Origin of the sequence: Flexivirga alba, from assembly GCF_042661025.1 — a bacterium.
Classification (GTDB): domain Bacteria; phylum Actinomycetota; class Actinomycetes; order Actinomycetales; family Dermatophilaceae; genus Flexivirga; species Flexivirga alba.
Genome location: NZ_JBHSWH010000001.1, coordinates 3,682,419 through 4,137,014, shown reverse-complemented (window position 1 = coordinate 4,137,014; position 454,596 = coordinate 3,682,419). Strand labels below are relative to the sequence as shown.

The following is a 454,596-nucleotide window of genomic DNA, read 5'->3' as shown; positions in this document are numbered from 1 at the left end:
CGCCGACCGGCACCGCGAAGTAGAAGCACCAGCCGATCGCACCGGCAGCGCGCGAGCCGAAGGCATCGTCGACGTATGCAGAGACGCCCCGGCCGTCCGGGCGGCGAGCACCCATTGCCGCGAATGTCGTGGCCAGCGGAATGCTGAGCAGCACCAACGCGATCCATGCGATGAGCGACGCCGGCCCGGCAACCTGGACGCCGAGTGCGGGCAGCGTGATGACCCCCGTGCCCAGGACCGCTCCGATCGAGAGTGAGGCACCCTGCGGCACCGACAGCGAACCCTTCATGGCGTCCAGTCTCGTCCGTGGCAATGGCCTGGCGAAGGTCCATTCACGCCAGATCTGATTGGGCCAATCTATGCTGCTGGAATGGATCTTCTGGTCGATCTCTCCGGCCCCGGCGACCGGACCATACGCATCTACCAGCACTTGCTCGAAGGCATCGCCTCCGGTCGGCTGCCGCCGGGGAGAGGCTGCCTGCCACGAGGGCGATGGCGGCGGAGCTCGGCGTTGCCCGGGGCACAGTTTCGACGGCATACGACCGGCTCGTTGCAGAGGGATATCTCGAATCACGAGTCGGCGCAGGTACTTTCGTCAGTTGCGAGGTCGGGCCCGCACGCCCGACTTCGGCGCCCGCCGGTGACGTGCGGCCGCGGATCGTGTGGGAGCGGTTGCCACCGCCGGTGCCCGATGCGCCACCGCTGGACTTCGACCTGTCGGTGGCCGGACCGGACACCAGCCTCTTCCCGTTCGCCGTATGGCGCCGCCTGGTCTCGGCAACACTGCGACCGGCCCTGCAGGAGCAGCCCGTCTACGACGGTTCGGGACATCCGCGGCTGCAGGCCGAGATCGCACGGCACCTGCGGTTGTCGCGCTCGGTGGTCGCCGACGGCCAGGACGTGCAGCTCACCTCGGGTGCGCAACAGGCGCTCGACCTGCTCGGCCGGGTGCTGCTTGCTCCGGGCGACACCGTCGCGGTCGAGGATCCGGGCTACACGGCAGCCGTTCGCCTCTATGCCTCGCACGGGGCACGGGTCCGCGGCGTGCCGGTGGACGACGAAGGCCTGGTCGTGGACGCACTGCCCGACGATGCGCGACTGGTCTACGTGACGCCGTCCCATCAGTTCCCGACCGGTGCGGTGATGTCGCTGCGACGCCGGACAGCCTTGCTGGACTGGGCGGAGACCCATCGCGCGCTCATCATCGAGGACGACTACGACAGCGAATTCCGGTATGACGCAAGGGCACTCGCGCCGTTGCAGAGCCTCGACCGGTGCGGGCGCGTCGCCTACGTCGGATCGTTCTCGAAGATGCTGATGCCGATGCTCCGGATCGGCTATGTGGTGGCTCCGAGGTCGCTGCAGCCTGCCCTGCGGGACGCGAAGCTGCTCACCGACTGGCAGGGCGACACGGTCACCCAAGGGGCGATGGCGCGTTTCCTCGCCGAAGGCTTGCTCGCGGCACATGTCCGACGTGCCACGCGCGCCTACGCCCGGCGGCGATCGGCGCTGCTGCGCGAGCTGGCCCGGCTGGACGACGTGCTCGATGCCTACCCGTCGGCTGCCGGCCTGCACGTGTGCACCCGGCTGCGTGATCAGCGCCGGTCGGACCGGAAGATCGTCGCGGCGCTCGCAGCAGCCGGTGTCGGCGTCGAGCCGCTCTCGCCCAGGTATGTCGAACAACCCGCGGTCCAAGGCCTCGCACTCGGCTTCCGGCACATCCACGAGGAGCAGATCCCGGAAGCCGTCCACCGGATTGGAGCGGTGCTGCGGTCCTAGTGTTTAGAGCTCGACGGGGCGCTCGTCGTCGGTGATCCAGTGCGACCAGGATCCGATGTAGATGCTGGTCTGCGGGTGGATGCCGGACGCCTCGAGGGCCAGGGCCAGATGTGTCGCCTGCACGCCCGATCCGCAGTAGACACCCACTTCGCTGTCCGGCCGGATGCCGAGCGCGGTGAATCGCATCGCGAGGTCGTCCGCGGAGAGGAACGACCCGGTCCGGACGACATTGGACAGTGCCGGGGCCGACACGGCGCCGGGGATGTGTCCGGCGACCGGATCGATGGTCTCGTTCTGTCCGGCGAAGCGGTCGGCCGGACGTGCGTCCAGCAGCAGCTTGTCCGTAGCAAAGACGGCAGCACCGTCGGCGTCCAGCAGCGCTGCACCCGGGTCGGTCGGATAGAAGTCGCCCTCCTGCGGAGTCGGCTCGTCGGTCGAGGTCGGCAGCCCCGCGGCCTCCCAACCGGCGAAACCACCGTCCAGAACCTGGACATCCTCCTTGCCGAAGTACCTCAGCAACCACCAACACCGGCTGGCCGCAAGGGAATTGTCGTCGTCGTAGATCACCACCGGCCGGTCGTTGTAGACGCCGGCGGCGCGCATCGCGGCGGCGAACACCTCGCGCGGTGGCATCGGATGACGCCCGCCATCCCCGGGCGCATCGGCCATCACACCCTCGAACTCGACCCAAGCCGCACCTGGTAGATGCCCGGCTTCGTATGCCGGTCGGCGAGTCGCCTGGCCCATCTGCCACCGGGTGTCGAGCAGCGTCACCGAATCCAGCACGGTCGACAGTGCGGCCGGAATGATCAGGGGATGCGTGGGACGCGTCATACCTGAAGTCTGGTGGCCGCGGCGACCGGCCGCAATGGCGCCCGGGCGCATCTATCACCGAGCGGTGGGTACGCTCAACTGGTCCAAAGTGCCTGACCGGGCACTCGAGCCACGAGACCTATCAAATGGAGGCCCTCCAGTGCTTGTTCGCCGCCTTGCCCGCCCGATGTTGTCATCGATCTTCGTAACTGCCGGATTCAACTCAGTACGCAACCCCGACCGCGCGGCGCCGACAGCTGCACCTGTGGTCGACAAGCTGCGATCCGTGCTGCCGAGGCAGGTGGCGTCGCTCATTCCGGCAGACCCGGCCAAGGGGGTGCGGCTCAACGGCGCGGTGCAGGTCGTGGGTGGACTGATGCTGGCGACCGGCAAGTTCCCGCGAGTCGGTGCCGTCGCGCTCGCCGGAAGCCTGCTGCCGACCACTCTCGCCGGTCACGCGTTCTGGCAGGAAGACGACCCGGCCAAGCGCGCCCACCAGCAGATCCAGTTCTTCAAGAACCTCAGTCTGTTCGGCGGCCTGCTGATTGCCGCGGTCGACACCGAGGGCAAGCCCAGTGCCGCCTGGCGCAGCCGTGCCGCCGCTCACCGAGCGGGTGAGGCGGTGGCCTCCGCGCTCCCGTCGGGTCAAGACAGCTCCCAGACGGTCAGCTCGCTCAAGGACACGGTGGGCACCGTCGCCGCGGCCGCGAAGGAACACAGCGCGCACCTCGCGAGCGTCGCCAAGGCACACGCACCGGTCGTCGCCGAAGCCGTGCGCGAGCGCAGTGAAGCAGTGGCCGGAGCCGCTCGTGAGCAGGCTCCGGTTTTCGCCGAGGCCGTGCGTGAGCGCGGTGGCGAGGCCGGTCGCCGGGCGGCGAAGCGCGCGTCCAAGGCGGCCCGCCAAGCCCGCGCTCAGCTCGCCTGAGCACCCGCCCTCCCGCACGCCGGTGCACTGCCTTCGGGCAGCGCAACGGCGTGCGTCTCTCGTCCATCGCCTCGATATCGGGTTGAATGAAGGTATGTGCCGCAACATCCGTCCGCTGAACAACTTCGCGCCCCCGCGACCGATGACGAGGTCAGCGCCGCCGCGCTGCAGTTCGTCCGCAAGATCGCCGGGAGCACCAAGCCGTCGAAGGCCAACGAGGCCGCATATGACAAGGCCGTTGCCGCGATCACCCAGGCGAGTCGGGAGCTGATCGACTCGTTGGTGACCACCGCCCCGCCGAAGGACCGCGAGGAGGAGGCGGTCAAGGCCCGCGCTCGTTCCGCCGCACGCTACGCGCCACCCCACGAAGTTTCTCCCCCGCTTCGCTCCGCCGAATACTTCGCGGGGACCCCGACAAACACGGCCTCGTGACCGCTGAGATCACCGTCCAGCCACTGGACCGCAAGGCGCAACGAGCGCTGGCCGGCTGGCTGGGTGACGCACAGGCCGCCGGTGTCGACGTCGACGATGTCGACTCCATCGGCGCGGCATACGACGACTATGTGCACGAGGTGCTGCTGACCCCGGCCGCTGATCGCGTCGACCCGACGCCGACGCTGACGATGATCGCGATGGCAATGGGCGAGTACCTCCAACGCAATTCGAACCTGCAGTGGCGAGTAGCCGGAGACGGCCAAGGTTCCGATCTGGCGCTCGCATCGGCGGACGACCTGGGCGTGCTCTACCCGATCGACCCGGTCGCGCAGGCCTGGTCACAACGCCAGCGCGGCTGGTTGCCCGTCTTCACCCGCGAGCTGATGCGCAACATCGAAGACACCGGCGAGTGATGGCCTCTGCAGCGATGAGCGTGGCAGCACGGGTGAAGTGGTGCGCGAACTGGGCGAACGGCTCGACGGCGCTCGGGTTCGCGGTCGGTCGCCTCGGCCGCGCCCGTATGACGAAAGGCCCCCGCGGGCTCTACCTCGCGAGCGGCTACCGCTTCGAGTTCCCCGTCGCGGGTGCTTTCACAGTCGGGAATGTCGTTGTCTGCAAAGGAGATTGGAAGGAGTTGCAGCGCGAGCATCCGCTCCTGCTCACCCACGAGGAGGAGCACAGCTGGCAGTACGTCGTCTGTGGCGGCCTGCCCTTCATCCCCTTGTATGTCGGCGCGCTCGCCTGGTCCTGGGTGCGGACCGGAGACTTCGTATCGCGCAACATCTTCGAGCGGAATGCGGGGTTGGCGATGGGCGGCTACCACGAGCGGTCGGTGCGGACGTTTGGCGCAGCGTTGCGCAGCATCCGCCCGGGCACCGCGGGATGAGCTATTCGGCATACGACCGGCAGCGTTTCGTCAGGGAGGACCCGGCGCAGAAGCGCGCCGACCGCGACGACTTCGCGCGTGACCGGGCGCGGGTGTTGCACTCGGCCGCGTGGCGCCGGCTGGCGTCCAAAACCCAGGTGCTGCAACCGCATACCGACTTCATCCGCAACCGGCTGACGCACTCGCTGGAGGTCGCGCAGATCGGCCGGGAGTTCGGCGAGGCCATCGGTTGCAACGCCGATGTCGTCGACACTGCCTGTCTCGCACATGACCTCGGCCACCCGCCGTTCGGTCACAACGGCGAGGGCGCTCTCAACGAACTCTGCGGCCACATCGGCGGTTTCGAGGGCAACGCCCAAACCTTCCGGATTCTCACCCGGCTGGAGGCCAAACGATCGCGGTCCAATGGCGAGTCCGTGGGGCTCAACCTGACTCGTGCCTCGCTGGACGCTGCCAGCAAATACCCGTGGTTCCGAGGCGAAAGTCGTTCCCATCCCAGCAAGTTCGGCTGCTATGAAGCGGATGAGCAGGTCTTCGACTGGGCGAGGGCAACGGTCCCGACGGGGCATCGCCAGCAGCGCTGTGTCGAGGCACAGGTGATGGACTGGGCCGACGACGTTGCCTACTCGGTGCACGATGTGGAGGACGGCATCACCGCCGGACTGATCGATGTGCACGCTCTGCGCTCCCGCGACGAGATCGACGCCCTCGCGGGGATCGCTCGGCGCCTCTACGCTCCGCAACTCGAAACCGCAGAGCTGGCAGGGTCGTTCGAGCGTTTACTGGCCTCCGGCGTCATACCCGAGCAACAGCGGCCGGGCCGGCAGGGTGTCGCTGCGCTCAAGGACATGACCAGCCGGTTGATCGGCCGATTCGTCGGTGCCGCGGAGCAGGCGACGCGCGACAAGTTCGGCGACGGGCCGCTGACCCGCTACGCCGCCCACGTCGTCATACCGACCGACGTGCTCGCCGAGTGCGTGATGCTGAAGGCGGTCGCCGCGCGCTGGGTGATGATGACCGACGAACGCCGCACCCTGCAGGCCGAGCAGCGCCGGATCATCGAGACGCTCTTCACTCTCTTCCAGGAGCATCCCGACCGGCTCGACCCGCTCTTCGCCGAGGATCATGCAACTGCGGCCGATGACGCTGCGGCGTTGCGAGTGGTTGTCGACCAGATCGCATCATTGACCGACCACCGGGCGCGCGCCCTCGCGGACGAATGGAGCTAATCCCCACGAAGTTTCTCCCCCGCTTCGCTCCTCCGAATACTTCGCGGGGGCCCCGATCTCGATTGAGGAGTACCAGAGATGAACTGGAGTCTCTCGCGGCTGCCGATCGTCGGTGCGCCGATGGCCGGCACCGGTACACCCGAACTCGCGGCGGCGATCAGCAACGCCGGGGGACTGGGTGTGTTTCCCGGTGGTTACCTGACCGGCGACAAGCTGGCTGAGGGCGTCGCCCGGGTGCGCGAGCTGACCGACCGTCCCTTCGGCGTGAATCTCTTCGTGCCGACGCCCGTTGACGAGCAGCGGGACAGCGCCCGATTGCGTTCGTATGCCGAGGCATTGGCGCCACTCGCCACGTCGGCCGACGTGCAATTGCCCGAGCCGCGCTGGGACGGAAGCGACAACTTCGCCGCCAAGGTCGACGTCCTCGAGCAGTCACCGGTTGCGGTCGTGTCATTCATCTTCGGCCCGCCTCCGGTCGACGTGGTGCTACGGCTGCACACGGTCGGCACAAAGGTGCTTGCGACCGTCACGGACGCGGGGAGGCGCGAGCAGCCGTCGCTGCGGGCGCCGACCTGCTCTGCCTGCAAGGCACCGATGCCGGGGGTCACCGCGGCACCCACCTCGCCGAGATCGAGCCCAACGGCTCCGGCTGGCGTGACCTGCTGTCCGAGGTGCTGAACACCACGGACCTACCGGTCGTCGTCGCGGGCGGCGTGATGACCGCGCAGGACGTCAAGGACGCACTGGCCGCGGGAGCCGTTGCGGTGCAATGCGGTTCGGCCTTCTTGCTCACCGACGAGTCGGGGATGAACGACGCCTATCGCGCCGGGTTCACCGCGTCCGACCTGACCGAGACCGTCGTGACACGCGCGTTCAGCGGTCGCCCGGCGCGCGCCATACGCAATGAGTTCGTGGCGCGATTCGACCCGGTGGCCGTCCCGGTCTATCCGATCGTGAACCAACTGACCAAGCCGCTCCGCGCCGCTGGTGCGGCCACCAGCGACCGTGAGCTGGTCAGCCTCTGGGCGGGCACCGGCTGGCGCCACGCGCAGTCCGGACCGGCGGCGGACGTGGTCGCCGCACTCGCGGCTGAGGTGGCCGAGCGGCGCCTTGAGGGTCCGTGAGGGACGAACGGATGTCTCGAAAGGGAGCCCGTGAGCGTCGCCCTGAGGAGCCCGTGAGGTACGAGCGGGCGTCTCGAGGTCCAGCCCAACCAAGGTGGCCGAGGAGCCCGTGAGGTACGAGCGGGCGTCTCGAGGTCCAGCCCAACCAAGGTGGCCGAGGAGCCCGTGAGGTACGAGCGGGCGTCTCGAGGTCCCGTTGACTAACCCGACAGTGTCGTAGCCCACGCCTATCGTCTGGGCATGGAGAAGTTCGTTGACCGTGATCTGACAGGCACCGAGTTTCGTGAATGCGTCCTCGACGGTGCCCGGTTCGTCGGGTGGGTCATGCGCGGCGTCGAGCTGGACGGGCTGCTCGGGGAGCTGACCGTCAACGGCGTCGACGTGATGCCCTATGTCGAAGCCGAGCTCGACCGTCGTCATCCGGTGCGCGTGCTGATCCGGTCCGAGGACATCGCGGACCTACGTGAGGCATGGCGGCAGTTGCAGGACGACTGGTCCGAGACCATCGATCTCCTGCGGCAGTCACCAGGCATCGAGCGCAAGTCCGTGGGCGGCGAGTGGTCCGCCATTCAGACGCTGCGGCATCTGATCTTCGTCCACGACTCGTGGTTCAACCGGTGTTGCCTGGGCCGGAGCGAGCCGTTCACGGCCCTCGGGCTGACGACCGATGGGATGTCGCGCGACTTGGGACCCGGTCTGGACCCGACCGCCGACCCCACGCTCGACGAAGTGCTGGAGGTCCGGGCGCGGCAGGCAGCGGTGCTGACCTCGTGGCTCGCCGACTGCACGGCGGAGGACCTGCGCCGGCCGGCGCCGGTGCCGGACGACGACGTCTGGCCGCCATACGCCCGCGGGAGGACCGTCGTCGGGTGCTTGCGTACGGTGTTGAACGAAGAGTTCGAGCACCACGGTTTCGCCGTCCGCGACCTCGGGGTGCTCGACTGACCACCCCACGAAGTTTCTCCTCCGCTTCGCTCCTCCGAATACTTCGCGGGGACCCCGGTGAGCACGACCCTGTGGAGGGCCGTCCCAACGCATCGGCCGGCAACCTAGACTGCCGTTGTTATGGCGGGTCGCATCAAGTCCGAAGACGTGGAGCTCGTCAAGGAGCGCAGCTCCATCGAGGACGTAGTCAGCGAGCACGTCACGCTGCGCCGTTCCGGCAGCAATCTGGTCGGCCTGTGCCCGTTCCACGACGAGAAGACCCCGAGCTTCTCGGTGAACCCGACACAGGGCTTCTACCACTGCTTCGGCTGCCAGAAGGGTGGCGACGTCCTCTCCTTCGTGCAAGAGGTCGACCACCTCAGCTTCGCCGAGGCGGTCGAGCGGCTGGCCGGCAAGGTCGGTGTCGAGTTGCACTACGAGGACGGCGTCCGTCCGCGCGAAGAGAGCATCGGCCGGCGCACCCGACTGCTCGAGGCGCACCGCGTGGCAGCGGAGTTCTACGCGTCGCTGCTGCCGGAGACGCCCGAGGCTCGGACCGCACGCGACTACCTGCGCGGCCGTGAGTTCGACGGTGCGATCGCCGAGCAGTTCGGCCTCGGCTACGCACCCACGGACGGCCATGCGTTGTCGAAAGTGTTGCGGGACAAGGGGTTCAACCGCGACGAGATGCTCGCTGCGGGCCTGATCAACCGTGGTGGGTATGACGTTTTCCAGGGCCGGCTGCTCTGGCCGATCCGCGACATCACCGGTGACACCGTCGGCTTCGGAGCGCGGCGGATCTTCGACGGTGACCCGCGGCCGGCCAAATACCTCAACACCGGCGAGACCGCGATCTACAAGAAGCAGCGGGTGCTCTATGGGCTCGACCTGGCCAAGAAGTCGATCGCCGACGACCGACGGGCGGTGGTCGTCGAGGGTTACACCGACGTGATGGCGGCCCACCTGTCCGGGGTGACCCAAGCCGTGGCGACGTGTGGCACGGCCTTCGGGGTCGAGCACATCAAGCTGCTGCGGCGGTTGCTGCGCGATGAGCGCGGGGAGACCCGGCCAAGGTCATCTTCACCTTCGACGGAGACTCGGCCGGTCAGAAGGCTGCGCTCAAGGCGTATGACGAGGACCAGCGCTGGGCATCCCAGTCCTTCGTCGCGATCGCGCCGGACGGGCAGGACCCGTGCGAGTTGCGGATCTCCGCCGGGCCGGACGCGGTCCGGGAGCTCGTCGACGGCGCGACGCCGATGTTCGAGTTCGTCGTACGCACCACGCTGGCGCGCTTCGACCTGGACTCCGTCGGTGGCCGGGTCGCTGCGACGCGTGCGCTGGCACCGATCGTTGCCGACATACGTGACTCACTCAGTCGGGAGGAATTGATCCGCGAAGTCTCCCGGCACCTCGGCGTCGACGTGGGCGACTTCAGCCAGGCTGTACGCCGAGCGCCCCGCGGCGGCATCGCCGAGGCCGCGAAGAGGACGCGCGACAAGCCCGTTGACACGGCCCCGGAGCCGGACGTGCCCGTCCCGGCATACGAGCCGCCCAACCTGCGTGACCCGATCGTGCGTGCCGAGCACATGCTGCTGCAGTGCGTCGTGCAGTTCCCTTCCGCGGTGCCGACCCAACAGCTGGACCCGGTCGACCCGGGCGACCTCACAGCGCCGGCGCACCGAGCGGTGTTCGAGGCCGTGCGCTCGGTCGGCATCGACCCGACCCGCAGCCAGGGCGCATGGGTCTCGGCGATCAACGAGTCGGTGCCCGAGGTGGTGCGGCCGCTGGTCGCACAGCTCGCTGTCGAGGCGTTGCCGACCAAGCTGGACAGTCAGGGCCGGCCGGACTGGCACTACGTGCGCTCGCTGGTGGTCCGCGTGCGAGAGGTTGCGCTGCGGCGAAAGATCTCGCAGGTGATGAGCGCCTTGCGGCGTAGCGACGACCCGGAGCAGTCGCGAGCCATCTCCGCGCAACTGACCACGTTGCAGCGGTCGTTGAACGACCTGCTGGCCAACCTGGAGTGACCGCACCAAGGTGGTTGAGCGATGCCCTGAGGAGCTCGTGAGGCACGAGCGAGCGTCTCGAAGGGGAGGGCAGAGGAGCGGAGCGGGGGAGCCCGTCTCGAAACCCGCCAGGGTGGTTGAGCGGTGCCCTGAGGAGCTCGTGAGGCACGAGCGAGCGTCTCGAAGGGGAGGGCAGAGGAGCGGAGCGGGGAGCCCGTCTCGAAACCCCGCGCCATAACCGGTGGACAATGGAGACATCATGTCCTTCCTGAAGCGCTCAAAACCACAGCTGCCGCGCGAGGTGCAGCACCAGCTCGACCTGCCCAAGGGCGAACGCGTTCTCGCCTCGGCGGTCGACAAACTCACCAGTGCGTATGTCGTCGCCACCAACTGGCACCTGACGGTCGTGAGCGCGGACGGGACAGCGACTGCCAGGCCGTGGCATGACGTGGATGCCGGTCAGTGGGAGTCGCAGACCTGGAGCCTCACGGTGACCTGGATCGACGGAAAACGCCCGGGGCAGTGGACTTTTGACGAGCAGGACACCCGGCTGCCGGAGACATTCCACGAGCGAGTGCGCGCCAGCATCGTGCTCGCCGAGGAGTTGCCGCTCGAGGGCCGTGCGAAGGGCCGCGTCGTCATACGCCGGGACCTGCAGACCGACAAGTTGCTGACCCAAACGGTGCTCGGGCGCGGTGCGCGAGCCGATGACCCGCAGGTGCAGGACGCAGTGGCGCGGACGAAGGAGTTCGTCGAGGATGCCGTCGGCCTCCGGTAGGCCGCCCGATTGGTTGTTGGGCGGCCGAATTTGCTATGGTTCTGCACGCGCACAACGCATGATCCCCTGTAGCTCAATTGGCAGAGCATTCGGCTGTTAACCGGAGGGTTCTTGGTTCGAGTCCAAGTGGGGGAGCACACCGAACGGCCCGGGATGCCCGGGCCGTTTTCGTATGTCGACTGCGGCGCTCGGAACGTCGTGCCCGTCGACGGATCAGGAGGCCTTGCGCTCCTCCGGTGTCTTCATCCGCGCGATCGCTTCGATCTGGGCGCTTTCCTTCTCGCCCCGCTTGGCCGCGTCCGCGACGAGCGCACGGGCGAGGCGGATCGCGGATGGTGAGAGCTCAACGCCTTCGCTCATGACTGATGCTCCTGTCGGTCAGTTTCATTGTCGCCCCTTGAGACGGACTCGTCCACTGCACTACGGGTCAGGGTGGCGCGGGATACGCGGCGAGCCAGGCTCCGGTCCGCTGGACTACCCAGGTCCGATTCGATCAGGTCTGTCAACAGCTCCCAGCCGATGTCGCGGGCCACTGGTGAGTCCGATGTGAGTGCGGTGATCGCTCGGTCGAGTCGCTGGCTCCACTCGGTGCGGGCTTGTTGGTGTTGCCCGCGCAGGGTGACCATCGCCGGAATCGCGGCACCGATCACCGCGCCCACGAAGGAGGCGAGAACCACCCACCACGTCATCGTCGCGCTGCGCCTTCGCCCATGTTCGGCACTGTAAGCGCGGCATACGACATCGAACTGGGAGAATCGCCGCATGGGCGTCTACACAGATCGTGTGCTGCCGCGACTGATGAACCCGCGTGATGGCTGACGCGGGCACCCGGGAAGCCCGGCAGCGTGTGTGCGCGGGTCTCCATGGCGAAATCGCGGAGGTGGGGTTCGGCAGCGGACTGAATCTGCCCCACCTGCCCGCTGCGGTCACCCAGCTGTATGCCGTTGAGCCGTCACGGCTTTCGGTTCGCCTGGCCGAAGGGCGCATCGCGGCGGCCACGGCCCGGGTGCAGGTGGTCGGCCTCGATGGGCAACGGCTGCCACTCGCCGACGGATCGGTGGATGCGGTGCTGTGCACGTGGAGCCTGTGCACGATTCCGGACCCGGTTGCCGCGGTGCGTGAGTTCCGGCGCGTGCTGCGTCCCGGCGGGCAATTTCATTTCGTCGAGCACGGGCTCGCTCCGGACGAGGAGGTCCAGCGCTGGCAGCGTCGCCTCGACGGGTTGCAGCAACGGCTCGTCGGCGGCTGCCACCTCACCCGCGACATTCCGCAGATCCTCCGATCCGGCGGAATGGAGCTGACCCGACTGGACATCTACTACGGTTCCGGGCCCAAGCCGTATGACGCGAGATCCGAAGGCATCGCACGGTCCGCGAGTTGACCGCAAGGACCCGGAACGCCCCGGCTTCCAGTGCCGTTCAGCTTTGGGGTTCCACGAATTCCGGGAACGTCGTCGGTGCGAGCTCTTCCAGTGTCCGGCCCGCCCAGTCCCCCTCGTGCCAGTGCGCCCAGACGCGCTCACCGGCGGCCTGCACACCACGTGCAGCTTCCTCGAGATCGGTGCCCAGGACGGTGCCGTCCTCGACGACCGGCCGGCCGTCGACCCACACGTCGGCCAGGTCGGACGGCTGCGCGTAGTAGACGATGTTCCGGATCGGGTCTCGCAACGGGGCCATTCCGAAGGAGTCGGTCCGCCAGAACAGCAGGTCGGCCTTGGCACCGTTGGAGATTCGTCCCAGGTCGTCGCGGCCGAGGAGCTTGGCAGCATTGACCGTCGCAGCGTCGAAGACGCGCTTGGCGGTCGACGTGTCCGCTCGCCTCGAGGTGATCTTCCCGGAGATCGCCGTCCAGCGCAGCGACTCGAGCATGGACTGCGGTGCCGTGTCGGTGCCGATGCACATGTTCACACCCGCCTCGATGTATGCCGGGAAGGACTCCATCAGGATGCCGCGTCGCGCGAAGCACCACGCGTTGTACGACACCGAGGTTCCGGTCTCGGCGAGCAGCGCAAGGTCGTCCCCGGCGAAGTTCACCCAACTGTTCCCCGTGATGAAGATCGCGTGACCGAGCAGCGTGTCAGGTCCCAGGAAATCGAGGTCGGCGAGCCACTCGATCGGCGTCCGACCGTGCCGGCGCGTCATCTCGTTGAACTCCCAAACCCCTTGTGCGGTATGCAAAGAGACGGGAACGCCGAGCTCGCGGGCCGCTTGCTTCGTGTCGCGAAGTAACTCTGCCGTACAGGTATCGACTTGCGCCGGGCCGAGGAACCCCTTGACGCGCCCACCGGCACGTAGGTCCTGCGCTCGGACGAAGTCGACGGCGCGATCCAGACCTTCCTGCCCCGCAGCGACATCCCACTCGTAGTCGACCCGCTTGCCGTCCGGGGTGAACCACCGTCCGGACCGGTAGGACGGCGCGACATACCCGCGCAGGCCGATCCGGTCGAGCTCGTCCGCGACGTAGTCGGCCTCGTCGCCGAGGTGCATGACGGTCGTCGTGCCCGACCGAGCAAGTTCGATGAGCGAGTAGTCGACGCAACTGCGCATACCGGCGGAGGTGAGGCCGGCATCTTCGGCCGGAAGGATCTCGATCAGGCCGGTCAGCCAGAACTGCCGGGGTCCGTGGTCCTCCTGCACCGATTTGTCGATCGGGGAGGAGTGCAGGTGGGAGTGGGTGTTGATGAAGCCCGGAGTGATGATGCGGTCGGGCAGATGGCGCTCGACATCGACCGGCCCGTCGTATGCCGTGCCGACATACGCGATGCGGTCGTCGTCGACGACCAGGCAGCCATCGCGGAGGAGCCGATGACCGCCCTCTTGGTGCGCGACGATGTACGGCGCAGTGAACAGAGTCCGGGTCATGCGTCTCCTCCTTGATGATCGACATCAATGAGGATGTCAGCTGCGGACCACGGTCGGCAGCCGAATCCCTACCGCGTGATCCTCGTCCTGCCGATCCCGTCAGACGGCCCCGCCGGTGGCGACACCCGGAGCGTTGGTCGGGCCGGCCGGGTCGCCGGCTGGTGCTGCAGGGCCAACCTTGCGCCCGCGTGCCTGCAGCCGCCGCTCGACCCAGGTGGCGAGCTTGCTGATCGCGTAGTTGATCAGGATGTAGATCACCGCGATCACCACCAGCATCGCGAAGATGTTGCCGTTGAGGGACGTTGCCGGCTTGCTGCGGAAGAGCAGTTCGCCATACAACACGTTGTAGCCGAGGGCGGTGTCCTTCATGACGACGATGACCTGGCTGATCAGTGAGGGCAGCATGGCGGTGACGGCTTGCGGCAACAGGATGATCCGGACCGTCTGGCCCGGCGTCAGCCCGATCGAGCGGCCTGCCTCTCGCTGACCGGCCGGTAGTTGATCGACGCCCGCGCGGATGACCTCACAGATCACCGACGAGTTGTAGAAGACCAGGCCGGCAACCGTCGCGATGAGCGGGCCGCTGCCGCTGCCCTGGCCGTGTGCGCTCAGCCAGCCGAAGATGAAGAGCATCATCAGCAGCACCGGCAACGCGCGGGTCAACTCCACCCAGACCGTCACGATCCAACTGATCGCACGCAGCACGATGGCGAGCGGCGAGTTGCCTTGCGGGATCTCGATCATCCGCAACATGGCCAGGATGGCGCCGAGGACCACGCTGATGACGATGGCGAGCGCCGCTGCTATCAGCGTGCCGCGCAGGCCGGGAAGGATGTAGCTCTTCCAGGTGCCCCACTGCGCGAACGGCTTCCACTTGTAGCTGGCGAACTGGTCCTTGTCGGCCAGCTTCCAGATGGCCAACGCGAGGATCGCCGCGCAGACCACTCCGCCGAGGACGCCGAACATCGCGTAACGCCGCCTGGCCTTCGGGCCCGGAGAGTCGAAAAGGACTGAGGCACTCACCTTTTCACCGCCACACGCTTGCCGAGCCAGCCGAGTCCGACGCCCATCGGCAGCGTCAGGATTATGAAGAACGCGCCGACCACCATGAACGCCGCATTGAGCAATCCGGGATCGCGCTCGGTGACCGTCTTGAGCACACCGGAGAGTTCGTAGACGCTGATCGTCACCGCGACCGTGGTGTTCTTGGTGAGCGCGATGAGCGTGTTGCCGAGCGGCACGACGGCACCGCGGAACGCCTGCGGGAGGATGACCTCGCGCATGGTCTGGCTGAACGTCAGGCCGATCGATCGTGCCGCCTCGGCCTGGCCGAGCGGGATGGTGTTGACGCCCGATCGCAGCGCCTCACACACGTAGGTCGCGTGGTAGACCGTCATACCGACCGCCGCGAGGCGAAAACCGTTGACATCAGCGAACTTTGCATCGGCTGAGTCGGCCAGCGAGATGCCCAGTTGGATGTAGAGCACGAAGCTGCACGACAGGATGATCAGGGTCAGCGGGGTGTTGCGGAAGACGTTGACGTATGACGTGCCGACAAACCGCAGGATGCCGACCGGCGACAGCCGCAGCGTCGCGATGATCGTGCCGAGGATCAGGCTGCCGATCGCACTGAGGATGGTGAGCTTCACGGTCGCCCACAGCGCGGTCCAGATCTGATAGTCGGAGAAGAGCGAAGACACCGGTGCCCTTCCTATCTGTCTCGGGGTGATGGCCGTCGGACCCGACGGTGGCCACGTGACGGTTGGTCACCGTCGGGTCCGAATGAACTGCGTTGCCAGCGCTGAAGACTCAGGCCTGGCAGGTGGGCGCCTTCGGCGGGTTGAGGTCCTGGTTGTACTTGTAGTCGGAACCCAAGTTGTTCTCGACGGCCTTCTTCCAGTTGCCGTTGTCGAGGGTCTTCTTGATGGCCGCGGCGACCTTGTTGCAATCGGCGGCGCCCTTCTTCAGGCCGATGCCGTAGTTCTCCTCGCTGAAGGTGCCGCCGGCGAGCTTGACCTTGTCCTTGTACTGCGGCTGGTTGGCGTAACCGGCCAGGATCGTGTCGTCGGTGGTCATCGCGTCGATCGAACCGGAGGCGAGTGCCTCGGCGCACGCCGAGTAGGTGTCGTACTTCTGCGGCACCAACTTCGGTGCTTCCTTCTTCAGGTTGTCGACCGACGTGGACCCGGTGACCGAGCAGACCTTCTTGCCTGCAAGGTCCTTCACCCCGGTGATCTTGGAGTCCTTGCCGACCAGAAGTGACTGTCCGGCAACGAAATACGGGCCGGCGAAGCCGACCTCCTTCAGCCGCTTGTCGGTGATCGAGTAGGTGGCCACGATCATCTTGACGGTGCCGGCCGCGAGCATCTTCTCGCGCTGCGGCGAGGGCGACTCGACGAACGAGACCTTGCTGTAACCCATCTCAGCGGCGACACAACGGGCGATGTCGACGTCGAAACCGGTGTATTTGTCGCCGTCCTTCAGGCCGAGGCCGGGCTGGTCGTACTTGATGCCGATGTTCACGGACGGGCCGGAGTCGGGCAGCTTGCAGACGGCGTCCTTGGCGCTCGAACCGCCGGAGCTTCCGCCGCACGCGGTGAGGCCCAGGCCGAGCGCGGCGGCTGCCGTCGCGGCATAGATCGCGGGGTACTTCATGAGATTTCTCCTCCAGTGTTAATGACGAATCGCAAAGGTTGTCGAGGCGATCGGTGTGACGGCTGGTCGTCTCGGCGTCAGGTCATGGGTGCTCAGTGCGTGAGGATCTTGGACAGGAAGTCCTTCGCGCGAGCGGACGTGGGGTTGGCGAAGAACTCGTCGGGAGCCTGCTGCTCGAGGATCTGGCCGTCGGCCATGAACACGACCCGGTCGGCCGCACGGCGCGCGAAGCCCATCTCGTGGGTCACCACGATCATCGTCATTCCGTCCTTGGCGAGGCCGGCCATGACGTCGAGGACTTCGTTGATCATCTCGGGGTCGAGCGCGGAGGTCGGCTCGTCGAAGAGCATCACCTTCGGCTTCATCGCCAGGGACCGAGCGATGGCGACCCGCTGCTGCTGGCCGCCGGACAACTGCGCGGGGTACTTCTCTGCCTGCGCCTCGACGCCGACCCGCTTCAGCAACTCCATCGCGTGCGCCTCGGCGTCGGCCTTGCTCATCTTGCGGACCTTGATCGGACCGAGCGTGACGTTCTGCAGGATCGTCTTGTGCGCAAAGAGGTTGAACGACTGGAAGACCATGCCGACGTCGGCGCGCAGTTTGGCGAGTTCGGCGCCCTCCTCGGGCAACGCTTCGCCGTCGATCGTGATGGTGCCGGTCTCGTATGTCTCGAGCCGGTTGATGGTGCGGCAGAGTGTCGACTTGCCCGACCCGGACGGGCCGAGCACCACGACGACCTCGCCCTTGGCGACCTCGAGGTCGATGTCGCGCAACACGTGAAGGTCGCCGAAATGCTTGTTGACGCCGGCCATCCGCACGAGCGGCTCGCCCGACGCGACATTCGTCTCACCCGCGGTGGGCACCTGCTGTGTCATGGGTAAGAACCCTACAAGGCGATCTCAGGGAATTTGGAGGATTGTGCGGTATGGCGCGATTTCGTTGCCAGGCCGTTGCGAAACGTACCCGGTCCACATCATCGGGCGCCTACCTGGACGCACGCCGTGGACGTCGTAGTGCCAGAATGTCGCTGCACCAAAGGGGCGATAGCTCAGCCGGTTAGAGCAGCGGACTCATAATCCGTCGGTCCTGGGTTCAAGCCCCAGTCGCCCCACCAGAGAACATGCAGGTCAGCGGCCTGCGCTGCCCCTCCTCGTGATTCGCGGGAGGGGCGTTCTGCTAACGAACTGCTAACGGCAGCTTCGAAAACGCTTCCGGTGTTCATGATTCATCGCTCATTGGGTCGACATAGTCCTCGCGCAGAGACTGGAGCCAGGACTCCTTGGACGCACCAGATGTCTCGGCGAGGAAGTGGAGGAAGTAGTTCGCCATGTTCAACAGGTCCAACCGCGTGTAGTCGTTGGCGTTGTCCTCGCCGACTTTCTCCACGAGCTCACGCCAGCCGTCGAGGTAGACCTCTTCATGATCAGCCGCGAGCCACTCACCATCGGGGGTGTTTGCGCGCATCGTCAGCAACATGAACGCGTAGCGCGATGTCAGTCCCTCGTTGACGTCGCTCATGAGCCCCACACCGCCCGGCTGAAGGTGTCGACCGCGCGCCCATCGTCCTCAGGGATCACATCGGCATACACCGACAGCGTCACCGTCGGGTCACGGTGCCCGAGCCGCTTCGCGACGATGTGCACAGGTGTGCCCTCGCGCAGAAGAATCGTCGCGTGAGTGTGGCGGGCCTCGTGAAGCTTCAACCGCGGCAGACCGGAGTCTGCTTGGGAGTCGACGAACGCCTTCGACACGTAGTCAGGTGGCGTCGGGGTGCCGTCCTGCCAGGTGAACACCACGCCGTCGGTGTCCTTGTAGATCGAGCCAGCCGCGAGCCGCTCCTTGCGCTGCAGCTTCCGCCACGCCTTGAGTGCGGCGACCGTCCGGGGGTCGATCGCGACCGAGCGCCCGTCGCCGTTCTTCGGAGGCCCAATGGTCCGACGGCCGGCCGACTGCGTCACTGACTCCTCGACCCGCACCACGCCGGCCTTAAGGTCGACGTTCTCCCAGCGCAGCGCGCACAGCTCGCCGCGCCGCATCCCGGTCGCCAGCGCGAGGATCCACAAGGCCGCGAACCGCTCGTCGTTCACATGCTCGAGGTAGGTGCTTGCCTGCGGTCCGGTCCACGTGCTGTGCTTCGGCCGGACTGCCTTCGGCAGCTTCGACCCGACGACCGGGTTGACTGCGATCACTCGGTCGCTGATCGCGGACTGCATCGCCATCCGCAGCACCGTGCGGGCGAACGCGACAGTCCTGGGAGACAACGGTTTCCCGTTGGTGCCGCCGGTCTCGTGCATCCGCTTGAACGTCGCTGACAGGTCGGTGGGGGAGAGTTCCTGCACACGCAGGTTCCCGAAGTATGGCTTCAGGTATCGGGCGATGTTGCCGCGGTAGGACTTCTCCGTGCTGGCTTTGAGATCGACGGCGTGTCCTTCGATCCATCGGTCGAGGTAGGCGCCGACGGTGATGTTGGACGGCGCGACCCACGTGCCCTGCCGGGATCCGTGTCGGGCTTCGTCGCGTGCTGCGATCGCAGCCTTGCGGGTGGGGAACCCACCGAACCACTTCGGCTTACTCGTCATCCGAGCGTTGCCCTCGTCGTCGAGCACCGGCTGCCCATTGTCGTCGACCACAGGCACTTTCACCCGGAGCACGTACGACCAGGTAGTGCCGCGCTGCACGACACCGTCACGCATTCCCTTGCGATCACTCATGATTGGTCCTCGTTTTCCATGTCCTTAACGATGTCGCAGAGGACTTCGAGGTTGCCCTCGAGGACGCGTACGAGAGACGCAGACTTCGTGCTCGAGTCGTCGGATTCAGGGTCTCCCTTGTGCTGCGCGAGCTGCTCCTCCCACGACGCCTTCAGGGTCAAGAGTGCGTCGCCGAGCACCGGGTTGACCCGGGCCTCCTCAGCAACCTTGCTTACGAAGGAGACGTACTCGTTAACGGCCCAGCGAGCACGGCTACGAACTTTGCGGGCTTCCTCGATGTGGTCTAGCGCAAGCGCGAGCGGGTCACACTCTGACGTGGGTTCGAAGAGGGCGCCAGGCTTCGTGTCGAGCGCGGCAGCGAATGCAAGAACTTCGGCTGCGGTGAACGACCGTCCACCCTTCTCTGCTGCGGAGATTGCCTGCCGCGGCCAAGGCCGCCCGAGGTGCTCGGCGACCAGGTCGCCGAGGTCAGACTGAGTGATCTCCTTCCGCTCGCGGTTCTCGCGAATGTTGGCGCCGATCACCTTCTCGATGTCGCTCAAGGGTGTCCTCCGTACCGCTTGTCGTTGTCCGCGATGACTTTGCTTGAGCCCCGCTTATCCGCTGTCATGACACAGCATGACAGGCATTGCCATCGTTGACAAGGGGATGACATCGATGTAATTCTGAAGTCACGCTTAGCCATGACCGTCAAGGTTCAGCGTGACAGGAGAAAACGATGGGCACACTCCTCAATGCGAAGGACGCGGCTCGTGCGCTCGGCATCAGCGAACGCACCGTCTACCGCCTTAGCGCGGCTGGCGATATCCCGCAGTACCGCGTAGGTATGCAGCTCCGGTTCGATGAGGACGAGCTGCGAATTGCGTTCCGACGCAACAAGGCCAAGGCGCGCGCATCGTGAGCATCCCGGTGCCGCTTCGCGGCCGCCTGACCGTCACCGTCCCCGAAGCAGCGAAGGTGCTCGGCATCGGCCGCGACAACGCCTACCGAGCCGCGGCGGACGGCACGCTCCCTACTCTCAAGATCGGCCACCGGCTGATCGTGCCAGTCCCGAAGCTGTTGGAAATGCTCGGGATTCACGCCAGCGACGACCCCACTGCCCAAACCGCACCGCTGCGGCTCGTCGGTCGCGACGACCCTGGCGCGGCCTGACCCCGGACACAGCGAAGGCGTGTCCACCACGACACGCCGACGCCACCACCAGACCTAATAGGAGGTCTCAGATCATGGTGACACACCCCAGCAAACCGGCCGTGCTGAACGGCGAAGCCCCCAGCCGGCGGGCACTCGACACCGCTGACATTCACCAGCTGACCCGGCAGCACCGTTACGGCGTCCTCGTCGTCACCGAGCGCCGCGACGGCACCATCGTCAGCCAGACCTACTCGAGTCTTACGTCGGCCGGCCGCAAGCTAGACCGAGTACGCGAACGCGGCCTCATCGCGCGAGCGGTGCTCGTCGAGCTCCGCGCAGTCGCCGACGCCGACGCCGCCCTCGGGGACCCGTTGTGAGCACAACCGCCACAGCTGCGCCGCTGCACGAGCACACGGCGTGGATGCGGCGGACCATCTCACGTCGTCTCGCTGTCCTCGACCGGTCCGGACCGTGGGACGGGATCGCTGTCGCGCCCCTCGGTCGCTCCACCGGGCGAGGGCAGCGGGAGGACCGCACCTGTGACCGGTGCCGAACCTACGTCGACCGAAACACGTTCTATTGCGCTGCGATTCGCGTGCGGGTCGATGTTGTTCTGATCGTCGGTCTCTGCGCTGGCTGTGGTCGCCGCGAAGGCTGGAAGACGGGGGCAGAGTGACCGCCATCCACGAGGAGCCCACCGCCTCGGTCACGGTCGACCTCGACATGGTGCGGCACTGGATTCAACGGGTCTACGGCGACGCACCCGGCACACTCGTCCTCAACCACGAACCCGCGCAGGGCCGGTTCGTCGGCACTGGCGGCCAATGCTTCACCCATGACCAGGTGGCCGAGCGAGTTGAGCAGCTCGACCGCGTCGGCGCCCGCGGGATCTACCTGCGCACCACCACCGTCAACCGGCAACTCGACCGGACCGAACGCGGGGGAGCACAGGACTCTCACGCCCTGCCGGGGCTGTGGGCTGACGTCGACTTCGGCGACGTCGGCCACAAGCCCGGACCGAACGCGCCACCACTCCCGCCGGACGCTGCGGCCGCGTGGAAGCTCGTCACCGAGTCAGGGCTACCCGCACCCACGCTCTGGATCCACTCCGGCGGAGGCCTCTACCCGTGGTGGCTGCTCGACACACCGCTGATCCTCGACGACGAGCACCGCCCCATGGCCGCAGACCTGTCTGCCAAGTGGCAGCAGGCACTCGGCCGATCTGCCGAACGTCTGGGCTGGGACTACGGCACCGGCGTCGGCGACCTATCCCGGGTCCTGCGCGTCCCCGGCACCGTCAACCGCAAAGCCGGCCTCGAGCGGCCCTGCCGGATCGTCGAAGACACCGGCCCCGCCTACACGCTCACCGAGCTCCTCCAAGCGCTCGCCGCCGTCACACCCCAACCAGAGCCGACAAGCCCCGCCGCACCACAGCTGTCCGTTCTGCCATTCGGCTCACACCAGGGATCCAGCGCGTTCGACCAGCTCGACGAGCACACCACGTTCGACGACATCCTGACCGGCGCCGGCTGGACCCGACACGACACCCGACACCCGGCCGCGATCGACCAGTGCTGGACCCGGCCAGGGAACCCCGAGCACGACTGCTCCGCCCACACGCTCAAGGCCAACCCGCACGTCCTGGTCGTCCACTCCGAAGCTGGCGGCCTACCCACCGGTGGCGGGCAGAAACTCACCAGGGGTCGTGTGTTCGCGCACCTGCACCACCACGGCGACGAACGCGCCGCGGCCCTGGATGTCTTCGCCGCGATCGGCGGCCGCGACTGCACGTCTGCTGCGGCCGCGCTCCCGCTGCCCCCGAGGTCCGGCAACTCTCAGCTGCCACGGTGCCTGACGGGGTCGACCCGGTGACCGGCGAAGTCACCGACGACTACTACCAACCGGACAACCCCGCGGCGATCGACCGCGGCGACCTTGTCGACCTCGAGCACAAGGCTGCCGCGCTCACCGCGAGCAAGCAGGCACGGGACGCGCCCGAACGGGCGCCAGCGTTCGACCTCGAACGCGACGACTTCTGGACAGCCCGAACAGAACTCGAACGCCTGCGCCAATTCGCCCGGGCACGGTTCGCATCCCCGTGGGCCACCCTCGGTGTAGCCCTCGCGCGCGTCATCGTGCACATCCAGCCGAACTACGTCCTCCCGCCCACCATCGGCGGAGACGCATCACTCAACCTATTCGTCGGCATCGTCGCACCGTCCGGCAGCGGCAAGGGCGCAGCCGACAGCGTCAGCAAAGCGGCGATCAGATTCCCCGCCGTCGACCAGGTCGACGAGATGCCAGTCGGGTCCGGCGAAGGCCTCGCCCACGCCTACGTGCACTACGTCCCCGGCAAAGGCAAAGAGAAGGGCGGAATCGAGCAGCACGCCACCCGTGCACTCTTCTCCGTGCACGAAGTAGACACCCTCACCGCGCTCAAGGGACGCCAAGGATCCACGCTCCTGCCGCAGCTACGCAGCGCATGGATGGGCGAACGGCTCGGCTTCCAGAACGCCGATCCGACCCGCCGGCTGAACCTGCGACCGCACTCCTACCGGCTCTGCCTCACCGTCGGCATCCAACCCACCCGCGCGGACGTACTCCTCGACGACGCCGACGGCGGCACACCCCAACGATTCCTCTGGATGCCCGGCACCGACCCCAACGTCCCCGACGACGACCAACAGCCACCCGAGCAGATCCAATGGCGGCCACCAGACACCCAAGGGCACGCCATCAACTACGACACCGGCCACTACGCCATCCCCGTCTGCGACCAAGCCATCACCGCCATCAAGGCCGCAGCACGAGCACGCATGCGCGGCGACGTCGAAGCACTCGACGGGCACGCCCTGCTCTGCCGACTCAAGACCGCGGCAGCGCTCGGATTCCTGGACCGCCGCGCCGAAGTTACCGAACAGGACTGGCAACTCGCCGGGATCGTCATGGAAATCAGCAACCACACACGCGCTGGCATCCAACAACAACTCACCGCCACCCACCGCGACAACACCAAAGCCCGAGGACGCACCGAAGGACTACGACAGCTCGCCGCCGAAGAGGTCAGGACCGAAGTCGCCACCAAACGGATCAGCCGAGCAATCCTCAGCAAAACCGGCACCGACTGGACACCACGCAGCGCGCTCCGCAAAACACTCCCCGGCCGAGACCGAGAGCACTTCGACGGAGCCATCGATCGACTACTCACCGCCGGACTCATCGACTGCGAAGACCTCGAATACAACGGCGCAAAAGGTGCCAGATACCGACGCGCAGGAGGCACCTCATGAACACCTGCCAGGGGTGGACAAAAGAGGACAGTGTCCACCCCTGCCAGCAAAAACGACATCGAAAAGCTGTGGAAAACCCCCAAATATCAATCATTTCTCAATCGCGGGCATACGCGAGGACACGAGCAGGGGTGGACATGTCCACCTGTCCACCCCTGCCAGCAAAAAGGAGCACCACACCATGAGCACCGACACACAACCGACCCTCGCCGACCACCTCGACGCCTGGCCATGGCCCATCAACGAAAGCGCCTGCACCGACTGCCAGAACCGACGCACAAGAATCACCGCGATTCAGCCGACCCCCGCGCAAGGCGACGCCCGATGAGCGCGCGGCCGAGCGCATGGCCCGGCTCCGGTGGCGTAGGACCCCATGGCCCAGGTGACGATGCCGACCCGGGCCGGTGCCACGCGAAATCCAAGACGACGCAGGAGCGTTGCCGGCAGCGCGCGATGAAGGGTCAGCGGGTCTGCTACGCGCATGGCGGTCGGTCGGGGCAGGCCCGTGCAGCGGCCCAGCGTCGGCTCGCGGCGGAGAAGGTCGAGGCGGAGGTGAAGAACGCGATCGCGTTCGAGTCTCGGCAGGGTGTGACGGATCCGTTCGAGGCGTTGTCGCAGCTGGCTGATGAGGCGTTGGCGATGAAGGAGGCTCTCGCGTCCCGGGTGAACTCGTTGAAGTCGGTGCGGTACACGGCGCACGGTGCGGGGACGGAGCAGCTGCGGGCCGAGGTCGCGTTGTATGAGCGAGCGATGGACCGGGCGGCGAAGTTCCTGGACATGCTCGTGCGTTCTGGGTTCGAGGAGCGCCGGGTGAAGGTGAGCGAGGAGCAGGGCCTGCTCGTGGTGTCTGTGATCCGCGGCGTGCTGGTCGAGCTCGGGCTGGACGTGACGCCTGGTGGTGAGGTCGCCACCGTGGTCGCGAGGCATCTGCGGGCGCTGTCGCCGACCGTCAAGGGCGAGGTCATCCAGTCATGAACCGGCGGATAGGGAATCCGTTTCGGGTCATGTTTGCGCAGGTCAGGGGCTGGTTTGCTAACGGGTTGCTACGCGCCAACGAGCCGATCGCAGCAGAGAAGCAGCGCTCAGAAGTGGACGAGCTGTTCTGGAGTTCTGACAGGGCAAGGCTTGTCGTCGAAGATCCGGATCGATACTTCGAGCTTGTCGAGGCGTTGGCCCGGGAACAGCGTCCGGGGCGCTCGCAACCTGCTGATCTGTTCAGCTACTGCGCCGGCCTCCTGGTCGGTGCGGGCTGTGCGCTCCTGTGGGTTGGGCTGGTGTTCTGGTTATGACCGCTGCCGAGCAACTGACTGATGCGCTGTTGGTGATGGCCGCGCGTGGTGAGCGGCCACGCTGCGGCGACGGCGAGACATCGGCCTACTGGACCTCGGAGAACCGTGCGGAGCTGGCACAGGCTGCGTCCTGGTGTGCCGGCTGCCCAGTGTTGCCGGAGTGCGGAGCCGCAGCGGATGAGCTCAAGGCGACTGCTGGTGTGTGGGCTGGTGTGGAGCGGTTCTTGTCGGGTGGGCGCCGATGATGACCGGCGATGAGTTCCTCCGGCGGGCGGCGGCCTGGTCTTACCTGGCCGAGCACCGCAGTGAGCAGGCGACCCTGGACGCTTTCCCAGGCCTTGCTCCTGACGGGTTCCTACCCCGCGACCTCCGCGAGCTGTGGGCAGTGCGATGAATCCGATCTTGGTGCTCGACGTCATAGCCCTTCCAGTGATGGTTTGGGTGTTGATTGAAATTGTCGTGCCCTCTGTCGCACGCGCACGCTTCCTGGCCGAGATGACAGCGCTGCGCGATTCGGTGTCCGATGATGTCCTCGCGACGGCCCTGCCGAGCGACGATCCCGACGTCGCCAGCTTCCAGCGTCTGACACAAGCTTGCCTGGCCAACCCTCGAGCGCTCTCGATGTCGCTTCTGCTGGCCTTTCACGAAACCGTCGAGCGGGACGGTACGAGGCCCCGTGTCCAGGGGCAAGGCGATGCCGGTCTTTGGCCGAGCGAGCGCGAGCGCATGTGGAAGTACCGTCTCGAGTTTTCCTCGATCACGGCCAAGTATGTCCGTCGATCTAGTTCCGCGTGGATCCCGCTGCATCTGCTGCTTTGGGTGGTTGCGGTGAAGTGGGAGGAGTCGCGTCGTGCGGACGGGTGAGCCGTTGCCTCATCGTGCCGTGTTGGGCGCGTACGTCGATGCGTATGCGGCGGTGGTGATTCTGCGGGAGGTTGGGCCGCAACTGGAGGCGTATGCGGCGGTGTTGGCGGTCAGCCCGGTCGAGTCGAATCAGCAGATGGCGCGGGAGGTCCGGGTGGCGTTGTCGCGGATGCGTGAGGTGGCCAGGCAGTTGGGGGACCGCCGCCGGGAGGTCACTGTTTCCGCGTGCGTTTCCGCAGGCGGAAACGCGGAAGTGGTCGGTTCGGGATCTTCGCCAGACTCGTCAACTGTTGGGCTGTCCTCCGGTGAGGTGGCCTCCAGGCTTCGGGTTTCGACTCGGAGGGTTCGTCAGCTTTGTACGGCTGGCGCCCTGGAGGCCATCCGGGTCGGAGGGGCTTGGCGGATCACTGAGTCATCGGTGGATGACTACTTGGACGAGTTGGAGGTCGCGGGATGACGTGGAACAGCGGGCAGGAGAGTGCGAGGCGGCAGCAGTTCCGGGCTGACCTCAAGCGGGCGTTTGAGGCGGCGGGAGTGCCCGTTGCTGGTGAGCGGGCACCGTCCGTTGAGGAGTTCCGGGCGGTGGGGTTGAGCGAGGCCGATGCGCGTGCGGCCCGGGACGGTCTGACCTCCGGCATGTACTTGTCCGTTGAGGATGCGGCGGTGTCGCGGGAGACGTTCGGGATGGACCCTTCGACTCGGTTGGACGACACCGCGTTGCGGGAGCTGACGGAGAAGTTCTCCCCGGGCGTGTGTGCCTCGGATGAGATCTCGGAGTCTGAGTTCAGGGCCGCCATGTACGGCACCACTACGGAAGGCGATCGGCGATGAGTACGGGTCAGAAGCAAGAGCACACGGCGCGTGAGACGGCGCTCGCTGAGGTTGCTACTCATGGGGCGGCGCTCGCGAAGTGGACCGAGGAACGTGGGCGGGCGCTGGCGGAGCTGGAGCGCTTGCAGGTTGACGCCGGCGTGGCGGTGCTGGATGACGAGAGTTGTGCGGTGCGGTTGCCGAGGGAGATGCAGGAGGCGCGTGACCGGGCGGACATTGCCGATCGTGCGATCGCTGCGGTGGGTCCGAGGTTGCAGGCGGCTCGTGAGGTTGCGGTGGCGGCGGAGGCGACCGAGCTTGGATCGTTGATCGCTGAGGCGAGGAGCGAGGTTGACGCGTTCGAGGCGAAGACCACGCGGTTACTGAATGCGTTGGTGAAGCACACAGGTACCCCGTGGGAGCAGTTGACACCGGAGATCCAGGGCGACCGGTTCTTCGCCCAGAGCCCCGGAGGATCGTTCCACCCTGAGGGGACCCGGGCAGATCGTGAGTTGCGTTTCCGGCTGGCCGTGTTGGAGTTACAGCAACGGGTGTTGCGTGCTGCTGCGGCTGGGGAGGACGTGCGGGAGATGTTCCCGGAGTTGTCATTCGCGCAGTTGCCGGAGTCGTTGCGGCCGGGTGGTGTGATGCCGCAGCCGGGGTTTTCTGACCCGATGGCTGCCGCTGTGGAACGCCTGCGGGACCAGGAGGAGCGGCTCGCGAAAGAGACATGGGAACTGGCCGACCTGGAGCGACGTATCGGGGCGATTGAGTCGCGGGTCGCTGAGTGTGCGGCGGAGGGCGGCAGGCTGCCGTATGACGTGGAATTGAACCTGGACGAGTTGCCGGGGCTGCGTCGGGACCGTGACCGGCTGAAGACGTCGGTGGTGAATCTGCCGTACTCGATCGAGCGGGAGCGGGCCGCGCTGCAGCGATCTCGTGCCGCGGTCGACTTGGTTAGCGCGTAGGGCGGCGGCAGTGTCGGATTCACCGGTGACGGACGAGGCGGAGCGCCTTGCCCGGTTGCCCTTGTTGGCGCAGCGGGCACTGCTGCGAATCGCACATGCGGCGGCCGACTCCACGGAGTCCGAGAAGCGTGTCGCGACGGCCGCGTTGGACCGTTTGGCGGCTCATGAGAAGGCGCCGGAGAAGCTGCGGGAGCTGGTCAAGATGCTGAGCTCCTTGGTGGGCGCGGTGCAGGCGCAGGCTGACACGAACTATCTGGCGCGCAGCCTTACGACTGCCGCCGAGGACGAAGGGACCAATGACGATGGCGAGTGAGGACACGATGGCGAAGAAGCCTGTGGCAGTTGAAGACCCGGAGCAGGACCAGGAGCCGGGGCAGGGATTCGATCTCAATGTGTGGCTGGCCGGCGCGACGCTGCCGGCAAGGACGGTGATGCTTTCCCGGGACTCCGGGTTGCGTGCCGAGTATGACGAGCTGGAGAAGAAGTTCCTGGCGTTGCAGGCACTGGTGAACCGGGAGCAGGAGCGGCAGCTCAGCAGCGGAGAGCCTGACAATGAGGACCAGGTGGTGTCTGACTCCCTCGAGGCGCAGTATCAGGTGGCGTTGGCGATGCAGGACGTGATCGGGCGGATGCAGGAGGACCAGCTGACGGTGCGTGTACGGGCCTGCAGCGGCGACGAGCTCGACAAGATCCGTATGAAGTTCCCGGAGGACGCGGACGAGGACGAGCGGATTCTGGCGTGCATTCACGTCGGCGGAAGTGTCAAGGGATCACCGCTGTCGCGCAAACAGTGGCGGGAGCTGCGGAACGCTGTCGGGGAGCGGCAGTTCGCTGACGTCGTCCGAGCAACGTTTGACGTCAACGGTTTCGGGATCGGGTCGTCGGAGTTGATACCGGTCTTCCCAACCGCCGCGGCCGCGCTGCTCTCACGTAAGGACTAGCCGCCCGGGCTCGTCTTCCGCTTTCCACCCACGAAGGGGGTTGTCATGGCTGATCGTTCACTGCGTGTCCGGCTGATCGCCGACGTCGGCGGTTACGTGGCGGGCATGAGAACGGCCAGCACGTCTACGCAGCAACTCGGGACTGTTGCGCAGCAGACGGGCGTCCGAGCACGCAGCATGACTGGGGCGATGGAGCAATCAACCACTCGAGCACGCGGCATGACCGGTGCGATGGGTGGCCTGTCCGGGCTCCTCGGGGGTGCGCTCCTCGTCGGTGTTGGTGGCGCGGTGAAGTCGTTCGCGGACTTCGAAGAGAAAATGTCGCACGTCCGGGCGAATGTGTCCGGCTCGAACGCGGATTTTCAGCGGCTCACCGAAGCGGTCAAGACCCAGGGAACTCAATTCGGTTTCACCGCAACTCAGTCGGCTGACGCCACCGACGACCTGGCGAAGGCTGGCCTGTCCGCGTCGCAGATCATCGGCGGCGGCCTGACCGGTGCCCTGACGTTGGCTGCGGCCGGTGGCGTATCGACTGCGGCTGCCGCTGAGACTGCAGCGACCGCGATGACGATGTTCGGGCTGAACAGCAGTCAGATCCCCCACATCGCCGACCTCCTCGCGGCTGGCGCGGACCGGTCCACCGCGTCGGTGTCGTCCCTATCCGAGGGATTGCAGGAGGGCGGATCGCTGGCCCACTTGATGGGCGTCAGCATCGAGGACACGACCGCGGTACTGGCGGAGTTCGACCAGTCCGGCCTGAAGGGCGCGAAGGCCGGTAACGCGCTCAAGACGATGTTCCAGAACCTGCTGGATCCCACTAAGAAGCAGCAAATGACGATGGACGACCTGGGGTTGTCGTTCTTCGACGCGAACGGGCAGTTCATCGGCCTGTCGGCCACCGCGGGGCAGTTGCAGGCCAAGCTCGGTGGACTTACGGACAAGCAGCGCAATGCCACCTTGTCGATCTTGTTCGGTGCCCGCTCGATCCAGGCTGCGAACATCCTGTACAAGGATGGCGCGAAGGGCGTCACGGACTGGCAGCAGAAAGTATTAGATGCCGGATTCGCCGCCCGGAACGCGGCCGCGAAAACCGACAACCTCAACGGTGACATCCACAAGCTCATCGCAACCCTGCAAACCGACTTCATCAACGCCGGCACCGGCGCGAACGGCGCGCTGCGCGGCATCGTGCAGACCCTTGACTTCACCGCTACCGGTATCGGTCTCGTGCTCGGGCCGGTCTCTCGACTGGCGGGAGCGTTCAGCAAGCTGCCTGGCCCAATTCAGGAGGCCGCTTTCGCGTTTGGTGCCATCAAGCTGGCGCAGCGCCTTTTCGGCGACCAGCTCGCGGCCGGACGAGCACGGATGAGCGGCTACGTTGGCGGCCTCCGATCTTGGAGCACCCAGGTTCGGACAATGGGTCAACTCGCGCGGGAAGCTACGCCGCAGATGGGCCGCTTCAACGCGACGGTCGCCGCGGTCGGCCTCGGTAACGGCAACATCGCCCGGATGGCCCGCACCTTTGAGACGACCGCAGCCTCAGCGTCCCGACTCCCGCGGACCATGGGTGCGGTTCGTGCCTCAATGGTTGGGTTGCGTGGCGCCGCCGGCGGCCTCGTGGGTGCCCTGGGTGGTCCGTGGGGTCTCGCGATCACCGGCGGTGTGATGGCGTTGTCGGCGTGGATTTCCCACACGCAGAAGGCGAAGGCCGCGTCTCAGCAGTACAAGGACGAGGTCGCGAACCTGACCAGCACCTTGAATGTGAACACCGGTGCAATCACCGGCAACACCCGTGCCGAGGCGTTCAAGGGGTTGCAGAACTCGGGTGCGGTGGACTTGGCGAAGAAGTACGGGCTGAACCTGCGGGACCTCACCGACGCCGCGCTCGGCAGCGGGAGCGCTCAGACACGGTTCAACAAGTCCTTGGCCGAGATGAAGTTCGTTGACGGCACGGGCCAGCTGTCCGACGATTACGTGAAGCTCACCAAGGCGCTCGGGGACCAGACCGGCAAGGTCAAAGACTCCAAACAGGCATGGAAAGACGCGAAGGCCGCCGGTGTCGAGGCCGGGCAGGCTGCCGAGGACGCCGGCAACAAGGGCCAAGCGGCGGGAGAGAAAACGCAGACCGCGGCGGAGAAAGCGGCGCAGGCGCTCGACGACCTGGTGAAGTCCTACCAGGAGGTTGGGTCGGCGGCGCAGGCGCAGGCCGACAGCCAGCTTGGGTTCAATAAGGCGATTCTCGACGCGAACAAAGCCATCAAGGAAAACGGTCGCAACACGAACTTGATGAGCGAGAAGGGCATGGCCAACAAGCAGGCTCTGCTCGGCCTGGCCGGAGCGACCACGAAGTACGCCACCGACCTGGCCAAGAACACCGGAGACCAGAAGGCCGCGAATGCTGTTCTCGCGCAAGGCCGCCGAGAACTTGTCCAGCACGCCGAGGACATGGGTTACAGCGCCCAGCAGGCCAAGAATATGGCGGACCAGTGGCTGCCCCTCTCGAAGGGACTGCACACCGACGTTTCGGTCAACGGCCTCGACACCGCGATCTACAAGCTCGACAGTATGGGCAATGTCGTCGTGTCGTTGCAGGGCAAGAAGGTGACCATCCCGGCGGACACCCCGAACGCTGAGCATGTCGCCGCGGTGCTCTACTCGGTGGACAAGGCTGCCTTGTCGGCGAATGGGAAGTCGGTGAAGATCCCGACCGCGGCTATCAATTCGCCGGAGACGCTACGAAACCTCAAGGGCATCAAGGGCGCCCGGGAGAACGCCGACGGCAGCGTGTCGATCCCGACCGCCGCATTGAACGCAGCCGAGAACACCCGCCTCCTCGGTCTGCTGGGTCGTGCTGCTGTCGACGCTGACGGCAAAACGGTCATCATCCCGGCCTCGACTCCGAACGCACCGGCGGTCATTGGGCTGATCAAGCAGATTCACGGTGCGCAGATCACCACGAACGGCAAGAAAGTCACGATCACCTCCTCCGCACCGATGGCGGCGGGCACCAGGGCACTGATCGACAAGATCCGCGGCGCGCAGGTCACCGCGAACGGCAAGTCGGTCGTCATCAACTCGTCCCTCCCCACCTACGGCGCCACACTCGCGAAGATCCGCGGCATCCTCGCGGCCGCACAGTCGAAGACCCTCACGATCACAACGGTTTTCAAGGAGATCCACCCCGGTGACAACCTCGCCCGCCACGGCCGCAACCTCGGCGCCGCCGCCAATGGTGCCATCGTCAAGCCCGGCGGCCACCGCTACATGGCGAACGGTGGTTTCGGTGGCCGGTCGGCGATGATCGCGGACAAGCCGATCCTCTGGGCCGAGGCCGGCCCAGAAGCGTACCTGCCGCTCGGCGCGAACAAGCACAACGCCCGCACGGAACAGATCCTCCGAGTCTCAGCGGACATCCTCGGCTTCGACGTCATCAAACGTGCCGTCGGCGGCATCGACGGTGTGCCCGCCGGCTGGGCGAACGCCCGCCCTGCAGGTTCCACGCAGACGGTTGTCGTACAAGGCGGCAGCGGTGGTCTCACGAACGAGGACCGTGCCCTGATGCGGCAGCTCCCGAAGCTCGTCGAGGCCGGGGCACGGGCCGGCACTCATGCGGGTGCCAAGGCCGGTATCGAGGGCAAGAGCAGAGCAGACGCCCAATCCGCGCACCTATTGCGCAGCCGAGGAGGTTCCCGCTGATGTCTTGGCCGCGCGAGTTGGTGACCGCTTCCGGCTCGAAGCCAGAATTGGCCTTGAGGTCGTCGTTTTGCACGGTTGCCCTTGGCGGCGCCTGCGCTGTCGGCTATCTCCTGCTGCGTGCTCAGAATTGAATCTGAGGTCGAAGCCATCCGGTGACCCCCGTCAGAACCCTCATTGCCGTCGCCGGTCGATCCAGGCGGCGACCTCACGCGGGTCGTACCGCCAGATAGGCCGGTTCGGGGTGCCGAGGTTGATCGCGCCGGGGATCTCCCCTCGGCGGGTCATGCGGCGGATGCCAGCGGATGAAAGTTGTGTCTTCGTGGCCACGTCTCGGGCGGTGAGCAACCGATCCTCCATGCACCGATTCTGCTTCACCAACGGAGCCGTCGCGACATACTTCCTCCCATGGTTCGACCCACCGCCGCCAACCTCATCGTGCCGTTGTCGCGTGCGAAGGACGTGACCCCGTTGGCGTCCGTGCTGCACGTCCTCGGGACACGGTCACGCCTGGAGACGCTGCAACTATTGATGGAGGGCCCCCGGTTGACGGCCGACGTGCCGGCGCGAGCGGACGAGCTGCGGATGCTCGAAGACATCGGGGTGGTCACGTCGGAACGGCTGGGGGCGCGCCGGGTGTCGTACCGGTGGACGCTGGTCCCGGGCGCGCTCGAGCGGGTTGCACGGTGCCTGGCGGATGGTGAACCGTCGGGCGCGTAGCGCCGGGGCTGGGCCTGCAAAAGTGATCCCCGAGACGCATGCGTCTCGGGGATTATCGGCAGCATGCCTCGAACAAGAGGGGCTGACCTTAGCCGAGATAAAACTGTGGGGGTTTCGGCTTGGGCTTAGGTAACCACAACTTTGGTACGAATGGGAAGCCTGGTGCGGATGGGGGCCATGGTGCCAACGAACATTTCTCACCCTTTGGGGTACTGACGGGGACGTGCGGGCGAAGGGTAGCGTCGTCGTCGCGTGCTGGGGTCGGGTCAGATGTCAGGTACGCGTAGCGGCGCCCCAGCTTCCTCTCCGCCTGCTGGGGCGCCGCGCTGACCCCGCGTGTCGGTGCTGAGCGGCAGACTCCCCGGGTGACGACGGATGAGATCATCGCCTACCAACAAGCCCTATACGTGGTGGCATCAGCAGCTGCGGAGAAAGTCCGGCGTCGAGGCGGTTCGGCGCGGGAGATCGCGGAGGCGTTCGGCGCTGTCCGTCAGTTGTGCGGCTGGCCAGAGCCGCGGGTGCGGGGACGGTGAAAAGCAAGTAGGCGGGGCGTGTGATGGGTGCCCCCATCCTTTGGGCAAACTCAACAATGGCCGCGTTCCTCTGCTCCCGCTGCGCCGCGACGAGCATCTAAGAACCACAACTGGAATCCGCCGATCGTTAACGCGACGAGCAGCAGAAACGGCACCACGCACCACGGATCGGACCAGTTCACACGTTCGATAATTCCACACGCCCCACTGTTGATGAGGGAGGCATTGATTGTTCTTCCCTCATCCGCAGCGCAAGGCGCGCTGAATGGCGTCGTCGTCGATGAGTGCGTGTTTGTGCGGCCACGCGAGAGAGAACCACTCCATGGCGTGATCCGACTCATCTCGACGCCACTTCTCTTGTGACCATCTTTGCTCGTTTACGGGGAGCATGTACCGCCAGGCGTTACCCAGGCATCCGACCTGGCGGGCGATCGGTAGCCGGCTGTCCAGATAGACGAACCACGTCGTTTTCCCACGGCCACGCTCGGCCATGACGAAGCAGTCATCCTTGTCGAGTTCCTCGATCTCGACCCGCACCCCGAGCTGCTCAAACATCGCGAGACTGTCGTCTAGCAGGCGCAGCTGCTTCGCCAGCTCGTCGCGGTGCTCGGTATTGCGCTTCTCGTAGTAGTCGGTACCCCCAGCCACCAATATGGTCGTATCGTGGTGCAGCTTCTCCTGCTCGCAGATGGTGCAGTAAATCCATCGTCGCCCGTGGTCGAGGCCGAGCCAGCGTGACTCAAGACAGCCTTCACACACATACGTGTGCCAGGTTATCGACGGATCGCCCTGCCGACACACCAGAGACAGCCGGGCGCGCGCGTGGGTCTTTTGCATCCTTCGGCGGGACAGGCAGACGAGCCGGTCGCCGTCCTCCTCGATCACCTGCCAGAGCGTCGTTCCATTGCCGACGCGCACAACGTCACCCACTGTCACGCTGGTCTCCGCATGCGGGTCTGCCATGGTCGCAGCGGTGGCTTTCAGTAGCCGGTCAATGTCGGCGCCGAGTTCGTGGCTCAGGTCTGACAGTGAGCGCATGGCCCGTGTGTCGCGCCGTTCGGTTGCCTCGGCGATCGCCTTGGATAGCAGCCGTTGCCCGGCAAGCGCGTGGTCGAGCTCGCCGAAGGGGTCGGGTTGTGTGTTCATCGGACGTCCTCCCCGTCGAGCAGGTCGGCGGCGGCAAGCAGGGCAACGGCGAGTGCGCGAGCATCCGCCGAGGAGAAGTCCTGAACGTCCCTGCCGTCCGCGACGTCGATAGAAACGGTATCCGGCCAGTCGTCCCCGTTTTCGTGGCGGAACCCGTTGGCATAGACGACTACAGCGGACTGGTCCTGTGTTGTGCTGGCGCCGGTGTCGGCGCTCCTGTGCCAGGTGCCGCGGTCATCGGGGTGCGCTGCGTCGTCGAGGTGGGGCTCTTGGGTGGCTGACCATGTCGGTCGGCTCGGCGTGCTCATCGCGTCCACCGCCCCCGACTGAGTCTCGTCGTCGCGGTCGAACCGGGCGGCCAGGTCGTCGGTCGGGCAGTTATTGCACCGCACACGGCTGGCCCGGAATTTGTCAGGCTTGGTGGCGGGGTGGGTCTGTATCGTCTTACTCATTGGTCAGCCCTCCGTTGGCTGGTCATCAGACCCCGGGACGCTCCAACGTTTCGGGGGTCACTGTTGTGTTGTGGTTCTGTCTTACTCGGATGCACCGACACGTCGTCGGTACGTCAGGTGCTAACGGCTTGCTACGCAACGCCTCAGAACGGGGCAGGATCAGACAGTGCGACGGGGGAGAACGACCGCACCATTCAGGGCAGGACAGGACCAAACAGGATCGGTCAGGATGGGGTCGAAGCGACTCATAATCCGTCGGTCCTGGGTTCAAGCCCCAGTCGCCCCACGACATCCGGCGTACGTTGGTCGCCATGCCTGAAGAAGTCTCGTCTGAAGAATTCCACGCGTCCGACGGAGTCGGTGACTGGCGCATCACGGGCGACGGAGCCCGCGCCCGGTTCCGCACTGGATCGTTCACCACCGGGGTGAAGCTGGTTGCGGAGATCGGCCGGCTCGCCGACGCGGCAAACCACCATCCCGACGTGGACCTGCGTTACGGGCATGTGGGTGTCCGGACCTGGACCCACGAACTGCCGGGCATCTCCGAGCGCGATGTCGCGCTTGCCGGGCGATCTCAGCAGCAGCGCGCGAGCTGGGAGTCGAGGCGGATCCGGCTTCGGTGCGAAGTATGCAGCTCACCATCGACGCCGTTTCGCGTCCGGAGGTCATGCGGTTCTGGCAGGTGGTGCTGGGGTATGACGAGTTCGGCGACGAAGATCTGATCGATCCGTTCGACGATGGTCCATGGCTCCACTTCCAGCAGATGGATGAGCCGCGGCAGGAGCGCAACCGCCTCCATCTCGATCTCTACCTACCGCAGGAGGAAGCCGAGGCACGCGTGGCGGCCGTGGTCGAAGCCGGCGGCCGAATTGTCAACGATGCCAAGGCTCCGCTGTATTGGACGCTGGCGGACCCGGAGGGCAACGAGGTCGACATCGCACCCTGGCCGGACTCCCACTGAGACGGATCTGCTCACTCGACGGCAGACCGCAGGGCGGCCAGCAGGTCGCTCCCGGTCCACTGCGGATGTATGGCGCGCTCCGCGTCGTGGACCAGCGCGACAAGGCGGGCGTTCACGGGTGCCTTCATGCCGGCTTCGCTGGCGAGGTCGACCACGGCACCGTTGATCCAGTCGACCTCCGTCGGGCGGCCTGCGGCAAGATCGTCGGCCATCGAGGAGCGCGCGGCCGGATCGATGGCCAGCACCTTGCCGCCGAACCTGCGGAAGAGCGGGTCGGGCAGCCGCAGCGCACGAGCCATGACGGTGGGGGACACCGCGGTCAGTTTCGCCGGTGCCGTGCCGGACCGTGCCATCACCCGAAGCGCCTCCTGCTGGGCGAGCGACAGGCAGCGCCGGAAATCGCGGATGTCGAGTTCGGCTCGCAACGGCATCCCGGACAAGGCGTTGATCGCGTTGTTCAGGTTGAGCAACAACTTCGCGTGCAGCACGGCATCCATGTCCGAGCGCTGCTCAACGGGCAGGCCAGCGGTGGCGAACGCATCGGCATACATCGCCCAGACCGGGTCGGTGGCCGCCATGATGTCGCCGGCCGTGGTCTGCTGGAAGGTCGCGCCGTCCCGCACCACGTTGAAGCCGACCATGCCGGTGACCACCCGATGGTCGGGCAGGCCCGCCCGCAGGTCAGAACCCCCGTGTATGCCGTTCTGCAGGTTCAGCACCACCGCACCCTCGTCGAGCAGCGGACGCAACTGCTCGGCGACCTCTTTGTTGGCTGCGGACTTCACCGTCACGATCACCAGGTCAGCGTCATGCGCGACGCCGGGGTCGGTGGTGAAAGCCGGTGTCACCTCTAGTGATTGACCGTCACGGTCGACAAGGCGTATGCCGCCACTGACCTGCTCCTGCATCGAGCTGCGACCGACGAAAGAGACCGTCGTCCCGGTCGCGGCAAGACGCCCGCCCACGTAGCAACCGATACTTCCGGCGCCGAAAACGCAGATCGTCATACGCACACCGTAGGGGTCAGGCGGCCTCCGACGTGTCCTCGCCCGTGCCACCCGCGGTCTGCAGGCGTGACGGCAACGCGGTGGGCTCGATCGGCGTACGAGGCTTCTGTCGCTTCAGGCGCGCCGCGAGGTGGTTGGGCAGCGACAGTCGAATCACCTTCAGCCACGCCGATCCCACCTGTCGCGGCAGCGAACCCGAGAGGTACTGCAGGCCGTAGCGCTCGCAGATGTCGCGCACCTTCGGCGCGATCTCGGCATACCGGTTGCTCGGCAGGTCGGGGAAGAGGTGGTGCTCGATCTGGTAGGACAGGTTGCCGGTCGCGATGTGCATCGCCTTCGAGCCGTGGATGTTGGCCGAGCCGATCATCTGCCGCAGATACCAGTCGCCGCGGGTCTCGCCCTTGATCGAGGTCTTGGTGAACGTCTCGACGCCCTCGGGGAAGTGACCGCACATGATGACCGAGTGGGTCCACAGGTTGCGGCCCAGATTGGCGGTGTAATTCGCGATCAGGGTGCGGCGTGCCGAACCGGTGAGCAGGGCGAGCGCCGGGTGCACCACGTAATCCTTGGTGACCTGCGCCCGGATCTTGTTCACGACCTTCTTCGCGTCGCGCTTGAAGACGGCCTTGTCCTTGCGCCCGATGAAGTACTTGCCGAGCTCGAGGTCGTATGCCGCGATGCCGTATTCGAAGAAGCACGCGTTGACGAAGTTCCAGACCGGCTGGCCGAGATAGAACGGCGTCCAGGGCTGGTCCTCGTCGACGCGCATGATGCCGTAGCCCAGGTCGTTGTCCCGGCCCAGCACGTTCGTGTACGTGTGGTGCAGCTCATTGTGGCTGTGCTTCCACAGGTCGGCGGGGGAGGCGTTGTCCCACTCCCAGGTGGTCGAGTGGATCTTCGAGTCGCGCATCCAGTCCCACTGACCGTGCATGACGTTGTGCCCGATCTCCATGTTTTCCAACACCTTCGAGACCGTCAGCCCGATCGTGCCGAGGACGAACGCCGACTTCCAGCGTGAGCCCAACAGGAGTGCCCGTGAGCCCATCTCCAGGCCGCGCTGGGTCTTGATGACTTTGCGGATGTATGCCGCATCGCTGGCGCCGCGCGTCTCGAGGACCTCGGCGCGGACGGCGTCCAACTCGCGACCCAACGACTCGATGTCCTCGCGGGTGAGGTGCGCGACGGGGTTGTGTTCCTTCTTCTGCAGTGCAGTCATAGGGATTCCTTCGGTTCGGAGTGGTCAGAGGTCGATGTCGCAGCGGCCGGCGGCCGCGGAGATGCAGGTCTGGACGAGGACGCCGTCGCCGGGGGAGGCGGTGGTCGTCTCGCCGGTGCGCAGGTCACGGACGGAGCCTTCGCGCAGCGGCAGGACGCAGCCGAAGCAGATACCCATGCGGCAACCGGACGGCATGAGCACACCGGCTTCCTCGGCGACGTCGAGGATCGGTCGGGCGCCATCGCATTGCACGTCCTTGCCGAGAGCGGTGAAGTGGACGGTGCCGCCGTCGCCCGGCTCGGCGAGCGCGGGGCGGAAGCGCTCGGTGTGCAGCTGGTCCGCGAGACCGGCTGTCTCCCAATGGTTTTCGAGCGCCTCGAGCATGCCGGCCGGTCCGCAGGCGAACGTCTCGCGGTCGCGCCAGTCGGGGACGAGTTCGTCGAGCGCGGCGGTGTCGAGCATGCCGTGCACGTCAGTGTGCCTCTCCTGCAACGACATCCGGCCATCGGTTGCCAGTGCCCGCAACTCGGACGCGAAGATGACATCCTCCGGTCGCGGCGCCGAGTGCAACAGCACCACGTCGTCCAGGCGGTCGAGGGTATGACGCAACATGCCCATCACCGGGGTGATGCCACTGCCGCCGGTGAGCAACAGGATCTTCGACGGCAGCACCTCGGGCAGCACGAACTCACCGTCGGCCTGCTCCATCTGCAGCACCTGTCCGACGTGCAGCGAGCCCACGAGGTGGGTGCTGACTGCGCCGCCGCTGATCGCCTTGACGGTGATGGCGATGCAGCCGTCCTGCCGCGGGCCGGAGGTGATCGAGTAGGCCCGCCACAACCGGACGCCGTCCACATCGACGCCGATCCGGGTGTATTGACCGGGCCGGTAACCACGCCAGCCGCGACCCGGTCGAATGACCACGGTCACCGCGTCCGCGGTTTCGTGGGTGACCGACTCGACGCGGCCGCGCAGCAGGGTGGTCGAGCGCAGCGGGTCGAAGAGGTCGACATAGTCCTCCGGCAGCAGCGGTGTGGTGGCCGCCTTCACCAGCCGGAAGGCGTGCGTCCGCCATCCGCCGCGGCCCGGTTGGGGCTCGTCGGCAGGCGTGCGAACGTGCGTTGAAGCTGTCATGGGTATCAGAGTGCTACACGTTTGCAGTCAATTTCTTGCTCTTTGCGCGTGAGGCGGCATACTTGATTTATGCGCCGCGAACAATCCGTGCCAGTTGCTGCCGGACTCGAGATCCCCCAATCGGTCATCGCGACGCTGACCGAAATGCTCCCCGCCGTCAGCGAACGGGTCGTCGGTGCAGTGGTCGACGGGGTGCCCAGCTACGCCGGTGCGCTCGCCGACCAGATGCGGGAGGCGATCGAGCAGGCGGTGCAGCTCGCGTTGGCCGGATTCCTCCGGCTGGCCGCTGGTGGGCCGGGCGGCGATCCGGGCACGCCGATGCAGGCCTCTGTGCACGGCGCCTATTCCTCGGACGCGGCGAGGCCCGCAGCGGACGCTCGATGGACGCGCTGCTGGCGGCATACCGGGTCGGTGCCCGGGTCGCCTGGCAGGACATGTCGGCGGCGGCCGTCGCGGCGGGCCTCGACGCGCGCACCCTCGCGCGTTTCGCCGAGTTGGTCTTCGCCTATATCGACAGCCTGTCCGCCGCGAGCGTCGCCGGCCACGCGGAGGAACTTGCCGTCGAGGGACGCGTCCGCGAGCGACGTCGCGAACGGCTGGCGGGTGCGCTCCTCGAAGGCCGCGACGAGGCCACCGTGCGCAATCTCGCCGAAGGTGCCGAGTGGGCGCCTCCGGAATCGTTGACCGCGGTGATCCTGCCGAGCGAGCGGGTCAGCGCCGTCATCGCCCAACTCGGTTCGGGTTGTCTGCGTGCGGAGGACGAGGCGGACCGCGAGCCCCCGGTCGCCGTGCTCCTCGTGCCGGATGCCGACGGCCCGGGGCGCCTGCACCTGCTCCGGGTGCTGGCCGGACGGCCTGCGTATGTCGGCCCGGTCCGCCCCTGGCTGGACGCCGAGGCGTCATACAAGCGGGCGCTGCGTGCCCATGGCCTCGGGTTCGCGCGCCGCGAACCCGTCGACACGGACGATCACCTCGCCCGTCTGGTCATCTCCGCCGATCCGCTGGCGCACGCCGACCTACGCGCTGCTGCGCTCGCGCCACTTGCCGAGTTGCCAGCCGCGACCGCGGCCCGACTGGCCGAGACGCTGCGATCCTGGTTGCTGCATCAGGGCCGGCGCGACGCGGTTGCCGCGGAGTTGCACGTTCACCCGCAGACCGTCCGCTATCGGATGGCGCAGGTCCGGGAGGCGTATGGCGACCGGCTGGCCGATCCTGACGTCGTGCGCGACCTGGTCATCGGGCTGTCAGCGCCGGACGGACTGCACCGACAACGGTCACGTCGATAGGCTGAGCGTATGTCGAGTCCAATGACCGGCGGCTTCGGTCGCCAGGCAGCCAACCTCCGAGGTGGCCTAACCCTCGAATACCCAATGTCACTGGGTGTTTTCACCGAGTATGCCGATGCACAGCGCGCCGTCGACTACCTCTCCGACAAAGAGTTCCCGGTCGAGAACTGCATGATCGTCGGCACAGAGCTGAAACAGATCGAACGTGTCGTGGGCCGATTGACGTGGGGCCGGGTGATTGCCGGCGGTGCGCTCTCCGGAGCCTGGTTCGGTGCCTTCATCGGGTTGATCCTGTCGATGTTCGAGTCCGGCGTGAACGTGCTCGGCGTCGTCATCTCGACGGTCATCTTCGGCGCCGTATTCGGCGCGGTGTGGGCTGCCATCGGTTACAGCCTCACCGGCGGCAAGCGCGATTTCCAGTCGGTGACGCAGGTCGTCGCGACGAAGTACGAAGTGCTTGTCGAGCACAAGTTCGCGATGAAAGCGCACGAGTTGCTCGACAACATGCCCGGCGGCGGCCCGACGCTGACCTGACGCGCCGAAGCGACGCAGGAGCTCAGAACTTCGTGGGGTTCAGAGTTTGAGTTCGTCGCCGGTGTGGCCGAACTTGTCCTGCAGGAAGCGATAGCTGGACAGCAGGCCCTCCGCGCCATGGGTGCGCGCTTCGGCAGCAATGTCATCGACGGCGCCGTGCATGATCGTGATCTGCTCGTCGAAGAGGACCGCGCCGGTTTTACCGTCCTGCAGCGGCTGGGTGTCCGCAACCGATGGCGGCAGGGCGAGATATCCGCGGACGGCGGCCGGTGCGAAGTCCTGATGGATCTGCTCGACCTCGAAAATCAACCTGTCGCCCGCCTGGTGCGAGCGCAGCTCGAAGTGGAGCGCGTCGCAGCGGCGCAGCAGCTCGTGCAGGTTGTGCCGAGCCGGTTGGGGCAGTCGCGGATCATTGAAGAGGCGGTCCAATTCGGACTGAGAGATGCGCATTGAAGACTCCTTGGCGGCCGCCTCGTGGAAGGCTTTGCGTTGCACGTACCGCGTGTGCTTGCGGCGGTTGCGTTCAGGCCCGCCGGTGAGAGCCCACATGCCGAACACGACAGCGAGCGGGAAGAGCACCCACGGGAAATGGTGGGTGAGCGCGGCGATGAGCGTGACGCCGGCCAGGCAACCGAAGACTGTCCGGACCTCGTCGCGCACCTTGTAGTAGGGGCGGTAGAGGAACTCTGCGCTCGCCAAGAGCAGGATGGCCATCCCGACGTGAACGACCCAGCCGGCCCGGGTGAAAGCCAGCGCGACCATGATCGCCGTGCAGGCGATCGTGCGCAGCCTCGCCTCTGCGCCACGTCGAAATGCACTGGTCAGCAGTGTGATGAACGCTCCCACTGCGAAGAGGTGCAAGATCCACATTGTCCTTCTCCCGATGCCGCGAGTTGGACTTCCAGGCTAACCGCCCGGCGCCTATTCGGCAGGACCGCTGTGGACAAGCGTCGGCATCAGGTCCGGCGCGGCGAGTAGCCGTTCGTAGGCGAGCTCGGCCGCGCCAACAAGCGGTGCTTCGCGAATTCGCCCTTGTAGCAACGTGATCGGTGCTCGTCCGATCGTCACCATGCCGCGTTGTAGGCCGATCCGGAGGGACGGTTCGGCGAGCCGTAGGACCTCGGCCAGGTGACCACCGGCGACGATCGCCTGCGGATTGAGGACGTGCGAGATGTTCGACAGGCCGCGGCCCAGCCATTGCCCGATCGATGCGACGACCTCGGCCGCCACCTCGTCGCCGGCGCCCGCTCGATCGAAGAGAGTGCCCAGTTCCGGCGACGGAATGCCGGCTGCACCCGCGGCCCGCAGGATGGCCGCCTCCCCGACGTACTCCTCGAGGCAGCCACGGTTACCGCAATGGCAGACCGGGCCGTTCGCCTGGACGGACATGTGGCCGATCTCCCCGGCATACCCACGACTGCCGCGTAGTAGCTCGCCGCCGATGATGACCCCGCCGCCCACGCCGACCCGGCCCAGCACGTAAACGAGGTCGGCGAAACCGGCGGCGACACCGCGACGGTGCTCTGCGAGGGCTGCCAGGTCCGCGTCGTTGCCGACCACCACGTGATCGTCGAGGCGCTCCCGTAGCAGGTCGCCGACCGGTTCGTTGCTCCATTGCAGGTTGGGCGCGTAGACCGCGATGCCACGGGGGTTGTCGATCATCGCCGGCAGGCTGACGCCGACACCCACGCGCGTGCTGCCGGTTGCAGCCGTCAGCTCCCGGGCAGCCGCCGCTACCCGATCGGCGACCTTCACCGCCGAGCGGTCGCAGCCGACCAAGTGCCATTCGATCTTTCCCAGCACCGAACCGGACAGCCCGACCGCGGCGACCTGGACCCGGGCGACGTCGATGTCGACCGCGATGACGTGCACCGAGCCGAGCCGGGGGACCACCAGGTATGGCGGTCGCCCGGCCCCGTCCCGGCTGCGCGTCGGGTTGGCCTGAATGACCATGCCGAGCTCGACGAGGTCTCCCACCAGTGCGCCGATCGTGCTGCGGTTCAGACCGGTGCTCCGAGCCAGCTCCGGTCGGGACACGGCCCCGTGGAGGTGGACGTGGCGCAACACGACCGACAGATTGTGCCGGCGAATCTGCTCGGGGCGCGCGGCGGACCGAGCGCCCGGCGGCATCAGCCTAGCCCGGACGCACCGGCACGGCGGCGCGAGACCGCGTCGACCGTTGCAGCGAGCAACAGCACCAGGCCGGTGACGATCCACTGCCACGCGGAGTTGTTCGCGCCGCGCAGCAGGTCCGCCATGCCGTTGATGATCACGGCGACCACGCAACCACCGATAACTGCGTCGGTGATCTTGCCCTTGCCGCCGAAGAGGCTGGTGCCACCCACGACGGCAGCACCGACGGCCAGCAACAGCGTGTTGCCGCCACCCTGCGAGGCGTTGACCGCGGTCTGTGATGCGAGCACGATGCCGGAAACGCCGGCCAGGACCGAACAGATGACGAACACCGAGATCCGGACCGCGTCGACGCGGATGCCGGCCCGGCGAGCTGCTTCGTCGCTGCCGCCGACCGCGTAGATGTGCCGCCCGTAGCGGGTACGGCTCAACACGAAGCCGAGCACCACCACCAGCACCAAAATCACCGGCACCACCCACGGCACGCCGCCGAGGTAGGCACCGGCGACCTTCTCGGTCACCAGCTGGCCGTTCTTCTCGACGATCTTGGTACCGCCGGCGGCATTGGGTGAGCGGTTGAGATTCAGCACGAGGGTGAAGACGATCGCCAGCACCGCGATGCCGCCTACCTTGGCTGCGGTGACCAGGATCGGCTCGGTCGGCAAGTCTTTGCGGCGCCGCGCATTGACCGCGAGCAACTTCTGCGCGGCGTACCCGACGACGACGATCACCGCCATGATCCAGCCGGCCAGCTGCGGCATGTTGCTGTTCTCCAGCGCCACCAGGGCATTGCTGTTCAGCGAGACATTGCCCTGCGTCCCGGCGCTGTTGACGATGATCTGGACGACTCCCTGCAAGCCGAGGAAGAGCGCCAAGGTCGAGACGAAGGACGGCACTCGAAGGAAGGTGCGCATCCAGCCGATCAGCAGACCGATCGCTGCGCCGACGATCAGGGATACCAGGACGGCGAACGGCCACGTCCAGCCTTTGGTGAGCAGTACGGCGACCACCGCGCCGGTCACACCGGAGGTCGTCCCTGCGGACAGGTCGATCTCCGCCAGCAGGAGGACGAAGACCAGCCCCATGGCCAGCAGGATGCCCGGTGCTGCCTGGGTGATCAGGCTGGCGAAGTTGGCCTTGGAGAAGAAGCCGCTCTCGATGAACGAGAAGATCAGGAACAGCACGACCAGCGCCGCGACAGCCGGCAGCGAGCCCATGTCGCCGCCGCGGATCCGCTGCCAGTAGTTGTGCAGATAGGCGCCGATGTTGTTGCCGGTCGGCAAAGTCGTCGCGACTGCGGCGTTCTCGTCGACAGCCGCGTCGACCTCCGCTCCGGTCGCAGTCTTGCTCAGGTGAGGGGTCATGCGGTCGCTCCGGAGGTCGTGGCGGTCGGTTGCAGGCCTAGTTCGCCGCTGCGGCCGGTGGTGATCAGCTCGACCACCTGGGTCTGATTGACGTCCGCACGGTTCACTGTCGCGGCGAGCTGCCCGAGGTAGAGCACCGAGATCGTGTCGGCCACTTGCAACACATCGAGCATGTTGTGCGAGATGAGGATCACGGCCGTGCCCTGGTCGGCCAGCCGACGTACCAGATCGAGCACCTGCGCCGTCTGCGCAACGCCAAGGGCTGCGGTCGGCTCGTCGAGGATCACGACCTTTGACTTCCACAAGGCCGCCTTGGCGATCGCGACCGTTTGCCGCTGGCCACCGGACAGGCTCGAAACGCGCTGGCGCACCGACTTCAGGGTCCGCACCGACAGGCTCTTCAGGGTGTCGGAGGCAGCGATCTCCATCGATTCCTCGTCCAGCACGATGCCTCGCATCCGCTCCCGGCCGAGGAACATGTTCTGGACGACGTCGAGGTTCTCGCAGAGAGCGAGGTCCTGGTAGACGATCTCGACGCCGAGCGCGGCCGCGTCGCGCGGGGCGGCCACATGCTCGGGTTTGCCTTCGTACTCGTAGGTGCCGGAGTCGATGGTGTAGGTGCCACCGATGCACTTGACGAGGGTGGACTTGCCGGCGCCGTTGTCACCGACGAGCGCGGTCACCTTGCCGGCGTATGCCGCGAAGTCGACGTCGTGCAGCACGTGCACTGCGCCGAAGCTCTTGTTGACCCCGCGCAACTGCAGGATCGGCTGATCAGACATGAATCTCCCAGTCGGGTAATCAAATTGGGGCTGAGCGCCGGACGCGCAGGAGGGGCCGGCCGGACGGTGCGTCCGCCCGGCCCTCCTGCGCGATCTCGAAACGCTTTGTTACTTGACGCCGGCTGCGGTGCACTTCGCGGCGTACTTGCCCGCGCAGGTCGTGCTCTTCGGGGTGTAGCCGGAGTTGATCGGGTCGGCGACATTGGCCTTCGTGATGGCGATCGGCGGCGCGAGGATCGCCGGAACCTCACGGCCGGTCTGAGTGTCTTTGATCTTCTGCGTCGTCTTGGGCGCCTGACCATTGGCGAGCTCGGCGGCCGCGTCGACCACCGGGAACGCCTCTTCCTTGGACGGCTTGTAGATGGTGAAGCACTGGGTGCCGTCCATGATCCGCTGCAGGCCCTCGACCGTTGCGTCCTGACCGGAGACCGCGACCTTGCCGGACAACCCCTGCTTCGCCAGCGCAGTGACGACCGAGCCGGCCATGCCGTCGTTGGCGACCATGACCGCGTTGAGGTGCGGGTTCTTCTGCAGGATCGAGGTAAAGATGATGCCGGCCTGCTGGTTGTCCCAGTTGGGCACCGACTGGTCGGCGACCTTGGTCCAGCCCTTCTCGCCCTTCAGCACGCTGTCATAGCCCTGCTTGAAGAGAGTGGCGTTGTTGTCGGTCGGTGCTCCGTTGAGGTCGGCATACTGCACCGCCGACTTCCCCTTCACCTGCGAGCACTGGGCGAGCGTCTGGCCCTGCAGCTGACCGACCTTGACGTTGTCGAACGACACGTAGAGGCTGGCCGAGCCGCCGAGGGTCAACCGGTCGTAGTCGATCGTGTAGATGCCCTTGGACTTGGCGGTCTTCTCGATCTGCGCTGCAGAGGCGGAGTCGAGGTTGACCAGGGCCAGCACCTTGACGCCGTTGTTCATCATCGTCGTCGCGATGGTCGTCATCTGCTGCGCGGAACCGTTGGCGTTCTGGATGTCACAGCTGAGGTTGTCCGTCTTGCATTGAGCCTTGAGTGCTTCCGGGTCGGACGAGATCCACCGGTTGGACGACTGCCGGTCGGGCAGGATGATGCCGACCTTGGCGCCCTTGCCGTCGACCTTGCCGCCGGATGCTGCAGCCGAACTACTGCTGCCGCCGCTGCTGGTCGCCGCGGCCGGAGACGACGCACCGCTGGCACCGCCACTGGCGCTGGACCCGCCGCCGCTGCTGCTGCTTCCGCAGCCGGCCAGAGCGACGATGCCTGCCATTGCACACACCGTGCTGAGCGCACCTTTGCGCATGGTGTTCCACCTTTCCGATCAACGCTGGAGCCGATGACCGGACTCGAGCCGCTGGAGATTTGAATATGTTGTGCACGGCAACATATCCCGTCAGCGGGTGACGCGCACCACAATCGGCCGGATTGTGCACGGATGCGATCAGATCGTGACGTTCGATCGGCGCGTCGCCGCCGCTTGGCACGGCATACACACAGGTGACCCACCCGGAACGCCCGGAATACGTACGTAACGTGCCCAGGCATGGGCACTGTGGGCAGGACCAGACGCGCTGTGGTGCGTCGTCGCATCGGCGCGGGAGTGTTGGCGCTGTTACTGGTGATCGTCGGCAGTGGAGTCGCGTTCTACCTGCACCTCAACGGCAATCTGCGCACCGCAGCATTGACGTCTGGCGGGCACGAGAAGGCGAACGCCTCCGGGCACACACCGATAAACCTGTTGGTGATCGGTTCGGACACTCGCTCGAGCAGCGCGGACTGTGCCATCGGTGGCGATTGCTCCGCGTCCTCGGCCACGTCGACCAAGGCGACGTCCGCGTCCGCGAACGGCGATGTCCTGATGGTCGTGCACATCTCTGCGGACCGCAGCAACGCCACGGTGATGAGCATCCCGCGCGACACGATGATCACCGTCCCGGCGTGCAAGGACGCGGCGACGGGAGCCGCCGAGACCCCACACACCGACCGGATCAACAGCACGTTGCAGTACGGCGCCGACTGCACGAGCGCCGCTGTCCACCAGCTGACCGGAGTCCCGATCGACCACTTCCTGGTGATCGACTTCGCAGGCGTGGTCAAGATGTCCGACGCCATCGGAGGGGTGCCCGTATGTGTGAACAACAATGTGTACGACCCGTATTCGCACCTGAAGCTGGCGAAGGGGACGCACACCTTGCAGGGCAAGGCGGCGCTGGAGTTCCTGCGGACCCGACACGGATTCGGTGACGGCGGCGACATCGGGCGCACGGTCGCCCAGCACATCTTCCTGTCGTCCATGCTGCGCGAGATGAAGAGCGCATCGACCCTCGCGAATCCGGTCAAGGTGGTCAAGCTGGCCGACGCCGCGACCTCGGCGGTCACTGTCGACACCGGGTTGGGCAGCGTGAATTCATTGACGTCGCTGGCCTACCAGCTCGGCCAGGTGCCCGGTTCACGCACGACGTTCGTCACGATGCCGACGGTCGCGGACCCGGCGAACCCCAACACCGTCATACCGGCCTCGAACGCCCAGGCCCTGTTCACCAAGATCGCCGACGACACGAGCCTGACGAAGCCAGCGGGTTCCGGAGGCACAGCGACTGCGCGGTCGACCGCGACGGCGTCGTCCGGTGTTTCGTCGGCGGCCACGTCGCGCGGCACCACACCCACCGGCTCGAGTACGAGCTCAGCGGCGACCGGCGACATTCACGCGACGACCGTCACCGCCGCGACGGGGTGCGCACAGGTCGGCACCGCCGCCACGGTCACCGTGGGCGGACGGGCCATGACGCCCACCCAGGCGTATGCCGCGAGCCCGACCGTCCCGGACTCGGCGAACTGAGGTCCGACTGGTGCTCTTGTGACGGATGAGGCAGAATGTCCGTCACAACCACAGATGGCACACACACGGCACGAACGCCGGACCGCTGCTCGCGAGGTCGTTGGGGAAGACGTCCCTCGCACATTGTCAGGAGGCCCGGATGTCTGCCGCGAACCCGCGTGCCGTGACCCGTGGGGTGGTGTTCGTTCACTCCACCCCAGCCGCGCTGTGCCCACACATCGGGTGGGCACTCGAGAGCGTGCTCGGCGCCGCCGCACCCATTGAGTGGATCAAACAACCCGTCGAGTCCGGGACAGTGCGCACCGAACTGTCCTGGATGGGTGAGCCCGGCACGGGCGCCAAACTCGCCAGCACCCTGCGCGGGTGGGTGGACGTGCGCTACGAGGTCACCGAAGAACCCAGCCCCGGCTGCGACGGATCGCGCTGGTCGCACACGCCGTCGCTCGGCATACACCACACCTGGACCGCTGCGTCGGGGGACGCGGTCGTCGGTGAGGACCGGCTGCGCGCGTCACTGGCTGCCAGCAAGGGTGACCCGGAGCTGTTCCGCCACGAGATGGCGGAGCTGCTCGGCACTGCGTGGGATCAGGAGCTCGAGCCGTTCCGCTACGCCGGCGAGGGCGCGTCGGTCCGCTGGCTGCACCGCGTCTCGTAGTCGCAACGAAAACGGCGGCCCCGCAAGCCCTTTGGGACATGCGGTGCCGCCGTTCGACGCGCGGATCCGGTTAGACCGACTTCATCGTGAGCGCGATGTTGTGCCCGCCGAAACCGAAGGCGTTGCTCATGGCGGCGAGGTCGCCGTCCGGCAGCTTGCGGTTGCCGTCGATCACCAGGTCGAGGTCGATCGCCGGGTCGACCTCGGTGACGTTGATCGTCCGCGGAACGATGCGGTGGTAGAGGGTCTGCGCGAGGATGACCGCCTCGATCGCTCCGGCAGCACCCAGCAGGTGGCCGGTCATCGACTTCGTGCCGGTCAGGCAGACGCCGTCGATCGCACTGCCGAAAGCGCGCTTGAGAGAGACGATTTCGGCCGCATCCCCGATCGGTGTCGAGGTCGCGTGCGCGTTGACGTGGACTACGTCGGACGGTTGTAGACCGGCAGCGTCGATCGCTTCGTTCATCGCCCGTGCCTGGCCGATCCCCTCCGGGTCGCCCGCGGTGATGTGGTAGGCGTCGGCCGACATACCGAGGCCGGCGAACTCGGCGTAGATCTTCGCGCCGCGGGCCTTGGCGTGCTCGTAGGACTCCAGGATGACCACCCCGGCGCCCTCGCCGAGGAGGAACCCGTCGCGGTCCACTGCCCACGGCCGGGACGCGCCCTGCGGGTCGTCGTTGCGCCTGGACAGCGCATGGGCCGCGGCGAAACCGGCGATCGGAAGCGGGTGGATCGCGGCCTCGGTGCCGCCGGCGATGGCGACATCTGCGCGGCCCTCGCGGATCATGTTGGCCGCCATACCCATTGACTCGGCACCCGAAGCGCAGGCCGAGACGGCCGTGTGTGCGCCGGCGCGAGCCTTGAATTCGAGGGAGATGTTGCCGGAAGCCGCGTTGGGCATCAGCATCGGCACGGTCAGCGGGTAGACCCGGCGCGGCCCCTTTTCCTTGAGGACGTCGTACTGCGCGAGCAGCGTGTGGACGCCGCCGATGCCGGTGCCGATCGCCGCGAGCAGGCGCTCCGGCTCGACCTCTGGTGCGCCGGCGTCCTGCCATGCCTCTCGGCAGGCGATCATGGCGTACTGGGCGAACGGGTCGGCCCGGCGGATCTCGACCTTGGCGAGGACTTCGCTGGGGTCCTGCTTGAGGCTCGCGGCGAAGGTGACGGGGAGTTCGTAACGGTCCAGCCACTCCTGTGGAAGCGGCTTGGCGCCGGACTCGCCGGCAAGCAGAGCTTCCCAGGTCGCCGGTGCCGTGCCACCGACCGGCGTGGTGGCGCCGAGCCCGGTGATGACGACGCGCTTGTCTGCGGTCATGAAGTTCTGGCTCCTTGACGAGGTGGAGAAGGTATGACGGGCAGCGGCCGCACCGCAGTGCAGCCGCTGCCGCGGGTCCTCAGACCTTAGGCCTGGGCGTTCTGGATGTACTTGACGGCATCGCCGACGGTCGCCAGGTTCTTGACGTCGTCGTCGGGGATGCGCACGCCGAACTTCTCCTCGGCGTTGACGACAATCGTCATCATGGACAGCGAGTCGATGTCGAGGTCCTCGGTGAACGACTTGTCCAGCTGCACGTCGGCGGCGTCGACACCGGTCTCTTCGTTCACGATGTCGGCAAGACCCTGCAGGATCTCCTGCTCGCTCTGCGCCATGTTCTGCTCCTTATTACGATGCTGACGGTGGGTTTTCACCTTCGGGCTGACCCGGATTGCCCGCCGGGTCACGGGGGTTCTTCGTTGAGCCTAAGGGAGTTCGACGACCTGTGCGGCGTAGACGAGTCCGGCGCCGAAACCGATCTCGAGTGCGAGGCCGCCGTGGGGCACCTCGCCCTCGCGCAGCATGCGTTCGGTGGCCAGCGGGATGGACGCTGCGGAGGTGTTGCCTGTCTCGGCGATGTCACGTGCGACGGGTATGTCGGCGGGCAGTTTCAGCTGCTTGATCATCGCGTCGATGATCCGCATGTTGGCCTGGTGCGGGATGAACGCGTCGAGGTCGTCGGCGGTGATGCCGGCCCGATCGAGCGCCTGCTGCGCGATCGGCGCCATACCCCAGACCGCCCAGCGGAAGACGGACTGGCCGGCCATCTGCATGGTGGATGCTTCGGCGATGTTCGCGACCTCGAACTTGCTGTAGTCGGGCTCCTCACCGGTGGCCTCGACGTGCTCCCAGATGCGCCGGATCTCGTCCCAGCCGACACGCTGCTGGATGGTCGACCACTTGTCGCCCTCGGAACCCCAGACGGTCGGACCGATGCGTGCGACATCGGAGGGTCCGACGACTGCGGCGCCGGCACCGTCGGCGAGGATGAACGACGTGCCACGGTCGTGGCGATAGGTCCACTGGGAGAGTTTCTCGACACCGATGACCAGGACGTTGTCGGCGCTACCGGCCCGCACCATGTCGCTGGCCACGGAGATGGCGTAGCAATAGCCCGCGCACGCCGCGGAGATGTCGAAGGCGGGGACGTTTCCCGTGCCCAGCCGAGTGGCGAGCAGCGGTGCGGCTGCTGGGGTTTGGAAAGGGTGGCTGATCGTCGCAACGATGATTGCGTCGACCTGGTCGGCCTTGATGCCGGCCATTTCGAGCGCGGGCAGCGCGGCCTGCTCGGACATGTCGACGACTGACTCGTCCTCGCGAGCGAAGCGGCGGGTCTTGATGCCGGACCGCTCCTGGATCCACTGATCGGAGGAGTCGATCCAGGTGCAGACCTCCTCGTTGGTGACCACGCGCTCGGGGCGGTAGCCACCGACGCCGAGAATGCGCGAGAAGCGGCCGCCTTCGGTGGTGGTGATGCTGCCGGTGTTCTTGGGTTGGACGGTCATTGATCAGCTCCCTGTTGACGTGCCGGTGGGGTCGGTGGTCTCGGGAATGCCCGCGTGCTCGCGGATCAGCTCTCGCGCCTCGTCGAGGTCGTCGGGTGTCTTGACGGCCACGCTCGCGACACCGCGCATGCCGCGCTTGGCCAGACCGACGAGCGTGCCTGCCGGGCAGAGCTCGATCAGTCCGGTGACCCCCATGCCGAGCATCGTGGTCATGGTCGTGTCCCAGCGGACCGGGCCGGCGACCTGCGCCACCAACCGGTCCAGCACTTCCGCGCCGTCGGCGACGGGGCCGCCGTCCTTGTTGGACAGCAGGGTCACCTGCGGGTCGTGGGTGGTGAGACCCGCTGCGTGCGCACGCAGCGCTTCCACGGCGGGTGCCATGTGCTCGGTATGGAAGGCACCCGCAACCTGAAGAGGTACGACGCGAGCCTTCGCCGGCGGCGTCTCCTGCAGAGCGGCCAGTTGCTCCAGGGTGCCGGCCGCAACGATCTGGCCGGCGCCATTGCGGTTTGCCGGAGTCAGGCCGTGCGACTCCAGCGCGGCCAGGACGTCCTCCTCGACGCCGCCGAGCACCGCGGCCATGCCGGTGGGAGTGACGGCGGCGGCGCGCGCCATACCGCGTCCGCGCTCGCGGACGAAGCTCATCGCTTCGCTTTCGCTCAGGGTGCCCGCAGCGGAAGCAGCGGTGATTTCACCGACCGAGTGCCCGGCGAGAACGCCGACCCGATCGGCGAGGGGAGTGCCGTCGAGCAGCACCCGCAAGGTGGCGAGCCCGGCCGCCACGATCAGCGGCTGCGCGACGGCGGTGTCCTTGATCGTCTCGGCATCCGACGTCGTGCCGTGCGCGACGAGATCGGTGTCGGCGACCTCCGAGAGCTCTTGCAGGTGGTCGGAAAACCCGGGCACTTCGGTCCAGGGCTGCAGGAATCCGGGAGCCTGGGAGCCCTGTCCAGGGCAGACGATCGCTAACACATCCCTACTCTGACGGATCAAACGCTGAAATGTCGTCACCGAATCCGACGAAGCTTAGCGACGGACTTTGGAGGAAACCTACAAGTCGTGATCCAGGGTGGCACTCCGACGTCATACCCGCGAGAGCGCCAGGGCGAGCCGCACAGTGAACGCGTCGCGTGTGTCGGTCAGGTCGTAACCGGTCAGCTCGGCAATGCGGCCCAGCCGGTAGCGCACGGTGTTGGGGTGCACGAAGAGCTCACGCGCCGTCGCCTCGAGGCTGCCCTGGTCGAGGTATGCCGGGACGGTGTCGCGCAAACCCGGGCGGTCGCGAAGCGGCCGGGTGACCTTGTCGACAAGGGCTCGTCGCGCGCGCGTGTCACCGGTCAGCGCCCGCTCGGGCAGCAACTCGCTCGCCGGGCACGGACGGGGCGCCCGCGGCCAGGCCGGCGCTGAGGCGAAGCCGGACAGTGCCGCGCGGGCGCTGCGTCCCGCGGCATAGAGGTGGGGGACCAGCGGGCCGACGACCACTGCACCCTCGCCCCACAGGTGCTGGAAGCCGGCCGCCACGGTCAGCCCGTCCTCGACGCCGCCCAGGATGGCGATCAACAGGTTGCGTTGCACGGAGCCGAGCGCGACGAGTCCCTCGTGAGTTGCGTTGCGGCGCAGTGCATCCAGCGCTTCGGTGCCTGGCCCGGGCGGGGCCGCGCCGGCGATCACGATCACGCCCCGGACCTCGTCCCAGCCGAGGGCGGCCACCCGTGAGCTGAGGACGTCGTCCGGCTCGGCGCGCAGCACGGCATCGACCACGAGCGCCTCGAGGCGGGCGTCCCACGCACCACGAGACTCGGCCGCTTGGGCGTAGACATGAGCCGCGGCGAAAGCGATCTCGCGTGAATAGGTCAGCACCGCTTCGCGCAATTGGTGCTCGTCGCCGACCGCCGCAAGTTGCGGCACCTGCTCCTCGACCACATCGATCGCGGTGCGGACCATCTGCAAGGTCTGTTGCAAGGCGACGCTGCGGGTCAACTCACGGGGTGCCGCCGCGAAGACGTCGATCGGCATCGGCGGATTGGTCTTCGGATCGCGGTACCAGGTGATGAACGCGTGGATACCCGCTTGTGCGACCAGGCCGACCCAGGAGCGCTCGTCGGCGGTCAGCCGGCGGTACCACTCGTAGCTGCTCTCCAGCCGAGCGATCGCCGCTGTGGACAGCAGGTCGGCGCTTTGCTCAAGACGCTGCCCGGTGGTTGTGGACATGTGCCAAGAGTAGGCCGAAACTCACGAGGGCCTCGCAACGACGAATCGCTGCGAGGCCCTCAATGAGGCTTATTCTGCGTCGGCGTTGCGAGTCGCAACCTCCCTGCGACAGGTCAGGCGTCGCCGCCCGCGTTGCCGCTGGTGCCGGCCTGCGGGTTGAGCAGGTCGTATTTCGCGGCTGCGTCGATCGCGACCTGGGCGTCGAGCTCGCCACGGGAGGCCAGCTCCTGCAGCGTGCGCACGACGAGTGACGGGCCGTCGATGTGGAAGACGCGGCGTGCCGCGGCGCGGGTGTCGCTGAAGCCGAAGCCGTCGGCACCGAGGGCGACGTAGTCACCTGGAACCCACGGGCGGATCTGCTCCTGGACCGAGCGCATCCAGTCGGACACGGCCAGCACCGGGCCAGGACGGCCCTGCAACTGCTGGGACACGAACGGCGTCCGCTGCTCGGCCTCAGGGTGCAGGAACCGCAGCTTGTCGGACTCCTCACCGTCACGACGCAACTCGTTCCAGGAGGTCACCGACCACACGTCGGCCACCACGCCCCAGTCGTCGCGCAACAACTGCTGTGCCTCGAGCGCCCACGGCACGCCGACACCGGAGGCCAACAGCTGCGCACGCGGCGCGTCAGTGGGCGCACCGTCGGTCGCACCTTCGGCGAGGAGGTACATGCCGCGCAGGATCCCGTCGACATCGACGTTCTCCGGTTCGGCCGGCTGCTGCATCGGCTCGTTGTAGACCGTCAGGTAGTAGAAGACGTTCTCGGCATTGTCACCGAACATCCGCCGCAGACCGTCCTGCACGATGTGCGCGACCTCGTAGCCGTATGCCGGATCGTAAGCAACCACAGCGGGATTCGTCGCAGCGAGCAGGTGCGAGTGGCCGTCGGCGTGCTGGAGGCCCTCGCCGGTCAGCGTGGTCCGTCCGGCGGTCGCGCCGACCAGGAACCCGCGCGTCATCTGGTCGGCAGCCGCCCAGATGAAGTCGCCGGTGCGCTGGAACCCGAACATCGAGTAGAAGATGTAGATCGGCACCATCGGGATGCCGTGTGTGGCGTATGACGTGCCGGCCGCGGTGAACGCGGCGACCGAACCCGACTCGTTGATGCCCAGGTGCAGGATCTGCCCGTTGGTCGCTTCCTTGTAGGCGAGCATCAACTCGGCGTCGACCGAGGTGTAGTGCTGCCCGTGTGGGTTGTAGATCTTGGACGTCGGGAAGAACGAGTCCATCCCGAACGTGCGTGCCTCGTCCGGGATGATCGGCACGACGTGCTTGCCGAACTCCTTGTCGCGCATCAGGTCCTTCAGGATGCGGACGAAGGCCATCGTGGTGGCGATCTCCTGCTTGCCGGAACCCTTCTTGGCAGCCGAATACGCCTTTTCCTCAGGCAGTTTCAGCGCGCTGGAGGTATGCCGACGGTCCGGCACCGCGCCACCGAGCTTGCTGCGACGCTCGCGGAGGTACTGGATGGCCGGGTCGTCCTCGCCGGGGTGGTAGTACGGCGGCAGGTAGGGGTTGTCCTCCAGCTGCGCGTCGCTGATCGGGATCTGCAGCGAGTCACGAAAGCCCTTGAGGTCCTCCAGCGTGAGCTTCTTCATCTGGTGGGTCGCGTTGCGACCGGCGAAGTGCGAGCCGAGGCTGTAGCCCTTGATGGTCTTGGCCAGGATCACCGTCGGCTGGCCGTTGTGCTCGACGGCGGCGCGGTAGGCGGCATACACCTTGCGGTAGTCGTGACCGCCGCGCTTGAGCTTCCACCAGATGTCCTCGTCCGACCAGTCCTTGACCAGTGCCCGCGTGCGCGGGTCGCGACCGAAGAAGTGCTCGCGTACGTAGGCTCCGTCGTTGGCGCGGAACGTCTGGTAGTCACCGTCCGGCGTGGTGTTCATGACGTTGACCAGGGCACCATCGCGGTCGGCCGCCAGCAGCGGGTCCCAGCCACGACCCCAGATGCACTTGATGACATTCCAGCCGGCGCCGCGGAAGAAGCTCTCCAGCTCCTGGATGATCTTGCCGTTGCCGCGCACCGGGCCGTCGAGCCGCTGCAGGTTGCAGTTGATGACGAAGGTGAGGTTGTCCAGCTCCTCGTTCGCGGCCAGCTGCAGCAGGCCACGCGACTCCGGCTCGTCCATCTCACCGTCGCCGAGGAAGGCCCAGACATGTTGCTGGCTGGTGTCTTTCATCCCGCGGCCCTGCAGGTACTTGTTGAACTGCGCCTGGTGGATCGCGTTCATCGGGCCGATGCCCATCGACACCGTCGGGAACTCCCAGAAGTCGGGCATGTTCCGGGGGTGAGGGTATGACGGCAGGCCCATCCGCTGGCCCTGCACGATGTGCGAGTGCTCCTGGCGGAAGCCGTCGAGCTGGTCCTCCGACAGGCGGCCCTCGAGGAAGGCGCGCGAGTAGATGCCGGGGAGGCGTGGCCCTGGATGAACACCTGGTCGCCGCCGCCGGGGTGGTCCTTGCCGCGGAAGAAGTGGTTGAAGCCGACTTCGTAGAGAGTGGCGGCCGAGGCGTATGTCGAGATGTGGCCGCCGACGCCGACACCGGGGCGCTGCGCGCGGTGCACCATCATCGCGGCGTTCCACCGCATCCAGGCGCGGTAGCGACGCTCGACCTCTTCATCACCGGGGAACCAGGGCTCGGCTTCCGGGCTGATGGTGTTGATGTAGTCGGTCGCGGTCAGTGACGGCACACCGATCTGCCGCTCGCGGGATCGCTCCAGCAGCTTGAGCATGATGTAACGAGCGCGGGTCTGGCCGCCCTCGGCGATGATCCCGTCCAGGGAGTCCAACCACTCCTGGGTCTCCTCGGGGTCGATGTCAGGCAGCTGGCTGGGAATGCCGTTGAGGATTGGTCCTGCGTCCTCGCGCGCCATGAGTGGCTCCTCTCATGCGGCTGTCGCGGGTTGCGCGACTGCGATGTCGTTCTCGGGGTGTCCGGATGAATCCATCTTCTACCCGGCCGGGCGGGCTGCTGATGGGGGTCTCGGCTACTGGTCAGTAGCTTTCGTGGGTGTGGCGTCCGTCTCAGGGAAGGCACGAGACGCAGCGAGGAGTCGGGTCAAAGACTCAGCGGTGCGTGACGGTGCATGTCCTTGTAGAGCAGGTAGCGGAACCGGCCGGGTCCACCGGCGTAGCACGCCTGCGGGCAGAAGGCCCGCAACCACATGAAATCGCCCTCCTGCACCTCGACCCAGTCCTTGTTCAGCAGGTAGACCGCCTTGCCCTCCAGGACGTAGAGGCCGTGTTCCATCACGTGGGTCTCCGGGAACGGGATCGCACCACCGGGCTCGAACGTCACGATGTTGACGTGCATGTCGTGGCGCACGTCGTCAGGATCGGTGAAGCGCTGGGTACACCAGGCGCCGTCGGTGCCGGGCATGGCCCCGAACTCGACGTCGGACTCGTGGGTGACGAACGATTCCGGAGCGTCGAGGCCGTCGACGGGGGTGTAGCGCTTGCGGATCCAGTGGAAGGTCGCGGTCGCGGCGGACTCGTTGTGCAGGGTCCACTGCTCGCCGGGGGTGAGGAAGACGTAGCTGCCGGCGCGCAACGGATGCGTGGCGCCGGCGAGGTCCAGCCGCAGCTCGCCGTCGACCACGAACAGGACGCTCTCGGCCTCGGAGTTGTTCTCCGGCCGGTCGGAACCGCCACCCGGCCCGACCTCGGCGATGTACTGCGAGAACGTCTCGGCGAAGCCGGTCAGCGGCCGTGCGATGGTCCATAGCCGGGTCTCGTCCCAGAACGGCAGCCGGTTGGTGGTGATGTCGCGCATGGTGCCGCGCGGCAGCACGGCATACGCCTGGGTGAAGACCGCCCGGTCGGTGGTCAGCTCGGTCTGCGGCGGTAGGCCGCCGCGCGGCGTGTAGTAGTCAGCCATGATGACTCCTGATCTTCAGTGGGTGAATCAGAAATAGAGCAGGAACGCACCGCACTAGTGGGTGAGTTCGGTGAGTTCGGAAGTGCCCAGACCGCAGGCGGATTCGACTTCTTCGGCGCCTACGGCACCGCAGTGCACGCCGCGCAACAGCGCGTCGGCGAGCATCTTCGCGGTGGCGGGCTCGTCCATGACATCGCCGCCCGAGGTCTGCTGGACGTATGCCGCCAGGCGTCCCGCGGCGCTCGGCAGTGCCCGTCTGAAGAAGAGGTAGTTGGCCAGGTAGCGGGAGATCAGATGGCCCGGGTGCATGTCCCAGCCCTGGTAGATGCCGCGGACCAGGGAGCGAGTGACCAGTCCCGTGTGCAGCCGCCAGGTCGCATGGGCGGAGTCGCGGTCACCGAAGGCCACGACGTTGGTGGAGCCGTCGCAGATCCTGGTGCCGGTCTGCGCCGCGGCTACCTGCATGACCGCCTTGGCATGGTCGGCGGCCGGATGGTCGAGCGCTTGGTATGCCGCGGCGATGCCGAGCCCCGCGCTGTAGTCGAAGGTGCCGTAGACCAGGGCGCTGACGCGACCCGGCGCGGCGTGCACCATGCGGGCCACCGCAGCGCCGCCGTCGGCGGCGAGGATCGCTTGGGGTGTCTCCACCTGCACCTCGAATCGCACACTGCCGGAAGGCAATTGGAGTTCCTTCTCGAGTGCGGCGCACGCAGTGCCCATCGCCGCGACCTGATCGACACTGGTCACCTTCGGCAGGGTGAGGACGTTGCCTGTGAGGAGGCCGGCCTGCGCCATACCGCCGAGGTAGTCCACGAGCGTGCGCACGCCACGCGTCCGGGTCGGTGCCTCGAACGACTTGAATCGGATGCCGTGCCAGGTCGGTAGCTGCTGCCGGCCGGCGAGTTCGCCGAACCCTTCCAACACACCGGTCAGGTGCGTGTCCTCGGCGTCGTCGGTGCGGACGCCGTAGCCGTCCTCGAAGTCGGCTCGCAGGTCCTCGATCGGATCCTGATCGAGTTTTGCGACCAGCCGGTCGTAGACGCCTGCGACGTCGTCCGCGGATTCGCCTGTGGCGCGGGCGAGTTCGTCCGCCGACGGCGCGTAGGTCGCGAGCAGCTCGCGCGCTGTCGCCGCGAAGTCGCGGACGTGATCGGCGGTGCAGCGATCTGCTGGAAGATAGACGGTGTGCACCGGGTGGCGGCCGGTTGGCGCTCCCGGATAACCGACGGCCAGCGCCTTGTCGGCGTCGGCCAGCGCCTCGTCGAGGCGGTCGGTGAGTGCGGTGCGGAAGTCGGGCACGGCGGCTCCTCTCGTTCCGGTTTCGATTATTTCGTATCATGGAGTGTAAATTCCATGTTGTCGAATTGTCAGCCAGACGAAGGAGTCGTCATGACGCAGCAGGCTCGACCAGGTGGGGTGCAGTCCGTGGGGCGTGCGCTCGACATTCTCGAGCTCATCGACCAGGCCGGGGGCGAGATGGCCCTGGTCGAGATGAGCGCCGCTTCGGGATTGCCGATGCCGACGATCCACCGCATCGTGCGGACCCTCGTGGACCGGAACTACCTGCGGCAGTTGCCGGACCGCCGGTATGCGCTGGGCTCGCGGCTGATCCCGCTCGGCAATGCAGCTCTGGATGCATTCGGCTCGCGTAGCAGTTCCGTGCTCGCCGGCGTCGTGCGGCGGCTGGGGAGAGCGCCAACCTGGCTGCGCTCGACGGCGACATGCTCGTCTACGTCGGCCAGGCGCCGTCGCCGCGTGCCATGCGAATGTTCACCCAGCTGGGCCAGCACGTTCACCCGCATTGCCGGGCGGCCGGCAAGGCCCTGCTCGCGCAACTGGGCGACGACGAGGTCCGCGGGATCCTGGGCCGGGTCGGGATGCCATCGATGACCGAAGCCACGATCACCGACGCGGAGCAGTTCATCGCTCAGCTCGCGCAGGTGCGCGAGGAGGGAGTCGCGCATGAAGTCGGCGAGATGGAGGAGGGGGTCATTTGCCTGGCGACCCCCGTGCCCGGAGGGGTGACCCGACTGGCCCTCTCCATCTCGGGGCCGGCGTCTCGCATGACCAAGCAGTTGCAGGCGGAGGCTATACCGGTGCTGCAGGAGGTCTCCGAGCAGCTGGCGATGCAGTTGGCGGGTTGATCGACGGCTGGTCCGCGTGCATTCGCCGCTGACCTTGACAGTTTGTTGAATAAATCGCATGATTCCTTTATGCGGAATATAGATTCCACGTCACGGAACGGCTTGGAGTGGTTCGCCACCGCTCCGGTCGACGACGCAATCAGCGCGTTGCTGCCCCTCTGTGCCAGCACTGAGTGGGCCACCGCCCTGGTGGAACGTCGTCCGTATGCCGACGCGGTCGCGCTGGCCGACGCGTCCGACGAGGTCTTCGCGGGCCTGGCTGAGACGGATCTTGACGCGGCGCTGTCCGGGCATCCCCGGATCGGTGAGCGAATGCGGGGTGAGGGCGCTGCGGCGCAGTTGTCGCGCTCCGAGCAGTCGGCGATGCAGTCGGCCGACGAACAGGTGGCCGCCCAGATCCTGCAGGGGAATCAAGACTACGAGCAGCGTTTCGACCGGGTCTTCCTGATCCGTGCCGCCGGCCGCACCCCGCGCGAGATCCTGGTGGAGTTGCAGCGCCGCATCGACAACGACGACGCGACCGAGCGCGCAGAGGTGCGCGAGCAACTGCGTCAGATCACCCGCCTTCGACTGGAAGGACATTTCCAGAGATGACTTCCTCCCTGTCCACCCATGTTTTGGACGCCGTCCATGGATCGCCGGCAGCCGGCATCCAGGTGACGGTGTTCGCGCAGACCGGTGCCGGATCCGAGGGCAGGCCCTCGGATCCGGCACCACCGACGATGACGGCCGGGTCGCCGGGCTGGTGCCCGACGGGCTACCGCACGGCACCTACCGCATCGTCTTCGCCACCGGCAGCTACTTCGAGCGTGCCGGGGTCCGGGCCTTCTATCCCGAGGTGGCGATCACCTTCGTCGTTGACGAAGAACGGCACTATCACGTGCCGTTGCTACTGAGTCCGTTCGCGTACTCCACCTATAGAGGAGCTGATCAGCTATGTCCTATGTGCTCGGGCACAACCAGTACGGCAAGGCCGAGGTCCACGTCGTTCGCGTTTTCCGCGACGACCCGAAGGCCCCGCACGACCTCGTCGACTACAACGTCTCGGTCTCCCTGTCGGGCGACTTCGAGGACGCTCACATCCATGGTGACCAGAGCAAGGTGCTCACCACTGACGCCTGCAAGAACACCGTCAACTCGTTCGCCAAGGAAGCCGGCGACGCGGTCCGTGAACCGGAGTCGTTCGCGGTGGCCCTCGCCGACCATTTCATCGAGGTGCCGCAGGTCAACGGCGCCAGGATCACGGTGGAAGCCGTCCCGTGGACCCGCTCGCACGACAACGCCCACGCGTTCGTCAAGAACGGTGACTACGTCCGCACCGCGACGGTCACGCGCACTGCTGACGACACCAGCGTCGTGAGCGGGCTGAAGGACCTGACGGTCCTGAAGACGACCGACTCGGAGTTCCACGGCTTCTACCAGGACAAATACACGACCCTCCAGCCAACGAACGACCGCATCATGGCCACCGCGGTCACGGCGCAATGGGCGCATGACGGCACCGACGTCGACTGGGGCAAGGCGTTCGACGAGGTGAAGGACGCCATCACCGGCGCCTTCGCCGCGGCATACAGCTATGCACTGCAGCACACACTGTGGGAGATGGGCTCCGCGGTCCTGGACGCCGTTCCGAGCGTTGCCGAGATTCGCTTCAGCTGCCCGAACAAGCACCATTTCGTGGTCGATCTGAGCCCGTTCGGTGTCGAGAACAACTGTGAGGTTCATCACGCCGCCGATCGGCCGTACGGCCTGATCGAGGCCACGATCAAGCGCAATGAGGACGTCGACAAGTCCTCGGCATACGACCCGGGCCAGGCCTGGTAGGGCGGTTCTGCACGGTGCAACCGGGTGCCGATCAGCGTTGGAACAGTGCTGGTCAACCGCGCCCGGTTGCAAACCGGCGCAGTTCCTAGTGAACTACGGCCATGGCAATTGGGGCCCAGAAAACCGAACTGGCCGACAAACTCGGCTTCGAAAAAGACCAGGTGGTGCAAGAACTCGGCTGGGATGACGACGTCGACGTCGCTGTCCGCGAGCAAATCGAGGGACACATCGGCTCCGGTCTGGAGGATGAGGACTACGACGGCGTGGTCGACGCCGTCATCCTGTGGTGGCGGGAGGGAGACGGCGATCTCATCGACGACTGCGTCGATGCGCTGACGAATCTGGCCGACAAGGGTTTCGTGGTTCTCTTCGTGCCGGGTGCTGGTCACCCGGACCATGTGGACGCGAGCGACATCGCCGAAGCAGCGCAGACCGCCGGACTCAACGCCGGCACCTCCACCCGCGCCGGCGCAGACTGGATCGCCACCAAGCTCGTCCAGGGCGGAGTGGCCAAACAGCGATGACCGACAGGCCGCTGTCGGTCGGGGACACCGCTCCCGACTTCGCTCTGCAGAACCAGCACGGCGAGTCGGTGTCGTTGCGTGAACGGGTTGCCGACCGCGCGGTGCTGCTGGTCTTCTACCCGTTCGCGTGGTCGGGCATTTGCACCGGCGAGTTGTGCGGGATCCGTGACGACTTCGGCGGTTTCACCGGCGATGGCACAGCCGAGGTCGTCGCGATCTCCTGTGATCCCATGTTCACGCTGCGCGCGTGGGCCGACTCCGAGCACTACGACTTCGACCTGCTGTCCGACTTCTGGCCGCACGGTGCCGTCGCGAGTTCGTATGGCGTGTTCAACGACGAAGCCGGTATGGCGATCCGCGGCACGTTCCTCGTCGACGCGTCGGGCACGATCCGGTGGTCTCAGGTCAACGGACCCGGCGAGGCGCGTGATTTCGCCGGTTACCGCGAGGCGCTGGCGGGGCTCTGACCGCACCTCGGCGGAGATCGCTCCCGCGAAGTTTGTTGCGCCCGGCGTGACTGGCAGAATGACGAGGCGCTGCGCGAAGGTGTGGCGATCAGGACCTGTAGCTCAGTTGGTAGAGCACCGCGTTTACACCGCGGTTGTCGTCGGTTCGAGACCGGCCGGGTCCACCGGTTACTCCTGGCGGCCCTCGGCCGCGCGTTCAACTACACATCCGCATCGCAGCAGAGAGGCGCTACGTGACCAGTCCCACCCTCGCGGAGACCATCCGGGTGCTCGACGGGTTCTACCCGCCGGATACCGCAGCGGACTGGGATCGCGTCGGTCTGGTCACCGGTGACGCGGCGCAGGAGATCAACCGGATCCACTTCGCGGTCGACCCGACCCTCGCAGTCATCGAAGAAGCACGGGACAGCGGAGCCGACCTGTTGGTGACGCATCATCCGTTGCTCCTTCGCGGCGTGCACTCGGTGGCCACCACGACTGCCAAGGGCGCGGCCATCACGACGCTCGTGGTCGCCGACCTCGCGCTCTACTGCGCGCACACCAATGCCGACGTCGCCACGCCGGGTGTCAATGACGCCCTGGCCGCCGCCTGCGGGCTGCCGACCGACGCGGAGGCGCTGGACGAGGAGGGCGGCCAGCCGGTCGGCAGGGTCGGTGACCTCGCGCAGCCGACGACGCTGGGTGCGTTCTCCCGAGCGCTGGCGGCCGCGTTGCCCGCCGCCCCTGCCGGGCTGCGGGTCAGCGGCGACCCGGATGCGGTGGTGCGTCGGATCGCCGTCATGGGCGGAGCAGGCGACGACCGCTTCGACGCGGTCCGCCGCAGCGGGGCCGACGTCTACGTCACCGCCGATCTACGCCATCACCCCGCGCTCGAAGCACGTGAAGAGGCGCGAAGCGGAGCGCCATACCTGATCGACGCCGGGCACTGGGCGACCGAGTCGCTGTGGCTGGCCGACAGCGCCGCAAGACTGGGTGCGGCTCTCGCCGCGCAGGGGTATGACGTGCAGACCACGGTGTCGCAATTGCGCACCGATCCATGGGATTTCGTGGTGCCGACAGGGCACGGCGAGCCGACCGAACCGAAGGAGCGCTGACGCCCGTGAAGGCTGATCTCACCCGCCAGTGGCGACTGCTGGACCTGCAGAAGCTCGACACCCGCCTGGACCAGCTGGGCCACCGGGAGCGCACGCTGCCGATCCAGGCACAGGTGACCGAGGCCCGGACGGCCGCACAGCGGCTTTCCGAGGACGTCGTGATCGCCCGAACCGCCCTGCAGGACAACGCGCGCGCCGTCAGCAAGGCGGACGCCGACGTGCAGTTGGTGCGCGACCGCGCCGACCGCGACCGCAAGCGGCTGGAGAGCGGCACCGGCACCAGCAAGGAGCTGCAGAACCTCCAGCATGAACTGGAGACGCTCGCGCGGCGCCAGTCCGAGCTGGAGGATGTCGAGCTGGAGGTGATGGAGCGCGCCGAGAGCCTGCAGTCCGACGTCACCGCCAAGGAGGCCGCCCAGCAGGAGGCCTCCGAGCGGGTCGAGAGCCTGCAGGCCGAGCAGCAGAAGGCGCTCGCGGACATCGTTGCCGAGCGCGAGAGCATCGAGCGCGACCGCGCCAATGTCGCACCGGGTGTCGGGGCGGAGCTGCTCGCGCTCTACGAGAAGTTGCGTGACCAGATGGGTGGTGTGGCAGCCGCCGCACTGCAGCAAAAGCGTTGCAGTGGTTGCGGTTTGGAGCTCGGCCAGGCTGACCTGGCACGGATTCGCGCCGCTGCCGAGGACGAGGTCGTGCGCTGCGAGGAGTGCCGCCGCATCCTGGTCCGCACCGCCGAGTCGGGCCTGTAGAGGTATGGGTCGTTCGCTCATCATCGAGGCAGATGGCGGCTCTCGTGGCAACCCGGGGGTCGCCGGGTATGGCGCGCTGGTGCGCGACGCGCAGGACCGGTCGTTGCTGGCCGAGCGTGCCGCGCCGCTGGGCAAGGCGAGCAACAACGTCGCCGAATACCAGGGGTTGATCGCCGGGCTGCACGCCGCGGAAGCGATCGACCCGGGCGCAGACATCGTGGTCCGGATGGACTCCCGCCTGGTCGTCGAGCAGATGGCCGGTCGCTGGAAGATCAAGCACGAGGACATGCGGCGGCTTGCCGGCGAGGCACAGGACATCGTGCGCCGGTTGCGAGCAGCGGGCGGCTCGATCGAGTGGACCTGGATCCCGCGTGCGCAGAACAAGGCGGCCGACAAGCTGTCGAATGACGGCATGGACGGCAAGGATGTCGAACGCGACCTGTGGCGCGAGGCCTCCGATGATGACGACACCCCGGCATCGACACAGGAGCCAGGCCCGTCGGTGCCGAAGCGCACCGTACAGACCCGGCTGATCCTGTTGCGTCACGGTGTCACCGATTTCACCGTCGGGCACCGGCTCGACGGACGCGGCGGAGCCGACCCGCAGCTCAATGCGACCGGCGTGACCCAGGCTGACCAGGCTGGTGCGGCCCTCGGCGAGTTGGTGACCGGTCCGGTTGCGGTCGTGACGTCCTCGCTGGCTCGGGCGCGACAGACCGGGGCCGCCGCGGCGCGGGTGCTCGGTGTCGTGCCGAGCGTCGACGAGGACTGGGACGAGCAGGCTTTCGGCGTCTGGGACGGCTTGAGTTATGCCGAGATCGGCGAGCGCTACCCGGGTGACCCGGCCCGGATGCGGGTCGAAGAAGATTTCCGTGTCGACGGCGGCGAGAGCCATCTGGAGCTGAGCACGAGGGTCGACGCCGCCCGAGAGCGGGCGGTCGCGCTTGGTGGCACGGTGGTCGTGGCGACGCACCGGCTGCCGATCTTGGCGGTGCTGCGTTCCCTGCTCGGACTGAGCTTCGGGCATGCGTGGCTGCTGGCCGCCGACCCTGCGTCGCTCACCCAGATCGATGTGTATGCCGATGGCAGCGCGAGTGTCGCGTACACCAACGACACCCATCACCTGCGCTGAATCCGATTGCTCGACTCCTCGCAAGGCGCGCGGGGTGACCGGCTCGCAAGCTCGCTCGGTAACCCGCACGCCTTGGTCGTCGTCTCGCGCGACATGGCGCAGGACCGACTCGGGCGATATGGAAAGCTGCGATGTATGACCGAAGAACCATCGAAGAACTGGTCGCCCGACACCGTCGCGGTTCGGGGCGGGCTGGCCCGTAGCGGTTTCGAGGAGACCTCCGAGGCGCTCTACCTGACGTCGGGTTTCGTCTACGAGACGGCGCAGGACGCCGAGGCGGCCTTCACCGGTGATGTCGACCGGTTCGTCTACAGCCGGTATGGCAATCCGACCGTCGCGGTCTTCGAGGAACGGTTGCGGCAACTGGAGGGCGCGGAGGCCTGCTATGCCACCGGGTCGGGCATGGGCGCGGTCTTCACCGCGCTCGCCGCGCTGCTCGGCGCCGGTGATCGAGTCGTCGCCGCACGCGGCCTTTTCGGTTCGTGCTTCGTGATCCTCGACGAGATCCTGCCGCGCTGGGGCGTGCAGACCGTCTTCGTCGACGGTCCGGACAACGAGCAGTGGAAGGCGGCCCTCTCCGAGCCGACCGCAGCCGTGTTCTTCGAGACGCCGAGCAACCCGATGCAGGAGCTGGTCGACATCGAGTTCGTCGCCGAGTGTGCTCATGCCGCCGGCGCGAAGGTCGTCGTGGACAACGTCTTCGGCACACCGGTGTTCTCTCAGCCGCTCGAGCACGGCGCCGACATCGTCGTCTACTCGGCGACCAAGCACATCGACGGTCAGGGACGAGTCCTCGGCGGGGCGATCCTCGGGCCGAAGGACTACATTCACGGTCCGGTCGAGAACCTCCTGCGGCATACCGGGCCTTCGATGTCGGCCTTCAACGCCTGGGTGCTGGTGAAGGGCTTGGAGACGATGCGACTGCGCGTCGAGGCCCAAGCGGCGTCCACGTTGCGGCTGGCGGAGGCGCTGCAGGAGCACCCTGCGGTCCGCCGGGTCTGGTATCCGTTCCTGGAGTCGCACACACAGTTCGAGCTGGCCAAGCGTCAGATGAGCGGTGGCGGCACGGTCGTCACCTTCGAGCTCGACGGCGGCAAGGACGAAGCGTTCGCGTTGATGAATGCCCTTGAGATCGTTGACATCTCGAACAACCTGGGCGATTCCAAGTCGCTCATCACCCATCCTGCGACGACGACGCACCGTCGGATGGGCGCCGACGCTCGGGCGGCTGTCGGCATCACCGACGGAGTGTTGCGACTCTCCGTGGGACTCGAGGACACCGACGACCTGCTGCGCGACGTCACCCGGGCGCTGGGCTGAGCCGGCACCAACACCTCGGCGTCGCCACGTTACGGTGGTGCTGACAACCCGCGGGAGCTCGGAAGGACCGGGCTGAGAGGGCGACCGAACCGTCGCCGACCGCCACAACCTGAGCCGGACAATGCCGGCGGAGGAAGGGGCATCTTCGATGTCGATGACGTCATATACCTGGTGGCCGGTGCTCGGAGCACCGATGGAGGACGGCCTGAAGCGCGTGCTCGCACACGACTTTCTGCGGGGCCTGTCCGACGGGACGCTTCCGCGAGAAGCGTTCGGCTACTTCGTCATACAGGACACGCTCTATCTGGGCGAGTACGCACGGGCTCTCGCCCTGCTCGCGGCCAAGGCACCGTCCGGTGCGGCGGGCACCCTGGCCGCGCACGCCGGGTCTGCGATAGCAACCGAGCTGGGCCTGCATCCGGCGCTGCTGGAGCAAGCCGGGCTTGACCCGGCGCTACTGCACACGACGCCGAAGTCGCCTGCTACCACTGCATATACGAGCTACCTGCTGTCGGTGTGCGCCCAGCGTCCGTTCCATGAAGGTCTCGCGGCGGTTCTGCCGTGCTACTGGATCTACCAGCAGGTCGGTATGGCGCTGGCGACCTCAGGTTCGAGCGATCCGGTCTACGAACGCTGGATCGAGTCGTATGCCGCCCCCGACTTCGCCCGCAGCGTGGCCGAGATGCTGCAGGTCGTCGACGACACCGTCCGCGAGCTGTCCGATCGTCAGGCGACGGACATGGCCGAGCACGTGGAGATCGCGACGCGCTACGAGTGGATGTTCTGGGATGCCGCCGTACGCGAGGAGAGGTGGCCCTGGTGAACAACACCGACGTGAGTGACCTGCTTGCCGAGCTGCGCACGCGTGGGCCGCTGGTGCAGTGCATCACCAACTCGGTGGTGACCGGCTTCACCGCAAACGCATTGCTCGCCCTCGGCGCTGCACCCGCGATGGTCGACAACCTCGAGGAGGCAACGGTTTTCGCGGGCATCGCGGACGCCGTCCTCATCAACGTCGGCACCATCAACCCCGCAGCGGGGGAGACGATGGTGGCCACCGCGCGGGCCGCCGGAGCCGCCGGCACACCGTGGGTGCTCGACCCGGTCGCCGTTGGTGGGCTCCCGTTGCGGGATCGGGTCAGCGCCCAGCTCGTGCCGTTGCGACCGACCGTCATACGCGGCAACGCCTCGGAAGTGATCAGCCTTGCCGGGCTCGACGGGGGAGGCCGTGGAGTCGACAGCACCGCCGGCCCGGAGACGGCGCTCGAGCCGGCCCGTTCCCTGTGTGGCCGGACCGGTGGGGCTGTCGCGGTCAGCGGGCCGGTCGATCACATCATCACCGCCGACGAGGTGCGCACGGTCTCCAACGGCACGGACATGATGACCAAGGTGACCGGAGTCGGCTGTGCTCTCGGCGCGATCACCGCTGCCTTCACCGCGTGCGCATCGCCTGCGGATGCCGCCTTCGCGGCGACCGCAGTGTGGACGATCGCCGCCGAGGTCGCGATGGCGCGCGCATCGGGCCCGGGCACGTTCGCGGTGGAGATCCTCGACGCTTTGCACGATCTCAGCCCCGAACAGCTCGAAAGGTTGCGTGCATGACTTTCGATGCGCAGTGGTTGCGGCTCTACGTGGTCACCGACTCGGCACTGTGTGGCGACCGAGGTGTCGCAGAGACCGTGCGCCAAGCTCTTGCCGGGGGAGTGACGGCTGTGCAGTTGCGGGATCACGAAGCGACAACCCGCGAACTGATCGACACCGCAAGGGAATTACGGCACCTCACCGCGGCTGCGGGCGTGCCACTCATCATCGATGACCGGCTGGATGTCGCACTCGCAGCCCGTGCCGATGGCGTGCACCTCGGGCAGTCCGACCTGCACCCGGTCGACGCGCGCCGGGTCGCCGGCCACGGTCTGGCCATCGGCCACTCGGTGTCCTGCATCGACGAGGTCGAGGCAGTAGCTGAGTGGCCCGCGGGAACGATCGACTACCTCGGGATCGGTCCCGTGTTTGCCACGCCAACCAAGCCGAACGCAGCCGCTCCACTCGGCATCGACGGCGTTCGCGAAGTGCTGGACTGCTGTGATATCCCTGCGGTTGCCATTGGTGGGATCAAGGAGGTCCACGTCGCACCGTTGCGGGAGGCAGGAGCCGCAGGTGTTGCCGTCGTGTCGGCCATCTGTGCAGCGCCGGATCCGGCCGCGGCGGCACGAATACTACTGGCAGCAGAGGAAATTCGATGATGTCACAGATACCCACGGTGCTGACCATCGCGGGGACCGACCCCAGCGGCGGGGCCGGCATCAGCGCGGACCTGAAGACATTCAGCGCGCTGGGCGCGTTCGGGACCGTCGTCGTGACAGCCGTCGTCACCCAGAACACCCAGGGTGTGGCCGCCATACATCAGCTGGACGGTGCCACTGTCGCCGGACAGCTCACCAACCTGCTCGACGACGTGCACGTCGACGCCATCAAGATCGGCATGCTTGGCACGGCCGAAGTGACGCGCGCAGTGGCGCAGGTTCTCCGCGAGCGGGAGCTCGGCCCGATCGTGCTGGATCCGGTGATGGTCTCCACCAGTGGGCACCGGCTGCTTCCCGCTGCAGCGGTGGAGGCGCTGCGGGACGAGCTGATTCCGTTGGTCGACCTGATCACCCCGAACCTCCCGGAAGCCGCTGATCTGCTCGGCGGTCCCGAGGCAACCAGCGTCTGCGACATGATGCGACAAGCCCGCGCACTGGCGCAGTTGTGTCCGGGCGTGCTGCTCAAGGGCGGCCACCTCGACGGACCGGACAGCACGGACCTGCTGCTCATTGACGGTCGGATCACCGAGTTGGACGAGCCCCGGATCGCGACCCGCAACACGCACGGCACCGGCTGCACACTCTCGTCCGCGATCGCCGCGTTGCGCCCGCGGCGCCAGACCTGGGTGGACGCGGTGCGGGACGCCAAGACCTACCTGACGGGAGCATTGCGAGCCTCGGAGGAGTTGTCGATCGGTCACGGCAACGGGCCGGTCCACCACTTCTGGAGGGCGTGGCCGGATCAGCCCGATCAGAGCTGACTGAGTGTGACCGTTGCGGCGACGACCGTCACAATCGCGACGAGGAGGCTCTCGATCGTGAAGCGCCGCAACGGGATTGGCAGGCCGGCGCGTCGGCACCGGCCGATCCACAGCATCGTTGCCAGCGAGCCCCAGACGGTGATGATCGGGCCGGCGTTCACGCCGATCAGCAGCGCCATCAGGCGGTGTGCGGAGCCGTCGGCCGCGGACTCGAACGCGAGGTAGGCGGGCAGGTTGTTGATCAGGTTTCCACCGAGCGCGCCGATGCCGGAGACCCTCAGGAGGTCTGTGGTCGACTCGCCCGCACCCATCACGCGGGCGATCCATACCTCCAGGCCGTGCGCGCGCAGGAAGTCCACGACGGCGAAGAGCACTGCCACGCCGATCACCATCCGCCATGGGACGGCGATTTCGCGCAGGGCAGCGCGCTCGCGAACAGCCAGCGTTACCAACAGGATCAGCGCACCACCAGCAGCGGGTATGGCGGGCGTGACACCGGTGACGAAAAACGGTCCGAGCAGGAGACACACCGCACCCGCGACGCGCAGCAGGACGATGTCGTCCGGACGCGGCATGGGTGGCACCGGGTAGCGTCCTCGCAGTTCGGAGCGGTGCAGCAGGGCAATGACGACCACGGTGGTGGCCATGGCGACGAGGGCCGGCGCCCAGGCGACTCGCAGGTATGCCGACAGGCCACCCCACCGTTGAAACTCGTGCAACGCCAATAGATTGCTCAGGTTGGAGACCGGGAGCAGCAGCGACGCGGTGTTGGCCAGCCACACCGTGGTGAAGGCGAACGGCAGCGGCGGCAGGCCCGCCTGTCGCGCGGTGGTGATGACGACCGGTGTGAGCAGCACCGCGGTCGTATCCAGGCTGAGGACCGTCGTCGCGGCGCAGGACAGCACCACCACGATCAGCCACAGGCCGATGGTGCGGCCCCTCGCCATACGCGCAGCCCAGTGGCCGGCAACCTCGAAAACACCTGCGTGGTCAGCGATCTCGGCCACGACCGTGATGAACACGAGAAACGCAAGGACCGGCCCGACGCGATCGAGCAAGTCGATCACGCGCTGCCCACGGACAATTCCCACGGTGAGCCTGCGCGGCGCGGCTCGTGCAATTCGGCAGTGAACGCGCCCGCGACGACATCGCGCACCGCGGCCGGGGTGCGTGGCGAGGCTCCGGCCTCGGCCAGCCAGCGAGTCACGAGCCCGCGTGTGTGTTTCGCGTTGTGGGTCGCTCCGGGCACGTGGATGCGCACCCAGCGCTTGGCGGTGGCACCGGTCGGTGTCCAGGCTGCGGCGTAGTTGCTCGAACGACAGTCGACCACGACGCCGTTGCCGGCGAGTTCGGTCATGGGGGCGGCCAGCTCGCTGCGCCAGTAGGCCGCGAGTGGTCCGACGCCGGGCAGATTGGTGCCCATCGAGAGCCGGTACGCCGGCACCTTGTCGGCCAGTCGCAGCGCCCCGAACAGCGCGGACTGTATGACGATCCACTGGCGTGCGCGACGCAGGGCGGCAGACTCCAGGGTGGGCAGGTCGAGGGCGTCATACAAGACTCCGGTGTAGAGCGCGGAGACCTGCTGCGCGGGTGCGGTGCGCAAAGTCAGGTTGCGGGCGACGTCGTCGGCCAGGCTGGCGCCGACGCCGAGTACGTCCAACGCGTCCGGTCGAGCACTGACGTCGGCCAGCACGTCCAGCAGCTTGTCGCGTGCGGCCGTCAGCTCGGGCAGCTCCAACCGGGTGAGATCGAGCGCCTTGCCGCGTTTGCGCGGGGTCTTGGTCTCCGAGGGCGGCAGCAGGATCAGCACGCGGAAAGGCTACGGCCTGTCAGGTCGGGCGCGCGGATCGGACCATGTTCGTCACCGGTGTTCCCTATGGTGCTGGTATGGACCTACGGCATCTGATCGCCCCGACGGCTGACCCCAAGGCAGGAGCGGACGCCGGTCCGCTGGAGCGGGCGTTCGCGACCCTGCGTGAGCAACTCGACCTGTCGCTGGACTACCCGCAGGGAGCACTTGCGGAAGCGGTGCAGGCAGCGAAGTCCGTCACACTGCCCGATCGGGACGAGACCGCGGTGCCGTTCTTCACCATCGACCCGGCCGGCTCGATGGACCTGGACCAGGCGATGTGCCTGGAGCGGGACGGTGACGGCTTCAGGGTGCGTTATGCGATTGCCGACGTTCCGGCATACGTGACGCCCGGCGGTGCGCTCGATACCGAGACGCGCCAGCGCGGACAGACGATCTATCTGCCCGACGCCCGGGTGCCGTTGCACCCGCAGGTGCTCAGCGAGGACGCGGTCAGCCTGCTGGCCGACAAGGAGCGGTCGGCATACGTCTGGGACATCCGGCTCTCGTCGCTCGGCGAAGCGACGGCGAGCGAGGTCTATCGCGCCCGGGTGAAGAGCACCGCCCGGCTGGATTACGTCACCGTGCAGCAGCAGATCGACGACGGTTCGGCGCCGGAAGGGATTGCGCTGCTGAAGACGATCGGTGAGTTGCGAATTGCCTTGGAGGCCAAGCGTGGTGGTGCCAACCTGCCGATGCCCGAGCAGGAGGTCAGCAAGACCGACGACGGCAACTACCAGCTGACCTTCCGTCCGCAGCTGCCCGCGGAGGAGTGGAACGCCGAGGTCTCGTTGCTCACCGGGATGGCGGCCGCCGAGCTGATGCTGCAGGCGAAGGTCGGCATCCTGCGCACCATGCCGGCGCCGGAACAGAAGGCGATCGACCGCTTCCGGCGGCAGGCCAAGGCGCTCAGCGTCGACTGGCCGGCCGATCAGCAGTATGGCGACTTCATCCGTGCGCTGGATCGGTCCAATCCCACGCACCTGGCGCTGATCCATGACGCGACCAGTCTCTTCCGCGGTGCCGGTTACACGCCGTTCGACGGCCAGGCGCCGAGCGAGACGATCCAGGCAGCGGTCGCGGCGCCATACGCGCATGTGACGGCGCCGCTGCGGCGGTTGGTGGACCGCTTCGGGCTGGTGGTCTGTGAGGCGGTCAGTCAGGGCGGGCAGGTGCCGGACTGGGTCCGTGAGGCGCTGCCCACACTGCCGGACATCATGCGCAGCACCGACCAGAAGGCCAGCCAGGCCGAGCACGGGTGCACGGATGCGGTCGAAGCGGCCGTGCTGGCGCACCGGGTGGGCGAGACGTTCGCGGCATACGTTGTCGACACCGACGAGAAGGGCGTGACTGTGCAGCTCGTCGACCTCGCGGTGACGGCGAAGGCCGACGGTAAGGCCGAAGCAGGTACCGAGGTGCGGGCGAAGCTCACCGAGGCCAACATCGAGGAGCACCAGGTCCGCTTCGAGCTCGCCTGAGGTTCTGTCGGATGGCGAGACGAGTGATCCTCCTGCGGCACGCGGCTCCGCAGGTCAACTCGTCGCGAGATCCGCACGACTGGGGGTTGTCTGCGGACGGTCATAGCGCCGCTTCCGGTTTGCGATCGCGTATGCCGGTGTCGGCGACCTTCGCCGCGAGTGATGAGCCGAAGGCGATCGAAACCCTACGTGCAGCAACGGATTGTGAGTTCGTCGTCGATGGACGGTTCGGTGAGGTTGACCGTCCGCGCGAGCCGATCAGCGATGCGTTTCGCGCCGCACGGCGTGACTGGGTTGCTGGTGCGCTGGACGCGCGGCACGACGGTTGGGAGTTGCCGGATCTCGTCGATGTGGACGTCTCGTGACGCCGTGCCCCGTCTGACCTATGCCAAAGGGAGGTATAGCTCCCGCATGGCATAGGCGGATGGCAAGGATCCGGTTATCCACAGCTGACCAGCGGGGGATGCGCGTGTTCGGCGAGGATCCTCAGATGGCCGGCAACGAGGCGCAGCGCAGCCCGGCACCGTTGCGCCCAATGGGTGCCCACCGGCGGACACTCGCTGCCCAGTTGGCGGCGGACCATGGTGGGGTTGTGCACCGGAACGAACTCGCTCGGTATGGCGTCGGGCGGAACGCCATACGTGACGAAATCGGAGCTGGTCGGTGGTTTCGCGCCGGGCGCCACACCGTCGCGATCGACGCACCTGTGCTGGGCACGGAAGCGTTGAGATGGTGGGCAGTGTGGGAGAGCGGAGCCGGCGCGCGCCTCGACGGGGTGAGTGCGCTTCTCTCGGATGGAATGACCGGCTTCACCGCTGCTGCCATCGACGTCACATTGCCTGCCCGTAACCGGCATCACGCGCTGGCCGGAGTCCGACTGCATCGCGTCGATTGCCCACCACCGATGCGGGGCGCGGGCATCCCACGAGTTGCCGTCGAACTCGCGACGATTCACGGTGCCCAGTGGGCGGTGAGCGACAGGCAGGCCGCGTTGGTCATCTGTCTGCCGATTCAGCAACGCTTGCTGTTGCCGGCGCGCCTGCAACTGGCATGGCGCGGTGTGGGACGCTCCGCCCGGAGGCAGTTCATCAACGCCGTGATCGCCGATGTCGCCGACGGAGCGCATTCCCTCGGCGAGTTGGACTTCACTCGTATGGCGCGGATCTACGGTCTTCCTACGCCGTCCCATCAAGTGGTGCGGTCCGGCCCTCGTGGCCGTGTCTACCTCGACATCTCGTGGGACGAGGTCGGTCTTGTGGTCGAGATCGACGGAGGACATCATGCGCTCGCACTCAACCCGGTCGACGACGCCCTGCGACAGAACGACCGAGTCGTGGTGGGAGAGCGGGTGCTGCGGATTCCGGTCATCGGCTTCCGCATCGTGCCGGAGAAATTCATGCAGCAGGTCCGCCGAACGTATGACGTCCTCGGCCGAGCCTGATCCGAGTTGGCCAATGCCAGGCGGGAGCTATAGCTCCCACGTGGCATAGGCGAAGGCAGCGCATGGATAGGATGTCCGGCGGATGAGTCGGCCGGGCGGTCGCGGCCCGAGCAATCGGGGCGAGGAAAGTCCGGACTCCGAAGGGCAAGGTGGTGGCTAACGGCCACCCGGGGTGACCCGCGGGACAGTGCCACAGAAAACAGACCGCCACCGGTTCGCCGGCGGTAAGGGTGAAACGGTGGTGTAAGAGACCACCAGCACGCCAGGTGACTGGCGTGGCTTGGTAAACCCCACCTGGAGCAAGATCAGACAGCGTGTGTCCGAGGGCGGCCCGCCCGAGCACGCGGGTAGATCGCTGGAGGTCACCGGCAACGGTGGTCCTAGATGGATGATCGCCACGTGTCCGCCGCTTGCGGCGGCGCCATACAAAATCCGGCTTACAGGCCGGCTCATCCGCCACACCGGTTCGCGCACCGTAACCACAACCGGATTCACGGTCCGCACGCGGCAACCTCCGAGGCCAGGTGTTGCGCCGGATCGACCCCGACTTCGCACCGGGTGAGCGCCCACCCTCCCATGGACGCCACCACCACTGACGTCGACGGAACCTGTCGCCATCTTGCGTGACCGCGCGATTGCTGCATTTATGGCATCGAATTCGCCTATTTCCCAAGCACACTCGCCGTGACCGGCGTATCCCTGGGACGTGCTCGCGGCGTCCGGCGAGCACTTCGGAGGAATCCCCAGGGGAGAGTGCGCCATGTTCACATCGACCGCCGCCATCGCGGCCACCGTCGCAGCAGTTGCCCTCGCCGGTTGTTCGTCGCCGGGACAGTCGGCGGCGGTGAAGGCGACCGTCACCGCCACCACGACTGCCACGGCCACCACGACGACCACTGCCACCACGACGGCAACGGCGACGGTCACCGCGACGAAGACGATCACCGCGCGGGCAGCCGGTGCCGCGACAACCGTCACCAAAGTTGTCACGCCGAAGGCGGTGCAACAGGCGACGAACAAGGCTGCGCCACCGAAGACTTCCGCGCCGAAGAAGGCGGTGTCGGCGCGGTCGGGCCTGACGAACCAGCAACAGAACGCGGTGTCGTCGGCTCAGGACTACCTCAGCTTCGCCGGGTTCTCGCGGCAGGGACTCATCGATCAGTTGTCCTCGGCGTATGGCGACAAGTATTCCGTCCATGATGCGACCGTCGCCGTCGACAGCCTGCACGAGAACTGGAACGCCCAAGCGGTGAAGTCGGCCAAGCAGTACCTGCAGCTGCAGGGCTTCTCGTGCAGCGGGCTCATCGATCAGTTGTCGTCGGCGTATGGCGACAAGTACACCCGCTCGCAGGCCGCGTATGGCGCCCAGCAGTCGGGGGCCTGCTGAGAGGCTGACTCCGCCATGATGGTCGTATGACGCACCGTGCCCGCGCCTCGCTCTGGCAGCAGGTCGCGGACACGACGTCTCTGCCCAACGCGCACGCACATGCCGACTCCCGGCATCGTCGGCCGTTGTGGGATGCACTCAGCGCCGGTTTCACCAGCCTCGAAGTGGACGTGTGGGTCGTGCGCGGGCGGGTCTTCGTCGGGCACAGTCTGCCGCATCCGCTGCGGACCCTACGGCGTGTCTACCTCGATCCACTGGCGGCAATGGTTCGCGAAACGGGTTGTGTCTACAGCGATTTCGATGAACCGCTCCAACTGCTGCTTGACGTGAAGACCGATGCGAAGCGCTCGAGGCCGGCAATCGAGGCGCTCCTGGCGCAGTACCCGGCCCTGGTGAGTTGCTGGCGCGACGGGCGTTTCGTCCCCGGAGCGGTGACCGTGGTCGTGAGTGGCCGACTCTCCACGTTGTATGACGCACCCCTCCGCTGGAGCGGCGTCGACGGCCGGCTGCGGCTGGCGTCAGCGGAAGTGTCGGCCGACCTGATGCCGCTGCGCAGCGACTGCTGGCCGGAGCTGTTCTCCTGGGATGGCGACGGACCGATGCCGGGGAGCAGCGCGACCGGTTGGTGCAACTCGTCGCCGACGCGCACGCCGCTGGCCAGCGGACCCGCCTGTGGGACACCCCGGACCATCGCGGAACGGCCCGCGACAACCTCTGGGCGACCCTGCTGGACGCGGGTGTCGACTACCTCAACACCGACGACCTGAGCGGAGCACGCGACTTCTTGCTCGCCCGCGCCGACCAACCGAATGGCGAGTGACGGCGGTGTCACCAGGAGGTTTCGCGCGGGCGCCCTTCGTCATACCCGCTGGCGCTCTGGACGCCGACCAGTGCACGATCGCGGAACTCCGCGATGGAGCGTGCTCCTGCGTAGGTGAAGCTGGACCGGACGCCGGCGATGATCGAGTCGATCAGGTCCTCGACGCCGGGGTTGGCCGGGTCGAGGAACATCCGGGACGAGGAGATGCCCTCCTCGAAGAGCGCCGAGCGGGCCTGGTCGAACGCGCTGCGCGCCTGCGTGCGGCCACTGACGGCGCGGGCGCTCGCCATACCGAAGGACTCCTTGAAGAGTCGCCCGTCGGCGGCGGTGTTGAGGTCACCAGGGCTCTCCCAGGTGCCCGCGAACCACGAACCGATCATCACCGAACCAGCGCCCGCAGCCAGTGCCAGTGCCACGTCGCGCGGGTACTTGACGCCGCCGTCCGCCCACACGGAAGCACCGAGTTCCGTTGCCGCAGCAGCGCATTCGAGCACAGCCGAGAACTGCGGGCGACCGACGCCGGTCATCATGCGGGTCGTGCACATCGCGCCCGGGCCGACCCCGACCTTGATGATGTCGGCGCCTGCGGTGGCCAGATCCCTGACGCCGTCGGCGGTCACGACGTTGCCGGCGGCGATCGGAATGCGGGTGCCGAGCTGGGCGGCATGTTCGTCCCGAACAGCGCGTACGGCCGCAAGTGCGTCGATCATCTTGTCCTGGTGACCGTGCGCGGTGTCGACGACGAGCACGTCGGCGCCGGCCGAGAGTGCGGCTGCGGCCTTCGCGCGGACGTCGCCGTTGATGCCGATCGCGACGCCGATGCGCAGCTGTCCCGTTGCGTCCACCGCGGGCTGATAGATCGCCGACCGCAGGATGCCCTGCCGGGTGAGCACGCCGGCCAACTCGCCGCCGTCACGTACCACCGGCGCCAGCTCGAAGTGGTGATCGGTGAGCGCGTCGAAGATCGAGCCGAGGTCGTCACCGTCCTTGACCGTGAAGAGCTCGCGGGTCATCACCTCACCGACCGTCGCAAAACGGTCGACCTGGCGTGACTGTCGTTCGGTGACCAGGCCTATCGGCGCGTAAGCATCGTCGATGACGACTGCGGTGCGGTGCGCCCGCTTGCCGATGAGGGCCAGGACGTTGCCGACCGGCTCGTCCGCGTGCACGGTCACCGGTGTCTCGAAAACGGTGTGTCGAGCCTTGACGTAGGCGACGGTCTCGCGCATCGCGTGCTCGGGGATGTCCTGCGGGAGTACGGCGATCGCACCGCGGCGGGCGACCGTCTCCGCCATACGACGACCGGAGATCGCGGTCATGTTTGCCACGACCAGCGGAATGGAGGTGCCGACCCCGTCCGGTGTGGTGAGGTCGACGTCCAGGCGGCTGCTCACCGATGAACGGGAGGGCGCCATGAAAACGTCGTTGTAGGTCAGGTCGTATGCCGGGCGATCGCCTAGGAACTTCACGTTCGGCCATGCTACGGGGATTTCTCACCCGCGTCATACGCAGCTCGTCAGGGACACGTTCTACGGTGTGCGAATGGAGCTCACTCTTCTCGGACATTCCTGCGTGCTCATCGAGGTTGCCGGACAACGCATCCTGATCGACCCGGGCACCTTCTCCACCTTCGACGAGATCACCGATCTCGACGCCGTGCTGGTCACGCACCAGCACGCGGATCACCTGGACATGGGGCGGCTCCCGGCGCTCTTGCAGCGCAATCCGGGAGCGAGCCTGCACACGGATCCTGACACCGCGGAAATCCTTGCGCGCGAAGAGATTCCGGTGACCCGCAACCAGGCCGGCGAAGTCTTCACCTTCGGAGACCTGACGATCAACCCGGTCGGCGCGCAGCACGCCGTGATCACCGAGTACGTGCCGCGCATCGGCAATGTCGGGCTCTACCTGACCGCACCCGGCGAAGCGTCGTTCTTCCATCCGGGTGACGCTCTGGACGCCGAGGTGCCGGGGGATGTCGACCTGCTCGGTGTGCCGGTCAACGCCCCGTGGTGCGCGGTGAAGGAGACGGTCGAATTCGTCCGCCGGATCGCACCGTCGGCCGTGCTGCCGATCCATGACGCCCTGCTGACCGAGTCGGGACGTGCCTTCTATCTGCAACACATCAAGGGCTTCGGCCGCGACGGTGGTGTCCCGGTCCATGACCTGCACGGTGCGGGAACGCTGACCCTCTGAGTGACGATGACCGACTGACGGACAGATTCGTTGATATAGGTAAGGCTCACCTATGATCGGCGCGTGCCCGTTGTCACCGCGAAGAAGAAGTGCTGCAAGGACTCACCGCGCTGCAAGAAGTGCCCGGTGACCCTGGAGCGACTCCGGAAAGCGGGCCATGCCCAACGGCTGTCGAAGCTCGGGTATGACGTGAGCGCCGACGTTCCGCGCAAGATCCGCAAAGCCGCCCGCCGACGCTGAGTGGTTCGCCGGTAACTTGGTGCTCGTGAACCTGCGAGTGACCACCTGCCATGACCGTGACACCTGGGACCACGCAGTTCTGACTGCCGGGGGACACCCGTTGCAGCTGTGGGGATGGGGCGAGGTGAAGTCCCGCTACGCCTGGACCGCTGACCGCCTGCTCGTGCATGACGCACACGGTGAGCAGGTGGGCGCCGCTCAGGTGCTCTACCGCCGGTTGCCGCCGCCGTTCAAGTCGCTTGCCTACGTCCCGCGTGGTCCGGTCGCTGCTGAGGCTGATCGGGCCGAGGTGCTCGCGGCGCTCGCCGCCCACGTGAAGCAGGCCCGTGGCTCGATCGCGCTCTCGGTCGAGCCGGACTGGGCGGACCCGCAGTCGCCGCTGCCCAAGGGCGTCACCGACGAGGAGATCGCCGCCGTCGAACAAGCCGCACCGACCGGCTGGCTGGCCTCAGTCGCGCAGGCGGGATTCCGGCGCAGCGCCAACACCGGACTCATCCCGCGCACCCTGGTCGTCGACCTGACCCCGGACGAGGACGACATCCGGGGGCGTTCAACTCCAGCACCCGGCAGAACGTCCGCAAGTCGTTCCGCGCGGAAGGCGTCCGGTTCGGCGAGGTCACCACCGACACCGATCTCCAGCAGGTGCTCGCGATCAACAAGGAGACCGGCAAGCGGGCCGGCTTCGCGGTCCACGACGATGGTTATCACCTGGCGATCCGGGACCTGATGGGGGAGCGCTCGCAGCTGATCGCCGCGTGGGACGGCGACGACGTGGCAGCGTTCGTCTGGCTGGTGGTCTCCGGGGACACCGCATTCGAGCTGTATGGCGGAGTGTCTCCGCGTGGCATGAAGCTACGACTCAACTACGGCCTGAAGTTCCACGCGATGAAACACGTGAAGGCACAGGGTGTTTCGCGTTATGACTTCAACGGTCTGCTGAACGACGGCATCTCCGACTTCAAGCGGCAGTTCAGCAAGCACGAGGACCTGCTGATCGGCACCTGGGACAAACCGTTGTCGCCGCTCTACCCGGCCTTCGCGACCGCGCTGCCGACGGTGCGCCACGCCCTCAAGCGTGGCTTGCCCGCGGCGAAGGCGACGCTGCGCGACCCGAAGGCCGCACTCGCCGGCCTCCGGTCGCGCGGGTCGACCAGCAGCTGACTACTTCGTCCTGGCAGCGCGGTCGGCCAGCCACGCCACACCCACGATGCCGGCGGCGTTGCGCAACTGCGCCGCGACGATCGGCGCGCGCAGGTGCAGCAGCGGCAGGAACTTGTCGGACTTCTTGGAGATGCCGCCACCGACCACGATGAGGTCGGGCCAGAGAAGATCCTCGATGTGGCTGTAGTAGCGCTGCAGTCGCTTGGCCCACTGCTCCCAGGAGAGGTCCTCGACGACGTGCGCGCTCTCGGCTGCCTTGGACTCGGCGTCGTGTCCGTCGATCTCCAGGTGCCCGAGCTCGGAGTTGGGCAGCAGCTCCCCGTCGATCAGCAGTGCCGAGCCGATGCCGGTGCCCAGCGTCGACACCAGCACCGTGCCGTCGGTGTTGCGCGCGGCTCCGAAGTGCAACTCGCCGACGCCGGCGGCGTCGGCGTCGTTGACGACCGTCACCGGGCGGCCGAGGCGCTTGCTCAGCAGCTCCTCGACATTCGTCCCGATCCACGAACGATCAATGTTCGCAGCGGTTCTCACGACTCCGTGGGTGACGACACACGGCAGGGTGATGCCGATGGGTTGCCCGGCAGTCTCGTCGGCGAACTTGTCGGCGATCTGCTCGATGACGTCGGCGACCGCCTCAGGAGTGGACTCCTTGGGGGTGTCGACGCGTTCCCTGTCCTTGGCGAAGGCCCCCTTTTCGAGGTCGACCGGCGCGCCCTTGATACCGGTGCCGCCGACGTCGATGCCCAGTGGGTAGGTCGTGCTCATGACTTGCAAGCTCCTTAGCGAATGCGTTTGCTGCTCAAAACCTTATGGCAGCGTCAGAATCTCGGGACCGGACTCGGTGATCAGGATGGTGTGCTCGAACTGTGCCGATCGCCGCAGGTCCTTCGTCACGACCGTCCACTCGTCGTCCCACATCGTCCACTCCGCGGTGCCCAGGTTGAGCATCGGCTCGACTGTGAACGTCATACCCGGCTCGATCACGTCGTCGTATGCCGGGGCCGCGTCGTAGTGGGGGATGACCAGCCCGGAGTGGAAGACCGGCCCGACTCCATGCCCGGTGTAGTCACGCACCACGCCATACCCGAATCGCTTGGCGTACTTCTCGATCACTCGCCCGATGATGTTGACGGCACGCCCGGGCAGCGCTGCCTTGATGCCGCGCAGCATCGCCTCGTGCGTGCGTTCCACGAGGAGGCGGGACTCCTCGTCGACGTCTCCGACGAGGAACGTCGCGCAGTTGTCGCCGTGCGCACCGTCCTTGTATGCCGTGATGTCGATCTTGACTATGTCGCCGTCCTCGAGCGGACGGTCGTCGGGTATGCCGTGACAGACGATCTCGTTGACGCTCGTGCACAGCGACTTGGGGAAGCCCCGGTAGTCGAGGGTGGACGGGTAAGCGCCGTGAGCGAGCATGAATTCGTGCCCCACCCGGTCGATTTCGTCGGTGGTCACGCCCGGGCGGACCGCGGCTCCGGCAGCCTGTAGTGCCTGCGCGGCGATGCGCGCCGACGCTCGGATCCGCTCGATCAGCTCGGGTTCATGTACCTCGGAGCCGGTGAACTTTGCCGGTGCCGGCCGGCCGACATACTCCGGGCGATCTATGGACGCAGGGACGGTCCGCCGCGACCCGATCCGGCCGGGTCGCACCTGGGTATTGCTGATCGACATGCGTGCAGTCTATGGAGCGTGCCGAGCGGCGGGCGTCGTCAGTCGGTGCGCAGGTGGCGTTGCAGGAATTCGATCTCGGCCCGCACCGCGACGTCGTGTTGGTCGAGGAACGGCGCGTAATGCCCGCCCGGTACCCGGACAAGTTCGCCGTATGGCGCTCGTTCGGCTGCGCGTATGCCGGGACCGGGCAGCACCGAGCGGTCGTCGTCGCACACCACGAACAACGCCGGGCAGGTGATGCGTGCGGCTTCTCGTCCGGGGCGGAAGGCCATCACGCCGAACGTCGACCGCGCGGCGATCGCCTGCAGCCACTCCGGATGGGATCCGCCCGGGTTGAGGGCAGCGTCGCCGAGCGCGCCATCCGGCGTCGTCAGCACAGCGACCTCACCTGGAGCGCCGCCGAGTGCGATCAGCCGTGCCGGCCGTCCGAAGAGGCCACCGACCGCATCGAGCAACCCCCGACCGGTCATCCGCAACATCGCGCCGACCCGCTGATAGCGCGCGGCATTGCGTGTGGCGGCCGGCCCGTGGACATTGGGTGATTGCGCGATCACAGCGGCCAGCTCGGGGTGCCGCGCGGCCAGCCGGACGGCGTGCCCGGCCGAGGTGGAGAAACCCCAAGCCGCTACCCGTGCCGGGTCCACCTCGGGCAACGCTGCGGCGAATTCGATCGCCGCCTCCCAGTCCGCAGCCTGGCCGCGCATCGTCTGGACTTGGCGGGGCAGGCCCGCACTGGCGCCGATCCCGCGGTGGTCGAACGCCAGAACGCTGAAACCGGCGGCGTGGAACGCCTCAGCGAACCGCTCGGTCCCGGGCTCTTTGGTCACCCCGAGTCCACCGGTCATGACCACGCAGGCGCCGTTCGTGCCGCAGTAGTGCGACGCTGCGAGTCTTGTTCCTGCGCAAGCGAATTCAACGCCCACATGCTTTTCGACGGTTGTCACGATTGACCTTCCGATGGTTCGTGTGCGGGAGTCCGGTCGGGCTCCTGGATCTCGACAGTGGCGAGTCGGGCAGCGTCGAGCATCAGGTCGATCTCGACGATCTTCGCGTCGATCACGGTCATGCCGACCACCGCGATGACGCCGTGGGACGTGCGCGCGATGATGCCCGCGGCGCCGTTGACGAGGCAGGGCTCGCACAACGTCGCGAACCGCGGCCCGGTTGCTGCTGCCTGTCGTGCCACGTCGGTCGCACCGGTGAGCAGCGGTGGTGCCAGCTGCTTTCCGGGGCCGCTGTCCACTCGGAACACGACTTCGGGGTCGAGCAGGCCGAGCAACGACTCGAAATCGCCGGCGCGTGCCGCTGCGAGGAAGGCGGTGACCATTTCGCGTTGCCGGCTCAGGTCCGGATCGGGAGCGGTCGAGGTGCCGCGGATCCGGCGGCGCGCCCGGCTGGCGAGTTGTCGGGTGGCCGCGGAGGACCGTCCGACGATCGGCGCGATCTCGTCATACGGCACAGCGAACGTGTCGTGCAGCACGAGGGCAACTCGTTCGTTCGGTTCGAGGCTCTCCAGGACCACGAGCAGCGCCATACCGACCGAATCCGCCAGCAGGGCGGCCTGCTCCGGTCCGAGCCCGTCATCGATGGTGACGACGGGTTCGGGCAACCAGGTCCCGATCAGGCTCTCGCGCCTGGCCCGCCGGGAGCGCAGCATGTCGATGCAGACCCGTCCGACGATGGTGGTCAGCCAGCCACCGACGTTGTCGATGTCGTCACTACCGGTGCGATTGACCCGGATCCACGCGTCCTGCAGTGCATCGTCGGCTTCGGTGACGGATCCGAGCATCCGGTAGGCGACTGCGCGCAGTTGGGGGCGGTGGCGTTCGAACTCATCGGTCAACCAGGAAAGCTCGCTCATGGCCTCGCCCCTCGAAGTGGTCATCTCAAGCCTCCAGCCTGCCGGTAGCGCGGTGCCCAACGGTGCCGATAGAGCCACCGGGCTGGAGCCGGCAGGGTCGTCAGCACCGCCGCGGTGAGCTGGTCGGACGCGCCGTCAAGGACCCACGGAAGGTATGCGGCGCCGCCGCGGAGGCCACCGTTCTCTTGCCGGATGCGTGCGACGAAGTCATCCCATCCGGCGTTGCCCAGCGTCCGGTCCAGCAGTGGCAGGGCGGTGTTCTCCTCATGGCGCATGTGCTTGGCGAGTCCATCCGCCAGGCCGGCCAATTCGCTTACCAACGCTGGGGTCTCGCGGTTGGCGAGCGCTGTCTCGACCGCGTCGATCCGTGGGTCGAGTTGAGCGTGCTCACGCTCCATCGCATCCAGTATGGCGAGGTCGTTGCGGTCGTCCACGGCCTGCCGCAGCGGCGGCCAGAGGGCCTGATCCTCCGCGCTGTGGTGCGTGTGCAGTTGCTGGGTGAAGACGCGCCAGGTGCGCTCGACCTCGACGTCCAGCCTGCCGCGGCCGACGGCTTCGACGAGACGGCAGAGGTCGCGGTTGAAGGCATCGTGGGCGACATACATCATCGTGAAGTCGACGTGGCCCCTGAGCGATTCCCGGCGCCGTTGCGCTTCGGCCTGTGTCTCGATGGTCAGTGTCATCTTCTACTCCTTCGCCGCGGTGGGACCGCACTAGGTGGCGCGGATCCACTGCACTGTCGGATCGGAGCAGCAAAATGTGACACGAAGGGGTCGGCCGACGTGTGATTGGATTCGAAAGTCGATATCCCTCGGCTAGCCGCCGGCAACGATAAAGGAGCGCACCGTGGCCTACTGGTACAACGTCGACCGCAGCAAGGTCGAGCAGGACGGCGAGACCGACCCGAAGGCCAACCTGTTGGGACCGTTCGACACCGAGGACGAAGCGCGCAACGCGCTGCAGCACGCGGCCGAGCAGACCGAGGCATGGGACAAGTCCGACAAGGAGTGGAACGACGACTGACGATCTGGGCCCAGGTCGCCGGCGCCAGTCGGCCCTGGCGCCCTATCGCGCTCTCCTCGCAACCCCGGAGGCAGGACGCTTTCTCTTCGGGTCGCTCGTCGCCCGCCTCGGCGGTGCCATGTTCGGTGTCGCAGTCGTCGCGATGGTTGCCGGGCGACGCGACTCCTACTCGATGGCCGGCGGAGTCTCCGCAGCCGGCCTGATCATGCTGGCGATCACCGCGGCTGCCGTCGGTCGTCTGGTCGACCGGTTCGGGCAGCGTCGGGTGACCCTGCCGCTCGCCCTCTGGGGCGTGATCTGGGATGCCGTGCTGGTGATCGCGTCCATGTCCGGGGCGCCGGCCTGGACGCTGTTCGTCGCCTACCCGATGGCCGCGATCGTCGCCGCACCCGATGCGATGAGCCGAGCCCGCTGGGCCTATCTGCTTGACGGACAACCGGATCGGCTGCACACCGCCATGTCGCTCGAGCAGGTGCTCGACGAGTTCTCCTTCGTCATCGGACCCGCTGTCGCGGTTCTGCTGGCAACCACCGTTACGCCGGAGTCGGGCTTCATTGCGGCGTCCGTTCTGTATGCCGTCGGGTCGCTGCTGTTCGTCAGTGCCCGCTCCACCGAGCCGCCGGTCCACCCGGCCGATGAGGGCGGCGCTCGGAGCGTCGTGCGCAACGCCCCGATCCTGGTGGTCGCCCTGATCATGGTCCTCACCGGCGGCATACTCGGCGCGAATGACGTTGTCACGCTGGCGTTCTCGGCAGAGCACGGGCACAAGAACCTCGCCGGACTGATCCTCGCGGTGTTTGCGCTCGGCTCCGGTGCCGCCGCGATCGTGTATGGCGCCAGGGCGATGAAGGGCTCGCTGTCTCGTGCATTGCTGCTCGGCACGATTGCGATGTGTGTCCTGGAGGCGCCGATCCTGTTGGTTGACAACCTCATTGCGCTCACGGTCGTGCTGTTGATCGCCGGTGGTGCGACCGCACCCACGTTGATCACCTCGATGAAGCTGGCGCAGACGCTCGTGCGGCCCGGCCAGGTCAACGAGTCGATGGGGGTCGTCTTCACCGGCCTGCTCATCGGTGTTGCGGCGGGCTCGGCGCTCAGCGGGGCGGTGGTCGAGCGCTGGGGTGCGCATGCCGGCTATTTCGTCCCGGTCGGGTCTGGCGTCGGTGCAATCGTGTTGGCTGCGTTGGCCTTTCGCCTGTTGCGACGGACGCCCGCCGCTGCCGTTCAGCTCCCGGTCTGAGGCCGTGGTGGGCCGGTCGTCGAGCGCACGATCAGATGCGTCTCCAGCTGGAACGGGTGGGAGAACGCATCGGGATCGTCGGCCAGAGTGAGCACCCGCTCCACCGCGACCTTGCCCATTTCGACCAGCGGCTGGTTGACCGTCGTCAGCGGGATCGGAGCCCAGCGCGCCATCAGGGTGTCGTCGAAGCCGACCACCGACAGGTCGCGGGGGACCGCCATACCTCGCTCCATGGCGGCACGCAGCGCACCGAGCGCGCTCGCGTCGCTGGAGGCGAAGATTGCCGTCGGCGGCTCGGGCAGCGCCAGCAACTCGTGGGCCGCGGCGAGGCTCGGCTCCACGGCATACACGTCGCCCAGCACCAGATCCGGGTCGAAGTCGATCCCGGCGTCGGTCAATGCGCTGGTGTAACCGTGCAGGCGGTCACGAGCCGGCTGGGAGGCCGGCGGGCCGTTGAGGAAGCCGATGCGGCGATGGCCGAGGTCGAGCAGGTGCTGAGTCGCTTCTCGGCCGCCGGCCCAGTTCGTCGCCGAGATCGAGACTGTCGACTTGGTCGTCGTGCCGATCGGGTCCACCACGACGAGCGCGACGCCGGCGTCGGCACACCACTGCAGTTCGCGATCGGTGAGGGGCGTGGTGACGGTGACCAGGGCGCCGATGCCGCGGGCGGCCACCGAGTCGAACCAGCGCTCGGTCAGGCCACGCGGCTCGCCGCCGAGCATCCGCTCCACGATCAGGGACTGGCCCAGCCGCATCGCGGCCTCGGTCGCGCCGCTGAGTACCGACAGGGAGTAGGGGCTGATGAGGTCGTCGAAGAGGATCAGCACCGAATTCGCGCGCTGCCGTGCCCTGCGCCGCGCGTTGTAACCGAGGTTCGCGGCCGAGCGCAGCACCCGCTGCTGGGTCTGCGCGCTCACGTCGGGACGGCCGTTGAGCACTTTGGACGCGGTCGACAGGGACACGCCTGCATCGGCCGCAACCGCTCGTAACGTCGAGCTCATTTCGCCTCCCCTTTCGTTGGAACTGCTTGACCGGTGACCCGGGTGGACTTAGATTAACCCGAACCGAAAACTTTCCGAAAGTTTCGGACTGCCCTGAAGGAGCATCTCATGTCCGTGTCACGTCGTCAGCTACTGGTGGGTGCGGTTGCGTCTGCGCCCCTCTTCGCACTGACCGCCTGCGGTAGCGGTGGTGGCCGGACCGGCGGTGGTGGTGGCGGTGGGGGCTGTCGGCATGGGCGCTGACCGGCGGACCGGAGCAGGTCTTCAAGGACACCTTCGCGGCGTGGAACAAGGCGAACCCGGACAACAAGTTCGCGGTCCAGTACTTCGCGAACGACTCCTACAAGCAGAAGATCCGCACCTCGGTGGGGTCGGGCAAGGGCCCGACGCTCATCTACTCCTGGGCCGGCGGCACGCTGAAGGACTATGTCGCGAGCAAGGACGTCGTCGACATCACCGACAAGATCCCGACGCTCACCAAGCGCGCGATCCCGTCGGTGCTCGACGTGGGCAAGGTCGACGGCAAGGTGTATGCCGTCCCGATCAACAACTCCCAGCCCGAGCTCATCTACTACAACAAGAAGCTCTTCAAGCAGGCCGGCGTCGAGGTGCCGAAGACCTGGAGCGACCTGCTGGACGCGGTGAAGAAGTTCAAGGCCAAGGGCATCCTGCCGATCGCGCTCGCCGGCCAGAGCCAGTGGCCGGAGCTGATGTGGATCGAGTTCCTGGTCGACCGGGTCGGCGGCCCGGATGCGTTCAACAAGGCGTTCCAGCAGAAGAAGGGCGCGTGGTCCGACCCGGCCTTCGCCACGGCGTTCGCCAAGCTGAAGGAACTCATCGATGCAGGCGGGTTCGGTGACAAGTTCGGCTCGGTCGTCGCGGACAACAACGCCGACGCCGCGCTGGTCTACACCGACAAGGCGGCGATGCTGCTGCAGGGCAACTGGGTCTACACGACGTTCACCACCGACGCGAAGAAGTGGGTCGACGCAGGCAATCTGGGCTGGTTCGCCTTCCCGACGGTCGAGGGCGGTGTCGGCGACCCGAGCAACGTCTACGGCAACCCGGCAAACTACTTCTCGGTGTCGTCGAAGGCGTCGAAGGCGGACCAGGACCAGGCGGCAAAGTTCTTGGACACGTACAACCTGGACGACAAGGCGTGTCAGGAACTCATCGAAATGGGCCTGGTCCCCGCCGTCCAGAACATCGAGAGCAAGCTCGAGGCGAGCAAGGACAAGGACTTCCTGCTCTTCACGTAAAACCAGACCAAGAACGCCAAGAGTTTCCAGCTGTCCTGGGACCAGGCGCTCTCCGACCTGCAGGCCCAGACCGTGCTGACCAAGTTGTCGTCGTTCTTCCTGGGCAAGGCCAGTGCGAACGACTTCATCTCGGCGATGAACGGCACGATCAAGTGACTCCGGACGGGACTGCTGCAAAGTCGGCGGACCGTCCGAAGGTAAGTCGCAAGGGTCCCAGTCTGTGGATGCTTGTCCCGGCACTCGTGTTCTTCACCGTGTTCGGGCTGGTGCCGCTCGTGGGCACCGTGGTGCTGTCCTTCTACGAGTGGAACGGTCTGGGCACGCCGAACTTCTCCGGCCTCGACAACTGGACGTCGGTGCTGCAGGACAGCAGCACCTACCACGCGCTCTGGCTGACGATCCTGATGTGTTTCGCGACGTTCGTCGTGCAGTTCCCGATCAGCCTGCTGCTCGGGGTCTTCATGGCCGGTCGGCAGCGCTACCGGGGCGTGCTGGCGGTGCTCTACTTCCTGCCGTTGTTGTTCTCGGCGACGGCGATAGGCATCGCGTTCAAGAACCTGCTGGACCCGAACTTCGGCCTGTCGAGCGCGTTGCATCTCGGTGTGCTGCAACAGGATTGGCTCGGTTCGCCGGTCCTGGCGTTCTGGGTCGTGATCGCGGTCGTATCGTGGTGCTTCATACCGTTCCACTCGCTGCTCTATCAGGCGGGTGCGCGGCAGATCCCGCAGACGCTCTACGAGGCGGCACAGCTGGACGGTGCGGGACGAGTGCGGTGCTTCTTCAGCATCACCCTGCCGCAGCTGAAATACACGATGGTGACGAGCACGACGCTGATGATCGTCGGCACGCTGACGGCGTTCGACCTGATCTACGTGATGACCAACGGCGGTCCCGGCGACGCGACCCGCGTCCTGCCCGTCGCCATGTATCTCGAAGGTTTCAAGAGCAACCAGATGGGTGTCGCCAGCGTGATAGCGGTCATCTTGATAGTCCTCGGGCTGTCCTTCTCGCTGTTGCTCAATCGGTTGAGCGGGTCGGACCGCATGGAGAGCCAGATGGAGGGCGCGTGATGACACGGACAGCAGCGGCGCGGCGGCCGAACCTGCCAGGCGGCGTTCTCGGGTTCGTCTGGTTGATCCTGACGATCGGCCCGATCTACTACGTGGTGATCACCAGTCTGAAGTCGCAGTCGGACTACTACAGTTCGAACGCCCTTGGCATACCGACGAATCCGACGCTGCGCGCATATCGGACGGTCCTGCACAACTCTTTCCTGCGCTACTTCGTCAACAGCCTGATCGTCGCGGTGGTCACGGTTGCCGTCGTGGTCGCGATCTCGCTGATGGCCAGCTACGTCATCGTGCGCCGGTCGTCGAGGATTGCTCGACTGTCGCAGCGGGTCTTCTTGCTGGGCATCGCGATCCCGATCCAGGCGACGATCGTGCTGGTCTACTACTTGATCGTGCAGTTGCACCTCTACGACACACTGCCGGCGCTGATCCTGCCGGGCATCGCCTTCGCGATCCCGATCACGGTGCTGATCCTGGTCAACTACCTGCGCGACATACCCACCGAGTTGTACGACTCGATGCATGCGGACGGCGCGAGTGACTGGCGGACGTTCATCAGTCTCGTGTTGCCGTTGTCCAAGCCGGCGATCACGACGGTCGCCATCTACGACGCGCTGAACTGCTGGAACGGTTTTCTCTTCCCGCTGATCCTCACGCAGAGCCAGAACGTCCAGACACTGCCCCTGTCCCTGTGGACTTATCAGGGCGAATTCAACTCCGACATCCCGGCCGTGCTGGCCGCCGTGGTGCTGTCGTGCCTGCCGATCCTGGCGGCATACATCATCGGCCGGCGACAGCTGGTTGCCGGCCTGACCGCAGGGTTCGGAAAGTGAGCAATGACAACTGAAGAGCGCGTCCCGGCACCGCCGTGGACCGACCCGACACGAAGCACCGACGAGCGAGTGGAGGCACTGCTCGAGCAGCTTTCGATCACCGAGAAGGCGGCCCAGCTCGGCTCCTATTGGCCGCGGCCCGAGGAGAGCGCAGCCGACGGTGACGTGGCGCCGATGCAGTCCGCGTTCGAGGACGGCCGCCGTGACCTCGCGGGAACGGCAGGCGAGGGCCTGGGTCACCTGACCCGGGTGTTCGGCTCCGCGCCGGTCGACCCGGCGACGGGTGCGGAGCAGCTGCGCACACTGCAGCAGTTCGTCATCGATCACCAGCGGCTCGGCATACCGGCGATCGCGCACGAGGAATGCCTCACCGGATTCACCGCACTCGGTGCGACTTGCTATCCCGCGGCCATCGCGTGGGGTGCGTCGTTCGAACCGGATCTGGTGGAGTCAATGGCGCGGCGAATCGGCAACGACATGAAGGCTGTTGGCGTGCACCAGGGCCTGTCGCCGGTGCTCGACGTGGTTCGCGACTATCGCTGGGGCCGGGTCGAGGAGACCATGGGGAGGACCCCTACCTCGTCGGCTCGCTCGGTGTGGGCTACGTGCGCGGGCTGCAGGAAGGCGGCGTCATCGCGACCCTCAAGCACTTCGCCGGGTATGCTGCCTCGCGCGCCGCGCGCAATCATGCGCCGGTCTCGATCGGGCCCCGAGAGCTTGAGGACGTCATCCTGGTGCCGTTCGAGATGGCGGTGCGGCTGGGCGGTGTCGAGTCCGTCATGAATTCGTATGCCGACCTGGACGGTGAGCCGCCGGCGGCGTCATACCGGCTGTTGACCGGGATCCTGCGTGAGCGTTGGGGATTCAAGGGCACCGTGGTGTCGGACTACTGGGCGGTCAGCTTCCTGGAGTCGATGCACCGGGTCGCTTCGTCACGTGACGAAGCCGGCGTGCTGTCGCTGGCAGCCGGGATGGATGTCGAGCTACCCGAGACCAGTGCATTCTTCAGCTTGGCCGATGCAGTCGGAGCCGGCACTCTCACCGAGGACGTGCTCGACACGGCGGTGCGTCGGGTGCTGCGGCAGAAGATCGCACTCGGCCTGCTCGACCCGGAGTGGGTGGCGGCGCCGGAGACAGCGGCCGAGGTGCAGCTGGACAGCTCGGCGAACCGCGAGCTGGCTCGCACGATGGCCGAGCGCTCAATCGTGCTGGTACGCAACGAGAACCACGCGTTGCCGTTGTCGGACAATCCGCGGCGCATCGGTGTCATCGGACCGTCGGCGCAGCAGGCACGCACCTACCTGGGTTGCTATACGTTCCCGAACCATGTGCTGTCCCGGTTCGAGGAGCACGGTGCTGGGATCGAGCTGGAAACGGTGGTCGAGGCGCTCGGCGCCGAGCTGCCGTCGGCCACGCTGCGGCACGCGCGGGGCGTCGACTTCACCGATCCGGACCTGTCCGGGGTGCCGGAGGCGCTGGAGGTGGTGCGTGACAGCGACCTCGTGGTCCTCACTGTCGGTGACCTCGCCGGGCTGTTCGGCCGCGGCACGTCCGGGGAGGGTTGCGATGTTGTCGATCTGGCTCTGCCGGGTGTGCAGGCGACGCTCGTGGATGAGGTGCTCGCCGAGGCACAGGAGCGCGGCGTGCCCGTGATCCTGCTGTTGATCACCGGACGCCCTTATGCCGTAGGCGAATTCGTCGATCGGACGGCGGCAATCGTGCAGGCCTTCATGCCCGGCGAAGAAGGCGGGTCGGCGATCGCAGGGGTTCTGTCCGGCCGGGTGAACCCGAGCGGGAAGTTGCCAGTGGGACTGCCGGCGCTGCACGGCGGGCAACCGGGAACCTATCTCGGCCCGCCGCTGGCCGTCAGTAACGACGGCGTGTCCAACCTCGATCCCCAGCCGGCATACGCGTTCGGCCATGGCTTGAGCTACACGAGTTTCGAGGTCGAGGACCTGCAACTGTCAGCGGAGTCCATCGCGACCGACGGCACCCTCCAGGTCAGCGCGACCGTGCGCAACACCGGGGACCGGGCCGGCGCGGAGGTGGTGCAGCTGTACCTCTCCGATCCGGTGGCCCAGGTGACTCGCCCGACGCACTGGCTGGCCGGGTTCGTGAAGGTCGACCTGGAGCGCTCCGCAGCTGCGCGGGTTACCTTCGAAGTGCACGCCGACCGCACATCGTTCACCGGTCGCGACGGCATCCGGATCGTCGAGCCCGGCGAAATCGGCGTGGCCGTCGGGACCGCGAGCGACGCGCTGCCGCTGTCCGGCAACTTCCGCATTGAGGGTACGGTCCGGGAGGTCGGGGAAGGACGCGTCCTCGATACCCCCAGTTCCGTTTTCCCGCAGGCGTGATGGCGCCATACAAACTTGATCGATCACTACCAGGAAGCAGGCATCCCCATGGCACAGACCCCCACCCCCGAAGACAGGTTCTCCTTCGGCCTGTGGACCGTCGGCTGGACCGGCGTCGACCCGTTCGGCACAGCATCCCGTGAGCCCCTCGAGCCGTGGGAGTACGTCAAGCACCTGGCCGACCTGGGTGTCTGGGGCATCACCTTCCACGACAACGACGTCTTCGCCTTCGATGCCGATGAGTCGACCAAGCGGTCGCGCGTCGAGCAGCTGAAGAAGTCGTGCGACGAGTCGGGCATCACGATTGAGATGGTCACCACCAACACGTTCACCCACCCGGTCTTCAAGGACGGCGGTCTGACGAGCAACGACCGAGGCGTGCGGCGCTTCGGGCTGCGCAAGATCCTGGAGGCGGTCGACCTGGCAGCTGACTGTGGCGCCGGCACCTTCGTGATGTGGGGCGGCCGCGAGGGCGCCGAGTATGACGGCAGCAAGAACGTGTATGCCGCGCTGGAGCGCTACAAGGAAGGCATCGACACTGTCGCGGCATACATCAAGAGCAAGGACTACGGGCTGCGAATCGCGTTGGAGCCCAAGCCGAACGAGCCGCGTGGCGACATCTTCCTGCCGACCGTCGGGCATGCTCTGGCGTTCATCGCAGAGCTCGACAACGGCGACATCGTCGGCCTCAACCCGGAGACAGGCCACGAGCAGATGGCCAACCTCAACTACAGCCACCAGCTCGCCCAAGCGCTGTGGAGCGGCAAGTTGTTCCACCTGGACCTCAACGGTCAGCGCGGTCTGAAATATGACCAGGACCTCGTCTTCGGACACGGTGACCTGCTGTCGGCGTTCTTCACCGTCGACCTCCTGGAGAACGGCTTCCCGGGACAGCCGGACGCACCCCGCTACACCGGACCGCGACACTTCGACTACAAGCCGTCGCGCACCGAAAACATGGCGGGAGTGTGGGATTCGGCTCGCGCGTGTATGTCGACCTACCTCCACCTGGCCGAGAAGGCGCGTGCCTTCCGTGCAGACGCACGAGTCACCGAAGCGATGGAGTACGCCGGTGTCACTGCCCTGCAGGAGCCGACACTGGCTGCGGGGGAGTCGCTCACTGATTTCCTGGCCACCGACGACGGCTTCGATGTGCAACGGGCCGCCGAGCGCGACTACGGCTTCGTGAAGCTCAACCAGCTCGCGGTGGAGCACCTCACCGGCCGCTGAAGGGGTCGGGGCGGCGGGCCGGGATGCCGGTCGGGCAAGGCGGACTAGGTTCGCCCCATGGCAGCTCTGGAGTCTCTGGCTGGTTGGCCGCCCGCACCCATAGGCACCCGCCGACTGGTGCTGCGTGAACCGGAGGCGCGGGATCGCTCGGTCATGATCGAGCTCCTCAGCTCCGCGGAGGTCGGACAGTATGTCGGTGGTGCCCAACCGCGTGATGAGCTGGAAAAGGCGATGCCGCGCGAACCTCGGCGGCGCCCAGGGCTTTTCGTGGTCGAGCAGGCCGGCTCGATGATCGGTGCCGTCACACTCGAACGGCGCGACCCGGAGCGCTTGGGACATCTGTATGCCGAGGGTGGCGAGCTGGAACTCGGTTATCTGTTCCTGCCACGTTCGTGGGGCAGCGGGTATGCCACGGAGGCATGCGCTGCCGTGCTGGAGTGGTGCGCCGGGGCGTTCCCGGACCAGCCGGTCGTGCTCTCTACCCAAACTGCGAATGCTGGGTCGTTGCGAGTCGCCGAGAAGCTCGGTTTCACCGAGGTCGAACGATTCGAGGATTACGGAGCCGAGCAGTGGCTCGGTGCGCTTCGGCCGGTTACGCGCAGCCGTTGGATGAGCTGAACAGCAACGCTATTCGCCGGGTGTCGTGACGTACTCGCGCCCGCCTGGACTGGTCCAGGTGCACACGCCGTCGGGCGTCATACTGACCGACCAGCCGTGCGCTTGCTTCGTACGGTGGTGGTGACGGCACAGGCACTGCAGGTTGTATGCCGCTGTCGGGCCTTCCGGCCAGGGAACCACATGCTCGACGTCGCACCAGCGTGACGCCCTGCTGCAGCCGGGGAACCGACAGTGCACGTCGCGGGTTTCGACGAAGTGCCGCAGCCGTGGACTCGGCCGGTATTGCGTCTCACACGTTTCGACGGTGACGCCTGTTGCGGCATCCACCAGCGCACGGGTGATGGTGATCCCGAACGATCGGGATATCGCTTCGATCACGCCTGCCGGGATCACCCCCACCCCGGGCACGATCGCGTCACCCACTTTGGCCGAGGGTGCTGGAGGTTGCGATGCTGGATCGGGTGATCTGCCGAATACTGTTGCGGCACGCCACATCTCAGCGTCGGGCGGTGGAAGATCCGATGGTGCGTATTCGTCGTCGAGCTCCCATTCGGCGAAATCGTCGAGGTTGGGCGGGTATTGACGCTTCAGCAGGTCGTTGAACTCTCGGTCGATCGCATCTTGACTTCGCATTGTGGCCGGAGCAGATGCCGCCGGTTGTCCATTGGGGAAGACGGCCAGGCCGGTGATCGGGTGAGCGAACGCGTCGGGCCAACGTGGCGCGCCGTCGTCATCGGTGCGGTGGAAGGCGGACGCGGCCGCTGCGGCCCGACGCGCGGCCGGCGCGTCAGCCCCGACATGGACGGGGACCTGGACGACCAACTCGGTGGTGACTCTGGCGTTCCCGAGGATGAGGTCGGTGATCGCGTCGGCCCGGCATTCGGACAGAGTCTTGTTCGTCTCGGTGTCGGTGTGCAGGTCCTTCGCGTGCTTGTTGATGGCGGCCATCATCTTGGCCGCGACGGCCGAGGGCAGGATGGCGTGCAGGTGGGTGAGCCCGGGCTCGTCGTCAGGGTGGGCGAACACGCCGACCCGGCCTCGGCGCCGTCGGTCCGCCGCCTTGTGGTCAGCGACCGGATCCAAACCGGCTAACAACTGCTGGGTGCGGCGTTGCACTCTCGTCGAGGATGACCGCGCGAGGAGATCGATGTTTGCCTGCTCGGCACCCGCTGCGTTCTCGTCGTTGGGGTCGCCGAGCAGGGCGTTTTCGACTTCGCGGGCAAGGTCGAGAGTGGCAGGGGTGCCGTCGTCGTTGATCTCCCGCTCCACCCGACCGAGCGCTCGATGAATGCCGGCGAGTTTCGCGGGCTCGAGCTCTCCGGTGCCCACGCGCAGGAACAACCTCGGCGTCCGCTTGATCGCATCCGTTGCCTCAGCGACGCGAGCACTCGCCTGCCCACTGGTCCAGCCCAACATGGGGCCGACCTCACAGCCGATGAATTCGTCCTTGTGCGCCCCGATCGCGTGACGGACCTCGTGTGTCCGACACCCCGTCGGGGAAGTGGCGTCCGGGCGGACGATCTCCTCGATTGCAGCCGCTTCAGCCAACCGGCTCGCCTGCAGTGCCCACGCGGCGTTCAGGACTCGCTGGGCGGCGACCGCCTGCTCCAACAACTCCTGTTTCGTCAGCGTGATGGAGTCGACCCGAGCGTCCTGGAATGCGGTGAGCAACAAGTTGAGGGCTTCATCGACTTTGTCACCGGCAGGCGACGTCGCACCCTGACCCGGTGCGCCGTCTGCTGATGTTCCATCCATACATAGATAATACGCGTGTTCGATAATGATGTCGAGGACTTGTGGAAGTGAATGTTGTTGAGTATCAACTTGATTCGAACCAAATGGTGACTCCGCAAGGCTGTCGTTACACCCGCTGACGACGATACGATGTGAGTGACGATCAAAGGTCTCCGACGAACGACCACGACTGTCGGTGGCGCCCCCTATCGTCGGTTGTATGACGACCTGGGCCGAGTTCGAGCAGCACGCGCCACACATTGCCGAGATCTTCCGGCGCCGGCACGCCGCCACCGGCAATCTGTGTTTCCTGGCGACGCTGCGTGCGGACGGCTTTCCACGGATCAGTCCGTTGGAGCCGCAGTTCGTCCGTGACGAGTTGGCACTCGTCGGTATGCCGGGCACCCGCAAATTCGACGACCTGCATCGGGACCCGCGGTTCTCGCTGCACACGGCCACGGTCGACACCCAGGTCGGCGAGGGCGACGCCAAACTCTGGGGTCGTGTGCGCCAGGTCGACGCTGCTGCGGGGGAGTTGCGCGACCGCCTGGTCGAGATCTATGGCGCAGTGGGCCATGATCGAAGTGAGCAGGACGCCTTCCCGATGTTCGTCGCCGACGTGGTGGGTGCCTCGTCTCTGGAGCTCGTCGACAACCGGCTGCGCATCACGACGTGGAAAGCCGGGGAAGCGAGCAACAACTCGACAAGGAGTGAGCGACGTGCAGTCAGCTCTCGACTGGTCACCGTCCAGAAGTGGAAGCGGCCGGCAGGTTCGGGAAGCTGGCGTGGCTATGTCCTCGGCAGTGACGGTTACGGCTGCTGGGTGTTCACGCCGGCGCACTCGACATACACCGGCGTGCACCCGGACGGCCACGCCGAAACGTGTGAGGTCGCCCAGGACAATCAACGCGTCGGCCGTTCGTGCGTGGTCCTGCTGCCTTCCGGCGGGTGGTACGTAGCGCATTGGGTATGGCGCTCGGAGCACGTCGTCGACATCGACATCGCAACTCCGCCAACGAAATTCGGCGACGTCTGGATGTATGACGATCTCGAGTTGGACCCGTTCGTCGACGCCGGTGGCACGTTCGGTGTCGATGACGAGGACGAGTTCGACATCGCCTGTGAACGAGGCCGGATCGGACCCGTGGCGCGCTTGAGGGCGCTCGAGGAAGTGCGGTCCCTGCGGCGACGGCTCACCGTGGAGCCGTCGCCGTTGCTGCTCGCCGGTGTGACACGGCTCGCCGAGGGTCGAGCACTCGACCTCGTGCCGCTGTGAGGGCCGAGCATTACGTTCCACCCGGCGACGGCGGTCGCCAAAGAAATCGTTAGACTAGCTAACAATGAGTGAGACGCCGGACTTCGACCTGAAACGCTTGGCGATCCCGGCATACGCTCCGTCGTTGCTCTTCGGGATGGCCGAAGGTGCGATGCTCCCGGTCGTGCCGCTGTCGGCTCGCGATCTCGGCGGCTCGGTGGCAACCGCGGCGCTCATGGTGACGCTGCTCAACGTCGGCTCGCTGCTTTTCAACGTGCCGAGCTCGATGATCACTGCGAGGTATGGCGAACGCCACGCGATCATCGGCGCCTCGATGGTCGGCGTGGTCTCTGCCGCGCTCTGTATGGCGGCGGACACGTTGCTGCTCTTCGGAATTGGCGCGTTCCTGATGGGCGTGAGCGGCTCGGTCTTCATGCTTGCGCGGCAGAGTTACCTGACCGAGGCGATCCCGGCGCAGTACCGCGCGCGAGCCCTGTCGACGCTCGGAGGAGTGAACCGGGTCGGCATGTTCATCGGGCCGTTCATCGGAGCCGCGGCCATGATCGTGTGGCACCTGCGTGGTGCGTATGCCGTGTGCGTTGTCGCACTCGCGCTGGCCGGCGTGCTCGGCGCGACGCTGGAGGACCTCCCGGAGCATGCACCGGAGGAAGGAACCTCTCCCGACGCAGCAACGGTCCGGCGGGTGCTCGTTGATTACAAAAAGATCTTCCTGACCATCGGGATGGGCGTGTTGCTGGTCTCGATGATCCGGGCGACGCGGCAGGCCGTCATACCGCTGTGGGCCGAGCATCTCGGGATCTCCGCGCAGACCACGTCGGTCATCTACGGCATCGCAGGCGGCATCGACATGCTCGTCTTCTACCCGGCCGGCAAGATCATGGACCTGTTCGGCCGACGTTGGGTCACGGTGCCCTCGATGATCGTCATGGGGCTGTCGATGATGGCGATCCCGCTCACGCAGGGCGCGGTATCCCTGTGCGTCGTGGCCTGTGTGCTCGGCTTCGGCAACGGGATCGGCTCGGGCATGGTGATGACCCTGGGAGCCGACTACTCACCGTCCGTCGGCCGACCGCAGTTCCTCGGGATCTGGCGCGAGCTGTCCGACGCCGGATCCAGCGTCGGGCCGGCCGTGCTTTCGTGGGTCACGGCTGCGATCGCCCTCAGCGCCGGCATCGTCGTGTCGGGCGTCTTCGGGCTGATCGCAGCCGTCGTCATGTGGTTCTCAGTGCCGAAGAAAGCCGATCGGAAGACCCATCAGGACTCGAAACTCTGCTCAGCAGAGGGGAATTCGCCCGACGCGACCTCGCGCGCGTAGTCCTGCGCAGCGCGGCCGAGCTCGCCGCGCAGATCGGCATACTTCTTGACGAAGCGCGGCGCCTTGCCGCCCCGCAGCCCGGCCATGTCCTGCCAGACGAGCACCTGCGCGTCGCAGTCCGGGCCGGCGCCGATGCCGACCGTCGGGATCGTCAGCGCTTCAGTCACCTTCCGCGCGGCAGGGGCCGGGACCATCTCCATGACGATCGCGAAGCAGCCGGCGTCTTGCAACGCCAGCGCGTCCTCGAGCAGTCGTTCGGCGCCGTCGCCGCGGCCCTGCACGCGATAACCGCCGAGCACGTGCTCGCTCTGCGGGGTGAAACCGATGTGGCCCATCACCGGGATGCCGGCTCGCACCAGCAACTCGATCTCGGGAACCATCGGCTTGCCACCCTCGAGCTTCACCGCGTGCGCGAGCCCTCTTTCATGAAGCGGGTCGCGGTGGCGAGCGCCTGCTGCGGACTGGCCTGGTAGGAGCCGAACGGCAGGTCGGCGATCACCATGGCCCGCGATGTCGCAGTCGCGACAGCACGGGTGAGCGGCACGAGGTGGTCGACCGTCACCGGCACCGTTGTTTCGAAGCCGAAGACGTTGTTGCCTGCGGAGTCACCGACCAGCAGCACCGGGATGCCTGCCTCGTCGAAAATCTCTGCGGCATACATGTCGTATGCCGTGAGCATGGCCCACTTCTCACCCTTCGCCTTCTTGGCCTGCAGGTGGGGCACTCGCACCCGCCGCTGCGGGGCGGCCTGGGCCCCGGTTCCGTACGGGGCGCTGACTTCTGGGGATTTTTCCGTCATACGCCGACCCTATCGGCGAGCCAAAGCGGCTTCTTCTGCGCTGGCAAGAGCGTCAGCAAGCTGCCGCCATGCCAACGCAGCCCAAGCTCACTGTGCTTGTTCAGATTCAACTTCAAAGGTAAGCGAATCGTAAAGACGAGGCACAGAAAGATTAAAGGAACCTGAAGATCAGCCGCAATTTCGCACAGAACTCGGCAGGCTGATCCCGGCCCGCCGCACACCCCCGTCAGAGGCGGACCCTTTTTTGTTGGAGGAACTAGTGACAAGACGCGTCTTCAAGACGATTGCCGGGACCACGGCTTTCGCCGCAACGGCGTCCTTCGCCATCGCAGGGCTCACCCAGTCCGCCGATGCGCAGGCAGTCCCGTCGGCCGGACCCGGCCTCTCGCAGCGCTCGGACAACCTGCCCAACCCTCGTGCCGAGAAGCAGGCGGCGGAACGCACCGCTGCGGTCGACAAGGTCGTCAAGGGCGAGGCCAAGATCAAGACGGTCGCCGGCAAGAAGGTCATCGAGCTGCAGGCCCCGGAGTCGGCCACGAGTCATGCCAAGCGTGGCAAGGGCACCGAGGCCAAGAAGGGCAAGTACATCCAGTACGACCCCAACCAGTCGACCAAGATCTTCACCACGCTGGCGGAGTTCGGCACGCAGACCAAGGCTGCGACGGGAGGCACCGAGGGGCCGCTGCACAACACCATCCCCCAGCCGGACCGCACCAAGAACAACTCGACCTACTGGGTCGACGACTTCAACCAGGCGCACTACGACCAGCTCTTCAACGGCGTGGGCGAGTCGTTCAAGAACTTCTACAAGGACCAGTCCCAGGGTCGCTTCGACGTCTCGACGACGGTCAGCGACTGGGTCAAGGTGCCCTACAACGAGGCGCGCTACGGCCACAACCCGGTCAAGGGCGACGGCACCAGCGAGGCCGAGGGCTACTGGTCCTTCGTGCAGGACTCGCTCACCTCTTGGTACAACAAGCAGGTCGAGTCCGGTAAGACCAAGGACCAGATCAAGGAAGAGTTGAAGCAGTTCGACACCTGGGACCGTTACGACTACGACGGTGACGGCAACTTCAACGAGCCCGACGGCTACATCGACCACTACGAGGCCCTGCACTCCGGTGAGGGTGAGGAAGCCGGCGGCGGCGCCGAGGGCGACGACGCGATCTGGTCGCACCGCTGGTCCGTGCAGACCGGCTTCGGCACCTCCGGCCCACAGGACAACAAATCCGGCGGTGTCCAGATCGGCGACACCGGCATCTGGGTCTCGGACTACACCACGGAGCCCGAGAACGGCGGCCTCGGCGTCTTCACGCACGAGTTCGGCCATGACCTCGGCCTGCCGGACCTCTACGACACCTCCGGTGGCGGCGACAACACGGTCGGCTTCTGGAGCCTGATGAGCAGTGGCTCCTGGCTCAATCACGGCAAGGACGCCATCGGCACGACCCCCGGTTACATGGACGCCTGGTCGAAGGTGCAGCTCGGCTGGAGCGACCTGCAGACCGTGAAGTACGGCGAGAACACTGACGTCAATCTCGGCCCGGCCGACCTGGACAACAGCAAGAAGCCACAAGCCGTCGCGGTGTCCTTGCCGGACAAGGAGATCACCACCGACTACAACAAGCCGAAGTCCGGTTCGTACGAGTGGTGGAGCGGCAGCGCCGACAACCTCAACAACACGCTGTCCCGTGAGATCGACCTCACCGGCGCGACGTCGGCCTCGGTCTCCGCGGCCGCTTGGTACGACATCGAGCAGGACTACGACTTCCTCTACGGCCAGGTCTCGACGGATGGCGGATCCAACTGGACGACGGTCGGCGACGGAGTCACCGGCACGCAGAAGTCATGGAGCACGGTCAACTTCGACCTCACGCCGTATGCCGGGCAGAAGGTGCTCTTCCGCTTCGCCTACCAGACGGACGGCGGCCTGAGCAAGAACGGAGCGTTCCTCGACGACATCGCGCTCACTGTGGACGGTCAGACGACCACGGACGACGTCGAGTCGGCCACCTCGCAGTGGACGCCGAAGGGGTTCACCCGGATCACCGGCAGCAACACGGTGTCGGTCTCGCACTACTACCTCGCCGAGTCCCGCCGCTACGCCGGCTACGACGAGACGCTGAAGACCGGCCCGTACAACTTCGGTTTCAGCGGGGACAAGGCCGACTGGGTGGAGCACTACCCCTACCAGGACGGTCTGCTCGTTTGGTATGTCGACAACGAGTTCGCGAACAACAACACCTCCGTGCACCCGGGCCATGGCCTCGTGCTGCCGGTCGACGCGCACCCGGTGCCCGTCGTCTGGAAGACCGGAGAGGTCGCGTCCAACCGGATCCAGTCCTACGACTCGACCTTCGGTGTACACAAGACCGACAAGTTCACGCTGCACCGCAAGGGCACGACCCTGGAGATGCCGAAGAAGGAGGGCATCCCGATGTTCGACGACAGCCAGACCGGCGCCTACTGGTCGAGCCAGAACCCGACCGGTTCGGTGCAGGTCGCAGGTAGCGGCACGCAGATCGTCGTCAAGGGCAAACAGGGCGACGGCCTGCGCGTCCAGGTGAAGTTCCGCAAGTAGTCGCTGCTAGCGCGCGGCATACACCGCGTGTCATGGTCGGCCCGGGAGAGTGATCTCCCGGGCCGACCTGCGCTTGTGTGTCAGGTCACGGCATCCGACGTCCCGAGGTAAGGCAGGATTCAGTCATGGATCGGCAACAGGAATACGTCCTTCGCACCATCGAGGAACGCGATATCCGCTTCATCCGACTGTGGTTCACCGATGTGCTCGGCACGCTGAAGTCGGTGGCGGTCGCTCCGGCAGAGTTGGACGGTGCGTTCGCGGAGGGCATCGGCTTCGACGGCAGCGCCATCGAGGGTCTGGCTCGGGTCTACGAGTCGGACATGCTCGTGGTGCCTGACGCCGACACGTTCCAGGTGCTGCCGTGGCGCGGTGAGAACCCCGGCACCGCCCGGATGTTCTGCGACATCCGGCTGCCCGACGGCTCGGCGAGCCTGGCCGACCCGCGCAACGTTCTGCAGCGGGCGCTGGGCAAGGCGGCCGACAAGGGGCTGACCTTCTACACCCACCCCGAGATCGAGTTCTACCTCTTCGAGAAGGACATCAAGCCCGGCCAGCCGCCGACGCCGGTGGACAACGCGGGATTCTTCGACCACGTGCCGCACGGCACCGGCCACGACTTCCGGCGATCGGCCATCACCCTGTTGGAGCAGATGGGCATCTCGGTCGAGTTCTCCCACCACGAGGGCGGGCCGGGCCAGAACGAGATCGATCTGCGTTACGCCGATGCGCTCACCACGGCGGACAACATCATGACCTTCCGGACGGTCATCAAGGAGGTCGCGCTGGAGCAGGGTGTCTTCGCGTCGTTCATGCCCAAGCCGCTCGCCGATGCGCCCGGCTCCGGGATGCACACCCACGTCTCTCTCTTCGAGGGCGATCGCAACGCGTTCTTCGAGGCGGGTGCGCCATACCAACTCTCAACAACGGCAAGGCGATTCATCGCCGGGATCCTGCGGCACGCGGGTGAGATCAGCGCTGTCACCAACCAATGGGTCAACTCCTACAAGCGGATCTGGAGTGGTGCCGAGGCACCGCCATACGTCTGTTGGGGTCACAACAATCGCAGCGCGATGGTGCGGGTCCCGATGTACAAGCCGTCCAAGGGGCAGAGTTCGCGGATCGAGGTGCGTTCGCTGGACTCGGCGGCCAACCCCTATCTCGCATACGCGCTGGTGCTCGCCGCGGGCATGAAGGGCGTCGACGAGGGCTACGAGCTGCCGCCCGAGGCGGAGGACAACGTCTGGACGCTCACCGACAGCGAACTGCGTGCGATGGGCATTGAACCCCTGCCGGCGTCACTCGATCACGCCATACACCTGATGGAGCACAGCGAGCTGGTCGCCGAGACCCTCGGCGAGCACGTCTTCGACTTCTTCCTGCGCAACAAGCGCGCCGAGTGGGCCGCCTATCGCGACCAGGTGACGCAGTACGAGCTGGACCAATACCTGGGTCGGTTGTGAGATCGCCCGCCTCATCCGTCTCGCGTTCGACCCTCGCACGTGCCGGCTTCACCGAACCCGAACGCGCGATGGGCATGCTCGCGGAGCTGACCGCATCGCCGAAGACTGTCGCCGATCGCGTCGCCTCGCTGTCCCAGACCGCGTCGCCGGATCATGCGCTGCTCGGTCTGGTGCGACTGGGGGAGGTGCTACCGGAGGCCGAGAACGCCCGGTTGGCAGCGCTTTTCACCGATGACCGGCCAGGTTGGGATCGCCTCGTCACCCTGTTGGGCGCGTCCAGTGCGCTGACCGATCACCTGGTGCGGCATCCGGAGTACTGGCGCGACGTCGTCGACGCGGAGGTCCGCGGACGACAAGAGCTCTATCGCGTTCTGTCGGAGGCAGTGTCCGACAACACCGGCACCGAGGCGTATGACGCGCTGCGCGTCGCCTACTACCGGCAGCTCGTGCAGATCGCGGCGGTCGACCTCACCGGTGACGCCGTCGAGCAGTTCCCGCAGATCTCCGAGGCGCTCGCCGAACTCGCGGGCGCCGCGGTCGCCGCCGCGCTGCGCATCGCGCGCAACACGGTCGAGGGTTCCGACAACTGCCGGCTCACCGTCATAGGCATGGGCAAGTGCGGAGGCCGAGAACTCAACTACATCAGTGATGTCGACGTGATCTTCGTCGCCGCACCGGCCGCTGGGGTCGCGGAGCCGGATGCTCTGGAGGTGGGCAGCAAGCTGGCCGTCGAGGTGATGCGCGCCTGCTCGATCTCGACGGGCGAGGGCGCGCTGTGGGAGGTCGATCCGGCACTGCGCCCCGAAGGCAAGCGCGGCCCGTTGGTGCGCACCGTCGAATCGCACCGTGCCTACTACGAGCGATGGGCCAAGACCTGGGAGTTCCAGGCACTGCTCAAGGCCCGACCGATCGCCGGCGACGAGGAGGTCGGCGCGGCATACCTGGCCGCCATACAGCCGATGGTGTGGCGGGCCGCCGATCGTGACAACTTCGTCGAGGACGTGCAGGCGATGCGGCGGCGCGTCGAGGATCACGTGCCGCAGGCCGAGGTTGGCCGGCAGCTCAAACTCGGTCCGGGCGGTCTGCGGGACATCGAATTCAGCATGCAGTTGCTGCAGTTGGTCCACGGGCGCACCGATGAACGGTTGCGCAACCGGGGGACGCTCGCCGCCATGGAGTCGTTGTCGCGGGGCGGTTACATCGGGCGCGTTGACGCACATGAACTCGATCAGGCCTACCGGGAGTTGCGGGTCCTGGAGCACCGCATCCAGTTGTCGCGGATGCGACGCACCCACCTGATCCCGAGCAGCGCCGCCGAGCTGCGAGCACTCGGCCGGTCGCTCGGTCTGCGCGCGAACCCGGAGACCGACGTCGTCAAGCAATGGCGCGAGCGCGCAGCCAGGGTGCGGCGGCTGCACGAGCGGATCTTCTACCGGCCACTGTTGACCGCGGTCGCCAACCTGCCCTCCGACGAAGCCCGGCTGACGCGGGAGAACGCCGAAGACCGTTTCGCCGCACTGGGATTCCGCGATGCCAAGGGCGCGGTGCGGCACCTGGAGGCACTCACCGCGGGTGTCAGTCGGCGGGCCGCGATCCAGCGCACGCTGCTGCCGGTCATGCTGCAGTGGTTCTCCGAGGAGGTCGATCCCGACCTCGGTCTACTCGCCTTCCGCAGGTTGAGTGACGCGCTCGGCTCGACCCACTGGTTCCTGAAGATGCTGCGCGACGAGGGGCGTGCCGCCGAAACCCTCGCCCGGTCGCTGGCGGGCAGCCGGTATGTCGGCCAGTTGCTGGAGAACGCGCCGTCGTCGGTCCGTGTCTTCGGCTCCCAGCACGCGTTGGAGCCGTTGTCGCGGGAGCGACTGCTCACCATCATGCGCGGTGCCGTCGATCGTCAGCCCGATGACGATGACGCGGCGCTCTTGGCGATCCGGTCGGCCCGTCGCGACGAGCTGATCCGCATCGCCGTCGCCGACATGAACGGCGCGCTCGACCTCGACAGCGTCGAGCGGTCGTTGACCGATCTTGCCGCCGCGACTTTGCAGGGCACACTGGAGCTCGGCATACGTCATGTCGAGAAGGTAAGTGGGTCAACGGTTTCCACTCGGATCACGATCATCGGGATGGGTCGCCTCGGCGGTCGGGAGATGGGGTACTCCTCCGACGCGGACGTGATGTTCGTGCATGAGCCGCTTCCCGACGCCGATCCGCGGCTCGCGCAGAGCCAGGCCGAGGAAGTCGTGATGTTCCTCGCGAACGGCCTGAGTGCCGCCGGCCCCGACCCGGCACTGGGCGTCGATGCCGACCTTCGTCCGGAGGGCAAGGCCGGGCCGATCGTGCGGACGCTCGCGTCATACGCCGCCTATTACGAACGCTGGTCCGAGGGCTGGGAGGCGCAAGCACTGCTGCGGGCGCACCCGATCGCCGGGGACGAGGAGCTCGCTCGCGAGTTCACCGAGCTGATCGACCCGTTGCGCTACCCCGACGGTGGCATCGATGCAGTCGCGGTGCGCTCCATCCGGATGCTGAAGGCGCGGATGGAGGCCGAGCGGATCCCGCGCGGCGGCGACCGGCGCACCCATTTCAAGCTCGGTCGCGGTGGCCTCTCGGACGTCGAATGGACCGTGCAACTGGCGCAGCTGGAGCATGCGCACGAGATCCCCGAACTCCGACACCCCGGCACCACCACGCCGTTGCAGGTCCTGGCGCAGCACGGCCTGTTGGAGGTGCGCGATGCGGCTGCGTTGCGGGAGTCGTGGACCCTGGCGACCCGCCTGCGCAATGCCTCGGTGCTCTGGCGCGGTCGGCCGGTCGATTCGTTGCCGGGCTCGCTCGCGGACTCTGACGGCATCGCCCGGATCCTCGGCGCGCCCGTCAATTCCGGCCACGAGTTGTCCGAGCGTTACCTACGCGTGGCTCGCAGAGCGCGTGAGGTCGTCGACCGCGTCTTCTACGGGGCCGAGCCGGACGCCGACCGCGACACCGACCCGACCCGCTGCTGACGATCCACGGCCCCGAGTCGCCCGTGGATGGTGAGTTCGGTGGTCAACAGGACCGAAATCGCTTGTGCGACAAGGAGCGCCACCAGCACCAACAGCTGCACGGCTGCCGCCTCCCACGCGCTGGCACCACCGAGCAGCGCACCGACGAACGCTCCGGGCAGAGTCACCAGACCGACGGTCCTCGTCTGGTCCATCCCCGGGATCAACGCAAGTGCGGCATCGTCGCGCGCGACCACGTCCGCCGCCTCGGCCGACGTGAGCCCGATCGACAGGCCGGCCTCGAATTCGCCATACCGCGTGCGGAGCGCCTCGTGGATCCGCTTGCCGGACAGGGACGTTGCGGTCATCGAGTTGCCACCGACGATGCCGAGCACGGGTATGACGGCAATCGGCTTGAGCGGGACCAGGCCGGTCGCGAGCATGCCGAGCACCCCGGGAAATGCGCCGCCGCAGATCGGCACCAGGGTCCACCACGTGGCGCGACCGAGGATCCGGTGCGCGCTGGTGTATGCCGCGACCGACAACATCAGCGCACAGAACAGCAGCGAAAGTGGCCACGAGCGCAGGACCGCCCCGATCACCAGCCCCACGACGGCGAGCTGAAGGCAAGCGCGGAACCCGGCCGTCAGCTGGCCGAGGCCGCTGCCGAGGCGGCCCCGGCGCACGATGGCGGCCGCGAGGAGGGTGCCGACGATCACGAAGAGCAGCACGACGAGGTCGTCGCGCCAGCCGTGCATCTGCACCAAAGTCATAGTCCGAAGTATCGCGGGTAGTCCGGGAACCGGACGGCTACGGAGGCGGCGATCCGCCGCCACCTAGAATTGCTGCGTGATCAACCGCCTTGACCTGCGTGGTGCGGCGCTTCGCGATCTGGATGCCCGCACTCTGCGCAACACGCTGCCCCGAGCCGAACTCGATGTGGAGGCCGCACTCGACATCGTGCGACCGATCTGCGAGCAGGTTCATGCCGGCGGCGCCGAGGCGGTGCTCGACCTGGACGAGAAGTTCGACGGCGTGCGGCCCGCGTCGCTACGTGTGCCCGCCGAGGTCATCGCTGCGGCGCTCGAACAACTCGACCCGGCCCTGCGGGCCGCCCTGACCGAGTCGATCCGGCGCGCGCGCATCGTGCACGAGGCGCAGCGCCGCACCGAGATCGTGACCGAGGTCGTGCCGGGCGGCACCGTCACCGAGCGGCACCTCCCGGTGGAGCGGGTCGGCCTCTACGTGCCCGGAGGCCAGGCCGTCTATCCCAGCAGCGTGGTCATGAACGTCGTCCCGGCGCAGATCGCGGGCGTCGGGTCGCTGGCCGTCGCCAGCCCGCCGCAGCGCTCCAACACCGGTGATTTCACCGGCTTTCCGGATCCGACGATCCTCGCGGCGTGCGCACTGCTCGGTGTCGACGAGGTCTATGCCGTGGGCGGCGCGCAGGCCGTGGCGATGTTCGCGTATGGCGCGCTCGACGCGGCAGGGGAGACCGTGTGCGAGCCGGTCAACCTCGTCACCGGCCCCGGCAATGTCTATGTGGCCGCCGCGAAGCGGTTGCTGTTGGGGACGATCGGTATCGATGCCGAAGCCGGACCGACCGAGATCGCGATCCTCGCCGACGAGACCGCCGACCCGCAGCTGGTCGCGGCCGACCTGATCAGCCAGGCCGAGCACGACGAGCTGGCTGCGTCGGTGCTGGTCACCGACAGCGAGACGCTCGCCGCCAAGGTCGAGCAGGCGCTGGAGGAGCGGGTCGCGAGCACCAAGCACGTCGAGCGGGTCCGCACAGCGCTTGCCGGTCCGCAGTCGGGCATCGTCCTGGTCGACGGTGTCGACGAGGGCGTGCGGGTAGTCGATGCGTATGCCGCGGAGCACCTCGAGATCCAGACCCGTGACGCCGCAGCAGTTGCCGCGCGAATCCGTAACGCAGGCGCCATTTTCGTGGGCGACTACGCACCCGTCAGCCTCGGTGACTACGCGGCCGGCTCCAACCACGTGCTGCCCACGGGCGGCTGCGCGTGCCACAGTGGCGGACTGTCGGTGCAGTCGTTCCTGCGCGGCATACACGTCATTGACTACTCCCGCGAAGCGCTCGCCGACATCGCCGACACCGTGGTCACGCTCTCGACTGCTGAAGACCTGCCGGCCCACGGTGCCGCAGTCACCGCCCGATTCGAAGATCGCTCGTGAAGAGCCTGCAGGACCTGGTCCGCCCCGAGCTGCGCGGCCAGACGCCGTATGGCGCCCCACAGCTCGACGTGCCGGTAGCGGTCAACACCAACGAGTCGTCATACGCCGTGCCGCAGGAGGTCGTCGACCAGATCACCCGTGACGTGACGAAGGTCGCGGCGTCGCTCAACCGCTACCCGGATCGCGAATTCGGTCGGCTGCGAGGGCTTTTGGCGGCATACCTGCAACGCACGACCGGTGAGCCGGTGACAGCGGAGCAGATCTGGGCCGCTAACGGCTCGAACGAAGTGCTGCAGCACATCGTGCAGGCCTTCGGCGGAGCCGGTCGGACCGCGCTCGGTTTCACGCCGTCCTACTCGATGCACCCGTTGATCAGCGGACGCAACGGTACGACCTGGGTGGACGGGCTGCGCGACGCGGACCCGACGCGCTTCGACATCGATGGCGATCTGGCCGTCGAGCAGACCAAGCGCCACGATCCGGAAGTGATCTTCCTGTGCTCGCCGAACAACCCGACGGGCACCGCACTGGACATCGACGTTGTCCGGAGGGTCTATGACGCCACCGACCGCGCGATCGTCGTCGTCGACGAGGCCTACACGGAGTTCGCCCGGCCCGGCACTCCGAGCGCAGTCACGCTGCTGCCCGGTCGCGAGCGGTTGGTGGTCAGCCGGACGATGTCCAAGGCTTTCGCATTCGCTGGTGCCCGCCTCGGATACCTAGCCGCAGCACCGGAATTCACTGATCTGCTGCGATTGGTCCGGTTGCCCTATCACCTGTCGTCGGTGACTCAGGCGGTCGCGTGTGCGGCGCTGGAGCACACGTCGACCATGCTGGCGATGGTTGAGCAGATCAAGACCACCCGCGACGAGCTGGTGGCCGGTTGCACCGAGCTGGGCCTCCAGCCAGTGCCCAGCGACGCGAACTTCGTGCTGGTCGGCGGCTTCGACGATGCGACCGCCACCTGGCAGGCTCTGCTCGACCGCGGCGTGCTGGTGCGCGACGTGGGCATCCCGCACCACCTGCGGATCACCGCGGGCACCCCGGCCGAGAACCACGCCGTGCTGCAAGCATTGAGCGCTGTGACCCGAGGAGACGACAGATGAGCGACCAGCACCGCACCGCACACATCGAGCGTGCGACCAAGGAGAGCCAGATCGACCTGTCGGTCGACCTGGACGGCAGCGGCACGAGCGAGGTGTCCACCGGTGTGCGGTTCTACGACCACATGCTCGAGAGCTTCGCCAAGCACAGCCTGATCGACCTACGGGTCAAGGCGACCGGTGACCTCGACGTGGACGCCCACCACACCGTTGAAGACACTGCAATCGTGCTCGGGCAGGCGGTGCGCGAGGCGCTCGGTGACAAGAGCGGAATCTCGCGATTCGGTGACGCCACAGTGCCGTTGGACGAGGCGCTGGTCCACGCGGTGGTCGACGTCGCAGGCCGCCCCTACGTCGTGCACACCGGCGAGCCCGAGGGCCAGATCTACGCGATCATCGGCGGCACCTACACCGGGGCCCTCACCCAGCACGTGCTCGAAAGCTTCGGCCACCATGCCGCGATCGCCCTGCACGTGCGTGTGCTCGCCGGCCGCGATCCGCACCACATCGTCGAGGCGCAGTTCAAGGCCGTCGCTCGTGCGCTGCGCGCCGCGATCGCCCACGACCCACGGGTGGTGGGCATTCCGAGCGCCAAGGGAGCGCTGTAACCGCATGCCCCGTGGCTCCGCGCGGCGTTCGGGAGTGCTCCTCCTGCACGGCGATATCAAGACCGCCTCCGCATGGGTGCGGCAGGGAATCGTGCCGTCATACGTCGTGCCGCTGGCCGGCTGGACCGCGGTCGTTCCGGGTGGACCTTCCCCGGCGAGCAGCCCGTATGACGACGCGGTGCGAGTGTTGCTCGCTCGACGGGTGCCGACCAGGATGCGAGCCGCCATCGGCTTCTTCCGCCTTGATGACCGCGCCGTGATCGTGGTGCACCCCCGCGGCTGGCGGGCGTTGCCGCGCTGGCTGGTCTGGGAGCGCGGCGACGGTGTTTCGAGCCTGCCCGGCCTCCCTGCCGCCCGCCCGAGTGACATGGCGATGGCTGCGGGTGTGGTGCCGGAGTCGGTCCGTGCGCTGCGGGAGATCCTCACCGACCGCTCGACGTTGGCCGACGATGTGCTTGCCGACCTGATGGGCGCGCTGGCGCTGCCCGGAGAGCGGCTCCTCAGCGGTCAGGTCAAGGATGCCGAGGGTGCGGCGCTGGTCGAGCCGACGACGAAAGCCGTTGAGCGGTTCTCGCGAGTCACCAAGGAAGACAGAGAGATTCGCACCGAGCTGGAGCAGCTGTGACGCAGCAGGTCGTGGTCCTCGATTACGGCAGCGGCAATGTGCGCTCCGTCGTCAGGATGCTCGAGCGGGTCGGCGCGGAGGTGACACTGACCGCGGACCGGCAGGCTGCGCTGCGCGCCGACGGTCTCTACGTGCCCGGTGTCGGTGCGTTCCACGCCTGCATGACCGGGCTGCGTGCCGCCGGAGGCGCGGAGATCATCGCCGAACGCCTGCGGCTGGAGCGTCCGGTCCTCGGGGTGTGTGTCGGCTTCCAGGTGCTGTTCGACGGCTCGACCGAGCCGACCTCCATCCAGCCACCGCCGCCCGGGCTCGGGCACTTCGCAGGCATCGTCGAGCGGCTCGTCGCGCCGGTCGTTCCGCACATGGGCTGGTCACACGTCGCTCCCGCGCCCGGCTCGGTGTTGCTCGAGGGGTGGGCGAAGAGCGCTTCTACTTCGTCCACTCGTATGCCGCCCGACAGCTTCTCTCGAGCCGCGTCGGCGGTGCGCCGAAGGTGACGACCGCCGAGCACGGCACCACCTTCGTCGCGGCGGTTGAGGACGGCGTCCTGTCCGGCACGCAGTTCCACCCCGAGAAGTCCGGGGATGCCGGCGCCCAGTTGGTGCGCAACTGGCTCCAGGGCATCTGACTCTACGAATACCAAGCAACACGAGGAGTTTTCGATGGTTGACCAAACACCGCGGCTCGAGCTGCTGCCCGCCGTGGACGTGGCCGGCGGCCAAGCCGTGCAGCTCGTCCAGGGTGTGGCCGGCACCGGCGGACAGTTCGGCGACCCGCTCGCTGCAGCCCAGGCCTGGCAGGACGCCGGGGCGGAGTGGCTGCACCTGGTCGACCTCGACGCGGCGTTCGGGCGCGGCAGCAACGCCGAACTGCTCGGCGGCATCATCGGCCGACTGGACATGAAGGTGGAGCTGTCGGGCGGCATACGGGACGAAGCGACGTTGACGGCGGCCCTCGCGACCGGGTGCCGGCGGGTCAACCTCGGCACAGCCGCGCTGGAGGACCCCGAGTGGACCGCGCACGCGATCGCCGAGCACGGGGACCGGATCGCCGTGGGGCTCGACGTCCGTGGCACGACGCTGGCCGCCCGTGGCTGGACGAAGGAGGGCGGGGACCTGTGGGAGACACTCGAGCGTCTCGACCGTGAGGGCTGCGCACGTTACGTCGTGACGGACGTCGCCAAGGACGGCATGCTGCAGGGTCCCAATGTGGCTCTCCTGCAAGACGTTTGCGCGCGCACCGACCGTCCGGTGATTGCGTCCGGTGGAGTGTCGACGCTTGACGACATACGAGCTCTGCGTGCCCTGGTGCCAGAAGGTGTCGAGGGCGCGATCGTCGGATCCGCGCTCTACAAGCGGGCCTTCGAGCTGACCGACGCGCTGGACCTGGCCGGGCGCCCATGAACGACGCGCACCTCCCGCACGCGGATTCGGCCGGTCAGACCTTCGCCGGCCGATCGCTCGCCGGCACGGGGTTCGATGACGACGACGGCTCCGTGCCCGAGGAGCTCGCCGCTGCACTCGAGTCGCCCGCCGATGAGACCGGGCTGATGGCAGCGCTCTCCGACGCTCGTCTGCTCGTCCCGATCGTGGCAGCACTCGCCGAGGTCGACGATCCCGGTGACCTCCCGGTGGAGAAGTCGACCGACATGGCGGTCGTGACGCTGGAGGCGCCGAGTGGTGAGCGGGCGCTACCGGTGTTCACCGATCTCGCGGCGATGGCGGCGTGGGACCCCGAAGCCCGCCCCTCACCCGTGCGCGCCGACCTGGCCGCCCAAGCCGCGATCACCGAGCGTTGCGACGTGATGGTGCTGGACGTCGCCACCCGGTCGCTGGTGCTGCGTTCCAGTATGGTCTGGGCGCTCGCCCAGAGACAGACGTGGCAGCCACCGCATCTGGATGACCATGTGCGGCAAGCGGTTTCGAAGTCTGTTGTCGACGAGAGCGACATCGCAGAGGTCCGCTGCGAGGCGGGCGAAGCGCCCGGCGAGCTCCGCGTCGTTCTCGCGGTGCAACCAGGCCTGACCCAGCCGGAGCTGCAGGCGCTGGCCCGCCGGGTGGGGGAGCAGATCGCCACGGACGGCGAGACCCGGGCACGCATCGACGGACTCACGTTCTCCATCGTCTCCGCCGAGTCCTGAGCAGTTCAGTGGTGATTCGGTAGTGCCGGGAGTCAGAAATAGAGCAGGTTTGCACGCGTCGCAGTAGGTCCCGCCGACCGGCCCAGGAAGTGGCACCTGGCCACGGTTGACTTTCCATGCCGGGAGCGCGCCGTCGCTGTCTTCGAATGCGTTGCGGCGTAACGAGACTCAGTGAATCTGGGAATCGGCCAATCCTGGAAAATTGGGATCGGGCGGTTGCATCGGATCGTTCTATGCTCGAGGGAGCACATGACGTTTCGCGGCCGCCGAGCGATTCCTGTCGAAGGTGTCTTCGAGTCCGGGGAGCGGTTTCGTCAACGACGAGAACGGCGGCACGGATCATGACGACCACGACGGCGGGCCCCACAGAGGGGGCCGAAGGGCGACCGGCCGAGGAGACCGCACCGCTGCACATCCTGTGGATGAATGGCGGGCTCGGCTGCGACGGCGACTCGGTGGCCCTCACCGCTGCGACACAGCCGAGCATCGAGGAGATCGTCCTCGGCGCCTTGCCCGGCCTGCCCAAGATCCAAGTCCATTGGCCGCTCATCGACTTCGAGTGCGGACCGGAACAGGGCGCCGACACGTTCATCGAGTGGTGGCATCGGGCTGATCGTGGCGAGCTCGAGCCGTTCGTCCTCGTCGTCGAAGGCTCGATCCCCAACGAGTCGATCAAGTCCGAGGGGTATTGGGCGGGTTTCGGCAACGATCCGGACACCGGTCAGCCCAGACCCACGTCGGAGTGGCTGGATCGACTCTCGGCCAAGGCCACTGCGGTGGTGGCTGTGGGGACCTGCGCGACATACGGCGGGATTCATGCCATGGCGGGCAACCCCACGGGCGCCATGGGTGTACCGGACTACCTGGGCTGGGACTGGAAGTCGAAGGCGGGCCTGCCGATCGTGTGTGTGCCCGGTTGTCCGATCCACCCGGACAACCTCAGTGAGACGCTGGTCTACCTGCTCTATCAGGTGGCCGGTCAGGCCCCGATGATCCCGCTGGACGAGCAGCTGCGGCCACAGTGGCTGTTCGGTGCCACCGTGCACGAGGGGTGCGATCGCGCCGGCTACTACGAGCAGGGCGATTTCGCGGCCGAATACGGCTCACCGAAGTGCCTTGTCAAGCTCGGTTGCTGGGGCCCGGTCGTCAAGTGCAACGTTCCCAAGCGTGGCTGGATCAACGGAGTGGGTGGCTGCCCGAACGTCGGCGGCATCTGCATCGGCTGCACGATGCCGGGGTTCCCGGACAAGTTCATGCCGTTCATGGACGAGCCCCCTGGAAGCAAGGTGTCGATGGCGGCCAGCACGGCATACGGGAGCGTGATCCGGCGCCTGCGCAAGGTGACCGCGAAGACCCTTGACAACGAACCGTCCTGGCGAGTCAAGGGCGAAGGGCTCAAGACCGGGTACTCCAGGCACTGGTAGAGGCGAGGACACATCATGACCACCACCAAGAACGTCGATGCCGATGTCGTCGACATGGTCTGGGACCCGATCACTCGCATCGTGGGCAGCCTGGGCATCTACGCCTCCGTCGACTTCAAGGCCAAGGAGGTGCGGGAGTGCCACAGCACCTCGTCGATCTTTCGCGGCTACAGCATCTTCATGAAGGGGAAGGATCCGCGCGACGCCCACTTCATCACCAGCCGGATCTGCGGCATCTGCGGCGACAACCACGCGACCTGCTCGGTCTATGCGCAGAACATGGCCTACGGCGTGGCTCCTCCGCCGCTCGGGGAGTGGATCATCAACCTCGGCGAGGCGGCCGAATACATGTTCGACCACAACATCTTCCAGGAGAATCTGGTCGGCGTTGATTACTGCGAGCGCATGGTCAAGGAGACCAATCCCGGGGTGGTTGAGCTGGCGAACCGGACGGAGGCGCCGCACGCGGGCGAGCACGGCTATCACACCATCGGTGACATCATGCGGTCGCTCAACCCCTTGGAGGGGAGTTCTACCGCGAGGCACTTCAGATGAGTCGCCTCACCAGAGAGATGTTCTGCCTGATGGAAGGTCGTCACGTCCACCCGTCGACGCTCTATCCCGGGGGTGGGGACAGTGGCGACGATTCAGCTGTTCACCGACTACCTGACCCGGCTGATGAAGTACGTCGAGTTCATGAAGCGCGTCGTTCCGTTGCACGACGACCTGTTCAACTTCTTCTACGACGCGCTGCCCGGCTACGAGCATGTCGGCGAACGCCGTGTGCTGCTCGGCTGCTGGGGCAGTCTGAACGACCCTGCGGTCTGCGACTTCACCTACCGTCGGATGGACGAGTGGGGCAAGGCGATGTTCGTCACCCCTGGAGTTGTGGTCGACGGCAAGCTGGTCACCAACAACCTCGTGGACATCAATCTGGGGATGCGCATACTGCTCGGCCACTCCTTCTACGACGACTGGGCCGACTCGGGGAACGAGGTTTTCGTCGAACGCGATCCGCTCGGGAACCCGGTGGACATTCGGCACCCCTGGAATCAGCACACGTTGCCGAAGCCCGCCAAGCGGGACTTCGAGAGCGCCTACAGTTGGACGATGTCGCCCCGCTGGTTCGACGGCGCGGACCACCTCGCGCTGGACACCGGCGGCGGCCCGATCGCGCGGCTGTGGTCGACGGCGCTGTCGGGTCTGGTCCACACCGACTACGTGCAGGCCACCGGGCACAGCGTCAAGATCACCCTGCCGACGACCATGCTCAAGCCCGAGGCAAGTTATGAGTGGCAGATCCCGCAGTGGAGCAACGCCATCGAGCGCAACCGGGCCCGCACCTACTTCCAGGCCTACATGGCAGCGATGGCACTGCACTTTGTCGACAAGGCGCTCGCCGAGGTGCGAGCCGGAAACACCGAGACGTGGACCCCGTTCGAGGTGCCCGAGGAGGCGATCAGCGTCGGCTTCACCGAGGCGGTACGCGGCGTGCTCTCACACCACATGGTGATCCGTGAGGGCAAGATTGCGAACTACCATCCGTACCCGCCGACACCGTGGAACGGCAGCGTGCGCGACAGCTACGGCACGCCCGGACCCTACGAGGACGCGGTCCAGAACACGCCGATCTTCGAGGAGAACCCACCGGACACCTTCAAGGGCATCGACATCATGCGAGCGGTCCGGAGCTTCGATCCCTGCCTGCCGTGTGGAGTGCACATGTTCAAGGGCGATGGCGGGGTGGTCAAGCAGATGCATTCGCCAGGGATGGCCGTCCGTCCGTACTGACCCGATCGGGGGAACGACATGAGCCGGCACGATCTATTGGTGCTCTCCGGCCGAGTCGACACGTTGCTGGACCAGATCGGCGACCTGGAGGACGCGGCTGCTCAGGAGCGCGCCGAGGGCTTGGTGCGAGCGGTCATGGACCTGTATGCCGCCGGGCTGACGAGGATGGTCGAGCTCGCCGAGGACAGCCCCCTGCTGCGAGCAATGGCCGATGACGAGCTGGTGGGCGGTCTGCTACTCCTGCACGACCTGCATCCCGACGACGTCGACACGCGTATCCAGGCGGCGCTGGACAGGGTGCGGCCATATCTCGGCTCACACGCAGGCGGGATCGACTACCTCGGAGTGGATGGCGAGGGCGTGGCGCACCTGACGTTGCAGGGCAGCTGCAACGGGTGCCCGTCCTCGTCGGTCACCGTGACCCTCTCCGTGGAGACCGCCGTGCTCGAGGCGGCGCCTGAGGTGACCTCCGTGGATGTGGTCGGACTGGTGGCAGCGGAGCCTTCGCCGCCGCTTTTGCAGATCGAGCTACGGCCTGGTCTGCGCAGCGGTCGAGCGGCGACCGCGGAGGATCGTTCCGTGCAGTGGTCGCCGGGCGACTGGGAGCACCTCGACGTTTCGCCCGGGCCCGGCGAGCTGCGCACGGCCGACGTGGCCGGCACGCCGCTCGTCGTCGCGGGCTGCGGCGACACTGCATATGCCTATCTGGACCGGTGCCCTTCCTGCCAGGGCTCCCTCGCCGGGGCGCGTCTCGTCGCGGAGGTACTCAGCTGCCCGTCGTGCGAGTCACGCTATGACATCAGGCGAGCAGGGTCGTCGGTCGATGGCAGTGGGAAGCACCTCACACCGCTGCCACTGCTGCCCGACGAGGTCGGCTGGAAGGTCGCGGCACCGACGGGAGCGCCGGTATGAGTGCACGGTCCCGGCCGCTGGGTGGCCTGCGTCGGCTGAGCCGCCCGGCACCCGAGCCGCCGAAGGCAGAACCTCCTGAAGCGGTCGAGGTGTGCGAGATGTGCAACGCCGAGATCGATGCTGGGCACGGTCACGTGGCCGACCTCCAGGCGCAACGGCTGCTGTGCACGTGCCGGTCGTGCTATCTGCTCTTCACCGGACGTGGCGCCGGATCCGGACGCTACCGCGCACTGCCCGAGGACAGCCGTCGCATCACCGACCCGACGATCAGCCAGGGTCAGTGGGATGCCCTGCAGATTCCGGTCGACCTCGCGTTCTTTTTCCTCCAGACCGGCGCCGCGTCGTATGCCGCCTGCTATCCCGGGCCGGGCGGGGCCACCGAGTCACTGCTCGACCTGGGCAGCTGGGACGACGTGCTGCGCGCCAACCCGGTGCTGGCAGAGGTTGAACCGGATGTTGAAGCAGTGCTGATTCGACGCAAGGGCAGCGCGTTCCAGCTGTATCTCGTGCCGATCGACGCGTGCTACGAGCTGGTCGGCCTGGTCCGGCAGAGCTGGTCGGGCTTCAGCGGAGGCCAGGAGGTCTGGGGACGGATCGAGACGTTTTTCGACCAGCTCGACAGTCTCAGCAGGTCGGTCGACCGGCAGGGCAGGCGGGTCGTTCATGCCTGACGGAGGTGACCTGGAGTTCGAGTGCCTCGGCGTGGAGCCCGACCGCTTCGCAGCATCCCCGACGGTCTTGTTCCAGTTGCGCATCCGGGAAACCTCCGGCATGCCGGTGCACGCGATCGCCCTGCGAGCGCAGATCCGCATCGAACCGCAGCGCCGCCGGTACGACGACGAGGAGGCCGCGGCACTGACGGACCTCTTCGGATCGCGGCAGCGGTGGGGCCAGACTCTCAAACCGCTGCAGTTGGCCTTCGTCACCCAGATGGTGCCGAGCTTCACCGGCTCGACGGACGTCAGCCTCGCCATGCCCTGCAGCTACGACTTCGACGTCGCCGCGAACAAATACCTCCACGCGCTGGGTTCCGGGGCCGTGCCACTGCTGATCATGTTCAACGGCACTTGGTTCAGCAACCGCGAGAGCGGCCTGACCGTCCTGCCGATCCCGTGGGACAAGGAGGTCACATTCGGTCTGCCGGTGCAGGTCTGGCGTGCCACGATGGACCAGCACTTCCCCGGCTCGGCCTGGCTGCGGCTGGGCCAGGACACGTTCGACGCGCTCTACCGGTACCGCGCCGACAACGCCATGGTCAGCTGGGACGAGGCCGTGGTCCGGCTCCTCAAGGAGGCGGGCGAGTGACCACGTTCGAGCAGGTGCAGGCGCTCGCGGACACGGTCCTCTTCGAGGGATATGTGCTCTATCCCTACCGGGCCGACGATGCCAAGAACCGGGTGCGCTGGCAGTTCGGAGTGCTCGCACCCGAGGCCCTGTCGGAGGCGGATGCATCCGAGCACTCTGCGCTCCAGTCGGAGCTGCTGCTCGAGAGCCACCCCGACAACGTGGCGGTGCGGCTGCGCTTCCTCCAAGTGCAGCAGCGCACGGTGCAACGGTCGGTGGACGGCGTCATGGAGGAGGTCTCGCAGCTGGACTCCGGTGACACGGCATACCTGCCCTTCGACGAGGCAGTCCTCCAGGAGTTCGACGTGTGCGTCGATGTCTCGACCGTGGCCGAGACCCCACGGCACGAGCTGTTCGACGTGCCCGGTGCGGTGACCGTCGAACCGGTCCCCGGCGGGCAGCTGACCAGGAAGCGTTTGCCCGTGCGGGCGTCCGTCGAGGTGAGCGCTCGGGCACTGCCCGGACCGTATGGCGTGACCCGGCTGCGAGTCGTGGTGCGCAACCTGACCGCGTGGGGTCCGGCGGCACCGCTTCAGCGGCAGGAGGCGCTGCGCAGTTCCCTCGTGGCTGCGCACCTGCTGGCCCGGCTGGACCGTGGAAGGTTCCTGTCACTGACCGATCCGCCCGAGTGGGCCGCAGGCTATGTCCGGGACTGCGACAACAGCGGGGTCTGGCCGGTTCTGGTGGGCGCGGAGAGCGCGCGGGACATGGTGCTCTGCTCGCCGATCATCCTCCCGGACCACCCGGCAGTGGCCACGGAGAGCACGACGCAGTTCTTCGACTCCACAGAGATGGACGAGATGCTCAGCCTGCGAGCTCTCACCCTGACCGATGAGGAGAAGCGCGCGGTGCGCGGCACGGATCCGCGTGCCGCCGAGCTGCTCGAACAGGTCGAGCAGCTGCCACCGGAGCTGATGGATCGTCTGCACGGGGCGGTGCGATATCTGACGCAGCGACCTCGGACGCAGCCCGCGACCTCGGCTCCGGACGGCGACGCCGAGACGGATGGCATCGAGATCGACGGGACGCTGGTCCGGGAGGGCAGCAAGGTCCTGCTGCGTCCAGGGGCCAAGCCGGCCGACGCCCAGGACATCTTCGTCGCTGGCCGGACGGCGACGGTGACCAAGGTGATGCACGACGTGGACGGCCGCGACCATGTGGCGGTCCTCCTCGATGACGACCCGGGGCAGGACATCGCCCGCATTCATGGCCGATTCCTCTACTTCGCACCGGATGAGATCGAGCCGCTGGGAGTCCGGACATGAACGCCGCAAGCTCTGCGCTCGTCCCGCGCATGCTGGTGGCAGGGGTTGGGAACATCTTCAGGAGCGACGACGGCTTCGCGACGGCGGTCGTCTCCTGGCTGGACGAGCATGCTCGTGCTACCTGGCCGGAGTGGGTGCGGTTGCGAGACTTCGGGATCGGCGGTGTCCACCTGGCGTATGAACTGCTCAACGGGTATGACGACCTCGTCCTGGTTGACGCCATGCATCGCGAGGGCGGCGGCCCCGGGATGCTGTACGTCGTCCAGCCGAACCTGGACACACTTCGTGGGGACCAGGCGCCTGCCCTGGATGCGCACGACCTGGCACCCGAGGCAGTCTTGTCCCTCGTGCCAGGGTTGGGAGGGACGCTGGGGCGGGTCACGGTGATCGGGTGCGAGCCGGCGTCCACTGCCGACGGGATGGACTTGTCGGACGTCGTCTCCGGGCGCGTGCCGGAGGCGGGTCGCCTGGTGTGCGAGCTCGTGACGGAAGTGACGCGTGGCCAGGGGTGTTCACCCGATCCCAAAGGGTCGATAGTGAGGAGATGATGATGCGGAAGATCGTGTTGGCAGTGGTGGGGGCGATGGTGTGCGCCGGAGCCGTCGCAGCGCTTCCCGATGTCAGGCGCTACCTGCGACTGCGGAGCATGTGAGCATCATGTGTCTCGGTCTGGCCGGACGGGTGGTCGCGCTGACGACGGAACCAGATCTGGCCGACGTGCAGGTCGCAGGAGTGGTGCGACCGATCAACGTTGCGCTGCTGGACGGAGTGCTTGAGCCAGGCGAATGGATCCTGATTCACAGCGGATTCGCGCTGGAGCGGATGAGTGCGCAGGAAGCACATGACGCGATGGCCGTCCTGGGCGGACCGGGTGCCGACGAGTTGCTCGGCGATGACTGAGCGTCGGCCTGCGGGCGAGGTGGACGCGTCCGGCGCGACGCTCTTCGTCCGCTACGCGTTTGCACCCAATAGTCATGGATACTGCGGTCCGGGCGACAGCGAAGGCTTCCTCGGCTATGGCCTGGCCGGTCGGATCGACTCCGGTTTTCGCCAGATGGCACAGGCCTTCGCCGGAGCATGGCCTTACCTGGAGTTGATCGCCGGCGCGACCGGGATCAGCGACCCGCTCGATTGCCGGGTGGTGGAGGCCTACTGGGTCGGAAACCGGTTGCTCGACCGGGTCGGGGTGACGAATATCGGCAACTCGATGGAGGACCGCTTCCGGTTTCGGACCGGCATAAAGTTCTCCAGCCTCGCCGCGGGAGTCGAGGCCGGCGGGCTACCTCATCACAGCTTCCATGTGTTCTGCATCTACCCGTGGATCGGCCTGCTGGGGGAGGACCGGCGGGCCGAGCACGCCCTCACGGTGCTGGATCGCTGCCGGATTCGCTGGGGTCAGGTGGTCGCCCTGCAGGGGGACCAGGTGGTCGTGGAGTCGCAGGCCCTGAGCTGGACGGGTTCGCAGCTGGTGCTCGGCGCGCCGGCGCGCGAGATCGTCATCCGCGCAGTCGACGGTGTCGGCATGGTGCAGGACCTTGCCGAAGGGGACTGGGTCTCGATGCACTGGGAGTGGATCTGCGACCGGTTGACTCCCCGAGAGCTCGCGGCCCTCCGGCATTACACGGACGTGCACCTAGGGCTAGTCAATGGCGGGGTCGAGCACTCGGGTCCACGGCTCGCACTCGGCTGAGCTGTTCAGCAAAGGCCTCGTAGCGCGTCACGAGAGCGCGACGGGTGTCTCCGGGCTCGTCACCGTAGGAGACCGTTCGCACGTGCACGCCGTAGAGGCCGGACAACTCCTCGTCCGTGAGCAGCTCCTCGGCGGTGCCACAGCGCACGTCATACCGGCCACGCATCAGGACCACCGAGTCCGACACGAGCAGCGCGTTGTCCGGGTGGTGTGTCGTCAGCAGCACGGACATACCCTCAGCAGCCAGTGACTGGATCAGGACGAGTAGCTGACCCTGGTTGTGTAGGTCGAGACCTGTCGCCGGTTCGTCGAGCACCATGATGGGGCTGCCGGACGCCACCGCCCGGGCCACGAGGGCCAGCTGCTGTTCACCGCCGCTGAGCGAGGAAAGCGCCGGTCGGCGAGCGAACCGATGCCCACTCGATCCATCGCCGAGTCCGCCGCGGCACGGTCGCGCCGGCCAGGGGTCGAGAAGAGCCCGACCTGGCCGGCCCGTCCCATCAGGACCATGTCGCGCACGGTGTAGGCGAATGCCGTACCCCGTGCCTGCGGCACGAATCCTACTGTCGCATCGCGAGACACCGTCCCTTCGGTCGGCTTGAGTAACCCGGCCGCGCACCGGACCAGGGTGGTCTTACCTCTCCCGTTGGGCCCGAGGACCGAGGTGACTGTTCCCGGACGGACCGAGAAGGTGACGTCGCGGAAGACCCAGTCACGACCCACGTAGGCGAAGCCCACACCGCGAACCTCAAGCATGGTCCCAGATCCGATTCCGGTTGCGGCGCAGCAGCACGAAGAACACCGGCGCACCGATCATCGCCGTGAGGACACCGAGCGGGATCTCGGCTGCGGTCATCGAGCGTGCGAGCGTGTCGATCAGCACCAGGAAGGCTGCTCCGGCGAAGAAGGAGACCGGCAGGAGTGCCCGGTGGTCTGGCCCGACCCACATCCTGACGAGGTGTGGCACCACGAGACCGACCCAGCTGATGATGCCGCTCGCGGCGACTGCCCCTGCAACGATCAGGGTCACTGCGCAGAGCACCATCCAGCGCACCGGTCCCGGGTTTGTTCCCACCGCGGCGGCGTCCTCGTCGCCGAGTGACAGGACGTTGATGCGCCAGCGCAGCAGGAGCAGGAGCATGGTGCCCGCCGTGATCGGGACGAGTGCCATCAGCACCTTCGAGTATGTCGCGGTGGCAACACTTCCCAGCAACCAGAAGACGATCTCGGGCAGGGTATTGTACGGGTTGGCGAGGTAGGTGATGAGCGAGACCAGCGCCGAGAAGAACGACCCCGTGACGACTCCGCCGAGCACGATCATCAGCATTGAGGCGCCGCCCTTCCCGGCAGTCATGAGGAAGACCACACCGAGAGCGGCCAGCCCGAATACGAAGGCGCCTCCCACGAGATAGCCGGTGCCCAGACCGAGCAGCAGGGCAAGAGCGCCGCCGAAGGATGCACCAGACGACACCCCGATGATCTGCGGGCTCACCAGGGGATTGCGGAAGGTCGCCTGCAGAGCCACCCCACTGACCGACAGCCCGCCGCCGATGAGAGCCGCCAGGATGATACGCGGGAGGCGGACGAGCACGACCACGTCATACTCCGTAGGGCTGCCGCCATAGGTTGTGCCGGTCAGCTTGGCGATCAGGACCTGCACCACGTCGTCCAGTGGAACGTGGTAGCGGCCGATGGTCAGTGAGACAATGCCCACGACCACGAGGGTGCCGGCCGTGATGGGCGCGGCGACCGCGGCCGAACCCATCCGGGGCACACTTGCGCGCACCCGACGCCGCGAAGTGGCGGGATCGCCTCGTCGCTCATCAAGCATGGAACTGCCGGTACCCGGATGATGCGCCGTTGGCCTTCAGCCACAGGATCTGCGCCAGCTGGGCCGCGGTGGGCGCATGGTTGTAGAACCGCTTGTAGGACGTGCGCACCTCCGCCCCCAGATCGAAGGGCTGCTGCTGTGGGAACGCAACCATCGACAGCCACCGCCACATCAACGGTGACTCGTGGCTCGGCGGATCCCAGCGGTATCCGCCCAGTGGAACCTTGTAGACACGTCGCGTCTTGACCGCGGTCTGATCACGCCACACCGCGGACTGATAGACGTCGTCGGGCATCGCGGCGTCAAAATTTCCCAGCAAGATGATGTCCGGGTCCCAGGACAGGACCTGCTCGATGTCGACACCGACCATGCCCGTGCCTGGCGCCCCGTGGGGACCGCTGGCCGGGTTCTGGCCGCCGACGAGTTTGATGTAGAAATCGTTGTAACTGCCGGTGGCGGCTACCTTGAGTCCGCCCTCGAAGCGGTTGAAGTAGAGAATCTTCGGTGCCGGTTTCGGCGCGCTCCTGCCCACCGCGGACAGTGTCTTGAGCGCGGCGGAGATCGGCGAGTTGAGTTCACGCGCGCGGTCCGGACGGCCCAGGGCGGTGGCGAACAGCGCGATCCAGCGCGCCACATCATCCTGCGTCCCGTACTTCAGGGCGGCGACCTTCAGTCCCGCGTTCTCCAGGGGATCGATGATGGCTGCTCCGTTGTCGCCCCACTGGATGACCAGATCCGGCTCGAGAGCCAGCACGCTCTCGACATTGGGGGCAAAGCTGTTGGTTGCGACGTTGTGGGGAATGTCGATGGCACTGGGGAAGATCTCACCGAGGATGCCGTCATACATGGCCTGCCAGGACGCGTCGTGCATTCCGACCAGGTGCTGCACCCCTGGTCGACGGCAACGAGGATGGAGGCTGCCGGCATCGGTATGGTCACGACCCGGCGCGCAGGCCGGTCGAGGACGATCTTCTTTCCGCGTTGGTCGGTGATGGTCACGGGCGATGTGTCCGCCGTTGACGGTGTGCCTCCCGACCCACCACTGCCGGTGCCACCGTTCGTCGAACTGCTGTCTCCGCAGGCGGACAGCAGGAGGGAGCCGAGTGCAATACCGGTTCCGCCGAGGACCGCTCGTCGGCTCATGGATTGCGTTTCAGCCGCGGGCCGATGACCATCGCTCGAGCGCGCCGGGTGTTTGGGCAATGTCATGGTCGACCTACATCTGGGACGACAGCGGCCCGAGAATGCACGGCCCCCGGAAAGCCGGCCCCACCTGGTCAGGTGCGTCCGCATCCGCGACCTGACCGTGCAGGTCGGTGTCGGGCTCCCAGCGGTGTGGATCGGAAGTCAGCCCGAGCAGCCAGGTCACCGAGCAGTCCAGAGCGATTGCCAGCTCGGGCAGTTTGGCAACGTCCAGCCCGGCGCCGTGCTCGAGGCTGCTCAGCGCCTTGTTGCTGCTGACGACACCGAGTCGACGTAGGCGGGTGATGACCTGCTTCTGGGTGAGACCGAGAGATCGGCGGCGTTCTCGTAACCTCTGACTCACCGTCAGGTGCCGACGGGCGCCAAGGTCACTGACATCGATTGCTGACATAAGACGCCTCCACGGAGTCCAGACCACCGTGGTAAGTATTCCGCGATTCGGGCAAGTCCGGAAGAGCCGACTATGTTCCCTCCGACCCGGCCGGCGACGCCGAGTCCGGCTCGTCGCCCATCGCTGCAAGCGCGTGCACGGTGTAGGTCGCGATGTTGAACACGGGTGCGCGCGCGAGCAACCTCTCGAACTCCTCATGTGAGCCGACGTCATAGATCCAGGCGCCGCCGTGTGCACCAACAATGTGGTAGCGCGCGAGGACCTTACCCTCGGTTTCGAGTCGCGCGCCGTAATCGGGCATCCGGCCTACTGCGCGGGCAGCATCAGCCGAGACCATCGCCAGGTCGATCTGCCAGAGGACCAGGAACTTCATCTGCACAGCATGCCGCGAACCTGCGAACATGAGAACAGGCTGCCGTGGGAGGACTCGTGCATGAGCTGTCGTTGTGCCACAGCATTTACACCATTGCCGATCGCGCGAGGGAGGGCCGCCGAGTCGAGGTCATTCATCTGCACGTCGGTCTACTCCGACAGGTGGTGCCGGACACGCTGGTCTACTGCTGGGGGTGCTGGCCGAGTCGACGGAGCTGGCTGGTTCCGAACTCGACATCGAACAGGTGCCGATCGAATTGCGGTGTGGGAACTGCGGATCCAGGACAGTAGTTGCGCAGCCTCTTGTCCTGTCCTGTGCCGCCTGCGATAGTAACCAGGTAGAGATCGTCACTGGTGAGGAGTTTCTCGTCACCTCTATTGATCTCGCCGGGTCGTCCCGCTGAGGACGCATCGAAGGAGCGACATGGGCAGGTTTCACCGCCATGACGACGGCACTCTCCACGTTCACGAGCACGCAGCCGTGGATGCGCAGTTCGGCCAGCAGCAGGATCACGGGGACCACTCCGGCTACCGGACCGGCCCGGAACGGATCAGCGTCCTGGAACGCATTTTCGCCGAGAACGACCGGGCGGCCGACTCGAATCGGTGTGACTTCGATGCGGCCGGTGTCCGCTGTGTCAATCTGATGTCTTCGCCGGGTGCCGGAAAGACGACCCTACTGCGACGCACCCTCGCACATCTGCAGGAGGAGGGCATCCGTGCTGGTGTTGTTGAAGGTGACATCGAGACAAGCATCGATGCCGAGCGACTGGCGGGCTTGGGTGCTCAGATTTCCCTGCTCAACACCGGCGATGGATTCGGCGGCGAGTGCCACCTGGACGCGCCCATGGTCGAGCGAGCGGTCCAGCGGCTGGACCTCGACTCGCTGGATCTCTTACTCATCGAGAATGTGGGAAACCTGGTATGCCCGGCGGAGTTCGATGTCGGGGCGCATCGCAGCGCGATGGTCTATGCGGTCACGGAGGGTGAGGACAAGCCGCTCAAATACCCCGTGATGTTCCGGGCAGTGAGCGCCGTTCTCGTCAACAAGATCGATCTCCTGCCCCATCTCGAGTTCGATGTCGGGCTCTTCGAGCGCAACCTGGCCAGCATCAACCCCGACGCCGACGTGATCCGCGTGAGTGCTCTGACAGGCGAAGGGGTGGGGGACTGGCACACCTGGCTGTGCTCGGCTCGCTGAGCCGAGCACCTGTGGCGTCAGAGGTTGATCATGTGGCCGACGATGCCTTCGATGGCTTCCTTCATGGCCTCGGACAGCGTCGGGTGCGCGAAGACGTTGCGGGCGACCTCGTCGGCGGTCAGGTCCCACTTCTGCGCCAGCGTCAGCGCCGGCAGCAGCTCGGTGACCTCCGGGCCGATGAGGTGGCCGCCCAGGATCTCGTTGTGCTTGGCGTCCGCGACGATCTTCACGAAGCCGGCCGTTTCCGCCATACCGCGGGCCTTGCCGTTGGCGGAGAACGGGAACGACGCGGTCTTCACGTCATACCCCTTGTCCTTGGCCTGCTGCTCCGAGTAGCCGAAGGACGCGATCTGCGGCTGGCAGAACGTCGCTCGCGGGATCATGTCGAAGTCGATCTCCACGGTCTCGGCGCCCGCGATCGTCTCGGCGGCGACCACGCCCATCGCCTCGGCCGTGTGGGCGAGCATCAGCTTGCCGGTGACGTCACCGATCGCGTAGACGCCCTCGACATTGGTGCGGCCGCGCTCGTCGACGGCGATCGCGCCGCGGTCGGTGGTCGCGACGCCGGACGCCTCGAGACCGTAGCCGTCCAGGCGCGGTGCGAAGCCGATGGCCTGCAGCACCTTGTCGGCCTCGAGCACGGTGGAGTCGCCACCAGCCGCGGGCGAGACGGTGACCTTGACCGGGCCTGAGCCGCTGTCCTCGATCTTCTCGACCTTGGTCGACAGCATGACCTTGACGCCGAGTTTCTTGTAGTGGCGCAGCAATTCCTTGGACACGTCCGCGTCCTCGGTGGGCACCATCCGGTCGAGGAACTCCACGATCGTCACGTCGACGCCGTAGTTGGACAGCACGTAGGCGAACTCGACACCGATCGCGCCGGAGCCGGCGATGATGATCGACTTCGGCAGGCTCTCGGTGAGGATCTGCTCCTCGTAGGTGACGACGCGCTCGGACAACTCAGTGCCCGGGATCAGCCGGGTCGTTGCACCGGTGCCGATGATCACGTTGTCGGCGGTCACTGTTTCGCTGCCACCTGAGGTGAGCTCGACCTGGATCGTGTGTGCGTCGGTGAACGCGCCGACGCCTTCGAGTTCGGTGATCGAGTTCTTCTTCATCAGGTAGTGCACGCCCTTGGCGCTGGCGTCGGCGACGCCGCGGCTGCGCTTCCAGGCGGTGCCGAAGTCCATCGACACGTCACCGGAGATGCCGAAGGTCTTGGCCTCCTTGGTGAGGATGTGTGCGATCTCCGCGTTGCGCAGCAGCGCCTTGGACGGGATACAGCCCACATTGAGGCAAACACCGCCCCAGTACTGCTTTTCGATGATGGCGGTCTTCAGGCCGAGCTGGCTCGCGCGAATCGCTGCGACATACCCACCGGGGCCTGCACCGAGGACGACGACGTCAAAGTGTTGTGCCACGCTTCGTAACGATAGCCCTACCGCAGCAGCTCCAGCGCAAGCGGTGCGTCCACCACCAGACGGTTGACTTTCTTGCCGGCGATGGCCGCACGCACCACCGGCGCGCGCGCGGTGCCGGTGACCAGGCCAATGACGGTCGGTATGCCGATGAGCTGCTCGTCGGACAGCGTGATGATGCGGTCGGCCAGGCCTCCTCCACGCAGTGCCCGGCGGCGTCGATGAAGACCCCGCTGATCTCGCCGATCGCGCCGGCCTTGCGCATGGCACTTCGCTCGGGACCGGTTGCGAGGTCGAAGAGCGTCGACTCGCCGGCGGCCCACCCACCGATACCCACGACGGCAACGGTCACTTCCCGGATGTGTGAGTTCGCCTCACTCACGCCGGGTTGCCGGCGCAGCATTCGGGCACTGTCCGGGTCCGCGGCGACCAGCGGCGCATAGAAGTGATGCGCGGTGCCGCCGCTGAGGTTGGCTGCGGAGCGCACCAGGTCCACCGGCGAATGCAGGTCGGGTATGGCGAGAGCGCCGGAAAGTTGCACGATCGGCACTGGCGGCAGGCTGCGCAACGCGCCGACGGTGGCAGCGACACTGCGCGACCAGGGCAGGCCGAGCACGTCTTTCGCGGTGAGCAGTCGGGTCATCTCGCCCGCCGCCACCGCACCGAGATCATGTCGTGCCTCACCGGCGGACTGCCCCTCGTGGGTGCGTACGACGAGCGCGCCATCAATGCCCAACGCTTCCGAAAGCTCTTGGGACAGTGCGTAATCCACGCTCGGCTCGCCGAGGATCTCGATGCGCACGATCCCCTTCGTGCGCGCAGCCTCAAGCAAGCGCGCGACCTTGAATCGGGACAGGCCGAGGTCCTTGCCGATGTCGATCTTGGACTCGTCCTGCAGGTAGAAACGGCGGGCGACCGCGGAGAGCAGTTCCCGCTCGCGATCAGGGTCGGTGCGACCACCCGGCATCGGGCTCATCGCATCGTCATTTCTCATCGGTCCCTCCTGAACTTCCCCACGGGCGTGTTACCTGTGTCACAATACTACTCATCTGCGCACTAGGGCGCTCATTTGAGCAAAGCAGGAGGACGCATGACTGCTCGCAGGAGACGGATCGCCGCACTCGCTGCCGGGACCGTTGCGATGACAACGGTGACTGGTTGCGGTGCGGCCGCCGGGTGGGGCGGCGGAGGTGGCGGTGGCGGTGGCGACACCATCAACGTGCTGATGGTCAACAACCCGCAGATGATCGATCTGCAGAAGTTGACCGACAAATACTTCACCAAGCAGACCGGCATCAAGGTCAACTACACGGTGCTTCCCGAGGACGACCTGCGCGACAAGGCCAGCCAGGAATTCTCCTCACAGGCCGGCCAGTACGACGTGGCGACATTGTCCAACTTCGAGATCCCGATCTACGCCAAGAGTGGCTGGGTCGCACCGATGAACTCCTACCTGGCCAAGGATCCCGGCTTCGATCAGCAGGACATCCTCCCGTCGATGCGGGCAGCGCTCAGCGTCAAGGACCAGGTCTATGGCGAGCCCTTCTACGGTGAGTCGTCGTTCCTGATGTACCGCACGGATGTGCTGGCCGCCAAAGGCATCAAGATGCCGGCCAAACCGACCTGGCAGCAGGTCGCGGACATCGCGGCAAAGATCGACAACCGCAAAGGGATGCGCGGCATCTGCCTGCGCGGTCAACCCGGGTGGGGCCAGCTCTTTGCGCCGCTGACCACCGTGGTCAACACCTTTGGCGGTACCTGGTTCACCAAGGACTGGCAGGCCCAGGTCAACGCGCCGGCATTCAAGCAGGCGACCAACTTCTATGTGAACCTCGTCCGCGCGCACGGCGAGCTCGGCGCAGCACAGGCCGGCTTCACGGAGTGCCTCAACGACCTGACCCAGGGTTCAGTGGCCATGTGGTACGACGCGACATCTGCCGCGGGGTCCTTGGAAGCCAACGGCAGCCCGGTCAAGGGCAAGATCGGATACGCCGCTGCGCCGGTCGTGAAGACCAAGAACGCGGGCTGGCTGTACTCCTGGGCCTGGTCGATCGAGTCGGCGAGCTCCAAGAAGGCTGCCGCCTGGAAGTTCATCTCCTGGGCCAGTGGTAAGGGCTACGCCAAGCAGGCCGCCGCGAAATTCGGTTGGTCCCAGGTGCCTTCGGGCTTCCGGTCGTCGCTGTATGCCGACCCGCAGTACCTCAAGGTTGCCAGTTCGTTCGCCACGCCGACGCTCAACGCCATCAAGTCGGCAGACCCGAACAACCCCGGCGTCCAGCCGCGGCCGGTTCCGGGCATCCAATTCGTCGACATTCCAGAGTTCACCAATCTCGGCACCGAAGTCAGTCAGGACATCAGCTCGGCCATCGCGGGGAAGATGTCGGTCGACAGTGCCCTGAACAAGGGCCAGCAACGCGCCCAGGATGTCGCTGCCGCTTACCGCAGAAGGGCCGGCAAATGAGTAGCGCAGTCGAGAGCGGTACGGACATCGCCACCGCCGGACCAGCCAAGAAGCCGAGCAACGCGCTCGCCAAGTCGGGCGCGTGGGCCCGGCGGGCACCGCTGCTGCCCGCGCTGATCTTCATGATCATCGTGACCCAGATCCCGTTCGTGGCGACGCTGGTGATCTCGTTCATGCACTGGAACGCCTACTACCCGAACGATCGAGGCTTCGCCGGCTTCGACAACTTCAAGGCGGTGCTGACCGATGTCGATGCTCGCTCGGCGATCCTGGTCACCATCGGGCTGACCGTCGGCGTCGTCCTGGTCAGCCTGGTGCTCGGTCTGGCGGTCGCCTTGCTGCTGGACCGCAAGTTCCGCGGTCGAGGAGTGGCCCGCACGCTGATGATCACTCCGTTCCTGATCGTCCCGGTGGCGGCGGCACTGCTGTGGAAGCACGCGCTCTACAACGCGCAGTACGGCCTGTTCAACGGCGTGCTCAAGTGGATTCTCGGTGACAACGCGCCGCAGCCGGACTGGATCAGCAATCATCCGCTCATCGCGATCATCGTCTCGCTGGTCTGGCAGTGGACGCCGTTCATGATGCTGATCCTGTTGGCGGGCCTACAGAGTCGACCGATGGACGTCGTGGAGGCGGCGAAGATCGACGGTGCCTCGAGCTGGCAGATCTTCACCAATATGACGTTGCCGCACCTGCGGCAGTACATCGAGTTGTCCGGGCTGCTCGGCGCGATCTACATCGTCCAGAACTTCGACTCGGTCTTCACCATCACGTCCGGCGGCCTCGGCACCGCGAACCTGCCCTACTACATCTACCAAACCTTCTATTCCGCACACGATTACGGCACTGCATCCGCGGCCGGCGTGATCGTGGTGATCGGCACGATCATCATCGCGACCTTCGCGCTGCGCACCGTGCTGAGCCTGTTCCGGGAGGAGACTCGATAATGACTACCGTGCAAGAGGCCCAGGCCGGGCTTCAGATGAAGGCCGCGGGCGAAAAGAAGAAGCGCACCGGGGTGCTGTTGACGGGAGCCACTTGGATCATCTCGGTGCTGTTCGTCTTCCCGGTCGTATGGATGATCTGGACGTCGTTCCATTCCGAGACCGACGCGGCGGCCAACCCGCCGAAAGTGCTCTCCGCGTTCAGTGTTCAGGGTTACCAGTCGTTCTTCGGCAGTAACCCCTGGCCGGCGATCCTCAACTCGCTCACGGCGAGCATCATCTCGACCATCCTGGTGTTGTGCCTGGCGCTGCCGGCGGCATACGCGCTGTCGATCCGGCCGGTGAAGAAGTGGAGCGACGTGCTCTTCTTCTTCCTGTCGACGAAGTTCATGCCGGTCGTGGCGGCATTGTTGCCGGTCTATCTCTTCGCCGAGAAGGTGCACTTCCTCGACAACATCTGGCTGTTGATCCTCCTCTACACCTCGATGAACCTGCCGATCGCGGTGTGGATGCTGCGGTCGTTCCTCGCCGAGATCCCGGGGGAGATGCTGGAAGCCGCCCAGGTCGACGGCGCGGGGGTGATCCGCACCTTGCGCGAGATCATCGCGCCGGTGATCATGCCGGGCATTGCGTCGGCAGCGTTGATCTGCTTCATCTTCAGCTGGAACGAATTGCTCTTCGCCCGTGTCCTGACCGGCACCCGCGCGGAGACCGCACCGGTCTTCCTGACCGGCTTCGTGACCAGCCAGGGGTTGTTCCTCGCTCAGGTGTGTGCCGCGTCGTTCGTGGTGTCCTTGCCGGTGCTTGCCGCCGGATTCGCGGCGCAGGACAAGTTGGTTCAGGGCCTGTCAATGGGCGCGGTACGGTGAGTCGGATGGCAACGAAACTGTCTGCGGCCACTGTCAATTCGCTCGATTCGCGGGTGGTGGTGCCGTCATACGACCGGTCCGCGCTCAGCACCGGCATCGTCCACCTGGGCGTCGGCGGCTTCCACCGCGCGCATCAGGCGATGTATGTCGATGCGTTGCTGTCCACCGGCGAAGCCCGGGACTGGGCGTTCACCGGCGTCGGGGTGTTGCCCAAGGACGACCGGATCGTGGAGACCCTGAATGCGCAGGACGGTCTCTACACACTGGTGATCAAGCACCCCGACGGGCGCCTGGAGCCACGCGTGATCGGATCGATCCGTGGGCTGCTGCACGCCCCGACCCAACCCGATGCAGTCCTGGAGGTGATGAGCGACCCGGCCACCCGGATCGTCTCACTGACGATCACCGAAGGCAGCTATCTGGTCGACCAGGTGACCGGGGAGTTCGACCCGCATCATCCATCAATCCAGCCAGACCTGGTCGAAAACGCAGTTCCGACAACGGCATTCGGCTTCATCGTAGAAGCTCTGCGCCGACGCCGGGAGGCGGGTGTCGCACCGTTCACGGTAATGACGTGCGACAACCTGCCGGGCAACGGCGACGTCGCGCACGGGACGATCGTGTCCTTCGCGCGGTTGAAGGATCCCGCGCTCGGGGATTGGATCGACGCGAACGTGTCGTTCCCCAACTGCATGGTGGACCGGATCACTCCGGTCACCACGGCCGATGACATCCAACGGCTGGCGGACGAGTTCGGCATACAGGACGGTTGGCCGGTGGTCACAGAGCCGTTCACCCAATGGGTGCTCGAGGACGAATTCCCCACGGGCCGACCGCCGTTGGACGATGCCGGGGTGCAGGTCGTCCCGGATGTGATGCCCTACGAGCTGATGAAGCTACGGCTGCTCAACGCGAGTCATCAGGCGCTGTGCTACCTCGGCTACCTCGCCGGCTATCGCTACGCTCACGAGGTCGCGCAGGACGAGGAGTTCGCGCGGTTCCTGCTGGGGTACATGAAGAACGAGGGCGAGCCGACGCTGCCCGAGGTGTCCGGCGTGGGCCTGACGGCATACGAGCACGAGTTGGTGGCCCGGTTCGCCAATCCGGAGATCCGCGACACGCTCGCTCGGCTGTGCGCCGAAAGCAGTGATCGCATCCCGAAGTGGCTGGTGCCGGTGATCCGCGACGACCTGGCGGCTGGCCGCCCGGTCGAGCGGGCGGCGCTGGTCGTCGCGTCCTGGGCGCGGTATGCCGAAGGCGTCGACGAGCAGGGCGAGCCGATCGACATCGTCGACCACCGCAAGGAGCAGGTCATGGCGGCGGCTGCGAAGCAGTCCGACGACCCGCTGGCGTTCATTCGCGACCCCAGCCTGTTCGGCGACCTCGCGCAGCAGGAGGCGTTCACGACGCCATACCTCGCGGCCCTGAAGTCGTTGCACGACAACGGTGCCGCGGCCACGCTCCGGGAGACGATCACCCGCCTCGCCGACTGACCGACTGACGACCTCCAGGCCCCCTCGTCGAAAGGCTCACAAACAGCTCGAGAGGCTCAGAAAAATCGGCCGGTCAGCGCCGATTTTCTGAGCCTCTCGACGTTCGTCTGAGCCTCTCGGCGGGAAAGGCACGCGGCGGCAGTGGACCGTCCGGGACGGGCCAGCCGCCGTCGAGCACTGGCCGCAGCCCGTGGGCGCCCAGCACGCCGTGCAGTGTCCCGTGGGGCAACGCCTCGCTCCAGTCCCAGCGGGCAATGTCGTCCACCTCGCCGTGACGGCGCAACCGCTGCTCGCGCTTCTTCTCCTGCAACAGAGCGTCAACGGCGACGCGGTCCGAATCCTCTTCTGGGACAGCGTATTTCAGATAACCGTCGCACTCTCCGACGAGCCCGAGCGTTGGCCAGTAGAAGTCGGTGCGGCCGACGAAACCTGCGCCGTCGAGGAACTTCCTCTGCAACTTGGGCATCGGCAAACCGCACTGGAACATCCGTGTGCGGCTCAACGATTCGAGTGGGGATTCCGCACGCTTGTCGGAAAGGTGTATGGCGAGTTGCGCCATACGTCTGCCACGTCTGCCCTTGGGAATCTTGTCGAGTTCGCCGAGGAGCGCTTCACGCGAGGTTAACGACCGATGCAGCGCGTCGTCGCACACCGAAATTCCGGACTCGAGCGAAGCGTGTCGCGCGTGGTCGACGACGGTGCGTTCGTATGGCGTGACCAGCAGTCCGCCGACCTCGACCGCCTCCGTCGACAACGACGTTCGACGACGACGTACATTCGGCGTACGACCGCGGGTGCCGGGGCGGACGACATACTCCACCTGTCGTGATCGTGCGCCGATCGAGGGCAGCTGCCACACCGCGCCGCCAGTGTCGTTCGAGAACACGAGTTCACGGTCCGTGGCGTCCTGCACCGCCCACGCCATGACGATGAGCAGGTCCTCTGCACACAGGTCGCCGATGGCGGTTCCGTAGGCGTTGCGACGCAGCTTCGCGATGGAGGGCGTGCCATCGACGGGTGACAGGCCGAACGCAGTCAAGCGGCGTGCGGAGGTCGATCGCACGAGTGCGCCCAGCTTGGCAACATGCTCGGCTCGTGCGCGCAGATGCGACTCCAGTGCCTCCGACACGGGGTACGGCTCGTTCGGTGCAACGCTCATGACGAGTGAGGATCGCATGCACGCGCCAGCACCCGCAGATGTTATCCACAGGCTTGTGCCGGACCACTCCTCGGCGAACCAGGAATGCCCCTAGCCACACCCTCGCCGAGAGGCTCACCACACGCTCGAGAGGCTCAGAAAAGTGCCTGCTTCGACGTGAATTTTCTGAGCCTGTCGAGGCCGTTGTGAGCCTCTCGGCGAAGGGGCGGCCGGCCGGCCGGTGGTCGCGGCCTAGGTGAAGAGCTGCTCGCCGATGTAGTGGCCGGACTTCGGCGACGGCGGTATGGCGAACAGGCCCGACCCGATGTGCTTGACATATTCGTTGAGCAGGTCGGCGGCGCCGAGCTTGCGCTGCAACTGCACGAAGTGTGCCGGGTCGTTCTGGTAGCAGACGAACAGCAGCCCGGCATCCAGCTGGCCGAACTCGTTGATGCCATCGGTGTAGTTGTATCCGCGCCGCAGGATCTTGACGCCGCCGTTGTTCTCGTGCGCGGCGAGCGCGATGTGCGAGGTTGGGGCGATGAGCGGCGTGCCGTCCTTGCCCTTGGCCGCGAAGCGCGGCGTGTCGTGCTCGACCTTGCCGGTCAACGGCTCGCCATGGGTCTTGCCGCGACCGAAGATGTGCTCCTGGTCGCTGACCCGGTCGGCGTCCCAGGTCTCGATGTTCATCTCGATCTTGCGGACCACCTGGTAGGTGCCGCCGGTCATCCAGTCGGCATCCTTGAGCCAGACGTGCTTGTCGAAGTCGACGCCCGTGCTGACGTTGCGGGTGCCGTCCTTGAAGCCGAAGAGGTTCCGCGGCGTCTGCTGGCCCTTGCCCGCCGATGCGCGGCCGAATCCCATGACGGTCCAACGGGTTTGGACGACGTCTCGCGCCATACGGGCCATGTTTCGTATGGCGTGATAGCAGACCTGCGGGTCGTCGGCGCAGACCTGCACCGAGAAGTCTCCGTCGCTTGTCGCAGCAGCCAGATTGTCGCTCGGCAGAGCCGGGAGCTTGTGCAGCAGGCGAGGCCGCTTGGCAGCCAGGTCGAAGCGGTCGTCGAAGAGCGACGGGCCCAGGCCGATGGTGACGGTCAGGCTCGCCGCATCCAGGCCGAGTGCCTCGCCGGTGTCACCACCGACTCCGGCATCGGAGTGTGGTTGGACCTGACTGATCGGCTGTGCGCGCATCAGCTGCGCGCTCGCCGCGGTCCATCGCGCCAGCAGCGACTGGAGGTCGGTCTTCAACGACCCGTCATTCATGTCGAACGTCATGAAGATCGAGTAGCGCTGCGGCGGCGTGCGGATGCCGACCGGCTCTGCCTGGTCGTAGTACGGATACTGCGTCGTCAGGTCGATCGCGTCCTTGTCGGCAGCGGCCGCGGGGTTGGCGCGTGAGGCATCCAGGCCCCACGAGCCACCTACCGCGAGTGCGCTGACTGCCGCGCCGCCGACCGCGCCCTGGAAGAGGCGGCGACGGGGGAGACCTGAGGGCTCGGTGTGCTTCGGCTCGTTGCTCAACCTGCGGTCGCCACCTTCTGCGCGATGCGCGACAATGGGTCCTGCAGCGCCTGGACCTTCTTGCTCAACGACGCTGCGTTGGTCTTGCGCAGCTGCGGAGTCCAGGCCTTGAAGCCGCCCAGCGCGTTGCCGTCGCGGTAGGGGGTGAGGGAGTCGGTCACGATCGTGAACTGCTTGCTGACATTGGCAGTCAGGGCCGGGTCGATCTTCTGCAAGCCGGGCTTGAGGAAGGCGAACGCCTGCTGCGCACCCTCGACGTTCGAGGCGAAGTCGAACAGGTCGGTGTGGCTGTACTTCTCCTCCTCGCCCTTGATCTTGTTCGTCTGCACTTCCTCCAGCAGGCTGGCCGCGCCGTTGGCCAGGTCTTCTGGCTTGTAGGTGATGCCCTTGACCAGGCCGGCAAGTTTGCTGACGTTGGTGTGCAGTTCCTTGACGTACTTCTTGGTCTGCGGCGTGATCTTGCCGCTCTTCCACAGGTCGCGTTCGATCGCGTGGAAGCCGTGCCAGCCGACCTTCGGGTCGAGGTTGGACTCGCGCATGTCGATCAGGTAGTCCAGGTTTCCGGCGTTGTCACCGGGTTTGAACCCCGGCAGCACGAAGCCCCCGACGTCGGACTCGATCTTCTCGTAGAACGGGCGGGCTCCGGCATACGCCTTCTTCGCACCCGCGACGTCGCCCTTGTCGACCGCGGTCTGCAGCGCCTTGACGGCGGTCACCATGTCGGTCGCGTTCTGGTTGACGAACGTCGCGTAACCCTTCGTGCCGTCCGCAAGCACGGTCGCGGCCGATCCGGACGCCGCGGCGGCGGCCTTGCCGGTCACGGTGAACGGGACGTTCTCCTTGTCGGCGCCCGGGCAGTAGAGCTGGTAGGTGCCGCCGGAGAGGGTGGTCGTGAATTTCACCGGAGCGAGGCCTGGCGCCAGGTTCTCCTTCTCACCGAGGATGCGCTGGTCGCTCTGCAACTCGATCTCGGTGATCGCGGTGGCGTCCTTATTGGTCACGGTGAAGGTCACCGGGCCGGCCGGCGCGGACGCGTGGTCGATCTCGCAGCCGCCGGCCGAGGTGAGGTCCACCTTCACCTGCGCCGCACCGTCGCTCACCGGGGCCGCGGCTGCCTTCGCCGAGCCGCCGGACGCGCCGGCGGACGAATCTTTCGCGCCGCCGCCTGACGAGGACGACCCGCACGCGGCGAGGGTCAGTGCCAGCGCGATGGCGGCGCTGGATCCAGCGACGTGACGAATGGTGGACCTGGAGTGCCTGTTAGGCATGTGCTGAGCTCCTCGACGGATGCGGGGTTGCACTGCCGGCGAGTTCGCCCGCAGTGTGGAGACGACGTCGCGAACGCAGCGCGACGATGACGAATGCTGCGGCTGCAACCAGCAGCCCGATGGGGACGAACCGCCCCCAGAAATTCGCCGAATCACGTTCGGTCGCAAACCGATTCAGCTTCGCGGCAAATTCATCGCTGTATGACGGAGCGACCGACCACGAGCCGGTGGGTGCGGTCACTCCCGCGGGCACCTTCGCCCCGGGCGCAACGGCCACCGTGCGTGCCGTGCTCAGGCCGCCACCGGTCAGCGTCACGCTGGTGCGCGAGGCGCGGCTTGCGTCATACAGCTGCCCGTGACTGGTCCAGACGTCCAACTTGTCCGTCTGGTGCCAGGCCGCTTTGTACGGTCCAGGATTGACACTCGGATCCACGCCGACCGGGACGCGGCTGCCGTTCAGCGCGGTGACCTGCTCGAGGGTGAGCGTCGTCGGCGCGCTGCCGGTGCCGGTTGCGGTTGCGTCGGTCAGGTGCCGGGTACGCACGCCGGCAACAACGGCCGAACCTCTCGACTCGAGGGCGATGTCCGCGCCGGTCGATCGATGCAGGGTGGAGCCGGTCAGCCGGATCGTCCCGGCGCTGGAGCCGCTGCCGTCGACCACCGGAACCAGCTGCGCGGTGGACAACGTCGCCGACGGCACCGCGACGAAGGCCGCGATCGCACCGGCAACGCAGGCCCCGGCAAGTGCGAGCTTCAGCCGCGCCGCCTGTATGACGCTCGGCCGGTGCGCGGCCGGCCAGAACGCGATCAGCGTCATCGGTATGACGAACAGGAACCAGCCGAGCACCTCGATCACGCGCGGATCGGCCGGTATGCCGAGAACCCCGGTGAAGACCGCGCTGCGGATCGACCCGGGAGGCGCCAGCCAGTGCAGGTCGACGGTTCGCGACTGCCCGGCATTAAGCCAGCCCGCCTCGTGCGCGGTCCGCAGTGCCGTGACGACCAGGCCGGCGGCGATCAGGATGAGGAAGGCGCTGGTGCCCTTGAAGAACTTGGCGAGGTTGATGGAGACGCCACCGGTGTAGAGACCGATGCCGAGCAGCACCGCACCGCCGATACCGAGCGCTGCACCGGCGATCGCACTGCCGGTGTTGGTGGCGGCCTGGAAGGTCGCAAGCATGAAGACGGCAGACTCGAAGCCTTCCTTGAGTACGGCGAGGAAGGCCATGATCACCATCGCGCGGGCGGTGCCCGCGCCAAGCGCGCTCTGTGCGGCGGACTCGATCTCCCGCTTGAGCCCGCGGGAGTGCTTGCTCATCCAGATGATCATCCCGGTGACGAAGACAACGGCAACGCCGCCGATGACCGTCTCCATCATTTCCTGTTGCCTCTGCGGCAGGTTCGACTCGATGACTTTGAGCGCGATGCCGACGGCGATGCTGATGGCGACGCCGGCTCCGACGCCGAGCCACATGGCAGTGAGCCGGTGCCCGTTCTTCTTCAGGAAGGCAGCGATGATGCCGACGATCAGTGCCGCTTCAAGACCTTCGCGCAGGCCGATCACGAATGTCGCGAGCACCGGACACCTCTCTAGAAAATTAGGCAAGCCTTAACTAAGCACGACGAGCATAGACGGTCATCTCACGACGGCAAATCCAGCCATGTTCCCGAGGCCCCCGCGAACTATCGGAAGGAGCGCAGCGTGGGAGGGCTTCGTGGGGTCGGGGTACCCGATAACCTCGCGTCATGCTGGTTGCCGGAGTCGACAGTTCGACACAGTCCTGCAAGATCGTCGTTTGCGATGCGGCGACCGGCCGCATCGTCCGCGAGGCCAGGGCAAGTCACCCCGATGGCACTCAGGTGAGCGCCGCCGCATGGTGGGCGGCGTTCCAGGAAGCGCGCGCGGGCGGACTGCTGGACGACGTGCGGGCGATCGCAGTCGGCGGCCAGCAGCACGGCATGGTCACGCTCGACGACGCTGATGAACTCGTCCGGGACGCGATGCTCTGGAACGACACCAGCTCGGCGCCCCAAGCGGCGCAGCTGGTCGACGAGCTCGGCGGCGCGCCCGCGTGGGTGGACGCCGTCGACCTGGTCCCGGTCGCCAGCTTCACCGGGACCAAGCTGCGCTGGCTTGCGGAGCGCGAGCCGGACAACGCGGCGCGGACAAAGACCGTGGTCCTCCCGCACGATTGGCTCACTGGCCGAATCCTGAAGGACGGCAACGGTTTCGAAGATTGGACCACGGACCGTGGCGATGCTTCGGGGACGGCCTACTGGTCGCCGGTGACCGGTGAATATCGGCGCGACCTTCTCGAGCGCCAGTTCGGCCGTGAGGTGGAGGTGCCTCGCGTTGTCGGGCCGTCAGAGGCGGCCGGCCACACAGTGGACGGCATGCTCGTCGCGGCCGGCACCGGCGATAATGCCGCGGCTGCACTCGGCCTGGCGATCGAGCCCGGCGATGTCGTGGTCTCGCTCGGCACCAGCGGGGCGGTCTTCACCGTGCACGACCGGCCGGTCGGTGACGTGAGCGGAGCCGTTGCCGGCTTCGCGGACGCGACCGGTCGACACCTGCCGCTACTGGCGACGCTCAATGCGGCCCGCGTGCTCGTCGCCGCGGCGAGCACGCTGGATGTCGACTTGGCCGGTCTCGACGCGCTCGCCGCACAGGCGCCGATCGGTGCCGGCGGGCTGACCCTGCTGCCTTACTTCGACGGCGAACGCACCCCGAACCTGCCGACCGCGCAGGGCACGCTGGCCGGCATCACCCGGGCCAACTCGACCCCGGCGCATCTCGCACGGGCGTATGTCGAGGGAATGCTGTGCAACCTGAAAGGCTGCATCGACGCGCTCGCCCGCAACGACATCCAGGCCCGACGCGTGCTGCTCATCGGCGGCGCGGCGGCGGCGGCCACGGTGCGCTCGGCGGCTGCGGACATCTTCGGCGTGCCGATCCTCGTGCCGCAGCCAGGGGAGTATGTCGCCCTCGGCGCAGCGCGCCAAGCGGCGTGGGCTCTCGTCGGCGGCGCGAACCCGCCGGAGTGGGACGTTCCGGTCGCGGCGACGGTCGAGCCGTCCGACCCAGGAGCGGGCGCAGTGGCGGCCGGGCGTTACCGGGACCTCGTCGATGCGACGCACCCTGGAGCCGTCGCCCGCTGATCCGCGCCGGACATGACGAAGCCGACCGCTCCTGCCCTGCTGTGAAGGGCTCGAGCCGGTCGGCTTGTCACGAATGAACGGGTAGGTCAGTCCTCGCCGCGCTCGAACGCGAGCTGTTCGGCATACGGACGCATGCGGTGGACGGTCTGCGAACTCGATCGCTCGTCATGTGTGCGGATGACCTTGTCGCGGTGCAGGTGGTCGAGCAGTCTCGATGTGGTGCTGCGCACGACGGTCGAAGTCTGTGGTGGCATCCCTGAGTCCCTTTCGGTAGCTGGCTCACTCGGACGAAAGGGGTAACGGAGGGCCCCTCCGAATAATTCCCGTCGGGAAGAGTCTTTCGGTCGCGGCTTCGGCGGCGCCGAACGGCGGCTGTGAACACCCGGTGAGAGTTTGCTCTCATCGGCGATAAATGCATCGCGCCGAACATTTCGATATGGAAGTATTGGACTCGGCTCTTCGCTGAGCCGATACACCCGACTTCCAGACCCCGAAGGAGTGACTCCCCATGTCGTTCAGCCCCTACCAGCGTGTGTTGCGCAGTGCCGACGTTCGTCGAGTCCTGCTCCTCGGTCTGTTGCTGCGCATCCCGATCGCGTCCGCTGCCATCGTGCTGACGCTGCACGTGGTGCAGTCGCTCGGGCGTTCCTACTCCGAGGCCGGCTTGGTGGCCGCCGGGGCGACGCTCGCGATCGCCGTGTCCGGACCTTGGCGCGGCAAGCTGCTGGACCGGATGGGGCTGCGGCGTGTCGTGCTGCCCTCGCTGATCGTCAACGCGGTCTGCTGGGCGATCGCACCGTTCGCCGGCTACTGGGCGCTGCTCGTACTCGCAACGACGGCAGGCCTTTTCGTCGTCCCGACCTTCTCGATCATCCGCCAGGGCGTCATCGCAGTGGTCCCCGACGACGACCGTCGCACCGCGCTCTCTTTGGACGGCATGAGCGTCGAGATGGCGTTCATGGTCGGGCCGGTCATCGCCGTCTGGTTGGCAACCGCCTTCGACACTCGGTTCGTGCTTTTCGGCCTGCAGATGGTCGGCGTCCTGGTCGGCATCGCCCTGTTCATCATCAACCCGACGCTGCGCCCGGTCGAGCCCGACACCGACGTCGCCGGTCAGGTCGTGCCACGCACAGCCTGGTTCCGCGCCGGCTTCCTCGGGATCTGTGGTGCCGCTGCAGCTTCGACGATCGTCCTGGGCGGTAGTGACGTCGCGATCGTCGCGGCGATGCGCCACTTCGACGCGGTCGGCCAGATGGGCATCGTGCTGGTGCCGTGGGCGGCCGGCTCGCTCTTCGGCGGCATGATCTACGGCGCGATCTCCCGGCCGATCCAGCCGTTCCTGTTGCTGCTCGGCCTGGCCGCGGCCACTGCACCGATGGCGTTCGCCGGCGGTACGTGGTCCCTCGCCGCAATCTCGTTGATCTCCGGGCTGTTCTGCGCACCGACGATCACGGCCACGGTTGACGCCGTGAGTCGAGTGGTTCCCTCGGCCGCCCGCGGCGAGGCCATGGGGTGGCACGGGTCCTTCATGACCGCAGGGGCGCGCTCGGCGCCCCACTGGCCGGTGCGGCAATCGACAGCTGGGGTTTCGGTGGCGGCTTCCTGCTGGTGTCGGCGATCGGGGTACTGGTCGCGCTCGGTGGGTATGGCGCCCTGCACCTGCACCGCCATCGCGTTGCCATGCACGCACTCGCGGCTTAGTGGGTCCCGGCCTCACTAGGGTGAAGCCGTGACTCGGGTAGCGGTGTTCTTCCTCGGCGGCACCATCAGCATGACCGGCACCGACGGCGGTGGCGCGGTGGTGCGGCTCACCGGCGCAGACCTGCTTCGGACTCCCGAGGTCGAGGCGCTCGGCATCGATGCGGAAGTGGTCGACTTCCGAGCAGCCGGGAGTTCCAGCCTCTCGATCGCGGACCTTGCCGAACTCTTCGACGCCGCCGACAGTGCCGTCACCAACGGCGCCGATGCGGTGGTGATCGTGCAGGGCACCGACACTCTCGAGGAGACGTCGTTCCTGCTCGACCTGTGGTGGCGACTCGATGCACCGGTCGTGTTCACCGGCGCGATGCGCAATCCGGGCCTTCCTGGCCCGGACGGTCCGGCGAATCTGGTTGCTGCACTGCGTGTTTCGGCCTGCTCCGAAGCTCGCGGGCTGGGCGCTCTCGTCGCGCTGAACGACGAGGTCCACGCTGCGCGGTTCGTCGCCAAGCGGCACACCAGCAGCGTCGGCGCGTTCGTGTCACCCAACGCCGGACCGCTGGGCCGGGTCGAGGAGGGCACCGTGCGTTTCCTGACGAGCGTGCCGCGGCATACACCGGTGGGAACGCCGGTCCGTGCCGTGCGCGTGCCACTGATCGTCACGGTGCTCGACGACGACGGCGGGCTCTTCGACGCGGTCGGCGACTGTGACGGTCTGGTCGTCGCGGCCTTCGGCGTCGGTCACCTCCGACCCGAGGTCGCCCACCGGGCTGCCGAGCTGGCAGCAACCAGACCGGTCGTGCTTGCCTCTCGCACCGGTGCCGGTGCGGTCCACGTTGCGACCTATGGCGGGCCGGGAAGTGAGAGCGACCTGGTCGGCCGTGGGTTGCTGCCGGCCGGAACGCTCGACCCGTACAAGGCGCGGCTACTACTCCTGGCGCTGCTCGCATCGGGGCAGGACGCGACCGAGGCGGCAGCCGGGTTCACTCGGTATGTCGGTGGCGCCGTCTAGGGTCGCGTAGGTGAGTGTCGCTCTACGCATCGACTCGTTGTCCGCAGCTCAGGCGCGTCGGATTGCCCTGGCGGCGCAGGGGTTTCGCGATCCCCGGCATCAACCTCCCACGATGCGCACGCTGACCCGCACGCTCGAACGCACCGGAGTGCTGCAGATCGACTCGGTCAACGTGCTGCAGCGGGCGCATTTCATGCCGCTGTTCTCCCGGATGGGTGCCTACGACGTCGGCCTGCTGGACCGTGCTGCGGGGCAAGCACCCCGCCGGCTCGTCGAATACTGGGCGCACTGCGCGGCATACATGCCGGTCGAGCTGTGGCCGGTGATGGTGCATCGGATGCGCGATCACGCTTCCCGAGGGCACACCTGGTTCGGCATACCCGACGACCCGGGTTTGCCGGCGGCGTTGCTGCGCGAGATCGAGCAGGGCGGTCCGGCGACCGCGAGGGATCTGGACGACGGACTGCCGCGGACTCGCGACAACTGGGGCTGGAACTGGTCGAAGACGAAGAAGGCCCTGGAGTTCCTCTTCTTCGCCGGCGAGCTCAGCGTGGCCCGACGCAACACTGCGTTCGAGCGGGTCTACGACCTACCGGAGCGGGTCATCCCGTCGCACGTGCTGGCCCGGCCCGAGCCGACGCTGTTCGAGGCATCGCGCGAGTTGTTGCGCAGAGCCGCCCGATCGTATGGCGTGGCAACCGAATTCGACCTTCGTGACTACTACCGCATGCAGCACTCCCGGGCGCACATCGAGCAAGTCGGACCGGCATTGCAGTCACTCGTCGAGGACGGTGAGCTGCTGCCCGTGACGGTCGAGGGCTGGCGTCGCCCGGCATACCTGCATCGTGACGTGAAGGTGCCGCGCAAGGTCGAGGCGCGGGCCCTGCTGAGTCCCTTCGACCCGCTGGTCTGGCAGCGCGAGCGCACCGAGTCGCTTTTCGACTTCTTCTACCGCATCGAGATCTACGTGCCCGAGGCCAAGCGCGTGCACGGCTATTACGTGCTGCCGTTCCTGCTCGGTGACCGCATCGTCGCCCGGGTCGACCTCAAGGCAGACCGGCGGGGGAGTGCATTGCAGATCCTCGGTGCGTATGCCGAGCCCGGTGCTCCCTCGCACACGGCCCCCGCCCTGGCACAATCCCTGCGGGAGTTGGCGAGCTGGCTCGACCTGACCGACATCGAGGTCGCCGGTCGCGGCGACCTCGCGCCCGCGCTCACCGCCGAAGTGCAGCAGTCGGCCTGACCAGCCTCTGGGCGGGGTGGCTTAGACCCAGCGATACTCGACTTCAGGTCGTCCGGCGCCGGCATAGCGCGAGCGGCGCATCGCCAGACCCGAGTCGCACAAGTATTCCGCGTAGCGGCGCACGGTCACTCGGCTGACCGGCAACCGTTCGGCCAGGTCGCGCGCTGACAACGCGGCATCCGCTTCGCGTAGCACGGAGCTGACCTGGGTCAGCATCTCCTCGGACAGACCCTTCGGCAGCTGGGTCCGCCCGGTCGGCCGCAGCGAACCGAGCATCTGGTCGACGTCCGACTGGCTGGCGAGCGCCGATCCGCGGTCGGCCCGCTCGACATACGCCCGATAAGCCTCGAGTCGCTCGCGCAGGGTCGCGAAGGTGAACGGCTTCAGGACGTACTGCACGACACCCAGCGACACCGCGGAGCGCACCACCTCCAGCTCGCGCGCGGACGTGACAGCGATGACGTCGGCCCGGTGACGCGCGGAGCGCAGTGCCCGCAAGATCTCCAGGCCGTGCCGGTCGGGCAGGTGCATGTCCAGCAGCACGACGTCGACCGGGTGGTCCTGCAGTGCCTGGATCGCCTCCTGACAGGTGCCGACGGTCGCGACGACTGTGAAGCCCTCGACACGCCCGACGTATGCCGTGTGTGCCTCGGCAGCGACCGGTTCGTCCTCGACGACGAGCACGCGCAGGTCAGTCATCGCTGCCATCCACCAGAGGGAGTCGGACGATGAATTGCGTTGGGGGACCCACTACTTCGACGGTTCCCTGCAGGCGGGCGACGGACTGCGCGACCAGCGCCAGGCCGACGCCGCGCCGACCGGCATGCCCTGACTCCTTGGTCGAGTAGCCGCGCCGGAACGCCTGCTCGACGTCGCCACTGAGGCCCGGCCCGTTGTCGGTGACTCGCATCGTCGCCCATCCGTCCTGCACGTCAGCGTGGAAGCGCACGATCCGATCCGTATCGAGATCGGTCACCGCGTCGAAGGCATTATCGACGAGATTCCCGACGATGGTGACGAGGTCAGCGGTGGGTGCAGCGTTCTCGGGCACGGTGGAGTTTTCGATCACCAGCGCGATACCGCGCTCGCGGGCCTGCGCCGCCTTGCCGAGCAGCAGCGCGGTGACTGCAGGCTCTCCGTCGACCGCCCCGACCACCCGGTCGGTGAGACCCTGCGCCTGGTCCAACTCCTCGGTTGCGAAGTTCAGCGCCCGATCGGTGTGCCCGAGCTCGATCAGGGAGACGATCGTGTGCAGCCGGTTGGAGGCCTCGTGCGTCTGCGAGCGCAGCGCGTCGGCGAGACTGCGCGCCGAGTCCAGCTCGCCGGTCAACGCGACCAGTTCGGTGCGGTCGCGCATGGTGACGACATACCCGACCGGCTTGCCACGGGGAGCGACCGTTGCCTTGCTGACCACGAGCGTCCGGCCGTTGGCGATCTGCAACTCGTCGTGCCGTGCGCTGTCGTCGGTCAGCGTGGCGACCATCGGTGCAGGCAATCCGAGCTCGGCCGCTTCCCGCTCGGCGAAGTCCGGTGGCAGATCCAGCAGGCGACGTGCTTCGTCATTCGCGATGCGGACCCGTCCGGTGAGGTCGATGAGCAACAGGCCGTCGGTCACCGCATGCAGGACCGCGTCGTAGTAGTCGTACATCTCCTGCAATTCCTGGGCGCCGAGGCCGTGCGTCTGGCGGCGCACCCGGCGCGAGACCAGTGCGGTGCCGAGGCCGACCAGCAGCGCGGCAAGCAGGCCCGCCCCCAGCACCGTCGGCAGTTGCTCGCTGACCTGATGCGTGACCTCTTCCTTGCGGATGCCGACCGACACCAGCCCGATCACTCGGCCTTCGTCGGTGACCGGCACCACGCACCGCCGGGACGGTCCGAGGGTGCCGGTGTAGTCCTCCACCACCTGGTGACCTTCGGCAGCGGGCCGGATGTGTCCCACGAATGTTTGCCCGATGCGAGCGGGATTCGGGTGGCTGTAACGGATTCCGGCTGGGCTCATGATCACCACGAAGTCGGTGTGGGTCTGCTTCCGGACGCCCTCGGCGAGTGGCTGCAGAGTTGCTGACGGGTCCTTCGCGTGCAGGCCGTCGATCACCTGGGGTTGGGCGGCCACCGACTCGGCGACCGCCAGAACCTGGTTCGTCGCTTGATTGGTGCTGTACTGCCGTGCTTGCACGTAGGCGCCGACGACACCGGCCGCGACCACGATCAGCGCGACGACGACCTCCAGCGCGAAGGTTTGTGCGGCCACGCTCCACCGGCGCGGCGAGCGCAGCCGGAGGTGACCTCTGGTCTCAATAGTCATCGCAGTCGATGAACTCAATGAACACAAACGTGACGGGGATCACTCATGCCGACATTGTCGGTCAGGTTCCCCGAGACCAGGTCGGGGACGGACCAAGACCTTGGAGACGTGAGATGAGTCAAGTGAAGGATGCCGGGCCGGCGGGGTCGCCGACGCCGACCCGCAAGAAGGACCGCACGCACTACTTGTATGCCGCCGTCGTGATCGCCATGGTTGCCGGTGTGGCCGTGGGGATCATCTGGCCGGACTTCGGAGTCCAGCTGAAATGGCTCGGGACCGGATTCGTGAACCTCATCAAGATGATGATCTCACCGATCATCTTCTGCACGATCGTTCTCGGCATCGGCTCGGTCCGTAAGGCCGCATCGGTCGGTCGGATCGGCGGGCTGGCGCTCGGCTACTTCCTGACGATGTCGACGGTGGCGCTCGGGATCGGCCTGGTGGTCGGCAACCTGATCCACCCCGGTTCCGGTCTGCACCTGACCAAGGACCTGGCGGCAACCGGGCACAGCCAGGTGAGTGCCGACAGCGGTGGGACCGTCGCGTTCATCCTCGGCCTGGTGCCCGACACGCTCGTCTCCGCGCTGACCTCCGGGTCGGTGCTGCAAGCGCTTCTCATTGCGTTGCTTGTCGGCTTCGCACTGCAGAAGCTCGGCCCGGCCGGCGAGCCGATCCTGGCCGGCATCAAGCACTGCGAGCGGCTGGTCTTCCGGCTGATGCAAATGATCATGTATGCCGCACCGGTCGGCGCATTCGGCGCGATGGCCGCAGTCGTCGGTGCGACCGGCTGGAAGGCGTTGCAGGGCTTGGCCGTGGTGATGATCGCGTTCTACATCACCTGCTTCATCTTCGTCTTCGGTGTGCTCGGCACCATCCTGTGGGTCGTTGCCCGGGTCAATGTGTTCTCCCTGTTGCGTTACCTGTCCCGTGAGTTCCTGCTGATCCTGTCGACCTCGTCGTCGGAGTCGGCACTGCCCCGCCTGATCGCCAAGATGGAGCATCTCGGGGTGGCGCGTCCGGTCGTGGGCATCACCGTGCCGACCGGCTACTCGTTCAACTTGGACGGCACCGCGATCTACCTGACGATGGGCTCGCTGTTCATCGCCGACGCGCTGGACAAACCGTTCAGCATCGGGCAGCAGATCTCGCTGCTGGTCTTCATGGTCATCGCGTCCAAGGGCGCCGCCGGCGTCACCGGTGCGGGGTTGGCGACACTGGCCGGCGGTCTGCAGTCGCACCGCCCGGATCTGGTGGACGGGGTCGGCCTCATCGTGGGCATCGACCGGATGATGAGCGAGGCCCGGGCGCTGACCAACTTCGCCGGCAACTCGATCGCCACCGTGCTGGTCGGCCACTGGACCGGTGGGCTGGACCGCGTTCAGCTTGATGCCGTGCTCAGCGGTGACAGACCGTTCGACGAGAGCATGCTCGACGACGCCGCCCCGCCGGAGGCGGGCGTCATACCGGATCCGCCGCGGGAACGCGATCGGGTCGACGCGATGAGTCCGGCCGGCTGACCCCGCCTCGCCGACCGAAACCCTTGCCACCCGACCCGCTTGCCGAATGACGGCTTCCTCGCCGAGTGACGGTCTATCCGGCCGTCGCTCGGCGAAGAAGCGCCCTCGCTCGCGAAGGAGGAGCTGGCCCGATTTCAGTCGGGGGCGGTGGCGCTGCTACTGTTGTGTCACCGACTGGTCCGACGTGAGCCGGATCAGTGTGCAAGAGAAGCTAAAGCTTCCACCTCGTGCGGCAGGCAAGTCGCCAGGTTCGGTCCAGTGACGAGATGGTTCGTCGCAGATTCATTATGGGTCTGTTCGACATGCCGGACGCGTTTGCTGTGCTGCCAGAGGCTTCTCGCGCACCACGATGGGTGTCGAGGAGCCTCTTTTTCGTTTCCCCGGCAGTTTTGAACAACGACGAAGGAGCATCACATCAGCGCTGAGACCCGTATCAACGACCGCATCCGGGTGCCGGAAGTGCGGTTGGTTGGGCCGAACGGAGAGCAGGTCGGCATCGTGCGCGTTGAAGACGCGCTGCGCCTGGCCGCTGAGGCTGACCTCGACCTGGTCGAGGTTGCACCCACGGCCAAGCCGCCCGTGGCAAAGCTCATGGACTACGGCAAGTTCAAGTACGAAGCCGCTTTGAAAGCCCGCGAGTCGCGCAAGAACCAAGTCAACACCGTCATCAAGGAGATCAAGCTCCGCCCGAAGATCGATCCGCATGACTACGGCACCAAGAAGGGCCACGTCGTGCGCTTCCTGTCGGCGGGCGACAAGGTCAAGGTGACGATCATGTTCCGTGGACGTGAGCAGTCGCGGCCGGAGCTCGGCTTCCGCCTGCTGCAGCGCCTCGCCGAGGACGTCGCCGAGCTGGGCTTCGTGGAGAGCGCGCCCAAGCAGGACGGCCGCAACATGGTCATGGTGTTGGGTCCGACCAAGAAGAAGGCGGAGGCGCGGGCCGAAGGCCGTCGCCGCCGCGAGCAGGCGCAAGCAGAAGAGACTGCGACCGCCGAAGCCTGAAGTTAATCGAGCCCCTCGCACGAGTACGACGCGCGCGAGTCCGCAACGAGCCATGCCCCTCAGTGGGCCTGGCAAACCATGTAACGAAGGAGATCGGCTATGCCGAAGATGAAGACCCACAGTGGCGCCAAGAAGCGCTTCAAGATCAGCGGGTCCGGCAAGGTCATCCGGCAGCGTGCGCGTCACGTGCACAAGTTCCAGGAGCGCACCAGCAGCCAGGCGCGTCGTCTGGCGAACAACGTCGAGGCATCGGCCCCCGACAGCAAGAAGATCAAGAAGCTGTTGGGCAAGTAAGCCCACTTCACCGAACTCGCCGGTGCCAATGTCTCGTGGCAGCACCGACGAACCACTAGCAATTAGAAGGAGATTCACGTGGCACGCGTGAAGCGGGCGGTCAACGCCCACAAGAAGCGCCGGACCGTTCTGGAGCAGGCCAGCGGCTACCGCGGACAGCGTTCGCGGCTCTACCGCAAGGCCAAGGAGCAGGTCACCCACAGCATGGGTTACAGCTACCGGGACCGTCGCGCCCGGAAGGGTGACTTCCGTCGCCTCTGGATCCAGCGGATCAACGCCGGCGCTCGCGCCAACGGCATGACCTACAACCGCTTCATCCAAGGCCTGAAGGCCGCCGAGGTCGAGGTCGACCGTCGCATGCTCGCTGAGCTGGCCGTCAACGACGCCGCCGCGTTCACCGCGCTGGTCGAGATCGCCAAGGCCAACGTGCCCGCGACTGACGCCAAGGCTGACGCCGTCGCCTGACGCGACACAACGCGCACCCTTTCGAACGACGACTGAACGCCGGTCCTTTTGAGTCCATCGGTCCTCACCAACCCTCGCGCGGAGCGGGTGAAGGCGGTCCGGGCTTTGGGCCGGCGTTCGGCGCGTCAGCGGGCCGAACGCTTCGTTGTCGACGGGCCGCAGGGTGTCCGCGAAGTGCTTCGTTTCGCGCCGAAGACCGTCACCGACCTGTATGTCGACGGCGCCGCGTCGCAGCGGCACGGGCCTTTGGTCGATCTGGCGCGAGACGCGAATATCCAGCTACACCAATGCTCCTCGGCCGTGATGGCCGCGTTGGTTGACACGCAGCATCCCCAAGGTCTCGTTGCGGTATGCCGCCCGGTCGACGTCTCCGTCGAGGACGCGCTGGCTGACGAGTCCGGGTTCGTGGTGTTGCTTGCCCACGTCCGTGACCCCGGCAACGCCGGCACGGTGATCCGTTCGGCCGATGCCGCAGGCGCTCGTGCGGTGATCCTGTCCAGTGCGAGCGTCGATCTCTACAACCCCAAGGTCGTCCGGTCGACAGCCGGCTCGCTGTGGCACCTGCCGATCGCCCTCGGCGGAGACGTCACCGAGTTGATCGCCGCCTGCCGGGAGCGTGGTCGCCGGGTGCTCGCCGCCGATGGAGCCGGCACCACCTTGCTGCCGGACGCCGACCTGAGCGGCGCACACGCCTGGCTGATGGGTAATGAAGCATGGGGCCTGAACGAGGCGTCACGCGCCCAGGCGGACGACGTTGTGCGCGTCCCCATCCACGGTCACGCCGAGTCCCTGAACCTCGCGCTCGCAGCCACCGTCTGTATGTACGCCAGTGCAGACCGCAGCTCCGTGAAGCGCACCTCGTAGGCTCGTTGGATGTTCCACCAGAGCTCGCGGGAGGAGTCGGGGCCAACGCGAAGTATCGGAGCGAAGTACGAGCGGAGCACTTCCTCGGGTGAATACCAGCCCGTGGAGCCTCCGCTGGCTCCGGCTGTCTATGCGGCGCTGCTGGAGCAGCTGCCCGAAGGCGTGGTGGTGGTCGACGCCGAGCGTCGGCTCGTGCTGGCCAACCATCGAGCGGAACGCCTGACCGGCATACAACTCATCGACCGGCTCGGCGAGGACATCCGCAAGGCACTGCCACTGCTGGGTGCTGACGGGCGTTCCTACTGGGCGACCGACGACCCGTGGGGCGGCCTGCGGACCCGTAGCGGGTCACCCGAGCAACGGCTGATGCTGGCCGACGGCCGCAGCGTGCTGGCCGCCACCCGGCACATCCGGGCGGGCTCGGAGCGCACCTTGCAATGGCTGGTGATGACCATGCGCAGCACGACGGCACGTGATCGCATCGAGTCCGAGACCTCGGCGCTGGTGACCACGATCGCCCACGAGTTACGTGCCCCACTGGGTGCTGTCCGTGGCTTCTCCCGCACGCTGCGCAACCGGTGGGACCAACTGCGTGACGACCAGAAGTTGTGGATGCTGGATGCCATCGACACCGACGCCGCACGACTACAGCGCCAGGTCGGCGAGTTGCTGGACATCTCCCGTCTCGACACCGGGCGGCTGGTGCTGCGGACCCGTGAGGTCGACCTGTTGTCGCTGGTCCGGGCCGGGATCGCGCGCGTCGTGTCGACCGGCGTCGATGCCGACCGGTTCCGGGTCGTCAGCGAGTTCGAGGAGGTGTCGCTCGTCGCCGATCCGGACCGCCTCACCCAGGTGCTGTCCAACCTGCTCGAGAATGCCGTTCGGCACGGTCGCGGGACCGTGACCGTGACCGTCGAGCTCCGCCGACGCGAACTGCAGCTCGACGTGTCGGACGATGGCCCGGGCATCGCCCCCGAGCACCGTTCCTTGGTGTTCACCCGCTTCTGGCAGGGCCGCGGCCGCGGTGGCAACGGACTCGGCCTGTATGTCGTGCACGGTCTGGTGGTTGCGCACGGCGGCAGGATCGAAGTCCTCGATCAGCCCGGCGGTGCGACGTTCCGGCTGACGTTGCCACGTCATACGCCGGAACGGGACGAACCTAGTGCCGTGAGTCAGGGATAGAGCACGCACCACACAGCGGGGGAATCGAGCTTCCGGGAGTGACCTAGACTCAGGCGCTGTGTCTGGTCCCAACACGTCATACGATCCCGTCGAGGTGGCCGCTCTCGACCCCGCAGCCATCGAGCAAGCCGTCCAGGACGCGCTGAGTGCCTTTGCCGGCGCCGCGACCCTGGACGATCTGAAGGCTGCTCGCACGGCGCACACAAGCGACAAAAGCCCACTCGCGCTTGCCAATCGGGAGATCGGCGCGCTGCCACCATCGGCGAAGGCGGAGGCCGGCAAGCGGGTCGGTCAGGCACGCGGCAAGGTCAACGCCGCGTTGGCTAGGCGGCAGGCCGAGCTGGAGATCGAACGCGACGAGCGCATCCTGGTCGAGGAGGCCGTCGACGTCACGATGGTGCCCGGACGGCGCCCGCTCGGGCGGCGTCATCCGGTCGACCTGATGGGCGAACGGATCGCCGACCTCCTCGTCGGGATGGGCTGGGAGATCGCCGAGGGGCCTGAGGTCGAGGCCGAGTGGTTCAACTTCGACGCGCTCAACTTCGACGTCGACCACCCGGCTCGGCAGATGCAGGACACCTTCTACATCGCGCCGGAGGACAGCGGGCTCGTGCTGCGCACGCACACCTCACCGGTTCAGGCGCGCTCGCTGCTCGAGCGCGGTGTGCCGCTGTATGTCGGGTGCATCGGCCGCGTCTACCGCACTGACGACCTGGACGCGACACACATGCCCGCGTTCCATCAGATCGAGGGCCTGGCTGTCGATAAGGGCATCACGATGGCGCACTTGAAGGGCACCCTCGACCGGATGGCGAGTGAGCTTTTCGGCGAAGGCATCACCACCCGCCTGCGCCCGTCGTTCTTCCCGTTCACCGAGCCGTCGGCCGAGATGGACCTGCGCTGTTTCGTATGCCGTGGCGAGAACCCCGACTGCCGGTCGTGCAGCGGCACCGGCTGGATCGAGTGGGGTGGCTGCGGCATGGTCAACCGAAATGTGTTGCGAGCGTGCGGAATCGACCCCGATGTCTACTCCGGGTTCGCGTTCGGCATGGGCATCGACAGGGCATTGCAGTTCCGCACCGGACAGTCGGACATGCGGGAGCTGATCGAGGGCGACGTGCGTTTCGACACACAGTTCGGGATGGAGATCTGATGCGGATTCCGTTGGATTGGCTGGGGGAGTATGTCGAGCTGCCGGCCGGGACCGGTGGCGCGGACGTCGCTGCTGCGCTGGTGCGCGTCGGGCTGGAGGAAGAGGGCCTGCACGGCGGCGAGGTGACCGGACCGCTGGTGGTGGGCCGGGTGCTCACCAAGGAGCCGGAGGAGCAGAAGAACGGCAAGACCATCAACTGGTGCACCGTCGACGTCGGCGCTGCCAACGGCACCGGGGAGCCGCAGGGTATCGTGTGCGGTGCGCACAACTTCGAGGTCGGTGACCTCGTCGTCACGGTGCTGCCGGGCGCGGAACTCCCTGGTGGCTTTGCGATCTCGGCTCGCAAGACCTACGGGCACGTGTCCGCCGGGATGATCTGCGCTGCCGACGAGCTCGGCCTTCCGGACGACGGGTCGGGCGGGATCATCCGACTGGCCGATCGGCTGCCAGGGGCGCAGCTGGAGCCGGGGCAGGACGCCATACCGCTGCTCGGGCTGGATCGCGAGACCGTCGAGATCAACGTCACGCCGGACCGCGGCTACTGCTTCGCCATACGAGGTGTGGCGCGGGAGTTCGCCCTGTCGGAGGGGATCGACTTCACCGACCCGGCTGCCGCGCTGGCCGCTGCCGCACCTGCCGCCAACAACGATGGCCATGAGGTGCGCGTCGAGGACGACGCTCCGCTGCGGGACGTCGTGGGTTGCGATCGTTTCGTCGCCCGCGTGGTGCGCGGTGTCGACGTCGCAGCACCGACCCCCGGCTGGATGGCGACACGACTCACCGAGGCCGGCATGCGCCCGATCTCGTTGCCGGTCGACATCACCAACTACGTCATGCTCGGACTCGGGCAACCGCTGCACGCCTACGACCTGGCCACGGTCGAAGGCCCGATCGTCGTACGCCGCGCACGTCCCGGCGAGAAGGTGAAAACCCTTGACGGATCGGAGCGTTCGCTCTTCGCCGAGGACCTCCTGATCACCGATGGCGGCGAGCGAGGGCTCGGCATCGCCGGCGTCATGGGCGGCTTCGACTCCGAGGTGAGTGACGCCACGACAGACGTGCTGATCGAGGGCGCGCACTTCGACCCGATCACCGTCGCGCGCTCGGCTCGCCGGCACAAGCTGCCCTCCGAGGCGTCCAGGCGCTTCGAGCGCGGCGTCGACTCAGCACTCGCACCCGCTGCCGTCGAGCTAGTGGTGCAGTTGCTCGTCGAGTTCGGTGGCGGCACGGCCGACTCCGGCGTCACCGACCTGGACAACACTCCCGCGATGCCGGTGATCAGTTTCGACCCGGCTCTGGCCTCGCAGCTGGTCGGCATGACCTACGACGAGGAGCAAGTGGCACGGGTGCTGCACGACGTCGGCTGTGCGATCGACCGCGGCGCGACGCCGTGGTCGGTGACCCCGCCGTCCTGGCGACCGGACCTGCACACCGGGCCGGACCTGGTCGAGGAAGTAGCCCGTGTCGTCGGGTACGACCAGATCCCGTCCATCCTTCCAACGCCACCTGGTGGCCGTGGCCTGACCCACGATCAGCAGTCCCGTCGGATGGTCACCAATGTCCTTGCGGCACAAGGCTTTTGCGAGATCTGGTCGGCGCCGTTCGTCTCCGACGAGCGTCACCAGGCACTGGGCTACTCGGTGGAAGCCGCGCGCGCGAGGACCGTGCGGATCGCGAATCCGTTGTCCGAGGAGCAGCCGCTGATGCGGATCTCCGTCCTGTCGACCATGGTCGACGCGCTGAAGCGCAACGTCGCCCGTGGGAGCAAAGACGTGGCGCTCTTCGAGCAGGGTCTGGTCATCGCGCTCGACGCGCCGCAGGTGCAGGCGCCGTCCTCGCCGGTGGGGGTCCTGCCCGCGCCGGAACTGCTCGACCGGATCCGCGCAGCCGTGCCGCCGCAGCCGCGACATCTCGGCCTGCTGATGACCGGTGAGGTCGCCCGCAGCGGATGGTGGGGTAGCGGCCGGCAGACGGACTGGAGCGACGCGATCGCCGCGGTGCGTGGCGTTGCCGAGGCACTCGCCGTGCCGGTGCAGGTGGCGGCCGACGACGTGGCGCCATACCACCCGGGGCGTTGTGCACGGTTCACGCTGGCCGACGGGACCCTCGTCGGACATGCCGGCGAGCTGCACCCGAAGGTCGTTCAGCAACTCGGCCTGCCGGACCGCACCGTCGGCGCCGAGATCGATCTGGATGTCCTGATCGCGGCGAGCGTCGAGCCGGTCGCTTCGGCGCCGATCAGCACGATGCCGCATGCCAGCAGTGACGTGGCGCTCGTGGTCGACCGCGGCGTCACCGCCGCGGCGGTGGAGGCCGCGCTGCGGGAGGGCGCTGGACCGCTGCTGGAGACGATCCAGTTGTTCGATGCCTACCAGGGTGACCAGGCGGGCGAGGGCAAGAAGTCGCTGGCCTACCGGATGGGTTTTCGAGCGGCCGACCGCACGCTGAAGACCGAAGAGGTCAACGCCGCCCGAGACGCAGCCGTCGCTGCGGCCGGCAAAGCGACCGGGGCGGCACAACGCGCCTGACAACACCCAGCATGACTATGCGCGGGCGTGTATAGTCATGCAGGTGTTGTCTGTAGCCGTCGCCGGAGCCAGTGGCTATGCCGGTGGAGAGATCCTTCGTCTGTTGATCGGGCACCCCGAGGTGACGATCGGCGCCGTGACGGCAGCCTCGTCCGCGGGTGACCCGTTGGGCCGGCACCATCCGAACCTGACGCCATTGGCCGAGCGGGTGCTGCAGGCCACCAGCTCCGAGACGCTGGCCGGTCACGACGTTGTTTTTCTCGCCCTGCCGCACGGTGCGTCTGCTGCGCTGGCACGGCAGCTGCCGGATGACGTGACGATCATCGATTGCGGTGCTGACTTCCGGCTGACCGACCCGGCCGCCTGGCAGGAGTTCTACGGCTCCGAGCACGCCGGCAGCTGGGCCTACGGGCTGCCCGAGCTCATGGTCGAAGCTGGCAAGAAGCAGCGTGCCCAGCTGACGGGTGCGACACACATCGCGGTGCCGGGTTGTTACCCCACCGCCTCCTCACTCGCGCTGGCACCGGCGTTCGCGGCCGGGCTCGCGACAGGGGACGTGGTCATCGTTGCGGCCAGTGGCACCTCCGGCGCCGGCAAATCACTGAAGCCACACCTGCTCGCGGCCGAGGCCATGGGCTCGATGAGTCCGTATGGCGTGGGCGGCAGCCACCGACATACGCCCGAGATCGAGCAGAACCTCTCCCGCGCAAATGGAGATTCGGTGGCGGTGTCCTTCACTCCGACCCTCGCGCCGATGCCGCGCGGCATCCTGGCGACGTGCTCGGCGAGGGTGGCGCCGGGCACGACCACGGCTCAGGCGCGGACCGTGTATGCCGAGGCGTATGACGCCGAGCCCTTCGTGCACGTGCTGCCCGAGGGTGTGTGGCCGACGACCGGGGCGGTGCTCGGCTCCAACAACGTCCAGGTGCAGGTGACCGTCGACGAGCGGGTCGGCCGGCTGATCGTGGTGGCTGCGATCGACAACCTCACCAAAGGCACCGGCGGGGGAGCCGTGCAGTGCCTCAACCTGTCATGCGGATTCGACGAGCAACTCGGCCTACCGACGACCGGAGTGGCTCCGTGACACCTGTCGAGGTCGCACGCCCCTACCCAGCCAAAGGAGCCAAACAATGAGCGTGACTGCAGCACAAGGGTTTCGGGCCGCGGGAGTGATCGCCGGGCTGAAGCCGAGCGGGAAGTCCGACCTGGCGGTCGTCGTCAACGACGGGCCCGCCCACGTAGCAGCCGCGGTCTTCACCAGTAACCGGGTCGAAGCGGCTCCGGTGACCTGGTCGCGTCAGGTCGTGAGCGACGGCCGCGTCGATGCGGTGATCCTCAACTCCGGTGGCGCCAACGCGATTACCGGTGCCCAGGGTTTCGCCGACACGCACGCGACTGCCGAGCACCTGGCGGCGTCGGTCGGGCTGTCGGCAGGCGATGTCGTCGTCTGTTCGACAGGCCTGATCGGCGAGTTGTTGCCCATGCCGAAGCTGCTGGCAGGAGCCGACGAAGCGGTCAAAACGCTGTCGGCAGAAGGGGTTCGGCCGCGGCGCAGGCAATCATGACCACCGACACAGTGGCCAAGCAGTCCGTCGTGACACAGGACGGCTGGACCGTCGGCGGTATGGCGAAGGGCGCGGGCATGCTTGCACCGTCGCTCGCGACGATGCTGGTGGTCATCACCACCGACGCGGTCATCGACGCGTCGGATGCTGACGAGGCGCTCCGCGCAGTAACGGCAACGACTTTCGACCGGATCGACTCCGATGGGTGCCAGTCGACCAACGACACGGTGCTGCTGATGGCCTCCGGCGCATCCGGTGTGCAACCGGACAAGACGAAGTTCGGCGTGGCACTGGCCCAGGTGTGCGCCGATCTCGCGCAGCAACTGATCGGCGACGCCGAGGGCGCGGCACACGACATCGAGATCGAGGTCGTACACGCCGCAGATCTGGACGATGCCCTGGAAGTCGGCCGGTCCATCGCCCGCAACAACCTCTTCAAGTGTGCGATCTTCGGCCAGGATCCCAACTGGGGGCGCATCCTGGCCGCGGTCGGTACGACGAAGGCAGCCTTCGAACCGCATCGACTTGCGGTGTCGATCAACGGAATTCAGGTATGTCGCGACGGTGGCGTCGGCGAGGATCGGTCCCTCGTCGACCTCGCCGGGCGCAAGGTGCACATCGTGGTCGACCTCGCCGCGGGCGAGCACACCGCCACGATCTGGACCAATGACCTCACACACGACTACGTCCACGAGAACTCGGCCTATTCGACATGAAAACCCACCCCACCAAGACACCCCACGAAGTCCTCCCTCCTTCGTCGTCCGGTACTTCGCAGGGACCCCGTCAGTACTCCCTCGTTCCTCGCTCGCTACTTCGCGGGGGCCCCGAGTGAAGCGCGTACCAACAGACCTGGCCGGCGCAGCGGTCAAGGCGACCACCCTGGTCCAGGCGCTGCCCTGGCTCGAACGCTTCCGCGGAGCACTTGTCGTGATCAAGTACGGCGGCAACGCCATGATCGACGACGAGCTCAAGGCTGCCTTCGCCCAGGACGTGGCCTTCCTGCGTTACGCGGGCCTCCGGCCGGTCGTCGTGCACGGTGGCGGCCCGCAGATCCAGCGGATGCTCGACCGGCTCGACATCGCGTCGGAGTTCAAGGGCGGCCTGCGTGTCACATCGACCGAAGCGATGGACGTCGTGCGAATGGTGTTGACCGGGCAGGTGTCCCGCGAACTCGTCGGGCTGATCAACCAGCACGGTCCCCTGGCGGTCGGGATGTCGGGCGAGGACGGGGCGCTCTTCGGCGCCCGCCGTCGTGGCGCGGTCGTCGACGGCGAGACTGTCGACATCGGCCACGTCGGTGACGTCGTCACGGTCAATCCCGCGGCGGTGCAGGACCTGCTGGATGCCGGCCGGATTCCGGTCGTGTCCTCGGTCGCCCCCGATGTCGACGTCGAGGGCGAGGTGCTCAACGTGAACGCCGACACCGCTGCCGCGGCACTCGCAGTGGCGCTCGGCGCGCTCAAGCTGGTTGTGCTGACCGATGTCGAGGGCGTGTATGCCGACTGGCCCGATCGCGACAGCCTGCTCAGCTCGTTGCCGGTGAGCCAGGCCGAGGATCTGATGGGCCGGGTCGACGCAGGGATGGTGCCGAAACTCGAAGCGTGCGTGCGCGCCATACGCGGGGAGTGCCGCAGGCCCACGTCGTCGACGGGCGGTCACCACACTCCATCCTGCTGGAGATCTTCACCGACGACGGCATCGGCACGATGGTCCTCCCCGACGACACCAACGAACGGAAGGCACCATGACCACGAACAGCGAATGGTTGCAACGGTATTCGGACAGCGTGCTCGGAGTCTTCGGCACGCCGCCGATCGTGCTGGACCACGGCGACGGGTGCTACGTCTGGGACGTCGACGGTCGCCGCTACCTCGACCTGGTCGGCGGCATCGCGGTCAACGCACTCGGTCATGGGCACCCCGCACTGGTGGCCGCCGTGTCCAAGCAGGTCGCCGAGGCGGTGCACATCTCCAACCTGTTCACTTCACCCGGTCAGATCCGGCTCGCGGAGCGTCTGCTGGAGGTCGCCGGCGCACCGGACGGATCGCGCGTGTTCTTCGGCAACTCCGGCGCCGAGGCCATGGAAGCCGCGATCAAGCTCGCCCGTCGTACCTGCCGCACCGGCATCGTCGCTGCCGAGCACGCCTTCCACGGCCGCACGACCGGCGCCCTCGCGCTGACCCACAAGGCCGCCTATCGCGAGCCGTTCGAGCCCTTGCTGCCCGGCGTCGTGCATGTTCCGTATGACGATGTCGAGGCGTTGCGCGAGGCGGTCGACGAGACGACCAGTGCAGTCGTACTCGAGCCGGTTCAGGGCGAAGCCGGCGTCATCGCACCATCGATCGACTTCTTGCAACAGGCACGCGAAATCACCACGGCCGCAGGCGCTTTGCTGATCATCGACGAGATCCAGACCGGCATCGGGCGCACCGGTCGCTGGTTCGGCTTCCAGCACGCCGGCATCGTTCCTGACGCGATCACCATCGCCAAAGGGCTGGGTGGTGGCGTTCCGATCGGCGCGATGATCACCTTCGGCCCAGAGGTGTCGAGGCTCCTTACCGCCGGCCAGCACGGTACAACGTTCGGCGGTAACCCGTTGGCCGCCGCGGCCGGGCTCGCGGTGTTGGACACGATCGAGCAGGACGGTCTGCTGGCTCACGCCCAACGCATGGGCAGGCATCTTGCGGAGACAGTCGATGCTGCGCACATCCCGCACGTGACCGGAGTTCGTGGACAGGGGTTGCTGCGTGCGATCGTCTTCGATGCCCCGATCAGTGCCGGCGTGGCCGTCGCGGCCCGCAACGCCGGGGTGATCATCAATCCCGTTGCGCCCGAGGCGATTCGACTGGCGCCGCCGCTCGTCATACAAGCTGAGCAGCTGGACGATTTCGTCGCAGCGCTCCCCGATTTCGTCAAGGAGGCGACTAGCGCATGACCCGACACTTCCTGCGGGACGACGACCTGACACCCGCCGAGCAGGCCACCGTGCTCGACCGCGCAGCCGAGCTCAAGGCAGATCACTTCGCGCGACGCCCGCTCGAGGGGCCGCGAGCCGTGGCGCTCATCTTCGACAAGCCGACCCTGCGCACGCAGCTGTCGTTCACCGTCGGCGTTGCCGAACTCGGTGGCCACCCGATGGTGGTCGACGGCAACCTCGCGCAAATCGGCTCGCGTGAATCGATCGCGGACGTGACGAGGGTGATCGAGAGACAGGTCGCCGCGATCGTATGGCGCACCTACGAGCAGTCCCGCATCGACGAGATGGCGGCGAACTCCGGTGTGCCAGTTGTGAATGCGCTGACCGACGATTTCCACCCGTGCCAGATCCTGGCAGACCTGCTGACCATCCGCGAGCACAAGGGCGAGCTTGCCGGCCTGACCATGACGTATGTCGGTGACGGCGCGAACAACATGGCGCACTCCTACCTGCTCGGTGGGGCGACCGCCGGAATGCAGGTGCGTATCGGTGCACCGGCCACGCATCAACCGCGCGCGGACATTCTGCAGCGAGCGAGTGAGATTGCCGGCCAGACCGGCGGGGCGGTGCTCGTCACCGACGACCCGGTTGCGGCAGTCCTCGACGCGGACGTCGTCATCACTGACACGTGGGTGTCGATGGGCCAGGAGGCCGAGGCGGGGGACCGCAAGGGCGACGAGAGCCCCTTCACCAAGTTCGCGGTCGACAGCGCATTGGTCGGCCACGCCGCCCAGGACGCGATCGTCATGCACTGCCTGCCGGCTTATCGCGGCTTCGAGATCAGTGGTGAGGTCATCGACGGTCCGCAGTCCGTCGTGTGGGACGAGGCCGAGAACAGGCTGCACGCGCAAAAGGCCATCCTGTCGTTCCTGCTCGAATCATGATGCGCCGCAACCGAATCGGCGACCTCGGATGACCAACGACAGTCCGCTGGCGTCGAATCGGACAGCCCGCCAGCAACGGATCGTCGAGGTCCTGACTCGCGAGTCGGTCGGCTCGCAGGCATCTCTGGCACAACGCCTGAAGGCCGACGGCATACAGGTCACCCAAGCAACCCTGTCCCGAGACTTGCTCGAGCTCGGCGCCGTGAAGGTGCGCCACGGCCGGCAACTCGTGTATGCCGTGCCCGGCGAGGGCGGCAACCGAACCCTTGTCAGCGGAGTCGACGGCCTCGATACACAGACAGACGCTCGTCTGCGACGCATCTGCGCCGAACTGCTGGTCGCAGCGACCGTCTCGGGCAACCTCGTGGTGCTGCGAACCCCGCCCGGCGCCGCGAACTTCCTCGCTTCCGCGATCGACCATGCCGATCTGCCGCACGTCCTCGGCACGATCGCCGGAGATGACACGATTCTGATCATCGCCGTCGATGGCCAGGCCGTCCCGGTGAGCGACCATCTGCTGGAGCTGGCCGGCGCAGGATGAGCGACCTGCTGACTACTACCCCCGTACCGATGACCAGTGAGAGTGAGCACTCCGTGACCGACGCCGAACAACGACTCAGCCTGTGGGGCGGCCGATTCGCAGGAGGCCCTGCGGACGCATTGGCCGCACTGTCGAAGTCGACCCATTTCGACTGGCGCCTGGCGCCATACGACATTGCCGGCTCGAAGGCGCACGCGCGCGTGCTGCATGCGGCGGGCCTGCTCGACGAGGCAACAGCCAGCGCCATGCTCGGTGCGCTGGATCAGTTGGCCGCGGACGTCATGGACGGCACCTTCACCCCAGCGCAGGATGACGAGGACGTCCATACCGCGCTTGAGCGTGGCTTGATCGAGCGTGCGGGCGCGGATGTCGGCGGTCGGCTGCGTGCCGGCCGCTCGCGCAACGATCAGGTTGCCACCCTGTTCCGGATGTACCTGCGTGATCACGCACGCCTGGTGGCCGGGCTGCTGCTCGACGTCGTCGACGCGCTCATCGCGCAGGCCGGCGAACATCTCGAGGTGGCGATGCCGGGTCGCACGCACCTGCAACACGCACAGCCGGTGCTGCTCGCGCACCACCTGCTGGCGCATGCCTGGCCGCTGCTGAGGGACGTCGAGCGCTTTCGCGACTGGGACCGTCGCACCGACGAATCGCCATACGGCTCAGGTGCACTCGCCGGATCATCGTTGGGACTCGACCCAGGTGCTGTGGCGAAGGATCTTGGGTTCAGCACCTCCACCCGCAACTCGATCGACGGCACGGCCGGCCGCGACTTCGTCGCCGAGTTCTCCTTCGTGTCGGCCATGTCGGCGGTGGACATCTCGCGCTTCGCCGAGGAGGTGGTTCTCTGGGCGACCAAGGAGTTCTCCTTCGTCACGCTGGACGACGCGTTCTCGACCGGGTCGAGCATCATGCCGCAGAAGAAGAATCCGGACGTCGCCGAGCTCGCGCGCGGCAAGGCGGGCCGCCTTGTCGGCGACCTGGCCGGCCTGATGACGACGCTGAAGGCACTGCCGCTGGCCTACAACCGAGACCTGCAGGAGGACAAGGAGCCGGTGTTCGACGCGATCGACACCCTCGAGGTGCTGCTCCCGGCGTTCTCCGGCATGGTCGCGACCCTGACCTTCCACCCGGACCGGCTGAACTCCCTTGCCCCGCAAGGCTTTGCGCTCGCTACCGACATCGCCGAGTGGTTGGTCAAGCAAGGGGTGCCGTTCCGCGTGGCCCACGAGGTCGCGGGGGAGTGCGTTCGGGTCTGCGAGTCGCGTGACATCGAGCTGTGGGACCTGTCCGACGACGACCTGGCGACCATCAACCCGGCGCTGACGCCGGAGGTTCGCTCCGTGCTCAGCGTCGAGGGATCCCTGGCATCTCGCGACGGCGTCGGTGGCACGGCGCCGGTACGTGTGGCGGAGCAGCTGCAGCAAGCCCGGGATGCGTCCGCCGCCGCTCGACCCTGGGCCGTGGCGGAGATCGATTTCCCCAGCGAGTCCGCTGACCGCATCCGCGCCGCGGGTCGAGTGCTGCGAAGGGCTTCGAGGGGGAGATCTGCAACACTTCGGCCGTGGCGATGATTGTGCAGTTGGTCGGTCCCCCAGCCTGTGGCAAGCGCACGATCGGCGCTATCATCGCGAAACGGACCGGGGCCGCTCTCATCGACAACCACCTGATCAACGATCCGGTCTTCACCGCGCTCGGGGTGAACGGTGTCGGAAGCCTGCATCCGCAGGCGATCCCGATGGCCGGGCGAGTGCGACAGATCGTTCACGAAGCCGTGCTTGCGGCACCGCCGGGGACGTCCCACATCTTCACCAACTGGCTGGTCGACACACCGGAAGACGCGTTCGCCGGTCAGGAGATCCGTGCGCTGGCGGCGGCTCGAGACGCTTCGTTCTTCCCCGTGTGGCTGACCTGTGCCCCCGATCAGATCCGGCACCGACTGACGCTGCCGGATCGCGCGGTCCGCAACAAGCTGCGTGACCCGTCCCGCGTGGACGACATTCTGGCTCAGGGCATCGCACCAGCCCCGGACGACGCTCTCCGGCTCGAGACCACCGATCTCGACGCTGACACCGCCGCCGGCGAGATCCTGGCCTGGGTCGATGCGCACCACTGAACCGTTCGCCACGGCGCACCGACTCCTCGGGGCGCACCTGATCGGGCGAGGCGTCACCGTCCGGATCACCGAGGTCGAGGCGTATGACGGGGCGAACGACCCCGGCTCGCACGCATTCCGTGGCCGTACGCCGCGCAACGAGATCATGTTCGGTCCGGCAGGTCACCTCTACTGCTATTTCAGCTACGGCATGCACACCTGTTGCAACTATGTCTGCGGACCCGATGGCAGAGCTGCCGCGGTGCTGTTGCGCGCGGGCGAGGCGCTCGACGGTGTCGAGTTGGCGCGCGAACGCAGGAACGTCGCAGCGGATCGGAACCTCGCCCGGGGGCCTGCCTGCCTGACACAGGCGCTCGGCATCGAGCTCGGTGACAACGGAACAGCCCTGCACGACGATGCTTCGCCGGTGCGCGTGGAGTGGTGTGTTTTGTTGCCGGAGAAGTCGATCCGGTCGGGTCCGCGAGTCGGTGTCAGCGGCCCGGGTGGGGATGGCGCGTCATACCCCTGGCGCTTCTGGATCGACGGCGACCCGACGGTTTCCGCGTATCGCGCCGCGAAACCGCGTCGTCGCGCATCGAGTTGATACGGCAGGCTTAACCCTGTCCGGCATCAGCCGAGGGGCACAACCGAGAGGACGGAACACATCGTGAGCGAGATCTTCGACGAGCTGCAGTGGCGTGGCTTGGTGGCGCAGACCACCGACCTGGAGTCACTGCGCGTTGCTCTTCGTAGTGGGCCGCTGACCATGTATGTCGGGTTCGACCCGTCCGCCGACTCGTTGCACATCGGCAACCTGGTGCAGCTGATCGTCGCCCGCAAGATGCAACGTGCCGGGCACCGCGTGTTGTGCCTGGTCGGCGGTTCCACCGGACTGATCGGCGACCCGAAGCCCGACTCCGAACGCGTCATGCGCAGCAAGGACGAGGTCGCCGCCGCTGTTGCCCTCATCCGCCAGCAGGCGGAGGCGTTGCTCGACTTCGACGGCGACAACCCGGCGATGATGGTCAATAACCTGGACTGGACCGAGCCGATATCCGCGCTGGACTTCCTACGTGACTACGGAAAGCACTTCCGGGTCAACGCGATGATCAAGAAGGAAGCTGTCGCCCGCCGGCTGAACAGCGACCAAGGGATCAGCTACACGGAGTTCAGCTACCAGATCCTGCAGGGGTTGGACTTCTTGCACCTCTACCGCGCCGAGAGTTGCACACTGCAACTCGGTGGCAGTGATCAGTGGGGCAACCTGCTGGCCGGCGTCGACCTGATCCACTCCGCCGAGGGTGTCTCAGTCCATGCCATGACAACGCCCCTGATCACGGACGCGAGTGGTCGCAAGTACGGCAAGTCGGAGGGCAACGCTCTCTGGCTGAATCCGGACCGTATGTCGCCATACGCCTTCTACCAGTTCTGGATCAACCTCGACGACGCCGACGTGATCGACAAGATGCGGGTCTTCACCGAGCAGGACGAGGCTGCGATTGCGGACTTCGCGCGTCAGGTCGCCGACGAGCCGTTCCGCCGGGCGGCGCAAAAGGCGCTGGCTCAGGAAATGACGACGCTGGTGCACGGCGCGGACGCGACCGCGGCGGTGCAAGCGGCGTCCGAGGCTCTCTTCGGCAAGGGGGATGTCTCCGCTCTCGATGCCCGCACGTTGCAGGACGCCACAGCGGAGCTGCCGGGGGCGGAGATAACACCTGGCACGACCATCGTCGACGCGTTGATCGCGGTCGGCATCGCCGACTCGCGGAATGCCGCTCGCCGGCTGATCGGTGAGGGTGGTGTCTCAGTCAACAACGTGAAGGTCGCCGATCCGGAGGCTCTGCTCGGGGGCGACGCGTTCTTGCATGGTCAGGTCGCTCTACTCAAGCGTGGCCGCAAGCACCTGGCAGCGGCCCGACTCGCCGCGTGACGGGTCGGCTCCATCCGGTCGAAAACGGCGGGATGGAGCCGATTTGCATGTCCGGGCATGCGCTGGGTAGTGTCTCTCCTCGCGCCTCGGCACCGAGCGCACAACGACGGAAGTCGATGTGCACGAGGTCACGGGCGCAGGGTCCACCCTCAAGTTGCCGGCAGCAGCCGACTCAGGTAAGGTTGATCCTCGTTGCCAGGGAGGCACGGACACCGCAGGCGAGAGCCTCGGCGGCCGGTCCCAGAGCAGCAAATCCACTCCTTCTGATCGATCTGATCGCTTTTGGTTCGCCAAAAACATCGATTTGGAAAGACACCGGAGAGAGTGTTAAGTTTTAAAAGCCCCCGGAGCTAAGCAAGAAAAGCGGAGCAAAAGGGTGCAGTCGTTTTTTGAGAATTCAACAGCGTGTCGAATGATTGATGCCAATTGTTTGTTGGTTTGATCGTTTTTGTAGCATTTTTTGCTCTTGATCGATTTTTGCCAGTTTTGGATTCTTTTTTGGAGAGTTTGATCCTGGCTCAGGACGAACGCTGGCGGCGTGCTTAACACATGCAAGTCGAACGATGATGCTCCAGCTTGCTGGGGTGGATTAGTGGCGAACGGGTGAGTAACACGTGAGTAACCTGCCTTTCACTTTGGGATAAGCCTTGGAAACGGGGTCTAATACCGGGTATACACATATTGTCGCATGGTGGTGTGTGGAAAGCTTTTGTGGTGGAAGATGGACTCGCGGCCTATCAGCTTGATGGTGGGGTAGTGGCCTACCATGGCTTTGACGGGTAGCCGGCCTGAGAGGGTGACCGGCCACACTGGGACTGAGACACGGCCCAGACTCCTACGGGAGGCAGCAGTGGGGAATATTGCACAATGGGCGGAAGCCTGATGCAGCGACGCCGCGTGGGGGATGAAGGCTTTCGGGTCGTAAACTCCTTTCAGCAGGGACGAAGCTTTTGTGACGGTACCTGCAGAAGAAGCACCGGCTAACTACGTGCCAGCAGCCGCGGTAATACGTAGGGTGCGAGCGTTGTCCGGAATTATTGGGCGTAAAGAGCTTGTAGGCGGTTTGTCGCGTCTGCCGTGAAAGCCCAGGGCTTAACCCTGGGTCTGCGGTGGGTACGGGCAGACTAGAGTGTGGTAGGGGAGACTGGAATTCCTGGTGTAGCGGTGAAATGCGCAGATATCAGGAGGAACACCGATGGCGAAGGCAGGTCTCTGGGCCACTACTGACGCTGAGAAGCGAAAGCATGGGGAGCAAACAGGATTAGATACCCTGGTAGTCCATGCCGTAAACGTTGGGAACTAGGTGTGGGCCTCATTCCACGAGGTCCGTGCCGTAGCTAACGCATTAAGTTCCCCGCCTGGGGAGTACGGCCGCAAGGCTAAAACTCAAAGGAATTGACGGGGGCCCGCACAAGCGGCGGAGCATGCGGATTAATTCGATGCAACGCGAAGAACCTTACCAAGGCTTGACATACACCGGAATGTGCCAGAGATGGTGCAGCCTTCGGGCTGGTGTACAGGTGGTGCATGGTTGTCGTCAGCTCGTGTCGTGAGATGTTGGGTTAAGTCCCGCAACGAGCGCAACCCTCGTTCCATGTTGCCAGCACGTAATGGTGGGGACTCATGGGAGACTGCCGGGGTCAACTCGGAGGAAGGTGGGGATGACGTCAAATCATCATGCCCCTTATGTCTTGGGCTTCACGCATGCTACAATGGCTGGTACAGAGGGTTGCGATACCGTGAGGTGGAGCGAATCCCTTAAAACTGGTCTCAGTTCGGATTGGGGTCTGCAACTCGACCCCATGAAGTTGGAGTCGCTAGTAATCGCAGATCAGCAACGCTGCGGTGAATACGTTCCCGGGCCTTGTACACACCGCCCGTCAAGTCACGAAAGTCGGTAACACCCGAAGCCGGTGGCCCAACCCTTGTGGGGGAGCCGTCGAAGGTGGGATTGGCGATTGGGACTAAGTCGTAACAAGGTAGCCGTACCGGAAGGTGCGGCTGGATCACCTCCTTTCTAAGGAGCATTAACACTCTTCATCACCGACTGTGTGGTGGGGTGGCTCATGGGTGGAATCATCAATCATAATGCTTGGCACATGTGTGTTGGGCCGGCGGAGTACGAGCAGTGCCTCTTTTTGGGGTGGTGTTGTGGAAATGTTGGTTGAGCGTGGGTGTGTGGGGTGTCGACACGTTGTTGGGTCCTGAGGAAACGACTCTTTTTCCGCCGTCGATCGAGTGATCGTGTTGGTGGTGGGGAAGGTGGGTTGGTTTTCTTGGTGCTGCCCGTCATTGCAGGCCCGTGTGTGGTTTGTGGTGGTGGTGTTGGTGTGTTGTTTGAGAATTGTATAGTGGACGCGAGCATCTTTGTAGTTTTTAAGAATTTTACTGGTTTTTGTGTAAGTTTTTAAGGGCGCATGGTGGATGCCTTGGCATCAGGAACCGATGAAGGACGTAGTAATCTGCGATAAGCCTCGGGGAGCCGATAAACGGGCTGTGATCCGAGGGTTTCCGAATGGGGGAACCCCGCACCAGTTATGTGGTGTGACCCGTATCTGAATACATAGGGTACGTGGAGGGAACGTGGGGAAGTGAAACATCTCAGTACCCACAGGAAGAGAAAACAAAAGTGATTCCGTGAGTAGTGGCGAGCGAAAGCGGATCAGGCTAAACCATGGTTGTGTGATACCTGTCAGGGGTTGCAGTCATGGGGTTGTGGGATTTTGTCGTACCGTGTCTGACAGTGCGGTGGCGTGATGGTGTGCGTGTAGTCGAATCAGTGGTGAGTGCTGAACCGTAGAGGGTGGGAGTCCCGTAGGCGAAATGCGTAACACGGCGTTTGATGGAACACCCAAGTAGCACGGGGCTCGAGAAATCTCGTGTGAATCTGCCAGGACCACCTGGTAAGCCTAAATATTCCCTGATGACCGATAGCGGACTAGTACCGTGAGGGAAAGGTGAAAAGTACCCCGGGAGGGGAGTGAAATAGTACCTGAAACCATGCGCTTACAATCCGTCAGAGCTGGCCTGTGGGCTGGTGATGGCGTGCCTTTTGAAGAATGAGCCTGCGAGTTAGTGCTCAGTGGCGAGGTTAACCCGTGTGGGGAAGCCGTAGCGAAAGCGAGTCCGAATAGGGCGTCAGAGTCGCTGGGTCTAGACCCGAAGCGGAGTGATCTACCCATGGCCAGGTTGAAGCGACGGTAAGACGTCGTGGAGGACCGAACCCACTTAGGTTGAAAACTGAGGGGATGAGCTGTGGGTAGGGGTGAAAGGCCAATCAAACTCCGTGATAGCTGGTTCTCCCCGAAATGCATTTAGGTGCAGCGTTGCGTGTTTCTTGCCGGAGGTAGAGCTACTGGATGGCTGATGGGCCTCACCAGGTTACTGACGTCAGCCAAACTCCGAATGCCGGTAAGTGAAGCGTGGCAGTGAGACTGCGGGGGATAAGCTTCGTAGTCGAGAGGGAAACAGCCCAGATCACCAGCTAAGGTCCCTAAGCGTGTGCTAAGTGGAAAAGGATGTGGAGTTGCTGTGACAACCAGGAGGTTGGCTTAGAAGCAGCCACCCTTTAAAGAGTGCGTAATAGCTCACTGGTCAAGTGATTCCGCGCCGACAATGTAGCGGGGCTCAAGCACACCACCGAAGCTGTGGCAATCGCACAATACCCTAGCAAGAGCCTTCGGGTTGTTGTTCAGGGGTGTGGTTGGGTAGGGGAGCGTCGTGTCACCAGCGAAGCGGCGGCGTGAGCCAGTCGTGGAGGTGACACGAGTGAGAATGCAGGCATGAGTAGCGAATGACGGGCGAGAAACCCGTCCGCCGAATAACCAAGGGTTCCAGGGTCAAGCTAATCTGCCCTGGGTAAGTCGGGACCTAAGGCGAGGCCGACAGGCGTAGTCGATGGACATCCGGTTGATATTCCGGAACCGGCGAAGGACCGCCCATATTGAATCAGGGGATGCTAACCACCCGAACCACCGTGACTGTCAGCCTTCGGGTTGATGGCGTGTGTGGGGAGCGTGGGACCCTATCTTGTAGTAGATAAGCGATGGAGTGACGCAGGAAGGTAGCCTCCGCGGGGCGATGGTTGTCCCCGTCCAAGCGTGCGAGCCGACTGGTAGGTAAATCCGCTGGTCATGAGGCTGAGGCGTGATGGTGACCACGTAATGTGGGAAGTAGGGTGATCCTATGCTGCCAAGAAAAACTTCTAGCGAGGTTCGAGCCGCCCGTACCCCAAACCGACTCAGGTGGTTAGGTAGAGAATACCAAGGCGATCGAGTGAATCATGGTTAAGGAATTCGGCAAAATGCCCCCGTAACTTCGGGAGAAGGGGGCCCACTGCCCTGAGACTCTTTACGGGTTAGGGGTGGGGGCCGCAGAGACCAGGGAGAAGCGACTGTTTACTAAAAACACAGGTCCGTGCGAAGAAGTAATTCGATGTATACGGACTGACGCCTGCCCGGTGCTGGAACGTTAAGGGGACCGGTTAATCCACTTGTGGGTGAAGCTGAGAACTTAAGCGCCAGTAAACGGCGGTGGTAACTATAACCATCCTAAGGTAGCGAAATTCCTTGTCGGGTAAGTTCCGACCTGCACGAATGGCGTAACGACTTCTCCACTGTCTCAACCATGAACTCGGCGAAATTGCATTACGAGTAAAGATGCTCGTTACGCGCAGCAGGACGGAAAGACCCCGGGACCTTTACTACAGCTTGGTATTGGTGTTCGGTGCGGCTTGTGTAGGATAGGTGGGAGACTGTGAAGCGCACGCGCCAGCGTGTGTGGAGTCATTGTTGAAATACCACTCTGGTCGTTCTGGGCTCCTAACTTCGGACCATGATCTGGTTCAGGGACAGTGCCTGGTGGGTAGTTTAACTGGGGCGGTTGCCTCCCAAAGGGTAACGGAGGCGCCCAAAGGTTCCCTCAGCCTGGTTGGTAATCAGGTTTTGAGTGTAAGTGCACAAGGGAGCTTGACTGTGAGACAGACATGTCGAGCAGAGACGAAAGTCGGGACTAGTGACCCGACGGTGGCTTGTGGAAGCGCCGTCGCTCAACGGATAAAAGGTACCCCGGGGATAACAGGCTGATCTTGCCCAAGAGCTCATATCGACGGCATGGTTTGGCACCTCGATGTCGGCTCGTCGCATCCTGGGGCTGGAGTAGGTCCCAAGGGTTGGGCTGTTCGCCCATTAAAGCGGTACGCGAGCTGGGTTTAGAACGTCGTGAGACAGTTCGGTCCCTATCCGCTGCGCGCGTAGGAAACTTGAGAAGACCTGTCCCTAGTACGAGAGGACCGGGATGGACGAACCACTGGTGTGTCAGTTGTACTGCCAAGTGCACCGCTGATTAGCTACGTTCGGAAGTGATAACCGCTGAAAGCATCTAAGCGGGAAGCACGCTTCAAGATGAGGTTTCCAACAGGGGTCAACCCTGGTGAGGCTCCCAGCTAGACTACTGGGTTGATAGGCCGGATGTGGAAGCACAGTAATGTGTGGAGCTGACCGGTACTAATAAGCCGATAACTTACCTCAACTTTTTCTTAGAACCCGCAAGGGTACGCGTCCACTATACGATTCTGAAACAACACCCACACAGTGCGGCACAACCCCTACCTGCGGGTGGGTTTGTGAAGTGAATATGTGTGACCTTGTTTCACAGGGTTACGGCGGTTATAGCGAAGTGGGAAACGCCCGGTAACATCCCGAACCCGGAAGCTAAGCCCTTCAGCGCCGATGGTACTGCACTCGGTAGGGTGTGGGAGAGTAGGACACCGCCGAACAATCATTAATACAGAGGGTCGGTCACGAGCACTTTTGAGTGTTTGTGGCCGGCCCTTTGTCACGTTTGAGGTGCGTCCTCCGCTGGCACTGGGCCAGGCGGCGTACGGTGAGTTTTGCGCGACGGCGAGGTCGACGACATACGGCGCGCTCGGAATCTTGGAGAGTTGGTGCGTTGCGGTGACGAATGACGATGAGGCTGTGCCCGAGAAGGATGGCGGCAGCCACCGCTCCGGTCGATGGTCGCGCGCTGCCGGCGACGCCGGTCGCGGGCCGCGGGATGACCGCACGCCGGATCGCCCCGAACGCGCCGCGGACTCATCTGCCGCTGGGCGTGGCGAGCACCGGGACTCCCGGGACGACAACAAACGTGGTCCGAACCGGTCGGCCGGCGGCGATGGCCGGCAAAACCGGTCGGATGGCCGACGCGGTGAGTTCCGTCGCGACAGCGGACGCGGCAGTGACCGGCGCAGCGATGACCGACGCGGCGAGAGTCGCCCTGCGCGTTCCGAGGAGCGCCGGTCCGATGATCGCCGCTCCGGTGGCGATTTCCGACGTGACGGTCAACGACCGGACGATCGTCGTCGTGACAGTGGTGCCGGGCGTCCGTTCGAGTCGCGCGGACGCGACAATGGCTCACGTGGCCGAAGCAGCGACGGTCGTCGTGACGACCGACCGGGGTACGGCCCCGGACCTCGAGAGGACCGCGGGCGCGACAGGCGGTCGGGACGTTCTTTTGATGACCGCGGACGTGGACGCGTAGGCGAGGCGCGGGGTCGTGATCGCGATGACCGTCGCGGTAGCGGGCGAGACGACCGCGGTGGCCAGCGGGCGGATCGCGGCACTGGTGCTGACAGTGCGCCACGTGGTCCGCGGTCCTGGGACCGCTCGTCGCCCTCGAAACGTTCGACGCGTGATACCCGTGTTGAGCCGCCGCTGCCCGAGGAGATCACCGGTAAGGAACTCGATCGTTCGGTGTGGCGCGAGATGCGCACACTCACCAAGGAGAACGCCCAAGGTGTTGCCAAGCACCTCGTCGCTGCTGCGACGCTGCTCGAAGATGATTCCGATCTTGCTCTCGCGCATGCAGAACACGCTGCACGCCGTGCGGGTCGAGTGGCCGCGGTGCGAGAAGCGTTGGGTTTGGTGCATTACCGGCGCGGCGAGTTCAACGACGCAATCCGCGAGTTCCGCACTGCGAAACGTCTTTCCGGTTCGAACCATTTGCTGCCTTACTTGGTGGATTGTGAGCGTGGCCTCGGACGGTATGAACGTGCACTGGACCTGGCGGCTTCTCCGGAAGCGCGCTCGTTGGGCGAGGCCGACAACATCGAACTCGCGATCGTCGTATCCGGTGTTCGACGGGACCTGAACCAGCCGGAGGCCGCGCAGATGGTGCTGCGGATACCGGCACTGGAGCGGGCCTCGAAACAGCCGTGGGCGGCGCGTCTCTTCTACGCGTATGCCGAGGCACTACTCGCCGGCGGCGCCGAGGGCGAAGCCCGTGACTGGTTCGCGAAGGCGATCGACGCGGACGTCGAGGGACAAACCGACGCAGCGGAAAGGGTTGACGATCTCGACGGGCTGGTCTTTGTCGATGCGCTCGACGAGGAGTTGGACGATTCGATTCCCGACGACGCAGGGTCGGCTGACGCGAGTGACGATCTGAGCGCAGTTGCTTCGGGCGTAGCGGTCGGTGACTCCCCGCAAGCAAGCGACGTCCCAGTCGATGAACCGGTCACAGCTTCGACCGAACCGGCCGAGTCGCCGCGTGAGCAAGACGCCGCCGCTCCGAGCGACTCCGACGCGATTTCGGGTTCCCTCACGTTCGTCGATGGCAGCGAAGGTGACAAGTCCTGACGGAGTATCCACATCTCCTGATCTGGAGTCTGTTCGTCCACAATTGAGTGGGCGGTGACTGGTTGCCAGGGGCGACTCATCGCAAGCTGAATGGGAACAAACGTTCGCATTCACGAAGGAGAAGCGATGACAACCCAGACGAAAGCGTCACAACCTTCCCGGTCCGGGAGCAAGCAGGACACCGATGCCAAGGCGGCCGCCGTCAACGAGGTGCACTTGGTCGGCCGTCTGAGTGCGCCACCGGTCGTCAAGCACTTGCCCAGCGGGGCAGAGGTCGTGCAGCTGCGGATCGTGGTCGATCGCCCGGCGGGGACGCGCGCCAAAACGCCGGGCGACGTCTCGAGGTCGCCAACGGTCGACACGATTGACATCGCGTGCTGGTCGGCGGAGTCACGGCGTCGAGCCATGTCGTGCGCGGGTCACGAGGTGATTGACGTCTCGGGCGCGTTGCGGCGCCGGTTCTGGCGCGGGCCGGCCGGCGTGGCCAGCAGATACGAAGTGGAGGCCGGCAAGCTGCGCGTCATCAAGCGGGCCGCCTGAGAGCGAGCCGCCCGACCCATCGGGACGGGGCGCAGGCAAGATGGACCTGTGCCACAGACATCAGGAACGCGAGGTCGACCTAGCCACCGGCAGGGCGACCATGACGGAGACCAACCCGGACCGAGCGACACGCGCGGTAACTTGGCGGCTGCCTATCCAGGTCTGGTGTGCGACCTGGACGGAGTGGTCTACCGCGGCGCGGAGGCGGTGCCCCACGCCGTGGAAGAGCTCGGCAACGCGCGTGGCAACGGTTCGCGGGTCGTCTTCGCGACCAACAACGCGTCCCGCCCACCTGCTGTCGTGGCGGATGCCTTGCGTGGCCTGGGCGTCCGGCTTGACGACGCCGACGTGCTGACGAGCTCGATGGCCGGTGCCGGTCATCTTGCGCAGCAATTACCCGCCGGCGCCGCCGTGCTGGCAATCGGTGGACCCGGTGTTGCCGATGCTCTCAATGCTGCAGGTATGCGCGCCGTGCTCGCTGCCGATGCCGCGACGGTGCCCGTGGATGCTGTCCTGCAGGGGTTTGGCGCCGAGGTGACCGCTGCGGAGCTCGGGGAAGCGGCCTATGCGATACAGAGGGGTGCCCGCTGGGTCGCAACCAACAACGATATGACGTTGCCGACGGACCGTGGCGTGGCACCGGGTAACGGCTCGTTGGTGGCGGCGGTGCAAGTGGCCGTCGACGTGGAGCCGACCGTGGTCGGCAAGCCCGGACCGTTGCTCTACGAGCTGGCGGCCGAAGCGCTCGGGACCGGGCCTGACTCGACGCTGGGCATCGGCGACCGTTTGGAGACCGACACCGCGGGTGCTCACGCCGCGGGTATGGATGCGTTGCATGTGCTGACCGGCGTGCATGGCCCTGCCGATCTGGTTCGTGCCCCGCGCGGACTGCGGCCGCGATTCATCGGGGTCGACCTGCGCGTGCTTGGCGAGCCGTATGCCGAGCCGGCGCGCGCTGGCGACGGGCGTTGGACGGCGGCCGGGTGGACCGGAACCCTGGTGGGGCAGGGGGATTCGGCACGAGTGTCCTTCGAGACCAGCATGGTGGCGGAGACCGATCTCGCCTGGATCGCGAAGCTGCGCCTTGCACTCCCGGTGCTGTGGGAGGCATTGGACCAACGACTCATCACCGAGGCCGAGGCTGTAGCCGCGCTGCCCCAGCCGCAGTAGCCTGCCGGAGACGTGACGATCACGTCCCGCCACCGCTGCGGCGGTTGTATGACGCGATTCCTGAGGAGACGGCGACATGGCGATCAACAGCGTGCGAACTGCCCTGCAGCTACTGACCGGTGCTGGCGAGGTGACACGCGCAAAGGCACTCGAGGCGGCCGGGACCCTGTTAGAACTGCCCGGTGTCGGCGAGACGTCCGCGAGAGCCGGCCAACTCGCCGAGGAGCTCATTGAGGCGGCAACAGCCAACCAGGCGATGATCACCGACCTCGTCCGGACCGAGCTGGATCGTCGCTTGGTCGTCCTGGGGTTGGCGCGGGGAAGCGACCTTGAGGCCGCCCAGCGCAAGATCGACACGTTGGAAGCCGAAGTGGCAGCCCTGCGTGCTGGAATGACACGATCCCCGTCGCCGGCGAGTGACGCCCAGGCAAGGGCACGGGCCAGCCGGTCGTCGAACAAGGCGGCCACGGCCAAACCGACGAAGAAGGCGGCAGCGAAAAAGGCTGCAGTCACGCAGCCGGAAGCAACCAAGCAGTCCGCGAAGAAGGCCACCGCGAAGAAGGCCGCCACCAAGAAGGCCGCCGCGAAGAAGGCCACCGCGAAGAAGGCCGCCACCAAGAAGGCCACCGCGAAGAAGGCCGCCACCAAGAAGGCCGCGACCAAGAAGGCCGCGACGCGCACGCAATAATGGCCGATGTGAGTGACGACGCGGAGCAGACCCCGAAGCCCCCATCCCGATGCCTGCGGTGCCGTCTCCGCAGATGGCGGCACGCCCCACGCCCCCACGACCGCGCAGGAGATCATCGACCGGGAGGACGCGGTCGGTCAGCAAGCGTCCGCGACCGAGGGGACGTCACGGTTCGCGAGCACCGGAGACCCGAAGGTTGATCGAGCCCTCGCTGAACTGCCGGACCCGGACGAGCACCGGCGGGATGACGAGCTGTCGACGGGCCGCAGCGACGATCAGGGCAGCAACGACTCGGCTAGCGGAATCGACCTGCCCGATCCTGGCCTGCTGGATGCCCACCTCGCCGAGGTGACCTCGGTGCACCGCCAGTTGCAGCAGCGGCTGTCGGACCTGTCGGGCTGATTCGTGCGAGCCGACGCAGCCCTGGTCGAGCGCGGCTTGGCGCGCTCGCGCGCCGTTGCGCGTGAGTTGATCGAGGCCGGTCAGGTGACCGCGGCCGGCCGATTGGTGACCAAGCCTGCAGCGCCGGTCGACCCGGCCGAGCTGGCGGTGGTCGGTGAGGTGCAACCGTGGGTGGGCCGGGCGGCATACAAGCTGATCGGTGCACTCGACGACTTCGGGGTCTCGGTGGACGGGGCCCGGTGCATCGACGTCGGGGCTTCAACAGGCGGCTTCACCCAGGTGCTGCTGCACCGCGGCGCGCGTGAGGTCGTCGCGCTCGACGTCGGTCATGACCAGCTTGCCGAGCCGGTCCGCAGTGATGCTCGGGTCATCGAACGTTCCGGGGTCAACGTGCGCGACATACAGCCTGATGACCTCGGGGGTCGGCCGATGTCGTCGTCGCCGACCTCAGCTTCATCTCACTTCGGCTGGTCCTGGACCGGCTGGCCGCACTCACTGCGTCCGACGGTGACCTGATCACCCTGGTCAAGCCGCAGTTCGAAGTCGGCCGCGAACGACTCGCCCGAACCGGCGTCGTTTCCTCGCCCCGTGAGCGGCACCGGGTACTGCGCGACGTGCTGGCGCTGGTGCCGCAGGCCGGGCTCTACCCCCACGGCCTGACGGCCAGTCCGATCTCCGGCGGCACCGGCAATCGGGAGTACCTGCTGTGGGCTCGTCATACGCAGGAGGGCAGGATGACTGAGGTGGACGTGCAGACGGCGCTGGAGGAACTGCTGACCGACGAGCTGAAGGACGCGCAGGTATGACGCGACGTGTTCTGCTGGTCGGGCATCCCGGACGACCCGAAGCGCTCGACGTGGCGGCCGAGCTGGTGCACGGGCTCACCGCGAACGACATCGAGGTCATCGGCCAGACCGACGAACTGCGCGCATTCGGCATCTTGGGCGAGCCCGGCGTGACCGGCTACGACGAGCCTCAGCAGGACGGTGCCGAGATCGCCGTCGTGCTCGGCGGCGACGGCACCATCCTGCGTGGCGCCGAGATCGTCCGCGAGAGCGGTGTGCCACTGCTCGGAATCAACCTGGGACACGTCGGATTCCTGGCCGAGGCCGAACGGGACGACATACAACACACCGTTCGCAAGATCGTCGACCGCGGCTGGACCGTCGAGGAGCGCGGGACGCTCGAAGTCGAGGCTTCGCTGGGTGGGCAGTCGTTGTGGACCAACTGGGCGCTGAACGAGGCATCCGTCGAGAAGGCCGCACGTGAGCGGATGCTCGAGGTGACCCTCGCGATCGACGGGCGTCCGCTGTCCACGTGGGGTTGCGACGGTGTCGTGATGGCGACCCCGACCGGCTCCACGGCATACGCCTTCTCGGCTGGCGGACCGATCGTCTGGCCGGGAGTGCCGGCAACCCTCGTGGTGCCGATCTCGGCCCACGCGCTCTTCGCCCGGCCGCTGGTGCTCAGCCACGACGTGCACATCGCGATCGACCTGCGCGACACCACGGGTGCCCGGGCGGTGCTGTGGTGCGATGGTCGCCGTTCGTTCGACGTGCCGCAGGGCGCTCGCATCGAGGTCCGGCGCAGTGACCGACCCGTGCGACTCGCCCGACTCGGCACCGGCCCGTTCACGGACCGGCTGGTGGCCAAGTTCGACCTGTCGGTGTCCGGCTGGCGCGGCACCGGTGGACGAACCCGCCACTGACGACTGGTGGGTGACTAGGCTTCCGGACGTGCTGCGCGAATTGCGGATCCAGGGTCTCGGCGTCATTGATGACGCCCTGCTCGACCTGTCGCCCGGGCTGAACGTGGTGACGGGCGAGACCGGCGCGGGCAAGACGATGGTCGTGCAGGGGCTGGGTCTGTTGCTCGGCGGCCGCAGCGACGCCGGCCTGGTGCGCGGTGGAGCGGACAAGGCATTCGTCGAAGGGATCGTCGAGCTCGACAGTGATCACCCGGCGGTCCTGCGTGCGCAGGAGGCCGGCGCCGAGGTCGACGATGCGCTGATCCTCGCCAGAACCGTCTCCGGGCAGGGCAGGTCGCGCGCTCACATCGGCGGTCGCAGCGCACCCGTCGGTGTGCTCAGCGAGCTGGGGGAGTTGCTCGTCGCCGTGCACGGCCAGGCCGATCAGTGGCGACTGCAACGCCCGGAGCAGCACCGCGTCATGCTGGACGACTTCGGCGGCAAGCCGATCGCGACAGCGCTCGCGGCATACCGCCGGCTGCACCAGGACTGGCAGGAGACTCGCGCCGAGCTCGCCGATCTGACCGACCGTGCCCGGGAGCGCGCGCAGCGGTTGGACCTGCTCACCTCGGCTCTGGAGGACATCGAACGCGTTGAGCCGGTGCCCGGTGAGGACGTGGAGCTGGCGGCAGAGTCGGAGAAGCTGACACACGCCGACGGGTTGCGCGAGGGCGCTGGTGCGGCACATGACCTCCTTGCCGGTGACGAGTCGAACGACGACGTGCCGCACGTCATCGACCTGGTCGCTCGCGCCCGGCACGCACTCGGCGGGTTGGTCGAGCACGACACCGACCTGGCCGCGCTGGAGGGGCGGATGCGGGAACTCGGCGTGCTCACAGCGGACATTGCGGCCGACCTTGCGTCATACCTCGCCGACCTGGAGGTCGATCCGGCCCGGATGGAGCACGTGCAGCAGCGCCGAGCCGAGCTGACCGCCCTACTGCGCAAGTATGGCGAGAGCATCGACGACGTCCTGGTGTGGAGCAAGGGAGCGGCGGCGGAAGCTGCGGAGCTGGCCGGCTCCGATGACCGGATCGAGTCGTTGCGTGGGCGCCTGGACGTGCTGGAGCCGGAGCTCGACACGGCTGCGAGCAAGCTCAGCAAGGCGCGCGGCACGGCCGCAGGCAAGTTGCAGAAGGCAGTGACCAAAGAACTCGGACATCTGGCGATGGGCTCGGCGAAACTGACCGTCGCGGTGACCAGCGACCCGGCGCATCGTGGCGTGCACGGCGTTGACGAGGTGGAGATCCTGCTTGCCGCAAATGCCGGCGCGACTCCACGCAGCGTTGCCAAAGCCGCGTCCGGTGGTGAGCTGTCCCGCGTGATGCTCGCCCTCGAAGTGGTGACCGCCACGGGCAACGTTCCGACGTTCGTCTTCGACGAGGTCGACGCCGGGGTGGGCGGATCGGCGGCGCTGGATATCGGTGCCCGACTGGCTCAGCTCGCCCAGCACGCCCAGGTCATCGTGGTCACGCACCTGGCGCAGGTGGCGGCATACGCCGATCGGCAGCTGGTCGTGCACAAGTCCAGCGATGGGCACATCACCGCCAGCGGCGTGACCGCTGTGGAGGGGAGGACCGGCTCGCGGAGCTGGCCCGCATGCTGGGCGGCGTCAGCGACAGCGCCGCAGCCCGTGAGCACGCGCAGGAGCTGCTCGACGGCGCCGGTCGACAACGCAACCAGTAGCCTTCGACCCGACCCAACACGCCGTACGAAGATGGCGCAGTCGGCCGAAAGACTTTGGGAGAGTGGCGATCTCGCCATACAGCGAGGGTGTCCCGGCCGACCTTGGCCCGGGGTGGTCCGGCAGGCCGAATGAGTAACGTAGACTGAGAGCCCGTGGTGGAGCAGACGAAACATATCTTCGTGACCGGAGGCGTTGCCTCTTCGCTCGGTAAGGGGCTCACGGCCTCAAGCCTCGGACATTTGCTCCGTGCTCGCGGTTTGCGGGTGACGATGCAGAAACTGGATCCGTACATCAACGTTGATCCAGGGACGATGAACCCGTTCCAGCACGGCGAGGTGTTCGTCACCGAGGACGGCGCCGAGACCGACCTCGACATCGGCCACTACGAACGCTTCCTGGACGTCAACCTCGCCGGCGATGCCAACGTCACGACCGGCAAGGTCTACAGCGAGGTGATCGCCAAGGAGCGGCGCGGCGAATACCTCGGTGACACCGTGCAAGTCATCCCGCACATCACCAACGAGATCAAGGCGCAGATGCGCGCCCAGGCGGCGCCGGACGTCGACATGATCATCACCGAGATCGGTGGCACGGTCGGTGACATCGAATCGCTGCCGTTCCTCGAGGCCGCGCGCCAGGTTCGTCAGGACGTCGGTCGGGACAACGTCTTCTTCCTGCACGTCTCGCTCGTGCCCTACCTCGCACCGAGCGGCGAGCTGAAGACCAAGCCCACCCAGCACTCGGTCGCCGCACTGCGACAGGTCGGCATCCAGCCGGACGCGCTCGTTCTGCGGGCGGACCGGGACCTGCCCGACGGCATCAAGCACAAGATCGCGCGGATGTGCGACGTCGACCTCGAGGCGGTCGCTGCGTGCGTGGATGCGCCGAGCATCTACGACATCCCGAAGGTCCTGCACGCCGAAGGCATCGACGCCTACGTCGTGCGGCGCCTTGGCCTGCCCTTCCGGGACGTCGACTGGCACGACTGGGACCGGCTGCTGGAGCGGGTGCACGAGCCCGAGCACAAGGTGGAGATCGCGCTGGTCGGTAAGTACATCGACTTGCCCGACGCCTACTTGTCGGTCACCGAGGCGATGCGCTCGGGTGGATTCCACCATGACGCGAAGGTCATCATTCGCTGGGTCCCGAGTGACGACTGCACCACGCCGGCGGGCGCCGCGAAGGCACTGGGTGGCGTGGACGCGATCCTCGTCCCCGGCGGTTTTGGGGTGCGTGGGATCGAAGGCAAGCTCGGTGCACTGCGATGGTCACGCGAGCATCAGGTGCCAACCCTGGGGATCTGCCTCGGCCTGCAGTGCATGGTCATCGAATACGCCCGAAACGTGGCCGGCATCGAGGGCGCTTCGTCCAGCGAGTTCGACCCGGACACGACTGCCCCGGTCATCGCGACGATGGAGGAGCAGAAGGCGTATGTCGAGGGGGCGGGCGACCTCGGCGGGACCATGCGGCTGGGCGCCTACCCGGCACGGTTGACCGCCGGCAGCGTCATCGCCGAGGCGTATGGCGCAACCAGCGTCTCCGAGCGGCACCGCCACCGCTACGAGGTCAACAACGCCTACCGTGCGCGGTTGGAGGAAGCCGGCCTGTCCTTCAGCGGCCTGTCTCCGGACGGTCAGTTGGTCGAGTTCGTCGAGCTGCCTCGTGAGGTCCACCCCTACTACGTGTCGACGCAGGCCCACCCGGAATTCCTGTCCCGCCCCAACCGTGCACACCCCCTCTTCGCCGGGTTGGTCGGAGCGGCGATCGATCAGCAGCGCGCCAGTCGACTGGTGGAGGTCGAGAGGCCGAAAGCCGCCGAAACATCTGTGGCGCAATAGGTTTCGCGAGAGGACACGATGAGCTCAGTGCATGACCGCCTTTCAACGCCGATTGCGGACCGGATCGATCCGCAACCGGTGACGTCGTCCACTGTCGTATACAAGGGGCGGGTCTGGGACGTCGTCACCGAGGATGTTCAGCTCGGTGCGGGTGGCCATGTGACGCGAGACTTCGTGCGTCATACCGGAGCAGTGGCGGTGGTGCCGATGCGCGGTGAGCCCGGAGCCGAAGAGGTGCTGATGATCCAGCAGTACCGCCACCCGGTCGGCACCTTCGATTGGGAAGTTCCGGCCGGGCTGCTCGACAAGCCGGGGAGGACCCGCGTTCTGCTGCTTCGCGCGAGTTGCGCGAAGAGGTCGACCTGGACGCAGGCAGTTGGCATGTGCTCGTTGACATCTTCACCTCGCCTGGGGCGTTGTCAGAGAACTTGCGGGTCTTTCTCGCGCGGGATGTGCACCCGGCGGTTGCCGAAGGCTTCGTGCGTGAGGGCGAGGAGCACGGTATGCCGACCGGCTGGGTTGCGCTGGATGATGCCGTCGACGCGGTCCTCGCCGGCAGGGTGCACAACGGTGTAGCGGTTTCCGCCATACTCGGTGCATCCGCTGCGCGGCAACGCAATTGGGAGACTTTGCGTCCGGCCGACGCACCGTGGCCGGAGCACCCGGCATACCGATGAGTCGTTTGCCGTCGCAGCGAAGCGCTGTCGAGCCCTTCCATGTAATGGAGGTGGTCCGTGCTGCTGCGGCACGCCAGCGCAGCCACGGTGACATGATCCTGCTGTGTGTCGGCCAGCCGTCGACGCCCGCACCGCGCGCCGCTCTGGATGCCGTGCACACGGTGTTGGAGGCGGACAGCCTCGGCTACACCGAGGGTGACGGGATTCCGCAGCTTCGCGAGACGATCGCGGCGCACTACCGCACGGCGTATGACGTGCAGGTCTCGCCGGACGAGGTCCTTGTCAGCACTGGATCATCTGGTGGTTTCAGCACTGTGCTGCTGGCAGCATTCGACCCCGGAAGTCGCGTCGCGATGGCGCGACCGGGTTATCCGGCATACCGAAACACCCTGCAAGCGTTGGGGATTCAACCGGTCGAGATTGACTGTGGGCCGAACACCCGCTTCCAGCTCACCGTTCATCATCTGGAGGGTGCGCACGCTGTTGCGCCGCTGGACGGGGTGATCGTGGCGAGCCCGGCCAACCCGACCGGCACGATCATCGAGCCTGACGAACTGGCGGCGATCGCGCAGTGGTGCGACGCGCACGGCGTCTTGCTTCTCTCTGACGAGATCTACCACGGCATTGCCTATGGTGCGCCGGCACAGACGGTACGTCGATTCAGTCGGGACGCCGTCGTGCTCGGCTCGATGAGCAAGTTCTGGTCGATGACCGGCTGGCGCGTGGGCTGGAACCTCCTGCCCGAGGCACTGCACAGACCGGTCGACGTGCTGCAGACCAATCTTGCAATCTGTGCTCCTGCTGTTTCGCAACACGCTGCGGTTGCTGCGTTTTCGCCCGAAGCGACGGCGGAGCTGCAACGCCACGTGGAGCGGTATGCCGTGAACCGCGACCTTCTGCTGCGGCGGCTGCCGGAGCTGGGCATCGAGTCGTTCGCGCCGCCGGACGGCGCGTTCTACGCCTATTGCGACGTCTCGCACCTGACCGATGACAGCAGGAGGTGGTGCGCCGACGTGCTTGACCGTACGGGAGTCGCGATCGCCCCCGGGATCGACTTCGACCCGGTCCGCGGCAACAACTTCGTGCGGATCAGCTTCTGCGGTGCGACGGATGCATTGGACGAGGCGCTCGACCGCCTCGCCGCGATCGTCTAGCGGTGCTCCGGCGGCACCCCTCTCGCCGAAAGGCTCAGAACGCGTCCGAGAGGCTCACTTGCGCAGGGTCATTTGCCCGATTTTTCTGAGCCTGTCGAGATGTATGTGGGCCTCTCGGCGAGAAAGGAGAGGCATCAGGCCAGGCCGAGGAACTCCCGTATGGCGGGCAGCTCGCGCTGCGCCTGGTCGTACCCGATGCGGTACATCGCTTCGAGGACCGGAAGCCTGCGCTCACCGTTGCTGACGGGCTCGACCTCGGGCGCGAAAACGTATGCCTTGCCGGCTTTTTCGAGCTCGAAGAGTTCCTCGCGCGTCTTGTTGTAGCGCTCGTAGCGGGTGCGCAGGGCTTCGGCGACGGCGGGGTAGCGGCGGTAGTAGGTCTTGAAGAACCAGTCCTTGCCCTCTGGCGTCTTCACGTACGACCGCTGCTGCGTCAGTATGACGAGGAACTTCTCGTACCCGTCCGCGTGTGCCGCGTCGAGGGCGATGCCACCGGACGTACCGAGCGCGCCATCGACATACAGGTGCCCGTCGAGTTTGACCGGAGGCATCAGCACCGGCATCGACGCCGACGCCTGCACCCGCAACACCAGATCCTGCAGGGTGTGGATGTCCTTGCGGCCCCAGTAGACCGTCTCGCCGGTGCCCGCGTCGAAGGCGCCGATCCGCCACTCGGTGGGTGAGTCGAGGTAGGTCTGCCAGTCGAACGGAAGGACGTTGTCGGGCAGCCCGGACTCCTGGTAGATGAACTGGGAGTTGAAGATGCCCTTGCCGCGAACGAAGGTTCGCCATCCGCCGAACTCCGGCTCCTGCGCGAACGTCGTGAAGGAGGCGTGCGCGCGCCATACGTCCTGGGTGACGTAGTTGGAAGCGTTGGTCGCGCCGGAGGAGATGCCCGCGACCCATGGCAACCGGATGCCGGCTTCGATCAGCGCGACGACGAGGCCGGCTGAGTGGCTACCGCGCATGGCACCGCCCTCGATGACAAGAGCGGTGTCTGCGACGGCCGGATCAGTCGGCACCGAAGTCCATCGCGGCATTGTCCAGGGCGTCGTCCTCGTCGGACGCCACGGACGGATTGGCCGAAATCGCTGCAGCACCACCGGGTTTCAGCTCACCAACAAGGTCGGTGTCACGCTGCGGCAGTGCGCCGAGCCCGGCATACAGCTCCAGCTTGGAGCGGGTGTCGGCGATGTCGAGGTTGCGCATCGTCAGCTGGCCGATGCGGTCGGTCGGGCCGAACGCGGCGTCCTCGGTGCGTTCCATCGACAGCTTGTTGGGGTGGTAGCTGAAGTTCTCCCCCGAGTGTCGATCACCGAGTAGTCCTCGCCGCGACGCAGCCGCAGCACAACCTCGCCGGTCACGGCGGACGCGACCCAGCGCAACAACCCCTCCCGGATCATCAGCGACTGCGGGTCGAACCAACGGCCTTCGTAGAGAAGGCGACCCAGCCGACGGCCCTCGTTGTGGTACTGCGCGACGGTGTCTTCGTTGTGGACTGCGTTGACCAGTCGCTCGTATGCCGCGAAGAGCAACGCCAGGCCGGGCGCCTCGTAGATGCCGCGCGACTTCGCCTCGATGATCCGATTCTCGATCTGGTCCGACATGCCGAGGCCGTGGCGGCCGCCGACCTCGTTGGCCAGCTTGAAGAGATCGACGACGTCGTCGAAGGTCTGGCCGTTGATCGACACAGGCCGACCGCGCTCGAAACGCACTGTCACGTCTTCGGTTTCGATGGTGACCTCGGGGTCCCAGAAGCGGACACCCATGATCGGTTCAACGATCTCCATGGAGGTGTCGAGGTGCTCGAGCGTCTTGGCCTCGTGCGTCGCACCAAGGATGTTGGCGTCCGTGGAGTAGGCCTTCTCGGTGGAATCGCGGTAGGGGAGCTTCTTGGCCTTCAGCCACTCGGACATCTCGTGCCGGCCGCCGAGCTCGTCGACGAACTGCGCGTCCAGCCAGGGCTTGTAGATGCGCAGGTCGGGGTTGGCCAGCAGCCCGTAGCGGTAGAACCGCTCGATGTCGTTGCCCTTGTAGGTCGATCCGTCGCCCCAGATGGAGACGTTGTCCTCGCGCATCGCGCGAACCAGCAGTGTGCCGGTCACAGCGCGACCGAGCGGTGTGGTGTTGAAGTAGACACGTCCGCCGGATCGGATGTGGAACGCGCCGCACGCGATCGCGGCCAGGCCTTCCTCGACCAGTTGGCGCTTGCAGTCGACAAGGCGGGACAGCTCCGCGCCGTATTCGCCGGCGCGATCCGGGACCGAGTCGATGTCCGGCTCGTCATACTGACCCAGATCCGCGGTATAGGTGCACGGTATGGCGCCCTTGTCACGCATCCAGGCCACAGCCACCGAGGTGTCCAGGCCACCGGAGAAGGCGATGCCGACGCGCTCGCCGACGGGGATGGAATTCAACACTTTCGACACGGCTCAACAGCCTAAGGGCAGCGCAGTCGCGTCGGTGGGGCGGTCTACCGTGTGGACGATGAGCACCGACGATCCCTGCCCGTGCGGTTCTGGGAAGCTGTATGACGACTGCTGTGGTCCCCTTCTCGCGAGCGAGCGGCTGGCAACGACCGCGGAGCAGCTGATGCGGTCGCGGTACACCGCGTACTTCTACGGCAATCGCGAGCACCTATGGCGCACCTGGCACCCGAAGACGCGTCCGGCCGAGGTCCCGCTGGACTCGTCGATTACGTGGAAAGGACTGCGAATACTGGACGTTCGCGATGGTGGAGCTGACGACGACACTGGGGTGGTGGAGTTCGTTGCGTCATACGACGGGGGAGAGCTGCGTGAGCGCAGCAGCTTCGCCAAGCGCGGCGGACGGTGGTTCTACCTTGACGAGGAGCCCTCATGACCGAACCGTTCGGGCGCCGGAAGGACCCCATCCTTCGTTCCTTCGGCAAGTCCGAGTACGGCAGAACCGGGACGCCTCCGAGCCAGCAGGCTGCGATGCGCGAAGCCGCGACAAGATTGGTCCACAGGGCGATGGATGCGCTGTTGCGCCAGGAGACTGACAGGGCCGCCGACTACGTGCGCAAGGGCGCGCGTCTGTCGTATGACGACGGCGGCGCGGCGCCCTTGGCGGTGGCCGCCCACATGTATGCGCTCCGAGCGGTGCTGGACGCTCACGAAGCGGGCGATGGGGTGTGGATCGACGCCGCCAACAACGTCCTCGACCCGATGTCGACGCGGAACCCGTTGGCATTAGCCGATTTTCGGCACGCCCTTACTGTTGTGCAGCACGACTACGGGACGACTCCCGCCGAGGAGCGGAACCTGCGGGCGCTGACAGAGGGTCAGCACGTCGCGACCATTCGCGAGATGCAGGAGCTCGAAGGCGAGGAGTTGTCCGCTGTGGTGATCGACCTGCTAGAGATCGTTCACCACTACGACGACGCGGTAGGCATGATCTGCGACGAGCGAGGGATTGACCACTACTGACGAGGCTGATCGGCCAGGTAGCGCACCAGTCCGGCAGCGTTGTCGAGTTGCGCAGCTTCCGCGGCCGGCATGAAGGCGACTCGGTCACGCCGGAATTCGACGGCCTCGGGGAGATGAGTCAGCGGCTCCGCAGCTTGTAGGAACGCGTCGAGCAGGTCGGTTGCGTCCAGCGCGTCGTCCTCGGTGCGATAAGCCAGTGCGTAGCAGGCGAGGATCACCGCAGTCACCGCTACATCGAGGCCCGGCGGCCCCCAGCAAGCGTTCTCCCAGTCGATGAGTTGCGGTCCTTGCGGTGCCATCAACACGTTGTTCGGATGCAGGTCGAGATGGATGAGGCGGTCGCCGCCTTCGCGTTCGGGTATCGGCGACGTGCCGTCGGGGCGTTGCACCGCGTGCGTCGACCTGTGCAGGTCCGCGAGCAACTGCATTGCGGAGTCCATCCCCAGTCGCCCGGCAGTCATTTCGGCGAGCATCGTCGGACCGTCGACGCGTTCGAGCACGAGGTCCGGGCCGTGGGCAGCCAGGACCCGAGGCGTTGGAATGCCCGCGTGCCAGGCGATTTCGGTCGCACTCGCCGCCTGGCCAACCGACCGGTGCACGTCCCGGTAACGGCGCAGGACTCGATGTTCGTCGAGCTCGTAGACCAACGCAGTCGCACCGGTGGCGAGCAACGCTCCCGGGTGGTCGCAGGCGGTCATGTACGCAGCCTATGGCCGCAGATGATTGCCGGACTGCGAGTCCACCGGCACCCGCAGCATGAACTCCTCGCCATACGAGCGAAATCCAGCACGCCTCAGCGTGGGCGCGGAGGTCTCCAGTCGGCCGGACACCAGCGCGATACGGCAGCCGCGGTCGGCGGCTGCGCGCAACCGAGAATCCAGGACCCCACGATAGGCGCCGCGACCGCGAGCCCATCTGGCCGACGAGCCGCCCCAGAGCTTCGCGACCGTGCCGTCGGCGTGAAAGGTCACTCCGCCCGTGGCTGCCGGGCGTCCGTCGAGATAGGCAACGTATGACGTGCCCGAGCCACTGTCGACGGTATGCCGCTGTCCTTCGACGTCCTCATCTCGCACGGGGCGGACAGGAGTCTCGAACGCTTCTGCCGCGACGGCTTCGGAGTCCTCGCAGGTGCGCCTGTCCATGGGGACGATCGTGGTCACGTCGGCGGGTACGTCGAGGTCGGGGCGTCCCGCGGTCAGGTCGAGGGCCAGGATCGCCATACGTTCGAGCTCGACGCCGCCGCGATCTCGCAGTAGGCCGGCGAGATCGGCGGGACGGGTGCGGTCGGTGAGGCCATTCCAGTAGAGCGCGTGGCGGCCCCACTCGACGGCTTGCCGTTCGGCAGCGGCAATGACGTCGGGTGCCGACAGGTCCGAGTTCACTGCGTAAACGCCTGTGTCGTAATGGAATCCGTTGTCGTAACGCACCATCTCGAATCCGTCGAGTTGCAAGTGCTCGCTCTCGGGTGGGACCCAGAACGTGTGCGCGGTGATGCGGAGAATCTCGTCGGCATCCATCACGACAGCGCAGAGCGTATGTCGGTGTGGGTGAAGTCGTCGCCCTTGAAGAGCAGCGGCTCGTCATACGCCTTGGCGAGTGCGTAACTGAAGCAGTCGCCGAAGTTGAGCTCCGCCGCCGAGCCACTGCCCCTGCCGAATACCTGGTGCGCGGCCCGCGCGAGCGCGAGCTGAGCGCGGTCGAAGGGAACGATCTGTGTGCCGGCTGATCCCAGTAGCTCGGCGATTTCGGCTTCCCGGTCGTGGTGCAGGACGAGCGATGTTTCCAAGAGAGTCGCCGTCGAGACCCGCGATTGTTGTCGCTGCAGGGCTGCTGCCATCGACGGTGCCTCCGGCTCATCCCAGAGAATTGCCACGAGCGCTGAGGTGTCAACGATCATCGAGGCAGGCCGTCGTCGTCATACATCTCGTCGTCCGTGAGCGGGGGACGGCCGCCTTTGGCGGCCGACCGACGACCGATCTCCAGGATGCGCTCGGCCAAGTCGCCCCTGCTTCGTGCGATGGCGGCGTCGTCCTCGGCGAGCGCCTTGGCCAAGGCATCACGGACCGCGCCGGTGGCGGTCGTATGGCGACGCGCCGCCAGCTCGTGCGCCATCCGGTGCACCTCGGGGTCCTTGATGTTGAGGGTTGGCATAGCCGAATTCTACCGTGGGTAGAACCGCCCGTCGCCGGCTGCGCAAAACTGATTTCGAGGTGGGGCCCTGGCGCCGTAGGATGGTTCCGCCCGTGGTGGTGGAGTGACGATCCACCGGGCGTTCCATGCGGTATGGCGCACCGATTTCGCCATACCAGAGGGCGCCGACCGGGGGACGCGCGTTCGGCGACACCGACGAGAGGCCGAGGTCTCCTCGGCGAAGGTGTGGTGGCACCGCGATCTAGCCCCCGCCCACACCTCCAGGGCTGCCTTCTCGACAAGGTGGCTTACATCGCGACCTTTGCCGGGAACCAACCCCGAAAGGAATCGCAATCATGCTTCGAACTCATGAAGCGGGCACCCTGCGCGCCACCGACGCAGGTCAGACCATCACGCTTGCCGGTTGGGTCGCTCGGCGACGCGACCACGGCGGCGTGGCCTTCCTCGACCTGCGCGACGCCAGCGGTGTGGTCCAGGTCGTCGCCCGCGACGAGGTGCTGACCGGCGCCGCACACGGTCTGCGCAACGAATACTGCATCGCGGTGACCGGCACGGTCACGCCGCGTGACTCCAAGGACGTCAACGCCGACCTGCCGACCGGCGAGATCGACGTCGTCGCGGACAAGATCGAGGTGCTGAGTGCGGCGGCACCCTTGCCCTTCCAGATCGACGAGCGCATCAACGTCGGTGAGGAAGCCCGCCTCAAGTACCGCTACCTCGACCTGCGACGTCCGGCCCAGGGTGGCGCAATTCGCTTGCGCTCCAAGGTGAATGCCGCCGCCCGCACGGTCCTGGCCGAGCGCGACTTCGTCGAGATCGAGACCCCGACCTTGACCCGGTCGACGCCGGAAGGTGCACGCGACTTCCTGGTGCCGGCACGACTGCAGCCCGGTAGCTGGTACGCCCTGCCGCAGAGCCCGCAGTTGTTCAAGCAGCTGCTGATGGTCGCGGGTATGGAGCGCTATTACCAGATCGCGCGCTGCTATCGCGACGAAGACTTCCGCGCCGACCGGCAACCGGAGTTCACCCAGCTCGACATCGAGATGAGCTTCGTCGAGCAGTCCGACATCATCGAGCTCGGTGAGGCGATCGCCAAGTCACTGTGGAAGGTCATCGGGGTCGACATCCCCACGCCGTTCCCGCAGATGACGTATGCCGAGGCGATGCGACGCTATGGCTCGGACAAGCCGGACCTGCGCTTCGACCTCGAAATCGTTGAATGCGCAGACCTTTTCAAGGACACGACGTTCCGCGTCTTCCAGGCGGAGTATGTCGGCGCCGTGGTCATGCCCGGTGGTGCTTCGCAGCCGCGTCGTCAGCTCGACGCATGGCAGGAATGGGCCAAGCAACGTGGCGCGAAGGGTCTTGCCTACATCCTGATGCAGGAGGACGGCACGCTCACCGGTCCGGTCGCCAAGAACCTCACCGAGGCCGAGATCGCAGCGTTGCCAGGGCATGTCGGCGCCAAGCCGGGTGACTGCATCTTCTTCGCCGCAGGTGACACCAAGTCGTCGCGTGCGCTGCTCGGTGCAGCACGGTTGGAGATCGGCCGACGGTGCGAGCTGATCGACGAGTCCAAATGGTCCTTCCTCTGGGTGCTGGACGCGCCGCTCTTCGAGCCGGCCGCCGACGCCGTCGCCTCCGGTGACGTCGCGGTGGGCGCTGGCGCGTGGACCGCGGTGCACCACGCGTTCACGATGCCGAAGAAGGAGTATGTCGACACGTTCGACACTGACCCGGGCTCGGCGCTCGCGTACGCCTACGACATGGTCTGCAACGGCAACGAGATCGGTGGCGGCTCAATCCGTATCCACCGCAAGGACATTCAGGAGCGAGTGTTCAAGGTGATGGGGCTGTCCGAGGAGGAGGCGCAGGAGAAGTTCGGCTTCCTGCTCGACGCCTTCGCCTTCGGTGCGCCGCCGCACGGCGGCATCGCGTTCGGGTGGGACCGGATCTGTGCGCTGCTCGCACACACCGACTCGATCCGCGAGGTCATCGCGTTCCCGAAGTCCGGTGGTGGCTACGACCCGCTGACCGCCGCGCCCGCGCCGATCACGCCCGCGCAGCGCAAGGAGGCTGGCGTCGACGCCAAGCCGGAGGCCAAGGTGATCGAGTAGCGAGGAACGAGCGTATCGAGATCAAGTGCGTTGAAATGATTGATGTTTCGACCGATCGCTTGGTCTCGATACGGCCTCGCCTAGCGGCTCGGCCTACTCGACCACCTTGGGTTGGCCTACTCGACCGACGGGGTCGGGAAGCGGGCTGAGGCGAGCTGCCTCGAGTGCGCGACGAGCCGGCCGGTGGAGTCCCAGATCTGGCAGTCCTCGTTGAGCAGGCCGCCGGCGACGTGCTCGGTGTGCAGCCGAAGCTGCAGCCAACCCGGTGCCGGTATGCCGCGCACATAGCCGGTGAACTCCACCGTCGGCACCCAGCCGACCGACCCGAGATCGAACGACACGGGCGGGAACGCGTCGAGTGCGAGCAGCAGTCCGACCGCGTCGATCTGCGCACCGTCCGCCAGTTGCAGCCAGCCGCGCATCTCACCCTGACCACTCGGTTCGCCCACGGCCCAGCCGACGGTCGCTGGATCCATCCGGGCGTCGAAGCGCTTGAGGAAGCCGGACTTGGTCAGTGTCGACGGCGGCGCGTCCTGTGCGGACAGACACTTGTCCGGGGGCGGGATGTCTGGCGCAGCAACGGTTCTCAGCACTGGCTCGGCATACTTCTCGAGGTCTCCGAGGGTGATGAGCGCCCGGAACCGCTCCACGTCACGGCCGTCGACCGGCTGCGACACAACCACTTCCGCGGTCGTCATCGACCGTCCGGATCGTAGGATCCGCGGCTCGATCTGTACCGGTCCCGCCGTGCCGGGCGAGAGGAAGACCGCGGAAAAGCTGAGCGGATCACGATGTCCGCCGGCCGCTTCACTGGAGCGCGCCGTCGCTGTGGTCGCGAGCGACATCAACAGGCCACCGTTGATCGCTTCGCCGATCGCCCAGTCGTCGCTGAGCCGTCCTGTCCAACCGGTGCCGGATTGTTCGAGGCGGAGGGCGTCGTCGAGTTCCGTCATACGGCCATGATGGCCGAGCGTCACGGCCCGGTGTCGCTCGGGACCAATCGCCGGCTGGCCCACGCGCGAGCCACACGGAAGCCGACCCGCTCGTAAATGGCGCGAGCGCGATCGTTGTCGGCGTCCATGCCGAGAGTGCAGACGCCATACTCGTCGATCGCCCGCCGGGTGAGCCCCGAGGTGATGGCGACACCGAGGCCACGACCGCGCGCCCCCGGATGGACGACGATCCCCGCTAGGTGCGGTGCGCGGCCCGGTGTCAGGTGTATGGCGCCCGCTGCAATCAACTCGCCCTCTTCCCGGATGCCGAGCCAGAGGTGCGTCCGGCCGCTACCCGGCTCGGACTCTGCAGCAGGGCTCCCGATCTCGTTCAGCGCCATGATGGCCGCCGCATCGCGATCGTCGTCCAACTCGAGGAGCGATTCCTCGGCGGCGGTCCTGGGCGGGGGCTGCTCGGTCCACATCCAGTCCCAGTCCCCGCCGCCTGCGATACGCCTTCCGAGCCGGTCCTCCAACAGCGGGAGAAAATGCCGCTCGACGGCGAGCCCGTTGATCTCCGGCGGCAGATCGGCCAGCACTGCGTCGAGCAGTTCGGGGACGTCGGCGTCCCCGAGGACCGAGACCCCATGGATGTGCCGCGAGTGTGAATGACGCTGGAAAGCCACGGCATCCCCGTGGACCCAGATGCCCGAGAGGTGCGGTCGGGCGAGGTCCCAGCGAACGAACGGATCAGCAGGGAAGAGCGTGTGCAGTGCGCTGCCGGGGAGGCGGCGAATCATGGTGTCGGCCACAACGAGGAATGTTCTCGCTTGGCGTTGCGAGTCGCAAGCTCCCTGCAACGCCAACCCAGCTCCAGCCTCCTGTGTTCGTGTCGATGAACTTCAACGATTAGCGTGTCACGGGTGTCCGATGATCTGTTCAGTGCCACCGGCGATCGCGAGCCCGGCGATGCGACGACGGCACCGCTGGCGGTCCGGATGCGACCTCGTTCGGTGGACGAAGTGCGTGGCCAGCGCGACGCGCTGAAGCAGGGGAGTCCGCTGCGCCGGCTGATCGAGGGCGCAAAGGGTGCTGCCGGACCGGTGTCGGCGATCCTCTGGGGCCCGCCCGGAACGGGCAAGACGACGCTCGCGCACCTTGTCGCGACCGCGGAGGACCGGCGCTTCGTCGAACTGTCGGCAATCAACGCCGGTGTGAAGGACGTCCGCGCCGTCATGGAGCAGGCGACCCGCGAGCGGTCGCTCTACGGGCGTCAGACGGTGCTCTTCCTGGACGAGATCCACCGCTTCAGCAAGGCGCAACAGGACGCACTGCTGCCCGGTGTCGAGAACCGACTCGTGGTGCTCGTGGCGGCGACCACCGAGAACCCCAGCTTCAGCGTGATCGCGCCATTGTTGTCGCGGTCCATGCTGGTCCGCCTCGAATCACTGAACGACGAAGAGGTCGCCTCGCTGCTCGACGACGCAGTGTCCGAATCACGTGGGCTGGCAGGTGATTTCGCGCTCGCTGACGACGCCCGCGCACACCTGGTCCGTATGGCGGGAGGCGACGCCCGCCGGTCCCTGACGGCTCTCGAGGCAGCGGCCGGTGTGGCCCTCGATGCGGCCGCGCAGGGCACCCACCCGGTCTCGATCGAGTTGCCGCACGTGGAGCAGGCGATGGCCACCGCGGCCGTGCGCTACGACCGCGCGGGCGATCAGCACTACGACGTCGCCAGCGCGCTCATCAAGTCGATGCGGGGCAGCGATGTCGATGCCGCCCTGCACTACCTGGCCCGGATGCTCGAGGCGGGAGAGGACCCGCGCTTCATCGCGCGCCGGATCGTCATCAGCGCCAGCGAGGACGTCGGTATGGCGGACCCGACAGCCCTGCAGACCGCCGTTGCCGCGATGCACGCCGTAGCCCAGATAGGTATGCCGGAAGCCCGCATCATCCTGGGGCAGGCAGTGGTCCACAACGCGCTGGCACCGAAGTCGAACGCGGCATACAAGGGCATCAACGCGGCGATCGAGGACGTGCGAGCCGGGCGCGGGGAGCGGTGCCACCGCACCTACGGGGTTCTGGGTATGCCGGAGCTGCGGCGCTGGGACACGGAGACGGCTACCGCTACACGCACGACGAACCCGGCGGGGTGGGCCGACAACAGTTCCTCCCGGACGATCTGATCGACGCCGATTACTACCAGCCCACCGATCGCGGGTGGGAGCAGAACCTCGGGCCGCGCTGGGAGTCAGTGCGCTCAGTCGTCCGCGGCACGGACGATCGCGGCAATTGAGCCCGCTCGGCGACACGCGATGGTAAACAAGTAACGATCTCGTTTCAGGGCTGTAAATGCCGCACGCCACAACAGGTTCCGTGACAGCGTGAAGAGATCGTCCCGTCGCTTCACCGAATCGGAGTAAACAGTGGTTCTGAAAAAGTCGAGCAAGATCGCCGCTGTTGCGGTGGTAATGGCCATGCCACTTGCCGCATGCAGCAGCAGTGGCCCGAGCAACTCCAACTCCTCGTCCCAGGGATCGTCGACTCCGCGCGCGAAGGTGACGTCGTCCGCCATGGACGCCTCGGTCAAGGGGCCGGCACCGGCGGTGGCCGGCGCCAAGACCGGCGGCACGCTGACGATCACCGACGCCGGTGCGCCACCGACGTGGGATCCGGCAGGCGCCTATTACGAGTTCTCCATGACGATCCTGTCCGAGCTGGTGACGCGAGGGCTGACCGGCTACCAGATCGACAAGGACGGCAAGGCCACCTTGGTGCCCGACATGGCACAGGGTCTCGGCAAGGCGTCGGCTGACGGCAAGACCTGGACGTTCAAGCTGAAGCCGGGGATGAAGTACAGCGACGGCACGCCGGTGAAGGCGGCCGACTTCGTCTACGCGATCAAGCGATCCTTCGACCCCACCCTCGGTGGCAACGGCCCGGTTCCATACCTCCAGACGACACTGGTCGGCGGGGACAAGTACCAAGGCCCGTTCAAGGACGCCAGCACAGACTTCAAGGGAGTCACCGCGCAGGGCGATGACACCGTCGTCTTCCACCTGACCCGGAAGTGGCCGACCCTGCCCTACTACCTGGCGTTCCCGGCAGCTACCCCGGTGCCGCAGTCGGCGGAGAAGAAGGCGACCTACGAGAAGGACCCACTCGCGACCGGTCCCTACATGATGAAGAGCTTCACCAAGGGCACCAGCATGGTGCTGCAGAAGAACCCGCAGTGGGACGCCAAGTCGGACCCGATCCGGCATCAGTACCCGGACACCATCAACATCAAACTCGGGGTCACGGCGCTCACCGAGCAGCAGCGGATCTTCGCCAACTCCGGTGATGGAGCAACGTCGCTGGACATCTCCGGCCTCGACGCCGGGTTGGAGAGCAAGGCCAAGTCGCAAACACAGCAGGTCGTCTTCGGTGAGTCCCCGTGTGAGTCCTACCTGCCGCTGGACTCGCAGAAGATCCCACTGGACGTCCGCAAGGCCATCGCGGTCGCCTACCCGTACGACCAGACACGCAAGGCCGGTGGCGAGAGCAATCTGACCTTCGACCCGGCGACGACCTACGCTCCGCCGCAGGTGCCCGGCATCAAGCAGTACCCCGCAGTGAACGCTATGACCGGCAAGGGCTCGGGTGACCCGGCCAAGGCCAAGGCCATGCTGCAGAAGGCAAAAAAGCTCGGTTTCGAGCTCTCTTGGTACTACGTCGGCGGCAAGGGCCAGGACGTCGCAGCGAATTCCGCGCTGAAGTCGGCGATGACGCAAGCAGGCTTCAAGGTCAAGGACGTCCCGGTCAGCCAGGAGCAGATCTCCGAGAAGATCAACGACCCGAAGGCGACCGAGAACGTCGGACAGGGCATCAGCTCCTGGTGTTACGACTGGCCATCGGGAGACTCGATCTATCCGCAGCTGTTCAGCTCGACGACCGCCAAGGACGGCCGCTCGGCAGCCAACCTGCAAGACCCTGCGATCGACAAGGAGCTCAACCGGATCAGCGCAATGGATCCGACGGCCGCTGCACCGGAATGGCTCGCCTTCGACAAGAAGATGACCGAGCAGGTCATGGGCATTCCACTGTCCTACTCGAAGGCGAGTTCGGTGCTGGGCAACAAGGTGCACAACGTCGTGCCGGACCCCAACCACGGACTGCCCGACTTTGCGCAGGTCTGGGTCGGCTGAGAGCCACGTCACTCAATGTAACGATTGGGTGACCTTCAGCCTGTCTCGCCTGTTGGACCCGTCCGCTGTGGCATCGTTAGTGCGTCACAGCGGGCGGGGGCACAGCGAGTGACCACTGAAAGCGTCGGCAACATCCCGTCTGCCGGCATCCAAACTCGTATGGAGGATCGATGACCGCTGGGCCAGGCGGCGTCAATGAGACGCTGACGGAGGTCGGTCAAGTTCACGGGACCGACGGCGCCAACGCAGTCCTGGGTAAGACGGATCACGGCGACGGGGGCAGGAGAGCAAGTCTCCGGCGCAGATCGCATTCTCGCGGTTGCGCAAGGACCGGATCGCGGTCACCTGCGCGGTCGTCATCGTGCTCTTCTTGCTGATGGGCATTTTCGCTCCACTCATCACCGGCATCGAGGGCCAGTCGCCGACCGCTCCGAACTACAACCTCATCGGCAACGACAACCTGCCGACCTTCTACGCCAACAGCTCGCACTGGCTGGGCCTGACTTCGAACTCCGGGTACGACGTGTTCGCCCGGTTCGTCTACGGCATCCGGCCGTCGTTCCTCATCGCCCTCACCGTCACGGTCGTCACGACGATCATCGGTGTGGTGCTCGGTCTGGCGGCCGGCTTCTTCGGCGGCTGGATCGACCGCGTCATCGGCTGGTTCGTCGACTTCACCCTGTCGTTGCCGTTCCTGCTCTTCGCCATCGCGCTCGTGCCGATCATGACCTCCTATCTCGTGCCGGGCGGGGAACCCACATCTGGTCAGGTGCAGAAGATCCGTATCTTCGCCGTCTTCATCGCACTCATCGCCTTCGGCTGGGCCGGTTTGTGCCGCCTGATCCGCGGCGAGGTGCTCGCACTGCGGGAGCGGGAGTTCGTGCAAGCCGCGCGATCCATCGGCGCACCGACCAAGCGAATCCTCTTCAAGGAGATGCTGCCCAACCTGACCAGTGTGATCCTGGTGGCGTTCACCACCGCACTGCCGGCCTGGATCGGCGCGGAGGCCGGACTGTCCTACCTCGGAGTCGGCATCAGCCTGCCCACGGCGGACTGGGGCCTGGACATCGCACAGGGGCAGCAGCAGATGCAGGCTTTCCCGTTGCCGATGCTGGTCCCGCTCGCCGGACTACTGGTCCTCGTTCTCTGCCTCAGCTTGCTAGGTGATGCCGTGTCGGACGCCTTCAACCCGAACACGCGGCGCTGACCCCAGCTTCGGCAACCAGAACACCACAGACTCTTTCCGGGCTGTGCCGGGAAGTAACACAAAGGGAGAATCACAAATGCGCTGGACTAAATTGGTCGCGCTGTCGGCCGCCGGTGTCACCGCGGTCTCGCTGGCTGCGTGCAGCAGCGGCGGCCCGTCGGGCAGTGGCGGCAGCGGTTCTGGCAGCGGCAGCAACAACAACTCTGCCGCCGCCCAGCAGACTGACGCCGCTCAGGCGGTCACGAACCCGAACCTGAAGGGACCTGCTCCGGCGGTTGCGGGTGCCAAGAAGGGCGGGACGCTCTACATCGACGACTCGTCCAACCCGCCCACCATGGACCCGGCCGGCATCTACTACGTGGACTCGAACGCGTTCGCGACGCAGTACATGTACCGCACCCTGACGCAGTACCAGATCGTCAAGGGCAAGCCGGTCCTGGTGCCCGACCTCGCCGAGAATGTCGGCGTACCGTCGGCTGACGGGCTGACCTGGAAGTTCAAGATCAAGCCGGGCCTGAAGTACTCCGACGGCTCGCCGGTCAAGATCGAAGACTTCGTCTACGGCATGGAGCGTTCCTTCGCCAAGGAGAGCGTCGCCCTCAACGGCACCGACTACCAGCGCCAGTACCTCGTCGACGGCAAGACCTACCTGGGTCCCTACAAGCAGCCCAACGCCAACTTCAAGGGTGTGACCACCGAGGGTGGCGACACGCTGGTCTTCCACCTGGTCACCAAGGTTCCCTCGTTCAATTACTTCGCCTCGTTCCCGGAGTTCACCCCGGTGCCCAAGGCCAAGGACACCAAGGGCGACTACCAGAAGCACCCGCTGACCACCGGCCCCTACAAGGTCGACTCCTACAACATCGGTTCGAAGCTGCTGTTGTCGCGCAACGCCAACTGGGACGCTAGTTCTGACCCGGTGCGCCACGCCTACCCGGACAAGATCCAGATCAACCTGGCGATCACCGACCTGGCCTCCCAGCAGCGCGTGCTGGCCAACAGTGGCGCCGGCGCCAACACGGTCAACATCGGTGCGATCGACGCGTCGCTCGCATCGAAGGTGACCGGCGCGCAGAAGAACCAGTTCGCGATCGGCCCGTCGTCGTGTGAGTACTACGTCAACATGAATGTCAACAAGATCCCGTTGAACATTCGTAAGGCGATCGGCTACGCCTACCCCTGGGACCAGATCCGCAAGGCCAGTGGTCTGTCGACGCTGAACTACCAGCCGGCGACCACCTACGCGGCGCCCAGCCTGCAGGGCTACAAGAAGTACCCGGCATTGCCGTACGCGACCGGTCAGGGCACGGGTGACCCGGCCAAGGCCAAGGCCATCCTGCAGGCCGCGAACAAGCTCGGCTTCGAGCTGTCCTACTACTACACGGGTGACAACCCGCAGTCGGTCGCGGCCAACACGGCTCGCAAGGCCGGTCTGGTGGCGGCCGGCTTCAAGGTCAAGGACATCCCGATCCCGAAGGCCGAGCGCACCAAGAAGATCGCGGACCCCAAGGCCCCGGTCAACATGCTGCAGGGCACGCCGGGCTGGTGTTACGACTGGCCGACCGGTGACTCGGTCTACCCGGTCCTGTTCAGTGGTGAGGGCATCCCGGACGGCACCACTGTCGGGCAGTTCAAGAACGCCGCGGTCAACGCCGAGATGGACAAGATCGGCAAGATGGACCCGACCAAGGCGGCACCCGAGTGGGCCAAGCTGGACCAGGAGATCATGACCAAGTACGTCCCTGGCCTGCCGGACAACTACTCGATGAACACCGCGACATTCGGTAAGAACGTCAAGAATGTCGGGCTCAACCCGATCATCAGCATGCCGAGCCTGTCCCAGCTCTGGGTCAGCAACTGACGTCGGTAGTCATATCCCATCGGTGACCGGGGCGTGGAGAGTGCTCCTCTTCCGCTCCGGTCACCAGCGGGTCATCATCTTCTAGGAGCCACTACGTGATCGTCTACATCGCCCGAAGGTTGCTACTCGCGATCTCGGTGCTGTTCGCGACAATCGTGCTGACCTTCGGCCTGTTCTTCACCGGACCGGCCAAGGACGGCGTCGCGTACCAGATCTGCGGGACCAAGTGCACCAACCAGCGGGTGCACGACATCAACCACGGGCTCGGCTTGGACAAGCCGGTTGTCGATCAGTTCGGGACCTACGTGAAGGGCCTGGTCGTCGGACGCGACATCACCAACGACGGTGAAGTCACCGGCCATTGCTCCGCACCGTGCCTCGGCTGGTCCTATGTGCAGAGTCAATCGGTGACCGACCAGGTCAAACAGGTCATGCCGGTCACCTTCACGATCGTCTTCGGCGGCATGGTGATCTTTGTTCCGCTCGGGCTGCTGCTCGGCGTGGTCTGCGGACGCAACCGAGGCTCACCCCTGGATCGGGCCTTGGTGGGAATCTCCCAGGTCATCAGCTCGATGCCTTACTACGCGATCGCGCTGATCCTGAACCTCTACCTCATCTTCACCTGGAACGTGCTGCCGGCCACCGGTTACACGCCGCTCACCCAGAGCCCCGGGACGTGGTTCACCGGGTTCATCGCGATTTGGATCATCTTCGGATTGTTCAACGCCATGACCTACGTGCGATATGTGCGAGCCTTCATGATCAACACTCTGGCAAGCGACTTCGTGCGTACTGCCCGGTCCAAGGGCATCCCGGAACGGGACGTGGTGTGGCGACATGCGTTGCGCGCGACGGTGGCGCCATACCTGACGCTGATCGGTGTGGATGTCGCTCTCCAGTTGTCCGGATCGATCTTCACCGAGCAAGTGTTCAATGTTCGAGGCATCGGCCGGCTCGGGCTCGATGCCATCAGCACCAACGACCTGCCGGTCATTGCCGGAACCGTATTGGTCGGTGCGACATTCATCGTGCTCGGAAACCTGATAGTCGATCTCCTCTACGTTGCCGTCGACCCGACAGTGAAGCTGAAATGACCCAGACAACATCACCGGCCGGCGAGCCGGGCACTCAACGCCGTCCACCCCTGGACCCGAACGCCCCCGTCGTCCTCACCGTCGAGGACCTCAAGGTGCAGTTCCCGACCGAGGAGGGCTTGCTCAGCGCGGTCAACGGCGTGTCCTACGAAGTGAAGGCCGGCCAGACGCTGGCGATCGTCGGCGAGTCCGGCTCGGGCAAGAGCGTGTCGTCAATGGCCGTCATGGGTCTGCACGACCCGAAGCGCAGCCGGATCAGTGGCTCGATCAGGCTGGACGGCCAGGAGCTCGTCGGAGCGTCGCAGTCAGATTTCCGTAAGCTGCGCAGCGAGACGATGGCGATGATCTTCCAGGATCCGCAGTCCTCACTGCACCCCTTCAAGAAGGTCGGCGCTCAGATCGCCGAGGGGTATCTCGCGCATCACAAGGTCTCCAGGTCGGTCGCTGCCAAGCGTGCCGTGGAGATGCTGGATCGCGTCGGGGTCCCCAACCCGGACCGCCGGGCCAAGCAGTACCCCTTCGAGTTCTCCGGCGGTATGCGCCAGCGAGCGATGATCGCCCTCGGCCTGGTCAACGACCCGAAGCTGCTGATCGCGGACGAACCAACGACATCGCTGGACGTCACGGTGCAGGCCCAGATCCTGGATCTGATGAACGACCTGCAGAGCGAGTTCGGTTCGGCGATCATCATGATCACCCACGATCTGGCCGTGGTTGCCGAAGTCGCGGACCACGTGCTGGTGATGTATGCCGGTCGCAGTGTCGAGCACGGCACCGCACAGGACATCCTGGCCAACCCGCGGATGCCCTACACCTGGGGCCTGTTGAGCTCGGTGCCGTCGTTGACCGCAGACGTCGGTTCGGACTTGAAGCCGATCCCCGGCAACCCGCCGAGCCTGCTGCACCTGCCGAACGGTTGTTCGTTCGAGCCCCGGTGTGGGTACTCGGATCGGGTCCCGAACAATCGGTGTGTGACCGAGATGCCCGAATTCCTCGAAGTGCCGGGTGAGCCGGGACGACTCACCCGCTGCCACTTGGCCGACCCCGCCGCGATCTTCGCCGACGAAGTCGCCCCCACGCTGGAGTGATCGATGACTGACAACATTACTGACGCCGACCAAGGCGCAGGCACCGTCGACATCCGCAAGTCCGACGCAGACGCCCAACCCACTGAACCGATCGTGCACGAGTCGAAGCGAGACCGCGAGGTCCTGCTGACGGTCAAGGACCTGGTCAAGCACTTCCCGGTGAAGGAATACACCGGTCTCTTTCCGAAGACGCTGCAGACTCGTGCGGTCGACGGAGTGAGCTTCGACCTGGCCAAGGGCGAAACCCTCGGCCTGGTTGGTGAGTCCGGTTGTGGCAAGACGACCACCGGTCGCCTGGTGACCCGGCTGCTGGAGCCGACCAGCGGCTCGATCGAGTTCCAGGGGCGCGAGATCGCGAACCTGAAGGAGAAGCAGCTGCGGCCGATGCGCCGTGACATCCAGATGATCTTCCAGGACCCCTACGGATCATTGAATCCACGTTTCACGGTCATGAAGATCATCGGGGCGCCGCTGGAGATCCACGGTCTGGTGCCCAAGAACAAGGTCAAGTCGCGGGTCCAGGAGCTTCTCGAGATCGTCGGGCTGAACCCGGAGCACGTCAACCGGTACCCGAACGAATTCTCCGGTGGCCAGCGCCAGCGGATCGGGATCGCTCGCGCGCTGTCCGTGGAGCCGAAGGTCGTGGTCGCCGATGAGCCGGTCTCCGCGCTGGACGTGTCGATCCAGGCGCAGGTCATGAACCTGATGACCCAGCTGCGGCGTGACCTCGGCATCGCCTTCGTCTTCATCGCGCACGACCTCGGCATCGTCCGGCATTTCTGTGACCGGATCGCGGTGATGTACCTCGGCAAGATGGTCGAGGTCGGCGACCGCGAGGACATCTACGAGAAGCCGCAGCATCCCTACACCCAGGCTCTGCTGTCCGCCGCGCCCGACCTCAATGTCGTGCGTGGTGCGGTGCCGAACGAGCGGATCCGCTTGATCGGCGATGTGCCGAGCCCGATCGACCCGCCGAGCGGTTGCCGCTTCCGGACGCGCTGCTGGAAGGCACAGGAGATCTGTGCCGCCGAGGAGCCGCCACTGGAGCCGGCTGCGGACAAGCCGGAGCACACGATCGCGTGCCACTTCCCGGAGGTGAAGTCCAACCTGGTCGCTGACGTCGAAGCGTCCTGATCCGGTTTCTTGTCGATGCCTGGCCCATGACACCACGCGGTGTCATGGGCCAGGCGTCGTCATACCGCCCGTTTCGCTAGGCTAGGCAGCATCCATGGAACGAGGACTGTCATGAGTGTGTCCCTTGGGGACCTGGCCGGGATGATCGCCGCGTTGGCGTTCGTCGTCCTTGTGCTGCGCATGGGGTCTGTTGTGGGCAAGGCCGGCAAGGTGCTCGACGAGACCCGGGCGGGCGTGCGTGAGATCACCGACGAGACGGTGCCGCTGCTGCGCGAAGTCACCGACACGGTGGCGGCGACCAACCAGCAACTTTCCAGGATCGACACCATTTCCTCCAATGTCGCGACGATGACGACCAACGTGAGCGCGCTGACCTCGGTCGCGACGGCGACGGTCGGGCGGCCGCTGATCAAGATCGCCGCATTCTCGTATGGCGTGCGCTCCGCGGTGGACTCGCGGCGGACCAAGCCGCTGAACAAAGTCGGTGACCGGTCATGAAGTGGCTGTTGCCGGTGACGGTGGCTGCGGCCGGGGTCGCGTTCGCGAGCCGGCCGGACACGCGTGAGCAAGTGGCACGTTTCCGAGAAGACGTCCGGAACGGCATGGGTGCCCGGGAGGCGCAGTTGCGCGAGGTGCTGGCGATGGACACGCATCTCACCCTTCCCGGTGAGCGTGTCACCACTGACGCGCGAGCTATCGAGGGCCGGTAAGGCCCCGCTTCCGACCTGCCAGAAAGCACCGATCGACCTGAGGTCTCGATACGGGCTCGCCTAGCGGCTCGCCCTACTCGACCACCTTGGCGCGCTACGTAAAGGAATTGATGATGGAAACCGCGGAGATCCGGCGACGTTGGCTGGACTATTTCGAGCGGAACAAGCACACCGTTGTGCCTTCCGCGCCCCTGATCTATGACGACCCGAACCTGCTGTTCGTGAACGCCGGCATGGTGCCGTTCAAGCCCTACTTCCTGGGCCAGCAGACGCCGCCCTGGGACCGGGCGACCAGCGTGCAGAAGTGCGTGCGGACCGGCGACATCGAGGAGGTCGGAAAGACCTCTCGGCACGGCACGTTCTTCCAGATGAACGGCAACTTCAGTTTCGGCGACTACTTCAAGGAAGGCGCGATCCGTCTCGCGTGGGGACTGATCACCTCCTCCGTCGACGACGGTGGCTACGGGCTGGACGCGGAGCGGATCTGGCCGACGGTCTACACCGACGACGACGAAGCGTTCGCGATCTGGCACGAGCAGATCGGCATACCCGTCGATCGCATCACCCGTCGGGACGCCAACGACAACTACTGGCACATGGGGGTGCCAGGCCCGGGCGGTCCTGCTCGGAGCTCTTCTACGACCGTGGTTCGGAGTATGGCGCGGACGGCGGCCCGGCGGTCGACGAGGACCGCTTCATGGAGTTCTGGAACCTCGTCTTCATGCAGGAGCTGTTGTCGGAGGTCCGGAGCAAGCCGGACTTCGACGTGTCCGGTCCGCTGCCGAAGCGCAACATCGACACCGGCATGGGCCTGGAACGGATGGCAACCCTGCTGCAGGGCAAGGACAACCTCTACGAGATCGACGAGGTCTACCCGGTGCTCGCGCAAGCCGCGCAGATGACCGGCAAGGTCTACGGCGCGCACTCCGGCCACGCCGCGACGTCGAGCCACCCGGACGACATACACCTGCGGGTGGTCGCCGACCATGTGCGGTCCTCGCTGATGCTGATCGGTGACGGTGTCACGCCCGGCAATGAGGGCCGCGGCTACGTGCTGCGCCGGATGCTGCGGCGCGCGGTCCGTGCCATGCGACTGCTCGGTTACCGCGACAAGGTGCTGCCGCAGCTGCTGCCGATCAGCCTGGACCGGATGAAGGCGTCATACCCGGAGCTGGAGGCCGACTTCGGCCGGATCAGCCAGATCGCGTATGGCGAGGAAGATGCCTTCCGGCGCACCCTCGACCAGGGCACAACGATCCTGGACACCGCGGTGACAAAGGCCAAGCAGTCGTCCGCCGCCCTGGGCGGCAGCAGCACCCCGACGTTGCCCGGCTCGGAGGCCTTCGCGCTGCACGACACTTATGGTTTCCCGATCGACCTGACTCTCGAGATGGCGGCGGAGCAGGGCGTCCAGGTGGACCGTGACGGCTTCACCCGGCTGATGACCCAGCAGCGCGAGCGTGCGAAGGCGGACGCGAAGTCGAAGAAGGCCGGTCACGCGCACACTGAGGTCTGGAAAGAACTGCGCGCGCTCGGAGCGACCGATTGGCAGGCGTACCAAGCACTTTCGACCGAAGGCAAGGTCGTTGGCCTGGTGTCGGACGGTGCTCGTGTCGAGGGGCTCGAGCAGGGCGCGACTGGCCAGGTCGTGCTCGACCGCACGTCCTTCTACGCCGAGTCCGGTGGACAGATCGCCGACGAAGGCGTCATCACGACACCGACCGGCCAGCTGCGAGTGCTCGACGTGCAGCGTCCGGTCAAGGGCCTCGTGGTGCACACCGTCGAGGTCGCGTCCGGTGAGGTGAAGGTCGGCGAGCAGGTCGAGGCGCAAGTCGATCCCGACTGGCGCATCTCGGCGTGCCAGGCGCACTCCGGCACGCACGTTGTGCATGCGGCGCTACGGCAGGTGCTCGGCCCGTCGGCGCTGCAGAGCGGCTCCTACAACAAGCCCGGCTACCTGCGGCTCGACTTCGCGTGGAGCAGTGCGTTGTCACCGGAGACGCGGTCGGAGATCGAGGAGGTCGCCAACCTGGCGGTCCGCCAGGACCTGCCGGTCTCTTCGCAGTACATGACACTGCCCGAAGCGCGCGAATGGGGCGCTCTCGCGCTCTTCGGTGAGACGTATGACGAGCAAGTTCGTGTCATCGAGATCGGTGGCCCCTGGTCACGTGAGCTCTGCGGTGGCACCCACGTGGCGCACTCCTCGCAGGTGGGCGCCCTGACACTGACCGGCGAGTCGTCGGTGGGTTCGGGCGTGCGCCGTGTCGAGGCGTTCGTCGGCATGGATGCGTTGCGCTACCTGGCCAAGGAACGCGCGATCGTCGCGGAGCTCGGCCGGTTGGTGAAGGCTCAGCCCGGTGAGTTGCGCGAGCGTGTGGAGGAGTTGTTGACCCGGGTCAAGAACGCCGAGCGGGAGATCTCGACGCTGCGCCAGCAACAGCTGCAGGCGCAGGCTGGCGAGTTGCTGACCGGCGCGTCCGATATCGGGGAGTCCGCGTGCTCACCCACGACGGTGGCGAGCTCGGTGCGGACGAAGTGCGCTCACTGGTGACCGGTCTGCGTGGTCGGCTCGGCGACGAGACACCGAGCGTGGTGGCCGTGACGGGTTCGGCGAAGGGCCGACCGCTGATCGTCGTGGCGACGAACGCTCGGGCACGGGACCGCGGCATCAAGGCGGGCGACCTGGTGCGCACCGCTGCTGGCGTACTCGGTGGCGGCGGTGGCGGCAAGTCGGACCTCGCACAGGGCGGCGGCACCGACGCCTCGGCGGTCGGCGCCGCGCTCGAGGCGGTCGAGGGCCAGTTGCAGACGCTCACCGGGGTCCAGTGAGGCCAGGCGTACGGATCGGCGTCGACGTGGGCAGTGTCCGCGTCGGCGTCGCCGTGTGCGATCCGGACGGCGTCCTGGCGACACCGTGGGGAACCCTGCGGCGTGCGGGTGACGAATCCGACATACAGGAGGTGGCCGACCTGGCCGCCGAACGTGGTGCGGCCGAGGTCGTTGTCGGCCTGCCGTTGTCCCTGGACGGGACCGAGCGGGCCGCCGCGGAAGCAGCGCGCGGTTGGGCGAAAACGTTGCGCCGGCGCGCGCCGAACCTCGTCGTCCGCCTGGTCGATGAGCGTATGACGACGATCGACGCGCACCGCGCGATGCGAGCCAGTGGGCTCAGTGAACGGGGGCGCCGTGACCTGGTCGATCAGCAGGCTGCTGTGCTGATCCTGCAAGTCGCGCTTGACGCGGAGCGTGTTTCCGGCCAACCTGCCGGAATGATCGTTGGGGGACGCAAGCCACGTCATGGGTCCAGGGCTGACACGGAAAGGCGATAGTGACCATTCCTCCAGACGGGACGTCCGCGGGCGAACCCGCCCCGCGCACGCGCCGTGAAGCACGGGACCGCGCGCGTCGGGCGGCCGCTTCGGCTTCTCCCGTGGCACGTCCAGCCAACACCGCACGCGAACGCCGAGCTGCCCCCGCGAAGCCGCGCCCGGACCTGACCCACGAGGACGAGACGACCGAGTTCGTTGCGGCGTCAGCACATCCCTCCTTCGGGGCGCCCGAGAAGTATTTGCCGGAGCCCAGCGGGGGAGAAACGTCGTCGGGTGACGGCGAGTGGACCGGTTTTCACGACTGGGCCAGCGAGGACGATCACGAGCAGCACGGAAGCCACACGTCATACGAGGAGATCCAGCGGCACCGGCGTCGACGGGCGGGCCGCTCCTGCCTCCTGCTGGTCCTGGTGATGTTGCTGGTGGTCGGCGGCGCAGGCTACGCAGTCAGCCGGGTCGGGCGGATCAGCCTGCCGGGCATGAGCCAGAGCAGCCCCGACTATGCCGGCAACGGCACTGGCTCGGTGACGATCGTGGTCAAGGAGGGTGACTCCGGCACCTCGATCGCGCAGACCCTGCTCAAGGCCGGCGTGGTGAAGTCGACGGGCGCTTTCGTCACGGCCGCCGGCGCAAGTCACGACTTCGGCTCGATCCAACCGGGTAGCTACAAGTTGCGACAGAAGATGAGTGCGCAGTCGGCGCTCGCCCTGATGCTGGATCCCAAGAGCTTCTCGAGCACGGGCACCACAATCCCCGAGGGTTTGTGGGCGAGCCAGATCTTCGCGCTGTTGTCCAAGGCGACCGGGGTGCCGCTCGCCGACTACCAGAAGGTGACGGCGGCCTCGATCGGGTTGCCCTCAGCGGCGGACGGGCACCTGGAGGGATACCTCTTCCCGTCGACCTACAACTTCGGCAAGGGCACGACCGCCCAGCAGCAGTTGCGCACGATGGCCACCGAGTGGCGCAAGAAGGTCGCACCGCTGCAGATTCCGGACAGCCAACTGCATCAGGTGATGGTCGAGGCGTCATTGGTGGAAGCCGAGTCCCGGCTGGCCGAGGACGGCCCCAAGGTGGCCCGTGTCATCGTGAACCGCGTGGCTCAAGGTATGCCGCTGCAACTCGATTCGACGATCCACTACGCCGAGAAGCAGCGCGGCACGATCACCACGACCGACCAGCAGCGCGCCAAGAAGGGGCCGTACAACTCCTACCTCAACACCGGACTGCCACCGACTCCGATCAACAACCCCGGGCTCGCGGCCATCAAGGCGGCCCTGCATCCGGCGAGTGGCGGCTGGCTCTACTTCGTCACGGTCGACCCGGAGACCGGCAAGACGCTCTTCGCCGACACCTACCCGGAGCAGCAGAAGAACGAGCAGGTGTTCCACGCGTGGTGCCAGAACCATCCCGGCAAGTGCTGACCCGGCACCGCGCAGCAGTGCTGGGCAAGCCGATCGCTCACTCGATGTCGCCGGTGTTGCACCGGGCGGCATACGAGGCGCGCGGTATGACGGACTGGTCCTACGACATCCGCGAGTGTGATGCGGCCTCGTTGCGTGACCTGGTCAGCGGGCTCGGACCGACCTGGCGTGGGCTGTCCCTGACGAGGCCGCTGAAGGAGGAAGCATTGCTGATCGCCGACTCCGCCAGCGACGTCGCGCTGCGGACCGGTGCTGTCAACACACTGATCCACGTCGGTCGCGGTTGGCACGGCGAGAACACCGACATCATCGGCATCCGCGAGGCACTGCGAGACGCGGGCATCATGGCCGGTGCGGTTCCGCGGGCGGTGGTGATCGGCTCCGGAGCGACCGCACGCTCGGCGCTGGCGGCGCTGGCCGACCTCGAGGTCGCCGAGGTCGTGTTCGTCGTCCGCAAGGACATGCGGGCCTCAACCCTGGCGCAGGCACGTGATCACGGCTTCCGAGTGGTGGTCCTGGGTGAGGCCGAGGGCGCAGCGGCAGTGCTGGAGACCCCACTGGTGATCAGCACGATTCCGGCCGGCACCGCGGACTCTCTTGCCGGCGCGATGGCCGAGCTGGGAGTCGCCGCCGATGCAGCCACAACCGGGCGGGTGCTGCTCGACGTCGTGTATGCCGGCTGGCCGACCGAGCTGGCGGCGACCGCCGCGGCATACGGCGCTCGGATCGTGCCCGGGATCGAGATGCTGATCCACCAGGGCGCGGCGCAGTTCCAGCTGATGACCGGCAGTCCGGCACCGCTTGAGGTCATGCGACGGGCGGGCCGCGCAGCCCTGTTGCGCTGACAGCCTTCTCGCCATACGGCGGCGGCATACAGTCGGCTGCCACTGCATGAAAAGATCAGCGACATGCTTCGTTGGTTGACTGCAGGTGAATCCCACGGGCCCGAGCTCACCGCGGTGATCGACGGCCTCCCCGCCGGTGTCAGCATCAGCGCGGGAGACCTCGCCGACGCCCTGGCCCGGCGCCGGCTCGGTTACGGGCGCGGTGCGCGGATGAAATTCGAGCAGGACAAGGTCTCGTTCACCGGCGGCGTCCGGCACGGCAGCACGCTCGGCTCGCCGATTGCGATCACCATCGAAAACACCGAGTGGCCCAAGTGGCAGGCCGTGATGAGCCCGGAGCCGATCGACGCCGAGGCGCTCGCCGCAGCCGCCGATGTCGGCGCGTCCGGTGAGCTCGCCCGCAACCGCCCGTTGACCCGGCCGCGGCCCGGTCACGCGGACCTGGTCGGTATGCAGAAGTACGGCTTCGACGAAGCGCGCCCGATCCTGGAGCGGGCTTCGGCGCGCGAGACCGCGGCCCGGGTCGCGCTCGGGAGGGTGGCCGCAGCGTTCCTTGAGCAGGCCCTCGGGATCCGGCTGGTCTCGCACACGGTGGCCATCGGCGGCGAAGAGGTCTCCGACGACGCGCCCCTGCCCGGACCGGACGATGTCGCCGCGCTGGATGCCGACCCGGTGCGTTCGCTGGACTCCGACGGTTCGGCCCGCATGGTGGCGGTCATCGACGCGGCCAAGAAGGACGGCGACACGCTCGGCGGGGTCGTCGAGGTGCTCGCGTATGGCGTGCCACCGGGCCTCGGCTCGCACGTGCACGGTGACCGGCGTCTCGATGCGCAACTGGCCGGCGCACTGATGGGGATCCAGGCGATCAAGGGTGTCGAGGTCGGCGACGGGTTCCGCACCGCGGCTCGCCGCGGATCCGCCGCGCACGACGAGATCGTGCGTGAGGACGGCCGGATCCGGCGGGAGACCAACCGGGCCGGCGGCACCGAGGGCGGTATGTCGACCGGCGAGGTGCTGCGGGTGCGCGCCGCGATGAAGCCCATCTCCACGGTGCCGCGTGCGCTGAAGACGGTCGACGTCTCCACCGGCGAGGAGGCCACCGCCATACACCAGCGATCGGATGTGTGCGCCGTGCCGGCCGCGGGCGTCGTCGCGGAGGCGATGGTTGCGCTGGTGTTGGCACAGGTGGCGCTGGAGAAGTTCGGCGGCGACAGCGTGGCCGAGGTGGCGCGCAACCACACGGCGTACCTCGCCGCGATCCCGGAGCTCCTCAAATGACCGCCCCTGCCGTCGTTCTGATCGGCCCGCCCGGAGCGGGCAAGACAACTGTGGGGCGACTGGTCGCCGAGCAACTCGACGTGCCGTTCACGGACACGGACGAACTCATCGAGGCCGAGCAGCAGACCTCCATCTCGGACATCTTCGTCGAGCAGGGCGAGGCGCACTTTCGCGCGCTGGAGACCGACGCGGTGGCTCGCGCCGTAACCGGCGGTGGAGTTGTCGCAGTGGGTGGTGGTGCGCCGATGACGCCGGCGACCGCGCAGCTGCTCGAACCGCTGCCGGTGGCGTTCCTGAGCGTTGCGATCTCGGACGCTGCCGGGCGGATCGGGTTCTCCGGCGCCCGGCCGCTGCTCGCGGTCAACCCGCGTGCGACCTGGACCCGGATGATGGGGGACCGGCGTCCGACATACGAGCGACTGGCGACCTGGGTGGTCGAGACCGGTGGGCGGACCGCTGATGAGGTCGCCGCTGATGTCGTGGCGAAGTTGAGCCAATCATGAGTGACACCAAAGTGATTCGCGTTGGCGATGACTACGACGTGGTCATCGGCCGCGGGGTGCTGAGTGAGGTCGCGTCGCGCGTGCCGGACGGTGCGCAACGCGTGTTGATCGTGCACGCTCCGGTGATGGCCGCCGCCGCGGAGCGGTTGGCGGAGCAGGCCGCCGTGCAAGGGCTGGAGCCCACGAGCGTGGAGTTGCCGGATGCCGAGGCGGCCAAGACGGTCGACGTCGCAGCGCGGTTGTGGGCGGTGCTGGCGGAGGCCGGGTTCACCCGCACCGATGCGGTGATCGCTCTCGGTGGTGGGGCGACGACCGACCTGGGCGGTTTCGTGGCCGCGACCTGGCTGCGCGGTGTGCCGGTCGTGCAGGTGCCCTCGACGGTTCTCGGCATGGTCGATGCGGCCGTGGGCGGCAAGACCGGCATCAACATCGCCGAGGGCAAGAACCTCGTCGGGTCCTTCCACCCGCCGGCCGCCGTTGTCTGCGACCTGGACCTGTTACGGACCCTGCCGCGTGCAGATCTCGTCGCCGGCCTGGCCGAGGTGGTCAAGTGCGGCTTCATCTCCGACCCGCAGATCCTCCGGCTGGCCGCTGACGCGGAGGCCGCGACGGATGTCGACGGTTCCGTCCTGCCGGAGCTGATCGCCCGAGCCGTCCAGGTCAAGGCCGATGTGGTCACCTCCGACCTGCGCGAGGCGGGGCTGCGGGAGATCCTCAACTACGGTCACACCTTCGCGCACGCGGTCGAGCAGGTCTCCGGCTTCAGCTGGCGGCACGGCGATGCCGTGGCCGTCGGGATGATGTATGTCGCAGAGCTCGCCCGCCGGTCCGGTCTGATCGACGAGTTGTTGGTCGAGCAACACCGAGAAGCGTTGCAGCTGTTGGGATTACCCACGTCATACGCGGTGGACGGTGATGTCGATGCCCGGTGGACCGCGCTGCGCGCCGCGATGGGACGCGACAAGAAGACCCGCGGCTCGACGCTGCGGTTCGTGGCCCTGACTGCGGTCGCTGCGCCCACGCGGCTGGCCGGTCCCGACGAGACGCTGCTGCGCGCGGCATACGAAGCGGTGCTGGCCTGATCAATTCGCCGTCGGCTGTGCGGCGTCGCTCGGCACCGCGCCGAGCATGAGCTGGCTGATCTGTGAACGCCACGGCTCGCCGAGCACACCCCACGTCGGCTCGTAGTGGTAGACCTTGCGCAACGGGGTGCCCACCCGCTGGCCGAGGAGCAGCTCGACGTCGTCGGGGTCGATGAGGAGGGTGCGGCACACCGACGGCCTCGCTGACCTTGACCAGGTCGCGGCGCATCGACTGCACGTAGTTCGCGAGCCGGACTGCCTTCGACGTCGGGTCCAACCCGTGTGACAGCCAGGGGTCCTGGGTGGCGACGCCGGTGGGGCAGCGGTCGGTGTGGCATTTCTGCGACTGGATGCAGCCGATCGACAGCATCGCCTCACGGGCCGACTCCGGGCGAAACGCCTGGGCCCGCCCGCGTGGCCCCGCCCAGCAACTTCGCGCTCGGGAGATCGACGTGGTCGCCGGTGTGTGGAGCGGCCGATGGGGGAGTCAGGCTGAAGGTGCGGTGCTTGATGATCGGGTAGCCCTCCTCGTCCTCCACGTTGTTGTCGGTGCCGAATCCGACGTAGTTGTTCTCACCCTTGGCGCTGGCGTAGATCCAGGCACGCTGGTGCCTGCTGAAGGGCCGCTCCTCGTCGTTGGACGCGACGACGTACTGCCGCAGTTCGGGACCGATCGTCTCGATCGCATATCGCGCGTGCCCGATAACTGGATAGTTACGCAGCAGCGAATGGTTCTTCTGCCACAAGTCGTGTGCGGCCAGGCCGGCAGCGGACAGAACGGGGAGAAGCGCGAGCACCTTTGCCTTCATAACGGGAAGACTCCCATAGCCTCAGCTGCACTGACGAGACTTCCCGCCGTGCGCGGACCGGTCAGCCGCGCGCCGTTGCCGGTGCAACAGCTGTCGACCGCTGAGTACTGCCAGCGCCCACTCCAGCGGGCCCTCCCCGATGAACCGCGCTAACAACCAGCTGAGGGCCAGGCAGCCGAGGATGAAGACGACCGCCGGCTTCCAGCCGAAGGGCAGCCAGGAAGGCGGGTGCTGGACTGGGCTGATCGGGGCGGTCGAGGGCGCCCGCGGCGTAACGTTCAGTGGATGCAGCTGACCGCGATCCGCGCCGACATCACCACCCTGACGGTGGATGCCGTTGTCAACGCTGCAAATTCATCCCTCATGGGTGGCGGCGGGGTCGACGGCGCCATACATCGGGCGGGTGGGCCGGAGATCCTGCGGCACTGCCAGGAGCTGCGCGATTCGCGGTTCCCGGACGGTTTGCCGACCGGGCAAGCAGTGGCGACGACCGCGGGCAACCTGCCGGCGCGATGGGTGATCCACACCGTCGGACCGGTCTTCTCCAAGCGGGAGGACCGCTCGGCGCTGCTCGCCGACTGCTATCGCAACTCGCTGCGGGTCGCGGACGAGCTGGGCGCCCGGACCGTTGCCTTCCCGGCGGTCTCCGCGGGCATCTTCGGCTGGCCGATGGACGACGCTGCCCGGATCGCCATACAGACGGTGCGCGACAGCGGCGGTTCGCTCGCCGAGGTCACCTTCGCGTTGTTCTCCGGAGAGGCGCTCGCGTGCTTCGAGCGGGCGCTCACGGACAGGTGATCAAAAGGGTGCCGATCGACCGGTAGACTGTCGACCTCCCGCCGCCTTGTGCGGCTGCCGCACGCCCTGATGTCGGCAGCCCGCGTCGCGGCGCGTTATACGTCCTGAGCGCCGACGGCGTCCGTCGATCCGAAAGAGAAGAGCTGAACGTGGCATCCACCAACGACCTGAAGAACGGTCTGGTCCTCAAGATCGACAACCAGCTGTGGTCTGTGGTCGAGTTCCAGCACGTCAAGCCCGGCAAGGGCCCGGCGTTCGTGCGCACCAAGCTGAAGAATGTCCTGTCCGGCAAGACCGTCGACCGGACCTTCAACGCCGGCGTCAAGGTGGAGACGGCCAGCGTCGACCGCTCGGACATGCAGTACCTCTACAACGACGGCACCGACTACATCTTCATGGACACCAAGACCTACGACCAGCTGCCGATCTCGGCAGCCACCGTGGGCAAGGCCGCCGACTACCTGCTGGAGAACCAGGAAGCCATCGTCGCGCAGCACGACGGCTCGGTCCTGTATGTCGAACTGCCCGCGTCCGTCGTGCTGGAGATCAGCCACACCGAGCCGGGCCTGCAGGGCGACCGCTCGTCCGGCGGCACCAAGCCGGCCACCCTGGAGACCGGCGCCGAGATCCAGGTGCCGCTCTTCCTCGAGCAGGGCACCAAGGTAAAGGTCGACACCCGCGACGGTTCCTACCTCGGCCGCGTCAGCTGACGATGTCCCAAACGCCGGACACCTCCGCCCGTCGCGGCTCACGCAGCAAGGCGCGCAAGAAGGCACTCGATCTGCTCTTCGAGGCCGAGCAGCGCGCTGTCAACGCCCGCGAACTGGTCGACCAGCGGGTTGACGTGCCCACCACGCAGGCGCCGCTTCCGGACTACACGGTGCAGATCGTGCGCGGTGTGGTCGAGCACTGGGGTGCGATCAACGATGCGCTGCAGACCTACAGCACCAGCGACTGGCCGCCGGAGCGGATGCCTGCCGTCGACCGTTCGCTGCTGCGTGCCGCGACCTGGGAGCTGGTCTGGGCCGAAGGTGTCGATGCGCCGGTGGTGATCTCCGAGGCGGTCAAGCTCGCCCAGGAGTTGTCGACCGACAGCTCCCCGAAGTTCGTCAACGGCTTGCTCGACAAGATCGCCGCCGTCAAGCAGTCGCTCGCCTGACGGAGCCGATCCCGTGCTGAGAGGGTCGTAGTCGGTATGACGGCCGAACTTCAGCGCACCGGTCAGGTGACGACCGACGCTCCCGTGCGGAATCCGCGGTGGGCGGTCGTCGACCTGTTGCGCGGTGTCGCGATCGTTGCGGTGGTCGCGTTCCATCTGACCTGGGACCTGGGTGACCTCGGCCTGATCTCCTGGCGGATCAGCGCGCACTGGTCGGGCAAGGTCATCGCGCATTCGATTGCCGGGTCGTTCCTGTTCCTGGTCGGGGTGTCACTCGTGCTGGCGCACCGGCGGGGGATCCGATGGCGAGCTTTCTGTCGTCGCGAGCTGCAACTTGTGGTCCTCGCGCTGGTCATCACCGCCGCCAGCGCGGTCTATCAGCCGCGCGAAATCGTCACCTTCGGCATCCTGCACGCCATCGCCGTGGTCTCATTGCTGGCGCTGCTTGCGGTGCGAGCGCCGCGCTGGGTTCCTTGGGCGCTGGCTGCGGTTTCCGTAGCGCTCCCCTGGCTGGTGCACCTGCCCGGCCGGTCGCCGTGGATCTCTTGGACCGGGCTGGCCGACGGCACCCAGCCGTCGTTGGACTGGCAGCCGGTGCTCCCCTGGATAGCGTTGGCCTTCGTGGGGATTGGCGTGATGCGGCCGTTGGTCGTCGCCGCCGAGGGAGGCACGACAGTAGCGGGATTGCGGTCGTGGCGGCCTGCCTCGTCGCCGACGCGCGGGTTGGGGTGGCTCGGGCGCCATACCCTCGCGATCTATGTGCTTCACCAGCCCGTGCTGTATGGCGCCCTCTGGCTCCTCGCCTGACCGTTGCGTGGACGTGGTGCGGGCCACACCGCCGGTAGCGGTACCCTTGCCGCGTTCGACATCCTTTAACGATTCCGTCCTGTGAGGCGGCGAAGGAGGTCCTGACGCATGGAGCGTCCCGACTCAGATATGTCCGGGTACGAGCAGGCTGCGCAGCCGCCGGGCCGGATCGTGCTCACCTCATCCGACATCTCCCGTGCCCTGCGACGCATCGCGCACGAGATTGTCGAGCACAACAAGGGAGTGCAGGACCTCGTGGTCCTCGGCATCCCGACTCGCGGTGAGGCGCTCGCGCACCGGATCGTCGCGTTGTTGCGCGAGATCGAAGGCGCCGACGTCCCCGTCGGATCGCTCGACACGACGATGTACCGCGACGACCTCCGTAGCCAACCGACCCGTGCGGTCGGCGCCACCACGGTTCCCGAGGGCGGGGTCGACGGGAAGATCGTGGTCCTGGTCGACGACGTGCTCTACTCCGGCCGCACCGTGCGCGCCGCGCTCGACGCGCTGGGCGACCTCGGCCGCCCGAGAGCCGTCCGGCTTGCAGTCCTGGTCGACCGCGGGCACCGCGAGCTGCCGATCCGGGCCGACCACGTCGGCAAGAACCTCCCGACCGCCCGGTCCGAGCGGGTCAGCGTGCGACTGGCCGATCCGGACGGCGTCGAGGAAGTCCGGATCGCGGAAGGGGTCTCATGAAGCACCTGTTGTCGGCGGCGGACCTCAGTCGCGAAGACGCCCGGCAGATCCTGGACACCGCCGCCCAGATGCACGAGGTGCAGCGGCGTGAGGTCAAGAAGCTACCGGTCCTGCGCGGCCGCACGGTCGTCAACCTCTTCTTCGAGGACTCCACCCGCACCCGGTCGTCCTTCGAGATCGCCGGCAAGTGGCTGTCCGCCGACGTCATCAACGTCTCGGCGAAGGGCTCGTCCGTGAGCAAGGGGAGTCGCTGCGGGACACGGCCATGACGGTCGCGGCGATGGGGGTCGACGCCCTCGTCATACGCCATCATGCGAGCGGGGCACCCCTGCAGGTGACCGACTGGGTGGACGCCGTGGTGATCAACGCGGGCGACGGCACTCACGAGCACCCCACCCAGGCACTGCTCGACGCCTACACGATGCAAGCCCGGCTCGGCGATCTCGCCGGCAAGCGGATCGGCATCATCGGCGACCTGACGCACTCGCGGGTCGTGCGCAGCAACTTGATCCTGCTGCGCACGCTCGGCGCGGACGTCACCCTCGTCGCGCCGCCCACGCTGATGCCCAGCGGGATCGCGGATTGGGCTGCGGCAGAAGGCTTTTCGTATACCTACGACTTCGACGAAGTCCTCCCGAAGCTGGACGCGGCGATGATGCTGCGGGTTCAGAAGGAGCGTATGTCGGGAGGCTTCTTCCCGACGCCGCGCGAATACACGGTCGGCTACGGCCTGACTCGCGACCGGCTGCGCGCGCTGCCCGAGCACGCGGTGATCTGCCACCCGGGACCGATGAACCGCGGCCTGGAAATCACCGCCGACGCCGCGGACGAAGCCCGGTCGCTCATCCTCGACCAGGTGTCGGCCGGTGTCGCGGTGCGGATGAGCGTGCTCTACCACCTGCTCGGAGGCGAAGGCGAATGACGAGTTACCTGATTCAGGGCGCCGACCTGCTCGGCACCGGCCGGCAGGACCTGCTGGTCAAGGACGGTGTGATCGCCGAGGTCGGCAAGGTCACGGCCGGTGACGCGACGGTGATCGACGCCGACGGTCTGGTCGCACTGCCCGGGCTGGTCGACCTGCACACCCACCTGCGGGAGCCCGGCCGCGAGGACGCCGAGACCGTCGCGACCGGATCTGCGGCGGCAGCAGCCGGCGGCTTCACCGCGATCCTGGCGATGGCCAACACCAACCCGGTGACCGACACCGCCGAAGCGGCCGAGCGGGTGCTCGACCTGGGCCGTGCGTGCGGACTGGTCGACGTGCAGCCGGTCGGGGCGGTCTCCAAGGGCCTCGCCGGTGCGGAGCTCGCCGAGCTCGGCCTGATGGCGCGCAGTCGCGCCGCGGTGCGGGTCTTCTCCGACGACGGCAAGTGTGTGCACGACGCGCGGTTGATGCGCCGGGCGCTGGAATACGTGAAGACCTTCGGCGGCGTCGTGTCCCAGCACGCGCAGGAGCCGCGGCTTGCCGACTCGGGCGCGTGCTGCCACGAGGGTGAGCTCTCCGGGCGGCTCGGCCTGCCCGGGTGGCCCGGTGTGGCCGAGGAAGTCATCGTCGCGCGAGACGTGATGCTTGCTCGCCATACCGGCTCCCGAGTGCACATCGCGCACGTCTCCACGGCAGGTTCGGTGGAGGTGTTGCGCTGGGCGAAGTCCCAGGGCATCGCGGTCACCGCCGAAGTCACGCCGCATCACCTGATGCTGGACACCGAGCTGCTCTCCGGCTACGACCCCACCTACAAGGTCAACCCGCCGCTGCGGCCCACCGAGGACATCGCCGAGCTGCGAAAAGCCTTGGCAGACGGGACGATCGACGCGGTCGCAACCGACCACGCACCCCACGCGCGTCATGACAAGGAGCACGCGTTCGCGGAAGCCGCGTTCGGGATGCTCGGCCTGGAGCAGGCGCTCCAGGTGGTCAACACGGTGATGGTGCAGACCGGCCTGATGACCTGGGAGCAGGCGGCAGCGGCGATGTCGACCACCCCGGCACGCATCGCCGGACTCACCGGGCACGGGCGTCCGCTCGCCGCAGGCGAGCCCGCCAACATCACCCTCATCGACCCGACCGCAAAGGTTGAGGTCGACCGCGCCGACTCGCACTCACTGTCGCGGAACAACCCATGGCACGCCATGACACTCACCGGTCGGGTGCAGTCCACGCTGCTGCGTGGCCGACCGACGCTGCTCGACCAGGAGGTCCACGTATGACGACGACTACCGGCATCGACCCACTCACCGGACGCGGTCGCGCCACCCTGGTCCTCGAGGACGGCACCGTCTTCACCGGCCTGGCGTATGGCGCCATCGGCGAGACCTTCGGCGAGGCTGTCTTCTCGACCGGCATGACCGGCTATCAGGAGACGCTGACCGACCCCAGCTATCACCGCCAGGTGGTGGTGATGACCGCACCGCACATCGGCAACACCGGTGTGAACGATGAGGATTCGGAGTCCAAGCGCATCTGGGTGAGTGGGTATGTCGTGCGCGACCCCTCGCCGCGACCGTCCAACTGGCGCTCGCAACGCACCCTTGAGGACGAGCTCGCCGAGCAGGGGGTCGTCGGGATCTGTGACATCGACACCCGGGCATTGACCCGGCACCTGCGGGAGTCCGGTGCGATGCGAGTCGGCATCTTCTCCCGCACCGGCGACTCTGCCGAAGCGCTGACCCAACGAGTGCGGGAGCAGCCGCAGATGGCTGGCGCCGAGTTGGCGTCCGAGGTCAGCACCGACGAGCCGTATGTCGTGCCGGCACAAGGGGATCGGCGCTTCACCGTCGCCGCACTCGACCTCGGCATCAAGGCGATGACGCCCCAGCGGCTCGCCGAACGCGGCATCGAGGTGCACGTGCTGCCGGCGGACAGCACCTTCGAGCAGATCCAGGCGGTGCAGCCGGACGGCGTCTTCTTCTCCAACGGTCCCGGAGACCCGGCAACCGCACCGCAGGTCGACGTTCTGCAGCAGGTGCTCGCGGCCAAGATCCCGTTCTTCGGTATCTGCTTCGGCAACCAACTGCTCGGCCGAGCGCTCGGCTTCGGCACCTACAAGCTGAAGTACGGCCACCGCGGGATCAACCAGCCAGTGCTCGACCGGACGACCGGCAAGGTCGAGGTCACGGCCCACAACCACGGCTTTGCGGTCGACGCGCCACGCGATGGCGAGCCGGTCCAAGCGCCTGCGGGTGAGTCTTTCGGCAAGGTGCGTGTCTCGCACATCTGCCTCAACGACGATGTGGTCGAGGGGCTGGAATGCCTTGATATTCCTGCCTTCTCGGTCCAGTACCACCCCGAGGCCGCCGCCGGGCCACACGACGCGGCATACCTCTTCGACCGGTTTGTCGGCCTTTTGGAACGGGGTCTCGATACGCCCTCCGCTAGCGCTCCGGGCTACTCGACCACCTTGACGAATGAGGAGAACAAGTAATGCCGAAGCGGGACGACATCAAGAGTGTCCTGGTGATCGGCTCCGGCCCGATCGTCATCGGGCAGGCGTGCGAGTTCGACTACTCCGGCACCCAGGCCTGCCGGGTGCTGCGCGAAGAGGGCCTGCGGGTGGTGCTGGTCAACTCCAACCCGGCGACGATCATGACCGACCCGGAGTTCGCGGACGCGACCTACATCGAGCCGATCACCCCGGAGGTGGTCGAGACCATCATCGCCAAGGAACGTCCCGACGCCGTGCTGGCGACGCTGGGCGGCCAGACCGCGCTCAACACCGCGATCGCGCTGCACGAGGCCGGGGTGCTGGAGAAGTACAACTGCCCGCTGATCGGCGCGAGTGTCGAGGCCATCCAGCTGGGCGAGGACCGTCAGCGGTTCAAGGGCGTCGTCGAGCGCTGTGGAGCGGAGTCGGCCAAGTCGATCATCTGCCACACGATGGACGAATGCATCGCTGCCGCAAACAAACTCGGCTACCCGATGGTCGTGCGTCCGTCATTCACCATGGGCGGGCTCGGCTCCGGGTTCGCGTATGACGAGCGGGACCTGCGGCGGATCGCCGGTGCCGGACTGCATGCCAGCCCGACCACGGAGGTGCTCCTGGAGGAGTCGATCCTGGGCTGGAAGGAGTACGAGCTCGAGGTCATGCGCGACCACGCCGACAACGTCGTGGTCGTCTGCTCGATCGAGAACGTCGACCCGGTCGGCGTGCACACCGGTGACTCGATCACGGTTGCTCCCGCGCTGACGCTGACCGACCGCGAATACCAGCAGATGCGCGACATCGGTATCGCCGTCATCCGAGAGGTCGGGGTCGAGACCGGCGGCTGCAACATACAGTTCGCGATCGACCCGGAGAACGGCCGGATCATCGTCATCGAGATGAACCCCCGCGTATCCCGCTCGTCCGCATTGGCTTCCAAGGCAACGGGATTCCCGATCGCGAAGATCGCCGCGAAGATGGCGATCGGCTACACCCTCGACGAAGTGCCCAATGACATCACCCGCGAGACCCCGGCCAGCTTCGAGCCGACGCTCGACTACGTCGTGGTCAAGGTGCCGCGCTTCGCGTTCGAGAAGTTCCCCGCGGCGGACCCGACGCTGACCACGACGATGAAGTCGGTCGGCGAAGCGATGGCGATCGGCCGCAACTTCACCGAGGCGCTGCAGAAGGCGTTGCGGTCGCTGGAACGCAGCGGTGCGACGTTCCACTGGGACCCGGACAACGCGCCCAGCCGCGAGATGGGCCGGGCACTGCTGGAGCAGGCCGGCACTCCGACCGATGGTCGAATCGTGCTGGTACAGCAGGCGCTTCGCGCGGGCCTGACCGTCGAGGAGGTCTTCGACGGCACCAAGATCGACCCCTGGTTCCTCGACCAGATCCAACTGATCAACAAGATGGCCGGCATCATCGCCGACGCCGACCAGCTCACTCCGGAATTGCTGCGGCTGGCCAAGCGACACGGGTTCTCCGACCAGCAGATCGCCCAACTGGCCGAGATGCCGGAGGCGGTCGTGCGTGGCCTGCGCTACGCGCTCGGCGTGCGGCCGGTCTACAAGACCGTCGACACCTGCGCGGCCGAGTTCGCGGCGCAAACGCCCTACTACTACTCCAGTTACGACCAGGAGAACGAAGTGTTGCCGCGTGAGCGGCCTGCGGTGCTCATCCTCGGCTCCGGACCCAACCGGATCGGCCAGGGTGTCGAGTTCGACTACTCCTGCGTCCACGCGTCGTTCGCCTTGCAGGACAAGGGTTTCGACACGGTCATGATCAACTGCAACCCCGAGACGGTGTCGACCGACTACGACACCTCCAGCCGGCTCTACTTCGAGCCGTTGACGCTGGAGGACGTGCTCGAGGTCGTGCATGCCGAGCGGCAGGCCGGCCCGATCGCCGGCGTGATCGTGCAACTCGGCGGCCAGACACCGCTCGGCCTCGCGCAGGCGCTCAAGGACGCCGGCGTGCCGATCGTGGGCACCTCGCCCGAGGCGATCGACCTCGCCGAGGACCGCGGTGCGTTCGGCCGCGTGCTCGCCGAAGCCGATCTTCCGTCGCCGAAGCACGGCACGGCATACAGCGTCGACGAGGCGCTGGCGGTCGCGCACGAGATCGGTTATCCCGTGCTCGTCCGCCCGTCATACGTGCTGGGCGGCCGTGGCATGGAGATCGTGTATGACGACGCCACCCTGAACGACTACGTCACCCGGGCGACACACGCGTCCAGCGAGCATCCGGTGCTGGTGGACCGCTTCCTGGACGATGCGATCGAGATCGATGTGGACGCGCTCTTCGATGGCACCGACATGTACCTCGGCGGCATCATGGAACACATCGAGGAGGCCGGTATCCACTCCGGCGACTCCGCCTGCACGCTGCCGCCGGTGACATTGGGAGCCGAGGAGATCGAACGGGTGCGCACTTCCACCCGGGCGCTGGCCGAAGGCGTCGGCGTGCGCGGTCTGATCAACGTGCAGTACGCCCTCGCACACGACACGCTCTATGTGCTCGAGGCCAATCCGCGGGCCAGTCGCACCGTGCCGTTCGTCGCCAAGGCGACCGGCGTGCCGCTGGCCAAGGCGGCGGCGCGGGTGATGCTGGGCGAGTCGATCCAGGACCTGCGCGATGACGGCCTGCTGCCACCTGTCGGTGACGGCGGGATGTTGCCGGCCGACTCGTCCATCGCGGTGAAGGAAGCCGTGCTGCCGTTCAAGCGGTTCCGTACCCACGATGGCGATGTCGTCGACAGCCTGCTTGGTCCGGAGATGCGCTCCACGGGTGAAGTGATGGGCTTCGACGACGATTTCGGCTCGGCATTCGCCAAGAGTCAGCTGGGTTCGGTCACCGGACTGCCGCGCGAGGGCTCGATCTTCGTCTCGGTCGCCAACCGAGACAAGCGGGCGATGATCTTCCCGGTCAAGCGACTGGCCGACCTCGGCTTCAGCATCCTGGCGACGGCCGGCACGGCAGATGTGTTGCGGCGCAACGGTATCCAGGCCGAAGTGGTGCGCAAGCACAGTGCGGGTCCGGGTGCGAACGGCGAACCCACGATCGTCGACCGGATCCAGGCCGGGGATGTCGCAATGGTGGTCAACACGCCGTCCGGGCAGGGCGCCCGGGCCGACGGCTACGCCATACGTGCTGCCACCACGAGCATGGATCGTCCGATCATCACGACGGTGCAGCAACTAGCCGCAGCCGTCCAGGGCATCGAGGCGCAGTTGGCCGGGCCGTTCCGGGTCAAGCCGTTGCAGGTGCATGCGCAGGAGCTCGATCTTTACGGCCGCGGCCGGGGCTGACTCGGGAGGAGACTGTGATGGGCGCAGAGCAGGAGCGGAAAGTCCTGGACCCCTTCGGTATTCGACTTGGTGAAGCGGTCGACCAGCATGGCCCGGTGTGCGTCGGGATCGATCCGCACGCGTCCTTGCTGGCGGAATGGGGGCTGCCGCATTCGGTCAAGGGGCTCCGGCAGTTCGCCGAGATCGCCGTGGAGGCATTCGGTGGCGCAGCCGCGATCGTGAAGCCGCAGAGCGCGTTCTTCGAACGATTCGGCGCGGCCGGTGTCGAGGTGCTGGAAGACGTGCTCGCCGGGTTGCGTGAGATGGGCACCCTGAGCCTGTTGGACGTCAAGCGCGGTGACATCGGGTCGACGATGGCGGCATACGCGCAGGCCTACCTCTGCGACGACTCACCCTTGCGCGCCGACGCCATCACGGTTAGCCCCTTCCTCGGATTCGGTTCTCTCGCACCGGCTTTCGACCTGGCAAAGCGAACCGGGCGTGGCGTCTTCGTGCTCGCGATGACCTCCAACCCGGAGGGCGCCCGGGTCCAGCACGCGGTCTGGGAGCAAGACACCGTCAGTGGCGCGATCATCGACGACGTCGCCGACGCCAACGCGCTCGCTCCGGCGGGCACGTTCGGAGACGTCGGCATGGTCGTCGGGGCGACCGTCGGCAAGGACATCGCCGAGCTCGGCCTCGCCGAGCGGATCGCACAGTCGCGCGCGCCTCTACTGGCTCCCGGCCTGGGCGCGCAGGGCGCGACGATCGGCGACATCGGGCGCGGCTTCGGCGCGGCTGCTGCGCTGGTGCTGCCGGCGACGTCACGCGCGATCCTGAGCGCCGGACCGGACGTCGCCGCCTTGCGGGAGGCGTTGCACACCGTGCAGCAGGAGGCGTCGACCCTGCGGTCGGTTATCGAGCGAGACGCCTGACGAATTACTACGTGAGGTAGTAGAATGGCGTCGACCGGGTGACCTGGGCATCGGGGCCCAGCGCATCGGGCTGAACGCGAAGGAGTCTGCGCTGATGATTCTTGTCGGGTATGACGGTTCGAAACAATCCGGCGCCGCCGTCCAGTGGGCCGCGCGGATCGCGATGCGTCGTCAGGAAGCGCTCGAGGTGCTCGCGGCAGTGCCGATGCCGGTGGTCCATCCGGGGAGTTCCTCCCGCCGGTCACGGCAGACGAATTCGTCGCGGAGGCAACCAAAGTCGCCGCAGACGGCGTCAGTCTCGCTCGGGCGGAGGGCGCAACCGAAGTCACTGGTCGTGGTGTCACCGACAACCCGGCGCACGCGCTTGTCGAGGCATCGGCGGACGCCTCGCTGGTCGTCGTCGGCAACCGCGGCCACCACGAATTGGTCGAGACCATGCTGGGATCCGTCGGCTACGCCGTCTCGGCGCACGCCGCATGCCCGGCCGTCATCGTTCGGGGCGCCGACGCCGGTCGACTGGACCGTGTCGTACTCGCGTATGACGGATCCGAGCCGGCCGAGCGGGACGCGGTCTTCGCCGCGGAAACCGCACAGAAGGCCGGCGCCTCGTTGCACATCGTCGGCGCGTGGAGCGATCCTTCGGTGACCTATGGCCTGCCGGTGGTGGGCGATGCCAAAGAGATCGCCGAGGACGTCCACAAGGAGTTGCAGGCTGCCCGGGAGAGCGTGCTGGCGACACATCCGGAGCTCACGGTGACGACCGAGGTGACGCGTGGTGAGGCCCCCGTCGAGATCGCCCGGATCGCCGCGGGTGCCGGCCTGCTCGTCGTGGGCAGCCGTGGCCGAGGTGGCTTCCGCTCGCTGCTGCTCGGCTCGGTGAGCAGGCGACTGGTCTCGACTGCGCCGTGTCCGGTCGCGGTGGTCCGCTGACGACAGCTCCTCGCACACCGGTCAGCGGCGGCCGAGGAAGAAGTAGGCGGCGGGCAACACTCCGACGGAGTTGACCACCGGCAATGCGGTCGCCCACAACCATTTCGGGCCGCGTACCTCCTCGGCGGGCCGTCGCGCCAGGTCGACCACAGCCGCGGTTTTGGCCACGGTGTCGATGGCGGACCCGACGACGAGCAGCTTGCGCTGCATCGGTGTGAGAGCGTGCCACTTCTGCTTGAGCTTGGAAGTGGGACGCGTGTCGATCGTCTCGGTGCTCATGGAGCCAGCCTATTGGGGGCGTCGGTGTCGCCATACGGCCTGGAAGCCTCCCTGTGATGTCTCAGGACATGGGTGACAGTGCCGGGCTGGCCGAAGCAGCCGATCGTGATCCCGCCCGACGTCTACCGCATGTCCGGCCGCACTATCTGCAGTGCCCGGGCCGGCCAGGTCCATGCGCGGGTTTGAGGACCAGTAGGAGGTGCGCCCCGCCGCACGTGTTGCTGGTCCGAATATGTCGACCCGTCCTGCGTCCGTCGTGGCCCTGCACATCGTGCGCGAGGAAACGCCGCACCATCCGCAGTCCCCGAGCCCACCGGCTCGGCTCGACTCCACTTGACGTGACGACGAGACTCCCCGCGGACTGTCACCAATGTCTTGATCCCGAATCGTCACCGATGTCCTGCGACATGACAGACCGGATATCTCCGCTGCGAGCCGACCCCTCGTTGCCGAACCGCTCGAAGAGTCGCTAGGTTCGCTGGGTGCGGCAGATCAGGGTTCCGCACCTCGCAGAGACTTCTTCACAACTGACACACGCCAGGAGAAAGACACGTGGCCCTACCGCAATTGACGCCCGAGCAGCGCGCTGAGGCACTCGCCAAGGCGGCGGCCGCGCGGCGAGAACGGGCCGAGGTGAAGAACCGGCTGAAATACGCGCAAGGTTCCCTCCGCGAGGTCATCGAGGCGGGCAAGGGCAATGAGGTCATCGGCAAGATGAAGGTGTCGGCCCTGCTGGAGTCGCTGCCCGGCGTCGGCCGGGTGCGCGCCCGCCAGATCATGACCGACATCGGCATCGCCGAGACACGACGGGTCCGCGGGCTGGGCGCCAACCAGGTCCACCGGTTGCTGGAACATTTCGAACAGACGGGGAAGGCGTGACCTCAGGCGAGCAGGAGACCGGCCAGCGGAAGTGTGCACCGCTGGTCGTGCTCGCCGGGCCGACCGCCGTGGGCAAGGGCACGGTCTCGGCATACATCCGGGAGCACTATCCGGAGGTGTGGCTGTCGGTGTCGGCAACCACGCGCCCGGCCCGGCCGGGGAGATCGACGGCAAGCACTACCACTTCATCAGCCAGGAACGCTTCGATGCGATGGTGGCCGACGGCGAGTTCCTCGAGCACGCGGTAGTGCACGGGCGGGCCAGCTACGGCACACCACGTGGGCCGGTCAGCAAGGCCGCCAAGGAGGGCAAGCTGCCGCTGCTGGAGATCGACCTGCAGGGCGCGCGTCAGGTGCGCGAGCAACTGCCCGAGGCCTTCTTCGTCTTCCTGGAGCCGCCCAGCTGGGACGAACTCGTCCGCCGGCTGGTCGGGCGAGGCACCGAGAGTGCGGACGAACGCGAGGTTCGGCTGGCCACAGCGAGGCGCGAACTCGCCGCGAAACCGGAGTTCGACACCACCATCGTGAACGACGATGTGCAGCGGGCCGCCGAAGAACTCGTACAATTGATGCAGCAGCACATCTGCGCCACGTCCTGAGGTGCGCGCTGCCCACGTTTCACCCCCAACGAGAAGTGAGATTTTCTTCGTGTCTGGCACCAAGGCTGCCCCCGAGGGCATCACCAACCCGCCGATCGACGACCTGCTGAAGGTCGCCGACTCCAAGTACGCGCTGGTCATCTACTCGGCCAAGCGCGCCCGGCAGATCAACGCCTACTACTCGCAGCTGTCCGAGGGCCTGCTGGAGTATGTCGGCCCGCTCGTCGAGAGCCAGGTCAACGACAAGCCGCTGTCGGTGTCGCTGCGCGAGATCAACGAAGGCCTCCTGTCCATCGAAAAGGTCGAGGCGTAAGAGAGCCTTCTTCCATGCGCATCGTGCTCGGCGTCAGCGGGGGCATCGCCGCCTACAAGGCATGCCTGCTGCTACGCCGGTTCACCGAAGCAGGTCACGACGTCACCGTGATCCCGACGGCCGCAGCGCTGCGGTTCGTCGGTGCCCCGACCTGGGCTGCCCTGTCCGGCAAGCCCGTCGCCGATGACGTCTGGACGCACGTCGAGGACGTCCCGCACGTCCGCATCGGCAAGGCCGCTGAGCTCGTCGTCGTGGCGCCCGCGACCACTGACCTGATCGCGAAGGCGGCCCACGGGCTGGCCGACGATCTGCTCACCAACACCCTGCTGACAGCGCGCTGCCCGATCGTCTTCGCTCCGGCGATGCACACCGAGATGTGGCAGCACCCCGCGACCGTCGCCAATGTCGCGACGCTGCGCGCGCGCGGCATACACGTGATGGACCCCGACTCGGGACGCCTCACCGGAGCCGACACCGGGCCTGGTCGGCTGCGTGAGCCAGAGGAGATCGCGTCATACGCGCTCGGTCTGGTGGCAGCCGGCGACAGCACAGCCGACCGCCCGCTGGCCGGACGGCACGTCGTCGTCTCCGCCGGCGGCACTCACGAGCCGATCGACCCGGTGCGTTTCATCGGCAACCGGTCCAGTGGCAAGCAGGGTTATGCGCTGGCGGCCGTGGCCGCCGAACGCGGCGCCCGGGTCACTCTCGTCAGCGCCAACTCGTCCCTGCCGACCCCCTCGGGAGTGGACGTCGTGCAGGTCGAGACCACCCTGGAGTTGCAGCGGGCGGTGACCGAGGCCGGCCGGGACGCCGACGCGATCGTGATGGCGGCGGCCCCCGCGGACTACCGGTCAGCGGCATACACCGATCACAAGATCAAGAAGACCGCCGGCGGGGACGACCTGATCCTGCAGCTGGTCGAGAATCCCGACATCGTCAAGGGTCTGGTCACCGACCGGGGCACCTCGTCGCGCCCGGTCATCGTCAGCTTCGCCGCGGAGACCGGTGATTCGAGCGGCTCGGTCATGGACCACGCACGCGCGAAGTTCGCCCGCAAGGGCAGCGACATCCAGGTGGTCAACGAGGTCGGGCCGGGCGTGACGTTCGGCCAGGACCGCGCCGCCATACACATCCTGACGCGCGGGGGCGACGAGACGCCGGTCGGTCCGGCCGACAAGGTCACGCTCGCACACGCTGTGTGGGATGCCGTACAGCAGCACCTCGACACCGTTTAGACTCCGGGTGGCTCGCCGTGTGGCGGGCCAGCCAGCAGCCGCTGCACATCAGAAGGAGCAACCTGTGGCCCGTCTTTTCACCTCGGAATCGGTTACCGAGGGACACCCGGACAAGATCTGCGACCAGATCAGTGACGCGATCCTGGACGCCATGCTCGCGGACGACCCGAAGTCGCGGGTCGCGGTCGAGACGATGGTGACCACCGGACTCGTGCACGTCGCCGGCGAGGTCACGACCGACAGCTACGTCCCGATCGCCAAGCTGGTGCGCGAGACGATCCAGGACATCGGCTACGACTCCTCCCTCAAGGGCTTCGACGGCAAGTCCTGTGGCGTGTCGATCTCGATCGGTGAGCAGTCGCAGGACATCGCGCAGGGCGTCGACACCGCGCACGAGCACCGCGCCGAGGGCGGCACCGACGCCAAGGACAGCCAGGGCGCCGGCGACCAGGGCCTGATGTTCGGTTATGCCTGCTCCGACACCGCTGAGCTGATGCCGCTGCCGATCTTCCTCGCGCACCGACTCTCCGAGCGACTGACCAGCGTGCGCAAGAGCGGTGAACTGGCCTACCTGCGCCCGGACGGCAAGACCCAGGTCACCATCGCGTATGACGGCGAGAATGCCGTGAGTCTCGACACCGTGGTCCTGTCCACGCAGCACGCTGAGAACATCTCGCTGGAAGGCATGCTCGAGCCGGACATCGACACGCACGTCATCAAGCCGGTGCTCGAGGAGCTGGCCGCGTCCGGCAACACCTTGGACACCTCCTCCTACCGCAAGCTGATCAATCCGACGGGCAAGTTCGTCATCGGTGGTCCGATGGGCGACGCCGGCCTGACCGGCCGCAAGATCATCGTCGACACCTACGGCGGCATGGCCCGCCACGGCGGCGGCGCGTTCTCCGGCAAGGACCCGTCGAAGGTCGACCGCTCGGCGGCATACGCCATGCGCTGGGTCGCCAAGAACATCGTCGCGGCCGGGCTCGCGGACCGCTGCGAGGTGCAGGTTGCCTACGCGATCGGCAAGGCGCAGCCGGTCGGCCTGTATGTCGAGACCTTCGGCACCGAGAAGAAGCCCCTGGACAAGATCCAGGACGCCATCACCACGGTCTTCGACCTGCGGCCCGCCGCGATCGTCGAAGAGCTCGACCTGCTGCGGCCGATCTACAAGCCGACCGCCGCCTACGGCCACTTCGGCCGCACCAAGGCCGACGGTGTCGAGAACGCCTTCACCTGGGAGCGCACCGACAAGATCGAGGACCTGCGCCGCGCGATTGGCTGAGTCGTCTGCTTCGACTCCTCGCAACACAGAGCAACGCCGGTCACGAACGAGTTCGTGACCGGCGTTGCTCTGTGTTGGTCGTCGTCGTATTCGCGCGCGTCGGCCCCCAATGCCGAGAGGGCACCCGATCGTCGAGAGGACAGCCGATTCCGGTCTAAATCGCCCAAATCCGCTGTCCGCTGGGTAATCCGGTGTCCTCTCGGCGAAAGGGGTGCGGGTATGGCGGCGGGGCTGTCCGAGCGATCGCGTATAACAAGGGCATGCGTTCGTCCGGCAGACCCACCGACCCGGCGGTCGCGAATGCATCGGGCACGAACCAGCCCACCAACGACGACCCACCACGCCCGGCGACACCGGAGCAACTGCACCTGCTGCACGCTGCCGCGCCGCGAGTGGCGAAGGAGCGAGTGCAAGCCGAGCCGGCGAAATCCACCGTCGCGTTGCCGGTGGCACGTGTGGTGCTCGACGTCGGCCTGGCGCACCTGGACCGGCCGTTCGAATACGCCGTCCCCGAGAAGCTCGCCGGCGACGCACAGCCCGGTGTGCGGATCAAGGCGCGATTCGCCGGCAAGGACGTCTCCGGGTTCGTCGTCGCGCGGGTGGCCGAACCCGAGCACACCGGCAAGCTGACCCCGCTACGCCGGGTGGTCAGCCCGGAGGCGGTGCTGACGCCATACGTGCTGGACGCCTGCCGCGCGGTCGCCGATTATTACGCCGGGCCGCTCGCCGACGTGCTGCGGCTCGCGGTGCCGCCACGGCATGCCGCCGCCGAGAAGGCCCTGGACGCGAAGCCTGCGCCCGACTTCGAGCGACCGACACCTCCCGTCGACACCGCCTGGCAGCGATATCCCGCCGGCGAAGCGTTCCTGCGTCGGCTGTCCGAAGGTGACGACCCTGCCGCGTCTTGGCTGGCGGCTCCGACCGTCGATCCGGGAGCGGACTGGCCGGCGGCGCTGGCCCAGGCCGCCCGAGCCACGCTGTATGGCGGCCGCGGCGCCCTGATCGTCGTGCCGGACCATCGCGACCTCGATCGGCTCGACACTGCACTGACCGCCGAGCTGGGCGAAGGGCAGCACGTGCGACTCACCGCCGAGCAGGGTCCGCAGGCCCGCTACACGGCGTGGCTGAAGGTGCTGCGCGGGCACGTTCGCTGCGTCATCGGCACACGCGCCGCTGCCTGGGCGCCGGTGCGTGACCTCGGTCTCCTCGCGTGCTGGGACGACGGGGACGACCTGCTCGCCGAACCACGCTCGCCATACCCGCAGACGCGAGAAGTGTTGCGGCTGCGCGCGACACGCGAGAAGGCGGCGCTGTTGCTCGGGGGCTTCGTGCGCTCGGTGCCGGTGCAGCGCTGGCTCGACGACGGGCTGGTGCGACCCGTGCAGGCACGCACCCCGCCCGGCTCGGTGCCGCGGGTGATCGTCGCCGGCGACGAGCGTGAAGTGGAGCGTGCCGGTGCCGCCGCCCACGCGCACCTGCCGCCCGTTGCGTGGTCGACGGCCCGGGCCGCGCTGGCGGACGGTCCGGTGCTGGTCCAGGTGCCGCGTCGCGGCTACCTGCCGACGCTGCGTTGTGGGCAGTGTCGCGAAGTCGCCCGCTGCGAGCACTGCCACGGTCCAATGGGCCTGCCGGCTCCCACCTCGCCGCCGGTATGCCGGTGGTGTGGCCGCGCCGCCGAGCCGTGGCGCTGCCCGGAGTGCTACAGCACCCGCCTGCACGCGGCCGTCGTCGGCGCACGGCGCACCGCTGAAGAGCTGGGCCGGGCATTCCCCGGTGTAGCCGTGCTGCGATCCGGCGCCGGTGAGATCGTCGGCTCGGTCGGCTCGGCACCGCAGTTGGTCATCGCCACCCCCGGCGCCGAGCCGGTGGCCGAATCCGGTTATGCCGCAACGCTTTTGCTCGACGGCTGGGCGCTGCTCGACCGGGCCGCGCTGGATGCGGGGAGGAGACGTTCCGCCGCTGGACGGCAGCGGCGGCGTTGACCCGTCCGGCGTCACGCGGTGGCGCGGTGGTCGTGTGCGGTCTCTCGTCGGGGGTCACCCTGCCACCGGTCGAGTCGCTCGTGCGCTGGGCTCCGGACACTTTCGTCGAACGAGAGCTGGCGGCACGTCGTGAGCTGGACCTGCCGCCGTCGTCATGGATGGTGCTGCTGACCGGGAACGTCGCGGACCTGGATGCTTTCGCCACAGCCGCTCGGCAGCTGCTGGACGAATCCGTGCCGTTGGAACGCATCGGCCCGATGCCGACTCCGGGCGGTGACGGCACCAGCTTGTTGTTGCGGACCCCGCGGTCCCACGCGCCCGCGGTCGCCAAGGCGGTGGCGGCCGCACGCGGGATCCGTAGTGCCCACAAGTTGCCCGGCACGGTTACTGTCCGCGTCGATCCGAGCGGCGCCTTGCTTTAACCCCACGAAGTTTTCTCCCCCGCTGCGCTCCTCCGAAATACTTCGTGGGGGCCCCGATCTCCTCCCATGCCTTTCCTTCAGATCGTGCAGACGTCCACACCCCGCAGGCCGCCGCGCGTGTTGACGTCGTTAGTCTCTGCGTGGTGAGCCAGCAGCAAACAACGACCGTCGACGATCTCGATCTCAACCCGTCAGCAGTCGACGCAGTGGTCTTCGACCTCGGCAATGTGCTGATCGAATGGGACCCGCAGCCGGCGATCGCGGCCGGTGTAGGGGAGGCGCGCGCTCGGAAGTTCCTCACCAGCGGCGAATTCGACTTCAACGCCTGGAACCACCTGCAGGACGCAGGCCGCACCTTCGCCGAGGGCGAGCGGGACGCCACCATGGCCTACCCGCATCTGGCAGACGAAATCCGTTCGTACCGCGAGAATTTCGCGAAGTCGATGCGTGGCGCGATCGAGGGCACGGTCGGCATCCTCAAGCAGTTGCACGCCGCTGAGATCCCGCTGATCGCGCTGACGAACTGGTCGGCCGAGACCTTCCCGGTCGCGGTCGACACCTTCGATTTCCTCGAGCTCTTCGAAGACATCATCGTGTCCGGGGAGGAGGGCGTGGCCAAGCCCGACCCCGAGATATTCGAGGAGTTGGCCGACCGCGTGCGCCATCTGGGCAGTCTCGACGATTGCATCTTCATCGACGACAAACTGGCCAATGTCCAGGCCGCCATCGAAGCCGGCATGGACGCCATCGCCTTCACGACCCCTGAAGAACTGCGTGCCGACCTGCTGGTGCGCGGCTTGCCCGTGGAGGTGTAGGACCACACCATGTCGATCACCCCGATCCGCCTGTATGGCGACCCCGTCCTGCGCACGCCCGCAGCATCAGTCACGACCTTCGACAAGGAACTCCGCACCCTGGTGCAGGACCTGACCGACACCATGATGGACGCGCCGGGCGCCGGTCTGGCAGCGCCCCAATTGGGTGTCGGGCTGCGGGTTTTCACCTATTACGTGGACGGCGAGCTCGGCCACCTGGTCAATCCCGACCTCGACCTCTACGGCGAGATCGAGGTCGACGAGGAAGGCTGCCTGTCACTCCCTGCCTTCTCCTGGCCGACGCCGCGCTCCCTGTCGGTGGTCGCCCGCGGATTCGACATGTATGGCGAGCCGGTCACTCTCGAAGGCAGCAACCTGCTGGCCCGGTGCATCCAGCACGAGACTGATCACCTGGACGGGATCCTCTTCATCGATCGCCTCGACAAGGAGCAGCGCATGCTCGCTCTGAAGGAGATCCGCAATGCCGACTGGGCCGGGCTGTCCGGCCCGATCGTCCGCGACAGCCCGCACGCCAACCCGACCTACGGAGGCTGAGATGCGAGTTGTCTTCGCCGGCACACCCGAGGCGGCCTTGCCGAGCCTGCGAGCGATCGCCGCATCCCGGCACGAGCTCGTCGGTGTCGTGACCCGCCCCGACGCACGGGCGGGCCGAGGCCGGTCGCTGCGGACGTCGCCGGTCGGCCTGCTGGGTGAGCAACTCGGCGTCCCGGTGCTCAAGCCACGCTCGGCCAAAGAGCCCGGGTTCGCCGAGGACCTCGCAGCGCTGGAACCCGACGTGTGCCCGGTCGTCGCCTACGGCTCGCTGGTGCCCCGTCCGGTGCTTGACATTCCGCGCCACGGCTGGGTCAACCTGCACTTCTCGCTGCTGCCCGCCTGGCGAGGCGCCGCACCCGTCCAACACGCGATCCTGCACGGTGACGAGGTCACCGGCGCCACGGCCTTTCTGCTCGAGGAGGGCATGGACACGGGCCCGGTGCTCGGCACGATGACCGAGACCATCCGCCGGACCGATACGAGCGGCGACCTGCTGGGTCGGCTTGCCGAAGCCGGCGCCGGGCTGCTCGTGGCGGCTCTCGACGGCCTCGCCGACGGCTCGATCACGCCGGTGACGCAACCCTCCGAGGGTGTGTCGATGGCCCCGAAGATCACCGTCGAAGACGCTGAAATCCGTTGGCAGGAGCCGTCATTCGCCATCGATCGCCGAGTGCGCGCGTGCACGCCGGCGCCGGGCGCATGGACGACATACCGCGATGCGCGACTCAAGATCGAGAAGCTGGACCAGGACGTGCCTGGCGACATACGACTCGGTGCCGGTGAGCTGCTGGCCACCAAGCGTGCTGTGTATGTCGGCACCGGCACCACCCCTGTGCGATTGGACACCGTGCAGCCGCATGGCAAGAAGGCCATGGCGGCGGCAGACTGGGCTCGTGGCGTACGCGTCGCAGAAGGAGAGAAGCTGACGTGAATGACGGCGAGCAACCCCGCGGAGGATTCCGCGACGACCGTGGCAGGCAGCGACCTGATTCGCGTCGCGTCGGCGGCAAGAACCGCACCGCGACGCGTCCGGCGGACCGCCGTCGCGGCGGCGACCCGGTGCGCAAGGTGGCCTGGGAGGTCAGCCGTGCGGTCGCCGACGGTGCCTACGCCAACCTCGAGCTGCCGAAGGCGCTTCGCTCGGCGGACCTGCACGGACGTGACGCAGCCTTCGCCACCGAGCTGACGTATGGCGCCATCCGGATGCGCGGTCTCTACGACGCGATCATCGAGTTCGCCGCCGGCCGTCCCGCCGCGCAGATAGACCCGCCGGTGCTGGACACGCTCCGGCTGGGCGCGCACCAGATCCTCGGGATGCGCGTGCCGCCGCATGCTGCCGCCTCTGAGACCGTGGCCCTCGCCCGCGAGGTCAACGGGGCCGGTGCCTCCGGCTTCGTCAATGCAGTGTTGCGGCGAGTCACCGAGCGCACCCGCGAGGAGTGGATCCGGGAGGTGACGGCCGGTCGTCCCCGCGAGGACGCCCTCGCGGTGGAGCACTCTCACCCGGAGTGGATCGTGCGAGCCCTGCGCGGCGCACTGCGCTCGGACGGGATCACCGACGAGAGCGAATTGGACGCCTCGCTGGAGGCTTTGCTGGAGGCTGACAACGCGGCGCCGACGGTGTCGCTCGTGGCTCGTCCAGGGCTCGCGACTGTGCAGGAGCTGGTCGACGCCGGGGCCGAGGCGGCGAAGCTGTCTCCGGTCGGGGCCACCCTGCCCAGCGGAGACCCGGCTGACATACCTGCCGTGCGCGAAACCCGCGCCGCGGTCCAGGACGAGGGTTCTCAGCTGGTAGCGCTGGCGCTCGCGGCTGCGCCCGGGCAGGTCGACGGACCGCAGGACTGGCTCGACCTGTGCGCCGGACCGGGCGGGAAAGCCGCTCTGCTGGCTGCGCTTTCGGCGCAGCAGTCGGACGTCACACTATTCGTCAACGAGATCAGCGAGCACCGCACGGACCTGGTGCGCCGGACGCTGCGTGCCGCGCTGGATGCCGGCATCGAAGTGATGATCGGCACCGGTGACGGACGCGAGCTCGGTGCCGAAGAGCCGGAGACCTACGAACGCGTGCTGGTGGACGCACCGTGCACCGGCCTGGGCGCGTTGCGCCGTCGGCCCGAAGCGCGGTGGCGCCGGACCCCTGGCGATGTGACGGACCTGACCGCCATACAGACCGACCTGCTCAACTCCGCTCTCGACGCGACCGTCACCGGTGGGCTCGTCGCGTATGTCACCTGCAGCCCGCACGTGGCCGAGACGACCGCGGTCGTCCACGCGGTGACGAACGGACGCGCGGACGTCACGGTGGAGGACGCGCGGCCGCTGTTCCGTGATGCGGCCGGCGAGCAGATCCGGCAACTCAGCGATCGGCCGACGGTGCAGCTGTGGCCGCACGTGCACGGCACGGACGCGATGTTTTCGCGCTGCTGCGCAAGACGTCCAAGTCCGAAAACTGAACAGCTTCAATGAATCTCGTAGACCAGAACCACGGAGGAAGCGTGCAGATCGCACCGAGCATCCTGTCGGCCGACTTCGCGAACCTTGAGCGCGACCTGCAGCGCATCGCGACCGCCGACTCGGCGCATGTCGACGTGATGGACTACCACTTCGTGCCCAACCTCACGCTGGGTCTGCCGGTGGTCGAGGCGTTGCAGCGCGTGTCGCCGATCCCGCTGGACTGTCACCTGATGATCGACGACCCCGACCGGTGGGCGCCTGCCTACGCAGAAGCGGGTGCTGAGAGCGTGACTTTTCACATCGAGGCCGCCCGCGATCCGCGGGCGCTGGCCAAGGACCTGCACGCCGCCGGCGCCCGAGCCTGTATGGCGCTCAAGCCTGGCACGCCGTTCGCGCCATACGAGGACCTGCTCGAAGTCGTCGACATGGTCCTGGTGATGACCGTCGAACCCGGGTTCGGCGGCCAGAGTTTCATGGCCGACCAGCTGCCGAAGGTGCGCGAGGTGCGCGAGGCGATCAAGCGGCGCGGGGGAGAGATCCGCATCCAGGTCGACGGCGGTGTCTCGGCGTCGACGATCGAGCAGTGTGCCGAAGCCGGCGCCGACGTATTCGTAGCAGGCTCAGCGGTTTACGGGGCCGACGATGCTGCCGCCGCCATCGACCAATTGCGCGACTTGGCGACGTCCTGCGTCGGGCACGCCTGATCTCGTCAGCCGGACGGCCGGTCCACAGGGATTGACGGGGCGTGCAATACTGATTTCGAAACGTGCTCCGGGGTCGGTGAAATTCCGAGCCGGCGGTTATAGTCCGCGACCCGACTGCCAGTGGCAGCCGGTTGACCTGGTGGAACTCCAGGACCGACGGTTAAAGTCCGGATGGGAGGCAGCACGAGGATGCGCCTGTTGGCGTACCCTGCGGCGACGCAATCGCCCGCTTTTGCGGACGGTTCGCGCGACCGCTCGTCACCCCCGGAGCCGGTGAGACCGGACCGGGAAGGAGTGGCGAGGCGGTGGCCCAGATGCACACCGAAACCTTCGAACAGCCGATGCGCGCTGCCCTTGAGCTGGCGGCACGCGGCCCACTTGTCGATCCCAATCCTCGTGTCGGCTGTGTGCTGGTGCGGGACGGAGAGGTGGTCGGGCGCGGCTGGCACGCCGGCGCAGGCACCCCGCACGCCGAAGTGGCTGCCCTCACCGAAGCCGGTGACCGGGCGCGCGGCGCGACGGCATACGTCACTCTCGAACCCTGCGCCCACACCGGCCGCACCGGACCGTGCGTCGACGCACTGACTGAGGCCGGCGTGAGCCGGGTCGTCTACGGGCAGAGTGACCCGAACCCGATCGCGCGTGGTGGCGGCGAGGTGCTGCAGACCCGCGGCATCGATGTTCGGGGCGGTGTCCTCGCCGACGAAGCCGCCGCGCTCAACGAGCTCTGGACGTATGCCGTCCTCCACGAAAAGCCGTGGGTCACCTGGAAATTCGCCATGACGGTCGACGGCCGGTCGGCTGCCGCAGACGGCACCAGTCAGTGGATCAGCAACGAGCTGTCGCGGGCCGACGTGCACGACCTGCGCCGACGGGTCGGTGCGATCGTCGTCGGCACCGGCACCGCGCTGACCGATGACCCGCAGTTGACGGCGCGGTCCGCGGACGGTGCCGTCACCGGCCCTCAGCCGCTGCGGGTCGTGGTCGGCGAACGTGACCTGCCGATCAGCGCCCGGCTGTTCGACGACGCGGCGGAAAGCCTGCAGCTGCGCACCCACGACCTGGCTGCGGTGACGAAGGAGCTGCACAGTCGTGGCATTCGCACCGTGCTGCTGGAGGGTGGCAGCACCCTCGGAGCTGCCTTCTGTGCCGCCGGGCTGGTCGACGAGATCGTCGTCTACCTGGCCCCTCTCCTGCTCGGTGCCGGCAGCTCCGCCGTCGGCCCGCTGGGTGTCGAGACGCTGTCCGACGCCACCCGCTGGACCTTGCACGACGTCACGCGTCTCGCGGACGACGTCAGACTCATCTATCGGAGGAAGTGACGTGTTCACTGGCATCATCGAGGAGCTCGGCCACGCGCAAGAGCTTGTCCGGCAAGGAGATTCGGCGACCTTGTCGATTGCCGCGCAAGCCGTCGTGGCCGACGTACAGCACGGTGCGTCGATCGCGGTCAACGGCGTCTGCCTCACCGTCGTCGATCACTCACCGACGAGTTTCACCGTCGATGTGATGGCCGAGACGCTGGATCGCAGCAGCCTCGGAGCACTGCAGCCGGGCAGCCCGGTCAATCTGGAGCGTGCGGTGCGGGCCGACGGGCGACTGGACGGCCACATCGTGCAGGGGCACGTCGACGGCGTCATACAGCTGCTGCGCCGGGCCGAGCACGAGCACTGGACCGAGGTGACCTTCTCGCTGCCGGAAGCGCTGGCGCCATACGTGGCGGAGAAGGGATCGGTTGCGTTGGACGGGGTGTCCCTCACGGTGGCATCCGTCGGGAGCGATGAGTTCTCGGTCTGTCTGATCCCCACCACGCTCGCGCTCACCACCCTCGGTGCCCGGCAGATCGGTGAGTCGGTCAACCTCGAGGTGGACGTGCTGGCCAAGTACGTCGAGCGGATGGTCGGACTGCGCTCCACGGGACAGGCGGACTCGAAGTGAACTTCTTCGAGCATCTGTATGACGCGTCGATCACCATCGGCGGGCACGGCATCACCTGGCGCGAAATCATCGGCAACCTCTTCGGGTTGGCGTCCGCGATCGGCGGAATGCGCCGTCAGGTGTGGGCCTGGCCGATCGGCATCGTCGGCAACGCGCTGCTCTTCACGGTCTTCTTCGCACTGGGCTTCACCGCGCACGGCGGACAGGTGCTGTTCGGACAGGCGGGACGGCAGGTCTTCTTCATCATCACCTCGATCTACGGGTGGTGGCTCTGGCAGCGCAACCGGGCGGGTAAGGGCTCGCACGTCCCAGCGGTGCAGCCGCACTGGGCGACGGGGCGCCAACGCTTGCTGAGTCTCGGATTTGTCGTGGTCGCAGTCGTTTTCGTGCAGTGGATCTCTCGCGTCATCGGTGTTGGCTGGCCGGCTCCGAGCTGGTACTACTGGGCCGATGCCTGGATATTTGTCGGCTCGATCGTCGCGACCTACGCGATGGCGCGCGGCTGGAACGACTTCTGGCTCGCCTGGATCGCGGTCGACCTGGTTGGCGTGCCAGAACTCATTCATTTCAAGTACTACCCGTCGGCCGCGCTCTACGCGATCTATGCGGCCTTCGTGATCTGGGGATTCATCGTGTGGCTCCGGGTGAGTCGCAAGACGGACCGCGGGGCCTATCTCAGTGAGGAGTTGGTGTCGTCATGATCAGCACCATTGATGCGGCGCTGTCCGAAATCGCCGCCGGCAGGCCGGTGCTCGTTGCCGACGATGCCGACCGCGAGAACGAGGTCGACCTCGTGATGGCGGCCCAACATGCCGACGAGCACTGGGTCGGCTGGGCTATCCGGCACGGCTCGGGCGTCATCTGCACGCCGATGCCCGACGCTGTCGCTGATCGTCTCGGACTGCCGCCGATGGTGGTGCACAACCAGGACCCGAAGGGCACGGCATACACCGTGTCCGTGGACGCGATGGGTATGACGACCGGCATCAGCGCGGCCGAGCGCGCGCAGACCATCTCCCTGCTGGCAAACCCGTCGGCGACACCGGAGGCATTCACTCGCCCTGGTCACGTCTTCCCCTGCGGGCGCGCGACCGGGGCGTGCTCGAGCGTCCCGGTCACACGGAGGCCGCGGTCGACCTGGCCCGGCTTGCCGGTTGTGCGTCCGTCGGCGCGATCGTCGAGATCGTGCACGACGACGGTTCGATGATGCGGTTGGAGGACGCAGAGGCGTTCGCCCAGCGCGAGGGGCTGATAGTCGTGACCATCGCGGATCTGATCGCGTGGCGCCGGTTGCATGACCGGGTTGAGGCGCGTGCGCGCACGACGCTGCCCACTGCGTTCGGCACGTTCGACACCATCGGGTATGCCGATCTGCTCACCGGAGCCGACCACGTCGCCCTGGTGTCACCTCTCGGCATACCGGCTGAATCCCCGCTGGTGCGAGTGCATTCGGAGTGTCTCACCGGTGACACGTTCGGTTCGACGAGGTGCGATTGCGGCCCGCAGCTTGCTGAGTCGATGCGCCGCGTCGCTGCCGAGGGCGGTGTCGTCGTCTACCTGCGTGGCCACGAGGGCCGCGGGGTCGGTCTGCTGGACAAGCTGCGGGCCTACGCGCTGCAGGACCAGGGGCTCGACACGGTCGACGCGCAAACCGCCCTCGGACTGCCGGTCGACGACCGCGAGTTCGGAGCTGCCGCTGCGATCCTGCGCGACCTGGGCATCGAGTCGATGCGCCTACTGACCAACAATCCTGAGAAGGAGACTCAGTTGCGTGACGCCGGCCTCACCATCGAGACGGTGCCGCTGATCACCGATCGCACGGTCAACAACAGCCGCTACCTCGAGACCAAACGGGTTCGCCTCGGTCACCGTCTCGGAGAAAGCGCATGAGCGGCCACGGTGCGCCGGAGAGCGTGGTCGTTGACGGCGCAGGCCTGCGGGTGGCAGTCGTTGCGGCGTCCTGGCACGAGCAGGTGATGGACGGTCTGCTCGACGGTGCGCGACGTGGCCTGCAGGACTGCGGCGTGACTGACGTGACGGTCGTGCGTGTTCCGGGGACGTTCGAGTTGACCGTGGCGTGCGCGCGGCTGGCACCGTCGTATGACGCGCTGGTGGCTCTCGGAGTGGTGATCCGTGGTGGCACACCGCATTTCGAGTACGTCTGCTCTGCCGCGACCACCGGCATCACCGACGTGAGCGTGCGGACCGGTGTCCCGGTCGGTTTCGGTGTGTTGACGTGTGACAACGAACAACAGGCGCTGGATCGGGCCGGTTTGGATGGCTCGAACGAGGACAAGGGACACGAGGCGGCGACCGCTGCCGTGGCTACAGCTGTGACGCTGCGCGACGTTGAGCAGTCGGCGGTACAGCAGGGATGACTACCGGCGACGGTGCGACTCCCGCCATACGACCGCGGCCCACAGTGTGGCCGGGTGCGTCATACCTCGCGAGGTGCAATTAGCCTTGGCCGGTGTGAAGACGTTCGAGCAGCTGCATGCTGAGCTGACTGCCAAAGCCAAGGACCGGCCGGCCGACTCCGGCACCGTGCGCGAACTCGACGCCGGCGTGCATTTCATCGGCAAGAAGATCGTCGAGGAAGCCGCCGAGGTCTGGATGGCCGCGGAGTATGAGGGCGAGCAGCGCACGGCCGAGGAGATCAGCCAGCTGCTCTACCACCTGCAGGTGCTGATGGTCGCTCAGGACATTTCACTGGAGGACGTCTATGCCCACCTCTGAGACGCTGCGGGTCGCCATGCCCAACAAGGGCGCGCTGGCCGAGGAGAGCGCCCGCCTGATGCGCGAAGCCGGTTACCGGGTGCGCCGCGAGTCCAAGGAACTCGTCGTCATCGACGCCGAGCAGCACATCGAGCTGTTCTACCTACGCCCGCGGGACATCGCCGTGTATGTCGGTCGCGGTCACCTCGAGGTCGGCATCACCGGCCGCGACCTGCTGCTGGACTCGGAGGCTCCGGCCGTGGAGGTCATGCAGCTCGGCTTCGGTGCGTCGACCTTCCGCTATGCGGCACGACCGGGCAAAGCGTCCTCAGTGGCCGATCTGCAGGGGACACGGGTCGCGACCAGCTTCCCGGGTCTGGTCCGAAAGAACTTGGCGGACAACGGTGTTGAGGCATCGGTCGTCCGGCTGGACGGTGCCGTCGAGACTGCGGTGACGCTTGGCGTGGCCGACGTGATTGCCGACGTGGTGGAGACCGGCACGACACTTCGCAACGCAGGACTCGAGGTCTTCGGTGAGCCGATCCTGCAGAGTGAGGCGGTCCTGATCCGACCGCAGGAGCGTCCGGAGAGCAACCCTTCGGTGGACGTGTTGGTGCGCCGCCTGCAGGGCGTCCTCACGGCGAGCCGGTACGTGATGATGGATTACGACATACGCGTCGAGCTGGTGGAGCAGGCGTGCGCGCTGACGCCCGGGCTCGAGTCGCCGACCGTTTCGCCGCTGCACCGCGAGGGGTTTGTCGCCGTCCGCTCGATGGTGCCGCGCACGGCGACCAATGCGGTGATGGACGGGCTCTACGAGATCGGCGCGCGCGCCATCCTGGTCACCGAGATCGCAGCCTGCCGGTTGTGACGGCGCAGATGACCGAGCACTCCGAGGCCGCCTACGCGACGTTTCGCCCGCGCCGGTCGCGAATCGTCAGCATCGTGGCGGCGATTGCCATCGTTGTGGTGTTTGCGATCGTGGCCTTCACCATTCCGCACGGCGGCGTGACCGGGTGGAACACCCCCGATTCGGCGGCCCTGCTCGTCTTCGGTGTTGCGGTTGCTGCGTTCCTGCTCCGCTTTGCGCTGGTGCGTGCGACGCCGAGTCCGCAGGGGCTGCATGTCCGGAACCTCATCGTGTCCCGCGACATCGAGTGGGCCGAGATCGTCAACGTGCAGTTCGGCGGCGGTGCGCCGTGGCTGGTTCTGGAACTCAGCGACACCGAAACGTTGGCGGTGATGGCCGTCCAGCGCTCGGACGGGGCATCCGCCACGGCCGAGGCTCGGCGCCTTGCCGCGCTCGTCGAGGCCAACAACCGGCGCGGCGACAACGACTGAGAGACGTTGCCTTTCGCCGTTTGCTAGCATTGATGGCAGGAGGTGGTGATCGTGGCAGCGATCAGCGTGCGCGACTTGGACGAGTCGGTGACGGCTCGTTTGAAGATTCGGGCTGCACGTCACGGTCGGTCGATGGAGGCCGAAGTCCGCGCGATCCTGACGGGAGCAGTCGAGGTGGACGACGAGCGCCTCAATCTCGCCCAGGCAATCCGACAGCGCTTCGCGGAAGTCGAGGGTGCCGAGGTGCAGATTCCGTCCCGGACGGACCTGCCTCGACCGGCTGATCTGCAAGACCTGTCGTGATCGTCGTCATCGACACCAATGTCGTCTCGGAGATGATGCGTCTGGAACCAGACTTGGCGGTGATGGAGTGGGTCGGCCGGGTCGGCCGGCTCCACACCACGGCGATCACGGTCGCTGAGGTCGAGCATGGCATTGCTCGGTTGCCCGCCGGTCGCCGCAAGGAGCGATTGGCAGCGGTAGCCGCTGAAGTGTTCGCTGATTTTGGTGAGTTGATCCTGCCGTTCGACGCCCCCGCCGGGCATCGCTATGGGCGGATTGTTGCCGATCGTGAGAGGGCTGGTCGCCCCATAACCACCGCCGATGCGCAGATCGCGGCGATCTGCGCATCGGCCAAAGCCACCCTGGCCACCCGGAACACACGCGACTTCGACGGAACTGGTGTCAGTCTGGTGAACCCATGGCAGTGGGTCAGCACCACGTAGGCAAGTGCGTTCAGCCGTCGGTGCGCAGCACGAGATGGGCGTGCTCGGCGGTGTGGTCGGTGCCGAAGACCGCATCCTCCTGGTCCGCCCAGCGCTGCCAGTGCGGGGCGTACGCGTCGCCGTCGCGTGCCAAGCCACGACTCTTGCGTATGGCGGGCTCGGCCTCGAGCCAGACGCGGACGTCGGCATACCGGCGCGCCATACCGACACTGCTGCCGACGCCTTCGACGATCAGGTAAGACGTGCGGGGCACGGCGACTGAGTCGGTGAATGTGCCTCGCTCCCAGTCGAATCGGCGAAATGCTGCTGCCTCGCCGCGGCGCGCCGCTTCCAGAACCTGCGCCACGAGCAACGGTGGTGTGGCGGCCAGGCCATCCCAACCGGGGTAGATGTCGTCCAAATGCACGACGGTCGCGTCCCTCAGCGCGGCGGCCACTACGCCGGCCAGACTGGTCTTGCCTGACCCGCTGCGCCCATCGATCGCGATGATGATCGGATCGCCGGCGACGGCGCGTGCAGCCGCCGCGATGCGCTGCACATGTGTGCTGGACGGCGTCTGTGTCACCGCTGAAACCTAACGCGTGGCGAAGTGCAGCGACGGCCGCGCCAGAGGGAGAGGTATGGCGCGGCCGTCGTCAGGGGGGTCAGGCGTCTTCGAGGACCAGCGGGTAGACGCCGTTCTCGTCGTGCACCTCGCGGCCGGTCACCGGCGGGTTGAACACGCACACGGTCCGCATCTCGGTGCGGGGGAGCACCTGGTGCTTGTCATGGTCGTTGAGCAGGTAGAGGGACCCGGGACGAAGCTCGTGGCGTTCGCCGGTCGCCTTGTTGAGGACCTCGCCCTCACCCTCGACGATGAAGACGGCCTCGATGTGGTTGGCGTACCAGAAGTCGTTCACCGTGCCGGCATACAGCGTGGTCTCGTGCACGGAGAAGCCGACGCCTTCGCGGGCCAGGATGATGCGCTTGCTGCGCCAGTTGTCGGTCTTGATGTCGTCATCGGTGTCGGTGACGTCGTCGAGTGATCGAACGAGCATGTGGGTCCTCTCGAATCTGTGTGTGGAATATGGGAATTGGCGGATCAGCCCAGTGCGTCGGTTGCTGCGTTGCGAAGGAGTGTCAGCCCGTCGTTGAGCTCGTCCTCGCTGACGGTGAGCGGCGGCAGCAGCTTGATGACCTCGTCGCGCGGGCCGGAGGTCTCCACGAGCAGGCCGGACTCGAACGCGTTCCGGCAGGTCTCGGCGGCCTTGTCGGGGTCGGCGAATTCCAGGCCGCGAATGAGGCCGCGGCCCTTTGCGGTCAGCTCACCCTCGGGGCGCTTGGCGACGATGCTGTTCAGCGTCGCCTCGACGAAGGCGCCCTTGGTGATAGTCGACTGCTCCAGCGTGTCGTCCGACCAGTAGGTGCGGATGGCCTCTGCCGCGGTGACGAACGCCGGCGCGAAGCCACGGAAGGTCCCGTTGTGCTCGCCGGGCTCCCACACGTCCAGCTCCGGGCGGAGCAGCGTCAGCGCGAGCGGCAGGCCGTAGCCGCTGATCGCCTTGGACAAGCAGATGATGTCCGGCACGATGCCGGCTTCCTCGAAGCTGAAGAAGCCGCCGGTGCGGCCGCAGCCGACCTGGATGTCGTCGACGATCAGCAGGATCTCGTGCCTCGTGCAGACATCGGCCAGCTGGCGCAGCCACTCCCGGCGCGCGGCGTTGACGCCGCCCTCGCCCTGGACCGTCTCGACGATCACGGCGGCCGGTTTGTTCAGGCCCGAGCCGCTGTCGGAGAGCATCCGCTCGAAGTAGACGAAGTCGGGCACGTCGCCGTCGAAGTAGTCGTCATACGGCATCGGCGTCGCGTGGACGAGCGGGATGCCGGCGCCACCGCGCTTCATCGAGTTGCCGGTGACGGCGAGGGCGCCGAGCGTCATACCGTGAAAAGCATTGGTGAAGTTGACGATCGACTCTCGTCCGGTGATCTTGCGGGCGAGCTTGAGTGCCGCCTCCACAGCATTCGCGCCACCAGGCCCGGGGAACATCACGGTGTGGTCGAGTCCACGGGGGCGAAGGATCTTCTCGGTGAAGGTGGTGAGGAAGTCCTCGCGCGCAGGGGTGAGCATGTCCAGCGAGTGAACGATGTTGTCCTCGGTGAGGTAGCGCAGAAGCGCGTCCTTCAGGATCGGGTTGTTGTGGCCGTAGTTCATGACTCCGGCACCGGTGAAGAAGTCGAGGTACGGCTGGTCGTCCGGTGTGTAGAGGAAGCTGCCCTGTGCGCGTTCGAACGTGGCGGGCCACGTCCGGGAGTAGCTCCGGACGCCGGACTCAAGGCTGGTTGCGTCGGCGGTCACGGTCATGGGGATTCCTTCTGTCGAATCGGGAGCGTGCACAGGCGATTACCCTGCACGGTTGCCGCGGCGTGATCGTCGCGGCGATACGGCGTCGGCGAGCGCGGCGGCGCTCAGCGCAGGGGTTGGATCTGCAGCATGGGTTCACCGGCGTGGCCGTCGGGGAAGTGCTCTGCGGGGATGCCCTCCGACCAGGTCAACTCGGCCCGGTGCTTGCGCGCGATGCTGGCGAACAGCGCACGGGACGCGCCGTTGGTCTCCTCGACGGTGGCCTCGAGCGCATCGACGTCGCTGGTCGCGATCAGGTGCTCGAGCATGTGCGCTGCGACGCCCCGCCCGCGCTGGTCGTCGCGCACGGCCACCTGCCAGACGAACAGGTGAGTGGGCCGTTCCGGCGGGCGGTAGCCGAGGACGTAGCCCACGATCTCGTTGTCGCTCAACGCGACTCGGCACGTCGTCGAGAAATCTCGCGTCATCATCAGATACGCGTATGACGAGTTCAGATCGAGCTCACCGCCGTCCTTGGCGACGGTCCACATGTGCGCACCATCGGACGGACGCGGCTCCCGTATGACGAGCTGGTGTGTCTCGCTCGGCCGGGACATATGCGCTCGTGCAGAGTGCATGGTGTGCTGCTTGGCGGATAGTGGTCGGGTCGGTACTTCGATTGGTATCGGCATGACTGGCCTCGACGTTATGTGCTCGCCGAGCGAAGTCAAGGCAAGATCGTCTCAGCACGGGAGGATCGAATCACGTTGCGAGAGCGCATTTTCCGCGATTTGCCGTGGACAGGTGAAATCCTCTCGATGTCAAATCAACCCTCCGAAAATGCGTTTCAGAATATGAGACGAGTTCCATCGATGTCGTTCACCGGCGAGGTCGATCGGCCGATTGGCGCTGCTTCGGCCGACCCCACCGGGTGGTGTCTCCGACCCCGCTAGGCTTGCCTGCCATGACGGTTGCAGTGCGTGTCATCCCGTGCCTCGACGTCGATGCCGGGCGGGTGGTCAAGGGTGTCAATTTCGAGAATCTCCGGGACGCAGGCGATCCGGTCGAGTTGGCCGAGCGGTATGACGGGCAGGGTGCCGACGAGCTGACCTTCCTCGATGTCACCGCGAGTTCGGCAGGCCGTGACACGACATACGACGTTGTTGGCCGGACTGCGGAGCAGGTGTTCATCCCGCTCACCGTCGGAGGCGGGGTGCGAACCGTGGACGACGTGGACCGCCTCCTGCGAGCCGGCGCGGACAAGGTGGGGATCAACACCGGAGCCATCGCGCGACCGGCGGTTATCGCTGAGATCGCGGAGCGGTTCGGCTCCCAGGTGCTCGTCCTGTCGGCAGACGTACGTCGTTCACAGCACGGCAATTTCGAGGTCACTACTCATGGCGGCCTGAAGTCGACAGAACTCGATGCACTCGAATGGTGTTCTCGCGCGGCCGCTTTGGGCGTCGGCGAGATCCTGCTCAACTCGATGGATGCCGATGGCACGAAAGACGGCTTCGATCTGGAGCTGATCCGCGCCGTGCGTGCCGAGGTCGACGTGCCGATCGTCGCCAGCGGTGGTGCGGGCCGGGTCGAGCACTTCGTGCAGGCTGTCGAGGCCGGTGCGGACGCTGTGCTCGCGGCCTCGGTTTTCCACTTCGGCGAGCTGACGATAGGCCAGGTCAAGGACGCCCTGCGGGCTGCAGGCTACGAAGTTCGCTGATGGCTGCGGACGTCGCTTGCTCGATAGTCCGCGTGGTCCCCAGTTTGTGGGAGCGATATCGAGCGGTGCGGTTGGCAGCGCTGCAGGATTCGCCCGAGATGTTCGGGTCGACATACGAGCGGGAGTTCGCATTCGACGAAGCCGAATGGCGACAGCGGGCCGTCCGACCGGCGACCTTTCTCGCAACTTTGAACGGGGACGACAGGGGCATCGCGGGAGCCTATGAGTTCGATGCTGGGTGGTACGTCAACGGCATGTGGCTGGACCCCGCGCGCGCGGCTCGGGCACCGTCGACGCTCTGCTCGATGCGTGCGCGAGCGTCGTGCGCGAGCACGGCGGGACGCAGATGTCGCTGCTGGTGATGGAGGACAATCCGCGCGGCATACGAGCCTATGAGCGCAATGGCTTCGTGCTGACCGGTGAGCGCGAGGTTGCCCCTGATGGGCGTGTTGAACTCGTCATGTCCCGGTCGTTGGTATGACGAAAGGTCTTCGTTAGCAGGTGGTTTCGATTGGCGTCGGGGCCTCGAGACGCCCGCTCGTTCCTCACGGGCTCCTCGGCCACCTTGCGCGGGGCCTCGAGACGCTCGTTCCTCGCTCCTCGGCCACCTTGCGCGGGGCTTCGAGACGCCCGCTCGTTCCTCACGGGCTCCTCGGCCACCTTGGCGCGGGGCCTCGGCCACCTTGGCGCGGGGGCCTCGGCCACCTCCTGCGGTCAGAAGCCGAGGGAGCTCTCGCGGAAGGCCTCGACGTCGGTGTCGGAGCCGTCGAGCTCGAGGTCGGCGACCGCGCCGCGACCGAAGATGTGCAGCAAGACTTCGCCCGGCGCTCCGGTCAGGACGACATTCCCGTGGTCGTCCCGGGGGCCGCGCAGGGTGCGACGGCCGTGGCCGGGGCAATCCGCGACGACGCCGACACGGGTGCTGCGCAACGTCATTCGCCCGATCCGCGGCAGGATCCGCCACAGGGCGGCCTGTTCCTCGACGGGCACTTCACGTCGTGCTGCAGAGTGGTCGCCCGCCCGCAGGACGTCCTCGTGGTGGATGAAGAACTCGGAAAGGTTGGCCTGCTCGTCGACACCGGGAAAGCCGAACGGACCCAGCCGCGGTGGACCGGACCGGACCTTTTCGACGAGCTCGTCCCATGGTGTCTCGGCGACCTTGCGCTGCACAGACTCGAGGCGCCCGGCGAGCAGCGGCACGAACATGCCGGCCGCCGCATCGGGTCGGCCCTCCCGCACCACGAGGTGTGCGGCGAGGTCGCGGGTGGTCCAGTCTCCGCAGAGGGTGGGGGCGTCGGGTCCGACGTCGGCGAACGCGTCACAGAGGGCGGCACGCTCGGCCTGGGCGAATTTCGGCATACGGCAAGCATGGCGTACGACGACGCGACGCACGTGACACGGTGAGATACGACCTACTGCCCTGAGCCAGAAATGGAGCCGGACGCATGTGCGCCGCCGCGCTACTGCGGCCGCGGAGAACCCGGAAACCCGGTGCGGCAGAATGGCAATCGTGAGTTCCTCCACGCTCGATCCCGAGATCGCAGCCCTGCTGAAGCACGACCCGGCAGGGCTGATTCCCGCTGTGATCCAGCAACATGACACCGGCGAAGTGCTGATGGTGGGCTGGATGGACGACGAGGCGTTGCATCGCACGCTGACGTCGGGCCGAGTGACCTTCTGGTCGCGTAGCCGGCAGGAGTACTGGCGCAAGGGCGACACCTCCGGTCACGTGCAGCACGTGAAGTCGGTCGCGCTCGACTGTGACGGCGACACGCTGCTCGTCCGCGTCGACCAGGTCGGCCCGGCCTGTCACACCGGCGAACGGTCCTGCTTCTTCACCGACCTCGGGGCGGTGACTGCATGAGCACCGACCGGGGCGAGCATCGCAGCGAGGTACGAGCGAGGAGCGGAGCCGAGGGTAGAAGTGCGTCAGAAAGCATGAGCGCGGACGACAGCCCGCACGCGGAGCTCGAGTGGGGCGTGACCTGGCCGAGCCTGCCGCAGTTCCTGCAGCTTGCCGCCGACGGGCGGCGCGTCATACCCGTTGTGCGTCGGCTGCTGGCTGACGGCGAAACGCCGCTGGGCATCTACCGCAAGCTTGCGGGCGATCGCCCCGGCACCTTCCTGCTCGAGTCGGCCGAGCACGGGGAGTGTGGTCGCGGTACTCGATCATCGGCGCCGACAGCCGCGCCACTCTCACCGAGCAGGACGGGCGAGCCGTCTGGCTAGGGACACCGCCCGTCGGAGTGCCGACCGACGGAGCCCCGACCGACGTGCTGCGCGACACCCTGCAGGTCCTCGCCACACCGCGTATCTCGGGCCTGCCGCCGCTCACCGGCGGCCTCGTCGGCGCCGTCACGTATGACGCAGTCCGGCACTGGGAGCGACTGGCCGACACCGGGGTGGACGACCTGCACACCCCGGAGATCGGGATGGTGCTGGCAACCGATCTGGCGGTGCTCGACCACTCCGACGGCAGCGTGCTGCTGATCGCCAACGCGATCAATCACGACAACACCGACGAGCGCGCCGATCAGGCCTGGTCCACCGCCGTCGATCGACTGGACGCAATGCAGGAGTCGCTGGCCGTGGACGCGCCCAGCACGGTGTCGGTGCCCGAGCCGGTGACGCTGGAGCCGGTCAGCACCCACACACGTGAGCAGTACCACGACATGGTCGAGCAGGCGAAGGAAGACATCCGCTCCGGGGAGGCCTTCCAAATCGTTGTCTCGCAACGCTTTTCGGTGCCGTGTGGTGCCGACGCGCTGGACGTCTACCGTGCGTTGCGGGTCGGCAATCCCAGCCCCTACATGTACCTGCTGCGCCTGCCGCACCCGGACGGCTCGACATACGACATCGTCGGCTCCAGCCCGGAAGCCCTCGTGAAGGTGACGGGGGAGCGGGTCATCACCCGCCCGATCGCCGGGTCTCGGCCACGTGGCAAGAGCCCCGAGCAGGACGAGGACCTCGCCGACGAACTGCTGGCCGATCCCAAGGAGCGTGCCGAGCACCTGATGCTGGTCGACCTCTCCCGCAACGACCTGCAGAAGGTCTGCAACGCGGGGACGGTCGACACGGTCGAGTTCATGCAGATCCGGCGATACAGCCACATCATGCATCTGGAGTCCACGGTGGTCGGTGAGTTGGGCAAGAGCCGTTCGGCATACGACGCGCTCGTGGCGACCTTCCCGGCCGGCACGCTCAGCGGCGCACCGAAACCGCGCGCGATGCAGATCATCGAGCGGCTCGAGGGCATTCGCCGTGGTGTGTATGGCGGGGTCGTCGGCTACTTCGACTTCGCCGGCGACCTGGACATGGCCATCGCCATCCGGACGGCGGTGCTGCAGGACAACGTCGCCTACGTGCAGGCGGGCGCGGGCATCGTCGCCGACTCGGTGCCTGAGTCGGAATACCAGGAGACCCGCACCAAGGCGGCCGCGGCGTTGCGCGCGGTCGCGGTGGCGTCCGGGATGCGGGCCATCGGATGAGCGACGACCGAGCCGAGGATCACAGCGAGGCACGAGCGAGGACCGGAGGTGAGGGCAGCGGCGCGACCAGCAGCATGATCGGCAAGCGGTCGATCCTGCTCCTCGGCGCGGTCGCGGTGCTGCTGATGATCGCGGCCAACACCCGCACGTGGGTGAGCGGGACGGTGACCGACGCCGTGCTGCAGAGCGCACACACCACGGCGTCCGGCAGCAAGTCGGCACCCGCGCTACTCGCCGCCGCGCTCGTCGGAGCCGCAGCGGTCCTCGCGACACTGACGACCGGTCGCATCGCCCGGTGGATCGCCGCTGTGCTCACGCTGATCGCGGGGGTTGTCGCGGTCGCCGCCGTGATCGTGGTCGTGCGCGACCCGGTCAAGATCCTCGCTGACGTGGCGACGACGATGACCGGTCATACGGGGGACCGCAAGGTTGCCGCAGGCCTGACGATCTGGCCGTGGGTGGCGCTGCTCGGCGGCGTCTTGCTGGTGTTGACGGGTGTGCTTGCGATCCTCGGTGTCCGCAGTTGGTCAGGCCTGTCCAGCCGGTATGACGCCCCCACCGCGCCCAAGGCGACCAAGCGTTCGGACTGGGACATGCTGACCGACGGCGAGGACCCGACCGACGGCCCAGGAGGGTCTGACACAATCAACGAGCGGCGCACACCGGACTGACCGGGGCCCGCAGGGAATGCCCACCAGCAGGACATGTCGTCGTGACGACGACCAAGAGACCGCCCACGAAGGAGCAGCGCCAGATGGCCGAAGAAATCCACGAGGACCACGGACACAGCGTCGCGGCGTGGACCACCGTCTGCTTCCTGTTGGTCGCTTCGATCTGCGTGTCCATCGGCGTCGCCTGGGGCCTGCACCCGTTCTATTACATCGGTGGCGCGCTGGCAGTGGTCGGCGTCCTGGTCGGCAAGGCCATGGGCAAGATGGGCTTCGGCAACCACCACAAGCTGCACGCCCCGCCGCTCACCGCGGAGGAGCGGGCCCAGATCGAGTCGCAGCGGGCGTCCTAGGTGGCCACGGTCCTCGACGACATCATCCTCGGGGTTCGCGAGGACCTCGAGGACCGAAAGCGACACATCTCGGCGCGGGAGATCGCAACGCAGGCGGCAGCTGCCGCGCCCGCGATCGACGCGCTCACGGCGTTCCGTGCCGACGGCCCGGTCAAGGTCATCTCCGAGGTCAAGCGCCGCAGCCCGAGCAAGGGTGATCTCGCCGAGATACCCGATCCGGCCGAGTTGGCTGCGGCATACGAGCAGGGTGGCGCGACCGCCATCTCCGTGCTCACCGAGCAGCGCCGGTTCGGCGGCTCGCTGGCCGACCTCGACGCAGTGCGGGCAAGCGTGCGAATCCCCGTGTTGCGCAAGGACTTCATGGTCGACCACTACCAGGTCGACGAGGCCCGGGCGCACGGCGCGGACATCATCCTGCTGATCGTGGCGGCGCTGGACGACACCCTGCTGCGCGATCTCTTTCAGCACGCGACCGACCTCGGTATGACAGCGCTGGTCGAGACGCACGACGAGGCGGAGATCGATCGCGCGCTCGCCGCCGACGCCCAGCTGATCGGTGTCAACGCTCGCAACCTGAAGACTCTTGACGTTGATCGCGGCGTCTTCGCCCGGCTCGCCCCGCGCGTGCCGGCGGACCGTATTCGAGTCGCCGAGTCCGGCATACGCAACCCGCAGGACGTCGCCGACTATGTCGCGGCCGGCGCAAACGCAGTGCTCGTAGGTGAGGCACTGGTCACCGGTGGTGACCCGCGCGCCGCCGTCCGCACGATGATCGAAGGATCCCGATGACTCAGACCAACCCACCGCCACTCGGGCGGTTCGGTGCGTATGGCGGGCGCTATGTGCCCGAGGCGCTGGTCGCCGCGCTGGAGGAGCTGGACGAGCACCGGCGCAAGGCGATGACCGACCCGGCATTCCTCGGCCAGCTGGCCGAGTTGCAGCGCAGCTACACCGGCCGGCCCAGCATCATCACGCCGGTGCGGCGCTTCGGCGACGAGCACTGCGGTGGTGCGCAGGTGGTGCTCAAGCGTGAGGACCTCAACCACACCGGCTCGCACAAGATCAACAACGTGCTCGGCCAGGCACTGCTGACCAAGCGGATGGGCAAGACCCGTGTCATTGCCGAGACCGGCGCTGGCCAGCACGGCGTCGCGACAGCCACCGCCGCCGCGCTGATGGGGCTCGAGTGCACGGTCTATATGGGCCGTGTCGACACCGAGCGTCAGGCGCTCAACGTCGCCCGGATGCAGTTGCTCGGCGCCGAGGTCATCCCGGTCGACCACGGCTCGCGCACCCTCAAGGACGCCGTCAACGAGGCCTTCCGCGACTGGGTCGCCAACGTCGCGCACACCCACTACGTGCTCGGCACGGTGACCGGCCCCTATCCCTTCCCGGAGATGGTCCGTGACTTCCACCGGGTGATCGGCGTCGAGGCCCGTGGCCAGATGCTCGACGAATACGGCCGGTTGCCCGACGCGGTGCTGGCCTGCGTCGGCGGCGGGTCCAACGCGATGGGCATCTTCCACCGGTTCATCGATGACGAGGGCGTGCGGCTGATCGGCCTCGAGGGTGGCGGCGACGGCCCCGAGTCAGGCCGGCACGCTTCCCGCTTCAGCGGCCAGGCCACCCCTGGCGTCCTGCACGGCGCGTTCACCTACGTGCTGCAGGACGAAGAGGGTCAGACCATCGAATCCCATTCCGTGTCAGCGGGTTTGGACTACCCGAGTGTCGGTCCCGAGCACTCCTTCCTGCGCGACACGGGCCGCGCCGAATACTTCCCGATCACCGATACCGAAGCGATGGACGCCTTCCAGGCGCTGTCGCGGTCCGAAGGCATCCTGCCCGCGATCGAGAGCGCCCATGCCCTCGCCGGCGCGATGAAACTCGGTCGCGAGCTCGGCAAGGACGCGCTGCTGCTGGTCAACCTGTCCGGTCGTGGCGACAAGGACGTGCACACCGCCGCGCAGTGGTTCGGTCTGCTCGACGAAGGGGAGGCCACATGAGCGCCGTGTCGGAGAGACTCGCGAAGACAAAGGCCGAGGGCCGCTCGGCATTCGTCGGCTACCTGCCGGTCGGTTACCCCGACGTCGACACCTCCATCGAGGCGATGGTGACGATGGTGCGGTCCGGAGTCGACATCGTCGAGATCGGGCTGCCCTACACCGACCCGCTGATGGACGGCCCCGTCATCCAGACCGCGGCAACCGGGGCGCTGGCCGCCGGGGTCCACGTGCGGGACGTGTTCCGTGCCGCCGAAGCCATCACCGCTGCTGGTGGGGCGTGCGTGGTGATGACCTACTGGAACCCCGTCCTGCGTTACGGCGTGGACGCGTTCGCCCGCGACCTGGCCGCGTCCGGTGCCTCCGGACTCATCACACCTGACCTGGTTCCCGACGAGGCCGGCGACTGGATCGCGGCCAGCGAGGCCCACGACCTGGACCGTATCTTCCTGGTCGCACCGAGCTCGACTCCTGAGCGGCTGGCCATGACGACTGCCGCATCGCGCGGCTTCGTCTACGCCGCTGCGCTGATGGGCGTCACCGGCGCACGATCGGCCGTCGGCAGCGAGGCTGCCGTGCTGGTCGATCGAGTGCGAGAAGTCAGCGACATACCCGTCTGCGTCGGTCTCGGAGTGTCGACCCCGGAGCAGGCCCGTGAGGTCGCCCGCTTCGCCGACGGAGTGATCGTCGGATCCGCGCTGGTCAGCACCCTGGTCGACGCCGACAACGCGCACGACGGGCTGGCGCAACTCGCCCGCACGGCAACCGCTCTGGCTGATGGAGTCCGTGGGTGATGCTCACCGAGGGGTCATATTTCCCGAGTCCGACGGTCGGGGTCTTCTGGCTCGGTCCGTTCCCGATCCGGATGTATGCCGTGTGCATTCTCGCCGGCATCGTGCTGGCCGTATGGGTGACCGGGCGTCGCCTCGGCGATCGGGGTTATCGACGCGATGTGGTTTATGAAGTGGCTTGGTGGGCGGTGCCGTTCGGCATCATCGGCGGTCGCATCTACAACGTCATCACCTCGCCGCAGCCCTACTTCGGCAAGAACGGCAACCCCTGGGACGCACTGGCGATCTGGCACGGGGGCCTGGGCATTTGGGGCGCCATCGCGCTCGGCGCGCTCGGCGGCTACATCGGGTGCCGGCGCAGTGGCGTGCGCTTCCTGGACTTCGCGGACGCGGCCGCACCGGGCGTCATCATGGCGCAGGCACTCGGCCGGTGGGGCAACTACTTCAACAATGAGTTGCACGGACGGACCACGAGCCTTCCGTGGCGGTTGAAGATCTACGAGTGGGACACGAGCGCCGGCCACGCAGTCAAGGACGCGGCGGGTCACCCGGTCGTTGCCGGCTACTTCCAGCCGACCTTCCTCTACGAGTCGCTGTTCTGCCTGGTGATCGCACTGATCATCGTGTTGCTGGACCGCCGCTACCAGCTGGGTCGCGGGAAGTCGTTCTGGCTCTACGTGATGCTCTACCCGGTCGGCCGGATCTGGATGGAGTGGATGCGGGACGACCCGGCCAACCGCATCCTGGGCCAGCGGGTGAACGTGTGGGTCTGCATCGTGGTCTTCATCGGCGGGCTGATCGGTCTCATCATCTGCTCCCGCCGGCATCCCAACGGCCCTCGTGAGCCGATCCCGGACAGCGACCCGACGGTGGACGCTGAGCTAGCAGCGAAGGCTGACGCCGACAGCGAGTGACATAGGATCTGCGGTCGGGGATGAACCCGCCCGGTCCAGTGGGGCTTGTTCTGCGTTGGTGTTGCGAGTCGTAAGCTCCCTGCAACGCCATCGCAACTCAAGCCTCCTCTACCCGCCCCGAATAAACTTCAGGGTGAAACGAAGGAGTACGACGATCGAACTTGCCGTCGAGCCTGTGCCGGCAGACGCCGATGCCCCGTCCTTCGGCGCGGTGGTGCTGACCCAGGGGACCCGCCCGCCGGAGCTGCGTCGTGGCCTCGAGTCCCTGCTTCGCCAGACCGGGGTTCGTCTCGACATCGTGGTCGTCGGCAACGGCTGGGAGCCGGTCGACCTGCCGCGCGGCGTCCTCTCGCTCGCCCTGCCGGAGAACGTCGGCATACCCGCCGGCCGCAACGCCGGCGTCGACCAGGTGACCGGCGACCTGCTCTTCTTCCTCGACGACGACGCCTGGTTGCTGGACGACGACTTCCTGGTCAAGTGCGCCGCTGAGTTCCGCGCCGACCCGACGATCGGGATGATCCAGCCCCGGATCGAGGACCCCGAAGTCGGCGATCTGCCGACGCGCTGGATCCCGCGGCTGCGCAAGGGCAGCCCCTACCGCTCCTCGAATGTCTTCTCCGTCGTGGAGATGGCTGTCGCCATACGACGTGAGGTCTTCGAGCAGACGCTCGGCTGGCCGGCACCGTTCTTCTACGCGCACGAAGGCATCGAGCTGGCGTGGCGGGTCTGGGGCGCGGGCAGCCGCACCGTCTACCTGGGTCACCTGCGCGCCGGGCACCCGGTCATCGACCCGCGCCGGCACGACGACTACTTCACCAAGAACGCCCGCAACCGGGTCTGGCTCGCACGGCGCAACCTCCCTGGCCGGTCAGCTGGGGGTATGTCGGCACCTGGACCGCGGTCCAGGTGATTCGGTCCCGCCACGTGCGCGAGAGCCTGCACCCGTGGTTCGCCGGCTGGCGTGAGGGTTGGACGTCCGGGCCGTGGGCGCCTGGTGAGCCGCACCAGAAGCTGCCCTGGTCTGCTGTATGGCGGATGGCCCGCAACGGCCGTTGGCCGGTGATCTGACCTGGGAACACCTCGTCTCATAAAGTGAGACGAGGAGTCCACGTTGTGGGCGGCACCGGTGGAGCGGTAGTCTGTGCAGGCCTTGGAGGCCAGCGTCGTCCTCATGAGGTTCGGTTATCCCATTGAAACGACGCGCGTTCGGCGTCGTTCACGACGACTGGACGGTGAGTTCGTTGACGGCGCACAGTAGTTTTTCCGCGGTCCCAGCAGCGCAGGGTTTGTACGACCCGGCGCGAGAGCACGATGCGTGCGGTGTGGCGATGGTGGCCACCATGCGCGGCACGGCCGGACACGACATCGTCGATCACGCGTTGACCGCGTTGCGCAACCTGGAGCACCGGGGCGCGACGGGCGCCGACCCGGCGGTCGGCGACGGTGCCGGCATACTCTCGCAGATTCCGGACGACTTCTTTCGGGCCGTCTGTGATTTCGACCTGCCGGCCAAGGGCACGTATGCCGTGGGCATCGCGTTCCTGCCGACCGACCCGGACGAGCAGTGGTACATCGGCGAGCGCTTCGCCCAGATCGCTACCGAAGAGGGCCTGCGGGTGCTCGGCTGGCGCGACGTGCCGACCGACCCGGAACTGGTCGGTCACGCAGCGCAAGCCGTGATGCCGGTCTTCCGGCAGGTGTTCGTGGCGGCGGCCGAGGAGAGCTGGCCGGCGTCGAGCTGGACCGCAAGGCCTATGCGCTGCGCAAGCGGATCGAGGCCGAGCGGGAGATCTATTTCCCGTCACTGTCCGGCCGCACGATCGTCTACAAGGGCATGCTGACCACCGGTCAGCTGGAGCCCTTCTACCCCGACCTGTCCGACCACCGGTTCACGACCGAGCTGGCTCTGGTCCACTCCCGCTTCTCGACAAACACCTTCCCGTCGTGGCCCCTGTCGCACCCCTACCGGATGATCGCCCACAACGGCGAGATCAACACCGTCCGCGGTAACCGAAACTGGATGCGTGCGCGCGAATCCACTTTGCACAGTGATGTTTTCGGCGGCGACATCAAGCGACTCTTCCCGATCTGCACCGACTCCAGCTCTGACTCCGCCAGCTTCGACGAGGTGCTGGAGCTGCTGCACCTGGGTGGCCGCAGCCTGCCGCACGCAGTGCTGATGATGATCCCCGAGGCGTGGGAGAACCATCAGACGATGGACCCCGCCCGCCGGGCGTTCTACGAGTACCACTCGGCGATCATGGAGCCTTGGGACGGTCCCGCGTGCGTCGCCTTCACCGACGGCACTCTGGTCGGCGCGGTGCTGGATCGCAACGGCCTGCGCCCGGGTCGGTATGCCGTCACCGACGACGGCCTCGTCGTGCTCGCATCGGAAGCGGGCGTGCTCGACCTGGACCCGGCGCACGTCGTCCGCAAGGGTCGCCTGCAGCCGGGGCGCATGTTCCTGGTCGACACCGCGCAGGGACGGCTGATCAGTGACGACGAGATCAAGCGTGACCTGGCTGCCGAGCATCCCTACGAGGACTGGCTGCACGCCGGCATCATCAAGCTGGCCAAGCGCCCCGAGCGCGAGCACGTGTGGCACACACCGGCGTCGGTCGTACGCCGTCAGCAGACTTTCGGCTACACCCACGAGGAGCTGCGGATCCTGCTGACGCCGATGGCGCAGGCGGCTGCTGAGGCGCTCGGCTCGATGGGCACCGACACCCCGGTCGCGGTGCTGTCGGACCGTCCGCGGTTGCTCTTCGACTACTTCAGCCAGCTGTTCGCGCAAGTCACCAACCCGCCGCTGGACGCGATCCGCGAGGTGCTGGTCACGTCCCTGGGCACCTTCATGGGCCCGGAGCACAACGCCCTCGAGGTCGGCCCGCAGCACGCCCGGCAGGTCGAGCTGGACTTCCCGGTGATCGACAACGACGAGCTGGCCAAGCTGGTCAATCTCAACAACGACGGCGATTTCCCCGGCTACCAGACCTACGTCATCCGCGGCACCTACCGCGTCGCGGGCGGGCCGAGCGCGCTGCGCGCCCGGTTGAAGGGCATCTGCGCCGAGGTGTCGCAGGCGATCGAGGACGGGCACCGTTTCGTGGTCCTGTCCGACCGGGAGAGCACCGCCGCGTTCGCGCCGATCCCGTCGCTCCTGCTCACCGCCGCGGTGCACCACCACCTGGTCCGCGAGAAGACCCGCACACAGGTCGGCCTGTTGGTCGAGGCCGGCGATGTGCGCGAGGTGCATCACGTCGCACTGCTGATCGGGTATGGCGCTGCCGCCGTGAACCCTTATCTGGCAATGGAATCCGTCGAGGACTTGGTCCGTCGCGGCGCCATCACCGGAGTCACCCCGGAGCAGGCGGTCAAGAACCTCATCTACGCGCTCGGCAAGGGCGTCCTGAAGGTCATGTCGAAGATGGGCATCTCGACCGTTGCGTCATACCGCGGTGCCCAGGTGTTCGAGGCGCTCGGCCTGTCGCAGGGCGTGATCGACGAGTACTTCACGGGCACGGTGTCGCGCATCGGCGGTATCGGCCTGGAGGAGATCGCCGAGGAGATCGCGCAACGGCACCAGACGGCATACCCGAAGAACGGCCTGCACCAGTCGCACCGCACCCTCGACACCGGCGGCGAATATCAGTGGCGCCGCGAGGGCGAGCCGCATCTCTTCGACCCCGAGACGGTCTTCCGGCTGCAGCACTCCACCCGGTCGCGGCGTTACGACATCTTCAAGCAGTACACCCAGCGGGTCGACGACCAGTCGCAGCGGCTGATGACTCTGCGGGGACTGTTCTCCTTCAAGGGAACTCGGCCGAGCATCCCGATCGAGGAGGTCGAGCCGGTCAGCGCGATCGTCAAGCGGTTCTCGACCGGGGCCATGAGCTATGGCTCGATCAGCAAGGAGGCACACGAGACTCTCGCGATCGCGATGAACCGGCTCGGCGCGCGCTCCAACACCGGTGAGGGCGGCGAAGATCTGGACCGCCTGCTGGATCCCGAGCGGCGCTCGTCGATCAAGCAGGTCGCGTCCGGCCGGTTCGGTGTCACGTCGGTCTACCTGACCCAGGCCGACGACATCCAGATCAAGATGGCCCAGGGTGCCAAGCCGGGGGAGGGCGGTCAGCTGCCCGGCCACAAGGTCTACCCCTGGGTGGCCTCGACACGGCACTCGACACCGGGCGTCGGGTTGATCTCGCCGCCGCCACACCACGACATTTATTCGATCGAGGATCTGGCTCAGCTGATCCACGATTTGAAGAACGCCAATCCGGCGGCGCGGATCCACGTCAAGCTCGTCTCCGAGGTCGGTGTCGGCACCGTTGCGGCGGGCGTATCCAAGGCGCACGCGGACGTCGTGCTCGTCTCCGGCCATGACGGTGGCACCGGTGCGGCGCCGCTGACGTCGCTGAAGCACGCGGGCGGTCCCTGGGAGCTCGGCCTCGCCGAGACCCAGCAGACGTTGCTGCTCAACGGATTGCGTGACCGGATCGTGGTGCAGACCGACGGCCAGCTCAAGACCGGCCGCGACGTGGTGATCGCCGCACTCCTCGGGGCCGAGGAGTACTGCTTCGCCAGCGCGCCACTGGTGGTCAGTGGTTGCATCATGATGCGCGTCTGTCACCTCGACACGTGCCCCGTCGGCGTCGCGACCCAGAACCCGGAGCTGCGAGCCCGCTACACCGGCAAGCCGGAATTCGTGGAGACCTTCTTCGAGTACATCGCCGAGGAAGTCCGAGAGCTGTTGGCGCAGTTGGGTTTCCGAACGATGGACGAAGCGATCGGCCAGGTCGGCCTGCTCGACACCGAGCGCGCGGTCGACCACTGGAAGGCTGCCGGCCTCGACCTGGCGCCGATCCTCGCCGACATCGACCTGCCCGAGGGCACGCCGCGCCGACACGTCATACCGCAGGATCACGGCCTGGTGAAGGCACTCGATCAGCAGCTGATCACGATGAGTCGTGACGCGCTGGAGGACAAGGTCCCGGTGCGTCTGGACGTGCCGGTCGCCAACGTCAACCGCACAGTCGGCACGATGCTCGGTCACGAGGTGACCAAGCGCTATCCGGAGGGCTTGCCGGACGGGACGATCGACGTCACCCTCACCGGGGCGGCCGGACAGTCGCTCGGTGCTTTCCTGCCCGCAGGAATCACGCTGCGGCTCTTCGGAGAAGCGAATGACTATGTCGGCAAGGGGCTTTCGGGCGGACGTGTGGTCGTTCGACCGTTGCGCGACGCGTCGCTGGTCGCCGAGCAGAACGTCGTCGCGGGCAACGTCATCGGGTATGGCGCCACCGCCGGTGAGCTCTTCCTGCGCGGTGTCGTGGGTGAACGGTTCTGCGTGCGCAACTCCGGTGCGACCGCAGTGGTCGAGGGCGTCGGTGACCACGGTCTGGAATACATGACCGGCGGCACCGTGCTGATCCTCGGCCCGACGGGCCGCAACCTCGCTGCCGGTATGTCGGGTGGGGTCGGCTACGTGCTGGATCTCGACGAGCAGCTCGTCAACCGCGAGCTGGTCGACGTCAGCTCGCTGCGCGAGGAGGACCTGGCAGCCGTGCACGGACTGCTCGAAAAGCATCAGGAATGGACCGAATCGGCCGTCGCCGGAAGGCTGTTGGCGCAGTGGCCGGTCAGCGCCGAGCGGTTCTCGCTGGTGCTGCCACGCGCCTACCAGCAAGTGCTCGACGTACGAGCGAAGGCGACCGAGGAAGGACTCGATCCGGACGGCGACGTCGTCTGGGCACGAATCATGGAGGTGTCCCGTGGCTGACCCACGCGGCTTTCTGAAGGTCCGGGAGCGCAGCCTCCCGGAGCGGCGTCCGGTCCCGGTGCGGATCAGGGATTGGAAAGAGGTCTACGAGGAGCAGCAGCGCAGCGACCTGCAGCAGCAGGCCGGCCGTTGCATGGACTGCGGCATACCGTTCTGTCATCAGGGGTGCCCACTGGGCAACTTGATCCCGGAGTGGAACACCCTTGCGTGGCGCGGTGATTGGCCGGATGCGATCGATCGGCTGCATGCGACGAACAACTTCCCGGAGTTCACCGGTCGGCTGTGTCCGGCGCCCTGCGAGACGGCCTGTGTGCTCGGCATCAGCGAGCCCGCGGTCACCATCAAGCAGATCGAGGTGACCACGATCGAGCAGGCCTTCGCCGACGGTTCGGTGGAGCCCCAGCCGCCGGAGCGGCTGACCGGCCGCACCGTCGCCGTCGTCGGCTCCGGGCCTGCGGGTCTGGCGGCCGCGCAGCAGCTCACCCGCGCCGGTCACACGGTCGCTGTCTTCGAACGCGCAGACAAGCCAGGCGGATTGCTGCGTTACGGCATCCCCGAGTTCAAGATGGAGAAGTCCGTCGTTGACCGGCGCATCGATCAGATGACCGCCGAAGGCACACGCTTCCGCTGCAACACCGAGATCGGCAAGGACATCACGTGGGCGCAGTTGCGCAGTCGGTATGACGCAGTGGTCGTCTCGATCGGATCGACGGTCCCACGTGACCTACCTGTGCAGGGCCGCGAGCTCGAGGGCTTCGTGCAGGCGATGGACTTCCTGCCCCCGGCGAACCGGGTCGCGCTCGGCGAGCGGGTCGAGGATCAGGTGACTGCCGAGGGCAAGCACGTTGTCGTGATCGGTGGCGGCGACACCGGCGCCGACTGCATCGGAACCTCCCTGCGCCAGGGTGCCAAATCGGTCACGTCGCTGGAGATCATGCCGCGACCGGGCGACGAGCGCGCCGAAGCGCACCCGTGGCCGACATACCCGATGATCTTCCGGGTCGCCAGCGCCCACGAGGAAGGTGGCGAGCGGGTCTACGCGATCAGCACGAAGGAAGCGATCGACGACGGCACAGGCAAGCTGCGTGCGTTGCGGGTGGCTGAAGTTCGTTCTGGATCAAGCGGATTCGAAGAGGTCGAAGGCTCTGAGCGAGAGATCGACGCAGACCTGGTCCTGCTCGCCATGGGCTTCCTCGGACCGTTGACCGAGAGCCTGGTCGGCGACCTCGGAGTCGAACTCGATGAGCGTTCCAACGTGCGCCGTGACGACAATTTCATGTCGTCGGTGCCGGGGTCTTCGTCGCCGGTGACGCCGGACGCGGCCAGTCGCTGATCGTCTGGGCGATCGCCGAAGGACGCGCTGCCGCACACGGCGTTGACGCGTTCTTGTCCGGCGGTCACTCCGACCTGCCGGCACCGATCGCGCCGACCGATCGCCCGCTGACCGTCTGACATTTGCGGGTCGAGCGGTGCCCTGAGGAGCTCGTGAGGTACGAGCGAGCGTCTCGAAGGGGAGCGAGCGTCTCGAGGCGTCCACACAAGTTACTCACTCGTATGCCGGACGGTATGCCGGGACGGTGCGTTGGGTAGCACTCCGGATCACTAGGGTTGAGGCATGCGTCGAGCCAAAATTGTTTGCACCCTTGGACCTGCCACTGCAACACCGGAGAAGGTGCGGGCACTGGTCGACGCCGGCATGGACGTCGCGCGGCTGAATCTCTCGCACGGCGCCTACTCCGATCACGAGCAGGTCTACGCAGCGATTCGCACAGCATCGAATGACGCCGGACGTGCCGTCTGCGTGATGTGCGACCTGCAGGGTCCGAAGATCCGCACGGGGACATTCGCCGATGGACCGATCACGCTCAAAGCGGGCGACCCGTTCACGATCACCATCGACGACATCGAGGGTGACCAGAGCCGAGTTTCCACTACCTACAAGGGTTTGCCAGGTGATGTGCAGCCCGGAGACCTGCTGCTGATCGACGATGGCAAGGTCTGCCTGCGCGCTCGGGAAGTGACCGAGACCGACGTGCATGCTGAGGTGGTCGAAGGCGGCGACGTCTCCAACCACAAGGGCATCAACCTGCCCGGTGTGGCCGTGAGTGTGCCGGCGCTGTCGGAGAAGGACGAGGCCGACCTGCGCTGGGCGCTCAAGCTGGGCACCGATGTCGTTGCCCTGTCCTTCGTGCGCGACGCCGGCGACATACGCCGCGCGCACGAGATCATGGACGAGGAAGGTCGCCGCGTTCCGGTGATCGCAAAGGTCGAAAAGCCCCAAGCCGTAGACAATCTCGCGGCAATCATCGATGCGTTCGACGGTGTGATGGTCGCCCGCGGCGACCTCGGCGTGGAGCTGCCGCTCGAAGAGGTGCCGCTGGTCCAGAAGCGCGCGATCGAGATCTGTCGCCGTAATGCGAAGCCGGTGATTGTCGCGACGCAGGTGCTCGAGTCGATGACCGAGAACTCCCGACCGACCCGGGCAGAGGTCAGCGACTGCGCCAACGCGGTGCTCGACGGTGCGGACGCGATCATGCTGTCCGGTGAGACGAGCGTCGGTGCCTGGCCGATCGAGTCGGTGCAGACGATGGCACGAATCATCGACAGCACGGAGGAGCACGGGCTGGATCGCGTGCCGCCGCTCGGCACTCGCCCCCACACCAAGGGTGGCGCGGTCACCGCCGCGGCGGCGGAGGTCGGCGATCTGCTCGACGTGCGATACCTCGTCACGTTCACCGAGTCGGGTGACTCGGCGAAGCGGATGTCACGCATCCGCAGCGCCCGACCGATGCTCGCCTTCACGCCGGAGCAGTCCACCCGCTCCCAACTGGCGATGGTCTGGGGCGTCGAGACCTACCTCGTGCCCCAGGTGAAGCACACCGACCAGATGGCGATGCAGGTGGACGAGTTGCTCCTCGGCTCCGGCCGTGCCGACGAGGGCGACCTGGTGGTCATCGTCGCCGGCTCCCCGCCCGGGATCCCCGGCTCGACGAACGCGCTGCGCGTGCACCGGATGGGTGACGCCCAGAACAAGGTCGCCCCGGCCTATCACTGAGCCTTCGACGCGGTTGCTCGCAGACTCTGAGGATTCCTGAGGGACCGCTCAGAAACTCTCAGGTTCCTCTCAGTGCGTGTCAGCGACCCTGTGCGTGGAGTCGTCTGGACTCACGCAACTGGGAGGCGGCGGGCATGCGAGTGCTGATCATCGAGGACGAGCATCGTCTGGCGCAGGCAATCGCGTCGGGCCTGGCCGCCGACGGGTTCACCGTCGACACCGCACCTGACGGGCAGGACGGGCTCTGGAAGGCGACCGAGCAGGTGTATGACGTCATCGTGCTGGACATCATGCTGCCCAAGATGAACGGGTATGACGTGGTCAAGCGGTTGCGCGCCGCGCAACTGTGGACTCCGGTGCTGATGCTGACCGCCAAGGACGGCGAGTATGACGAGGCCGATGCGTTGGACCTGGGCGCGGACGATTACCTCACCAAGCCGTTCTCCTACGTGGTGCTGCTGGCTCACCTTCGCGCGCTCGTCCGGCGTGGTGCGCCGGTGCGTCCGGTGATCCTGTCCGCCGGGGACCTGGTCCTGGACCCCGCCACGAGGAGATGTGCCCGGGCCGATCACGAGATCTCGCTCACCCCACGTGAGTTCGCGTTGTTGGAGTACCTTCTGCGCCGGCGTAACGAGGTGGTCTCCAAGAGCGACATGCTGGCGAACGTCTGGGACGAGTTCTACGAGGGCGACCCGAACATCGTGGAGGTCTACATCGGCTACCTGCGGCGCAAGATCGACGCGCCGTTCGGCCGGTCCAGCATCCAGACCGTGCGTGGCGCCGGCTATCGGCTCAACGGTGATGGTGGCTGAGCCGGTGGGTTCGTGGTGGGGTCGTCGATCCCTGCGTGCCCGCCTGACCGCCGCCGCCGGATTGGTGATCGCGGTCGGGATGATCTGCGCCGGCGGGTTGCTCGTATGGCGATTGCACAGCTCACTGATCGCCAACCTGGACAACAACATCGTCCAGCAGTCGTCGACGGTCGCCGACCAGGCCCAGCAGGGACACCTTCCGCAGCAGTTGCCGGATCCCGACGACGGTGCGCCGACCGTGCAGGTCGTCGCCGCAGACGGACGAGTGATTGCCGGTTCGGGCGATCTCGGGTCACGGGCGCGAATGTTCACCTTCGCGGGGGCCAGCGCCCCGATTCTGCGGAGTGCAGTCCCGACCGGTCGTTCGACGGTCTACCGTGTCGCTGCGACGACCGCCCGCACACCGAACGGGATCGTCACCGTTTATGCGGCTTCATCCACCGAACCCGCCCAGGACAGCACAGCCGAACTGCTCCGGACCCTGGCAGTCGGCGTTCCCGCACTGGTGGCGCTCCTGACCCTGATCGGTTGGTGGCTGGTCGGCCGCGCGCTGCGGCCGGTGGACACCCTGCGTCGACAGGCTGCCGACATACCCGGAACCGACCTGGGCCGTCGGCTGCGTCCACCGGCCGCCGAGGACGAGCTCGCGCGGCTGACGGCAACGTTCAACGACTTACTGAGCCGTATCGAAACCGCGTCCGTCAAGCAACGACGGTTCGTCGCCGACGCGGCGCACGAGCTGCGCAGCCCGATCGCGACCTTGCGCACTCAACTCGAGGTGACGGGGCGCAGCACACAGCACGACGCGCTCGGCGCGGCGGTCCCGGGCCTGTTGGGGGATGTGGACCGGCTGTCCCGACTGGTCGACGACCTTCTCGCACTCGCCCGGTTGGACGCCCAACCCGTCAGGCACCGACAGGTCGTGGACCTCGACGACATCGTGCTCGAGCAGGCTCGCGCGGTCCGCAATCGCGGACCTGCCCTGGACGTGACCGGCGTGTCCGCAGGGCAGGTCCTGGGCGATCCGAACGCGCTGACCCGGGTCGTTCGCAACCTGCTGGACAACGCCACCCGCCACGCGACCAGCACCGTCCACGCGCAACTGAGCACCGCTGGTCGGACGGTCGTCTTCGTCGTGGCCGACGACGGTCCGGGGATCCAACTCGCTGACAGGGAGCGGGTGTTCGAGCGATTCACCCGCCTCGACGAAGCCCGCTCGCGCGACGCCGGCGGCGCCGGCCTCGGCTTGGCCATCGTGCGCGACGTGGTCGTCGCGCACGATGGCACGGTGGAGATCACCGACAACGACCCCGGCGCCCGTTTCACCGTCAAACTGCCTGTTGCCGACTGACCGGCGAACGCCGGGGCAGCCCTGGCAGTATCACGAGGTGAGGCTGGGAATGGACTGCTGAGTCCCCTTCAAGCGGTAGGTGAAAAGGTCCACCATGCCGCCACAGGAATCCGGTTGGTGGGTCACGAGCAAGAGCCGTCCGTTGTGAACGTCGACACCCTCGGTCTCGGCAGCGCCGCAGCCGGTGAGTTGTGGGACCGGGCCGAGCTCGGTCGGCGTCCCGAGATCAGGCCCGCCGGAGACCGGTCGGCTGAGCGAGATGGACAACAACTGCTGTGGTGTCCGAAAAAGGTCGTGGTACGGATCGTTGGTGGAGCAGATCAGCGTGGTTGGTGATGCGAACGAGCAGCCCTGCACGTTGCGGACCGGTCGCGTCAGGGTGATGGTCGCAGCCAGTGGCAGGTTCCGGCCTCGTTTCGCCAGCCGATTGCTGCCGGGCACGGGGAAGACGAGCAGCCGGGACACTCGCCCCCACTCCCCGGAGACGAACCACTTCCCGGACGGGGCGACCGCGGCGAACGAATTGTTGATCTTCTCGCCCGGCACGGTGTGGTGCACCCATAGGCTGCGACGCCCGTCGGGCGCGGTCAGCGCAAAGAGCTTGGCGTGTTTGGCCGACCGCGCCTGGTACGCGTCCAATAGATAGCCGTTCGAGCTGCCGGGGTCGCCGATGTGCCACCAGCCTTCTGCGCGCAGCCGAGCCGGGATCTGCCCGTCGCCTCGCAAGACAATGCGATCGCGTCCGTTGGGTGCCGAGACCGTGGCGACTCCTTGGTCGGCCGAACCGGCAGGCACCGACCGCCACGAGACCAACTTCCACGCGCCTGCCGACCACACGGTTGCGGTGCCGGGCGTCGGCGGTGCTGCGGTTGCAGGCGCGGCGAGGGCGGTGACCAGAAGAGCGGTGGCGCCCACGGCGCCTGCGTTTCGCACTCCTGGACGCGATGCACGTAGTGCACTGGCCGCCCTGCTTCGTCTCATGCTTGTAACCCCGTCGGATCTCCCGGTCGGCGACCGGTGCTTGACCCAGACTGGAGCGACCCTGCTGTGACCTACCTGAGCCGAACTGAGAAGCCGCTCAGGATGGTTAAGCCACCGCGGGCACCTCCACCCCTGGGCGATCGGCCAATTGGAGTCGTGCGCGGGGGCTCCCGTATGCTGTCCCAGCACTCACGCCGAAGTGGTGGAATGGCAGACACGGAGCACTCAAAATGCTTTGCTCGAAAGGGCGTGCGGGTTCAAGTCCCGCCTTCGGCACCAGATGACCACCCTGCTGTGGTTACGTCGCGATCTGCGCCGAGCCGACCTTCCCGTCTTGCTCGCTGCGGCGGACGCCACGAGTGACGATGTTGCCGTCGTATTCGTGGTCGACCCCGCGCTCTGGCAGTCCGGCGGAACGGTGCGCCGCGCTTGGCTCGCTGCGTCGGTGCAGGCCACGAACGACTCCTATGACGGCCAGCTCACCGTCCTGTATGGCGACCCGCGTGACGTGATTCCAGCAGCGGCGCGCCGAATCGGCGTGACGTCGGTGCACGTGTCTCGGGAGACAACACCGTTCGGCTCGCGTCGCGACCAGCAGGTCGCGAAGGCGTTGCGGGACAACGGGATCGACTGGGTCGAGACAGGCACGCCATACGCGATCGGACCTGGGACGCTGACGACAAAGGCGGGGACCGGCTTCAAGGTCTTCACCGCCTATCGGCGCGCATGGTCCGACCATGGTGCACCGGCACCTGCCGGCGATGCCGAACCTTCGTGGCGCAACGTCGATTCCGATGCGCAAGCACTGGCCGCGTTGCGTGCGGCGCAGGACGCCCCGGGACTGATCGATCTCCCGGAAGCGGGGGAGTCGGCAGCACTCGGTCGGTGGCGGGACTTCCTGGACGAGGCCCTCGGCGACTACGACACGGACCGGGACAGGGCCGACCGGCACGGGACCAGCGGCCTCAGCCCGTACCTCAAGGTCGGCGCGATCCATCCGCGGACGCTGCTGGCAGATCTCGGCTCGCGCAGCGGCACCGGTCGTTACACCTTCGTCTCCGAACTCGCCTGGCGTGACTTCTACGCAGACGTGCTGTGGCGGCAGCCGCGCAGCGGCTGGCACGACCTCACCGACGCGCTGCAACACATGCCGTATGACGAGGTCGGCCCCGACGTCGAGGCATGGCGGCAGGGCCGGACCGGCTACCCGTTCGTGGATGCCGGGATGCGACAGCTGCTCGCGACCGGGTGGATGCACAACCGGGTCCGGATGGTGACCGCGAGCTTCCTGACCAAGGACCTGCACGTCTGGTGGCCGGTGGGCGCCAGCTTCTTCCTGAACCGGTTGCTGGACGGCGACGTCGCGTCGAACAACCACGGATGGCAGTGGGTCGCCGGCACCGGCACCGACGCAGCGCCGTACTTCCGGGTCTTCAACCCCATCACCCAGGGCAAGAAGTTCGACCCGGACGGTGACTACGTCCGGCGCTGGGTGCCGGAGTTGCGACACCTGAGCGGCAGCGCCGTACACGAGCCGTGGCGACACACCGACGGATACCGCGAGGGCTATCCGGAGCGCATCGTCGATCATGCTGCAGAGAGGCACGTCGCCCTGGAGAGGTACCAGAGCAACCGCGCGGCGACGGACCGGTAATCAACTACACCCACCGGCAGGGTGCGATACTCGAAACGGGTCGGCGCGGATGACGCCGGCGGTGGGGAGCGCCGTGTTCGAGGTCTCGCTCGCGATGGCACTTCCGGTGATCATCCTCGGCGCACTGCTGATTGCCTACTGCCTGGTCGACATCGTGCGCACCGACCGCAAGCTCCTGCTGCGCAAGTGGCAGTGGGCGCTCGCGGTGCTGATCCTGGTGCCGATCGGCGCATTCGCCTACCTGGCGTTTGAGAAGCTCGGCATCGTCCAGGCGCCCAGCACTGCGCCGGAGGAGCTGACCACCGAAAAGAGCAGCGGGACCCTGTTCATGAGGGACCGCTGACGCCGCTTGTGCTCCTGCCACTCAGCCGGTGACGATCCCCGCAACAAGATTGATCGTGGCAGCCAGGATCACGGTGCCGAACACGTAGGACAGCAGACAGTGCCGAAGGACCACGGCCCGGAACGCGGACCCCGAGATGCCGGTGTCCGACACCTGGTAGGTCATGCCCAGGTTGTAGCTGAAGTAGAAGAAGTCCCGGTATGACGGAGCCTCTTCGTCGTTGAAGTCAATCCCGCCCACCGGCTCGGTGTAATACAGCAGCGCATATCGCGCCGTGTACATCAGGTGCAGCATGGCCCAGGTCATGAAGGCCCCGAGCAGACCGAGGGCGGCCGCAGCGTGACCGGAGTGTGAGTGCCCGAGGGTCAGCAAGACCACAATCCCGATCAGGGCGCCGGACGCCGTCGCCACGATCGCCAGCTCCTCGACCAGCGGCGGAAGACTCTCGCGCCGAGCATGCTGTCGGGTGGCAGTCGCGTCCATCGGCCAGAGGGCCAGGGCGCCGCTGACCACGAACGTCGTCGCCATCGCCGCAATGCCGCAGAGGACTCCGAAAGGGATGTTCGACAACGCGACGGCGGCGCCCACGACAACACCGACGACGGCCGTGGCGACGAGTCGCGGCACTGCGGGGGTGAGCGGACCCATGCACCATCTCCTTAACTGCGTCGCCTTGTCCGGCGAGTACGTAGGTGAGCTTAGGCGTCGCCTCGCGGACGCCCCACGTATCGAAACGGTGGGCCGCGCAGTGTTTGATGACCTCATGGCACTTTTCGGCAAGCGGCGTGACACGACCGGCGACGCGATCGAAGCGTTCTGGGCGTGGTGGACCGAGGGTGGCTCCGGCCAGGTCGCGATGGCCGACCCGGAGACGGGGACCGCTCCGCTGCTCGACCCCCGCGTGCATGCCATCGACAGCGGTCTCGCCTGGGAGATCGCACCGGGTCGCGAGTCGGCGCAATTGCTGGTGGTTACGGCGGACGGGGACCCGGCGCTGCGCTCGGTCGCACGTCGGTGGCTGTCGGCTGCACCGCCGGCCGAGTTCGTCTGGACGTACGCGGACAGCAGGCAGCCGGCAACGACGATCGCCGGTCGAGTGCTGAAGTTCGAGGGCACGAGTTCGACCTCGGCGAAGTGCAGGTCGGGGTACGTCGCAGCGGCAGCCGGGTCGACGTGACCGTCTACCACCCGCAACTGTCGGAGGTGTCCGAGGACCAGCGTCTCGGGGTCTGCTTCATCGCGCTGGACACCGCGCTCGGTGAAGAGATGACCGAGACTTGGATCGGTGAGCTGCAGCCGGTGACCACTCCGCCGCTGGACGGTTTCGGGTTGGCCGGGCTGCGTGCAGTGGTGCGCGACCTGCGTGACGAGTTCACGGACGCCGAAGGGCACCCGCAATGGATCTCGTTGCAGGGCACCGGTCCTCGCGGCCCGGTCACCGCCGGAGCGCAGGTCCCACTGGCCGCCGCGTCGGCGCCGCAGCTCGATCAGCACATCGTCGTTGCCGTTCCGTATGGCGAGCGCGAGGACGACGGGCTGCCGAGTGCCGGGACGCTCGCCGAACTGGAGCGGTTGAAGAGTCACGTCACCGATCGCCTCGAGGAACAGGGCCGGGTCGTGGCACACGAGTGCAGCGGCGGCCTCTGTCTCGTCCACGTGTATGCCGACGGCGCCACGCCGGCGGCCGACCAGATCAAGGCCGCGGTTACCGGGTGGCCGGACGGCACCGTGAAGGTGAGCGTCGAGACCGATCCGGGCTGGTCCGGCGTCGCGCATCTACGCGGCTGACGATCCTGGGGACCGGCGTAACGCGCCGGACCTGAGCGCGTGCTTAGCTAATGCGCGTGACAAACCAACGAGGCAGCGTTCAGGTGCTCGTCGCCGAGGACGAAGCGATCATCCGACTCGATCTCGCCGAAATGCTGCGAGAGGCCGGGTATGACGTCGTGGCCGAGGTCGGCGACGGACGTCAAGCAGTCGACCGGACTCGTGAGCTGTCGCCGGACCTGGTGGTGATGGACGTCAAGATGCCGGTCCTGGACGGCATCAGCGCCGCGGACGAGATCGGGCGCGACGGCATCGCGCCGGTGGTGATGCTGACCGCCTTTTCCGACAAGGAGTTGGTCGAGCGAGCTTCCGACGCCGGCGTGATGGCCTATGTCCTGAAGCCGTTCACCATCGATGATCTGGAGCCGGCGATCACTGTCGCCCGCTCCCGGTGGGCGGAGCGCAAGGCCCTGGAAGGCGAGGTTGCCGACCTCGGAGCCAGGCTGGAAACGCGCAAGCGGATGGACCGTGCGAAAGGCATCCTGATGAACCAGCTCGGGCTGGGTGAGGCAGAGGCTTTTCGATGGATCCAGAAGACCGCGATGGACCGCCGGCTCGGGATGCGTGAGGTCGCGGACGCCGTGATCGCGGGAGCAGCAGGGTCCGAATCCGACGACGACTGAGCAGTCGGACGAGTGTCCAGATCAAGTAATCAAGAATCGCCAAAACCGATGGGCTGAATTCTCGTATCGCGAGCGGTATTCCGACCTAAAGTTCCATGTCACCTGCGCAACGCAACCTGCGCGCGCATGGTTCGTCATAGGAGGAACCCTTCGTGCGTGTAACGACGAAAATTGCTGTCCCGGCGATCGTGGCAGTGATGGCCGTGGCCGGTTGTGCCAACAGCAGCTCAGGCGGGAGCGCCAGCGGCGGCGGCTCCAGCAACGGGCTGAAGAGCCTCCCCGAGCAGAGCAAGATCGCCGTCCCGACGGACGCCGTGAAACCTGCCGGTGACGGCAAGGCCACCTGTGCCACCAACACGACGATCGCGTATGTCGGTGCCGAGACCGGCGCCAACGCCCAGCTCGGCATCAACATCTACAACGGAGTGCAGCTCGCGCTGAACGAGCACAACAAAGCCAATCCGAAATGCCAGGTGAAGTTCAAGAAGTTCGACACCGAGGGCGACCCGAGCAAGGCCACCGGCCCGGTCACCCAGGCCGTCAACGACAAGAACATCGTCGGTGTCATCGGCCTGCCGTTCTCCGGTGAGTCCAAGTCGACCGGCAAGATCTTCCAGCAGGCCGGACTGGCGCACATCACGCCGTCGGCGACCAACCCGTCGCTCACCGAGAACAAGTGGACGACCTTCTTCCGCGGACTGGCCAACGACAACGTGCAGGGCCCCGCGGCAGCCGCGCTGGCCACCAAGCAGCTCGGTGGCAAGAAGATCTTCGTGGTCCAGGACGACTCCGACTACGGCATCGGCCTGGCCAAGACCACCGAGGCAGCCCTGACCGGCGGCACTCTCGTCGGCACGGACAAGGTGACCACCGGCCAGAAGGACTTCTCGGCCACCGCGCAGAAGGTCGTCAACTCCAAGGCCGATGTCATCTTCTACGCGGGCTACTACGCAGAGGGCGCTCCGCTGGACCAGCAGTTGGTCCAGAAGGGCTTCAAGGGCGCCTTCATCGGCCCGGACGGCGTCAAGGACGACCAGTTCATAAAGCAGGCCGGTGACGCCAGCAAGAACGCCTACTTCACCTGCCCCTGCATCCCTGGTGACCTGATCCCGAGTTTCGCCACGGCATACAAGGCGGTCAGCGGTGGTCAGCTCCCCGGCACCTACTCGGTGGAAGGGTATGACGCGGCGACAATCATGCTGACGGCCATCGACAAGGGCAAGAGCACCCGGCCGACGATGCTGGACTTCATCAAGACCTACGACGCCGATGGTCTGTCCAAGAAGTACAAGTGGAACTCCAAGGGTGAGTTGGAGACTCTGCCGGTCTACGGCTACAAGGTCTCCAGCGGAAAGATCGTGTCGGTCGGCGTCATCCCGACCAACTGACGGTTTGCCATTCGCCGATGGTCGCGGGACCTCCTGCCCGTGACCATCGGCGAACTCTCGTGTCTTCCGATCGGCTAGGAGCCCCTTCGTGCACGGTCTTGTCACCAGCCTCGCGACCGCCGACAGCAGCTGGATCCAGTTCAACTGGAGTTACCTGGCCCAGAACTTCTGGACCGCGACCTTCGACGGTATGACGTTCGGCGCGATCTACGCGCTCGTCGCCCTCGGTTACACGCTGGTCTACGGCGTGCTCAACCTCATCAACTTCGCGCACTCGGAGGTCTTCATCTCCGGTGCGTACGCCGTGGTCTTCACACTGTCGGCGTTGGGGTTCGGACCCAACACACCCAACTTGTCGCTCATAGCGATCATCGGCGACCTGTTATTGGCATGCATCGCGGCGATGGTGGTCTCGGCCATCGTCGCTCTGATCGTCGAACGCGTCGCGTACAAGCCACTGCGAGATCACGGTGCCTCCCGGCTGGCGTACCTGATCAGTGCGATCGGTGCATCCTTCGCGATCCAGTACATCTTCTTCAACTGGCGCAAGTCGAACGCCGAACCGGCCGTGATCATGTTCCAGCCGAAGGCGATCTTCAACGTGTTCGGCTCGATCATCGACAGCCAGCAGCTGACGATCGTGATCGCGGCGGTGCTGATGATGGTCGGGACCGACCAGTTCATCCGGCGGACCCGCCTCGGCCGCGGTATCCGCGCGGTGGCGCAGGACCCGGACACGGCGACCCTGATGGGCGTCAACAAGGAACGCATCATCATGTCGACCTTCGTGATCGGCGGTTTGCTCGCAGGTGTCGGTGCACTCTTCTACGTGATGAAGGTGCCGTCCGGCGTCATCTACAACGGTGGCTTCATCCTCGGCATCAAGGCATTCACCGCCGCCGTCCTCGGTGGCATCGGCAACATCCGCGGTGCGCTGCTCGGCGGCCTGTTGCTGGGTGTCATCGGCAACTACGGGCAGTATCTGCTCGGTGACGCGCAGTGGACCGACGTCGTCTGCTTCGTGGTTCTGGTGCTGGTGCTGATGGTCCGGCCGGAAGGCATCCTGGGATCCAACTTGGCGAAGGTGCGCGCATGACGACTGGTATGGGCGGCGCGCCGATGGGCGGAGCCGCCGAGGTGCAGGAGCAACAGGACGAGCAGCTGGCGGCCGGCCGCCGGGGCGGACGCTTCGGCAGGCTGGGTGAGAAATGGGACGGCCTGGAGCGCTGGCAGCAGTGGCTGATCCTCGCCGTGGTGGCGGTGGTCGTCCTGTTCCTGCCGATCCTGAATCCACCGATCATCAGCACCGAACCGGGCACCGACTTCCCGCTCGCCTGCTTCGACATGGCCCGCTTCGCCCTGGTCGCGCTGGGGCTCAACGTGGTCGTCGGCCAGGCCGGGCTGCTGGACCTCGGCTACGTCGGATTCTTCGCCGTCGGCTCGTATGTCGCGGCCCTCTGGACGAGCACGGACTCGACCTACGTGCACATCCCGTTCCTGTGGACGCTGCCGCTCGCGATGGTCGTGACCGTGGTGTTCGGGGTGCTGCTCGGCATACCTACGCTGCGACTACGCGGTGACTATTTGGCGATCGTGACCCTCGGGTTCGGTGAGATCATCCGGCTACTGGCCAGCATCGTGCCCGCTCTGCGCGGCAACGTCGGCTTCCAGAACGTCGGGGCGCCACCGGGTAATAGTGGTGGTAAAGCCATCTTCGACAACAGCCACGGAACGCCCTGGTACATGCTGACGGTGGGCATCATCGTCGTGGTGATGCTGCTGCTCGGGAACCTCGAGCGGTCCCGCGTCGGTCGTGCCTGGGTTGCCATCCGGGAGGACGAGGACGCCGCTGAGACAATGGGTGTGCCGACCTTCAAGTTCAAGCTGTGGGCCTTCGGCACCGGCGCGGCGATCGGCGGATTGTCCGGCGCGATCTTCGCCGGGCAGGTCGGCTTCGTCAACAACCAGAAGTTCGACGTCGCGACCTCGATGCTGTTCCTGGCCGCGGTGGTGATGGGTGGATCGGGCAACAAGTTCGGTGCCGTCCTCGGCGGCGCCATCGTGTCGTACATCCCCAACCGGTTCATCGGCATCGCCGACTACAAGTATCTGATCTTCGGTGTCGTGCTGATCGTGCTGATGATCTTCCGCCCGCAGGGGTTGCTTCCGGCTCGCAACCACTTGCTGGCCGCCATACGACGGCTGCGGGACTGGGTCGGCAACGCTCCGACCAGCACGCCGTCAACGGCGGCTACCGGCACCATCTCGTTGCACAAGGAGGAGGGGCAGTGAGCGACGCCATACAGCCTGCGGGCTCGGTGCCGGGCGGGATCGAGGTCAACCAGCCGGTCTCCGATGAGGAGATCGCCGAACTCGTCGCACCGGACCGGGACATCGCCGTCGCCGTCGGCGAGCCATTGGTCGAACTCACCGAACTCACAGTGCAATTCGGCGGTCTGACTGCGCTGGATCACGTCACCTTCGACATCAAGCGCGGCGAGATCCTCGGGCTGATCGGCCCGAACGGTGCCGGGAAGACCACCTGCTTCAACGCGATGACCGGTGTCTACAAGCCGTCGCACGGCACCGTGACGATGGAGGGCAAGTCGCTCGTCGGCAAGAAGAAGCACGCCATCACCCGGGCCGGCGTCGCGCGCACATTCCAGAACATCCGGCTGTTCGGCGAGATGACCGCCCTGGAGAACGTCGTCGTCGGGCTGGACGCCCGGCACCGCACGAGCGTGCCCGGCGCCATCTTTCGCACTCCGCGGCACATCCGCGAGGAGCGTGAGTCGATCGACCGGGGGATGGCGCTGCTGGAATTCGTCGGCATCGCGGACAAGGCCACCTCGCCGTCGCGGAGCCTGCCGTACGGCTACCAGCGACGGTTGGAGATCGCGCGGGCGCTCGCGACAGACCCGAAGCTGCTGTGCCTGGACGAGCCGGCGGCGGGCTTCAACCCCGCGGAGAAGGAAGAGCTGATGGAGCTCATCCGGCAGATCCGGACCGACGGCTACACGGTTCTGCTGATCGAGCACGACATGAAGCTGGTCATGGGTGTGACCGATCGCATCGTGGTGCTGGAGTTCGGCCGGAAGATCGCCGACGACATACCGACCAAGATCCAACAGGACCCCGCCGTGATCGCGGCATACCTCGGCGTGGAGGACGACGACGATGGCGTTGCTTGAGCTGAATGACGTGAGCGTCCATTACGGACGCATCCAGGCGATCCACGACATGACGATTCACGTCGACCAGGGCGAGATCGTCTCGCTCATCGGCGCCAACGGTGCCGGCAAGACGACGACGATGCGTGCGATCGCCGGCCTGCTGGGGCTCTCGCACGGCTCGATCATGTTCGATGGGGAAGACATCTCCAGCACCAAGGCCCACCTGCGCGTGGTGAGGGGCGTCTCGCTGACCCCCGAGGGTCGCGGGATCTTCCCGTCGATGACGGTGATGGAGAACCTCGACATGGGTGCGTTCGCGCGCAAGGACAAGTCCGGTATGGCGGAAGACTTCGAGCGTGTCTTCGACCTGTTCCCGCGGTTGAAGGAACGCCAGAAGCAGCACGGAGGGACGATGTCCGGTGGCGAGCAGCAGATGCTCGCGATCGGCCGTGCGTTGATGGGCCACCCCAAGCTGCTGCTGCTCGACGAGCCGTCGATGGGACTGGCGCCACAGTTCATTCGGCAGATCTTCCGGATCATCAAAGAGGTCAACGACCAGGGCACCACGGTGCTGCTCGTGGAGCAGAACGCCAACCAAGCGCTGAAGCTGGCCAACCGCGCCTACGTGCTGGAGACCGGACACATCACCCGTGAGGGCTCCGGCACCGAGTTGGCGTCGGACGACGCGGTGCGGGCGGCCTACCTGGGCGCCTGATCAGCGGCGCGTATGCCGTTCGCCCGCCGGTCAGGACACCGACAGGCCGAGGGCGTATTCTGCGGCGTGCACGTGTGGCTCGGGGTCATTCGGCGGAGGTTCAAAAGTGGCAAGGTCAGCGGTGCAGGTCACACGGATGACGTCAGGAGACGAGCAGGAGCTCGTCTCCTTGTGGCGTCAGGCGAAGTGCGCCGAAGGGCACAGCGATGATCAGGTGGATCGCGCGTTGCGTGACGGTCGGCTGGTGCGCTCTTGTGCCCGCTCGGATGTCCGCATCTATCTCGCCAGCATCGACAGCGAGCCAGTGGGCTACACGATCGTCATGTCGGGTCCGGTCTCCGCACTGCACGAGACCTTGGCAGTCTGGCTCGACGTGCTCTGGGTCAAGCCGGGCAAGCGCCAGCGAGGTATCGCCGCCGCGCTGCTCACCACCGTCGCGGCATACGCCGAGCACATCGGTGCACCCGAGGTGGTGTCCTGTGTGCCGTCGAGCAGCCGTGACGCCAACCGCTTCTTCGCCCGGCTGGGTTTCTCCGCGGTCGTCACCGAGCGCAGCACGACACCGGCTGCGCTGCGGCGTCGCCTGGCCGGCCCCGACATCTCCGTCGTGAGCGACGCGGTGCGTCGTCGCCGGTCGCTGCGGGCCCGTGCCCGCGAATCTGCCCTGGCCAAGTAGCGGCCGGAGTCACTTCGCCTGCGGCGCCGAGTCGCGCAGCAGGCAGGTGATGCGGCTGGTGCACAGCCGGTTGCCCTGGTCGTCGGTGATGACGACCTCGTATGACGCAACGGTGCGACCCAGCGACAGCGGTGTGGCCGTGCCGGTGACCAGACCCGACCGGGCGCCGCGGTGGTGCGTGGCGTTGATGTCCAGGCCGACCGCGATGCGTCCCTCGCCCGCGTGCAGGGCCGCGCCGACCGACCCGAGTGTCTCGGCGAGCACGACGCTCGCGCCGCCGTGCAGCAGGCCGTAAGGCTGGTTGTTGCCCTCGACCGGCATCGTTGCGACGATGCGCTGCGGGCTCGCCTCGGTGAACGTGATGCCCATCTTCTCGCCGAGGGTTCCGGCGTTCATGTCGTTGAAGAGCCGCAGCAGCTCCGGGTCCGTGGCGGAGGTGGGGGACTGCGTCGTGTTGTCGGTCATGACCAATAGGCTGCCATGTGTGAAACGCCTCCTTCTCCTCGACGGTCACTCGCTCGCCTACCGCGCGTTCTACGCGCTGCCCGTCGAGAATTTCTCGACGACGACCGGCCAGCCCACCAACGCCGTCTACGGCTTCACCTCGATGCTGATCAACGTCCTGCGCGATGAGGAGCCCACGCACGTCGGTGTCTGCTTCGACGTGTCCCGGCAGACCTTCCGCGCCGAGGAATACGCCGAATACAAGGCGGGCCGCGCCAAGACACCGGACGAGTTCAAGGGCCAGGTGTCGCTGGTCCACGAGATCCTCGACGCGCTGAAGATCCGCTCCATCGAGCTGACCGGCTGGGAGGCCGACGACCTGATCGCGACGCTGTCGACGCAGGCGGAGGAGCAGGGCTTCGACGAGGTGCTGATCGTCTCCGGTGACCGGGACGCGATGCAGCTGGTCACCGACAAGGTCACGGTCCTCTACCCGGTCAAGGGCGTTTCCGACCTGTGGCGGATGACGCCGGCGAAGGTCGAGGAGCGCTACCTGGTCTCGCCCGAGCGTTACCCCGACCTGGCGGCGCTGGTCGGCGAGAAGGCCGACAACCTGCCCGGCGTGCCCGGCGTCGGCGCGAAGACCGCCGCCAAGTGGCTCGGGCTGTATGGCGACCTGCCCGGCATCGTCGACCACGTCGGTGAGATCAAGGGCAAGGTGGGCGACTCGCTGCGCGAGCATCTCGACGGGGTGCTGCGCAACCGCCGGCTCAACCAGCTGGTGCGTGACGTGGCACTCGACACCACGGTCGAGGATCTGGAGCGGCAGGTGTGGGACCGCGATCAGGTGCATCAGGTCTTCGACGGGCTGGAGTTCCGGGTTTTGCGCGAGCGACTGTTCGCGACGCTGGAAGCAGCCGGCGAGGAAGCTGAAGGTGCAGTCGAGGTCGAGGGTTCGGTGCTGGCGCCCGATGAGGTCGCCGCGTGGGTCAAGGACAACCTCACGTCGAAGGACCGGGCGGGCCTGCACGTCGTGGGCGACTGGGCGCGCGGCACCGGCGACGTGCGCGCCCTCGCGGTCGCGACGGGTGACGAGCACGCCGGGCGGGCGGCATACATCGACGTGGCGGAGCTGACGCCGGATGCCGAGAAGGCCGTGCGCGAGTGGCTGGCCGACCCGGAGCGACCGAAGGTCATCCACGACGCGAAAGGCCCGTTGCAAGCCCTGTATGCCGCGGGCCTCCCGCTGGCCGGGCTGGTGAGCGACACGGCGCTGGCGGCATACCTCGTGCGACCCGACCAGCGCGCCTACGACCTGGCCGACCTGGTGCTGCGCTTCCTGCGCCGGGAGCTGCGGCCCGAGCAGGACAACCCGGCGCAGGGCATGCTCGAGCTGGACGGCCACGACCACCAGGGCCAGGAAGCGATGGTCCAGGCGCGCGCCGTGCTCGACCTGTCCACCGCGCTCGATGAGGAGGTCGCCGAGACCGGCGGCACGGAGCTGCTGGCGAAGATGGAGCTGCCACTGGTCGACCTGCTCGCGCAGATGGAGCGCGTGGGCATCCACGTCGATCCGGAGCTGCTGGACCGGCTGGAGAGCGACTATGCCGATGCGCTGGACCGCGCGGCAGAGGACGCTTACGAGGCGGCCGAGGGCGAGCGGATCAACCTCGGCTCCCCGAAGCAGTTGCAGGTTTTGCTCTTCGACAAGCTCGGCATGCCCAAGACCAAGAAGACCAAGACCGGTTACACAACGGATGCCGACGCGTTGACCGATCTCTACGCCAAGACCGAGCACCCGTTCCTGGAGGCCCTGCTGCGACACCGGGATTCGGCACGCTTGCGGGTGACCGTCGAGGGGCTGACCAAGTCGATCGCCGACGACGGACGCATCCACACGACCTATCAGCAGACGATCGCAGCGACCGGCCGGCTCTCGTCGACCGACCCCAACTTGCAGAACATCCCGATCCGCACCGAGGAGGGTCGCCGCATCCGTGAGGCGTTCGTCGTCGGTGACGGTTACGAGTCGCTGATGTCGGCCGATTACAGCCAGATCGAGATGCGGATCATGGCGCACCTGTCCGGCGACGAAGGTTTGATCGAGGCTTTCCGCAGCGGTGAGGACCTTCACCGGTTCGTCGGCTCACGGGTGTTCGCCGTCGAGCCGGCAGACGTCACCGCCGAGATGCGCTCGAAGGTCAAGGCGATGTCCTACGGCCTCGCGTATGGCCTGTCGGCATACGGCCTGTCCAAGCAGCTGGCGATCAGCGCGGGCGAGGCGACGACCCTGATGGAGGAGTACTTCACCCGGTTCGGGGAGTGCGTGACTACCTGCGCGAGATCGTCGACGTGGCCCGCAAGACCGGTTACACCGAGACGATGCTGGGCCGACGTCGCTACCTGCCGGACCTCACGTCCGACAACCGGCAGCGTCGCCAGGCCGCCGAGCGTATGGCGCTCAACGCCCCCATCCAGGGTTCGGCCGCTGACGTGATGAAGCTGGCCATGCTGCACGTGCGTGACGCGCTGGCGGCTGCCGACGTGAAGTCACGGATGCTGCTGCAGGTCCACGACGAGCTCGTCATCGAGATCGCGCCGGGGGAGCAGGAGAAGGTCGCCGACATCGTCCGGCGCGAGATGGGTGCCGCGATCGAGCTCGACGTACCGCTGGACGTCAGCATTGGTGTCGGCAACTCCTGGCACGCCGCGGCACACTGATTTGGGACCGGGTCGCCACTAGCCCTTGCGGACGATCTGCTGGAGCTGCGGGGCGAGCCAGCCCCAGACGACGGCGCCCGACTCGGACGTGTAGTGCAATGTGTCCTTGTACAGCGGAGTGTCGTTGATCGTGTCGGCATACCCCTTGCCGCACAGCAACGTGTGGAAGTCGATAACTCGCGTGCCGGTCGACGACGCCCAGCGCCGCACCTGCGCGTTGATCGTCGCCACCCGGCCGTCGTCGTCGACGTGTCGTGCGTCCTCGGTGTAGCCGGGCATTCGGTGGCAGCTCAGGGTTCCGATCGCAAAGTGCTTCGAACCCGCTGCCAGCGAGTCGCTGCGCATCGTCGACAGCATGCCGCTGAGCCACTGCAGGTAGCTCTTGCTGCCGAAAGGCAGCACCTTGCCGTTGACCTTCATATCGCTGGTGATGCTCTGCGGGACGGTGAACAACGCGACGTCAGGCGGGGACTGGCGCAGCTCGTTCTGCCACGCCTTACGGAAGCCCGGGCACTCGGAGAGCACCGGCTGTGCCTGGCCGCCGATCACCTTCTGTCCTTCGAAGGGGTCACAGCCGAAGCTGACGTCCGCGCTGACGGTCAGGTCGGAGAACCGGCCGGCCGGGAATGCGTCCGCCAGGCTGGACGGGATCGAGTTGCCGATCAGTGACACCGAGTATTTCGTGCTGGACGGCTGGTACGGCGGAATCGTGACCTGGATGCCCTTGCCGTGGGCTTCAGCCGCGCCAACACCGGACCGCGGCAGGGCGACGAGTGCCACGGTGAGGGCGGCGACGACCGTGATGGCGATCGGACGTCCCATCCGGGGTCGGCGCGGAACCAGCGCGCGGAGCCCACCGGACCGGATCGGCCGCTCGACGTAGCGATAGGTGAGGTAGGCGAGGGTGACCGAGACGATCAGCTCGACGAGGCCGCGCAGTATGGCGGGCAAGTGCAGCCGACCGTCATTGAGGAAGACGATCACCGGCCAGTGCCACACGTAGAGGGCGTAGCTGATCAGCCCGACTCGGCGCAGTGGCTCCGCGGCGAGGAGCCGCTGGATGACCGATCCGGTCCGGGATGCGCCGGCGACGATCGGGGCAACCGTCAGGACGCACAAAACGGCGAGTCCGCCGCGGAAGGGGATGGCGGACGCGTCGTCCAGGACGATGAACCCGATCACCAGGACGAGCAACGCCGGCCCCGCGAGCCACCGTGCGACTCGATCGATTCCGGTGGCGAGGAGATCGCGCTCACGCGATCGGTCACCGAAGGCGCGACCGCCCATCAGTACGGCGACGACTGCGCCGATGAGCAGCTCGAAGGCGCGGGTGTCGGTGCCGTAGTAGACCCGACTCGGGTCGGCACCGGGCACGTAGAGAGCGCCCATTCGCCATACGGAAAGGGCGGCGAGTACGGCGAGCGCCCCGGCCACGATCCAGTGGCGCCGCCGGGAGCGGGCCGCGAGCGCGAGCAGGACGATCAGCAGCAGCGGGAAGATCAGGTAGAACTGCTCCTCGATCGCCAGCGACCAGGTGTGCACGACCGGAGACGGCATCGACAACGAACTGAAGTACTGATCGTCCGACAGCAGGAGACGCCAGTTCGCGACGTAGAAGAATGCGCTGAAAATGTCCCAGGCGTCGGCACTACGTCGCGACGCGGGCGCCCAGACCGCCGCGACCACCGAGACCGAGAGCAGCATGAGGACGAGCGTCGGCAGGAGCCGTCGGGCACGCGCCAGCCAGAAGCCGGGTAGGTCGATCCGGCCCCATGCGTGGCGTTCGTGCAGTAGCAGTGAGGTGATCAGGAAACCCGACAGGACGAAGAACACGTCGACGCCGAGCCAACCCCCGTGCAGCCATGGGATGCCCAGGTGATAACCGAGGACAGCGATGACGGCCACACCGCGCAGGCCGTCGAGCGCCGGCCGGTAGGACAGCCCTCTATGGGGTCGGCGGTGTTCGGTCTTCAGTGCTGGCCCGGCGCGTCGCGGCGACCGTAACGGTCGTCTTCCCTGTTGGCGTACCGGCTGTCGGTCTCTCGTCGGCTGGATTGGTCGTCATCCCCGTCGTCGTATGGCTGGTATCCGTCGTCTCGCCGCCGCGCGGAGCGCGTGCTCTCCGGGCGGTCGTCGCGCTCGGCGGCGAAGCGGTCGCGTCGGGTCAGCGGCTCGTCGCCGTGCCAGTCCTGATCACGACGCACGTCGGCCGCCTCGGTCTCCTCGGACTCGAAATCGTGGTGGTCGCGCGGGAGCCGACGCTGTTCTTCGCGTCGGTCGACGCCGAACAGCAGCACGCCGGCGATGATCGTGACGATGCCGATCGCAAGTGCGGCATAGGCGCGGTAGCGGTTGGCGTCGGCGATCCGCCAGCAGACGCCGTCGGCGAAACTGCCGTGTGCCGGACTCATGGCGCTCCCGCAGCCGAACACCGCACCGGACGTCGTGCGGACGCTGGTGATCGGCACGACGAAGAAGTAGACCGCGAGCACGATGAATGCCAGCCCGATCAGCACACAGATCTTGGTCCCCGTGCGCAGGCTCATCACGGTGCGCGTCTCGACGTCGTCCATGGCGCGTATGTTACTCAAGAGTTGCCTTCCGTTGGTGCCCTGTGGGCCGAGTCTTCGGTTCTGCTCATTTGCGGTCGGCGGCCGGTATGGCGATCCAGAGGTGGATGCCCGAAGCAGCGGCGGCGGACAGCGGGACTTGGATGGCGCTCGCCGGTGGATGGGCGTCTTTTACGGAGCCTTCGTCCGCCAGGGTGACGACCACTGCATCCCGTGGCGCAGTGGCGGCGTACCACGAGCTGTTGTCCTCGGGGTACGGCCAGCTTCCGAGGTAGTGCGCATCGTGACCGTTCCGTGCCAGCTGGAAGGCCACTGCCGGAGCCAGGCTGATCCACGACTGCAGTCCGTACGAACTGATACGCACCGCGGTGCCTGAGCTGCTGTGTTCGCGCAGATACGTGGCGACGGTGTCGGAGACAGCGCGTGCTCGATCGGATGCCTCTGCCGATGGGGGCCGCGCGAGCGCGGACGCCATGGTCGCTGCGACGATCAGCGCCGCGACTCCCGCCAGCGGCGAGCTGGCGCGCTTGATGAGCTCGGTGTGCCGCGCGGCGCCGAGGTGCCAATGCCGAGCCCGTGACACTTCGACCGTGCGGAGGATGAGGACCGCGTCTACGACGGGGGTGACGACGAGGACGGGCAAGAGCCAGAACATCGCTGACACGGATTCCGGCTTCGCCGACAATGCGATGGCCTCACCCGCGATCGCGAGCAGCAACAGCCAGCTTCCGCGCGAGCCGGCCGTGCGCGGCAAGCGAGGCCCGGCCGCCGCGGCGAGCAGCAACAGCAACAGGACAACCATTCCGATACCGATGGCCATGCCACTCGGAGCACGCTCGATGCCGGCGTCGAACCGACCGAGCTCGGTCGGGGACAGGCGTCCGACCATGTACCCGAAACCACCTGGGACTCCCGTGGACGTGCCACGACCGTGCGTGGAATTGGTGAGCAGACGAAGTGCCAGCTGGCCGTTGTTGGGGTGGATGACGAACAACTCGACGATCGACGGCAGCCAGGCCAGCGCGATCATCCCCAGCGTGAGGTATTGGCGTTTCCGGCCAGTCGGACGTGGGGATCTTGATCTGGCAGCTCGCCATCGTCGGGTGTCGTGCCACGCGCGGGTCCACGCAACGAGGCAAGCAGACGCGGTCACGATCAGCACGACGGGGCAGAACGCGAATTCCGTTTGGGCGGCGAACGATCCGGCGATCAGCGTGACCCAGAGCCCGTGCGGGTCGCGATCGAAGACTGCCCACGCGCCGATGAGCATCAGCAGGATCGGAAGCGTGCCAGCGGAAGGGTTCAGCGGGCGCGCGAGCACGTCCGGCCCGAGCTGCCACTGTGCCAGGAGGACCGCGCCGGCAACCGGCAACGCCGTGCGCATCTGCCGCATGCGGTGCGCCATGACCACCGCACCAACGATGCAGGCGACGTTCAACAACGCGGCTGCGGTGACGATGCCGGCGCCGCTGTAGCCGGTGACTGCGGCGATCGGCGCATCCAGGTAGAACTCCAACGGACCCGGATGATGGTTGCTCAGCTGCGCATCGAAGAAGTTGCTCGTCGAACGCATCCCCTGCAGGGGCGGATGGCCGGTGAGGACATCACGAATGCGGGTCGCGAGCATCGCGTCGTCGCCCTCGGGAATCCAACCGATCGCGATCTCACGGACCGCGGCGACAAGGACGGGTGCAGCGGTCGCGACGCACAGCCAGGTCAGCGGTAGCCGGACCAGGGAACGCAACCTGTCTGCGACGCCCGCAGCTCCCGAACCGGTCGACCGGTGGGTGATGGTGAGCGTGGCCATGGTGCGTGCAGGGTATCCGAGCAGTCGAACGTTCATAATGCCAACGTGAGTATCGGGGCGATCGTTCTGGCGGGTGGTGCGGGCAGCCGGATGCGCCCGTTGACAGACGATTGTCCGAAACCGTTGCTACCGCTCGGTCCCGAACCGCTGATCGGCTATCAGTTGCGCCGGCTCGCGGCCGTCGGCGTGCGACGGGTGGTCGTGTCGACCGGCTACTTGGCAGACCACTTCCAGGACGTGCTGGGTGATGGCAGCCGATGGCGACTGGAACTGCTGTATTGCGTCGAGGACGAACCTCTGGGCACCGGTGGCGCGATGCGGGCCGCGATCGACCTCCTGCCCGGCAGCGGCAAAGTGATCGCGATCAACGGCGATCTGTTGTCCAGTCATGACCTCGCCGGTCAGTTGTCCGCGGCCGGGCCGACCGAGGTCTGCGTGCACGTGCGATCGGTTCCTGACGTCGCGGCATACGGCCATGTCGTCTGCGACAGTGGCGGACAGGTCACCACGTTCGCCGAGAAGAGCGGGACGGGTCCCGGGCTGGCCAACGCCGGCACATATGTGGTCGACGCAGGCGTGCTGCGGGCGCTGACCCTGGCGCGGTCGTCGTGGGAACGCGACGTGCTGCCCACGCTGGTTGCCGACGGCGTCAACGTGGCCGCATGGGAAGGGGACGGCTACTTCCGGGACGTGGGCAGCCCGACGGCATACCGGCTGGCGAGCGTCGATGCGGTCACCGGCGCGCTGCCGGCCGCTGTCGGGGGCGACCGGTCGGCATATGTCGCACTTGAGGCGTCTGTCGACCCCTCCGCGCGACTGTTGGGTGGCAGCAGCGTGCATCGCGATGTCGTGGTCGAGAGGGATGCGGTGCTCGAGGAGTCCGTCGCGCTAGCCGGTGCCCGGGTCGGCGCCGGCTCCCGGCTGGTCCGGTGCGTCGTCCCCGCCGGCGCGGAGGTGCGGGCGGGCACGCACCGGCGTGACGCGCTGCTGGGCGCGAAACCTACTGATCAGTAAGACGCGCGTGTGACCTGCATCTCGGCAACGTATGCTTGCGCGACGCCCTGACCCCCGAGCACGTCTGTGACTTGATGAGCCCACGATCCACCCGCGGTGGTTACCGCCCGGCATTGGACGGCCTGCGCGCGATTTCCGTGCTGACGATCCTCGCCTACCACGTGCCGGTGTCGTGGGCGAAGGGCGGCTACTGGGGCGTCAACACGTTCTTCGTGGTGTCCGGCTACCTGATCACCGGGCTGCTGCTGCGCGAGTACGACAACTGGGGTTCGATCGATCTACCTGCCTTCTACCTGCGCCGCGCCCGACGACTGTTGCCGGCCCTGCTGCTGATGCTCGTGTCCGTGTCACTCGTCGTGCCGAGGGTCCTGGACGACCAGACACCGTCGACCATCCGCGGGGACGGCTTGGCATCGTTGTTCTACGTCGCCAACTGGCGGTTCATCGCCACCGGCCAGTCCTATTTCGCGCAGTTCGGCCAGACCGTGGCATCGCCGTTCAAGCACACCTGGTCCCTGGCGATCGAGGAGCAGTACTACCTGTTCTTCCCGCTGCTGTTGCTGGTGCTGCTCAGGCTCTTCGGGCGCCGAGCGAAGTCGCGCGCGCTCGGCGTTGTCGTTCTGCTCGCCGCTGCATCGGCTGCCCTCATGGCGCTGCTGTACACCCCGGGCGGCGACCCGTCTCGCGTTTATTACGGCACCGACACCCGTATGCAGGACGTGCTCGTCGGTGCTGCGCTGGCGCTGGCGCTGTCCGCGCTCCCAGCCGGCCGGGTCACTTCCTGGGCGGCGCGCCGACACACCGTGCTGACCGCACTGGGCTGGAGCTGCCTGGCCGGGGTGCTGGTCTGGTGTGCCGCGGTTCCCGTGTCCGGCTGGGTCTTCTACGGCGGCTATCTCGCGTTCGACCTCGTCGCGGCCGGGCTGGTGCTCGCCGTCGAGTTGGTGCCGTCCGGAGCGATCGCGAAGGTGCTGGGCTGGAAGCCGTTGGCGTGGACCGGGATGATCTCCTACGGGCTGTATCTCTGGCACTATCCGATCTTCGTGGTGCTCACCGAGGAGCGGACACATCTGCCCGCCATACCGTTGCAGTTGCTGCGGTTCGGCCTGACCTTCGGCATCGCCGCCGCTTCGTACCACTTCGTCGAGGACCCGATCCGGAACGGCGCCCTGCGCCGGCTCGGACACGGCGTCGCTCGGGCGCTGCCGGTCGCGGCGATCACTGCGACGGTTGTGGCGATCGCGGTGTCGGTCAACGGTCTCCGTCTCGCTCCGGCTGCCGCGGCCGGTTCGAACACCGTACTGAGCGGTGCCGGCGACGGGAAATATCGCCTCCTCATCGTCGGCGACTCGGTGGGGTTCTCGCTCGGCTACAACTTCCCGGCAGCGGTCTTCCCGGACATCAAGCCGACGGCCGACGTCGACTTCGGGTGCGGCACAGCCGAGCAGCACATCGTGGTGGACGGCAAGACGCAGCCGGAGCAGAGCGGCTGCGGCGAGGTCTTCATGCACTGGTCCGACGGTGTCGCGAGCACGCAGCCGAACGTGATCGTGTGGTCGCTCGGCCCGTGGGAGGTCTACGACCATGACATCAACGGCAAGACACTGACGGTCGGTAGCGCGGCCTACGCGTCATACCTGACCGGGCGCCTCGAGCAAGGGCTGACTGCGATGAACCGGGCGGGACGACACGGCCCGGTCGTCATTCCGAAGGTGCCGTGCCTCGGGCAGCCGAAGTACACAGTCGAAGGCGTGAACATGGCGACAGATCGCAACGATCCGCGGCGCGCGGCCGAGGTCAACAAGATCCTGACCACGTTCGCCGCCAAGCACCCGAAGACCGTGCACTTGGTCGACACCAATGAACTGGTCTGTCCCACAGGCAAATTCACTGTAAAGGTGCACGGCGTGCAGCTGCGCACCGACGGTGTCCATTACACGAAGGCGGGCGCAACCGCCTTCTGGAAATGGTTGATGCCGCAGGTCTCGCAGTGGGTCCCCGACACACCGAAGGCGAAGTCGTGAGGGTCGCACCGGCTGTGCGGCGGCTCGCCGCACTCGACGGCGTCCGCGGCGTGCTCGTCATCTTTCTGCTCTGTTTCCACTTCGGGTTCACGCAACTGCAGGGCGCCTGGCTGACGCTCAACGTCTTCTTCGTGCTGTCGGGCTTCCTCATCGTCCGGCTGCTGGTGCAGGAACGTGGGCGCACCGGACGGATCCGCTTCCTCGCCTTCTACGCACGCCGTGCCCGTCGGCTGTTTCCCGCGCTCGCGGTGCTGCTGGCGACGCTGCTCGTCTACGGTTTCGTCTTCGCCTCCGACGAGGCTCGCGGACCGATGCGCTGGGACCTGCTCGCCACCATGGGCTACTTCATGAACTGGCGGCTCATCGCGCAGAGCAATCAGTATTTCGTGCAGTTCAGCGAGCCGTCGATGCTGCAGCACGCGTGGTCGCTGTCCGTCGAGGAGCAGTTCTATCTCGTCGTGCCCGTGCTGATCCTCGGGTTGATGGCGATGTTGCGAACCCGCTGGTCGCTCATCACCGTGCTCGTCGGACTGGCCGTCCTATCCGCGGTCTGGATGGCACTCGTCGGTGTCGGGAGCGATGTCGCCCGGTCGCACCTCTACTACGGCACCGACACCCGCGCGCAGTCGCTGCTGCTGGGCGCCGCCCTGGGCGTTTGGACCGCACGACTCGGCACCGCCGAGCGTCGGAATCCGTTCTCGGTGAGGCAGGTTCAGGTCGCCGGGATCGCGGCGTTCGCCGCGACGATCGTCGGTTTCGTGCTCGCCGTCCCGCAGACCTCGCTGATGGCGGACGGCGGCATGTTCGCCCTGTCGGTCGTCGCCGTTGTGTGGGTGTGGGCGGCATCGGACGAACGAGTCGGTCCGCTTCAGCGGATGCTGGCATGGTGGCCGCTCGCGGCACTCGGCCGGATCTCGTACGGCGCGTACCTGTGGCACTGGCCGGTCGGCCTGTGGCTCGCTCAGCTCATGCCGGACTCGTCGACCTGGGGTCGGGTGGTGCTGGGCTTCATCCTGACCATCGGCATCGCCACCGTCTCCTACCAGCGCATCGAGCAACCCATCCACGACCGCGGATGGAGAGTCGTGGTCGGAGGCGCGCTACGGGCACGTACCCTCGCCGCCGGTATGGCGGCGGTTCTGCTCGCCGGGGCCGTGGGCGTGGGTGTAGGTGCACCGGCTGCCGCTGGCCAGGCGCAGCCGCCGACGGCGGCCAAGGTCGTCAAACTTGTGCCTGGACAGCCGGCATTCGAGAAGCCCACCAAGCCGTACACCGTTGCGCTGTATGGCGATTCGGTGCCGTACATGTTGGTCAAAGATTTTCCGGCTCAGAAGTTTCCCGGGATCAAAGCGGTCGCTCTCGCGGTGCCCGGCTGCGATCTTCTGGATCAGCCGTACATCAATCCTGCGTTGAACGGGCCTGACCCGAACGCCGAGGACTGCAAGCAGTTCAAGAAGACGAGTACCGCAAAGGCGAACAGCGCACACAGCCAACTTCTCGTCATTTTCCCAAGTGTGTTGCTGGGCTTCCCGCATCGCATCGGTGGTCTCGACCGATGGTGGGGCGACCGCGAATATGAAGCAACGGTCGCGGCGCGTCTGGGTCATGTCGTCGCGCAGGCGAAGCAGAGCGGCTCGCGACCGGCGATTGTCACGCAGACGTGTCGGGACGAGCACTCAACCAACCTTGGGCAATTCGTGGAAACTGTGCGAGAGGCAGACCCGGCAGCGCTGTCGGAACTCGAGTCCGGGGACCACGTCAACGCGTTCATCAAGCAGTGGGCGTCGAGACATGATGTGCCGGTCGCGGACCTGCACTCCGCGGTCTGCCCGTCCGGCACGCCACGGACGATTCCCGGGATACCGGTCTTCGGCGACGGCATACATTTCTCCGCACAATTCACGCCGAGCGTCTGGGCATTCTTGTTGGCCGAACTCGGCAATTACCGCTCTGGGACGAAATGACGTCGGGGGTACGCAAGCAACCACCACGGTCGCACTACCTGCCGGCAGTCGACGGAGTTCGCGGGATCGGCGTCCTCATCGTGCTGCTCTACCATGCCGGCTGGACGATATTGGGCGGAGCCTTCCTCGCCATCGACATGTTCTTCGCCCTCAGTGGCTTCCTCATCACAGCGCTACTGCTCCGCCAGTACGACAGGTGGGGCACGGTGCCGCTCCTGCAGTTCTGGGCGGCTCGGGCACGTCGGCTGTTGCCAGCGATGACAGGGGTGGTGTTGCTGGCCGGGGTGTATGCGAAGTTCTTCGCCGACCCGACGGTGCTCGGCCGTTTCCGGATGGACATGGTGTCCGCCATGACCTTCTGGTCGAACTGGCACTTCATTCACGACCGCCAGTCCTACTTCGAGACAGGATCCACGGTCTCGCCCCTACTGCACACCTGGTCGCTGGGCATCGAGGAGCAGTTCTACATCGTCTGGCCTCTGTTGCTGTTGGGATGGCTGTACGTACGACGAGGCAGATTGCGCGGACTCCCAACGGTATTGGCGGCGCTCGCGGTTGGATCTGCGGTGCTGATGGCGACGATGTACCACCCGTTCTCGGACCCGTCGAACGTCTACTACAACACCTTCACGCGGGCTCAGGCCCTGATCTGCGGATGTCTCCTCGCTGTGCTGTTGGAGCAGCACGCGCGGCGATCCAGGTCCGTTCGTCGACGCAATGTGCCGGTGATCCTCGGGGTCCCGCTTCGATCATCCGCGGTCTCAGCCGTCGCGGCGTCCATCGGCATCGGCTGGCTCTTGCTGGCTCCGCTGTTCGTCAACGACCAGAGCCAGTGGGTGTTTCGTGGTGGCTTCCTGATCTCGGGTGTGACGTCGATCGGTATCGGCTGGCACCTGGCGACCTGTCGCGACGGTCGGATCTCGGCGATCCTGGGCTGGCGTCCCTTGGCAGAGGTCGGTAAGCGGGTCTACGGACTGTATCTCTGGCATTGGCCGATCTTTCTGATGCTGGATCAGCAGCGGACGGGTCTCGATGGCGTGGTCCTCCTGGCGCTTCGTCTGATCGTGGTCTTCGTTGTCGCGTTCGCATTCGACTGGTTCGTGGAACGCCCGGTGCGGCGAGGCGCGCTGCGGAAGCTGGTGCCGCACGGCGGAGTCATCGCGGCCGCTCTGGCTCTTGCGCTGGGCCTGTCCTGCGCGTTCGTGTCTACCGCTGATGCGAAAGACCCGATCTTCGGCACTGCGTTACCGGGCAGCATCTCGACGGTGACCGGTCCGATGCGCCCCGGGCAGAGCCGGATCGACATCTTTGGCGACTCGGTCGGCTTCACCCTGTGGAAGTACTTTCCGGCAGCCGACCTACCGAAGTTCAGCGTCGGCTCCAGCACCCAGCTGGGGTGTGGCCTCGCCCTGCCGCAGGAACTACAGGTGGGCTCGTTCCACACCGCGGCCGAACCCCAGTGCGGCGACTGGGAGCAGCGGTGGGGGCGCTGGTCGGGGAGACCAAGCCGCGATTGTCGATCATCGTCTCCGGGTCTGCCGAACTCTACGACCGGTGGGTCAACGGCAAGCTGCTCCGAGTCGGATCGGCGAAGTGGCAGACCTACCTGGCAGCGGCATACGGGCGCGCCGTCGATGTTGCGGGGCAGAACGGACGCTATCCGGTGACGATCGCCAACATCCCCTGCTACAACCGTGAGACGACGACCGGTGCTAACGCGCTGCCGGGTACGAACCCCGACGAGGACGCTGCGGCATCGAAGGCGCAGAACAGCCCGGAACGGCAACAGGCGGTCAACACGGTGCTCGAGCGGGTCGCCGGTGCTCATCCGAGAACAACGCTGCTCGACATGCGCTCCTACTTGTGTCCTGCAGGCACGTACCAGGCGCAACTCGGAGGCGTCACGATGCGCCCCGACGGGATTCACTTCGCCGAGGCAGGCGGCCGAGCCTGGTGGCAGCACTTCGCAACCGAGTTGGAGAGCCGGTTCGGTCCGCAACTGCCGGTGAACTCGATCTCCCAATAGTCGCTCGCCGAGCGAACTTCGTTGGTCAGGCGGCAGGGGTGAACGTGGCGCTGACGGTGTTGCCTCCGCCGGAGGTCAGGCTGGTGACCAGGCTGGTGAGCAGACCGCAGTCCTTGAACGACGGCAACGTGTAGGACCCCTTCAGGGTGAACGGGTTGAAGAGCCCGGTCATCTTGCCGGTCAGGTGCATCGATGCCGGAGTCGAGGTCATGCAGGTCGTCGGCACGAGATTGATGAGGCCGATGTTCAAGGGTGCGAGCTTGGTGATGCGCACGTTGAACCGCTGGGTGACGTCGACGTTGCCGCTGTTGAAGTTGCCGGTCGCGTTGCCCACCGGCTCGATCTGCATGGTCGCCGTGGCGACGCTGGGAACACTCAGCTTGCCCGGGATGATCGGCAGGTCGACCTTCATCGTCCCGGGGAGCAGGTTGAGGGCGGCCGACACGTTGTTCTTGTAGGTGCCGAGGTCGACCTTGGTGGTCTGCTTGCCGGTGAACACGACGGTCTTGCCGGGCTTGGCGACATACGTCGAGACCTTGGCGGTGTGGTGCAGCGTCCACACCGGAGTTGCGTTCGCGCCGGGCGCGGAGACGACGGCGATGGCCGTCGCCGTGCAGGCTGCAGCCGAAGCGATCCCGATCCGTCGGGCGGTGCGAGACATGGTTGATCCCTTTCGATGGTGGACGGTATCTGAATAGCTACTCCACGGTAACTTACCGTTCGCCGAGGGCGGGCGATGGCGAGTGTCGGATTGGCGATGGGTTAACGAGAATGCCGTGGGGGAGAGCGCGGCCGGGCATGGACAATTGCCACGTGTCCTGGATGAGCGAAGTGACGGCCGACGAGCGACGGGTGCTCGGCCTGGTGGATGACGCGGCGATCCTGGCCGACCTGGCAGAGCTGGTCGGCATACCGTCGGTCGGCGGTAGTGCCGGCGAGGTGGTGGCGCAACAGTGGTGTGCCGAGAAGCTGCGAATGCTGGGGCTCGAGGTCGACGCGTGGGGGATCGACGTGGCCGAACTGACCGCAGATCCCGATTTTCCCGGAGCCGAGGTCGATCGGGAGCGGGCTCTCGGTGTCGTGGGTGTCCTGCCGCCGTCCGCGGGATCGACAACGGACCGGCCGGCGCTCGCCTTCTGCGGGCACACAGACGTCGTGCCTCCCGGCAACCTCGACGCGTGGACCGGCGACCCCTTCGTGTTGCGGGTCGAGGACGGTCGCGGTTACGGCCGCGGCGTGTGTGACATGAAGGCGGGTGTGGTCGCGATGATCGCCGCCGTCGACGCCGTGCGCCGTTCGAACGTGCATCGCTCGCGGCCGCTCGCGATCCACTGTGTCAGCGGCGAGGAGGACGGCGGCCTGGGTGCGTTCGCGACGCTGCGGCGAGGACACCGTGCGGACGCATGCGTGATCACCGAGCCGACGGCGGGTGCCGTCATACCCGCGAACGCCGGGTCGTTGACGTTCCGGATCGAGGTGCCGGGGCTGGCGACACACGGCTCTCAGCGGTGGCAGGGCGTCAGTGCGGTGGACAAGCTGAACATCGTGCAGCAAGCCCTCCGTCAGCTCGAGAAGGACCGAAACGTCGAGATACCAAGCGAATTCGCGCACCTCGAGATCCCCTGGCCGTTGTCGATCGGCAAGATCCACGCCGGTGACTGGGCCAGCACGGTGCCCGACCTGCTGGTGGCCGAAGGCCGCTACGGAGTGCGGCCGGGTGAGTCGGTGTCGGACGCGCGGAGAGCATTCGAGCAGGCTGTGGCCGACCGTGCGGACCAGGACCCCTGGCTGCGCGAGCACCCCGTGCGGATCAGCTGGCCCGGCGGCGTCTTTGCCTCCGGGCGGCTCCCGGTCGGCCATCCATTGCTGGCGGAGGTCACGGACGCGGTCATGCATGTGCGGGGGAGCGCGCCGGATGTGCGAGGTGCGCCATACGGCTCGGACCTGCGCCTGTATGCCGCCGCAGGCGTGCCGACGCTGCAGTACGGCCCGGGCCGGGTCGAGCAGGCCCACGCCGTCGACGAGTCCGTCGAGATCGGCGACGTGCTGGCCTGCGCCCGGGTCTATGCACTGCTCGCGCTGCGTGCGTGCGCCACCGAAGAAGTGACCGGTGAGTAGGGGGCCGTGGCCTCGGCGCTAGTCTCTGCGCCCATGCAGACATCCGGCGTGTTCGACGCGATCACTGACGCCTTCCCGGGGGACCCTCAATCGACCGACCCGATCGATCCGCGGTGGCAGGCGATGACCGGCGAGGTCGCCGGCTACACCGGTGCGAACGAGCTCGCGGTCCTCAACCTGGCAGCGGCTGCGCTGCCGGAGGACGAGTGCTACCTGGAGGTCGGCACCTTCAAAGGGCGCTCGCTGGTCGCCGCCGTGCAAGGCAACGAAGGCAAGACCTTCTACGCCATGGAGAACTTCCTGGAGTTCGGTATGGCGGGGCAGGAAGCCCGCGCCGAGCTCGAGGACAACCTGAGGCGTCTCGGCGGCAGCGCCGACATACGGCTGCTTGAGGGTGACGCATTCACCCTGATGGCGGAGGACGGCGTCGTCGACCGCCCGGTCGGCGTCTACTTCTACGACGGCGAGCACACGATGTTGTCGCACTACCTCGCGCTCGCCGTCGTCGAACCGCTGCTTGCCGACGAGGCCCTGGTACTGATCGACGACGCGACCTGGCCGGTGGTGCAGCGCGCGCACGGGCTCTTCCTCAAGCGCCACCCGGGTTGGCAGATCAGCGCCACTTGGGACGCACAGCACGCCGACGACCCGCGCTGGGCCAACGGCCTGCACGCGCTGGTCTTCCGGCGGGTCGCCGGCCGGCGGCGTGGACTGTCTCGGACGGACGAGGCGCTGCGTCGCTATCAGACAACCGTGCAGGACCGGGTCAACAAAGTGGCCTGGGGAGCAGCTGATCGCTTCCCCGGTCCGGTCAAGAAGCTGGCCGGGCTGGTGCTGTCACGTTCGCGGGCTATCGGCAGCGACGATCACTGACTCGTCCGCGATAGCGGTGGCCTGGTGCCGCAGCACCACACGCAGCAGGCCGGAGAATGCGACGACGAGCGCGCCGACCAGGCAGACCCACACAATGTGCGTCGGAGTGTCGTGCCAGCCCGCGGCGATGGCGACGACCTCACCGACGATGACTGCCCAGGTCAGCGCGCCGAGCCAGCCGGTGTCACTGCCCATCTCGGAGAAGAGCCACACCTGCGCGAGCGCCCAGGCGACACCGAGCACCACGCACAGCAGCGCCAGATCGCCGAACTGCCCGTAATCCGACCCGCCCGCGACCGTGATCCAGGTGCGCGGTGAGATCGCGACGATCCCGAAGCCGACCACTCCGATCGCAGCGACGACACCGCTGGCGCGTAGCAGGGTGCGGGTCGGCCGGGCGCCCTGCATCCGCGGCACGATGATCAGCGCCACGAACTGGGTCCCCCAGCACATCGCCCGGGCGAAGGTCGTGGCCAGCGCGTAGCCGCCCGACTCGTGCGGGGTCAGGTAGTGCCGGGCGAGCAACATGTCGACGTTGGTGAGTGCGACGTATGCCGCCAGCGTGCTGTTGGACCGGATCAGCTCACGGGCGAGTTTGGCGGTACGGGGCAGGGCGGCCAGGTCGACGCGGCACAACCAGGCGCCATACACGGCGGTGAGTGCGCCGGCGATGAGCATCGCGGCGAAGACTCCGGTGACGTCGGCCGACAGGAAAGCGCAGACCCCGGCCGCGACGACCCTGGTCACCGCGTTGGCCAGATACAGCAGCGACAGCGTCCGCAGCCGGCCGCGGCCGAGCAGGATTCCCTGGAAACAGCCCGTGACCATCATCGGCACGAGCATTCCGCCGAGCAGCACTGCCGCCCAGAACGACGGAAGGTGGAACCAGCGTGCGAGCGCGGGGAGATCGCGGCAGTGACCGCGAAGCAGCCCAGGCCGATCAACAGCGCCGGCCGAATGGCGCTTGTCGGCCCCTGCGGGTCGTCGCCGGACAGCCGCCGCGCGACCACGACCTGGAACACTCCAGCCGGTATGGCGAGCAGCACGCCATACGTGGAAAGCGCTGTGTAACCACCGAATTCGCCTGGCCCGAGGGGGCGCGAAAGCAGCATCACGACGAGATAGCCGAGAGCGTTCGCCATACCCATGGCGACTCCCAGCAACGCACCCATCGCGGTCCGCGACGAGGGCGTGCGAAGAGCGCTACGTGTGGCCACGACCACTGAGGTTACCCGCGAGTTAGTATTTGGGCTGCTCACGCAGCGACCACCCGGCCTGCGACGACCGCCGACCACAACTCTGGGAGCCGACCACGTGCGCCGACTGATGACGGGCTATCGGCTCTCCGTCCTCGGACTGACCCTGCTGCTCGCGCTCATTGTTGCGCTGAACGGCTTCGGGCACTTTTACACCGACATCAAGCCAGAGGTCTATCTCGCGCCGGGCCGGATGATCCGGCAGTACCTGTCCGCCTGGACCGACACGCCCTATCTCGGCTCACCCAACTTCAACGTCGGACTCGTGCCGGTGCTGCTGGTCACCGGGGCGTTGCGGGGTATCGGCCTCTCACCCGAATGGACCTTCAAGGTCCTGCACTTCGCCCTCTGGCTGGCGACGGCGTGGGGTACCGCGCGACTGACGCGGCGTCTCGTGCCGAAGGCGGGTCAGTGGGCCGGGCTTGCGGCGGGGGTGCTGATCCTGGCCAATCCCTACACGATCCAGGCCGGCAGCACGCTGGCGATCGCGTTGCCGATGGCGCTGCTGCCGTGGTCGTTGCTCGCCTTCATCCGGGCGCTGTGGACCCCCGGCTGCCGATGGTTCTCACCGCAGGGCTGGGCGTGGCCGGCGACCTTCGGGCTGCTGTTCTTCGCGATGAGCGGCATGAACGTCGCCATCGTACCGATCTTCCAGCTGCTGGCACTACTGCCGATCCTCTGGGTCGCCCGGTGGGTATGGCGGCTGCGCTGGCCGGTTGTGCTCGGTGCGCTCGGCAAGTGCTCCGGGTTCGTGATCGGTGTGTCGATCTATTGGTTGGTGCCAGGCTTCGGCGCTGTCGCGACCGGCAATCAGATCGTCGACGAGTCGGAGTCGCTCACCGGCATCGCGAAGGTCGCGTCATACCCCGAAGTACTGCGTGGGATGGGCCTGTGGTCGCTCTACGGCCAGGACAACCACGGCGCCTGGGTGCCGCAGGATGCCGTCTTCCTGACCAGTCCGACGGTCATGGTCCTCACCATGCTGTGGCCCGCCCTGGCGCTCGTGGCCATGCGATGGTTGCACGGCGCCGCCCGCGTCATGGTCGGCGGCACGGTCGCGATCTCGGCGGTGCTGATGGTCGGCATGTTCCCCGCGGCAGGGCACCCGTCGTCGCCGTTCGGGATCGTCTTCCACTGGTTCGTCGACCTACCCGGCATGGCGGCCTTCCGCACCACGAACAAGGTAGGCGCGCTGCTCGCGCTGGCCTTCGCGATCGCGCTGGGTGTCGCGGCAGCGAAGGTGCTGCCGAAGCTGATGAGTCGCGACGGGCTGGCGCCGCTGGCCGCCGTGTCCGTGCTGTTGCTGCTGGTGTCGTGGACGCTGCCGGCGTTGACGAACCGGCTCTACACCTCGCCGATGGACATCCCGTCCTATTGGAAACAGGCTGCGTCGGCGATCGACAGGGGCAACGCCGACTCCGCAGTGCTGTTCCTGCCCGGTCAGACGCGGCCCGCCTACCGGTGGACCGTGGACCGCCCTGATGACGTCGCCAACTCCCTGTTCAGCCGCCAGGTCATCCTGCCCGAGACGAGCCCGAACGCCTCGGCTCCTGGCGGCAACTTCCTGGCCTCCCTGGACTCCACGATGGAGAACGGCGTCGTGCCATCCGGGACGGTCTCGACCTACGCGCGCTACCTGGGCGCCGACACCGTGCTGATGCGACACGACATCAACTGGGAGGACGCCGGCGGGGTGCGTCCCGGACTGGTCTCCTCGATCGCCGCCGACGACAAGGGTCTGCACGGCGTGGCCAATTACGGACTGCCCGGTGAGTTCGTGGGCGGCCCCGACAGCTCCGCGGACGAGAGCCAGCTGCCGCCGCTGCAGGAGTACTCCGTCACCGGCGCCGGCAACAGTGTGCGCGTCGAGCCGACCGGCAACTCGCTCGTCGTCGCAGGTGACGGCTGGTCGGTGCCAGCGATGGTCGACGCCGGACTGCTGCACGCAAATCCGAATTTCCGCTACGCACAAGACCTTTCGGCCAAACAGCTGGCCGGCAGCCTCGGCAGCGACCACACTCTGGTGTTGACCGACACCAACGCACGCCGGGACGCCATACCCAATCGGCTGTCGAACAACCAAGGCCCACTGCTCGCGGCGGACCAGCCGCTCGGCGTGACCCGCACGCTGGGCGACAACCCGCAGGACCAGACCGTGTTGGAGCGCTCCGGCGCACAGGTCACCGCGACGGCCGAAGGCGGTGCGTTCTTCGACCTGCCGTATGCCGTGCCGGAGAACGCCGTCGACGGCGACCCGTCGACCGCGTGGTTGTTCGGAGACTTCAACCGGGCGGACGGCGCGCGGCTGACGATCACCGAACCGGATGCGGTGAAGCTCGGGACCATCCGGATCGCCCAAGCGCCGGTTGGCAGCGTGAAGCTGGACAAATTGACCATTCGCGCCGGTGGCAAGACGGTGACCCGGAAGATGCCGAACACCGGGTATGCCGACTTCCCGATGGGCGACGTGTCCGCGAAGAAGGTCACCGTCACCGTTGACTCCACTCGCGGTAAGGGCTACAACCTGGTCGGCATCAGCGACATTCAGTTGGGCGGACAGCTCGCCCTGCGGTCGGCCAGGGCACCGCTGACCTTCGACACGCTTTATCAGCGTCTCAGCGCTGCAGACCGCGCCCGTTTCGATGCGACTCCGATGGACGTGCTGCTGGCCCGGCAACAGGGCACCGCCGACCCCGACGATGATGCCGAGACGCAGCTACGCCGGGTCATCAGCCTGCCCGACGAGCGGTCCTTCGACGCGACGGCTGCGGTGCGGGTGGCCGGATCCTTCGAAGCGATCTATGACCGGGTCGCGGGTCTCTCGCCAGCTGTCAGTGCGACCTCGTCGGACTTCTACTTCCGGGTCGCTGCCAATCGGGCCTCGCTCGCCGCGGACGGCGACCCCTCCACCGCCTGGCAGCCCGGCGGCAAGTTGCAGGGCGCCTGGTGGCAGCTCACCGGGTCCGAACGCGACATCACGTCAGTCTCGGTCACTCAGGGCGCGGGAGACGGAGACGCTTCGAACCCACGGGACTCCTATGCGAAGGACGTCACCATCACGGTGGACGGCAAGGAGGTCGCCACCGCGGTGTTGAAGGAGAGCGGCACGACCCGGATCGCCATACCGCCGATCGACGGAAAAGCGGTGCGCGGCAAGAAGGTCCGGATGACGATCGACTCGATCACCGGCACTGGAGGCGGTGTGCCGCCGCGGTTCACCAGCATCGACACCGGTGCGCAGGTGCAGAAGCTGGACCACCTGGGGCCGATCACGGATGCCGGCAGCAACGACCCGCGTTGCACCACGGTCGCCACCGTCGACGGCTCGCCGGTGCGGATGCGTCCGGCGAACGACCAATTGCAAGGGACTGCCGCACAAGGCGGGGAATGGGCCCTGTGTGGGTCGCTCGACCTTTCCAAAGGCACACACCGCATCGAGCCGGTCAGCGGCTTCACGCTGGACAACCTGCACCTGACGGACACGCAACGATCGTCGTCGGCGACTCCCGCGCAGCCGTCCGCCCGGATCGCCGACAACTCCAGCACTCACAAGACGCTCCGCGTCACGACCAACGGGCCGTCGGCGGTCGTGCTGGGGCAGAGCATCGCGGACGGCTGGCACGCCACCGCGAACGGTAAGGACCTGGGTGCCCCACAGACCCTCGACGGCTACTCCTCAGGGTGGTTGCTGCCGAAGGCCGGCAAGTACACCGTCGACATCACGTACTCCCCACAATTGCGCTCCACCATTGCGCTCGGCGTGAGCCTTCTCGTCATACTGCTCGCCGTGGCTCTCGCGGTATTGCCGTTCTTCGGCAAGCTGCGCACCGCGAAGGATGAGCCCGACGAGGACGAGGGCGACGAGCCGGACGAAGACGAGCCGGATGAAGCTGACGCATCCGCCGGTCCGGGGTATGCCGGTCGTGCGCCAGAGCGCACTCTTGGCATGGCCGACACCTGGGAGCGAAGGCGCCAGCGGCCACGACGTGCGGCGTCCGGGCCGCGGCGCCTGACCACGCGCATCGCACCGATGCGCGTGCCGCGGGTCGCGCTCGAGATCGGGCTGGTGCTGGTGGCCGGATTCTTCGTGGGCTGGGCCGGGCTGGTGGCAGGCGCCGCGGTCGTCGCGGTGCTGCGGTGGCGTCGTTCGATCCCGACCTGGTGGTTCCAGTTGGCCGGCGCGCTGCTATTGCTCGTGGCGATGGGCGTCTACCTGCTGGTGCTCGGCGACGCTCGCGGCACATTGAGTGCCGACGGTGTGGCGCGCAGCATGTGGCCACACTGGCTGGCCGGTGCCGGGCTCGTCATCGGGCTGGTCGGAGTACTGCACAACAGCGGCCGTGAAGCAGAGGATGACCGGTGATGAGTGAACAACCCTTGGTTTCAGTGGTGGTGCCGACGCGCAACAACGCGCGCACCATTCGTGCCTGCCTGCAGTCGGTGCGGGACCAGACCTACCCGCGGGTTGAGCTGATTGTCGTAGACAACCACAGCAGCGACGAAACCCTCGCGACCGCAACCGAACTCGCGGATGTCGCGGTGACCGGCGGGCCGGAACGCTCGGCACAACGCAACCTCGGCATCGCCCACGCGGAGGGCCAGTGGGTGCTGTGGCTGGACAGCGACATGGTGCTGCCCCCACGCAGCATCGAGCTGGCCGTGCGCACCGCGGCGGGCAGCGGCGCCACCGGGGTCGCGCTGCCCGAGCGGACGATCGGCGACGGCTTCTGGACCGCGTGCCGGGCGCTGGAACGCCAGTGCTATCTCAATCAGCCGTGGCTGCACAATCCGCGTCTGGTGCAGCGCGACTACCTGCTGGGTGATGGCGGATTCGACCTGGCCATGTCCGGCCCCGAGGATGCCGACCTGCGGTTGCGGATGCGTGCCGAGGGGCGCGGCATCGAGCTCGCGCCGATCGTCGTGGAGCACGACGAGGGGCGGCTGACCGTCGCCGACGTGATGCGCAAGCGGTACTACTACGGCCGCAGCATCCCCGCTTTCGTCGGCCAGCACGACGGTGCGGTCGGGGCGCAGGGTCGTGCGGTCCTGAAGTCGTATGCCGTCAACTGGCGACTGCTCACCCGTGATCCGATGCACGCCGCCGGCATGGTGGTGCTACGCAGCCTGGAGGTCGTCGGGTATGCCGCAGGCGCTCGCCGCGGCCGACGGGACCGCGCCCGGGTCGCGCCGTGAGGCGGATGCTGTGGGTGTCGCTGCCCGACCAGCGGCCGCGGCGTGAGCTCTACTGGATGAGCCGGATGCCGGACACGGAGGTGACGGCGCTGGCCGCGCAGGAGCCGGTCGGAGACATCACCTGGGTGCCGAGCACCTACCGGCGGCCGGTCAAGCGCTTCGTCGAGGCAGGTGCGCTGGCCTGGGTCAACGGTCTGGAGCGGCAGGACCCTGCGGCATACGACTGGGTGACAACGCTCGAGCTGTGCTCGTTGGTGACCGGTCAGGCGAGCAAGTGGCGGCGGGGCAGCACGGTGCGCCAGGCCGTCATCACCTGGGAGAACCTCCCCAACCAGCCGCTCTACAAAGTGCCTCCGTACAAGCAGGCGCTCGACTCGGCCCGCGATGCGGACCTCTACATCTGCACCATCGACGCTGCACGAAACCACATGCTGGACAACGGTTTTGACGACCACAAGATCCGAGTGGTGAAACCTGGCGTCGACACTGCGGTCTTCGCGCCGGCCGCCGAGCCGACCCACGAACCGGTCGTCGTGTTCTGCTCGCCGCTCGCCCCGAACAAGGGGATCGATCGCGTTCTCGATGCGATGCGTCTGGTCCGCGCCAAAGTGCCTGAGGCGCGCCTGGTGGTGGCCGGCAACGGGCCACTGCGCGGGCTCGTCGAGCGCGCTGCCGCCGACCCGCGCACCGGAGTGGAGGTGGCCGGGCAGCTGGACGCGCACGGAGTCGCCGACCTGCTGGCCAACGCCGCGGTCTTCTGCACCGCGCCGCGACCGACCTGGAAGTGGACCGAGCAGTTGGGTCTGGCCTACCTGGAGGCGCAGGCGTGCGGCATACCTGTGGTGACCACGCGGTGCGGCACCAACGACGAGGCGGTGCAGCCACCCAACGACCTGGTTGACGACGACGTCGAGGCGATCGCGGACGCATTGGTCACTCAGCTGACCGACCGTGACCGTCGGGTCCGGATCGGCGCCGCCAACCGCGAGCGGATGGTCGCCGAGCACGACCTGATCACCCAATGTGCCCGGATGGGAGCGGCATTCGCCGACATCGAGGCGCAAGGACGCTGATGGTGGAGGGGTTCGGTCAGGCCGGTCGGATCGGGCGCCGCGGTGTCGGTGCGATGGTCGGTCTGGTCTGCGGGCTGATCGCGCTCGGGCCGTCGTTGGCACCTGGCTACCTGCTGCACTACGACTTGGTTTTCGTGCCGCGGCTGGCGCTCAGCGATCGGACGCTCGGTGTCGATGGCTCGGTGCCGCGCGCCGTGCCCAACGACTTCGTCGTTGCGTTGCTGTCCCATATCGTTCCCGGTTGGGTGGTCGAAAAGGCTCTATTGCTAGCGTTTTTCGTGCTGGTCGGCGCCGGCGTCGGAGCGCTCATGCGCAGCCGACTGGGTGCCGCGGCCGCCGCACTGGTGGCCGCCTGGAACCCGTATGTCGCCGAGCGGCTGGCGATCGGGCACTGGGGATATCTGCTCGGTTATGCCTGCGTGCCGTTACTGGTAGCCGCCGCTGCGGCGGTGCGCGAGGGCGCGCCATGTGGCCGCACTCGACTCGGACTCTGGTTGCTGCTCAGTGCCGCGACCGGCTCCACGGGCGCTGTACTCGGTCTGATCGCGGTCCTCGCGGTGCTTGCGATGCCGGCCGGCAGTCAGGCGTCAGCGCGTCGCCGGGTCGGCGAATTCGGTTGGGTGCTGGTCATTTTCGTGCTCGCCAATGCGACCTGGTGGTACGCCTACCTCTTTCTGGCGCCGTCACAGTCAACGTCCCGGGTCGGCGTCGAGGCGTTCATGACCAGGGCCGACACCCCATGGGGCGTGCTCGGGTCGCTGCTGACCGGCGGCGGGATCTGGAATCAGGGGGTCTGGTTCTCCGAGCGGCAGTCGCTTGTCGTCTCCGGGTTGGCACTGCTGGTCGTCGTGGTGAGTGTGGCGCTCGCGCTGCGTGATCGGGTATGGCGCGCCGGCCCTGTGCTGTCCGGGCTGACCCTCGCAGGTGTCGTGGGACTCGTCCTCGCGGCGGCCAGCGCCGTGCCCGGAGGCTCGCAGCTGATGACCGCCGTCGTCACGGACCTGCCCGGCGGCGGACTGCTCCGGGACGCGCAGAAGTTCGTCGGCCTCTGGGTGTTGCTGGTCGCGGTGCTCGCGGGTCGTCTGGTGGAGCGGGTGCGCAGTGCGGGCGCAGCCGCCGGTGCGCAGCGAACGGCCGCGCTGTCGATCGCTGCCGTCGTCGCCTGCTGGCCAGTGGTGACCCTGACCGGGTTGGCCTGGGGTGCCGGCGGTCAGTGGCGGTCAGTCGACTACCCCTCGTCATACACGCGTATGGCGCAACGCATCGACGCGCTGCCGGCCGGAGGCGTCGCGGTGTTTCCGTGGGCGCTCTACCGGCAGTACTCCTTCGACCACAACGTCGTCGTGCTCGACCCGTGGCAACGGCTGCTCGATCGCGACGTCCTGGTCAACGACGACCTGCCGCTGGTCGGTGGCACGGTGGTGCCGGGGGAGAGTCCCGATGCTCACCGCGTAACCGCCGCGGTGCAGTCCGGCGTCGGCATCGTGTCCGCCCTGCGAGACGGGGGAGTGCGCTATGTCCTGATGCAGACCGACCAGCCGGCCGCGGGCGACATACACGAGGTCACCGGCCGGTCGCCGATCGCCTCAGCGGGTGACCTGCGGCTCTATGACCTGGGAGCGACCGGTGTGCGTGCACCTACCGACAGTGGAGCCGGCCGATACACCGGCTGGGTGCTCGCCGGGCTCGCGGTGATCGTCGTCGCCGGAAATTTCGTCCTCGATAGGAAGCGCGGCATTGCACACGGACGCTGACTGATGGGTAACATAGGCGGCGACCGCGTTCAATCGAGAGGAAGCATGACCGACACGAACAAGAAGCTGCTCTACAACGTGGGTGGAGTCGTCGCCGGTGCCGTTCTCGCAACCGTGGCGATCTTCGGCCTGATCGCGCAGCAGGGCTCCGTGACCCAGCCGCAGAAGTTCTCCTCGACGATCAGCTACAACCAGTAGGTCCGTCAGCCAACAGCTGACCACATACGCCGAACGGGGCGGTCATCCTCAAACTGAGGATGACCGCCCCGTTCGCGTGCGCCCAGAAGCCGTCACTCGCGAAGAAACAGTCGGTCAGAAGTTGGCGGCGACGGGTGCCTCGTCGGTCTCTTCGACCGCAACTGCTCCATCAACCTCTGTATGGCGCCGGGCGGCGAGGATCTCGTGCACCGACCGCAGCCGGGGCGCGCGTGCGACGGGCTGCTCGGGGCGCGGTGCACGACCCAGCACCGACTTGAGCGTCAGCTCCAGAGCCTTGCCGCTGCTGCCCCAGTCGAAGCTCAGCGCGTGCTGCCGAGCGGCCCGGCCGAAGGCGGTGCGCAACTCGTCGTCCTGCAACAGGACCGCGACCTGCTCGCGCATCTCTTCCGGAGTATGGGCCAGCAGCCCGGTCTCGCCGTGCAGGATCGACTCGGTCGGACCGCCTGCATGGGCGAAGGCCAGGGCCGGTGTCTCGTGCAGCCCGGCTTCGACGATCGTCAGGCCCCAGCCCTCCTTGTGTGACGGCATCAGCATCAACCAGGACCGACCCAGCAACCGGTGCTTGGTGGCATCGTCGACGAAACCGTGGAAGTCGACCCGGTCGAGGACGCCGCGCTTGGTCGCGTGGCGCACCAGCTCCTCGTGCCAGTAGCCGGCACCGATGATGTCCAGTCGAAGCTTCGGGTGCGCTGCCTGCAGGTCGGCGAGTATGTCGATCGCGGTTTCGACCTGCTTGTGCGGGACGAGGCGGCCGAGCACGGTCAGCACCGGAGTGCTGCTGTGCGGGTGCATCGTCCCGTGCTCCAGCTGGGCAGGGCGGTCGTTGCCGGAGTAGACGACATCGATGCGTTCGCGGTCGATGCCCAGCTCCACCAAGTCGTCGCGGCTGGCCTGCGAGACGGTGACGTAACGGCTGCTGCGGTAGACGCGCGGGGCGACCTTCGACTCCAGGAACCAGCCGAACCGCGCCAGCTTCGGACCGAAGATGACGTGCCACTGATCGCGGTGTACGTGGTGCGTGATGTTCACGACCGGCCGGCGCGCCAGCAGCGGTGCCCAGAACGGGACGCCGTTCTGGACGTCCATGACGATGTCGAAGTCGCTGCGGTGGCGGGCGGCATACAGCAGGCCCGCGACGTAACAGGTGAAGCGGCCGCCCTGCCGGACAACGCCGACGTCGCCGTGCCGGGTGGTGGGTTCGGCGCCGGGGAAGCGGCTGGTGAAGATGGTGACCCGGTGGCCGAGCTCGGTCAGCACCTCGGCGGTGCGCTCGGTGAAGGTTTCCGCGCCACCCGCCTCCGGGTTGTCCCGATCGCGCCACGAGAGGTAGAGCACCCGCATGGGCGGGCCTGTCTCGTCGGGACGAGAGCGCACGTGGTCTCCAAGTCTGTATGTGGCGCCGGACACATTCAGACCGGCACCGGTAGAGTAACGCGGAATGCTACCCGTTGGTAACTGGAGGTTTGGTGTGTCCGGCGAGGTGGGCAGTGGAATCTGTGAAATCTGCGGAAACTCCACCGAGAGACTGCTGCTGCGGGGTGGTGACGCCCTCTCGCGTTGCATTGACTGCGGGCATCTGACCCGAGATCTCACCGATGCACCGGCCGATCACCGTGATCATGCGTATGGCGGGGAGCCGACCCTGGACGCCTGGCGACTCGCTCTCACCCACCGCTTGCTGACCCGCGATGGGACGCCCCGATCCGTCTTCGAGGTCGGCTACGGCTCGGGCGCACTGTTGCGGCGCTTTCTGGATGCAGGGGCGACGGTCGCCGGCACCGATCCGGACCAGCTCGAAGTGGCGGTCGATCCGCTGGTCCGCCAACGCGGTCAGCTGCACACCGCCACGATCGAGGAGTTGGCCGCCACCGGTGACCAGGTGGAGCTGGTCTACGGCATACACGTGCTCGAGCACGTGCTCGACCCGATGCAGACCCTGCAACACGCGGCGGACCTTCTCGTGCCCGGAGGTGAAATGCAGTTCTTGACTCCGGCCGGTGACAGCGATGGCCTGCGCGCCTATGGCCGGGCCTGGTGGATGCTGGAGGACCCCACGCACGTGCGGTTCTTCAGCGCCGAAAGCCTGCGCCGGGCAGCGATCTCCGTAGGGTTGACCGATGTGCGCGTGACTCGACCTGCCCTGGACAGCCTGGTCACCGACGTCGCCAGCCTGACCCGGCTGGCTCGTCCGCGTCCGCGACCGCACGGCGTGCTCGCGCAGCGGTCGGTTCTGGCGACCGGCCTCGTGACGGCTCCGTTGGTGCTCGCGGCCCGCGCTGTGCGACCGACACTTCGACCGACCCTGCACCTGACCGCACGGAAGGCGCGCTGATGGACCGCGGCATCGGCAGGTCCACGCGCTTGTTCCGCGCGTTCCTGGTGGAGCAGACCGAACCCGAGGTCTTCTACGGCACGCTCGCCCGGGACTCGTGCGAGATGCTCGCCGAGATCACCGATCTGAATGGCGCTCGCGTCCTCGATGTCGGTGCCGGGCCTGCCGAGTTCGCGCACGAGTTCCGCGCGGCGGGGGCGACATACGTTCCGATCGACCATGACGCGACGGTGTCGTCGGTGCGGGACGGCGGAGTCGTGGCATCCGCTGAAGAGCTGCCGTTCGCCGACGCGAGCGTCGACGTGGTCTTCAGCAGCAACCTGTGGGAGCACGTGCGTGACCCGGAGAAGGCGGCCGACGAAATGGTGCGCGTCGTCCGGCCGGGCGGGCTGGTCTACCTCTCCTACACGAACTGGTTGTCCCCGTGGGGCGGGCACGAGACGTCGCCGTGGCACTGGCTCGGCGGTGAGCGCGCGGTGCGTCGCTACACCCGCAAGCACGGACACGCGCCGAAGAACACCGTGGACCGAACCCTCTTCCGGGTCAGCGTGACGCAGGGCCTGCGGTGGGCCGAGGGTCATCCTGAGGTGGAGGTGCTCGCGGCCCGGCCGCGCTACCTGCCCGACGCGGCCCGTGTCGTGCTGCGGGTGCCGGGTGTGCGCGAGATCGTCACCTGGAACTTGTTGCTGATCCTGCGTCGCCGATGACCGAACAACAGCCGCTGCTCGGTCGCGGTGCACTCGAGCGGCTGCAGCTCGGGTTGCTGCTGGTGGTCCTGGCGATGGTGCCGTGGCTGGTGTCGCCCGGACGCACCGAGCCGGACACCAAGATCGACCTCACGCTGACGCCGTGGCGCTACCTGGGTCGCTCGCTGGACGCCTGGAACAACCACGCCGGTCTCGGCGAACTGCAGAACCAGGCCTACGGCTACCTCTTCCCGATGGGTCCGGTCTTCGGCGTATGCCGCTCGCTGGCCTTGCCCGCCTGGGCGACGCAGCGGGTCTGGTGGACCCTGCTGCTGGTGGTGTCGTTCCTCGGCACCCAGCAGTTGCTGCGCCGGCTCGGGGTGGCCGGCGCGGTGCCGGCACTGGTCGGTGGTGCGGCATACGCGCTCGCACCCCGCATGCTGACAGTTCTGCCGGTGATCTCGATCGAGGCCTGGCCGATGGCGCTGGCACCCTGGTTGGTGATCGCGGTGCTGCCACTGGTCCGGCGCGAGCTCTCCCGTGCCGAGCTGGTCCGATGCCTCGCGCTCGCGGGTGTGCTGACTGCTGCGCTCGGTGGGGTCAATGCCACCGCTTCCGGAGTCGTGCTGGCACTGCCTTTCGCGTTCCTCATCACCCATCCGGTGGGACGTCGCCGGCTGGTGTCGTGGCTGGTCGCAGTGGTGCTCGGCGCGCTGTGGTGGCTGCTGCCCCTGCTGGTGCTGGGGCGCTACGCATACCCGTTCCTGGACTACATCGAGACGTCGTCGATCACGACGGCCGTGACGTCGGTGCCCAACGTGCTGCGCGGCGCCGACGACTGGATCGCCTACATCCTCGACAGCGCGAGTCACCCTGTCTGGCAAGGCGGTTGGGTGCTCGCCCAGTCCGTCACCGCGATCCTGGCGACCGGTGCGGTGGCTGCCGTCGGTTGCTGGGGGCTGCTGCGGCAACGAGGACATCTGGCGCGCTGGACCCTGCTCTGCGCGGTCGGCGCGACGCTCTTCATGGTGGTCGGTCACGGCGGCACGGTCGGCAGCCCTCTCTCGCAGTCGGTGCGTGGACTGCTCGACGGTTCGCTCGCGCCGCTGCGCAATATTCACAAGGCCGACCCGGTGCTGCGGTTGCCGTTGGTGATCGGCTTCACCGCCGTGCTGCAGCGCGTGAGCGTCTCCCGGCGGGCGCGTGATCGTTTCGTGCCTGCGGTTCTCGCGCTCGCTGTTGCGGTCGCCGCGACACCGATCTGGCAGGGGCGCGTCGGAGCCTCGGACGCGTATGGCGCCATACCAGCGCAGTGGACGCAGGTGGCGCACGAGATCGACCGGGCCGCAACGGAATCCGGCGGATCCACCATGCTGCTTCCGAACTCGCGCACCTCGACCTACACCTGGGGCAGCACGACCGACGAGCCACTGTCCGCGCTCGCGAAGTCGCCGGTGGTGACCCGGGCGGCCGCACCGCTCGGCATACCCGCATCGACGCGCATCCTCGACGTCGCTGACGAACTCGCCGCCTCCGGGGAAACCCAGCCGAGTCTGGCCGCCGGCCTCGCGCGGCTCGGCATCAAGCGGGTCGTGCTGCGGCGCAACCTGGCGGCATCGGTGCAGGCGCAACCGTGGCAGCAGGTGCAACGAACGCTGGCACGCTCACCGGGCTTCCGGATCGCTGCCACCTACGGCAAGGGGCGCTCCGCGCTCACTGTGTATGACGTGACAGCCGCCCACGCCGCGGACGTGAAGACTTCGGACGCGACGACCTACGGTGCGACACCGCTGACCGTCGCCGGGGGACCGGAGGCGATGTTCGGGCTCTACACGACCGGGCTGTTGTCCGCGCAGCAGTGGATGCAACTGGACAGTGCGACCTCAACGCACGCCGACGTGGTGACCGACAGCATGCCGTGGCGGTCGTACAACAACGGCGTGCCGACGGCCTACGGCTACAGTCCGGTGCTGACTCGGGACAACCGGACGCCGACCCACATCGGTGCGAAAGACCTTCTGCCCGCTGATGATCCGGCGAGGCAGCCCGCGCGGGAGTGGATCGGCTGGAGCCAGGTCAGCGTCTCGTCCTCGGGCGCCGACCCCTTCGCCAAGAACTATCTGAGTGTCCGTGACGGACCGGCCGCCGCATTCGACAACGATCCGTCGACGGCCTGGCTGACCGGCGACCATCAAGGCACCGCGTGGCTGCGGGGCGAGTTGCCCGGTCGCACCGTCCGCGAGATCCGCCTGCAGCTGGCCGGCCGCTCACAGCACGCGACGTTGCCCGACACAGTGCGGGTGCGGGTCGGCAACAAGCAGGTGTCTGTGGCCGTCCGTGGTCGTAGCGAGGTCACGGTGCCGGTGCCGGCGACGAAGGCGGGTTCGGTCGAGGTGCGCTTGACCGCACCCAGCGATGCCGTCGACCCGGTGCTCGGAATCACCGAAATGCGTGTCACCGGAACAAAACTCGGTTCGGTCATCGACATACCGCAGACCGTCGATCCGAGCTCACAGGCGTTGCTGCTGCACCGGTTGCCGGAGGACGGCACGACCATCACCCGGCAGGTCCACCTGACCGGCAGTGCTCCGGCCACGGCGACAGTCTGGCTGCGCGCGTCCGATGGCGTCGTGTCGACCCGCTGCGGCGCCGCCGGCAGTGTGACGGTGACCGACGCAGGCCGGACCACCCGAATCCCGTTGCAGGCGAAGGGTTCCGGGCGAGTGGCGAAGGGCGGTCTCGTCGAAGCGAAAACCTGCATTCAAAGCGGGTTGAGCGGTGCCCTGAGTAGCCCGGAGCCTGCGACGGGCGTATCGAAGGGTAGGGCGAGGAACGAGCCCGTATCGAAACCGCGAGGGACCGCGCAGACGATCTCCATCACCGGAAAGCCAGGCCTCACACCGGAACTCGCGACCTTCGGCAAGAACCCGACCCCACCGGACACCACCCGCAAGGTCACGTCCATGACCGGTGACTCGGGCCAGCGAGTCGTCAAGGTCAGTGCGGGCGCGCCGGGGGTGGTCGCGCTCAGCGAAGGTTTCAACGCCGGCTGGCAGGCGACCGACGGATCCGGCACGAGCTTGCAGGCAGTCGAGGTCGACGGCTGGCGGCAGGGCTTCCGGGTCACCGGCACCGGCGCCGACACGATCACGATGAGCTTCGAGCCGACGACCCCGCAACGGCTCGGGCTGTTCGCCGGCGGGCTCGTCGCACTCGCGCTGTTGCTCACGTTCCTCGCGGCGGCGTTCGTATGTCGCAGATCTGCGAGGTCGAGCGCCGCCCTGAGTAGCCGTGAGGCACGAGCGGCGTATCGAAGGGTAGGGCGAGGAACGAGTCCCTATCGAGACCTAGCGGCTGAGGCACGTGGTCTCGATACGCCCTCCTCCGCTTCGCTCCTCCGGCCACTCGACCAGCTTGCGCGGAATACTCGACCAGCTTTGGGGGCCGTGGCAGCGGTGGTGGTCGGGTTCCTGGCCGCCGGTCCGGCGGGACTTCTGGCCGGTCTGGTCGCAGCAGCCGTGCCGGTGCGGTGGTTGCGGCATACGGCCGGCGGGGCGATGGTGGCCGCCGCACTCGCACTCGGCTTCTTCGGCGTGGTCGACGCACAGTCGGCCGGCGCCATCGCCGGTCAGCTGCTCGGCACCGTCACGTTGAGCGCGCTGGCACGCGCGGGGTGCGTGTTCGGCCGTGCGCCCACCGCAGCACCGGACGCTCCACCAGCGACGCCGACGCGATCGCAATCAGCACGCTGAAGACCAGCACCGCGAAGAGCACCGCCGTGAACGGTCCGGTGAACAGCGCCCAACCCGACGCCAGGTAGATCACCTGCAGCACCAGCACGTGCCACAGGAAGACGCCGTACGAGATGTCGCCGAGGAAGCGGTTGACGGGGAGTCCGCGATCACGGTCCAGCGCTCATCCGAAGGGCCGCGCACCGCCGCGAGCAGGAGCAACAGTGCCAGCGCTGTGTAGAGCACCTCCTTGCACATCGCCTGGGCGACGGTCGGCGCATGCAAGTCACGCGGTCCGGCGATGCCGCTCGACGCGATGAGGTAGACGACCGCTGCCGCGCCGAGCCACGTGCCGACACCGATCTCCCGCAGCCGCCCTAGATCTCCGCGCTGGACCGCGATCGCCAACGCCGCACCGGCCGCGAACCATGCCGCGTGCCCGAGCACGCTGGTGCCCAGGACACCTGCATGTGTCGTCGGACTGTGCTGCGTCCACACCGCCACCAGCGCCTGTATGGCGACACCGGCGACCACGATGCCGCCGAGCACGCCATAGACGGACCGGGCCGACCGCCGCAGCAGCCGGCCGAGTGCGGTCCCGATGACCGGCACCAGCAGGTAGAACGTCGCTTCGGTCGTCAGGCTCCAGGTCTGGCTGAACGACTGGTACGAGGTGTCGGCATACCCCTGCACCAGCAGCAGGTGCGCAACGACCTTGCCCACGCCACCGACGCCGTCCGGACTGCTCACCGCGCCGGCGGTCCCGGCGACCAGCAGCACCGCGACCAGAGCGATCAGGTAGGCCGGCACGATGCGGGCGGCACGTCGCACGGCATACACACCGACAGCCTGGGGTGCAGCCGCGCCGGACCCCGCCGCGATCCACGGCCGCAGAAGCAGGAACGCGCTGATCGCGAAGAACACCGCGACCCCGCTGTCGCCGCGCGCCAGCAGTCCGCCCGACACGTCGAGGCCGTCCGCGCCGGTCCAGAAACCGACGTGCGAGAGGAGCACCAGGAGTGCGGCAAGCCCGCGCAGGCCGTCGATCAGCCGATAGCGCGTCATGCCGTCTCCTTCTCGTCGCCGTCGCTCGCTACTCTGCAGTAGATTTCACCAGCACGCACTGGCGTATGCCGCGTGAACCCCTCCGGAGGCTAAACCCACCCATGACTGCGAGCGATCAACTGGCGCCGACCGACGGCGCGATCGACCACAGCCGACCCGTGCTGCGCGCGCGAGCACCACTGCGGATCTCGTTCGCCGGCGGCGGCACCGACGTCACGCCGTTCCCGGAGCGTGAGGGCGGTGCTGTTCTCTCGGCGACGATCTCGAGCTTCGCGTTCAGCACGCTGCGGCCCCGCACCGACGGCCAGGTCACCGTGCGGTCGCTCGACTACGGCACCTCGATCGGCTTCGGCATCGACGAGCCGGTCGAGTATGACGGCAAGCTCGACCTACCCAAGGCGGCCATCGCCCGGATCCGCGGCATCGAGGGCGCCCGACCGTCCGGCGGTTTCGACCTCTTCCTGCACACACAGGCGCCGCCCGGTTCCGGCCTGGGCTCGTCCAGCGCGGTAATGGTCTCGGTGATCGGACTGGTCGCCCAGCACTGCGGGCTCGACCTCACGCCATACGACGTGGCGGAGCTGGCCTATCGGCTCGAACGCGAGGACCTCGGGATCCCCGGCGGATCCCAGGACCAGTACGCCGCGGCGTTCGGCGGCTTCAACTACATCGAGTTCCGCTCCGACGAGGTCATCGTGAACCCGCTGCGGGTGCGCGACGACACCGTGCACGAACTCGAACACAACATGCTGCTGGCGTTCACCGGCAACACCCGGGTCAGTGACCACATCATCGAGGACCAGCGCTCGCGCTACGAGACCGGCAACGCCGAAGCGCTCGAGGGCCTGCGCGCGCAGAAAGCGCTCGCCGAGCGGATGAAGGTCGCGCTCGTGCGCGGCGAGGTCGACCGGTTCGGCCGGTTGCTCGGTGAGGCGTGGTCGCAGAAACGCAAGATGTCCGATCGCATCTCGACGCCGCTGATCGACCGGGCCGTGACGACCGCCCTGAATGCCGGCGCGCTCGGCGGCAAGGTCACCGGCGCAGGCGGCGGCGGGCACCTCGTCTTCGTCTGCGAATTCGAACGGCGACACATCGTCGCGCAGGAACTCATCGCGCTGGGGTTGACGATCTCGGAGATCACCTTCAGCCAGCAGGGCGTCACCACCTGGAGAGGACAACACTGATGCCGACCGGACACGCGTTGCACGACGTGGCGCCCGAACGCCGCGGGCCGGCGGTCGCCGAGCGCCAGCAGAAGGGGCTCGCCTCCTGGGCGGAGCTGTCGCGCTCACTCACCGAGCCCGACCTCGTCGCGCAGGTCGACGCCGCAGGCACCGCGCTGCTCGACGCGCTGGTCGAGGAGGCACGCTGCTGGTCGCCGGCAACGGCGGCAGCGCCGCGATCGCCAGTCACGTGGCCGCCGAGTTCATCGGCAAGTGCATCCTGGACCGTGCGCCGCTGCCGGCGGTCAACCTGGCCGAGTCGCTCAGCTCAATTACCGCTGTTGCCAACGATTACGCGTATGACGAGACCTTCGCGCGGGGCATCGCCGCCCTCGGGCGCCCCGGCGACGTGTTCCTCGCGATGAGCACCAGCGGCTCCAGCCGCAACATTCTGCGGGCCCTGGACGTCGCCCGTGAGCACGACATGCTGACCATCGTGCTGACCGGTGAGCAGGGGCGCGGCCTGGCCGGTCGAGCCGATCACGTCCTGGCCGTGCCGTCGACCGAGACCCCGCGGATCCAAGAGGCGCACATGCTCTGGACGCACGTGTGGTGCGAAGCGGTCGACGTCGTGTGTCAGTGACTCTCGATGACGCCGAGCTGCTCGGCGAATGCCGAGCGCCCATTCCGCGGCCCAGCGGGCCGGGTCGGGCGCCATACGACCTGGTGCTGCTGGACCGCGACGGCACGCTCAACGTCCACCGCCCCGGCTACGTCGCCGATCCTGCCGACCTGGTGCTGCTGCCCGGAGCTGCGCAAGCCGTGGCCGCGCTGAACAGCGCAGGCTGCGCGGTCGTGCTGGTCACCAATCAACGCGGTATGGCGACGGGGGACCTGACCCGGCAGCAGTTGCTCGACGTCCATCGGTCGCTCATCGCCCAGCTGGCCGATGCCGGTGCGCGGCTGGACGCCATACAAGTGTGTCCGCACGAAAGGAGCACCTGCGACTGCCGCAAACCGCGCGCAGGTCTGGTGCGCGAGGCCCTGCGCCGCTCTCCCTGGGCGACGCCGGAGCGATGCGTTCTGCTCGGCGATCAAGGCAGTGATCTGGCCGCCGCCACGACCGCGGGCGTTACCGGAGTGCGGGCCGGCGGTGCCGGGCCGTCTCTGCAGGTGGTCGTTGAAAAATTGATTCGCGACTACGCAACCCGTGTGTGACACAACTCGCACCGTTACTGCTACTGTCCGGTAAGTTCCAGCTCACAACCGGAGGTCAGACCAGTGCGGAAATCCGCGATCGTCATCGGATTTGGCGCGTTCTTCGTGACCATGGCGCTCCTGCTGAAGTTTTACGCCTTTGACAGGTTGGCCGTCATTCCGGCGGACCAGAACACCAAGCAGGTCGCTGTCGACAAGAACGCCTACCTGTTCGACGCAGGCACCTTGAAGTTCCAACACACCACGCTGACGACGACCATCGGTGCTGTCGCGCTGAAGGACGAGAGCAAGAAGTTCGGTCACAACTCCGCCATCTTCAGCAAGTGGCAGTATTCGTCGATCCCGCAGACCAAGACCGCTCAGCAGGGCTTCACCGAGAAGTTCGCCGTCGACCGGCACACGGGCGAGGTCATCAAGTGGAGCGGTGACGAGGAGAACGGCAAGGCCGTCGAGCACAAGGGCTACACGGTCAAGTTCCCGTTCGGCGCCAAGAAGACGACCTACCCCTACTGGGACTCGTCGATCGAGAAGACGATGAACATGAAGTTCGCCGGCACCGAGAAGATCGATGGCCTGGAGGTCTACCGCTACGAGGGCACTGTCCCGCGGCAGTCCCTGACGACCGAGCCCACCAAGGACACCCCGGGGTTCCTCTTCGGCGGCGCCAAGAGCAGCCCCGGAGTCAAGGCGACGTACGACTACGCCAACGACCGAATCATCTGGGTCGAGCCGCAGACCGGCGCGTTCATCAAGGTCAGCGAGGGGCAGAAGCAGTGGCTGACCGACCCCAAGACGAACAAGTCGGTCCAGGTGTTGCAGACCACGTCGGTCTTCGACAACGCGACGGTCAAGTCGAACGTCGACGAGTACAAGGGCAAGGCCTCCCAGCTGAAGGCGCTGAAGATCGCACCGTGGATCCTGGGCATCCTTGGCATTCTGTTGCTGATCGGTGGTGCGGCGATGGCCGTGTTGTTCGGTCGCCGGAACAACGTTGACGACAACGGCTACGACGACGGCGATTACGATGCCCGGGACGACGAGACCCAGGGTGGCGTGACCGGACTGCTCGGTGACGACACGAACGAGTTGCCCTCCCGTCACGCGACCCGCCTCGACAAGGACAGCTGAAGAACTTCCCGGCTCAACCCGGCTGATTGACGGCTTCTTCACCGCGTGACGGCCCCATCCGGCCCGTCACTCAGGGAGGAAGCCGTCACCCGTTGTGGGGCTTCTCGGCCACAAAGATGGCGGTCCCGGGGAGGATCCGTCCGCGGGCCGGCGACCAGCCGCCCCACACCTGCGGGTTACGGTCCGGCCACTCCGGCTCGACGAGGTCGACGAGAGTGAGTCCCGCCGCCGCCAGCTCCCGAACCCGGTCGCCGAGGGTTCGATGGTGCTCGACGTAGGTGGCGGTGCCGTCGACACCCTCTTCGACATACGGGGTGCGGTCGAAGTACGACCGGTCCGCGACCAAGCCCTCGGGCCCCGGCGCGTCGGGGAACGCCCACCGAACCGGATGCGTGGTGGAGAAGACGAAACGGCCGCCGGGCCGCAGCACACGTGCCGCCTCCCGCATGATCGCGGCGCTGTCGGCCACGAACGGCACCGCACCGTATGCCGTGAAGACGACGTCGAACGAGGCCGCCGCGAAGGGGAGTGCAGTCGCGTCGCACTGCGCGAGGGGGAGCGTCGCACCGGATCGGGCGTCGATCGCGGCGGCTTGGCGCAGCATTCCGGCGGACAGGTCGGTCGACAGGACTCGGGCGCCCTGCGCCGCCGCGAACCGCCCACCCTGTGCGGCGCCGGCACCGATCTCCAGGACGTCGCATCCGGCCAGCGGACCGAGCAGGCCGAGCTCGGATTCGGTGAAACCCTCTGGGCCCCAGACGAGTTCGTCGTCCCTCAGGAAGTCACCGTGCTCGGCGTAGTATGCAACGGCCTCGTCGTCCCACCAAGCGCGGTTCGCTGCCTGCGTTTCCGCGCCGCCGACTGCCCGGCGTCCGACTCCGAAGGTGTCCATCCGGTCGGCTCAACTCCTTGTCTCGACCCCTTTTGACCCAGCTGTGGACGGGCCGATAGGATCAACACGCGCACGCATGTGCGTGTCAGGGGATCCCCACTCGGCACCGTCGGTGACGACGAGGCCCTTGACGATGGCCTCCGTGTTACCGGCTTCGGCCCGTGACTCCTGGCTATTCCAACACATTGTCCATCTCTAGAGTCCACCGAAGGTTTCCTACTACATGACTGCCACCACCACCTCCCAGGTCGCGATCAACGACATCGGATCCGAGGAGGAGCTGCTCGCCGCCATCGACGCGACGATCAAGCACTTCAATGACGGCGACATCGTTGACGGTGTCATCGTCAAGGTCGACCGGGACGAAGTCCTCCTCGACATCGGCTACAAGACCGAGGGCGTCATCCCCTCGCGAGAGCTGTCCATCAAGCACGACGTCGACCCGAATGAGGTCGTGGCGGTCGGCGATGAGGTCGAAGCCCTCGTTCTCCAGAAGGAGGACAAGGAAGGCCGCCTCATCCTGTCCAAGAAGCGCGCACAGTACGAGCGCGCCTGGGGCACCATCGAGACCATCAAGGAAGAAGACGGCGTCGTCACCGGCACCGTCATCGAGGTCGTCAAGGGCGGCCTCATCCTGGACATCGGCCTGCGCGGCTTCCTGCCGGCATCGCTGGTCGAGATGCGTCGGGTCCGCGACCTCCAGCCGTATGTCGGCAAGGAGATCGAGGCCAAGATCATCGAGCTCGACAAGAACCGCAACAACGTGGTCCTGTCGCGTCGCGCCTGGCTCGAGCAGACCCAGTCGGAGGTCCGCACGACCTTCCTCAAGGAGCTGCAGAAGGGCCAGGTCCGCTCCGGTGTGGTCAGCAGCATCGTCAACTTCGGTGCGTTCGTCGACCTCGGTGGCGTCGACGGTCTGGTGCACGTCTCCGAGCTGTCCTGGAAGCACATCGACCACCCGTCCGAGGTCGTCGAGGTCGGCGACGAGGTCACCGTCGAGGTGCTGGACGTCGACATGGACCGCGAGCGTGTCTCCCTGTCGCTCAAGGCGACCCAGGAAGACCCGTGGCAGCACTTCGCTCGCACGCACGCCATCGGCCAGGTCGTGCCGGGCAAGGTCACCAAGCTGGTGCCGTTCGGTGCGTTCGTTCGCGTCGAGGACGGCATCGAAGGTCTGGTCCACATCTCCGAGCTGGCCGAGCGCCACGTGGAGCTGCCGGAGCAGGTCGTCCAGGTCGGCCAGGAGATCTTCGTCAAGGTCATCGACATCGACCTCGAGCGTCGCCGCATCTCGCTGAGCCTCAAGCAGGCCAACGACGACGCTGCCGCCGCGACCGACTTCGACCCGACGCTCTACGGCATGGCCGCGGAGTACGACGAGCAGGGCAACTACAAGTACCCCGAGGGCTTCGACCCGGAGTCGGGCGAGTGGCTCGAGGGCTACGAGACCCAGCGCGAGAAGTGGGAGAAGCAGTACGCCGAGGCGCACTCCCGCTACGAGGCTCACCAGGAGCAGATCGAGCGCGCCCGCAAGGACGACGCGGAGGCTGCCGCCACCGCTGCGACCTCGGGTTCGACCTCGTACTCCTCGGAGTCCGCTGGTGCCGAGTCCGCTGCACCGGCGGAGTCCTCCTCTTCGTCGCCGGCAGCCGCCGCTCCGGCGGAGGGCACGCTGGCCTCCGACGAGGCGCTGGCCGCACTGCGCGAGAAGCTCACCGGCAACTGAGCTGAGTCCCAGCTGTAGCTGAACAACCGAAAGCCCCTGGAACCAAACGGTTCCAGGGGCTTTCGCTGTGCGGGCGCGTGGTTTCGGGGTCGGCGCACACAACCGGCGACGGTCGCTGATTGTGCGTGGGTGAGGGGAGATCGGCGTACATAACCGGCGACGGTCGCCGGTCAGGCCCGGGCGGCCGGCGCCTTTTTGGGGAAGAGCGTGTAGCTGAACGAAATGGCGGCGTCGATCGCGAGTATGACGGTCCACAGCTGCACGGTGTTCAGCAGCGCCTCCGTGCGCGACGAGTCATGTATGGCGACGATCGCCAGTCCGAGCAGCGCAGCGCCGACGGCATACGCGCGCAGGTGGGCGTACCAGCCCGAGCGTTCGTATGCCGCCTTGGCGGCTCCGTACTTGGGCTTCTTCGGCGGCGGCGGACCGCCGGCGAACCGATGAGCGAAGCGCACGTCGGCCCACTGCAGCAGGCGATGCCCGAACCCGACGGAGACGCCGATGTAGATGGCGGCCAGGCCATGGGCGGCAGTTGCTGCGCCGCCGCCTCGCAGGTCAAGCACGGACGCGACGAGCAACACCAGGTCGACAGCGGGTGCCAAGGCGAGCAGCACACCCGAAAGGCGTTGTCGCTTCAGCAGATAGCGGCAGGCGAGGCCGGCCAGCAAGAACAACCAGAAGCCGATTTCACACGTCACGATGACACCGATCAGCACGACAGACGATCCCCTTAATTCACACAAGCGTGACATATCCAAAATAACACGATTGTGTGATAAAAAGACACCATGCCGAAGGTTGTCGACCATGCCACGCGCCGAGCGCAGATCGTCGATGCCGTGATCCGAGTGGTGCACCGCGCCGGTTATGCGGGCGTGTCCGTGCGATCGGTCGCCGAGGAAGCCGGCTGGTCCACGGGCGCGATCCGGCACTACTTCGCCAGCCAGCAGGAGTTGATCGCTTTCGCGATGGCAGACCTGGCCGAGCGGGCGCACCGCCGCATCGATGTTGCCGGGCAGCTGGCTACGGATGTCGAAGGCGTGGCGAGGCTGCTGGAGGAAGTGCTTCCGCTGGACGCGGCGCGGCGTGCCGAGTCGGAGATGTGGATGGCGTTGGCGATCGCGGCGCGCACCGAGCCGCAGCTCGCGACCGTATGGCGTGAGGTGCACGGCCAATTGCGGGGCTTGATGGAGTCGTGCGTGCTCATGCTCGGGCAGCTGAGCGGGCAGGCGGTCGACGTCCGGACCGAGACCGACCGACTGCACGCGCTGATCGACGGAATGGCATTGCACGGAACGCTGGCGCCGCGGTTGTCCGCGGCACGGATGCGCGCCGCCTTGCGACTGCACCTCAGCCAGTTGGTCGGGGACTAGCAGCCCCCGACCCACTGGGCTCAGTGCTGGTGCGGCTGGGTCTCGCCGATTGCCCGCAGTGCGAGGGTCGAGTGCGCGTAGGCGCCCCGGCCCGCATCTCCGCCGCCACCCAGACCGCCTCCATGATCTCCTCGGGCGTCGCGCCCTTGCGCTTGGCGAGCTTGGTGTGACCGTCGATGCAGTAGGGGCACTGCGTCGTGTGAGCGACCGCGACGGCGATCAGCTGCTTGGTCTTCTCCGGGAGCGCGCCCTCGGCGAAGACGGCCTTGCTGAAAGCGGTGAACGCGTCATACGCAGCGGGGGCCAACTCCTTGCGGCGCTGGTCGATCTCGCGGGTCGCTGGTTCGTAGAGGCTTTCGGCCACGGCAGGCACTCCTTCGGAAGGAAACGGACGGTACTTTCACGTTAGACCGCGACAGCCCGCCGTCCGCTCGACCCCGGTGATCTAGAGTCTCGCCCGTGCTCTATGTGGGACTCAGCGGCGGGATCGGCTCCGGCAAGTCGACCGTTTCGGCGCGGCTCGCCGCGCTGGGGGCGGTCGTGATCGACGCGGACGCGCTCGCACGTGAGGTTGTCGAACCCGGCAGCGACGGAATGGCAGAAATTGCCGGGCGGTTCGGCGCAGACGTGCTGCTGCCGGACGGTTCACTGAACCGTCCGGCCCTTGGTGCGATCGTCTTTGCCGATGAGGCCGCCCGCCGCGACCTCGAGGCAATCACCCACCCTCGGATCCGCGAGTTGACCGGGGAGCGCCGTGCGCAGGCGTCTCGCGACGCCATCGTCGTGCACGACATGCCACTACTGGTCGAGGCCCATCTGGCTCCGGACTACCACCTGACGGTGATCGTCGATGCGGCGCAAGAGGTACGCATCGAGCGAGTCATGCGGGACCGCGGTATGACGCACGACGCGGCGCTGGCCAGGATCTCCGCCCAGGCCACCGATGCGCAGCGGTATGCCGTCGCCGACGTGCTCCTGAACAACAACGGCACCCGGGATCAGCTGCTCGACCAGGTGGAAACCCTGTGGCGGGAACGACTTTCGCCATACAACGAAAATCTGATCGCTGATCGGGGAGTACGCCGTCCGCTCCCGACCCGACTCGTCGACCCGAATCCGGACTGGCCCGGCATCGCTGCGCGCTCGAACGCTCGCCTGCGACACCAGCTCGGTGTCGCCGGCCTGGGAGAGCAGGTCAAAGGCATCGACCACATCGGGTCCACGAGCGTCCCGGATCTCCCGGCGAAGGACGTCATCGACCTACAGCTGCGAGTCGAAGACCTGGCAGTCGCCGGTTCCGCGCGGTTTCGGGAAGCCCTGCGGGCAGCCGGATTCGTCGACGGACGTCCGAGCGAGGACACCGTGCACAGGTGGGCTCCCGATCCCAAGCTCTGGACGAAGTACTACTTCAACGGGGCCGACCCGCAGGTCGTCCATCACCTGCACGTTCGTCAGGCGGACGGACCCGGCGCCGACGTCGCGCTCCTGTTCCGGGAATGGCTGCGAGCGAACCCCGCCGAACGCGACGCCTACGCCGCCGAGAAGCGGCGACTGGCAGCGCTATATCCGGGCGGCACGGAGGCGACCCGTGGCGACTACCCGGAAGCGAAAGAGCCATGGATCACAGCCGCACTGTTGCGGGCGCGTGAGTGGCGAGCCGGCACCGGCGGGCAGCTAACGAAGTAACAGTTCGGTCGTGTAGGGCGATAGTTACCCCCGCGCCGACCGTGGGCACACTAATGTTCAGGCCGTGTTGTCCATCGTCGATCAGGCTTTGCGCTCGTGACCGCGTCCTCCGACACCGCCCCGGTGCCGGCGCGATCCGGTCCGCCCGCTCCGGTGGGTGCGCCTCCGCTGCGACGTGGGAAGCCGTATGGCGAGTGGCTTCTCGCGGCCGGCCTGCTGCTGCCGAACCTCGCGCTGCTGGTGATCTTCACCTATCGGCCGTTGCTGGACAACATCCGCTTGTCCTTCACCGACTGGAACATTTCATCGTCGTTCGCTGACTACATCGGCTTCCGGAACTACGTGACCTGGTTCCACGACCCCAACTCGCACCAGGTCCTGCTCAACACGCTGATCTTCACCGTCGCGACGGTGGTCGTCTCGATGGCGCTCGGGCTGGGGCTGGCGCTGCTGCTCGACCAGAAGCTGCGTGGCCGCAACCTCGTGCGGTCGGCGATCTTCGCGCCGTTCGTCATCTCCGGCGCTGCGGTCGGTCTCGCCTTCGAGTTCGTGTTCGACCCGAACTTCGGCCTGATCCGCGACCTCGGTCACCGGGTGGGCATCACCGTGCCGGACTTCTACCAGCGACCCGGGTGGGCGCTGGTCATGGTGACCCTCACCTTCATCTGGAAGAACCTGGGCTACACGTTCGTCATCTACCTGGCGGCGCTGCAGGGGCGTCGCTCGGACCTGGACGAGGCCGCCGAGATCGACGGTGCGTCCGCGTGGCGGCGGTTCTACAAGGTGCTGCTGCCGCAACTGCGCCCGACAACGTTCTTCCTGTCGATCACGGTGCTGCTCAACTCGGTGCAGGTCTTCGACATCATCAACGTCATGACGCGCGGAGGGCCGCAGGGCTATGGCACCTCGACGATGGTTTATCAGGTCTACCAAGAGACGTTCGTCAACAGCAAAGCCGGGTATGGCGCGACGATCGCGACCATCATGTTCCTGATCCTGTTGGTCATCACGGTGGTTCAAGTGCGAGTGATGGACAGGGGGTTGAAGAGTGACTGACCTCAGCGAGGACGTCGAGGTTGACGTGACCGAGCCCCGTCGCGGCGCACACGGTGCGGAGGCGATGTCGCACTCCGGGCCGGCGATGAAGGTCGCGGGCTACGCGGCGATGGTTGTGGTGTTCCTCGTGATAGCGGTGCCGCTCTACTGGATCGTCATCACGTCGTTCAAGAAGCAGCCGGACATCTACACCCAGCCGGCGGAGTGGTGGCCCAAGCACTTCACGACCAAGCCCTACAGCGATGCGACGACCCAGATCGCCTTCTGGGACTACTTCCGGAACTCGGTGATCATCACCTCGATCCTGTCGGTCACCAAGATCGTCCTGGGTGTGCTCAGTGCATATGCGTTGTCGTTGTTGCGTTTCCCGGGACGCAATCTGCTCTTCATGATCGTCATCGCGGCGTTGATGGTGCCCAATCAGATCACCGTGATCTCCAACTACGCACTGGTCAGTCAGCTCGGCTGGCGCAACACCTACCAGGGCATCATCATCCCGCTTGCCGGAGTCGCATTCGGCACATTCCTGATGCGCAATCAGTTCCTGTCGGTGCCGGGGGAGATCATCGAGGCAGCCCGGCTGGACGGTGCCGGCCCGTTGAAGATGCTGTGGCGCGTGGTGCTACCGATGTCGTGGCCGACGCTCATCGCTTTCGCGATCATCACGGTGGTCAACGAGTGGAACGAATACCTGTGGCCGTTCCTGATGTCCGACGACCAGCGCACCGGGACATTGCCGATCGGCCTGACCTTCTTGCAGAACAACGACGGCATCTCGCAGTGGGCGCCAATCATGGCGGCCACGGTGTTGGCCATGCTGCCGGTGCTCATTCTCTTCCTGGCATTGCAACGACACATGATCAAGGGCCTGACCGCGGGTGCGGTCAAGGGCTGAGCCGGTTTTCTCGAACAAGGGAGTAACAGCATGTCCAACCTCACACGACGCGGTGTCCTCGGCGCGACCGGCGGCGTAGCCGTCGCCGCCGGTCTGACCGCGTGCGCCGGCACCGGATCGAAGCCGAAGAGCGGTGGGTCGGGTGGCAGCACGGCCGGCGGTGGCAGCAGCAGCACGATCGACTTCTGGAGCAACCACCCCGGCAAGTCGCAGGCCACCGAGAAGAAGCTGATCGCCGCCTTCGAGAAGGCCAATCCGGGCCTGAAGGTCAAGCTGACCGACGCGGGCAAGGACTACGAGGAAGTCGGCCAGAAGTTCAATGCCGCGCTGGCCGGCGGCCAACTGCCGGACGTGATCGTGACCTCCGACGTGACGTGGTTCAACTTCGCGTTGAACAACCGCTTCACGGACATGGGTGCGCTCTTCAAGAAGGAGGGCTTGTCGACATCCGATTACGTCGATGGCCTGTATGCCGACTACCTCTACAACGGCAAGCACTACGCGATTCCCTACGCTCGCTCGACCGTGCTGTTCATGTACAACAAAGACGTCTTCCAGAAGGCCGGCGTACCGGACCGGTCTCCGCGGTCGTGGGATGAGTTCAGTCAATGGGCACCGAAGCTGCAGGCCGCACTGGGCGGCGGCAAGCACGCGTTGATCCTCGACGACGGCGCCGACTACCTCGACTGGACCTTCCAGTCCATCGCCTGGTCGTATGGCGGTGGCTATTCGAAGGAGTGGAAGACCACTTTCTCCGACCCGAACACCATCAAGGCGGCCAAGGTGCTGCAGGGCTGGGCCAAGGCAGGCCAGCTGAAGACCTCGGCCGACTCTGCCAGCGACTTCGGTGCAGGTCTCGGCGCCGTGTTGCTGGAGTCCACCGGTGACCTCGGTGGCTTCAAGGACGTTCCCTTCAAGCTCGGCGCCGGTTTCGTGCCCGCCCCGGGCGGCGTCAAGTGCTGCCCGACCGGTGGCGCCGGAGTCGCGATACCGGAGGGGATCTCCGACGCGCGCAAGGCGAACGCCGCCAAGTTCGTCGAGTTCCTCACCAACGCGCAGAACACGTCGACCTTCACCCAGGCGACCGGCTACATGCCGGTCCGCAAGTCGGCACTGGCTCTGCCGGAGGAGGCGGCATACCTGACGAAGAACCCCAACTTCAAGGTCGCCGTCGACCAGTTGCCCAAGACTCGGCCGCAGGACTACGCACGCGTCTTCGTCCCCGGTGGTGGTGCGACCATCGGCCAGGGCCTGGACAAGATCGTCGCCGGCTCGAACGTCGAGCAGATCCTCAAGGGTCTCGACAGCTCGATCACCAAGGCCTACGAGTCCCAGGTGAAGCCGAAGCTCAAGGCTTGATCTCCGATGGCATCGGTCTATTTCGAAGGCGCGACCCGACGGCACAAGGGCAACACGAAGCCCTCGGTGGACAGCGTGACGCTGGACATCGAGGACGGCGAGTTCCTCGTGCTCGTCGGGCCGTCCGGCTGCGGGAAGTCCACGACCTTGCGGATGCTCGCCGGTCTCGAGCCGGTCGACGAGGGGCGGATCCTCATCGACGGGCACGACCAGAAGGGCGTCCGGCCGAGAGACAGGGACGTGGCGATGGTCTTCCAGAGCTATGCGCTCTACCCGAACATGTCGGCGGAAGAAAACATGGCGTTCGCGCTGCGCAACGCCGGGGTGAGCAAGGCCGCCGCCCATGCCCGGGTGATGGAGGCGGCGGAGATCCTGGAGTTGGAGGAGCTGCTGAAGCGCAAGCCCGGCCAGCTCTCCGGTGGCCAGCGGCAGCGGGTGGCGATGGGGCGCGCCATCGTGCGGGCGCCGAAGGTCTTCTGCATGGACGAGCCGTTGTCCAACCTCGACGCCAAGCTGCGCGTCTCGACTCGGGCGCAGATCGCGGCGTTACAGCGGCGACTCGGAGTGACGACGGTCTACGTCACCCACGATCAGACGGAGGCCATGACGATGGGTCACCGGGTGGCGGTGCTGCGCGACGGTGTCCTGCAGCAGGTGGACACACCCGAGGCTCTCTATGACCACCCGGTCAACATCTTCGTTGCAGGATTCATCGGCTCGCCGGCCATCAATCTGATCGATGCGACGGTGCGGGATGGGAAGGCCGAGTTCTATGGCGCAACAGTGCCGTTGGAGCGCGATCGTGGTGGTTCGGCCGAGCGCGTCACGGTCGGCATCCGTCCGGAGTCGTGGACGATCGGCGATTCCCGTGCATCGAACGGCGTGGCACTCAACGTGGAGCTGGTGGAGTCGCTCGGTGCGGAGGTGTTCGTCTACGGCAAGCCGGACGCTGCCGGCGAGGACGGCCCGCGCCTGACCGTGCGCACGGACAAGAAGCATCGTCCGAACGAAGGTGAGATCGTGCGGGTGACGCCGGCGGCGGAGGAGGTCCACGTCTTCGACGCGGACTCCGGCGCGCGGCTCTGACACCTCGCATTCGCGTCACCGCTGCGTCGTCTGGTGGGTCTGACGCTCGCCGGCGCGATGACGATCGCGGTCTTCGGAGCGTGGCTGACCGCGAAGCTGTGGTCGGTTCGTAGTTAGTTGTCGAAGTACAACCATTGCGTGTTTATAATAGTTGTATGACGACAACTAAAGCGACGCCGGTCGGAGTCTGGTTGAACCTGATGGCGTTGGTCATGGACAACAAGTGGATCGTGCGCGAGATGCTCGAGGACCGCACGCTCGGGCTGCCGTGGAGTGGCTATCGGGCCTTACGGCGAGTGGAGCGCACCCCGATGTCCCAGGGCGAGCTGGCGGAAAGAATGGGTGTCGACGCTCCGGCGATCTCGGGAACCGTCGGCGATCTGGCCGGCCGCGGTTTCGTGGAGCGGGTGGCGGACCCCAGCGATGGCCGTCGCAAGCTGGTGCACATCACCGAAGCCGGGCGGAACCTGCTGGAGAGCTTGCGCGGCACCGACGTCGTACCACCCCCGGTCGCGACGCTGACCGCGGCCGAGCGTCGCGAGCTCACCCGGATGATCGAGAAGATGCGCGAGGCGACCGAGCGATGAGCGATCTCAGTCGCAGTCGTCGGTTGGGAGTGCTCGCGATCTGCTGCATGAGCCTGTTCATCGTCGGGATCGACTCGACGGCGGTCAACCTCGCCATACCGTCGATCGGGCGTGACCTGGGCGCAAGCGGTTCTCAGCTGCAGTGGGTTGTCGACGCCTACACCTTGGTGCTCGCGAGCCTGCTGATGCTGTCCGGATCGATGGGGGACCGCATCGGCCGACGGAGGGTCTTCCAGGTCGGCCTCGTCCTCTTCGGGGTCGGCTCGATCTGCTGCTCCCTGGCGCCCAACCCAGGATTGTTGATCAGTGCGAGAGGCCTGCAGGCGATCGGTGGGTCGATGCTCAACCCGGTGGCAATGTCCATCATCACCAACACTTTTCGCGATCCTCGCGAACGCGCGCAGGCCATCGGCATGTGGGGCGGCGTGATCGGCCTGAGTATGGCGCTGGGACCGGTCATCGGCGGCGCGTTGGTCGCAGGTGTCGGCTGGCGGGCCATCTTCTGGATCAATGTGCCGGTGGTGGCTGCCGCCGTCATACTCACCGGGCTGTTCGTGCCCGAATCACGTGCCGACCGGGTGCGTCGTCTCGATCCGGTGGCGCAGGCGCTGGTGGTCGTGATGCTGACCGCCGTGACCTACGCGATCATCGAGGGCGGATCGCTCGGCTGGACCTCGGCCATCGTCCTGGGTTGCTTCGCTGCCACCCTGGTCGCCGCCGCTGTCCTGGTTCGATGGGAGTTGCGGCGCGCGGAGCCGTTGCTCGACCCGCGCTTCTTCCGCAGCATCCCGTTCAGCGGAGCCATCGTCTCCGCAGTCGTCGGATTCTGTGCGATGGCCGGGTTCCTCTTCCTCAATACCCTTTATTTGCAGGACGTTCGGGGCATGTCCGCGCTCCACGCGGGGCTGATGACACTGCCGATGGCGGTGTCCGTCGCTATCGTCGGGCCGGTGTCCGGGCGGATGGTCGGAGATCGTGGGGTGCGCCTGCCGATGTGCATAGCGGGCATCGGTATCGGACTGAGCGCCATACTCCTGCTGCGGATCGACAACCACACCAGCCTGGTCTACCTGGGCTTCGCCTACCTGTGCTTCGGTCTCGGCTTCGGGATGCTCAACGCGCCGATCACCAACTCGGCGATGTCGGGGATGCCGCGCGCGCAGGCCGGTGTGGCGGCCGCGATCGCGTCCACCAGCCGGCAGGTCGGTGGGTCGCTCGGCGTCGCGGTGCTGCCGGCGATCGCCTTCGGCCAGTTGCACGGGAGTATGGCGGGCGGCTTCGCGAGCGCAACGCATCCGGCCTGGATCGTCATGCTCGGCTGCGCAGTGGTCCTCGTCGGACTCGCGTTCGTCCTGACCGGGGGTATCGCACTGCGCTCCGGGCAACGCGTCGCAGCCGAGCTGGGAGCGTCGTGAGCACGATCTAGGGTGGAATCATGCGCGGTGAATACAAGGTTTTTGGTGGCAAGCTCGTCGCAGTCGATGTCGAGGTCGAATCCGGCCGATTGGCAAAGGTTTCCGTCTCCGGCGACTTCTTCCTCGAACCCGACGACGCGCTGGAGGACATCAATGCCGCGCTGACCGGTATGCCCGCCGATGCCTCGGTCGAGCAGCTTGCCGGTGCGATCACCGGAGCGCTGGATCCGCAGGTGAAGCTGATCGGTTTCGACGCGGACTCGGTGGGCGTGGCCGTGCGTCGCGCCCTCGGTAAGGCCACCGGCTGGGACGATCACACTTTCGACGTCATACCGGCGACCGTGCTGCGGCCGGTCGAGCACGTCGCTCTGGACGAGGTGATCGCGCGCGAAGTGGCTGCCGGGACGCGGCCGCCGACTCTCCGCTTCTGGGACTGGGACTCACCGCTGGTGGTCATCGGATCGTTCCAGAGCTATCGGAACGAGATCGATGCGGAAGGTGCCGCGAAGTACGGAATCGACGTCGTACGAAGGATTTCCGGCGGCGGCGCGATGTTCATGGAGCCCGGCAACTGCATCACCTACTCGCTGGTCGTGCCGACCTCCATGGTGGAGGGGCTGAGTTTCGAGCGGTCCTATGCATTCCTCGACGAGTGGGTGATGGGGGCGCTGGCCGAGGTCGGCATCAACGCCCACTACGTGCCGCTCAACGACATCGCCTCCGACAAGGGCAAGATCGCCGGTGCCGCGCAGAAGCGCTTCGCCGACGGCGCGGTGCTGCACCACGTGACGATGGCCTACGACATCGACGCCGACAAGATGCTCGAGGTGCTGCGCATCGGCCGGGAGAAGATGTCGGACAAGGGCACCAAATCGGCGAACAAGCGCGTCGATCCGATGCGTTCGCAGACGGGTCTGCCGCGCGAGCAGATCCTGGAGACGTTTACCCGGTCGTTCCTCGCGCGCTACCGGAGCGAGTTGTCGTCATACACCGACGACGAGTTGACCGAAGCGCGTCGCCTGGTCGAGGAGAAGTTCGGCACCCAGGAATGGACGCACCGCGTTCCCTGAGCGAGCGGGCGTCAGCCGCGCCCGAGCAGCGTGCCGCCGTTGACCTGCAGGATCTGGCCCGTCGTCCAGCCCGCATCCGGTGAGGCGAGATATGCGACAGCTTCGGCCACCTCGTCCGGCGTGCCAGGTCGTCCGGCAGGTATGACGGACGTGCGGCTCGCGGCGAGCTCCGGATTTTCGGCGAGGCGCTCGGCCCAGAACTCGGTGTCGGGGACGAAACCGGGTGCGATCGCGTTGACCGTAATGCCTTCTGCAGCAACGGAACTCGCCAGGTCGAGCATCCACGCGTTGACGGCTGCCTTGGCTGCGCCATACGAACCAGAACCCCGGAGGGCGGCGATCGAACTCATGGCGACGACGCGACCTCCCGGGCGGGACAAGTGCGGCAAAAGTGCATGGGCGAGCAACACCGTGGACAGCACATTCCCGTCGAAGTCGGCCCGCCACGACCGGGCAACGTCCTCGAGCGCAGCACCACCGCCGACGCCGTAGTTGCCGCCCGCGTTGGCGACCAGCACGTCGAGGCTGCCCCCGGCTGCCACTTCGTCAGCAAGAGTGCGGACGGCCTCGACATCGGTCAGGTCACAGCTGTGGGTGGTCACATTTGCCAGCTCGTCGACTTCGCGCAGCTCGTCGGCCGCAGCCGTAAGCACTTCGGCGCGACGACCGACGAGGATCAGCTCCGGCTCCTCGACGAGCATGCGGTGCGCGATGGCCTTGCCGATGCCGGTGCCGCCACCGGTGATGAGGATGCGTCGGGTCATATCGCCCACGCTAGTCACCGGTGTCTGGTGAGTTCCGAGAGGCCGAATGCGCCGGCGCCACCCACGATTGCTCCGGCGGCGAGCAGCATGGCCAGGCCGCCGGTGGTCTGGTGCTCAAGCAGCGAGTCGTGCAACGCGAAAAGTGTTGCGCCACCAACGCATCCGCCGACAACTCCCAGCATCGCAGGGGTGAAGGGCGGAGTGTCGGAGATGACCCGGAGGTAGGCGCCCGCCACCACGACGAGCGCGAACAGGCACGCCCAGACGAACACGGTGACGACGAGCAACAGGACCGGTGGATAGCGCTCGATGAAGACCTTCGGACCGAGGAGCGGGGCCGCGAGCGTCAGCGCGAAGAGGGCGGCCGCAGCGATGGGGCGTCGGCGCGCGCGAGCAACCAGGTGCAGGTCGACCCAGCGCACTGCGTCGCTCACTGCCCGGACGCGACTGCCGTGTGCAACGGCATACGCCATCGTGACCAGATCTGATAGCCAATCCGGTTGTGCTGCAGCGGTTCCCGCGCGACATACGGCACGCAATGCACTCGTGACCCAGAGGGCTGACCCGAATGTCATGACGGTGAGCAGCGCCAAGCCCCCGATCTGTATGCCGGTCGACGTTGTCCAGGTCGCACGATGTCGCTGCAGGATGACGGCGACCCACTCAGCTGCTTCGGTGGCCAGGCACACCCCGAGCGCGACGTTGGCCATCCGCAGCCGGTCGGCCAGCCGTCGGATCGGCACCGGCTCGGTGCGTCGGTCGAGCAGGGAACGTGCCACGACAGCCACGACGAGCACGGGCAGCACGACCAGGTCGAGCGAAACGAAGACGTCATACGGATCGTCCTGCCAGGGCTGGCGCAGGTTCAGCGCGTCGTCGTTCTTGCTGAGGGTCGTCACCACGGCGAACAGCGTCGCGACGACCATGCCGGTGCGCACCGCGCGTCCGGCGCGCAGCCGAGCCTCGTCACCGGCGGGAAGATGGTCCATCGCCCCATTGCTACACGCTGCGTAGTACGTGTCAAGTAGTAATGTGCTTCGCGCGACGGCTCCCCGGGGTAGTCACAGGCGGTCGACGTCGGTGAGGTCGAGCGTCTCGATGTCCGGTGTTTCAGCCGGATCGAGGAACCGGTCGATGGCACGACCGGCAGCGCTGCCGATCAGCGTGCCGGCTGCGACGGCGACGACGGACCCAATGGCAACCGTGATCGCATCGAACCCGCCGCGCCCGGTGGCGATCTCGGTGGTGCTGAGCAGACCGAGACTGCCGGGCACCAGCAGCCAGAAGGCGGGCAGGAAGACGACCAGCCGCAGGGGTCGGCCGGACAACCGGTGGACGACTGCGGCCGCGAGACCCGCGATGGTCGCACCGGCCAGTGCACCGAGGACGAGGCCGGAGAGCGACTGGACCGTCGACTGCGTCGCAAACGTCAGCGCGAGCACCAGCAGGATCCACGGTATGGCGGCCCGCGACGCGGCCACGTTGATGACGATGCCGCAACCGATCACCAGCACACCGATGTATGGCGCCAGCGGCCCCAGGTCCTGGGCACGCACATTCGTCAGCGCGTCCAACTGCACACCGGTGACTGAGACGGCCGAGAAGAGCCCGGCTGCGAAGAGCACCAGTTGCATGACGCCCGAGACGAGTCGTGAACTGCCCGCGACCGCGGCGCCGGAGGCGATCTCCGACATACCCGTGACGATCACCGACCCGGGGAGCAGCACGGCGAATGACGCGACCATCGTGCGGAGGGTCCCGTGCAACGGCCAGTGCTGCGCGACGAGCAGCACCAGCACGCCTACCGTGAACGAGGCGAGCAGCGGCAGGAGAGTGCGCACCAACGCGAACCGCCGGCTGAGGATCACCAGCAACATCACGAGCAGCGAACTCGCGGCAGCGGTGACCAGGTCGCGCCAGGTCGGCTGCAGGATCGCGCAGATGCCGGTGCCGATCGGGACCAGTGCGAGGTCGGAGAGCCAGACCGGGCGGGACGACGGCATCGCCTCGATGTCGTCGAGTTCGCGCAACGCCTCCCCGTCGCTGACGCCGCCGCGCATCAGCCGCTCGTAGACGTCCTGCACCCGGGTGACCTGCTCGAGGCGCAGCGACCCGGCGACGGGTTCGAAGCCGACCGGTTCGTCCACGCCGAGTCCGGCGAAGATCCCGGTCGGTGTTGCCGCGACCCGTGCTCCTGGAGCGCCCATCCGCCGGGCGAGGAGCGTCACCTGCCACTCGACGTCGGGCACGGGAGCCCCGCCGGCGAGCAGCGCGCTGCCCATCCGCAGCAGCACTTCACGCGTCGGGGCCGTCATACCGACCATGATGACGGGTTGGGGGAACAACAACTGTCGGTGGCGACGTTTACGGTTACGTTATGCGCCCCACCACTGACCTGCAGCGCCGTGTCGCGCCGTTCGAGGTCATCTCCGAATACACCCCGAGTGGTGACCAGCCGACGGCCATCGCCGATCTGGCGCGCCGGGTGAAGGCGGGGGACCAGGACACCGTGCTGCTCGGCGCGACCGGCACCGGTAAGTCCGCGACGACCGCCTGGCTGATCGAGCAGGTGCAGCGGCCGACGCTGGTGATGGCGCCCAACAAGACGCTGGCCGCGCAGCTGGCCAATGAGTTCCGCGAGTTGCTGCCCAACAACGCGGTCGAATACTTCGTTTCCTATTACGACTACTACCAGCCCGAGGCCTACATCCCGCAGACGGACACCTACATCGAGAAGGACTCCTCGATCAACGACGAGGTCGAGCGGCTGCGGCACAGCGCGACCAACTCCCTGCTCACCCGGCGTGACGTCATCGTGGTCGCTTCCGTGTCGTGCATCTACGGTCTGGGCACACCCCAGGAGTATGTCGACCGGATGCAGTCGTTGCGGGTCGGCGCGCAGCTCGACCGCGACGATCTGCTGCGCAAGTTCGTGCAGATGCAATACACCCGCAACGACCTGGCGTTCACTCGTGGCACCTTCCGGGTGCGTGGTGACACGGTCGAGATCATCCCGGTCTACGAAGAGCTGGCGATCCGGATCGAGTTCTTCGGTGACGAGATCGAGCGCATCTACACCCTGCACCCGCTGACCGGCGAGATCGTGCGCGAGGAGGAGGAGATGTATGTCTTCCCCGCCTCGCACTACGTCGCCGGCCCGGAGCGGATGGAGCGGGCGATCTCCTCGATCGAGACCGAGCTCGAAGATCGGCTGGGAGCGCTGGAGAAGCAGAACAAGCTGCTGGAGGCGCAGCGATTGCGGATGCGCACCACCTACGACATCGAGATGATGCGGCAGGTCGGCGCGTGCTCCGGCATCGAGAACTACTCGCGGCACATCGACGGCCGTGGTCCTGGCACGGCGCCCAACTGCCTGCTCGACTACTTCCCGGAAGACTTCCTGCTGGTCATCGACGAGTCGCACCAGACGGTGCCGCAGATCGGTGCGATGTACGAAGGCGACATGTCCCGCAAGCGGATGCTGGTCGACCACGGCTTCCGGCTGCCCAGCGCCATGGACAACCGGCCGCTGAAGTGGGAGGAGTTCCTCGAGCGCATCGGCCAGACGGTCTACCTGTCGGCGACGCCGGGCGACTACGAGCTGGCCAAGTCCGACGGGGTGGTCGAGCAGGTCATCCGGCCGACCGGTCTGGTCGACCCGGAGATCGTCCTGAAGCCCACCAAGGGCCAGATCGACGACCTGCTGCACGAGATCAACCAGCGCACCGAGCTGAACGAGCGGGTCCTGGTCACGACGCTGACCAAGAAGATGGCCGAGGACCTGACCGACTACCTGCTGGAAAAGGGCGTGCGGGTTCGCTACCTGCACTCCGAGGTCGACACCTTGCGCCGCGTCGAGTTGCTCCGTGAGCTGCGGATGGGGGAGTTCGACGTCTTGGTCGGCATCAACCTGCTGCGTGAGGGTCTTGACCTGCCCGAGGTGTCGCTGGTGAGCATTCTCGACGCCGACAAGGAGGGCTTCCTGCGCTCGGCGAGGTCCCTCATCCAGACCATCGGCCGAGCTGCCCGCAACGTCTCCGGGCAGGTTCACATGTATGCCGACAAGATCACGCCTTCGATGCAGCAGGCGATCGACGAGACGGGGCGTCGCCGGGAGAAGCAGATCGCCTACAACAAGGCAGCCGGTGTCGACCCGACGCCGCTGCGCAAGAAGATCGCCGACATCACTGACATGCTGCAACGCGAGGACGCTGACACGGATGCGTTGATGGGCAGCGGTCGTGCGCAGTCGCGGGGCAAGACCGACGGCCGCGGTAAGCGTGGCTTGCGCGGGGCAGTCGCAGCCGATGCGGAGGTGGCCGGTGGCGGCCGGGTCTCCGGTCTGCCGGCGGCCGACCTCGCCGGGCTGATCCAGGAGCTGACCGAGCAGATGCACCAGGCGGCAACCGACCTGCACTTCGAGCTGGCGGCGCGGCTGCGCGACGAGCTCGGGGACCTGAAGAAGGAGCTGCGTCAGATGCAGGCCGCCACGAAGTGACGTCCGGCTGAGCGGCCTGGTGCGGTGGGGAGCCCGGTCTACTACGTCACGTAGCATGTGCGCCATGGTCACCACTCTCGACGAGAACGCCGCCGCCGCCGCGAGCGTCACCACCAGCAAGCCCGCCCTCTTCTTCAAGATCGCGGCCTTCGCCGAAGCCGTGTCCTGGATCGGTCTGCTGATCGGCATGTTCTTCAAGTGGGTCGTGCAGTCCGGCGACTTCGGGGTGAAACTCTTCGGGCCGATCCACGGCACGATCTTCCTGCTCTACGTCATCAGCCTGATTGCCGTGTCGGTCACTCACAAGTGGACCGCGAAGGAGTCGCTGCTCGGACTGTTCAGCAGCATCCCGCCGCTGATGACCGTGTGGTTCGAGCGTCGCGCCGAGCGCCGCGGCGCGCTGGTCCGGCATACCGCCTGAGCGCCGTACATAACCGGCGACGGTCGCTGGTTGGTGGCGAGCAAACGGCCGAAACCCGTACCTAACCGGCGACGGTCGCTACTTCGGGACCTCCGCGGATGCGATCGAATCGCCGGTGATGATCAGCGCCACCCGCTTGCCGCGCCAACGACTCGCTGTCGCGCGAAGGAACGCCGCCGCCGCGGCGGCCGCACCCTCGACCACCAGCCCGTCCTCGGCCGCCAGCGCATCGAGGGCATCCTGCAGCTGCTGCTCGCTGACCGAGCTGATCTCATCGACGACCCGACTCGCGACGCGAAACGTGTAGCGGTTGTCGGCGCCCAGGTCACCGAGCAGGGAAGTAGCGATGGTCTCGACCTCGGGCACCGGCACCGGGTGGCCGGCGTCGAGTGACCTCAGCATGGCACCGGCTCGCTCGGCGCACACGCCGATCACCAGCGCCTCGGGTCGAATAGCCTTGATTGCCAGGCCGATTCCACTGATCAGCCCGCCGCCGGAGACTGGGACCACCACCGCGTCGAGGTCAGCAAGGTCTTCACACAGCTCGAGGCCGATGGTGCCCTGTCCGCTGATGACGTCCGGATGGTCGAACGGTGGCACGAATGCAAACCCACGGTCGGTCGCGAGTCGTCGGGCGTCCTCGATGGCCTCGCTCTGATCCTGGCTGGAGACGTCGACGGTGGCGCCGAGCTCTTCCAGAGCGCGGACCCGATAGGCGGGCAATGACGCCGCGACGAACGCAGTGACCGGCACGTCGAACTGTCGGCCCATGTAGGCGACCGCCCGCGCGTGATTGCCCGTCGACGCGGTCGTGATCCCCGGCAGGTCGCCACGCTCCCTGGCCGCCAGGATCGCGTTGCAGGCGCCGCGCACCTTGAAACTCCCGGTGGGTTGCTCGATCTCCAGCTTCAGGTGGACCTCACCGCCGGTCACGACACTGAGGTGGGCGCTACGTGGCGTCGTCGTATGCCGGACGTGTGGCCTGATGCGTTCGGCGGCGGCGCGGATGTCGTCGATGCCGGGCAGCGAGTCGTCGGACAGCGTGTCGTCGGACATCGCTCAACTCCCGGCGCTGCGGACGAAGCCGAGTTGCTTGTCGACCGGATGAGGCAACGGCTTGCCGTCCAGCCAGAGCTGCGCCAGGTCGACGAACTGCGCGGCGAGCGTGTCCAGCCAGCCGGCCGAGTCGCCGGACAGGTGCGGCGAGATCGCCAAGGTGGGCTCGTCCCAGAGCGGTGAATCGGGTGGCAGCGGCTCGGTCTGGAAGACATCGAGCGCAGCTCCGGCCAGTTCACCGGCGCGCAGTGCTTCGAGCAGGTCGGCCTCCACGACACTCGCACCGCGTCCGACATTGACGAAGTATGCCGAGGGCTTCATCGCCGCAAAAATGTTGCGGTCGAAGAGGTTTCGCGTGGCGTCGGTCAGCGGCGTCACATTGATCACGAAGTCGAACGCGCCCACCTCCGCAGCCAGGTCCGAGCTGGCGACGACAGTCCCGAAGTCCACATCGCCGGATCGGGCCGACCGCCCCGCTCCGGTCACCTCCACGTCGACCGCACGCAACAGGCGAGCGATCTCCCGGCCAATGTTTCCGGCGCCTACGACCAGGGCGCTGCGACCCCGCAACGGCAAGGTTTCGCGGTGCCGCCATACGTGCTCGCGCTGCAGGTCCTGCCCTTCACGCAGCAGCTTCAAGTGCGCCAGCACTGACGCCAGCACGAACTCCGCGATCGGCCGATCGAAGGTCCCTCGCGCATTGGTCACCACCACGTCCGACTCGCGCAGTTCTGGGAACAGCAGCTTGTCGACTCCGGCGGCGGCCACGTGGATCCATTGCAAGCTGTCGCACTGCCGCCATACCCCCTCGAGGGCCGAGGAGAAGAAGTCCCACAGCAGCAGGGCGTCGGCACCGTGCACTGCGTCGCCGAGCCCGGGCGCATCGGTGAAGCGGAACGTCGCGCGGGACTCGAGAGCGTCGAAACCTGCCGGGCGCTGGGTGGGGTCCGCGACGAGGACGGCAATCACTGGGAGAGACGAAGTCACCCCGCCAATAGAAATATGGCCGTGTCTGATTGTCAACAATCGATTCTGGATGCACCATGATCACGTGACCCAGATTGCCCCCGACGCCACTCTCAGTGGCCTTCGCTCCCGGCCGTTCCCGGAGCAGGAATACCTGACGCGACTCGTCGCTGTTCAGGAGCGTATGGCGGAGCGTTCGATCAGCTCGCTGATCGTCGCGGACCCCGCGAACATCTACTACCTGACGGGCTACAACGCATGGTCCTTCTACATGCCGCAGTGCCTGATCGTGCCGGTCGAGGGTGATTGTCACCTCTTCACCCGGACGATGGATGCTGCCGGGGCGCACTACACGGCGTTCCTGCCGGTCGACCGGATCCACGGCTACCCGGATTACCTCGTCAATCGGCCGGACGCCCATCCGTTCGACTGGGTGGTCGACCGGGCGATGGAGGTCGGTGTGCTGGTCGACGAGGTCGGTGCATATGTCGCGGCCGAGCTCGACGCACACTTCTTCTCGGTGCGCAGCTACCTCGCGATTCAGTCCGGGCTGAAGTGCTCGGCGCTGGTGGACAGCAACGAACTCGTCAACTGGGTGCGGGTGCGCAAGTCGCCCTTGGAACGCGAAAAGCTCCACACCGCAGGCAGAATCGCGCAACGGGTGATGGAGACCGCGCTGCAGGAACTCGAGCCTGGGCGCCGCCAATGTGACGTCGTCGCGGAGATCCAGCACGCGCAGGCGCTCGGCGCGCACAAGCTCGGCGGCGACTACCCGGCGATCGTGCCGATGCTCCCGACCGGGGAGACCGCGGGCACCCCGCACCTGACGTGGAGCGACCTGCCGCTGCAGAAGGGCGAGGCGACGACCATCGAGCTCGCCGGCGTCTTCCACCGCTACCACGCGCCGCTGGCCCGCACCGTCGTGCTCGGCAAGGCGCCACACAAACTGGTCGAGGTCGCCGACGCGACCAACGAGGGTATGGCGGCACTTCTGGAGAAGATGCGGCCCGGCAACCGCACCTGCGACGTGCACCAAGAGTTCGCGCAGACGATCGGCCGCTACGGGCTGACCAAGGAGTCGCGTATCGGCTACTCGATCGGCATCGGCTACCCGCCCGACTGGGGTGAGCGCACGATGAGTGTGCGGCCCGAGGACGAGACCGTGATCGAGGAGAACATGGCGTTCCACGTCATCCTCGGCATGTGGATGGACGGCTGGGGCTACGAGACCTCGGAGTCGATGCTGATCGGACCGAACGGCCCGGACCTGCTGACCGATGTTCCCCGTGGACTGACAGCGAAGGAGTGAGTATGACGCAGCAGACCCGACTGCCCCTGGCTTCCCGAACGACCGACCTGGTGGGGTCGGTCATCGACTCGAGCACGTCCCTGCTCGCGAAGCAGCAGCACGACATCGTGCGTTTCGCGATGGGCAGTCCGGCCCCCGAGGCCGTTCCGTCGCAGGTGCTCGGCGCGCTGGCGGCGTCCGAGCTCGGTCGGCCGGACGCCTACGACTATGGCGCGAGTGAGGGCGACCCGCGCCTGCGGGAAGCGCTGCTCGCCGAGCTGGACGGCACAACGGATCAGACGAGCCCGGATCGGCTGCTGATCACCGCCGGGGGATGCAGGGTCTCGACCTGGCCTTCAAGCTCTTCGTCGATCCGGGCGATCTGGTCGTCGTCGAGTCACCGACATACACCAACGGTTCGGCGACCGCGCTGTCCTACCAGGCGCAACTGCTCGAGGTCCCCGTCGACGACGAGGGGATGCAGGTGGACCGGCTGGAGGAGCTGGTCCAGCAGGCGGGCCGGACGCCGAAGGCGATCTACGCCATACCGACGTTCCAAAACCCTTCCGGCGCCTCGCTTTCCGTCGAGCGGCGCCGTCGGTTGATCGAGCTGACCCGGCGGTGGGGGAGTCTGCTGATCGACGACGACCCGTACGGCCGGTTGCGCTTCGCCGGCGACGACGTGCCGTCGTTGCAGGAGCTGGCCGACGGCGACCCGCTGGTGCTGTCGGTGCGGACCTTCTCCAAAATCATGGCGCCGGGTCTCCGGGTGGGCTGGGTCGACGCCGATCCGTCGCTGCAGCAGCTGCTGATCAACGCCAAGCAGGCGATGGACACCTGCACCAATCTGCCGCTGCAAAGGGTGATCGCCGCGTTCCTGGAAGGCGGTCACCTGAGCGAGCACCTGACCACTCAGCGGGCGGCATACCGCGAGCGGAAGGTCGCGATGCAGGAGGCGTTGGCGCAGCATTTCGGCGACCGGGCGAGATGGACCGACCCGGAGGGCGGCTTCTTCCTGTGGGTCACGTTCGACCAGACCGTCGACACCGAAGCGCTCTTCGAGATCGCACTTGCCGAGGGAGTGGCGTTCATCCCCGGCAACGCGTTCTCACCGAGCAAGTTCTTCCCCAACGCGCTGCGACTGTGCTTCGCGTCCTCGACGCCGGACCGGATCCGTGAGGGAATCGCGCGGCTGGCGCGGGCGGTCGACCGCAGTGGGTTGTCATCGTGACCGAACCCGTTATGGCACAACAGGTTTCGCCGCTCGAGGCTGCCGCCCTCGGACTGATCATCGAGGCCGATCTGGTGGCGTTGACGCAGGAGTTCGTGCGTCAGCCGGGCGAGAATCCGCCCGGCGAGGAAGCCGCACGTGTCAAGGCACTTGTCGCGGCGTGCCGCGTCCGCGATCTCATGGTGCACACGACGTCCGCGGCCGATGGGCGCGACAACGTCAATGCCACGACGACCGGCGGCAGCGGTCCGCGGCTGTTGCTGCTCGGGCACACCGACGTCGTCCCGGTCGGCGACGGGTGGATGGTCGAGCCGTTCGGCGGAGTCGTGCGCGACGGCCGGATCTTCGGTCGCGGGACGAGCGACATGCTCGGCGGACTGGCCGCGAGCGTGGTGGCCATGGATGCCGTGCAGCGTGCGGCGAGGTCGACCGGCACGGCTCTGTCCGGTCGGATCGAGCTGGCTGCCACCGTCGACGAGGAAGAGGGTGGTCTCGGGATCCGGCGGTTCATGGCGGAAGACCCACCGTCATACCTGGGGTGCATCACGGCCGAGCCGACCGATCTGCAGACCATCGTCGCCGCCCGTGGTGATTGCTACCTGGACATCACCGTGCACGGCCGGGCGGCACACGCCGGCCGGCCGTCCGACGGACGCAACGCGATCTACGGTGCCGCGCGCGTGATCGAGTCCTTGCGCTCCTGGAACGACGAACTCGCGAAGAAGCCACACCCGCTCGTCGGGCCCGCCACCTGGAGCGTCGGCATCGTCACCGGCGGGCAGGGCACGGCGATCGTGCCGGCCGCGTGTCGCGTTCAGGCGGACCGGCGGCTGCTGCCGGGCGAGGATCCCGACGTGGTCCTTGCGGCGGTCGTCGAGCGGATCGACAAGCTCGGCCTGGCCGACGACGACCTGCGCGCCGAAGTCAGGATGCCGATGAGTATGCCGGGCTTCGAGACGCCTGCCGCCGGTGGCTTCGCGGAAGCCGTCGACCTCGCCCTCGCCGATTCGGGCGGGCCCGGACTGCCGCCGGGTGGTTGGACCGCTGCGTGCGACGGCGGCTTCGTCAGCCGCGATTTCGGCGTGCCGACGGTGGTGCTCGGCCCCGGTTCGGTCAACGACCAGGCGCACCGGCCGGACGAATCGGTCTCGATCGCCGAGTTGGTGACGGCGGCGCAGACCTATGTACGCGTGGCGGCGCGGCTGCTGACGAGGCGCGGATCACCGTCGTGACGTCACGGCGCCATACCAGACGGATAATCTGCTCATCGGGAACGGCAAGGAGACGAACGGTATGACGAGCGCTGGGACGGAACGCCGCTCCCTCGAGCCAGTGATGCGGAAATCGACCGCGGCCATGATCGCGGACAGTGTCCGCGGTGCGCTGGAGCGTGGCGACCTTCCGCCCGGAGCGCAGCTGGGTGAGGCGGAGCTCGCCCGCCAACTGGGCGTCAGCCGCGGCCCGTTGCGTGAAGGGTTGCAACGGCTCACCCAGGAGGGGCTGCTGCTGTCCATCCGCAACCGCGGGCTGTTCGTCATCGAGATGACGCCGGATCGGGTGCGGGACATGTATGTCGCGCGGTCGGCCGTCGAGCGCGCAGCCGCCGAGCAGATCCATCTCGGCACCCCGGCGGAGGCCGGCGCCGAGCTGCTGAAGATCACCGACGCCATGAGTGCGACCGCTGAGGTGGACGATCGAAGCGGCGTCGGTGAAGCCGACATCGCCTTCCACGACGTGCTGGTCGGGTTCGCCGGCAGCCCCCGACTGTCCCGGATGCACCGCACGCTGCTGACCGAAACGCGGATGGGCATCCACGCGCTCGATCCGACTTACGAGGGCGCGGACACTCGGGTCGCCGAACACCGTGCAATTGCACAGTCATTCATCGATCGAGACCCGGACAAGACTGACCGGTTGCTGCGACTGCACATGGCGGATGCCGTCGAGCGATTGATCCCCTGCGACGACTGAGCTGCGCGCCGGCGCGGTCCGCGTCAAGATCTGGACATGACTTTCACCTATGCGGATCGCGCGGTCGCTCGGCACTTCGAGTCCGACGATTCTGAAGGACTTACGAACCAGCTGAACGAGTATTTCCATGACCTTGCTGATCGGGACGCAGCGGCCGAGGTGACCGTGCTTGCCGGACCGCAGGTTTGGTGCACACCCGACGGGCGTGTTCACGCGTTGCTGATTGTGAAGAGTGCGACGGAGCAGAACCCCTATGAGGGACTCGGACTGGGTCTCCATCCAAGCTGACACGACGCCCGTCCATGGCCGCCGCGGGACACGGCGCCACGGGAAGCTTGTACCCGCTTGGCGGCGCGAGGCTCTGCGACGCAGGGCGCGGCGAAGGCGGGTTTCGGCACGGCCGCCGGGTGCTTTCGGGGCGTGCTCACGCCGCCGGACTGGCGGCCACCGCGTTAGCCGAATTACCGAAATGTGTTCGATTAAATACTAGTCATGGACGCGGGTTCCAGGTATCCTGTAGGTAGGCGAAAACGCTTACAGGGGAAGGGGATTCACGCAATGAGCATCGGTTATTCGATACTGGATGGTGTCCCTGTGGCGGAGCCTGGTCGTGGACCGGAAGTGCTTGCCGCGTTGCAGGCTGCCGCGCAGCTGTTGGACGAGGTTCCCGGTGCGGTGCACCAGCTCGGCGAGGACCAGGAAGGCGAGTTGGTCTCGACGCTGTTGCGGTTGCATGGTCGGGCTGCCCAGGTAGCCACCGTTGTCACTGCGGACGCAGTGGACCGGGGTGCGGTGACTAAGTCCGATGCGGTCACCACGGCACAGTGGATGGCGTCACGCACCAGGGACGGCGTTCCGGTGGAAGCCAAGGCGATCCGGGTGATGGCGTCGGTGGCTGATGCGTGCCAGCACCGCAAGAACACGGTGATCGGGCGGGCATTATTGAAGGGGTCGTGTTCGGTGGAATCCGCTCGGACCGCGCTGCTCCAGGCCGACAAGGTCGGACCAGTGATCCCGACCGCGGAGCGTGACGAGGTGCTGGGCTGGTTCCTGCAAATCGACCCGGCGCTCGGGTGTGATGAGTTGACGAAGTTGACGCGGCGGATCATTGATCTGTTCGCACCGGAGAAACTATCCAAGGACGACGAGACGTTGGAAGGCACCGAATCCCTCTCCTGGTCCACCACTGCGACCGGGATGACCCGGTTGGTGGCGGAGTTGTCGCCGGCGAACGCCGCGATCCTGAAGGAAGCGATCAACGCCAAGTCCGCGCCACGACCGGCGAAACCTGCTGACACGAAAGACAAAACAAGCAAGGCTGACGGACCCGACGAGACAGACGGCGCCAACGAACGCGACAAGACGGCCGGGACCAGTCGGAGCCACAGCTCGGGTGCGGCGTTCGGTCTCCACCTCGACGGCGATGTTGAGGCTGCCGAATCTTCCATCAGTTCTGAACCGGTGCGGGATGAGCGGTCCCCGGGCAAACGCCGGGCCGATGCGTTGATGGACCTGGTCGGGGCCGGTGCCCGCGCAGCAGCCGGGGACGGCACCCAAGCGAGCGCGGCGACCGTGTTGCTGACGATGGGTTTACAGGAGTTGCTGGCCGGTCACGGTGCCACCACCAGCACCGGTGACGTGCTCGACGCGGGTGCTGCCCGCCGGTTCGCGTGCACCGCCGACCTCATCCCGGTCGTGCTCGGCGGACCGAGTCAGCCGTTGGATGTGGGGCGGCGAGAACGTTTGGCCACCAAAGCAATCCGGGTCGCAGTCATCCTACGAGACGGCGGATGCACGTTCCCCGGTTGTGACCGGCCACCGGGTTTCTGCGAGATCCACCATGTCAGACCGTGGTGGGCCGGCGGCGAAACTTCCCTGTCCAACTCGACGCTGTTGTGCGGCCGTCATCATCAGGGCGTGCACCGGCAGGGTTACACCGCCGACATACAACCCGACCGCGTGATCTGGGACCTCACACCCGGCCAGATGCCCGGCCACCAGACCGGCGCAGCCTGACCCGAGAACGCACGCCAGTCCGCGCACCGGATCCGCTGTGTCGCCAAGGGTTCTCGCTTCAATAGATGATCGTTTATCGAAACTGGTGAGGTTCATTCCGCACAGGGCCGAGGGCCGTGGGCGACCAACCCCTCGAGTGGACCACTGCTCGGCCAAGTCCATCAGCAGGTGCCACGCTGGCTCTTTGATCGCGCCGTACGTGGACAGGTCATGCGCGGCGTCTGCAGCCGCGATCTTGAGTTGCGCCCACCTCTGTACATGTCCAGGGTTCACCCGGAGAAAGTCGCGGAACAGCAAAGCCAGTCGTGTGGTGGGCGCACCCGCCAGCCGCACGTGGATGTTAACCGTACGGCCACTATGGGTGGGGCGAAGACCATCTTCGGCCACAGTCGGTCCTGCGCGGGCTCGTCGTTGTTCCACGGTTCCGGGCGGCGGCGGAACCCGGCTTTGGTGAGCGAGGTACCTGCTGTGGTCGTGTCAAGGTCAGTGACCACAATCATCATGTCGAGGCAGTCCTTGGCACTCATGCCCGGGATCGAAGTCGATCCGATGTGCTCGACCGCAACTGCGTCTGGAATCAGCTCGCGCAGGCGGGCGGCGAGTTCGTGCGCTTCGTCTGCCCACGTCTGCTGGTAGGCGAGAACCTCAACGCCGATCGGTGACAGTTCGTCGGGAAACGGCACGTCCGAAGTGTAGAAGGCCTGACGCGAAGGGACGGCTATCCACGCATCCGGTTGAACTGTGCTCGACAGTGTCGGATGCCGCTACGGCCGCTGCGTATCCGGGAGATTCTTAATCATCGTTACGCGCGGCCACCGCTCGTAGCCGGCTTCTCGTTGACGTGCACGAATGGCGGCTAGGCCGGAAGGAGTGGCGGCTTCCGCCAGTCCGCGCCAACCCAAACGCTGGTAGTACGGCGCGTTCCATGGAACATCGCGAAACGTCGTCAAGGACAGCCGGGTCAGGTCTTGGGCGTGTGCCAGGCATTCTGCGGCCGCCAGCAGCATTGCGCCGATACCGCGCCGCCCAAAGCGGGATCGGATGCTGACGCCTGCGACATATAAGGTCTCGTCGATCGGTCGGCACTCGATGAATCCAGCGACCACGCCGTCACAGTCTGCAATCAACAGATTCCCTGCGGCATGTGCAGTCTGCAGCCCCGCTAGGTCAGGCTCGTTGCCGGCGGCGACCAGCGACATGCCCACCAGGTCGTACAAACGATGACTCTCGGTTTCGATCTCGGGCAGGTCTGGCACCTCGGCCGCGGTGGGTCGACGAATCACTGGCTGCTCGCTCGTGGTCACACTCGAACAAAACCTGACCTTCGGCTGGCGTGCAAGCGAGCTCGAACCTTAACTCGCTGTCGAATCAACGCTCTGTGTCGGTCGACGATCGGCACACGGGACTATTGGTCCCATGATCGCCACGAATGATCGCGCAGGCCGCCCGGCGTTGTCGCTCGACCTTGCTGCGCCAAGTCATCGAGCGCACGTCCCGACCGCAACTCCTGCGGCGGCGCCCGCGTCGTTCGAGGGCTGCCAGGACGCGCACATATTTCTGCCGCCGATCGGGTGCTACTTCAGCGTCCAAGCTGCGCCACAAGCGGTGCACCGCATCGACGTGCGGTCGCCTTTGGCCGCGAGGGCACCCACGACACCAAATGCAACCGACGCAGCAACCTTGTGGCCCTTCATCGGTTCGACGAGGACCGTCTTCTCACCATGGCAGTGCGGGCAATCCGCAGTGGGCTGTTTCGGGGCTTCGCCGGTTTGCCAGCACGGGTGCGCTCTGCCTCCTCCCGCTTTCGATCCCGTTCAGCTTGCAGTTCTTCTTCCATTGGCGGATAGACGCGGTGATAGACACCTGCTGAGTCGGTGTACCAGTCCTCGGTCTTCTCGACGTCGCCATTGGCCAGTAGCTGGCGTCGAGCGTCCCACCTCGTGCCGGTCCAGTAGCGCTCCTGCCGTTCACCGTCGGGGTACCAGCCCTCTGGTTGACCATCCATTGCCTTCTTCTTTAGCAACCCCATGTGCGGAGCGTACGACTTGCCAGGAAATTTCGGCCACGAATCGCGCAGACCCGCAGACGGCGTGGCAAAGCCGAACAATTGCGACCCACAGGACGCGTATGACTGTCAAGCGCAGCGAGCCCTGCCCCGCGATCCTCAGGTCACCCTTGGATTGACGAACTCGGCTAAAGCGGGCGGCAGTGCCAATACGCCATTCACGTTCGCACCGCTTAGGTAGCCGATCGCCTATCGATACTGCTTGTCCGCGACACTGTCCGTATGGAGATCACGGGCCTTGGCTGGAGCGGAACACGTACTGACCGCGGTGGCGCGCTGGCGGCCTTCTACGAGAATGTGTTGGGCTTACAACCAGTACATGCCGAACCGGGCTTCTGGGTCTTCCGACTACCGGACGGCCGCAACGTGGAAGTGTTTGGGCCGAACTACCCCGGTAAGGAGCACTTCGACACCGGTCCGGTCGTCGGTTTCGCGGTGCGCGATCTCGACGCAGCTGTGGCCGAGTTGCGGGCTGCCGGGGTGGACCTGCTCGGTGACGGCGGCCCGAGCTGGCAACAGTTCCGTGCACCAGACGGCAACGTCTATGAACTCGTTACCGACTGACTCGAAGTCGCCCCGGTAGAGATCCTTCGGTGGGACAAGCGCGCGGATCGCGGCGTGAGCGGTCAGACTTAGCCAGTCGTTATCAAGTGATCGAGGAACTCCTTGACCGACCTCTTCGACTTGAGCACATGGACGGCAAGGTGCTGACCATGCTCTGCAACGATCCGTCTCTCGGACTCGGGTTCTGAATGGCGGTTGCGCCAGATGAGCACGGCGAGTCTGGATTCATCTCGTAGCCGCTGCCACCGCGTGTACATGCTGCCTTCTGGCAACGCGCCTGGCATTCGGAAGCCTCGGAGGAGAGCCCGTCCAGCGCAAAGCCACCACGGCATGTCGAGAACTACGAGTGTGTCTGCGCCCTTCAGACGAAGCGCAAGTGTTTCGCTGTAGTTACCATCGGCAATCCAGGCGTCCCCAGCGAGCACATGCTGCTGAACGGTGCGCCATTCGTCCTCTGAAGGCTCAACCCATCCTGGCTTCCAGAAGTGAAGATCTAGGTGGATGACGGGCAAGCCGGTCTTTCGGGCGAGGGCGACAGCAAACGTGCTCTTGCCCGACCCAGCAATGCCAGTGACGACGACCCGGCGCCCTACTGGCGTCACTCGTCCTCCCGCATAAGGACCTGTCATGCCACAACCTTCTCAGCACGACGGCTCGCCGGCCTGCCCCGACGTCCCGAAGCCGTTCGACCTGCGGTGGATCGGCACGGTAGATGTGATCTTGCCCCGTGTGCCGATGCCAGTCCCGTAGAAGACGTCCGAACCTGCTCACCGGGACAGGGGCGCCATACGGGCTACTTCGCCACGCCCAACTCAGCCTTCGCCTCAGACGCTGATCCCGATGTACTTGACCTCTAAGAACTCGTCGATGCCGGCGCTGCCACCTTCGCGACCCAGGCCGGACTCCTTGATCCCGCCGAACGGCGCCGCCGGGTTGGACACGACACCCTGGTTCAGCCCAACCATGCCGGACTCGATCTTCTCGGCCACCCGCAGCGCGCGGCGCAAGTCGTTGGTGAAGACGTAGGAGACGAGGCCGTATGGCGTGTCGTTCGCGGCCTCGATCACTTCCTCCTCCTCATCGAACGGAATGATCGAGGCGACCGGTCCGAAAATCTCCTCTTTCGCCATACGGGCATCGCCCGGGACATCGAGCAAAACCGTTGGGGGATAGAAGAATCCGGGTCCTTCGGGAGCCTTGCCGCCGGTGAGGACACGTGCGCCGCGCTCGGTGGCGTCGGCGACCAGCTCGATGACCTTCGCCCGTCCGGCGTCGTCGATCAGTGGTCCGACCTGGGTCCCGTCAGCGGTGCCAGGTCCGACCTGTAGCCCGCCCATGATGTCCGCGAGCCGCTTGGCGAAGTCCTCGGCGACACTGCGGTGCACGTAGATGCGGTTGGCCGCGGTGCACGCCTCGCCCATGTTGCGCATCTTCGCGGCCATCGCACCGGCCACTGCTTCTTCGAGGTCGGCGTCCTCGAAGACCAGGAACGGCGCGTTGCCGCCCAGCTCCATCGACGTGCGCATCACGTTGTCGGCGCACTGTGCGAGCAGCTTCTTGCCGACAGCGGTGGAGCCGGTGAAGGACAGCTTGCGTGCCTTGCCCGACTTGATCAGCGGCTCCATGACCTCGCCGGACCGGGTGCAGGTGACGATGTTGACCACTCCCGCCGGCACGCCCGCCTCGATGAGGATTTGCCCGAGCGCGAGCATCGACAGCGGGGTCTGCGCGGCCGGCTTGATGACGCTCGTGCACCCGGCGGCGATCGCCGGGCCGATCTTGCGGGTGCCCATCGCCATCGGGAAGTTCCAGGGTGTGATCAGCAGGCACGGGCCGACGGGTTGCTTGGTGACCAGGAACCGTGCGCCGCCTGCCGGCGCCGTCTGGTAGCCGCCATCGATGCGCAGCGCCTCGCCGGCGAAGTGGCGGAAGAACTCTGCGGCATACGTGATCTCACCGCGGGATTCGGCCAGCGGCTTGCCCATCTCGAGCGTCATCAGCAGCGCAAGATCGTCGATCCGCTCGTGGAGCAGGTCGAACGCCTTCATCAGCATGTCGTACCGCTCGCGCGGCGACGTCTCGGCGAAGGAGCGCTGTGCGGCGACAGCTGCGTCCAGGGCGCGCCGGCCGTCCTCGGGGAGGCGTCGGCGACCTGCGTCAACTCTGCACCGGTAGCCGGGTCGGACACCGAGAACGTCGCGTCTCCCGTCGCGGGGGACCACTTCCCGTCGATCAACAGATCGGTCGGAACCGCGCCCAGGACGCGTGCGGCGTCGGTCGATGCGGCGCTCGAATTGCTCATATCTGCACTCCCATCGCGTTAGTCTGATTGTCGACAATCTATCAAAATCTCATCAGAGGGAGGCCTCATGGCCCAGCTTTCCGGAGCACTCAAGCAGGCAACGCCCGTCATCGCGTCACACGGCGAGGGCCTGAATCTGTATGACGAGTCCGGCCGGCGGTACCTCGACTTCACCGCAGGCATCGGGGTGACCAGCACCGGGCACTGTCACCCGAAGGTGGTGGCGGCCGCTCAGGAGCAGGTCGGCAAGCTGATCCACGCGCAGTACACGACCGTGATGCACCGGCCGCTGCTGACGCTGGTCGAGCGACTCGGGGAGGTGCTACCGGCCGGGCTCGACCGATTGTTCTTCACCAACTCCGGCTCGGAGGCGGTCGAGGCCGCACTCCGCCTGGCGCGTCAGGCGACCGGTCGGCCGAACATCGTCGTCTTCCACGGCGGCTTCCACGGGCGCACCGTCGCGACGGCATCGCTGACGACGTCGCACACGAGGTACAGCGCCGGCTTCGCTCCGATGATGGCCGGCGTGCATGTGGCGCCGTTCCCGAATCCCACCTACTACGGCTGGAACGTCGAGCAGGCAACGGAATTCGCGCTCAAGGAGTTGGACCACGCGCTACAAACGCTTTCGCAGCCGAACGACACCGCAGCGTTCCTGGTCGAGCCGGTCCTCGGCGAGGGCGGCTACGTCCCCGGCAACACCGAGTTCTTCGCCGGCCTTCGCGAGCGGGCGGACAAGCACGGGATCCTGCTCGTCCTCGACGAGGTGCAGACCGGGTTCGGCCGCACCGGCAAGTTCTGGGCGCAGGAGCACTTCGGAGTGACCCCGGACATCATGGTCACCGCCAAGGGCATCGGCTCGGGATTCCCGCTGTCGGCCATCGCCGCATCGGCCGCCTTGATGGACAAGGCCTGGCCCGGCTCACAAGGGGTACGTACGGCGCCAACGCCGTCGCGTGTGCCGCGGCCATCGCGACGCTTGACGTCATACAGGAGGAGAACCTGGTCGACAACGCGGCGCAGCGCGGCGCCCAACTCATCGACGCGCTGCGGGCCACTGCCGGGAAGTATGACGAAATTCACGATGTGCGTGGTCTCGGCCTGATGATCGGCAACGAGTTCCGCGATGCGGACGGCAACCCCGACGGCTCAACCGCTGCAGCCGTGCAGCAGGAGGCGGCCCGACGCGGCTTGTTGCTGCTCAATTGCGGGCCGTGGGGCGAGGTGGTGCGCTTCATTCCGGCGCTGGTCGTGGACGAGGCCCAAATTGACGAGGCGGCGACATTGTGGGCAGAGTCGGTCGGTTCCGTTTTGCAGGGCGAAGCACGTTGACGTCCTGCCGGCGCCCCGAAAGCGGGCGGCGTAGCACCTGACAAGAAGTGCAAGATCCCTCAAGGAGGAGCACGCATGCCAGTGGATACGACCAAGGCCGCGGAGGCTGATGTCCCCGAGGTAGACGAAAAGACCCTCAGACGCGCAGTCGGCGCATCGATGATCGGTAACGCGACCGAGTGGTACGACTACGGCGTCTACGCCTACCTGACCACCGAGATCACCCACAACTTCTTCCCGAACGCCGGAAACGCCGCCACCCTGCTGGTCTACGCGGTCTCCTTCATCCTGCGCCCGTTGGGCGGCATCGTATGGGGACCCATCGGTGACCGGCTCGGTCGCAACAAGGTGATGGCGATGACCATCATCTTGATGTCGGTCGGCACGGCGCTGGTCGGCTTCATCCCGAGTTACCAGTCGATCGGCATCTGGGCGCCGATCTTCCTGGTGCTGCTCCGGGTCGTGCAAGGCTTCTCCACCGGTGGTGAATACGGCGGTGCCGCGACCTTCATGGCCGAGTACTCGCCGGACAAGAAGCGTGGCTTCTGGGGCTCGTTCCTGGAGTGCGGCACTCTGCTGGGCTTCAGCGGCGGCTTGGCGATCACGCTCATCCTGCGGGCGTCGCTCAGCGACGACCAGATGATGTCCTGGGGCTGGCGTATCCCGTTCCTGGTCGGCCTGCCGCTGGGCCTGGTCGGGCTCTACCTGCGCACCAAGATGGAGGACACCCCGGTCTTCCGCGAGCTGCAGGAGAACGACGAGGCGGAGCAGGCGGCCACCGGAGCGCTCAAGAACCTGTTCCGCGACTACTGGCAGCCCATCGTGCGTCTCTTCCTGATGGTGGTTGCGCTCAACATCGCCAACTACACCCTGTTGACCTACATGCCGACCTACATGAGCGGCTCGCTCGGCATCTCGGCAACCCAGTCCGACATCATTCTGCTCATCGGGCAGTTGATCATGGTGGCACTGATCTGGATTGCCGGGAGCACCTCCGACCGGGTCGGGCGCAAGCCGATGTGGTGGTTCTCGCTGGCAGCGATGTTTGTGCTCGCGGTGCCGTGTTTCTGGCTGATGGGCCAGGGTCTGGGGTGGGCCGTTGTCGGGTTCACCGTGCTCGGGCTGGTCTACTTGCCGCAGCTCGGCACGATCTCGGCGACCTTCCCGGCAATGTTCCCGGCGCACGTGCGCTACGCGGGTATGGCGATCAGCTACAACATCTCCACCGCGGCGTTCGGTGGCACGTCCGCGCTGGTGAACGACTGGATGGTCGGCTGGGGCGGCCGTTACATGCCGGCCTACTACATGATGGCCGCGATGATCATCGGCGCGATCGGCCTGGTGAAGGTGCCGGAGACCGCGGGTCGGTCGATCCGTGGACGTGGCACACCGGGCACCGAGGACGCGGAGGACGAGCAGCCTCGAGAGAAGTACGGCATACACAATGTGTCCGGAATCCGTGACGTGTCAAGGGAGTTCGGCGTCGGACGTCGCCGTCGCGACGAGTAAGCGCCCTACCTGAGCTCGGCGAGGACCGCTTCGGTGAACTCGGTGGTGGTTGCGGTTCCGCCGAGGTCCCGGGTGCGGGTCCCGGATGAGAGGACCTTGCCGAACGCTGCTTCAAGGGTGTCGGCCGCGTCGGGTTGACCCAGGTGGCGCAGCATCATGCCGCCGGCCCAGATCGCTGCGACCGGGTTGGCCAGGCCCTTGCCGGCGATGTCCGGGGCGCTGCCGTGGACCGGTTCGAAGAGTGACGGGTGCTCTCGCTCGGGGTTGAGGTTCGCGCTCGGAGCGACACCGAGCGAACCCGCAACAGCCGCAGCGAGATCGGAGAGAATGTCGCCGAACAGGTTGGACGCGACGATGACGTCCAAGCTCTCCGGGGCGAGGACCACGCGGGCCGCGAGCGCATCGACGAGCACCTTCTCCAGCGTGACGCCCGGGAACTCCGCGACCGTCTCGCGCGCGACCTCGTCCCAGAACGGCATCGTGTGGATGATGCCGTTGGACTTGGTCGCGGACACCAAACGACCGCTGCGTTCGGTGGCGCGCTCCGCCGCGAAACGCGTCACGCGAGACACCCCTTACGGGTGAAAATTGCTTCCTGCAAAGCCAATTCGTCCGGCTGCCCGCGGCGGAACCGGCCACCGATCTCGGAGTATTCGCCCTCGACGTTCTCGCGCACGACGAGCACGTCCAGCTTCTTGTCGCCTGCGAGCGGCGACGGTACGCCGGGCAGGGTGCGGCTGGGACGCAGGTTGACGTACTGATCGAACTCGCGCCGGATCGGGATGAGCAGGCCCCACAGCGTCACGTCGTCCGGGATGTCCACATCGCCCACTGCGCCGAGCAGTATGGCGTCGGCGTCGGCCATCTGCTCGAGCCCGTCGACGGGCAGCATGCGACCGTTGCTGCGGTAGTAGTCGGAACCCCAATCCCGTTCTCGCCATTGGATTTTGAAGCCATGGCGCTCGGCCACAGCATCGACGCACGCCGTTGCGGCGGGTGTGACCTCCTGACCGATTCCGTCGCCGGGAATGACATCGACCGTGTAGCTCGCAACCATGTCGCCGATGCTAGTGCGGTGCGGGCAAAGTTGCTTGACAGTCGCTTCGCGCCTGACAAACAACTTTTCCCACATCCGTACCTGCTCTATTTCTTACTCACTGCATTAGTTGCTGGGATCGGGTGGTGAGCGAGGAGTCGGGCAACGAGACGCTGCCGTCATACGTCCTGGGGTGGCGGGTCGGCGGGGGCTCGTGCCGGGCGCCGAGGATCAGTGCACTCGCGCTCACGACGAGGGCCATGCCGATCAGCTTCACAGGGGACAGGTGCTGGCCGAGCACGATCAGGCCGGCCAGCGCGGCGACGGCGGGCTCGAGTGAGAGCAGGATGCCGAAGACGTTGGGCGCCAGGCGTCGCAGCGCCACCATCTCCAAGGAGTAGGGAAGGACCGACGAGAGCACCGCGATGCCGACGCCCTTGAGCAAAGCCTCCCGACCGATCAGCTCGCTGCCTGCTTCGAACGCGCCGAAGGGCAGCACCACGACAGCGGCCAGAGCCATCGCGATCGCCAGGCCGTCCAGTCCGGCGAAGTGCTGCCCGGTCCGGCGCGAAGTCAGGATGTATGCCGCCCAGCACGCGCCGGCAGCCAATGCCAGCAGGATGCCGATGCCGTCGAGTTCGTGCCACGGAGTGTTGACGGCACCCGAGACGAGGACCACTCCGACGGCCGCGAGCCCCACGGCGGCAGCGTCACGCAGGTGACGGGACAGCACCGCGGAAAGCACCAGTGGACCGACGAATTCGATGGTGACGGCGACACCGATCGGCAGTCGTTGCAGTGATCCGTAGAAGCACCAGTTCATGGCCCCGAGCGCCAGCGCGTATGACGCAACGGCCGTCCAGTCCGCGCGGCTGCGACCCCGAAGGGACGGCCGCGTCCACGCGAGGACGACGACCGCGGCGAGGGCCAGTCGCAATGCGACCGACCCGGGCACGCCGACCAACGGCAGCAGGGTTGCAGCCAGGGCTCCGCCGAATTGCACGGAGAGGATGCCGCCGAGCACGAGGAGTGGCGCGGGGACCGGCCCAGCGCCACGCCGGCGTTCCATTATGTGTTGCTCGGGCGATGCCGAGCGGAGGACCTCATTGCAGTTGCCGGATGCGACCGACCTTGGTCAGGGTCTCGAGACGTTGGGGCGGCATGGTCTCCTCGACGACCTCCTCGCCGGTCGACGGCGCGTGCAGGATGCGTTCCGGCCCGGTGACGATGCCGACGTGGTGGATCTCCTTGCCCGGCTGCGCGAAGAAGTAGAGGTCGCCGGGGCGTGCTTCATCGATCGGGATGTCCTCGCAGGCGCGGAACTGGTCGCCGCCGTCTCGCGGGAAGAGGATGCCCAGCCGGCGCAGGCTGTAGTGGACGAGTCCGGAACAGTCCAGCCCCTTGGGGGAGATGCCACCCCACAGGTAGGACAGGCCGATGTGGGTACGTGCCTCGTCGAGGAAGGTGTCGACGGTTGGTGTGGCGCTGCCTGCGGGCAATTCGTCCAGCGACGTGCTGTCGACCGGTTGCAGGTGCGCCGTGCGGACGTAGCCCGGGTAGCCGGTGTCGCTGCCGTCATACGGCTGCCAGGGTGAGCTGACCTTGGTCCAGCCGCCGGAGTCGCCGGACGTGACGATGACCGGCTCGCCGTGCAGCAACTCGGAGTCGAAGCGGTCATAGAGGCCGAGGCGACCCTCTTCGAGAGTCGCCTTGTCATCCATGTCGGCCAGCCAGCGGGTGTGGTCGGGTCGATCTGCGATCAGCGGCGCATCGATCGGGCGGGGGAATCCGGTGTGGTCCACAGCCCGGTGATGTCGACGTTGACGAGTGCGAGGTTTGCTGCGTCGGTGTCGTTGCTCACGCTCTCATCCAAACACGGCCGTGCGGTGAGTTCACCACCCCCGGGACCGCCACTCCGCGAGATGCGGGCGCTCTGCGGCGAGCGTGGTGTCGTCGCCGTGCCCGGGGTAGACCCACGTGTTGTCGTCATACCGTCCGAAGATGCGTTGCTCGACGTCGTCGATGAGTTGTGGAAATGACTGGTAGTCATAGTGATTCGTCGCACCGACGCCGCCCGGGAAGAGCGAGTCCCCGGTGAAGAGGTGGGTCGTGCCGTCGGTGCCCCGCAAGGACAGCGCGATCGAGCCGGGCGTGTGCCCACGCAGCGCGACGACGTCGAACTGCAGGTCGCCGACCTGCAGAGTGTCGCCGTCGTTCAGGCGGCGGTCGACCGGGACTGGGAGATCGTCGGCGTCGTCCGCGCCGGCGAGTAGCTGTGCGCCCGTCTCGTGCGCGGCCTCGGGCAGCGCGCCGACGTGATCGAAGTGCCGGTGAGTAGTGGCCAGGTGGGTCACCCGGCCACCGTCGGCGGCGATCATCGCGCTGATGGCGGGCCACTCGTTCGCGGCGTCGATCAGCAGGGCGTCACCGGTGGCGACGTCGGTCACCAGATAGACGCTGTTGTGCATGTCGGAGACGCTGATCTTGCTGATCCGGGCGACCCCGATGTCTCGTATGGCGGGGGCGTCTCCGGGTGTCACGTGTCCGTCGTAGGTCATGCGGCTCTCCTCGGTGTTCGGGCGCTGATTCGGGGTTGTCGGTGGTGCGACCTAGCATGGCTTCGTGCCTTCGTCGACATCTCTCACCGTGCCAGCAAACCGAGGTCACGACCACCTTCGGGTGCGTGGCGCCCGCGAGCACAATCTTCGCAACATCTCCATCGACATTCCGCGGGACGCCCTTGTCGTCTTCACCGGCCTGTCCGGGTCCGGCAAGTCGTCGCTGGCCTTCGACACGATCTTCGCCGAGGGGCAGCGGCGGTATGTCGAGTCCTCTCGGCATACGCCCGGCAGTTCCTGGGGCAGATGGACAAGCCGGACGTCGACTTCATCGAGGGCTTGTCGCCGGCGGTCTCGATCGACCAGAAGTCGACCAACCGCAACCCGCGGTCGACCGTCGGCACCATCACCGAGGTCTACGACTACCTGCGCCTGCTGTTCGCGCGGGCCGGTCGCCCGCACTGCCCGGTCTGCGGCGAGCCGGTCGGCCGGCAGACTCCGCAGCAGATCGTCGACCAGTTGCTGACGCTCCCGGACCGGACGCGCTATCAGGTGCTGGCACCGGTGGTGCGCTCCCGCAAGGGCGAATATCTCGAGCTGTTCGCCGAGCTGCAGGCCAAGGGCTACTCCCGTGCGCGGGTCGATGGCGAGGTCGTCACGCTGACCGAGCCGCCGAAGCTGGCCAAGCAGAAGAAGCACACCATCGAGGTCGTCGTCGACCGGTTGGTTGCCAAGGAGGGCGACACCTCGGGCAAGCAGCGGCTGACCGACTCGGTCGAGACCGCGCTCGGCCTGGCCGGTGGAGTGCTGCTGGTGGACATGGTCGACCTGGACGCCGACGACCCGACGCGTGAGCGCCGGTTCTCCGAGAAGATGGCCTGCCCCAACGAGCACCCGCTGTCGATGGATGAGATCGAGCCGCGCTCGTTCTCCTTCAACAGTCCGTTCGGCGCCTGCCCTGCGTGCACCGGCATCGGCACCGAGCTCGAAGTCGACGTCGACCTGTTGATCCCAGACCAGGACAAGACGATCCGAGAGGGCGCGATCCTGCCCTGGGCGCAGGGTGCCCAGTCCTCGGACTACTTCCTGCGAGTCATCGGTGCCTTGGGGGAGGAGCAGAAGTTCTCCCTCGACATGCCCTGGCGCGCACTGCCGGAGCGAGCCAAGGAGTCGCTGCTCTACGGCAAGAACCACAAGGTGCACGTCCAATACCGCAACCGTTACGGCCGCGAACGCAGCTACTCGACCGGCTTCGAAGGTGTGGTCCCGTTCGTCAAGCGTCGGCATCAGGAGACTGAGTCGGACTGGAGCCGGGACCGTTACGAGGGCTACATGCGCGAGGTCCCGTGCCCCGTGTGCAACGGTGCACGACTCAAGCCCGAGTCGTTGGCCGTGACGATCGGCGGCCGCTCCATCGCAGAGGTGTGCGCGTTGCCGATCTCGCAGTCAGCCGGGTTCCTCGAGACGGTCGACTTCACGCCGCGGGAGCGGCAGATCGCCGAGCGGGTGATCCGCGAGGTCGACGCGCGGCTGGGGTTCCTGCTCGACGTCGGGCTCGACTACCTGTCCCTGGACCGGCCGGCGGCGACATTGTCCGGCGGCGAGGCACAGCGCATCCGGCTGGCGACCCAGATCGGCTCCGGCCTGGTCGGAGTCCTGTATGTGTTGGACGAGCCGTCGATCGGGTTGCACCAGCGCGACAACCACCGGCTGGTTGAGACGCTGACCCGGCTGCGCGACCTCGGCAACACGCTGATCGTCGTCGAGCACGACGAGGACACCATCGCCACCGCCGACTGGGTGGTCGACATCGGCCCGGGCGCGGGGAGCACGGTGGCAACGTCGTCTACTCCGGCCCGGTCAAGGGATTGCTCGACCAGCCTGACTCGATCACCGGCGCCTATTTGTCGGGCCGGCGCGAGATTCTCACCCCCGCGATCCGACGGCCGCAGGACGGCCGAGAGATCGTCGTGCGCGGTGCTCGCGAGCACAACCTGCAGGACGTCGATGTCGCCATACCCCTCGGCAATCTGGTTGCGGTCACTGGTGTTTCGGGTTCCGGTAAGTCGACGCTGGTCAACGCGATCCTCTACAACGTGCTGGCCAACCAGCTCAACGGCGCCCGGCACGTGCCCGGCCGGCACCGGACGGTCGAGGGCCTCGACCACCTCGACAAGGTCGTGCACGTCGACCAGGGTCCGATCGGCCGGACACCACGAAGCAACCCGGCGACCTACACCGGGGTCTTCGACAGTGTCCGCAAGTTGTTCGCCGAGACCACCGAGGCGAAGGTCCGCGGCTACCAGCCGGGACGCTTCTCGTTCAACGTCAAGGGCGGTCGCTGCGAGGCGTGCAGCGGTGACGGAACGCTGAAGATCGAGATGAACTTCCTGCCGGACGTCTACGTCCCGTGCGAGGTGTGCCACGGCGCGCGCTACAACCGGGAGACGCTCGAAGTCCACTTCAAGGGCAAGACGATCGCCGACGTGCTCAACATGCCGATCGAGGAGGCCAAGGACTTCTTCGCGGCGGTGCCGGCGATCGCGCGGCACATGAACACCCTGGTCGATGTCGGGCTCGGTTATGTGCGACTCGGGCAGCCGGCGCCGACGCTGTCCGGTGGGGAGGCCCAGCGCGTCAAGCTCGCAGCGGAGTTGCAGAAGCGGTCGACCGGCCGAACGATCTACGTTCTCGACGAGCCGACGACGGGCCTGCACTTCGAGGACATCCGCAAGCTGCTCGGGGTGCTGCAGGGTCTGGTCGACAAGGGCAACACCGTGATCGTCATCGAGCACAACCTCGACGTGATCAAGTCCGCCGACTGGATCGTCGACATGGGTCCCGAAGGCGGTTACCGCGGCGGGACAGTCGTTGCCACTGGCACGCCGGAGGACGTCGCCGAGGTCGCTGATAGTTACACCGGGCAATACCTCGGTCCGCTGCTCGCGAAGTCCACCCGCGCCGAGCGTCCCTCTCAAACGGCGCGCAGTGGCAAGCCTGCTGCCACGAAGGCGACGACCAAGAAGACGACGACCAAGAAGACGACGGCCAAGACGGCCACGACAAAGAAGGCGGCGACGCGAAAGCGCACGGCGGCAGCAACAGCGAAGTCGGCGAAGCCCGCGGCCACCGCGAAGGCGACACGAAGCAAGCCGGTCGGCCGCGCAGCAAGGTCGAAATAATCACCGCTTGCACAGCAAGTCCACAGAGCCCGGTCACCTATTGATCATTCAACGACTGCATGCTGGTGGGCATGACTACGGACAACACCGAGGCCTCCGAAACAGCACTGCCGACAGGCACCGATCGCCGGACGGTCCTGCGCTCCGCGGGCCTGGCGGGCGGGGCCGTGGCCGCAGCCGGAGCCCTGGCCGCATGCGGCGGCTCGAGCGGATCGTCGGGTGCGAGCCAACCAGCGGCCGGCGCCGCCGGTGGCGGTGCGACACATGCGACGGCTTCCGGGCAAGGCGTTGCGACATCCAAGGTGCCGGTCGGCAGCGGCATCATCGACAACGACCTCAAGGCGGTCGTCACACAGCCGGCCACGGGCGAGTTCAAGGCCTTCAGCTACATCTGCACCCACCAGGGTTGCCCCGTTACCCAGGTCAGCGGCGACACCATCAGTTGCCCGTGCCACGGCAGTCAGTTCAGCACCAAGGACGGCTCGGTGAAACAAGGTCCGGCGACCAAACCCCTGACCCCGATGACCGCCACGGTCAAGGGCTCCCAAGTCATCGTCAGCTGACCCCTTCATCCCGAATGCCCTCACACCTGGGGTGCGGGAGTGTCGGGGCCGGTCCATAGAGTGGAGTCGTGGCTGATCCGTCGACCTACCGCCCCAAGCCCGGGGAGATCCCGGTCGATCCTGGCGTCTACAAGTTCCGCGACAAGGACGGCCGGGTCATTTATGTCGGCAAGGCCAAGTCGCTGCGCAGCCGATTGTCGTCATACTTCCAGGACATCGCGGCGCTGCACCCGCGCACCAGGACGATGGTCACGACCGGCGCGAGCGTCGAGTGGACCGTGGTGCGCAACGAGGTCGAGGCGCTGCAGCTCGAATACTCCTGGATCAAGGAGTTCGACCCGCGCTTCAACGTCAAGTACCGCGACGACAAGTCCTACCCGTATCTCGCGGTGACCATGGGCGAGGAGTTCCCGCGGGCTCAGGTCATGCGCGGCTCCAAGCGCAAGGGCACCCGCTACTTCGGGCCCTACGCACACGCCTGGGCGATCCGCGAGACCCTCGATCAGTTGCTGCGTGTCTTCCCGGTGCGCACCTGCAGCAGCGGCGTGTTCAAGCGGGCGGGACAGGTCGGGCGGCCGTGCCTGCTCGGCTACATCGACAAGTGCTCGGCTCCGTGCGTCGGTCGGGTGACCGAGGACGAGCACCGCGCGATAGCCGAGGAGTTCTGTGACTTCATGGCCGGCAACACCGGCCGGTTCGTCAAGCGCCTGCAACGCGAAATGCGTGCTGCCAGTGCCGATCTCGACTTCGAGACCGCCGCCCGGCGACGTGACGACATCGCGGCCCTGGAGAAGGCATTGGAGCGCTCGGCTGTCGTCCTTCCGGACGCCACCGACGCCGATGTTTTCGGCATCGAGGACGACGAGCTGGAGGCGGCGGTGCAGGTCTTCCACGTCCGCGGCGGGCGGATCCGGGGCCAGCGCGGCTGGGTGGTCGACAAGCAGAGCGAGGGCGATCTCGGCCTCGCCGACGTCATCGAGCGACTGCTCGGCCAGGTCTACGGCGGGGAGTCGGCCGAGGGCGTGCCACGTGAAGTCCTCGTCCCCGCCCTTCCGCCGGAGCCCGACGCGATGGCCGAGTTGTTGAGCGAGATCCGCGGGTCGCGCGTCGAGTTGCGTATGCCGCAGCGTGGTGACAAGCGGACGCTGATGGAGACCGTCAACCGCAACGCCAAACAATCGCTGGCTCGGCACAAGGTCGCGCGGGCGGGCGACCTCACCGCACGGAGCCAGGCTTTGCAGGACCTGCAGGACGCGCTCGAGCTCCAGCAGGCACCGCTACGGATCGAATGCTTCGACGTCAGCCACGTTCAAGGCACCAACGTGGTCGCCTCGATGGTGGTCTTCGAGGACGGACTGCCCCGTAAAGGCGAATACCGCCGCTTCATCGTGCGCGGCACGCCCCAGGAGGACGGGTCCGTGCGGCTGGACGACACCGCGGCGATGGACGAGATCCTCACCCGGCGCTTCCGGCACTACTTGCAGGACCGTGACAATGCAGGCGACATCGAGCTGGACGAAGCCGGTGACGAGCCGGGGTCCGGCAGCGGTCCGATCGACGAAATGACCGGCAAACCCAAGAGATTCGCCTACCCGCCGCAGCTCGTCGTCGTCGATGGCGGCAAACCCCAAGTCGATGCCGCGTCCCATGCGCTGGAGATGCTCGGCATCGACGACGTCGCGGTCGTCGGCCTGGCGAAGCGACTGGAGGAGGTCTGGCTGCCCGGTGACGACTTCCCGGTGATCCTGCCGCGGACCAGCGATGGGCTCTATCTGTTGCAACGGGTCCGTGACGAGGCGCACCGCTTCGCGATCACCTTCCACCGGCAGCGCCGGTCCAAAGCGATGACCAAGTCGGCGCTGGACGACATACCCGGCCTGGGTGCGGTGCGACGCAAGACGTTGCTGCGTGAATTCGGGTCGGTCAAGCGGTTGCGTGCGGCGTCGGTCGAGCAGATCGAGGCGGTGCCGGGCATCGGTCCGACGCTCGCCGCTACGGTGCATTCACACCTGCGAGAGGATGACGCCACAACACCTGCGGTCAACCTCACGACCGGTGAAGTGCTCGACGACAAGCTCGACGACAAGGAGACCACCCGATGAACGACGTGGAGGAGTCCCCGGAGCTGGCGCCGGAGCTCATCGTTGTCACCGGCATGAGCGGCGCCGGCCGCACCACCGCGGCCAACGTGCTGGAGGACCGGGGCTGGTACGTCATCGACAACCTGCCGCCACAGTTGCTGGTGGCGATGGCCGATCTGCTGGCCAAACAGGGCATCGAGAACCGCGAGTCCGTGCCGAAGCTCGCAGCCGTCGTCGACGTCCGGTCCCGGGAGTTCTTCACCGACTTCCGCGAAGGCCTGGATCACCTGCGGGACGAAGGATGGCGCCCGACGGTCATCTTCATGGACGCCACCGACGAGGCCCTCGTGCGGCGCTTCGAGTCCGTGCGCCGGCCGCACCCGCTGCAGGCGGAGGGACGCCTCCTGGACGGCATACAGGAGGAGCGCGAAGCGCTGCGTGACCTGCGCGCGACCGCCGACATCCTGATCGACACCAGCGGGCTCAACGTCCACCAGCTCAGCAGCAAGGTCCGCGAGTTCGTCGGGGGAGACGACGGCCCGGCGCTGCGCATCGCCGTCATGTCGTTCGGTTTCAAGTACGGCATTCCGCTGGATGCCGACCTCGTCTTCGACATGCGTTTCTTGCCCAATCCCTTCTGGAATCCGCAACTTCGGCCGCACACCGGTCAGGAGTCGATCGTCGCCGACTATGTCCTGGCGCAGCCCGGTGCCAAGGAGTTCCTCGACCGCACGCTCAGCCTGCTGGAGCCGATGACCGCGGGATACCTGCGTGAGGGCCGTAGCTATGTCACCCTCGCAGTCGGCTGCACCGGCGGCAAGCATCGTTCGGTCGCGATGGCCGAGGCGCTGGCCGACCGGCTCAACTCCCGCGACGTGAAGTCACTCGTCGTGCACCGCGATCTGGGGCGCGAATAGCATGCCGCGCCGACCTGCCGTCGCCGCACTCGGTGGCGGTCACGGACTCTTCGCATCCCTGCAGGCCCTCCAGTTGGTCACCGACAAGATCACCGCGATCGTGACGGTCGCCGACGACGGCGGCTCCAGCGGTAGGCTGCGGGAGGAGTTCGACATCCTGCCGCCCGGTGACCTACGGATGGCACTCGCCGCGCTCTGTGACAACTCCGAGTGGGGCCTGCAGTGGGCCGACGCGTTGCAACATCGGTTCGCGGGCGAGGGACCGCTCGGTGGGCACTCCCTGGGCAATCTCATCATCGCGTCGCTGTGGGATCTGCTCGGCGAACCCATCGCCGGACTCGACCTCGTCGGTCGGCTGCTGGGTGCACGTGGCCGCGTGCTGCCGATGGCCGCCGAGCCACTACGCATCGAAGCCAGCGTGCTGGGCGCCGACCCGGAGCAACCGGACGAGGTCACCGAGATCCGTGGCCAGGTCGAGGTCGCCTCGACACCGGGTCGTGTCCTCGGCGTACGACTCAACCCCGACCCGCCGCTGGCCTGCCAGGAGGCTGTCGAAGCCGTGTATGACGCAGACTGGGTGATCCTGGGCCCGGGCTCGTGGTTCACCTCGGTGATGCCACACCTGCTCGTGCCCGACCTGCGAGAGGCGCTGGTGCACACCACCGCCAAGCGGATGCTCACCCTCAACATGGTCATGGACACCGGTGAGACCACCGGCTTCAGCGCCTCCGATCACCTCGAAGTGCTGGCCGCGCACGCACCCGAGTTGCATCTCGATGTCGTTCTCGCCGACCCGACAGTGGTGCTCGACGGGGAGACCAATTGCGTTCCACTGCCCAATCACTAGGCGCGGAAGTAGTTTTCGCGGACGTGGCAGACTCTGATCGACCGGGCGCGCACGACACCTTGCGCCTGGCAGCGGCATATCGTGATGTGGTGGAGTGACGGGTTCGCGTCGCCGCGCCACGTAGCATGTGCAGACCGCACGGGCTCTGTTTGAATCACTGCATTAGGAACTGAAACGACATGTCGATGACCGCAGCCGTCAAGGACGAACTCAGCAGACATGTCGTCACGAAAACGTGCTGCCGCAAGGCAGAGATTTCGGCGATGCTGCGGTTCGCGGGCGGTCTGCACATCATCGGTGGCCGGATCGTCATCGAGGCTGAGCTGGACACGGCAGCGGCGGCGCGCAGGCTGCGCCAGGCGATCGCCGATCTCTACAGCCAGACTCCGCAGGTGCTGGTGATGAGTGGCGGCGGGCTGCGACGCGGCAGCCGTTACATCGTGCGGGTGGCGCAGGACGGTGAAGCACTCGCCCGGCAGACCGGCCTGATCGACCATCGCGGCCGGCCGGTACGTGGCCTGCCGCCGCGCGTCGTCAATGGCTCGATCTGTGACTCCGAAGCCGCCTGGCGTGGTGCCTTCCTCGCGCACGGCTCGCTCACCGAGCCGGGCCGCTCGTCGTCGATGGAGGTCACCTGCCCGGGGCAGGAAGCCGCGCTGGCGCTCGTCGGAGCTGCCCGCCGGCTGGGTGTCCAGTCCAAGGCGCGTGACGTGCGCGGTGTCGACCGGGTCGTCATACGCGACGGTGACGCCATCGGCGTGATGCTCACCCGGCTGGGCGCAACCGACGCGTTCATGGCGTGGGAGGAGCGGCGGATGCGCCGCGAGGTGCGTGCGACAGCCAACCGGCTCGCCAACTTCGACGACGCCAACCTGCGTCGCTCGGTCGAGGCCGCGGTCCAGGCCGGCAGCCGCGTCGAGCGTGCGCTGGAGATCCTCGCCGACGAAGTGCCGGACCACTTGGCCGAAGCCGGCCGACTGCGGCTGACCCACAAGGAGGCCAGCCTGGAAGAGCTCGGTCAGAAGGCGGATCCGCCGATGACCAAGGACGCCGTGGCCGGTCGCATCCGACGCTTGCTGGCGATGGCCGACAAGCGCGCCAGCGACCTCGGCATACCCAACACCGAGGCTGCGCTGACGGCAGACATGCTCGATCAGTGACCATTCGGCAGGACGCGTTCCTGCCGGCGCGCGTCATCAAATAGGGTCGGTGGTGTCGCTCCGGTGGGTGCCAGTTCCGGCACCGCCTCAGACGCACATCACCTGACCAACAGAAAGGGATGAGTCGCCCGTGACCGTCCGCGTGGGAATCAATGGCTTCGGCCGCATCGGCCGCAACTTCTTCCGGGCGGTTGTCGCGTCCGGTGCCGACATCGAGATCGTCGGCGTCAACGACCTGACCGACAATGCCTCCCTGGCCCGTCTGCTCAAGTACGACTCCATCCTGGGGCGCTTCCCCGGCGACGTGACTTCCACGGACACCGACATCACCGCCGGCGACCGGACCTTCAAGGCGTTCGCCGAGCGTGACCCGGCCAAGCTCCCGTGGGGCGAGCTGGGCGCCGACGTGGTGATCGAGTCGACCGGCATCTTCACCGACGCCGAGAAGGCCAAGGTGCACATCGACGGCGGTGCCAAGAAGGTCATCATCTCGGCTCCCGCCAAGAATGAAGACATCACCATCGTGATGGGTGTCAACGACGGCGACTACGACGCCGCGAAGCACACGATCATCTCCAACGCGTCGTGCACCACCAACTGTCTCGGCCCGATGGCCAAGGCACTCAACGACGAGTTCGGCATCGTCAAGGGCCTGATGACGACCATCCACGCCTACACCCAGGACCAGAACCTCCAGGACGCACCGCACAAGGACCCGCGCCGTGCACGCGCTGCGGCGATCAACATCGTGCCGACGTCCACCGGTGCGGCCAAGGCGATCGGCCTGGTGCTTCCGGAGCTCAAGGGCAAGCTCGACGGCTACGCGCTCCGCGTGCCGACCCCGACCGGATCGGCCACCGACCTGACCTTCGAGGCCGGTCGCGAGACCACCGTCGAAGAGGTCAACGCCGCTGTGCAGAAGGCCGCCGACGGCAAGTTCCTGCGTTACACGGAGGACCCGATCGTGTCCTCGGACATCGTCACCGACCCGGCGTCGTGCATTTTCGACTCGGGCCTGACCAAGGTCATCGGCAACCAGGTGAAGGTCGTCGGCTGGTACGACAACGAGTGGGGCTACTCCAACCGCCTCGCCGACCTCGTGCAGCTCGTCGGCAAGAGCCTCTGAGCACCATGCGAACGATCGACGACCTGGGCAACCTGTCCGGCAAGACCGTGCTGGTCCGCAGCGACCTCAACGTCCCACTGAATGACGCCGGTGAGATCACCGACGACGGACGTGTTCGTGCGTCGGTGCCGACCATCAAGAAGCTGGCCGACGCGGGTGCCCGGGTCGTCGTGTGCGCGCACCTGGGCCGGCCCAAGGGCACGCCCGACCCCAAGTTCTCCTTGCGGCCGGTGGCCGACCGGCTCTCCGAACTGCTGGGTTTCCCAGTGCTGTTCGCCACCGACACGGTGGGGGAGTCCGCGAACGAAACCGTCGACAAGCTGCACAAGGGTGAGGTCGCGCTCTTGGAGAACCTCCGGTTCAACCCGGGGAGACCAGCAAGGACGACGCCGAGCGTGGCGCGTTCGCCGACGAGCTGAGTCATCTGGCCGACGCCTACGTCTCCGACGGGTTCGGCGTCGTGCACCGCAAGCAGGCCAGCGTCTACGACATCGCCGAGCGGTTGCCGCAGGCAGCGGGTGGCCTCGTCGAGACTGAGGTCGGTGTGTTGCGCCGGCTGACGATGTCACCGCAGCGCCCGTATGCCGTTGTGCTCGGCGGTGCGAAGGTCAGCGACAAGCTCGGAGTGATTGAGAACCTCCTGGGCAAGGCCGACATGCTGCTGATCGGTGGTGGCATGGTCTTCACCTTCCTGGCGGCGCAGGGCTACGAGGTCGGCAAGAGCCTCCTCGAACAAGACCAGATCGGCCGGGTCAAGGGTTACCTGGCCGAGGCCGAGAATCGCGGCGTCAAGATTGTGCTGCCGACCGATGTGGTTGCGGCCACCGAGTTCTCGGCCGACGCCGACCACGAGGTCGTGGCGGCGGACGCCATACCGGCCGACTGGATGGGTCTGGACATCGGCCCGGAGTCGGCGAAGGCATTCGCCGACGCGATCGGCAGCGCCAGGACGGTCTTCTGGAACGGCCCGATGGGCGCGTTCGAGATGGCGCCGTATGCCGACGGGACCAAGGTCCTCGCGCAGGCGCTGGCCGATGTCACCAAGGCCGGTGCGCTCACCGTTGTCGGCGGCGGCGACTCGGCTGCGGCCGTTCGTCAGCTCGGCTTCGCGGACGACGACTTCGGGCACATCTCGACCGGTGGCGGTGCGAGCCTGGAATTCCTGGAGGGCAAGACCCTGCCCGGCCTGAGCGTGTTGGAGGACTGAGCGGTGGCTGACAAGAAGGACACTCCGGCGGGACGTATTCCGCTGATCGCCGGCAACTGGAAGATGAACCTGGACCACCAGCGGGCGACCGTCGTCGTGCAGAAGCTGGACTGGACGCTGAAGGACAAGCGGCACGACCACGCCGAGACCGAGGTCGCCGTGATCCCGCCCTTCACCGACATCCGGTCGGTGCAGACGCTCATCGACGGCGACCGGCTGAAGCTGCAGCTCGGCGCGCAGGACCTGTCGCCATATGACTCGGGTGCCTACACCGGTGACATCTCCGGTGAGTTCCTGGCCAAGCTCGGCTGCTCCTACGTCATCGTCGGACACAGCGAGCGTCGCACGATCCATCAGGAGACCGACGAGATCGTCAATGCGAAGGTCAAGGCGGCGCTGCGGCACGAGCTGACACCGATACTGTGCGTCGGCGAGCCGCTCGAGGTCCGTAAGGAGGGCGCTCAGGTCGCACACATCGTCGCCCAGTTGACCGCTGCTCTCGACGGCATCGCCGCCGCTGACGTTGCGTCTCTTGTCGTGGCCTACGAGCCGATCTGGGCGATCGGCACCGGTGAGGTGGCGACGCCCGACGACGCGCAGGAGGCGTGCGCCGCGCTGCGCAACACGGTCGCCGACCTCTACTCCGGTGATGTCGCAGACCAAGTCCGATTCCTCTACGGCGGCTCGGTGAAGTCCGGCAACGTCGCGTCGATCATGGCGCGGGAAGATGTCGACGGTGCGCTGGTCGGCGGTGCGTCACTGGATCCCGCGGAGTTCGCCGCGATCTGTCGCTTCAAGGCGCACCAGGGTGCGGTGCTCTAACTGCCGCCCGTAACGCACTGTCGGCGCAACTTTCCGGCGCACGGGCGTGTAACGTTGTCCAAGGTGCTCGGTCAGCGCCGATCAAGTTTCTCGACGTGAAGGTGAGTCTCCAGCGTGGACGGCATGCGCATCGCGCTCCAGGCAGTAGTAATCGTCAGCAGCCTGTTCCTGGTGCTGCTGATTCTGATGCACAAGGGCAAGGGCGGCGGCCTCTCCGACATGTTCGGTGGCGGTGTCAGCAGCAGCCTCGGTGGGTCGTCCATTGCGGAGCGCAACCTCAACCGATTGACGATCATCGCCAGCATCATCTGGCTGGCAGCCATCGTCGGCCTGGGCCTGGTCGCGCGCTTCCAGTAGCCCCCACCCTCACCTTTCCCCGTTCCAATCCCGACGCCGTCAAGGAGCAATCGTGGCCGGTGGCAATGCAATTCGAGGTAGTCGTGTCGGCGCCGGCCCGATGGGCGAGGCCGAACGTGGCGATGCAGCTCCTCGAGTAGTCGTCTCCTACTGGTGCTCCAACGGCCACGAGACCCGCCCGAGCTTCGCGCAGGAGGCGGGCCTCGCGGTGCCAGAGACCTGGGACTGCCCGCGCTGCGGCCTGCCGGCCGGTCAGGACGAGGCGAACCCGCCTGCAGCACCGCGCGCCGAGCCCTACAAGACGCACCTCGCCTACGTGAAGGAGCGTCGCTCCGACGAAGAGGGTGCGGTCATCCTCGACGAGGCGCTCGACACGTTGCGCCAGCGGGGCCTGATCCAGTAATTCCTCAGGAGGCGTCGGTCGCGGCCTGCAGGTCGGCGATCACGATCTTCTGCATGCCCATCAGCGCTTGTATGGCGGCCGGGCCGGTCAGCAACTCGCCCAGGTTCGCCGGCAGAATCTGCCAGCTCACGCCGTACTTGTCCTTGCACCAACCGCACTGCTCCGACTCGGGAACCGCGGACAGCGCCTGCCAGTAGCGGTCAATCTCCGCTTGGTCCGCGCAGGCGACCGTGAACGAGATTGCCTCGTTGAAGGTGAACGCCGGGCCACCGTCGAGGCAGACGAATTCCATTCCGGCCAGGGTGAATCGGCCGTTGATGACCTTTCCCGCCATACCCTTGTAGTGCTCGTCCAGCGACTCGTCGGGGTAGCGGTCGATGCCGTCGACGTGCGAATCCGGGAACAGGCCGACGTAGAAGTTCATCGCCTCCTCCGCGTTGTCGTGGAACCACAAGCAGGGCTTGATGGTGGACTGCACGGTGGCCATCACAGAGCCCCGTCCGAGAGAAGGCCATCCAGCTTGGCGTAGCCGTCGTTGACGCCCACCTCCATGCCGCTGGCCAGCCAACCGTCGCGGGCCTCGAACGACTCGACGAGCGACTGGGCGTGCAGTCGGGTGCGGCCATCGCCGAGGTCCTCGAAGGTCAACGTGTCCAGCGAGACGCCTTCCGGCATACCTTCCCAGGTGAATGTCTGCACGATGCGACTGTCGCCGACCTCGTGGAAGCTGCCGTGGAAGGCGTAGCTCTCGCCACCCCGCTTGTTCAGGAAGCGCCAGCTGCCGCCGGTGCGGGCATCCCAGTAGTCGATCTCAGTGCTGATGTCGTCCGGGCCGACCCAGCGTGCGTAGAGGTCGGGGTCGGTGTGCGCCTTGATCAGTTGCGCCGGAGTTGCGTTGAAATCGCGGGTGATTCGAATGATCGGGAGCTTCTCGTCCGCCTCGATCACAGCCTCGCGGATGTCGGTGGTGCTCATGATGCGTTGCCCTTCTGTTCGGGAGTGCTGCGGTCGTTCAGTTCGTCGAGCAGTGCGTCCAACCGCTGGTAACGCTGCTCGGCCTGGCGCTGGTAGCGCTCGATCCACTTGTTCATCAGGTCGAATACCTCTGCTTCCAGATGGACCGGACGTCGTTGCGCCTCTTTACTGCGCGAGACCAGGCCGGCGCCCTCGAGCACCTTCAGGTGCTTGGACACGGCCTGGAGGCTCACGTCGTACGGCTCGGCAAGCTCGCTGACCGTGGCATCCGCCTCGGTCAGCCGAGCGACGATGTCGCGCCGCGTCGGGTCGGCGAGTGCCGAGAACACCTGGGAGAGCTGATCCATCGGCTCGACCTTTCCGGTTATCAACCAATTGATTGAATAGCAGAAGCGTAGGTCGGCGCCAAACGGTTGTCAACCATTCGGTTGAATTAGATTCTCAGTGGCGGGTGGCGGCCGGTCTCTGGGACGCCGTCTATCTCGCCGTACACGAAGGACCGGTGCGGGAGCTCATCGCTGATGTTTGGAACCGCGTAGCTCGAGCGCGCGTCGATCACTAGAGTCTGCGCGAGCATCCGGAACATTCTGAGGGGACACCCATGAGCAACAACGACCCATATTCGACACCGCAGGACGGTCAACAGCCACCGGGCTACGGCCAGCAGCCGCAATATGGCGGGCAACCGCCGCAGTATGGCGCTCCGCAGGGCTATGGCCAGCAGCCGCAGTACGGCGCTCCGCAGGGCTACGGGCAGCAGCCGCAGTACGGCGCTGCGCAGGGCTATGGCCAGCCGTACACCGGACAGCCGCAGCAGTTCGGTGCGATGCCGCCGCTCGCGAACTGGGGACAGCGGGTCGGTGCCTACCTGATCGACGGTCTCGTGATGTTGCCGGGATACCTGCTGGTGATTCCCGGCTACGTGATGCTCTTCTCTTCCCTGAACACGACCAACGAGTGCGACACCGCCGGCTACTGTCACACGACGACAACCGGCTCGCCGTCGCCGGCGTCATTCGTCCTGATACTGCTCGGCTTCCTGGTGGTGCTCGGCCTACAGATCTGGAACCGCTGGATCAAGGGCGGCAAGGGCCAATCGATCGGCAAGAAGGCGCTGGGCATCTCGTTGATCAGCGAGTCGACCGGTCAGCCGATCGGGGCCGGTATGGCGTTCGTTCGCGACCTGGCGCACATGCTGGACGGGATCGCGTGTTACATCGGCTACCTGTGGCCGTTGTGGGACGCCAAGCGGCAGACGTTCTCGGACAAGGTGATGAACACCGTCGTCATACAGGGCCCGCCGCCGGGGCAGAAGCACTGAGCGACCGGTTGTTTCACTCGCGGTAGTTCTCGACGACATCGACGGGTCGCTCGGTCGCGTCGCTCGGGTTCTGGTCGAACTCCTGGCGCGCCTGGCGCTGTCGTAAGAGGTCCCAGAGCTGGTCGAGCTGCACCTCTGCCTTGCGCAGTTGCGCGTGCTCCTCGGGCGCTGTGATCTCGCCCTTGCCGAGCCTGGTGCGCAGCTCATGCTCGGTCGCGATCAGTTCAGTGATGTGCTCTCGGATCGACTGGTCATCCATGCCACTCATCGTGGCACTCGCTGGGGTGCCGTGTCAGTGATCCGGAGCGCCGTCCGGGAGCTTCGCGGCGGCAGCATCGTCGAGCCACCAGATCGTGTCGTGCTGACCGTGGACCCCCGCAGCGGGGACGTCCCAGCGGTCCGCGTCGGGCGCATGCGCGGCCGCGACAGAGTCGGCCTTCTCCGCGCCGGCCACGAGCAGCCAGACCTGGCGGCTGCGGTTGAGGCACTCGAACGTCAGCGACACCCGGTCCGGCGGGGGCTTGGGGGAGTCGTGGACGGGGATCGCGATGGCGTTCTCGGTGCGCTGAGCGGGGTGGTGCGGGAAGAGCGATGCGACGTGACCGTCCGGACCCATGCCCAGCATCACGACGTCGAACACCCCGTCGCCCGGCTTCGGTGCGCGGATGGCCGCCGAGTATGCCGCGGCAGCTGCCTCCGCATCGGCGACCTCGTCCGGACCGGCGACCCGGTGGATGTTCTCAGCTGGCACCGGCAACGCGCTCAGCGCCGACTGGTCGGCCTCCATGTCGTTGCGGTCCGGCGAACCCGCCGGCACGAAGCGTTCGTCGCCCCACCAGAAGTGCACGCTCGACCAGTCGACCCCGGTCGCGTCGGGCAATGACTGCAACGACAGGCCGCCCATGGAGCCGCCGGTGAGCACGACGTGCGCGACACCCCGATCGCTTTGTGCTGCAACGATTTCAGCGACGAGGCGGTCGGAGATCGCCTTGCCCAACTCATCCTTCGTGTTGCGCTTCTCGACGGTCATGACGTCACCTTCTTGCGGCGAGCGGGAACGTCGGTGACTCGCGGGAGCCCCTTGACCAGTGCCTCCTTGTAGACCACGTCCTCGCCGAGCCGGTTGAGTTCCTCGGCGAGCGACTCGGCCGTGCCCGGACGCGTCAGGTCGAGCTGTCGCTCCGGCTGGCCGGGTTGGGTGAGAGTGCCCGTCCGGCGATCCGGCCGAACCAGCTCGATGGACCCGGACTTGCGCTCCATGCGCACATTGACCAACCCGGTGCCGGGCTTGGACTGCGCCCGGCGCACCGGACACTTGAGTCGCACCGCGAGCCAACCGGCCAACAGGTCCGTGCTGGCCGAGTCCGAAGCTCCGGTGACAGTGACTTCGGTCACCGGCTCGTATGGCGGCAGGTCGAGCGCTGTCGCCAGCAGGCCACGCCACCGGGTGGTGCGCGACCACGCCATGTCGGTGTCGCCACCGGCGTAGTCGTCGCGCCTGCGCTGCAACGCTTTTCGCGGACTTTTGGTCAGCGACGCGTCGGTGATCCGCCGGCTTGCGAGTCGGCCTATGGGTGAGGAGGCGACGTCCTGGGCGACATTGGGCCACCAGGCGACCACGGGAGTGTCCGCCGCGAGTAGCGGCGTCACGACGCTCGCTCCGTGTTTGGTCAGCTCGCCGAACAGGCGCAACACGATGATCTCGCTGCCGCCGGCGTCGTTGCCGAGTCGGACCTGCGCGTCGAGGCGACTGGCACCTCGTGCGCTGCCGGTGACCAGCGCGATGATCCGGCTGGGGTGCTGGCGACTGGCGTGGATCGCGCATTCGAGAGCGTCATCGGCATCGGCCTCGTCGACCACGATGATCAGCGTCATCACCCGGCCGAGCGTCATGGTGCCGGTCTCGTCGCGCAAGCGGACCAGCTGCTTGCTGACATCTTTTGTCGTCGTACCCGGCAGGTCGGCGATCACGGCAGCCTCCACTCACGTCCGTCGCGGGCGAGCAACTCGTCCGCGCTGTGCGGTCCCCAGGTGCCCGCTTCGTAGCCCTCCGGTCGCCCCTTGCGGGCCCAGAAGCGCTCGACCGGGTCCAGGATCTGCCACGACAGCTCGACCTCTTCGTGTCGCGGGAAGAGCGGCGGCTCGCCCAGCAGGACATCCAGGATCAGCCGCTCGTAGGCCTCGGGACTGGACTCAGTGAAGGCGCTGCCGTAGCCGAAATCCATTGTCACGTCACGGACTTCCATCGAGCCCGCACCCGGCACCTTCGATCCGAAGCGGATCGTGGTGCCTTCGTCCGGCTGCACTCGTATGACGATGGCGTTCTGCCCCAGCTCCTCGGTCGCCGTGTCGGCGAACGGCAGGTGCGGCGCACGTTTGAAGATCACCGCGATCTCGGTGACCCGCTTGCCGAGTCGCTTGCCGGTGCGCAGATAGAACGGAACACCGGCCCAGCGCCGGGTGTGCACGTCGAGCTTCACGGCGGCATACGTCTCGGTCGTCGACTTCGGGTCGATGCCGTCCTCGGTGAGGTAGCCGATGACCTTCTCGCTGCCCTGCCAGCCGGCGGTGTACTGACCACGCGCGGTGGCGGTGGCGAGATCGTCGGGCAGCCGGACCGCGGCCAGCACCTTCTCCTTCTCGGCGCGCAACTGATCGGCACCGAAGGAGTTCGGTTGCTCCATCGCGGTGAGCGCGAGCAACTGCAGCAAGTGATTCTGTATGACGTCGCGTGCGGCGCCGATACCGTCGTAATAGCCCGCACGGCCCGCGATGCCGATGTCCTCGGCCATCGAGATCTGCACGTGATCGACGTAGTGCGAATTCCAGACCGGCTCGAAGAGCTGGTTCGCGAAACGCAACGCCAGCAGGTTCTGGACGGTCTCCTTGCCGAGATAGTGATCGATCCGGAAGATCGCGTCGGCTGGGAAGACCCGCTCCAGGGTCGCATTGAGCTCTCGTGCGCTGGCCAGGTCGTGGCCGAACGGCTTCTCGATGACCACCCGGCTCCACGAGCCGTTCTTCGGCCGGGCCAGACCCGAGCGATCGAGCTGGGAGCAGACCGTCTCGAACGCGCCGGGCGGGATCGACAGGTAGAAGCCGGTGTTCCCGTCGGTGCCGCGCTCTTCGTCGAGCTGCCGCAGCGTCTCGGCGAGTTCGTCGAATGCCGCGTCGTCGTCGAAACTGCCGTGCACGAAACGCAGGCCGTTCTCGAGGTTGCGCCATACCTCCTCGCGGAAGGGCGTCCGGGCCCCGGCACGCACGGCGTCCTTGACGATGCGTGCGAAGTCCTGGTCCTCCCAGTCCCGCCGGGCGAAGCCGACGAGCGAGAAGCCCGGCGGCAGCAGCCCTCGGTTGGTCAGGTCGTAGATCGCGGGGAGCAACTTCTTGCGGGCCAGATCGCCGGTGACGCCGAACATCACCAGGGCGCACGGCCCGGCGATCTGGGGAAGCCGACGGTCGTCGGCCTGCCGCAATGGGTTGACCCCCGCGCGATTCGCGCTGGGCTCACGAGGAAGTGACCTCCGCGATGGCGTGCTGCAACTGCGCGAGACCGGCTTCGTGGTCGGTCAGGTGCAGCTGCAGGACGGGGCGGCCGTGCTCGGCGAGCACCTTGGCGTCGCCGCCGGACTGCGAGTCGATGAAGTTGCCGAAGGTGAACTCGCGTCCCGGGATCGACAGGTCCTCAGTGGGAGCCGTCGTGACCTGCAAGTAGATTCCGTCGGCCGGACCACCCTTGTGGTACTGGCCGGTGGAGTGCAGGAACCGCGGGCCGAACCCGAACGTGACCGGGCGATTCAGCTTGCGCGCCAACGGGATTCGCACGTCGGCCAGTGACTGGTCGGCGATCCGGTCGACGTACGCCATCACCGCGAGGTAACCGCTGGCCGACAACTGACCGAACAGCGCCCGGAGAGCATCCGCGACGGTCGTCGCGTCACCCAGGAAGTCAGGGCCTGCGCTGCGGACCTCGACCGAGCCGTCGGTGTATGCCGCAGGCGCGACCGAACCGGTGCCCGCACCGAGCAGGTCGCGAGCGGCCGCCTTGGCACTCTCGACGTCGGGCTGGTCGAACGGGTTGATCCCGATCAGCCGGCCCGCAACGGCGACCGCGGCTTCCCACAGCAGCATGGCGCCGCCGAGCGAACCACCGACGTTGACGACTGCGTCGCCGGACGGCTGTGAGTCGTCATCGACGTCGACCAGTCGCACGAAGAGCTCATCGGACAGTTGGTCACCAGTGGGGGAGTCGCCGACAACGACGGGCAGCAGCCCCTTGCCGTTCTTGCCGGTGCTCTCGGCGATCAGCTGCTCGGCCCAGTCGCCGAAGCCGACGGCCTTGGTGCCGGCGTCGATCAGCACGACCTTGTCGCGCAGCGGGCTGGTGCCACCGAGTGCGGCACCCAGGCGGAGCGCTGGGTTGGCGTCGTCGTCCGCTGCCAGTGCGTCCGTGACGGCCTCGGCCTCGTCGAGCAGCCGACCGATGTCGGCGCCGGCCAGACCGCTGGGGACGAGCCCGAAGGCGGTCAGCGCCGAGTAGCGGCCACCGACGTCGGGGTCGGCGTTGAACACGGTGTAGCCGGCTTCGCGGGCTTCCTTGTCGAGCGGGCTACCGGGGTCGGTGACCACGACGATCCGCTCCGTCGGGTCGATCCCGGCGTCCTGGAACGCCTTCTCGTAGACGCGGCGCTGCGAGTCGGTCTCCACCGTGGAGCCGGACTTCGACGACACGACGACAACCGTCTGTTCGAGGCGGTCCGACAGGGCTGCGCGCACCATGTCCGGCTGCGAGGAGTCCAGCACCGTCAGCGGCACACCGTCGGACTCGCAGATGACCTCCGGTGCGAGCGAGGAGCCACCCATGCCGCACAGGACGACATGATCGAGCCCCTTGTCGGCGAGTTTCCTCGTAGCGCTTCGATTTCGGCGACCAGCGGCCGCGAGGACGAGCCCAGGCCGACCCAGGACAGCCGCTTGCTGGCCTCGGACTCGGCGTCCGGACCCCACAAGGTCGCGTCCTGTGCAAAGAGCTTGCCGGCGAAACCGTCGGCGACCAGCGAAGGAACGTGGGCTGTGACGGCATCGGCAGCGGCGCCGGCCGCTGTCACCGCGAGGCCTGCGTCGCTCACAGTGTCGCACCTGCCTTCTCCAGCTCGCTCTTGACCGAGCCGAGCAGCTCGTCCCAGGACTTGTCGAACTTCTGCACGCCCTCTGTCTCCAGCACCTGCACGACGTCGGCGTAGGAGACGCCGAGCTTGTCGAGGGAGTCCAGGACGCCTGCGGCGTCCGCGTAGTTGCCGGTCACCTGGTCACCGGACAGCTTGCCGTGATCGGCGAGCGCGTCGAGGGTCTTGGGCGGCATCGTGTTGACCGTGTCCTTGACCGCGAGGTCCACGACATACATGGTGTCGGGGTATGCCGGGTCCTTGACGCCGGTCGAGGCCCACAGCGGACGCTGCGTGTGCGCACCGTCGTCGGCGAGGGTCTTCCAGCGAGGTGTGCTGAAGACCTCTTCGAAGGCCTGGTAGGCGAGCCGGGCGTTGGCGACACCGGCCTTGCCCTTGAGCGCCTTGGCCTCATCGGAACCGATGGCATCGAGGCGCTTGTCGACCTCGCTGTCGACACGCGACACGAAGAACGACGCGACCGAGCGGATCTTCGACAGGTCCTTGCCGGCCTGCTTGGCCTGCTCGAGACCGGCCAGGAAGGCGTTCATCACGCCGCGGTAGCGCTCCAGCGAGAAGATCAACGTCACGTTGACGCTGATGCCCTCGGCGAGAGCCGCGGTGATCGCCGGAAGGCCTTCCTCGGTCGCGGGAATCTTGATCATGACGTTGGGCTGGTCGACCTTGGCCCACAGCTCCTTGGCCATCTTGACCGTGCCGTCGGTGTCCCGTGCGAGGCGCGGGTCGACCTCGATGGACACGCGTCCGTCCAGGCCGTCCGTCGCGTCATACACCGGGCGCAGCACGTCGCACGCGTTGTGTACGTCGCGGGTGGTGATCTCGAAGACCGCCTCGTCGACGCTCTTGCCGGCCTTGGCCAGCTCGGCAACCTGCTCGTTGTATGCCGAGCCGTCCGACAGCGCCGTGGCGAAGATCGTCGGGTTGGTCGTCACACCGACGACGTTCTTGTCCGCGACCAGCTTCTCCAGGTCACCGCCGCCGATCAGCGATCGGCTCAGGTCGTCCAGCCAGATCGAGACTCCGAGGTCGCTCAGTGCCTGCGTGTTCGTGTTTGCCATGTCAGTTGCCTCCTGCGGCTGCAATGGATTCCTGTGCGGCGGACACCACTGCGTCCACCGTGAAGCCGAACTTCTCCATCAGCACGGCCCCTGCGGCGCTGGCGCCGAAGTGGTCGATGCCGACGGTGCGTCCCGCGTCGCCGACGATGTCGTGCCAGCCGAAGGTCGTGGCGGCCTCGACGCTCACTCGCGCCTTGACCGACTTCGGGAGCACCTCTTCGCGATAGGCGTCGTCCTGTGCCACGAACCACTCGCGACTCGGCATGGACACCACTCGAGCCGCAATGTTCTTGTCTGCCAACGCCTTTCGCGCGTCGAGCGCCAGGCCGACCTCGGAACCGGTCGCGACCAGGATCACGTCGGGCGTGCCGTCGGTGTCGGCCAGCACGTAGGCGCCCTTGGCGACACCGTCGGCGGAGGCGAACTCCGTGCGGTCGACCGTGGGCAGCGCCTGGCGGGACAGGATCAGCGCGGCCGGGCGGTCGGTGTGCTCCAGGATGGTGCGCCACGCAACGGCCGTCTCGTTGGCGTCACCGGGGCGCACGACATCCAGGCCGGGGATCGCACGCAGCGCCGCCAAGTGCTCGATCGGCTGGTGCGTCGGGCCGTCCTCGCCGAGCCCGATCGAGTCGTGCGTCCACACGAACGTCACGGGCAGTTTCTGTATGGCGGCCAGGCGCACCGCCGGACGCATGTAGTCCGAGAAGACCAGGAAGGTGCCGCCGTAGGGGCGGGTCAGGCCTTCCAGCGCGATGCCGTTGAGCGCCATACCCATGGCGTTCTCGCGGATGCCGAAGTGCAGCGTGCGGCCATAGGGGCCGCCCTGCCAGGCCTCGGTCTGCCAGTTGTGCGGGACGAAGCTCGGCTCGCCCTCCATCGTGGTGTTGTTGGACTCAGCCAGGTCGGCCGACCCGCCCCACAGCTCCGGCAGCACCGGCGCGAGGGCGGTGAGGATCTTGCCGGATGCAGCGCGGGTGGCGATGCCCTTGGCGTCGGCCTCGAAGACCGGAATCGCGTCGGCGAAGTTGTCGGGTAGCTTGCGCTCCCACAACCGGGCCAGCAGCTTGGCGCCCTCGGGGTTGGCGTCGCTCCAGGCGGAGAACGACTTCTCCCACTCGGCGTGTGCCGCGGCGCCGCGGTCCTTGACCTTGCGGACGTGCTCGATCACGTCGTCATCGACCTGGAAGGACTTCTCGGGGTCGAAGCCGAGCAGCTTCTTGGTGCCGGCGACCTCCTCGTCGCCCAGCGCGCTGCCGTGTGCCTTGCCGGTGCCCTGCTTGGTCGGTGCCGGCCACGCGAGGATGGTGCGCAGGCAGATCAGCGACGGCTTGTCGGTGACCGACTTGGCCTGCTCGATGGCGTCCAACAGGTCGTCGACGTTCTCGGTGTAGCTGTCGCGGTCACTGTCCGGCTTGGCACCGGGGCGCCAGTCGACCGTCTGCACATGCCAGCCGTATGCCGTGTAGCGGCCCGCGACGTCCTCGGTGAACGACACGTCGGTGTCGTCCTCGATGGAGATCTGGTTCTGGTCGTAGAACGCGATCAGGTTGCCCAGCTCCTGGTGCCCGGCGAGCGAACCCGCCTCTGCCGAAACACCTTCCATCAGGTCGCCGTCGGACGCGATGGCCCACACGTGGTGGTCGAAGGGGCTCTTGCCGGGTGCTGCATCGGGGTCGAGCAGCCCGCGCTGGCGGCGCTGCGCCATCGCCATACCGACGGCCGAGGCGATGCCGGAACCGAGCGGTCCGGTGGTGATGTCGACGCCGGCCGTGTGGCCGTACTCGGGGTGACCAGGAGTCAGTGAGTCCCAGGTGCGCAGTGCCTCCAGGTCCTTCAGCTCGAGGCCGTAACCGGAGAAGTAGAGCTGGATGTATTGCGTCAGGCTCGAGTGACCGCAAGACAGCACGAACCGGTCGCGGCCGATCCAGTGCGGGTCATTGGGGTCGATGCGCATGACGCTCTGGTAGAGCAGGTAGGCCAGCGGCGCCAGGCTCATCGCGGTGCCCGGGTGGCCGTTGCCCGTCTTCTGTACGGCGTCGGCAGCGAGCACCCGCACGGTGTCGACCGCGCGAACGTCGACCGGCGACCAGCCGGCCTTGGTGGCGACGGGCTCAGCGAGTGCTGGGTCCCGGCGTTCGGTGGTGGCTGAGGTGTCCTGGCTCACGGCAGATTGCTCCCACGAATAGTCGACCGGTCTGGTTCTTTCCGACCCGAGCCTAGCCCTGCCACCCAGGCGGAAAGCAAAGTCCTGCAGCGGGATAGACTGCGTGCAGTTCAGGTGGTGAATTCCCCACCTCATACGCGATCCCACGAGCAACGGAAGTGACGAGAGTGACTGCGATCGAGCCGCGCTCGGCCGAAGGCCGCGCCACCGCCGACCGCACCCTCGACACCCAGCCCCGCAAGCCGTTCGGCGCCGTGGTGCGCGACTACGTCGCACTCACCAAGCCGCGGATCATCGAGCTGCTGCTCGTCACGACCTTCCCGGTCATGTTCCTCGCGGACCGGGGAGTCCCGTCGGTCTGGCTGATCCTCGCGACGCTCGTCGGTGGCTCGTTGTCGGCCGGTTCGGCCAACGCCCTCAACTGCTATCTCGATCGCGACATCGACCGGCTGATGCACCGCACCGAGGGTCGCCCGCTGGCGACCGGTGCGATCACCCCGCGTGCCGGCCTGATCTTCGGGGTCGTGCTGGGCGCGATCTCAGTGTTGTGGCTCGGCCTGCTGGTCAACTGGCTCTCGGCGGCGTTGTCCTTCGGCGCGATCGTGCTCTACGTCGGCTTCTACACGATGCTGCTCAAGCGCCGCACCTCCCAGAACATCGTGTGGGGTGGCATCGCCGGATGTATGCCGACCCTGATCGGCTGGTCCGCGGTCACCAACTCCGTCAGCTGGTCGGCGATCGTGCTCTTCCTGGTCGTTTTCTTCTGGACGCCGCCGCACTACTGGCCGCTGTCGATGCGCTTCCGCGACGACTACGCCAACGCCGGCGTACCGATGCTGCCCGTGGTTGCCGAGGACATCGCCGTTGCGCGGCAGATCCTGATCTACACCTGGGTGACCGTTGCGACCACGCTCGCCCTGGTGCCGGTCGCCGGCATGGGGGTCATCTACACCGTCGTCGCACTGATCGCCGGCGTCGTGTTCCTGCGCGAAGCGCACCTGCTGCTGCGACGCGCCAATGCCGGTGCGTCATACAAGGTGCTGAAGCCGATGCGGCTGTTCCACTACTCGATCAGCTACCTCACGCTGGTCTTCGTGGCGGTCGCCGTCGACCCGCTGCTGCACCTCAGCTTCCACTGAGTCCGGCGGACCCCTGCGTAGGGTGCTGGCATGACCGCCGCGGTGCCACCTGAGGCACTGCCGCGCCCGTTCCGCCGCTTGTGGCTGGGTGAAACGGTCTCGTCGTTCGGCACGTACGTCACCCTGATCGGCCTCCAATACCTCGTCCTACGAACGCTGCACGGCGGGCCGCAGGACGTCGGCTGGCTGAATTCCGCACGCTGGCTGCCCTACCTGGTGCTCGGGCTCTTCGCAGGTGTCATCGTCGACCGTTGTCGTCGCCGCCCGATGATGGTCGGCACCGACCTGGCGTGCGGGCTGCTCGTTGCGATGATCCCGCTCACCTGGGCGCTCGGCGGCCTGTCGATCCCGATCCTCATCGTGATCGTCCTGCTGTATGGCGCGGCGGCACTCTTCAACGACGCCGCGTCGATGGCCTACCTTCCGTCTCTGGTGCCGCGCCACCAGTTGCAGCGGGCGCATGCACGAACCGACGGTTCGTCCGCGGTCGCGCAGACGGCGGGTCCGACTCTCGCTGGCGCGCTCATCAAGCTGTTCGGCGCTCCGTGGGCGATCCTGGTGGACGCCGCGAGCTACTTCTTCTCGGCGGCGATGATGGCGACCTTGCCGGCGGTGGACCCGGCTCGTGCAGCGGCAGCCCGGTCCAGTGTTCGACAAGACATTCGCGAAGGCGTCCGATGGGTCTACCGCCCGGGCGGCCAGCGGTGGCTGGCGATCGCGACCCACCTGTGGTTCGCGGGCAACGCGCTCCTCGGGGTCGCCATACCGACGTTCGCGCTGCACACGCTCGACCTGTCGGCGTTGCAGTTCGGGGTGGCCACCGCGCTGGCGGGTGTCGGCGCGATCGTCGGAGCGAGCATCAGCACGCGAGTCGGTCGCCGGTTGGGGACCGGCGGGGCCGTGATCGCCGCGCATGCGATCAGTGCCGTCGGCGTGGGTGTCATGACGCTGGCAGGGCTGGGTGTGGGTGGCTGGCTCGCGACGGCGGTGCTCGCCGCGGGGCAGTGGGGTCACGGGCTGGCGATGGGCATCAGCAACTCGCACGAGATGACCTACCGGCAAGCACTGACGGCTGATCACCTGCAAGCGCGGGTCAACATCACCATGCGTGCGGCGAACCGCACCGTCATCGTCGTCGTCGCCCCGCTGGCCGGGGCCTTCGTCGCGTCGAGCGGAACGCGGATGGCGATAGTGGTCGCGGCAGTCACGTTCGCCGCGGTGGCTGCGTTGCTCTTCGTGTCGCCGTTCCGCAGCGAGCGCATCGAGAGCCGGTGACCGCCATGGGGCGAACCCGCTGGCGGAACTCGGTGAATGACCAGGTCGCGTCTGGCATCGTGTACCCATGCTTCGCGAATCCGCAGCCCGCAACATCAAGCCACTCCTGTCCGACGATGCATGGCAGGCTTTACGTCGGCTCTCACCGCAGGCCGTGCGGCGCGACCTCGAGAAGGCTCGCAAGCAGGTCGCCGATGCCGAACGGTCCGCGACGGAGGCGAACGCCAGGGCGCGTAGTGCGGAGCAACGTCTTCAGCAGAGTCGTGCCGGTGCGGGCGACGGCCTGACCGCACTGGCCAAGCAGTTCGGCACCGACAAGTGGGGCAGCTGGCACCATTACACGCCGCACTACGCGCGGCATCTCGGGCACCTGCGCGACGAGCGCTTCACTCTGCTCGAGATCGGCATCGGCGGTTACGCGCGCGAGAAACAGGGCGGCGCGTCGCTCCGTATGTGGCGTTCTTACTTCCCCAAAGCGCAAATACTCGGACTCGACATCGAGGACAAGTCGTTCGTCGACACGGACCGGATCAGGACCTACCAGGGCAGCCAAACCGACGAGCAGCTGCTGAACCAGATCGTCGACGACGCTGATGACTTGAAGGTCATCATCGACGACGGCAGCCATCGCTGTGAGCACATTCGCGCCACCTTCGACATCCTCTATCCACTGCTGCCCGACGACGGCATCTATGCGATCGAGGACCTGCAGACGTCATACTGGCCGCGGTTCGGCGGCTCCGCGGACGTCAACGCGACGTTCACCTCGATGGCGTTGGTCAAGTCATTCCTGGACGACCTGAACTGGGAGGAGTTCACCCCGGTCGACCGCGAACCCAGCTACGTCCAGTCCCACCTGATAGCGCTGCACGCCTACCACAACCTCGTCTTCCTGGAGAAGGGCGAGAACAACGAGAAGTCGGTGAACGGACGTCGCGATCCGGCGAAGCCGTAACCGACAGCTCAGCGCTTGCGCAGGCTGAGGACTGCCCAAGTCGTGACGATCACGAGCACGCTGGCCAGGATCATGTGGACCTCGACCAGGCCGGCGGGCACTTGGAGGAAGTACTGCGTGTAGCCCACGATGCCCTGCAGCACGATCACGCCGGCGACCCAGCCCCACGCCTTCGGCGCCCGGGTATGCCGAGCGATCAGCAACGTCGCGACCAGCATCGCGATGACCAGGCCGGTGAGCAACATGACCGTGTCGGCGTGCAGCCACGCAACGGTCCGCACGTCGAAGCTCAGCCGCGCCGGATGCTCCGCGTCGTCCCCGGAGTGCGGGCCCGAGCCGGTGACCAGAGTGCCGAGGAAGAGGACGATCGCCACGACGACAGCGGTGGCGGCAGCCAGCCAGCGGACCTCCCGCGGAACCAGCGATTCCGGCCGGCTGTCGGTTTCGCGGGACCGGTAGACCAACCAGGCGGAGGCCGCGACCAGCACCATCGACGCCAGGAAGTGCGTCGCCACGATCGCCGGGTTGAGTCCGGTGCGCACCGAGATGCCGCCGACGACGGCCTGCACAGCGATGCCGAACAGGATCCAGGCCACCGGCGGCCACAGTCCGCGACGGCCGGATCCCTTGCGCTGGTCGACGATCAGCGCGACCAACAGAGCGACGGCCACGATGCTGACGACGCTCGTCACCGTGCGGTTACCGAACTCGATGTACTTGTGCCAGGACTGCGCCTGGTGCTTGACCGGGGTCAACGAACCAGGCACGCACTGCGGCCAGTCCGGACAGCCCAGGCCACTGGCGGTGAGCCGGACGAGACCGCCGGTGGCGACGATCAGCACTTCCGCGACGAGGTTCAGCCAGAAGAGCCGGTGCAGCCAGCGGGTGCTGCCGGCCACGACCTGAGGTGTCGGCGGCAGCGGCGACCAACCAGCGGGGACTTCCGCTCGTCCGTGGCCGGCATGGATTCGGTGATCATCTGTCGTCCCATCGGAAGGTTGCGGCAGTCAGGGCCGTCGCTGCGGCGCCCCAGACGAGTAGGACCACGACGGGCTCGCCCAGCGAACCGAAGTGTCCGGTCATCGCATCACGCAGTCCGTCGCCGAGCGCTCCGGACGGGAGCAGCCGGACAATGACTCCAACCACGTCGGGTAGTTGACCGGTGGGATAGAGCAGTCCGCCGACCGCGGCGAACATCACCCAGAGCAGGTTGGCGACCGCCAGCACCGCCTCGGCACGCAGCAGGCCGGAGATCAACAGGGCCAGTGCCACCCATGTCCACGTGCCGATCAGCATCAGGACCAGGCCGACGACGACACCGAGCGGATCGGGATGCCAGCCGAAGAACGCACCCAGCACTGACAGCAGCACCGACTGCAGGGCGACGATCAGTAGGACTGCAAGAGCCTTTCCGGCCAACAGGCCCGACCGACCGAGCGGCGTGACACCCAGCAGGCGCAGCACGCCATACCGACGATCGAAGCCGGTGGAGATCGCCTGACCGGTGAACGCCGTCGACACGACTGCGAGCGCGAGCACGCTGGGCACGACGATGTCGATGCGGCGTCCCGAGCCGAGGCTTGGGCTGCTGGCGAGCGCGAGGCCGACGAGGGCGAGTGCCGGAAGGAGCAGCGAGACCAGCAACTGCTCGCCGTTGCTCAGCAGCGTCCGCGCCTCGAAGGCGGCTTGACTGCGAGCCCGCAGCATCGGGGTGCTCATGCCAATCCCAATCCCCTCGTGCCTCGGGTGAGTGCGAAGTAGGTCTTCTCGAGTCCGCCGGAGCCGCTGACCTCGGCGATGGTGCCTCGCGCGGCGACGGAGCCGGCGGCGACGATGATGACCTGGTCGGCCAGCCGATCGGCTTCGTCGAAGGAGTGGGTTGTCACCACGACGCACGCCCCTCGGTCGCGGGTCTGCCGGATCAGCTCCCAGACGTCCAACCGTGCATGCGGGTCGAGGCCGGCGCTCGGTTCGTCCAGGAAGACGACGTCGGGCTTGCCGATCAGCGCTGCGGCCATCGCGACGCGCTGGCGCTGTCCGCCGGATAACCGCCGCACGGAGGTCTGTCGGAAGTCGTTGATGCCGAGTTGCTCGACCAGTGCAGGGAATTCGTCTTTCGCGTCATACAGCGTGGCGAAATGCTCGAGGAGTCGCAGCGGCTTCACCGAGGCCGGCAGCCCACCGTCCTGGAGCATGACTCCGACGCGGCGGCGATGGGCGGCGTTGGCGCTCCACGGGTCGGTGTCGAGCACGCGGATCGTACCGGACTCCGGGCGTCGTAGGCCTTCGGCCATCTCCATGATGGTTGTCTTGCCGGCGCCGTTGGGGCCGAGCACGCAGGTGATCGCACCCTGCGGTGCGCTCCAGCTCATATTGTCGAGTGCGAGCTTGCTGCCGTAGTGGTGTGTCACCCCGTCGACGAAGACCGGCAGAACGGGAGCACTCACGACCGCCAAGTGTAGGTCGTGGTGTTGGCACGATCTGCCGTGCCCCGGGAGAGCGGCCGGACCCATCTCGGAGGTTAGGTAAACCTGGCTAGCTGGTTCCCAGCTAATTACGTCACACTGATGTTGTGTTTATCCCCGGCGGCGAGACCGGCACGCGTCAGCGTGTGCTGCGAACGATCTCCGAGCGAGGCCCGATCACGGCGGCCGAGCTCGCGGACTCGCTCGGCCTGACGCCTGCCGCGGTGCGCCGCCACCTCGACTGCCTGGCCCACGATGACATGGTCGAAGAGCATGAGTCCACCGGGGCCATCGAGCGCAAACGCGGCCGCCCGGCACGTGCCTTCGTGGTGTCACCGACCGGACACGCACGGCTGCGCGGCGACTACGAACCTCTTGCCGGCTCCGTGCTGCGCTTCTTGCGCGACAGCGCCGGCGAGGAAGCGGTGACCGAGTTCGCGCGGCAGCGTGCGCAGGCGATGGCCGAGCAGGCCGCACCGGTCGTCGAGTCGGCCGGGCGCGACATCGACAGCCGCACCCAGGCCCTCGCCGCGGCATTGACCGAGCAGGGTTTTGCCGCCACCACCCGTCCGGTCGGGAATGACACCCCGATGGCGGGGGTTCAACTGTGTCAGGGGCATTGCCCTGTGCAGCACGTCGCCACCGAGTTTCCGCAGTTCTGCGAGGAAGAAGCCAAGGCGTTCTCCCGGACCCTCGGCGTGCACGTCCAGCGCCTCTCCTCGCTCGCACACGGCGACCACGTGTGCACCACATTCGTTCCCACTCCCAACTCCCCAGCGACTGAAAGGGATCCACGATGAGCACCATTGAAGAGCTCAACCCTGGCCTTAAGGACTTCGGCGGTTATGAATACGGCTGGGCCGACAGTGACGCCGCAGGTGCCACTGCTCGACGCGGCTTGTCCGAAGAGGTCGTCCGCGACATCTCCGAGCTGAAGAACGAGCCGGAGTGGATGAGCAAGATCCGGATGAAGGCACTTCACCTGTTCGAGAAGAAGCCGATGCCGACGTGGGGCTCCGATCTGAGCAAGCTCGACTTCCAGAACATCAAGTACTTCGTGAAGTCGACCGAGAAGCAGGCCACCAGCTGGGACGACCTGCCGGAGGACATCCGCAACACCTACGACAAGCTCGGCATCCCAGAGGCTGAGAAGCAGCAGATGGTCGGTGGAGTCACCGCGCAGTACGAGTCGGAGGTCGTCTATCACCAGATCCGTGAGGACCTGGAGGAGAAGGGCGTCATCTTCACCGACGCCGACACCGGCCTGCGTGAGCACCCGGAGCTCTTCAAGGAGTACTTCGGCTCGGTGATCCCGCCCGGCGACAACAAGTTCGCCTCGCTCAACACCGCGGTCTGGTCCGGTGGCTCGTTCGTCTACGTGCCCCCGGGCGTGCACGTCGAGATCCCGCTGCAGGCCTACTTCCGGATTAACACCGAGAACATGGGCCAGTTCGAGCGCACCCTCATCATCGCGGACGAGGGTTCCTACGTGCACTACGTCGAGGGCTGCACCGCGCCGGTCTACTCCTCGGACTCGCTGCACTCTGCCGTCGTCGAGATCGTGGTGAAGAAGAACGCTCGTGTTCGCTACACCACGATCCAGAACTGGTCGACCAACGTCTACAACCTGGTCACCCAGCGGGCCACCGTCGCCGAGGGCGCCACGATGGAGTGGATCGACGCCAACATGGGCTCGAAGGTGACCATGAAGTACCCCGCGTGCTTCCTGCTCGGTGAGCACGCCCGCGGCGACACCCTGTCCATCGCCTTTGCCGGCGAGAACCAGCACCAGGACGCAGGCGCCAAGATGGTGCACGCGGCGCCCAACACCAGCTCGACCATCGTCAGCAAGTCGGTGGCCCGACGCGGTGGCCGGTCGTCATACCGCGGCCTGGTTCAGATCCTCGAAGGCGCCAAGCATTCCAAGTCGAACGTCGTCTGCGACGCGTTGCTGGTCGACCAGATCAGCCGCTCGGACACCTACCCGTATGTCGACGTGCGCGAGGACGACGTCCAGATGGGCCACGAGGCGACGGTCTCGAAGGTCAGCGCCGACCAGCTGTTCTACCTGATGTCGCGCGGCATGACCGAGAGCGAGGCGATGGGCATGATCGTGCGCGGCTTCGTCGAGCCGATCGCGCGTGAGTTGCCGATGGAGTACGCCCTCGAGCTGAACCGGCTGATCGAGCTGCAGATGGAAGGCTCCGTGGGATAACCCCACGAAGTTTCTCCCCCGCTTCGCTCCTCCGAATACTTCGCGGGGGCCCCGGTCGAGAACCGGCTTCCCTGCAAGCTCAGTTTCCTGGAAGGACTATTGACCACACGATGTCCCTGTTGACACCCGATGCGAAGACCCACGTCGACCCTGCTGCGCAGGTGTCGTCCCCCGATAAATCCCGTGCCGAGCGCAAGACGTCGTTCGACGTGGCCGATTTCCCGGTGCCGCACGGCCGCGAAGAGGACTGGCGCTTCACGCCGGTCGATCGACTGACCGGCCTGCTCGCCGACGAACCGACCGCCGACGGCGCGCTGACCGTCGAGATTTCGGACCAGTCGGTGGTCGCCGAGCCGCTGGCCGCCGGCGAAGGTTCACGCGGCACGGCCCTGGTGCCGGGGGACCGCGCCTCGGCACTGGCCCACGCGGGCAGTGCCAAGGCACTGCATCTCAAGCTCGCCGCCGACACCGAGTACGACGCGCCGATTCGAGTGCAGGTGCACGGCAACGCCGGCAAGCGCTCCAACGGGCACGTCGTGATCGAGGCCGGGGTCCACGCCAAGGGTCTGGTGATCATCGAGCACACCGGTTCCGGTGAGCACACCGCCAATGTCGAGGTCGTCGTCGGTGACGGCGCCCACCTGACCGTCGTCAGCCTGCAGCAATGGGACGACGACGCCCTGCATCTGGCGCAGCACGAGGCGCTGGTGGGCCGCGACGCGACCTACCGGCACATTGCCGTGACCCTCGGTGGCCGTGTCGTGCGGATCAACTCCAACGTCAAATACGCCGGTCCCGGCGGCGACGCCACCCTGCTGGGTGTCTACTTCGCCGACGCCGGCCAGCACCTGGAGCACCGGACGTTCATCGACCACAACGCACCGCGGACCAAGTCCCTGGTCACCTACAAGGGTGCGCTGCAAGGGGATAGTGCCCATACGGTGTGGGTCGGTGACGTGTTGATCCGGGCCGAGGCTGAGGGCATCGAGACCTACGAACTCAACCGCAACCTGGTGCTCACCGACGGTGCGCGCGCCGACTCCGTGCCGAACCTCGAGATCGAGACCGGTGAAATCGTGGGCGCAGGGCACGCCAGCTCGACCGGTCGATTCGACGACGAGCAACTGTTCTACCTGCAGGCCCGCGGCATCCCCGAGCCCGAAGCGCGCCGGCTGGTGGTGCGCGGCTTCTTCGCCGAGGTCATCAGCAAGATCGGTGTTCCCGCGGTCGTCGAGCCGCTCATGGAGGCGATCGACGCCGAGCTGGCGACCGGAGGCCACGCATGAGCGAGATCGACGAAGGTCTCGATACGGTCTCGGCTAGCGCCTCGACCTACTCGACCCGCGAGGGTGAGTTCGTCCGGGTGTGTGAGCTCGGCGAGCTTCCGGTCAACGAGCCTGCCCTTGCTGAGATCAACGGCGTGCGAGTCGCGCTGGTGCGCGACGAGCAGGACGTCGTACGCGCAGTCAACGACACCTGTAGCCACGCCAACGTCTCGTTGTCCGAGGGCGAGGTCGACGGTTGCACGATCGAATGCTGGCTGCACGGGTCGCGCTTCGATCTCAACACCGGTGAGCCCACCGGCCCGCCCGCCACGGCACCGATTGCCGTCTACCCCGTACGAATTCAGGACGGCGACGTTTTCGTCTCCGTTCCTTCGAGCTGAAGAAAGAGCTGGAAATACATGTCAACGCTGGAGATTCGCGACCTGCACGTGTCCGTCGACACCGAGCACGGCAGCAAGGAGATCCTGAAGGGTGTCAACCTGACCGTGAAGTCGGGGGAGACCCACGCGATCATGGGCCCGAACGGCTCGGGGAAGTCGACGCTGGCCTACAGCATCGCCGGACACCCGAAGTACAACGTCACCAGTGGCACGGTCACCCTCGACGGTGAAGACGTCCTGGCGATGAAGGTGGACGAGCGTGCCCGCGCCGGCCTCTTCCTGGCCATGCAGTACCCCGTGGAGGTCCCGGGCGTCACGGTGTCCAACTTCCTGCGCACCGCCAAGACCGCGATCGACGGTGAGGCGCCCAAGCTGCGCACCTGGGTGAAGGACATCAAGCAGTCCATGGCCGCCCTGCGCATGGAAGACGGCTTCGCCGAGCGCGGCGTCAACGAAGGTTTCTCCGGCGGTGAGAAGAAGCGCCACGAGATCCTGCAGCTGGAGCTGCTGAAGCCGAAGATGGCGATCCTCGACGAGACCGACTCCGGCCTGGACGTCGACGCGCTGCGCGTGGTGTCCGAGGGCGTCAACCGGGTGAAGGACAGCACCGACGCGGGCGTACTGCTGATCACGCATTACACGCGGATCCTGCGTTACATCAAGCCTGACTTCGTGCACGTGTTCGTCAACGGCCAGGTCGCCGAGGAAGGCGGCTCCGAGCTGGCCGACCGCCTCGAAGCCGAGGGCTACGACCGCTTCTTGACGCCGAGCGCGTGAGTCGGTCGGGGCGCCATACATTTCGAAACTGATGAGGAGATGACCGGGATGACCGGGTTCGACGTCGAGAAGTTGCGCAGCGACTTCCCGATCCTGCAGCGCACCGTCCGTGACGGGCGGCCGCTGGTCTACCTGGACTCCGGTGCCACCTCTCAGAAACCCCGCGCCGTGCTCGACGCGGAGCGGGCCTTCTACGAGCAGCACAACGCCGCTGCGCACCGCGGAGCGCATCAGCTCGCCGAGGAAGCGACCGAGGCGTTCGAGGGTGCGCGGGAGACCGTTGCTCGCTTCGTGGGCGCGTCGTCCGGCGAAGTCGTCTTCACCAAGAGCGCGACCGAGTCGATCAACCTGGTGGCCTACGCGTTCAGCAACGCTTCAGCGCCGGGAGATCTGGGGATCCCCGGCGCAGACCCCTCAGTGACCGAGCGCTTCCGGATCGGGCCCGGTGACGAGATCGTCACCACCGTGATGGAGCACCACGCCAACCTGGTGCCCTGGCAGGAGCTGGCGCGGCGCACCGGTGCCACGTTGCGCTGGATCGAGGTCACGGGCGACGGTGAGCTGGACATGGTGCAAGCCGACGAGGTCATCGGTGAACGAACGAAGATCGTTGCGTTCGCACATGTTTCGAATGTGCTCGGCACCATCAATCCGGTCCAGGAGCTTGCCCGTAAGGCGCACGCGGTCGGTGCGTTGACCGTGCTCGACGCGTGCCAGTCGGTGCCGCACCTACCGGTCGACTTCGCCTCGCTCGGTGTCGATTTCATGGCGTTCAGCGGTCACAAGATGCTCGGCCCGTATGGCGTGGGTGTTCTCGTGGGCCGTCGTGAGTTGCTCGACGCGATGCCGCCGTTCCTCTACGGCGGCTCGATGATCGAGGTCGTGCGGATGGAGGGCTCGACCTACGCGCCGCCACCGCAGCGTTTCGAAGCCGGCGTGCCCAACGAGTCGCAAGCCGTCGGCCTGGCTGCCGCGTGCGATTACCTGTCCGCGCTCGGGATGGACGCGGTTGCGGCACATGACCGGACGATCACGACAGCCGTGCTCGACGGCCTCGCCAAGCGCCCGTGGGTGCATGTCCAGGGACCGCTCGACGTCGAGAAGCGCACGGGCGCAGTGGCTTTCGTGATCGACGGCGTGCATCCGCACGACGTCGGCCAAGTGCTCGATGACTCCGGAGTCGCGGTCCGCACCGGCCACCACTGTGCGTGGCCGCTGCACCGGGCGAGCCGGATCACCGCCACCACGAGGGCGAGCTTCGGGCCTTACACCACGCTGGACGAGGTGGGCGTGTTTCTCGAGGCGCTCGACCGCGTCCCCGACATCTTCGGGGTGGCCGTCTGATGGACCTCTACCAAGAGCTGATCCTGGATCACTCCAAGAATCCGTCACATGCCGGCCTGCGTGAGCCGTATGACGCACAGGCCCACCACGTCAACACCACCTGCGGTGACGAGGTGACCCTGCGGGTGCACGTGACCGGATCCGGCGACGCGGCGAAGGTCGAGGATGTCTCCTACGACTCCCTCGGCTGTTCGATCTCGGTGGCGTCGGCGTCCGTGCTGGCCGAGGAAGTCATCGGGCACTCGGTCCGCGAGTCGTTGGAGACCTTCGAGGCGATGCGGCACATGTTGACCTCGAAGGGCCAGGACCCGGGCGACGAGGAAATCATCGGCGACGGCGTGGCGTTCTCCGGAGTGTCCAAATACCCTGCGCGCGTGAAGTGCGCACTGCTGCCGTGGGCGGCATACACCGACGCGCTGGTGCAGGCCGGCGTCGACATCAGTTCCATCACCACCAGAAAGGGAGCGTGAGCTTCATGGCTGAAGTTGCCACCCCGCCGAATGTCGCGGACGTCGAGGAAGCGATGCGCGACGTCGTCGACCCCGAGCTCGGCATCAACGTCGTGGACCTCGGGCTGGTCTACGGTATCACCGTCGACTCCGACAACAACGCGGTCATCGACATGACACTGACCTCGGCGGCCTGCCCGCTGACCGACGTCATCGCCGATCAGACGGCAAGTGTTCTCGAAGGACTCGTGGAGTCCCACCGCATCAACTGGGTGTGGATGCCGCCGTGGGGCCCGGACAAGATCACCGATGACGGGCGCGAGCAGCTGCGCGCGCTCGGCTTCAACATCTGATCGGAGCCTCCCTTTCACCGAGAGGACAGGCGACGGCCGAGAGGACAGGCGAAACAGGCCTCAGAACGGCCAATTTGCCTATCCTCTCGGTGATTCGGTGTCCTCTCGGCAAGGAGGGCGTCACCACTGGTGGGCGACGTCGATCACCAGCCGTTGGCCCGTCGGGTCTTGTATGACGAACGCCCGCATGGGCAGCCGTGCGCGTACGCCGAGTCCGAAGGTCGTGTAACCCTCGAACGACGCGACATACGCGACCTGGCGGAACGTTCGGAAGCCGGCGACGTTCGCAGCGTGCCGGGGATCCGCGGGTCGGTAGGTCGGACGTCCCTGCGAGTCCGTTGCCGCCGCGTTGACGTCGATCTGGAGGCGGGCACCGCCGCTGAGCGACACCGGAGTGCCGGACGGCCCCGTGACGGCACTGACGTACCGCACCCGGTAGCCGGTGCTCCGGCCACTGCCGCCGAGATCGAGAACGAGCCGGTCGTAGCACGAGTGCTGACCGGTGCGGGCACCGCGCACGGTGTCCGACGTGAGCGCAGCCGCGACCTTGGTGGCCGAGCCCCAGGTGATGCCGCAGTATGGCGCTGCTTGCGCCTGACCGGAGGCTGCCAGGGGTATGACGGTGGCTGCAGTCAGACCGCACACCGCGAGCGCAGCCTTGCTGCGCATGCCCCGAATGATGGTGTGTGACATGACGTCTTCCTTCCTTCCTGCACACCACGGATTGTGGTGTGCAGGAAGGACGTCCTCGTCATGTCGGAGGTTGCTCCGACGCTCAGAAAAATGTGATGTGACTCACAGTCGTCATTCGACGTTGGCGGCGTCGAACGTGTTACAAGCGTTGAGGCTGCCTTGGTCGTAGCCGATCTTGAACCACTTCTGTCGAGCGGCCGACGACCCATGGGTCCAGGTTTCGGGGGTGACCCGACCCTGTGCCTTCTGCTGGATCCGGTCGTCGCCGACCGCGGCGGCCGCCGACAGTGCCGAGTCGATGTCGGTCGAGCTGATCTTCTTCAGCAGCGGGTCGATCGTCACGCCGTTCTGGCCGTTGCGCGAGCCGTCGGCATACGAGACCCAGATGCCGGCGAAGCAGTCTGCCTGCAACTCGGTGCGCACCGAGCCGGACTCGGCGCCCTGCGGGTCCTGCTGGGCGCGGCCGAGCAGGCCGAGGATGTCCTGGATGTGGTGGCCGTACTCGTGCGCCAGGACGTATTCCTTGGCGAGCTGGCCGCCGTCGGAGCCGTACTGGCTCTGCAACTCCTGGAAGAAGCCGGCGTCGATGTAGACCTGCTTGTCCAACGGGCAGTAGAACGGGCCCATCTCGGTGGTGGCGGTGCCGCAACCGGATTGCATCTGGCCCGCGTAGACCTTGGTGATCGCGGGGGAGTAGTCCTTGTTGGCCGTCTTCGGGAGGTAGACCTTCCAGAAGCCTTCGACGCTCGCGACGGTGCCCTTGATGAGGCAGAGGTCGTTCTTGTTCGCGTCGGCACCGGTCTTGCACGCGTCGAGCTGTTGCTGGATGGCGTCGCCGCTACTGCCACCGCTGCCGCCGGAGTCGATCTGGTTCTGACCATAGGGGTTGGCCTGGCCGCCATTGAGCTGCCCGGCGTAGCCGCCGCTGCCGCCGGAGCCGCCGGTGAGGTCGCCGCCGAACAGGACCATGAGAATCATCACGATCACGCCGCCGACACCGCCGACCGCGATCCCGCCGGGCATCATGCCGCCGCCTCCGCCACCGCCGGAACTGCCTCCGCTGGAGACGTCACCAGTGCCGATGCTGGCGTTGTCATTGAACGTCACGGCCGGTTTCCCTTCGCTGGTCGGTACGACGATTCGTACCTCATCGTCGTCCCTTCCTGTACTGACAGAGCGGACCCGGGACGCCGTAAACGGATTGGGGCGCCCCTGATCCTGGACGTACACTAGCGAGTGAACGGCTTCGGGCGCCTGAAGCACGCGCTGGCTGGACCAGTGCACGCGGCAGGCGCTCTGTCATGTGAGTTGCCGGGAGACACCAACAAGGGCGGGCACCAGCCGTCGGCAGGGAAGGAAAGACGTGATCACCGCACAAGGGATCGAGTTGCGTGCGGGGTCGCGGATCCTCCTGGAGAATGCGACGTTCCGCGTCGCCGCGGGCGATCGGGTCGGCCTGGTCGGCCGTAACGGCGCCGGCAAAACGACCTTGACCAAGGTGCTCGCGGGTGAGGGGCAGGCCGCGGCCGGAACCATCACTTCCTCGGGCGACATCGGCTATCTGCCGCAGGATCCCCGGACCGGAGACCTTGCGATGCTGGCCCGTGACCGCATCCTGTCGGCGCGTGGCCTGGATGTCGTCATACGCGACCTGCGTGCCGCCGAGAAGGCGATGGCCGACGAGAACGACGACAAGCGTGAGCGCGCGATGCGTCGCTACGCCCGGCTGGACGCCGAATTCCTCGGCAAGGGCGGGTATGCCGCCGAGTCCGAGGCGGCGTCGCTTGCGTCGTCGCTCGCCCTGCCGACGCGCATTTTGGACCAGCCGCTGGAAACACTTTCCGGTGGTCAGCGTCGGCGTGTCGAGCTGGCCCGCATCCTCTTCTCCGGAGCCGAGTCGCTGTTGCTCGACGAGCCGACCAACCACTTGGACGCCGACTCGGTCCACTGGCTACGCGACTACCTCAAGACGTATACCGGCGGGCTGATCATCATCAGCCACGACGTCGAAATGCTCGACCAGGTCGTCAACCGCGTGTTCCACCTGGATGCCAACCGTGGGGAGATCGACCAGTACAACGTCGGCTGGAAGACCTACCTGAAGCAGCGCGAGACCGACGAGCGCAGGCGACATCGGGAGCGACAGAACGCCGAGAAGAAGGCCGGTGCCTTGATGGCGCAGGCCGAGAAGATGCGCTACAAGGCCACCAAGGCGACCGCCGCCCAGAACATGATCCGGCGCGCCGAGCGGATGCTCGAGGGCGCCGAGGGCAGTCGGCAGCAGGACAAGGTCGCCAAGCTGCGCTTCCCGACGCCGGCCGCGTCGGGCAAGACGCCTCTCATGGCCGAGGGCTTGTCGCGGTCCTACGGTTCGCTGGAGATCTTCACCGACGTCGACCTGGCGATCGACCGCGGCTCCAAGGTCGTGGTGCTCGGGCTCAACGGTGCAGGCAAGACGACGCTGCTGCGGATCCTCGCCGGCGTCGACCAGCCGGACACCGGTGAGGTGCAGCCCGGGCACGGACTCAAACTCGGCTACTACGCCCAGGAGCATGAGAACCTCGACGTGGATCGCACCGTCCTGGCGAACATGAAGTCGGCAGCGCCTGACCTGGACGAGACCGAGACCCGCAAGGTTCTCGGGTCGTTCCTCTTCAGCGGCGACGACGTCGAGAAGCCGGCACGTGTGTTGTCCGGTGGCGAGAAGACACGGCTTTCCCTTGCGCTGCTTGTGGTTTCGGCCGCGAACGTGCTGCTGCTCGACGAGCCGACCAACAACCTCGACCCGGCATCACGCGCGGAGATCCTCGGTGCGCTGCGCGCCTTCGAGGGCGCCGTCGTGTTGGTCACGCACGACCCGGGAGCCGTTGAGGCGCTCGAGCCGGAGCGAGTCCTGCTGCTCCCGGACGGCGTCGAGGACCTGTGGGGACCGGACTATCAGGATCTGGTCGAGCTGGCCTGAGCCGACTATTTCTGGCGGGCCCGGTGCGCTGCCGCCTTCATGCGGTTCTGGCACCGCGTCGAGCAGAATTGCCGGGTGCCGTTGCGGGAGCTGTCGACATACACGCGGTCACAGCGGTCGGCGGAGCACACGCCGAGCCGGCCGATCTCGTCGACGCCGAGGGCCATCGTCAGGCCGGCGGCGAGGCCGGCAGCCCATCCAGGGCCGAAGTGGTTGCTAGCCCCGTGGAAGTGCAGGTGCCAGGTGCCGTCCGGGTCGGGGTTGAGCTGTGGCCGGGCGCCGGTGCGCCCGAGTAGGTCGTTGGTCAGCTGCGCCGCGCGCGTGATGTCGCCGTCGGATGCCGCCTCGAACACCCGCCTGACGTCGGGCACGATGCCGACCACCACCTGGGCTCCGGCCGACGGCACCGAGGGTGTCCTGCCGTCGAACGTCAGCGCCTCGCCAACCGCCGCGCTCAGCGCCGTCCCGGTCGGGACGACGATCGGCCGTCCCCCGTCGAGACCGGGTGTGAGCCGGTTGACGAGTCGTGATGACGCGGTGAGTAACCGTTCGATGTGACTGTCGAAACGCACTTGACCAGTCACCTCTTTTCTGGTTGTGTTTGTTGTCGTGACTGGTGACAGCATAAACGACAGGTACGGCTCAACGGACCCCCTCGGCGCCTGGCAGTTGCTGTCCCGCGGCGCGAAGGGCTTGTTGGTCGCGCGAATGGTCAATCGGCTGGGCGGTTTCTCGATGGCGTTCCTGGCTGTCCTGCTCACCGAGGAGTTGCACGAGTCGGTTCAGACGGCGGGATTCATCGTCGCCGTCTTCGGTCTGGCGACCATCCCGTCGCGGCTCGCCGGCGGGTGGTTACTCGATGCCATCGGCCCACGGCCGACCATTCTGCTCGGCCTGATCGGTTGTGCGATAACACAATTGGGACTGGCGGCAGCTCACTCCGGCACGATTGCTGTCATCGCCGCGGTCGGGCTGGGGCTGTCCTACGAGCTGATCGAGCCCCCGACGCAGGCGATGATTGCTGCAGAGAGCAACGACGACAACGGGCCGGCGCTCTTCGGTCTGCTTTTCGTGTCGATGACGATCGCCGCGGTCGGCGCGGGTGGCGTCGCGGCGATCGTCGCCGGGTGGGACCTGCGGATGCTCTTCGTCATCGACGCGGTGAGCTGTCTGATGTGTGCTGTGGTGATCCGCGCATATCTGCCGGACCGCGAAGCGCGGCATACGACGAAGACCGCCGCCAGGCCGTGGCGGGACCGGAGGTTCCTCGGTGTGTTTGGTATGTCGACGGTGTTCACCCTCGTCTACATGGTGGTCATCTTCGGTATGCCGCTGACGGTTACTGATCGCCGCCTCGGGTTGTGGGTCATCGGCGTCAACACTGCGCTGTCAGCCGTGGTCGCCGTGCTCGCGCAACCGCTTCTGCGCGTGGACGTCCTCAACCGAGGTGGCGGACACGTCGCAATCGCAGTCGGATTCGTTGGTCTGGCCCTCTCCATCAGCTGCATAGCCGTTGCTCACTCGGCGGTGCTCATCCTGCTGTCCGGGGTCGTGGGTGCTGCTGCCGACGTGCTGTTGATGAGCCACTTCTACGCACAGGTCTCCCGGCTGGCGCCGGAAGGTGCGGCCGGTCGCTACCTGGCGATGTTCGGGATCAGTTGGGGGATAGCGACCTCCGTCGCGCCCCTGATCATCGGTGCCGCACTCACCTTCGGTGACGGTGTGCCCTTGTGGCTCGGGACCGCCGTCGTCGCCCTCGCGCTGGCAGCTGTCGCCCCTCCGATGAGCCGGAGGGTCAACGCTCCCCGGCATACTTCTGCCCTTGCGGTTGTCGGCGATTGACGGGCCGGGCAGGCCCGACCACGCGCGCCCGTAGCGTCAGCCGATCGGGGCCTTGGTCGTCCTGGGCGGGCAGGCGCCTGGCCACTCCGGTGCACCACATATCGCCAGACGGCCACGAGGGGGTGCTGGCAGTACGTGTGATGACAGCCGCTTCCTCACGTGTCGCATGACGCATTGACTGCAGTTGTGTGTGAAAGGTCAATTTCTGGTATTCCGCGCTGTGACGTGTTGTCCGTGGCTGGTTCCGTTGTCTGATCGTGGCTTGCTCGTCCCGTCGCCGGTTGCATCGGAGGTTCCGGCGGTCCGTGCGCGTGTTTCGTTGGCGGTGGCGATGCTCGGCTTCTTCGTCGTATCGCTGGATGCTCAGGTGGTCAATGTCGCGCTGCCGAACATCCGTCTCGATCTAGGTGGCGGCCTGACAGGTCTTCAGTGGGTCGTGACCGGGTACACGCTCAGTTTCTCGGCACTCTTGCTGTTCGCCGGAACATTCTCCGATCGAGTGGGTGCGCGCAGCGCCTACGGGATCGGCATGGTGGTCTTCGTGGTCGCCTCGGCAGCATGCGGTTTTGCGCCCTCGCTTGATCTGCTGGTCGCGGCGCGGATCCTGCAGGGCTTCGGCGCCGCGCTGGTGACACCTACGTCCCTGGCGTTGATCCGCGAGGCGTATGACGACCCACGCCGACGGGCCACGGCGATCGCCTATTGGGCGATGGGTGGATCGGTGGCATTGGCGGCCGGACCGATCCTGGGCGGTGCGCTCGCACAGCTCGATTGGCGGTTCATCTTCTTCCTGAACATGCCCGTCGGCGTGGCAGCGATCTTCGTGCTATCGAGGGTCGGGCCGTCCCCGAGTCGGGTAGCCCGCTTCGACTGGACCGGCCAAGTCTGCGCCGTGCTCGCACTCGCATCGCTGACCTACGCCATCATCGCGGGAGGGGAACTGGGCTACGACAGCACCGCCGTGGTCGCGGCGTTCGTCATCAGCGCATTCGCCTTCGCGAGCTTCCTTGTTGCGGAAGCACGCGGCCGTAACCCGATGGTGCCGCTGGACATGTTCCGCTCTCGCACGGTTAGTATCGCGCTGCTAGCCGCGTCCATCAACATGGTCGGCTTCTACGGCGTCGTGTTTGTCCAAAGCTTGTACTTCCAACAACTGCGCGGCGCCTCACCGCTGCAGACCGGGCTGTTGTTCCTCCCGATGAGTGCCCTGGTCGCGCTGCTCAACCCTGTTGTGGCGCGAACGGTTGGCCGCTTCGGCCGGATCGCGCCCATCCTCGGCGGTCAACTGTGCATGGCAGCTGGCTTGGTGTTGCTCAGCACGGTCCCGGCCAATACACCGACTCTCCTCGTTGCCGTCCTGATGATCCCGGTCGGCGTCGGAGGATCGTTCACTGTCCCGCCGGTTACGTCGCTACTGATCGACAGCGTCCGCCTATCCCGGGCGGGTACCGCGAGCGGCGTGCTCAACACCTTCCGGCAGATGGGCGGCGCGCTCGGCGTCGCCGTCTATGGCGCCGTCATCGCCAGACAGGGTAGCTTCCTGCCCGGCTTGCGTGCCTGCTTGCTGGTCACCGCGGCGCTGCTGGTGGTCACCGCGGCCGTCACCGCGACCCTGCGCCGCACGACCAGGTAGACCAACACGACCAGGTAGACCAACTTGTGCGACTTCAGCCGGGCGTGGCCGCGATGTCGACCGGGTGCGTGGCGGTCCAGCTGGAGAGGACTCGTAGTGCGTCGTCGCTCGCTGAGCCGGTGGGTGCGCTGAACGCGATGAGGCAAAGGCCGGGGTCGGCGGGCAGGTCCATCGCTTCGTAGGACAGGTGTAGTTCGCCGACGACCGGGTGCTGGATGTGTTTGACACCGCTGCGGTGCAGGCGGACGTCGTGGGTGGCCCAGCGTGTCCGGAAGTCGTCGCTGCGGGTAGATAGTTCGCCGACCAGGTCGGTCAGTGCTTTGTCGTAGGGGTCGCGGCCGGCTTCGGTGCGTAGCGTGGCCACGGTGGCGTCTGCGGCTAGCTGCCAGTCGATCAAGAACACTCGGGCGTGCGGGTTGAGGAAGGTGAACCGCGCGAAGTTGGCGGGTTGCGCGGGATCGGTGAACGCTGGTGCGTAGAGAGCACGGGCGAGAGGGTTCGCGGCGAGAACGTCCAGTCGTCCGTTGCGGACGTAGGCGGGCACTTCGCTCATGCCGTCGAGGATGCGGGCCACGCTGGGTCGAACGTGGCGAGCCGCCGGTCGTCCCTGGGGTCGGCGTCCGGGGCTGGCGGCACGGGCGAGATCGAGCAGGTGTTCGCGCTCGGCCTCGTCGAGCTGTAGCGCCCGGGTGAGCGCGTTGAGGACACTCTCGGATGCGCCGGCGAGGTTGCCGCGTTCGAGTTGGGCGTAGTACTCGACACTGACGCCGGCGAGGTCCGCGACCTCGCTGCGGCGCAGACCGGGCACGCGCCGGGCGCGGCCGTAGTGCACCAGGCCGGCCTGTTCGGGGGTGATCTTGGCACGACGGGAGGTGAGGAAGGCCCTGATCTCATCACGTTTGTCCACCCCCCAATCGTAGAAGCTGGCATGGCGGCAAGGGGTGGGCTGGCAGTACACCGCCGAGCAGTGACTTCTTCCGGCAGTTGAGAGCGGGTTACCTAGAACTCGAACAACAACGACAGAGGAGTTTTCTGATGAAGCATGTCTCTTTGGGTGGGCTTGACGTCTCCCGGATCGGTCTCGGGACGATGACGATGGCCGGCACGTACACCAGCGGCGGCGGGCTGGACGACGCGGAGTCGATCCGCGCCATCCATCGCGCCCTCGATTTTGGCGTCACGCACATCGACACTGCCGAGGTGTATGGCCCGTTCCACAGCGAGGAAATTGTCGGCCGAGCGATCAAAGGTCGCCGCGACCAGGTCGTGATCGCCACCAAGTTCGGCCTTGTCTCCCACTCCGGCGGCGGGCCCGGTGTCACCGACAGCAGCCCGGCCAACGTGCGTACCGCCGTGGAGGGCTCGCTGACCCGGTTGGGCACCGACCACATCGACCTGTACTACCAACACCGGGTCGACCCGAACACCCCGATCGAGGACACCATCGGCGCTGTGTCGGAGTTGGTGAACGAGGGCAAGGTCCTGCACATCGGCCTGTCAGAGGCCGGCCCCGCCACGATCCGCCGCGCCCACACTGTCCACCCGCTCACCGCACTGCAAACCGAGTACTCGCTGTGGACCCGCGACCCCGAAGCTGAGCTGCTTCCGCTGTTGCGGCAACTGGGTATCGGCTTTGTCCCGTACTCCCCACTCGGCCACGGTTTCCTCACCGGCCAGATCCGCAGCGTCGATGACATCCCCGACGACGACTGGCGCAAGGACAATCCGCGCTTCATCGGGAAGAACTTCCAACGTAACCTGCGCATCGTTGATGAAGTTCAGGCTGTCGCCGCCGAGGCCGATGCGACACCGGCGCAGGTCGCGCTGGCATGGCTGCTCGCCCAGGGTCATGACATCGCCCCGATCCCCGGCACCCGCCGAGTCGCCCGTGTCCAGGAGAACACGTCCGCCGACAGCATCGAGCTCACCGACAACCACCTCCAACGACTCAACAACCTCACACCGGCGGCAGGGGAACGGCACAGCGAAGCGAGCATGGCTGCCATCGATCGCTGAACTGTTCGCCGCGAGAGCACCGAATCGGCCTTCTCCATCGCCGGGTAAACGCGCCCCGGCATACTTCGCGCCTCGCGGTTGTTGGCGACTGACGGACGGGGCAGGCCCGTCTCCGGAGGAGGACGATGAGCAACTGGCAGGTGATGCACTCGCTGACCCGCGAGTCCACTGACGCGTCGAAGCTGAAACCGGGCACTGCTCGGCGGGTGCTCGGTTACGCACGCCCCTACCGTCGGCCGATCGGCGTCTTCCTGGTGCTGGTTGTGTTCGACGCACTGCTCGTCATCGCAACTCCGTTGATTCTCAAGGAGATCGTCGACAAGGGCGTCGGTGACAAGAACACTTCATTGGTCGTCTGGCTGGCGGTGGCGGCAGGCATTGTGGCGGTCGTCGACTCGGGATTGAGCATCGTCGAACGCTGGTTGTCGGCAACGTTGGGCGAGGGCCTGATCTACGACCTGCGGCGCGAGGTGTTCGGTCACGTGTTGCGCCAGCCGATCGCGTTCTTCACCAGGGCGCAGACCGGTGCGCTCGTGACCCGGCTGAACTCCGACGTCATCGGTGCGCAACAAGCGTTCACGTCGGTGATGTCCAACGTGGTGTCCAACCTGGTGAGTGTGATCGTGATCGTGATCGCGATGGCCACGCTGTCCTGGCAGATCACCCTGGCCGCACTGCTGCTCGTGCCCTTCTTCCTCATCCCGACCCGGATCCTCGGACGCCGCCTGGCCGGTCTCACCCGCGGGCAGATGATGGAGAACGCCGACCTCGGTGCGCGGATGACCGAACGGTTCAACGTCGCCGGTGCCCTGCTGGTCAAGCTCTTCGGTCGTCCTGAGCAGGAGGACAAGGAGTATGGCCAGCGGGCGGCCAAGGTACGCGACTTCGGCATCAGCATCGCCGTGCAGCGGGCGATCTTCCTGGTCGGCCTGACCCTGCTGGCCACGCTGGCCACGGCACTCGTCTACGGGATCGGGGGAGTGATGGCCGTGAACGGCACGCTGACCATCGGCACGTTGCTCGCGCTCGCGGCGCTGCTCGGGCGGCTCTACGCACCGCTGACCCAGCTGTCGAGCGTGCGCGTCGACGTGATGACGGCGTTGATCTCCTTCGAGCGGGTCTTCGAGATCCTGGACCTGAAACCACTTGTCGCCGAGGACCCGCACCCGGTCGACTTGCCGAGTGGTCCGGTCGGCGTGGAGTTCGACGACGTCGTCTTCAGCTATCCCACCGCCGACCAGGTGTCGATCGAGTCCTTGCAGACGGTGCTCACCCGCGACAAAGGTGACGGTTCCACTGTGCTGCAAGGGATTTCGTTCCGCGCGGAGCCTGGTCAGATGATCGCCCTCGTCGGCCCGTCGGGTGCCGGCAAGACGACGACGATCGGCTTGGTGTCGCGTCTCTACGACCCGACCAACGGTGTTGTGCGGATCGGCGGACAGGACCTGCGGAAGGTCAAGGCCGATGCGCTGCGCGACCGGGTCGGTGTCGTGACGCAGGAAGCGCACATGTTCCACGACACCATCCGGGCGAATCTGCTCTACGCCAAACCGGGCGCGTCCGACGCCGACCTGGAGCGCGTGCTGCGCGAGGCGCAGGTCTGGGGTCTGGTCAGCCGGCTGCCCTACGGCCTCGACACGATGGTGGGTGACCGCGGGCATCGCCTGTCCGGCGGAGAGAAGCAACGACTGGCGATCGCCCGGCTGTTGCTGAAGGCACCGTCCGTGGTGGTGTTGGACGAGGCGACCGCGCACCTGGACTCCGAGTCCGAGGCCGCCGTCTCGCGAGCGTTGGACTCGGCGCTGGCCGGTCGCACCTCCCTGGTCATCGCGCACCGGCTGTCCACCATCAGGGACGCCGATCTCATTCTGGTGCTGGACGAGGGCCGGATCGTGCAGCAGGGATCGCACGAGGAACTGCTCGCGGCCGGCGGCACGTATGCCGACCTGTACCACACCCAGTTCCGTGATGGCGCAGCGAAATCGCCGGCGCCCGCCGCCGACTAACCTCAGGCGTATGACGACATCGCAGCTGGTCCACCTGCAGTCCGACGGCGGGATCGCGACCATCACGCTGGACAGCCAGCGCAACCGCAACGCGCTCAGCAGGCAACTCGTGGCAGAGCTGTCGGAGGCGCTGCAGGACGCGGACCAGGACGAAGCAGTCCGGGCGGTGCTGCTGACTGCAGCCGGGACGGTTTTCTGCTCCGGTGCAGACCTGTCCGAGGCGAAGGACGGCGGCATGGAGCAGGGTGCACACGCCCTGGTCGCCCTGCAGCGACAGATCGTGGCCTCGGCGAAGCCTGTCGTCATACGACTGCACGGACCGGTGCGAGCGGGTGGTCTCGGCCTGGTCGGCGCTGCCGACATCGTGATCGCCGCCGACACCGTGACGTTCGCGTTCACCGAGGCCAGGCTCGGCCTCGCGCCGGCGCTCATCTCACTGACGACGCTGCCGCGGATGACGAGCCGGGCCGCCGCTCGGACCTTCCTGACGGCCGAAACCTTCGACGCCGGAGCGGCTGCCGAGATGGGCCTGATCACCGAGGCGGTGCCGGCCGACGAGTTGGACCAGGCGGTCGCTGCCGTGCTGGACCAACTGGTCCAGGCGAGTCCACAGGGCCTGCGCGAGAGCAAGGCGCTGGTCGCGGCTCCGCTACTGGCGAACATCGACGCGCACGGTGTGGAGCTGGCCGAGCGGTCGGCCGCGCTCTTCGGATCGGCCGAGGCGAAGGCCGCGATGGGGGCCTTCTTGGAACGTCGAAGGAAGGCCTGAAGATTTACTCGTCCTCTTCGTCCCAGATGCGGACCTTCTTGGGTTTCTTGGGTTTCGGACCGCGCACGGCTTCCAGCTCTTCCTTGCGGCACTGGTAGAGCATCAGCAGAATGCCGCCGATAGCGGCAGCCCACCACTGCAACGCGTAACTCAGGTTGATCCCGGCATACGTTCCTGGCGTCGGCTTCGGCAGTGGGGCGAGACCGTGCGTGGTCGCCGCAGCGGCCGGCATCTCCGAACGCATCAACACATAGCCGCCGGTCAACAGGGACTGGTTGGTCCGCGTCGCGATCGTGTTCAGATTGATCGACGACACCTGGCCCGGAACCCGCTTGTTGTCGGTCGCGGGTTCGCCCGGCTTGAGCCACCCGACGACCGTCACGGTGCCGCTCGGCGTCGGGGGGACCGCTGTCGGCGCCGCGGCAGTGCGGCCGTTGTCCAACCAGCCTCGGTCGACCAGCACCGTCGGTCCGTCCGCCTGCTGGAACGGTATGACGAGCTCGTAACCGAAGACACCGTCGTTCGGCCGGTTACGCACCAGCAGGAGATTCGCTGCCTGGTAGTGCCCGACGAGTTTGACCTGTCGCCAGGTGTCATCAGCCGATAATTTCGTGTCCTTGTCGGGCAGGATCGACGTGACCGCAACGGGTTTGGCGTTGTAGTTGTCCGTGAGCTGGTGCTGGGACAACGACTTCGCTTCGTAGCGGTGCCACTGCCACCGACCGAGGAAGACGGACGCCGCGGCCCAGATGAGGGCAACCAACAACCAGGTCAACCAGCGTCGGGTAAGTAGCCTGCGGAGCACCCCCAGACCGTAACTGGCCTACTCTGGAGTCCTATGACCAGCCTCGACAAGACCGGCGCAGGCCTGCCGGACACTTTCGGTCGTGTGGCCACCGATTTGCGTGTGTCACTGACCGATCGATGCAACCTGCGCTGCACCTACTGCATGCCCGCCGAAGGCCTGGACTGGTTGCCGCGACCGGAGATGCTCACGGACGACGAACTCGTGCGCATCGTCGACATCTTCACCCAGCTCGGAGTGCGTTCGATCCGACTCACCGGCGGCGAGCCGCTGTTGCGGCGCGGGCTGCCCGGAGTGGTCCGTAGATTTGCGTCGCTCGAGCACGCTCCGCGAATTGCGATGACCACCAACGGGATTGGCCTGGATCGCCTGGCACAGCCGCTCGCCGAGGCGGGCCTCGAGCGGATCAACGTCTCGCTGGACACCGTCGACCCGGGCCGTTTCCAGGTGCTGACCCGGCGGGATCGCTTCGCCGACGTCGAGCGCGGCATCAAGGCCGCTCAGGACGCCGGACTGAAGCCGGTCAAGATCAATGCGGTGGCGATGCACGACCCGGAGGGCAAGGACAACCCTGCCGACCTGTTGCAGTGGTGCCTCGACCGCGGCCTGGAGCTGCGCTTCATCGAGCAGATGCCGCTGGATGCCGGACACACCTGGGAACGCCAGACGATGCTGACCGGGCGTGAGTTGCGCGAGCGGTTGGGGGAGCGCTTCACGCTCACCGAGATGCCGGACGGCACACGCGGCAGCGCCCCTGCGGAGCTGTTCCTGGTCGACGGTGGCCCTGCCACGGTCGGCCTGATCGCGAGCGTCACGGCGCCGTTCTGCGCCGCCTGTGACCGCGTGCGGCTCACCGCCGACGGTCAGGTCCGCAACTGCCTGTTCGCTCGGGACGAGGGTGACCTGCGCGGTCCGTTGCGGTCGGGTGCGAGCGACGACGAGCTGGCTGACGTCATACGAGGAACGATGCTGGCGAAGCGACGGGGCCACGGCATCGGCGAACCCAATTTCCAACAACCCGACCGGCCCATGTCGTCGATCGGCGGATGAACACGCTCGACTACTCGCTCGGCGGTAGCTCGTCGATCGGCTTGATCTCCAACGGAAAGCCGCGGAAGCTCAGGAACTCCGACAGGGTCGTGCGGTGCTCGTCGCAGGCCAGCCAGGTCTTGTGCCGGTCCTCGTCGTGGATCTTCGGGTTGCGCCATACCAACGCGTATGACGCGTCGCGGCGACAACCCTTCGCACTGCACTGAGTGGGCTGGTCGGGCTCCGCTCCGGGAAGCCTCACGTGTGGTTGTGCAGCTGGCGGCGCTGGTCGGTGACCACACCACGTCCGCGCACCCGCTGGCGCTTCTGGTTGGCGGCGTTGGCGCCGATGACGGCGATCTCGGGCAGCAGCACCGCTAGCCCGACACACACCCAGCGTGCTGGACCCTCGAGGACGTAGGCGAGCACGAACGCGAGCGTGCGGATGCCCATCGCGATGGCGTAGTTGCGCATCCGGGTGTCGAGGTCGTGCTTGCCCGGCAGCGGCAGATCGGTTGCCGACTGCACTGAGGGATGTTCATTCCGGACGGGCACAACTCCAGTCTAGGCGTGTCGCCGTGACACGCCGTGCGCGCTACCGCCTGGTAGTCCAATAGCCTGTGCATCCGGGTCCGTCCGGGCCACTTCAGGACCGAGCTAGGAGAGCGTCAAATGCCGCAGCACGTGTTGATCACCGGGGAAACCGAGGTATCGGCCGGGCGATCGCGGAGGCATTCGTGGCGGCGGGTGACGACGTGGTCGTGACCTCTCGCAGTGGCACCGACGGGCCTGACGGCGCGACCACCGTTGCCTGCGACGTCACGGACACGGCTTCGGTGGATGCAGCCTTCACCGCCGCCGAGGAGCACTTCGGCGGACCGGTGGAGGTCGTCGTCGCCAACGCCGGGATAACCCACGACACCTTGTTGATGCGTATGACGGACGACGACTTCGACAGCGTGGTGGACACGAACCTGGCCGGGGCGTTCCGCTGCGCACGCCGTGCGACGAAGGGGATGATTCGTCGCAAGGGCGGCCGGATCATCTTTGTTTCCAGTGTTGTCGGACTGCTCGGCGGTCCGGGCCAGGTCAACTACGCCGCGTCCAAAGCCGGTCTGGTCGGTATGGCGCGCTCCATCGCCCGCGAGCTCGGCAAGAAGGCGATCACCGCGAACGTCGTTGCACCGGGCTTCATCGACACCGATATGACGCGTGCGCTGCCCGAGGCACAACGCAAGGCGTATGTCGACTCGATCCCGGCCGCTCGGATGGCGGAGCCCGACGAGGTGGCGCAGGTGGTGCGGTTCCTGGCCAGCGACGTCGCGGGCTACATCAACGGCGCCGTGATCCCGGTCGACGGCGGCCTGGGCATGGGGCACTGAGCGCCATACACCTGAGACAGATATCCAATACCGAAACAAGGGAGTCGACGTGGCAGGCATCGTCGAAGGCAAGCGACTGTTGATCACCGGGATCACGATGGAGTCCTCCATCGCGTTCCACGTGGCGAGGATCGCCCAGGAGCAGGGCGCCGAGGTCGTGATCACGTCGTTCGGGCGGGTCATGCGCATCACCCAGACGATCAGTAAGAGGCTGCCGAAACAACCGGAGCTGCTCGAGCTGGACGTCACGAACAACGATGACCTCGACAGTCTCGCCGACCGGCTCAAGGCAGCCGGCTTCGACTCACTGGACGGGGTGCTGCACTCGATCGGTTTCGCGCCGCCCGGAGCGTTCGACTTCATGGGGGGCACCTGGGAGGACGCCTCAGTAGCGTTGCAGGCTTCGGCATACTCGCTGAAATCCCTTGCGGTTGCTGCGCTTCCGTTGATGACCGCGGGTTCGTCGCTGGTCGGGCTGACCTTCGACGCGAAGTTCGCCTGGCCGGTCTACGACTGGATGGGTGTCGCGAAAGCTGCCTTCGAGTCGACCAATCGCTACCTCGCGCGTGATCTCGGACCCAAGCAGGTCCGTTCGAATCTGGTGTCCGCCGGACCGATCCGGACGACGGCCGCAAAATCGATCCCCGGGTTCGAGCAGTTCGAGCAGGTGTGGGGCGAGCGCGCGCCGTTGGGCTGGGACATCACCGATCCGACACCCGCCGCGCAGGCCTGCGTCGCGCTGCTGTCCGACTGGTTCCCGGCGACCACCGGCGAGATCGTGCACGTCGACGGCGGCGTGCACGCGATGGGTCAGTAGCTCACTAATATTTCGGTATGACTTCGTTGGAGGACGCCACGGTCGTCGGGGCGCGGATTCTGCGCGGCCCGAACCTCTACTTCACCCGGCCGGCGGCCAAGATCACGCTGCGCCTTCCGGCATACCTCAACGCCGAGTCAGCACAACTTAAGTCGCTCGTCGGCGAGATGGCGGTGCGGGCGCGCGACACCGGTCGGCCGGGCAGCGAAGCGCGTCGCGGGGTCGTGCTGCGCGTCGTCGAGCGAGCAGTGCGGCTGCTGATGCGCGAGGCCGGTGTGGTGCGCGTCGGAGTGCGGGTACGTCCCGGAGAAGTCCTGGACGAAGTAATCGTCGTCATCGCGCTGAACAACGCGGGGCGTGCCCAGGCGGTCGCTGACGTCATCGGCACGTTGCTGAGCGACCTGCTCGGCCCCGAGCCGGTCGCGGATGCCTTTGCGCGCGCCGGTGCGCACGTGCGTGCTCAGCCGCCCGGTGAACGCGTGCGTGCGCTGCGACCGAAGGTCCCCGTGGTTGCGGTGACCGGCACGAACGGCAAGACGACAACGACGCGGCTGATCGCCCACCTCGGTATGACGGCGGGCCGGCGCACGGGTTGGAGTTCGACCGATGGCGTGTTGGTGCAGGGCGAGGTTGTCGAGAAGGGTGATTACTCCGGCCCGGGCGGCGCGCGGGCTGTGCTCGAGGCACCGGGTGTGCAGTTCGGTGTTCTGGAGACCGCGCGTGGCGGCATGCTGTGGAGAGGCCTGGGCACGGCATACAACGACGTGAGCGTCGTGACCAACGTGAGCGCAGATCACTTGGGAATGGACGGGATTGACACTCTCGACCAACTCGCCGAGGTCAAGGCGATCATCACCAAGGTCACCAAGCCCAAGGGTTGGGTCGTCCTCAACGGCGACGATCCTCGGGTGTGGACCATGCGCTCGGTCGCGAGCGGGCGGCCGTGGTGCTTCAGCCTCGATCCCGAGTCGCCATCGCTGCGTGAGGCGCTCGATGCGCACGGTCGGGGGATCACCGTCCTGGACGGCGACATCGCGGTGTTGCACCCGGGGGCGTCACCGGACCGGCTGGTCAGTCTGGTGGACGTGCCAATGACGCTGTCCGGCCTGTCGGAGCACAACATCGCGAATGCGTTGGCGGGAGCGGCGGCCGGGCTGGGTGCCGGCTTGCCGCGGGAGGCCGTGGTCGAGGGACTGCGTACCTTCACGCCTGACCACCGGCTGAATCCGGGGCGGATGAACATCTATTCGGCCTTGTTGCCGCAGGGCGGGACGGCCACGGTAGTGCTCGACATGGCACACAACGAGGCCGGGCTGGAGGCACTGCTTCGTGTTGGGCGTGGACTGGTCCGGCCCGGATCGCAGCTGCAGCTCGGGCTCGGCACCGGCGGAGACCGCACGGACGAGATCCTGGTGCGGCTGGGGGAGATGGCCGGCCTGGGCGCCGACCGGGTGCAGATCCAGCACAAGGAGCACTACCTGCGTGGGCGGTCCATGGAGGAGCTGGAAAGGCTTCTACGAGAAGGGCTTTCGCACGTCGGCGTGCTGCCGACCGCGTCATGGCCGGACGAATTCAGCGGGCTGACCGGCCTGTTGACGGCGGCGCACGACGGTGACGTGCTGGCCCTGATGACGCATTCGCACTGGGCGCAACTGCACAAGTGGCTGATGGGGCACGGCGCGACTTCGGACAACGCTTCCGTCATACGACGGAAGGCTGTGGTCGCTCGTGGCGAGCACGAAGCCGAGGCAGAGATCGCGGCGCTGTGGTCGCTCGAGGACGACGCTGCCCGCATCGAGGCGGCTTTTGCGCTGCAGCAACGGTTTCCGAAGGATGGCCGGGTCCTCTACGAGTTGGCGGGCGCACATGATTCCGCGGGTCGTGAGGCGGAGGCGTTGGAGTGGTACGCCAAGGCGTCGGCGCTGCGTCTCGATGAGCCGTACCGACACCGGGCGCAGCTCCAGCAAGCTTCGACGTTGCGGCACCTCGGCAAGTTGGAGGAGTCCCTCGCCATACTCGACCGACTGGCTGCGGACTACCCGGACAACAGCGCCGTCGTGCTCTTCCGTGCGTTGACGCTGCACGACCTCGGTCGCGATGCCGAGGCATTGCGAGCGGCAGCAACGCAATTGGTGGAGACGAGTGCCGAGCCGGACGTGCAGCGCTACCTGAACTCGCTGACGCGGTTCACAAGCGCGATCGATCAATAGGGGAATCGACGCTCGGACAGTCCGGGTTGGTGAGCAGGGAGCGCAACGCGGACCGGTGTATCGCGACGGCCTGCGGGTCGAGTGCCGCGAGGTACGAGCGGTGTATCGAGACCCGGGGCCGTGCTCGCGGCCTCCTCGGAAACTGGTGTGGCTGTTGTGGTTTCGGCGGAAGGGGTTGTCGGTGGTCGGGTTTAAACTCGAACACAGATAGTAACCAGTGATGGACGGGCAGGGGTGGTCGGTGATGGTGTTCCAGGGGGCGGCCGGGTGGTGGATCTGTCTGGTGTGCCGGCCCCGGTGGCGGACGCGCTGGCCATCTTGGTCGCCGAGGTTTGCCAGCATGGCGGTGGCGGTGCGGTGACTCGGGTGGAGCGGGTGTCGCGGGAGCACCTGGGTGACGTGGTGCAGGCGGCGGAGGCTGTGAAGGGGTTCGCCGAGGCAGCATTGTTGGATGCGACGTCGGCGTTGGTGGAGGACGTGGCGGTGGATCATGGTGTGCCGGTTGATGATCCGCGGTATGCGGCGAAGGTGGCGGTGCACCGTAAGGGTGCGTGTCGGGCGGTGGTGCATGAGGTGCAGTTGTTGACGGGGTCGACGTTGACGGCGGCCCGGGACCGGGTCCGGTTCGCGACCGCGCTGCCGGCGCGGGTGGGTGGGGCGCACGAGTTGCTGCGGGCTGGTGGCTGCAGTTGGGAGCGCGCTCGGATTGCGTATGCCGAGACGGCGCACCTGGATCCGGTGTTGGCCGGGCAGCTGATTGACCGGTTGCTGGCACCACCGGAACGCACTGTCGCCGAGGACGGGTCGGGGTCGGTGCCGTTGTCGCATAGTGGGTTCCGGGCGCGGGTCCGGCGGCAGTTGGCGTTGGTGGAGGGTGCTGCCGCGGACCGTAAACGTCGGCACGAGGATGCGATGGAGCGCCGGGACGGTTGCACCTTCCCCGGCCGGGACGGGACCGCGACCTTTCAGGCGACGGGAGACGCGGCGCGGGTGTTCGCGGCGCAGCAGCGTCTGACGGAGATGGCGAAGGCGGCCCGGGCGGGCGGTGATCCGCGGACGTTGGCGCAGTTGCGTGCCGATATCGCCGTCGATCTGTTGATCGGTGGCACGGTCGCCGGTCATGAGTTCTTGGGGGATGCGCCGGCGGGCCGGTTGCAGGTGATCGTCCACCTGGCCAGCATCTTGCCGGAGGATCTGGTGGCCGAGTACACCGCGGGCAGCCGAGGTGCGGCTGCGGCGGGCGGTACTTCATCGGAAGCCGCCGGTGCTGGTGCGGCGTTCGGTGTCGGGGAGGTGCCGGGGCTGGGGTTCTTGTCGCCGGAGCAGGTCCGGGAGGTCGCCGTCCGGGCGGGGTCGACGTGGGCGCGGCTGGTGACGGACCCGGTGACCGGTGAGGTAATGGACGCGGCGAGCACGTATCGGGTGCCGGCCGGGATGGGCCGGTTGGTCAAGGGTCGTGATCACCGGTGTCGGGCGCCGGGGGACTGCGGGGTGTCCGCGGCGGACTGCGATGTGGATCATGACACCGAGTACCGGGCGGGGGCGACCGAACCTGTTGAGGGGGCGACACATCCGGACAATCTGCACCTGATGCATCGGGGGCATCACAATGCGAAGACCGGCCGGTTCTGGTCCAGTCAGCAACACAGCGATGCGTCGATTACGTGGCAGACGCTGACCAGACGGTTGCGGACGAGCGTGTTCGATCATCACCGGCCAGGTGATCAGTGTCCGCCGAGGCCCAGCCGGGTGGAGCAGCAGTTCGGGATCCGGTTGGCGCTGTGTCGTGAGCATGACGTGATCCCGAACGTGTTCACCGACCTGGAGGACCTGCACCTACTGGCCGACCACGACCAGCGCCATGACCTTGACGACAGCCGGGACCGAGACGAGGGCCAGGAGCACGACAAGAAGGGATGTCGTCAGCCTCGGGGGCGGATGCAGTTCTACCCGCCGTCACGCGACATCCGCATCGAGTTCCCCGAACCACCGCCACCGTTCTGAGCGCGCCGCTCTGAGATTGTTGATGTGTGGTCTCTGAACTCGCCCTCATTCGTCCGGCGTCACGGACCGATCCCGTCGCGCTTCACTCGATCCGGAGCGATTGGGAGCTATGGCTACTCGAGCGCGGCGTTGAGCAGTGGGGAGTCGGCGAGGTGTCAATTCACGACATCGCTACTCAGATCAGCGACGGTGAGTGGTTCGTCGGCATTGGCCCGTCAGGCACTCTGATCGGTGGGATGCGGTACCTGACCGCAGATCACGATGTATGGCCCGACGCTGCAGACGGCGCGCGGTACATCCATGGGTTGATGGTTGATCGCGTGCTGGCCGCTCCGGGATCTGGTGCTCTTTTATTGTCGTGGGCGGAGGCGCGCGCGATTGACGAAAAGGTACGGACGATGCGGCTGGATTGTGTCGAGTCGAACCAGCGCCTGCGCAGCTTCTACCGGAACCAGGGCTACCGCGAGATCGGGAGACGTGATTTCGATGGGCCATGGTTCAGCGCAACGCTATTCGAGAAGACGTTGCTCGCCGGACGTTAGTCGGCGGTGGTGACGAGGAGAGGGCCGCGCACACTCAGCCGGCCGGGCGCGGTCCGCTGGATCGGTGAGCAAGTGGGCGACCCGGTGATAAAGGTGAGGTGTGGGGTGGCGGCGTCGTCGGTCGGACGACCCTCGGACTGGAGCCGGGGAGCGTAGTGCGGCCAGCCCGGGCTGGCGGCGGGAGCGTAGCGATCCGTGACGCCGGTCGGGCGGGTCCGCACGTAGTGACACGGCGGAAGGGAGGCGGGTCGGCGCACCGGCGGGGTCGTCGCCCGACGAGGAGGTGAGCGCGGAGCGACGAAAACGTAACGGTGGCACGGGGTCTCGATACGGTCTCGCCTAGCGGCTCGACCTACTCGACCACCTTGGTGCTTCCAGCCACTACTCGCCCGCATAAGAGGCAGGCGGTCTCGATACGGTCTCGCCTAGCGGCTCGACCTACTCGACCAGCTTGGGAGGGTCTCGATACGGTCTCGCCTAGCGGCTCGACCTACTCGACCACCTTGGTGCTTCCAGCCACTACTCGACCAGCTTGGCGCCGACGGGCTGGGCGTCGACCACCTCACGCCATTCGGTGTCCTCGACCGCCGACGCCTCGGTGGCCTCGGTCGCCAACTGTTGCGGGTCCAGATCGGGGTCACCCGGCTGCTCGTCGTCAGTCCGAGCGCCCGCATTCGCCTGGTGGGTAAAGCTTTCCAGCTCAGCGAGCACCGCGCCGTGCTGGTCGACGCACAGCATCACCAGGTCACCGGGGTTGGCAAGGTGCACCGCGTGACGGGTTGCCTCGAGCTCGTTCAGCACCGTGAGGACCTGGCGGCACCGGGCGCCGTCGGCCATCGCCTCCCGGACGCCCTCCTCGACCAGTGCGGCCGCCACACCCGGCGCGCGCCGGCGCAGGTTGTCGTCCTCACGCAGCACGAGCACGTCGAAGTACTGCGCAGCTGCTCTACCCAACTCGCGTATGTCGTCGTCGCGGCGGTCGCCGGCAGCACCGACCATGCCGATGCGCGAGATGCGATGCTCCGCGGCGCCTTGGCGCTGGTCGACATACCCCTGCACGAACTCGCCGAGGCGATGCATGCCCGGCGGGTTGTGGCAGTAGTCGACGAATACTTCGGCGTGGTTGACCTCGACGCGGTTCAACCGTCCGGGGGACAGGTAGTAGGACGTTGTGAAGGTCCGCAGTCCCTGTCGTATGTCGTGCAGTGGCGCGCCGGCCGCGAACGCGGCGCCGGCCGCGGCAAGCGCATTGGCGACATTCATCCGCGCGGTGCCACCGAACGTCGACGGCAGGAGGTGCGTCCAGGCCAGCGGCATCGAGCGGCGGCCCTGCTTGAGCACGATCATCTCGCCGCGGTCCGACGGCTCCAGAACCACGGCACGGGCGCCACGACGGCACTTCTCGTCGATGAATTCGCGCACCCGGCTGCCCGGTGGCTCCATCGAGAACCACACGATCGTCCCGGAGCACCGGCGGCGCATCGCACGCACCAGCGCGTCGTCGGCGTTGAGCACGGCATACCCGTCGCGCGGAACAGCTTCGACGATGACGGCTTTGACGCGCGCGAGTTGTTCGAGCGTGTCGATGCCGTGCATCCCCAGGTGATCGGGTGCGATGTTCGTGACGATTGCGATGTCGTTGCGGTCGTAGCCGAGACCCTCGCGGAGGATCCCGCCCCGCGCCACCTCCAACACCGCGAAGTCGACCCGCGGGTTCTGCAGCACCATGCGAGCTGACCGGGGGCCGGAAGCATCGGCCTTGATGACCAGCCGTTCATCGATCACGACGCCGTCGGTCGAGGTCATGCCGACCTTGCGACCGAGGCTCTTCATGATGTGTGCCAACATCCGCGAGGTCGTGGTCTTGCCGTTGGTGCCGGTGACGGCGACGACCGGGACACGCGACGGCGACCCCGGTGGGAAGAGTAGGTCGACGACCGGCTTGGCGATGAACTGCGGCTCGCCGACCGTCGGGTGGGTGTGCATCCGGAAGCCCGGTGCCGCGTTGACCTCGCAGATCGCGCCACCGGTTTCGCGCACCGGTGCCGTGATGTCGGGGCAGATGAAGTCGATGCCCGCAACGTCGAGCCCGATGAGTTGCGCTGCCTCCTCGGCAATTTCGACGTTGTCCGGGTGCGCGTCGAAGGTGCGGTCGATGGAGATCCCGCCGGTGGACATGTTGCCGGTGAGTGCCAGCTTGACCATCTCGTCCTGAGGCGCGACGTCACTCATGGCGTAACCCTGCTCGCGAACCAGCTCAACCGCGGCGTCGTCGACCACGATCCGGGTCAGCACCTTCTCGTGCCCGATGCCGCGCCGCGGATCGGCGTTGGTGGTGTCGACCAATTCCTCGATGGTGTGCTCGCCGTCGCCGATGACGTGCGCCGGAACCCGCTCGGCGATAGCCGCCATTCGTCCGCCGATGATCAGGCAGCGGTAATCCCGTCCGGTTATGAAGGATTCGACCTGCACCACACCGCGGCGACTCTGGTCGGCGGCGAGCGGGAAGGCCTCGCGGACCTCGTCCTCCGACGCCAGACCGAGGATGACACCGCGCCCGTGGTTGCCGTCGAGAGGCTTGATGACGACCGGGTAGCCGATCTTGGTGGCAGCCTCCGCGGCGTCCTCGGCGGTCCGGACCGTGATCGCCTTCGGCACCGGCAGTCCGGCGGAGCCGAGCAAGGTCGCCGTGAGGTTCTTGTCCCCGGCGATGTCGACGGCGAGTGCCGACGTGCGTGACGTCATCGTCGCCCGGATGCGCTGCGCGTGGACGCCCTGGCCGAGTTGGACGAGAGAGTACTGATTGAGCCGGTGCCACGGTATGTCGCGGCTGACCGCCTCGTCGATGATGGCGGCGGTCGACGGGCCGAACGCCTTACGGCCGGCTGCACGCAGGAACCGGTCGAGCTCGTCCTGAAACTCGAATTCTGCTGTGGACACGAGGAGTTCGTTGACGATCCGCACGGCGAGCTCGCCGGCTGAGACGCCGACCCGCTCGTCGAAGTAGTCGAAGATCACGTTGTAGACGCCCGGGCGACCGCTCTCCCCGCGCGTCTTGCCGCGGCGCATGTCGTGCCCGGCCTCCTGCTGCAACTGCAGCGCGACGTGCTCGGTGACGTGCCCGAGCCAGGTGCCCTCGCGCAGCCGCTCCACGAAGCCACCGCGGTGCCCGCGCGAACAGGTGTGGTGCTCCAGCCCAGGCAGCCACTCCATCAGGCGGTCGGTGAAACCGGGCAGCTTGTCGGTCGGGAAGGCCTCCAACTCACCGAGGTCGACCAGCAAATGGATCGCTTGGTCGTAGGCCCAGATGTTCGGACCCCGGTAGACCCGGGTGCGCAGGACCTTCAGCTGTCCAGTGGTCGGCGACCCTTGCATGGTTGCTGCTCCTCTCGTGGATGGTGTGGGTGAAGACCCGGTGGTGACGATTTGCTGGCTCCTATCGGCGTAACGCGGCTGCAGCTGTGGCTGTGTCGTGGCGATCCCTGCTCGTGGAGACGGCGAGATCGGCATACCTCTCGGTGAAGTCCGTGAGAGTCGCGGACTCGAGATCGAATGTCGCGCCGAAGGGCAGCGTGTGAACGACAGCTCCGGTCACCAGAAGAGGCGCGTCCCGCTCGGCCTGGTGCGCGTCGGTGACAGCGGTCCGCGCGTCGACGACGAAGACCGCGCCGGACCCGACCACGGTGAGCTCGGTGCCGCCAGTGATCTCGGCGGCGGTGTCTTCGTCGATGCCCATGCCGAGCAGGTTGGGCGATGTCGCGACCAGCGACAGCAGCCGGCCATAGCGGGCGCGCTGGTCGAAATGCTGGTCGACGATGACACCTGGGAGGAGTCCGAGGCCCGCGGTGAGCTGGCTCGACCGCTGGCGCGGGGTCACGCCCTCGTCGCCCATCGAGATCATGAACTGGCTCATGATCGACGCGCCGGCAGACGTGCCGGCGATGACCGCGCCGCGCTCGTAGGCCCGCAGGATCGCAGCACCCAGCGGCGTGCCGACGATCAGCTGGCTCAGCTTGAGCTGGTTACCACCGGACAGGAAGATCCCGGTCGCGCCGTCGACGAGTTCTTGCAGGTCGGCGTCGCTGCTGTGTGCCCGGTCGCTCGGGTCGACGGAGTCGATCTGCGGTGCGCCGAGCCGGGAGAACACTGTCGAGTAGACGTCGACGACCTCGTCCGGCACTGACGACGCCGTCGGGATGATCACGATGCGGGACTTGCGGCCGCCGGCCAGGCGCACGAAACGTCGCAGGATCGTCACGCGACCGACCTTGTCCTCGGCGCCGCCGATGATCAGCAGAGAACGCACAGCTGGATCAGACATGGGGTGATTCTAGGGAAGCGCCGGGGTCCACGTTGGAGCTGTCCGGCGCGGTGAGCCGGTCCGCCTCCTCGACGTCCTCGCGGGAGATGCCGAGCATGAACAGCACGGTGTCAAGATAGGGGACGTTGACACTGGCGTCCGCCTGCTCCCGAACGACCGGCTTGGCATTGAATGCGATCCCGAGGCCGGCGGTGGCGAGCATGTCGAGATCGTTGGCGCCGTCGCCCACCGCAACCGTTCGGGACAACGGCAGGCCCTCGGCTTCGGCGAACCGGCGTAACGCGCGGGCCTTCTCGGCGCGATCGACTACCGGCCCGTCGACGCGGCCGGTGAGCTTGCCGTCGCGCACCTCCAGCCTGTTGGCGTGTGCCCGGTCGATGCCGAGCTCGGTCGCCAACGGCTGCACAATCTCGATGAAGCCACCGGACACGACGGCGACCGAGAACCCGAGCTGGCGGACGGTGCGGACCAGAGTGCGTGCCCCAGGCGTCAGCCGTATGGCGCGGCGCACGTCGTCGAAGACCGAGACGTCGAGCCCCGCCAGGCAGCGCACCCTTTCGTGCAAGCTCTGCTCGAAGTCCAGCTCCCCGCGCATGGCTCGCTCGGTCACGGTCGCGACCTCGGCAGCGCGCCCGGCGTGGGCTGCCAGCAACTCGATGACCTCGTCCTGGATGAGCGTGCTGTCGACATCCATGACGAGCAACCGCCGGCCCCGTCGGGCCAGGCCGCCGGGTGAGACGGCGATGTCGACGCCGTGCTCGGCTGCCAGCAGCGCGAGGGCACGACGCAGTTGTGGCACGTCGGCGCCGGACAGGTCGAGCTCGAGGGTGGTCACCGGGTCACGTGACAGACGGCGGATCCGGTCGATGTTGGCGCTCTGGTCACCGATCGCCGAAGTGATCGCGGCCAGGCTGCTCGCGTGCAGCGAGGCCCCGAGCACGACCACCGAGGCGCGACCCGTGCGGCGTGCGGGGTTGTCACCACGGCCGGGCTCGACGGTGACGGTGAGTCCGAAGCCCTTGCCGACCTGCTCGATCGCGGTCGCCAGTGTTGCCCCGTCGTCGGTCGGCTGCAGCAGTGCGGTCAGCAACAGCCGCCCGCGGACGACTGCCTGCTCGAGGTCGAGGACGAATGCGCCGGCATCGGCGGCCACCCGCAGCAGCCGCGACGAGACCGCAGGGCGGTCCTCACCAGTGAAGGTGACCAGAAGGGTGTTCAGCCGTGGAATTGAAGGTGGCACAGGCGGATTCACGCCGGAATGACCGTGCCCTTGCCGACGACGGTGATGCCCGACTCGGTCACCGTGAAGCCACGGGCCCTGTCGTCGTCGTGGTTGAGCCCGATGCTCGCGTTGTCCGGCACATAGACATCTTTGTCGATGATCGCGCGGCGGATCCGGCAGGACCGCCCGATCTCGACGTTGTCCATCAGGATCGCGTCGTCGACCTGCGCGAACGAATGCACCTTGACGTTCGTCGAAAGCACGGAGTTGCCGATCACCGATCCGCTGACGATGCAGCCGGGGGAGATCATCGACCCGGTCGCCATACCGCTGCGATCGGAAGCGCCGTGCACGAACTTCGCCGGCGGGTAACCGACGTCGCTGGTACGGATCGGCCACGCATAGTTGTAGAGGTTGAAGATCGGGTGGATCGACACAAGGTCCATGTGTGAGTCGTAGAAGGAATCGATGGTCCCGACGTCGCGCCAGTAGCCGAAGTCGCGATCGGTGACTCCCGGAATGTCGTTGTCGCGGAAGTCGTAGGCATAGGCCTCACCCTTGTCGACGAAGGCGGGGATGATGTCGCCGCCCATGTCGTGCTTGCTGTTGGCGTTGTCGGCATCGGTGGTGACGGCCTCGACCAAGGCGTCGGTGTCGAAGACGTAGTTACCCATCGAGGCCAGGATCTCGTGCGGTGCGTCGGCGAGTCCCACCGGGTCCGAAGGCTTTTCGCGGAATGCGCCGATCTTCTGGCCGCCGCCCTCGGCGAGCTCGATGACTCCGAACTGGTCAGCGAGTTCGATCGGCTGCCGGATGGCGGCGACGCTGGCGCGGGCCCCGGACTCGATGTGCCGGTCGACCATCTGCGCGAAGTCCATCCGGTAGACGTGGTCGGCACCGACAACGACGACGATGTCCGGCTTCTCGTCATGGATGAGGTTGAGGCTCTGGTAGATCGCGTCGGCGGACCCGGCGAACCACTGCTTGCCGCGGCGCTGCTGGGCCGGGACGGGTGCGACGTAGTTGCCGAGCATCGTCGACATACGCCATGCCTTGGCGATGTGCCGGTCGAGGCTGTGCGACTTGTATTGCGTCAGCACCACCATCTTCAGGAAGCCGCTGTTGGCGATGTTCGACAGCGCGAAATCAATGAGCCGGTAGATGCCGCCGAACGGCACCGCGGGTTTGGCCCGGTCTGCGGTGAGGGGCATGAGTCGCTTGCCCTCGCCGCCGGCCAGGACGATCGCCAGCACAGATGGTCCACCTCGTCTCGACATGGTCATAACTTACGGCGCCCGAAGGGGCTAGCGTCAGGGGTTGTGAGAGTGGATCTGCTGACCAAGGAATATCCGCCGAACATCTACGGCGGCGCGGGCGTGCATGTCGCGGAACTGGTGCGCGCACTAAGACAGCTGGGCGACACGGTGCAGGTACGCGCCTTCGGTCGTCCGGTGGACGAGACGGACACGACCGGGTATGCCGATCTGCCGGAGCTCGGCAGCGCGAACGCGGCGCTGCAGACCATGGGAGTCGATCTGCGTATGGCGGACGACTGCGCCGGCGCGGACGTGGTGCACTCGCACACCTGGTACGCCAACTTTGCCGGCCACGTCGCGTCCTTGCTGCACGGCGTTCCGCACGTGGTGACGGCGCACAGCCTGGAACCGATGCGCCCGTGGAAGGCGGAGCAACTCGGCGGGGGATACCGGGTTTCGTCATACATCGAGCGCACGGCGTATGACGCGGCTGCCGCCGTGATCGCGGTCAGCCACGGGATGCGCAAGGACGTGCTCGCCAGCTATCCGGAGCTGGACCCCGCGAAGGTGCACGTCGTGCACAACGGCATCGACTCGGACTTGTGGCACCGGGACACCAGTGCCGAAGCGAAGGCGACGGTCCGAAAGCACGGTCTGGACCCAGAGGCGCCGACCGTGATCTTTGTGGGACGCATCACTCGCCAGAAGGGGCTGCCTTACCTGCTGCGTGCGGCCGCCGAGCTGCCTGCGGAGGTCCAGTTGGTTCTGTGCGCAGGTGCCCCGGACACCCCGGAGATCCTGCGCGAGGTCGAGGATCTGGTCGCCGGCCTGCGCGAGTCGCGCGACGGTGTGGTGTGGATCCCGGATATGCTCCCGCGCGCCGAGGTCATCGCTTTGCTCTCTGCTGCAACAGTTTTCGTCTGCCCGTCGGTCTACGAACCGCTCGGCATCGTCAACCTCGAGGCCATGGCGTGCGGCTGCCCCGTGGTCGGCACCGCGACCGGTGGCATCCCCGAGGTGGTGGCCGACGGCGACACCGGCTGGCTCGTCCCGATCGATCAGGTCACCGACGGCACCGGCACCCCGAGAGACCCGGACCGGTTCGTCGCCGACCTGGCGCGGACACTGACCAACGCGGTGGGTGATGCCGCCGAAGCGCACCGGCGCGGTGTGGCCGGGCGCGAGCGCGCAGTGCGTGAGTTCGCTTGGGACACCATCGCCCAGCGCACGCAGCAGGTTTATGACTCGCTGGTTCGGTAGTCACGCGCGCATCCCGGCGAGGTGCAGTGCCGCCGCGGTGGTCGCCTGCGCCATCGAGCGGTCGGTGAGCGACTGCAGTTCGCGCAGCGCGCGGTGGCGCTCCGCATCGGCCGTCACATCGAGCGCGTGGGAGTGGCCAAGGGCGAAATCCACTGCGGCGCCGACTGTTCCGGCGGTCTGCAGGATGCGGATCGCTCGTCCGGGAAGTCCGGACGGTAGACCCCACTCGCGCAGCGTGGCGACCTCATCCGCTTGCGCCCGTAGCGTCGAGCCGGCGAACGGCTGGATGTCGAGCGACTCGAGTGCAGCCGTCGCACGAGCGAGTCTGGTCCGCAGTTCGCGCTCGATCTGTGACTCGTGCAGCTCTTCCAACCGGTGGGCGGGGGTGGGAGCACAGTCGAAGGCGGTCAACCGGACCGTCATACCTTCGTCGCCCTCAGGCCCGAAGATCTCGATCGACGGGACAAGCGCGCCGCCGATGCCAGGAACGTAGACACATTCACCGGATTCGGTTGCGGCAGCGTTGAGTTCGGGATTGCCACGCGGCATGCCCGAGATGTCGCCGGCACGCGGCAGCGCACACGCGAGTACACGTTCCCCGAAGTCCTGCCACGTGGCCAGCTCCCCGACATCGCCGGCGACGTTATCGGCATCGGGCAGCGCCCTGCGCAACGCCTCGTCGAGGTCGAGATGTCCCGCCCAGGCAGCGGTGACCCACAGGCTGAGGCGGACGGCGGCTGGCAGATCGGACATGGCCGCACCAGCGTATGACGCGACCGCAAGACCAACTGCTGACCGGTCACCGTCACGAGGAGGGCACGCCGTAAGGTGCGTTTCATGTCGGATGTGCTGGCACTCGCCGGAGTGAGCGTTGTTCGCGGTCAGAAACGGCTGCTGGACGGCGTCGACTGGGAGGTCGAGGAGGGCGAACGCTGGGTCGTGCTCGGCCCGAACGGCGCCGGGAAGACGACCCTGTTGCAGATCGCCGCTGCCCGGATGCATCCGTCCGCCGGTGTGGCGGGCGTGCTGACCGAAGTGCTCGGCACGGTGGACGTCTTCGAGCTGCGGCCGCGAATCGGCTTGGCATCAGCCACAATTGCCGAGCGCATTCCGAACGGCGAGCGCGTGAGTGACGTCGTCGTGACGGCGGCATACGGCATGGTCGGGCGGTGGCGCGAGAAGTATGACGAGCTGGACCACGGCCGCGCGCGCGAGCTGCTGGATGCGGTCGGGGCGGGCCACCTGTCGGAGCGTCGCTACGGGACGCTGAGCGAGGGCGAGCGCAAGCGGGTGCAGATCGCGCGAGCCCTGATGACCGATCCCGAGCTGATGCTGCTCGATGAGCCGGCAGCGGGTCTCGACCTCGGTGGACGCGAAGATCTCGTCAGCCGCCTGGGTGAGATCGCGCTGGACATCGAAGCGCCCGCACTGGTGCTGGTGACCCACCACGTGGAGGAGATCCCACCCGGTTTCACCGACGTACTGCTGTTGCGCGACGGCAAGGTCGTCGCCGCCGGTCCCCTCGAATCGACGCTGACCGCCGAGAACCTCAGTGCGACCTTCGGGCTCGAACTCACCCTGGAGCGGGTCGGTGACCGGTGGGCTGCACGGGCCGTGCAGCGCCCTCGTGGACGCCACGCCGCGCACTGACCGACGCCGTGTCCCTCACCCACATCCTGCTGATCACCCTTGCCGGGGTTGCCGCGGGCACCATCAACACCGTCGTCGGTTCGGGCACGCTGATCACCTTCCCGACGCTGTTGGCCTTCGGCTATCCCGCGGTGCCGGCCAACATCTCCAACTCCGTGGGCCTGGTGGCCGGCGGCGTCTCCGGATCCTGGGGCTACCGGGCCGAGGTTTCCGGTGCTCGTGACCGGCTGAGACAGTTCGTGCCGATGTCGCTGCTCGGTGGCGTCACCGGCGCTCTGCTACTCATCTGGCTGCCGCCGTCGGCATTCAAGAAGATCGTCCCGACGCTGATTCTGTTGGGCATCGTGCTGGTCGTGATCGGACCCTGGCTGCAGAAGCGGGCAGCGCAGCGGCATCCGGAGGCCGACGCGGAGATGTCCCGTGGCCGCCGAATCATGCTCCTGGCAGGGGTTTTCGCCGCAGGAGCGTATGGCGGCTACTTCGGCGCCGCGCAGGGTGTGCTGCTGATGGGCCTGATGAGCGCGATGCTGTCGGACCCGCTGCAGCGGCTCAATGGCATCAAGAACATCCTCAGCACGGTCGTCAACGCCGTCGCGGCGATCACGTTCATCATCGTGTCGTTCCACAACGTGCGCTGGTCGGTGGCGCTGCTGATCGCGATCGGCTCCCTCATCGGTGGATTCATCGGCGCGAAGGTCGGGCGCAAGCTGCCACCGTGGTTGCTCCGCGCGTTCATCGTCGTCGTCGGTGTCATCGCGATCGCAACGATGCTCTGATCGTCAGTCGGGAAGCGCGCGCAACTGTTCCTGCAATGAACGGAGCGATTCCGGGGTCAGCGTTGCGCCATGCGCCATGACCTGCCAGCGCCACTCGCCACTGGTCCACTGGTATGTCGAGGCGTCGGCCCTCCAGAAGTCGCGCCGCCCGAGGGGGCGTCTGCCGATCGAAAGTGTCGGGTCGCTGCCGAGACAGCCGTCGAAGGAGCCGTCCTTCTCATGCTCGTTGACCTGGATGGGCCCGGTGTAGGTGAGTTGCACCGTCACTGGCTGCGGCGTGATGTGCTGCTCGACCCACGCCGCGCCTTCTCGCCTCTCGGCTTGGATTTCGGCCCACATGGCGGCGTCGCGCTCCTCCTCGGTCACCACCGGACCGTTCCAGCCGAAGACTGAATCATCGATGTCCGCGCCGACTTCGAATTCGAGCCAGCCCGCGAGCAACCCGGCGCGCTCATTGCGTTCCTGGAGCAGCAGCCCGGTCTCGGCGTCGACGACATACGTGAGAGGAAAGGGTTTGTGCGACGGTGGCGCCAACTGCACCTCCCACGCTGCGCGGCCGAGGTATTCGGTCGCGCGGGGTGGTCCGGTGGGACGGGTGAAGTCGTTGCCCTCGAAGCGGTCGCGGTCCGGTCGGACCACGAGACTCCAGACCGTCCCGACGTAACTGACCTCGCTGCCGCCCTCGTCCGGGCGGTTCGGGTGCTCATCGTGGAACTGCCATGCCCGGTCGGTGTCCTGGATGAAGAAGACAGTGCCGTCAAGACGGTCGAGTCGGTGCCGTGCACCCTTGATCCTGACGTGCAGCGTTGCCGGCCCGTCCTCGTCGGCGAGCACGATCGGGGTCAGTGGGGGTGCCTGGTGCTCCGACTCGAAGCTGCCGAAATACAGCTCGTGCTCATCGGTGCTGACGATCCCGCGCACCGTGAGATCGGGTTGCGGCGTGATCATGAGGTGCTGCAGATCCGACCAGGAGATCGATGCATCGGGCATGGCGGGAACGGTAGTGCTCCGATAACGCCTGCGACGTGAGCTTGCCGAAACTCGCGTCCTAGGCTGATCTGCTGTGCCAGTCATCGAGATCACCGACCCGGCCGACGAGCGGGTGCGCGACTACTTCCGGCTGACCGATGTGGCGCTGCGGCGCCGGGTCGAGCCGGAGAACGGCCTCTACCTCGCCGAGAGCGAGAAAGTCATCCGCCGCGCGCTCGGAGCGGGCCATCGGCCGCGTTCCTACCTGATGGGGCGGCGTTGGCTGACGGACCTCGCCGACCTGGTCGAGCAGGCCGATCGCGACGGGATCCCTGTGTATGTCGGGGCGGATGACGTGATCGAGGAGATGACGGGCTTCCACCTGCATCGTGGCGCACTCGCGTCGATGCATCGGCCGCAGTTGCCGCCATACACCGAACTGCTGCGTCACGCTCGACGGGTGGTGGTGCTGGAGGACATCGTCGACCACACGAACGTCGGCGCGATCTTCCGTTCTGCGGCCGCACTGGGAGTCGACGCCGTGCTGATCACGCCGCGATGTGCGGACCCGCTCTATCGGCGCAGTGTGCGGGTTTCGATGGGCACGGTCTTCCAGGTGCCGTGGACGCGCATCGATCCGTGGCCCGGCTCGGTCGACACGCTGCAGGCACACGGCTTCTCGGTGGCCGCGTTGTCACTGCACGACGACGCGATCACGCTGGACGAGCTGGCTGCGGATCCGCCGGACCGATTGGCGATGGTGCTGGGCACGGAGGGCGACGGGCTGAGCCGACGCACCGTGGACGCGAGCGACCTCGTGGTGCGGATCCCGATGTCCGGCGGAGTGGATTCGCTCAACGTCGCTGCTGCCACTGCCGTCGTGCTGTGGGCGACACGCCTCACAGGCCCCAGCATTACCGCTGGCATCGAATGACCAGTAGTTTCAGGTAACCAGCGACATTTCAGATCCGACCGAAAGGTACGTCATGGATACCAAGACTTGGTGGATCATCATCGCGATCATCGTCGTCATCGTGATCCTCGTTCTCATCGCAGCGTGGCAGGGCAAGCGACGTACTGCAGCTCGACGGGACCAGGCGCAGCAGTTGCGCGGCAGGGCCAAGGACAACGAAGGCACCGTCGTCGAGAGCCGTCACCGGGCGGAGACGGCGGAAGAGCAGGCGGAGCGCGCACGGGCCGAGGCCGAGGAGAAGCAGCGGAAGGCGGCCGAGTTGGAGGCTGAGGCCGAGCACGAGCGGAAGACCGCAGAGGCGGTCGAGCGCGATCACCAGGAGACGTTGAAGAAGGCCGATCGCCTTGACCCCGACACTCCTACTGACCGGCACGGCAATCGCGTCGAGGGCACGGGCTCCCGCGGTGACGGTGAGAGCCGGGTCGACCCGAACACCGACCAGCCGGTTGAGGAGGCCGCACGTGAGCGGCAACACGTCGTGCGCCCGGACGGCTCAGTCGGTGACGAGCGTCCGGCGACACACGACCAGGAGCGGGTCGTTCGTCCCGAAGGCGATGCCGACGGCACGGCAACAGAGCACGGTGCGGATGAATCGGACGGCTTGAAGCCGCGAGACACGGTCAACCGGCTGTTCGGCCGTCACGCGCACACAACGGATCCCGAGGACAGCGGCAACGGCGAACCGCCGACTCGCTGACCCGAGAAGCTATTTCGCCTGGTATGACGCCGTGATGACACCACGGGCGAGGAGACTCCCGCCCGTGGTGAACATCGCGACCGCGCCGCTCGCCGAGTCGTCCACGCCGAGGTCGTCGCCGACCGCGTGCACCGCGAACATGTAGCGGTGCGGGCGGTCGCCGACCGGCGGGGCCGCGCCGTCATACGCCTTGTCCCCGAAGTCGTTCCGCAACTGGAAGGCGCCCTCGGGCAGGCCGGTCCCGGAGCCCGCACCTGCGGGTAGCGAGGTCACGTCAGCCGGTATGCCGAGCAGTAGCCAGTGCCAGAAGCCGCACGGTGTCGGGGCGTCCGGATCGAAGCAGGTCACGACGTAACCCTTGGTGCCCTCCGGTGCGCCGGACCAGGACAGTTGCGGCGACACGTTGCCACCGGTGAATCCCCAGTCGTTGTAAACCTGTTCGTCCGGCAGAGGGTCGCCATCGGCGAAGGTCTCGCTGGTCACTGTGAGTGACGCGGTGCGCGGCAGCAGGGAGTAGGGGTCAGGGGCTTCAGGGCGTTCGAGATCCATGTTCCCAACGTACTTCTGGTCAGGAACCCGCGCGAGCGGCCTGCGAAATCAGCGTGTATGACGCCCGACGTTCCGCCGGGTCGTGCACGTTGGTGGTGATCATCAGCTCGTCCGCACCGCAGTCCTGAGCCCGCGCGACGATGCCCTTGTAGACCTCCTCGCCGGTGCCGGAGGTGACGAACCGACCCAGCTTCTCGACGATGCCGTGCTCGAGCGGGGTCCACTCGTGCGCCGCTGCTTCCTCGGGTGTGGGCAGCGGGCCGGGACGGTTCTGTCGCAGCCGAACAGTGGACAATGAGGCTGCCAGATCGAGTTGCGTTGCGCGCTCGGCGGTATCGGCGGCGATCGCCGACACCGCGAGCATGCTGTGCGGCTCGGTCAGCCCGTCCGGCCGACCGTTCGGTTGGAACGAATTGCGGTAGGCATCGAATGCTTCCCGAGGGTCGACACTGCCGAAGTGACCGGCGAAGGCGAAGTTGGTGCCGAGCAGGCCGGCGGCCTGTGCGCCATACAGGCTGGAGCCGAGGATCCAGATCGGCGGCAGCGGCACATCCGTCGGCTGTGCACTGATCGGCGCGAACGGATGATCGTCCGGGAATCCGTCGACATACGCACGCAATTCGGCGTATTGCTGCGGGAAGTCGTCGGCAGCCAGCGCCTCTTTGCTGCGGCGCAGAGCGAATGCGGTCAGCTGGTCGGTGCCCGGAGCGCGACCCAGGCCGAGGTCGATCCGGCCGGGGTGCAGGGCTTCCAGCACCCGGAACGTCTCGGCGACCTGCAACGGCGCGTGATTGGGCAGCATGATGCCGCCCGCGCCGACCCGGATGCGCTGGGTGGCGGCCGCGACGGTGGCAATCATCACGACCGGTGATGAGCTCGCGACACTGGGGATGTTGTGGTGCTCGGCAACCCAATACCGTTGATAACCAAGGGATTCAGTATGTTGCGCGAGGGCGATCGTCTCTTGCAGTGCTTGGGAGGCGGTGCGGCCCGAGGCGATGGGGGAGAGGTCCAGCACGGACAGGGGTATGGCGGCAGCAGTCACGCCACGTGCAACGTCACGGGGAGGACCTCGCATTCCACGAATCGGGCGATTGGCTACGGGTCGGTAGGGTTCCAGCCATGGAACCGATCTACTCCGGCGTCATCAACTTCGCCCGCGGCGTCTTCGCCGTACAAGGGCTGAAATTCGAACGTACCGGGTCCGAGAACCTCCCACGCACCGGCGGGGCGGTGATTGCGATGAACCACATCGGTTACTTCGACTTCTCCTACGCCGGCTATTCGGCGCTCGACGTCGGCCGGTTGGTGCGCTTCATGGCCAAGAAGGACGTCTTCGACCACAAGATCTCCGGTCCGCTGATGCGCGGTATGAAGCACATCCCGGTCGACCGGGCCGCCGGCGCGGGTGCCTATCGTGCCGCGGTCGACGCCTTGCGGGGCGGCGAGCTGATCGGTGTCTTCCCCGAGACCACCATCTCCCGGTCGTTCGAGCTGCGTGACTTCAAGTCCGGGGCCGTCCGTATGGCGCAAGAGGCGGGCGTTCCCGTCATACCGCTGATCATCTGGGGTTCGCAGCGCGTCTGGACCAAGGACCTGCCGCGCCAGATGCGGCGTCCCAAGGTGCCGATCCGGCTCGATGTCGGTACGCCGATCGACATCGCAGCCGATGCTGATGTCGACGCGGAAACCGCTGCTTTGCGTGCTCGGATGGAAACCATGCTGCACGCGGTGCAGGACAGCTACGAGACGCTGACCGGTGATGATCTGAAGTACCTGCCGGCTCGTCTCGGTGGCACGGCGCCGACGCTCGAGGAAGCCAACGCATTGGACGCGAAGGAAGCGCAGGAAAAGGCAGCCAAGCGGGCTGCGAACGGCTGACAGCGCGGTGGTTGTCAGTGCCGACTCACAGACTGACACCATGACGAGCGTGACTTCTAGGGCGATCGAGACCGTCGCCGACGAAACCCTGAGGGTTCTCGCCGGTCCTGGTGCGCGGCTGCGTGACGGACAGCTGGAAGCGCTGCAGGCGCTGACTCGGCCGGGTGCGCGCGTGCTTGTCGTGCAGGCGACCGGCTGGGGCAAGTCCGCGGTCTACTGGATCGCCACGTCCTGGCTGAGGGCGCAGGGGCGGGGACCGACCCTGGTCATCTCTCCGTTGCTGTCGCTGATGCGCGACCAGGTCGCCGCGGCCGAGCGTGCCGGCCTGCGGGCGGCGACGCTCAACAGCTCCAATATCGGTCAATGGCAACAGATCGAGGAAGATCTCGCCGCTGGCGCGATCGACGTGCTGCTGGTCTCACCGGAGCGGCTGGCCAACCCGACGTTCGGTGCGCGGGTGATGAAGTCGCTGACTGGCGCCCTCGGGCTGGTCGTGGTCGACGAAGCGCACTCGGTGTCCGACTGGGGACATGACTTCCGGCCCGACTACCGCCGGGTGACGGACGTGCTGCGCCGGCTCAACCCGGAGACTCCCGTGCTGGCGACCACCGCAACCGCCAATGCGCGGGTGGTCGATGACATTGCGGCGCAGTTCGGCGAGGGCACACTCGTCCTGCGCGGCCCGCTGGCGCGGGCCAGTCTGCAGCTTGCGGTGCTTCCGCAACTAGACCCGCTACAGCGTTTTGCGTGGGTGGTCGATCATCTGCCGCAACTGCCGGGCTCGGGCATCGTCTACACGCTGACGGTCGCCGACGCAGGTCGACTGACCGAAGCCATCCGCAGTCGCCATGGCGCGGATGTGCCTGTGGCGGCATACACCGGGCAGCTGGACTCCGACTCGCGGGAAGCCCTGGAGGAAGACCTGCGCGGCAACCGGGTCAAGGCGCTCGTGGCCACCTCGGCGCTCGGGATGGGCTACGACAAGCCGGATCTGGGGTTCGTCATACACGTCGGGGCGCCGCCGTCGCCGGTGTCCTATTACCAGCAGGTCGGTCGTGCCGGCCGTGCGATCGATCATGCGCTGGTGGCGCTGTTGCCGTCCGCGGGGGATGACGGCGTTTGGGACTATTTCGCGACCGCGACCATCCCCAAGGAGCCGCAGGTGCGCCGACTGCTCGATGCGCTCGGCGGAGCGGGGCAGCCGATGTCGGTGCCGCAGCTGGAGGCAGAGAGCGGACTGCGTCGCACCAAGGTCGATCTGTTGCTCAAGCAGCTCGCGGTCGATGGCATCACCGAGCGCACCGCCGACGGATGGAGCGCGACCGGCACCGAGTGGAGCTATGACCAGGCGCATTACGACGGTGTGCTCGCGGTCCGCCGCCGCGAGGCCGACATCATGCGCAGCTACATCCGCGGCGACCAATGCCTGATGCAACTGCTGCAGCAGTCGCTCGACGATCCGGAGGCAGAGCCCTGCGGCCGATGCTCGGTGTGTCTGGGCCGGTTGCCGGACCCACTGCAGCCAGGCGCTGCCGCTGAGACGATCACCGGGGTGCGGCAGCTGCTCCGTTCGGGGCAGCAGGTTCTGGAGTCGCGCAAGATGTGGCCCGGTGGCACTTTTGGTCGGCGCGGCCGGATCCCCGCGGCCGAGGCTGCCGAGGAGGGCCGGGTGATCGTGCACGCCGACGCGCCCGAGTGGGGCGACCTGCTGGCCGGCGCGCTGCGGTCCGACGCGCCGCCGCCCGCCGATCTCGTCGAAGCGTGTGTGCGCACCCTGGCGCAGTGGACCTGGAGCGAACGTCCGGAGCTGATCGTGGCGCTGAGCGCTGCCGGGCATCCTCGGTTGGTCGGCGGCGTGGCCGACGCACTCGGTGCGGCGGGACGGCTTCCGGTGCAGCGCTGGGCGGTCGACGCGACACCACCGGCAGATGCGACGTCGGTCGATGAAGCCACCTTCTGGCGAGATGCCTTGGAAGACAGCGAGACTCCCGATGCTGCCGGACAATCTGTGCTCCTCGTCGTCGACGCCTCATCGTCCGGTTGGGTCGTCACGGTCGCCGCCGCAAGACTGCGTATGGCGGGAGCTCGCGTCATACTTCCGCTGTTGCTGCATCGAACAATTGGCTGACGCACCGGCCGTTGGCCCGGGGTTCACCAGTTCTCCCGAGGACGTCCGGTAACTTCGACGACATGCGAGCACTCACGGTCATCCCTGGAAAGTCCGGCAGCCTTGCGGTGGAGGACATGCCCGAGCCGGACACGGCTCTCGGGGATGTCCTGGTCGACGGCCTTGCCGTCGGCGTGTGCGGCACGGACCACGAGCTCGCCGACGGGGATTACGGGTGGGCGCCGGAGGGCTCGGAGCGGCTGATCCTCGGTCACGAGTCGCTCGGCCGGGTGCGAGAAGCGCCGGAGGAGTGGTTTCGCCGCCGGTGACCTGATCGTCGGCGTGGTGCGGATGCCTGACCCGAAGCCGTGCGGCGCATGCGCGCACGGTGAGTGGGACATGTGCCGGAACGGCGAATACACCGAGCACGGCATCAAGTCGTTGCACGGGTTCGCGGCAGAGCAGTGGCGGGTCCATGCCGAGCATGCGGTGAAGCTCGACCCGGCGCTGGAGTCGGTAGGCATGCTGATGGAGCCGACCACGGTGGTCGCGAAAGCGTGGGAGCAGGTCGACCGAATCGGTGGCCGTGCGTGGTTCGAGCCGCATTCGGTGCTGATCACCGGTGCCGGGCCGATCGGCCTCCTGGCCGCGATGATCGGCGCTGCCCGCGGGCTCGACGTGCACGTGCTGGACCGGGTGAAGGACGGCCCGAAGCCGCAACTGGTCAAAGACCTTGGCGGGACCTATCACTCCGACCCCGTCGACAAGGTGATCGACACGATCGAACCCGACGTCATCATCGAGGGGACCGGTGCAACACCGGTCATCAAGGCTGCGCTCGGCAACCCCAAGCCGTATGCCATCACCGTCCTGACCGGCATCTCCGACCCCGGTGATCAGGAGACCGTCGACCTCGGCACCATCAACCGAGTGGCGGTGCTGGGCAACGGCGCGGTCGTGGGCTCGGTGAATGCCAACCTGCGCCACTACGAAGCGGCGGCGAAAGCGCTCGCGGCTGCCGACCTGAAATGGTTGGAGCGGTTGGTCACCCGACGAGTGCCGCTGGAGAAGTTTGCCGACGCGTTCGCGCTCCAGGACGACGACGTCAAGGTCGTGCTGACCCTCTGATCAGGGAGAATGGCGCAGTGCGATCCACGGCCAGCATCATGCATCTGGACCTCGACGCATTCTTCGCAGCGGTCGAGCAGCGCGACAAGCCCTCACTGCGCGGTAAACCGGTGTGCGTCGGTGGGATCGGTGCCCGCGGAGTGGTGGCGACCGCGTCATACGAAGCCCGCCGGTTCGGCGCCCGGTCGGCGATGCCGACGGCCGAGGCACGGCGCCGGTGCCCGTCAGGAACGGCATTCCTCTACCCACGCGGTGACGCCTATCGCGAGTCCAGTCGCATCGTCATGGACCTCTTGCGTTCGGTGTCGCCTGTCGTGGAGCAGGTCAGCGTCGACGAGGCGTATGTCGACCTCGCCGCAGCCGCGGACATCGACCTGAGTGCTGCCGGAGTGCGAGCCGTCGCCGAGCGGCTGATCGCCGAAATCCAAGATGCCACAGGCGGTTTGACCGCATCGGCGGGCATCGCGAGCTCCAAGATGCTGGCCAAGATCGGGTCCGAGCTGGAGAAGCCGGCCGGGCTGGTCGTCGTGCCGCCGGGGCGAGAGCTGCAATTGCTCGGGCCGCTGTCGGTGCGTGTCGTGAGCGGGATCGGTCCGGCCACCGAGGCCCGGCTGAGGTCGTTCGGAGTTGAGACGGTCGCCGACCTGCAGCGCATGGAGCGCGCCGACCTGGTGAGCATCTTCGGCTCGGCACACGGCGGCAGCCTGCACGAGTTGGCGCGGGCACGGGACGATCGGGAGGTCGTGGTCGAGCGAGAGGCCAAGAGCGTCTCCGCCGAGGAGACCTTCGAGCACGATGTCGTCGATCGTGAGGTACTGGACGCCGAGCTGGTCAGTCTGGCCCGGCGGACCGCGGCGCGACTCGGCAAGTCAGCGGCGTTCGCGCGAACTGTCACCATCAAGGTTCGGCAGCACGACTTCGCCACCTCTACCCGCTCGGAGACATTGCTGCACCCCACCGGGGATGCCGGGGTGATCCTCGACGTGGCACGGCGGTTGCTTGCAGGGGTCGACGTCTCGAACGGCCTGCGGTTGTTGGGTGTTGGCGTTTCGGGGCTGAGCGCGCACGCGCAGGAGCAACTCCGGTTCGACGAGCCGGAGGTGCACTTAGCGGCTCAGTTGCCCTTCACCGATTCCGACGGGACCGAGCCGGAGGAGGCGGCCGTGGATATGGACGTGCCGGCCACCCCGGCCGGCGACGTTCGACGCACGCCCAGTCCGGCGGCATACACGGGCGACGGACCACCGACATGGTGGCCGGGTCAGGACATCGCGCACTCCGAGTACGGCGCCGGCTGGGTCTGGGGCAGTGGCCTCGGCCGGGTCACCGTGCGCTTCGAGGGACCGACAACCCGGCCGGGCCGGGTACTCACGTTCCGTGTCGACGACCCGGAGTTGAGCAAGGCGGACCCGCCGCAGTGGTGAGGTGACCGGTCAGCCGGCGTGGACGGTGCTGCTCGTCACAACTGGTCCCGCAACGTGTGCTTGAGAATCTTGCCCGACGGGTTGCGGGGGATCTGGCCGATGACCAGCTCCCGTGGCAGCTTGTAGGCACTGAGCTGGGTGGCGCCGAATTCCACCAGCTCGTCCAGCGTGAGCTCGGTTCCCTCCCGTGGCGTGACCACCGCCACGACACGTTCGCCATACACATCGTCGGGCCGGCCGATGACGGCCACGTCACCCACCGCTGGGTGTCCGGCGAGTGCCTTCTCGACCTCGGCGGAGTAGACGTTGTGGCCGCCGGTGATGATCATGTCCTTCATCCGGTCGACGATGGTGATGTAGCCCTCGTCGTCGATCGTGGCGAGGTCTCCGGTGTGCAGCCACCCGTCCCGGACAGTCTCTGCCGTGGCCTCCGGTTTGCCCCAGTAGCCCTTCATCATCGTTTCGCCGCGCATGATCATCTCACCGACCTCGCCAGCTGCCACGTCGTCGCCGTCGGGATCGACGATGCGGACCTCCGTGTTCGGGATCGCGCGCCGGCCGCTGGCGCTCGGCTTCGCGAGGACCTCGTCGTGTTGCAGCAGCATGCCTCCCGGTCCGCCCTCGGTCTGGCCGCAGGCCTGAATGACGGCTGTGTTCGGCAGCGCCGCCATCAGTGCGCGGGCCGTGGTGGCGGGCATCGGTGCCGCGCCGTACATGCAGACCCGCAGACTGGACAGGTCGAGTGTCGACACCGACGGGTCGCGCAACATGAAGGTGTACATCGTCGGGACACCGAAGAAGAAGCTGATCCGCTCGCGCTCGATGGTGGCCAACACCTGCGCCGGGTCGAAGCTGGGCAGTATGACGTGCGTTGCGCCATACATCATGCCGCCGATGAGCAGCATGTTCAGTGTGGCGGAGTGGTAGAGCGGTGCCACATGCAGCATCCGCTCGCCTTCGCGCAGACCGAGGCCGAGCGCCGTGTTGACGCCTACCCAGAGGACGCGGTGCTGGTCGAGCAGCGCACCCTTTGGCCGGCCCGTCGTCCCGGAGGTGTAGATGATCAGCGCGTCGTCGTTCTCGTGTAGTTCTACGCCGAGTGGCTCGGTCGAGCGCCGGGAAGCGGCGGTGAGGATGTCGTCGAACCCGTCGGCCGCACCGAGTGCGAACGACGGGATCAGCGTGCTCGGAGCGGCTGCGCATCGCCATGTGCGAACCGGCTCGAGCATCTCGGTCCCGAACAGCAGCATCACGGCGCCGGAGTCGGAGACGAAATAGTCGATCTCCGGCGGGGCGGATCGCGGATTGACCGGCACGAGGACCGCTCCGAGCCGCAGTCCGGCATACAGGGCCACGACGAAGGCATCGCTGTTGCCGGAAAGCAGGACCAGCCGGTCGCCCTTGTGCAGCCCGTGCGCCGCCAGTTCGCGGGCGAGTTGATTGACCTGTCCGTCCAGCTCGGCGTAGGTCGTTGCGGTCGAACCGAACTGCAGCGCCACCCTGTCGGGGACCCGAGCAGCAGTCCGAGAGAGGACCTCGGCGAGATGTGCCATGGCGTGCTCCTGGCGGAGAGATCTGGTGTGCAGAGGGAGAGCGCAGAGCCCTGCCAGTATGCGCCGGTCCAGGTCACGACAGGCGACATAAACCACGCCACCGTCGGGAGTGGGGTTCCCGTTCGGCAGATACCCGGTTGACTGCGGCAGCAGCATGGAAGGTATGCGCTCGTATGACGAACTGATCGACGAAGCGGCCACGGTGAACGTGTCGGGCTGGGACTTCTCCTGGCTGGATGGACGCGCCACCGAAGAACGCCCCGAGTGGGGCTATGCGCGAATGCTGGCTGCGACGCTGTCCGAGGTTGACAGTGCCCTGGACCTGCAGACCGGCGGCGGAGAAGTGCTGGACTCGGCGCCGATCCTGCCTGCCTTCACGGCCGTGACAGAAGGCTGGCCACCGAATGTTGAGGTTGCGCGAAAACGATTGGTTCCCAGGGGAGTCGAGGTGGTCGCTGCCGACGTCGACGAACCGCTGCCGTGGCCGGACGGGTCGTTCGAGTTGGTGTCGTCCCGCCATCCTGTGTCGACACCGTGGTCAGAGGTGGCTCGGGTGCTGCGACCCGATGGCCGTTACCTGGGGCAGCACGTGGGACCGGCGTCGGCCTTCGAACTCATCGAGTGGTTCCTGGGCCCACTGCCTGCCGAGGTCCGCGACGGGCGACACCCGCGGCACGACCAGGAGGGTGCGACGGCGGCCGGCCTGGTCGTTGATGAGATCCGCAGCGCCCGCTGCCGGATGGAGTTCTTCGACATCGGAGCGGTCGTCTACATTCTGCGCAAGTGCGTGTGGTGGGTGCCCGACTTCAGCGTGCAGCGGTATGCCGAGCAACTGCGTGCGCTGGACGAGCGGATCCGGGCCGATGGAGCTTTCGTGGCGCATTCCACGCGGTTGCTGGTGCGCGTGCACCGTCCCTGAGTGGGTCTCGGCGTCAGTCCGGCACGGCCGGTAGTTGCGACCGCACTAGACAGTCCAGCTCGAGCTCCAGCACGGGCTTGCCATCCTGATTGTGCAGGTAGCCGTCGATGATGACGGTGGACCGGCCGGGTTTGTCCGGGTCGACCGATTGCACGATCGCCGTGCAGGTCAGCACGTCTCCGGCGCGGACCGGCCGCAGGAAGTTGACCTGTCGGAAACGGCGGCCGGCGATGACGTCATACCGCTGATAGAAGGCAGTGACAACGAGCCGCTGATAAATGGACATCGCGTGCAGCCCACTGGCGATCAAGCCACCGAAGTCGCTGTCCGCCGCGCGTGCGCGATCGACGTGGAAGTATTGCGGGTCCCACTGCGAGGCGAAATCGCGGATGCTTTCCTCGGTGACTTCGTAGCTGCCGCAAGAGATTTCACGTCCTACAGGCAGAGCCTCGGCGGACAGCAGCTGTGGCGTGCCGGTCTGAGCGGACTCTTCGCCATTCATGATTCTGGAGTCCTCCGGATCAGCGAGACGACGCGTCGAGGAACCAGCCGTGCACCATGCCGGCAGGGCGGCCGCGCTCGATGAAATATTCGGTGCCGAACGCAGCGGCGAAGACCTCGGGCGGCATCGACATGAACATGCCGATGTCGGACACCTGGCTGCGATGCGCCTGCATGGCAGCACGAATGCGCTCGATGTAGCCGGAAACGTCCACGGCCCAGTGAAGTTCGGCTTCCGGCATACCCATCGGGTTGCCGTCGTCCATCGGCCCGTCCGGGTCGAACGACTCACCCATGCCAGCGTCGCGAGCAGCCTGCATCTGGGTCCGCATGACGTCGCGGTTCATGGTCTCCTCGAGCACCCGTGGTGCGCGGGCGGCCCTCGCGGCAGCGGCGTATGTGACCGCATGGACCTTGACGTGGTCGGGGTGGCCGTAGCTGCCGTGCCAGTCGTAACCGACGAGCACGTCGGCGTCCTCCTCGTCCAGGATCGTGGACAGCCGAGCCGCAGCCTCGTCGAGCGGCGCTTGGTGGAACGACATCGGATCAGTGTTCTGCTCCCAGCCGGTCATGCCCGAATCGTGGTAGCCCAGCCACGCAACTCGTGCGGTGCCGGTGATGCGGGCTGACGCCTCGGCCTCGGCACGGCGTCGGGCTGCGAGGGTCTCGTCCGGCCCGAGATCATCGGGCACCTCACCGTGCTCCCCGCCAGTGGCATAGACGACAACGACCCGGTGCCCTTCGTCGGAAGCGCGCGACATCGAACCGGCGGTCTGCGAGCTCTCGTCATCGGGGTGGGCGTGGAAGAACACGATCGTCGACACCTGAGGAATCTTTGCACGGGCCACCGACACCCGATACAAGTGAGTCATGAGCGATCCCCATCCCGTCACCGGACAGTCCTTCGAGTCTCCGGTGGAGCCCGGGACCGGCTGGCCGGGCGACCCCGCTACGGCGCAGACACCGGTTGCCAAGACCCCTGCCGGGGTACGACGCCTGGCCCGCTCCGCAGGGTCGATCGCCGAGTTGGACGCCCTTGTGTCTGTATGCCGCGCCTGCCCGCGGCTCGTCGCGTGGCGCGAGGAGATCGCGACCACCGGTCGTCGCAGGTCGTTCGCGGCGGAGCCCTACTGGGGCCGGCCGGCCGCATCATTCGGCGATCCCGACGCCACCCGGCTGATCGTCGGTCTGGCCCCGGCCGCCAACGGCGCGAACCGGACCGGCCGCATGTTCACCGGGGACAGATCCGGCGACTGGATCTTCGGAGCGCTGCATCGCGGTGGTTTCGCGACTCAGTCGTCATCGGTCGCCGCAGGCGACGGGCTGCAGTTGCACGGCATACGTATGACGGCACCGGTGCACTGCGCGCCACCGGCGAACAAGCCCACGACGGGGGAGAAGTCGACCTGCCGGCCGTGGTTGGAGAAAGAGCTGCAGCTTTCCGCCGACAGGCTTCGCGTCATACTCGTGCTCGGCGGGATCGGTTGGGACGCAACCATTTCCACGGCCCGCGCGATCGGCTGGGAGGTCCCGCGACCGAAGCCGAAATTCGGGCATGGTGCCCGCGCCACTTTGTCCACGCCGAGCGGACCCATCGAACTAGTTGGCTGCTACCACGTCAGTCAGCAGAACACCTTCACCGGTCGTCTCACCGAGGCGATGCTCGACGACGTCATCGCGACGGTTCGCGAACTGGGTTGAGTCTTCTACCTTCCGGCGAACGGCATTCCGCGTATGACGACAGCGACCGGATGCCCGTGACGTGGACCTAGCTTCCAGGACCACGGGGATGTGTGGCACGGTTCGATCGTGAACTTGCCACACGATGACATCGACCCGGACGGCCTGCTGGAGTACTCGGTCGTCTTCACCGACCGCTCGCTGAACCACATGTCGAAGCGCTTTGTGGGCGTGATGCAGGACATCATCGACGTACTGCGCACGACCTACAGTGCGCACACCGTCGCGATCGTCCCGGGTGGCGGCTCCTACGGCATGGAGGCGATCGCGCGGCAACTGGCCTCCGGCAAGCGCGCGCTCGTCATACGCAATGGAGCGTTCTCCTACCGCTGGTCGCAGATCTTCGACGCCGGTCACATCACCGACGACGTGACGGTCTGCGCGGCGCGGCAAGTGAGTGACGAGCACCAGGCCGCATGGCGCCCGGCACCCGTCGACGAGGTCGTCGCCGCGATCCGCGACAAGCGACCGCAGGTCGTCTTCGCGCCGCACGTCGAGACGGCATCGGGAATCGTGCTGCCCGACGACTACGTGCGAGCTGTGTCCGACGCCACCCACGAGGTCGGTGGGCTCTTCGTGCTCGACTGTGTCGCGTCCGGTGCACTCTGGGTCGACATGAGTGACCTGGGTGTGGACGTTCTCCTCACCGCGCCGCAGAAGGGCTGGAGCGGCACTCCCTGCGCGGGGTACGTGATGCTGAACGAGGCGGCTCGTGACGCCGTCGAGGCATCCACCTCGACAAGTTTCGCGATGGACCTCAAGAAGTGGCTGTTCATCACCGAGTCGTATGTCGAGGGCAAGACGCCCTACCACGCGACCCTGCCGACCGACAGCCTCGCGCACAACGCCGAACTCATGGTGGAGGCGCGTGAGATCGGCCTCGAGAAGCTGCGCGCGGCGCAGGTCGACCTCGGTGCGAGGCTGCGGGTGGTGTTGGCCGAAGCCGGCTTCAAGTCGGTGGCTGATGCCGAATTCGCCTCTCCCACAGTGGTTGTCGTCCACACTGACGACCCCGAGCTGCAGAGCGGCGCGAAGTTCAAGCCGGCCGGGCTGCAGATCGCGGCCGGTGTGCCGCTGCAGTGCGGCGAGCCGGAGGACTTCTCGACGTTCCGGCTCGGCCTCTTCGGGCTGGACAAGCTGGCCGACGTCGACGGCACGGTGCTGCGTTTTCGTGCTGCATTGGACAAGCTCGCCGACTGAAGCTCCCGGCGACCGACCCGGTGCTACCTCAGAGGCCGGCGAACAAGTCGGGCAGTGGGTGCGTGGTCTGGTGTGCTACCCGTCGGTGTCGCGCTGAGCGAGATGGATGATCAGGTCCGCGACGCCCGCCGAGCGTCGGACGACGTCGGCGTTCTGCTCGTCGTTCCCGAGAGCCCACACCGCGGCTTGCTCGGGCGACTTGCCGAATTCTTGATGGCGTTGGATCAAGCGTGACTGACGCGTGGTGTCCGCCACGTCGAGGTACCAGGTCTCGTCGAAGAGCGCACGCCCTGACTTCCACGGCTCGTAGTCGAGGAGCAGGTAGTTGCCTTCGACGATGACCAGTGGTGTTTCCAGGGGAACGGGTACCGATCCGGCGACCGCCATCTCCAACTCTCGGTTGAAGTTCGGCGCGTAGATAACGGGCCCCGTTGGGTTGCGTAGTCGAGTCAGCAACGAGAAGAACCCCTCCGCGTCGAACGTCTCGGGTGCGCCCTTGCGAGCGGTGAAGCCGAGGTCGGCGAGCACTGTGTCCGCGAGATGGAATCCGTCCTGTGGCACCAGGGCAGCGTGACCGGCAGGGAGTTGGTCGAGCAGTGCGGCAGCGAGGGTGCTCTTACCCGAGCCGGGAGGACCGGCGATTGCAAGCAGTCGGCGCGTGCCCGCCGTGGCCAATCTCTCGGCGCGGGCGACGAGCTCCGGCACGTGGGTTGCCGAAACGTGTTGGGAGTGCTGGGGATCGATCACTGATCGTTCTCCGTGTCGGTGCAACCGCACGACTCCCGTCGATGGAACGTCGAGGACAGGGCGTGACGCTCGGTCGGTCCGTCGTACCCGTCGATGCGGCGGAGCAGGAGCCGAGTGGCAAGGCTGCCGATCTCAGGAATGGGTTGGGCGACCGTGGTCAGCCTGGGTGACATGAGATCGGCCCACTCGAAGTCGTCGAACGCACCGACCGCGACGTCGTTGGGTACTCGCAGGCCGAGGTCGCGCAAACCGCGCAACGTACCCACGGTCATCGCGTTGTTGGCACTCACCAGGGCGGTCGGCGGCTGCGCCCCGCTCATGAGTGCCTTGACGGCGCGGCGTGCGGGTCCGATCTGAGAGGCGCCGGCACGAATCAGTCTGCGGTCGTAGGGCAAACCGGCCTGCTCGAGGCCGAGGCGATAGCCGGCCAACCGCTCGACCGTTGTCGACAAGCCGGGACGTCCGCTGATGAACCCGATGCGAGTATGGCCGTGTTCGGCCAGGTGCTCGACAAGATGAGCGGTCGGCTGGACATTGTCCGCCCCGACCTCGTCGAACTCTCCGTCGGAGAGTCGGTCGACCAATACAGTCGGGGTTCCGCTCGTCTCCAGTCGGTTGATGATCTGCTCGATGTGCTGCGCTGCCGGCGCAATGATGATCCCGTCCACCCGCCGGTCGAGCATGACCTTGACCTGGGTGACCTCGTCGGCGGCGTTCTCGTGGTTCTCGGTGAGTAGGAGCGTGTATCCCCGGCGACGTGCGGTCCGGTCGATCTGGGACACGAGTGGCGCGAAGAACGGGTTCGACAGGAACGACATGACGACACCGATCAACATCGTGTTCTGCGTGACCAGCGCGCGGGCGACGCTGTTCGGTGTGAAACCGGTTTCGTTGACCGCCTGGTAAACCCGTTGCCGTAGCTCCTCGCTGACCGGGCGAGTGTCGTTCAGTACGTGCGAGACGGTGGTGATCGACACCCCGGCGCTTGCCGCCACGTCGGCCATCTTGACCATGCTCCGATACCTCCACCTCGTGCGCTCTGACCAGTGACGTCCAGGAGACGGTGCCCCGGCCTGTGGTCTGCGACACATTTAACAGCGCCACCCCTCCATCACGCAAACGCTTGCGAGTTGCTCGCAAACGCTTGCCAAAGCGTTTGCGATGCTCGTAGCGTGTCTTGCATCACACACTCAAGGGTTGTTCCGGAGGTTTCAAATGACCAGTCACGCAAAGACGAGGCCGCAGCGCCGGGTAGCCGCGGGGTTGCTGTGCATCGGTGCGGGAGCTCTCGCGCTGACGTCGTGCAGCAGCGGCGGCACCGCATCCTCACAAGGCACTTCGGGTGGGAAGGGCGGCAAGGTGAAGGTCGCGCTGATCCTCAAGGAGTTCACGAACCCGTATTGGATCTCGATGGAGAAGACCGCCAAGCAGGAGGCCGCCAAGAAGGGTATCGAGCTGCAGGTGACGGCCGGGAAATCCGATGACGACACCACGTCGCAGATCACTCAGATCGAGCAGGCGATCGCTGCCGGCGACAAGGGAATCATCATCAGCCTCAACGGTGATGCTGTGAACAATGCACTGCTGAAGGCAAAGAAAGCGGGTCTCGTCGTCGTCGCGGTCGACACCCCACCCATCCCGGCGAGCGTCGCGGACGTGACGTATGCAACCGACAACACTCAAGCCGGCACCCTCGATGGTAAGTGGGCGGCGGCCAAGCTGAACGGCAAGTCCGCGGATATCGCCATGCTCGACGACCTCTCCGACCAGGTCATCACGGTGGACGTGGACCGGGACCACGGATTCCTGCAAGGTATGGGTATCCCGGTGGGAAATCCCAATGTCAACGGCAAGGAGCCGAAGTCCGGGCAGTACACCGGCGGCAAGGGCGGAAGTTACAAGATCGCCTGCCAGCAGCCCACGAACGGCTCGGTGACCGGCGGTCAGACGGCAATGGAGACGTGTCTGTCGAAGGACTCGAACATCAACCTGGTCTATGCCATCAACGAACCGGCGGCGCAGGGTGCCGCGCACGCCCTGAAGGCGGGTGGGAAGACCGGCGTGACCGTGGTCGCGATCGACGGCGGCTGCAGCAACCTGTCCTTCGTGTCCAGCGGTCAGGTGGGCGCCACCGCCGGACAGTTCCCGGGCAAGATGGCCTCCGAGGGCGTCGACGCGATCGCGCAGTTTGTGAAGACCGGGAAGAAGCCGACGAACCAGCAGGGTAAGGACTTCTTCAACACCGGCACCAAGCTGTACACCGACAGCCCTCAGTCCGGGGTCAGCAGCATCAACACCAAGGCAGCCGCCAAGATGTGCTGGGGGTGAGGAAGTGACACTAGACACTGCTGAGGCCGCGGGGAGCCCGCCGCCCTCCGATCTGGCCAAATCAAGCGTAGGGAACCGCGTTCAGCACATTCTGCACGCACACCCGTCCTTCGGCCCGTTGGTCGTGCTGGTCGTATCGGCCATCGTCTTCGACCTACTCAACAGCCGCTTCTTCAGCGCGGCCAATCTGTCGATCATGCTGCAAGAGGTCGCGGTGATCGGGCTGCTCGCTCTGGGGCAAACGGTCATCATCCTGACCGCGGGTATCGACCTCGCGGTGGGTGCCGCGATGATCCTCGCGCAGATGGTGATGGCCGGGTTGGCGATCACCTCTGGCTGGCCGGTCGTACTCGCACTGGGCGCCGGATTGGTCGTTGCGCTTGCCACCGGCCTCGTCGATGGCCTATTGGTGACCCGGTTCAAAGTCCCTCCGTTCATCGGGACCCTTGGCACGCTCGGTGTCTTTACGGCGCTCGGACTGCTCTACGCCAACGGTCAGACACTCAACCCCCTCCCAGGCAGTCTGCTCCTGTGGCCCGGCAACCTCATCCAGATCGGCTCGTTCTCCTTGATGACCGGAGTCATCGTCATGCTGGCGCTCTACGGCATCGTGGGTTATGCCTTGGGTCGCACCGCCTGGGGCAAACACGTATATGCCGTAGGCGACGATCCGGAGGCTGCACGTCTGGTCGGGATCAACACGGCCAGGTTGTTGCTGAGCGTCTACGTCTTGGCCGGGTTGATCTACGGGATTGCCGCGTGGGTTCAGATCGGTCGCGTGGGCGATGCGAGCACCAACATCTCCTCGACTCTCAACTTGGACAGCATCACGGCAGCAGTGATCGGCGGGGTCAGCTTGTTCGGTGGCCGGGGCATCGTCCTGGGCACCTTGTTCGGCGCACTCATCGTGCAGGTCTTCCAGAACGGTCTGGCGTTGGCCGGGGTTCAGGACCTCTACCAGCAACTGGCAGAAGGCGTGCTCGTGATCGCCGCGGTCGCGGTTGACCAATGGATTCGGAAGGTCCGCACATGAGCGCTACCGAGTCAGGCGACAGCCGTACAGAACCGGTTCTCGCGGCGAGGGCACTCACCAAGTCGTACGGACGGGTGGAGGCGCTCCGAGGTGCCGACTTCGAGTTGTACCCGGGCGAGATCCTCGCCGTCATCGGTGACAACGGCGCGGGAAAGTCCTCCTTGATCAAGTGCCTATCCGGAGCATCGACGCCGGACAGCGGCCAGATCTTCCTCGATGGCGAAGAAGTCACGTTCCGTACTCCACAGGACGCGAAGGAGGCCGGTATCGAAACCGTCTACCAGACGTTGGCCGTCGCGCCGGCACTCGATATCGCCAGCAACCTCTACCTGGGCAGGGAGATCCGCAAGCCGGGCCCCCTTGGCCGGGTACTGCGGCATCTGGACATCACGCGAATGCGTGAGGAGGCACGTGAACACGTGAAGCGACTGGGCATCGAGACCCTCCAGGACATCACCCAACCGGTGGAGACGCTCTCCGGCGGGCAACGGCAGGCGGTGGCAGTTGCGCGGGCTGCCGCGTTCGGTAGCAAGGTCGTCATACTCGACGAGCCAACAGCCGCGCTCGGTGTCCGTGAGTCCGCCCAGGTTGCAGCGATTATCAAGCAATTGCGCGACCATGGGCTGCCCATCGTGCTGATCAGTCACGACATGCCGAGCGTCTTCGACCTCGCGGATCGGATCCATATCCAACGGCTCGGCCGACGAGCGGCCGTGATCTCTCCGAACACGCACACTATGGAAGACGCGGTTGCGATCATGACCGGCGCACGGGCCGCCTGATCGACCGTCTCGGCCGATTCGCACTCGGCGTCAAGGCGACTGGCGGAATTGTCCGTCAGTCGCCCTGCCGTCAGCAGGGCGTGGGCACTGAACGCGTCGTGGGAGCCGGAAGAACTCGTCGATTGCCTGTCCCAGGTCGGCGTCCGGCTGGTCACCGCCATTGGGGCTCATGCTCGGCCATAAGACCGATCCCGTCCGCGATCGAGGATCGTTAGCCCCTCGCGTGTCCGGGCATGCCGCTTCTCATCCCGGCACCTTGTCGAGGAAGCCGCGCACGTCGGCGATGCGGTTGGCCTCGTCGAGCACCACGACGTCGAAGCCGATCACGATCGGCTCTGCGCCGACCGGTCCGAGACCCCACTGGAAACGAAGCTGTTGATGGTGGGCGTCAGGCTCGCCGACTGAGGTGAACGTCATCCCCGCGAACTGCTGTTGCACGGCTCCGATCACCGCGTCCAGTTCGGCCGCGCTCGATGCCGCAGCCAGCGGGTCCGTGTAGGTGACGTCCTCGGCGAAGTGCTTGCCCAGCAACGCCTTTCGCTCGTCGCCAGTTGCGTTCCAGGTGGCCAGGTAGTCGGTGACGATGGTGTCCATGTCGTTCTCTCCTCGGTGTGCGCTTTTGTGAACGACACGAGAATGCGACATCGCAGTGCCAGTCGGCCATGACCTCGGAGGTCATGAGCGAAGCTCCGCTCACACCTAGGCTGACGACCATGAGTGCAGCGGTTGGAGAGATGTTGCGGGAATGGCGCGAGAGCCGTTCGCTGAGCCAGCAAGCCCTGTCGGATGTCTCCACCGTCTCGACGCGGCACCTCAGCAGGGTGGAGACGGGCCGGGCGCAGCCCACCCCGGACATGATTCTGCGCTTGGCCGAACATCTGGACATCCCTCTGCGAGAACGCAATCGGATGCTGTTGGCCGGTGGTTACGCTCCGCGGTTCGCCGACAGCTCACTGGACGACGCGTCGTTGTCGAGCGTCATGACCGGCTTGCGGGACCTACTGGATGCACACCTGCCCTACCCGGCACTACTGCTCGACGACTACTGGGACGTGGTCGATGCGAACCCTGCCGTTGACGCCTTGATGGCCGGTTGCTCGGCCGAGCTGCTCGAACCACCGGTCAATGTCATCCGGCTGTGTGTGCACCCGGACGGTCTCGCGCCGCGGATCCGCAACCTGCCCGTATGGGCCGCCCACCTCCATCAGCAAGTGCATCACCGGGCAGCGCAGACGCGCGATGCACGCCACGTCGAGCTGGCGAACGAAGTCGCCCAGTTGGTGGATGTCACGAGGCTCCCACCCGTCGGCGGGCCGGTCGTGGTCCTGGAGCTCGAGTCGGATGCCGGTCCGCTCCACTTCTTCAGCACCGCGGCCCGTCTGACGACCGCGAATGATGCTGTCCTCGAAGGGCTTCACCTCGAGACGTTCCTGCCGGCCGACGAGCGCACGCGAGCGACATACAAGGATTAAGAACTGCGCGGGACGCGGCCCATCAGGTAGAACTCCTTGTTGGGCATCAGGCCGCTCCAGTGGACCAGGCGGTTGCTCATCGAGAAGAACGCAGTGATGGCACCAACGTCGTAGACGTCGTCTTCTGAAAGCCCCTGCGACCGAAGCAGATCCAGGTCGGCGTCGACAATCTCGGACGGTCGGACGGCCAGCTTCACCGCGACGGAGATGATCGCGAACTGCCGCTCATCAAGATCTGCCTTGCGCCAGTCGGTCGCCAATTGGTCTGAGATGTAAGGGTTCTTGGCGCGGATGCGGGCGATCGCACCGTGCGCGACGACGCAGTAGAGGCAGTCGTTCTCGGCGCTGGTCGCGACGACGATCATCTCCCGGTCGGCCTTGGACAGCCCCGGTGTTTCCCGGTCCATCAGCGAGTCGTGGAAGTCGAAGAAGGCTCGCATCTCGTCGGGTCGCTGGGCGATGCCGACGAATACGTTCGGGATGAACCCGGATTTCTCACCGACTGCGATGATGCGCTCCCGCAGATCGTCCGGCAACTGCTCGACGTCGACGACGGGGAAGCGTTTCATGATCGAAGGGTCAATTCTGCCGGTCATGCCGGTCTTCTTGCTGCTCATGGTGATTCGTCGATCCATTCGTCGTAGAAGCCGGGCATCGCGGATGTCCTGCCGGTGAAGTCGGGGGTGCGCTTCTCCAGGAACGCGGCAACACCTTCCTTGCCGTCACCGACGCTCGTCCAGAACATCGCCAGCGAGTCCACCCGGTGGGCGTCCGCGGGGTGGTCGTATGCCGCGTTGCGACGCAGCATCTGGCGGGTCAGCGCGACTGCGACAGGGGAACGGCCCTTGGTCCAGCGGTCCGCGATATCGCGCGCCGCCGGTAGGAGTTCATCTGGCTCGTATGACGCTGTCGCCAAACCGTTTTCGACTGTCGCGGCGGCGTCCAGAATGTCCGCCGACAGGGCCAGGTCCAACGCGCGGGGAGCCCCACGATGCGAGGAAGGAACCAGGACGATGCCGCCTCAGGCACGATGCCGAGCCGGCCGAACACCAGACCGAACCGCGCCTTGGTCGAGACCAGTCGCGCATCCATCGCCAGGGTCATCGTCGCTCCGATGCCGACCGCCGGACCGTTGATGGCTGCGATGACGGGCTTCGTGCAGTCGTGGATCGCGAGGGTCACCCGCCCGCCGGTGTCCCGGATCCGGGCCAGCGAGGGATCGGACAAGTCGCTCATGTCGGTGAGGGCCGGCGCGCGGCCCTCGTCCAGCCCGAAGACGTTGCCTTCGGTGGAGAGCGCCATACCGGCGCAGAACGCGCGGCCGGCGCCGGTGACGATCACAGCGCGCACCGTGTCGTCGTCGTTCACGGCGCGGAAGGTCGCCTCCAGTTCATCGGCCATGCCGACGGTGAAAGCGTTCAGCTGGTCCGGCCGGTGCAGAGTGATCGTGAGTACACCATCGTCGACGTCCTGCTCAATGGTTTCGAAGGTCATCCGATTTCCTTCCGGCGGTGAAGTACTCGTCGCCCCGACCCTAAACCGGTTCGGCCGCGGTCCTCTCGAGATGGTGTGGCAACATGCGAATCATGGCGCGGATCGAGGACTACGCAATCGTCGGGGACCTGCAGACGGCCGCCCTGATCAGCAACGAGGGCTCGGTGGACTGGCTGTGCCTGCCACGATTCGACTCGCCCGCCTGCTTTGCCGCCCTGCTGGACGGACCGGAGGCCGGACGCTGGCTCCTGGCGCCGGCCGGCGGAGGGACGTGCACCCGCAGGCGGTATGTCGAGGACACGCTCGTCCTGGAGACCGAGTGGGAGAACACGCAGGGCACCGTGCGTGTCATCGACTTCATGCCGCCACGCGGGCAGGCGCCCGACATCGTCCGGATCGTCGAGGGCGTCAGCGGGAGCGTGCAGATGCATGGCGAGCTCACGCTGCGCTTCGACTACGGCAGGGTCCGGCCCTGGGTGCATCAGGACGGCGACCAGTTGCTCGCGGTTGCCGGTCCCGACGCGGTCCGGCTGCGAACACCCGCGCCCACGAGCGGTCATGAGTGGTCGACCGTCGCGGACTTCACCGTGTCTGCGGGCGACCGGGTTCCGTTTGTCCTGACCTGGTCGGCGAGCTACGAGCGACACCCGCGGCCGGTCGACGCAGAGCAGGCCTTGCGGGATACGTTCACCTATTGGAAAGAGTGGTGCGGCCGCGGCCACGACCTGAGTGGTCGCTATCGCGACGCGGTCCGGCGCTCGTTGCTGACCTTGAAGGCACTGACCTACCAACCGACCGGCGGGATCGTCGCCGCCGCGACGACATCGCTGCCGGAGCAAGTCGGTGGCCCACGCAACTGGGACTACCGCTATTGCTGGTTGCGGGACTCGACATACACGTTGCAGGCGCTGATCGCCGGTGGTTACCTCGACGAGGCGAAAGCGTGGCGTGAGTGGTTGCTGCGTGCCGTCGCCGGCGACCCGGCCGACCTGCAGATCATGTATGGCGTGGACGGGACTCGCCGGCTGCCGGAGAGCGAGCTGGATTGGCTTCGGGGCTATCAGAATTCGTCACCCGTGCGGGTCGGCAACGCCGCTGCAGATCAGCTCCAGCTCGACGTGTGGGGCGAGACCCTCGATGGGCTCGCGCTGGCCCGCGAGTCCGGCCTGGCGGCCACGGAGGATGCGTGGGACCTGCAGGTCGCGCTGATGGAACACCTGGAGACCATCTGGGACCAGACCGACAACGGGTTGTGGGAGGTGCGCGGGCCGCGGCGGCACTTCACGCACTCGAAGGTGATGGCCTGGGTGGCGACCGACCGGATGGCGAAAGCTGTCCGCCGCCACCCGACACTGCACGGGCCTGCCGACCGATGGGAAGCGTTGCGCGACACCATCCACGCCGACGTCCTGGCGCACGGTTTCGACCAGGATCGCAACACGTTCGTGCAGTCGTATGGCGCCACCGCGCTCGACGCCAGCGTGCTGATCATCCCGCGCGTGGGATTCCTGCCGGGCGACGACCCGCGGATGCTCGGCACCATCGACGCGATCCAGCGGGAGCTGACTCAGGGCGGCCTGGTGCTGCGCTACCAGAACGCCGAATCCGACGACGGCTTGCCCGGCGGGGAGGGCCTTTTCCTGGCCTGTTCGTTCTGGATGGTCGACGCGCTGCATCTGGCCGGCCGGCAGACCGACGCCATCGGACTCTTCGAGCGATTGCTCGACCTGCGCAACGACGTCGGGCTACTCAGCGAGGAGTGGGATCCGGCCGGCAAGCGCCAACTGGGCAACACCCCACAGGCGTTCAGCCACTTCGCCCTGGTCACCAGCGGACTCCAGTTGCACGCCGGGCGGGGACATGGAAGCCACGAACCCATCCGGCACCCGGGGGTTCCCACGAGATGACAACCGCAGCCGGACCCACTGAGTGGTCAGGAGCGACGGACCACACCGACGAGCGCCATGTGGCGCCGGTGCGCCCTGCCGTGGATCCGTTTCGCGAGCCACCGACTGGATGGGAGTTCGCGGGACCGGGCACGCCGTTGCGCAGCCGAGACGTCACGGTTGCCTTCCTGGGGCGGATTCCGTTGCACGCCAAAGCTGTTCAGCTGCTCTACCGCACGGCGGACATGCATGGTGAGCCTGCGACGACCTGCACGACGGTGCTGGTTGCACCCGATGCTGCCCCGACCCAGGAGCGGCCGATTCTGTCCTTCCAGTGCGCGATCGACTCGCTGGCGCCTGAGGCGTTCCCGTCATACAGCCTTCGGCACCGTGCACCGACGACTGGAGAAGTGGTCCAGCTCGAACTGCTATTGATCGCCAACGCCCTTGCGCAGGGTTGGGTGGTGTCGGTTCCGGATCATGAGGGGGCTCAAGGCAATTGGGGTGCACCACGCGAAGCGGGGCATTGCGCATTGGACGGAGTGCGGGCCGCGGTTCGGCACGGTGGATTCGATCTCACCGCACGGTCGGCGGTGGCATTCTGGGGCTATTCGGGCGGCGGCTGGGCGACGTCATGGGCCGCTGAGCTGGCCGCTGACTACGCACCCGAGCTGCACACCGTCGGAGCCGTGTTGGGTTCTCCTGTCGGAGATCCCGAGCTGGTCTTCCGGCGCGCCAACGGTCATCTCTTCTCCGGGCTCGCGGGTCTGGTCATTGCCGGACTCACCCGCAGCTACCCCACGATGCGAGCACTGGTCGACGAGCACGTCGACCTACCCGGACAGGCCCTACTCGATAAGGCGATTTCCTGGCCGACCCAGCAGGCGATCATGCGTATGGCGTTCAGGGACTTCGGCAAGCACCTCGACGTTTCGGTCTCGACGTTCCTGGAGCTGCCCGACATGCAGGCGGTCTTTGCCGACATCCGGCCCGGTCGCGGCAGGCCGGCGATGCCATTGCTGGTGATGCAGGCGGTACATGACCAGATCGTCCCGGTAGCGGGAGTGGATCGCATGGTCGACGAATTGACCGCTCACGGGGCGCAGGTGACCTACGTTCGAGACCGACTGAGCGAGCACTTCCTGCTGCACATCGTGTCTGGGCCGTTGGTGCTCGGGTGGCTCACCGACCGTATCGCCGGCGTCCCGGAGATCGGGTCGTCGACCACCACGGTACGCAGCGTGCTCGCGCCGATACGCAGGTTGCGCAACGGTGTTCGGATGTTGCGCGTGTGTGTCAGGGTCTTCCGCGGCAGGCCGCTCAGGGGCGGGTCATCCGGCTGAGCGGGACGCAGGCGCGGTGATGCATGGCCGCTGAACGTGCCGATCACTCGATGTCCGGCACCAGCAGCGTGATCCGGTCGATGACACATGCGGGACGGTCACCGTCCTTGATGTCGACCGTGACGCGACTGGTGACCTGGTGTCCGCGCGGCGTCGACCGGATCGACGACAGCTCGACGCCCGCCCGAATCCACGAACCCACCGGGACCGGGGCCGGGAATCTGGCCCGGTCCGCGCCGTAGTTGACCACCATCCGCATGCCGTCGAATCGGCATACCTGCCCGGCGAGCATCGAGGTGAGGGAGAGCGTGAGATAGCCGTGCGCGATCGGCGTCCGGAAGGGCCCGCCGCGCGCTCGTTCGACATCAACGTGGATCCACTGATGGTCACCGGTCACGTCGGCGAAGGTGTCGATCATCTCCTGGGTGATGTGGTGCCAGTCGGAGTGACCGAGGTGGGCGCCCACGGCTGCTTCGACATCGGCGATAGTGGCGAACGATCGCATGCGGCTTCCCATCAGATGTGTCGTCCGCCGGTGACTTCGAGGACCGTGCCCGTCATGTATGACGACAGGTCACTCGCCAGGAACAGCACCGCGGAGGCAACCTCGTCCGGCTCGCCTGCCCGGCTCAGCGGGATGTCTGCCAGCTTCTGGTCCCAGATCCGCTCGGGCATAGCCTCGGTCATCGCGGTGCGAATCAGGCCCGGTTGCACGGCATTCACCCGGACGTTCTTGAAGGCGACCTCCTTCGCCGCAGCCTTGGTCAGCCCGACGATCCCGGCCTTTGCTGCGGAGTAGTTGGTCTGCCCGGCGAAGCCGACCTTGCCGGAGATCGAGGACAGGTTCACGATCGCGCCGTGGCCCTGGTCGCGCATGATCCCTGCCGCGGTGCGCACGCCGTTCCACGTGCCGCGCAGATTGACCTGTAGGACCAGATCGAAGTCCTCTGGGGCCATCTTGCGCATCGTCGCATCGCGTGTCAGACCGGCGTTGTTCACCAATACGTCCAGGGATCCGTGGGTGTCTCGCACCATGGCGAGGAGCGCCTCCACTTGATCCAATTGGGCTACGTCACAGGCGAATCCGCTCGCAGACCCTGGCAAGCTCGCGGCTGCCTTCTCGGCGGCTTCGAGCTGCAGGTCTGCGATCACGACAATCGCACCGTGCTCGCTGAACAGCTGGGCGATCGCCAACCCAATGCCTTGCGCGCCGCCCGTGACCACAGCGACCTTGCCCTGGAGAAGTGGGTTCATTGACAGGGGTCCTTTCAGAACGCGGAGATGCCGGTTTCGCTGCGGCCGATGATGAGCTTCTGGATCTGGGTGGTGCCTTCGTAGAGCGTCATCACCCGCGCGTCCCGCATCAGCTTCTGCACCGGGTATTCGTCGATGAACCCGTATCCGCCATACACCTGGATCGCGAGATTCGATGCCTTGACCGCTGCCTCGGAAGCGAACAGCTTGGCCTTGGACGCCGCGACCGAGAAAGGTTCACCGCGCTCCAGCAGGTCTGCGGCGCGCCAGGTCATCAGCCGGGCCGCGTCGGCGTCCACCGACATGTCCGCGATCATCTCCTGCACGAGTTGGTATGACGCGATCGGCTTGCCGAACTGGTGACGAGATTTGGCGTAGTCCACCGAGGCCTCCAACGAAGCCTGGATGATGCCGACGCATGCGGCGGCGATGGAGATCCGCCCCTTGTCGAGGGCCGCCATCGCGTACTTGAAGCCGCGTCCCTCCTCGCCGAGCAGCGCACTGCCGGGGACACGGACGTTGTCGAACGACAGCTCTGCGGTGGCCTGGCCGCGCAGGCCGAGTTTCCCGTGGATGATGGTGCGCTCGAACCCGGGGGAGTCGGTGGGGACGAGGAACGCGGAGATGCCGCGGGCACCGTCCTCCGGTCCGGTGCGGGCGAACACCAGCGCGATGTCCGCGATCGTCGCGTTGGTGATGAAGATCTTCGACCCGTTGATCACCCAGTCATCGCCGTCCCGGCGAGCCCGGGTCCGTAGGTGCGCCGGGTCCGACCCGTTGTCCGGCTCGGTCAGCCCGAAGCAACCGATCTTCGTGCCCGTCGCGATCCCGGGCAGCCAAGCGTGTTTCTGTTCCTCGCTACCGAATGCCAGGATGCTCTTTCCGACCAGGCCGGCCGACACGGACACCACACCACGCACGGAGGAATCGGCGCGTCCGAGTTCTTCCATCCCGACGCAATAGGTGACGTAGTCGCCGCCCAGTCCGCCGTACTCCTCCGGGATGGTGAGGCCGAGGAAGCCGATCTCACCGATCATCGGGATGATCTTCGGGTCGATCGCCTCCACCCGGTCCCACTCCTGCCGGTGCGGCACGACCTCGGTCTCGAGGAACTCACGCGCCAGCTTGCGGAACTCCACCTGGTCCGGAGTCAACGACAGATCCATCAGGCGTCTCCTTACTCGTATGTCGGCGTCGAACCGGTGCGGCGTCGACCCGGTGTCAGTGCTTGCGCTGGATCAGTTGCCAGACGGCGGGCAGGCAACCTGCCGCCAGCGCCACCTTGAGCAGGTCGCCGAAGAGGTAGTTGCGCATTCCGAGATCGAAGGCGTCGGACAGGCCGATGTGCAGGGAGAACGCGAGATAGGGCAACGCAACGGCGTAGATCGCGAGATTGCCGGCAAGCATGGCTCCGGCCATCTTGATCGGTGACCGGTCGGCGCCGCGGGTGGCGAGCGCACCGACGACCGCGGCAGCGACAACGAACCCGATGATGTAACCCAGTGTCGGCATCGCGAAGCCCGACGATCCTTCGGCGAACCACGGCACACCGACCATGCCGGCACCGAGGTAGAGCAGCATCGAGACCACGCCGCGTCGCATGCCGAGACTGGATCCGACGACCAGTGCCGCGAACGTCTGCCCGGTCACCGGAACGGGAGAACCGGGGACGGGGAAGGCGATCTGCGCTGCGAGCCCGGTGAGGGCTGCGCCACCCACGACCAGCAGGGCATTGCGCAACCTGGTGTTCGCGAAGAAGTCAGCGAGAACCAACGGCGGCCGGCTATCGAGCACCGAACTGTGGGACATATTGAGACCTCCGTGTATTCGCGTCAGGGAAAGCCGACACCCGCACAGTTGCGCATGGCTGCCCGCTCGCTCATTACAACAGGCCGCAGGGGAGTCAGCACTCCGTCGAGCCCTATCGCGCCGATAGTCCCGCCCAGTCGTTGCGAATGTCGTTGCCGGAGTGGATGATCCGTCAGGTGAGCACACCCATCGGTCGCCTTGCTTCCATTTCCCTCGATTGTCCCGATGCCGAGCGGCTGGCCCGGTTCTACGGGTCGCTGCTGGGAATGACCGAGGCCATGAGCCGCCCCGACCGGTCGCTGATCGTGCTGGCGGACGGATCGTTCTCGGTGACGATGATGCAGGTCGACAACTACACGCCGCCGGTGTGGCCGGATGGACCGCAACAGCAGCAAATACATCTCGACGTCTGCGTGGCCGAGCTCGACGCCGCGGTGCGATCAGCTGTCGACCTGGGCGCCGAGGTCGCGCTGACGCAACCCGCCCCCGACGTATGGCGGGTGATGCTCGACCCTGCCGGCCATCCGTTCTGCTTGACGACCCACTCGTTCTGCCTGTCTCCGAGTGAGGGCCGCTAGCGCCGGCGGAGCGGCGACCGTGATGTTGCGGCTACCCTCCGCCGCATGAGCGTTGTCCTTCTGGTGCGGCACGGACAGGCGTCCTTCGGCACCCATGACTATGACCGACTTTCCTCGCGCGGCGTCGAGCAGAGTTGGACCCTCGGCGCCGCACTCAGCAGCCGTGGCCTGATTCCCGACCGGGTCATCACCGGTGCCATGACCCGTCAACGGCAGACAGCCGGAGCAGCCGCCCGCAGCGCAGGCTGGACCACGTCTGCCGTGGTCGACCCGCAATGGAACGAGTTCGACACTGGCAGCCTCCTGGCGGCCGACCCGGAGGCGGCCCACCCTGATGGCCTCACCGACCCGCGCACCTTCCAACGGCTTCTCGAACGTGCCTCTGCCCGTTGGGCTTCCGGCATACACGACGAGGACTATCCGGAGACGTTCGGCCATTTCACCGCGCGCGTCGACAGCGCACTTTCGGCGGCGGTCGACGGTATCGGCGCCGGGCAGACTGTGGTCGTCTTTTCAAGTGCCGGTGCCATCGCGTGGGTGGCCGCGCGACTCCTCGACGGCGGCTTCCCCCAGTGGCTCGCGCTCAACAGGGTCGCCGTCAACTCGGGCGTCACGAAGCTGGTCGTGGGGCGGTCCGGTACCTCCCTGATCGGCTTCAACGATCATTGCCACCTCGACGACAGCGCAGTCACCTATCGCTGAACACCGCGCGTTCGTAGGGCTATCGGTGCGATAGCCGCTACAACGGGTGCTGAGTATTGACCGGCCGGGGCACAGGCGGGAGTGTTGCCGCCTAGTCGGTCAACGCGTTCTTCCGGACCATGCGCAGCCGACCTCCTCGAGCACTTGTCATGGTCACCTCGACCGAGTGCGTCCCGTTCGTTGTCAAGGAGTAACTCATGTCGGATCTTGGACGCCTGAGCAGCCCGCATGCCTCACGTCGTGACGTGTTGCGATGGACAGGAGGCGGGCTCCTTGCCCTCGGTGTAGGCGGCGCTCTGAGTGCGTGCGGTGGCGGGGGCTCCAACTCCGCGGCCGGCGTCAAGAAGGCTGCCGGCGCGCTGTCGAAGCCCACAACTTTGCACATCGCGTCTGCACCGATCGACAACTATTTCCTCGACTTCGTCAATCAGGATCAGCAGGACTATCAGAAGTACAACCTTGAGGTCCCGAAGTTCATCCTGCCCAAGAGCGGGGTTCAGGGTGAGCAGCTGATGACTGCCGGCTCGATCGATGCGCAGGTCCAGGACGTGCTGCTGACGATGTCGACCTTCGTGCATTCGGAACCCGGTAAGCGACCGGTGTTCGTGGGCATGCGAGTCCCGGAGACGACATACTCGATCGTCGTGGGCAAGGGGAGTTGGCCCGATGCGAAGGCGTCCTTCCAGGAGAAGATGCAGGCCCTCAAGGGGAAGACCATCGGTGTCACCGCTATCGGCGCCGGCGCCGACCAGCAGCTCACCCTGGCGCTGAAGCAGGCCGGTATGACGCGCAAGGACGTGACCCCGCTGGCCGTCGGACAGGTGGCCGGGGGCGGCGCAGCGCAGATGAAAGCCGGCCGGATCGCGGCGTATGTCGGAATCACCTGGGCGACCAGCCGGGTCCTCGCGAAACAGACTGGCGGCCGTATCCTGATCGAGTTCTCCGATCCGAGCGTTCCGCCGTTGTTGAGCAAGCAGCAGGTGGACGTCTGCATCG

At 66.7% G+C, this 454,596-nt stretch carries 427 protein-coding genes, 4 tRNA genes, 3 rRNA genes, 1 other RNA gene, 31 pseudogenes and 2 riboswitches (2 of these 468 running past the window's edge); of the genes and pseudogenes, 318 read left to right on the top strand and 148 right to left on the bottom strand.

What is annotated here, in order from left to right; genetic code table 11:
- Positions 1-289, bottom strand: partial view of an amino acid permease gene (locus ACFQDH_RS20575; protein WP_382404237.1) — the start only. Its footprint begins 1,013 nt before the window's first position; 289 of the gene's 1,302 nt are visible here — the first part of the coding sequence; it begins with the start codon at positions 287-289; its stop codon lies off the left edge, out of view.
- 203 nt (positions 290-492) lie between these two features.
- Between ACFQDH_RS20575 and pdxR the strand changes: the two genes are divergently transcribed.
- Positions 493-1,779 carry a MocR-like pyridoxine biosynthesis transcription factor PdxR gene (gene pdxR, locus ACFQDH_RS20570; protein ID WP_382404236.1) on the top strand — a complete coding sequence of 429 codons (1,287 nt, stop codon included), beginning with the start codon at positions 493-495 and terminating at the stop codon, positions 1,777-1,779.
- A 3-nt stretch (positions 1,780-1,782) separates the two neighbouring features.
- On the opposite strand, the gene ACFQDH_RS20565 is transcribed toward pdxR, so the two are convergent.
- Positions 1,783-2,613: a sulfurtransferase gene (locus tag ACFQDH_RS20565; protein ID WP_382404235.1), complete on the bottom strand. Its 831-nt coding sequence runs from the start codon at positions 2,611-2,613 to the stop codon at positions 1,783-1,785.
- On the opposite strand from ACFQDH_RS20565, the gene ACFQDH_RS20560 reads away from it, so the two are divergent.
- The 12 genes and pseudogenes from ACFQDH_RS20560 (at position 2,585) to ACFQDH_RS20505 (ending at position 11,031) form a co-directional block, all read left to right on the top strand.
- Positions 2,585-3,517 carry a DoxX family protein gene (locus tag ACFQDH_RS20560; RefSeq protein ID WP_382404234.1) on the top strand — a complete coding sequence of 311 codons (933 nt, stop codon included), beginning with the start codon at positions 2,585-2,587 and terminating at the stop codon, positions 3,515-3,517. The two genes, ACFQDH_RS20565 and ACFQDH_RS20560, sit on opposite strands and share 29 nt — an antisense overlap.
- Before the next feature lie 94 nt (positions 3,518-3,611).
- Positions 3,612-3,949 (top strand): annotated as a pseudogene (locus tag ACFQDH_RS20555) (DUF2277 domain-containing protein).
- Positions 3,946-4,365 carry a DUF3806 domain-containing protein gene (locus ACFQDH_RS20550; RefSeq protein ID WP_382404233.1) on the top strand — a complete coding sequence of 140 codons (420 nt, stop codon included), beginning with the start codon at positions 3,946-3,948 and terminating at the stop codon, positions 4,363-4,365. Before ACFQDH_RS20555 ends, ACFQDH_RS20550 begins: the two are co-directional and overlap by 4 nt.
- Positions 4,366-4,379: 14 nt before the next feature.
- On the top strand, positions 4,380-4,838 hold the full coding sequence (locus ACFQDH_RS20545; protein WP_382404232.1) for a hypothetical protein: 459 nt from the start codon (positions 4,380-4,382) through the stop codon (positions 4,836-4,838).
- Positions 4,835-6,067, top strand: a complete 1,233-nt coding sequence (locus ACFQDH_RS20540; protein WP_382404231.1) for a deoxyguanosinetriphosphate triphosphohydrolase — start codon at positions 4,835-4,837, stop codon at positions 6,065-6,067. The genes ACFQDH_RS20545 and ACFQDH_RS20540 overlap by 4 nt, the downstream gene beginning before the upstream one ends.
- 78 nt (positions 6,068-6,145) lie before the next feature.
- Positions 6,146-6,745, top strand: coding sequence for an NAD(P)H-dependent flavin oxidoreductase (locus ACFQDH_RS20535; RefSeq protein ID WP_382404230.1), 600 nt, complete (start codon positions 6,146-6,148; stop codon positions 6,743-6,745).
- Positions 6,640-7,191, top strand: a complete 552-nt coding sequence (locus ACFQDH_RS20530) for an NAD(P)H-dependent flavin oxidoreductase (protein WP_382404919.1) — start codon at positions 6,640-6,642, stop codon at positions 7,189-7,191. The genes ACFQDH_RS20535 and ACFQDH_RS20530 overlap by 106 nt, the downstream gene beginning before the upstream one ends.
- Before the next feature lie 240 nt (positions 7,192-7,431).
- Entirely contained in the window at positions 7,432-8,136 is a 705-nt protein-coding gene (locus tag ACFQDH_RS20525; RefSeq protein ID WP_382404229.1) for a DinB family protein, read from the top strand.
- A 120-nt stretch (positions 8,137-8,256) separates the two neighbouring features.
- Positions 8,257-9,504, top strand: a complete 1,248-nt coding sequence (gene dnaG / locus ACFQDH_RS20520) for a DNA primase (protein ID WP_382404228.1) — start codon at positions 8,257-8,259, stop codon at positions 9,502-9,504.
- Positions 9,399-10,139 carry a hypothetical protein gene (locus tag ACFQDH_RS20515; RefSeq protein WP_382404918.1) on the top strand — a complete coding sequence of 247 codons (741 nt, stop codon included), beginning with the start codon at positions 9,399-9,401 and terminating at the stop codon, positions 10,137-10,139. The genes dnaG and ACFQDH_RS20515 overlap by 106 nt, the downstream gene beginning before the upstream one ends.
- Positions 10,140-10,377: 238 nt before the next feature.
- Positions 10,378-10,896: a hypothetical protein gene (locus tag ACFQDH_RS20510; protein WP_382404227.1), complete on the top strand. Its 519-nt coding sequence runs from the start codon at positions 10,378-10,380 to the stop codon at positions 10,894-10,896.
- 62 nt (positions 10,897-10,958) lie between these two features.
- A tRNA-Asn gene (locus ACFQDH_RS20505) sits at positions 10,959-11,031 on the top strand.
- Positions 11,032-11,109: 78 nt separating this feature from the next.
- Here the strand turns inward: ACFQDH_RS20505 and ACFQDH_RS20500 are convergent.
- Positions 11,110-11,256 (bottom strand): hypothetical protein, encoded by a 147-nt coding sequence (locus ACFQDH_RS20500; RefSeq protein ID WP_382404226.1) that lies wholly within the window; start codon positions 11,254-11,256, stop codon positions 11,110-11,112.
- Positions 11,253-11,585: a hypothetical protein gene (locus tag ACFQDH_RS20495; RefSeq protein ID WP_382404225.1), complete on the bottom strand. Its 333-nt coding sequence runs from the start codon at positions 11,583-11,585 to the stop codon at positions 11,253-11,255. The genes ACFQDH_RS20500 and ACFQDH_RS20495 overlap by 4 nt, the downstream gene beginning before the upstream one ends.
- Before the next feature lie 122 nt (positions 11,586-11,707).
- Here ACFQDH_RS20495 and ACFQDH_RS20490 point away from each other — a divergent pair, with 122 nt between their 5' ends.
- On the top strand, positions 11,708-12,277 hold the full coding sequence (locus ACFQDH_RS20490; RefSeq protein ID WP_382404224.1) for a class I SAM-dependent methyltransferase: 570 nt from the start codon (positions 11,708-11,710) through the stop codon (positions 12,275-12,277).
- 37 nt (positions 12,278-12,314) lie between these two features.
- On the opposite strand, the gene ACFQDH_RS20485 is transcribed toward ACFQDH_RS20490, so the two are convergent.
- The 5 genes from ACFQDH_RS20485 to ACFQDH_RS20465 form a co-directional block, all read right to left on the bottom strand.
- Positions 12,315-13,757, bottom strand: coding sequence for an amidohydrolase family protein (locus ACFQDH_RS20485; RefSeq protein WP_382404223.1), 1,443 nt, complete (start codon positions 13,755-13,757; stop codon positions 12,315-12,317).
- Positions 13,758-13,856: 99 nt separating this feature from the next.
- On the bottom strand, positions 13,857-14,780 hold the full coding sequence (locus ACFQDH_RS20480; RefSeq protein WP_382404222.1) for an amino acid ABC transporter permease: 924 nt from the start codon (positions 14,778-14,780) through the stop codon (positions 13,857-13,859).
- A complete protein-coding gene (locus ACFQDH_RS20475) occupies positions 14,777-15,457 on the bottom strand; it encodes an amino acid ABC transporter permease (RefSeq protein WP_382404221.1) in 681 nt (226 codons plus the stop codon). The genes ACFQDH_RS20480 and ACFQDH_RS20475 overlap by 4 nt, the downstream gene beginning before the upstream one ends.
- A gap of 109 nt (positions 15,458-15,566) precedes the next feature.
- A complete protein-coding gene (locus tag ACFQDH_RS20470; RefSeq protein WP_382404220.1) occupies positions 15,567-16,412 on the bottom strand; it encodes a glutamate ABC transporter substrate-binding protein in 846 nt (281 codons plus the stop codon).
- A 92-nt stretch (positions 16,413-16,504) separates the two neighbouring features.
- Positions 16,505-17,287: an amino acid ABC transporter ATP-binding protein gene (locus ACFQDH_RS20465; RefSeq protein ID WP_382404219.1), complete on the bottom strand. Its 783-nt coding sequence runs from the start codon at positions 17,285-17,287 to the stop codon at positions 16,505-16,507.
- Positions 17,288-17,449: 162 nt separating this feature from the next.
- Between ACFQDH_RS20465 and ACFQDH_RS20460 the strand changes: the two genes are divergently transcribed.
- Positions 17,450-17,526: transfer RNA gene (locus tag ACFQDH_RS20460), tRNA-Ile, on the top strand.
- Between the two features lie 104 nt (positions 17,527-17,630).
- Here the strand turns inward: ACFQDH_RS20460 and ACFQDH_RS20455 are convergent.
- Genes ACFQDH_RS20455 through ACFQDH_RS20445 form a run of 3 tightly spaced genes read right to left on the bottom strand, consistent with a single transcriptional unit; the run spans position 17,631 to position 19,665 of the window.
- Positions 17,631-17,930, bottom strand: a complete 300-nt coding sequence (locus tag ACFQDH_RS20455) for a hypothetical protein (protein ID WP_382404218.1) — start codon at positions 17,928-17,930, stop codon at positions 17,631-17,633.
- Positions 17,927-19,123, bottom strand: a complete 1,197-nt coding sequence (locus ACFQDH_RS20450; RefSeq protein WP_382404217.1) for a tyrosine-type recombinase/integrase — start codon at positions 19,121-19,123, stop codon at positions 17,927-17,929. Before ACFQDH_RS20450 ends, ACFQDH_RS20455 begins: the two co-directional genes overlap by 4 nt.
- On the bottom strand, positions 19,120-19,665 hold the full coding sequence (locus ACFQDH_RS20445) for a helix-turn-helix domain-containing protein (RefSeq protein WP_382404216.1): 546 nt from the start codon (positions 19,663-19,665) through the stop codon (positions 19,120-19,122). The genes ACFQDH_RS20450 and ACFQDH_RS20445 overlap by 4 nt, the downstream gene beginning before the upstream one ends.
- A 176-nt stretch (positions 19,666-19,841) precedes the next feature.
- On the opposite strand from ACFQDH_RS20445, the gene ACFQDH_RS20440 reads away from it, so the two are divergent.
- The 15 genes from ACFQDH_RS20440 to ACFQDH_RS20370 all read left to right on the top strand — a co-directional run bounded on the left by ACFQDH_RS20440 (position 19,842) and on the right by ACFQDH_RS20370 (position 32,115).
- Entirely contained in the window at positions 19,842-20,024 is a 183-nt protein-coding gene (locus ACFQDH_RS20440) for a helix-turn-helix domain-containing protein (protein WP_382404215.1), read from the top strand.
- A complete protein-coding gene (locus ACFQDH_RS20435) occupies positions 20,021-20,275 on the top strand; it encodes a helix-turn-helix domain-containing protein (RefSeq protein WP_382404214.1) in 255 nt (84 codons plus the stop codon). Before ACFQDH_RS20440 ends, ACFQDH_RS20435 begins: the two co-directional genes overlap by 4 nt.
- Before the next feature lie 74 nt (positions 20,276-20,349).
- Positions 20,350-20,634 (top strand): hypothetical protein, encoded by a 285-nt coding sequence (locus ACFQDH_RS20430; RefSeq protein ID WP_382404213.1) that lies wholly within the window; start codon positions 20,350-20,352, stop codon positions 20,632-20,634.
- 295 nt (positions 20,635-20,929) lie between these two features.
- Entirely contained in the window at positions 20,930-22,129 is a 1,200-nt protein-coding gene (locus ACFQDH_RS20425) for a hypothetical protein (RefSeq protein WP_382404212.1), read from the top strand.
- Entirely contained in the window at positions 22,105-23,547 is a 1,443-nt protein-coding gene (locus ACFQDH_RS20420; protein WP_382404210.1) for a hypothetical protein, read from the top strand. The genes ACFQDH_RS20425 and ACFQDH_RS20420 overlap by 25 nt, the downstream gene beginning before the upstream one ends.
- 324 nt (positions 23,548-23,871) lie before the next feature.
- Positions 23,872-24,522: a hypothetical protein gene (locus tag ACFQDH_RS20415; protein WP_382404209.1), complete on the top strand. Its 651-nt coding sequence runs from the start codon at positions 23,872-23,874 to the stop codon at positions 24,520-24,522.
- Positions 24,519-24,836, top strand: coding sequence for a hypothetical protein (locus ACFQDH_RS20410; protein ID WP_382404208.1), 318 nt, complete (start codon positions 24,519-24,521; stop codon positions 24,834-24,836). The genes ACFQDH_RS20415 and ACFQDH_RS20410 overlap by 4 nt, the downstream gene beginning before the upstream one ends.
- Positions 24,833-25,081, top strand: coding sequence for a WhiB family transcriptional regulator (locus ACFQDH_RS20405; protein WP_382404207.1), 249 nt, complete (start codon positions 24,833-24,835; stop codon positions 25,079-25,081). The genes ACFQDH_RS20410 and ACFQDH_RS20405 overlap by 4 nt, the downstream gene beginning before the upstream one ends.
- A gap of 145 nt (positions 25,082-25,226) precedes the next feature.
- Positions 25,227-25,700 (top strand): hypothetical protein, encoded by a 474-nt coding sequence (locus ACFQDH_RS20400; RefSeq protein WP_382404206.1) that lies wholly within the window; start codon positions 25,227-25,229, stop codon positions 25,698-25,700.
- A 136-nt stretch (positions 25,701-25,836) separates the two neighbouring features.
- Positions 25,837-26,157 carry a helix-turn-helix domain-containing protein gene (locus tag ACFQDH_RS20395; RefSeq protein ID WP_382404917.1) on the top strand — a complete coding sequence of 107 codons (321 nt, stop codon included), beginning with the start codon at positions 25,837-25,839 and terminating at the stop codon, positions 26,155-26,157.
- On the top strand, positions 26,154-26,531 hold the full coding sequence (locus ACFQDH_RS20390) for a hypothetical protein (protein ID WP_382404205.1): 378 nt from the start codon (positions 26,154-26,156) through the stop codon (positions 26,529-26,531). The genes ACFQDH_RS20395 and ACFQDH_RS20390 overlap by 4 nt, the downstream gene beginning before the upstream one ends.
- The gene (locus tag ACFQDH_RS20385) at positions 26,528-27,478 is read left to right on the top strand and encodes a hypothetical protein (RefSeq protein WP_382404204.1); all 951 of its coding nucleotides are present in this window, start codon (positions 26,528-26,530) and stop codon (positions 27,476-27,478) included. Before ACFQDH_RS20390 ends, ACFQDH_RS20385 begins: the two co-directional genes overlap by 4 nt.
- Positions 27,479-27,488: 10 nt before the next feature.
- On the top strand, positions 27,489-27,791 hold the full coding sequence (locus tag ACFQDH_RS20380) for a hypothetical protein (protein WP_382404203.1): 303 nt from the start codon (positions 27,489-27,491) through the stop codon (positions 27,789-27,791).
- A complete protein-coding gene (locus tag ACFQDH_RS20375; protein WP_382404202.1) occupies positions 27,781-28,419 on the top strand; it encodes a hypothetical protein in 639 nt (212 codons plus the stop codon). Before ACFQDH_RS20380 ends, ACFQDH_RS20375 begins: the two co-directional genes overlap by 11 nt.
- 45 nt (positions 28,420-28,464) lie before the next feature.
- The gene (locus ACFQDH_RS20370) at positions 28,465-32,115 is read left to right on the top strand and encodes a phage tail tape measure protein (protein ID WP_382404201.1); all 3,651 of its coding nucleotides are present in this window, start codon (positions 28,465-28,467) and stop codon (positions 32,113-32,115) included.
- A 171-nt stretch (positions 32,116-32,286) separates the two neighbouring features.
- Here ACFQDH_RS20370 and ACFQDH_RS20365 read toward each other — a convergent pair whose 3' ends face one another.
- Positions 32,287-32,472, bottom strand: a complete 186-nt coding sequence (locus ACFQDH_RS20365) for a helix-turn-helix transcriptional regulator (protein WP_382404200.1) — start codon at positions 32,470-32,472, stop codon at positions 32,287-32,289.
- Positions 32,473-32,520: 48 nt separating this feature from the next.
- Here ACFQDH_RS20365 and ACFQDH_RS20360 point away from each other — a divergent pair, with 48 nt between their 5' ends.
- Positions 32,521-32,832, top strand: a complete 312-nt coding sequence (locus ACFQDH_RS20360) for a hypothetical protein (protein ID WP_382404199.1) — start codon at positions 32,521-32,523, stop codon at positions 32,830-32,832.
- 773 nt (positions 32,833-33,605) lie between these two features.
- Here ACFQDH_RS20360 and ACFQDH_RS20355 read toward each other — a convergent pair.
- Positions 33,606-34,511 carry a hypothetical protein gene (locus ACFQDH_RS20355; RefSeq protein WP_382404198.1) on the bottom strand — a complete coding sequence of 302 codons (906 nt, stop codon included), beginning with the start codon at positions 34,509-34,511 and terminating at the stop codon, positions 33,606-33,608.
- The gene (locus ACFQDH_RS20350) at positions 34,508-34,963 is read right to left on the bottom strand and encodes a hypothetical protein (protein WP_382404197.1); all 456 of its coding nucleotides are present in this window, start codon (positions 34,961-34,963) and stop codon (positions 34,508-34,510) included. The genes ACFQDH_RS20355 and ACFQDH_RS20350 overlap by 4 nt, the downstream gene beginning before the upstream one ends.
- A 311-nt stretch (positions 34,964-35,274) precedes the next feature.
- Here ACFQDH_RS20350 and ACFQDH_RS20345 point away from each other — a divergent pair, with 311 nt between their 5' ends.
- Together ACFQDH_RS20345 and ACFQDH_RS20340 are read left to right on the top strand one after the other, a co-directional pair.
- Positions 35,275-35,685: a 4a-hydroxytetrahydrobiopterin dehydratase gene (locus tag ACFQDH_RS20345; protein WP_382404196.1), complete on the top strand. Its 411-nt coding sequence runs from the start codon at positions 35,275-35,277 to the stop codon at positions 35,683-35,685.
- Positions 35,592-35,924, top strand: coding sequence for a VOC family protein (locus tag ACFQDH_RS20340; RefSeq protein WP_382404195.1), 333 nt, complete (start codon positions 35,592-35,594; stop codon positions 35,922-35,924). Before ACFQDH_RS20345 ends, ACFQDH_RS20340 begins: the two co-directional genes overlap by 94 nt.
- Before the next feature lie 11 nt (positions 35,925-35,935).
- Here the strand turns inward: ACFQDH_RS20340 and ACFQDH_RS20335 are convergent, their stop codons facing one another.
- The 3 genes from ACFQDH_RS20335 to ACFQDH_RS20325 are packed head-to-tail and all read right to left on the bottom strand — an operon-like array spanning position 35,936 to position 39,281.
- On the bottom strand, positions 35,936-36,931 hold the full coding sequence (locus ACFQDH_RS20335; protein ID WP_382404193.1) for a 2-dehydropantoate 2-reductase: 996 nt from the start codon (positions 36,929-36,931) through the stop codon (positions 35,936-35,938).
- Positions 36,932-36,947: 16 nt separating this feature from the next.
- A complete protein-coding gene (locus tag ACFQDH_RS20330) occupies positions 36,948-38,147 on the bottom strand; it encodes a fatty acid desaturase family protein (protein WP_382404191.1) in 1,200 nt (399 codons plus the stop codon).
- Positions 38,148-38,171: 24 nt separating this feature from the next.
- A complete protein-coding gene (locus tag ACFQDH_RS20325) occupies positions 38,172-39,281 on the bottom strand; it encodes a ferredoxin reductase (RefSeq protein ID WP_382404190.1) in 1,110 nt (369 codons plus the stop codon).
- A 69-nt stretch (positions 39,282-39,350) separates the two neighbouring features.
- Between ACFQDH_RS20325 and ACFQDH_RS23970 the strand changes: the two are divergent.
- The 3 genes and pseudogenes from ACFQDH_RS23970 to ACFQDH_RS20315 form a co-directional block, all read left to right on the top strand.
- Positions 39,351-39,548 (top strand): annotated as a pseudogene (locus ACFQDH_RS23970) (hypothetical protein); the annotation flags it as partial.
- A gap of 113 nt (positions 39,549-39,661) precedes the next feature.
- Positions 39,662-40,567: a helix-turn-helix domain-containing protein gene (locus ACFQDH_RS20320; protein ID WP_382404189.1), complete on the top strand. Its 906-nt coding sequence runs from the start codon at positions 39,662-39,664 to the stop codon at positions 40,565-40,567.
- A gap of 9 nt (positions 40,568-40,576) precedes the next feature.
- On the top strand, positions 40,577-41,101 hold the full coding sequence (locus tag ACFQDH_RS20315; RefSeq protein ID WP_382404188.1) for a YflT domain-containing protein: 525 nt from the start codon (positions 40,577-40,579) through the stop codon (positions 41,099-41,101).
- Between the two features lie 39 nt (positions 41,102-41,140).
- Here the strand turns inward: ACFQDH_RS20315 and ACFQDH_RS20310 are convergent, their stop codons facing one another.
- The 5 genes from ACFQDH_RS20310 to ACFQDH_RS20290 all read right to left on the bottom strand — a co-directional run bounded on the left by ACFQDH_RS20310 (position 41,141) and on the right by ACFQDH_RS20290 (position 46,661).
- Positions 41,141-41,971 carry a hypothetical protein gene (locus ACFQDH_RS20310; RefSeq protein ID WP_382404187.1) on the bottom strand — a complete coding sequence of 277 codons (831 nt, stop codon included), beginning with the start codon at positions 41,969-41,971 and terminating at the stop codon, positions 41,141-41,143.
- A gap of 51 nt (positions 41,972-42,022) precedes the next feature.
- Positions 42,023-43,231 (bottom strand): ROK family transcriptional regulator, encoded by a 1,209-nt coding sequence (locus tag ACFQDH_RS20305; protein WP_382404186.1) that lies wholly within the window; start codon positions 43,229-43,231, stop codon positions 42,023-42,025.
- Positions 43,231-44,598 (bottom strand): sugar ABC transporter permease, encoded by a 1,368-nt coding sequence (locus ACFQDH_RS20300; RefSeq protein WP_382404185.1) that lies wholly within the window; start codon positions 44,596-44,598, stop codon positions 43,231-43,233. The genes ACFQDH_RS20305 and ACFQDH_RS20300 overlap by 1 nt, the downstream gene beginning before the upstream one ends.
- Positions 44,595-45,380 (bottom strand): ATP-binding cassette domain-containing protein, encoded by a 786-nt coding sequence (locus ACFQDH_RS20295; protein ID WP_382404184.1) that lies wholly within the window; start codon positions 45,378-45,380, stop codon positions 44,595-44,597. Before ACFQDH_RS20295 ends, ACFQDH_RS20300 begins: the two co-directional genes overlap by 4 nt.
- A 108-nt stretch (positions 45,381-45,488) precedes the next feature.
- The gene (locus ACFQDH_RS20290; RefSeq protein ID WP_382404183.1) at positions 45,489-46,661 is read right to left on the bottom strand and encodes a sugar ABC transporter substrate-binding protein; all 1,173 of its coding nucleotides are present in this window, start codon (positions 46,659-46,661) and stop codon (positions 45,489-45,491) included.
- A gap of 240 nt (positions 46,662-46,901) precedes the next feature.
- Here ACFQDH_RS20290 and ACFQDH_RS20285 point away from each other — a divergent pair, with 240 nt between their 5' ends.
- Together ACFQDH_RS20285 and ACFQDH_RS20280 are read left to right on the top strand one after the other, a co-directional pair.
- The gene (locus tag ACFQDH_RS20285; protein WP_382404182.1) at positions 46,902-48,197 is read left to right on the top strand and encodes an LCP family protein; all 1,296 of its coding nucleotides are present in this window, start codon (positions 46,902-46,904) and stop codon (positions 48,195-48,197) included.
- Between the two features lie 139 nt (positions 48,198-48,336).
- Positions 48,337-48,852 (top strand): DUF3145 domain-containing protein, encoded by a 516-nt coding sequence (locus ACFQDH_RS20280; protein ID WP_382404181.1) that lies wholly within the window; start codon positions 48,337-48,339, stop codon positions 48,850-48,852.
- Positions 48,853-48,922: 70 nt separating this feature from the next.
- Here the strand turns inward: ACFQDH_RS20280 and fabF are convergent, their stop codons facing one another.
- The 8 genes and pseudogenes from fabF to ACFQDH_RS20240 all read right to left on the bottom strand — a co-directional run bounded on the left by fabF (position 48,923) and on the right by ACFQDH_RS20240 (position 59,061).
- Positions 48,923-50,167, bottom strand: coding sequence for a beta-ketoacyl-ACP synthase II (gene fabF / locus ACFQDH_RS20275; protein WP_382404180.1), 1,245 nt, complete (start codon positions 50,165-50,167; stop codon positions 48,923-48,925).
- 86 nt (positions 50,168-50,253) lie between these two features.
- Positions 50,254-50,502 (bottom strand): acyl carrier protein, encoded by a 249-nt coding sequence (locus ACFQDH_RS20270; protein ID WP_382404179.1) that lies wholly within the window; start codon positions 50,500-50,502, stop codon positions 50,254-50,256.
- A gap of 90 nt (positions 50,503-50,592) precedes the next feature.
- Positions 50,593-51,672, bottom strand: coding sequence for a beta-ketoacyl-ACP synthase III (locus tag ACFQDH_RS20265; RefSeq protein ID WP_382404178.1), 1,080 nt, complete (start codon positions 51,670-51,672; stop codon positions 50,593-50,595).
- Between the two features lie 3 nt (positions 51,673-51,675).
- The gene (locus ACFQDH_RS20260) at positions 51,676-52,644 is read right to left on the bottom strand and encodes an ACP S-malonyltransferase (RefSeq protein ID WP_382404177.1); all 969 of its coding nucleotides are present in this window, start codon (positions 52,642-52,644) and stop codon (positions 51,676-51,678) included.
- 111 nt (positions 52,645-52,755) lie between these two features.
- On the bottom strand, positions 52,756-53,883 hold the full coding sequence (locus ACFQDH_RS20255; RefSeq protein WP_382404176.1) for a PucR family transcriptional regulator: 1,128 nt from the start codon (positions 53,881-53,883) through the stop codon (positions 52,756-52,758).
- A 113-nt stretch (positions 53,884-53,996) separates the two neighbouring features.
- Positions 53,997-56,758, bottom strand: a pseudogene (aceE, locus tag ACFQDH_RS20250) (pyruvate dehydrogenase (acetyl-transferring), homodimeric type).
- Between the two features lie 185 nt (positions 56,759-56,943).
- On the bottom strand, positions 56,944-57,762 hold the full coding sequence (locus ACFQDH_RS20245; RefSeq protein WP_382404175.1) for a bifunctional allantoicase/(S)-ureidoglycine aminohydrolase: 819 nt from the start codon (positions 57,760-57,762) through the stop codon (positions 56,944-56,946).
- 54 nt (positions 57,763-57,816) lie between these two features.
- The gene (locus ACFQDH_RS20240) at positions 57,817-59,061 is read right to left on the bottom strand and encodes a DUF6986 family protein (protein WP_382404174.1); all 1,245 of its coding nucleotides are present in this window, start codon (positions 59,059-59,061) and stop codon (positions 57,817-57,819) included.
- Positions 59,062-59,115: 54 nt separating this feature from the next.
- Between ACFQDH_RS20240 and ACFQDH_RS20235 the strand changes: the two are divergent.
- From ACFQDH_RS20235 to thiD, 16 genes and pseudogenes are all read left to right on the top strand, one after another.
- Positions 59,116-59,280: pseudogene (locus tag ACFQDH_RS20235) on the top strand (helix-turn-helix domain-containing protein); the annotation flags it as partial.
- Positions 59,281-59,483: 203 nt separating this feature from the next.
- Complete coding sequence (locus tag ACFQDH_RS20230; protein ID WP_382404173.1) at positions 59,484-59,906, top strand: IclR family transcriptional regulator; 423 nt, start codon at positions 59,484-59,486, stop codon at positions 59,904-59,906.
- A gap of 102 nt (positions 59,907-60,008) precedes the next feature.
- A complete protein-coding gene (uraD, locus tag ACFQDH_RS20225) occupies positions 60,009-60,500 on the top strand; it encodes a 2-oxo-4-hydroxy-4-carboxy-5-ureidoimidazoline decarboxylase (RefSeq protein ID WP_382404172.1) in 492 nt (163 codons plus the stop codon).
- A 151-nt stretch (positions 60,501-60,651) separates the two neighbouring features.
- Positions 60,652-60,774, top strand: a pseudogene (locus ACFQDH_RS20220) (hydroxyisourate hydrolase); the annotation flags it as partial.
- Positions 60,775-60,842: 68 nt separating this feature from the next.
- Entirely contained in the window at positions 60,843-61,730 is an 888-nt protein-coding gene (gene pucL / locus ACFQDH_RS20215; RefSeq protein ID WP_382404171.1) for a factor-independent urate hydroxylase, read from the top strand.
- 101 nt (positions 61,731-61,831) lie between these two features.
- On the top strand, positions 61,832-62,254 hold the full coding sequence (locus tag ACFQDH_RS20210; RefSeq protein WP_382404169.1) for a DUF3052 domain-containing protein: 423 nt from the start codon (positions 61,832-61,834) through the stop codon (positions 62,252-62,254).
- Positions 62,251-62,721 carry a peroxiredoxin gene (locus ACFQDH_RS20205; protein WP_382404168.1) on the top strand — a complete coding sequence of 157 codons (471 nt, stop codon included), beginning with the start codon at positions 62,251-62,253 and terminating at the stop codon, positions 62,719-62,721. The genes ACFQDH_RS20210 and ACFQDH_RS20205 overlap by 4 nt, the downstream gene beginning before the upstream one ends.
- A gap of 91 nt (positions 62,722-62,812) precedes the next feature.
- Positions 62,813-62,885 (top strand) — tRNA-Val (locus ACFQDH_RS20200).
- A gap of 69 nt (positions 62,886-62,954) precedes the next feature.
- Positions 62,955-63,815: a Nif3-like dinuclear metal center hexameric protein gene (locus ACFQDH_RS20195; protein WP_382404166.1), complete on the top strand. Its 861-nt coding sequence runs from the start codon at positions 62,955-62,957 to the stop codon at positions 63,813-63,815.
- 5 nt (positions 63,816-63,820) lie between these two features.
- Positions 63,821-64,561: a zinc ribbon domain-containing protein gene (locus ACFQDH_RS20190; protein WP_382404165.1), complete on the top strand. Its 741-nt coding sequence runs from the start codon at positions 63,821-63,823 to the stop codon at positions 64,559-64,561.
- Between the two features lie 4 nt (positions 64,562-64,565).
- Positions 64,566-65,693 carry a bifunctional RNase H/acid phosphatase gene (locus ACFQDH_RS20185; protein ID WP_382404164.1) on the top strand — a complete coding sequence of 376 codons (1,128 nt, stop codon included), beginning with the start codon at positions 64,566-64,568 and terminating at the stop codon, positions 65,691-65,693.
- Positions 65,694-65,828: 135 nt separating this feature from the next.
- Positions 65,829-67,013, top strand: coding sequence for an O-succinylhomoserine sulfhydrylase (locus ACFQDH_RS20180; RefSeq protein WP_382404163.1), 1,185 nt, complete (start codon positions 65,829-65,831; stop codon positions 67,011-67,013).
- A gap of 40 nt (positions 67,014-67,053) precedes the next feature.
- A riboswitch (TPP riboswitch) is annotated at positions 67,054-67,166 on the top strand.
- A 1-nt stretch (position 67,167) separates the two neighbouring features.
- On the top strand, positions 67,168-67,836 hold the full coding sequence (tenA, locus tag ACFQDH_RS20175) for a thiaminase II (RefSeq protein ID WP_382404162.1): 669 nt from the start codon (positions 67,168-67,170) through the stop codon (positions 67,834-67,836).
- Positions 67,833-68,615 (top strand): hydroxyethylthiazole kinase, encoded by a 783-nt coding sequence (gene thiM / locus ACFQDH_RS20170; RefSeq protein WP_382404161.1) that lies wholly within the window; start codon positions 67,833-67,835, stop codon positions 68,613-68,615. The genes tenA and thiM overlap by 4 nt, the downstream gene beginning before the upstream one ends.
- Positions 68,612-69,256, top strand: coding sequence for a thiamine phosphate synthase (gene thiE, locus ACFQDH_RS20165; RefSeq protein WP_382404160.1), 645 nt, complete (start codon positions 68,612-68,614; stop codon positions 69,254-69,256). Before thiM ends, thiE begins: the two co-directional genes overlap by 4 nt.
- Entirely contained in the window at positions 69,253-70,077 is an 825-nt protein-coding gene (gene thiD / locus ACFQDH_RS20160; protein ID WP_382404159.1) for a bifunctional hydroxymethylpyrimidine kinase/phosphomethylpyrimidine kinase, read from the top strand. Before thiE ends, thiD begins: the two co-directional genes overlap by 4 nt.
- Here the strand turns inward: thiD and ACFQDH_RS20155 are convergent.
- Positions 70,068-71,144, bottom strand: a complete 1,077-nt coding sequence (locus ACFQDH_RS20155; RefSeq protein ID WP_382404158.1) for an SLC13 family permease — start codon at positions 71,142-71,144, stop codon at positions 70,068-70,070. The genes thiD and ACFQDH_RS20155 overlap by 10 nt on opposite strands.
- Positions 71,141-71,887: a YaaA family protein gene (locus ACFQDH_RS20150; RefSeq protein ID WP_382404157.1), complete on the bottom strand. Its 747-nt coding sequence runs from the start codon at positions 71,885-71,887 to the stop codon at positions 71,141-71,143. Before ACFQDH_RS20150 ends, ACFQDH_RS20155 begins: the two co-directional genes overlap by 4 nt.
- A gap of 77 nt (positions 71,888-71,964) precedes the next feature.
- On the opposite strand from ACFQDH_RS20150, the gene ACFQDH_RS20145 reads away from it, so the two are divergent.
- The 6 genes from ACFQDH_RS20145 to ACFQDH_RS20120 all read left to right on the top strand — a co-directional run bounded on the left by ACFQDH_RS20145 (position 71,965) and on the right by ACFQDH_RS20120 (position 77,052).
- Positions 71,965-73,404: an RNB domain-containing ribonuclease gene (locus ACFQDH_RS20145; RefSeq protein WP_382404156.1), complete on the top strand. Its 1,440-nt coding sequence runs from the start codon at positions 71,965-71,967 to the stop codon at positions 73,402-73,404.
- Between the two features lie 11 nt (positions 73,405-73,415).
- Positions 73,416-73,769 (top strand): histidine phosphatase family protein, encoded by a 354-nt coding sequence (locus tag ACFQDH_RS20140; protein WP_382404155.1) that lies wholly within the window; start codon positions 73,416-73,418, stop codon positions 73,767-73,769.
- Positions 73,770-73,894: 125 nt separating this feature from the next.
- The gene (locus tag ACFQDH_RS20135) at positions 73,895-74,845 is read left to right on the top strand and encodes a hypothetical protein (RefSeq protein ID WP_382404154.1); all 951 of its coding nucleotides are present in this window, start codon (positions 73,895-73,897) and stop codon (positions 74,843-74,845) included.
- Between the two features lie 83 nt (positions 74,846-74,928).
- An RNA gene (rnpB, locus tag ACFQDH_RS20130) (RNase P RNA component class A) lies at positions 74,929-75,301 on the top strand.
- Positions 75,302-75,605: 304 nt separating this feature from the next.
- The gene (locus ACFQDH_RS20125; protein WP_382404153.1) at positions 75,606-76,232 is read left to right on the top strand and encodes an Ltp family lipoprotein; all 627 of its coding nucleotides are present in this window, start codon (positions 75,606-75,608) and stop codon (positions 76,230-76,232) included.
- A 625-nt stretch (positions 76,233-76,857) separates the two neighbouring features.
- Positions 76,858-77,052, top strand: a complete 195-nt coding sequence (locus ACFQDH_RS20120) for a hypothetical protein (protein WP_382404916.1) — start codon at positions 76,858-76,860, stop codon at positions 77,050-77,052.
- Between the two features lie 8 nt (positions 77,053-77,060).
- On the opposite strand, the gene ACFQDH_RS20115 is transcribed toward ACFQDH_RS20120, so the two are convergent.
- Complete coding sequence (locus tag ACFQDH_RS20115) at positions 77,061-78,521, bottom strand: GuaB1 family IMP dehydrogenase-related protein (RefSeq protein ID WP_382404152.1); 1,461 nt, start codon at positions 78,519-78,521, stop codon at positions 77,061-77,063.
- A gap of 73 nt (positions 78,522-78,594) precedes the next feature.
- Between ACFQDH_RS20115 and ACFQDH_RS20110 the strand changes: the two genes are divergently transcribed.
- The 3 genes from ACFQDH_RS20110 (at position 78,595) to ACFQDH_RS20100 (ending at position 80,649) form a co-directional block, all read left to right on the top strand.
- On the top strand, positions 78,595-79,248 hold the full coding sequence (locus ACFQDH_RS20110; RefSeq protein WP_382404151.1) for an MBL fold metallo-hydrolase: 654 nt from the start codon (positions 78,595-78,597) through the stop codon (positions 79,246-79,248).
- Positions 79,249-79,311: 63 nt separating this feature from the next.
- Positions 79,312-79,488 (top strand): hypothetical protein, encoded by a 177-nt coding sequence (locus tag ACFQDH_RS20105; protein WP_382404150.1) that lies wholly within the window; start codon positions 79,312-79,314, stop codon positions 79,486-79,488.
- Positions 79,489-79,845: 357 nt separating this feature from the next.
- Entirely contained in the window at positions 79,846-80,649 is an 804-nt protein-coding gene (locus ACFQDH_RS20100; protein ID WP_382404915.1) for a lipid II:glycine glycyltransferase FemX, read from the top strand.
- On the opposite strand, the gene ppgK is transcribed toward ACFQDH_RS20100, so the two are convergent.
- From ppgK to ACFQDH_RS20075, 5 genes are read right to left on the bottom strand one after another with little or no spacing between them, the layout of a single operon-like run.
- Positions 80,650-81,414 carry a polyphosphate--glucose phosphotransferase gene (gene ppgK, locus ACFQDH_RS20095; RefSeq protein WP_382404149.1) on the bottom strand — a complete coding sequence of 255 codons (765 nt, stop codon included), beginning with the start codon at positions 81,412-81,414 and terminating at the stop codon, positions 80,650-80,652.
- Positions 81,415-81,456: 42 nt separating this feature from the next.
- A complete protein-coding gene (gene map / locus ACFQDH_RS20090) occupies positions 81,457-82,320 on the bottom strand; it encodes a type I methionyl aminopeptidase (RefSeq protein WP_382404148.1) in 864 nt (287 codons plus the stop codon).
- Positions 82,321-82,358: 38 nt separating this feature from the next.
- On the bottom strand, positions 82,359-83,264 hold the full coding sequence (locus ACFQDH_RS20085; protein ID WP_382404147.1) for an alpha/beta hydrolase: 906 nt from the start codon (positions 83,262-83,264) through the stop codon (positions 82,359-82,361).
- Positions 83,261-84,181: an RNA polymerase sigma factor SigJ gene (gene sigJ / locus ACFQDH_RS20080; RefSeq protein ID WP_382404146.1), complete on the bottom strand. Its 921-nt coding sequence runs from the start codon at positions 84,179-84,181 to the stop codon at positions 83,261-83,263. Before sigJ ends, ACFQDH_RS20085 begins: the two co-directional genes overlap by 4 nt.
- A gap of 20 nt (positions 84,182-84,201) precedes the next feature.
- Positions 84,202-84,864 (bottom strand): hemerythrin domain-containing protein, encoded by a 663-nt coding sequence (locus tag ACFQDH_RS20075; protein WP_382404145.1) that lies wholly within the window; start codon positions 84,862-84,864, stop codon positions 84,202-84,204.
- A 163-nt stretch (positions 84,865-85,027) separates the two neighbouring features.
- Between ACFQDH_RS20075 and ACFQDH_RS20070 the strand changes: the two genes are divergently transcribed.
- Complete coding sequence (locus tag ACFQDH_RS20070) at positions 85,028-85,204, top strand: methionine aminopeptidase (protein WP_382404143.1); 177 nt, start codon at positions 85,028-85,030, stop codon at positions 85,202-85,204.
- Between the two features lie 4 nt (positions 85,205-85,208).
- Positions 85,209-86,444, top strand: coding sequence for an MFS transporter (locus tag ACFQDH_RS20065; protein WP_382404914.1), 1,236 nt, complete (start codon positions 85,209-85,211; stop codon positions 86,442-86,444).
- Here ACFQDH_RS20065 and ACFQDH_RS20060 read toward each other — a convergent pair.
- A complete protein-coding gene (locus ACFQDH_RS20060) occupies positions 86,429-87,445 on the bottom strand; it encodes a LacI family DNA-binding transcriptional regulator (protein WP_382404142.1) in 1,017 nt (338 codons plus the stop codon). The genes ACFQDH_RS20065 and ACFQDH_RS20060 overlap by 16 nt on opposite strands.
- Positions 87,446-87,669: 224 nt before the next feature.
- Between ACFQDH_RS20060 and ACFQDH_RS20055 the strand changes: the two genes are divergently transcribed.
- The 7 genes and pseudogenes from ACFQDH_RS20055 (at position 87,670) to ACFQDH_RS20025 (ending at position 94,812) form a co-directional block, all read left to right on the top strand.
- Positions 87,670-88,704: an extracellular solute-binding protein gene (locus ACFQDH_RS20055; RefSeq protein ID WP_382404913.1), complete on the top strand. Its 1,035-nt coding sequence runs from the start codon at positions 87,670-87,672 to the stop codon at positions 88,702-88,704.
- A 224-nt stretch (positions 88,705-88,928) separates the two neighbouring features.
- Positions 88,929-89,774 carry a carbohydrate ABC transporter permease gene (locus ACFQDH_RS20050; RefSeq protein ID WP_382404141.1) on the top strand — a complete coding sequence of 282 codons (846 nt, stop codon included), beginning with the start codon at positions 88,929-88,931 and terminating at the stop codon, positions 89,772-89,774.
- Complete coding sequence (locus ACFQDH_RS20045) at positions 89,774-90,607, top strand: carbohydrate ABC transporter permease (RefSeq protein WP_382404140.1); 834 nt, start codon at positions 89,774-89,776, stop codon at positions 90,605-90,607. The genes ACFQDH_RS20050 and ACFQDH_RS20045 overlap by 1 nt, the downstream gene beginning before the upstream one ends.
- 3 nt (positions 90,608-90,610) lie before the next feature.
- Positions 90,611-91,629 (top strand): annotated as a pseudogene (locus tag ACFQDH_RS20040) (glycoside hydrolase family 3 protein); the annotation flags it as partial.
- 165 nt (positions 91,630-91,794) lie between these two features.
- Positions 91,795-92,964, top strand: coding sequence for a glycoside hydrolase family 3 C-terminal domain-containing protein (locus tag ACFQDH_RS20035; RefSeq protein WP_382404912.1), 1,170 nt, complete (start codon positions 91,795-91,797; stop codon positions 92,962-92,964).
- Positions 92,965-93,012: 48 nt separating this feature from the next.
- Positions 93,013-94,194 carry a xylose isomerase gene (xylA, locus tag ACFQDH_RS20030; RefSeq protein WP_382404139.1) on the top strand — a complete coding sequence of 394 codons (1,182 nt, stop codon included), beginning with the start codon at positions 93,013-93,015 and terminating at the stop codon, positions 94,192-94,194.
- 57 nt (positions 94,195-94,251) lie between these two features.
- Positions 94,252-94,812 carry a GNAT family N-acetyltransferase gene (locus ACFQDH_RS20025; protein ID WP_382404138.1) on the top strand — a complete coding sequence of 187 codons (561 nt, stop codon included), beginning with the start codon at positions 94,252-94,254 and terminating at the stop codon, positions 94,810-94,812.
- Positions 94,813-94,821: 9 nt separating this feature from the next.
- Here the strand turns inward: ACFQDH_RS20025 and ACFQDH_RS20020 are convergent, their stop codons facing one another.
- On the bottom strand, positions 94,822-96,567 hold the full coding sequence (locus ACFQDH_RS20020) for an HNH endonuclease signature motif containing protein (RefSeq protein ID WP_382404137.1): 1,746 nt from the start codon (positions 96,565-96,567) through the stop codon (positions 94,822-94,824).
- Between the two features lie 199 nt (positions 96,568-96,766).
- Here ACFQDH_RS20020 and ACFQDH_RS20015 point away from each other — a divergent pair, with 199 nt between their 5' ends.
- Positions 96,767-97,822, top strand: a complete 1,056-nt coding sequence (locus ACFQDH_RS20015; protein ID WP_382404135.1) for a DUF402 domain-containing protein — start codon at positions 96,767-96,769, stop codon at positions 97,820-97,822.
- A gap of 64 nt (positions 97,823-97,886) precedes the next feature.
- The gene (locus ACFQDH_RS20010) at positions 97,887-99,137 is read left to right on the top strand and encodes an MFS transporter (protein WP_382404134.1); all 1,251 of its coding nucleotides are present in this window, start codon (positions 97,887-97,889) and stop codon (positions 99,135-99,137) included.
- Here ACFQDH_RS20010 and panB read toward each other — a convergent pair.
- Positions 99,077-99,936: pseudogene (gene panB / locus ACFQDH_RS20005) on the bottom strand (3-methyl-2-oxobutanoate hydroxymethyltransferase). The gene ACFQDH_RS20010 and the pseudogene panB sit on opposite strands and share 61 nt — an antisense overlap.
- Before the next feature lie 259 nt (positions 99,937-100,195).
- On the opposite strand from panB, the gene ACFQDH_RS20000 reads away from it, so the two are divergent.
- The 3 genes from ACFQDH_RS20000 (at position 100,196) to ACFQDH_RS19990 (ending at position 106,982) form a co-directional block, all read left to right on the top strand.
- A complete protein-coding gene (locus ACFQDH_RS20000; protein WP_382404133.1) occupies positions 100,196-102,517 on the top strand; it encodes an immune inhibitor A domain-containing protein in 2,322 nt (773 codons plus the stop codon).
- A gap of 125 nt (positions 102,518-102,642) precedes the next feature.
- Positions 102,643-103,980, top strand: a complete 1,338-nt coding sequence (locus ACFQDH_RS19995) for a glutamine synthetase family protein (protein ID WP_382404132.1) — start codon at positions 102,643-102,645, stop codon at positions 103,978-103,980.
- Positions 103,981-104,048: 68 nt separating this feature from the next.
- Positions 104,049-106,982: a bifunctional [glutamine synthetase] adenylyltransferase/[glutamine synthetase]-adenylyl-L-tyrosine phosphorylase gene (locus tag ACFQDH_RS19990; RefSeq protein WP_465253897.1), complete on the top strand. Its 2,934-nt coding sequence runs from the start codon at positions 104,049-104,051 to the stop codon at positions 106,980-106,982.
- On the opposite strand, the gene ACFQDH_RS19985 is transcribed toward ACFQDH_RS19990, so the two are convergent.
- Positions 106,931-107,734: an ABC transporter permease gene (locus tag ACFQDH_RS19985; protein ID WP_382404130.1), complete on the bottom strand. Its 804-nt coding sequence runs from the start codon at positions 107,732-107,734 to the stop codon at positions 106,931-106,933. The genes ACFQDH_RS19990 and ACFQDH_RS19985 overlap by 52 nt on opposite strands.
- A gap of 76 nt (positions 107,735-107,810) precedes the next feature.
- On the opposite strand from ACFQDH_RS19985, the gene hisD reads away from it, so the two are divergent.
- From hisD to ACFQDH_RS19895, 18 genes and pseudogenes are all read left to right on the top strand, one after another.
- The gene (gene hisD, locus ACFQDH_RS19980; RefSeq protein WP_382404129.1) at positions 107,811-109,157 is read left to right on the top strand and encodes a histidinol dehydrogenase; all 1,347 of its coding nucleotides are present in this window, start codon (positions 107,811-107,813) and stop codon (positions 109,155-109,157) included.
- Positions 109,154-110,263 carry a histidinol-phosphate transaminase gene (locus ACFQDH_RS19975; protein WP_382404128.1) on the top strand — a complete coding sequence of 370 codons (1,110 nt, stop codon included), beginning with the start codon at positions 109,154-109,156 and terminating at the stop codon, positions 110,261-110,263. The genes hisD and ACFQDH_RS19975 overlap by 4 nt, the downstream gene beginning before the upstream one ends.
- A complete protein-coding gene (gene hisB / locus ACFQDH_RS19970; RefSeq protein ID WP_382404127.1) occupies positions 110,260-110,868 on the top strand; it encodes an imidazoleglycerol-phosphate dehydratase HisB in 609 nt (202 codons plus the stop codon). The genes ACFQDH_RS19975 and hisB overlap by 4 nt, the downstream gene beginning before the upstream one ends.
- A gap of 4 nt (positions 110,869-110,872) precedes the next feature.
- The gene (locus ACFQDH_RS19965; RefSeq protein ID WP_382404126.1) at positions 110,873-111,493 is read left to right on the top strand and encodes a hypothetical protein; all 621 of its coding nucleotides are present in this window, start codon (positions 110,873-110,875) and stop codon (positions 111,491-111,493) included.
- Positions 111,490-112,121, top strand: a pseudogene (hisH, locus tag ACFQDH_RS19960) (imidazole glycerol phosphate synthase subunit HisH). The gene ACFQDH_RS19965 and the pseudogene hisH overlap by 4 nt, the downstream one beginning before the upstream one ends.
- A 34-nt stretch (positions 112,122-112,155) precedes the next feature.
- Positions 112,156-112,896, top strand: a complete 741-nt coding sequence (gene priA, locus ACFQDH_RS19955; RefSeq protein WP_382404125.1) for a bifunctional 1-(5-phosphoribosyl)-5-((5-phosphoribosylamino)methylideneamino)imidazole-4-carboxamide isomerase/phosphoribosylanthranilate isomerase PriA — start codon at positions 112,156-112,158, stop codon at positions 112,894-112,896.
- Entirely contained in the window at positions 112,893-113,633 is a 741-nt protein-coding gene (locus ACFQDH_RS19950) for an SseB family protein (RefSeq protein ID WP_382404124.1), read from the top strand. The genes priA and ACFQDH_RS19950 overlap by 4 nt, the downstream gene beginning before the upstream one ends.
- Before the next feature lie 341 nt (positions 113,634-113,974).
- Positions 113,975-115,057, top strand: coding sequence for an NADH-quinone oxidoreductase subunit B family protein (locus tag ACFQDH_RS19945; protein ID WP_382404123.1), 1,083 nt, complete (start codon positions 113,975-113,977; stop codon positions 115,055-115,057).
- Positions 115,058-115,072: 15 nt separating this feature from the next.
- Positions 115,073-115,612: a nickel-dependent hydrogenase large subunit gene (locus ACFQDH_RS19940; protein WP_382404122.1), complete on the top strand. Its 540-nt coding sequence runs from the start codon at positions 115,073-115,075 to the stop codon at positions 115,610-115,612.
- A gap of 81 nt (positions 115,613-115,693) precedes the next feature.
- Positions 115,694-116,848: a nickel-dependent hydrogenase large subunit gene (locus ACFQDH_RS19935; protein WP_382404121.1), complete on the top strand. Its 1,155-nt coding sequence runs from the start codon at positions 115,694-115,696 to the stop codon at positions 116,846-116,848.
- A gap of 18 nt (positions 116,849-116,866) precedes the next feature.
- On the top strand, positions 116,867-117,760 hold the full coding sequence (locus ACFQDH_RS19930; protein ID WP_382404120.1) for a NifU family protein: 894 nt from the start codon (positions 116,867-116,869) through the stop codon (positions 117,758-117,760).
- Positions 117,757-118,431, top strand: a complete 675-nt coding sequence (locus ACFQDH_RS19925) for a DUF5947 family protein (protein ID WP_382404119.1) — start codon at positions 117,757-117,759, stop codon at positions 118,429-118,431. The genes ACFQDH_RS19930 and ACFQDH_RS19925 overlap by 4 nt, the downstream gene beginning before the upstream one ends.
- Positions 118,424-119,065 carry a DUF6084 family protein gene (locus tag ACFQDH_RS19920; RefSeq protein ID WP_382404118.1) on the top strand — a complete coding sequence of 214 codons (642 nt, stop codon included), beginning with the start codon at positions 118,424-118,426 and terminating at the stop codon, positions 119,063-119,065. The genes ACFQDH_RS19925 and ACFQDH_RS19920 overlap by 8 nt, the downstream gene beginning before the upstream one ends.
- On the top strand, positions 119,062-120,369 hold the full coding sequence (locus tag ACFQDH_RS19915; protein ID WP_382404117.1) for a hypothetical protein: 1,308 nt from the start codon (positions 119,062-119,064) through the stop codon (positions 120,367-120,369). The genes ACFQDH_RS19920 and ACFQDH_RS19915 overlap by 4 nt, the downstream gene beginning before the upstream one ends.
- Positions 120,366-120,917 (top strand): hydrogenase maturation protease, encoded by a 552-nt coding sequence (locus ACFQDH_RS19910; protein ID WP_382404116.1) that lies wholly within the window; start codon positions 120,366-120,368, stop codon positions 120,915-120,917. The genes ACFQDH_RS19915 and ACFQDH_RS19910 overlap by 4 nt, the downstream gene beginning before the upstream one ends.
- On the top strand, positions 120,914-121,021 hold the full coding sequence (locus ACFQDH_RS19905) for a DUF6893 family small protein (RefSeq protein ID WP_382404115.1): 108 nt from the start codon (positions 120,914-120,916) through the stop codon (positions 121,019-121,021). Before ACFQDH_RS19910 ends, ACFQDH_RS19905 begins: the two co-directional genes overlap by 4 nt.
- Positions 121,022-121,026: 5 nt before the next feature.
- On the top strand, positions 121,027-121,269 hold the full coding sequence (locus ACFQDH_RS19900; RefSeq protein ID WP_382404114.1) for a HypC/HybG/HupF family hydrogenase formation chaperone: 243 nt from the start codon (positions 121,027-121,029) through the stop codon (positions 121,267-121,269).
- Positions 121,262-122,059: a DUF6390 family protein gene (locus tag ACFQDH_RS19895; protein WP_382404113.1), complete on the top strand. Its 798-nt coding sequence runs from the start codon at positions 121,262-121,264 to the stop codon at positions 122,057-122,059. Before ACFQDH_RS19900 ends, ACFQDH_RS19895 begins: the two co-directional genes overlap by 8 nt.
- On the opposite strand, the gene ACFQDH_RS19890 is transcribed toward ACFQDH_RS19895, so the two are convergent.
- The 6 genes and pseudogenes from ACFQDH_RS19890 to ACFQDH_RS19865 form a co-directional block, all read right to left on the bottom strand.
- Positions 122,013-122,411, bottom strand: a complete 399-nt coding sequence (locus tag ACFQDH_RS19890; protein WP_382404911.1) for an ATP-binding cassette domain-containing protein — start codon at positions 122,409-122,411, stop codon at positions 122,013-122,015. The two genes, ACFQDH_RS19895 and ACFQDH_RS19890, sit on opposite strands and share 47 nt — an antisense overlap.
- 6 nt (positions 122,412-122,417) lie before the next feature.
- A pseudogene (locus tag ACFQDH_RS19885) lies at positions 122,418-122,815 on the bottom strand (ABC transporter ATP-binding protein); the annotation flags it as partial.
- The gene (locus tag ACFQDH_RS19880) at positions 122,808-123,824 is read right to left on the bottom strand and encodes a FecCD family ABC transporter permease (RefSeq protein WP_382404112.1); all 1,017 of its coding nucleotides are present in this window, start codon (positions 123,822-123,824) and stop codon (positions 122,808-122,810) included. The gene ACFQDH_RS19880 and the pseudogene ACFQDH_RS19885, both read right to left, overlap by 8 nt.
- A 58-nt stretch (positions 123,825-123,882) precedes the next feature.
- Complete coding sequence (locus ACFQDH_RS19875; protein ID WP_382404111.1) at positions 123,883-124,779, bottom strand: ABC transporter substrate-binding protein; 897 nt, start codon at positions 124,777-124,779, stop codon at positions 123,883-123,885.
- Positions 124,780-125,106: 327 nt separating this feature from the next.
- Entirely contained in the window at positions 125,107-125,484 is a 378-nt protein-coding gene (locus ACFQDH_RS19870; RefSeq protein WP_382404110.1) for a helix-turn-helix domain-containing protein, read from the bottom strand.
- A 70-nt stretch (positions 125,485-125,554) separates the two neighbouring features.
- Positions 125,555-125,857: a muconolactone Delta-isomerase family protein gene (locus tag ACFQDH_RS19865; RefSeq protein WP_382404109.1), complete on the bottom strand. Its 303-nt coding sequence runs from the start codon at positions 125,855-125,857 to the stop codon at positions 125,555-125,557.
- A 44-nt stretch (positions 125,858-125,901) separates the two neighbouring features.
- Here ACFQDH_RS19865 and ACFQDH_RS19860 point away from each other — a divergent pair.
- Positions 125,902-126,260 (top strand): annotated as a pseudogene (locus tag ACFQDH_RS19860) (hydrogenase maturation nickel metallochaperone HypA).
- A 20-nt stretch (positions 126,261-126,280) separates the two neighbouring features.
- The gene (gene hypB / locus ACFQDH_RS19855) at positions 126,281-127,057 is read left to right on the top strand and encodes a hydrogenase nickel incorporation protein HypB (RefSeq protein WP_382404108.1); all 777 of its coding nucleotides are present in this window, start codon (positions 126,281-126,283) and stop codon (positions 127,055-127,057) included.
- A 17-nt stretch (positions 127,058-127,074) separates the two neighbouring features.
- On the opposite strand, the gene lpdA is transcribed toward hypB, so the two are convergent.
- Both lpdA and ACFQDH_RS19845 read right to left on the bottom strand, forming a co-directional pair.
- Positions 127,075-128,478 carry a dihydrolipoyl dehydrogenase gene (lpdA, locus tag ACFQDH_RS19850; RefSeq protein WP_382404107.1) on the bottom strand — a complete coding sequence of 468 codons (1,404 nt, stop codon included), beginning with the start codon at positions 128,476-128,478 and terminating at the stop codon, positions 127,075-127,077.
- The gene (locus ACFQDH_RS19845) at positions 128,462-129,469 is read right to left on the bottom strand and encodes a sugar-binding transcriptional regulator (protein WP_382404106.1); all 1,008 of its coding nucleotides are present in this window, start codon (positions 129,467-129,469) and stop codon (positions 128,462-128,464) included. Before ACFQDH_RS19845 ends, lpdA begins: the two co-directional genes overlap by 17 nt.
- 96 nt (positions 129,470-129,565) lie before the next feature.
- On the opposite strand from ACFQDH_RS19845, the gene ACFQDH_RS19840 reads away from it, so the two are divergent.
- From ACFQDH_RS19840 to ACFQDH_RS19825, 4 genes are read left to right on the top strand one after another with little or no spacing between them, the layout of a single operon-like run.
- Complete coding sequence (locus ACFQDH_RS19840) at positions 129,566-130,936, top strand: ABC transporter substrate-binding protein (RefSeq protein WP_382404105.1); 1,371 nt, start codon at positions 129,566-129,568, stop codon at positions 130,934-130,936.
- Positions 130,933-131,883, top strand: coding sequence for a carbohydrate ABC transporter permease (locus tag ACFQDH_RS19835; protein ID WP_382404104.1), 951 nt, complete (start codon positions 130,933-130,935; stop codon positions 131,881-131,883). The genes ACFQDH_RS19840 and ACFQDH_RS19835 overlap by 4 nt, the downstream gene beginning before the upstream one ends.
- Positions 131,883-132,749, top strand: coding sequence for a carbohydrate ABC transporter permease (locus tag ACFQDH_RS19830; RefSeq protein ID WP_382404103.1), 867 nt, complete (start codon positions 131,883-131,885; stop codon positions 132,747-132,749). The genes ACFQDH_RS19835 and ACFQDH_RS19830 overlap by 1 nt, the downstream gene beginning before the upstream one ends.
- A 5-nt stretch (positions 132,750-132,754) precedes the next feature.
- Positions 132,755-134,242 (top strand): mannitol dehydrogenase family protein, encoded by a 1,488-nt coding sequence (locus ACFQDH_RS19825; protein WP_382404102.1) that lies wholly within the window; start codon positions 132,755-132,757, stop codon positions 134,240-134,242.
- 73 nt (positions 134,243-134,315) lie between these two features.
- On the opposite strand, the gene ACFQDH_RS19820 is transcribed toward ACFQDH_RS19825, so the two are convergent.
- From ACFQDH_RS19820 to efeU, 4 genes are all read right to left on the bottom strand, one after another.
- A complete protein-coding gene (locus ACFQDH_RS19820) occupies positions 134,316-135,401 on the bottom strand; it encodes a hypothetical protein (RefSeq protein ID WP_382404101.1) in 1,086 nt (361 codons plus the stop codon).
- Positions 135,402-135,632: 231 nt separating this feature from the next.
- On the bottom strand, positions 135,633-136,904 hold the full coding sequence (locus tag ACFQDH_RS19815) for a Dyp-type peroxidase (RefSeq protein ID WP_382404100.1): 1,272 nt from the start codon (positions 136,902-136,904) through the stop codon (positions 135,633-135,635).
- Positions 136,901-138,172, bottom strand: a complete 1,272-nt coding sequence (efeO, locus tag ACFQDH_RS19810) for an iron uptake system protein EfeO (RefSeq protein WP_382404099.1) — start codon at positions 138,170-138,172, stop codon at positions 136,901-136,903. The genes ACFQDH_RS19815 and efeO overlap by 4 nt, the downstream gene beginning before the upstream one ends.
- Positions 138,165-139,751: an iron uptake transporter permease EfeU gene (efeU, locus tag ACFQDH_RS19805; protein WP_382404098.1), complete on the bottom strand. Its 1,587-nt coding sequence runs from the start codon at positions 139,749-139,751 to the stop codon at positions 138,165-138,167. Before efeU ends, efeO begins: the two co-directional genes overlap by 8 nt.
- 167 nt (positions 139,752-139,918) lie before the next feature.
- Here efeU and ACFQDH_RS19800 point away from each other — a divergent pair, with 167 nt between their 5' ends.
- Entirely contained in the window at positions 139,919-141,331 is a 1,413-nt protein-coding gene (locus tag ACFQDH_RS19800) for a xylulokinase (protein ID WP_382404097.1), read from the top strand.
- A gap of 86 nt (positions 141,332-141,417) precedes the next feature.
- Here the strand turns inward: ACFQDH_RS19800 and ACFQDH_RS19795 are convergent, their stop codons facing one another.
- Positions 141,418-141,585, bottom strand: coding sequence for a hypothetical protein (locus ACFQDH_RS19795; protein WP_382404096.1), 168 nt, complete (start codon positions 141,583-141,585; stop codon positions 141,418-141,420).
- A gap of 254 nt (positions 141,586-141,839) precedes the next feature.
- Here ACFQDH_RS19795 and ACFQDH_RS19790 point away from each other — a divergent pair, with 254 nt between their 5' ends.
- The 3 genes from ACFQDH_RS19790 to ACFQDH_RS19780 all read left to right on the top strand — a co-directional run bounded on the left by ACFQDH_RS19790 (position 141,840) and on the right by ACFQDH_RS19780 (position 145,284).
- Positions 141,840-143,051, top strand: coding sequence for an MFS transporter (locus ACFQDH_RS19790; protein ID WP_382404095.1), 1,212 nt, complete (start codon positions 141,840-141,842; stop codon positions 143,049-143,051).
- Between the two features lie 9 nt (positions 143,052-143,060).
- Positions 143,061-144,041, top strand: coding sequence for an asparaginase (locus ACFQDH_RS19785; RefSeq protein ID WP_382404094.1), 981 nt, complete (start codon positions 143,061-143,063; stop codon positions 144,039-144,041).
- A 112-nt stretch (positions 144,042-144,153) separates the two neighbouring features.
- On the top strand, positions 144,154-145,284 hold the full coding sequence (locus tag ACFQDH_RS19780; protein ID WP_382404093.1) for a winged helix-turn-helix domain-containing protein: 1,131 nt from the start codon (positions 144,154-144,156) through the stop codon (positions 145,282-145,284).
- 21 nt (positions 145,285-145,305) lie between these two features.
- Here ACFQDH_RS19780 and ACFQDH_RS19775 read toward each other — a convergent pair whose 3' ends face one another.
- Together ACFQDH_RS19775 and ACFQDH_RS19770 are read right to left on the bottom strand one after the other, a co-directional pair.
- Positions 145,306-145,983, bottom strand: a complete 678-nt coding sequence (locus tag ACFQDH_RS19775; RefSeq protein ID WP_382404091.1) for a response regulator — start codon at positions 145,981-145,983, stop codon at positions 145,306-145,308.
- Positions 145,976-147,535 carry an ATP-binding protein gene (locus ACFQDH_RS19770; RefSeq protein WP_382404089.1) on the bottom strand — a complete coding sequence of 520 codons (1,560 nt, stop codon included), beginning with the start codon at positions 147,533-147,535 and terminating at the stop codon, positions 145,976-145,978. The genes ACFQDH_RS19775 and ACFQDH_RS19770 overlap by 8 nt, the downstream gene beginning before the upstream one ends.
- Positions 147,536-147,702: 167 nt before the next feature.
- On the opposite strand from ACFQDH_RS19770, the gene ACFQDH_RS19765 reads away from it, so the two are divergent.
- The 32 genes and pseudogenes from ACFQDH_RS19765 to ACFQDH_RS19610 all read left to right on the top strand — a co-directional run bounded on the left by ACFQDH_RS19765 (position 147,703) and on the right by ACFQDH_RS19610 (position 182,295).
- Positions 147,703-149,106, top strand: coding sequence for a cation:dicarboxylate symporter family transporter (locus tag ACFQDH_RS19765; RefSeq protein WP_382404088.1), 1,404 nt, complete (start codon positions 147,703-147,705; stop codon positions 149,104-149,106).
- 414 nt (positions 149,107-149,520) lie between these two features.
- A complete protein-coding gene (infC, locus tag ACFQDH_RS19760; protein ID WP_417398441.1) occupies positions 149,521-150,108 on the top strand; it encodes a translation initiation factor IF-3 in 588 nt (195 codons plus the stop codon).
- A gap of 99 nt (positions 150,109-150,207) precedes the next feature.
- Positions 150,208-150,402, top strand: coding sequence for a 50S ribosomal protein L35 (rpmI, locus tag ACFQDH_RS19755; protein ID WP_382404086.1), 195 nt, complete (start codon positions 150,208-150,210; stop codon positions 150,400-150,402).
- Between the two features lie 78 nt (positions 150,403-150,480).
- A complete protein-coding gene (gene rplT / locus ACFQDH_RS19750) occupies positions 150,481-150,867 on the top strand; it encodes a 50S ribosomal protein L20 (protein WP_382404085.1) in 387 nt (128 codons plus the stop codon).
- 48 nt (positions 150,868-150,915) lie between these two features.
- Entirely contained in the window at positions 150,916-151,731 is an 816-nt protein-coding gene (locus tag ACFQDH_RS19745) for a TrmH family RNA methyltransferase (RefSeq protein WP_382404084.1), read from the top strand.
- Positions 151,732-151,740: 9 nt separating this feature from the next.
- Positions 151,741-152,913: a sensor histidine kinase gene (locus tag ACFQDH_RS19740; RefSeq protein WP_382404083.1), complete on the top strand. Its 1,173-nt coding sequence runs from the start codon at positions 151,741-151,743 to the stop codon at positions 152,911-152,913.
- Positions 152,914-152,971: 58 nt separating this feature from the next.
- Positions 152,972-154,066, top strand: coding sequence for a phenylalanine--tRNA ligase subunit alpha (pheS, locus tag ACFQDH_RS19735; RefSeq protein WP_382404082.1), 1,095 nt, complete (start codon positions 152,972-152,974; stop codon positions 154,064-154,066).
- Positions 154,066-156,594, top strand: coding sequence for a phenylalanine--tRNA ligase subunit beta (gene pheT, locus ACFQDH_RS19730; RefSeq protein WP_382404080.1), 2,529 nt, complete (start codon positions 154,066-154,068; stop codon positions 156,592-156,594). Before pheS ends, pheT begins: the two co-directional genes overlap by 1 nt.
- Before the next feature lie 37 nt (positions 156,595-156,631).
- Positions 156,632-157,678, top strand: a complete 1,047-nt coding sequence (gene argC / locus ACFQDH_RS19725) for an N-acetyl-gamma-glutamyl-phosphate reductase (RefSeq protein ID WP_382404079.1) — start codon at positions 156,632-156,634, stop codon at positions 157,676-157,678.
- A 46-nt stretch (positions 157,679-157,724) separates the two neighbouring features.
- Positions 157,725-158,875: pseudogene (gene argJ, locus ACFQDH_RS19720) on the top strand (bifunctional glutamate N-acetyltransferase/amino-acid acetyltransferase ArgJ).
- A 115-nt stretch (positions 158,876-158,990) separates the two neighbouring features.
- Positions 158,991-159,910: pseudogene (gene argB, locus ACFQDH_RS19715) on the top strand (acetylglutamate kinase).
- Complete coding sequence (locus tag ACFQDH_RS19710; RefSeq protein ID WP_382404078.1) at positions 159,907-161,097, top strand: acetylornithine transaminase; 1,191 nt, start codon at positions 159,907-159,909, stop codon at positions 161,095-161,097. The pseudogene argB and the gene ACFQDH_RS19710 overlap by 4 nt, the downstream one beginning before the upstream one ends.
- The gene (gene argF / locus ACFQDH_RS19705) at positions 161,094-162,023 is read left to right on the top strand and encodes an ornithine carbamoyltransferase (RefSeq protein WP_382404077.1); all 930 of its coding nucleotides are present in this window, start codon (positions 161,094-161,096) and stop codon (positions 162,021-162,023) included. Before ACFQDH_RS19710 ends, argF begins: the two co-directional genes overlap by 4 nt.
- 28 nt (positions 162,024-162,051) lie before the next feature.
- Positions 162,052-162,564, top strand: coding sequence for an arginine repressor (locus ACFQDH_RS19700; protein ID WP_382404076.1), 513 nt, complete (start codon positions 162,052-162,054; stop codon positions 162,562-162,564).
- Between the two features lie 29 nt (positions 162,565-162,593).
- Positions 162,594-164,138 carry an argininosuccinate lyase gene (argH, locus tag ACFQDH_RS19695; protein ID WP_382404075.1) on the top strand — a complete coding sequence of 515 codons (1,545 nt, stop codon included), beginning with the start codon at positions 162,594-162,596 and terminating at the stop codon, positions 164,136-164,138.
- Positions 164,129-164,680, top strand: coding sequence for a P-loop nucleotide/nucleoside kinase family protein (locus tag ACFQDH_RS19690; protein WP_382404074.1), 552 nt, complete (start codon positions 164,129-164,131; stop codon positions 164,678-164,680). Before argH ends, ACFQDH_RS19690 begins: the two co-directional genes overlap by 10 nt.
- Positions 164,667-165,263 carry a DNA-3-methyladenine glycosylase gene (locus tag ACFQDH_RS19685; protein ID WP_382404073.1) on the top strand — a complete coding sequence of 199 codons (597 nt, stop codon included), beginning with the start codon at positions 164,667-164,669 and terminating at the stop codon, positions 165,261-165,263. Before ACFQDH_RS19690 ends, ACFQDH_RS19685 begins: the two co-directional genes overlap by 14 nt.
- A 63-nt stretch (positions 165,264-165,326) precedes the next feature.
- Entirely contained in the window at positions 165,327-166,589 is a 1,263-nt protein-coding gene (tyrS, locus tag ACFQDH_RS19680) for a tyrosine--tRNA ligase (protein WP_382404071.1), read from the top strand.
- Positions 166,590-167,084: 495 nt separating this feature from the next.
- Positions 167,085-168,606, top strand: a 16S ribosomal RNA gene (locus tag ACFQDH_RS19675).
- Between the two features lie 380 nt (positions 168,607-168,986).
- Positions 168,987-172,117 (top strand): 23S ribosomal RNA (locus ACFQDH_RS19670).
- 130 nt (positions 172,118-172,247) lie between these two features.
- Positions 172,248-172,365, top strand: a 5S ribosomal RNA gene (gene rrf, locus ACFQDH_RS19665).
- Together the 16S, 23S and 5S rRNA genes form the textbook arrangement of a ribosomal RNA operon.
- A gap of 212 nt (positions 172,366-172,577) precedes the next feature.
- Complete coding sequence (locus ACFQDH_RS19660) at positions 172,578-173,126, top strand: hypothetical protein (protein WP_382404070.1); 549 nt, start codon at positions 172,578-172,580, stop codon at positions 173,124-173,126.
- A 224-nt stretch (positions 173,127-173,350) separates the two neighbouring features.
- On the top strand, positions 173,351-174,223 hold the full coding sequence (locus tag ACFQDH_RS19655) for a tetratricopeptide repeat protein (protein ID WP_382404069.1): 873 nt from the start codon (positions 173,351-173,353) through the stop codon (positions 174,221-174,223).
- Between the two features lie 126 nt (positions 174,224-174,349).
- On the top strand, positions 174,350-174,763 hold the full coding sequence (locus tag ACFQDH_RS19650) for a single-stranded DNA-binding protein (RefSeq protein ID WP_382404068.1): 414 nt from the start codon (positions 174,350-174,352) through the stop codon (positions 174,761-174,763).
- 165 nt (positions 174,764-174,928) lie between these two features.
- Positions 174,929-175,933 carry an HAD-IIA family hydrolase gene (locus ACFQDH_RS19645; protein ID WP_382404067.1) on the top strand — a complete coding sequence of 335 codons (1,005 nt, stop codon included), beginning with the start codon at positions 174,929-174,931 and terminating at the stop codon, positions 175,931-175,933.
- Between the two features lie 76 nt (positions 175,934-176,009).
- Entirely contained in the window at positions 176,010-176,621 is a 612-nt protein-coding gene (locus tag ACFQDH_RS19640) for a hypothetical protein (protein ID WP_382404066.1), read from the top strand.
- 12 nt (positions 176,622-176,633) lie between these two features.
- Positions 176,634-177,023, top strand: a complete 390-nt coding sequence (locus tag ACFQDH_RS19635; RefSeq protein WP_382404065.1) for a hypothetical protein — start codon at positions 176,634-176,636, stop codon at positions 177,021-177,023.
- Positions 177,024-177,026: 3 nt separating this feature from the next.
- Positions 177,027-177,539 (top strand): SAM-dependent methyltransferase, encoded by a 513-nt coding sequence (locus ACFQDH_RS19630; protein ID WP_382404064.1) that lies wholly within the window; start codon positions 177,027-177,029, stop codon positions 177,537-177,539.
- A complete protein-coding gene (locus ACFQDH_RS19625) occupies positions 177,479-177,829 on the top strand; it encodes an SAM-dependent methyltransferase (protein ID WP_382404910.1) in 351 nt (116 codons plus the stop codon). Before ACFQDH_RS19630 ends, ACFQDH_RS19625 begins: the two co-directional genes overlap by 61 nt.
- Positions 177,826-178,731 (top strand): NAD kinase, encoded by a 906-nt coding sequence (locus ACFQDH_RS19620; RefSeq protein ID WP_382404063.1) that lies wholly within the window; start codon positions 177,826-177,828, stop codon positions 178,729-178,731. The genes ACFQDH_RS19625 and ACFQDH_RS19620 overlap by 4 nt, the downstream gene beginning before the upstream one ends.
- A 10-nt stretch (positions 178,732-178,741) precedes the next feature.
- On the top strand, positions 178,742-180,589 hold the full coding sequence (gene recN, locus ACFQDH_RS19615) for a DNA repair protein RecN (RefSeq protein WP_382404062.1): 1,848 nt from the start codon (positions 178,742-178,744) through the stop codon (positions 180,587-180,589).
- A gap of 20 nt (positions 180,590-180,609) precedes the next feature.
- Positions 180,610-182,295: a CTP synthase gene (locus ACFQDH_RS19610; protein ID WP_382404061.1), complete on the top strand. Its 1,686-nt coding sequence runs from the start codon at positions 180,610-180,612 to the stop codon at positions 182,293-182,295.
- 42 nt (positions 182,296-182,337) lie between these two features.
- Here the strand turns inward: ACFQDH_RS19610 and ACFQDH_RS19605 are convergent, their stop codons facing one another.
- Complete coding sequence (locus ACFQDH_RS19605; RefSeq protein ID WP_382404060.1) at positions 182,338-182,556, bottom strand: hypothetical protein; 219 nt, start codon at positions 182,554-182,556, stop codon at positions 182,338-182,340.
- Positions 182,557-182,573: 17 nt separating this feature from the next.
- Between ACFQDH_RS19605 and ACFQDH_RS19600 the strand changes: the two genes are divergently transcribed.
- Positions 182,574-182,972 (top strand): NUDIX domain-containing protein, encoded by a 399-nt coding sequence (locus ACFQDH_RS19600; protein ID WP_382404059.1) that lies wholly within the window; start codon positions 182,574-182,576, stop codon positions 182,970-182,972.
- Complete coding sequence (locus ACFQDH_RS19595; RefSeq protein ID WP_382404058.1) at positions 182,969-184,126, top strand: aminotransferase class I/II-fold pyridoxal phosphate-dependent enzyme; 1,158 nt, start codon at positions 182,969-182,971, stop codon at positions 184,124-184,126. The genes ACFQDH_RS19600 and ACFQDH_RS19595 overlap by 4 nt, the downstream gene beginning before the upstream one ends.
- 134 nt (positions 184,127-184,260) lie before the next feature.
- Here ACFQDH_RS19595 and ACFQDH_RS19590 read toward each other — a convergent pair whose 3' ends face one another.
- Entirely contained in the window at positions 184,261-185,148 is an 888-nt protein-coding gene (locus tag ACFQDH_RS19590; protein ID WP_382404057.1) for a patatin-like phospholipase family protein, read from the bottom strand.
- Positions 185,138-186,555, bottom strand: a pseudogene (argG, locus tag ACFQDH_RS19585) (argininosuccinate synthase). Before argG ends, ACFQDH_RS19590 begins: the two are co-directional and overlap by 11 nt.
- A gap of 58 nt (positions 186,556-186,613) precedes the next feature.
- Here argG and ACFQDH_RS19580 point away from each other — a divergent pair.
- Together ACFQDH_RS19580 and ACFQDH_RS19575 are read left to right on the top strand one after the other, a co-directional pair.
- Positions 186,614-186,988 (top strand): YchJ family protein, encoded by a 375-nt coding sequence (locus ACFQDH_RS19580; protein ID WP_382404056.1) that lies wholly within the window; start codon positions 186,614-186,616, stop codon positions 186,986-186,988.
- Entirely contained in the window at positions 186,985-187,575 is a 591-nt protein-coding gene (locus ACFQDH_RS19575; RefSeq protein WP_382404055.1) for a hypothetical protein, read from the top strand. Before ACFQDH_RS19580 ends, ACFQDH_RS19575 begins: the two co-directional genes overlap by 4 nt.
- On the opposite strand, the gene ACFQDH_RS19570 is transcribed toward ACFQDH_RS19575, so the two are convergent.
- From ACFQDH_RS19570 to ACFQDH_RS19555, 4 genes are read right to left on the bottom strand one after another with little or no spacing between them, the layout of a single operon-like run.
- A complete protein-coding gene (locus tag ACFQDH_RS19570; RefSeq protein ID WP_382404054.1) occupies positions 187,569-188,273 on the bottom strand; it encodes a phosphotransferase family protein in 705 nt (234 codons plus the stop codon). The two genes, ACFQDH_RS19575 and ACFQDH_RS19570, sit on opposite strands and share 7 nt — an antisense overlap.
- A gap of 9 nt (positions 188,274-188,282) precedes the next feature.
- Positions 188,283-189,092, bottom strand: coding sequence for a hypothetical protein (locus ACFQDH_RS19565; protein ID WP_382404053.1), 810 nt, complete (start codon positions 189,090-189,092; stop codon positions 188,283-188,285).
- Entirely contained in the window at positions 189,092-189,472 is a 381-nt protein-coding gene (locus tag ACFQDH_RS19560; RefSeq protein ID WP_382404052.1) for a type II toxin-antitoxin system VapC family toxin, read from the bottom strand. Before ACFQDH_RS19560 ends, ACFQDH_RS19565 begins: the two co-directional genes overlap by 1 nt.
- On the bottom strand, positions 189,469-189,726 hold the full coding sequence (locus tag ACFQDH_RS19555; RefSeq protein ID WP_382404051.1) for a type II toxin-antitoxin system VapB family antitoxin: 258 nt from the start codon (positions 189,724-189,726) through the stop codon (positions 189,469-189,471). Before ACFQDH_RS19555 ends, ACFQDH_RS19560 begins: the two co-directional genes overlap by 4 nt.
- A 335-nt stretch (positions 189,727-190,061) precedes the next feature.
- On the opposite strand from ACFQDH_RS19555, the gene aspS reads away from it, so the two are divergent.
- Positions 190,062-191,843 (top strand): aspartate--tRNA ligase, encoded by a 1,782-nt coding sequence (gene aspS / locus ACFQDH_RS19550; protein WP_382404050.1) that lies wholly within the window; start codon positions 190,062-190,064, stop codon positions 191,841-191,843.
- Between the two features lie 116 nt (positions 191,844-191,959).
- Here aspS and ACFQDH_RS19545 read toward each other — a convergent pair whose 3' ends face one another.
- Positions 191,960-192,796 (bottom strand): thioesterase family protein, encoded by an 837-nt coding sequence (locus ACFQDH_RS19545; RefSeq protein WP_382404049.1) that lies wholly within the window; start codon positions 192,794-192,796, stop codon positions 191,960-191,962.
- A gap of 20 nt (positions 192,797-192,816) precedes the next feature.
- Positions 192,817-193,587: a GNAT family N-acetyltransferase gene (locus tag ACFQDH_RS19540; RefSeq protein ID WP_382404048.1), complete on the bottom strand. Its 771-nt coding sequence runs from the start codon at positions 193,585-193,587 to the stop codon at positions 192,817-192,819.
- A gap of 111 nt (positions 193,588-193,698) precedes the next feature.
- On the opposite strand from ACFQDH_RS19540, the pseudogene ACFQDH_RS19535 reads away from it, so the two are divergent.
- Positions 193,699-195,071: pseudogene (locus tag ACFQDH_RS19535) on the top strand (replication-associated recombination protein A).
- Here ACFQDH_RS19535 and ACFQDH_RS19530 read toward each other — a convergent pair.
- The gene (locus ACFQDH_RS19530; RefSeq protein ID WP_382404047.1) at positions 195,036-195,350 is read right to left on the bottom strand and encodes a hypothetical protein; all 315 of its coding nucleotides are present in this window, start codon (positions 195,348-195,350) and stop codon (positions 195,036-195,038) included. The pseudogene ACFQDH_RS19535 and the gene ACFQDH_RS19530 sit on opposite strands and share 36 nt — an antisense overlap.
- Here ACFQDH_RS19530 and ACFQDH_RS19525 point away from each other — a divergent pair.
- The 15 genes and pseudogenes from ACFQDH_RS19525 to aroB all read left to right on the top strand — a co-directional run bounded on the left by ACFQDH_RS19525 (position 195,349) and on the right by aroB (position 212,511).
- On the top strand, positions 195,349-196,962 hold the full coding sequence (locus tag ACFQDH_RS19525; RefSeq protein ID WP_382404046.1) for an ABC transporter substrate-binding protein: 1,614 nt from the start codon (positions 195,349-195,351) through the stop codon (positions 196,960-196,962). The genes ACFQDH_RS19530 and ACFQDH_RS19525 overlap by 2 nt on opposite strands.
- Positions 196,963-197,266: 304 nt before the next feature.
- Positions 197,267-198,169 (top strand): ABC transporter permease, encoded by a 903-nt coding sequence (locus ACFQDH_RS19520; RefSeq protein ID WP_382404909.1) that lies wholly within the window; start codon positions 197,267-197,269, stop codon positions 198,167-198,169.
- A 76-nt stretch (positions 198,170-198,245) separates the two neighbouring features.
- Positions 198,246-200,030, top strand: coding sequence for an ABC transporter substrate-binding protein (locus tag ACFQDH_RS19515; RefSeq protein WP_382404045.1), 1,785 nt, complete (start codon positions 198,246-198,248; stop codon positions 200,028-200,030).
- A gap of 95 nt (positions 200,031-200,125) precedes the next feature.
- The gene (locus ACFQDH_RS19510; RefSeq protein ID WP_382404044.1) at positions 200,126-201,124 is read left to right on the top strand and encodes an ABC transporter permease; all 999 of its coding nucleotides are present in this window, start codon (positions 200,126-200,128) and stop codon (positions 201,122-201,124) included.
- Complete coding sequence (locus ACFQDH_RS19505) at positions 201,121-202,212, top strand: ABC transporter ATP-binding protein (protein ID WP_382404043.1); 1,092 nt, start codon at positions 201,121-201,123, stop codon at positions 202,210-202,212. Before ACFQDH_RS19510 ends, ACFQDH_RS19505 begins: the two co-directional genes overlap by 4 nt.
- Before the next feature lie 3 nt (positions 202,213-202,215).
- Positions 202,216-203,346, top strand: coding sequence for an ABC transporter ATP-binding protein (locus tag ACFQDH_RS19500; RefSeq protein WP_382404042.1), 1,131 nt, complete (start codon positions 202,216-202,218; stop codon positions 203,344-203,346).
- Positions 203,347-203,463: 117 nt separating this feature from the next.
- Positions 203,464-203,844, top strand: a complete 381-nt coding sequence (locus ACFQDH_RS19495; RefSeq protein WP_382404908.1) for a DUF948 domain-containing protein — start codon at positions 203,464-203,466, stop codon at positions 203,842-203,844.
- A complete protein-coding gene (locus ACFQDH_RS19490; RefSeq protein WP_382404041.1) occupies positions 203,841-204,056 on the top strand; it encodes a hypothetical protein in 216 nt (71 codons plus the stop codon). Before ACFQDH_RS19495 ends, ACFQDH_RS19490 begins: the two co-directional genes overlap by 4 nt.
- Positions 204,057-204,169: 113 nt before the next feature.
- A pseudogene (gene alaS / locus ACFQDH_RS19485) lies at positions 204,170-206,885 on the top strand (alanine--tRNA ligase).
- 26 nt (positions 206,886-206,911) lie between these two features.
- Positions 206,912-207,382, top strand: a complete 471-nt coding sequence (ruvX, locus tag ACFQDH_RS19480) for a Holliday junction resolvase RuvX (protein WP_382404040.1) — start codon at positions 206,912-206,914, stop codon at positions 207,380-207,382.
- Positions 207,383-207,483: 101 nt separating this feature from the next.
- Entirely contained in the window at positions 207,484-208,803 is a 1,320-nt protein-coding gene (mltG, locus tag ACFQDH_RS19475; protein WP_382404039.1) for an endolytic transglycosylase MltG, read from the top strand.
- Positions 208,773-209,648 (top strand): shikimate dehydrogenase, encoded by an 876-nt coding sequence (locus ACFQDH_RS19470; protein ID WP_382404038.1) that lies wholly within the window; start codon positions 208,773-208,775, stop codon positions 209,646-209,648. Before mltG ends, ACFQDH_RS19470 begins: the two co-directional genes overlap by 31 nt.
- 63 nt (positions 209,649-209,711) lie before the next feature.
- On the top strand, positions 209,712-210,926 hold the full coding sequence (gene aroC / locus ACFQDH_RS19465) for a chorismate synthase (protein ID WP_382404037.1): 1,215 nt from the start codon (positions 209,712-209,714) through the stop codon (positions 210,924-210,926).
- Positions 210,923-211,429, top strand: a complete 507-nt coding sequence (locus ACFQDH_RS19460; RefSeq protein WP_382404036.1) for a shikimate kinase — start codon at positions 210,923-210,925, stop codon at positions 211,427-211,429. Before aroC ends, ACFQDH_RS19460 begins: the two co-directional genes overlap by 4 nt.
- Positions 211,426-212,511, top strand: coding sequence for a 3-dehydroquinate synthase (aroB, locus tag ACFQDH_RS19455; protein ID WP_382404035.1), 1,086 nt, complete (start codon positions 211,426-211,428; stop codon positions 212,509-212,511). The genes ACFQDH_RS19460 and aroB overlap by 4 nt, the downstream gene beginning before the upstream one ends.
- On the opposite strand, the gene ACFQDH_RS19450 is transcribed toward aroB, so the two are convergent.
- From ACFQDH_RS19450 to ACFQDH_RS19440, 3 genes and pseudogenes are all read right to left on the bottom strand, one after another.
- Positions 212,512-212,703 carry a hypothetical protein gene (locus ACFQDH_RS19450; protein ID WP_382404034.1) on the bottom strand — a complete coding sequence of 64 codons (192 nt, stop codon included), beginning with the start codon at positions 212,701-212,703 and terminating at the stop codon, positions 212,512-212,514. It abuts the gene before it with no gap.
- Positions 212,704-212,761: 58 nt separating this feature from the next.
- Positions 212,762-212,881: pseudogene (locus ACFQDH_RS19445) on the bottom strand (glutamate synthase-related protein); the annotation flags it as partial.
- A gap of 4 nt (positions 212,882-212,885) precedes the next feature.
- A complete protein-coding gene (locus ACFQDH_RS19440) occupies positions 212,886-213,320 on the bottom strand; it encodes a hypothetical protein (RefSeq protein WP_382404033.1) in 435 nt (144 codons plus the stop codon).
- 285 nt (positions 213,321-213,605) lie between these two features.
- Between ACFQDH_RS19440 and ACFQDH_RS19435 the strand changes: the two genes are divergently transcribed.
- The 12 genes and pseudogenes from ACFQDH_RS19435 (at position 213,606) to ACFQDH_RS19380 (ending at position 225,357) form a co-directional block, all read left to right on the top strand.
- On the top strand, positions 213,606-214,118 hold the full coding sequence (locus ACFQDH_RS19435) for an O-acetyl-ADP-ribose deacetylase (RefSeq protein ID WP_382404032.1): 513 nt from the start codon (positions 213,606-213,608) through the stop codon (positions 214,116-214,118).
- Positions 214,119-214,267: 149 nt separating this feature from the next.
- Positions 214,268-214,828: an elongation factor P gene (gene efp / locus ACFQDH_RS19430; RefSeq protein WP_382404031.1), complete on the top strand. Its 561-nt coding sequence runs from the start codon at positions 214,268-214,270 to the stop codon at positions 214,826-214,828.
- Positions 214,829-214,830: 2 nt separating this feature from the next.
- Positions 214,831-215,277 (top strand): transcription antitermination factor NusB, encoded by a 447-nt coding sequence (nusB, locus tag ACFQDH_RS19425; protein ID WP_382404030.1) that lies wholly within the window; start codon positions 214,831-214,833, stop codon positions 215,275-215,277.
- Positions 215,278-215,313: 36 nt separating this feature from the next.
- Positions 215,314-216,084, top strand: a complete 771-nt coding sequence (locus tag ACFQDH_RS19420; RefSeq protein WP_382404029.1) for an acetyltransferase domain-containing protein — start codon at positions 215,314-215,316, stop codon at positions 216,082-216,084.
- A 108-nt stretch (positions 216,085-216,192) separates the two neighbouring features.
- The gene (gene pyrR / locus ACFQDH_RS19415) at positions 216,193-216,780 is read left to right on the top strand and encodes a bifunctional pyr operon transcriptional regulator/uracil phosphoribosyltransferase PyrR (RefSeq protein ID WP_382404028.1); all 588 of its coding nucleotides are present in this window, start codon (positions 216,193-216,195) and stop codon (positions 216,778-216,780) included.
- Positions 216,777-217,702 (top strand): annotated as a pseudogene (locus ACFQDH_RS19410) (aspartate carbamoyltransferase catalytic subunit). Before pyrR ends, ACFQDH_RS19410 begins: the two are co-directional and overlap by 4 nt.
- Positions 217,699-218,988 (top strand): dihydroorotase, encoded by a 1,290-nt coding sequence (locus ACFQDH_RS19405; protein ID WP_382404027.1) that lies wholly within the window; start codon positions 217,699-217,701, stop codon positions 218,986-218,988. Before ACFQDH_RS19410 ends, ACFQDH_RS19405 begins: the two are co-directional and overlap by 4 nt.
- Positions 218,985-220,202 carry a glutamine-hydrolyzing carbamoyl-phosphate synthase small subunit gene (carA, locus tag ACFQDH_RS19400; RefSeq protein ID WP_382404026.1) on the top strand — a complete coding sequence of 406 codons (1,218 nt, stop codon included), beginning with the start codon at positions 218,985-218,987 and terminating at the stop codon, positions 220,200-220,202. Before ACFQDH_RS19405 ends, carA begins: the two co-directional genes overlap by 4 nt.
- Entirely contained in the window at positions 220,202-223,513 is a 3,312-nt protein-coding gene (gene carB / locus ACFQDH_RS19395; protein WP_382404025.1) for a carbamoyl-phosphate synthase large subunit, read from the top strand. Before carA ends, carB begins: the two co-directional genes overlap by 1 nt.
- 17 nt (positions 223,514-223,530) lie before the next feature.
- Positions 223,531-224,427: an orotidine-5'-phosphate decarboxylase gene (gene pyrF / locus ACFQDH_RS19390; protein ID WP_382404024.1), complete on the top strand. Its 897-nt coding sequence runs from the start codon at positions 223,531-223,533 to the stop codon at positions 224,425-224,427.
- A 94-nt stretch (positions 224,428-224,521) separates the two neighbouring features.
- Positions 224,522-224,865: pseudogene (locus ACFQDH_RS19385) on the top strand (universal stress protein); the annotation flags it as partial.
- A complete protein-coding gene (locus ACFQDH_RS19380; protein ID WP_382404907.1) occupies positions 224,863-225,357 on the top strand; it encodes a universal stress protein in 495 nt (164 codons plus the stop codon). The pseudogene ACFQDH_RS19385 and the gene ACFQDH_RS19380, both read left to right, overlap by 3 nt.
- Positions 225,358-225,378: 21 nt before the next feature.
- Here ACFQDH_RS19380 and ACFQDH_RS19375 read toward each other — a convergent pair whose 3' ends face one another.
- Positions 225,379-225,636, bottom strand: coding sequence for a hypothetical protein (locus tag ACFQDH_RS19375; protein WP_382404023.1), 258 nt, complete (start codon positions 225,634-225,636; stop codon positions 225,379-225,381).
- 552 nt (positions 225,637-226,188) lie between these two features.
- Here ACFQDH_RS19375 and mihF point away from each other — a divergent pair.
- From mihF to ACFQDH_RS19260, 23 genes and pseudogenes are all read left to right on the top strand, one after another.
- On the top strand, positions 226,189-226,515 hold the full coding sequence (gene mihF / locus ACFQDH_RS19370) for an integration host factor, actinobacterial type (RefSeq protein ID WP_382404022.1): 327 nt from the start codon (positions 226,189-226,191) through the stop codon (positions 226,513-226,515).
- Positions 226,512-227,113 (top strand): annotated as a pseudogene (gmk, locus tag ACFQDH_RS19365) (guanylate kinase). Before mihF ends, gmk begins: the two are co-directional and overlap by 4 nt.
- A 49-nt stretch (positions 227,114-227,162) precedes the next feature.
- Positions 227,163-227,426 carry a DNA-directed RNA polymerase subunit omega gene (gene rpoZ, locus ACFQDH_RS19360; protein WP_382404021.1) on the top strand — a complete coding sequence of 88 codons (264 nt, stop codon included), beginning with the start codon at positions 227,163-227,165 and terminating at the stop codon, positions 227,424-227,426.
- Between the two features lie 14 nt (positions 227,427-227,440).
- Positions 227,441-228,661: a bifunctional phosphopantothenoylcysteine decarboxylase/phosphopantothenate--cysteine ligase CoaBC gene (gene coaBC / locus ACFQDH_RS19355; RefSeq protein ID WP_382404020.1), complete on the top strand. Its 1,221-nt coding sequence runs from the start codon at positions 227,441-227,443 to the stop codon at positions 228,659-228,661.
- A 64-nt stretch (positions 228,662-228,725) separates the two neighbouring features.
- A complete protein-coding gene (metK, locus tag ACFQDH_RS19350; protein WP_382404019.1) occupies positions 228,726-229,943 on the top strand; it encodes a methionine adenosyltransferase in 1,218 nt (405 codons plus the stop codon).
- Positions 229,944-230,203: 260 nt separating this feature from the next.
- Positions 230,204-231,925 (top strand): primosomal protein N' family DNA-binding protein, encoded by a 1,722-nt coding sequence (locus ACFQDH_RS19345; protein WP_382404018.1) that lies wholly within the window; start codon positions 230,204-230,206, stop codon positions 231,923-231,925.
- On the top strand, positions 231,922-232,347 hold the full coding sequence (locus tag ACFQDH_RS19340; protein ID WP_382404017.1) for a hypothetical protein: 426 nt from the start codon (positions 231,922-231,924) through the stop codon (positions 232,345-232,347). The genes ACFQDH_RS19345 and ACFQDH_RS19340 overlap by 4 nt, the downstream gene beginning before the upstream one ends.
- Positions 232,348-232,490: 143 nt before the next feature.
- Positions 232,491-233,162, top strand: a complete 672-nt coding sequence (locus tag ACFQDH_RS19335; RefSeq protein WP_382404016.1) for an HAD family hydrolase — start codon at positions 232,491-232,493, stop codon at positions 233,160-233,162.
- A 9-nt stretch (positions 233,163-233,171) separates the two neighbouring features.
- On the top strand, positions 233,172-233,717 hold the full coding sequence (def, locus tag ACFQDH_RS19330; protein ID WP_382404015.1) for a peptide deformylase: 546 nt from the start codon (positions 233,172-233,174) through the stop codon (positions 233,715-233,717).
- A gap of 1 nt (position 233,718) precedes the next feature.
- The gene (gene fmt, locus ACFQDH_RS19325) at positions 233,719-234,648 is read left to right on the top strand and encodes a methionyl-tRNA formyltransferase (RefSeq protein ID WP_382404014.1); all 930 of its coding nucleotides are present in this window, start codon (positions 233,719-233,721) and stop codon (positions 234,646-234,648) included.
- Complete coding sequence (locus tag ACFQDH_RS19320; protein WP_382404013.1) at positions 234,645-236,183, top strand: RsmB/NOP family class I SAM-dependent RNA methyltransferase; 1,539 nt, start codon at positions 234,645-234,647, stop codon at positions 236,181-236,183. The genes fmt and ACFQDH_RS19320 overlap by 4 nt, the downstream gene beginning before the upstream one ends.
- Positions 236,184-236,212: 29 nt before the next feature.
- Entirely contained in the window at positions 236,213-236,875 is a 663-nt protein-coding gene (gene rpe, locus ACFQDH_RS19315) for a ribulose-phosphate 3-epimerase (RefSeq protein ID WP_382404012.1), read from the top strand.
- Positions 236,876-236,934: 59 nt separating this feature from the next.
- A riboswitch (FMN riboswitch) is annotated at positions 236,935-237,063 on the top strand.
- A gap of 126 nt (positions 237,064-237,189) precedes the next feature.
- Positions 237,190-238,197 (top strand): bifunctional diaminohydroxyphosphoribosylaminopyrimidine deaminase/5-amino-6-(5-phosphoribosylamino)uracil reductase RibD, encoded by a 1,008-nt coding sequence (gene ribD, locus ACFQDH_RS19310; protein WP_382404906.1) that lies wholly within the window; start codon positions 237,190-237,192, stop codon positions 238,195-238,197.
- A gap of 1 nt (position 238,198) precedes the next feature.
- Positions 238,199-238,813: a riboflavin synthase gene (locus ACFQDH_RS19305; protein ID WP_382404011.1), complete on the top strand. Its 615-nt coding sequence runs from the start codon at positions 238,199-238,201 to the stop codon at positions 238,811-238,813.
- A complete protein-coding gene (locus ACFQDH_RS19300) occupies positions 238,810-239,514 on the top strand; it encodes a nicotinamide mononucleotide transporter family protein (protein WP_382404010.1) in 705 nt (234 codons plus the stop codon). The genes ACFQDH_RS19305 and ACFQDH_RS19300 overlap by 4 nt, the downstream gene beginning before the upstream one ends.
- Positions 239,511-240,037 (top strand): annotated as a pseudogene (gene ribB / locus ACFQDH_RS19295) (3,4-dihydroxy-2-butanone-4-phosphate synthase); the annotation flags it as partial. The gene ACFQDH_RS19300 and the pseudogene ribB, both read left to right, overlap by 4 nt.
- Positions 240,017-240,703, top strand: a complete 687-nt coding sequence (gene ribA, locus ACFQDH_RS19290) for a GTP cyclohydrolase II (RefSeq protein WP_382404905.1) — start codon at positions 240,017-240,019, stop codon at positions 240,701-240,703. The pseudogene ribB and the gene ribA, both read left to right, overlap by 21 nt.
- Positions 240,700-241,191 (top strand): 6,7-dimethyl-8-ribityllumazine synthase, encoded by a 492-nt coding sequence (gene ribH, locus ACFQDH_RS19285; protein WP_382404009.1) that lies wholly within the window; start codon positions 240,700-240,702, stop codon positions 241,189-241,191. Before ribA ends, ribH begins: the two co-directional genes overlap by 4 nt.
- Positions 241,192-241,285: 94 nt before the next feature.
- A complete protein-coding gene (locus ACFQDH_RS19280) occupies positions 241,286-241,549 on the top strand; it encodes a phosphoribosyl-ATP diphosphatase (RefSeq protein ID WP_382404008.1) in 264 nt (87 codons plus the stop codon).
- The gene (hisG, locus tag ACFQDH_RS19275; RefSeq protein WP_382404007.1) at positions 241,536-242,399 is read left to right on the top strand and encodes an ATP phosphoribosyltransferase; all 864 of its coding nucleotides are present in this window, start codon (positions 241,536-241,538) and stop codon (positions 242,397-242,399) included. Before ACFQDH_RS19280 ends, hisG begins: the two co-directional genes overlap by 14 nt.
- The gene (locus ACFQDH_RS19270) at positions 242,396-242,869 is read left to right on the top strand and encodes a PH domain-containing protein (RefSeq protein ID WP_382404006.1); all 474 of its coding nucleotides are present in this window, start codon (positions 242,396-242,398) and stop codon (positions 242,867-242,869) included. The genes hisG and ACFQDH_RS19270 overlap by 4 nt, the downstream gene beginning before the upstream one ends.
- 51 nt (positions 242,870-242,920) lie before the next feature.
- Positions 242,921-243,172, top strand: coding sequence for a FitA-like ribbon-helix-helix domain-containing protein (locus tag ACFQDH_RS19265; RefSeq protein WP_382404005.1), 252 nt, complete (start codon positions 242,921-242,923; stop codon positions 243,170-243,172).
- Entirely contained in the window at positions 243,169-243,594 is a 426-nt protein-coding gene (locus ACFQDH_RS19260; RefSeq protein WP_382404004.1) for a type II toxin-antitoxin system VapC family toxin, read from the top strand. The genes ACFQDH_RS19265 and ACFQDH_RS19260 overlap by 4 nt, the downstream gene beginning before the upstream one ends.
- A gap of 10 nt (positions 243,595-243,604) precedes the next feature.
- Here ACFQDH_RS19260 and ACFQDH_RS19255 read toward each other — a convergent pair whose 3' ends face one another.
- From ACFQDH_RS19255 to ectA, 4 genes are all read right to left on the bottom strand, one after another.
- Entirely contained in the window at positions 243,605-244,159 is a 555-nt protein-coding gene (locus ACFQDH_RS19255) for a nucleoside/nucleotide kinase family protein (RefSeq protein ID WP_382404003.1), read from the bottom strand.
- A 79-nt stretch (positions 244,160-244,238) separates the two neighbouring features.
- Entirely contained in the window at positions 244,239-244,631 is a 393-nt protein-coding gene (locus ACFQDH_RS19250) for an ectoine synthase (RefSeq protein ID WP_382404002.1), read from the bottom strand.
- A 44-nt stretch (positions 244,632-244,675) separates the two neighbouring features.
- On the bottom strand, positions 244,676-245,935 hold the full coding sequence (gene ectB / locus ACFQDH_RS19245; protein ID WP_382404001.1) for a diaminobutyrate--2-oxoglutarate transaminase: 1,260 nt from the start codon (positions 245,933-245,935) through the stop codon (positions 244,676-244,678).
- Between the two features lie 104 nt (positions 245,936-246,039).
- Entirely contained in the window at positions 246,040-246,552 is a 513-nt protein-coding gene (gene ectA / locus ACFQDH_RS19240; RefSeq protein ID WP_382404000.1) for a diaminobutyrate acetyltransferase, read from the bottom strand.
- 326 nt (positions 246,553-246,878) lie between these two features.
- On the opposite strand from ectA, the gene hisF reads away from it, so the two are divergent.
- On the top strand, positions 246,879-247,634 hold the full coding sequence (hisF, locus tag ACFQDH_RS19235; protein WP_382403999.1) for an imidazole glycerol phosphate synthase subunit HisF: 756 nt from the start codon (positions 246,879-246,881) through the stop codon (positions 247,632-247,634).
- Between the two features lie 256 nt (positions 247,635-247,890).
- Positions 247,891-248,115 carry a GNAT family N-acetyltransferase gene (locus tag ACFQDH_RS19230; protein WP_382403997.1) on the top strand — a complete coding sequence of 75 codons (225 nt, stop codon included), beginning with the start codon at positions 247,891-247,893 and terminating at the stop codon, positions 248,113-248,115.
- 233 nt (positions 248,116-248,348) lie between these two features.
- On the opposite strand, the gene ACFQDH_RS19225 is transcribed toward ACFQDH_RS19230, so the two are convergent.
- Positions 248,349-248,993, bottom strand: coding sequence for a TIGR03085 family metal-binding protein (locus ACFQDH_RS19225; protein ID WP_382403996.1), 645 nt, complete (start codon positions 248,991-248,993; stop codon positions 248,349-248,351).
- A gap of 151 nt (positions 248,994-249,144) precedes the next feature.
- Between ACFQDH_RS19225 and hisI the strand changes: the two genes are divergently transcribed.
- From hisI to ACFQDH_RS19155, 14 genes and pseudogenes are all read left to right on the top strand, one after another.
- On the top strand, positions 249,145-249,498 hold the full coding sequence (gene hisI, locus ACFQDH_RS19220; RefSeq protein ID WP_382403995.1) for a phosphoribosyl-AMP cyclohydrolase: 354 nt from the start codon (positions 249,145-249,147) through the stop codon (positions 249,496-249,498).
- A 74-nt stretch (positions 249,499-249,572) separates the two neighbouring features.
- Positions 249,573-251,122: pseudogene (locus ACFQDH_RS19215) on the top strand (anthranilate synthase component I).
- Positions 251,119-251,793, top strand: a complete 675-nt coding sequence (locus ACFQDH_RS19210; protein WP_382403994.1) for a Trp biosynthesis-associated membrane protein — start codon at positions 251,119-251,121, stop codon at positions 251,791-251,793. The pseudogene ACFQDH_RS19215 and the gene ACFQDH_RS19210 overlap by 4 nt, the downstream one beginning before the upstream one ends.
- A gap of 83 nt (positions 251,794-251,876) precedes the next feature.
- Positions 251,877-252,143 carry an HGxxPAAW family protein gene (locus ACFQDH_RS19205; protein ID WP_382403993.1) on the top strand — a complete coding sequence of 89 codons (267 nt, stop codon included), beginning with the start codon at positions 251,877-251,879 and terminating at the stop codon, positions 252,141-252,143.
- On the top strand, positions 252,144-252,932 hold the full coding sequence (gene trpC, locus ACFQDH_RS19200; RefSeq protein ID WP_382403992.1) for an indole-3-glycerol phosphate synthase TrpC: 789 nt from the start codon (positions 252,144-252,146) through the stop codon (positions 252,930-252,932).
- Positions 252,929-254,146 (top strand): tryptophan synthase subunit beta, encoded by a 1,218-nt coding sequence (gene trpB, locus ACFQDH_RS19195; protein WP_382403991.1) that lies wholly within the window; start codon positions 252,929-252,931, stop codon positions 254,144-254,146. Before trpC ends, trpB begins: the two co-directional genes overlap by 4 nt.
- Positions 254,143-254,937, top strand: a complete 795-nt coding sequence (trpA, locus tag ACFQDH_RS19190) for a tryptophan synthase subunit alpha (protein WP_382403990.1) — start codon at positions 254,143-254,145, stop codon at positions 254,935-254,937. Before trpB ends, trpA begins: the two co-directional genes overlap by 4 nt.
- Positions 254,937-255,848, top strand: a complete 912-nt coding sequence (lgt, locus tag ACFQDH_RS19185) for a prolipoprotein diacylglyceryl transferase (RefSeq protein WP_382404904.1) — start codon at positions 254,937-254,939, stop codon at positions 255,846-255,848. Before trpA ends, lgt begins: the two co-directional genes overlap by 1 nt.
- Before the next feature lie 175 nt (positions 255,849-256,023).
- Positions 256,024-256,916: pseudogene (locus ACFQDH_RS19180) on the top strand (glycosyltransferase family 2 protein).
- A gap of 173 nt (positions 256,917-257,089) precedes the next feature.
- Positions 257,090-261,630, top strand: a pseudogene (gltB, locus tag ACFQDH_RS19175) (glutamate synthase large subunit).
- Positions 261,623-263,082, top strand: a pseudogene (locus ACFQDH_RS19170) (glutamate synthase subunit beta). Before gltB ends, ACFQDH_RS19170 begins: the two co-directional pseudogenes overlap by 8 nt.
- A 163-nt stretch (positions 263,083-263,245) precedes the next feature.
- On the top strand, positions 263,246-264,685 hold the full coding sequence (pyk, locus tag ACFQDH_RS19165) for a pyruvate kinase (RefSeq protein WP_382403989.1): 1,440 nt from the start codon (positions 263,246-263,248) through the stop codon (positions 264,683-264,685).
- 134 nt (positions 264,686-264,819) lie between these two features.
- Positions 264,820-265,497 carry a response regulator transcription factor gene (locus ACFQDH_RS19160; RefSeq protein ID WP_382403987.1) on the top strand — a complete coding sequence of 226 codons (678 nt, stop codon included), beginning with the start codon at positions 264,820-264,822 and terminating at the stop codon, positions 265,495-265,497.
- On the top strand, positions 265,487-266,848 hold the full coding sequence (locus tag ACFQDH_RS19155; RefSeq protein ID WP_382403986.1) for a sensor histidine kinase: 1,362 nt from the start codon (positions 265,487-265,489) through the stop codon (positions 266,846-266,848). Before ACFQDH_RS19160 ends, ACFQDH_RS19155 begins: the two co-directional genes overlap by 11 nt.
- A 30-nt stretch (positions 266,849-266,878) precedes the next feature.
- Here ACFQDH_RS19155 and ACFQDH_RS19150 read toward each other — a convergent pair whose 3' ends face one another.
- Positions 266,879-267,763, bottom strand: a complete 885-nt coding sequence (locus tag ACFQDH_RS19150) for a hypothetical protein (RefSeq protein ID WP_382403985.1) — start codon at positions 267,761-267,763, stop codon at positions 266,879-266,881.
- Positions 267,764-268,022: 259 nt separating this feature from the next.
- On the opposite strand from ACFQDH_RS19150, the gene ACFQDH_RS19145 reads away from it, so the two are divergent.
- The 3 genes from ACFQDH_RS19145 to ACFQDH_RS19135 all read left to right on the top strand — a co-directional run bounded on the left by ACFQDH_RS19145 (position 268,023) and on the right by ACFQDH_RS19135 (position 269,826).
- Positions 268,023-268,108 (top strand) — tRNA-Leu (locus ACFQDH_RS19145).
- Position 268,109: 1 nt separating this feature from the next.
- Positions 268,110-269,483, top strand: coding sequence for a cryptochrome/photolyase family protein (locus ACFQDH_RS19140; RefSeq protein ID WP_382403984.1), 1,374 nt, complete (start codon positions 268,110-268,112; stop codon positions 269,481-269,483).
- A 49-nt stretch (positions 269,484-269,532) separates the two neighbouring features.
- The gene (locus ACFQDH_RS19135; RefSeq protein ID WP_382403983.1) at positions 269,533-269,826 is read left to right on the top strand and encodes a PLDc N-terminal domain-containing protein; all 294 of its coding nucleotides are present in this window, start codon (positions 269,533-269,535) and stop codon (positions 269,824-269,826) included.
- 21 nt (positions 269,827-269,847) lie between these two features.
- Here the strand turns inward: ACFQDH_RS19135 and ACFQDH_RS19130 are convergent, their stop codons facing one another.
- Complete coding sequence (locus ACFQDH_RS19130; RefSeq protein ID WP_382403982.1) at positions 269,848-270,474, bottom strand: DUF1345 domain-containing protein; 627 nt, start codon at positions 270,472-270,474, stop codon at positions 269,848-269,850.
- 100 nt (positions 270,475-270,574) lie between these two features.
- Here ACFQDH_RS19130 and ACFQDH_RS19125 point away from each other — a divergent pair, with 100 nt between their 5' ends.
- From ACFQDH_RS19125 to ACFQDH_RS19085, 9 genes are all read left to right on the top strand, one after another.
- Positions 270,575-271,003 carry a hypothetical protein gene (locus ACFQDH_RS19125; protein ID WP_382403981.1) on the top strand — a complete coding sequence of 143 codons (429 nt, stop codon included), beginning with the start codon at positions 270,575-270,577 and terminating at the stop codon, positions 271,001-271,003.
- On the top strand, positions 271,000-271,614 hold the full coding sequence (locus ACFQDH_RS19120) for a DUF695 domain-containing protein (protein ID WP_382403980.1): 615 nt from the start codon (positions 271,000-271,002) through the stop codon (positions 271,612-271,614). The genes ACFQDH_RS19125 and ACFQDH_RS19120 overlap by 4 nt, the downstream gene beginning before the upstream one ends.
- A gap of 56 nt (positions 271,615-271,670) precedes the next feature.
- Positions 271,671-272,276, top strand: coding sequence for an ANTAR domain-containing response regulator (locus tag ACFQDH_RS19115; RefSeq protein ID WP_382403979.1), 606 nt, complete (start codon positions 271,671-271,673; stop codon positions 272,274-272,276).
- 152 nt (positions 272,277-272,428) lie between these two features.
- Positions 272,429-273,664 (top strand): branched-chain amino acid ABC transporter substrate-binding protein, encoded by a 1,236-nt coding sequence (locus ACFQDH_RS19110; RefSeq protein ID WP_382403978.1) that lies wholly within the window; start codon positions 272,429-272,431, stop codon positions 273,662-273,664.
- Between the two features lie 88 nt (positions 273,665-273,752).
- Positions 273,753-274,760 (top strand): branched-chain amino acid ABC transporter permease, encoded by a 1,008-nt coding sequence (locus tag ACFQDH_RS19105; protein ID WP_382403977.1) that lies wholly within the window; start codon positions 273,753-273,755, stop codon positions 274,758-274,760.
- Entirely contained in the window at positions 274,757-275,956 is a 1,200-nt protein-coding gene (locus ACFQDH_RS19100; protein WP_382403976.1) for a branched-chain amino acid ABC transporter permease, read from the top strand. The genes ACFQDH_RS19105 and ACFQDH_RS19100 overlap by 4 nt, the downstream gene beginning before the upstream one ends.
- A gap of 38 nt (positions 275,957-275,994) precedes the next feature.
- Positions 275,995-276,855, top strand: coding sequence for an ABC transporter ATP-binding protein (locus ACFQDH_RS19095; protein ID WP_382404903.1), 861 nt, complete (start codon positions 275,995-275,997; stop codon positions 276,853-276,855).
- A complete protein-coding gene (locus ACFQDH_RS19090) occupies positions 276,842-277,552 on the top strand; it encodes an ABC transporter ATP-binding protein (protein ID WP_382403974.1) in 711 nt (236 codons plus the stop codon). The genes ACFQDH_RS19095 and ACFQDH_RS19090 overlap by 14 nt, the downstream gene beginning before the upstream one ends.
- 136 nt (positions 277,553-277,688) lie before the next feature.
- A complete protein-coding gene (locus tag ACFQDH_RS19085) occupies positions 277,689-278,228 on the top strand; it encodes a GNAT family N-acetyltransferase (RefSeq protein ID WP_382403973.1) in 540 nt (179 codons plus the stop codon).
- A gap of 9 nt (positions 278,229-278,237) precedes the next feature.
- Here ACFQDH_RS19085 and ACFQDH_RS19080 read toward each other — a convergent pair whose 3' ends face one another.
- On the bottom strand, positions 278,238-278,693 hold the full coding sequence (locus ACFQDH_RS19080; protein WP_382403972.1) for a PaaI family thioesterase: 456 nt from the start codon (positions 278,691-278,693) through the stop codon (positions 278,238-278,240).
- Between the two features lie 19 nt (positions 278,694-278,712).
- Here ACFQDH_RS19080 and polA point away from each other — a divergent pair.
- Positions 278,713-281,393, top strand: a pseudogene (gene polA, locus ACFQDH_RS19075) (DNA polymerase I).
- Between the two features lie 18 nt (positions 281,394-281,411).
- Here polA and ACFQDH_RS19070 read toward each other — a convergent pair.
- The 3 genes from ACFQDH_RS19070 to ACFQDH_RS19060 form a co-directional block, all read right to left on the bottom strand.
- The gene (locus ACFQDH_RS19070; RefSeq protein ID WP_382404902.1) at positions 281,412-283,334 is read right to left on the bottom strand and encodes an acyltransferase family protein; all 1,923 of its coding nucleotides are present in this window, start codon (positions 283,332-283,334) and stop codon (positions 281,412-281,414) included.
- 29 nt (positions 283,335-283,363) lie between these two features.
- Positions 283,364-283,966, bottom strand: coding sequence for a DUF308 domain-containing protein (locus ACFQDH_RS19065; RefSeq protein WP_382403971.1), 603 nt, complete (start codon positions 283,964-283,966; stop codon positions 283,364-283,366).
- A 64-nt stretch (positions 283,967-284,030) separates the two neighbouring features.
- The gene (locus ACFQDH_RS19060) at positions 284,031-285,770 is read right to left on the bottom strand and encodes a hypothetical protein (RefSeq protein WP_382403970.1); all 1,740 of its coding nucleotides are present in this window, start codon (positions 285,768-285,770) and stop codon (positions 284,031-284,033) included.
- 45 nt (positions 285,771-285,815) lie between these two features.
- On the opposite strand from ACFQDH_RS19060, the gene ACFQDH_RS19055 reads away from it, so the two are divergent.
- The 5 genes from ACFQDH_RS19055 (at position 285,816) to ACFQDH_RS19035 (ending at position 292,798) form a co-directional block, all read left to right on the top strand.
- Positions 285,816-286,784, top strand: coding sequence for a sugar phosphate nucleotidyltransferase (locus ACFQDH_RS19055; RefSeq protein ID WP_382403969.1), 969 nt, complete (start codon positions 285,816-285,818; stop codon positions 286,782-286,784).
- 74 nt (positions 286,785-286,858) lie between these two features.
- On the top strand, positions 286,859-288,808 hold the full coding sequence (locus ACFQDH_RS19050; protein WP_382403968.1) for an acyltransferase family protein: 1,950 nt from the start codon (positions 286,859-286,861) through the stop codon (positions 288,806-288,808).
- A complete protein-coding gene (locus tag ACFQDH_RS19045) occupies positions 288,805-290,772 on the top strand; it encodes an acyltransferase family protein (RefSeq protein ID WP_382403967.1) in 1,968 nt (655 codons plus the stop codon). Before ACFQDH_RS19050 ends, ACFQDH_RS19045 begins: the two co-directional genes overlap by 4 nt.
- Positions 290,769-292,439 carry an acyltransferase family protein gene (locus ACFQDH_RS19040; RefSeq protein ID WP_382403965.1) on the top strand — a complete coding sequence of 557 codons (1,671 nt, stop codon included), beginning with the start codon at positions 290,769-290,771 and terminating at the stop codon, positions 292,437-292,439. The genes ACFQDH_RS19045 and ACFQDH_RS19040 overlap by 4 nt, the downstream gene beginning before the upstream one ends.
- Positions 292,436-292,798 (top strand): hypothetical protein, encoded by a 363-nt coding sequence (locus tag ACFQDH_RS19035; protein WP_382403963.1) that lies wholly within the window; start codon positions 292,436-292,438, stop codon positions 292,796-292,798. Before ACFQDH_RS19040 ends, ACFQDH_RS19035 begins: the two co-directional genes overlap by 4 nt.
- Positions 292,799-292,823: 25 nt before the next feature.
- Here ACFQDH_RS19035 and ACFQDH_RS19030 read toward each other — a convergent pair whose 3' ends face one another.
- Positions 292,824-293,459: a hypothetical protein gene (locus tag ACFQDH_RS19030; protein ID WP_382403962.1), complete on the bottom strand. Its 636-nt coding sequence runs from the start codon at positions 293,457-293,459 to the stop codon at positions 292,824-292,826.
- Positions 293,460-293,620: 161 nt separating this feature from the next.
- On the opposite strand from ACFQDH_RS19030, the gene ACFQDH_RS19025 reads away from it, so the two are divergent.
- Together ACFQDH_RS19025 and ACFQDH_RS19020 are read left to right on the top strand one after the other, a co-directional pair.
- A complete protein-coding gene (locus ACFQDH_RS19025; protein ID WP_382403960.1) occupies positions 293,621-294,916 on the top strand; it encodes an ArgE/DapE family deacylase in 1,296 nt (431 codons plus the stop codon).
- A 33-nt stretch (positions 294,917-294,949) separates the two neighbouring features.
- Positions 294,950-295,789 (top strand): class I SAM-dependent methyltransferase, encoded by an 840-nt coding sequence (locus ACFQDH_RS19020; protein WP_382403959.1) that lies wholly within the window; start codon positions 294,950-294,952, stop codon positions 295,787-295,789.
- On the opposite strand, the gene ACFQDH_RS19015 is transcribed toward ACFQDH_RS19020, so the two are convergent.
- The gene (locus ACFQDH_RS19015) at positions 295,754-296,620 is read right to left on the bottom strand and encodes an MATE family efflux transporter (protein WP_382403958.1); all 867 of its coding nucleotides are present in this window, start codon (positions 296,618-296,620) and stop codon (positions 295,754-295,756) included. The genes ACFQDH_RS19020 and ACFQDH_RS19015 overlap by 36 nt on opposite strands.
- Complete coding sequence (locus ACFQDH_RS19010; protein WP_382403957.1) at positions 296,617-297,006, bottom strand: MATE family efflux transporter; 390 nt, start codon at positions 297,004-297,006, stop codon at positions 296,617-296,619. The genes ACFQDH_RS19015 and ACFQDH_RS19010 overlap by 4 nt, the downstream gene beginning before the upstream one ends.
- A 109-nt stretch (positions 297,007-297,115) precedes the next feature.
- Between ACFQDH_RS19010 and ACFQDH_RS19005 the strand changes: the two genes are divergently transcribed.
- From ACFQDH_RS19005 to ACFQDH_RS18985, 5 genes are read left to right on the top strand one after another with little or no spacing between them, the layout of a single operon-like run.
- A complete protein-coding gene (locus tag ACFQDH_RS19005) occupies positions 297,116-301,408 on the top strand; it encodes an alpha-(1->3)-arabinofuranosyltransferase domain-containing protein (RefSeq protein WP_382403956.1) in 4,293 nt (1,430 codons plus the stop codon).
- Positions 301,408-302,238 carry a glycosyltransferase family 2 protein gene (locus tag ACFQDH_RS19000; protein WP_382403955.1) on the top strand — a complete coding sequence of 277 codons (831 nt, stop codon included), beginning with the start codon at positions 301,408-301,410 and terminating at the stop codon, positions 302,236-302,238. The genes ACFQDH_RS19005 and ACFQDH_RS19000 overlap by 1 nt, the downstream gene beginning before the upstream one ends.
- Positions 302,239-302,243: 5 nt before the next feature.
- Entirely contained in the window at positions 302,244-303,311 is a 1,068-nt protein-coding gene (locus ACFQDH_RS18995; protein WP_382404901.1) for a glycosyltransferase family 4 protein, read from the top strand.
- Positions 303,311-305,065, top strand: a complete 1,755-nt coding sequence (locus tag ACFQDH_RS18990) for an MmpA family trehalose lipid delivery protein (RefSeq protein ID WP_382403954.1) — start codon at positions 303,311-303,313, stop codon at positions 305,063-305,065. The genes ACFQDH_RS18995 and ACFQDH_RS18990 overlap by 1 nt, the downstream gene beginning before the upstream one ends.
- Before the next feature lie 45 nt (positions 305,066-305,110).
- Positions 305,111-305,263: a hypothetical protein gene (locus tag ACFQDH_RS18985; RefSeq protein ID WP_325549221.1), complete on the top strand. Its 153-nt coding sequence runs from the start codon at positions 305,111-305,113 to the stop codon at positions 305,261-305,263.
- A 114-nt stretch (positions 305,264-305,377) separates the two neighbouring features.
- Here the strand turns inward: ACFQDH_RS18985 and ACFQDH_RS18980 are convergent, their stop codons facing one another.
- Positions 305,378-306,658, bottom strand: coding sequence for a glycosyltransferase family 4 protein (locus ACFQDH_RS18980; protein WP_382403953.1), 1,281 nt, complete (start codon positions 306,656-306,658; stop codon positions 305,378-305,380).
- Positions 306,659-306,752: 94 nt separating this feature from the next.
- Between ACFQDH_RS18980 and ACFQDH_RS18975 the strand changes: the two genes are divergently transcribed.
- From ACFQDH_RS18975 to ACFQDH_RS18965, 3 genes are read left to right on the top strand one after another with little or no spacing between them, the layout of a single operon-like run.
- Positions 306,753-307,616 carry a class I SAM-dependent methyltransferase gene (locus tag ACFQDH_RS18975; RefSeq protein WP_382403952.1) on the top strand — a complete coding sequence of 288 codons (864 nt, stop codon included), beginning with the start codon at positions 306,753-306,755 and terminating at the stop codon, positions 307,614-307,616.
- Positions 307,616-308,323 carry a class I SAM-dependent methyltransferase gene (locus ACFQDH_RS18970; protein ID WP_382403951.1) on the top strand — a complete coding sequence of 236 codons (708 nt, stop codon included), beginning with the start codon at positions 307,616-307,618 and terminating at the stop codon, positions 308,321-308,323. The genes ACFQDH_RS18975 and ACFQDH_RS18970 overlap by 1 nt, the downstream gene beginning before the upstream one ends.
- Positions 308,320-312,054 (top strand): alpha-(1->3)-arabinofuranosyltransferase domain-containing protein, encoded by a 3,735-nt coding sequence (locus ACFQDH_RS18965; RefSeq protein ID WP_382403950.1) that lies wholly within the window; start codon positions 308,320-308,322, stop codon positions 312,052-312,054. Before ACFQDH_RS18970 ends, ACFQDH_RS18965 begins: the two co-directional genes overlap by 4 nt.
- Positions 312,055-312,123: 69 nt before the next feature.
- On the opposite strand, the gene ACFQDH_RS18960 is transcribed toward ACFQDH_RS18965, so the two are convergent.
- Positions 312,124-313,098 carry an acyltransferase family protein gene (locus tag ACFQDH_RS18960; protein ID WP_382403949.1) on the bottom strand — a complete coding sequence of 325 codons (975 nt, stop codon included), beginning with the start codon at positions 313,096-313,098 and terminating at the stop codon, positions 312,124-312,126.
- A 101-nt stretch (positions 313,099-313,199) separates the two neighbouring features.
- Between ACFQDH_RS18960 and ACFQDH_RS18955 the strand changes: the two genes are divergently transcribed.
- Positions 313,200-314,282: a GHMP family kinase ATP-binding protein gene (locus tag ACFQDH_RS18955; RefSeq protein ID WP_382403948.1), complete on the top strand. Its 1,083-nt coding sequence runs from the start codon at positions 313,200-313,202 to the stop codon at positions 314,280-314,282.
- On the opposite strand, the gene ACFQDH_RS18950 is transcribed toward ACFQDH_RS18955, so the two are convergent.
- Positions 314,257-314,511 (bottom strand): hypothetical protein, encoded by a 255-nt coding sequence (locus ACFQDH_RS18950; protein WP_382403947.1) that lies wholly within the window; start codon positions 314,509-314,511, stop codon positions 314,257-314,259. The two genes, ACFQDH_RS18955 and ACFQDH_RS18950, sit on opposite strands and share 26 nt — an antisense overlap.
- Here ACFQDH_RS18950 and ACFQDH_RS18945 point away from each other — a divergent pair, their 5' ends adjacent.
- The 3 genes from ACFQDH_RS18945 to pgfA all read left to right on the top strand — a co-directional run bounded on the left by ACFQDH_RS18945 (position 314,512) and on the right by pgfA (position 316,607).
- Positions 314,512-314,904: a D-sedoheptulose-7-phosphate isomerase gene (locus ACFQDH_RS18945; protein WP_382403946.1), complete on the top strand. Its 393-nt coding sequence runs from the start codon at positions 314,512-314,514 to the stop codon at positions 314,902-314,904.
- A complete protein-coding gene (locus tag ACFQDH_RS18940) occupies positions 314,901-315,479 on the top strand; it encodes a D-glycero-alpha-D-manno-heptose-1,7-bisphosphate 7-phosphatase (protein ID WP_382403945.1) in 579 nt (192 codons plus the stop codon). The genes ACFQDH_RS18945 and ACFQDH_RS18940 overlap by 4 nt, the downstream gene beginning before the upstream one ends.
- A 63-nt stretch (positions 315,480-315,542) precedes the next feature.
- Positions 315,543-316,607: a cell envelope lipid trafficking protein PgfA gene (gene pgfA, locus ACFQDH_RS18935; RefSeq protein ID WP_382403944.1), complete on the top strand. Its 1,065-nt coding sequence runs from the start codon at positions 315,543-315,545 to the stop codon at positions 316,605-316,607.
- Between the two features lie 85 nt (positions 316,608-316,692).
- On the opposite strand, the gene ACFQDH_RS18930 is transcribed toward pgfA, so the two are convergent.
- Positions 316,693-317,499, bottom strand: coding sequence for a class I SAM-dependent methyltransferase (locus ACFQDH_RS18930; RefSeq protein WP_382403943.1), 807 nt, complete (start codon positions 317,497-317,499; stop codon positions 316,693-316,695).
- Between the two features lie 223 nt (positions 317,500-317,722).
- Here ACFQDH_RS18930 and rpsA point away from each other — a divergent pair, with 223 nt between their 5' ends.
- The gene (gene rpsA / locus ACFQDH_RS18925) at positions 317,723-319,225 is read left to right on the top strand and encodes a 30S ribosomal protein S1 (protein ID WP_382403942.1); all 1,503 of its coding nucleotides are present in this window, start codon (positions 317,723-317,725) and stop codon (positions 319,223-319,225) included.
- Between the two features lie 170 nt (positions 319,226-319,395).
- Here rpsA and ACFQDH_RS18920 read toward each other — a convergent pair whose 3' ends face one another.
- A complete protein-coding gene (locus ACFQDH_RS18920) occupies positions 319,396-319,941 on the bottom strand; it encodes a hypothetical protein (protein ID WP_382403940.1) in 546 nt (181 codons plus the stop codon).
- A gap of 72 nt (positions 319,942-320,013) precedes the next feature.
- Here ACFQDH_RS18920 and ACFQDH_RS18915 point away from each other — a divergent pair, with 72 nt between their 5' ends.
- A complete protein-coding gene (locus tag ACFQDH_RS18915) occupies positions 320,014-320,598 on the top strand; it encodes a TetR/AcrR family transcriptional regulator (protein WP_382403939.1) in 585 nt (194 codons plus the stop codon).
- Here ACFQDH_RS18915 and ACFQDH_RS18910 read toward each other — a convergent pair.
- Positions 320,576-320,962: a carboxymuconolactone decarboxylase family protein gene (locus ACFQDH_RS18910; protein ID WP_382403938.1), complete on the bottom strand. Its 387-nt coding sequence runs from the start codon at positions 320,960-320,962 to the stop codon at positions 320,576-320,578. The two genes, ACFQDH_RS18915 and ACFQDH_RS18910, sit on opposite strands and share 23 nt — an antisense overlap.
- A 95-nt stretch (positions 320,963-321,057) precedes the next feature.
- Between ACFQDH_RS18910 and coaE the strand changes: the two genes are divergently transcribed.
- From coaE to ACFQDH_RS18870, 8 genes are all read left to right on the top strand, one after another.
- Positions 321,058-322,284, top strand: a complete 1,227-nt coding sequence (gene coaE, locus ACFQDH_RS18905) for a dephospho-CoA kinase (protein ID WP_382403937.1) — start codon at positions 321,058-321,060, stop codon at positions 322,282-322,284.
- 96 nt (positions 322,285-322,380) lie between these two features.
- Positions 322,381-323,340, top strand: a complete 960-nt coding sequence (locus ACFQDH_RS18900) for a carbohydrate ABC transporter permease (RefSeq protein ID WP_382403936.1) — start codon at positions 322,381-322,383, stop codon at positions 323,338-323,340.
- Positions 323,333-324,235 (top strand): carbohydrate ABC transporter permease, encoded by a 903-nt coding sequence (locus ACFQDH_RS18895; RefSeq protein ID WP_382403935.1) that lies wholly within the window; start codon positions 323,333-323,335, stop codon positions 324,233-324,235. The genes ACFQDH_RS18900 and ACFQDH_RS18895 overlap by 8 nt, the downstream gene beginning before the upstream one ends.
- 30 nt (positions 324,236-324,265) lie before the next feature.
- Complete coding sequence (locus tag ACFQDH_RS18890) at positions 324,266-325,594, top strand: ABC transporter substrate-binding protein (RefSeq protein WP_382403934.1); 1,329 nt, start codon at positions 324,266-324,268, stop codon at positions 325,592-325,594.
- A gap of 6 nt (positions 325,595-325,600) precedes the next feature.
- Positions 325,601-326,680, top strand: coding sequence for an ABC transporter ATP-binding protein (locus tag ACFQDH_RS18885; RefSeq protein ID WP_382403933.1), 1,080 nt, complete (start codon positions 325,601-325,603; stop codon positions 326,678-326,680).
- Between the two features lie 155 nt (positions 326,681-326,835).
- Positions 326,836-327,267: a MarR family winged helix-turn-helix transcriptional regulator gene (locus ACFQDH_RS18880; protein ID WP_382403932.1), complete on the top strand. Its 432-nt coding sequence runs from the start codon at positions 326,836-326,838 to the stop codon at positions 327,265-327,267.
- On the top strand, positions 327,264-328,682 hold the full coding sequence (locus tag ACFQDH_RS18875; RefSeq protein ID WP_382403931.1) for an MFS transporter: 1,419 nt from the start codon (positions 327,264-327,266) through the stop codon (positions 328,680-328,682). Before ACFQDH_RS18880 ends, ACFQDH_RS18875 begins: the two co-directional genes overlap by 4 nt.
- 20 nt (positions 328,683-328,702) lie before the next feature.
- Entirely contained in the window at positions 328,703-329,752 is a 1,050-nt protein-coding gene (locus ACFQDH_RS18870) for a lipoate--protein ligase family protein (RefSeq protein WP_382403930.1), read from the top strand.
- 11 nt (positions 329,753-329,763) lie between these two features.
- On the opposite strand, the gene ACFQDH_RS18865 is transcribed toward ACFQDH_RS18870, so the two are convergent.
- The 3 genes from ACFQDH_RS18865 to ACFQDH_RS18855 all read right to left on the bottom strand — a co-directional run bounded on the left by ACFQDH_RS18865 (position 329,764) and on the right by ACFQDH_RS18855 (position 332,831).
- On the bottom strand, positions 329,764-330,516 hold the full coding sequence (locus tag ACFQDH_RS18865) for an SDR family NAD(P)-dependent oxidoreductase (RefSeq protein ID WP_382403929.1): 753 nt from the start codon (positions 330,514-330,516) through the stop codon (positions 329,764-329,766).
- A gap of 14 nt (positions 330,517-330,530) precedes the next feature.
- Positions 330,531-331,505 carry a hypothetical protein gene (locus ACFQDH_RS18860; RefSeq protein WP_382403928.1) on the bottom strand — a complete coding sequence of 325 codons (975 nt, stop codon included), beginning with the start codon at positions 331,503-331,505 and terminating at the stop codon, positions 330,531-330,533.
- A 72-nt stretch (positions 331,506-331,577) separates the two neighbouring features.
- Complete coding sequence (locus ACFQDH_RS18855; RefSeq protein ID WP_382403926.1) at positions 331,578-332,831, bottom strand: threonine/serine exporter family protein; 1,254 nt, start codon at positions 332,829-332,831, stop codon at positions 331,578-331,580.
- Positions 332,832-332,893: 62 nt separating this feature from the next.
- On the opposite strand from ACFQDH_RS18855, the gene uvrB reads away from it, so the two are divergent.
- Together uvrB and ACFQDH_RS18845 are read left to right on the top strand one after the other, a co-directional pair.
- On the top strand, positions 332,894-335,014 hold the full coding sequence (uvrB, locus tag ACFQDH_RS18850) for an excinuclease ABC subunit UvrB (protein WP_382403925.1): 2,121 nt from the start codon (positions 332,894-332,896) through the stop codon (positions 335,012-335,014).
- A gap of 64 nt (positions 335,015-335,078) precedes the next feature.
- Complete coding sequence (locus ACFQDH_RS18845; protein ID WP_382403924.1) at positions 335,079-335,435, top strand: DUF3817 domain-containing protein; 357 nt, start codon at positions 335,079-335,081, stop codon at positions 335,433-335,435.
- 78 nt (positions 335,436-335,513) lie between these two features.
- On the opposite strand, the gene ACFQDH_RS18840 is transcribed toward ACFQDH_RS18845, so the two are convergent.
- On the bottom strand, positions 335,514-336,491 hold the full coding sequence (locus tag ACFQDH_RS18840; RefSeq protein WP_382403923.1) for a pyridoxal-phosphate dependent enzyme: 978 nt from the start codon (positions 336,489-336,491) through the stop codon (positions 335,514-335,516).
- A 3-nt stretch (positions 336,492-336,494) separates the two neighbouring features.
- A complete protein-coding gene (locus tag ACFQDH_RS18835; protein WP_382403922.1) occupies positions 336,495-337,478 on the bottom strand; it encodes a D-2-hydroxyacid dehydrogenase in 984 nt (327 codons plus the stop codon).
- Between the two features lie 64 nt (positions 337,479-337,542).
- Between ACFQDH_RS18835 and ACFQDH_RS18830 the strand changes: the two genes are divergently transcribed.
- The 5 genes from ACFQDH_RS18830 (at position 337,543) to ACFQDH_RS18810 (ending at position 343,963) form a co-directional block, all read left to right on the top strand.
- A complete protein-coding gene (locus tag ACFQDH_RS18830) occupies positions 337,543-338,766 on the top strand; it encodes a M24 family metallopeptidase (RefSeq protein ID WP_382403921.1) in 1,224 nt (407 codons plus the stop codon).
- Positions 338,767-339,079: 313 nt separating this feature from the next.
- Positions 339,080-339,976: an aminotransferase-like domain-containing protein gene (locus ACFQDH_RS18825; protein ID WP_382403920.1), complete on the top strand. Its 897-nt coding sequence runs from the start codon at positions 339,080-339,082 to the stop codon at positions 339,974-339,976.
- Positions 339,973-341,208, top strand: coding sequence for a M20 family metallopeptidase (locus tag ACFQDH_RS18820; RefSeq protein WP_382403919.1), 1,236 nt, complete (start codon positions 339,973-339,975; stop codon positions 341,206-341,208). The genes ACFQDH_RS18825 and ACFQDH_RS18820 overlap by 4 nt, the downstream gene beginning before the upstream one ends.
- A gap of 61 nt (positions 341,209-341,269) precedes the next feature.
- Complete coding sequence (locus ACFQDH_RS18815) at positions 341,270-341,947, top strand: GntR family transcriptional regulator (protein ID WP_382403918.1); 678 nt, start codon at positions 341,270-341,272, stop codon at positions 341,945-341,947.
- A gap of 594 nt (positions 341,948-342,541) precedes the next feature.
- A complete protein-coding gene (locus ACFQDH_RS18810; protein WP_382403917.1) occupies positions 342,542-343,963 on the top strand; it encodes an HNH endonuclease signature motif containing protein in 1,422 nt (473 codons plus the stop codon).
- Between the two features lie 234 nt (positions 343,964-344,197).
- Here the strand turns inward: ACFQDH_RS18810 and ACFQDH_RS18805 are convergent.
- The 4 genes and pseudogenes from ACFQDH_RS18805 to ACFQDH_RS18790 form a co-directional block, all read right to left on the bottom strand.
- Positions 344,198-344,260, bottom strand: a pseudogene (locus tag ACFQDH_RS18805) (hypothetical protein); the annotation flags it as partial.
- Positions 344,233-344,646, bottom strand: a complete 414-nt coding sequence (locus ACFQDH_RS18800; protein WP_382403916.1) for a GrpB family protein — start codon at positions 344,644-344,646, stop codon at positions 344,233-344,235. The pseudogene ACFQDH_RS18805 and the gene ACFQDH_RS18800, both read right to left, overlap by 28 nt.
- Positions 344,647-344,727: 81 nt before the next feature.
- Positions 344,728-345,267, bottom strand: a complete 540-nt coding sequence (locus ACFQDH_RS18795) for a GNAT family N-acetyltransferase (RefSeq protein WP_382403915.1) — start codon at positions 345,265-345,267, stop codon at positions 344,728-344,730.
- A 386-nt stretch (positions 345,268-345,653) separates the two neighbouring features.
- On the bottom strand, positions 345,654-345,992 hold the full coding sequence (locus tag ACFQDH_RS18790) for a hypothetical protein (protein ID WP_382403914.1): 339 nt from the start codon (positions 345,990-345,992) through the stop codon (positions 345,654-345,656).
- Positions 345,993-346,250: 258 nt separating this feature from the next.
- Here ACFQDH_RS18790 and ACFQDH_RS18785 point away from each other — a divergent pair, with 258 nt between their 5' ends.
- Positions 346,251-346,592: a VOC family protein gene (locus ACFQDH_RS18785; RefSeq protein ID WP_382403913.1), complete on the top strand. Its 342-nt coding sequence runs from the start codon at positions 346,251-346,253 to the stop codon at positions 346,590-346,592.
- Positions 346,593-347,416: 824 nt separating this feature from the next.
- Here ACFQDH_RS18785 and ACFQDH_RS18780 read toward each other — a convergent pair.
- Positions 347,417-348,894 (bottom strand): annotated as a pseudogene (locus tag ACFQDH_RS18780) (NAD-dependent succinate-semialdehyde dehydrogenase).
- Positions 348,895-348,961: 67 nt separating this feature from the next.
- On the opposite strand from ACFQDH_RS18780, the pseudogene ACFQDH_RS18775 reads away from it, so the two are divergent.
- Together ACFQDH_RS18775 and ACFQDH_RS18770 are read left to right on the top strand one after the other, a co-directional pair.
- Positions 348,962-350,226: pseudogene (locus tag ACFQDH_RS18775) on the top strand (aspartate aminotransferase family protein).
- 75 nt (positions 350,227-350,301) lie between these two features.
- Positions 350,302-351,735, top strand: a complete 1,434-nt coding sequence (locus ACFQDH_RS18770; protein WP_382403912.1) for an MFS transporter — start codon at positions 350,302-350,304, stop codon at positions 351,733-351,735.
- Positions 351,736-351,740: 5 nt separating this feature from the next.
- On the opposite strand, the gene ACFQDH_RS18765 is transcribed toward ACFQDH_RS18770, so the two are convergent.
- The 5 genes from ACFQDH_RS18765 to ACFQDH_RS18745 form a co-directional block, all read right to left on the bottom strand.
- A complete protein-coding gene (locus ACFQDH_RS18765) occupies positions 351,741-352,298 on the bottom strand; it encodes an isocitrate/isopropylmalate family dehydrogenase (protein WP_382403911.1) in 558 nt (185 codons plus the stop codon).
- Positions 352,295-352,792, bottom strand: coding sequence for an isocitrate/isopropylmalate family dehydrogenase (locus ACFQDH_RS18760; protein WP_382403910.1), 498 nt, complete (start codon positions 352,790-352,792; stop codon positions 352,295-352,297). The genes ACFQDH_RS18765 and ACFQDH_RS18760 overlap by 4 nt, the downstream gene beginning before the upstream one ends.
- A 97-nt stretch (positions 352,793-352,889) precedes the next feature.
- Positions 352,890-353,840: an EamA family transporter gene (locus ACFQDH_RS18755; RefSeq protein WP_382403909.1), complete on the bottom strand. Its 951-nt coding sequence runs from the start codon at positions 353,838-353,840 to the stop codon at positions 352,890-352,892.
- Between the two features lie 34 nt (positions 353,841-353,874).
- Positions 353,875-354,573 carry a C40 family peptidase gene (locus ACFQDH_RS18750; RefSeq protein WP_382403908.1) on the bottom strand — a complete coding sequence of 233 codons (699 nt, stop codon included), beginning with the start codon at positions 354,571-354,573 and terminating at the stop codon, positions 353,875-353,877.
- A 90-nt stretch (positions 354,574-354,663) separates the two neighbouring features.
- The gene (locus ACFQDH_RS18745) at positions 354,664-355,329 is read right to left on the bottom strand and encodes an MBL fold metallo-hydrolase (RefSeq protein WP_382403907.1); all 666 of its coding nucleotides are present in this window, start codon (positions 355,327-355,329) and stop codon (positions 354,664-354,666) included.
- Between the two features lie 88 nt (positions 355,330-355,417).
- Here ACFQDH_RS18745 and uvrA point away from each other — a divergent pair.
- From uvrA to ACFQDH_RS18690, 11 genes and pseudogenes are all read left to right on the top strand, one after another.
- A pseudogene (uvrA, locus tag ACFQDH_RS18740) lies at positions 355,418-358,511 on the top strand (excinuclease ABC subunit UvrA).
- Positions 358,512-358,582: 71 nt separating this feature from the next.
- The gene (locus tag ACFQDH_RS18735) at positions 358,583-359,074 is read left to right on the top strand and encodes a Rieske (2Fe-2S) protein (protein ID WP_382403906.1); all 492 of its coding nucleotides are present in this window, start codon (positions 358,583-358,585) and stop codon (positions 359,072-359,074) included.
- Between the two features lie 68 nt (positions 359,075-359,142).
- Positions 359,143-361,176: an excinuclease ABC subunit UvrC gene (gene uvrC / locus ACFQDH_RS18730; RefSeq protein ID WP_382403905.1), complete on the top strand. Its 2,034-nt coding sequence runs from the start codon at positions 359,143-359,145 to the stop codon at positions 361,174-361,176.
- Entirely contained in the window at positions 361,173-362,072 is a 900-nt protein-coding gene (rapZ, locus tag ACFQDH_RS18725; protein WP_382403904.1) for an RNase adapter RapZ, read from the top strand. Before uvrC ends, rapZ begins: the two co-directional genes overlap by 4 nt.
- A 1-nt stretch (position 362,073) precedes the next feature.
- Complete coding sequence (locus ACFQDH_RS18720; RefSeq protein WP_382403903.1) at positions 362,074-362,919, top strand: gluconeogenesis factor YvcK family protein; 846 nt, start codon at positions 362,074-362,076, stop codon at positions 362,917-362,919.
- Positions 362,920-363,098: 179 nt separating this feature from the next.
- Positions 363,099-364,079: a DNA-binding protein WhiA gene (gene whiA, locus ACFQDH_RS18715; RefSeq protein ID WP_382403902.1), complete on the top strand. Its 981-nt coding sequence runs from the start codon at positions 363,099-363,101 to the stop codon at positions 364,077-364,079.
- A 130-nt stretch (positions 364,080-364,209) separates the two neighbouring features.
- Positions 364,210-365,205, top strand: coding sequence for a type I glyceraldehyde-3-phosphate dehydrogenase (gene gap, locus ACFQDH_RS18710; RefSeq protein ID WP_382403901.1), 996 nt, complete (start codon positions 364,210-364,212; stop codon positions 365,203-365,205).
- 5 nt (positions 365,206-365,210) lie between these two features.
- Positions 365,211-366,412, top strand: a pseudogene (locus tag ACFQDH_RS18705) (phosphoglycerate kinase).
- A gap of 3 nt (positions 366,413-366,415) precedes the next feature.
- The gene (gene tpiA, locus ACFQDH_RS18700; protein ID WP_382403900.1) at positions 366,416-367,234 is read left to right on the top strand and encodes a triose-phosphate isomerase; all 819 of its coding nucleotides are present in this window, start codon (positions 366,416-366,418) and stop codon (positions 367,232-367,234) included.
- Between the two features lie 114 nt (positions 367,235-367,348).
- Complete coding sequence (gene secG, locus ACFQDH_RS18695; protein WP_382403898.1) at positions 367,349-367,591, top strand: preprotein translocase subunit SecG; 243 nt, start codon at positions 367,349-367,351, stop codon at positions 367,589-367,591.
- A gap of 52 nt (positions 367,592-367,643) precedes the next feature.
- The gene (locus ACFQDH_RS18690) at positions 367,644-367,994 is read left to right on the top strand and encodes an RNA polymerase-binding protein RbpA (RefSeq protein WP_382403897.1); all 351 of its coding nucleotides are present in this window, start codon (positions 367,644-367,646) and stop codon (positions 367,992-367,994) included.
- 4 nt (positions 367,995-367,998) lie between these two features.
- On the opposite strand, the gene ACFQDH_RS18685 is transcribed toward ACFQDH_RS18690, so the two are convergent.
- The 3 genes from ACFQDH_RS18685 to ACFQDH_RS18675 are packed head-to-tail and all read right to left on the bottom strand — an operon-like array spanning position 367,999 to position 369,316.
- A complete protein-coding gene (locus tag ACFQDH_RS18685) occupies positions 367,999-368,481 on the bottom strand; it encodes a VOC family protein (RefSeq protein WP_382403896.1) in 483 nt (160 codons plus the stop codon).
- On the bottom strand, positions 368,481-368,969 hold the full coding sequence (locus ACFQDH_RS18680) for an SRPBCC family protein (RefSeq protein ID WP_382403895.1): 489 nt from the start codon (positions 368,967-368,969) through the stop codon (positions 368,481-368,483). Before ACFQDH_RS18680 ends, ACFQDH_RS18685 begins: the two co-directional genes overlap by 1 nt.
- Entirely contained in the window at positions 368,966-369,316 is a 351-nt protein-coding gene (locus ACFQDH_RS18675) for an ArsR/SmtB family transcription factor (RefSeq protein ID WP_382403894.1), read from the bottom strand. The genes ACFQDH_RS18680 and ACFQDH_RS18675 overlap by 4 nt, the downstream gene beginning before the upstream one ends.
- Before the next feature lie 254 nt (positions 369,317-369,570).
- Between ACFQDH_RS18675 and ACFQDH_RS18670 the strand changes: the two genes are divergently transcribed.
- The gene (locus tag ACFQDH_RS18670) at positions 369,571-370,290 is read left to right on the top strand and encodes an RDD family protein (protein WP_382403893.1); all 720 of its coding nucleotides are present in this window, start codon (positions 369,571-369,573) and stop codon (positions 370,288-370,290) included.
- Positions 370,291-370,303: 13 nt separating this feature from the next.
- Here ACFQDH_RS18670 and ACFQDH_RS18665 read toward each other — a convergent pair whose 3' ends face one another.
- From ACFQDH_RS18665 to tkt, 7 genes and pseudogenes are all read right to left on the bottom strand, one after another.
- Entirely contained in the window at positions 370,304-370,549 is a 246-nt protein-coding gene (locus tag ACFQDH_RS18665) for a DUF2630 family protein (protein WP_382403892.1), read from the bottom strand.
- A gap of 33 nt (positions 370,550-370,582) precedes the next feature.
- Positions 370,583-371,320, bottom strand: coding sequence for a 6-phosphogluconolactonase (gene pgl, locus ACFQDH_RS18660; RefSeq protein ID WP_382403891.1), 738 nt, complete (start codon positions 371,318-371,320; stop codon positions 370,583-370,585).
- The gene (locus ACFQDH_RS18655) at positions 371,317-372,261 is read right to left on the bottom strand and encodes a glucose-6-phosphate dehydrogenase assembly protein OpcA (protein ID WP_382403890.1); all 945 of its coding nucleotides are present in this window, start codon (positions 372,259-372,261) and stop codon (positions 371,317-371,319) included. The genes pgl and ACFQDH_RS18655 overlap by 4 nt, the downstream gene beginning before the upstream one ends.
- Entirely contained in the window at positions 372,258-373,766 is a 1,509-nt protein-coding gene (gene zwf, locus ACFQDH_RS18650; protein ID WP_382403889.1) for a glucose-6-phosphate dehydrogenase, read from the bottom strand. Before zwf ends, ACFQDH_RS18655 begins: the two co-directional genes overlap by 4 nt.
- Positions 373,767-373,797: 31 nt before the next feature.
- Positions 373,798-375,419 (bottom strand): annotated as a pseudogene (locus tag ACFQDH_RS18645) (glucose-6-phosphate isomerase).
- Positions 375,416-376,534: a transaldolase gene (gene tal / locus ACFQDH_RS18640; protein ID WP_382403888.1), complete on the bottom strand. Its 1,119-nt coding sequence runs from the start codon at positions 376,532-376,534 to the stop codon at positions 375,416-375,418. Before tal ends, ACFQDH_RS18645 begins: the two are co-directional and overlap by 4 nt.
- Position 376,535: 1 nt before the next feature.
- Positions 376,536-378,698 (bottom strand): transketolase, encoded by a 2,163-nt coding sequence (gene tkt / locus ACFQDH_RS18635; RefSeq protein WP_382403887.1) that lies wholly within the window; start codon positions 378,696-378,698, stop codon positions 376,536-376,538.
- Positions 378,699-378,865: 167 nt separating this feature from the next.
- On the opposite strand from tkt, the gene ACFQDH_RS18630 reads away from it, so the two are divergent.
- The 3 genes from ACFQDH_RS18630 to ACFQDH_RS18620 all read left to right on the top strand — a co-directional run bounded on the left by ACFQDH_RS18630 (position 378,866) and on the right by ACFQDH_RS18620 (position 382,067).
- Positions 378,866-379,837, top strand: coding sequence for a heme o synthase (locus tag ACFQDH_RS18630; RefSeq protein ID WP_382403886.1), 972 nt, complete (start codon positions 378,866-378,868; stop codon positions 379,835-379,837).
- 30 nt (positions 379,838-379,867) lie between these two features.
- Positions 379,868-381,112, top strand: coding sequence for an MFS transporter (locus tag ACFQDH_RS18625; protein ID WP_382403885.1), 1,245 nt, complete (start codon positions 379,868-379,870; stop codon positions 381,110-381,112).
- Positions 381,113-381,179: 67 nt separating this feature from the next.
- Positions 381,180-382,067, top strand: coding sequence for a class I SAM-dependent methyltransferase (locus ACFQDH_RS18620; protein WP_382403884.1), 888 nt, complete (start codon positions 381,180-381,182; stop codon positions 382,065-382,067).
- Positions 382,068-382,075: 8 nt separating this feature from the next.
- Here the strand turns inward: ACFQDH_RS18620 and ACFQDH_RS18615 are convergent, their stop codons facing one another.
- The 3 genes from ACFQDH_RS18615 to ACFQDH_RS18605 form a co-directional block, all read right to left on the bottom strand.
- Positions 382,076-382,966 carry a COX15/CtaA family protein gene (locus ACFQDH_RS18615; protein ID WP_382403883.1) on the bottom strand — a complete coding sequence of 297 codons (891 nt, stop codon included), beginning with the start codon at positions 382,964-382,966 and terminating at the stop codon, positions 382,076-382,078.
- Between the two features lie 76 nt (positions 382,967-383,042).
- Positions 383,043-383,786 carry an ABC transporter permease gene (locus ACFQDH_RS18610; protein ID WP_382403882.1) on the bottom strand — a complete coding sequence of 248 codons (744 nt, stop codon included), beginning with the start codon at positions 383,784-383,786 and terminating at the stop codon, positions 383,043-383,045.
- Positions 383,783-384,514: an ABC transporter ATP-binding protein gene (locus tag ACFQDH_RS18605; RefSeq protein WP_382403881.1), complete on the bottom strand. Its 732-nt coding sequence runs from the start codon at positions 384,512-384,514 to the stop codon at positions 383,783-383,785. Before ACFQDH_RS18605 ends, ACFQDH_RS18610 begins: the two co-directional genes overlap by 4 nt.
- 125 nt (positions 384,515-384,639) lie before the next feature.
- Between ACFQDH_RS18605 and ACFQDH_RS18600 the strand changes: the two genes are divergently transcribed.
- The 8 genes from ACFQDH_RS18600 (at position 384,640) to ACFQDH_RS18565 (ending at position 391,336) form a co-directional block, all read left to right on the top strand.
- Complete coding sequence (locus ACFQDH_RS18600) at positions 384,640-385,332, top strand: helix-turn-helix transcriptional regulator (RefSeq protein ID WP_382403880.1); 693 nt, start codon at positions 384,640-384,642, stop codon at positions 385,330-385,332.
- Positions 385,329-386,747 (top strand): Fe-S cluster assembly protein SufB, encoded by a 1,419-nt coding sequence (sufB, locus tag ACFQDH_RS18595; RefSeq protein WP_382403879.1) that lies wholly within the window; start codon positions 385,329-385,331, stop codon positions 386,745-386,747. Before ACFQDH_RS18600 ends, sufB begins: the two co-directional genes overlap by 4 nt.
- Before the next feature lie 110 nt (positions 386,748-386,857).
- Positions 386,858-388,033, top strand: a complete 1,176-nt coding sequence (gene sufD, locus ACFQDH_RS18590; RefSeq protein ID WP_382403878.1) for a Fe-S cluster assembly protein SufD — start codon at positions 386,858-386,860, stop codon at positions 388,031-388,033.
- Positions 388,030-388,413 carry a non-heme iron oxygenase ferredoxin subunit gene (locus ACFQDH_RS18585; RefSeq protein ID WP_382403877.1) on the top strand — a complete coding sequence of 128 codons (384 nt, stop codon included), beginning with the start codon at positions 388,030-388,032 and terminating at the stop codon, positions 388,411-388,413. Before sufD ends, ACFQDH_RS18585 begins: the two co-directional genes overlap by 4 nt.
- Positions 388,414-388,431: 18 nt before the next feature.
- Positions 388,432-389,190 carry a Fe-S cluster assembly ATPase SufC gene (gene sufC, locus ACFQDH_RS18580; protein WP_382403876.1) on the top strand — a complete coding sequence of 253 codons (759 nt, stop codon included), beginning with the start codon at positions 388,432-388,434 and terminating at the stop codon, positions 389,188-389,190.
- Between the two features lie 39 nt (positions 389,191-389,229).
- Positions 389,230-390,534: an aminotransferase class V-fold PLP-dependent enzyme gene (locus tag ACFQDH_RS18575; protein WP_382403875.1), complete on the top strand. Its 1,305-nt coding sequence runs from the start codon at positions 389,230-389,232 to the stop codon at positions 390,532-390,534.
- Positions 390,534-391,004 carry a Fe-S cluster assembly sulfur transfer protein SufU gene (gene sufU, locus ACFQDH_RS18570; RefSeq protein WP_382403874.1) on the top strand — a complete coding sequence of 157 codons (471 nt, stop codon included), beginning with the start codon at positions 390,534-390,536 and terminating at the stop codon, positions 391,002-391,004. Before ACFQDH_RS18575 ends, sufU begins: the two co-directional genes overlap by 1 nt.
- 5 nt (positions 391,005-391,009) lie before the next feature.
- Positions 391,010-391,336 carry a metal-sulfur cluster assembly factor gene (locus ACFQDH_RS18565; protein ID WP_382403873.1) on the top strand — a complete coding sequence of 109 codons (327 nt, stop codon included), beginning with the start codon at positions 391,010-391,012 and terminating at the stop codon, positions 391,334-391,336.
- Between the two features lie 120 nt (positions 391,337-391,456).
- Here the strand turns inward: ACFQDH_RS18565 and ACFQDH_RS18560 are convergent, their stop codons facing one another.
- Positions 391,457-392,029: an AMIN-like domain-containing (lipo)protein gene (locus tag ACFQDH_RS18560; RefSeq protein ID WP_382403872.1), complete on the bottom strand. Its 573-nt coding sequence runs from the start codon at positions 392,027-392,029 to the stop codon at positions 391,457-391,459.
- A gap of 111 nt (positions 392,030-392,140) precedes the next feature.
- Complete coding sequence (gene ypfJ / locus ACFQDH_RS18555; RefSeq protein ID WP_382403871.1) at positions 392,141-393,136, bottom strand: KPN_02809 family neutral zinc metallopeptidase; 996 nt, start codon at positions 393,134-393,136, stop codon at positions 392,141-392,143.
- A gap of 256 nt (positions 393,137-393,392) precedes the next feature.
- On the opposite strand from ypfJ, the gene ACFQDH_RS18550 reads away from it, so the two are divergent.
- Positions 393,393-394,991 carry an ABC-F family ATP-binding cassette domain-containing protein gene (locus ACFQDH_RS18550; protein ID WP_382403869.1) on the top strand — a complete coding sequence of 533 codons (1,599 nt, stop codon included), beginning with the start codon at positions 393,393-393,395 and terminating at the stop codon, positions 394,989-394,991.
- Positions 394,992-394,996: 5 nt separating this feature from the next.
- Here ACFQDH_RS18550 and ACFQDH_RS18545 read toward each other — a convergent pair whose 3' ends face one another.
- Positions 394,997-395,563, bottom strand: coding sequence for a CGNR zinc finger domain-containing protein (locus tag ACFQDH_RS18545; RefSeq protein ID WP_382403868.1), 567 nt, complete (start codon positions 395,561-395,563; stop codon positions 394,997-394,999).
- A gap of 37 nt (positions 395,564-395,600) precedes the next feature.
- Here ACFQDH_RS18545 and ACFQDH_RS18540 point away from each other — a divergent pair, with 37 nt between their 5' ends.
- A complete protein-coding gene (locus ACFQDH_RS18540) occupies positions 395,601-396,833 on the top strand; it encodes an MFS transporter (RefSeq protein WP_382403867.1) in 1,233 nt (410 codons plus the stop codon).
- A 247-nt stretch (positions 396,834-397,080) separates the two neighbouring features.
- Positions 397,081-398,466, top strand: a complete 1,386-nt coding sequence (locus ACFQDH_RS18535; protein ID WP_382403866.1) for an MFS transporter — start codon at positions 397,081-397,083, stop codon at positions 398,464-398,466.
- A 34-nt stretch (positions 398,467-398,500) separates the two neighbouring features.
- On the opposite strand, the gene ACFQDH_RS18530 is transcribed toward ACFQDH_RS18535, so the two are convergent.
- On the bottom strand, positions 398,501-399,373 hold the full coding sequence (locus tag ACFQDH_RS18530; protein WP_382403865.1) for a helix-turn-helix domain-containing protein: 873 nt from the start codon (positions 399,371-399,373) through the stop codon (positions 398,501-398,503).
- Positions 399,374-399,501: 128 nt separating this feature from the next.
- Between ACFQDH_RS18530 and ACFQDH_RS18525 the strand changes: the two genes are divergently transcribed.
- From ACFQDH_RS18525 to ACFQDH_RS18515, 3 genes are all read left to right on the top strand, one after another.
- Complete coding sequence (locus ACFQDH_RS18525; RefSeq protein ID WP_382403864.1) at positions 399,502-400,482, top strand: aldo/keto reductase; 981 nt, start codon at positions 399,502-399,504, stop codon at positions 400,480-400,482.
- 125 nt (positions 400,483-400,607) lie between these two features.
- A complete protein-coding gene (locus ACFQDH_RS18520) occupies positions 400,608-402,488 on the top strand; it encodes an ABC transporter ATP-binding protein (RefSeq protein WP_382403863.1) in 1,881 nt (626 codons plus the stop codon).
- A 10-nt stretch (positions 402,489-402,498) separates the two neighbouring features.
- Positions 402,499-403,257, top strand: a complete 759-nt coding sequence (locus ACFQDH_RS18515) for an enoyl-CoA hydratase family protein (protein ID WP_382403862.1) — start codon at positions 402,499-402,501, stop codon at positions 403,255-403,257.
- A gap of 4 nt (positions 403,258-403,261) precedes the next feature.
- Here the strand turns inward: ACFQDH_RS18515 and ACFQDH_RS18510 are convergent, their stop codons facing one another.
- Positions 403,262-404,032, bottom strand: coding sequence for an SURF1 family cytochrome oxidase biogenesis protein (locus ACFQDH_RS18510; protein ID WP_382403861.1), 771 nt, complete (start codon positions 404,030-404,032; stop codon positions 403,262-403,264).
- 63 nt (positions 404,033-404,095) lie between these two features.
- Between ACFQDH_RS18510 and moaA the strand changes: the two genes are divergently transcribed.
- Positions 404,096-405,112, top strand: coding sequence for a GTP 3',8-cyclase MoaA (gene moaA / locus ACFQDH_RS18505; protein WP_382403860.1), 1,017 nt, complete (start codon positions 404,096-404,098; stop codon positions 405,110-405,112).
- A 10-nt stretch (positions 405,113-405,122) separates the two neighbouring features.
- On the opposite strand, the gene ACFQDH_RS18500 is transcribed toward moaA, so the two are convergent.
- Positions 405,123-405,353 (bottom strand): hypothetical protein, encoded by a 231-nt coding sequence (locus ACFQDH_RS18500; protein ID WP_382403859.1) that lies wholly within the window; start codon positions 405,351-405,353, stop codon positions 405,123-405,125.
- Positions 405,350-405,619, bottom strand: coding sequence for a DUF3099 domain-containing protein (locus tag ACFQDH_RS18495; protein WP_382403858.1), 270 nt, complete (start codon positions 405,617-405,619; stop codon positions 405,350-405,352). Before ACFQDH_RS18495 ends, ACFQDH_RS18500 begins: the two co-directional genes overlap by 4 nt.
- A gap of 182 nt (positions 405,620-405,801) precedes the next feature.
- On the opposite strand from ACFQDH_RS18495, the gene fabG (ACFQDH_RS18490) reads away from it, so the two are divergent.
- The 5 genes from fabG (ACFQDH_RS18490) to ACFQDH_RS18470 all read left to right on the top strand — a co-directional run bounded on the left by fabG (ACFQDH_RS18490) (position 405,802) and on the right by ACFQDH_RS18470 (position 412,046).
- Positions 405,802-406,473: a 3-oxoacyl-ACP reductase FabG gene (fabG, locus tag ACFQDH_RS18490; protein WP_382404900.1), complete on the top strand. Its 672-nt coding sequence runs from the start codon at positions 405,802-405,804 to the stop codon at positions 406,471-406,473.
- Between the two features lie 49 nt (positions 406,474-406,522).
- Positions 406,523-407,290, top strand: coding sequence for an enoyl-ACP reductase FabI (fabI, locus tag ACFQDH_RS18485; RefSeq protein WP_382403856.1), 768 nt, complete (start codon positions 406,523-406,525; stop codon positions 407,288-407,290).
- Between the two features lie 17 nt (positions 407,291-407,307).
- Positions 407,308-409,500, top strand: a complete 2,193-nt coding sequence (locus tag ACFQDH_RS18480; protein WP_382403855.1) for a tetratricopeptide repeat protein — start codon at positions 407,308-407,310, stop codon at positions 409,498-409,500.
- A 267-nt stretch (positions 409,501-409,767) separates the two neighbouring features.
- Complete coding sequence (locus ACFQDH_RS18475) at positions 409,768-411,504, top strand: HNH endonuclease signature motif containing protein (RefSeq protein WP_382403854.1); 1,737 nt, start codon at positions 409,768-409,770, stop codon at positions 411,502-411,504.
- Positions 411,505-411,530: 26 nt separating this feature from the next.
- On the top strand, positions 411,531-412,046 hold the full coding sequence (locus ACFQDH_RS18470) for a GNAT family N-acetyltransferase (protein WP_382403853.1): 516 nt from the start codon (positions 411,531-411,533) through the stop codon (positions 412,044-412,046).
- Positions 412,047-412,565: 519 nt separating this feature from the next.
- Here the strand turns inward: ACFQDH_RS18470 and cphA are convergent.
- The 4 genes from cphA to glgC form a co-directional block, all read right to left on the bottom strand.
- The gene (cphA, locus tag ACFQDH_RS18465) at positions 412,566-415,421 is read right to left on the bottom strand and encodes a cyanophycin synthetase (protein WP_382403852.1); all 2,856 of its coding nucleotides are present in this window, start codon (positions 415,419-415,421) and stop codon (positions 412,566-412,568) included.
- A gap of 61 nt (positions 415,422-415,482) precedes the next feature.
- Positions 415,483-416,367, bottom strand: a complete 885-nt coding sequence (locus ACFQDH_RS18460; RefSeq protein WP_382403851.1) for a cyanophycinase — start codon at positions 416,365-416,367, stop codon at positions 415,483-415,485.
- Positions 416,360-417,607 carry a phosphoserine phosphatase SerB gene (serB, locus tag ACFQDH_RS18455; protein WP_382403850.1) on the bottom strand — a complete coding sequence of 416 codons (1,248 nt, stop codon included), beginning with the start codon at positions 417,605-417,607 and terminating at the stop codon, positions 416,360-416,362. The genes ACFQDH_RS18460 and serB overlap by 8 nt, the downstream gene beginning before the upstream one ends.
- Before the next feature lie 8 nt (positions 417,608-417,615).
- Positions 417,616-418,866 carry a glucose-1-phosphate adenylyltransferase gene (glgC, locus tag ACFQDH_RS18450; protein WP_382403849.1) on the bottom strand — a complete coding sequence of 417 codons (1,251 nt, stop codon included), beginning with the start codon at positions 418,864-418,866 and terminating at the stop codon, positions 417,616-417,618.
- Positions 418,867-418,908: 42 nt separating this feature from the next.
- Here glgC and glgA point away from each other — a divergent pair, with 42 nt between their 5' ends.
- Entirely contained in the window at positions 418,909-420,105 is a 1,197-nt protein-coding gene (gene glgA / locus ACFQDH_RS18445; protein ID WP_382403848.1) for a glycogen synthase, read from the top strand.
- Here the strand turns inward: glgA and ACFQDH_RS18440 are convergent, their stop codons facing one another.
- A complete protein-coding gene (locus ACFQDH_RS18440; RefSeq protein ID WP_382403847.1) occupies positions 420,106-420,858 on the bottom strand; it encodes a hypothetical protein in 753 nt (250 codons plus the stop codon). It lies immediately after the preceding gene.
- A gap of 84 nt (positions 420,859-420,942) precedes the next feature.
- Here ACFQDH_RS18440 and ACFQDH_RS18435 point away from each other — a divergent pair, with 84 nt between their 5' ends.
- Positions 420,943-421,755, top strand: a complete 813-nt coding sequence (locus ACFQDH_RS18435; RefSeq protein WP_382403846.1) for an ABC transporter ATP-binding protein — start codon at positions 420,943-420,945, stop codon at positions 421,753-421,755.
- Between the two features lie 8 nt (positions 421,756-421,763).
- Positions 421,764-422,531 (top strand): sulfite exporter TauE/SafE family protein, encoded by a 768-nt coding sequence (locus ACFQDH_RS18430; protein ID WP_382403845.1) that lies wholly within the window; start codon positions 421,764-421,766, stop codon positions 422,529-422,531.
- 3 nt (positions 422,532-422,534) lie between these two features.
- Here ACFQDH_RS18430 and ACFQDH_RS18425 read toward each other — a convergent pair whose 3' ends face one another.
- Positions 422,535-423,521, bottom strand: coding sequence for a hypothetical protein (locus tag ACFQDH_RS18425; protein ID WP_382403844.1), 987 nt, complete (start codon positions 423,519-423,521; stop codon positions 422,535-422,537).
- A 73-nt stretch (positions 423,522-423,594) separates the two neighbouring features.
- Between ACFQDH_RS18425 and ACFQDH_RS18420 the strand changes: the two genes are divergently transcribed.
- Entirely contained in the window at positions 423,595-424,434 is an 840-nt protein-coding gene (locus ACFQDH_RS18420) for a TrmH family RNA methyltransferase (RefSeq protein ID WP_382403843.1), read from the top strand.
- Between the two features lie 52 nt (positions 424,435-424,486).
- A complete protein-coding gene (locus tag ACFQDH_RS18415; protein WP_382403842.1) occupies positions 424,487-425,170 on the top strand; it encodes a hypothetical protein in 684 nt (227 codons plus the stop codon).
- A gap of 9 nt (positions 425,171-425,179) precedes the next feature.
- Here the strand turns inward: ACFQDH_RS18415 and ACFQDH_RS18410 are convergent, their stop codons facing one another.
- The gene (locus ACFQDH_RS18410; RefSeq protein WP_382403841.1) at positions 425,180-425,719 is read right to left on the bottom strand and encodes a YbhB/YbcL family Raf kinase inhibitor-like protein; all 540 of its coding nucleotides are present in this window, start codon (positions 425,717-425,719) and stop codon (positions 425,180-425,182) included.
- A 19-nt stretch (positions 425,720-425,738) separates the two neighbouring features.
- Entirely contained in the window at positions 425,739-426,797 is a 1,059-nt protein-coding gene (locus ACFQDH_RS18405) for an LLM class flavin-dependent oxidoreductase (RefSeq protein WP_382403840.1), read from the bottom strand.
- Between the two features lie 44 nt (positions 426,798-426,841).
- Here ACFQDH_RS18405 and ACFQDH_RS18400 point away from each other — a divergent pair, with 44 nt between their 5' ends.
- The 5 genes from ACFQDH_RS18400 to ACFQDH_RS18380 all read left to right on the top strand — a co-directional run bounded on the left by ACFQDH_RS18400 (position 426,842) and on the right by ACFQDH_RS18380 (position 432,259).
- On the top strand, positions 426,842-427,600 hold the full coding sequence (locus ACFQDH_RS18400) for a lysophospholipid acyltransferase family protein (RefSeq protein ID WP_382403839.1): 759 nt from the start codon (positions 426,842-426,844) through the stop codon (positions 427,598-427,600).
- Positions 427,601-427,640: 40 nt separating this feature from the next.
- Entirely contained in the window at positions 427,641-429,728 is a 2,088-nt protein-coding gene (locus ACFQDH_RS18395; protein WP_382403838.1) for a RecQ family ATP-dependent DNA helicase, read from the top strand.
- Positions 429,729-429,790: 62 nt separating this feature from the next.
- Positions 429,791-430,036, top strand: coding sequence for an alcohol dehydrogenase catalytic domain-containing protein (locus ACFQDH_RS18390; protein WP_382403837.1), 246 nt, complete (start codon positions 429,791-429,793; stop codon positions 430,034-430,036).
- A gap of 22 nt (positions 430,037-430,058) precedes the next feature.
- Complete coding sequence (locus tag ACFQDH_RS18385; protein WP_382403836.1) at positions 430,059-430,835, top strand: MDR/zinc-dependent alcohol dehydrogenase-like family protein; 777 nt, start codon at positions 430,059-430,061, stop codon at positions 430,833-430,835.
- Between the two features lie 17 nt (positions 430,836-430,852).
- On the top strand, positions 430,853-432,259 hold the full coding sequence (locus ACFQDH_RS18380; RefSeq protein ID WP_382403835.1) for a DNA polymerase IV: 1,407 nt from the start codon (positions 430,853-430,855) through the stop codon (positions 432,257-432,259).
- 35 nt (positions 432,260-432,294) lie between these two features.
- Here the strand turns inward: ACFQDH_RS18380 and ACFQDH_RS18375 are convergent, their stop codons facing one another.
- On the bottom strand, positions 432,295-433,812 hold the full coding sequence (locus ACFQDH_RS18375; protein WP_382403834.1) for a class I adenylate-forming enzyme family protein: 1,518 nt from the start codon (positions 433,810-433,812) through the stop codon (positions 432,295-432,297).
- A 163-nt stretch (positions 433,813-433,975) separates the two neighbouring features.
- On the opposite strand from ACFQDH_RS18375, the gene ACFQDH_RS18370 reads away from it, so the two are divergent.
- Positions 433,976-434,731 carry a class I SAM-dependent methyltransferase gene (locus tag ACFQDH_RS18370; RefSeq protein WP_382403833.1) on the top strand — a complete coding sequence of 252 codons (756 nt, stop codon included), beginning with the start codon at positions 433,976-433,978 and terminating at the stop codon, positions 434,729-434,731.
- Between the two features lie 13 nt (positions 434,732-434,744).
- Here the strand turns inward: ACFQDH_RS18370 and ACFQDH_RS18365 are convergent, their stop codons facing one another.
- Positions 434,745-435,233, bottom strand: coding sequence for a MaoC/PaaZ C-terminal domain-containing protein (locus ACFQDH_RS18365; RefSeq protein ID WP_382403832.1), 489 nt, complete (start codon positions 435,231-435,233; stop codon positions 434,745-434,747).
- 19 nt (positions 435,234-435,252) lie between these two features.
- On the bottom strand, positions 435,253-436,056 hold the full coding sequence (locus ACFQDH_RS18360; protein ID WP_382403831.1) for a PIG-L family deacetylase: 804 nt from the start codon (positions 436,054-436,056) through the stop codon (positions 435,253-435,255).
- Between the two features lie 46 nt (positions 436,057-436,102).
- Here ACFQDH_RS18360 and ACFQDH_RS18355 point away from each other — a divergent pair, with 46 nt between their 5' ends.
- The gene (locus ACFQDH_RS18355) at positions 436,103-436,933 is read left to right on the top strand and encodes a uracil-DNA glycosylase (RefSeq protein ID WP_382403830.1); all 831 of its coding nucleotides are present in this window, start codon (positions 436,103-436,105) and stop codon (positions 436,931-436,933) included.
- A gap of 108 nt (positions 436,934-437,041) precedes the next feature.
- Positions 437,042-438,172, top strand: coding sequence for an aminotransferase class V-fold PLP-dependent enzyme (locus ACFQDH_RS18350; RefSeq protein ID WP_382403829.1), 1,131 nt, complete (start codon positions 437,042-437,044; stop codon positions 438,170-438,172).
- Positions 438,173-438,247: 75 nt separating this feature from the next.
- Here ACFQDH_RS18350 and ACFQDH_RS18345 read toward each other — a convergent pair whose 3' ends face one another.
- Both ACFQDH_RS18345 and ACFQDH_RS18340 read right to left on the bottom strand, forming a co-directional pair.
- The gene (locus ACFQDH_RS18345) at positions 438,248-438,919 is read right to left on the bottom strand and encodes a nucleoside/nucleotide kinase family protein (RefSeq protein ID WP_382403828.1); all 672 of its coding nucleotides are present in this window, start codon (positions 438,917-438,919) and stop codon (positions 438,248-438,250) included.
- Positions 438,916-439,923 carry a LacI family DNA-binding transcriptional regulator gene (locus ACFQDH_RS18340; protein ID WP_382403826.1) on the bottom strand — a complete coding sequence of 336 codons (1,008 nt, stop codon included), beginning with the start codon at positions 439,921-439,923 and terminating at the stop codon, positions 438,916-438,918. Before ACFQDH_RS18340 ends, ACFQDH_RS18345 begins: the two co-directional genes overlap by 4 nt.
- 211 nt (positions 439,924-440,134) lie before the next feature.
- Here ACFQDH_RS18340 and ACFQDH_RS18335 point away from each other — a divergent pair, with 211 nt between their 5' ends.
- The 3 genes from ACFQDH_RS18335 to ACFQDH_RS18325 are packed head-to-tail and all read left to right on the top strand — an operon-like array spanning position 440,135 to position 443,062.
- Positions 440,135-441,247 carry a substrate-binding domain-containing protein gene (locus ACFQDH_RS18335; protein ID WP_382403825.1) on the top strand — a complete coding sequence of 371 codons (1,113 nt, stop codon included), beginning with the start codon at positions 440,135-440,137 and terminating at the stop codon, positions 441,245-441,247.
- 4 nt (positions 441,248-441,251) lie between these two features.
- The gene (locus ACFQDH_RS18330) at positions 441,252-442,280 is read left to right on the top strand and encodes an ABC transporter permease (RefSeq protein ID WP_382403824.1); all 1,029 of its coding nucleotides are present in this window, start codon (positions 441,252-441,254) and stop codon (positions 442,278-442,280) included.
- Positions 442,277-443,062, top strand: coding sequence for an ATP-binding cassette domain-containing protein (locus tag ACFQDH_RS18325; protein WP_382403823.1), 786 nt, complete (start codon positions 442,277-442,279; stop codon positions 443,060-443,062). The genes ACFQDH_RS18330 and ACFQDH_RS18325 overlap by 4 nt, the downstream gene beginning before the upstream one ends.
- Positions 443,063-443,305: 243 nt before the next feature.
- Here the strand turns inward: ACFQDH_RS18325 and ACFQDH_RS18320 are convergent, their stop codons facing one another.
- Complete coding sequence (locus ACFQDH_RS18320) at positions 443,306-443,656, bottom strand: nuclear transport factor 2 family protein (protein WP_382403822.1); 351 nt, start codon at positions 443,654-443,656, stop codon at positions 443,306-443,308.
- A 119-nt stretch (positions 443,657-443,775) separates the two neighbouring features.
- Here ACFQDH_RS18320 and ACFQDH_RS18315 point away from each other — a divergent pair, with 119 nt between their 5' ends.
- Positions 443,776-444,534, top strand: a complete 759-nt coding sequence (locus ACFQDH_RS18315; RefSeq protein ID WP_382403821.1) for a helix-turn-helix domain-containing protein — start codon at positions 443,776-443,778, stop codon at positions 444,532-444,534.
- On the opposite strand, the gene ACFQDH_RS18310 is transcribed toward ACFQDH_RS18315, so the two are convergent.
- Genes ACFQDH_RS18310 through ACFQDH_RS18300 form a run of 3 tightly spaced genes read right to left on the bottom strand, consistent with a single transcriptional unit; the run spans position 444,531 to position 446,028 of the window.
- Complete coding sequence (locus tag ACFQDH_RS18310) at positions 444,531-445,103, bottom strand: peroxidase-related enzyme (RefSeq protein WP_382403820.1); 573 nt, start codon at positions 445,101-445,103, stop codon at positions 444,531-444,533. The two genes, ACFQDH_RS18315 and ACFQDH_RS18310, sit on opposite strands and share 4 nt — an antisense overlap.
- Positions 445,104-445,147: 44 nt before the next feature.
- Positions 445,148-445,342 (bottom strand): Clp protease/crotonase-like domain-containing protein, encoded by a 195-nt coding sequence (locus ACFQDH_RS18305; RefSeq protein WP_382403818.1) that lies wholly within the window; start codon positions 445,340-445,342, stop codon positions 445,148-445,150.
- Between the two features lie 8 nt (positions 445,343-445,350).
- Complete coding sequence (locus tag ACFQDH_RS18300) at positions 445,351-446,028, bottom strand: enoyl-CoA hydratase-related protein (protein ID WP_382403817.1); 678 nt, start codon at positions 446,026-446,028, stop codon at positions 445,351-445,353.
- 92 nt (positions 446,029-446,120) lie between these two features.
- Between ACFQDH_RS18300 and ACFQDH_RS18295 the strand changes: the two genes are divergently transcribed.
- Positions 446,121-447,935, top strand: coding sequence for a glycoside hydrolase family 15 protein (locus tag ACFQDH_RS18295; RefSeq protein WP_382403816.1), 1,815 nt, complete (start codon positions 446,121-446,123; stop codon positions 447,933-447,935).
- Positions 447,932-449,257, top strand: coding sequence for a lipase family protein (locus ACFQDH_RS18290; RefSeq protein ID WP_382403815.1), 1,326 nt, complete (start codon positions 447,932-447,934; stop codon positions 449,255-449,257). The genes ACFQDH_RS18295 and ACFQDH_RS18290 overlap by 4 nt, the downstream gene beginning before the upstream one ends.
- Positions 449,258-449,300: 43 nt before the next feature.
- Here ACFQDH_RS18290 and ACFQDH_RS18285 read toward each other — a convergent pair whose 3' ends face one another.
- The 4 genes from ACFQDH_RS18285 to ACFQDH_RS18270 are packed head-to-tail and all read right to left on the bottom strand — an operon-like array spanning position 449,301 to position 452,320.
- A complete protein-coding gene (locus tag ACFQDH_RS18285) occupies positions 449,301-449,762 on the bottom strand; it encodes a MaoC family dehydratase (RefSeq protein ID WP_382403814.1) in 462 nt (153 codons plus the stop codon).
- A gap of 11 nt (positions 449,763-449,773) precedes the next feature.
- Positions 449,774-450,511, bottom strand: a complete 738-nt coding sequence (gene fabG / locus ACFQDH_RS18280) for a 3-oxoacyl-ACP reductase FabG (RefSeq protein ID WP_382403813.1) — start codon at positions 450,509-450,511, stop codon at positions 449,774-449,776.
- Between the two features lie 14 nt (positions 450,512-450,525).
- Positions 450,526-451,677 carry an acyl-CoA dehydrogenase family protein gene (locus tag ACFQDH_RS18275; RefSeq protein WP_382403812.1) on the bottom strand — a complete coding sequence of 384 codons (1,152 nt, stop codon included), beginning with the start codon at positions 451,675-451,677 and terminating at the stop codon, positions 450,526-450,528.
- A gap of 55 nt (positions 451,678-451,732) precedes the next feature.
- The gene (locus ACFQDH_RS18270; RefSeq protein WP_382403811.1) at positions 451,733-452,320 is read right to left on the bottom strand and encodes a biotin transporter BioY; all 588 of its coding nucleotides are present in this window, start codon (positions 452,318-452,320) and stop codon (positions 451,733-451,735) included.
- Between the two features lie 176 nt (positions 452,321-452,496).
- On the opposite strand from ACFQDH_RS18270, the gene ACFQDH_RS18265 reads away from it, so the two are divergent.
- The 3 genes from ACFQDH_RS18265 to ACFQDH_RS18255 form a co-directional block, all read left to right on the top strand.
- Positions 452,497-452,898: a VOC family protein gene (locus ACFQDH_RS18265; RefSeq protein ID WP_382403810.1), complete on the top strand. Its 402-nt coding sequence runs from the start codon at positions 452,497-452,499 to the stop codon at positions 452,896-452,898.
- A gap of 45 nt (positions 452,899-452,943) precedes the next feature.
- A complete protein-coding gene (locus ACFQDH_RS18260; RefSeq protein WP_382403809.1) occupies positions 452,944-453,600 on the top strand; it encodes a histidine phosphatase family protein in 657 nt (218 codons plus the stop codon).
- A gap of 197 nt (positions 453,601-453,797) precedes the next feature.
- Positions 453,798-454,596, top strand: the 5' portion of a protein-coding gene (locus ACFQDH_RS18255; protein WP_382403808.1) for an ABC transporter substrate-binding protein. Its footprint extends 323 nt past the window's final position; 799 of the gene's 1,122 nt are visible here — the first part of the coding sequence; it begins with the start codon at positions 453,798-453,800; its stop codon lies off the right edge, out of view.

What these genes read in the sequence shown, in the direction of transcription:
- pdxR (WP_382404236.1), top strand. Translation starts at nt 493, where the DNA reads ATGGCGGCGGAGCTCGGCGTTGCCCGGGGCACAGTTTCGACGGCATAC.
- ACFQDH_RS20560 (WP_382404234.1), top strand. Translation starts at nt 2,585, where the DNA reads ATGATCAGGGGATGCGTGGGACGCGTCATACCTGAAGTCTGGTGGCCG.
- ACFQDH_RS20565 (WP_382404235.1), bottom strand. Translation starts at nt 2,613, where the DNA reads ATGACGCGTCCCACGCATCCCCTGATCATTCCGGCCGCACTGTCGACC.
- ACFQDH_RS20545 (WP_382404232.1), top strand. Translation starts at nt 4,380, where the DNA reads ATGAGCGTGGCAGCACGGGTGAAGTGGTGCGCGAACTGGGCGAACGGC.
- ACFQDH_RS20540 (WP_382404231.1), top strand. Translation starts at nt 4,835, where the DNA reads ATGAGCTATTCGGCATACGACCGGCAGCGTTTCGTCAGGGAGGACCCG.
- ACFQDH_RS20535 (WP_382404230.1), top strand. Translation starts at nt 6,146, where the DNA reads ATGAACTGGAGTCTCTCGCGGCTGCCGATCGTCGGTGCGCCGATGGCC.
- ACFQDH_RS20525 (WP_382404229.1), top strand. Translation starts at nt 7,432, where the DNA reads ATGGAGAAGTTCGTTGACCGTGATCTGACAGGCACCGAGTTTCGTGAA.
- dnaG (WP_382404228.1), top strand. Translation starts at nt 8,257, where the DNA reads ATGGCGGGTCGCATCAAGTCCGAAGACGTGGAGCTCGTCAAGGAGCGC.
- ACFQDH_RS20510 (WP_382404227.1), top strand. Translation starts at nt 10,378, where the DNA reads ATGTCCTTCCTGAAGCGCTCAAAACCACAGCTGCCGCGCGAGGTGCAG.
- ACFQDH_RS20500 (WP_382404226.1), bottom strand. Translation starts at nt 11,256, where the DNA reads ATGAGCGAAGGCGTTGAGCTCTCACCATCCGCGATCCGCCTCGCCCGT.
- ACFQDH_RS20495 (WP_382404225.1), bottom strand. Translation starts at nt 11,585, where the DNA reads ATGACGTGGTGGGTGGTTCTCGCCTCCTTCGTGGGCGCGGTGATCGGT.
- ACFQDH_RS20490 (WP_382404224.1), top strand. Translation starts at nt 11,708, where the DNA reads ATGGCTGACGCGGGCACCCGGGAAGCCCGGCAGCGTGTGTGCGCGGGT.
- ACFQDH_RS20485 (WP_382404223.1), bottom strand. Translation starts at nt 13,757, where the DNA reads ATGACCCGGACTCTGTTCACTGCGCCGTACATCGTCGCGCACCAAGAG.
- ACFQDH_RS20470 (WP_382404220.1), bottom strand. Translation starts at nt 16,412, where the DNA reads ATGAAGTACCCCGCGATCTATGCCGCGACGGCAGCCGCCGCGCTCGGC.
- ACFQDH_RS20465 (WP_382404219.1), bottom strand. Translation starts at nt 17,287, where the DNA reads ATGACACAGCAGGTGCCCACCGCGGGTGAGACGAATGTCGCGTCGGGC.
- ACFQDH_RS20455 (WP_382404218.1), bottom strand. Translation starts at nt 17,930, where the DNA reads ATGAGCGACGTCAACGAGGGACTGACATCGCGCTACGCGTTCATGTTG.
- ACFQDH_RS20450 (WP_382404217.1), bottom strand. Translation starts at nt 19,123, where the DNA reads ATGAGTGATCGCAAGGGAATGCGTGACGGTGTCGTGCAGCGCGGCACT.
- ACFQDH_RS20440 (WP_382404215.1), top strand. Translation starts at nt 19,842, where the DNA reads ATGGGCACACTCCTCAATGCGAAGGACGCGGCTCGTGCGCTCGGCATC.
- ACFQDH_RS20430 (WP_382404213.1), top strand. Translation starts at nt 20,350, where the DNA reads ATGGTGACACACCCCAGCAAACCGGCCGTGCTGAACGGCGAAGCCCCC.
- ACFQDH_RS20415 (WP_382404209.1), top strand. Translation starts at nt 23,872, where the DNA reads ATGAGCGCGCGGCCGAGCGCATGGCCCGGCTCCGGTGGCGTAGGACCC.
- ACFQDH_RS20410 (WP_382404208.1), top strand. Translation starts at nt 24,519, where the DNA reads ATGAACCGGCGGATAGGGAATCCGTTTCGGGTCATGTTTGCGCAGGTC.
- ACFQDH_RS20405 (WP_382404207.1), top strand. Translation starts at nt 24,833, where the DNA reads ATGACCGCTGCCGAGCAACTGACTGATGCGCTGTTGGTGATGGCCGCG.
- ACFQDH_RS20400 (WP_382404206.1), top strand. Translation starts at nt 25,227, where the DNA reads ATGAATCCGATCTTGGTGCTCGACGTCATAGCCCTTCCAGTGATGGTT.
- ACFQDH_RS20395 (WP_382404917.1), top strand. Translation starts at nt 25,837, where the DNA reads ATGGCGCGGGAGGTCCGGGTGGCGTTGTCGCGGATGCGTGAGGTGGCC.
- ACFQDH_RS20390 (WP_382404205.1), top strand. Translation starts at nt 26,154, where the DNA reads ATGACGTGGAACAGCGGGCAGGAGAGTGCGAGGCGGCAGCAGTTCCGG.
- ACFQDH_RS20385 (WP_382404204.1), top strand. Translation starts at nt 26,528, where the DNA reads ATGAGTACGGGTCAGAAGCAAGAGCACACGGCGCGTGAGACGGCGCTC.
- ACFQDH_RS20375 (WP_382404202.1), top strand. Translation starts at nt 27,781, where the DNA reads ATGGCGAGTGAGGACACGATGGCGAAGAAGCCTGTGGCAGTTGAAGAC.
- ACFQDH_RS20370 (WP_382404201.1), top strand. Translation starts at nt 28,465, where the DNA reads ATGGCTGATCGTTCACTGCGTGTCCGGCTGATCGCCGACGTCGGCGGT.
- ACFQDH_RS20365 (WP_382404200.1), bottom strand. Translation starts at nt 32,472, where the DNA reads ATGGAGGATCGGTTGCTCACCGCCCGAGACGTGGCCACGAAGACACAA.
- ACFQDH_RS20360 (WP_382404199.1), top strand. Translation starts at nt 32,521, where the DNA reads ATGGTTCGACCCACCGCCGCCAACCTCATCGTGCCGTTGTCGCGTGCG.
- ACFQDH_RS20355 (WP_382404198.1), bottom strand. Translation starts at nt 34,511, where the DNA reads ATGAACACACAACCCGACCCCTTCGGCGAGCTCGACCACGCGCTTGCC.
- ACFQDH_RS20350 (WP_382404197.1), bottom strand. Translation starts at nt 34,963, where the DNA reads ATGAGTAAGACGATACAGACCCACCCCGCCACCAAGCCTGACAAATTC.
- ACFQDH_RS20345 (WP_382404196.1), top strand. Translation starts at nt 35,275, where the DNA reads ATGCCTGAAGAAGTCTCGTCTGAAGAATTCCACGCGTCCGACGGAGTC.
- ACFQDH_RS20340 (WP_382404195.1), top strand. Translation starts at nt 35,592, where the DNA reads ATGCAGCTCACCATCGACGCCGTTTCGCGTCCGGAGGTCATGCGGTTC.
- ACFQDH_RS20335 (WP_382404193.1), bottom strand. Translation starts at nt 36,931, where the DNA reads ATGACGATCTGCGTTTTCGGCGCCGGAAGTATCGGTTGCTACGTGGGC.
- ACFQDH_RS20330 (WP_382404191.1), bottom strand. Translation starts at nt 38,147, where the DNA reads ATGACTGCACTGCAGAAGAAGGAACACAACCCCGTCGCGCACCTCACC.
- ACFQDH_RS20325 (WP_382404190.1), bottom strand. Translation starts at nt 39,281, where the DNA reads ATGACAGCTTCAACGCACGTTCGCACGCCTGCCGACGAGCCCCAACCG.
- ACFQDH_RS20320 (WP_382404189.1), top strand. Translation starts at nt 39,662, where the DNA reads ATGGACGCGCTGCTGGCGGCATACCGGGTCGGTGCCCGGGTCGCCTGG.
- ACFQDH_RS20315 (WP_382404188.1), top strand. Translation starts at nt 40,577, where the DNA reads ATGTCGAGTCCAATGACCGGCGGCTTCGGTCGCCAGGCAGCCAACCTC.
- ACFQDH_RS20310 (WP_382404187.1), bottom strand. Translation starts at nt 41,971, where the DNA reads ATGTGGATCTTGCACCTCTTCGCAGTGGGAGCGTTCATCACACTGCTG.
- ACFQDH_RS20305 (WP_382404186.1), bottom strand. Translation starts at nt 43,231, where the DNA reads ATGCCGCCGGGCGCTCGGTCCGCCGCGCGCCCCGAGCAGATTCGCCGG.
- ACFQDH_RS20300 (WP_382404185.1), bottom strand. Translation starts at nt 44,598, where the DNA reads ATGACCCCTCACCTGAGCAAGACTGCGACCGGAGCGGAGGTCGACGCG.
- ACFQDH_RS20295 (WP_382404184.1), bottom strand. Translation starts at nt 45,380, where the DNA reads ATGTCTGATCAGCCGATCCTGCAGTTGCGCGGGGTCAACAAGAGCTTC.
- ACFQDH_RS20290 (WP_382404183.1), bottom strand. Translation starts at nt 46,661, where the DNA reads ATGCGCAAAGGTGCGCTCAGCACGGTGTGTGCAATGGCAGGCATCGTC.
- ACFQDH_RS20285 (WP_382404182.1), top strand. Translation starts at nt 46,902, where the DNA reads ATGGGCACTGTGGGCAGGACCAGACGCGCTGTGGTGCGTCGTCGCATC.
- ACFQDH_RS20280 (WP_382404181.1), top strand. Translation starts at nt 48,337, where the DNA reads ATGTCTGCCGCGAACCCGCGTGCCGTGACCCGTGGGGTGGTGTTCGTT.
- fabF (WP_382404180.1), bottom strand. Translation starts at nt 50,167, where the DNA reads ATGACCGCAGACAAGCGCGTCGTCATCACCGGGCTCGGCGCCACCACG.
- ACFQDH_RS20270 (WP_382404179.1), bottom strand. Translation starts at nt 50,502, where the DNA reads ATGGCGCAGAGCGAGCAGGAGATCCTGCAGGGTCTTGCCGACATCGTG.
- ACFQDH_RS20265 (WP_382404178.1), bottom strand. Translation starts at nt 51,672, where the DNA reads ATGACCGTCCAACCCAAGAACACCGGCAGCATCACCACCACCGAAGGC.
- ACFQDH_RS20255 (WP_382404176.1), bottom strand. Translation starts at nt 53,883, where the DNA reads ATGTCCACAACCACCGGGCAGCGTCTTGAGCAAAGCGCCGACCTGCTG.
- ACFQDH_RS20245 (WP_382404175.1), bottom strand. Translation starts at nt 57,762, where the DNA reads ATGGCTGACTACTACACGCCGCGCGGCGGCCTACCGCCGCAGACCGAG.
- ACFQDH_RS20230 (WP_382404173.1), top strand. Translation starts at nt 59,484, where the DNA reads ATGCTCGTCTACGTCGGCCAGGCGCCGTCGCCGCGTGCCATGCGAATG.
- pucL (WP_382404171.1), top strand. Translation starts at nt 60,843, where the DNA reads ATGTCCTATGTGCTCGGGCACAACCAGTACGGCAAGGCCGAGGTCCAC.
- ACFQDH_RS20210 (WP_382404169.1), top strand. Translation starts at nt 61,832, where the DNA reads ATGGCAATTGGGGCCCAGAAAACCGAACTGGCCGACAAACTCGGCTTC.
- ACFQDH_RS20205 (WP_382404168.1), top strand. Translation starts at nt 62,251, where the DNA reads ATGACCGACAGGCCGCTGTCGGTCGGGGACACCGCTCCCGACTTCGCT.
- ACFQDH_RS20185 (WP_382404164.1), top strand. Translation starts at nt 64,566, where the DNA reads ATGGGTCGTTCGCTCATCATCGAGGCAGATGGCGGCTCTCGTGGCAAC.
- ACFQDH_RS20180 (WP_382404163.1), top strand. Translation starts at nt 65,829, where the DNA reads ATGACCGAAGAACCATCGAAGAACTGGTCGCCCGACACCGTCGCGGTT.
- tenA (WP_382404162.1), top strand. Translation starts at nt 67,168, where the DNA reads ATGACGTCATATACCTGGTGGCCGGTGCTCGGAGCACCGATGGAGGAC.
- thiE (WP_382404160.1), top strand. Translation starts at nt 68,612, where the DNA reads ATGACTTTCGATGCGCAGTGGTTGCGGCTCTACGTGGTCACCGACTCG.
- thiD (WP_382404159.1), top strand. Translation starts at nt 69,253, where the DNA reads ATGATGTCACAGATACCCACGGTGCTGACCATCGCGGGGACCGACCCC.
- ACFQDH_RS20145 (WP_382404156.1), top strand. Translation starts at nt 71,965, where the DNA reads ATGGACCTACGGCATCTGATCGCCCCGACGGCTGACCCCAAGGCAGGA.
- ACFQDH_RS20140 (WP_382404155.1), top strand. Translation starts at nt 73,416, where the DNA reads ATGGCGAGACGAGTGATCCTCCTGCGGCACGCGGCTCCGCAGGTCAAC.
- ACFQDH_RS20135 (WP_382404154.1), top strand. Translation starts at nt 73,895, where the DNA reads ATGGCCGGCAACGAGGCGCAGCGCAGCCCGGCACCGTTGCGCCCAATG.
- ACFQDH_RS20125 (WP_382404153.1), top strand. Translation starts at nt 75,606, where the DNA reads ATGTTCACATCGACCGCCGCCATCGCGGCCACCGTCGCAGCAGTTGCC.
- ACFQDH_RS20110 (WP_382404151.1), top strand. Translation starts at nt 78,595, where the DNA reads ATGGAGCTCACTCTTCTCGGACATTCCTGCGTGCTCATCGAGGTTGCC.
- ppgK (WP_382404149.1), bottom strand. Translation starts at nt 81,414, where the DNA reads ATGAGCACGACCTACCCACTGGGCATCGACGTCGGCGGCACCGGTATC.
- map (WP_382404148.1), bottom strand. Translation starts at nt 82,320, where the DNA reads ATGTCGATCAGCAATACCCAGGTGCGACCCGGCCGGATCGGGTCGCGG.
- sigJ (WP_382404146.1), bottom strand. Translation starts at nt 84,181, where the DNA reads ATGAGCGAGCTTTCCTGGTTGACCGATGAGTTCGAACGCCACCGCCCC.
- ACFQDH_RS20075 (WP_382404145.1), bottom strand. Translation starts at nt 84,864, where the DNA reads ATGACACTGACCATCGAGACACAGGCCGAAGCGCAACGGCGCCGGGAA.
- ACFQDH_RS20060 (WP_382404142.1), bottom strand. Translation starts at nt 87,445, where the DNA reads ATGAGCTCGACGTTACGAGCGGTTGCGGCCGATGCAGGCGTGTCCCTG.
- ACFQDH_RS20050 (WP_382404141.1), top strand. Translation starts at nt 88,929, where the DNA reads ATGCTTGTCCCGGCACTCGTGTTCTTCACCGTGTTCGGGCTGGTGCCG.
- ACFQDH_RS20045 (WP_382404140.1), top strand. Translation starts at nt 89,774, where the DNA reads ATGACACGGACAGCAGCGGCGCGGCGGCCGAACCTGCCAGGCGGCGTT.
- ACFQDH_RS20035 (WP_382404912.1), top strand. Translation starts at nt 91,795, where the DNA reads ATGGCCGAGCGCTCAATCGTGCTGGTACGCAACGAGAACCACGCGTTG.
- xylA (WP_382404139.1), top strand. Translation starts at nt 93,013, where the DNA reads ATGGCACAGACCCCCACCCCCGAAGACAGGTTCTCCTTCGGCCTGTGG.
- ACFQDH_RS20025 (WP_382404138.1), top strand. Translation starts at nt 94,252, where the DNA reads ATGGCAGCTCTGGAGTCTCTGGCTGGTTGGCCGCCCGCACCCATAGGC.
- ACFQDH_RS20020 (WP_382404137.1), bottom strand. Translation starts at nt 96,567, where the DNA reads ATGGATGGAACATCAGCAGACGGCGCACCGGGTCAGGGTGCGACGTCG.
- ACFQDH_RS20015 (WP_382404135.1), top strand. Translation starts at nt 96,767, where the DNA reads ATGACGACCTGGGCCGAGTTCGAGCAGCACGCGCCACACATTGCCGAG.
- ACFQDH_RS20010 (WP_382404134.1), top strand. Translation starts at nt 97,887, where the DNA reads ATGAGTGAGACGCCGGACTTCGACCTGAAACGCTTGGCGATCCCGGCA.
- ACFQDH_RS19995 (WP_382404132.1), top strand. Translation starts at nt 102,643, where the DNA reads ATGGATCGGCAACAGGAATACGTCCTTCGCACCATCGAGGAACGCGAT.
- ACFQDH_RS19990 (WP_465253897.1), top strand. Translation starts at nt 104,049, where the DNA reads ATGGGCATGCTCGCGGAGCTGACCGCATCGCCGAAGACTGTCGCCGAT.
- ACFQDH_RS19985 (WP_382404130.1), bottom strand. Translation starts at nt 107,734, where the DNA reads ATGACTTTGGTGCAGATGCACGGCTGGCGCGACGACCTCGTCGTGCTG.
- hisB (WP_382404127.1), top strand. Translation starts at nt 110,260, where the DNA reads ATGAGCGACCAGCACCGCACCGCACACATCGAGCGTGCGACCAAGGAG.
- ACFQDH_RS19965 (WP_382404126.1), top strand. Translation starts at nt 110,873, where the DNA reads ATGCCCCGTGGCTCCGCGCGGCGTTCGGGAGTGCTCCTCCTGCACGGC.
- priA (WP_382404125.1), top strand. Translation starts at nt 112,156, where the DNA reads ATGGTTGACCAAACACCGCGGCTCGAGCTGCTGCCCGCCGTGGACGTG.
- ACFQDH_RS19950 (WP_382404124.1), top strand. Translation starts at nt 112,893, where the DNA reads ATGAACGACGCGCACCTCCCGCACGCGGATTCGGCCGGTCAGACCTTC.
- ACFQDH_RS19945 (WP_382404123.1), top strand. Translation starts at nt 113,975, where the DNA reads ATGACGACCACGACGGCGGGCCCCACAGAGGGGGCCGAAGGGCGACCG.
- ACFQDH_RS19940 (WP_382404122.1), top strand. Translation starts at nt 115,073, where the DNA reads ATGACCACCACCAAGAACGTCGATGCCGATGTCGTCGACATGGTCTGG.
- ACFQDH_RS19930 (WP_382404120.1), top strand. Translation starts at nt 116,867, where the DNA reads ATGAGCCGGCACGATCTATTGGTGCTCTCCGGCCGAGTCGACACGTTG.
- ACFQDH_RS19925 (WP_382404119.1), top strand. Translation starts at nt 117,757, where the DNA reads ATGAGTGCACGGTCCCGGCCGCTGGGTGGCCTGCGTCGGCTGAGCCGC.
- ACFQDH_RS19920 (WP_382404118.1), top strand. Translation starts at nt 118,424, where the DNA reads ATGCCTGACGGAGGTGACCTGGAGTTCGAGTGCCTCGGCGTGGAGCCC.
- ACFQDH_RS19910 (WP_382404116.1), top strand. Translation starts at nt 120,366, where the DNA reads ATGAACGCCGCAAGCTCTGCGCTCGTCCCGCGCATGCTGGTGGCAGGG.
- ACFQDH_RS19905 (WP_382404115.1), top strand. Translation starts at nt 120,914, where the DNA reads ATGATGATGCGGAAGATCGTGTTGGCAGTGGTGGGGGCGATGGTGTGC.
- ACFQDH_RS19900 (WP_382404114.1), top strand. Translation starts at nt 121,027, where the DNA reads ATGTGTCTCGGTCTGGCCGGACGGGTGGTCGCGCTGACGACGGAACCA.
- ACFQDH_RS19895 (WP_382404113.1), top strand. Translation starts at nt 121,262, where the DNA reads ATGACTGAGCGTCGGCCTGCGGGCGAGGTGGACGCGTCCGGCGCGACG.
- ACFQDH_RS19880 (WP_382404112.1), bottom strand. Translation starts at nt 123,824, where the DNA reads ATGGGTTCGGCCGCGGTCGCCGCGCCCATCACGGCCGGCACCCTCGTG.
- ACFQDH_RS19870 (WP_382404110.1), bottom strand. Translation starts at nt 125,484, where the DNA reads ATGTCAGCAATCGATGTCAGTGACCTTGGCGCCCGTCGGCACCTGACG.
- ACFQDH_RS19865 (WP_382404109.1), bottom strand. Translation starts at nt 125,857, where the DNA reads ATGAAGTTCCTGGTCCTCTGGCAGATCGACCTGGCGATGGTCTCGGCT.
- hypB (WP_382404108.1), top strand. Translation starts at nt 126,281, where the DNA reads ATGGGCAGGTTTCACCGCCATGACGACGGCACTCTCCACGTTCACGAG.
- ACFQDH_RS19845 (WP_382404106.1), bottom strand. Translation starts at nt 129,469, where the DNA reads ATGAGAAATGACGATGCGATGAGCCCGATGCCGGGTGGTCGCACCGAC.
- ACFQDH_RS19840 (WP_382404105.1), top strand. Translation starts at nt 129,566, where the DNA reads ATGACTGCTCGCAGGAGACGGATCGCCGCACTCGCTGCCGGGACCGTT.
- ACFQDH_RS19835 (WP_382404104.1), top strand. Translation starts at nt 130,933, where the DNA reads ATGAGTAGCGCAGTCGAGAGCGGTACGGACATCGCCACCGCCGGACCA.
- ACFQDH_RS19830 (WP_382404103.1), top strand. Translation starts at nt 131,883, where the DNA reads ATGACTACCGTGCAAGAGGCCCAGGCCGGGCTTCAGATGAAGGCCGCG.
- ACFQDH_RS19825 (WP_382404102.1), top strand. Translation starts at nt 132,755, where the DNA reads ATGGCAACGAAACTGTCTGCGGCCACTGTCAATTCGCTCGATTCGCGG.
- ACFQDH_RS19820 (WP_382404101.1), bottom strand. Translation starts at nt 135,401, where the DNA reads ATGAGCGTTGCACCGAACGAGCCGTACCCCGTGTCGGAGGCACTGGAG.
- efeO (WP_382404099.1), bottom strand. Translation starts at nt 138,172, where the DNA reads ATGCCTAACAGGCACTCCAGGTCCACCATTCGTCACGTCGCTGGATCC.
- ACFQDH_RS19800 (WP_382404097.1), top strand. Translation starts at nt 139,919, where the DNA reads ATGCTGGTTGCCGGAGTCGACAGTTCGACACAGTCCTGCAAGATCGTC.
- ACFQDH_RS19795 (WP_382404096.1), bottom strand. Translation starts at nt 141,585, where the DNA reads ATGCCACCACAGACTTCGACCGTCGTGCGCAGCACCACATCGAGACTG.
- ACFQDH_RS19790 (WP_382404095.1), top strand. Translation starts at nt 141,840, where the DNA reads ATGTCGTTCAGCCCCTACCAGCGTGTGTTGCGCAGTGCCGACGTTCGT.
- ACFQDH_RS19780 (WP_382404093.1), top strand. Translation starts at nt 144,154, where the DNA reads ATGCGCACGCTGACCCGCACGCTCGAACGCACCGGAGTGCTGCAGATC.
- ACFQDH_RS19775 (WP_382404091.1), bottom strand. Translation starts at nt 145,983, where the DNA reads ATGACTGACCTGCGCGTGCTCGTCGTCGAGGACGAACCGGTCGCTGCC.
- ACFQDH_RS19765 (WP_382404088.1), top strand. Translation starts at nt 147,703, where the DNA reads ATGAGTCAAGTGAAGGATGCCGGGCCGGCGGGGTCGCCGACGCCGACC.
- rpmI (WP_382404086.1), top strand. Translation starts at nt 150,208, where the DNA reads ATGCCGAAGATGAAGACCCACAGTGGCGCCAAGAAGCGCTTCAAGATC.
- ACFQDH_RS19740 (WP_382404083.1), top strand. Translation starts at nt 151,741, where the DNA reads ATGTTCCACCAGAGCTCGCGGGAGGAGTCGGGGCCAACGCGAAGTATC.
- pheT (WP_382404080.1), top strand. Translation starts at nt 154,066, where the DNA reads ATGCGGATTCCGTTGGATTGGCTGGGGGAGTATGTCGAGCTGCCGGCC.
- argC (WP_382404079.1), top strand. Translation starts at nt 156,632, where the DNA reads ATGCAGGTGTTGTCTGTAGCCGTCGCCGGAGCCAGTGGCTATGCCGGT.
- ACFQDH_RS19710 (WP_382404078.1), top strand. Translation starts at nt 159,907, where the DNA reads ATGACCACGAACAGCGAATGGTTGCAACGGTATTCGGACAGCGTGCTC.
- argF (WP_382404077.1), top strand. Translation starts at nt 161,094, where the DNA reads ATGACCCGACACTTCCTGCGGGACGACGACCTGACACCCGCCGAGCAG.
- ACFQDH_RS19700 (WP_382404076.1), top strand. Translation starts at nt 162,052, where the DNA reads ATGACCAACGACAGTCCGCTGGCGTCGAATCGGACAGCCCGCCAGCAA.
- argH (WP_382404075.1), top strand. Translation starts at nt 162,594, where the DNA reads ATGACCAGTGAGAGTGAGCACTCCGTGACCGACGCCGAACAACGACTC.
- ACFQDH_RS19685 (WP_382404073.1), top strand. Translation starts at nt 164,667, where the DNA reads ATGCGCACCACTGAACCGTTCGCCACGGCGCACCGACTCCTCGGGGCG.
- ACFQDH_RS19660 (WP_382404070.1), top strand. Translation starts at nt 172,578, where the DNA reads ATGGCGGCAGCCACCGCTCCGGTCGATGGTCGCGCGCTGCCGGCGACG.
- ACFQDH_RS19655 (WP_382404069.1), top strand. Translation starts at nt 173,351, where the DNA reads ATGCGCACACTCACCAAGGAGAACGCCCAAGGTGTTGCCAAGCACCTC.
- ACFQDH_RS19650 (WP_382404068.1), top strand. Translation starts at nt 174,350, where the DNA reads ATGACAACCCAGACGAAAGCGTCACAACCTTCCCGGTCCGGGAGCAAG.
- ACFQDH_RS19640 (WP_382404066.1), top strand. Translation starts at nt 176,010, where the DNA reads ATGGCGATCAACAGCGTGCGAACTGCCCTGCAGCTACTGACCGGTGCT.
- ACFQDH_RS19620 (WP_382404063.1), top strand. Translation starts at nt 177,826, where the DNA reads ATGACGCGACGTGTTCTGCTGGTCGGGCATCCCGGACGACCCGAAGCG.
- ACFQDH_RS19595 (WP_382404058.1), top strand. Translation starts at nt 182,969, where the DNA reads ATGAGTCGTTTGCCGTCGCAGCGAAGCGCTGTCGAGCCCTTCCATGTA.
- ACFQDH_RS19580 (WP_382404056.1), top strand. Translation starts at nt 186,614, where the DNA reads ATGAGCACCGACGATCCCTGCCCGTGCGGTTCTGGGAAGCTGTATGAC.
- ACFQDH_RS19575 (WP_382404055.1), top strand. Translation starts at nt 186,985, where the DNA reads ATGACCGAACCGTTCGGGCGCCGGAAGGACCCCATCCTTCGTTCCTTC.
- ACFQDH_RS19570 (WP_382404054.1), bottom strand. Translation starts at nt 188,273, where the DNA reads ATGACCGCCTGCGACCACCCGGGAGCGTTGCTCGCCACCGGTGCGACT.
- ACFQDH_RS19565 (WP_382404053.1), bottom strand. Translation starts at nt 189,092, where the DNA reads ATGGATGCCGACGAGATTCTCCGCATCACCGCGCACACGTTCTGGGTC.
- ACFQDH_RS19560 (WP_382404052.1), bottom strand. Translation starts at nt 189,472, where the DNA reads ATGATCGTTGACACCTCAGCGCTCGTGGCAATTCTCTGGGATGAGCCG.
- ACFQDH_RS19555 (WP_382404051.1), bottom strand. Translation starts at nt 189,726, where the DNA reads ATGCCAACCCTCAACATCAAGGACCCCGAGGTGCACCGGATGGCGCAC.
- aspS (WP_382404050.1), top strand. Translation starts at nt 190,062, where the DNA reads ATGCTTCGAACTCATGAAGCGGGCACCCTGCGCGCCACCGACGCAGGT.
- ACFQDH_RS19545 (WP_382404049.1), bottom strand. Translation starts at nt 192,796, where the DNA reads ATGACGGAACTCGACGACGCCCTCCGCCTCGAACAATCCGGCACCGGT.
- ACFQDH_RS19525 (WP_382404046.1), top strand. Translation starts at nt 195,349, where the DNA reads ATGGACGCCTCGGTCAAGGGGCCGGCACCGGCGGTGGCCGGCGCCAAG.
- ACFQDH_RS19530 (WP_382404047.1), bottom strand. Translation starts at nt 195,350, where the DNA reads ATGGCGGACGACGTCACCTTCGCGCGCGGAGTCGACGATCCCTGGGAC.
- ACFQDH_RS19515 (WP_382404045.1), top strand. Translation starts at nt 198,246, where the DNA reads ATGCGCTGGACTAAATTGGTCGCGCTGTCGGCCGCCGGTGTCACCGCG.
- ACFQDH_RS19505 (WP_382404043.1), top strand. Translation starts at nt 201,121, where the DNA reads ATGACCCAGACAACATCACCGGCCGGCGAGCCGGGCACTCAACGCCGT.
- ACFQDH_RS19500 (WP_382404042.1), top strand. Translation starts at nt 202,216, where the DNA reads ATGACTGACAACATTACTGACGCCGACCAAGGCGCAGGCACCGTCGAC.
- ACFQDH_RS19490 (WP_382404041.1), top strand. Translation starts at nt 203,841, where the DNA reads ATGAAGTGGCTGTTGCCGGTGACGGTGGCTGCGGCCGGGGTCGCGTTC.
- aroC (WP_382404037.1), top strand. Translation starts at nt 209,712, where the DNA reads ATGCTTCGTTGGTTGACTGCAGGTGAATCCCACGGGCCCGAGCTCACC.
- ACFQDH_RS19460 (WP_382404036.1), top strand. Translation starts at nt 210,923, where the DNA reads ATGACCGCCCCTGCCGTCGTTCTGATCGGCCCGCCCGGAGCGGGCAAG.
- aroB (WP_382404035.1), top strand. Translation starts at nt 211,426, where the DNA reads ATGAGTGACACCAAAGTGATTCGCGTTGGCGATGACTACGACGTGGTC.
- ACFQDH_RS19440 (WP_382404033.1), bottom strand. Translation starts at nt 213,320, where the DNA reads ATGAAGGCAAAGGTGCTCGCGCTTCTCCCCGTTCTGTCCGCTGCCGGC.
- ACFQDH_RS19435 (WP_382404032.1), top strand. Translation starts at nt 213,606, where the DNA reads ATGCAGCTGACCGCGATCCGCGCCGACATCACCACCCTGACGGTGGAT.
- nusB (WP_382404030.1), top strand. Translation starts at nt 214,831, where the DNA reads ATGTCCCAAACGCCGGACACCTCCGCCCGTCGCGGCTCACGCAGCAAG.
- ACFQDH_RS19420 (WP_382404029.1), top strand. Translation starts at nt 215,314, where the DNA reads ATGACGGCCGAACTTCAGCGCACCGGTCAGGTGACGACCGACGCTCCC.
- pyrR (WP_382404028.1), top strand. Translation starts at nt 216,193, where the DNA reads ATGGAGCGTCCCGACTCAGATATGTCCGGGTACGAGCAGGCTGCGCAG.
- ACFQDH_RS19405 (WP_382404027.1), top strand. Translation starts at nt 217,699, where the DNA reads ATGACGAGTTACCTGATTCAGGGCGCCGACCTGCTCGGCACCGGCCGG.
- carA (WP_382404026.1), top strand. Translation starts at nt 218,985, where the DNA reads ATGACGACGACTACCGGCATCGACCCACTCACCGGACGCGGTCGCGCC.
- carB (WP_382404025.1), top strand. Translation starts at nt 220,202, where the DNA reads ATGCCGAAGCGGGACGACATCAAGAGTGTCCTGGTGATCGGCTCCGGC.
- pyrF (WP_382404024.1), top strand. Translation starts at nt 223,531, where the DNA reads ATGGGCGCAGAGCAGGAGCGGAAAGTCCTGGACCCCTTCGGTATTCGA.
- ACFQDH_RS19380 (WP_382404907.1), top strand. Translation starts at nt 224,863, where the DNA reads ATGCTGGGATCCGTCGGCTACGCCGTCTCGGCGCACGCCGCATGCCCG.
- ACFQDH_RS19375 (WP_382404023.1), bottom strand. Translation starts at nt 225,636, where the DNA reads ATGAGCACCGAGACGATCGACACGCGTCCCACTTCCAAGCTCAAGCAG.
- coaBC (WP_382404020.1), top strand. Translation starts at nt 227,441, where the DNA reads ATGCGCATCGTGCTCGGCGTCAGCGGGGGCATCGCCGCCTACAAGGCA.
- ACFQDH_RS19345 (WP_382404018.1), top strand. Translation starts at nt 230,204, where the DNA reads ATGCGTTCGTCCGGCAGACCCACCGACCCGGCGGTCGCGAATGCATCG.
- def (WP_382404015.1), top strand. Translation starts at nt 233,172, where the DNA reads ATGTCGATCACCCCGATCCGCCTGTATGGCGACCCCGTCCTGCGCACG.
- fmt (WP_382404014.1), top strand. Translation starts at nt 233,719, where the DNA reads ATGCGAGTTGTCTTCGCCGGCACACCCGAGGCGGCCTTGCCGAGCCTG.
- ribD (WP_382404906.1), top strand. Translation starts at nt 237,190, where the DNA reads ATGCACACCGAAACCTTCGAACAGCCGATGCGCGCTGCCCTTGAGCTG.
- ribA (WP_382404905.1), top strand. Translation starts at nt 240,017, where the DNA reads ATGATGCGGTTGGAGGACGCAGAGGCGTTCGCCCAGCGCGAGGGGCTG.
- ribH (WP_382404009.1), top strand. Translation starts at nt 240,700, where the DNA reads ATGAGCGGCCACGGTGCGCCGGAGAGCGTGGTCGTTGACGGCGCAGGC.
- hisG (WP_382404007.1), top strand. Translation starts at nt 241,536, where the DNA reads ATGCCCACCTCTGAGACGCTGCGGGTCGCCATGCCCAACAAGGGCGCG.
- ACFQDH_RS19250 (WP_382404002.1), bottom strand. Translation starts at nt 244,631, where the DNA reads ATGCTCGTTCGATCACTCGACGACGTCACCGACACCGATGACGACATC.
- ectB (WP_382404001.1), bottom strand. Translation starts at nt 245,935, where the DNA reads ATGACCGTGACCGCCGACGCAACCAGCCTTGAGTCCGGCGTCCGGAGC.
- ectA (WP_382404000.1), bottom strand. Translation starts at nt 246,552, where the DNA reads ATGCACTCTGCACGAGCGCATATGTCCCGGCCGAGCGAGACACACCAG.
- hisF (WP_382403999.1), top strand. Translation starts at nt 246,879, where the DNA reads ATGACGGTTGCAGTGCGTGTCATCCCGTGCCTCGACGTCGATGCCGGG.
- ACFQDH_RS19225 (WP_382403996.1), bottom strand. Translation starts at nt 248,993, where the DNA reads ATGCCGAAATTCGCCCAGGCCGAGCGTGCCGCCCTCTGTGACGCGTTC.
- ACFQDH_RS19210 (WP_382403994.1), top strand. Translation starts at nt 251,119, where the DNA reads ATGAGCGACGACCGAGCCGAGGATCACAGCGAGGCACGAGCGAGGACC.
- ACFQDH_RS19205 (WP_382403993.1), top strand. Translation starts at nt 251,877, where the DNA reads ATGGCCGAAGAAATCCACGAGGACCACGGACACAGCGTCGCGGCGTGG.
- trpB (WP_382403991.1), top strand. Translation starts at nt 252,929, where the DNA reads ATGACTCAGACCAACCCACCGCCACTCGGGCGGTTCGGTGCGTATGGC.
- trpA (WP_382403990.1), top strand. Translation starts at nt 254,143, where the DNA reads ATGAGCGCCGTGTCGGAGAGACTCGCGAAGACAAAGGCCGAGGGCCGC.
- lgt (WP_382404904.1), top strand. Translation starts at nt 254,937, where the DNA reads ATGCTCACCGAGGGGTCATATTTCCCGAGTCCGACGGTCGGGGTCTTC.
- pyk (WP_382403989.1), top strand. Translation starts at nt 263,246, where the DNA reads ATGCGTCGAGCCAAAATTGTTTGCACCCTTGGACCTGCCACTGCAACA.
- ACFQDH_RS19160 (WP_382403987.1), top strand. Translation starts at nt 264,820, where the DNA reads ATGCGAGTGCTGATCATCGAGGACGAGCATCGTCTGGCGCAGGCAATC.
- ACFQDH_RS19155 (WP_382403986.1), top strand. Translation starts at nt 265,487, where the DNA reads ATGGTGGCTGAGCCGGTGGGTTCGTGGTGGGGTCGTCGATCCCTGCGT.
- ACFQDH_RS19140 (WP_382403984.1), top strand. Translation starts at nt 268,110, where the DNA reads ATGACCACCCTGCTGTGGTTACGTCGCGATCTGCGCCGAGCCGACCTT.
- ACFQDH_RS19135 (WP_382403983.1), top strand. Translation starts at nt 269,533, where the DNA reads ATGACGCCGGCGGTGGGGAGCGCCGTGTTCGAGGTCTCGCTCGCGATG.
- ACFQDH_RS19130 (WP_382403982.1), bottom strand. Translation starts at nt 270,474, where the DNA reads ATGGGTCCGCTCACCCCCGCAGTGCCGCGACTCGTCGCCACGGCCGTC.
- ACFQDH_RS19100 (WP_382403976.1), top strand. Translation starts at nt 274,757, where the DNA reads ATGACGACTGGTATGGGCGGCGCGCCGATGGGCGGAGCCGCCGAGGTG.
- ACFQDH_RS19090 (WP_382403974.1), top strand. Translation starts at nt 276,842, where the DNA reads ATGGCGTTGCTTGAGCTGAATGACGTGAGCGTCCATTACGGACGCATC.
- ACFQDH_RS19085 (WP_382403973.1), top strand. Translation starts at nt 277,689, where the DNA reads ATGACGTCAGGAGACGAGCAGGAGCTCGTCTCCTTGTGGCGTCAGGCG.
- ACFQDH_RS19080 (WP_382403972.1), bottom strand. Translation starts at nt 278,693, where the DNA reads ATGACCGACAACACGACGCAGTCCCCCACCTCCGCCACGGACCCGGAG.
- ACFQDH_RS19065 (WP_382403971.1), bottom strand. Translation starts at nt 283,966, where the DNA reads ATGGACGACGTCGAGACGCGCACCGTGATGAGCCTGCGCACGGGGACC.
- ACFQDH_RS19060 (WP_382403970.1), bottom strand. Translation starts at nt 285,770, where the DNA reads ATGGCCACGCTCACCATCACCCACCGGTCGACCGGTTCGGGAGCTGCG.
- ACFQDH_RS19050 (WP_382403968.1), top strand. Translation starts at nt 286,859, where the DNA reads ATGAGCCCACGATCCACCCGCGGTGGTTACCGCCCGGCATTGGACGGC.
- ACFQDH_RS19040 (WP_382403965.1), top strand. Translation starts at nt 290,769, where the DNA reads ATGACGTCGGGGGTACGCAAGCAACCACCACGGTCGCACTACCTGCCG.
- ACFQDH_RS19030 (WP_382403962.1), bottom strand. Translation starts at nt 293,459, where the DNA reads ATGTCTCGCACCGCCCGACGGATCGGGATCGCTTCGGCTGCAGCCTGC.
- ACFQDH_RS19025 (WP_382403960.1), top strand. Translation starts at nt 293,621, where the DNA reads ATGAGCGAAGTGACGGCCGACGAGCGACGGGTGCTCGGCCTGGTGGAT.
- ACFQDH_RS19020 (WP_382403959.1), top strand. Translation starts at nt 294,950, where the DNA reads ATGCAGACATCCGGCGTGTTCGACGCGATCACTGACGCCTTCCCGGGG.
- ACFQDH_RS19015 (WP_382403958.1), bottom strand. Translation starts at nt 296,620, where the DNA reads ATGATGGTCACGGGCTGTTTCCAGGGAATCCTGCTCGGCCGCGGCCGG.
- ACFQDH_RS19005 (WP_382403956.1), top strand. Translation starts at nt 297,116, where the DNA reads ATGACGGGCTATCGGCTCTCCGTCCTCGGACTGACCCTGCTGCTCGCG.
- ACFQDH_RS19000 (WP_382403955.1), top strand. Translation starts at nt 301,408, where the DNA reads ATGAGTGAACAACCCTTGGTTTCAGTGGTGGTGCCGACGCGCAACAAC.
- ACFQDH_RS18995 (WP_382404901.1), top strand. Translation starts at nt 302,244, where the DNA reads ATGCTGTGGGTGTCGCTGCCCGACCAGCGGCCGCGGCGTGAGCTCTAC.
- ACFQDH_RS18990 (WP_382403954.1), top strand. Translation starts at nt 303,311, where the DNA reads ATGGTGGAGGGGTTCGGTCAGGCCGGTCGGATCGGGCGCCGCGGTGTC.
- ACFQDH_RS18985 (WP_325549221.1), top strand. Translation starts at nt 305,111, where the DNA reads ATGACCGACACGAACAAGAAGCTGCTCTACAACGTGGGTGGAGTCGTC.
- ACFQDH_RS18970 (WP_382403951.1), top strand. Translation starts at nt 307,616, where the DNA reads ATGGACCGCGGCATCGGCAGGTCCACGCGCTTGTTCCGCGCGTTCCTG.
- ACFQDH_RS18965 (WP_382403950.1), top strand. Translation starts at nt 308,320, where the DNA reads ATGACCGAACAACAGCCGCTGCTCGGTCGCGGTGCACTCGAGCGGCTG.
- ACFQDH_RS18960 (WP_382403949.1), bottom strand. Translation starts at nt 313,098, where the DNA reads ATGACGCGCTATCGGCTGATCGACGGCCTGCGCGGGCTTGCCGCACTC.
- ACFQDH_RS18955 (WP_382403948.1), top strand. Translation starts at nt 313,200, where the DNA reads ATGACTGCGAGCGATCAACTGGCGCCGACCGACGGCGCGATCGACCAC.
- ACFQDH_RS18930 (WP_382403943.1), bottom strand. Translation starts at nt 317,499, where the DNA reads ATGGACACCTTCGGAGTCGGACGCCGGGCAGTCGGCGGCGCGGAAACG.
- rpsA (WP_382403942.1), top strand. Translation starts at nt 317,723, where the DNA reads ATGACTGCCACCACCACCTCCCAGGTCGCGATCAACGACATCGGATCC.
- ACFQDH_RS18915 (WP_382403939.1), top strand. Translation starts at nt 320,014, where the DNA reads ATGCCGAAGGTTGTCGACCATGCCACGCGCCGAGCGCAGATCGTCGAT.
- ACFQDH_RS18890 (WP_382403934.1), top strand. Translation starts at nt 324,266, where the DNA reads ATGTCCAACCTCACACGACGCGGTGTCCTCGGCGCGACCGGCGGCGTA.
- ACFQDH_RS18885 (WP_382403933.1), top strand. Translation starts at nt 325,601, where the DNA reads ATGGCATCGGTCTATTTCGAAGGCGCGACCCGACGGCACAAGGGCAAC.
- ACFQDH_RS18880 (WP_382403932.1), top strand. Translation starts at nt 326,836, where the DNA reads ATGACGACAACTAAAGCGACGCCGGTCGGAGTCTGGTTGAACCTGATG.
- ACFQDH_RS18875 (WP_382403931.1), top strand. Translation starts at nt 327,264, where the DNA reads ATGAGCGATCTCAGTCGCAGTCGTCGGTTGGGAGTGCTCGCGATCTGC.
- ACFQDH_RS18870 (WP_382403930.1), top strand. Translation starts at nt 328,703, where the DNA reads ATGCGCGGTGAATACAAGGTTTTTGGTGGCAAGCTCGTCGCAGTCGAT.
- ACFQDH_RS18865 (WP_382403929.1), bottom strand. Translation starts at nt 330,516, where the DNA reads ATGACCCGACGCATCCTCATCACCGGTGGCGGCACCGGCATCGGCAAG.
- ACFQDH_RS18860 (WP_382403928.1), bottom strand. Translation starts at nt 331,505, where the DNA reads ATGGACCATCTTCCCGCCGGTGACGAGGCTCGGCTGCGCGCCGGACGC.
- ACFQDH_RS18855 (WP_382403926.1), bottom strand. Translation starts at nt 332,831, where the DNA reads ATGACGGCCCCGACGCGTGAAGTGCTGCTGCGGATGGGCAGCGCGCTG.
- uvrB (WP_382403925.1), top strand. Translation starts at nt 332,894, where the DNA reads ATGCGCCCCACCACTGACCTGCAGCGCCGTGTCGCGCCGTTCGAGGTC.
- ACFQDH_RS18845 (WP_382403924.1), top strand. Translation starts at nt 335,079, where the DNA reads ATGGTCACCACTCTCGACGAGAACGCCGCCGCCGCCGCGAGCGTCACC.
- ACFQDH_RS18840 (WP_382403923.1), bottom strand. Translation starts at nt 336,491, where the DNA reads ATGTCCGACGACACGCTGTCCGACGACTCGCTGCCCGGCATCGACGAC.
- ACFQDH_RS18825 (WP_382403920.1), top strand. Translation starts at nt 339,080, where the DNA reads ATGCAGGGTCTCGACCTGGCCTTCAAGCTCTTCGTCGATCCGGGCGAT.
- ACFQDH_RS18815 (WP_382403918.1), top strand. Translation starts at nt 341,270, where the DNA reads ATGACGAGCGCTGGGACGGAACGCCGCTCCCTCGAGCCAGTGATGCGG.
- ACFQDH_RS18790 (WP_382403914.1), bottom strand. Translation starts at nt 345,992, where the DNA reads ATGGGGTTGCTAAAGAAGAAGGCAATGGATGGTCAACCAGAGGGCTGG.
- ACFQDH_RS18785 (WP_382403913.1), top strand. Translation starts at nt 346,251, where the DNA reads ATGGAGATCACGGGCCTTGGCTGGAGCGGAACACGTACTGACCGCGGT.
- ACFQDH_RS18770 (WP_382403912.1), top strand. Translation starts at nt 350,302, where the DNA reads ATGCCAGTGGATACGACCAAGGCCGCGGAGGCTGATGTCCCCGAGGTA.
- ACFQDH_RS18760 (WP_382403910.1), bottom strand. Translation starts at nt 352,792, where the DNA reads ATGGTTGCGAGCTACACGGTCGATGTCATTCCCGGCGACGGAATCGGT.
- ACFQDH_RS18755 (WP_382403909.1), bottom strand. Translation starts at nt 353,840, where the DNA reads ATGGAACGCCGGCGTGGCGCTGGGCCGGTCCCCGCGCCACTCCTCGTG.
- ACFQDH_RS18745 (WP_382403907.1), bottom strand. Translation starts at nt 355,329, where the DNA reads ATGACCTACGACGGACACGTGACACCCGGAGACGCCCCCGCCATACGA.
- ACFQDH_RS18735 (WP_382403906.1), top strand. Translation starts at nt 358,583, where the DNA reads ATGACTACGGACAACACCGAGGCCTCCGAAACAGCACTGCCGACAGGC.
- rapZ (WP_382403904.1), top strand. Translation starts at nt 361,173, where the DNA reads ATGAACGACGTGGAGGAGTCCCCGGAGCTGGCGCCGGAGCTCATCGTT.
- ACFQDH_RS18720 (WP_382403903.1), top strand. Translation starts at nt 362,074, where the DNA reads ATGCCGCGCCGACCTGCCGTCGCCGCACTCGGTGGCGGTCACGGACTC.
- whiA (WP_382403902.1), top strand. Translation starts at nt 363,099, where the DNA reads ATGTCGATGACCGCAGCCGTCAAGGACGAACTCAGCAGACATGTCGTC.
- ACFQDH_RS18685 (WP_382403896.1), bottom strand. Translation starts at nt 368,481, where the DNA reads ATGGCCACCGTGCAGTCCACCATCAAGCCCTGCTTGTGGTTCCACGAC.
- ACFQDH_RS18680 (WP_382403895.1), bottom strand. Translation starts at nt 368,969, where the DNA reads ATGAGCACCACCGACATCCGCGAGGCTGTGATCGAGGCGGACGAGAAG.
- ACFQDH_RS18675 (WP_382403894.1), bottom strand. Translation starts at nt 369,316, where the DNA reads ATGGATCAGCTCTCCCAGGTGTTCTCGGCACTCGCCGACCCGACGCGG.
- ACFQDH_RS18670 (WP_382403893.1), top strand. Translation starts at nt 369,571, where the DNA reads ATGAGCAACAACGACCCATATTCGACACCGCAGGACGGTCAACAGCCA.
- ACFQDH_RS18665 (WP_382403892.1), bottom strand. Translation starts at nt 370,549, where the DNA reads ATGGATGACCAGTCGATCCGAGAGCACATCACTGAACTGATCGCGACC.
- pgl (WP_382403891.1), bottom strand. Translation starts at nt 371,320, where the DNA reads ATGACCGTCGAGAAGCGCAACACGAAGGATGAGTTGGGCAAGGCGATC.
- tal (WP_382403888.1), bottom strand. Translation starts at nt 376,534, where the DNA reads ATGGCAAACACGAACACGCAGGCACTGAGCGACCTCGGAGTCTCGATC.
- ACFQDH_RS18625 (WP_382403885.1), top strand. Translation starts at nt 379,868, where the DNA reads ATGACCGCCGCGGTGCCACCTGAGGCACTGCCGCGCCCGTTCCGCCGC.
- ACFQDH_RS18620 (WP_382403884.1), top strand. Translation starts at nt 381,180, where the DNA reads ATGCTTCGCGAATCCGCAGCCCGCAACATCAAGCCACTCCTGTCCGAC.
- ACFQDH_RS18610 (WP_382403882.1), bottom strand. Translation starts at nt 383,786, where the DNA reads ATGAGCACCCCGATGCTGCGGGCTCGCAGTCAAGCCGCCTTCGAGGCG.
- sufB (WP_382403879.1), top strand. Translation starts at nt 385,329, where the DNA reads ATGAGCACCATTGAAGAGCTCAACCCTGGCCTTAAGGACTTCGGCGGT.
- sufD (WP_382403878.1), top strand. Translation starts at nt 386,858, where the DNA reads ATGTCCCTGTTGACACCCGATGCGAAGACCCACGTCGACCCTGCTGCG.
- ACFQDH_RS18585 (WP_382403877.1), top strand. Translation starts at nt 388,030, where the DNA reads ATGAGCGAGATCGACGAAGGTCTCGATACGGTCTCGGCTAGCGCCTCG.
- sufC (WP_382403876.1), top strand. Translation starts at nt 388,432, where the DNA reads ATGTCAACGCTGGAGATTCGCGACCTGCACGTGTCCGTCGACACCGAG.
- ACFQDH_RS18575 (WP_382403875.1), top strand. Translation starts at nt 389,230, where the DNA reads ATGACCGGGATGACCGGGTTCGACGTCGAGAAGTTGCGCAGCGACTTC.
- sufU (WP_382403874.1), top strand. Translation starts at nt 390,534, where the DNA reads ATGGACCTCTACCAAGAGCTGATCCTGGATCACTCCAAGAATCCGTCA.
- ACFQDH_RS18565 (WP_382403873.1), top strand. Translation starts at nt 391,010, where the DNA reads ATGGCTGAAGTTGCCACCCCGCCGAATGTCGCGGACGTCGAGGAAGCG.
- ACFQDH_RS18560 (WP_382403872.1), bottom strand. Translation starts at nt 392,029, where the DNA reads ATGTCACACACCATCATTCGGGGCATGCGCAGCAAGGCTGCGCTCGCG.
- ACFQDH_RS18525 (WP_382403864.1), top strand. Translation starts at nt 399,502, where the DNA reads ATGAAGCATGTCTCTTTGGGTGGGCTTGACGTCTCCCGGATCGGTCTC.
- ACFQDH_RS18520 (WP_382403863.1), top strand. Translation starts at nt 400,608, where the DNA reads ATGAGCAACTGGCAGGTGATGCACTCGCTGACCCGCGAGTCCACTGAC.
- ACFQDH_RS18515 (WP_382403862.1), top strand. Translation starts at nt 402,499, where the DNA reads ATGACGACATCGCAGCTGGTCCACCTGCAGTCCGACGGCGGGATCGCG.
- moaA (WP_382403860.1), top strand. Translation starts at nt 404,096, where the DNA reads ATGACCAGCCTCGACAAGACCGGCGCAGGCCTGCCGGACACTTTCGGT.
- ACFQDH_RS18480 (WP_382403855.1), top strand. Translation starts at nt 407,308, where the DNA reads ATGACTTCGTTGGAGGACGCCACGGTCGTCGGGGCGCGGATTCTGCGC.
- cphA (WP_382403852.1), bottom strand. Translation starts at nt 415,421, where the DNA reads ATGCAAGGGTCGCCGACCACTGGACAGCTGAAGGTCCTGCGCACCCGG.
- ACFQDH_RS18460 (WP_382403851.1), bottom strand. Translation starts at nt 416,367, where the DNA reads ATGTCTGATCCAGCTGTGCGTTCTCTGCTGATCATCGGCGGCGCCGAG.
- glgC (WP_382403849.1), bottom strand. Translation starts at nt 418,866, where the DNA reads ATGTCGAGACGAGGTGGACCATCTGTGCTGGCGATCGTCCTGGCCGGC.
- ACFQDH_RS18440 (WP_382403847.1), bottom strand. Translation starts at nt 420,858, where the DNA reads ATGTCCGATCTGCCAGCCGCCGTCCGCCTCAGCCTGTGGGTCACCGCT.
- ACFQDH_RS18435 (WP_382403846.1), top strand. Translation starts at nt 420,943, where the DNA reads ATGTCGGATGTGCTGGCACTCGCCGGAGTGAGCGTTGTTCGCGGTCAG.
- ACFQDH_RS18425 (WP_382403844.1), bottom strand. Translation starts at nt 423,521, where the DNA reads ATGCCCGATGCATCGATCTCCTGGTCGGATCTGCAGCACCTCATGATC.
- ACFQDH_RS18415 (WP_382403842.1), top strand. Translation starts at nt 424,487, where the DNA reads ATGGATACCAAGACTTGGTGGATCATCATCGCGATCATCGTCGTCATC.
- ACFQDH_RS18410 (WP_382403841.1), bottom strand. Translation starts at nt 425,719, where the DNA reads ATGGATCTCGAACGCCCTGAAGCCCCTGACCCCTACTCCCTGCTGCCG.
- ACFQDH_RS18405 (WP_382403840.1), bottom strand. Translation starts at nt 426,797, where the DNA reads ATGCGAGGTCCTCCCCGTGACGTTGCACGTGGCGTGACTGCTGCCGCC.
- ACFQDH_RS18400 (WP_382403839.1), top strand. Translation starts at nt 426,842, where the DNA reads ATGGAACCGATCTACTCCGGCGTCATCAACTTCGCCCGCGGCGTCTTC.
- ACFQDH_RS18395 (WP_382403838.1), top strand. Translation starts at nt 427,641, where the DNA reads ATGACGAGCGTGACTTCTAGGGCGATCGAGACCGTCGCCGACGAAACC.
- ACFQDH_RS18390 (WP_382403837.1), top strand. Translation starts at nt 429,791, where the DNA reads ATGCGAGCACTCACGGTCATCCCTGGAAAGTCCGGCAGCCTTGCGGTG.
- ACFQDH_RS18385 (WP_382403836.1), top strand. Translation starts at nt 430,059, where the DNA reads ATGCCTGACCCGAAGCCGTGCGGCGCATGCGCGCACGGTGAGTGGGAC.
- ACFQDH_RS18375 (WP_382403834.1), bottom strand. Translation starts at nt 433,812, where the DNA reads ATGGCACATCTCGCCGAGGTCCTCTCTCGGACTGCTGCTCGGGTCCCC.
- ACFQDH_RS18370 (WP_382403833.1), top strand. Translation starts at nt 433,976, where the DNA reads ATGCGCTCGTATGACGAACTGATCGACGAAGCGGCCACGGTGAACGTG.
- ACFQDH_RS18365 (WP_382403832.1), bottom strand. Translation starts at nt 435,233, where the DNA reads ATGAATGGCGAAGAGTCCGCTCAGACCGGCACGCCACAGCTGCTGTCC.
- ACFQDH_RS18355 (WP_382403830.1), top strand. Translation starts at nt 436,103, where the DNA reads ATGAGCGATCCCCATCCCGTCACCGGACAGTCCTTCGAGTCTCCGGTG.
- ACFQDH_RS18340 (WP_382403826.1), bottom strand. Translation starts at nt 439,923, where the DNA reads ATGGCCGACGTGGCGGCAAGCGCCGGGGTGTCGATCACCACCGTCTCG.
- ACFQDH_RS18335 (WP_382403825.1), top strand. Translation starts at nt 440,135, where the DNA reads ATGACCAGTCACGCAAAGACGAGGCCGCAGCGCCGGGTAGCCGCGGGG.
- ACFQDH_RS18325 (WP_382403823.1), top strand. Translation starts at nt 442,277, where the DNA reads ATGAGCGCTACCGAGTCAGGCGACAGCCGTACAGAACCGGTTCTCGCG.
- ACFQDH_RS18320 (WP_382403822.1), bottom strand. Translation starts at nt 443,656, where the DNA reads ATGGACACCATCGTCACCGACTACCTGGCCACCTGGAACGCAACTGGC.
- ACFQDH_RS18315 (WP_382403821.1), top strand. Translation starts at nt 443,776, where the DNA reads ATGAGTGCAGCGGTTGGAGAGATGTTGCGGGAATGGCGCGAGAGCCGT.
- ACFQDH_RS18310 (WP_382403820.1), bottom strand. Translation starts at nt 445,103, where the DNA reads ATGAAACGCTTCCCCGTCGTCGACGTCGAGCAGTTGCCGGACGATCTG.
- ACFQDH_RS18305 (WP_382403818.1), bottom strand. Translation starts at nt 445,342, where the DNA reads ATGCTGCGTCGCAACGCGGCATACGACCACCCCGCGGACGCCCACCGG.
- ACFQDH_RS18300 (WP_382403817.1), bottom strand. Translation starts at nt 446,028, where the DNA reads ATGACCTTCGAAACCATTGAGCAGGACGTCGACGATGGTGTACTCACG.
- ACFQDH_RS18295 (WP_382403816.1), top strand. Translation starts at nt 446,121, where the DNA reads ATGGCGCGGATCGAGGACTACGCAATCGTCGGGGACCTGCAGACGGCC.
- ACFQDH_RS18290 (WP_382403815.1), top strand. Translation starts at nt 447,932, where the DNA reads ATGACAACCGCAGCCGGACCCACTGAGTGGTCAGGAGCGACGGACCAC.
- ACFQDH_RS18285 (WP_382403814.1), bottom strand. Translation starts at nt 449,762, where the DNA reads ATGCGATCGTTCGCCACTATCGCCGATGTCGAAGCAGCCGTGGGCGCC.
- fabG (WP_382403813.1), bottom strand. Translation starts at nt 450,511, where the DNA reads ATGAACCCACTTCTCCAGGGCAAGGTCGCTGTGGTCACGGGCGGCGCG.
- ACFQDH_RS18275 (WP_382403812.1), bottom strand. Translation starts at nt 451,677, where the DNA reads ATGGATCTGTCGTTGACTCCGGACCAGGTGGAGTTCCGCAAGCTGGCG.
- ACFQDH_RS18270 (WP_382403811.1), bottom strand. Translation starts at nt 452,320, where the DNA reads ATGTCCCACAGTTCGGTGCTCGATAGCCGGCCGCCGTTGGTTCTCGCT.
- ACFQDH_RS18260 (WP_382403809.1), top strand. Translation starts at nt 452,944, where the DNA reads ATGAGCGTTGTCCTTCTGGTGCGGCACGGACAGGCGTCCTTCGGCACC.